General features: G+C 62.8%; 397 protein-coding genes, 7 tRNA genes, 42 pseudogenes and 1 riboswitch (2 of these 447 running past the window's edge). Of the genes and pseudogenes, 192 read left to right on the top strand and 254 right to left on the bottom strand.

Going from position 1 to position 461,373, the window contains the following annotated elements; translation table 11 throughout:
- Window positions 1-520 (bottom strand): annotated as a pseudogene (locus HB778_RS32505) (L-serine ammonia-lyase) (it extends 823 nt beyond the left edge of the window).
- A gap of 250 nt (window positions 521-770) precedes the next feature.
- Here HB778_RS32505 and HB778_RS32510 point away from each other — a divergent pair.
- Window positions 771-1,466 (top strand): cysteine hydrolase family protein, encoded by a 696-nt coding sequence (locus HB778_RS32510; RefSeq protein ID WP_183465303.1) that lies wholly within the window; start codon window positions 771-773, stop codon window positions 1,464-1,466.
- A gap of 22 nt (window positions 1,467-1,488) precedes the next feature.
- Window positions 1,489-2,208 carry a DUF599 domain-containing protein gene (locus HB778_RS32515; RefSeq protein ID WP_095200140.1) on the top strand — a complete coding sequence of 240 codons (720 nt, stop codon included), beginning with the start codon at window positions 1,489-1,491 and terminating at the stop codon, window positions 2,206-2,208.
- On the opposite strand, the gene HB778_RS32520 is transcribed toward HB778_RS32515, so the two are convergent.
- The 7 genes from HB778_RS32520 to HB778_RS32550 form a co-directional block, all read right to left on the bottom strand.
- Complete coding sequence (locus HB778_RS32520) at window positions 2,181-2,978, bottom strand: YdcF family protein (RefSeq protein ID WP_095200139.1); 798 nt, start codon at window positions 2,976-2,978, stop codon at window positions 2,181-2,183. The two genes, HB778_RS32515 and HB778_RS32520, sit on opposite strands and share 28 nt — an antisense overlap.
- A gap of 130 nt (window positions 2,979-3,108) precedes the next feature.
- Entirely contained in the window at window positions 3,109-4,674 is a 1,566-nt protein-coding gene (locus HB778_RS32525; RefSeq protein ID WP_095200138.1) for an amidase, read from the bottom strand.
- Window positions 4,674-5,129, bottom strand: coding sequence for a GNAT family N-acetyltransferase (locus HB778_RS32530; RefSeq protein WP_183459844.1), 456 nt, complete (start codon window positions 5,127-5,129; stop codon window positions 4,674-4,676). The genes HB778_RS32525 and HB778_RS32530 overlap by 1 nt, the downstream gene beginning before the upstream one ends.
- 7 nt (window positions 5,130-5,136) lie before the next feature.
- Window positions 5,137-5,424, bottom strand: coding sequence for an Asp-tRNA(Asn)/Glu-tRNA(Gln) amidotransferase subunit GatC (gatC, locus tag HB778_RS32535; RefSeq protein WP_027029060.1), 288 nt, complete (start codon window positions 5,422-5,424; stop codon window positions 5,137-5,139).
- Between the two features lie 80 nt (window positions 5,425-5,504).
- Complete coding sequence (locus HB778_RS32540) at window positions 5,505-6,362, bottom strand: radical SAM protein (protein WP_244661722.1); 858 nt, start codon at window positions 6,360-6,362, stop codon at window positions 5,505-5,507.
- Window positions 6,359-6,775 carry a hypothetical protein gene (locus HB778_RS32545; RefSeq protein WP_183459846.1) on the bottom strand — a complete coding sequence of 139 codons (417 nt, stop codon included), beginning with the start codon at window positions 6,773-6,775 and terminating at the stop codon, window positions 6,359-6,361. The genes HB778_RS32540 and HB778_RS32545 overlap by 4 nt, the downstream gene beginning before the upstream one ends.
- Window positions 6,776-6,799: 24 nt before the next feature.
- Window positions 6,800-7,507, bottom strand: coding sequence for a metal-dependent hydrolase (locus HB778_RS32550; protein ID WP_183459848.1), 708 nt, complete (start codon window positions 7,505-7,507; stop codon window positions 6,800-6,802).
- A 125-nt stretch (window positions 7,508-7,632) separates the two neighbouring features.
- Here HB778_RS32550 and ruvX point away from each other — a divergent pair.
- Window positions 7,633-8,138 (top strand): annotated as a pseudogene (gene ruvX, locus HB778_RS32555) (Holliday junction resolvase RuvX).
- On the opposite strand, the gene HB778_RS32560 reads toward ruvX, so the two are convergent.
- From HB778_RS32560 to HB778_RS32570, 3 genes are all read right to left on the bottom strand, one after another.
- Window positions 8,056-8,397 carry a DUF6105 family protein gene (locus HB778_RS32560; RefSeq protein WP_183459850.1) on the bottom strand — a complete coding sequence of 114 codons (342 nt, stop codon included), beginning with the start codon at window positions 8,395-8,397 and terminating at the stop codon, window positions 8,056-8,058. The pseudogene ruvX and the gene HB778_RS32560 sit on opposite strands and share 83 nt — an antisense overlap.
- A complete protein-coding gene (locus HB778_RS32565) occupies window positions 8,397-8,960 on the bottom strand; it encodes a hypothetical protein (protein WP_183459852.1) in 564 nt (187 codons plus the stop codon). The genes HB778_RS32560 and HB778_RS32565 overlap by 1 nt, the downstream gene beginning before the upstream one ends.
- Window positions 8,961-9,097: 137 nt before the next feature.
- On the bottom strand, window positions 9,098-10,726 hold the full coding sequence (locus tag HB778_RS32570; protein ID WP_032930346.1) for a DNA alkylation response protein: 1,629 nt from the start codon (window positions 10,724-10,726) through the stop codon (window positions 9,098-9,100).
- 157 nt (window positions 10,727-10,883) lie between these two features.
- On the opposite strand from HB778_RS32570, the gene HB778_RS32575 reads away from it, so the two are divergent.
- The 5 genes from HB778_RS32575 to dprA all read left to right on the top strand — a co-directional run bounded on the left by HB778_RS32575 (window position 10,884) and on the right by dprA (window position 15,715).
- A complete protein-coding gene (locus tag HB778_RS32575) occupies window positions 10,884-11,864 on the top strand; it encodes an aspartate carbamoyltransferase catalytic subunit (protein WP_183459854.1) in 981 nt (326 codons plus the stop codon).
- Window positions 11,861-13,147, top strand: a complete 1,287-nt coding sequence (locus HB778_RS32580) for a dihydroorotase (protein ID WP_183459855.1) — start codon at window positions 11,861-11,863, stop codon at window positions 13,145-13,147. Before HB778_RS32575 ends, HB778_RS32580 begins: the two co-directional genes overlap by 4 nt.
- A gap of 198 nt (window positions 13,148-13,345) precedes the next feature.
- Entirely contained in the window at window positions 13,346-13,954 is a 609-nt protein-coding gene (locus HB778_RS32585) for a class I SAM-dependent methyltransferase (protein ID WP_210308058.1), read from the top strand.
- Window positions 13,955-13,997: 43 nt separating this feature from the next.
- Entirely contained in the window at window positions 13,998-14,585 is a 588-nt protein-coding gene (plsY, locus tag HB778_RS32590) for a glycerol-3-phosphate 1-O-acyltransferase PlsY (RefSeq protein WP_183459857.1), read from the top strand.
- Window positions 14,582-15,715, top strand: coding sequence for a DNA-processing protein DprA (gene dprA / locus HB778_RS32595; RefSeq protein WP_183459860.1), 1,134 nt, complete (start codon window positions 14,582-14,584; stop codon window positions 15,713-15,715). Before plsY ends, dprA begins: the two co-directional genes overlap by 4 nt.
- 7 nt (window positions 15,716-15,722) lie before the next feature.
- Here the strand turns inward: dprA and HB778_RS32600 are convergent, their stop codons facing one another.
- The 5 genes from HB778_RS32600 to HB778_RS32620 all read right to left on the bottom strand — a co-directional run bounded on the left by HB778_RS32600 (window position 15,723) and on the right by HB778_RS32620 (window position 21,908).
- On the bottom strand, window positions 15,723-15,935 hold the full coding sequence (locus tag HB778_RS32600; protein WP_183459861.1) for a hypothetical protein: 213 nt from the start codon (window positions 15,933-15,935) through the stop codon (window positions 15,723-15,725).
- A 45-nt stretch (window positions 15,936-15,980) separates the two neighbouring features.
- Window positions 15,981-16,763, bottom strand: coding sequence for a trehalose-phosphatase (gene otsB / locus HB778_RS32605; RefSeq protein ID WP_183459862.1), 783 nt, complete (start codon window positions 16,761-16,763; stop codon window positions 15,981-15,983).
- Complete coding sequence (locus tag HB778_RS32610; RefSeq protein ID WP_183459863.1) at window positions 16,763-18,532, bottom strand: alpha,alpha-trehalose-phosphate synthase (UDP-forming); 1,770 nt, start codon at window positions 18,530-18,532, stop codon at window positions 16,763-16,765. Before HB778_RS32610 ends, otsB begins: the two co-directional genes overlap by 1 nt.
- A 109-nt stretch (window positions 18,533-18,641) precedes the next feature.
- Complete coding sequence (locus tag HB778_RS32615; RefSeq protein ID WP_183465305.1) at window positions 18,642-20,804, bottom strand: amylo-alpha-1,6-glucosidase; 2,163 nt, start codon at window positions 20,802-20,804, stop codon at window positions 18,642-18,644.
- 42 nt (window positions 20,805-20,846) lie between these two features.
- Window positions 20,847-21,908 carry a glycosyltransferase family 4 protein gene (locus tag HB778_RS32620; protein WP_183459864.1) on the bottom strand — a complete coding sequence of 354 codons (1,062 nt, stop codon included), beginning with the start codon at window positions 21,906-21,908 and terminating at the stop codon, window positions 20,847-20,849.
- Between the two features lie 172 nt (window positions 21,909-22,080).
- Between HB778_RS32620 and HB778_RS32625 the strand changes: the two genes are divergently transcribed.
- Window positions 22,081-22,596, top strand: coding sequence for a hypothetical protein (locus HB778_RS32625; RefSeq protein ID WP_244661723.1), 516 nt, complete (start codon window positions 22,081-22,083; stop codon window positions 22,594-22,596).
- A 359-nt stretch (window positions 22,597-22,955) separates the two neighbouring features.
- Here the strand turns inward: HB778_RS32625 and HB778_RS32630 are convergent.
- Window positions 22,956-23,031, bottom strand: a tRNA-Lys gene (locus HB778_RS32630).
- Window positions 23,032-23,335: 304 nt separating this feature from the next.
- Here HB778_RS32630 and HB778_RS32635 point away from each other — a divergent pair.
- Window positions 23,336-23,842 carry a BA14K family protein gene (locus HB778_RS32635; RefSeq protein WP_183459865.1) on the top strand — a complete coding sequence of 169 codons (507 nt, stop codon included), beginning with the start codon at window positions 23,336-23,338 and terminating at the stop codon, window positions 23,840-23,842.
- A 110-nt stretch (window positions 23,843-23,952) separates the two neighbouring features.
- On the opposite strand, the gene HB778_RS32640 is transcribed toward HB778_RS32635, so the two are convergent.
- The 17 genes and pseudogenes from HB778_RS32640 to HB778_RS32720 all read right to left on the bottom strand — a co-directional run bounded on the left by HB778_RS32640 (window position 23,953) and on the right by HB778_RS32720 (window position 41,000).
- Window positions 23,953-24,429: a DUF6882 domain-containing protein gene (locus HB778_RS32640; RefSeq protein WP_183459867.1), complete on the bottom strand. Its 477-nt coding sequence runs from the start codon at window positions 24,427-24,429 to the stop codon at window positions 23,953-23,955.
- A 33-nt stretch (window positions 24,430-24,462) separates the two neighbouring features.
- Window positions 24,463-25,956: a glycerol kinase GlpK gene (glpK, locus tag HB778_RS32645; RefSeq protein WP_183459869.1), complete on the bottom strand. Its 1,494-nt coding sequence runs from the start codon at window positions 25,954-25,956 to the stop codon at window positions 24,463-24,465.
- Between the two features lie 90 nt (window positions 25,957-26,046).
- The gene (locus HB778_RS32650) at window positions 26,047-27,771 is read right to left on the bottom strand and encodes an ABC transporter substrate-binding protein (RefSeq protein ID WP_095200117.1); all 1,725 of its coding nucleotides are present in this window, start codon (window positions 27,769-27,771) and stop codon (window positions 26,047-26,049) included.
- 79 nt (window positions 27,772-27,850) lie between these two features.
- Window positions 27,851-28,138: a DUF2160 domain-containing protein gene (locus HB778_RS32655; protein ID WP_432421219.1), complete on the bottom strand. Its 288-nt coding sequence runs from the start codon at window positions 28,136-28,138 to the stop codon at window positions 27,851-27,853.
- A 2-nt stretch (window positions 28,139-28,140) separates the two neighbouring features.
- Complete coding sequence (locus tag HB778_RS32660; protein WP_183459872.1) at window positions 28,141-29,061, bottom strand: carbohydrate ABC transporter permease; 921 nt, start codon at window positions 29,059-29,061, stop codon at window positions 28,141-28,143.
- Window position 29,062: 1 nt separating this feature from the next.
- Window positions 29,063-29,929 (bottom strand): carbohydrate ABC transporter permease, encoded by an 867-nt coding sequence (locus HB778_RS32665; RefSeq protein WP_183459874.1) that lies wholly within the window; start codon window positions 29,927-29,929, stop codon window positions 29,063-29,065.
- Window positions 29,930-30,997, bottom strand: coding sequence for an ABC transporter ATP-binding protein (locus tag HB778_RS32670; RefSeq protein ID WP_183459876.1), 1,068 nt, complete (start codon window positions 30,995-30,997; stop codon window positions 29,930-29,932).
- 10 nt (window positions 30,998-31,007) lie between these two features.
- Window positions 31,008-32,087 (bottom strand): ABC transporter ATP-binding protein, encoded by a 1,080-nt coding sequence (locus HB778_RS32675; RefSeq protein WP_183459878.1) that lies wholly within the window; start codon window positions 32,085-32,087, stop codon window positions 31,008-31,010.
- A 42-nt stretch (window positions 32,088-32,129) separates the two neighbouring features.
- Complete coding sequence (gene glpD / locus HB778_RS32680) at window positions 32,130-33,656, bottom strand: glycerol-3-phosphate dehydrogenase (protein ID WP_183459880.1); 1,527 nt, start codon at window positions 33,654-33,656, stop codon at window positions 32,130-32,132.
- A gap of 127 nt (window positions 33,657-33,783) precedes the next feature.
- Window positions 33,784-34,551, bottom strand: a complete 768-nt coding sequence (locus HB778_RS32685; protein WP_010909603.1) for a DeoR/GlpR family DNA-binding transcription regulator — start codon at window positions 34,549-34,551, stop codon at window positions 33,784-33,786.
- A gap of 125 nt (window positions 34,552-34,676) precedes the next feature.
- A pseudogene (locus HB778_RS32690) lies at window positions 34,677-36,088 on the bottom strand (pyridoxal phosphate-dependent decarboxylase family protein).
- A gap of 109 nt (window positions 36,089-36,197) precedes the next feature.
- Window positions 36,198-36,929 carry a peptidase gene (locus tag HB778_RS32695; protein ID WP_183459882.1) on the bottom strand — a complete coding sequence of 244 codons (732 nt, stop codon included), beginning with the start codon at window positions 36,927-36,929 and terminating at the stop codon, window positions 36,198-36,200.
- Between the two features lie 31 nt (window positions 36,930-36,960).
- Window positions 36,961-37,752, bottom strand: coding sequence for a transglutaminase family protein (locus HB778_RS32700; protein ID WP_095200109.1), 792 nt, complete (start codon window positions 37,750-37,752; stop codon window positions 36,961-36,963).
- Window positions 37,753-37,759: 7 nt separating this feature from the next.
- Window positions 37,760-38,700, bottom strand: a pseudogene (locus HB778_RS32705) (alpha-E domain-containing protein).
- A 63-nt stretch (window positions 38,701-38,763) separates the two neighbouring features.
- The gene (locus HB778_RS32710; protein ID WP_348524754.1) at window positions 38,764-39,072 is read right to left on the bottom strand and encodes a four helix bundle protein; all 309 of its coding nucleotides are present in this window, start codon (window positions 39,070-39,072) and stop codon (window positions 38,764-38,766) included.
- 108 nt (window positions 39,073-39,180) lie between these two features.
- Window positions 39,181-40,593 (bottom strand): circularly permuted type 2 ATP-grasp protein, encoded by a 1,413-nt coding sequence (locus HB778_RS32715; RefSeq protein ID WP_032933458.1) that lies wholly within the window; start codon window positions 40,591-40,593, stop codon window positions 39,181-39,183.
- Window positions 40,594-40,763: 170 nt separating this feature from the next.
- Window positions 40,764-41,000, bottom strand: coding sequence for an Lrp/AsnC family transcriptional regulator (locus HB778_RS32720; RefSeq protein ID WP_010909609.1), 237 nt, complete (start codon window positions 40,998-41,000; stop codon window positions 40,764-40,766).
- A gap of 316 nt (window positions 41,001-41,316) precedes the next feature.
- Here HB778_RS32720 and HB778_RS32725 point away from each other — a divergent pair, with 316 nt between their 5' ends.
- On the top strand, window positions 41,317-41,730 hold the full coding sequence (locus HB778_RS32725) for a DUF4864 domain-containing protein (RefSeq protein ID WP_183459884.1): 414 nt from the start codon (window positions 41,317-41,319) through the stop codon (window positions 41,728-41,730).
- Between the two features lie 214 nt (window positions 41,731-41,944).
- Window positions 41,945-42,865 (top strand): hypothetical protein, encoded by a 921-nt coding sequence (locus tag HB778_RS32730; RefSeq protein ID WP_183459886.1) that lies wholly within the window; start codon window positions 41,945-41,947, stop codon window positions 42,863-42,865.
- Here HB778_RS32730 and tgt read toward each other — a convergent pair.
- The 7 genes and pseudogenes from tgt to coaD form a co-directional block, all read right to left on the bottom strand.
- Window positions 42,862-44,001: a tRNA guanosine(34) transglycosylase Tgt gene (gene tgt / locus HB778_RS32735; RefSeq protein WP_183459888.1), complete on the bottom strand. Its 1,140-nt coding sequence runs from the start codon at window positions 43,999-44,001 to the stop codon at window positions 42,862-42,864. The genes HB778_RS32730 and tgt overlap by 4 nt on opposite strands.
- Window positions 43,994-44,263, bottom strand: a complete 270-nt coding sequence (locus tag HB778_RS32740; RefSeq protein ID WP_183459890.1) for a hypothetical protein — start codon at window positions 44,261-44,263, stop codon at window positions 43,994-43,996. Before HB778_RS32740 ends, tgt begins: the two co-directional genes overlap by 8 nt.
- Window positions 44,256-45,341, bottom strand: a complete 1,086-nt coding sequence (gene queA / locus HB778_RS32745; RefSeq protein WP_183459892.1) for a tRNA preQ1(34) S-adenosylmethionine ribosyltransferase-isomerase QueA — start codon at window positions 45,339-45,341, stop codon at window positions 44,256-44,258. Before queA ends, HB778_RS32740 begins: the two co-directional genes overlap by 8 nt.
- Window positions 45,341-45,790 carry a DMT family transporter gene (locus HB778_RS32750; RefSeq protein WP_183459894.1) on the bottom strand — a complete coding sequence of 150 codons (450 nt, stop codon included), beginning with the start codon at window positions 45,788-45,790 and terminating at the stop codon, window positions 45,341-45,343. Before HB778_RS32750 ends, queA begins: the two co-directional genes overlap by 1 nt.
- Window positions 45,791-45,802: 12 nt before the next feature.
- Window positions 45,803-46,314: pseudogene (locus HB778_RS32755) on the bottom strand (peptidylprolyl isomerase).
- 28 nt (window positions 46,315-46,342) lie between these two features.
- Window positions 46,343-46,837, bottom strand: a complete 495-nt coding sequence (locus HB778_RS32760; RefSeq protein WP_244662023.1) for a peptidylprolyl isomerase — start codon at window positions 46,835-46,837, stop codon at window positions 46,343-46,345.
- A 110-nt stretch (window positions 46,838-46,947) separates the two neighbouring features.
- Entirely contained in the window at window positions 46,948-47,448 is a 501-nt protein-coding gene (gene coaD / locus HB778_RS32765) for a pantetheine-phosphate adenylyltransferase (RefSeq protein WP_183459898.1), read from the bottom strand.
- A gap of 194 nt (window positions 47,449-47,642) precedes the next feature.
- Between coaD and HB778_RS32770 the strand changes: the two genes are divergently transcribed.
- Window positions 47,643-47,795 carry a hypothetical protein gene (locus HB778_RS32770; RefSeq protein WP_023764853.1) on the top strand — a complete coding sequence of 51 codons (153 nt, stop codon included), beginning with the start codon at window positions 47,643-47,645 and terminating at the stop codon, window positions 47,793-47,795.
- 56 nt (window positions 47,796-47,851) lie between these two features.
- Here the strand turns inward: HB778_RS32770 and gyrA are convergent, their stop codons facing one another.
- Entirely contained in the window at window positions 47,852-50,656 is a 2,805-nt protein-coding gene (gene gyrA, locus HB778_RS32775; protein ID WP_183459900.1) for a DNA gyrase subunit A, read from the bottom strand.
- Between the two features lie 24 nt (window positions 50,657-50,680).
- Window positions 50,681-50,869: a hypothetical protein gene (locus HB778_RS32780; protein WP_183459901.1), complete on the bottom strand. Its 189-nt coding sequence runs from the start codon at window positions 50,867-50,869 to the stop codon at window positions 50,681-50,683.
- Between HB778_RS32780 and HB778_RS43160 the strand changes: the two genes are divergently transcribed.
- From HB778_RS43160 to HB778_RS32790, 3 genes are read left to right on the top strand one after another with little or no spacing between them, the layout of a single operon-like run.
- Window positions 50,868-51,935: a SulP family inorganic anion transporter gene (locus HB778_RS43160; protein ID WP_348524648.1), complete on the top strand. Its 1,068-nt coding sequence runs from the start codon at window positions 50,868-50,870 to the stop codon at window positions 51,933-51,935. The genes HB778_RS32780 and HB778_RS43160 overlap by 2 nt on opposite strands.
- Complete coding sequence (locus tag HB778_RS43165; protein ID WP_348524649.1) at window positions 51,863-52,567, top strand: STAS domain-containing protein; 705 nt, start codon at window positions 51,863-51,865, stop codon at window positions 52,565-52,567. The genes HB778_RS43160 and HB778_RS43165 overlap by 73 nt, the downstream gene beginning before the upstream one ends.
- Window positions 52,564-53,187 (top strand): ParB-like protein, encoded by a 624-nt coding sequence (locus tag HB778_RS32790; RefSeq protein ID WP_183459902.1) that lies wholly within the window; start codon window positions 52,564-52,566, stop codon window positions 53,185-53,187. Before HB778_RS43165 ends, HB778_RS32790 begins: the two co-directional genes overlap by 4 nt.
- On the opposite strand, the gene HB778_RS32795 is transcribed toward HB778_RS32790, so the two are convergent.
- Window positions 53,151-54,038, bottom strand: a complete 888-nt coding sequence (locus HB778_RS32795; RefSeq protein WP_183459903.1) for a helix-turn-helix transcriptional regulator — start codon at window positions 54,036-54,038, stop codon at window positions 53,151-53,153. The two genes, HB778_RS32790 and HB778_RS32795, sit on opposite strands and share 37 nt — an antisense overlap.
- Before the next feature lie 85 nt (window positions 54,039-54,123).
- On the opposite strand from HB778_RS32795, the gene HB778_RS32800 reads away from it, so the two are divergent.
- The 3 genes from HB778_RS32800 to HB778_RS32810 all read left to right on the top strand — a co-directional run bounded on the left by HB778_RS32800 (window position 54,124) and on the right by HB778_RS32810 (window position 55,795).
- Window positions 54,124-54,651: a hypothetical protein gene (locus HB778_RS32800; RefSeq protein ID WP_183459904.1), complete on the top strand. Its 528-nt coding sequence runs from the start codon at window positions 54,124-54,126 to the stop codon at window positions 54,649-54,651.
- 32 nt (window positions 54,652-54,683) lie between these two features.
- Window positions 54,684-55,061 carry a VOC family protein gene (locus tag HB778_RS32805; RefSeq protein ID WP_183459905.1) on the top strand — a complete coding sequence of 126 codons (378 nt, stop codon included), beginning with the start codon at window positions 54,684-54,686 and terminating at the stop codon, window positions 55,059-55,061.
- A gap of 104 nt (window positions 55,062-55,165) precedes the next feature.
- A complete protein-coding gene (locus HB778_RS32810) occupies window positions 55,166-55,795 on the top strand; it encodes a MarC family protein (RefSeq protein WP_010909625.1) in 630 nt (209 codons plus the stop codon).
- A gap of 33 nt (window positions 55,796-55,828) precedes the next feature.
- Here the strand turns inward: HB778_RS32810 and HB778_RS32815 are convergent, their stop codons facing one another.
- Together HB778_RS32815 and HB778_RS32820 are read right to left on the bottom strand one after the other, a co-directional pair.
- Window positions 55,829-56,254 carry an OsmC family protein gene (locus HB778_RS32815; protein ID WP_183459906.1) on the bottom strand — a complete coding sequence of 142 codons (426 nt, stop codon included), beginning with the start codon at window positions 56,252-56,254 and terminating at the stop codon, window positions 55,829-55,831.
- 148 nt (window positions 56,255-56,402) lie between these two features.
- On the bottom strand, window positions 56,403-56,924 hold the full coding sequence (locus HB778_RS32820; RefSeq protein ID WP_183459908.1) for a single-stranded DNA-binding protein: 522 nt from the start codon (window positions 56,922-56,924) through the stop codon (window positions 56,403-56,405).
- A gap of 227 nt (window positions 56,925-57,151) precedes the next feature.
- Here HB778_RS32820 and HB778_RS32825 point away from each other — a divergent pair.
- The 9 genes and pseudogenes from HB778_RS32825 to HB778_RS32865 all read left to right on the top strand — a co-directional run bounded on the left by HB778_RS32825 (window position 57,152) and on the right by HB778_RS32865 (window position 65,880).
- Window positions 57,152-57,465, top strand: a pseudogene (locus tag HB778_RS32825) (ArsR/SmtB family transcription factor).
- A complete protein-coding gene (locus HB778_RS32830) occupies window positions 57,462-57,956 on the top strand; it encodes an SRPBCC family protein (RefSeq protein ID WP_183459910.1) in 495 nt (164 codons plus the stop codon). The pseudogene HB778_RS32825 and the gene HB778_RS32830 overlap by 4 nt, the downstream one beginning before the upstream one ends.
- Before the next feature lie 22 nt (window positions 57,957-57,978).
- Entirely contained in the window at window positions 57,979-58,584 is a 606-nt protein-coding gene (locus HB778_RS32835; RefSeq protein WP_183459912.1) for an ATP-dependent Clp protease proteolytic subunit, read from the top strand.
- A gap of 88 nt (window positions 58,585-58,672) precedes the next feature.
- Entirely contained in the window at window positions 58,673-58,972 is a 300-nt protein-coding gene (locus tag HB778_RS32840; RefSeq protein ID WP_183459914.1) for a hypothetical protein, read from the top strand.
- 701 nt (window positions 58,973-59,673) lie between these two features.
- Window positions 59,674-62,595: an excinuclease ABC subunit UvrA gene (gene uvrA, locus HB778_RS32845; RefSeq protein WP_183459916.1), complete on the top strand. Its 2,922-nt coding sequence runs from the start codon at window positions 59,674-59,676 to the stop codon at window positions 62,593-62,595.
- 37 nt (window positions 62,596-62,632) lie between these two features.
- Entirely contained in the window at window positions 62,633-63,085 is a 453-nt protein-coding gene (locus HB778_RS32850; protein ID WP_183459918.1) for a GNAT family N-acetyltransferase, read from the top strand.
- Entirely contained in the window at window positions 63,086-63,700 is a 615-nt protein-coding gene (locus HB778_RS32855) for a hypothetical protein (RefSeq protein WP_183459920.1), read from the top strand. It begins immediately after the preceding gene.
- Between the two features lie 55 nt (window positions 63,701-63,755).
- Window positions 63,756-64,562, top strand: a complete 807-nt coding sequence (locus HB778_RS32860; RefSeq protein WP_183459922.1) for a DUF72 domain-containing protein — start codon at window positions 63,756-63,758, stop codon at window positions 64,560-64,562.
- A gap of 169 nt (window positions 64,563-64,731) precedes the next feature.
- Complete coding sequence (locus tag HB778_RS32865) at window positions 64,732-65,880, top strand: GGDEF domain-containing protein (RefSeq protein ID WP_183459924.1); 1,149 nt, start codon at window positions 64,732-64,734, stop codon at window positions 65,878-65,880.
- Between the two features lie 49 nt (window positions 65,881-65,929).
- Here the strand turns inward: HB778_RS32865 and HB778_RS32870 are convergent, their stop codons facing one another.
- The 6 genes from HB778_RS32870 to urtA all read right to left on the bottom strand — a co-directional run bounded on the left by HB778_RS32870 (window position 65,930) and on the right by urtA (window position 72,113).
- On the bottom strand, window positions 65,930-66,106 hold the full coding sequence (locus HB778_RS32870; RefSeq protein ID WP_019858306.1) for a hypothetical protein: 177 nt from the start codon (window positions 66,104-66,106) through the stop codon (window positions 65,930-65,932).
- A 265-nt stretch (window positions 66,107-66,371) separates the two neighbouring features.
- Window positions 66,372-67,067, bottom strand: coding sequence for an urea ABC transporter ATP-binding subunit UrtE (gene urtE / locus HB778_RS32875; RefSeq protein WP_013895283.1), 696 nt, complete (start codon window positions 67,065-67,067; stop codon window positions 66,372-66,374).
- Between the two features lie 69 nt (window positions 67,068-67,136).
- Window positions 67,137-67,883: an urea ABC transporter ATP-binding protein UrtD gene (gene urtD / locus HB778_RS32880; RefSeq protein WP_095200084.1), complete on the bottom strand. Its 747-nt coding sequence runs from the start codon at window positions 67,881-67,883 to the stop codon at window positions 67,137-67,139.
- A gap of 4 nt (window positions 67,884-67,887) precedes the next feature.
- Window positions 67,888-69,123, bottom strand: a complete 1,236-nt coding sequence (gene urtC / locus HB778_RS32885; RefSeq protein ID WP_183459926.1) for an urea ABC transporter permease subunit UrtC — start codon at window positions 69,121-69,123, stop codon at window positions 67,888-67,890.
- Window positions 69,120-70,736 (bottom strand): urea ABC transporter permease subunit UrtB, encoded by a 1,617-nt coding sequence (gene urtB / locus HB778_RS32890; RefSeq protein WP_183459928.1) that lies wholly within the window; start codon window positions 70,734-70,736, stop codon window positions 69,120-69,122. Before urtB ends, urtC begins: the two co-directional genes overlap by 4 nt.
- A 96-nt stretch (window positions 70,737-70,832) precedes the next feature.
- A complete protein-coding gene (urtA, locus tag HB778_RS32895; protein ID WP_244661725.1) occupies window positions 70,833-72,113 on the bottom strand; it encodes an urea ABC transporter substrate-binding protein in 1,281 nt (426 codons plus the stop codon).
- 343 nt (window positions 72,114-72,456) lie between these two features.
- Between urtA and HB778_RS32900 the strand changes: the two genes are divergently transcribed.
- Window positions 72,457-72,864 (top strand): hypothetical protein, encoded by a 408-nt coding sequence (locus HB778_RS32900; protein ID WP_183459932.1) that lies wholly within the window; start codon window positions 72,457-72,459, stop codon window positions 72,862-72,864.
- A 120-nt stretch (window positions 72,865-72,984) separates the two neighbouring features.
- A pseudogene (locus HB778_RS32905) lies at window positions 72,985-75,069 on the top strand (PhoX family protein).
- On the opposite strand, the gene HB778_RS32910 reads toward HB778_RS32905, so the two are convergent.
- The 3 genes from HB778_RS32910 to HB778_RS32920 all read right to left on the bottom strand — a co-directional run bounded on the left by HB778_RS32910 (window position 74,969) and on the right by HB778_RS32920 (window position 77,593).
- Window positions 74,969-76,540, bottom strand: coding sequence for a GMC family oxidoreductase (locus HB778_RS32910; RefSeq protein WP_183459934.1), 1,572 nt, complete (start codon window positions 76,538-76,540; stop codon window positions 74,969-74,971). The pseudogene HB778_RS32905 and the gene HB778_RS32910 overlap by 101 nt on opposite strands.
- Before the next feature lie 47 nt (window positions 76,541-76,587).
- Window positions 76,588-77,118 (bottom strand): gluconate 2-dehydrogenase subunit 3 family protein, encoded by a 531-nt coding sequence (locus HB778_RS32915; protein ID WP_183459936.1) that lies wholly within the window; start codon window positions 77,116-77,118, stop codon window positions 76,588-76,590.
- A 79-nt stretch (window positions 77,119-77,197) separates the two neighbouring features.
- Window positions 77,198-77,593: a VOC family protein gene (locus HB778_RS32920; RefSeq protein WP_183459938.1), complete on the bottom strand. Its 396-nt coding sequence runs from the start codon at window positions 77,591-77,593 to the stop codon at window positions 77,198-77,200.
- A gap of 226 nt (window positions 77,594-77,819) precedes the next feature.
- Here HB778_RS32920 and HB778_RS32925 point away from each other — a divergent pair, with 226 nt between their 5' ends.
- Window positions 77,820-78,125, top strand: a complete 306-nt coding sequence (locus HB778_RS32925) for a ribbon-helix-helix domain-containing protein (RefSeq protein ID WP_183459939.1) — start codon at window positions 77,820-77,822, stop codon at window positions 78,123-78,125.
- Here the strand turns inward: HB778_RS32925 and HB778_RS32930 are convergent.
- Both HB778_RS32930 and cckA read right to left on the bottom strand, forming a co-directional pair.
- Complete coding sequence (locus HB778_RS32930) at window positions 78,122-78,835, bottom strand: DeoD-type purine-nucleoside phosphorylase (protein ID WP_183459941.1); 714 nt, start codon at window positions 78,833-78,835, stop codon at window positions 78,122-78,124. The genes HB778_RS32925 and HB778_RS32930 overlap by 4 nt on opposite strands.
- A gap of 90 nt (window positions 78,836-78,925) precedes the next feature.
- A pseudogene (gene cckA / locus HB778_RS32935) lies at window positions 78,926-81,501 on the bottom strand (cell cycle histidine kinase CckA).
- Between the two features lie 327 nt (window positions 81,502-81,828).
- On the opposite strand from cckA, the gene HB778_RS32940 reads away from it, so the two are divergent.
- Window positions 81,829-82,443 (top strand): flagellar biosynthetic protein FliO, encoded by a 615-nt coding sequence (locus HB778_RS32940; RefSeq protein ID WP_244661726.1) that lies wholly within the window; start codon window positions 81,829-81,831, stop codon window positions 82,441-82,443.
- The gene (locus HB778_RS42935; protein WP_280515936.1) at window positions 82,443-82,577 is read left to right on the top strand and encodes a hypothetical protein; all 135 of its coding nucleotides are present in this window, start codon (window positions 82,443-82,445) and stop codon (window positions 82,575-82,577) included. The genes HB778_RS32940 and HB778_RS42935 overlap by 1 nt, the downstream gene beginning before the upstream one ends.
- A gap of 132 nt (window positions 82,578-82,709) precedes the next feature.
- Here the strand turns inward: HB778_RS42935 and dksA are convergent, their stop codons facing one another.
- The gene (dksA, locus tag HB778_RS32945) at window positions 82,710-83,126 is read right to left on the bottom strand and encodes an RNA polymerase-binding protein DksA (RefSeq protein WP_006202025.1); all 417 of its coding nucleotides are present in this window, start codon (window positions 83,124-83,126) and stop codon (window positions 82,710-82,712) included.
- Between the two features lie 276 nt (window positions 83,127-83,402).
- On the opposite strand from dksA, the gene HB778_RS32950 reads away from it, so the two are divergent.
- The 4 genes from HB778_RS32950 (at window position 83,403) to HB778_RS32965 (ending at window position 87,214) form a co-directional block, all read left to right on the top strand.
- The gene (locus HB778_RS32950; RefSeq protein WP_096446421.1) at window positions 83,403-83,906 is read left to right on the top strand and encodes a SixA phosphatase family protein; all 504 of its coding nucleotides are present in this window, start codon (window positions 83,403-83,405) and stop codon (window positions 83,904-83,906) included.
- Between the two features lie 75 nt (window positions 83,907-83,981).
- Window positions 83,982-85,457, top strand: coding sequence for a YcjX family protein (locus HB778_RS32955; protein ID WP_183459943.1), 1,476 nt, complete (start codon window positions 83,982-83,984; stop codon window positions 85,455-85,457).
- Window positions 85,454-86,539, top strand: coding sequence for a YcjF family protein (locus HB778_RS32960; protein WP_183459945.1), 1,086 nt, complete (start codon window positions 85,454-85,456; stop codon window positions 86,537-86,539). The genes HB778_RS32955 and HB778_RS32960 overlap by 4 nt, the downstream gene beginning before the upstream one ends.
- A gap of 123 nt (window positions 86,540-86,662) precedes the next feature.
- Window positions 86,663-87,214: a hypothetical protein gene (locus tag HB778_RS32965; protein WP_183459947.1), complete on the top strand. Its 552-nt coding sequence runs from the start codon at window positions 86,663-86,665 to the stop codon at window positions 87,212-87,214.
- Window positions 87,215-87,306: 92 nt separating this feature from the next.
- Here HB778_RS32965 and HB778_RS32970 read toward each other — a convergent pair whose 3' ends face one another.
- The 3 genes from HB778_RS32970 to HB778_RS32980 all read right to left on the bottom strand — a co-directional run bounded on the left by HB778_RS32970 (window position 87,307) and on the right by HB778_RS32980 (window position 90,010).
- Entirely contained in the window at window positions 87,307-87,573 is a 267-nt protein-coding gene (locus tag HB778_RS32970) for a hypothetical protein (protein WP_095200069.1), read from the bottom strand.
- Window positions 87,574-87,752: 179 nt separating this feature from the next.
- Complete coding sequence (locus HB778_RS32975) at window positions 87,753-88,961, bottom strand: MFS transporter (protein WP_183459949.1); 1,209 nt, start codon at window positions 88,959-88,961, stop codon at window positions 87,753-87,755.
- A gap of 59 nt (window positions 88,962-89,020) precedes the next feature.
- On the bottom strand, window positions 89,021-90,010 hold the full coding sequence (locus HB778_RS32980) for an AraC family transcriptional regulator (RefSeq protein WP_183465308.1): 990 nt from the start codon (window positions 90,008-90,010) through the stop codon (window positions 89,021-89,023).
- A gap of 160 nt (window positions 90,011-90,170) precedes the next feature.
- Here HB778_RS32980 and HB778_RS32985 point away from each other — a divergent pair, with 160 nt between their 5' ends.
- A complete protein-coding gene (locus tag HB778_RS32985; RefSeq protein ID WP_183459951.1) occupies window positions 90,171-92,006 on the top strand; it encodes a monovalent cation:proton antiporter-2 (CPA2) family protein in 1,836 nt (611 codons plus the stop codon).
- A gap of 15 nt (window positions 92,007-92,021) precedes the next feature.
- Complete coding sequence (locus HB778_RS32990; protein ID WP_183459953.1) at window positions 92,022-92,567, top strand: DUF924 family protein; 546 nt, start codon at window positions 92,022-92,024, stop codon at window positions 92,565-92,567.
- A 35-nt stretch (window positions 92,568-92,602) separates the two neighbouring features.
- On the opposite strand, the gene folK is transcribed toward HB778_RS32990, so the two are convergent.
- Genes folK through folP form a run of 3 tightly spaced genes read right to left on the bottom strand, consistent with a single transcriptional unit; the run spans window position 92,603 to window position 94,313 of the window.
- Window positions 92,603-93,115, bottom strand: a complete 513-nt coding sequence (gene folK, locus HB778_RS32995; protein ID WP_183459955.1) for a 2-amino-4-hydroxy-6-hydroxymethyldihydropteridine diphosphokinase — start codon at window positions 93,113-93,115, stop codon at window positions 92,603-92,605.
- Entirely contained in the window at window positions 93,099-93,458 is a 360-nt protein-coding gene (gene folB / locus HB778_RS33000; protein ID WP_010909658.1) for a dihydroneopterin aldolase, read from the bottom strand. Before folB ends, folK begins: the two co-directional genes overlap by 17 nt.
- 3 nt (window positions 93,459-93,461) lie before the next feature.
- The gene (folP, locus tag HB778_RS33005; protein WP_183459957.1) at window positions 93,462-94,313 is read right to left on the bottom strand and encodes a dihydropteroate synthase; all 852 of its coding nucleotides are present in this window, start codon (window positions 94,311-94,313) and stop codon (window positions 93,462-93,464) included.
- 115 nt (window positions 94,314-94,428) lie between these two features.
- Here folP and HB778_RS33010 point away from each other — a divergent pair, with 115 nt between their 5' ends.
- Both HB778_RS33010 and HB778_RS33015 read left to right on the top strand, forming a co-directional pair.
- Window positions 94,429-95,052: a DUF922 domain-containing Zn-dependent protease gene (locus HB778_RS33010; RefSeq protein WP_183459959.1), complete on the top strand. Its 624-nt coding sequence runs from the start codon at window positions 94,429-94,431 to the stop codon at window positions 95,050-95,052.
- A 229-nt stretch (window positions 95,053-95,281) separates the two neighbouring features.
- A pseudogene (locus HB778_RS33015) lies at window positions 95,282-96,764 on the top strand (MDR family MFS transporter).
- Between the two features lie 9 nt (window positions 96,765-96,773).
- On the opposite strand, the gene HB778_RS33020 reads toward HB778_RS33015, so the two are convergent.
- The 3 genes from HB778_RS33020 to HB778_RS33030 form a co-directional block, all read right to left on the bottom strand.
- Window positions 96,774-97,805 (bottom strand): NAD(P)/FAD-dependent oxidoreductase, encoded by a 1,032-nt coding sequence (locus HB778_RS33020; RefSeq protein ID WP_183459961.1) that lies wholly within the window; start codon window positions 97,803-97,805, stop codon window positions 96,774-96,776.
- A gap of 222 nt (window positions 97,806-98,027) precedes the next feature.
- Window positions 98,028-98,348, bottom strand: a complete 321-nt coding sequence (locus tag HB778_RS33025) for a 2Fe-2S iron-sulfur cluster-binding protein (RefSeq protein ID WP_183459963.1) — start codon at window positions 98,346-98,348, stop codon at window positions 98,028-98,030.
- A gap of 96 nt (window positions 98,349-98,444) precedes the next feature.
- Window positions 98,445-98,813 carry an Hpt domain-containing protein gene (locus tag HB778_RS33030; protein WP_095200060.1) on the bottom strand — a complete coding sequence of 123 codons (369 nt, stop codon included), beginning with the start codon at window positions 98,811-98,813 and terminating at the stop codon, window positions 98,445-98,447.
- A 272-nt stretch (window positions 98,814-99,085) separates the two neighbouring features.
- Here HB778_RS33030 and HB778_RS33035 point away from each other — a divergent pair, with 272 nt between their 5' ends.
- The 3 genes from HB778_RS33035 to HB778_RS33040 all read left to right on the top strand — a co-directional run bounded on the left by HB778_RS33035 (window position 99,086) and on the right by HB778_RS33040 (window position 106,467).
- Window positions 99,086-103,951, top strand: a complete 4,866-nt coding sequence (locus tag HB778_RS33035; RefSeq protein ID WP_432421220.1) for a kinesin — start codon at window positions 99,086-99,088, stop codon at window positions 103,949-103,951.
- Window positions 103,885-105,681 carry a hypothetical protein gene (locus HB778_RS43570; RefSeq protein ID WP_432421221.1) on the top strand — a complete coding sequence of 599 codons (1,797 nt, stop codon included), beginning with the start codon at window positions 103,885-103,887 and terminating at the stop codon, window positions 105,679-105,681. The genes HB778_RS33035 and HB778_RS43570 overlap by 67 nt, the downstream gene beginning before the upstream one ends.
- 171 nt (window positions 105,682-105,852) lie before the next feature.
- A complete protein-coding gene (locus HB778_RS33040; protein WP_183459965.1) occupies window positions 105,853-106,467 on the top strand; it encodes a 3'-5' exonuclease in 615 nt (204 codons plus the stop codon).
- 36 nt (window positions 106,468-106,503) lie between these two features.
- Here HB778_RS33040 and HB778_RS33045 read toward each other — a convergent pair whose 3' ends face one another.
- From HB778_RS33045 to HB778_RS33060, 4 genes are read right to left on the bottom strand one after another with little or no spacing between them, the layout of a single operon-like run.
- Window positions 106,504-107,154 carry an ABC-type transport auxiliary lipoprotein family protein gene (locus tag HB778_RS33045; protein ID WP_183459967.1) on the bottom strand — a complete coding sequence of 217 codons (651 nt, stop codon included), beginning with the start codon at window positions 107,152-107,154 and terminating at the stop codon, window positions 106,504-106,506.
- A 37-nt stretch (window positions 107,155-107,191) separates the two neighbouring features.
- Window positions 107,192-108,565 (bottom strand): MCE family protein, encoded by a 1,374-nt coding sequence (locus HB778_RS33050; RefSeq protein WP_183459969.1) that lies wholly within the window; start codon window positions 108,563-108,565, stop codon window positions 107,192-107,194.
- Between the two features lie 14 nt (window positions 108,566-108,579).
- The gene (locus HB778_RS33055; RefSeq protein WP_183459971.1) at window positions 108,580-109,389 is read right to left on the bottom strand and encodes an ABC transporter ATP-binding protein; all 810 of its coding nucleotides are present in this window, start codon (window positions 109,387-109,389) and stop codon (window positions 108,580-108,582) included.
- A gap of 3 nt (window positions 109,390-109,392) precedes the next feature.
- On the bottom strand, window positions 109,393-110,580 hold the full coding sequence (locus HB778_RS33060) for an ABC transporter permease (RefSeq protein ID WP_183459973.1): 1,188 nt from the start codon (window positions 110,578-110,580) through the stop codon (window positions 109,393-109,395).
- A gap of 77 nt (window positions 110,581-110,657) precedes the next feature.
- On the opposite strand from HB778_RS33060, the pseudogene dgcA reads away from it, so the two are divergent.
- Window positions 110,658-111,563: pseudogene (gene dgcA / locus HB778_RS33065) on the top strand (N-acetyl-D-Glu racemase DgcA); the annotation flags it as partial.
- Between the two features lie 29 nt (window positions 111,564-111,592).
- Here dgcA and HB778_RS33070 read toward each other — a convergent pair.
- Window positions 111,593-112,825 carry an MFS transporter gene (locus tag HB778_RS33070; RefSeq protein ID WP_183459975.1) on the bottom strand — a complete coding sequence of 411 codons (1,233 nt, stop codon included), beginning with the start codon at window positions 112,823-112,825 and terminating at the stop codon, window positions 111,593-111,595.
- A 125-nt stretch (window positions 112,826-112,950) separates the two neighbouring features.
- Window positions 112,951-113,766: a UDP-2,3-diacylglucosamine diphosphatase gene (locus tag HB778_RS33075; protein WP_095200304.1), complete on the bottom strand. Its 816-nt coding sequence runs from the start codon at window positions 113,764-113,766 to the stop codon at window positions 112,951-112,953.
- Between the two features lie 119 nt (window positions 113,767-113,885).
- On the opposite strand from HB778_RS33075, the gene HB778_RS33080 reads away from it, so the two are divergent.
- The 4 genes from HB778_RS33080 to HB778_RS33095 all read left to right on the top strand — a co-directional run bounded on the left by HB778_RS33080 (window position 113,886) and on the right by HB778_RS33095 (window position 119,397).
- Window positions 113,886-114,665 (top strand): SDR family oxidoreductase, encoded by a 780-nt coding sequence (locus HB778_RS33080; RefSeq protein WP_183459977.1) that lies wholly within the window; start codon window positions 113,886-113,888, stop codon window positions 114,663-114,665.
- Between the two features lie 176 nt (window positions 114,666-114,841).
- A complete protein-coding gene (locus HB778_RS33085; protein WP_183459979.1) occupies window positions 114,842-117,166 on the top strand; it encodes an NADP-dependent malic enzyme in 2,325 nt (774 codons plus the stop codon).
- Window positions 117,167-117,350: 184 nt separating this feature from the next.
- Window positions 117,351-118,031 carry an outer membrane protein gene (locus tag HB778_RS33090; protein WP_183459981.1) on the top strand — a complete coding sequence of 227 codons (681 nt, stop codon included), beginning with the start codon at window positions 117,351-117,353 and terminating at the stop codon, window positions 118,029-118,031.
- Window positions 118,032-118,191: 160 nt separating this feature from the next.
- A complete protein-coding gene (locus HB778_RS33095; RefSeq protein ID WP_183459983.1) occupies window positions 118,192-119,397 on the top strand; it encodes a DUF2865 domain-containing protein in 1,206 nt (401 codons plus the stop codon).
- On the opposite strand, the gene gltX is transcribed toward HB778_RS33095, so the two are convergent.
- From gltX to HB778_RS33145, 11 genes and pseudogenes are all read right to left on the bottom strand, one after another.
- Window positions 119,315-120,688 carry a glutamate--tRNA ligase gene (gene gltX, locus HB778_RS33100; RefSeq protein ID WP_183459985.1) on the bottom strand — a complete coding sequence of 458 codons (1,374 nt, stop codon included), beginning with the start codon at window positions 120,686-120,688 and terminating at the stop codon, window positions 119,315-119,317. The genes HB778_RS33095 and gltX overlap by 83 nt on opposite strands.
- A 148-nt stretch (window positions 120,689-120,836) precedes the next feature.
- A complete protein-coding gene (locus tag HB778_RS33105) occupies window positions 120,837-122,018 on the bottom strand; it encodes a hypothetical protein (RefSeq protein ID WP_183459987.1) in 1,182 nt (393 codons plus the stop codon).
- Window positions 122,019-122,247: 229 nt separating this feature from the next.
- Window positions 122,248-124,053, bottom strand: a complete 1,806-nt coding sequence (locus HB778_RS33110; RefSeq protein WP_183459989.1) for an ABC transporter ATP-binding protein — start codon at window positions 124,051-124,053, stop codon at window positions 122,248-122,250.
- A 547-nt stretch (window positions 124,054-124,600) separates the two neighbouring features.
- Window positions 124,601-125,674 (bottom strand): hypothetical protein, encoded by a 1,074-nt coding sequence (locus HB778_RS33115; RefSeq protein ID WP_183459991.1) that lies wholly within the window; start codon window positions 125,672-125,674, stop codon window positions 124,601-124,603.
- 339 nt (window positions 125,675-126,013) lie between these two features.
- Window positions 126,014-130,558, bottom strand: a complete 4,545-nt coding sequence (locus tag HB778_RS33120) for a GMC family oxidoreductase (protein WP_183459993.1) — start codon at window positions 130,556-130,558, stop codon at window positions 126,014-126,016.
- 673 nt (window positions 130,559-131,231) lie between these two features.
- Complete coding sequence (locus tag HB778_RS33125; RefSeq protein WP_183459995.1) at window positions 131,232-133,148, bottom strand: hypothetical protein; 1,917 nt, start codon at window positions 133,146-133,148, stop codon at window positions 131,232-131,234.
- A gap of 974 nt (window positions 133,149-134,122) precedes the next feature.
- Window positions 134,123-134,254 carry a hypothetical protein gene (locus tag HB778_RS42940; RefSeq protein WP_280515937.1) on the bottom strand — a complete coding sequence of 44 codons (132 nt, stop codon included), beginning with the start codon at window positions 134,252-134,254 and terminating at the stop codon, window positions 134,123-134,125.
- Window positions 134,239-135,072: an NAD+ kinase gene (locus HB778_RS33130; RefSeq protein ID WP_183459997.1), complete on the bottom strand. Its 834-nt coding sequence runs from the start codon at window positions 135,070-135,072 to the stop codon at window positions 134,239-134,241. Before HB778_RS33130 ends, HB778_RS42940 begins: the two co-directional genes overlap by 16 nt.
- An 8-nt stretch (window positions 135,073-135,080) precedes the next feature.
- The gene (locus tag HB778_RS33135) at window positions 135,081-135,968 is read right to left on the bottom strand and encodes an SPFH domain-containing protein (RefSeq protein ID WP_183459999.1); all 888 of its coding nucleotides are present in this window, start codon (window positions 135,966-135,968) and stop codon (window positions 135,081-135,083) included.
- A 35-nt stretch (window positions 135,969-136,003) separates the two neighbouring features.
- Window positions 136,004-137,679 (bottom strand): annotated as a pseudogene (locus HB778_RS33140) (NAD+ synthase).
- A gap of 124 nt (window positions 137,680-137,803) precedes the next feature.
- Window positions 137,804-138,520, bottom strand: coding sequence for a DNA-3-methyladenine glycosylase I (locus tag HB778_RS33145; RefSeq protein WP_183460001.1), 717 nt, complete (start codon window positions 138,518-138,520; stop codon window positions 137,804-137,806).
- 86 nt (window positions 138,521-138,606) lie between these two features.
- Here HB778_RS33145 and HB778_RS33150 point away from each other — a divergent pair, with 86 nt between their 5' ends.
- Together HB778_RS33150 and HB778_RS33155 are read left to right on the top strand one after the other, a co-directional pair.
- Complete coding sequence (locus HB778_RS33150) at window positions 138,607-139,170, top strand: DUF1003 domain-containing protein (RefSeq protein WP_183460003.1); 564 nt, start codon at window positions 138,607-138,609, stop codon at window positions 139,168-139,170.
- On the top strand, window positions 139,167-139,754 hold the full coding sequence (locus HB778_RS33155) for a DedA family protein (protein WP_183460005.1): 588 nt from the start codon (window positions 139,167-139,169) through the stop codon (window positions 139,752-139,754). The genes HB778_RS33150 and HB778_RS33155 overlap by 4 nt, the downstream gene beginning before the upstream one ends.
- 30 nt (window positions 139,755-139,784) lie before the next feature.
- On the opposite strand, the gene HB778_RS33160 is transcribed toward HB778_RS33155, so the two are convergent.
- Window positions 139,785-140,144: a diacylglycerol kinase gene (locus HB778_RS33160; protein WP_183460007.1), complete on the bottom strand. Its 360-nt coding sequence runs from the start codon at window positions 140,142-140,144 to the stop codon at window positions 139,785-139,787.
- A 78-nt stretch (window positions 140,145-140,222) separates the two neighbouring features.
- The gene (locus HB778_RS33165) at window positions 140,223-140,639 is read right to left on the bottom strand and encodes a GFA family protein (RefSeq protein WP_032933467.1); all 417 of its coding nucleotides are present in this window, start codon (window positions 140,637-140,639) and stop codon (window positions 140,223-140,225) included.
- A 415-nt stretch (window positions 140,640-141,054) separates the two neighbouring features.
- Between HB778_RS33165 and HB778_RS33170 the strand changes: the two genes are divergently transcribed.
- Window positions 141,055-142,125, top strand: coding sequence for a GGDEF domain-containing protein (locus HB778_RS33170; protein WP_183460009.1), 1,071 nt, complete (start codon window positions 141,055-141,057; stop codon window positions 142,123-142,125).
- A gap of 109 nt (window positions 142,126-142,234) precedes the next feature.
- Here the strand turns inward: HB778_RS33170 and HB778_RS33175 are convergent, their stop codons facing one another.
- The 3 genes from HB778_RS33175 to HB778_RS33185 form a co-directional block, all read right to left on the bottom strand.
- Window positions 142,235-143,608 carry a class II 3-deoxy-7-phosphoheptulonate synthase gene (locus HB778_RS33175; RefSeq protein ID WP_183460011.1) on the bottom strand — a complete coding sequence of 458 codons (1,374 nt, stop codon included), beginning with the start codon at window positions 143,606-143,608 and terminating at the stop codon, window positions 142,235-142,237.
- Between the two features lie 348 nt (window positions 143,609-143,956).
- Window positions 143,957-147,454: a transcription-repair coupling factor gene (gene mfd / locus HB778_RS33180; protein WP_183460013.1), complete on the bottom strand. Its 3,498-nt coding sequence runs from the start codon at window positions 147,452-147,454 to the stop codon at window positions 143,957-143,959.
- Between the two features lie 71 nt (window positions 147,455-147,525).
- Window positions 147,526-147,813 carry a succinate dehydrogenase assembly factor 2 gene (locus HB778_RS33185; protein WP_183460015.1) on the bottom strand — a complete coding sequence of 96 codons (288 nt, stop codon included), beginning with the start codon at window positions 147,811-147,813 and terminating at the stop codon, window positions 147,526-147,528.
- A 92-nt stretch (window positions 147,814-147,905) separates the two neighbouring features.
- Between HB778_RS33185 and recG the strand changes: the two genes are divergently transcribed.
- Window positions 147,906-150,014, top strand: a complete 2,109-nt coding sequence (gene recG / locus HB778_RS33190) for an ATP-dependent DNA helicase RecG (RefSeq protein ID WP_183460017.1) — start codon at window positions 147,906-147,908, stop codon at window positions 150,012-150,014.
- Here the strand turns inward: recG and HB778_RS33195 are convergent.
- Window positions 149,966-150,718 carry a DUF502 domain-containing protein gene (locus HB778_RS33195; protein WP_183460019.1) on the bottom strand — a complete coding sequence of 251 codons (753 nt, stop codon included), beginning with the start codon at window positions 150,716-150,718 and terminating at the stop codon, window positions 149,966-149,968. The genes recG and HB778_RS33195 overlap by 49 nt on opposite strands.
- Window positions 150,719-150,810: 92 nt before the next feature.
- Window positions 150,811-152,633, bottom strand: a pseudogene (gene glmS, locus HB778_RS33200) (glutamine--fructose-6-phosphate transaminase (isomerizing)).
- Between the two features lie 209 nt (window positions 152,634-152,842).
- Between glmS and HB778_RS33205 the strand changes: the two are divergent.
- A pseudogene (locus tag HB778_RS33205) lies at window positions 152,843-153,190 on the top strand (ADP-ribosylation/crystallin J1); the annotation flags it as partial.
- Here HB778_RS33205 and glmU read toward each other — a convergent pair.
- On the bottom strand, window positions 153,076-154,596 hold the full coding sequence (gene glmU, locus HB778_RS33210) for a bifunctional UDP-N-acetylglucosamine diphosphorylase/glucosamine-1-phosphate N-acetyltransferase GlmU (RefSeq protein ID WP_348524650.1): 1,521 nt from the start codon (window positions 154,594-154,596) through the stop codon (window positions 153,076-153,078). The pseudogene HB778_RS33205 and the gene glmU overlap by 115 nt on opposite strands.
- Window positions 154,597-154,819: 223 nt before the next feature.
- On the opposite strand from glmU, the gene HB778_RS33215 reads away from it, so the two are divergent.
- Entirely contained in the window at window positions 154,820-155,950 is a 1,131-nt protein-coding gene (locus HB778_RS33215) for a hypothetical protein (RefSeq protein ID WP_183460023.1), read from the top strand.
- A gap of 27 nt (window positions 155,951-155,977) precedes the next feature.
- On the opposite strand, the gene HB778_RS33220 is transcribed toward HB778_RS33215, so the two are convergent.
- On the bottom strand, window positions 155,978-156,724 hold the full coding sequence (locus HB778_RS33220; RefSeq protein ID WP_183460025.1) for a cytochrome c biogenesis CcdA family protein: 747 nt from the start codon (window positions 156,722-156,724) through the stop codon (window positions 155,978-155,980).
- Between the two features lie 179 nt (window positions 156,725-156,903).
- On the opposite strand from HB778_RS33220, the gene HB778_RS33225 reads away from it, so the two are divergent.
- The 7 genes from HB778_RS33225 to HB778_RS33255 all read left to right on the top strand — a co-directional run bounded on the left by HB778_RS33225 (window position 156,904) and on the right by HB778_RS33255 (window position 165,661).
- Window positions 156,904-157,281, top strand: a complete 378-nt coding sequence (locus tag HB778_RS33225) for a COG4315 family predicted lipoprotein (protein ID WP_183460027.1) — start codon at window positions 156,904-156,906, stop codon at window positions 157,279-157,281.
- A gap of 371 nt (window positions 157,282-157,652) precedes the next feature.
- Window positions 157,653-160,274, top strand: coding sequence for a type I DNA topoisomerase (gene topA, locus HB778_RS33230; protein ID WP_183460028.1), 2,622 nt, complete (start codon window positions 157,653-157,655; stop codon window positions 160,272-160,274).
- A 6-nt stretch (window positions 160,275-160,280) separates the two neighbouring features.
- The gene (gene rnr, locus HB778_RS33235) at window positions 160,281-162,587 is read left to right on the top strand and encodes a ribonuclease R (protein WP_183460029.1); all 2,307 of its coding nucleotides are present in this window, start codon (window positions 160,281-160,283) and stop codon (window positions 162,585-162,587) included.
- Entirely contained in the window at window positions 162,587-163,039 is a 453-nt protein-coding gene (locus HB778_RS33240; RefSeq protein ID WP_183460030.1) for a DUF983 domain-containing protein, read from the top strand. Before rnr ends, HB778_RS33240 begins: the two co-directional genes overlap by 1 nt.
- Window positions 163,040-163,112: 73 nt before the next feature.
- A complete protein-coding gene (locus tag HB778_RS33245) occupies window positions 163,113-163,853 on the top strand; it encodes an NUDIX hydrolase (protein ID WP_183460031.1) in 741 nt (246 codons plus the stop codon).
- A gap of 78 nt (window positions 163,854-163,931) precedes the next feature.
- Window positions 163,932-165,110, top strand: coding sequence for an MFS transporter (locus tag HB778_RS33250; protein WP_183460032.1), 1,179 nt, complete (start codon window positions 163,932-163,934; stop codon window positions 165,108-165,110).
- Window positions 165,111-165,202: 92 nt separating this feature from the next.
- The gene (locus tag HB778_RS33255) at window positions 165,203-165,661 is read left to right on the top strand and encodes a hypothetical protein (protein WP_183460033.1); all 459 of its coding nucleotides are present in this window, start codon (window positions 165,203-165,205) and stop codon (window positions 165,659-165,661) included.
- A 155-nt stretch (window positions 165,662-165,816) separates the two neighbouring features.
- On the opposite strand, the gene HB778_RS33260 is transcribed toward HB778_RS33255, so the two are convergent.
- Window positions 165,817-166,935, bottom strand: coding sequence for an ISNCY family transposase (locus HB778_RS33260; RefSeq protein ID WP_183460034.1), 1,119 nt, complete (start codon window positions 166,933-166,935; stop codon window positions 165,817-165,819).
- Between the two features lie 233 nt (window positions 166,936-167,168).
- Between HB778_RS33260 and rpmG the strand changes: the two genes are divergently transcribed.
- Window positions 167,169-167,336, top strand: coding sequence for a 50S ribosomal protein L33 (gene rpmG / locus HB778_RS33265; RefSeq protein ID WP_006201775.1), 168 nt, complete (start codon window positions 167,169-167,171; stop codon window positions 167,334-167,336).
- Between the two features lie 101 nt (window positions 167,337-167,437).
- Here rpmG and HB778_RS33275 read toward each other — a convergent pair.
- The 7 genes and pseudogenes from HB778_RS33275 to HB778_RS33305 all read right to left on the bottom strand — a co-directional run bounded on the left by HB778_RS33275 (window position 167,438) and on the right by HB778_RS33305 (window position 174,523).
- A pseudogene (locus HB778_RS33275) lies at window positions 167,438-168,504 on the bottom strand (ABC transporter ATP-binding protein).
- 4 nt (window positions 168,505-168,508) lie between these two features.
- Window positions 168,509-169,357 (bottom strand): carbohydrate ABC transporter permease, encoded by an 849-nt coding sequence (locus HB778_RS33280; RefSeq protein ID WP_183460037.1) that lies wholly within the window; start codon window positions 169,355-169,357, stop codon window positions 168,509-168,511.
- Window positions 169,357-170,280, bottom strand: a complete 924-nt coding sequence (locus HB778_RS33285; RefSeq protein WP_183460038.1) for a carbohydrate ABC transporter permease — start codon at window positions 170,278-170,280, stop codon at window positions 169,357-169,359. The genes HB778_RS33280 and HB778_RS33285 overlap by 1 nt, the downstream gene beginning before the upstream one ends.
- 186 nt (window positions 170,281-170,466) lie before the next feature.
- Complete coding sequence (locus tag HB778_RS33290; protein WP_183460039.1) at window positions 170,467-171,744, bottom strand: ABC transporter substrate-binding protein; 1,278 nt, start codon at window positions 171,742-171,744, stop codon at window positions 170,467-170,469.
- 29 nt (window positions 171,745-171,773) lie between these two features.
- On the bottom strand, window positions 171,774-172,961 hold the full coding sequence (locus HB778_RS33295) for a PLP-dependent transferase (RefSeq protein ID WP_183460040.1): 1,188 nt from the start codon (window positions 172,959-172,961) through the stop codon (window positions 171,774-171,776).
- The gene (locus tag HB778_RS33300) at window positions 172,958-173,692 is read right to left on the bottom strand and encodes a FadR/GntR family transcriptional regulator (RefSeq protein WP_183460041.1); all 735 of its coding nucleotides are present in this window, start codon (window positions 173,690-173,692) and stop codon (window positions 172,958-172,960) included. The genes HB778_RS33295 and HB778_RS33300 overlap by 4 nt, the downstream gene beginning before the upstream one ends.
- Window positions 173,693-173,815: 123 nt before the next feature.
- Window positions 173,816-174,523: a DJ-1/PfpI family protein gene (locus tag HB778_RS33305; RefSeq protein ID WP_183460042.1), complete on the bottom strand. Its 708-nt coding sequence runs from the start codon at window positions 174,521-174,523 to the stop codon at window positions 173,816-173,818.
- A gap of 88 nt (window positions 174,524-174,611) precedes the next feature.
- Between HB778_RS33305 and HB778_RS33310 the strand changes: the two are divergent.
- Window positions 174,612-175,558, top strand: a pseudogene (locus tag HB778_RS33310) (GlxA family transcriptional regulator).
- A gap of 19 nt (window positions 175,559-175,577) precedes the next feature.
- Here HB778_RS33310 and HB778_RS33315 read toward each other — a convergent pair.
- The 3 genes and pseudogenes from HB778_RS33315 to HB778_RS33325 all read right to left on the bottom strand — a co-directional run.
- Window positions 175,578-177,036: pseudogene (locus tag HB778_RS33315) on the bottom strand (FAD-dependent monooxygenase); the annotation flags it as partial.
- Between the two features lie 511 nt (window positions 177,037-177,547).
- Window positions 177,548-178,921, bottom strand: a complete 1,374-nt coding sequence (locus HB778_RS33320; RefSeq protein ID WP_095200015.1) for a PleD family two-component system response regulator — start codon at window positions 178,919-178,921, stop codon at window positions 177,548-177,550.
- Between the two features lie 33 nt (window positions 178,922-178,954).
- Window positions 178,955-179,371 carry a response regulator gene (locus HB778_RS33325; RefSeq protein WP_432421222.1) on the bottom strand — a complete coding sequence of 139 codons (417 nt, stop codon included), beginning with the start codon at window positions 179,369-179,371 and terminating at the stop codon, window positions 178,955-178,957.
- 202 nt (window positions 179,372-179,573) lie between these two features.
- Here HB778_RS33325 and HB778_RS33330 point away from each other — a divergent pair, with 202 nt between their 5' ends.
- Together HB778_RS33330 and HB778_RS33335 are read left to right on the top strand one after the other, a co-directional pair.
- The gene (locus tag HB778_RS33330; protein ID WP_095200014.1) at window positions 179,574-179,873 is read left to right on the top strand and encodes a DUF3572 domain-containing protein; all 300 of its coding nucleotides are present in this window, start codon (window positions 179,574-179,576) and stop codon (window positions 179,871-179,873) included.
- Window positions 179,870-180,523, top strand: a complete 654-nt coding sequence (locus tag HB778_RS33335) for a hypothetical protein (RefSeq protein WP_183460043.1) — start codon at window positions 179,870-179,872, stop codon at window positions 180,521-180,523. Before HB778_RS33330 ends, HB778_RS33335 begins: the two co-directional genes overlap by 4 nt.
- Before the next feature lie 94 nt (window positions 180,524-180,617).
- Here the strand turns inward: HB778_RS33335 and HB778_RS33340 are convergent, their stop codons facing one another.
- The 5 genes from HB778_RS33340 to HB778_RS33355 form a co-directional block, all read right to left on the bottom strand.
- Window positions 180,618-181,466 (bottom strand): IS3 family transposase, encoded by an 849-nt coding sequence (locus HB778_RS33340; RefSeq protein ID WP_183465006.1) that lies wholly within the window; start codon window positions 181,464-181,466, stop codon window positions 180,618-180,620.
- Window positions 181,415-181,765 (bottom strand): transposase, encoded by a 351-nt coding sequence (locus HB778_RS33345; protein WP_183460044.1) that lies wholly within the window; start codon window positions 181,763-181,765, stop codon window positions 181,415-181,417. Before HB778_RS33345 ends, HB778_RS33340 begins: the two co-directional genes overlap by 52 nt.
- 105 nt (window positions 181,766-181,870) lie before the next feature.
- Complete coding sequence (locus HB778_RS41955; RefSeq protein ID WP_244661727.1) at window positions 181,871-182,500, bottom strand: hypothetical protein; 630 nt, start codon at window positions 182,498-182,500, stop codon at window positions 181,871-181,873.
- A gap of 124 nt (window positions 182,501-182,624) precedes the next feature.
- Window positions 182,625-183,461: a hypothetical protein gene (locus HB778_RS41960; protein ID WP_244661728.1), complete on the bottom strand. Its 837-nt coding sequence runs from the start codon at window positions 183,459-183,461 to the stop codon at window positions 182,625-182,627.
- An 84-nt stretch (window positions 183,462-183,545) separates the two neighbouring features.
- A complete protein-coding gene (locus HB778_RS33355) occupies window positions 183,546-184,133 on the bottom strand; it encodes a GNAT family N-acetyltransferase (RefSeq protein ID WP_183460046.1) in 588 nt (195 codons plus the stop codon).
- A gap of 66 nt (window positions 184,134-184,199) precedes the next feature.
- On the opposite strand from HB778_RS33355, the pseudogene HB778_RS33360 reads away from it, so the two are divergent.
- Window positions 184,200-185,529: pseudogene (locus HB778_RS33360) on the top strand (DNA polymerase IV).
- Window positions 185,530-185,533: 4 nt separating this feature from the next.
- Here the strand turns inward: HB778_RS33360 and HB778_RS33365 are convergent.
- Complete coding sequence (locus HB778_RS33365) at window positions 185,534-186,040, bottom strand: hypothetical protein (RefSeq protein WP_183460047.1); 507 nt, start codon at window positions 186,038-186,040, stop codon at window positions 185,534-185,536.
- Window positions 186,041-186,224: 184 nt separating this feature from the next.
- Here HB778_RS33365 and HB778_RS33370 point away from each other — a divergent pair, with 184 nt between their 5' ends.
- On the top strand, window positions 186,225-187,106 hold the full coding sequence (locus tag HB778_RS33370; RefSeq protein WP_183460049.1) for a DMT family transporter: 882 nt from the start codon (window positions 186,225-186,227) through the stop codon (window positions 187,104-187,106).
- A gap of 115 nt (window positions 187,107-187,221) precedes the next feature.
- Here HB778_RS33370 and dnaE read toward each other — a convergent pair whose 3' ends face one another.
- Entirely contained in the window at window positions 187,222-190,749 is a 3,528-nt protein-coding gene (dnaE, locus tag HB778_RS33375) for a DNA polymerase III subunit alpha (protein WP_183460051.1), read from the bottom strand.
- Window positions 190,750-190,854: 105 nt separating this feature from the next.
- Window positions 190,855-192,867, bottom strand: coding sequence for an acetyl-CoA carboxylase biotin carboxylase subunit (locus HB778_RS33380; protein ID WP_183460053.1), 2,013 nt, complete (start codon window positions 192,865-192,867; stop codon window positions 190,855-190,857).
- Window positions 192,868-193,066: 199 nt separating this feature from the next.
- Here HB778_RS33380 and HB778_RS33385 point away from each other — a divergent pair, with 199 nt between their 5' ends.
- The 6 genes from HB778_RS33385 (at window position 193,067) to HB778_RS33410 (ending at window position 197,861) form a co-directional block, all read left to right on the top strand.
- Window positions 193,067-194,194: an S-(hydroxymethyl)glutathione dehydrogenase/class III alcohol dehydrogenase gene (locus HB778_RS33385; RefSeq protein WP_183460055.1), complete on the top strand. Its 1,128-nt coding sequence runs from the start codon at window positions 193,067-193,069 to the stop codon at window positions 194,192-194,194.
- Between the two features lie 67 nt (window positions 194,195-194,261).
- Window positions 194,262-194,831: an S-(hydroxymethyl)glutathione synthase gene (gene gfa, locus HB778_RS33390; protein ID WP_183460057.1), complete on the top strand. Its 570-nt coding sequence runs from the start codon at window positions 194,262-194,264 to the stop codon at window positions 194,829-194,831.
- Window positions 194,832-194,894: 63 nt separating this feature from the next.
- Window positions 194,895-195,362 (top strand): YaiI/YqxD family protein, encoded by a 468-nt coding sequence (locus tag HB778_RS33395; protein ID WP_183460059.1) that lies wholly within the window; start codon window positions 194,895-194,897, stop codon window positions 195,360-195,362.
- Between the two features lie 31 nt (window positions 195,363-195,393).
- Window positions 195,394-196,071, top strand: a complete 678-nt coding sequence (locus HB778_RS33400; protein ID WP_183460061.1) for a DUF1345 domain-containing protein — start codon at window positions 195,394-195,396, stop codon at window positions 196,069-196,071.
- A gap of 97 nt (window positions 196,072-196,168) precedes the next feature.
- Window positions 196,169-197,050, top strand: coding sequence for a cytochrome b/b6 domain-containing protein (locus HB778_RS33405; protein WP_183460063.1), 882 nt, complete (start codon window positions 196,169-196,171; stop codon window positions 197,048-197,050).
- Between the two features lies 1 nt (window position 197,051).
- Window positions 197,052-197,861, top strand: coding sequence for a molybdopterin-binding protein (locus tag HB778_RS33410; protein WP_038647059.1), 810 nt, complete (start codon window positions 197,052-197,054; stop codon window positions 197,859-197,861).
- Between the two features lie 160 nt (window positions 197,862-198,021).
- Here HB778_RS33410 and HB778_RS33415 read toward each other — a convergent pair whose 3' ends face one another.
- Complete coding sequence (locus tag HB778_RS33415) at window positions 198,022-199,023, bottom strand: hypothetical protein (protein ID WP_183460065.1); 1,002 nt, start codon at window positions 199,021-199,023, stop codon at window positions 198,022-198,024.
- Window positions 199,024-199,236: 213 nt separating this feature from the next.
- A riboswitch (glycine riboswitch) is annotated at window positions 199,237-199,323 on the top strand.
- A 149-nt stretch (window positions 199,324-199,472) separates the two neighbouring features.
- Here HB778_RS33415 and gcvT point away from each other — a divergent pair.
- The 3 genes and pseudogenes from gcvT (at window position 199,473) to gcvP (ending at window position 203,778) form a co-directional block, all read left to right on the top strand.
- A complete protein-coding gene (gene gcvT, locus HB778_RS33420; protein ID WP_183460067.1) occupies window positions 199,473-200,573 on the top strand; it encodes a glycine cleavage system aminomethyltransferase GcvT in 1,101 nt (366 codons plus the stop codon).
- Window positions 200,574-200,578: 5 nt separating this feature from the next.
- Window positions 200,579-200,948 (top strand): annotated as a pseudogene (gene gcvH / locus HB778_RS33425) (glycine cleavage system protein GcvH).
- A gap of 14 nt (window positions 200,949-200,962) precedes the next feature.
- Window positions 200,963-203,778: pseudogene (gene gcvP / locus HB778_RS33430) on the top strand (aminomethyl-transferring glycine dehydrogenase).
- Here gcvP and HB778_RS33435 read toward each other — a convergent pair.
- Both HB778_RS33435 and HB778_RS33440 read right to left on the bottom strand, forming a co-directional pair.
- The gene (locus HB778_RS33435) at window positions 203,779-204,954 is read right to left on the bottom strand and encodes a GGDEF domain-containing protein (RefSeq protein ID WP_183460068.1); all 1,176 of its coding nucleotides are present in this window, start codon (window positions 204,952-204,954) and stop codon (window positions 203,779-203,781) included.
- A 58-nt stretch (window positions 204,955-205,012) separates the two neighbouring features.
- Window positions 205,013-205,956, bottom strand: a protein-coding gene (locus HB778_RS33440; protein ID WP_183459129.1) for an IS630 family transposase whose coding sequence is annotated in 2 segments (ribosomal slippage) — window positions 205,013-205,620 and window positions 205,620-205,956 — 945 coding nt in all. Because the reading frame shifts where the segments join, the coding sequence is not laid out codon by codon here.
- Window positions 205,957-206,091: 135 nt separating this feature from the next.
- On the opposite strand from HB778_RS33440, the gene HB778_RS33445 reads away from it, so the two are divergent.
- A complete protein-coding gene (locus HB778_RS33445) occupies window positions 206,092-207,117 on the top strand; it encodes an IS110 family transposase (protein WP_183453740.1) in 1,026 nt (341 codons plus the stop codon).
- Between the two features lie 449 nt (window positions 207,118-207,566).
- Here HB778_RS33445 and HB778_RS33450 read toward each other — a convergent pair whose 3' ends face one another.
- From HB778_RS33450 to cpaB, 11 genes are all read right to left on the bottom strand, one after another.
- Entirely contained in the window at window positions 207,567-208,040 is a 474-nt protein-coding gene (locus tag HB778_RS33450) for a tetratricopeptide repeat protein (protein ID WP_095200294.1), read from the bottom strand.
- Between the two features lie 156 nt (window positions 208,041-208,196).
- A complete protein-coding gene (locus HB778_RS33455; protein ID WP_095199996.1) occupies window positions 208,197-209,030 on the bottom strand; it encodes a hypothetical protein in 834 nt (277 codons plus the stop codon).
- 171 nt (window positions 209,031-209,201) lie between these two features.
- Window positions 209,202-209,555 carry a hypothetical protein gene (locus tag HB778_RS33460; protein WP_095199995.1) on the bottom strand — a complete coding sequence of 118 codons (354 nt, stop codon included), beginning with the start codon at window positions 209,553-209,555 and terminating at the stop codon, window positions 209,202-209,204.
- Window positions 209,556-210,104: 549 nt separating this feature from the next.
- A complete protein-coding gene (locus tag HB778_RS33465; protein WP_183460070.1) occupies window positions 210,105-210,620 on the bottom strand; it encodes a hypothetical protein in 516 nt (171 codons plus the stop codon).
- A 176-nt stretch (window positions 210,621-210,796) separates the two neighbouring features.
- Window positions 210,797-211,768, bottom strand: a complete 972-nt coding sequence (locus HB778_RS33470) for a type II secretion system F family protein (protein WP_183460072.1) — start codon at window positions 211,766-211,768, stop codon at window positions 210,797-210,799.
- Window position 211,769: 1 nt separating this feature from the next.
- A complete protein-coding gene (locus tag HB778_RS33475; protein WP_183460074.1) occupies window positions 211,770-212,735 on the bottom strand; it encodes a type II secretion system F family protein in 966 nt (321 codons plus the stop codon).
- 4 nt (window positions 212,736-212,739) lie between these two features.
- Window positions 212,740-214,161, bottom strand: a complete 1,422-nt coding sequence (locus tag HB778_RS33480; protein WP_183460076.1) for a CpaF family protein — start codon at window positions 214,159-214,161, stop codon at window positions 212,740-212,742.
- Window positions 214,158-215,372 carry a response regulator/pilus assembly protein gene (locus HB778_RS33485; RefSeq protein WP_183460078.1) on the bottom strand — a complete coding sequence of 405 codons (1,215 nt, stop codon included), beginning with the start codon at window positions 215,370-215,372 and terminating at the stop codon, window positions 214,158-214,160. Before HB778_RS33485 ends, HB778_RS33480 begins: the two co-directional genes overlap by 4 nt.
- 36 nt (window positions 215,373-215,408) lie before the next feature.
- The gene (locus tag HB778_RS33490; RefSeq protein WP_183460080.1) at window positions 215,409-215,687 is read right to left on the bottom strand and encodes a hypothetical protein; all 279 of its coding nucleotides are present in this window, start codon (window positions 215,685-215,687) and stop codon (window positions 215,409-215,411) included.
- Between the two features lie 4 nt (window positions 215,688-215,691).
- Entirely contained in the window at window positions 215,692-217,137 is a 1,446-nt protein-coding gene (locus HB778_RS33495) for a type II and III secretion system protein family protein (protein ID WP_183460082.1), read from the bottom strand.
- 30 nt (window positions 217,138-217,167) lie between these two features.
- Window positions 217,168-218,094, bottom strand: a complete 927-nt coding sequence (gene cpaB / locus HB778_RS33500) for a Flp pilus assembly protein CpaB (protein ID WP_244661729.1) — start codon at window positions 218,092-218,094, stop codon at window positions 217,168-217,170.
- A 237-nt stretch (window positions 218,095-218,331) separates the two neighbouring features.
- Between cpaB and parE the strand changes: the two genes are divergently transcribed.
- Window positions 218,332-220,389 (top strand): DNA topoisomerase IV subunit B, encoded by a 2,058-nt coding sequence (gene parE, locus HB778_RS33505; protein WP_183460084.1) that lies wholly within the window; start codon window positions 218,332-218,334, stop codon window positions 220,387-220,389.
- A gap of 44 nt (window positions 220,390-220,433) precedes the next feature.
- A complete protein-coding gene (locus tag HB778_RS33510) occupies window positions 220,434-222,503 on the top strand; it encodes an FUSC family protein (protein WP_183460086.1) in 2,070 nt (689 codons plus the stop codon).
- 7 nt (window positions 222,504-222,510) lie between these two features.
- Here HB778_RS33510 and HB778_RS33515 read toward each other — a convergent pair whose 3' ends face one another.
- The 3 genes and pseudogenes from HB778_RS33515 to HB778_RS33525 form a co-directional block, all read right to left on the bottom strand.
- On the bottom strand, window positions 222,511-222,969 hold the full coding sequence (locus HB778_RS33515) for a HEPN domain-containing protein (protein WP_183460088.1): 459 nt from the start codon (window positions 222,967-222,969) through the stop codon (window positions 222,511-222,513).
- A gap of 26 nt (window positions 222,970-222,995) precedes the next feature.
- Complete coding sequence (locus HB778_RS33520; protein ID WP_183460090.1) at window positions 222,996-223,301, bottom strand: nucleotidyltransferase family protein; 306 nt, start codon at window positions 223,299-223,301, stop codon at window positions 222,996-222,998.
- Between the two features lie 76 nt (window positions 223,302-223,377).
- A pseudogene (locus HB778_RS33525) lies at window positions 223,378-224,501 on the bottom strand (DUF2336 domain-containing protein).
- Window positions 224,502-224,654: 153 nt separating this feature from the next.
- On the opposite strand from HB778_RS33525, the gene HB778_RS33530 reads away from it, so the two are divergent.
- Together HB778_RS33530 and HB778_RS33535 are read left to right on the top strand one after the other, a co-directional pair.
- Window positions 224,655-225,107 (top strand): MaoC family dehydratase, encoded by a 453-nt coding sequence (locus HB778_RS33530; RefSeq protein WP_183460092.1) that lies wholly within the window; start codon window positions 224,655-224,657, stop codon window positions 225,105-225,107.
- Window positions 225,107-225,988, top strand: coding sequence for an HpcH/HpaI aldolase/citrate lyase family protein (locus HB778_RS33535; RefSeq protein ID WP_183460094.1), 882 nt, complete (start codon window positions 225,107-225,109; stop codon window positions 225,986-225,988). The genes HB778_RS33530 and HB778_RS33535 overlap by 1 nt, the downstream gene beginning before the upstream one ends.
- A 97-nt stretch (window positions 225,989-226,085) precedes the next feature.
- Here the strand turns inward: HB778_RS33535 and HB778_RS33540 are convergent, their stop codons facing one another.
- Together HB778_RS33540 and HB778_RS33545 are read right to left on the bottom strand one after the other, a co-directional pair.
- Window positions 226,086-227,987, bottom strand: coding sequence for a CASTOR/POLLUX-related putative ion channel (locus tag HB778_RS33540; protein WP_183460096.1), 1,902 nt, complete (start codon window positions 227,985-227,987; stop codon window positions 226,086-226,088).
- Between the two features lie 167 nt (window positions 227,988-228,154).
- A complete protein-coding gene (locus HB778_RS33545; protein ID WP_183460098.1) occupies window positions 228,155-228,829 on the bottom strand; it encodes a methyltransferase family protein in 675 nt (224 codons plus the stop codon).
- A gap of 139 nt (window positions 228,830-228,968) precedes the next feature.
- Between HB778_RS33545 and HB778_RS33550 the strand changes: the two genes are divergently transcribed.
- A complete protein-coding gene (locus HB778_RS33550; RefSeq protein ID WP_183460100.1) occupies window positions 228,969-229,679 on the top strand; it encodes a TetR/AcrR family transcriptional regulator in 711 nt (236 codons plus the stop codon).
- An 18-nt stretch (window positions 229,680-229,697) separates the two neighbouring features.
- On the opposite strand, the gene HB778_RS33555 is transcribed toward HB778_RS33550, so the two are convergent.
- Complete coding sequence (locus tag HB778_RS33555; RefSeq protein WP_183460102.1) at window positions 229,698-230,306, bottom strand: flavin reductase family protein; 609 nt, start codon at window positions 230,304-230,306, stop codon at window positions 229,698-229,700.
- Window positions 230,307-230,891, bottom strand: coding sequence for a nitroreductase family protein (locus HB778_RS33560; RefSeq protein WP_183460104.1), 585 nt, complete (start codon window positions 230,889-230,891; stop codon window positions 230,307-230,309).
- Between the two features lie 155 nt (window positions 230,892-231,046).
- Here HB778_RS33560 and HB778_RS33565 point away from each other — a divergent pair, with 155 nt between their 5' ends.
- Window positions 231,047-232,009 (top strand): hypothetical protein, encoded by a 963-nt coding sequence (locus tag HB778_RS33565; RefSeq protein WP_183460106.1) that lies wholly within the window; start codon window positions 231,047-231,049, stop codon window positions 232,007-232,009.
- Between the two features lie 23 nt (window positions 232,010-232,032).
- Here HB778_RS33565 and HB778_RS33570 read toward each other — a convergent pair whose 3' ends face one another.
- Together HB778_RS33570 and thrS are read right to left on the bottom strand one after the other, a co-directional pair.
- On the bottom strand, window positions 232,033-232,971 hold the full coding sequence (locus tag HB778_RS33570; protein WP_183460108.1) for a lysophospholipid acyltransferase family protein: 939 nt from the start codon (window positions 232,969-232,971) through the stop codon (window positions 232,033-232,035).
- Window positions 232,972-233,053: 82 nt separating this feature from the next.
- Window positions 233,054-235,030 carry a threonine--tRNA ligase gene (thrS, locus tag HB778_RS33575; RefSeq protein ID WP_183460110.1) on the bottom strand — a complete coding sequence of 659 codons (1,977 nt, stop codon included), beginning with the start codon at window positions 235,028-235,030 and terminating at the stop codon, window positions 233,054-233,056.
- Between the two features lie 202 nt (window positions 235,031-235,232).
- On the opposite strand from thrS, the pseudogene HB778_RS33580 reads away from it, so the two are divergent.
- Window positions 235,233-236,069: pseudogene (locus HB778_RS33580) on the top strand (SAM-dependent methyltransferase).
- A gap of 5 nt (window positions 236,070-236,074) precedes the next feature.
- Here HB778_RS33580 and blaOXA read toward each other — a convergent pair.
- The 3 genes from blaOXA to HB778_RS33595 all read right to left on the bottom strand — a co-directional run bounded on the left by blaOXA (window position 236,075) and on the right by HB778_RS33595 (window position 237,672).
- Window positions 236,075-236,902 (bottom strand): class D beta-lactamase, encoded by an 828-nt coding sequence (gene blaOXA, locus HB778_RS33585; protein WP_183460112.1) that lies wholly within the window; start codon window positions 236,900-236,902, stop codon window positions 236,075-236,077.
- A gap of 150 nt (window positions 236,903-237,052) precedes the next feature.
- Window positions 237,053-237,427 (bottom strand): membrane protein insertion efficiency factor YidD, encoded by a 375-nt coding sequence (gene yidD / locus HB778_RS33590; protein ID WP_183465310.1) that lies wholly within the window; start codon window positions 237,425-237,427, stop codon window positions 237,053-237,055.
- 71 nt (window positions 237,428-237,498) lie between these two features.
- On the bottom strand, window positions 237,499-237,672 hold the full coding sequence (locus HB778_RS33595; protein WP_183460114.1) for a hypothetical protein: 174 nt from the start codon (window positions 237,670-237,672) through the stop codon (window positions 237,499-237,501).
- Window positions 237,673-237,763: 91 nt separating this feature from the next.
- On the opposite strand from HB778_RS33595, the gene HB778_RS33600 reads away from it, so the two are divergent.
- Window positions 237,764-238,672, top strand: coding sequence for a LysR substrate-binding domain-containing protein (locus tag HB778_RS33600; RefSeq protein WP_183460116.1), 909 nt, complete (start codon window positions 237,764-237,766; stop codon window positions 238,670-238,672).
- On the opposite strand, the gene HB778_RS33605 is transcribed toward HB778_RS33600, so the two are convergent.
- Window positions 238,669-239,115, bottom strand: coding sequence for an iron-sulfur cluster assembly scaffold protein (locus HB778_RS33605; protein ID WP_095199970.1), 447 nt, complete (start codon window positions 239,113-239,115; stop codon window positions 238,669-238,671). The two genes, HB778_RS33600 and HB778_RS33605, sit on opposite strands and share 4 nt — an antisense overlap.
- Before the next feature lie 240 nt (window positions 239,116-239,355).
- On the opposite strand from HB778_RS33605, the gene folE reads away from it, so the two are divergent.
- From folE to HB778_RS33620, 3 genes are all read left to right on the top strand, one after another.
- Entirely contained in the window at window positions 239,356-239,988 is a 633-nt protein-coding gene (folE, locus tag HB778_RS33610) for a GTP cyclohydrolase I FolE (protein ID WP_183460118.1), read from the top strand.
- A 42-nt stretch (window positions 239,989-240,030) separates the two neighbouring features.
- Window positions 240,031-240,492, top strand: a complete 462-nt coding sequence (hisI, locus tag HB778_RS33615; protein WP_183460120.1) for a phosphoribosyl-AMP cyclohydrolase — start codon at window positions 240,031-240,033, stop codon at window positions 240,490-240,492.
- A gap of 84 nt (window positions 240,493-240,576) precedes the next feature.
- Window positions 240,577-241,548: a patatin family protein gene (locus HB778_RS33620; protein ID WP_183465311.1), complete on the top strand. Its 972-nt coding sequence runs from the start codon at window positions 240,577-240,579 to the stop codon at window positions 241,546-241,548.
- A gap of 40 nt (window positions 241,549-241,588) precedes the next feature.
- Here the strand turns inward: HB778_RS33620 and recJ are convergent.
- The 4 genes and pseudogenes from recJ to HB778_RS33640 all read right to left on the bottom strand — a co-directional run bounded on the left by recJ (window position 241,589) and on the right by HB778_RS33640 (window position 245,214).
- A pseudogene (gene recJ / locus HB778_RS33625) lies at window positions 241,589-243,369 on the bottom strand (single-stranded-DNA-specific exonuclease RecJ).
- A 191-nt stretch (window positions 243,370-243,560) separates the two neighbouring features.
- On the bottom strand, window positions 243,561-243,785 hold the full coding sequence (locus HB778_RS33630) for a DUF6434 domain-containing protein (RefSeq protein ID WP_183460122.1): 225 nt from the start codon (window positions 243,783-243,785) through the stop codon (window positions 243,561-243,563).
- A gap of 73 nt (window positions 243,786-243,858) precedes the next feature.
- On the bottom strand, window positions 243,859-244,842 hold the full coding sequence (glpX, locus tag HB778_RS33635; RefSeq protein WP_183460124.1) for a class II fructose-bisphosphatase: 984 nt from the start codon (window positions 244,840-244,842) through the stop codon (window positions 243,859-243,861).
- A 204-nt stretch (window positions 244,843-245,046) separates the two neighbouring features.
- Window positions 245,047-245,214: a Thivi_2564 family membrane protein gene (locus tag HB778_RS33640; RefSeq protein ID WP_095199965.1), complete on the bottom strand. Its 168-nt coding sequence runs from the start codon at window positions 245,212-245,214 to the stop codon at window positions 245,047-245,049.
- 234 nt (window positions 245,215-245,448) lie between these two features.
- Between HB778_RS33640 and HB778_RS43575 the strand changes: the two genes are divergently transcribed.
- Window positions 245,449-245,709, top strand: a complete 261-nt coding sequence (locus HB778_RS43575) for a hypothetical protein (protein ID WP_432421223.1) — start codon at window positions 245,449-245,451, stop codon at window positions 245,707-245,709.
- A 53-nt stretch (window positions 245,710-245,762) separates the two neighbouring features.
- Here the strand turns inward: HB778_RS43575 and HB778_RS33650 are convergent, their stop codons facing one another.
- From HB778_RS33650 to HB778_RS33660, 3 genes are read right to left on the bottom strand one after another with little or no spacing between them, the layout of a single operon-like run.
- Window positions 245,763-247,076 carry a homoserine dehydrogenase gene (locus HB778_RS33650; protein ID WP_183460126.1) on the bottom strand — a complete coding sequence of 438 codons (1,314 nt, stop codon included), beginning with the start codon at window positions 247,074-247,076 and terminating at the stop codon, window positions 245,763-245,765.
- A gap of 37 nt (window positions 247,077-247,113) precedes the next feature.
- Complete coding sequence (locus HB778_RS33655; protein ID WP_183460128.1) at window positions 247,114-248,331, bottom strand: LL-diaminopimelate aminotransferase; 1,218 nt, start codon at window positions 248,329-248,331, stop codon at window positions 247,114-247,116.
- Between the two features lie 46 nt (window positions 248,332-248,377).
- Window positions 248,378-248,824: a hypothetical protein gene (locus HB778_RS33660; RefSeq protein WP_244661730.1), complete on the bottom strand. Its 447-nt coding sequence runs from the start codon at window positions 248,822-248,824 to the stop codon at window positions 248,378-248,380.
- A 43-nt stretch (window positions 248,825-248,867) separates the two neighbouring features.
- On the opposite strand from HB778_RS33660, the gene phaC reads away from it, so the two are divergent.
- From phaC to HB778_RS33685, 5 genes and pseudogenes are all read left to right on the top strand, one after another.
- Window positions 248,868-250,703, top strand: a complete 1,836-nt coding sequence (gene phaC / locus HB778_RS33665) for a class I poly(R)-hydroxyalkanoic acid synthase (RefSeq protein ID WP_183460130.1) — start codon at window positions 248,868-248,870, stop codon at window positions 250,701-250,703.
- Between the two features lie 216 nt (window positions 250,704-250,919).
- Window positions 250,920-252,178 (top strand): annotated as a pseudogene (locus tag HB778_RS33670) (YcbK family protein).
- A gap of 323 nt (window positions 252,179-252,501) precedes the next feature.
- Window positions 252,502-252,576: transfer RNA gene (locus HB778_RS33675), tRNA-Glu, on the top strand.
- A 197-nt stretch (window positions 252,577-252,773) separates the two neighbouring features.
- Window positions 252,774-253,037: a hypothetical protein gene (locus tag HB778_RS33680; protein ID WP_183460132.1), complete on the top strand. Its 264-nt coding sequence runs from the start codon at window positions 252,774-252,776 to the stop codon at window positions 253,035-253,037.
- A complete protein-coding gene (locus tag HB778_RS33685; protein WP_183460134.1) occupies window positions 253,030-253,383 on the top strand; it encodes a hypothetical protein in 354 nt (117 codons plus the stop codon). The genes HB778_RS33680 and HB778_RS33685 overlap by 8 nt, the downstream gene beginning before the upstream one ends.
- Before the next feature lie 1,640 nt (window positions 253,384-255,023).
- Here HB778_RS33685 and HB778_RS33690 read toward each other — a convergent pair.
- The gene (locus HB778_RS33690) at window positions 255,024-255,617 is read right to left on the bottom strand and encodes an SOS response-associated peptidase (protein ID WP_183460136.1); all 594 of its coding nucleotides are present in this window, start codon (window positions 255,615-255,617) and stop codon (window positions 255,024-255,026) included.
- A gap of 776 nt (window positions 255,618-256,393) precedes the next feature.
- On the opposite strand from HB778_RS33690, the gene HB778_RS33695 reads away from it, so the two are divergent.
- On the top strand, window positions 256,394-256,834 hold the full coding sequence (locus HB778_RS33695) for a hypothetical protein (RefSeq protein ID WP_183460138.1): 441 nt from the start codon (window positions 256,394-256,396) through the stop codon (window positions 256,832-256,834).
- A gap of 617 nt (window positions 256,835-257,451) precedes the next feature.
- Here the strand turns inward: HB778_RS33695 and HB778_RS43580 are convergent.
- Window positions 257,452-257,808 carry a hypothetical protein gene (locus HB778_RS43580; protein WP_183460140.1) on the bottom strand — a complete coding sequence of 119 codons (357 nt, stop codon included), beginning with the start codon at window positions 257,806-257,808 and terminating at the stop codon, window positions 257,452-257,454.
- A 253-nt stretch (window positions 257,809-258,061) separates the two neighbouring features.
- Here HB778_RS43580 and HB778_RS43585 point away from each other — a divergent pair, with 253 nt between their 5' ends.
- Both HB778_RS43585 and HB778_RS33705 read left to right on the top strand, forming a co-directional pair.
- Window positions 258,062-258,202 carry a hypothetical protein gene (locus tag HB778_RS43585; RefSeq protein ID WP_432421224.1) on the top strand — a complete coding sequence of 47 codons (141 nt, stop codon included), beginning with the start codon at window positions 258,062-258,064 and terminating at the stop codon, window positions 258,200-258,202.
- Window positions 258,199-258,417, top strand: a complete 219-nt coding sequence (locus tag HB778_RS33705; RefSeq protein ID WP_432421225.1) for an ArsR/SmtB family transcription factor — start codon at window positions 258,199-258,201, stop codon at window positions 258,415-258,417. Before HB778_RS43585 ends, HB778_RS33705 begins: the two co-directional genes overlap by 4 nt.
- 109 nt (window positions 258,418-258,526) lie before the next feature.
- Here HB778_RS33705 and HB778_RS33710 read toward each other — a convergent pair whose 3' ends face one another.
- The 11 genes from HB778_RS33710 to HB778_RS33755 form a co-directional block, all read right to left on the bottom strand.
- Complete coding sequence (locus tag HB778_RS33710; protein WP_183460142.1) at window positions 258,527-258,931, bottom strand: TadE/TadG family type IV pilus assembly protein; 405 nt, start codon at window positions 258,929-258,931, stop codon at window positions 258,527-258,529.
- On the bottom strand, window positions 258,921-259,361 hold the full coding sequence (locus tag HB778_RS33715; RefSeq protein ID WP_183460144.1) for a TadE/TadG family type IV pilus assembly protein: 441 nt from the start codon (window positions 259,359-259,361) through the stop codon (window positions 258,921-258,923). The genes HB778_RS33710 and HB778_RS33715 overlap by 11 nt, the downstream gene beginning before the upstream one ends.
- 6 nt (window positions 259,362-259,367) lie before the next feature.
- On the bottom strand, window positions 259,368-260,594 hold the full coding sequence (locus tag HB778_RS33720) for a pilus assembly protein TadG-related protein (RefSeq protein WP_183460146.1): 1,227 nt from the start codon (window positions 260,592-260,594) through the stop codon (window positions 259,368-259,370).
- Between the two features lie 229 nt (window positions 260,595-260,823).
- Window positions 260,824-261,132, bottom strand: a complete 309-nt coding sequence (locus tag HB778_RS33725; RefSeq protein ID WP_183460148.1) for an autotransporter domain-containing protein — start codon at window positions 261,130-261,132, stop codon at window positions 260,824-260,826.
- Window positions 261,044-263,623, bottom strand: a complete 2,580-nt coding sequence (locus HB778_RS43175) for an autotransporter outer membrane beta-barrel domain-containing protein (RefSeq protein ID WP_348524755.1) — start codon at window positions 263,621-263,623, stop codon at window positions 261,044-261,046. Before HB778_RS43175 ends, HB778_RS33725 begins: the two co-directional genes overlap by 89 nt.
- A 31-nt stretch (window positions 263,624-263,654) precedes the next feature.
- On the bottom strand, window positions 263,655-265,484 hold the full coding sequence (locus HB778_RS41970) for a hypothetical protein (RefSeq protein ID WP_244661731.1): 1,830 nt from the start codon (window positions 265,482-265,484) through the stop codon (window positions 263,655-263,657).
- On the bottom strand, window positions 265,481-271,810 hold the full coding sequence (locus tag HB778_RS33735; RefSeq protein WP_183460152.1) for a beta strand repeat-containing protein: 6,330 nt from the start codon (window positions 271,808-271,810) through the stop codon (window positions 265,481-265,483). Before HB778_RS33735 ends, HB778_RS41970 begins: the two co-directional genes overlap by 4 nt.
- Window positions 271,811-272,124: 314 nt before the next feature.
- Window positions 272,125-272,523, bottom strand: coding sequence for a DUF6074 family protein (locus HB778_RS33740; RefSeq protein ID WP_244661732.1), 399 nt, complete (start codon window positions 272,521-272,523; stop codon window positions 272,125-272,127).
- A 66-nt stretch (window positions 272,524-272,589) separates the two neighbouring features.
- Window positions 272,590-272,886 carry a DUF982 domain-containing protein gene (locus HB778_RS33745; RefSeq protein WP_183460154.1) on the bottom strand — a complete coding sequence of 99 codons (297 nt, stop codon included), beginning with the start codon at window positions 272,884-272,886 and terminating at the stop codon, window positions 272,590-272,592.
- A gap of 181 nt (window positions 272,887-273,067) precedes the next feature.
- Window positions 273,068-273,307 carry a hypothetical protein gene (locus HB778_RS33750; protein WP_244661733.1) on the bottom strand — a complete coding sequence of 80 codons (240 nt, stop codon included), beginning with the start codon at window positions 273,305-273,307 and terminating at the stop codon, window positions 273,068-273,070.
- A gap of 112 nt (window positions 273,308-273,419) precedes the next feature.
- A complete protein-coding gene (locus tag HB778_RS33755; protein WP_183460158.1) occupies window positions 273,420-273,836 on the bottom strand; it encodes a hypothetical protein in 417 nt (138 codons plus the stop codon).
- Window positions 273,837-274,031: 195 nt separating this feature from the next.
- On the opposite strand from HB778_RS33755, the gene map reads away from it, so the two are divergent.
- The 10 genes from map to HB778_RS33805 all read left to right on the top strand — a co-directional run bounded on the left by map (window position 274,032) and on the right by HB778_RS33805 (window position 284,319).
- Window positions 274,032-274,859 (top strand): type I methionyl aminopeptidase, encoded by an 828-nt coding sequence (gene map / locus HB778_RS33760; RefSeq protein ID WP_183460160.1) that lies wholly within the window; start codon window positions 274,032-274,034, stop codon window positions 274,857-274,859.
- Between the two features lie 57 nt (window positions 274,860-274,916).
- Window positions 274,917-275,678, top strand: a complete 762-nt coding sequence (gene radC / locus HB778_RS33765; protein ID WP_183460162.1) for a RadC family protein — start codon at window positions 274,917-274,919, stop codon at window positions 275,676-275,678.
- Window positions 275,679-276,051: 373 nt separating this feature from the next.
- Entirely contained in the window at window positions 276,052-276,207 is a 156-nt protein-coding gene (locus tag HB778_RS41975) for a hypothetical protein (protein ID WP_244661734.1), read from the top strand.
- Window positions 276,146-276,859, top strand: coding sequence for a hypothetical protein (locus HB778_RS33770; RefSeq protein WP_244661735.1), 714 nt, complete (start codon window positions 276,146-276,148; stop codon window positions 276,857-276,859). The genes HB778_RS41975 and HB778_RS33770 overlap by 62 nt, the downstream gene beginning before the upstream one ends.
- A gap of 357 nt (window positions 276,860-277,216) precedes the next feature.
- A complete protein-coding gene (locus HB778_RS33775) occupies window positions 277,217-278,398 on the top strand; it encodes a carbohydrate kinase family protein (protein ID WP_183460164.1) in 1,182 nt (393 codons plus the stop codon).
- Window positions 278,399-278,458: 60 nt separating this feature from the next.
- Window positions 278,459-279,235, top strand: a complete 777-nt coding sequence (locus HB778_RS33780; protein ID WP_183460166.1) for a glutamine amidotransferase — start codon at window positions 278,459-278,461, stop codon at window positions 279,233-279,235.
- Window positions 279,236-279,262: 27 nt separating this feature from the next.
- Window positions 279,263-280,033, top strand: coding sequence for an ATP-binding cassette domain-containing protein (locus HB778_RS33785; protein ID WP_183460168.1), 771 nt, complete (start codon window positions 279,263-279,265; stop codon window positions 280,031-280,033).
- A 34-nt stretch (window positions 280,034-280,067) separates the two neighbouring features.
- Window positions 280,068-282,047, top strand: a complete 1,980-nt coding sequence (locus tag HB778_RS41980; protein WP_244661736.1) for a substrate-binding domain-containing protein — start codon at window positions 280,068-280,070, stop codon at window positions 282,045-282,047.
- Window positions 282,044-283,003: an ABC transporter permease gene (locus HB778_RS33800; protein WP_183460172.1), complete on the top strand. Its 960-nt coding sequence runs from the start codon at window positions 282,044-282,046 to the stop codon at window positions 283,001-283,003. Before HB778_RS41980 ends, HB778_RS33800 begins: the two co-directional genes overlap by 4 nt.
- Window positions 283,000-284,319, top strand: a complete 1,320-nt coding sequence (locus tag HB778_RS33805) for a M20 family metallopeptidase (protein WP_244661737.1) — start codon at window positions 283,000-283,002, stop codon at window positions 284,317-284,319. The genes HB778_RS33800 and HB778_RS33805 overlap by 4 nt, the downstream gene beginning before the upstream one ends.
- Before the next feature lie 3 nt (window positions 284,320-284,322).
- On the opposite strand, the gene HB778_RS33810 is transcribed toward HB778_RS33805, so the two are convergent.
- The 7 genes and pseudogenes from HB778_RS33810 to HB778_RS33840 all read right to left on the bottom strand — a co-directional run bounded on the left by HB778_RS33810 (window position 284,323) and on the right by HB778_RS33840 (window position 292,828).
- Window positions 284,323-285,201 (bottom strand): SMP-30/gluconolactonase/LRE family protein, encoded by an 879-nt coding sequence (locus tag HB778_RS33810; RefSeq protein WP_183460174.1) that lies wholly within the window; start codon window positions 285,199-285,201, stop codon window positions 284,323-284,325.
- Window positions 285,202-285,250: 49 nt separating this feature from the next.
- A complete protein-coding gene (locus HB778_RS33815; RefSeq protein WP_183460176.1) occupies window positions 285,251-286,213 on the bottom strand; it encodes a 3-keto-5-aminohexanoate cleavage protein in 963 nt (320 codons plus the stop codon).
- Window positions 286,210-287,156 (bottom strand): annotated as a pseudogene (locus tag HB778_RS33820) (3-hydroxyacyl-CoA dehydrogenase). Before HB778_RS33820 ends, HB778_RS33815 begins: the two are co-directional and overlap by 4 nt.
- Window positions 287,157-287,166: 10 nt before the next feature.
- A pseudogene (locus HB778_RS33825) lies at window positions 287,167-287,974 on the bottom strand (SDR family oxidoreductase).
- A 13-nt stretch (window positions 287,975-287,987) separates the two neighbouring features.
- The gene (locus tag HB778_RS33830; RefSeq protein WP_183460178.1) at window positions 287,988-290,069 is read right to left on the bottom strand and encodes an ABC transporter permease subunit; all 2,082 of its coding nucleotides are present in this window, start codon (window positions 290,067-290,069) and stop codon (window positions 287,988-287,990) included.
- Window positions 290,066-291,599 (bottom strand): annotated as a pseudogene (locus HB778_RS43180) (sugar ABC transporter ATP-binding protein). The gene HB778_RS33830 and the pseudogene HB778_RS43180 overlap by 4 nt, the downstream one beginning before the upstream one ends.
- Window positions 291,600-291,700: 101 nt before the next feature.
- The gene (locus HB778_RS33840; RefSeq protein WP_183460180.1) at window positions 291,701-292,828 is read right to left on the bottom strand and encodes a sugar ABC transporter substrate-binding protein; all 1,128 of its coding nucleotides are present in this window, start codon (window positions 292,826-292,828) and stop codon (window positions 291,701-291,703) included.
- A 216-nt stretch (window positions 292,829-293,044) separates the two neighbouring features.
- Between HB778_RS33840 and HB778_RS33845 the strand changes: the two genes are divergently transcribed.
- Window positions 293,045-293,725: a GntR family transcriptional regulator gene (locus HB778_RS33845; protein WP_183460182.1), complete on the top strand. Its 681-nt coding sequence runs from the start codon at window positions 293,045-293,047 to the stop codon at window positions 293,723-293,725.
- 14 nt (window positions 293,726-293,739) lie between these two features.
- Here HB778_RS33845 and HB778_RS33850 read toward each other — a convergent pair whose 3' ends face one another.
- Window positions 293,740-294,645: a LysR substrate-binding domain-containing protein gene (locus HB778_RS33850; RefSeq protein WP_183460184.1), complete on the bottom strand. Its 906-nt coding sequence runs from the start codon at window positions 294,643-294,645 to the stop codon at window positions 293,740-293,742.
- A 249-nt stretch (window positions 294,646-294,894) separates the two neighbouring features.
- On the opposite strand from HB778_RS33850, the gene HB778_RS33855 reads away from it, so the two are divergent.
- The 11 genes and pseudogenes from HB778_RS33855 to HB778_RS33905 all read left to right on the top strand — a co-directional run bounded on the left by HB778_RS33855 (window position 294,895) and on the right by HB778_RS33905 (window position 304,731).
- Complete coding sequence (locus HB778_RS33855) at window positions 294,895-295,788, top strand: transporter substrate-binding domain-containing protein (RefSeq protein WP_244661740.1); 894 nt, start codon at window positions 294,895-294,897, stop codon at window positions 295,786-295,788.
- Window positions 295,789-295,909: 121 nt separating this feature from the next.
- Entirely contained in the window at window positions 295,910-296,623 is a 714-nt protein-coding gene (locus HB778_RS33860; protein ID WP_183460186.1) for an ABC transporter permease, read from the top strand.
- A complete protein-coding gene (locus HB778_RS33865) occupies window positions 296,623-297,342 on the top strand; it encodes an ABC transporter permease (protein WP_183460188.1) in 720 nt (239 codons plus the stop codon). Before HB778_RS33860 ends, HB778_RS33865 begins: the two co-directional genes overlap by 1 nt.
- Window positions 297,339-298,122, top strand: a pseudogene (locus tag HB778_RS33870) (ABC transporter ATP-binding protein). Before HB778_RS33865 ends, HB778_RS33870 begins: the two are co-directional and overlap by 4 nt.
- 56 nt (window positions 298,123-298,178) lie before the next feature.
- Window positions 298,179-299,351 carry an NAD(P)/FAD-dependent oxidoreductase gene (locus HB778_RS33875; RefSeq protein ID WP_183460190.1) on the top strand — a complete coding sequence of 391 codons (1,173 nt, stop codon included), beginning with the start codon at window positions 298,179-298,181 and terminating at the stop codon, window positions 299,349-299,351.
- A 222-nt stretch (window positions 299,352-299,573) separates the two neighbouring features.
- Window positions 299,574-300,458, top strand: coding sequence for a cytochrome c oxidase subunit II (locus HB778_RS33880; RefSeq protein ID WP_183460192.1), 885 nt, complete (start codon window positions 299,574-299,576; stop codon window positions 300,456-300,458).
- A gap of 21 nt (window positions 300,459-300,479) precedes the next feature.
- Window positions 300,480-302,249, top strand: coding sequence for a cytochrome c oxidase subunit I (ctaD, locus tag HB778_RS33885; protein ID WP_183460194.1), 1,770 nt, complete (start codon window positions 300,480-300,482; stop codon window positions 302,247-302,249).
- On the top strand, window positions 302,246-302,950 hold the full coding sequence (locus HB778_RS33890; protein WP_183460196.1) for a cytochrome c oxidase subunit 3: 705 nt from the start codon (window positions 302,246-302,248) through the stop codon (window positions 302,948-302,950). The genes ctaD and HB778_RS33890 overlap by 4 nt, the downstream gene beginning before the upstream one ends.
- Before the next feature lie 9 nt (window positions 302,951-302,959).
- On the top strand, window positions 302,960-303,679 hold the full coding sequence (locus tag HB778_RS33895; protein ID WP_183460198.1) for a heme-copper oxidase subunit III family protein: 720 nt from the start codon (window positions 302,960-302,962) through the stop codon (window positions 303,677-303,679).
- 9 nt (window positions 303,680-303,688) lie between these two features.
- Entirely contained in the window at window positions 303,689-304,081 is a 393-nt protein-coding gene (locus HB778_RS33900) for a cytochrome C oxidase subunit IV family protein (RefSeq protein WP_095199925.1), read from the top strand.
- Between the two features lie 176 nt (window positions 304,082-304,257).
- Window positions 304,258-304,731, top strand: coding sequence for an aminoacyl-tRNA deacylase (locus HB778_RS33905; protein ID WP_183460200.1), 474 nt, complete (start codon window positions 304,258-304,260; stop codon window positions 304,729-304,731).
- Between the two features lie 55 nt (window positions 304,732-304,786).
- Here HB778_RS33905 and HB778_RS33910 read toward each other — a convergent pair whose 3' ends face one another.
- The 5 genes from HB778_RS33910 to tig form a co-directional block, all read right to left on the bottom strand.
- Window positions 304,787-305,605 carry a DUF2189 domain-containing protein gene (locus tag HB778_RS33910; protein ID WP_183460202.1) on the bottom strand — a complete coding sequence of 273 codons (819 nt, stop codon included), beginning with the start codon at window positions 305,603-305,605 and terminating at the stop codon, window positions 304,787-304,789.
- Between the two features lie 452 nt (window positions 305,606-306,057).
- Window positions 306,058-306,996 carry a heme o synthase gene (locus HB778_RS33915; RefSeq protein WP_183460204.1) on the bottom strand — a complete coding sequence of 313 codons (939 nt, stop codon included), beginning with the start codon at window positions 306,994-306,996 and terminating at the stop codon, window positions 306,058-306,060.
- Window positions 306,997-307,155: 159 nt separating this feature from the next.
- Window positions 307,156-307,536: a c-type cytochrome gene (locus tag HB778_RS33920; RefSeq protein ID WP_183460206.1), complete on the bottom strand. Its 381-nt coding sequence runs from the start codon at window positions 307,534-307,536 to the stop codon at window positions 307,156-307,158.
- Between the two features lie 141 nt (window positions 307,537-307,677).
- On the bottom strand, window positions 307,678-308,202 hold the full coding sequence (locus HB778_RS33925; RefSeq protein ID WP_183460208.1) for a hypothetical protein: 525 nt from the start codon (window positions 308,200-308,202) through the stop codon (window positions 307,678-307,680).
- Window positions 308,203-308,366: 164 nt separating this feature from the next.
- A complete protein-coding gene (gene tig / locus HB778_RS33930; RefSeq protein WP_183460210.1) occupies window positions 308,367-309,851 on the bottom strand; it encodes a trigger factor in 1,485 nt (494 codons plus the stop codon).
- A gap of 395 nt (window positions 309,852-310,246) precedes the next feature.
- Between tig and HB778_RS33935 the strand changes: the two genes are divergently transcribed.
- Window positions 310,247-310,329 (top strand) — tRNA-Leu (locus tag HB778_RS33935).
- A gap of 69 nt (window positions 310,330-310,398) precedes the next feature.
- On the opposite strand, the gene HB778_RS33940 is transcribed toward HB778_RS33935, so the two are convergent.
- The 3 genes from HB778_RS33940 to HB778_RS33950 form a co-directional block, all read right to left on the bottom strand.
- Window positions 310,399-310,809 carry a RidA family protein gene (locus HB778_RS33940; RefSeq protein WP_183460212.1) on the bottom strand — a complete coding sequence of 137 codons (411 nt, stop codon included), beginning with the start codon at window positions 310,807-310,809 and terminating at the stop codon, window positions 310,399-310,401.
- A 163-nt stretch (window positions 310,810-310,972) separates the two neighbouring features.
- Complete coding sequence (locus tag HB778_RS33945; protein WP_183460213.1) at window positions 310,973-311,557, bottom strand: GDYXXLXY domain-containing protein; 585 nt, start codon at window positions 311,555-311,557, stop codon at window positions 310,973-310,975.
- Complete coding sequence (locus HB778_RS33950; RefSeq protein WP_183460215.1) at window positions 311,554-312,672, bottom strand: DUF2157 domain-containing protein; 1,119 nt, start codon at window positions 312,670-312,672, stop codon at window positions 311,554-311,556. The genes HB778_RS33945 and HB778_RS33950 overlap by 4 nt, the downstream gene beginning before the upstream one ends.
- Before the next feature lie 235 nt (window positions 312,673-312,907).
- Here HB778_RS33950 and HB778_RS33955 point away from each other — a divergent pair, with 235 nt between their 5' ends.
- The 5 genes from HB778_RS33955 to HB778_RS33975 all read left to right on the top strand — a co-directional run bounded on the left by HB778_RS33955 (window position 312,908) and on the right by HB778_RS33975 (window position 316,487).
- Window positions 312,908-313,048: a DUF1127 domain-containing protein gene (locus HB778_RS33955; protein WP_013531315.1), complete on the top strand. Its 141-nt coding sequence runs from the start codon at window positions 312,908-312,910 to the stop codon at window positions 313,046-313,048.
- A 49-nt stretch (window positions 313,049-313,097) separates the two neighbouring features.
- A complete protein-coding gene (locus HB778_RS33960; protein ID WP_019858543.1) occupies window positions 313,098-313,238 on the top strand; it encodes a DUF1127 domain-containing protein in 141 nt (46 codons plus the stop codon).
- A 568-nt stretch (window positions 313,239-313,806) separates the two neighbouring features.
- On the top strand, window positions 313,807-315,231 hold the full coding sequence (trmFO, locus tag HB778_RS33965) for a methylenetetrahydrofolate--tRNA-(uracil(54)-C(5))-methyltransferase (FADH(2)-oxidizing) TrmFO (RefSeq protein ID WP_183460217.1): 1,425 nt from the start codon (window positions 313,807-313,809) through the stop codon (window positions 315,229-315,231).
- 60 nt (window positions 315,232-315,291) lie between these two features.
- Complete coding sequence (locus HB778_RS33970; RefSeq protein WP_183460219.1) at window positions 315,292-315,855, top strand: hypothetical protein; 564 nt, start codon at window positions 315,292-315,294, stop codon at window positions 315,853-315,855.
- A 419-nt stretch (window positions 315,856-316,274) separates the two neighbouring features.
- A complete protein-coding gene (locus HB778_RS33975) occupies window positions 316,275-316,487 on the top strand; it encodes a hypothetical protein (protein WP_183460221.1) in 213 nt (70 codons plus the stop codon).
- A 9-nt stretch (window positions 316,488-316,496) separates the two neighbouring features.
- Here the strand turns inward: HB778_RS33975 and HB778_RS33980 are convergent, their stop codons facing one another.
- The 8 genes from HB778_RS33980 to HB778_RS34010 form a co-directional block, all read right to left on the bottom strand.
- Window positions 316,497-317,447, bottom strand: coding sequence for a sterol desaturase family protein (locus HB778_RS33980; protein ID WP_183460223.1), 951 nt, complete (start codon window positions 317,445-317,447; stop codon window positions 316,497-316,499).
- A complete protein-coding gene (locus tag HB778_RS33985; RefSeq protein WP_348524654.1) occupies window positions 317,447-317,734 on the bottom strand; it encodes a hypothetical protein in 288 nt (95 codons plus the stop codon). Before HB778_RS33985 ends, HB778_RS33980 begins: the two co-directional genes overlap by 1 nt.
- Window positions 317,713-317,880 (bottom strand): hypothetical protein, encoded by a 168-nt coding sequence (locus tag HB778_RS43185; RefSeq protein WP_348524655.1) that lies wholly within the window; start codon window positions 317,878-317,880, stop codon window positions 317,713-317,715. The genes HB778_RS33985 and HB778_RS43185 overlap by 22 nt, the downstream gene beginning before the upstream one ends.
- A 79-nt stretch (window positions 317,881-317,959) precedes the next feature.
- Complete coding sequence (locus HB778_RS33990) at window positions 317,960-318,811, bottom strand: phytoene/squalene synthase family protein (RefSeq protein ID WP_183460225.1); 852 nt, start codon at window positions 318,809-318,811, stop codon at window positions 317,960-317,962.
- A 1-nt stretch (window position 318,812) separates the two neighbouring features.
- Entirely contained in the window at window positions 318,813-319,208 is a 396-nt protein-coding gene (locus HB778_RS33995) for an Mth938-like domain-containing protein (RefSeq protein ID WP_183460227.1), read from the bottom strand.
- A gap of 25 nt (window positions 319,209-319,233) precedes the next feature.
- Entirely contained in the window at window positions 319,234-321,783 is a 2,550-nt protein-coding gene (gene secDF / locus HB778_RS34000; protein WP_183460229.1) for a protein translocase subunit SecDF, read from the bottom strand.
- Between the two features lie 51 nt (window positions 321,784-321,834).
- Window positions 321,835-322,176, bottom strand: coding sequence for a preprotein translocase subunit YajC (yajC, locus tag HB778_RS34005; protein ID WP_010909882.1), 342 nt, complete (start codon window positions 322,174-322,176; stop codon window positions 321,835-321,837).
- 93 nt (window positions 322,177-322,269) lie between these two features.
- On the bottom strand, window positions 322,270-322,482 hold the full coding sequence (locus tag HB778_RS34010; protein ID WP_183460231.1) for a hypothetical protein: 213 nt from the start codon (window positions 322,480-322,482) through the stop codon (window positions 322,270-322,272).
- Between HB778_RS34010 and HB778_RS34015 the strand changes: the two genes are divergently transcribed.
- A complete protein-coding gene (locus tag HB778_RS34015) occupies window positions 322,466-323,341 on the top strand; it encodes an ATP-binding protein (protein ID WP_183460233.1) in 876 nt (291 codons plus the stop codon). The genes HB778_RS34010 and HB778_RS34015 overlap by 17 nt on opposite strands.
- 6 nt (window positions 323,342-323,347) lie before the next feature.
- Here HB778_RS34015 and HB778_RS34020 read toward each other — a convergent pair.
- Window positions 323,348-323,617 (bottom strand): annotated as a pseudogene (locus HB778_RS34020) (helix-turn-helix transcriptional regulator); the annotation flags it as partial.
- Between the two features lie 74 nt (window positions 323,618-323,691).
- On the opposite strand from HB778_RS34020, the pseudogene HB778_RS34025 reads away from it, so the two are divergent.
- Window positions 323,692-324,638, top strand: a pseudogene (locus tag HB778_RS34025) (IS630 family transposase).
- Here the strand turns inward: HB778_RS34025 and HB778_RS34030 are convergent.
- Window positions 324,610-325,170: a hypothetical protein gene (locus HB778_RS34030; protein WP_244661741.1), complete on the bottom strand. Its 561-nt coding sequence runs from the start codon at window positions 325,168-325,170 to the stop codon at window positions 324,610-324,612. The pseudogene HB778_RS34025 and the gene HB778_RS34030 overlap by 29 nt on opposite strands.
- Before the next feature lie 156 nt (window positions 325,171-325,326).
- On the opposite strand from HB778_RS34030, the gene HB778_RS34035 reads away from it, so the two are divergent.
- The gene (locus HB778_RS34035) at window positions 325,327-326,217 is read left to right on the top strand and encodes an NAD-dependent epimerase/dehydratase family protein (protein WP_183460235.1); all 891 of its coding nucleotides are present in this window, start codon (window positions 325,327-325,329) and stop codon (window positions 326,215-326,217) included.
- Between the two features lie 111 nt (window positions 326,218-326,328).
- Here HB778_RS34035 and HB778_RS34040 read toward each other — a convergent pair whose 3' ends face one another.
- From HB778_RS34040 to HB778_RS34100, 13 genes and pseudogenes are all read right to left on the bottom strand, one after another.
- Complete coding sequence (locus HB778_RS34040) at window positions 326,329-327,855, bottom strand: peptidoglycan DD-metalloendopeptidase family protein (RefSeq protein ID WP_183460237.1); 1,527 nt, start codon at window positions 327,853-327,855, stop codon at window positions 326,329-326,331.
- 179 nt (window positions 327,856-328,034) lie between these two features.
- On the bottom strand, window positions 328,035-328,688 hold the full coding sequence (locus HB778_RS34045) for a protein-L-isoaspartate(D-aspartate) O-methyltransferase (protein WP_183460239.1): 654 nt from the start codon (window positions 328,686-328,688) through the stop codon (window positions 328,035-328,037).
- The gene (gene surE, locus HB778_RS34050) at window positions 328,685-329,443 is read right to left on the bottom strand and encodes a 5'/3'-nucleotidase SurE (protein WP_183460241.1); all 759 of its coding nucleotides are present in this window, start codon (window positions 329,441-329,443) and stop codon (window positions 328,685-328,687) included. Before surE ends, HB778_RS34045 begins: the two co-directional genes overlap by 4 nt.
- Entirely contained in the window at window positions 329,443-330,747 is a 1,305-nt protein-coding gene (gene serS, locus HB778_RS34055) for a serine--tRNA ligase (RefSeq protein WP_183460243.1), read from the bottom strand. The genes surE and serS overlap by 1 nt, the downstream gene beginning before the upstream one ends.
- 101 nt (window positions 330,748-330,848) lie before the next feature.
- A complete protein-coding gene (gene tatC / locus HB778_RS34060; RefSeq protein WP_183460245.1) occupies window positions 330,849-331,724 on the bottom strand; it encodes a twin-arginine translocase subunit TatC in 876 nt (291 codons plus the stop codon).
- On the bottom strand, window positions 331,721-332,482 hold the full coding sequence (gene tatB, locus HB778_RS34065) for a Sec-independent protein translocase protein TatB (RefSeq protein WP_183460247.1): 762 nt from the start codon (window positions 332,480-332,482) through the stop codon (window positions 331,721-331,723). Before tatB ends, tatC begins: the two co-directional genes overlap by 4 nt.
- A 29-nt stretch (window positions 332,483-332,511) precedes the next feature.
- Window positions 332,512-332,733, bottom strand: coding sequence for a twin-arginine translocase TatA/TatE family subunit (locus HB778_RS34070; protein WP_013895102.1), 222 nt, complete (start codon window positions 332,731-332,733; stop codon window positions 332,512-332,514).
- Between the two features lie 179 nt (window positions 332,734-332,912).
- Entirely contained in the window at window positions 332,913-333,680 is a 768-nt protein-coding gene (gene scpB / locus HB778_RS34075; protein WP_095199901.1) for an SMC-Scp complex subunit ScpB, read from the bottom strand.
- Window positions 333,677-334,477, bottom strand: coding sequence for a segregation and condensation protein A (locus HB778_RS34080; protein WP_183465314.1), 801 nt, complete (start codon window positions 334,475-334,477; stop codon window positions 333,677-333,679). Before HB778_RS34080 ends, scpB begins: the two co-directional genes overlap by 4 nt.
- Window positions 334,478-334,540: 63 nt before the next feature.
- Window positions 334,541-335,559, bottom strand: a pseudogene (gene nagZ, locus HB778_RS34085) (beta-N-acetylhexosaminidase).
- Between the two features lie 151 nt (window positions 335,560-335,710).
- Window positions 335,711-339,085 carry an SPOR domain-containing protein gene (locus tag HB778_RS34090; protein ID WP_183460249.1) on the bottom strand — a complete coding sequence of 1,125 codons (3,375 nt, stop codon included), beginning with the start codon at window positions 339,083-339,085 and terminating at the stop codon, window positions 335,711-335,713.
- A gap of 103 nt (window positions 339,086-339,188) precedes the next feature.
- Window positions 339,189-340,946 carry an arginine--tRNA ligase gene (argS, locus tag HB778_RS34095; RefSeq protein ID WP_183460251.1) on the bottom strand — a complete coding sequence of 586 codons (1,758 nt, stop codon included), beginning with the start codon at window positions 340,944-340,946 and terminating at the stop codon, window positions 339,189-339,191.
- A gap of 63 nt (window positions 340,947-341,009) precedes the next feature.
- Window positions 341,010-342,224 carry a deoxyguanosinetriphosphate triphosphohydrolase gene (locus HB778_RS34100; RefSeq protein ID WP_183460253.1) on the bottom strand — a complete coding sequence of 405 codons (1,215 nt, stop codon included), beginning with the start codon at window positions 342,222-342,224 and terminating at the stop codon, window positions 341,010-341,012.
- Between the two features lie 90 nt (window positions 342,225-342,314).
- On the opposite strand from HB778_RS34100, the gene erpA reads away from it, so the two are divergent.
- From erpA to HB778_RS34120, 4 genes are all read left to right on the top strand, one after another.
- A complete protein-coding gene (gene erpA / locus HB778_RS34105) occupies window positions 342,315-342,662 on the top strand; it encodes an iron-sulfur cluster insertion protein ErpA (protein ID WP_027024881.1) in 348 nt (115 codons plus the stop codon).
- Window positions 342,663-342,666: 4 nt separating this feature from the next.
- Entirely contained in the window at window positions 342,667-343,059 is a 393-nt protein-coding gene (locus HB778_RS34110) for a VOC family protein (protein WP_183460255.1), read from the top strand.
- Between the two features lie 7 nt (window positions 343,060-343,066).
- The gene (xth, locus tag HB778_RS34115) at window positions 343,067-343,861 is read left to right on the top strand and encodes an exodeoxyribonuclease III (RefSeq protein WP_183460257.1); all 795 of its coding nucleotides are present in this window, start codon (window positions 343,067-343,069) and stop codon (window positions 343,859-343,861) included.
- Window positions 343,862-343,963: 102 nt separating this feature from the next.
- Window positions 343,964-344,281, top strand: a complete 318-nt coding sequence (locus tag HB778_RS34120; RefSeq protein WP_183460259.1) for a hypothetical protein — start codon at window positions 343,964-343,966, stop codon at window positions 344,279-344,281.
- A 50-nt stretch (window positions 344,282-344,331) separates the two neighbouring features.
- On the opposite strand, the gene HB778_RS34125 is transcribed toward HB778_RS34120, so the two are convergent.
- The 6 genes from HB778_RS34125 to HB778_RS34150 all read right to left on the bottom strand — a co-directional run bounded on the left by HB778_RS34125 (window position 344,332) and on the right by HB778_RS34150 (window position 353,643).
- The gene (locus tag HB778_RS34125; RefSeq protein ID WP_027043784.1) at window positions 344,332-345,183 is read right to left on the bottom strand and encodes a tetratricopeptide repeat protein; all 852 of its coding nucleotides are present in this window, start codon (window positions 345,181-345,183) and stop codon (window positions 344,332-344,334) included.
- Window positions 345,170-346,894 (bottom strand): dihydroxy-acid dehydratase, encoded by a 1,725-nt coding sequence (gene ilvD / locus HB778_RS34130; protein WP_183460261.1) that lies wholly within the window; start codon window positions 346,892-346,894, stop codon window positions 345,170-345,172. The genes HB778_RS34125 and ilvD overlap by 14 nt, the downstream gene beginning before the upstream one ends.
- A gap of 291 nt (window positions 346,895-347,185) precedes the next feature.
- Window positions 347,186-348,451 carry an OmpP1/FadL family transporter gene (locus HB778_RS34135; RefSeq protein ID WP_183460263.1) on the bottom strand — a complete coding sequence of 422 codons (1,266 nt, stop codon included), beginning with the start codon at window positions 348,449-348,451 and terminating at the stop codon, window positions 347,186-347,188.
- Window positions 348,452-348,847: 396 nt separating this feature from the next.
- Window positions 348,848-350,068, bottom strand: coding sequence for an OmpP1/FadL family transporter (locus HB778_RS34140; protein WP_183460265.1), 1,221 nt, complete (start codon window positions 350,066-350,068; stop codon window positions 348,848-348,850).
- Window positions 350,069-350,425: 357 nt separating this feature from the next.
- Window positions 350,426-353,209: a valine--tRNA ligase gene (locus tag HB778_RS34145; RefSeq protein ID WP_183460273.1), complete on the bottom strand. Its 2,784-nt coding sequence runs from the start codon at window positions 353,207-353,209 to the stop codon at window positions 350,426-350,428.
- Window positions 353,210-353,325: 116 nt separating this feature from the next.
- Complete coding sequence (locus tag HB778_RS34150; protein ID WP_183460275.1) at window positions 353,326-353,643, bottom strand: zinc ribbon domain-containing protein; 318 nt, start codon at window positions 353,641-353,643, stop codon at window positions 353,326-353,328.
- Between the two features lie 167 nt (window positions 353,644-353,810).
- On the opposite strand from HB778_RS34150, the gene HB778_RS34155 reads away from it, so the two are divergent.
- Window positions 353,811-354,443, top strand: coding sequence for a bleomycin resistance protein (locus HB778_RS34155; RefSeq protein ID WP_183460277.1), 633 nt, complete (start codon window positions 353,811-353,813; stop codon window positions 354,441-354,443).
- Between the two features lie 59 nt (window positions 354,444-354,502).
- On the opposite strand, the gene HB778_RS34160 is transcribed toward HB778_RS34155, so the two are convergent.
- From HB778_RS34160 to HB778_RS34180, 5 genes and pseudogenes are all read right to left on the bottom strand, one after another.
- A complete protein-coding gene (locus tag HB778_RS34160; RefSeq protein ID WP_183460279.1) occupies window positions 354,503-355,366 on the bottom strand; it encodes a PopZ family protein in 864 nt (287 codons plus the stop codon).
- Between the two features lie 202 nt (window positions 355,367-355,568).
- Window positions 355,569-356,945, bottom strand: a complete 1,377-nt coding sequence (locus HB778_RS34165; protein WP_280515938.1) for a TolC family outer membrane protein — start codon at window positions 356,943-356,945, stop codon at window positions 355,569-355,571.
- Between the two features lie 183 nt (window positions 356,946-357,128).
- Window positions 357,129-357,795, bottom strand: a pseudogene (locus tag HB778_RS34170) (protein-L-isoaspartate O-methyltransferase family protein).
- 91 nt (window positions 357,796-357,886) lie between these two features.
- A tRNA-Cys gene (locus HB778_RS34175) sits at window positions 357,887-357,960 on the bottom strand.
- Between the two features lie 491 nt (window positions 357,961-358,451).
- Window positions 358,452-358,739, bottom strand: a complete 288-nt coding sequence (locus HB778_RS34180; RefSeq protein ID WP_183460283.1) for a hypothetical protein — start codon at window positions 358,737-358,739, stop codon at window positions 358,452-358,454.
- A gap of 234 nt (window positions 358,740-358,973) precedes the next feature.
- Here HB778_RS34180 and HB778_RS34185 point away from each other — a divergent pair.
- Window positions 358,974-359,048 (top strand) — tRNA-Asn (locus tag HB778_RS34185).
- A gap of 79 nt (window positions 359,049-359,127) precedes the next feature.
- Here HB778_RS34185 and HB778_RS34190 read toward each other — a convergent pair.
- The 3 genes from HB778_RS34190 to HB778_RS43190 all read right to left on the bottom strand — a co-directional run bounded on the left by HB778_RS34190 (window position 359,128) and on the right by HB778_RS43190 (window position 361,461).
- Entirely contained in the window at window positions 359,128-359,622 is a 495-nt protein-coding gene (locus tag HB778_RS34190; RefSeq protein WP_183460285.1) for a hypothetical protein, read from the bottom strand.
- Window positions 359,623-360,445: 823 nt separating this feature from the next.
- On the bottom strand, window positions 360,446-360,946 hold the full coding sequence (locus tag HB778_RS34195; RefSeq protein ID WP_183460287.1) for a hypothetical protein: 501 nt from the start codon (window positions 360,944-360,946) through the stop codon (window positions 360,446-360,448).
- A 2-nt stretch (window positions 360,947-360,948) separates the two neighbouring features.
- Window positions 360,949-361,461, bottom strand: coding sequence for a hypothetical protein (locus HB778_RS43190; RefSeq protein ID WP_183460289.1), 513 nt, complete (start codon window positions 361,459-361,461; stop codon window positions 360,949-360,951).
- A gap of 189 nt (window positions 361,462-361,650) precedes the next feature.
- On the opposite strand from HB778_RS43190, the gene HB778_RS34205 reads away from it, so the two are divergent.
- Window positions 361,651-361,854 (top strand): hypothetical protein, encoded by a 204-nt coding sequence (locus HB778_RS34205; protein ID WP_095199884.1) that lies wholly within the window; start codon window positions 361,651-361,653, stop codon window positions 361,852-361,854.
- Here the strand turns inward: HB778_RS34205 and HB778_RS42945 are convergent.
- Window positions 361,851-361,976 (bottom strand): hypothetical protein, encoded by a 126-nt coding sequence (locus HB778_RS42945; protein ID WP_280515939.1) that lies wholly within the window; start codon window positions 361,974-361,976, stop codon window positions 361,851-361,853. The two genes, HB778_RS34205 and HB778_RS42945, sit on opposite strands and share 4 nt — an antisense overlap.
- Before the next feature lie 829 nt (window positions 361,977-362,805).
- Between HB778_RS42945 and HB778_RS34210 the strand changes: the two genes are divergently transcribed.
- Entirely contained in the window at window positions 362,806-362,988 is a 183-nt protein-coding gene (locus HB778_RS34210; protein WP_183460291.1) for a hypothetical protein, read from the top strand.
- 201 nt (window positions 362,989-363,189) lie between these two features.
- Here HB778_RS34210 and HB778_RS42000 read toward each other — a convergent pair whose 3' ends face one another.
- The gene (locus HB778_RS42000) at window positions 363,190-363,405 is read right to left on the bottom strand and encodes a hypothetical protein (protein ID WP_244662027.1); all 216 of its coding nucleotides are present in this window, start codon (window positions 363,403-363,405) and stop codon (window positions 363,190-363,192) included.
- Between the two features lie 823 nt (window positions 363,406-364,228).
- On the opposite strand from HB778_RS42000, the gene istA reads away from it, so the two are divergent.
- The 6 genes from istA to HB778_RS34240 all read left to right on the top strand — a co-directional run bounded on the left by istA (window position 364,229) and on the right by HB778_RS34240 (window position 369,006).
- Window positions 364,229-365,728, top strand: a complete 1,500-nt coding sequence (gene istA, locus HB778_RS34215; protein ID WP_183459433.1) for an IS21 family transposase — start codon at window positions 364,229-364,231, stop codon at window positions 365,726-365,728.
- Complete coding sequence (gene istB, locus HB778_RS34220) at window positions 365,718-366,494, top strand: IS21-like element helper ATPase IstB (RefSeq protein WP_210308052.1); 777 nt, start codon at window positions 365,718-365,720, stop codon at window positions 366,492-366,494. The genes istA and istB overlap by 11 nt, the downstream gene beginning before the upstream one ends.
- Window positions 366,491-366,712, top strand: coding sequence for a hypothetical protein (locus HB778_RS34225; protein WP_183459435.1), 222 nt, complete (start codon window positions 366,491-366,493; stop codon window positions 366,710-366,712). Before istB ends, HB778_RS34225 begins: the two co-directional genes overlap by 4 nt.
- 314 nt (window positions 366,713-367,026) lie before the next feature.
- Window positions 367,027-367,545 (top strand): hypothetical protein, encoded by a 519-nt coding sequence (locus tag HB778_RS34230; protein WP_183460293.1) that lies wholly within the window; start codon window positions 367,027-367,029, stop codon window positions 367,543-367,545.
- Between the two features lie 596 nt (window positions 367,546-368,141).
- On the top strand, window positions 368,142-368,435 hold the full coding sequence (locus tag HB778_RS34235) for a hypothetical protein (protein ID WP_183460295.1): 294 nt from the start codon (window positions 368,142-368,144) through the stop codon (window positions 368,433-368,435).
- Between the two features lie 139 nt (window positions 368,436-368,574).
- Window positions 368,575-369,006: a cupin domain-containing protein gene (locus tag HB778_RS34240; RefSeq protein ID WP_183460297.1), complete on the top strand. Its 432-nt coding sequence runs from the start codon at window positions 368,575-368,577 to the stop codon at window positions 369,004-369,006.
- Between the two features lie 105 nt (window positions 369,007-369,111).
- On the opposite strand, the gene HB778_RS34245 is transcribed toward HB778_RS34240, so the two are convergent.
- Window positions 369,112-369,567 (bottom strand): carboxymuconolactone decarboxylase family protein, encoded by a 456-nt coding sequence (locus tag HB778_RS34245; protein WP_183460299.1) that lies wholly within the window; start codon window positions 369,565-369,567, stop codon window positions 369,112-369,114.
- 261 nt (window positions 369,568-369,828) lie between these two features.
- Here HB778_RS34245 and HB778_RS34250 point away from each other — a divergent pair, with 261 nt between their 5' ends.
- The 3 genes and pseudogenes from HB778_RS34250 to HB778_RS34260 all read left to right on the top strand — a co-directional run bounded on the left by HB778_RS34250 (window position 369,829) and on the right by HB778_RS34260 (window position 371,630).
- On the top strand, window positions 369,829-370,587 hold the full coding sequence (locus tag HB778_RS34250) for a copper homeostasis protein CutC (protein ID WP_183460301.1): 759 nt from the start codon (window positions 369,829-369,831) through the stop codon (window positions 370,585-370,587).
- Window positions 370,584-371,071: pseudogene (locus HB778_RS34255) on the top strand (GNAT family N-acetyltransferase). Before HB778_RS34250 ends, HB778_RS34255 begins: the two are co-directional and overlap by 4 nt.
- Window positions 371,072-371,132: 61 nt before the next feature.
- Window positions 371,133-371,630 carry an SRPBCC family protein gene (locus tag HB778_RS34260; RefSeq protein ID WP_183460303.1) on the top strand — a complete coding sequence of 166 codons (498 nt, stop codon included), beginning with the start codon at window positions 371,133-371,135 and terminating at the stop codon, window positions 371,628-371,630.
- A 15-nt stretch (window positions 371,631-371,645) separates the two neighbouring features.
- Here the strand turns inward: HB778_RS34260 and HB778_RS34265 are convergent, their stop codons facing one another.
- The 4 genes and pseudogenes from HB778_RS34265 to HB778_RS34280 form a co-directional block, all read right to left on the bottom strand.
- A complete protein-coding gene (locus HB778_RS34265) occupies window positions 371,646-372,653 on the bottom strand; it encodes an acyltransferase family protein (RefSeq protein ID WP_244661742.1) in 1,008 nt (335 codons plus the stop codon).
- A 276-nt stretch (window positions 372,654-372,929) separates the two neighbouring features.
- A pseudogene (locus tag HB778_RS34270) lies at window positions 372,930-373,726 on the bottom strand (FAD binding domain-containing protein).
- 118 nt (window positions 373,727-373,844) lie between these two features.
- Window positions 373,845-376,195, bottom strand: a pseudogene (locus tag HB778_RS34275) (xanthine dehydrogenase family protein molybdopterin-binding subunit).
- Window positions 376,196-376,298: 103 nt separating this feature from the next.
- Window positions 376,299-376,826 (bottom strand): (2Fe-2S)-binding protein, encoded by a 528-nt coding sequence (locus HB778_RS34280; RefSeq protein ID WP_244661743.1) that lies wholly within the window; start codon window positions 376,824-376,826, stop codon window positions 376,299-376,301.
- Window positions 376,827-377,139: 313 nt separating this feature from the next.
- On the opposite strand from HB778_RS34280, the gene HB778_RS34285 reads away from it, so the two are divergent.
- Window positions 377,140-378,276, top strand: a complete 1,137-nt coding sequence (locus HB778_RS34285) for an FIST signal transduction protein (protein ID WP_183460305.1) — start codon at window positions 377,140-377,142, stop codon at window positions 378,274-378,276.
- An 18-nt stretch (window positions 378,277-378,294) separates the two neighbouring features.
- The gene (locus HB778_RS34290; protein WP_183460307.1) at window positions 378,295-379,635 is read left to right on the top strand and encodes a hybrid sensor histidine kinase/response regulator; all 1,341 of its coding nucleotides are present in this window, start codon (window positions 378,295-378,297) and stop codon (window positions 379,633-379,635) included.
- A gap of 123 nt (window positions 379,636-379,758) precedes the next feature.
- Here the strand turns inward: HB778_RS34290 and HB778_RS34295 are convergent, their stop codons facing one another.
- Window positions 379,759-380,442, bottom strand: coding sequence for a response regulator (locus tag HB778_RS34295; RefSeq protein ID WP_183460309.1), 684 nt, complete (start codon window positions 380,440-380,442; stop codon window positions 379,759-379,761).
- Window positions 380,443-380,667: 225 nt separating this feature from the next.
- Here HB778_RS34295 and HB778_RS34300 point away from each other — a divergent pair, with 225 nt between their 5' ends.
- Window positions 380,668-381,366 carry a fumarylacetoacetate hydrolase family protein gene (locus HB778_RS34300; RefSeq protein ID WP_183460311.1) on the top strand — a complete coding sequence of 233 codons (699 nt, stop codon included), beginning with the start codon at window positions 380,668-380,670 and terminating at the stop codon, window positions 381,364-381,366.
- Between the two features lie 11 nt (window positions 381,367-381,377).
- On the top strand, window positions 381,378-382,028 hold the full coding sequence (gene maiA / locus HB778_RS34305) for a maleylacetoacetate isomerase (protein WP_183465316.1): 651 nt from the start codon (window positions 381,378-381,380) through the stop codon (window positions 382,026-382,028).
- Window positions 382,029-382,032: 4 nt separating this feature from the next.
- Here maiA and HB778_RS34310 read toward each other — a convergent pair whose 3' ends face one another.
- The gene (locus HB778_RS34310) at window positions 382,033-383,277 is read right to left on the bottom strand and encodes an MFS transporter (RefSeq protein WP_183460313.1); all 1,245 of its coding nucleotides are present in this window, start codon (window positions 383,275-383,277) and stop codon (window positions 382,033-382,035) included.
- Between the two features lie 99 nt (window positions 383,278-383,376).
- Between HB778_RS34310 and HB778_RS34315 the strand changes: the two genes are divergently transcribed.
- A complete protein-coding gene (locus HB778_RS34315; RefSeq protein WP_183460315.1) occupies window positions 383,377-383,838 on the top strand; it encodes a winged helix-turn-helix transcriptional regulator in 462 nt (153 codons plus the stop codon).
- 104 nt (window positions 383,839-383,942) lie between these two features.
- Window positions 383,943-384,983 (top strand): zinc-dependent alcohol dehydrogenase family protein, encoded by a 1,041-nt coding sequence (locus HB778_RS34320; protein ID WP_183460317.1) that lies wholly within the window; start codon window positions 383,943-383,945, stop codon window positions 384,981-384,983.
- A 9-nt stretch (window positions 384,984-384,992) separates the two neighbouring features.
- Here the strand turns inward: HB778_RS34320 and HB778_RS34325 are convergent, their stop codons facing one another.
- Window positions 384,993-385,856: a DMT family transporter gene (locus HB778_RS34325; RefSeq protein ID WP_183460319.1), complete on the bottom strand. Its 864-nt coding sequence runs from the start codon at window positions 385,854-385,856 to the stop codon at window positions 384,993-384,995.
- A 105-nt stretch (window positions 385,857-385,961) separates the two neighbouring features.
- Here HB778_RS34325 and HB778_RS34330 point away from each other — a divergent pair, with 105 nt between their 5' ends.
- A complete protein-coding gene (locus HB778_RS34330) occupies window positions 385,962-387,380 on the top strand; it encodes a PLP-dependent aminotransferase family protein (protein ID WP_183460321.1) in 1,419 nt (472 codons plus the stop codon).
- A gap of 2 nt (window positions 387,381-387,382) precedes the next feature.
- Here the strand turns inward: HB778_RS34330 and HB778_RS34335 are convergent, their stop codons facing one another.
- The gene (locus HB778_RS34335) at window positions 387,383-388,273 is read right to left on the bottom strand and encodes a LysR family transcriptional regulator (RefSeq protein ID WP_183460323.1); all 891 of its coding nucleotides are present in this window, start codon (window positions 388,271-388,273) and stop codon (window positions 387,383-387,385) included.
- A 129-nt stretch (window positions 388,274-388,402) separates the two neighbouring features.
- Between HB778_RS34335 and HB778_RS34340 the strand changes: the two genes are divergently transcribed.
- The gene (locus HB778_RS34340) at window positions 388,403-389,860 is read left to right on the top strand and encodes an MFS transporter (protein WP_183460325.1); all 1,458 of its coding nucleotides are present in this window, start codon (window positions 388,403-388,405) and stop codon (window positions 389,858-389,860) included.
- Window positions 389,861-390,061: 201 nt separating this feature from the next.
- Here HB778_RS34340 and HB778_RS34345 read toward each other — a convergent pair.
- From HB778_RS34345 to HB778_RS34355, 3 genes and pseudogenes are all read right to left on the bottom strand, one after another.
- Window positions 390,062-390,560: pseudogene (locus HB778_RS34345) on the bottom strand (MaoC family dehydratase).
- 259 nt (window positions 390,561-390,819) lie between these two features.
- A complete protein-coding gene (locus HB778_RS34350; protein WP_183460327.1) occupies window positions 390,820-391,248 on the bottom strand; it encodes a phasin family protein in 429 nt (142 codons plus the stop codon).
- 102 nt (window positions 391,249-391,350) lie between these two features.
- Complete coding sequence (locus tag HB778_RS34355; protein WP_183460329.1) at window positions 391,351-392,646, bottom strand: DUF445 domain-containing protein; 1,296 nt, start codon at window positions 392,644-392,646, stop codon at window positions 391,351-391,353.
- A gap of 287 nt (window positions 392,647-392,933) precedes the next feature.
- Here HB778_RS34355 and rirA point away from each other — a divergent pair, with 287 nt between their 5' ends.
- A complete protein-coding gene (rirA, locus tag HB778_RS34360; RefSeq protein ID WP_183460330.1) occupies window positions 392,934-393,395 on the top strand; it encodes an iron-responsive transcriptional regulator RirA in 462 nt (153 codons plus the stop codon).
- A 155-nt stretch (window positions 393,396-393,550) separates the two neighbouring features.
- On the opposite strand, the gene HB778_RS34365 is transcribed toward rirA, so the two are convergent.
- Genes HB778_RS34365 through hemP form a run of 5 tightly spaced genes read right to left on the bottom strand, consistent with a single transcriptional unit; the run spans window position 393,551 to window position 397,676 of the window.
- The gene (locus HB778_RS34365; RefSeq protein ID WP_183460332.1) at window positions 393,551-394,342 is read right to left on the bottom strand and encodes a heme ABC transporter ATP-binding protein; all 792 of its coding nucleotides are present in this window, start codon (window positions 394,340-394,342) and stop codon (window positions 393,551-393,553) included.
- A gap of 23 nt (window positions 394,343-394,365) precedes the next feature.
- Window positions 394,366-395,469, bottom strand: a complete 1,104-nt coding sequence (locus tag HB778_RS34370) for a FecCD family ABC transporter permease (RefSeq protein ID WP_183460334.1) — start codon at window positions 395,467-395,469, stop codon at window positions 394,366-394,368.
- Window positions 395,470-395,480: 11 nt separating this feature from the next.
- Window positions 395,481-396,371, bottom strand: coding sequence for a heme/hemin ABC transporter substrate-binding protein (locus HB778_RS34375; protein WP_183460336.1), 891 nt, complete (start codon window positions 396,369-396,371; stop codon window positions 395,481-395,483).
- A gap of 11 nt (window positions 396,372-396,382) precedes the next feature.
- On the bottom strand, window positions 396,383-397,444 hold the full coding sequence (locus HB778_RS34380; RefSeq protein WP_183460338.1) for a hemin-degrading factor: 1,062 nt from the start codon (window positions 397,442-397,444) through the stop codon (window positions 396,383-396,385).
- A 22-nt stretch (window positions 397,445-397,466) separates the two neighbouring features.
- Window positions 397,467-397,676, bottom strand: a complete 210-nt coding sequence (gene hemP / locus HB778_RS34385) for a hemin uptake protein HemP (protein ID WP_027043821.1) — start codon at window positions 397,674-397,676, stop codon at window positions 397,467-397,469.
- A 199-nt stretch (window positions 397,677-397,875) separates the two neighbouring features.
- Between hemP and HB778_RS34390 the strand changes: the two genes are divergently transcribed.
- The 4 genes from HB778_RS34390 to HB778_RS34405 are packed head-to-tail and all read left to right on the top strand — an operon-like array spanning window position 397,876 to window position 401,993.
- The gene (locus HB778_RS34390) at window positions 397,876-400,068 is read left to right on the top strand and encodes a TonB-dependent hemoglobin/transferrin/lactoferrin family receptor (RefSeq protein ID WP_183460340.1); all 2,193 of its coding nucleotides are present in this window, start codon (window positions 397,876-397,878) and stop codon (window positions 400,066-400,068) included.
- 5 nt (window positions 400,069-400,073) lie between these two features.
- Window positions 400,074-400,517 carry a hypothetical protein gene (locus HB778_RS34395; protein ID WP_183460342.1) on the top strand — a complete coding sequence of 148 codons (444 nt, stop codon included), beginning with the start codon at window positions 400,074-400,076 and terminating at the stop codon, window positions 400,515-400,517.
- 8 nt (window positions 400,518-400,525) lie between these two features.
- On the top strand, window positions 400,526-401,626 hold the full coding sequence (locus HB778_RS34400) for a TonB family protein (RefSeq protein ID WP_244661744.1): 1,101 nt from the start codon (window positions 400,526-400,528) through the stop codon (window positions 401,624-401,626).
- Between the two features lie 52 nt (window positions 401,627-401,678).
- On the top strand, window positions 401,679-401,993 hold the full coding sequence (locus tag HB778_RS34405) for an antibiotic biosynthesis monooxygenase family protein (protein ID WP_183460344.1): 315 nt from the start codon (window positions 401,679-401,681) through the stop codon (window positions 401,991-401,993).
- Between the two features lie 43 nt (window positions 401,994-402,036).
- Here HB778_RS34405 and HB778_RS34410 read toward each other — a convergent pair whose 3' ends face one another.
- Entirely contained in the window at window positions 402,037-403,104 is a 1,068-nt protein-coding gene (locus tag HB778_RS34410) for a glycosyltransferase (RefSeq protein ID WP_183460346.1), read from the bottom strand.
- Between the two features lie 82 nt (window positions 403,105-403,186).
- Window positions 403,187-406,795, bottom strand: a complete 3,609-nt coding sequence (gene putA, locus HB778_RS34415) for a bifunctional proline dehydrogenase/L-glutamate gamma-semialdehyde dehydrogenase PutA (RefSeq protein ID WP_183460348.1) — start codon at window positions 406,793-406,795, stop codon at window positions 403,187-403,189.
- 165 nt (window positions 406,796-406,960) lie between these two features.
- Between putA and HB778_RS34420 the strand changes: the two genes are divergently transcribed.
- Entirely contained in the window at window positions 406,961-407,413 is a 453-nt protein-coding gene (locus tag HB778_RS34420) for an Lrp/AsnC family transcriptional regulator (RefSeq protein ID WP_183460350.1), read from the top strand.
- A gap of 56 nt (window positions 407,414-407,469) precedes the next feature.
- On the opposite strand, the gene HB778_RS34425 is transcribed toward HB778_RS34420, so the two are convergent.
- Together HB778_RS34425 and HB778_RS34430 are read right to left on the bottom strand one after the other, a co-directional pair.
- On the bottom strand, window positions 407,470-408,669 hold the full coding sequence (locus HB778_RS34425; protein ID WP_183460352.1) for a cytochrome-c peroxidase: 1,200 nt from the start codon (window positions 408,667-408,669) through the stop codon (window positions 407,470-407,472).
- 7 nt (window positions 408,670-408,676) lie between these two features.
- Entirely contained in the window at window positions 408,677-409,126 is a 450-nt protein-coding gene (locus tag HB778_RS34430) for a FixH family protein (RefSeq protein WP_095200265.1), read from the bottom strand.
- A gap of 151 nt (window positions 409,127-409,277) precedes the next feature.
- On the opposite strand from HB778_RS34430, the gene HB778_RS34435 reads away from it, so the two are divergent.
- The gene (locus HB778_RS34435; protein WP_183460354.1) at window positions 409,278-410,198 is read left to right on the top strand and encodes a sugar kinase; all 921 of its coding nucleotides are present in this window, start codon (window positions 409,278-409,280) and stop codon (window positions 410,196-410,198) included.
- A gap of 12 nt (window positions 410,199-410,210) precedes the next feature.
- Here the strand turns inward: HB778_RS34435 and HB778_RS34440 are convergent, their stop codons facing one another.
- The 3 genes and pseudogenes from HB778_RS34440 to HB778_RS34450 all read right to left on the bottom strand — a co-directional run bounded on the left by HB778_RS34440 (window position 410,211) and on the right by HB778_RS34450 (window position 413,928).
- The gene (locus tag HB778_RS34440; protein ID WP_183460356.1) at window positions 410,211-411,233 is read right to left on the bottom strand and encodes an aldose epimerase family protein; all 1,023 of its coding nucleotides are present in this window, start codon (window positions 411,231-411,233) and stop codon (window positions 410,211-410,213) included.
- 89 nt (window positions 411,234-411,322) lie between these two features.
- Window positions 411,323-412,779, bottom strand: a pseudogene (locus HB778_RS34445) (NAD-dependent succinate-semialdehyde dehydrogenase).
- 198 nt (window positions 412,780-412,977) lie between these two features.
- The gene (locus tag HB778_RS34450) at window positions 412,978-413,928 is read right to left on the bottom strand and encodes an AEC family transporter (protein WP_183460358.1); all 951 of its coding nucleotides are present in this window, start codon (window positions 413,926-413,928) and stop codon (window positions 412,978-412,980) included.
- Window positions 413,929-414,039: 111 nt separating this feature from the next.
- On the opposite strand from HB778_RS34450, the gene HB778_RS34455 reads away from it, so the two are divergent.
- From HB778_RS34455 to HB778_RS42010, 12 genes are all read left to right on the top strand, one after another.
- Window positions 414,040-417,060, top strand: a complete 3,021-nt coding sequence (locus HB778_RS34455; protein WP_183460360.1) for a caspase family protein — start codon at window positions 414,040-414,042, stop codon at window positions 417,058-417,060.
- 99 nt (window positions 417,061-417,159) lie between these two features.
- Complete coding sequence (locus tag HB778_RS34460) at window positions 417,160-417,708, top strand: histidine phosphatase family protein (RefSeq protein WP_183460362.1); 549 nt, start codon at window positions 417,160-417,162, stop codon at window positions 417,706-417,708.
- 229 nt (window positions 417,709-417,937) lie between these two features.
- Window positions 417,938-418,013, top strand: a tRNA-OTHER gene (locus HB778_RS34465).
- 2 nt (window positions 418,014-418,015) lie between these two features.
- A tRNA-Leu gene (locus tag HB778_RS34470) sits at window positions 418,016-418,083 on the top strand.
- A 361-nt stretch (window positions 418,084-418,444) separates the two neighbouring features.
- Window positions 418,445-419,587 (top strand): slipin family protein, encoded by a 1,143-nt coding sequence (locus HB778_RS34475; protein ID WP_183460364.1) that lies wholly within the window; start codon window positions 418,445-418,447, stop codon window positions 419,585-419,587.
- A gap of 235 nt (window positions 419,588-419,822) precedes the next feature.
- On the top strand, window positions 419,823-420,116 hold the full coding sequence (locus HB778_RS34480; RefSeq protein WP_027029416.1) for an acyl carrier protein: 294 nt from the start codon (window positions 419,823-419,825) through the stop codon (window positions 420,114-420,116).
- A gap of 56 nt (window positions 420,117-420,172) precedes the next feature.
- Window positions 420,173-421,363, top strand: coding sequence for a beta-ketoacyl-ACP synthase (locus HB778_RS34485; protein WP_183460367.1), 1,191 nt, complete (start codon window positions 420,173-420,175; stop codon window positions 421,361-421,363).
- A 48-nt stretch (window positions 421,364-421,411) separates the two neighbouring features.
- Window positions 421,412-422,683: a beta-ketoacyl-ACP synthase gene (locus HB778_RS34490; RefSeq protein ID WP_183460368.1), complete on the top strand. Its 1,272-nt coding sequence runs from the start codon at window positions 421,412-421,414 to the stop codon at window positions 422,681-422,683.
- A gap of 116 nt (window positions 422,684-422,799) precedes the next feature.
- Entirely contained in the window at window positions 422,800-423,828 is a 1,029-nt protein-coding gene (locus HB778_RS34495) for a zinc-binding dehydrogenase (RefSeq protein ID WP_183460369.1), read from the top strand.
- Between the two features lie 13 nt (window positions 423,829-423,841).
- A complete protein-coding gene (locus HB778_RS34500; protein ID WP_183460370.1) occupies window positions 423,842-424,828 on the top strand; it encodes a lipid A biosynthesis lauroyl acyltransferase in 987 nt (328 codons plus the stop codon).
- Between the two features lie 143 nt (window positions 424,829-424,971).
- Window positions 424,972-425,304, top strand: coding sequence for a hypothetical protein (locus HB778_RS42005; RefSeq protein ID WP_244661745.1), 333 nt, complete (start codon window positions 424,972-424,974; stop codon window positions 425,302-425,304).
- A complete protein-coding gene (locus tag HB778_RS42010) occupies window positions 425,301-425,804 on the top strand; it encodes a class I SAM-dependent methyltransferase (RefSeq protein ID WP_244661746.1) in 504 nt (167 codons plus the stop codon). The genes HB778_RS42005 and HB778_RS42010 overlap by 4 nt, the downstream gene beginning before the upstream one ends.
- Here the strand turns inward: HB778_RS42010 and HB778_RS42015 are convergent.
- The 4 genes and pseudogenes from HB778_RS42015 to HB778_RS34520 all read right to left on the bottom strand — a co-directional run bounded on the left by HB778_RS42015 (window position 425,789) and on the right by HB778_RS34520 (window position 429,030).
- The gene (locus tag HB778_RS42015; protein WP_244662031.1) at window positions 425,789-426,430 is read right to left on the bottom strand and encodes a hypothetical protein; all 642 of its coding nucleotides are present in this window, start codon (window positions 426,428-426,430) and stop codon (window positions 425,789-425,791) included. The two genes, HB778_RS42010 and HB778_RS42015, sit on opposite strands and share 16 nt — an antisense overlap.
- Window positions 426,431-426,473: 43 nt before the next feature.
- Window positions 426,474-427,007: pseudogene (locus HB778_RS42020) on the bottom strand (NAD(P)-binding domain-containing protein); the annotation flags it as partial.
- A gap of 118 nt (window positions 427,008-427,125) precedes the next feature.
- Window positions 427,126-428,334, bottom strand: a complete 1,209-nt coding sequence (locus HB778_RS34515) for an ATP-grasp domain-containing protein (protein ID WP_183460371.1) — start codon at window positions 428,332-428,334, stop codon at window positions 427,126-427,128.
- A gap of 264 nt (window positions 428,335-428,598) precedes the next feature.
- Window positions 428,599-429,030 carry a L,D-transpeptidase gene (locus tag HB778_RS34520; RefSeq protein WP_095199830.1) on the bottom strand — a complete coding sequence of 144 codons (432 nt, stop codon included), beginning with the start codon at window positions 429,028-429,030 and terminating at the stop codon, window positions 428,599-428,601.
- Window positions 429,031-429,470: 440 nt separating this feature from the next.
- Here HB778_RS34520 and HB778_RS43195 point away from each other — a divergent pair, with 440 nt between their 5' ends.
- The 7 genes and pseudogenes from HB778_RS43195 to HB778_RS34545 all read left to right on the top strand — a co-directional run bounded on the left by HB778_RS43195 (window position 429,471) and on the right by HB778_RS34545 (window position 435,640).
- On the top strand, window positions 429,471-429,620 hold the full coding sequence (locus HB778_RS43195) for a hypothetical protein (RefSeq protein WP_348524658.1): 150 nt from the start codon (window positions 429,471-429,473) through the stop codon (window positions 429,618-429,620).
- Between the two features lie 41 nt (window positions 429,621-429,661).
- A pseudogene (locus HB778_RS42025) lies at window positions 429,662-430,141 on the top strand (peptidase dimerization domain-containing protein); the annotation flags it as partial.
- Window positions 430,090-430,524: pseudogene (locus HB778_RS42030) on the top strand (M20/M25/M40 family metallo-hydrolase); the annotation flags it as partial. The pseudogenes HB778_RS42025 and HB778_RS42030, both read left to right, overlap by 52 nt.
- A gap of 124 nt (window positions 430,525-430,648) precedes the next feature.
- A complete protein-coding gene (locus HB778_RS34530) occupies window positions 430,649-432,127 on the top strand; it encodes an ABC transporter substrate-binding protein (protein ID WP_183460372.1) in 1,479 nt (492 codons plus the stop codon).
- Between the two features lie 79 nt (window positions 432,128-432,206).
- Entirely contained in the window at window positions 432,207-433,154 is a 948-nt protein-coding gene (locus HB778_RS34535) for an ABC transporter permease (protein ID WP_183460373.1), read from the top strand.
- Complete coding sequence (locus HB778_RS34540; protein ID WP_095199826.1) at window positions 433,151-434,020, top strand: ABC transporter permease; 870 nt, start codon at window positions 433,151-433,153, stop codon at window positions 434,018-434,020. Before HB778_RS34535 ends, HB778_RS34540 begins: the two co-directional genes overlap by 4 nt.
- A pseudogene (locus HB778_RS34545) lies at window positions 434,017-435,640 on the top strand (ABC transporter ATP-binding protein). The gene HB778_RS34540 and the pseudogene HB778_RS34545 overlap by 4 nt, the downstream one beginning before the upstream one ends.
- 9 nt (window positions 435,641-435,649) lie before the next feature.
- Here the strand turns inward: HB778_RS34545 and HB778_RS34550 are convergent.
- Entirely contained in the window at window positions 435,650-436,081 is a 432-nt protein-coding gene (locus HB778_RS34550; RefSeq protein WP_027046940.1) for a TerB family tellurite resistance protein, read from the bottom strand.
- Window positions 436,082-436,216: 135 nt separating this feature from the next.
- On the opposite strand from HB778_RS34550, the pseudogene HB778_RS34555 reads away from it, so the two are divergent.
- From HB778_RS34555 to HB778_RS34570, 4 genes and pseudogenes are all read left to right on the top strand, one after another.
- Window positions 436,217-437,004: pseudogene (locus HB778_RS34555) on the top strand (TSUP family transporter).
- Between the two features lie 51 nt (window positions 437,005-437,055).
- Entirely contained in the window at window positions 437,056-437,226 is a 171-nt protein-coding gene (locus HB778_RS34560; protein ID WP_080511798.1) for a hypothetical protein, read from the top strand.
- A 102-nt stretch (window positions 437,227-437,328) separates the two neighbouring features.
- Window positions 437,329-438,159 carry a helix-turn-helix domain-containing protein gene (locus HB778_RS34565; RefSeq protein ID WP_183460374.1) on the top strand — a complete coding sequence of 277 codons (831 nt, stop codon included), beginning with the start codon at window positions 437,329-437,331 and terminating at the stop codon, window positions 438,157-438,159.
- Between the two features lie 135 nt (window positions 438,160-438,294).
- Window positions 438,295-438,651, top strand: a complete 357-nt coding sequence (locus HB778_RS34570; RefSeq protein ID WP_244661747.1) for a VOC family protein — start codon at window positions 438,295-438,297, stop codon at window positions 438,649-438,651.
- Window positions 438,652-438,929: 278 nt separating this feature from the next.
- On the opposite strand, the gene HB778_RS34575 is transcribed toward HB778_RS34570, so the two are convergent.
- Window positions 438,930-440,405, bottom strand: a complete 1,476-nt coding sequence (locus HB778_RS34575) for a cobyric acid synthase (RefSeq protein ID WP_183460375.1) — start codon at window positions 440,403-440,405, stop codon at window positions 438,930-438,932.
- Window positions 440,405-441,018 (bottom strand): annotated as a pseudogene (locus HB778_RS34580) (dimethylsulfonioproprionate lyase family protein). The gene HB778_RS34575 and the pseudogene HB778_RS34580 overlap by 1 nt, the downstream one beginning before the upstream one ends.
- 142 nt (window positions 441,019-441,160) lie before the next feature.
- On the opposite strand from HB778_RS34580, the gene HB778_RS34585 reads away from it, so the two are divergent.
- Together HB778_RS34585 and mmsB are read left to right on the top strand one after the other, a co-directional pair.
- A complete protein-coding gene (locus HB778_RS34585) occupies window positions 441,161-442,327 on the top strand; it encodes an isobutyryl-CoA dehydrogenase (RefSeq protein WP_183460392.1) in 1,167 nt (388 codons plus the stop codon).
- Between the two features lie 26 nt (window positions 442,328-442,353).
- Window positions 442,354-443,238 (top strand): 3-hydroxyisobutyrate dehydrogenase, encoded by an 885-nt coding sequence (gene mmsB / locus HB778_RS34590; protein WP_183460394.1) that lies wholly within the window; start codon window positions 442,354-442,356, stop codon window positions 443,236-443,238.
- Window positions 443,239-443,519: 281 nt separating this feature from the next.
- On the opposite strand, the gene HB778_RS34595 is transcribed toward mmsB, so the two are convergent.
- From HB778_RS34595 to HB778_RS34625, 7 genes are all read right to left on the bottom strand, one after another.
- Window positions 443,520-444,164 (bottom strand): cytochrome c oxidase assembly factor Coa1 family protein, encoded by a 645-nt coding sequence (locus HB778_RS34595; RefSeq protein WP_095199817.1) that lies wholly within the window; start codon window positions 444,162-444,164, stop codon window positions 443,520-443,522.
- Window positions 444,165-444,248: 84 nt separating this feature from the next.
- Window positions 444,249-444,413, bottom strand: a complete 165-nt coding sequence (locus HB778_RS42035) for a hypothetical protein (RefSeq protein WP_244661748.1) — start codon at window positions 444,411-444,413, stop codon at window positions 444,249-444,251.
- Between the two features lie 337 nt (window positions 444,414-444,750).
- A complete protein-coding gene (locus HB778_RS34605) occupies window positions 444,751-446,130 on the bottom strand; it encodes an aspartate aminotransferase family protein (protein ID WP_183460396.1) in 1,380 nt (459 codons plus the stop codon).
- A gap of 50 nt (window positions 446,131-446,180) precedes the next feature.
- A complete protein-coding gene (locus tag HB778_RS34610) occupies window positions 446,181-446,306 on the bottom strand; it encodes a capsid protein (protein ID WP_081293941.1) in 126 nt (41 codons plus the stop codon).
- Between the two features lie 68 nt (window positions 446,307-446,374).
- Window positions 446,375-448,438 carry a prolyl oligopeptidase family serine peptidase gene (locus HB778_RS34615; protein ID WP_183460398.1) on the bottom strand — a complete coding sequence of 688 codons (2,064 nt, stop codon included), beginning with the start codon at window positions 448,436-448,438 and terminating at the stop codon, window positions 446,375-446,377.
- An 84-nt stretch (window positions 448,439-448,522) separates the two neighbouring features.
- On the bottom strand, window positions 448,523-449,683 hold the full coding sequence (locus HB778_RS34620; RefSeq protein ID WP_183460400.1) for an MFS transporter: 1,161 nt from the start codon (window positions 449,681-449,683) through the stop codon (window positions 448,523-448,525).
- 92 nt (window positions 449,684-449,775) lie between these two features.
- On the bottom strand, window positions 449,776-450,951 hold the full coding sequence (locus tag HB778_RS34625) for an MFS transporter (RefSeq protein ID WP_183460402.1): 1,176 nt from the start codon (window positions 450,949-450,951) through the stop codon (window positions 449,776-449,778).
- A gap of 256 nt (window positions 450,952-451,207) precedes the next feature.
- On the opposite strand from HB778_RS34625, the gene HB778_RS34630 reads away from it, so the two are divergent.
- The 4 genes from HB778_RS34630 to HB778_RS34645 all read left to right on the top strand — a co-directional run bounded on the left by HB778_RS34630 (window position 451,208) and on the right by HB778_RS34645 (window position 457,364).
- Window positions 451,208-452,785, top strand: coding sequence for a trimethylamine methyltransferase family protein (locus HB778_RS34630; protein WP_183465319.1), 1,578 nt, complete (start codon window positions 451,208-451,210; stop codon window positions 452,783-452,785).
- A gap of 161 nt (window positions 452,786-452,946) precedes the next feature.
- The gene (locus HB778_RS34635) at window positions 452,947-453,432 is read left to right on the top strand and encodes an endonuclease domain-containing protein (protein ID WP_183460404.1); all 486 of its coding nucleotides are present in this window, start codon (window positions 452,947-452,949) and stop codon (window positions 453,430-453,432) included.
- Window positions 453,429-455,999 carry a GcvT family protein gene (locus tag HB778_RS34640; protein WP_183460406.1) on the top strand — a complete coding sequence of 857 codons (2,571 nt, stop codon included), beginning with the start codon at window positions 453,429-453,431 and terminating at the stop codon, window positions 455,997-455,999. Before HB778_RS34635 ends, HB778_RS34640 begins: the two co-directional genes overlap by 4 nt.
- A gap of 9 nt (window positions 456,000-456,008) precedes the next feature.
- Complete coding sequence (locus HB778_RS34645) at window positions 456,009-457,364, top strand: M24 family metallopeptidase (protein WP_183460408.1); 1,356 nt, start codon at window positions 456,009-456,011, stop codon at window positions 457,362-457,364.
- Here the strand turns inward: HB778_RS34645 and HB778_RS34650 are convergent.
- On the bottom strand, window positions 457,329-458,156 hold the full coding sequence (locus HB778_RS34650) for a phosphate/phosphite/phosphonate ABC transporter substrate-binding protein (RefSeq protein ID WP_183460410.1): 828 nt from the start codon (window positions 458,154-458,156) through the stop codon (window positions 457,329-457,331). The two genes, HB778_RS34645 and HB778_RS34650, sit on opposite strands and share 36 nt — an antisense overlap.
- Window positions 458,157-458,248: 92 nt before the next feature.
- Window positions 458,249-459,259: a fatty acid desaturase gene (locus HB778_RS34655; protein WP_183460412.1), complete on the bottom strand. Its 1,011-nt coding sequence runs from the start codon at window positions 459,257-459,259 to the stop codon at window positions 458,249-458,251.
- A gap of 230 nt (window positions 459,260-459,489) precedes the next feature.
- Between HB778_RS34655 and HB778_RS34660 the strand changes: the two genes are divergently transcribed.
- Window positions 459,490-460,347 carry a helix-turn-helix domain-containing protein gene (locus HB778_RS34660; RefSeq protein ID WP_095199809.1) on the top strand — a complete coding sequence of 286 codons (858 nt, stop codon included), beginning with the start codon at window positions 459,490-459,492 and terminating at the stop codon, window positions 460,345-460,347.
- Window positions 460,348-460,500: 153 nt separating this feature from the next.
- On the top strand, window positions 460,501-461,373 hold the 5' portion of the coding sequence (bmt, locus tag HB778_RS34665) for a betaine--homocysteine S-methyltransferase (protein ID WP_183460414.1). Its footprint extends 150 nt past the window's final position; only the first 873 of its 1,023 coding nucleotides appear in the window; it begins with the start codon at window positions 460,501-460,503; the stop codon falls past the right edge of the window.

The raw sequence follows: 461,373 nt of genomic DNA on the forward strand, positions 1-461,373 counted from the left end.
CCGCCATCTTCAGCATCTCAACGGCGTTCTTGAAGGGATACGGCACCTTCTTGCCTTCGGTCGTGACCGAGCCCTTGGCCTTCATCCGCTGCAGCTCTTCTTCCGAAACCACGAAGCCGCCGCCGATCGAATAGTAGATGCGCTTGAGCAGCAGGCGGTCACCGGCATCGTAGGCATAGAACGCCATGCCGTTGGCGTGACCGGTGAGCGGTGTCTTGCGGTCGAGCACCAGATCGGCGGCCGGGTCAAAGCGATAGGATGGATGGCCCGGCGGCGTGAGCCGCTTTTCCAAGGCAATGCGCGCGGCGACGCCATCGGCCCGATCCGGGTCGACGGTCTGCGGCGTCAGGCCGGCAAGACCAAGCACCACTGCGCGATCCGAGCCATGGCCAATGCCGGTATAGGCGAGCGACCCGTGCAGGCTAGCGCCGACGCGATCCACCGCGACACCGGCCGGTCGCGGCCAGTCGCCATTGAGGACTTCGTCGAGGAAACGGGCGGCCGCCGTCATCGGCCCCATCGTGTGCGAGCTGGAGGGGCCGATACCGATCTTGAACAGGTCGAAAACCGAAAGGAACACGCTGTCTCCTGGAGTCACGTCGAGGACTACATATAGGAATTCCCGCGATGTTTCCGCTCTTTTGACAATCGCGGCGCAGCACCTGCCGACCTTGTTTGCTCCGGCAGCGACATTGATTGCCGGACCGTCGGGGCGCGGCTATTCTTTGCGTGACGCACCAGCGCGGTTTGCGGTTGCGGAGGGGGACATGATGCTCGTGTTGAATGCCAGGCCGAAACCAGTGCATATCGACCCTAAGAAGACCGCCGTGGTCGTCGTCGACATGCAGAACGCCTTTGTCTCGGCGGGCGGCATGTTCGACCTCGCGGGCATCGACATTTCGGGCGCGGCGCCGGCCATCGAGGCCAACAAGCGCCTGCTTGGCGTGGCCCGCGAGAACGGCGTGCCGGTGATTTACCTCCAGATGTCCTACCGGCCTGACCTCAGCGACGCGGGAGACCCCTCCTCGCCGAACTATCAAAAGGAATTGGGCATGGTGCTGATGCGTGAGCGCCCGGAGCTGCGCGGCAGGCTGTTGATCGACGACAGTTGGGATTGGCGGATCGTCGACGCATTGAAGCCCGAGCCCGGCGACCAGGTCATCCGCAAGTCGCGCTACAGCGGCTTTTGCAACACCGGCCTGGAAGCGTATCTGCGTGCCCGGGAAATCCGCTATCTCCTGTTCACCGGGGTCGCCACCAACATCTGCGTCGATGCGACCGCGCGCGACGCCTACATGCTGGAATTCTGGCCCATCCTGATCGAGGACGCGATCAACCATTCCGGTCCGGACTTCAATCGCCAATCGACATTGTGGAATTTCGAGAACGCCCTGGGATGGGTCACCAGGACAGACATGGTCGTCGAAGCCTTGCAAATGCAAGCCGCCGAACCCTTGCTGACATAAGAAGCCAGGGTAAGAACAGAGCATGGGCAATTCCTCCTATTTGTCGACGGCCGATCTCGCGGCGCTGGGCCTTTTCCTCCTCGCCTGGGTTCTGCACACCCTCGCTTCCGACGGCAGGCTGGTCAGCCGGGTGTCGCTGACGACGGCGATGAATGCGCAGCGCGAAGCCTGGATGCGCACCATGGCCGAGCGCGAGATCCGCATCGTCGACACCGCCATCATGAGCGGCCTGCAGCAGGGAACCGCCTTCTTCGCCTCGAGTTCGCTGATCGCGCTCGGCGGCTGCTTTGCCTTGCTCGGTGCGTCCGACCGGGTGCTTGAAGTGCTGAGCAACCTGCCGCTCGGCGGCGCGCCGTCGCGCCCGGCCTTTCAGATCAAGGTGCTGGGGCTGGTGCTGATCCTGGCCTTTTCCTTCTTCAAATTCGGCTGGGCCTACCGGCTGTTCAACTATTGCTCGATCCTGATCGGCGCCGTGCCGATCCCGCACGGCGAAGCCTCGCGCAATCCGGTCACGCAAACGGCGGTCTGGCGCGCGACGCAGATGAACATGCTCGCCGGCAAGCATTTCAACTCCGGCCTGCGCGGCGTGTTCTTCTCGATCGGTTATCTCGGCTGGTTCGTCGATCCGATGGTGTTCGTGCTGTCGACGCTTCTGCTGCTGGCCGTGCTGGTGCGACGCCAGTTCTTCTCGGCGGCGCGGCGCGCCGTCATCGGTCAGCCGCCAGGTGCTGGAAACGGCTGATCGATGCGGCCGGAAAGCCAATAGGCGAAAAGCCCGATCCATTCGCGGAGCGCCATAGTGGTGTTTTGCACGGAATCGATCGCATTGTCGCGAAACAAACCGACACCTTCCTTGCCAGACGTGTGATAGTCGACCGGCCATGGAACGGTTGGAAAACCAGCCTTATCGAAAAGCGCCTTGGCTCGTGGCATGTGGAAGGCGGAGGTCACCAGAAGCCAGGTCTCGCCCGGCTTCGGTTCGACAAGCTCACGGCTGAAAACCGCATTTTCGTAGGTGTTGCGTGACTTGTCCTCGAGCACAAGACGATCGGCCGATACACCAAGCGGAACGAGCAGGCGGGACGCGGTGTCGGCGTCCCCCTCGGCGTCGATGAAAAACGCGCCGTGTCCGCCTGATATAACCACCTTGGCCTGTGGAAAGCGCCGGGCGAGGATTGCGGTCTCGACCATGCGGTCGCCGCTGCTGCCCAATTCGTAGCCGCCACGCGCTAAGTTGATGGCACCCTCGAAGCCGCCGCCGAGCACGACGATGCCGTCGACCTTTTGTGGCAGTGGCGGGCGCGGAAAGCGCTCCTCGAGCGGGTTGAGCATCATCGCGCCAAGCGACGTCCAGGTCGAAAGCGCCAGAATCAGGAAGGCGAGAACGCTGCCGGTGACGGCCAACCGCCGCCGGCCGATCAGCCCGGCAATCAGCCCCGCCAGGAGCAGAAAGATCGTCAGGTTGAGTGGCTGGAGGAAGAACCAGAAGACCTTGGAAAGAAGGAAGAACATCGCCTCACCCCATTACAGCGCCACGTGGGCCTTTGGTGCACCAAGGACGCTGTAACACTTTGATTTTGCGTATAATCCCCCTCGAAAATCGATTTCGATTTTCGAGGTCATACGCTGGACGAGCGACCTCTTACCACCACTTTTCCGGCTGAAATGTGCCGGCCGCCTGCTCGATGATGGCAGCCGTCTGGAACAGCGTTTCTTCCTCGAACGGCCTGCCGATAAGCTGCAGCCCAAGCGGCAGGCCCTTGGGATCGAGGCCGGCGGGCACGGCGATGCCCGGCAGGCCGGCCATGTTCACGGTGACCGTGAAAATGTCGTTGAGGTACATCTTGACCGGATCGGCGGCCATATCCTCGTCGGCGATGCCGAAGGCGGCGGACGGCGTCGCCGGGGTCAGGATAACGTCGACGCCGGCGGCGAAGACGTTCTCGAAGTCGCGCTTGATCAAATTGCGCACCTTCTGCGCCTGCAGATAGTAGGCGTCGTAATAGCCGGCCGACAGAACATAAGTGCCGATCATGATGCGGCGCTTGACTTCGCGGCCAAAGCCGGCGGCGCGGGTCTTCTCATACATCTCGACAATGTCCTTGCCCGGCACGCGCAGGCCGTAGCGGACGCCGTCATAGCGCGCCAGGTTGGACGATGCCTCCGCAGGCGCCACGATGTAATAGGCCGGCAGCGCGTATTTCGTATGCGGCAAGGAGATATCGACGATCTCGGCGCCGGCATCCCTGAGCCAGGCAATGCCCTTCTGCCACAGCGCCTCGATCTCTTCGGGCATGCCGTCGACACGATACTCCTTCGGGATGCCTACCTTCATGCCCTTGATCGGCTTGCCGATCGCCGCCTCATAGTCCGGCACCGGCCGGTCGACCGAAGTCGTGTCCTTCGGATCGACCGAGGCCATGGATTTGAGCAGGATAGCGGCATCGCGCACGTCGCGCGCAATCGGCCCGGCCTGGTCGAGCGACGAAGCGAAGGCGACGATGCCCCAACGCGAACAGCGGCCATAGGTCGGCTTGATGCCGACCGTGCCGGTGAAGGCGGCCGGCTGGCGGATCGAGCCGCCGGTGTCGGTGGCTGTCGCGCCGGCGCACAGGAAGGCCGAAACGGCGGTTGCCGAGCCGCCGGACGAACCGCCCGGCACCAGCTGTGCATTGTCCAGGCTGCGCTGGGTCCTCGTGCCGCCGGCCGAGACGAAGCCGCCGTCGCCCTGATGTGTCGTCGGCATCACCACCGTGTCTAGGCGCGAGCGCCGCCACGGGTTGATGACCGGGCCGTAATAGGAGGTCTCGTTGGACGAGCCCATGGCGAACTCATCCATGTTGAGCTTGCCGAGCATCACCGCGCCGTCGGCCCACAGATTGGCGGTCACGGTCGATTCGTAGCGCGGCTTGAAGCCGTCGAGCACGTGGCTGCAGGCCTGGGTGTGGACGCCTTCGGTGCCGAACAGGTCCTTGATCCCCAGCGGAATGCCTTCCAGCGCGCCACCCTCGCCCTTGACCAGCCTGGCGTCGGACGCCTTGGCCATGTCGCGTGCCTTGTCGCCGGTCACCGCGACATAGGCATTGAGCGCCGGATTGGCGCGATCGATCGCCGAGAGATAGGCCTCGGTGATCTCGGTCGCGGTGATTTCCTTGCCGCGCAGCTTGGCACGGGCCTGCGAAATCGTCAGTCGGGTCAGGTCGCTCATCAAAGGCTCTTTTCGTAAAACACCGACCACTCGGAATCGGGATAATCCAGCACCGGCCCGCAGCGCGAGAACCCGGCACGTTCGTAGACGGTCCAGGCGGCAGGATGACGGTCGCCCGTCTCCAGCACCAGCCGCTTCAGTCCTTCCTGCTTCGCCAGCGCTTCGACCCGCTTGACGATCTGAGCGCCGATCTTGCGGCCGCGATGCGAAGGCCGCGTATACATGCGCTTGACCTCGCCAATGGCGTCACCATGACGCTTCAGCGCGCCACAGCCAATGGCGATGCCGTTGTCGCGGGCGATGAAAACGGTGGTGTCCTGGCCGGCCATCTGCTCGACCGTCAGATGGTAGCAATGTTCCGGCGGAGTCAGTTCGAGCAAGGTCTCGTTGAGTTCGTGGACCAGGCCACGCACATCGTCCTGCAGCGGCGTCTCGATGGCGATCTCGATGGCCATCGGCGCCTTACTCCACGACCTTCGGCACGAGGAAGAAATTCTCTTCGGTCGCCGGCGCATTGGCGACGATGTCGGCCGCCTTGTTGCCGTCGGTGACGACATCCCTGCGCTTCTTCATCTCCATCGGCGTCACCGAAGTCATCGGCTCAACGCCGGAGACATCGACCTCGTTCAACTGCTCGACGAAGCCCAGTATGGCGTTCAGTTCGCCGGTCATGCGTTCTGCATCCTCTTCGCTCACCGCAATGCGGGCGAGACGCGCGACGCGCTTCACAGTCTTGACATCAACGGACATACTTTTTGCCTCGGGAAAACCAGTTCGGGCTATAGCGGCGCGGCGCGCGGTGCGCAACATGCATCGTGCCAGGCATCGCACTAGGCTGCCGTACTGACCTGGTCCTTGGGGCGGCGTAGCGGGTTGGGCAACTCGAACGATCGCTTCTTGGACGAACACATGCCGCACGCGCCCTCGTCTTCCAGCGCGGCGAAGGCTCGCAATTCCGCATTGGAACAGCCGGGCTCAAGCGGCCGATATGCCAGATAGGGATCCCACTTGTCGGAAAGCCGGTATTTTGCCTTCTGCATCGGCAGATAGGCGAGAGGCGCACACTTCCAGATCTGTCCGGCGTGGAGTTGCTTGCATTGGCGAGCCGGGCAGACTTCCCAACTGGCACGAGGATCGCCATCCTCGAACGGCGCCATGGAGCTGCCGAAGCCTTCGTAGCGACGGGTCCAGTTCTTGTCTGATGGGCGGATCTGGATATACAGCTCGTGTTCCCGGCGCCATGCCTCCAGCAGATCGAAGACCGGTTTCAATCTCTCCTGGTACTCCTCGGAGGCGTGATGAACCGAGACACTCAATTGGGTGTTGCCATCGGCGGCGAGAATTGCCGGCAATGTCGGATGCCGGTGCAGGAAAAAGCCGTTGCTGACGATCTCTATGCGGGCACCCGACCAATGCCGCCGGACCAGCCCGACAAAGGCAGGCAGCTCCGGATGGATGGTGGGCTCTCCGCCCAGGATGGAGAACCAGGCAACGTCTATGCGCCGGCTCCACTGCCCCATCCAGCGGTCTGCCTCCTCGAGCGAGACGGTGCCGGAATGCCCGTGATTGGAGTAGTGCGAACAGCTTTCGCAGGAGAGATTACAGCCATGCGCGACATGCAGTTCCAGTTTTGGGAACACCAGCCGCTCATGGCGAAAAAGCGACTTGATGCGCTGCATCATGGTCATGGCAGGACAACGCCCTCGCACAGATAGTAGCTGCCGCTGTTACCGCTCGCCTCGCTTTCGTCATCGATCGGCCGGACCGATACGAGATCGACCTGCGTCGGGTTCATTTGCGTCACCGAGAGCACATCGGGAAAGACATAGCCCGGCTCCTGGCAGATGGCCGTCACCGCCCAGCTTGGCGAGCGTGTCGCCTTGCTGACCTGAACGAACTCGCAATTGTATTCGACGCCTTGCAGGCCGTGCGCCGACAACACAATGTTGCCGGCGTCGATCAGCGTCTGCAGCGTATCCTTTTTGGCCTGCGTGCAAAGCTCCTCCGATTGCAGATAGACGCCTTCGATGAAGTCATCCGCGGCGAGCGCGGGCGATGCCGCGACAAACATCGACACACAAAGAGATCGCCCCAACGCCATGGATTTGTTCCGCTTTGGCTGTTTCTAGATCGTTATCGTTTCACCGATTTTCGTCAATGCGACCTTCACGCCGGATCCCTCCAGGCCGGCCTGGAATTTCTCAGGCGTCGGATCGATCATCGGAAACGTGCCGAAGTGGCAGGGGACGACCGTGTCGAACTTGAAGAAACGGCGGCAGGCAAGTGCCGCCACCGCGCCGCCCATGGTGAAGCGGTCGCCGATCGGCACGATGCCGATCTTTGGCTCATGCAATTCATTGATCAGCGCCATGTCGGAAAAGATGTCGGTATCGCCCATGTGGTAGAGCGTCCGGTCATCCGGGAAATGCAGCACCAGTCCACCCGGATTGCCGAGATAGACGTTCCTGCCGCCGTCTTCGCCAAACGAGGAGGAGTGCAGCGCCTGGACGAAAGTGGTGGTGAAGCCACCGCAATCGACCGTGCCGCCGATGTTGCCGGGATTGATCTTGCTGCCGTCGGCGCCCTTGCCGACCAGATACATGCAGATCTCGAAATTGGCGACCAACTGGGCGCCGCTTTTGCCGAGCACTTCCAGCGCGCCGCTGATGTGGTCGTTATGTCCGTGTGTCAGCAGGACATGCGTAATCCCTTCGGCCGGCCCTTCCCAGCCGCCCGTCCAGGACGGATTGCCGATCAGATAGGGGTCGATGAGGATCTTGGCGTCGCCGGTTTCGATACGGAAGGCCGAATGGCCGTACCAGGTCAGTTTCATGCAATGCATTCCTCGATTTTTGCCGGGCCAGAGGATAGAACGCCGATGGCCCCGAGATCAAAGGGTATAGTGTCCGCCGCGCCTCCGGAAGGACGCGTGCCGCTGAAAAAGACGAGGGAAAACCGTTGGCTGTCATCACGATTGAGCAATTGCCGGCACGGCTCGCCGATGGCAGGACGCTGGCGGGGCTCGATCTCGGCGACAAGACAATCGGCGTGTCGGTTTCCGACCGGGGATTCGCCTTCGCGCATCCGCGCCCGGTCATCATGCGCAGGAAATTCTCGCTCGATGCCGCCGTGCTTCTGGCCTTGCTAGCGAAGGAGAATGTCGGCGCTGTGGTGATCGGGCTGCCGATCAACATGGATGGGTCGGAAGGTCCGCGTGCGCAGAAATCACGCGCCTTCGTACGCAACATGGCGCAGCTGAGCGACCTGCCCTTCGTGTTCTGGGACGAACGGCTGTCGACGGTGGCGGCCGAAAGGACGCTGATCGAAATGGATTTCTCGCGCGCCAAACGCGCCGGCAAGATCGATTCGGCGGCCGCGCCTTTATTCTGCAGGGAGTTTTGGACCGGCTTCAGTCGCTCGCTGCATCCGTTCGAACGGAACCGGACCCTCCCAGCGCTGTTTAAGCCAGCCGGCGATTTCGCGGCGACGGCGGAACGCCCACAGCGCCATCAGCAGAAATCCGTCGAAGATGCACGTCTTCGCCACCATGCCGGGGATGATCGTCGGATCGATGCCTAGCATCTGGCCATAGAGCTGGAAGAAGAAGTCGTGCATCTGCCGGCTGAGCATCACGTAACCGAAATTCATGTCATTGGCCGACAGATAGAACCATCCCCAGAACAGCGCCATCGGAGCCGCCCAAAATGCGAAGATGTAGCGCATCAGCGGCCTCCCTTCGCTTTAGGGCCGGTCCGGTTGGGGCTGGTCCGGCCTGATATCATGGAGAGCAGCGAATTGTGGGCCGCCGCCTTCGCCATGTTGTGCGCCGTGGCGTGGAAAGCAGCGTCCTCCGACACCGCTGCCGAGCGCCGCTCGGCAAGCATCGCGACATAAGAGACCAGAAGCGCGGCGAGTTGCACAGCGACGACCATGAACAGCCCGTTGATGCCTTGCGCAGCGCCGCCGATCAGGATCATCGACAGCACACCGGAAGCGGAAATGAAGGCGATGCGAACGACGCTGTCGGCGCCCGGGCTGGCCGCATCGTTGATCAGCGTATCGACAAAGGCCCAAAAGAACAGCACCGACACGACCAGCAAGGCGATCGCCAGCGGCGCGACAACGACGATGTTTTCCAGATTGACGAAGCGGGCGCTCTCGACGGTCACACCGAGTACGCCGAGGGCTGCCGTGACACCGCGGTCTCCATCGATGCAGATCAGCGCCAGCAGGGCGAAAACGATCGCCCAGTGCACAGACAGAAAAGAGGTCAATACGTGTCGCATCGTGGTTCCTGCTTCGGCAGGAATGACAGTGGGCTTTGCCGCTCGCCGCCGCAACGGAAACCATTTGTTAAGGTTAACGGCGATCCACAGGGCACGCCATAGTCCCCTCGGATACGTTCGATGCACCCGATCTCGGCTCAGTTCACCGGCGGATAGAGCGTGTCGATGATCATGCGCGCGTCGTGGCGCGAATCGATCATGCCATAAGTGTTGCGCCACTGGCCGGCCAGGCGCGTCTCGACGAAGGCATCGGCGATCCGCCCTGCCCCGAGCCGCCGCAGTTCCGCCGCGGCCGCCGACAACGCCAGCTGTTCGGTCAGCAGGCGTGCCGAGCCCTCGTCGGTCGAAGCCACCTGCATCGCCGCCTTCAGCACGCCGATCGTGCCGCGCCCGCCGGCACCGAGGTCACGGTCGATGCCGGCCAGCACCTCTTCGAATAGGCCCGGCGCCCGGCCAAGCACGCGCAGCACATCGAGCGCCATGACATTGCCCGACCCTTCCCAGATCGCATTGACCGGGGCCTCACGATAATAACGGGCGAGCGGCGCTTCCTCGACATAGCCGTTGCCGCCGAGGCACTCCATCGCCTCGTAGAGCAGCGGCGGCGCGATCTTGCACACCCAGTATTTGACAACCGGCGTCATGGCGCGGGCAAACGCCGCCTCACCGCGATCGCTCGCCGCCTCGTCGAAGGATCGCGCCAGCCGGAACGACAGAGCCGTGGCAGCGGCAACATCGAGCGCCATGTCGGCCAATACCCGCTGCATCAGCGGCTGCTCGATCAAGGTCGAGCCGAACACCTGGCGATGGCGGGCGTGATGAACCGCTTCCGCCAGCCCTGCCCGCATGATCGCCGACGATGCCACGGCGCAATCGAGCCGGGTCAAGGTCACCATGTCCATGATCGTCTTCACGCCGGCGCCGGGTTCGCCGACCATCTCGCCGATGGCGTTGACGAACTCGACCTCGGAAGACGCGTTGGAGCGGTTGCCGAGCTTGTCCTTCAGCCGCTGGAAGCGGAAGCCATTGCCCGAGCCGTCGCCGAGAACGCGCGGTACGAGGAAGCAGGACAGTCCCTCCGGTGCCTGCGCCAGAACGAGGAAGGCGTCCGACATCGGCGCCGACATGAACCATTTGTGCCCGGTCAGGCGATAGAACCCGCTGCCGGCGCGTTCGGCCCTGGTCACATTGGCGCGCACATCCGTGCCGCCCTGTTTCTCGGTCATGCCCATGCCGAGCGTCAGCCCGGTCTTCTCGACCGGCGGCTTCTGGCTCTGGTCGTATTTGCGTGTCGTGACCCGCGGCGCCCATTCACGAAACAGTTTCGGGCTGGCCATCAACGCCGCCAGCGAAGCGCTGGTCATGGTGATGGGGCAAAGATGCCCGGTCTCGAGCTCGGCGGTCAGGTAGAAACGGGCGGCTCGGACCTGGTGGCGGCGGCCGATCTCGGCGTCGCCGTTTTCCCAGACCGAGGAATGCAGCCCGTTGGCCACCGAGCGGCGCATCAAGGCGTGATAGGCAGGATGGAACTCGACCAGGTCGATGCGCCGTCCCTGGCGATCATGCGTCCTGAGTTTCGGCGTCTCGACATTGGCCAGGCGCGCCAGTTCCTGCGCTTCCTGCGTCAGGACAAAACGGCCGAGCCCGTCGAGGTCCTTGCGCACCGGGTCGGAAAACCGTTCGGCAAGCTGGATCAGCAACGGATCGCCTCGCCAGGCGTTGCCGCCCGTCAGCGGCGGCGGCTGGTTCGTCACGTCGTCGGTCACAATTCGTCCTTATCGTCGGAAAGCCACGAATCCGGGGCCATTGGGTAGATATAGCCAAGCGTTGCCGCGCGCGCGACGAAAATACCGGGGAGAACGGCGCCAATCCAAAGCGGGTGCTTGCGGGCGCGAAATCCGCACCCTATAGCAGCGCCTTGAGATGACCGACGCTTCGTCCCTGCCACTCTATCCTCACCGCCATCTTCTGGGCATCAGCGATCTTTCGCCGGCCGACATCGAGCTTTTGCTCGACAGGGCGGATCGGGCCGTCGCGATTTCGCGGCAGTCCGAGAAGAAAACCTCGACGCTGCGCGGGCGCACCCAGATCAACCTCTTCTACGAAGCCTCGACCCGCACGCAGTCCTCGTTCGAGCTGGCCGGAAAGCGGCTCGGCGCCGACGTCATGAACATGTCGGTGGCGAGTTCTTCGGTGAAGAAGGGCGAGACGCTCATCGACACCGCGATGACGCTCAACGCCATGCGGCCCGACATCCTGATCATCCGCCATCAGTCGGCGGGTGCCGCGGCACTTCTGGCCCAAAAGGTCGGCTGCTCCGTCGTCAACGCCGGCGACGGCGCGCATGAACACCCGACGCAGGCGCTGCTTGACGCGCTGACCATCCGCCGCGCCAAGGGTCCGCTGTCGAAGCTGATCGTGGCGATCTGCGGCGACATCCTGCATTCGCGCGTGGCGCGCTCCAACATCATGCTTCTCAACGCGCTTGGTGCACAGGTGCGGGTGGTGGCGCCTTCGACGCTGCTGCCGTCCGGTATCGAGAAAATGGGCGTCATCGTCACCCGCTCGATGGCCGAGGGCCTCAAGGACGCCGACGTGGTGATGATGCTGCGGCTGCAGCGCGAGCGGATGGAAGGCGCCTTCGTGCCTTCGGTGCGCGAATATTTCCGCTATTTCGGCCTCGACGCCGAAAAGCTGAAGGCCGCCAAGGACGACGCGATGGTGATGCATCCCGGCCCGATGAACCGCGGCGTCGAAATCGCCTCGGAAATCGCCGACGGTCCGCAAAGCGTCATCCAGGAACAGGTGGAGATGGGCGTCGCCGTGCGCATGGCGGTGATGGAAGCGCTGCTCGACCCCCGTCGTAATCAAGAGGGCCACAACCAGGAAGGGCGCGGCGCATGAGCATAATGGTCTTTGAACGCGCCCGCATTGTCGACCCCTCGCGCGGCATCGACGAAGTTGGCTCCGTCATTGTCGAGGGCCGCAAGATCGTTGCCGCCGGCAAGGCGGCGCTGAACCAGGGCGCGCCTGAGGGCGCCACCGTTATCGACTGTGCTGGTAAGGCCATCATTCCCGGCCTGATCGACGGCCGCGTCTTCATCGGTGAACCAGGCGGCGAGCATCGCGAAACCATCGCTTCGGCGAGCGTTGCCGCGGCGGCCGGCGGCGTCACCTCCGTCGTCATGATGCCCGACACCGACCCGGTGATCGACAATGTCGCGCTGGTCGAGTTCGTGCTGCGCACCGCCAAGGACACAGCGATCGTCAACGTCTTCCCTGCGGCGGCGATCACCAAGGGGCTCGATGGCCGCGAGATGACTGAGTTCGGCCTGTTGCGCGAGGCCGGCGCCGTTGCCTTCACCGATGGCCGTCACACCATTTCCAACTCACTGGTGATGCGCCGCGCGCTGACCTATGCCCGCGATTTCGGCGCCACCATCGTGCATGAAACGCAGGATGCCGACCTCGGTTCATCCGGCGTCATGAATGAAGGTCTGTACGCCAGCTGGCTTGGCCTCTCCGGCATTCCGCGTGAAGCTGAATCGATCCCGCTCGAGCGCGACCTTGCGTTGGCGCGGCTGACGCGCGGCTCCTATCACGCAGCGAAGATTTCGACGGCGATGGCGGCAAACGCCGTGACGCGCGCGAAAGCCGATGGCGCGGCAGTGACGTCAGGCGTGTCGATCCACAATCTGTCGCTCAATGAAAACGATGTCGGCGAATACCGCACCTTCTTCCGCCTGACGCCGCCGTTGCGCGCCGAGGAAGACCGGCTGGCGATGATCGAGGCAGTCAGGGACGGCACGGTGGACATCATCGTCTCCTCGCACGATCCGCAGGATGTCGACACCAAGCGCCTGCCCTTCGCCGACGCCGCGGCCGGCGCCATCGGCCTCGAAACGCTGCTCGGCGCGGCCTTGCGGCTCTACCACAATGGCGACGTGACCCTGCTGCGACTGGTCGAAACGCTGTCCACCGCGCCGGCAAAGCTGTTCGGCCTGCCCGGCGGCACGCTGAAGCCCGGCGCCATTGCGGACCTTGCACTTGTCGATCTCGATGAGCCCTGGATCGTCAGCGAAAGCGGCATTCGCTCGCGCTCGAAAAACACCTGCTTCGAAGGCGCGCGCCTGCAAGGCAAGGTCTTGCAAACGCTGGTGGCGGGCCGCACAGTATTTTCAGCTTAATCCTGCCGACCAGCCAATCTTCGCAGCACTCTGGTTTCGCGGTACGGTGAACTGTCATCCACCCACTCTTCCGAGAGCCTTTGCCATGAGATCGCATCATCCTTCCTGGCTGCAGTCGATCTGGCGTCGCCTTCGTCCCGCGCCGAAGATCATCGTCACACAGAAGTTCAACCGGAATTCCAGAAGGTGAGTTCCCTGATGCCGCCGGAGGATAGCGGTGCCTGGCTGCTGGAGAGGCTGCGGCAGCAGATCGGATTGAAGACTCTCGCAGCCAGCCGGCTGCTCGACTTCGGCTGCGGCGTCCGGTTCACCCAGGCTATCCTAAATCGCAGGATTCCGATCCAATCCTACACTGGCGTCGACTGCTTCGCGGAGATGATCGACTTCCTGCGCTCCACCGTACGCGATCCCCGTTTCTCCTATGTCCTTCTGGACGCGCACCATCCGCTCTATAACCCGAAAGGGCGCCCACTCTCCAATGAGACGGAACTTCCGCTGCCCTTGCGCGCCTTTGACGTCGTCTCGCTATTTTCTGTGATCACCCACCAGAATCCCGATGACGCGGCGTTCATCTTCACCCTCCTGCGCCGCCACACGGCAACTCAGGGCCGCCTTCTTTTCACTTGCTTTCTGGATGCCGGGATCGCCGAGTTCGAAGACAGGAGCCCGGACAGGAACGGCGGCATGTGCTTTTACAATCCTGATTTCCTTGCCCGTCTGGTTGAGGGCTGCGGTTGGCGAATCGTCCATAGAGCGCCAGGCGAAGGGCCCCTGATCGGTGACTCGTTCGTCATCGCCTTGGCTTGAACGCAAGCCAAGCCGGTGACATAAGAAAATACGGGGGGAAACAATGAATTACGGCATCATCCCAGCACTTGTGTTCGGCTACCTCTTAGGCTCGATTCCCTTCGGGCTGCTGCTGACGCGGGCCGCCGGCCTTGGTGACGTGCGCAAGATCGGCTCGGGCAACATCGGCGCCACCAATGTGCTGCGAACCGGCAACAAGGGCCTGGCCGCCGCGACGCTGCTGCTCGACGCGCTGAAGGGAACCGCCGCCGTTCTGATTGCTGGCCATTTCGCACCAGAAACAGCCGTCTGGGCCGGTCTTGGCGCCTTTCTCGGTCATCTCTTCCCGGTCTGGCTGGGTTTCAAGGGCGGCAAGGGCGTCGCCACCTATCTCGGCGTGCTGATCGGCCTTGCCTGGCAGGTGGCGCTGATTTTCGCCGTCGTCTGGCTGGTGATGGCTTTCCTGTTCCGCTTCTCCTCGCTGGCAGCGCTGACGGCAGCCGTCGTCGTGCCGATTGCTCTGTATTTTATGAGCACACCGCAAATACCCGTCCTGTTCGTGGTGATGAGCATCATCGTCTTCATGAAGCATAGGGCGAACATTTCGCGGCTGCTTGCCGGCACCGAGGGCAAGATCGGAGCCAAGGGATGAGCGAGCCGGCCGCCGGGCCGCGCCTCAGCGACCGGCAGCGGCTGAGCTGGCTGCGGCTGATCCGCACCCAGAATGTCGGCCCCGCTTCCTTTCGCGACCTGATCAACCGCTTCGGGTCCGCCGAGGTGGCGTTGGAAATCCTGCCGGAACTGATGATTTCCGGTGGCGCCAGCCGGATCGCTCGCATTCCCTCCATCGCCGAAGCCGAGGCCGAACTCGAGGCAGCCCGCCGGGCTGGCGCGCGTTTTGTCGGCATCGGGGAACCGGACTATCCGCCTTTGCTGAGAAGCATGGATAATCCGCCGCCACTGCTCGCGGTGAAAGGCAATGCCTCTGTCTTCCGGCTGCCGGGCGTTGCCATCGTCGGCGCCCGCAACGCATCCCTGGCCGGTATCAAGATGGCACGCATGCTGGCGGCCGATCTTGGCGGCGACGGTTATGGCATCGTCTCCGGCCTGGCGCGCGGTATCGACACGGCGGCGCATCAAGGCAGCCTGGCGACCGGCACGATCGGGGTGTTGGCCGGAGGGCTTGATCTGCCCTACCCGCCTGAAAATGCCGGCCTGTGCGCGGAAATCGCCGAGCGTGGCGCTGTCATCTCGGAAATGCCGTTCGGCTGGCAGCCGCGCGCCCAGGATTTTCCGCGGCGCAACCGCCTTGTCGCAGGTGCTGCCCTTGGGCTGGTGGTGGTCGAGGCAGCGCAGCGCTCGGGCTCGCTGATCAGCGCCAGGCTTGCCGGCGAAATGGGCCGGCTGGTCTTTGCCGTTCCTGGCTCGCCGCTGGACCCACGCGCGGCCGGCACCAACGGCCTGCTCAAGGACGGCGCGACGCTGGTCACCGAAGCCTCTGATATTTCAAGAGCGATCGCGCCGCTGACCGGCATGCGGGCGCCTGACGTGCCGCCATTCGACGACCCGCCGGATTTCTCGGCCACGCCGCCACCCGGCGAGAGCGACCGTGCCAAGGTGATCGAAGCGCTCGGTCCGACGCCAGTGCCGGTCGACGAGATCATCCGCCACACCGGCCTGCATCCGGCCCAGGTCTTCATGGTGCTTTTGGAACTCGACCTTGCCGGCCGGCTCGAACGCCATGCCGGCGGCAATGTCTCGCTGGTTTTCGGGGAAAGCTAACCGCAGCTCAATGGCGTTTGGGGTCCTTCTCCCCGATCTCGGCGTAGTCCGGTGTGTTGGCTCCAAACAAATCCTTCTCGACAGCCTTGCGCCAGACTGCATCGGCGTCCTCGGGACGCAACGGCTCAACTGCCGTCTTGGCATCACCGCTATGCGGCTCGGAGCGTCGCCGAAGCCAGGCGGGCATGATTTCCCGGATGAGGCTGGTCAGTTGGATCATTGCAAACTCCTTCCATGCGCGTGAATGGCTTGGGTGCAATCCGGTTCATTTGGCCATTGCGGCCAGCGTGGCCGCGGTCTCGCGTCTACTCATCCCGTCCAGCCAGGCCAAGGCCGCATCCACGCCGGCCAGCGCAAAAGGTGCCGCTGTCGATCCGTATGGCTTTATGCGAACCGAGATGCCGTCCAATTCGTTGACGACCTCGAACCCGTTCTCGTCTGACGTATCGTCACCGAGGAACACCGGGCGCCGTCCCCTGAAAGCCGGAATTTGCATGAAGCGTCGGATCGCTGCTCCCTTCGCCGCCTCCAGCGGCATCAGTTCCACGCCGGCGTTGCCCGCCAAGACCCGATAGCCTGCGGGCAACCTGTCCAGTGCCTGTTCGACCAACTCCGTCGCGCGCTGCAACAAATGCGGCGCCGCGCGTGTATGAATGGCCAGGATCGGTCCCTTGCGTTCGATATAGACATCCGCATTGTCCAGTTCCGTCGCGATTTCGTCGGCAAGTGCGGCAATGTCAGCCGGTTCGACGGCGGCTTCGACCGCACCATCGCGCGCCAGCCTGTGCTCGAGGCCATAAAGCCCGGCGGCGCGCAATCTGAGAGGTTGGAAGAGATGGTCGACGGCGGCGATCGACCGTCCGGTGATGAACGCAAGCGCTCCGTCCAATTGCGATTCAAGCCGTGTCAACAGCATGCGCAACTCCTCACTGACGACCACCGCATCGGGATGCGCGGCATGTTCGAGAAGCGTGCCATCGATATCGAGGAACAGGGTCCATGGCCCTTGCGGGACAACGGGTTCCGGCGGGTTTGGCAATATCGACATCACAGCGCCGCCACGCGTCTGCGATCGAGCAGCGATATAACGTTGGCAGGGGCCGCTGGAGAAGCACCCACGGCACGATCGACCGCGTCACGCTTGCGCAAGCGCGCGGCATCGAGAAGCATGCTGCCCGCCCACCTGTAGACATTGTTTTCGCGCACGATCTCGCGCATGCGTCGCATGCGCTGGCGTTGCTCCTCCTCGGACATGGTCAAGGCCTGCAGCAAGGCGTCGCCCATCATTGCCGCGTCATAGGGATTGACGATCAGGGCTTCCAGCAGCTCCTTCGAGGCTCCGGCGAACATGCTGAGCAGCAGCACACCCTGTTCATCCTCGCGCGCCGCGACAAACTCCTTGGCAACCAGGTTCATGCCGTCATGCAGGCTGGTGACCATGCAGACGTCGGCGGCACGGTAGATTTCGTAGACCTGCAGCTGCGAGTGATGTTCCGTCACCATCAGGACGGGGGTGTAGCCTTCGCGGCCATAGCGCTGGTTGAGATCCTCGGCATGGAGCAGGCACTCCTCGTACAATTGTTGATAGGCAGGCAGAGTGCCGCGGCTGGGCGCCGCGATCTGCAAGAGCGCCACCTTGCCGATCCATTCCGGGTGAAGCGTCAGCAGTTCATCGAGTGCGTTGAAGCGATCGAGGATGCCCTTGGTGTAGTCGAGACGCTCAACGCCCACGCACAGCTTGACATGTTCGGCCAGGCCGAATTTCTCGCGAACCTGCCGACGGCATTGCGCGACATCTGGCAGTTTGTCCAGGTGCGGCGGCGACCACTCGATTGAAATCGGATAGGCGTGCACCAGGCTGATCTCGCCGCCATAGGAAATGGCCGAATCCTCGCGCTCGATCCTGCTTTCCAGGAAACGGTCGACGCTGTCGATGAAGTTGTTGCAATGGAACTGGGTGTGGAAGCCGACGATCGAACTGCCGAGCAGGCCCTCGAGAATCTTCTCGCGCCACGGGCAGATGCTGAACACTTCCGAATTCGGCCATGGAATGTGCCAGAAGGTGATGATGATCGCCTCCGGCAGGCGCTCGCGGATCATCCGCGGCAACAGCGCGAAATGGTAATCCTGGACCAGCACGATCGGCCGCTCGTTACGTGCTTCCGCGACAACGGTGTCGGCGAATTTGCGATTGACCGCCTCATAGGCTTCCCAATCCGAGGCGCGGAATATCGGCCGGGTGAAGGCGATATGGCAAAGCGGCCACAGGCCCTCATTGGCAAAGCCGAGATAATAACCTTGCTGCTCCTCCTCGCTCAGCCAGACGCGGCGCAGCGTGTAGGAAGGATTGTCAGGCGGCACCTCGATCCGGTCGTTCTTGTCGACCACCAGCGCGTCGGCCGAACCGCCGCCATAGGCGATCCACGTGCCCGCACAGGCGCGCGTGATCGGCTCCAGGGCGGAGACGAGCCCGCTGGCGGGTACGACCAGCTGGATGTCGTCGCCCTCGCGGTTGTGGATGTACGGCTCACGATTTGAAACGACGATCACCTGGGCATCGGGCAATTCGGTTGCCAGGATGTGACGCAGCGTTTCGGGTGACCATTGCACCAGCGCGGCAACGGCCGACTGACCGTTCTTCTCGAATTCCGGCAGTGAGCTGTGAGCGGGGCTGGCCCCCACGGCGGCAATCCGCGCGCCCCTGCGCGCCCGCACCACCATCGTCACCAGCGCGATGACCAGGACGCCGACAGCTGCAAGGGTGAAGAGCCATAATGCGAATGAAGGAACAACCAGATACGAACTGTCGTCGGACATTGAAACCGATTACCTTTCAATGGGATACCGCAGCGTCTTCGTTGACTGGGAGTTCCGGCACCCATAGTCTGGTGGTCCAACGCCTGTGGTGCGGGATGGTTCCGATTTTTCAGCTCCTGACCACCAGAGGCACCAGCCCCTCATGCGGTTCGGCAAGGAAGGCGCCGACACGGTCCCCGACGCGCTGGAATGTCAGGTCCACCGACGCCTGCCCTACCGAAAGATGGCGAATGACGAGGCTATCGATGCCGATAGGCAGGCGCGGCCGGGTCACATGGATCTCGCCTGTCCAGCCATCGATCTGAAGGCCGAGGCACGATTGCATGAGCATGAAGGCCGAGCCGGCGGACCAGGCTTGCGGCAGGCAAGCCACCGGATAGGCAATCGGTGCTTCGCCGGCCGCGCGCGTGAAGCCGCAAAACAGTTCGGGCAGCCGCATGTTGAAATGAACGGCGGATCCGAAGGTTCCACTCATCAGCCGCACCACGCTGTCGCGGTTGCCGTATCGCGCCAGTCCGGTGGCGCAGATCGCGGTGTCGTGCGGCCAGATGGACCCGTTGTGATAGGACATCGGATTGAAGAAGACCGCGTCGTCCGCCAGCGTCCGCAGTCCCCAGCCGGAATGGAACGAAGCCGACAGCAGTTGGTCGGCGACCATGCGCGCCCGGTCCGGACTGGGAAGGCCGACATAAAGCAGGTGACCGGCATTGGATGTGCGCACCTTGCAGGGTTGGCCTTCGCCGTCCAGTGCCAGCGCATAATAGCCGAGGTCTTCGATCCAGAAATGGCGCTCGACTTTTTGGCGAATGGCGTCGGCGCGTATTTCCCAGCTCTCCGACCGCTCCGTTTCGCCGCGCAGCCGCGCCAGTTTCGCCAGGCCCTGGAACGCCGCGAAGACATAGCCCTGCACCTCGACCAGGGCGATCGGCCCCTTCGGAATGCGGCCATCAGCGTGAAAGACGGAATCGAAACTGTCCTTCCAGCCCTGGTTGGCAAGGCCGGATTCCGCAGCGCGCTGGTAGGTGAGGAACCCCGTCGAACGGCTCGCCGTTTCGATCCACTCGGCCGCGGCGCACAGCGATGGCCACAGCGTATCGATAAAGGCTATGTCCCCCGTGCGGTCCGCATAGGCGCAGGCAAGATGGATATAGAGCGGCGTCGTGTCGACACCGCCGTAGTAGCGGCCGAACGGCAACTCGCTGAGTGCCACCATCTCGCCCTTGCGGGTCTCGTGCATGATCTTGCCGGGTTCGGAATCGCTGAAAGGCGAGGTCTCGGTCGCCTGGTGCTGGGCGAGAAACGCCAGCACGCCCCGCGCCAGACCAGGATTGAGCCAGAGCATCTGCAAGGCTGAAATCACCCCGTCCCGGCCGAAGGCGGTGGAGAACCAGGGAATGCCGGCATAGGGATAGGGCCCGGTCGGCAGTTCGGTCGTGAGCAGCGCGACATCGGCGCGCGCCCGCGCCATCCAGTCGTTGAAAACGCGGCCAGAACTGTGCAGCGTCGCACCATGCCGTCGCTTGGCGCGCATGCCGAAACGAGCACGGGCGGCAGCAGCACGAAACCGCTGGCTTTCGGGGCGATCGTCGGTCTCGTTGCCGACTTCCACGTACAGCGTCTGACTGCTGCGCTTGGTGACGGCGATGACGAAATCCGCCCGCTCAGAGGTCAGGTGATCGGGCGTCTGCGAAAATGAAATCGCGGATGTGCGCACCACCTTGTCCAGGCCTTCGTAGCGAAGCACAACCGCGCTCTGGGCAATCACAGCCGTATGGGCCGTTCCACGCTTCGAGCGGGTCGAGCCGCGGACCTCGAACATGTCGCGAAAATCGGCGGCAAAACGCAGCGACAGCAGGATCGTCGAATGCTCCCGGCTGTAGTTGGACAGCGTTATGCGCTCATAAAGCCTTTCCTCCCACAGCAACCTGACGCGCTCGATATGAATAGCGCCTTGCGGTATCTGGCGGCCAGCGGCGCTCTCAATCGGCAGATTGGTCAGGTTGGTGGTGAACAGCACATTGTCCTGGCTGAGCGACGCACCCAGCAACGATGTCGACCGCCCACCGACGGTCAGGCGGAATTCGGAAAGCACGCGCGTGTCGTCGCGAAAGAACCCGTCCCCGACGCCGCGTATATCGCCATAGGCGTCGGCGACGACAAAGCAGTCGCCATGCTTGAGGGCGAAGAGCCTGTGCGGTTCCCGCGGCGCCGTCTCATCGAGAGACGCCAGTGCGATCGCCGGATCGAGCGTGCGCTCGTCAAGTGGGCTGATGGTCAATAGGCCTGTCCCTGTTCATTCTGAAAGGCACTTCCGTTATGAGGCCTTGACGTGACCGCCGGCGTCGACCAGCTCTGCATAAGCGGCGGCGTAATCCTGCCCCATCCTGCGGGCTGAAAAGCGCCGCTCGAACACCGCCCTGACACGCCGTCTGTCGAGTTGCAGGAGAGCCGGCATGGAGGCAACGGCATCCTCTATGGTCTCGACGACGAAACCGGTCACGCCGTGATCGACGATCTCCGGCATGGCGCCGCAACTCCAGGCCATCACAGGCGTCCCGCACGCCATCGCCTCGATCACGGCAAGGCCGAACGGCTCCGGCCAATCGATCGGGAAAAGCAGGGCGGCTGCGTTCCCGAGAAACGCCGTCTTCTGCTGCTCATTGATCTCGCCGACATATTCGATCTGTTCGCCATCGATCAGCGGTTGGACGACTTCCTCGAAATAGGCGCGATCGTCCTCACCGATCTTGGCCGCGAGCTTGAGTTTCAAGCCGGTGCGGCGGGCGATCTCGATCGCCCTGTCCGGTCGCTTGTCTCGCGACATCCTGCCGAGAAAGGCAAGATAGCCGCCATCGGAGCCCGCCTCGAAATCGGGCTCGTAGAGATTGACGGGCAGCCCGTGATGGATTGTCGCCAGCCAGTTCGCGGAGGCAAGCCGTGCCCGCTGGCTGCGGGATATGGAAATCATCGGGAAGCGCGGGAACCGGTCATAGGCTTGTGCGAGATCCGCGTAATCCAACCGGCCATGCGGCGTCGTCACCGTGCGCTGCGGCATGTCGCGGAAGAACGGAAAATGCAGGAAATGGCTGAGATGGAAGTGAATGACGTCGAAATCGTCGGCCCGTTTCCTCACCTCGTCGAGCATCGAAAGATGCGCCGCGATCTCGGATTTCAGCGGACGCGGATCGAGACGCAGCGCCCGCTCGCGGCATGGCACGAGTTTGGCGGAGGTTTTCGTGTCGCCGCTGGCGAACAACGTCACCTCGTGGCCAAGGTCGACGAGCGCCTCGGTCAGGTAGGAAATAATGCGCTCGGTGCCGCCGTAGAGCCTTGGCGGCACGGATTCGTACAGTGGCGCGACATGGGCAATCTTCATGGCCCGGCCTTCCCTCAATGAGCTGGTGATAGGAGCGAAATGCTTCAGGCGCAGTATCGTTCCGGCCTGATTGCCAGATACGCCGAATGGTCGAAGAGCGTTTGATGTCCGACCTGGCCGCCCTATGTCCTTTTGGCTTGCCGAAATTTGCACTCTGCTGATGGAGGCTTAGGTGCAGGAACCGAATGATGTGCAGGAACCGAGGCATATCGCAGCCCGACGCCTGAGCATGATCATCGAACAATATGTCGAGGCCGGAAAACGGCGTTATGACTTTGTGTCGACGGATCAGGCCGCCAGGGTGATCCGCAAGATGCTGAAACCCGCGGACCCTGCCCTCCCTGACCGCAAGCTCGACGATATGGTCGCAGCGCTCGCCGTCAAGAACGGTTTGGCGGTCGTCTTCGATCGCGGCGTCAGGGCACCGACCGAGGGCACCGAGGCCGACCTGAGCACAAAGGAACCTCCCATGCGAGCACCAACGGAGACCCCGGATGTTGCCGGCGCGGTGGATGCCATTCTGGGCACTCAGACCGCCCCGCTTTCCCAAACCACTCCGCTATCAATGAGCGCGGTGATCTCGCTGCTGCGCCAACGCACAGGCACCAAGCGGTCTGACGCGGATCTGGAAGGCCTGATCGCGAAGAAGGCCGCCGTTCTGGACGTGCATCTGTCGAGGGGGGACTAACGGCCGCTGCGCGTGGCAAAGGTTCACGAACCTTCAGCTTTTCGCCATTGGGTAACGGTTCGCTCATAGGAAAAGCCCGCCACGGGAGCGACCCGCGGCGGGCTTTTGAAGTGGCTACATCCCTAAGGAATCGACCGCTGTATTTGTATTGTGCACCGCGTGATTGCCTTAGCCTATGGTGTGATCGCGGAAGTCTTGGCTCAAAGGCTCCCGCCCGTCTCGCTTCTGAATTGCCTCTCCCGGAAACGCTTCCCCACTCGAGACGACGTCGTCAAAAACCATTTTGTTGACCCGACATGCTCGACCCAGCGCCGCCAGTTTCGGTCTCGAACGATATTGCGTGATTTCAACTCGAAAATTGGTGAGCGCGATGGGATTCGAACCCATGACCTACTGATTAAAAGTCAGTTGCTCTACCGGCTGAGCTACGCGCTCCCGTGGGCGCGAAAAGGCGGCCCTCGAAATTGCGCGGAACATAGGGAGAGTGCCTCGACCGGTCAACCGGAAAAAGCGCGTGCGCGGGCCATACTTTTCAAGCACTGCCACCATGCCTGCCTGCCCGCTTCGGTCACGAGCGCTACGCTCCTCGCGAAGCAATAGCGCTGCCTCTCGTCGACACCGGTCACAGGCCGGAGAAATATTACAAATCAGCAACTTGGGATTTGGCGAGGAACCTTCCCGCATATCGCCCGTTGTCTCGCCACAAGGGACGTCAATCACCCTTTCGAAGGAGAAGACAGTGAACAAGATCGTATCGGGTATACTGGCGACCACTTTGTCAGTTTCATTCGCTGCAGCGGCCATGCCGGCCAATGCTGCTCAGATGTTTGTGCCCCAGGCATCAGGGACTTCGTCAGATATCGTGAATGTCGGCGAGTCTCGCTACGACCAGTGGCGTCATGGCAATCGTCATTTCAATGGCAATCGCAATTTTGGCAACCGCAATTTCAACGGCAATCGTAGCTTTGCGCGAAACAATGACGGCGGCGGCTACTGGAACGGCCATCGCGGCTATCGCGACTATCATCGCGGCTATCGCCGTCACGGCGACTATTGGTTCCCGCTGGCAGCGTTCGCGACTGGTGCGCTGATCACCGGTGCGATCATCAACAGCGAGAACAATCGCGTCTACGAAGGCAACTCGCATGTCCAGTGGTGCTACGACCGTTATCGCAGCTACCGCGCTTCGGACAACACCTTCCAGCCGAACTACGGTCCGCGGCAGGAGTGCCGCTCGCCTTACTGATCCAAGGTTGAGTGTCAGTAGATGAGTATGAGTAAGGGACCCGCGTCGGAACGGCGCGGGCCTTTTCCGTATGACTTTCAGCATCCCGATCAGCGGAATGAAGTTTCCAGTCAGTTCGCCCAGTCTACGCGTTTGAGGATCAGATAAAGGCCACCCCCTTCCCCGCGCGGAGAGCGGTAAGCGCCGAGTGCGTCGCATATCCGCACCATCGCCGCCGTCAGGTCCCAACCCAGTGCTTCCAGGTCGTCTTTCGTGTCGGTCACATAGGCCTGCTGAAGTTCGGCGATATCGTTCTCCTCGCCGAAGGAACGAACCCGCTTTGCGTCGCCGAGAAGTTCGCCAGGCAAGTTTGAATTCGACCAGGCCCAGAGCCAATTGCCAGCTTTCGCGCTCGTCGAACCAGCAATCTGAATCTCGGCAACGACCTTGACGGTACCATTGTCCGAAAACAGGAGCCTGCCGGTCGTCAGGTCGTAGTCATAGCGCGGCCAGTGACCGAGGCGGAACTCCTTCTCCAAAATGGCATTCTTGGCGGTTAGCTGTTCAAAAGCCTCGTCGCGCCAAGCAGGATACCAGTCTGGCTGCATGTCCCCCACCTTCAGCTCGTTCTGTGGTGACCGTTATGGCACGCTCAGCGTCCTGCGCACAGCATCGCGCCAGCCTGCCAGCTTGGCGGACCGCGTGGCGATATCCATCTCCGGCTTGAACCGCCGCTCGAGCGCCCAGCTCTTGGCGAACTCCTTCGCCTTCGGCCACACTCCGGCTTTCGAGCCGGCGAGCCAGGCCGCACCCAGCGCGGTCGTCTCGAGGATGGTCGGGCGGTCAACCGGCGCGTCGAGTATGTCGGCGAGCCGCTGCATGGTCCAATCCGACGCCACCATGCCGCCGTCGACCCTCAGCACAGTTTTCGCCGAAGTGCCCTTCCAGTCCTTGCGCATGGCGTCGAGCAGGTCACGGGTCTGATAGGCGACGGCTTCGAGTGCGGCGCGGGCAAATTCTGCCGGTCCGGAATTGCGGGTTAGCCCAAAAATCGCGCCCCGTGCCTCTGCATCCCAATGCGGGGCGCCGAGACCGACAAAGGCCGGTACCAGATAGACGTTCTGCGTCGGGTCGGCCTCGGCAGCCAGTTGCCCGCTATGCTCGGCCTTGCCGATCACCTTGATGCCATCGCGCAGCCATTGCACGGCAGCCCCTGCGATGAAGATCGAGCCTTCCAGCGCATAGGTTGTCTTGCCGTTCAGCCGATAGGCTATGGTGGTCAAAAGCCGGTTCTTCGACCGGACTAGGTCGCTTCCGGTGTTGAGCAGCGCGAAACAGCCGGTGCCGTAGGTGGATTTCATCATGCCTGGCTCGAAGCAGGCCTGGCCGATGGTCGCGGCATGCTGGTCGCCCGCGACACCGAGGATTTTTATCTCGGCGCCGAAGAGATTTTTCTCGGTCACTCCATAATCATCGGCGCAGTCTTTCACCTGCGGCAGCATTTTTGCCGGGATGTCGAGAATGGCCAAAAGCTCGTCGTCCCAGGCATTTTCCGCGATGTTGTAGACCAGCGTGCGCGAGGCGTTGGTGGCGTCGGTGGCGTGGACCTTGCCGCCGGTCAGCCGCCAGATCAGAAAACTGTCGATGGTGCCGGCCAGCAATTCGCCCTTCTCGGCGCGTTTCCTGGCGCCCTTCACCTTGTCGAGCATCCAGGCGATCTTGGTGCCGGAGAAGTAGGGATCGAGCAGCAAGCCTGTCTTGCGCGTGAATTTCTTCTCCAGGCCCTGCTTCTTCAGTTTCTGGCAGAGCGGCGCGGTACGGCGGTCCTGCCAGACGATGGCGTTGTGGATCGGCTTGCCCGTCGCTCTGTCCCAGATCACAACGGTCTCACGCTGGTTGGTGATGCCGATCGCCGCGACATCAGACGCTTCGCTGCCAGCATTCTTCAGAGCGGCCTTGACTGTGGCGATGACACTTGCCCAGATCTCTTCCGGATCGTGCTCGACCCAGCCGGAGGCCGGATAGTGCTGGGTGAATTCCTGCTGGCCGCTGCCGACGACTTTCATCTGGCCGTCGAACAGGATCGCCCGGGTCGACGTCGTTCCCTGGTCGATTGCCAGCACAAAACCGTTCATCCCAACGTCCTCCGCCTCGATACAAAGAAGGGAGACGGCAACGCGCCGCCTCCCCCAGTTTCACACGGGCGCGAACGCCCGCATAGACAGTTACTTCTGCCAGCTCTTCACCAGCTCGTCATAGTTGATGGTGATCGGCTTGTCCTTCTCCTTCTCGAGCTTCAGCTGAGGCGCCAGATTGCCGCCCTTGACCGCGTCGGCGTTCCAGTAGGCAAGGTCATGCTCTTCGGCCATCTTCGGTCCGATGTCGCCCTGGACACCGGATTTCTCGATACGGGCCATGACTTTTTCCTGATCGGCGCAGAGCGAATCCATGGCTTCCTGCGGTGTCTTGGCACCCGAGGATGCGTCACCGATGTTCTGCCACCAGAGCTGCGCCAGCTTCGGATAGTCCGGCACGTTTGTACCGGTCGGCGTCCACTGCACACGGGCCGGCGAGCGATAAAACTCGATCAGACCGCCGAGCTTCGGCGCACGTTCGGTAAAGCTCTTGTCATGGATGGTGGAGTCGCGAATGAAGGTCAGGCCAACCTGGCTCTTCTTCACGTCGACGGTCTTCGAGGTGACGAACTGCGCATAAAGCCACGCGGCCTTGGCGCGGTCGGTCGGCGTCGACTTCATCAGCGTCCAGGAACCGACGTCCTGATAGCCGAGCTTCATGCCGTCCTTCCAGTATGAGCCGTGCGGCGACGGCGCCATGCGCCACTTCGGCGTGCCGTCGTCGTTCATGACCGGCAGGCCGGGCTTGACCATGTCGGCGGTGAACGCGGTGTACCAGAAGATCTGCTGGGCAACATTGCCTTGCGACGGCACGGGGCCGGATTCGGAGAAGGTCATGCCCTGGGCTTCCGGCGGCGCATAGGCTTTCAGCCAATCAAGATACTTCTGGATGGCGTAGACCGATGCTGGTCCATTGGTGTCGCCGCCGCGCGCGGTGCACGAGCCGACAGGCCGCGAATTCGCATCGACCTTGATACCCCATTCATCGACCGGCACACCGTTCGGCAGGCCCTTGTCGCCATTGCCGGCCATCGACAGCCAGGCGTCGGTGAACCGCCAGCCGAGCGACGGATCCTTCTTGCCGTAGTCCATGTGGCCATAGACCTTCTTGCCGTTGACGTCGCGGCCGGTGAAGAATTCGGCAATGTCCTCATAGGCCGACCAGTTGACCGGCACGCCGAGATCGTAGCCGTACTTGGCCTTGAAGTCGGCCTTGTTCTTCTCATCGTTGAACCAGTCGTAACGGAACCAGTAGAGGTTCGCGAACTGCTGGTCGGGCAGCTGGTAGAGCTTCTTGTCCGGCGCGGTGGTGAACTTGGTGCCGATGAAGTCGTCGACGTCGAGCATCGGATCGGTAACATCCTTGCCTTCGCCCGCCATCCAGTCGGTCAGGTTGCGCACCTGCTGGTAGCGCCAGTGAGTGCCGATCAGATCCGAATCGTTGACCCAGCCGTCATAGATGTTCTGGCCGGTCTGCATCTGGGTCTGGATCTTTTCGACGACGTCGCCTTCCTGGATGACGTCATGCGTGACCTTGATGCCGGTGATGGCGGTGAAGGCCGGTGCCAGCACCTCTGACTCATACTTGTGGGTCGTCAGGGTTTCCGAGACCACCTTGATGTCCATGCCGGCGAAGGGCTTGGCCGCGTCGATAAACCACTGCATCTGCTTTTCCTGGTCGGCACGGGAAAGCGTCGACACACCGCCTATCTCCTTGTCCAGAAAGGCTTTTGCCTCATCCATCCCGGCATAGGCATTGCCTACGCCGAGCAACAGGACAAGGGCCGTTGTTGATGTTAAAAATTGCCGTCGCATGTGTTTCCTCCACTGTTTCAGGTTTCAAGTGCGATCTGGAGCGGCGGCCGGCACGCTGCCGCTCCAACAGTTTCCCCCTCTATACGTAACGGAACACGCCGATGGCGTAGACCACGGAGAGAGCGAGAGCCCACCAGAGGCTCGGTCCGACAAGACCCAGCCAAGCGAGATGGATAAAGGCGCTGCCGAGCAGCGACAGGAACAGGCGGTCGCCGCGCGTCGTCTCGAAGCGCAGCAGGCCGACGCGCGGATTGCCGCCCGGCGAGGCGTATTCCCAGGCGCCCATGCCGACCAGCAGCAGAGCGATGACGCCAAAAAAAGCGGCCGTCGGCCAGGTCCATGCCATCCAGGAGAAGTCGAAGTTCATGATCATACCCTCCCTAGGGCGAAGCCCTTGGCGATGTAGTTGCGCACGAACCAGATGACGAGCGCGCCGGGGATCAGCGTCAAGACGCCGGCAGCGGCGAGAAGTCCCCAATCCATGCCCGACGCCGAAACCGTTCGGGTCATGGTGGCGGCAATCGGCTTGGCATCTGTCGTCGTCAGCGTGCGGGCGATCAACAGCTCGACCCAGGAGAACATGAAGCAGAAGAAGCAGGCGACGCCGATGCCGCTGGCGATCAGCGGCATGAAGATCTTGACGAAGAAGCGCGGGAACGAATAGCCGTCGATATAGGCGGTTTCGTCGATCTCCTTCGGCACGCCCGACATGAAGCCTTCGAGGATCCACACTGCCAACGGCACGTTGAACAGGCAGTGGGCGAGCGCCACCGCTATGTGCGTGTCGATCAGGCCGAAGGCCGAGTAGAGCTGGAAGAACGGCAGCGCGAACACCGCTGGCGGCGCCATGCGGTTGGTCAGCAGCCAGAAGAATAGATGCTTGTCGCCAAGGAAGCGGTAGCGCGAGAAGGCGTAAGCCGCCGGCAGCGCCACCGACACCGAAATCACCATGTTCATCACGACATAGGTGATCGAATTGATATAGCCTGAGTACCAGACCTTCTCGGTGAAGATCGTATAGTAGTTGGCCAGCGTCGGCGCATGCGGGTAGAGCGTCAGCGAGTTGACGATCTCCGCATTGGTCTTGAAGCTCATATTGATGAGCCAGTAGATCGGCAGCAGAAGGACAATGATGTAGAGCGTCGGCACGATCCACCACCAGCGCGATTCCTCGCCGCGCCGGCGCATGCGCTTGTCGAGGTCGCTCTGCGACAGCGAACTGGCCAGGCCTTCCGCGGCGGCGGACCCGTTCATCGCATTGCGCTCGGTTCGTTCATTGGCGCCAGCCATCTCAGCGCTCCGCGTCGTAATTGGTCATCACGGTGTAGAACACCCATGACAACAACAGGATGATGAGGAAGTAGACCAGCGACATGGCGGCAGCCGGGCCAAGGTCGAACTGGCCGAGCGCCGTCTTGACGAGGTCGATCGACAGGAATGTCGTCGAGTTGCCCGGACCGCCGCCGGTGACGACGAAGGGTTCGGTGTAGATCATGAAACTATCCATGAAGCGCAGCAGCACGGCGATCAAAAGCACGCGCTGCATCTTCGGCAGCTGGATGTAGCGAAACACCGCCCAACGCGAGGCACCGTCGATCTTGGCCGCCTGGTAGAAGGCATCGGGGATCGAGACCAGCCCGGCGTAGCAGAGCAGCACGACGAGGCTGGTCCAGTGCCAGACGTCCATGACGATGATCGTCACCCAGGCATCGAACGGATCCTGCACGTAATTGTAGTCGATGCCGATCGCGTTGAGGTAATAACCCAGCAGGCCGATGTCGTTGCGTCCAAACACCTGCCAGATGGTGCCGACGACGTTCCACGGGATCAGCAGCGGCAGTGACATCAGCACCAGGCAGACCGGCACGCCCCAACCCTTCTTCGGCATGTTGAGCGCGATGAAGATGCCGAGCGGCACCTCGATCGCCAGGATGATGAAGGAAAAGATCAGGTTGCGGACCATCGCTTCCCAGAAGCGGTTGGACGACAGCAGTTCCTCGAACCATTCGGTTCCGGCCCAGGTGAAGACATTGTTGCCGAACGTGTCCTGCACCGAATAGTTGACGACCGTCATCAGCGGGATGACGGCAGTGAAGGCCACCAGCACCAGCACCGGCAGCACGAGGAACCAGGCCTTGTTGTTCCAGGTCTTGTCCATCTATGCCCCCATCTCGACACGCCAGGAATTGGCATAGATGTTGATGCCGGCTGGATCGAACCGCACCTTCGGTTCTGCTGGAACCGTCTCGTCCTCGCCGATGATGGCCGCGATCTCGCGGCCCTCCAGTCTGGCCCGCACCACCTTGTGGCGGCCGACATCCTCGACCTTGCTGATCGAAACGGCCATTCCGTCGCGGCCGAGCCGCACATATTCGGGACGAATGCCGAGCTCGACGGTGCCGCTGCCGGCTTTGGGCGCGCCCGGCAATTCGATCCGCTGCGAGCCGAGCGTCGCCGTCTTGCCGTCGATCGCCACCGGCATGACATTCATGCCGGGTGAGCCGATAAAATAGCCGACGAAGGTGTGGCGCGGCCGCTCGAACAGTTCCGCCGGCGTGCCGATCTGGACGATGCCGCCGTCATACATGACGACGACCTGATCGGCGAAGGTGAGCGCTTCGGTCTGGTCGTGGGTGACATAGACCATGGTGTAGCCGAAGCGGCGATGAAGCTGCTTCAGCTGCGAACGCAGCACCCACTTCATATGCGGGTCGATGACGGTCAGCGGCTCGTCGAACAGGATGGCGTTGACATCCGAGCGTACCAGCCCGCGGCCGAGCGATATCTTCTGTTTCTGGTCGGCGGTCAGGCCCCTCGCCTTCTTCCTGGCCCAGGACGCCAGGTCGATCATCTCCAGCGTCTCGCGCACCTTGCGGTCGACATCGGCCTCCGGCACGCCGCGGTTGCGCAGCGGGAAGGCCAGATTGTCGTAGACGGTCATGGTGTCGTAGATGACCGGGAACTGGAACACCTGCGCGATGTTGCGTTCCTGCGTCGACAGGTTGGTGATGTCCCTGCCGTTGAACAGCAACTGGCCGTGCGAGGGATGCAGCAGTCCCGAAATGATGTTGAGCAGCGTGGTCTTGCCGCAGCCGGACGGACCGAGAAGCGCATAGGCACCGCCATCCTCGAACGTATGATGCACTTCCCGCAGCGCGAAATCGGCATCCTTCTGCGGGTTCGGCAGGTAGGAATGCCTGACATGGTTGACGTCGATACGCGCCATATCGCCCTCCTCAAGCCGCCAGCTTCGGCGCGGTCACGGCGCGGCCGTGCTCGTCGAAGACCATGATGTGACGCGGATCGATGAACACCTCGACCACTTCGTCGGTTTCGAAATCGCGGATGCCGTGGGTCAGCATGACCCAGCGCACATCGGCGAAGTCGAGATGGATGAAGCTTTCCGATCCGGTGATCTCGGTGATGGTCACCTTGGCCCGCACCGGCACAGCCAAGGCGTTGGGCCGGTCGAGCGACAGATGATGCGGCTGGAAGCCGATCGTGTAGTTGCCGTCGGCAATGCCGACGAGTTCGGGCGGCACCGGCAGCTTCACCCCGCCTTCGAGCAGGAAGTCGGCGCCCTTCTTGGCCAGCACGATGGTATTGAGCGGCGGATCGGCGAAGGTCCTGGCCGTCACCAGATCGACCGGCTTGCGGAACACATCGATGGTCGGCCCGAACTGGGTGATACGGCCTTCCGACAGCGTTGCCGTGTTGCCGCCGAGCAGCAGCGCCTCATGCGGCTCGGTGGTGGCATAGACGAAGATGGTGCCAGCGGCGGCAAAGATCCTCGGCAGTTCGGCCCGCAATTCCTCGCGCAATTTATAGTCGAGATTGGCCAGCGGCTCGTCGAGCAGCACCAGACTGGCATTCTTGACGATCGCGCGCGCCAGCGCGGTGCGCTGCTGCTGGCCGCCCGACAGGCTGAGCGGCGTGCGGTCGAGATAGGGTGTCAGCTTGAGCAGTGCCGCGGCTTCACGCACCTGACTGTCGATCTTGGCCTGCTCGACGCCGGCGACCCTGAGCGGCGAAGCGATGTTCTCATAGACGGTCATCGCCGGATAGTTGATGAACTGCTGGTAGACCATGGCGATCTTGCGCTTTTGCACCGGCGTGCCGGTAACGTTCTGGCCGTCGAACCAGACCGAGCCGGAGGTCGGCACATCGAGGCCGGCCATCAGCCGCATCAGGCTGGTCTTGCCAGAAAGCGTCGGCCCAAGCAGAACGTTGAGCGAGCCATGCTGAAGCGTCAGCGACACGTCGCGAATGTGCGCGACCGCACCGACCGTCTTGGTGACGTTCCTCAGTTCCAGCATGACGCCTCCTCCCAGGCTTTCCGCATCAGCTCAAGACCCTCTTCATTCGGCGGCCGCGACATGCCGCCGGCTTATGCCGTGCATGAATTCATCAAGTGCCGAGACCTGCTCGCGGCTGAGATGCAGGCCGCGCTTGGTGCGGCGCCACAGCACATCCTCTGATGTGACAGCCCATTCATTTTCAACGAGATAGCGCACTTCGGCCTCGTAGAGATCGCCACCGAAATTGCGGCCGAGCTCGGCATTCGACTTGGCAAGGCCAAGCAGGACCTGGGCGCGCGTCCCGTAAAGCCGGGTCAGCCGGCGGGCGAGGCGCGCATCGAGGAACGGATAGGCCGTCTTTAGCTTCGCCACCTGCGCGTCGAAACCGGTGGCCGGGAAATCGCCACCCGGCAGCGGCGCATCCGATGTCCACGGCTTGCCGCGCTTGCCGAGAAAGCCTTCAATCTTCTCCAGCATCGATTCCGACAGCCGGCGATAGGTGGTGATCTTGCCGCCGAAGGCATTGACGATCGGGGCAGCACCCTCGCCGCCATCGGCCTTCAGCACGTAGTCGCGCGTCGCTTCCTGCGCCTTGGAGGCGCCGTCGTCATAAAGCGGCCGCACCGCCGAATAGGTCCAGACAATGTCGGAACGCTTGACGGCTACCGCGAAATACTCGCTGGCCGCGGCGCAGAGATAGTCGATTTCGGTGTCGCTGATCTTCACATCGTGCGGATCGCCGGGGTAATCCTGGTCGGTGGTGCCGATCAGCGTGAACTCGTCCTCATAGGGAATGGCGAAAATGATGCGGCCATCCTTGTTCTGGAAGAAATAGGCGCGCGGATCGTCGAACTTCTTGGCGATGACGATATGGCTACCCTGCACCAGGCGGACATTGTGCACATCGTTGAGGCCAACGACGCCGGAAAGCACGTGATCGACCCACGGCCCGGCCGCATTGACCAGCAGCCGCGCCTTGACCTCTTCGGTCTCGCCGCTCCGCAGGTTCTCGATCTTGATTGTCCAGAGGCCGTTTTCGCGGCGTGCGCCGATCACCTTCGTGCGGGTGCGGATCGTTGCACCCCGGTCGGCGGCATCGCGTGCGTTGAGCGCCACCAGCCGCGCATCGTTGACCCAGCCGTCGGAATATTCGAACGCCTTTTTGAACAATGGCTTCAAAGGCTTGCCGGCGGGATCGCTTGCCATGTCGAGCGTCCTGGTCGCCGGCAGCAATTTGCGCCCGCCAATGTGGTCGTACAGGAACAGGCCGAGCCGGATCAGCCAGGCCGGGCGCAGGCCCCTGGCATAGGGCAGCACGAAGCGCATCGGCCAGATGATGTGCGGCGCGTTCTTCCACAGAACCTCGCGCTCCATCAGCGCCTCGCGCACCAGGCGGAACTCGTAGAATTCGAGATAGCGCAGGCCGCCATGGATGAGCTTGGTCGAACCGGAGGAGGTTCCGCTGGCGAGGTCGTTCATCTCAGCGAGAAAAACCGAAAACCCGCGCCCGACGGCATCGCGGGCGATGCCGCAACCGTTGATACCGCCACCTATGACGAAAATGTCCCGGACTGAAGACGTGTCCACTTAACTCCTCCACGATTTCGCATTGCACCATTTTTGGTCTTTTGCGAAACCGTGGCGGAATTATTTCGAACTCATAACGAATGTCAAACGAAATATCACGAGCCCGTGAGATGATCGTAAAAGCGCCCTACCCAAGCGACGTCTCGATCAGCTGAACCTCTGCCTCCTGGCAGATCTTGCGTACCGACGGAATATCGCAGCGGTCGGTGATGAAGGTATTGACCTGCGACAGATGGCCGATGCGCACCGGCGCCGTGCGCTCGAACTTGGTCTGGTCGGAGACCAGAATCACATGCCTGGCATTGGCGATGATCGCCTGCGCCACCTTCACCTCGCGAAAATCGAAGTCGAGCAAGGCGCCGTCATGATCGATGGCCGAGGCGCCGATAACGGCGTAGTCGACCTTGAACTGCCTGATGAAGTCGACCGCCGCTTCACCGACGACGCCGCCATCCGAACCGCGAACCACTCCGCCGGCGATCACCACCTCTATCGAAGGATAAATGCGCATCCTGTTGGCAACATTGATATTATTGGTGATCACCATCAGGCCGTTATGGTCGAGCAACGCCTTGCTGACCGCTTCCGTCGTGGTGCCGATGTTGATGAATAGCGAGGCGTTGTCGGGGATCAACCTGGCCGCCGCGCGGCCAATCGCTTCCTTCTCGTCCGCGGCGATCTTGCGCCTGGCCTCATACTCCATGTTCTCGATACCGGACGGGAACAATGCACCGCCATGGATGCGCGAAAGCAACCGCTGGTCGCAGAGATCGTTGAGGTCCTTGCGAATGGTCTGCGGCGTCACGTTGAAATGCGTGGCGAGGTCGTCGACCAGCACGCGGCCATGATCCTTGGCCATCTGGATGATCTCGGCATGGCGTGGCGACAGATACATGGGCGGCCTCCCGTTTTCGTTTTTCTTGTCTATAGCCGAAAACGAAAGCAATGAAAAGGCATAAGCCGGCTAACGAAATCGCCTGATTGCAAAGGCAAACTCTTGCGCTATCCGATATTGGCCTGTCAGACCGTGCCGCGTGCGATTTCGGTGATGACGGCAAAGCTGCATCGACATCGCTTGCGGTCGCTTCGAACTGGCCGACCTGGAAGCGGATCGCCACCTGCCCATCGACCCTCGTCTGCGTCAGGTAGATGCGGCCATCGTCGTTGATCGCATTGACCAGTCGCAGATTGTGCGCGTCCGCATCGGCGCTTGAGGCCGCCCTGTGCCGGAACGAAAACAGCGACAGCATCGGTTCGCTGACGATCTCGAAATCGGTCTCCCCGGCCAGCCGCGCGGCAAGGCGCTCGCTCCACGCCACATGGTTGCGGATCATCGCCCGCAGGTTTTCCAGCCCATGAGCCCGCAACAGGAACCACAGCTTTAGGGCGCGAAAACGCCGGCCGAGCGGCACTGACCATTCCGAATAGTTGATGATGCCGTCATGACCGTGGGTTTTCAGATAGTCCGGCTTGATGGCCAGCGTCCGGACATGGCTTTCGGGATCGCGCAGGAACTGGATCGAGCAGTCGAACTGTGCGCCAAGCCATTTGTGCGGATTGAAGACGATCGAATCGGCACCTTCGACACCGGTCCAGAAATGCCGGTACTCCGGGCAGATCATTGCCGATCCGGCCCAGGCCGCATCGACATGAAGGTAGAGGCCGTACCGCCTGGCGACCGCGGCGACCGCCGCGATGTCATCCGTGCCGCCCGTGCTGGTGCCGCCGACGCAAGCGATGATGCCCGCCGGCAGCAGGCCGGCTTGCCGGTCGGCCACGATGGCTGCTTCCAGGGCAGCGGTGTTCATCGCGCGAAAGCGGCCGGAGACCGGAATGCGCACGAGATTATCCTCGCCGATGCCCGACACCCAGATCGCCCGGTCGATGGACGTGTGCACCTGATCCGAGGAATAGATGCGCAACTGCCCCTGCCCGGCCAGCCCCTTTTTGTTGCCTTGCCAGTCCAGCGCCCGCTCGCGCATGGTCAAGACGGCATTGAGAGTCGCCGATGATGCCGAATCCTGGATCACGCCGGAAAACCCGTCAGGCAGGCCGAGCGCCTGCCGCATCCAGTCGACGGTGCGCGTTTCGAGTTCGGTTGCCGCCGGCGACGTCTGCCAAAGCATGCATTGCGCGGCCATTGCAGAGACGAGGTACTCAGCTACCACCGAAACCGGCGCCGCGTTGGCCGGGAAATAGGCAAAGAAGCGTGGATGTTGCCAATGCGTCATCCCCGGCACGATCTTCTCTTCGAAGTCGGCGAAGATCCTGTCCATCGGTTCGGCGTCTTCGGGCGGCGACGCTTCTATGCTCCTGAAAATGTCGCCGGGCTCAACGAGCGGCCGCACCGGCCGTTCGCGCAAATTGTCGCGATAGTCGGCGCCCCAGTCGGCGGCACGCTGCGACCACTGCCGGAACTCGTTGTTGTCCATCCTGTCCTCCCGACACGATCGCAATGCCGGCACGCTTCGCCCGGCTCTCAAATCCATCAGTAATTAACATGTGAAATATATGCAAGGCCCGGTGATTGCCGCCCGCGCCCTACCCCGGGAAATCCGGCAGGCTGGCAAAAGCCGACTTCAGCGCATTCGACCAGCCATCGGAGATCGTGCGGTAGTACTGGTCGTCCTGGCCGATCCGCTTCTTCAGGCCGACCTTGAAAGAGTCCTTTTCCATGAACAGCAGGTCGAGCGGCAAGCCGACCGACAGGTTCGATTTCAGCGTCGAATCGAACGACACCAGAAGCAGCTTCACCGTCTCGGCGAGGCTCATCGTGCGCTCATAGGCGCGGATGATGATCGGCTTGCCGTATTTGGTCTCGCCGATCTGGAAGAACGGCGTGTCGTCGGTCGATCTGATGAAATTGCCCTCGGGATAGATCATGAACAGCCGCGGCGGACTGCCCTTGATCTGCCCACCCAGGATGAAGGAGGCGTTGAAATAGGAATCGGCCTTCTCGCCGACGGGGGATGCCTGTGCGATCACCTCTTTGACCGTGTCGCCGACCAGCCGCACCGTCTGGTACATGGATGGCGTTTCGAGCAGCTTCTCGTGGCGGTCGGTCACCGCCTTGGTGCGTTCGTCGAGCAGGCTGACCACGGCCTGCGTCGTCGCCAGATTGCCGGCCGACATCAAGACGATAACGCGCTCACCCGGCTGTTCCCAGACATGCATCTTCTTGAAGGTCGATATCGAATCCATGCCGGCATTGGTGCGCGTGTCCGACATGAACACGAGCCCGCGATCGATCTTCAAGCCGACGCAATAGGTCATGGAATCTCTTCTGGCACTAATCCTTGCGGGATTACTGCTCTACCGTGACGGTGACCGCAAGCCGTTCTTCCGCCTGTCCCAGTCGAATTCCCGACACCGGAGAGGCGTCGCGGTAGTCGCGGCCGGTGGCCACCTTCACATAGCGTTCGTCGGGAGAAATACCGTTGGCGGGATCAAAGGCAACCCAGCCGAGGCCCGGAACATGCGCTTCAGCCCAGGCATGGCTTGCCGCCTGCTCGACGGCATCCATCATCAGATAGCCGCTGATGTAGCGCGACGGAAATCCCATGGCGCGCGCAGCGGCGGCAAAGATATGGCTATGGTCCTGGCAGACCCCGGTTTTCAACGCCAGAGCCTCTTCGGCCGGTGTCGTCGCATTGGTGGTGCCCGGCGTATAGGCGACACGCTCGCCGATCATGGCCATCAGCCGGTGCAGCCTTTCGATATCGGTGCCCGTACCGACCGCCTCGGCAAGATCACGGATGCCGCTGCCTATGGTGGTCAGCTGTGTCTCCTGCGCGAACAACCACAGTGGCGCGAAGCCCTGATGTGGCCCGCAAACGCCTGTTGTGTCGCGCGTCACCACTTCGCCCGATGCCTCGACTGTGATGAAGTCGTGGTCACCCTCGACGCTCAGCAGTCTTGTGTCGTTGCCGTAGTGATCGGTAAACCGCACTTCTTCGCGCGCGCCTTCGACCTTCAGCGCCCAGGACAGCACCGTCTGTGTCTGCCCGCTCACTGGCAGCAGCCGTAGCCGCTGCAGCAGATATTGAACCGGTGCGTCGTAGCGATATTCGGTCCGGTGCGTGATCTTGAGTCGCATGGAGCCCTCAATAAAACTTGTAGTCCTGCGCGATCTCGTCGCCGAGCCTGGTGTTGTCGCGAATGAAGCCGGCGAGGAACTCGTGCAGACCCGCGTCGAATATATCCTTGATTGACCCGGCCCTCAGCATGGCTTGCGTTTTTTCCGCCGTCGCGTGGCAGGCATGACGTTCGCCGTAATCGTCGCTGAGGAATTTCAGGTGCTCGGACAGGAAGCGATAGCAGAAGGTCAGCGAACGCGGCATGCGCACATTGAGGATCAGGTAGTCGGCGATATTGGTGGGTTTGTAATCGGCATCATAGACCCAACGATAGGAGCGATGCGCCGAAACCGAGCGCAGGATCGATTCCCACTGATAGTTGTCGAGGGTCGAGCCGACCCAGGAGATCGACGGCAACAGCACGTAATATTTCACGTCGAGGATGCGCGCCGTGTTGTCGGCGCGCTCGACATAGGTGCCGAGCTGCGAAAAGTCGAAGATCTCGTTGCGCAGCATGGTGCCGTAGAACGAGCCGCGGATCAGCGCCGTTTCGCGCTTGATCGCATCGAGCACGCTTGGCAGGTCGCGCTCGTCGATCGGCCTCGCCAGCATCCGCTTCAGCGACATCCAGGCTTCGTTGATGCTTTCCCAGGTCTCGCGCGTCAGCGCGGTGCGCACCATGCGGGCATTGTTGCGAGCCGTCTCGATCGACGACATCGTGCTCGACGGGTTCGAGGTGTCGCGCAAAGGAAATCGGCGACGTCGGCCGCCGTATAGTCCGAATACTTCTGCTTGAAGGCGACGTCGGAGCCGGCGCTGAGCAGCACCGAATTCCACTCTTCCGATGCACTCTGGGTGCGGGTCAGCGCCATACGCAGCCCCGCATCAACAAGACGCGCCATGTTTTCAGCCCGCTCAATATAGCGGTTCATCCAGTAAAGCCCGTTGGCGGTGCGACCTAAAAGCATATTAGCTTGCTCCGATGTCGAGCGAATAGCGAATAGCGAATAGCGAGTAGGGGAAAGAATTTTTCATGACTTCTGTTGCAGGCTCCTGATCATCGAACGCAGCATTTTCCCAATATCGTCGGCCTGGCCAAGCAAGTTGGCGACCTCCGCTTCGACCATCAATCCTACCTCTCCACACAGGATGATATGTGTCTCCAACTCTTTTAGTGAGCCCTGCGCCACACGAAGAAACTGTATGAAGGCTCCTGTACTTTCTCGCCCGTGACCTTCAGCGACATTTGCTGCAATGGAAGCAGCCGAGCGTCGTATCTGAGAGGTCATTCCGTATACTTCGCTGTTCGGAAAGCCTTTCGTGGCCGAGTAGCAATTCACTGCCAACCCTAGGGCCGCCTTCCAAACAATCAGGTCCCTGTAGGAATTGATCGCCGTCGTATCCCCTCTCTTTCCCTACTCGCTATTCGCTACTCTCTATTCGCTCTTTCAATCATCCAGCACCCAGGTATCTTTGGTGCCGCCGCCTTGCGAGGAATTGACCACCAGCGAGCCTTCCTTCAGCGCCACGCGCGTCAGGCCGCCGGGCACGATCTGGATGCGGTCCGAAACCAACACATAAGGCCTGAGGTCGACGTGGCGGGGCGCCAGGCCCTTGTCGGTCAGGATCGGGCAGGTCGACAGCGCCAGTGTCGGTTGGGCTATGTAGTTCGAAGGCTTCGCCGCCAACTTCTTGGCGAAGGCCTCGCATTCCTTCTTGGTCGCCGCCGGGCCGACCAGCATGCCGTAGCCGCCGGAGCCGTGCACTTCCTTGATCACCAGTTCATGGATGTGTTCGAGCACATATTTCAGGCTGTCCGGCTCCGAACAGCGCCAGGTTGGGATGTTGCCGAGGATGGCCTTGCGGCCGGTGTAGAATTCGACGATCTCGGGCATGTAGGAATAGATCGCCTTGTCGTCGGCGATGCCGGTGCCCGGCGCGTTGGCGATGGTGATGTTGCCGGCGCGGTAGACATCCATGATGCCGGGTATGCCAAGCGCCGAATCCGGCCGGAAGGTCAGCGGGTCGAGGAAGGAATCGTCGACGCGGCGGTAGAGCACGTCGATCTGCTTGTAGCCTTCGGTCGTGCGCATCGCGACATGGCCGTCGACGACACGCAGATCCTGGCCCTCGACCAATTGCACGCCCATCTGGTCGGCAAGGAAGGCATGCTCGAAATAGGCGGAGTTGAAACTGCCGGGCGTCAGCACCGCGATGGTCGGCGCGCCCTTGGTGCTCTGCGGCCGAACCGCCGCCAGCGACTGGCGCAGCAGCTGCGGGTAGTTCTCGACCGGCCGCACCTTGATCTTCTGAAACAGCTCGGGGAACAGCTGCATCATCGTCTCGCGGTTCTCCAGCATGTAGGAGACGCCGGACGGCGTGCGTGCATTGTCCTCCAACACGTAGAACTCATCTTCGCTGATGCGCACGATGTCGACGCCGATAATGTGGGTGTAGACGCCGGCTGGCGGCCGCACCCCGATCATCTCAGGCAGGAACGCCTCGTTCTTGGCGATCAGGTCCCTCGGGACGCGGCCGGCGCGCAGGATTTCCTGGCGATGATAGATATCGTCGAGGAAGGCGTTCAGCGCCTGCACGCGCTGTTCGATGCCTTGCGTCAGGCGCCGCCACTCATTGCCTGAAATGATGCGAGGAACGATATCGAACGGGATCAGCCGTTCGGACGCCTCCTGCTCGCCATAGACGGCGAAGGTGATGCCGGTCTTGCGGAAGACGCGTTCGGCGTCCTGCATCTTCTCGGTAAGTCTGGCTGGATCCTGCTCCTTCAGCCAGCGGTCATAAGCCGAATACGGTCTTCTCAATCCGGAGACTTCCGGAAGCATTTCATCGAACGCTGCCAATCGCATACTCCCCTGTGACGCCATTTCACTGGCGTCGCCGCAGAAAATCAAGCGCAATCGGTGATTTGGGAGATCGCGACGATCAGTATGTTGCGGCTGCCTAAAGTTTGGGCAGCTGAAATATGACCTTGATCAGGCTTTGCCTCGTGCCCGGGCAGATGCCTTCCCGGCTAGAAGGCGCGGAAGGTGACGACCGTGAACGTGTCCTTGATGCCGGGGAGAATCTGCACCTTCTCGTTGACGAAATGGCCGACGTCTTCCTCGTCATCGACATAGAATTTGGCGAGCAGATCGTAATTGCCGGCGGTGGAGTAGATCTCCGAGGCGATCTCGGCATCGGCAAGCGCGCTGGCAACCTCGTAGGATTTGCCCAACTCGCATTTGATCTGCACGAAAAACGCCTTCATGGCTTCGTCCCGCTAAACGTCCAAGTCCAAGCGGCCCTTCTGGCAGACTGGAGGCGGCCTTTCAAGCACTGGAATGCGCGCTGAGCCGGCGCGGGCCCTGGCCACGGCCTCGCGCAGCTCCACAACCGGCATGCCGCGCTTGAACAGCCGGCCGCCGACGAGCGCCCCACCTTAAAGGAAGCTTAAGCACAGGGAATCCGCCACGGCGAGGACGAATATTGGCGGACGCTGAAACCGTGAAGCGCCCTCGCGCGTATGTTAGGATGTCTCCTGGCTTTTTCCGGAGGCATCTTTAGAGGGACAGTGGAGACAGGCCATGCGCCGCGCCTTTTTCGCATTCGCGTTCGTCATGCTGGCGTTCTCGGCGTTTGCCGGCGATGCCGAAATCAAGGCAGGCCAGGCTGTCATCGATGGCCAGTTGAAGGCGCTGCTGGCCGATGACGGCGCCAAGGCCTACAGCTTCGCCGCTCCCAACGTGAAGCAGGTGTTCCCGACCGTCGACGCTTTCATGAACATGGTGACCAATGGCTACCCGCCGGTGCGCAAGCCGCAGTCCTATGCCTTTGGCAAGGTCGAGCAGACAGGTCCAGGATCGATCATCCAGCAGGTGCTGATCGTCGGCCCCGACGGCAAGGATTATGAGGCGGTCTACACGCTGCAGCAGCAGCCCGACGGCACCTTCCAGATCACCGGCTGCAGCCTGCGCGCGTCGAATTCGCTGAGTACTTGAGACTCCATTTAAGGCGTGTGGATGTTCGGAACGTCTTGAAGGGATCAAGCTTCAGACGGTGCGGTTAGCACTTCGCGGAGCCGTCACCACGTTCGACGGCATACGCTTCATTGCTTTAGCGGATTGCGGAATACTCACTTGAACCATGATCACAGAATGTGGATGTGCTATGGTGATGATGTTTTCTCGGCAACGACCTTATTGTGTGAATTGCATGAGGGAATTGGATTTCGCCGTCGTTCAAGCGATTTTTTCCGCTGTTTGGCTTACGGCGCTTTTGATGCTCGTGTTCTGGGCGGTGAACCATCGTTCATTTGTTCGCCGCAACTATGTAACCCGTGGATATTCACCAAAAATGAAGAAGGCGACGCCCGAAATCGAACAGGGTGCATCAATTCCTTTCAAAGTTCGCGAAACCTTCCCAGGTCGAATTTTGGGGATCAAGGAATGGACTCCCGGGGAGATCAACCTCATCATTACATCCTACAAGGAGCGCCATCCTGAGGAATGGCAGGCCTATCTTGATGCCGAGAGCAACAATGGGTTCATTTCGAGTGCGATGAGCGATCGCATCTATCTATTCATTGAGGAATTGTTTCCCGGCCTCCATCGGAAGCATTATCGTGCCGGCGTGGTTGATTTTCGATTTGCCAATTCGCGTACTTTTCACTTTTCCATGTGGCAGCCTGAAAATCGACTCTTGCGCAGGGAAAATCTGTCGGCGCACATAAAGAAACATCGGCAAGTTGTTAATGGCGAAGTCGAATGGAATGAAGAGCAGGCCATTATTTTGCTCGAGCATATACGGAACAATGACCCAGATCTCTGGGCATACTATTGCGACGCATACAACAACATCGGCTTCTTAGGCCCCGGAATTGTCGGTCGAATTAAGGCGCATATTGCGGCTCTGTTTCCTCTTCCGGAGGATTGTAGCAATAACGGTGTAATGCGCGGGCTATTGGATGAGGCCAATCGCCGGTATGGCTTTGAAATGCTCAAGCCGGAAAACGCCAAGATATTAGATCGGCTTGAGACTGAGTGGTTCAATGAGCGGCGTGGGTGGATGACTTTTGAAGATTGGCATCAGCAGGTAAAGTTGCGCCCCAAAAACAGTCCAGACAAACGTGATTAAGACCGCACTGCCGCCGGAATATCGCCTCTCGCCCAGCCCTCGGAAATCTCCGCCGCGCGGGCTTCGAAGGTTTGGGCTTCGATCGCAGCGCGGATGTCCTGCATCAGCTTCTGGTAATAGAAAAGATTGTTCCAGGTCAGCAGCATGGCGCCTAGCGCCTCCTGTGAGCGCACCAGATGATGCAGATAGGCGCGCGAATAGTCCCGCGCCGCCGGGCAGTCGCTTTCCTCGTCGAGCGGGCGCGGGTCGTCGGCATGGCGGGCATTGCGCAGATTGACCTTGCCGCGCCTGGTGTAGGCCAGGCCGTGCCGGCCGGCCCGCGTCGGCATCACGCAGTCGAACATGTCGATGCCGCGCGCCACCGATTTCAGGATATCGTCGGGCGTGCCGACGCCCATGAGATAGCGCGGCTTGTTATCAGGCAGTTCCGGACAGGTGATGTCGAGCATCTCGAGCATCACCGCTTGCGGCTCGCCGACCGCTAGGCCGCCAACCGCATAGCCCTTCAGCTCCATCGCGCTCAGCGCCTGCGCCGAACGCACGCGCAACGCCGCATTGTCGCCGCCTTGCACGATGCCGAACATCGCCTTGCCCGGCTGGTCGCCAAACGCCGTCTTGCAGCGCTCGGCCCAGCGCAGCGACAGCTCCATGGCGCGCTCGATCTCCTTCAGCTCGGCCGGCAGCGCCGTGCATTCGTCGAGCTGCATTTGGATATCGGAATCGAGCAGGCCCTGGATCTCGATCGAGCGCTCCGGCGACATTTCGTAGGGCGCGCCATCGATATGCGAGCGGAAAGTGACGCCTTTCTCAGTCAGTTTCCTGAGCTTCGACAGCGACATCACCTGAAAACCGCCGCTGTCGGTCAGGATCGGATGCGGCCAGCGGGCGAATTCATGCAAACCGCCAAGCCGCGCCACACGCTCGGCGCCAGGGCGCAGCATCAGATGATAGGTGTTGCCCAGGATGATGTCGGCGCCGACGCCGCGCACCTGGTCCATATACATGGTCTTGACGGTGCCGCCGGTGCCGACCGGCATGAAGGCCGGCGTACGGATCTCGCCGTGCGGCATGTCGATCAGACCGCGCCGCGCCTTGCCGTCGGTGGCGAGGACCTTGAAGCTGAACGGCTTAGCCATTGAATTCCTTGTCGTGGATCGGCGCGTCAGGCGCCTGTCTGTCGAGCGACTGCCGGTATTGGATGCAGCCGCGCATGAATTTGGGCCAGGGCGGCACGGCGATTGCCGGTTCGGTTTTCTCCGGCAACAGGTCCCACAAATCGGGGTGGTGCCAGCAAAGATCGTGGCCCGATGTGTCGCGATGCGCGCGAATGCCGGCGCGCAGTTTTCTCACCTCGGCGATCAGGCTTTCGCGGTCAAGGGCTTCAAGATCATCATCCATCGCTCGTCTCCGCTCGATACAGCAGGCTTGCGTCTCCATAGGAGTAGAACCTGTAGCGGTTCGCAACGGCATGCGCATAGGCCGCACGCATCGTGTCGAGGCCGCTGAAGGCCGAAACCAGCATGAACAGCGTCGAGCGCGGCAGATGGAAATTGGTGATCAGCATGTCGGCGGTGCGAAAATGGTAGCCGGGCGTGATGAAGATATCGGTCGGGCCGGACCACGCAGGCACCGTACCGTCTTCGCGCGCCGCACTCTCCAGCAGCCGCAGCGAGGTCGTGCCGACAGCGATGATGCGCCCGCCCCTCGCTTTGGCTGCATTCAGCGCGTCGGCTGTTTCCCGGCTGACCGAACCTATCTCGGCATGCATCTTGTGGTCGGCGGTATCGTCCACCTTGACCGGCAGGAACGTGCCTGCGCCGACATGCAAGGTCACGAAGTGGCGTTCGACCCCCTTGGCGTCGAGCGCCGCAAAAAGCTCCGGCGTGAAATGCAGGCCGGCAGTGGGCGCGGCAACGGCGCCTTCCTCCCTTGCATAAATAGTCTGGTAATCGGCACGATCGCGCTCGTCGTCATCGCGCTTCGAGGCAATGTAAGGCGGTAGTGGAATGTGGCCGACGGCGTGCAGCGCCTCGTCGAGGAACGGCCCCGACAGGTCGAAGCCGAGCAGCGCCTCACCGCCCTCGCCCTTCTCGATCACCGTGGCGTCGAGCTGGCCGAGGAAGCAGGAATTGCCGTCATGGCCGAAATGGATGCGATCGCCGGCGGCAATGCGCTTGCCCGGCCGCATGAAGGCCAGCCAGCGGTCCGGCGCCACGCGCATATGAAGTGTCGCTTCGACCTGCGCCGCCGCTTCGCCGCGTCGCCTTATGCCTTTGAGCTGCGCCGGAATGACCTTGGTATCGTTGAACAGCAGCACATCGCCGGCCCTGAGCAAGGATGGCAGGTCGCCGACCGTACGGTCGTCTAGCGACTCACCCGGTTTTACCACCAGCATCTTGGCGCTGTCGCGCGGCTCCGCCGGGCGGAGCGCGATGCGCTCTTCCGGCAGATCGAAGTCAAAGAGATCGACGCGCATCAGTAGAGCCGGATGAGCAGCGCTCCGGCCAAGAGCAGCACCGCGCCGGCGACGCGGCCGAGCGAGATTTCACGCACCGCGACGCCAAGGAAACCGACACGGTCGATGAGCATGCCGGCCAGCAGCTGGCCGGCCACCAGGAACGCCATCAGCGCGGCGGCGCCGATGCGCGGCGTCAGGATAGTCGAAAGCGTAACATAGAAGCCGCCGAGCATGCCGCCGGCGACGAACAGCCAAGGCGCCGGCGCCTTCCAGTCGAGCGAAATGCCTTGCAGCTTCACCACCGTGACGGAGATGATGCCGAGCACGATCGCACCCGACAGGAACGAAAACGCAGCCGCCGCGACTGGGAGACCCAGGTCGCGCGCCAGCTGCGAATTGATCGGGGCCTGGATGGCAATGAAAGCGCCGGACAGGATGCCGAGAAGCGACCAGACGACGCCCATCATTGCCGTTTCGCCTTACTTGACGTCTGCCGCGACCTTCAGAGACACGATCTTGTCGGGATCGACCACCGGCTCGCCGCGCTTGATCTTGTCGACATTGTCCATGCCTTCGATGACCTGGCCCCAGACCGTGTACTGGCGGTTGAGGAAGGCTGCATCGTCGAAGCAGATGAAAAACTGCGAATTGGCCGAGTTCGGGTTCTGCGCACGCGCCATCGAGCAGGTGCCGCGCCATGGTTGGCGTTGGAGAATTCAGCCTTCAGGTCGGGCTTGTCGGAACCGCCCATGCCGGCGCGGGAAGGCGCAAAGGTCGGCTTGTTCGAATTGCCGAACTTCACGTCGCCGGTCTGCGCCATGAAGCCGTCGATGACGCGGTGGAAAACGACGCCATCATAGGCGCCTTCCCTGGCCAGTTCCTTGATGCGGGCGACATGGCCGGGCGCCAGGTCGGGGAAAAGTTCGATGACGACCTTGCCTTTGGTCGTTTCCAGGATGAGCGCGTTCTCGCGGTCCTTGATTTCAGCCATGTCAGATATCCTTTTGAGAAAACAGAAATTACTTGTCGGCGGCGATGCGCACCTTGATCATCTGGTCAGGGTCGGAGACCGTACCGTTGTCCGCCTCGTCACCCTTCTTGATGTGGTCCACCAGTTGCATGCCGCTGACGACATTGCCGACGATGGTGTACTGGCCATCGAGCGGCGGCGCCGGCGCGAACATGATGAAGAACTGCGAATTTGCGGAGTTCGGATCCTGCGAGCGGGCCATGCCGACCACGCCACGCTTGTAGTGCTCGGTCTGCGAGAATTCGGCTGGCAGGTCGGGCAGGTCGGAACCGCCGGTGCCGACGGCCTGGGCATTAAAGCCCTTCTTCATGTTGCCGAACTTGACGTCGCCGGTCTGCGCCATGAAGCCGTCGATGACACGATGGAAAGCGACATTGTCATAGGCATGGTCACGCACCAGCTTCTTGATCTGCGCGACATGCTTGGGCGCGAGATCGGGCCGAAGCGCGATGGTGACGTCGCCGTCCTTCAGCGTGATGATCATGGTGTTTTCGGGATCGGCGGCATAGGCCGAGACAGACGCGGTCACGAGACCGGCAAGCACGACTAGGAACGAGGCAAGCTTTTTCAGCTGCATGGTCTTCTCCGAGAAACTTATTTTGCAAATTTGGCGGTGAGCGCGCCAGCGACCGCCGCCGGCACGAAGGGGCGGATGTCGCCGCCCATCGAGGCTATCTGGCGCACAAGTGTGGCGGTAATGGTGCGTACCGACGGGCTGGCGGGCAGAAAAACCGTCTGCAACTCGGGCGCCATGGTCTCGTTCATCCCGGCCATCTGCATTTCGTAATCGAGATCGGTGCCGTCGCGCAAGCCACGGATCATGATCGAAGCGCCCTCTCTCCTGGCAGCATCAATGACCAGCCCGTCGAAGGCGACCACCTTGATGCGGGCGCTATCGCGACCGAATTCGGCTTTCGTGGCGGCTTCGATCAACTGCACCCGCTCCTCGAAGGAGAACAACGGCTTCTTGCCCGGATGAATGCCGATCGCGGCATAGACGATGTCGGCCACGGCCAGCGACGCCTTCAGCACGTCGAGATGGCCGTTGGTCAGCGGGTCGAAGGAGCCGGCGTAAAGGGCGGTGCGTTCAGTCATGGCAGGTGCTTCTAGCGAGCCTCTCTCGCAAAGGCAAATCCGATCGGCGCGAAGGCCGTGAACCTTTTCCGGCGCATGAACGACAGATGAACACGCTGATCACGAAGCCTTCACGCAGCGTTCACTAGGTTGCACCTTAATAAGATGAAACCAAAATCCCATCTATCCGTTGTAAGGCGCAGGAGAACACGCATATGCTGATCTACATGCTCGCCACCGCAATGACCGTCGCCATGCTGATCGCCACCGTATTTGGGCTGCATCAGGAGGCACAACGCGTCCGCGTCAAGGCAACCACCAAGCGCTTCGAAGGCTTCGGCCCGCGCAAGCCATATCGTCACTACTAACTCAGTCCAGACTTGCTGCCGCGCCGGCCAAGGGGCCGGCGTTGCTATGTCTGGACTTATTCAGCGCTATCCGGACCGGCGTCAGTCTCGGGAGCAGACTCCGTACCGCCCTCGATGGTCTCTTCGCTTTCCTCGTCCGACTGCGGTTCCGAGATGCGCTCGACCGAAACCACCTTCTCACCCTCAGCCGTATTGAAGATGGTCACGCCCTTGGTGGCGCGGCTGGCGAAACGGATGCCGTTGACCGGCACCCGGATGACCGTGCCGCCATCCGAAACCAGCATGATCTGGTCGTCATTGCCGACCGGGAAGGTCGCCACCAGCCGGCCGATTTCAGCCGTCTTCGACACGTCGGTGGCGCGGATGCCCTTGCCGCCGCGGCCGGTCAGGCGGAAATCATAGGACGACGAACGCTTGCCGTAGCCATATTCGGTCACCGTTAGCACGTACTGTTCGTGCGCCTTGAGGAACTCGTAGCGCTCGTCGGAAAGCTCCGTCTCCTCGCCGACCTCCTCATTGGTCAGCGCGATCTCCTCCTCTTCACCGGCGGCGATGCCGGCGGCAGCCCGCCGTTCGGCCGCCGCACGCTTGAGATAGGCGGCGCGTTCGGCCGGCGGCGCATCGACATTCTCGATCACCGACATGGAGATGATGCGGTCGGTCTCGGCCATGGTAATACCGCGTACGCCGACAGAGTTGCGGCTCTGGAAGACACGCACGTCGCCGACCGAGAAGCGGATGCACTGGCCGGAGCTGGCGGTCAAAAGCACATCGTCATTGTCGGTGCAGGTCTCGACGCCGAGGATCTCGTCGCCTTCCTCCTCCAGCTTCATGGCGATCTTGCCGTTGCGGTTGACCTGGACGAAGTCGGACAGCTTGTTGCGGCGCACTGTGCCACGCGTGGTGGCGAACATCACGTCGAGTTCGCCCCAGCTCGTCTCGTCCTCGGGCAACGGCATGATTGTGGTGATGCGTTCGCCCTGCTCGAGCGGCAGCATGTTGATCAGCGCCTTGCCGCGTGACTGCGGATTGCCGATCGGCAGCCGCCAGACCTTTTCCTTATAGACGATGCCGCGCGAGGAGAAGAACAGCACCGGCGTGTGCGTGTTGGCCACGAACAGCCGGGTGACAAAATCCTCTTCCTTGGTCGACATGCCGGAGCGGCCCTTGCCGCCGCGTCGCTGCGCCCGGTAGAGCGACAGCGGCACGCGCTTGATGTAGCCGGAATGGCTCACCGTCACGACCATGTCCTCGCGCTGGATCAGGTCCTCGTCTTCCATGTCGGCGCCGCCGTCGGTGAGTTCGGTGCGGCGTGGCGTGCCGAACTCGTCGCGCACGGCGGCGAGCTCGTCCTTGACGATCTGTTGGACGCGCGCGCGCGACGACAGGATGTCGAGGTAGTCCTTGATCTCGTCGCCGATCGTGTTCAATTCGTCGGCGATCTCGTCGCGGCCGAGCGCGGTCAGGCGCTGCAGGCGCAATTCGAGGATGGCGCGCGCCTGTTCCTCGGACAGATTGTAGGTGCCGTCCTCGTTGATGCGGTGGCGCGGATCGTCGATCAAAAGGATCAGCGATTCGACATCACCCGAGGGCCAGCGCCGCTCCATCAACTGTTCGCGCGCCGTCTGCGGATCCGGCGCCGTGCGGATCAGCTTGATGACCTCATCGATATTGGCGACGGCGATGGCCAGACCCACCAACACATGGGCGCGGTCGCGCGCCTTGCGCAGCAGGAATTTTGTGCGCCTTGTGATGACCTCTTCACGGAAGGACACGAACGCCTTCAGCATGTCGATCAGCGTCAACAGTTCCGGCTTGCCACCATTCAGCGCCACCATATTGGCGCCGAAAGAGGTCTGCAGCGGCGTGAAGCGGTAAAGCTGGTTGAGGATGACGTCGGCGACGGCATCGCGCTTCAGTTCGATGACAACGCGATAACCCTGGCGGTCGCTTTCGTCGCGGATGTCGGAAATGCCCTCGATGCGCTTGTCGCGCACCAGTTCGGCCATCTTCTCGATCATCGAGGCCTTGTTCACCTGATAGGGAACCTCGGTGATGATGATCGATTCACGATCGTTGCCGCGCTGTTCGATGTTGACCTTGCCGCGCATGACGATGGAGCCACGGCCGGTCGAATAGGCGCTGTAGATGCCGGAGCGGCCGAGCACGATGCCGCCGGTCGGGAAATCCGGCCCTGGAATGATCTCCATAAGCGCCGGCAGATCGATCGCCGGATTGTCGATGACGGCGATGGCGCCGTTGCAGACTTCGCCGAGGTTGTGCGGCGGGATGTTGGTGGCCATGCCGACGGCGATGCCGCCGGAACCGTTGACCAGCAGATTGGGAAAGCGCGCCGGCAGGACCTTCGGTTCGGTGTCCGAGGCATCATAAGTGTCCTGGAAATCGACGGTGTCCTTGTCGATATCCTCCAGAAGCTCATGCGCGACCTTGGTCAGCCGCGATTCGGTATAGCGCATCGCCGCCGGCGGATCGCCGTCGATCGAGCCGAAATTGCCCTGCCCGTCGATCAGCGGCACACGCAGCGACCAGTCCTGCGCCATGCGCACCAAGGCGTCGTAGATCGAGGCGTCGCCATGCGGATGGTATTTACCCATCACGTCGGCGACCGGGCGGGCCGATTTCACATATTTGCGGTTCCAGTGGTAGCCGCTCTCATGCGCCGCATAGAGAATGCGGCGATGCACCGGCTTCAGGCCATCGCGCACGTCCGGCAGCGCACGGCTGACGATCACGCTCATGGCGTAAGAGAGATAGGAGCTCTGCATCTCCTCGATGATGGAGATGGGCTCGATGCCGGTGGGGCCGCCGTCGGCGCCGCGCGGTGTCTTTTGGTCGGTCAAATCGGATCACAATCTAATCAGGAATCACTCACCGCTTATATAGGAAGCGCGGCCGAAACTCCAATGTTCGCGCCACTTTTCCAGTGTCATTTTTGATGGTAATTTCAAAAGGATACCGCAGATTGCGACGATATGGCCACAACGCTTTTCGCCGCCACCAAGGCAAAAGCCGGCAATGGACCAAATTCCCCAAGCAAAAGCCGCGAGCACCATGAATTGGCGCCGGTGGCTGCCATTTCAGGCACTGAGCGGCTGGCAGCCCCGGGATCTCAATGGTGATCTTGTCGCCGGCCTGACATTGGCCGCGATTGCCATTCCCGAGCAGATGGCAACGGCCCGGCTCGGCGGCTTTGCTCCCGAGGTCGGCTTCTTCGCTTTTGTTGCCGGTTCGGTGGCGTTTGCCCTGTTCGGCGCCAATCGCCATCTCTCGGCCGGCGCGGATCCGACCATCACGCCGCTGTTCGCAGGCAGCCTGGCGCTGCTCGCCACATCAGGCTCGCCGCATTATTTGGCGCTGGCCGCCATGCTGGCATTGATGGTCGGGCTGATTGTGACGCTCAGCGGCATCTTTCGCCTCGGCTGGATCGCCGATCTCCTGTCGGTGCCGGTTACCACGGGGTTTCTGGCCGGCATCGCCGTCCACATCATCGTTTCACAAATGCCCGGGCTGCTCGGCCTGCCTTCAGAGAGCGGTGAAACCTTGCGCCGTGTCGGCGAGATCGCCGGCAATCTCCATCTCACCAACCCCTGGAGCCTCGGGCTCGGCATTGGCGTGTTCGCGATCGTGCTTGGCGCCGAGCGCATCAGCGCCCGCATTCCCGGCGCCTTGATCGGCATGGTGCTTGCCACGCTTGCGGTCGCCGTCTTCGGCCTCAGGGATCGTGGCGTCGAAGTGCTGGGCGCCTTGCCAAACGGCCTTCCGCGAGCCTACCTGCCGGAGGCTGGCCTCGATGACGTGCAGGCGCTGGTTCCGCTGGCCTTGCTGATCGCCATTGTCGTCATGGTGCAGACGGCGGCGACCTCACGCTCCTTCGTGCCGCAACAGGGCGATCCCGACGTCAACCGCGATTTCGTCGGCGTCGGCGCCGGCAGCATCGCGGCCGGCCTGTTCGGTGCCTTTGCCGTCAATGCCAGCCCACCGCGCACGGCAATCGTCTCCCAGTCGGGCGGCCGCTCGCAACTGTCCGGCCTCATTGCCGCGCCATCGTGCTGGCGCTTGGTGCCTTTGGCGGCGGCCTGCTCGCCAATGTTCCGCAGGCCGCCCTTGCCGGCGTCCTAATGTTCGTTGCCCAGCACATTCTGCGCTGGAAAGTGTTCGCCAGCGTCTACCGGCAGGCACCGGTCGAATTCGTGTTGATCCTGATCACCATGGCGGCGATCGTCGTATTGCCGATCGAGACCGGCGTGGCGGTCGGCATCGGCCTGTCGCTGCTGCATGGCATATGGAGCGCGACGCGCACGGAGCCGATCGAGCTCGAACAGGTGCCGGGCACTTCCGTCTGGTGGCCACCGGGTAAGCCCAGTGCCGGCGAACAACTCTCGGGCGTGCTGGTCGCGGCCTTCCAGGCGCCGCTGTCCTTCGTCAATGCCGACCGCTTTAAGCGTGGGCTATGCGATCTCATCGACGCCAGGAACGAAACCGTGAAACTGGTCGTGCTGGAGGCCAGCAACATCGTCGAAATCGACTATACCGCCGCGCAGGCGCTGATCGACACCATCCTTCATTGCCGCAAGGCCGGCGCGGTCTTTGCCATAGCGCGGCTTGAATCGCTGCGCGCCCAGGCGGCGCTGAAGCGGTTCGGCATCGCTGAAATGGTCGGCACGCAGCACATATTCCACAGCGTCGACGCGGCGATCAAATCACTTGGTCCGGGCAAACAGCAGCAGCAAGAACAGGATGGAGTGCCATGATTGACCCCCGAGAACCCATTGTCACGCCGGTTCCCGTCGAGGAATTGAGGCCGACGCAGATAACGGTCGGCATGAGAGAAGTTGCGTTGAAGCGCCAGATGATCCGGGAACAGGACGCCAGGAAGAAGACCGGCGCCTTTCTCGGCAAACACATGGTGCCGGTCGTACTGGGTCCCAAAAATCGCAACTACGTCACCGATCACCATCACCTCGCTCGCGCCCTGCTTGAGGAAGGCGTCAAGGACGTGCTGGTGACTGTGATCAGCGACCTGTCCGCGCTCGACAAGGACGCGTTTCTTTTCGTGCTCGATAACAGAGGCTGGATGCACCCGTTCGATGAGAACGGCCGTCGCCGCGATTACTCGGCAATTCCGAAGACAATCGGCGAGCTGATCGACGATCCGTACCGAAGCATGGCGGGCGAACTGCGCCGGCAAGGCGGCTTTGCCAAGGACACGACGCCGTTCAGCGAATTCATTTGGGCGGATTTCCTTCGTCGGCGCATCGACCGCAATGCGGTTGTGAAGAACTTCGACAAGGCGATGAAGGATGCCTTGACGCTCGCCAAAGGCAAGGACGCGGACTATCTGCCGGGCTGGTGCGGGCCGACGTCGGATTGAGCCTGCCTCGGCCGAGGCGAGTGCATAGCGGTGCCGCCTGACCGGCGATAATCGCCTGGCGTCTCACCCATGACACGTCGAAACCGGCGATTGAACGTCGACAGGTCGTTGAAGCCGGCGTCGAAGGCGATGGTCCCGATCGCATCATCCGACAGGCGCAGCCGCAGCGCGGCGCGGTGCAGGCGGGTCTTGAGCAGGAACTGGTAGGGCGTCATCCCGGCAACCTGCCGGAAAATGCGCAGGAAATGATAGGGACTGGTCGCCGTCTCATCCGCCAGTGCCGATAGCGAAACCGGCCCGTCGGCATCCAGTTCGATCCGCCGCACGGCTTCGGCCACCCGTTTCTGGTCGCGGCGGCTCGGTCCGTGCCTGACAGGCGTGGCGCCGCAAGCCGTGGCCACGGCCGCGCCCGCTATACGCAGGGAAACTTCCTCGAAGGCATCCTTGTCGGCCATTTCGCGCGCGGTTTCCGCCTCGGCCAGCAACGGCGCCAGAGCCGGCAAGGGCGGCAGGCGCGGCGCCTCGAAGGTGAGCGTCCTGGCGCCCGGCACGCCGGAGACAATCCGTTCCATATAGGCAGGTCCGAAATGAAACGACAGACAGCGGTCGCCGCTGCCATGCTCGTGGCCGCATTCATAGCACGTGCCTGAATTGCCGAGCAGGAGCGCGCCCGGCGCCAGCATCGCGGTGCCTTGTTGCGCGCGGTAGCGGAACGTGCCGCTTGTCACCGCGGCAATGCAGAAATCCTGATGGGCTTCCTCGAACGGCCGGTCGCCTACACCGGCCGTGCAGATCACATCCGCGACGTGCCAGCCGGGTCCGGATGCGAGAGTGCGGGTCGTCGCTGTCATGGCCGGAATATAGCAATTTTTCCCAAGCCCAGAACCCCATGAGCGCCTACTCCTCCCGGTCTCCTGACAGAAAGAGGCCGCAACCATGTTCGACTCCTTTGCTGAAGCCCTGCACAGTCCCGGACCGAACGGCGGGCTTGCCGAAAAGCTGAACCTTTACGGCCGCTTCGTCGGCGCTTGGACGTTCGACGCCTCGCGCCACCTCGAGGATGGCACGGTGCTGACCGGGCGTGGCGAGGTGCATTTCGGCTGGGTGCTGGAAGGCCGCGCCATCCAGGACGTCTGGATCCTGCCCGCGCGCGACGCCGGCCCCTCGCCATCCCTGGGCAAGTGGACGTTCTACGGCACGACGTTGCGGGTCTATGATCCCACTGCGGACGCCTGGCACATTTTCTGGAGCGACGCGCGCAATCAATATTTCAGCCGCCAGCTCGGTCGCGCCGAAGACGACACGATCGTGCAGGTCGGCGCCGATGGTACTGGCGCATCGGTGCGCTGGAGTTTTTCGCGGATCACCAAAAATTCCTTCCGCTGGCTCGGCGAGCGCTCGCACGACGGCGCGGACTGGCACCTCGAAGTCGAGTTCCTGGCGCGCCGTCAATCTGCAAGATGACATCACAACCTTTTGTAACAATGGAGAAAACAATGTTCGATCATATCTCGGTCGGTGTCCGCGACGCCAATACCTCGAAGCGCTTCTATGACGCAGCGCTGAAGCCGCTCGGCTACACCTGCCTCAGCCAGTCACCAGGTTCGCTCGGCTATGGTGCTCAAAGCGCCGTGCTGTGGGTCAATGAGGCGGCTCGGCCGGTGCCGGCGGACGAAAAATCCGGCCTGCATTTCTGCTTCGCCGCGCCGACACGGGACAGCGTCGATGCCTTCCATGCCGCCGCCTTGCGCGAAGGCGGCAGTGACAATGGCTCGCCCGGCCTGCGCTCCGCCTATGGCGACGACTACTATGCGGCCTTCGTCATCGACCCGGACGGCTATCGCCTCGAGGCCTATTGCGGCGTTGCCGGCTAACCCGGCCGAGTTCCGCAGTTTCGCGGATCCCGACTGTTCCCACCGACCGGGCTTTGCTCTACCAATATCGGAGCGCGGGCTCGGCCCGGCGGGAGGGGTCAGCGATGCCGAGTTTCGACAGCCTGTTCAATGCCTTCGTCACCATTCTGGTGACCATCGACCCGCCCGGCCTGGCGCCGCTGTTCCTCGCCGTGACCCGCGGCATGAACCGCGAGGAGCGCCAGCAGGTTTCGGTGCGCGCCTCGGTCATCGGCTTCCTGGTGATGGCATTGTTCGCGGTGGCCGGCGCCTCGATCCTGTCGGTGTTCGGCATCACCCTGCCGGCCTTCCGCGTCGCCGGCGGTTTTCTGCTGTTCTTCATCGCCTTCGAAATGGTCTTCGAGCGCCGGCAGGACCGCAAGGAGAAGATCGGCGACGTCGCCATCACCAAGGACATGATCCACAACATCGCCGCCTTCCCGCTGGCGATCCCGCTGATTGCCGGACCCGGCGCGATTTCGGCGACGGTGCTGCTTTCCGGCTCGTTTCAGGGCTTTGCGGCGCAGGCCGCACTCGTCGGCATCATCTTCGTCTGCCTCGCCATCACCTATCTGGTGTTCGTGCTGTCGGAACGCATCGACCGTATCCTCGGCCAGACCGGCCGCTCGATCCTGACCCGCCTGCTCGGCGTCATCCTGGCCGCACTGGCCGTGCAGTTCGTGGCGGACGGCATCAAGGCACTGATGGCGGGGTGAACGGCAGCCCGGACTGCCGACTGCCGACTGCCCTCACTTCGCCGCCGTATCGATCACTTCAAAATCGTGCGTAATCACGGCCGTCTTGGCCATCATTGCGGAGGCCGAGCAGTATTTTTCGATCGACAGATCGATAGCCCGCTTGACCTTGTCCGACGACAGCGCCCTGCCCTTGACGATGAAATGCATATGGATGCGCGTGAACACCTTTGGATCAGTCTCGGCTCTGTCAGCGTCAAGTTCGACCACGCAGTCCTCGACCGCCTCACGGCCCTTTTCGAGGATATGCACGACATCATAGGCCGAGCAGCCGCCGGTGCCGATCAGCACCAGCTCCATCGGGCTCGGCCCAGGCGTCTTGCCATCAGGGCTGGAGGCCGTTCCCAGCACCAGTTTGTGGCCGCTGCCGGACTCGCCGACGAAGGTGCGCTCTTCGACCCATTTTACCCGTGCCTTCATTGCCCTGTCCTTTCAGTCCTTTGACCGCGCCTGCTGTCAGGCCAAATCAACAACGCAAAACCCCGAAAGTCCATCAGGACCCTCGGGGCGTATCGATCACGTAACGTCAGTCATCTGGCGACGTCAGCCGCCTGGTATTTGCTTTCGATCAGAACGGGATTTCGTCGTCCAGCTCGCGCGACGAACCGCCGCCGCCGCCGCCCCTGGGAGCGCCGCCGCCACGGTTGAAGCTTTCGTTCGGGCTGGACTGGCCGAAATCGGAACCGCGGCTGCTGCCGCCACCGGAATAACCGCCGACCTGGCCGCCCTCGCCTTGGCCGCGCGCGTCGAGCATCTGCAGCTCGCCACGGAATTTCTGCAGCACGACTTCCGTCGTGTACTTGTCGGCGCCGGTCTGGTCCTGCCATTTGCGCGTCTGCAGCTGGCCCTCGACATACACCTTCATGCCCTTCTTCAGGTATTGCTCGGCCACCTTGGCGATGCCCTCATTGAAGATGACGACATTGTGCCACTCGGTCTTTTCCTTGCGCTCGCCGGAATTCTTGTCGCGCCAGCTTTCCGATGTGGCGATACGGATGTTGACGACCGGCTCGCCCGAGTTCAGGCGCCGGATTTCAGGGTCCGCGCCGAGATTGCCGACCAGAATGACCTTATTGACGCTACCCGCCATGATTTTTCTCCGCGCTCATCCGAAAACAAATTTTTGTCGCAGCACCTTACAGGCTGCGCACGTCTGCCGCCTGCTAAGGCTGGCTTTTCCCACAACGTTTTTGTTCCCTTTTCGTTCCTATATGCACTGCCGCCGATTGTCAAGGAATGGCAGCAATGCCCGAGCCCATCATATGGGTTTCAAAACAGCTCTTGCCAAATCAATAAGTATCGACTTATGCTTTCGCCATGATCGAAGCAGAGATTTTCCGCGCCCTTGCCGACCCGACCCGCCGCGCCGTCTTCGAGCGTCTCGCCGCAGCTGAGATGAGCGTATCGGAATTGCGCAGCGGCCTGACCGTATCGCAACCGGCGGTGTCGCAGCATCTTGCGGTGCTGCGCGGCGCCGGCCTCGTGGTCGAGCGGCGGGTCGGCCGCAACGCCTATTACCGCGCCGATCCGCAGGGGCTTGCCCCCTGCTCTCCTGGATCGAACGCTACCGGACCTTCTGGCCGGAGCGCATCGAAAGGCTGAAGACGGTTTTGAAGGACATGGATCAATGAAAGATTTGCGATCGATGAACGCCAAGACCCAGGGCGAAGCCGCTCCGGATGCGCTTGAGTTCGAATACGACCTTGCCGAACCGCTGGAAAAGGTGTGGCGGGCGCTGACCGTGCCGGAACTGCTCGCGGCCTGGATGATGCCAAACGACATCACGCCGGAAATCGGCAAGCGTTTTGCCTTCGCCGGGACGGACGCAGCGATCGAGTGCGAAATCCTCGACGCCGAGCCCGAACGCCTGCTGCGCTATTCCTGGCGCGAGCAGCCACGCGATGCGACGCGGCAGGGTCCGCTCGACAGTACCGTCACCTTCACACTCGCCCGCACCGTTTCCGGCGGCACGCATCTGCGCATCGTCCATGACGGTTTTGCTGGGAAAGCGATGCCTGCGGTCGCCATGGCGGGTACCGGCTGCCGGCTTTCGCTGGGATTGCGTGGGGCCGGAAAGCCCATTGCCGCCAACACACCGCGCCTTCTGCTGCGCGCAGCCTGAACACGGAAATCGGAGACGAAAAATGAGCGGTCTTGCCAGTCTGGTGCCGATGGTGATCGAGCAATCGAGCCGCGGCGAACGCGCCTTCGACATTTTCTCGCGGCTGCTGCGCGAGCGCATCATCTTCATCAATGGCGAGATCAACGACGACGTCTCGGCGCTGGTCTGCGCGCAGCTCCTGTCGCTGGAGTCGGACAATCCCGACAAGGAGATCTCGCTCTACATCAACTCGCCCGGCGGCGTGGTGACCAGCGGCTTCGCCATCTACGACACGATGCAATATATCAGCTGCCCGGTATCGACCGTGTGCATGGGTTTTGCCGCTTCGATGGGGTCGTTCCTGTTGATGGCCGGCACGGCGGGCCGCCGCATCGCGCTGCCAAACGCCACCATCCTGCTGCATCAGCCGCTCGGCGGCTTCCAGGGCCAAGCTTCCGATATCCAGCGCCATGCCGAGCGGATCGGCAAGACCAAACGCCATATGGCCGAACTCTATGCGCAGCATTGCGGCCGCAGCTATGAGGAGGTCGAACGCACGCTCGACCGCGACCATTTCATGACCGCCCGCGAGGCCCAGGCCTGGGGCATCGTCGACCACGTCTTCGACACGCGCAAAAAGGCGGCATGAAGCCTGGGTGGGATTGGAATCTGGTCACTGTCGAAGATTTGACGATGCCGGTCTGGTTCCGGGGGCGGCTCGTCCCTATAATCCCGGGATGACCGACACTCATTCGCCCAGGACGTCGCATCGCGTCATCGCTGCCGCGGTGCTCAGTTTCGCCAGCCTTGTGAGCGGCATGGCACTTGCCGACGACAATTCAGCGCAGACGCCGAAAGGCGCCCTGCCTGGCGTGAACAGCGATTATCGCATCGCCAAGCCTGCTCCCCAGCCGGAACCCGACGACGCATTCCCCAGCAATGGCAACGGCACGTTCAAGATCGGCGATACGGATGTCAGGATTTCCGGCAGCATCACGGTCGATATGGCCACGGGCGGGTTTAAGCCCCCGAGGTGAGCAGCCTCCGCTTGGGCCAGTTCAGCCATTTCCCCAAAGAATAGCCCCGCCGTACCCTAGGGCAAACGGACGGGGCTTTTCTGGATCTAAAATCCATATTTTGCCGGGAGTGTACTGCCGGCGTTTGATTTCGGATGCTTCGCGGCGTCAGCCGACGATCCGACTAGCAGTCTCTAATTTTGGGGGATACGGCAAGTCACGGTTTGTCGGGTGGCGCAAACGCTAAACCCTGGCACTTATGCCTGCCGCGGCTCCAACGAGACGTGGAGCCCTGGGGGACTGTCCGGTGGCGTCATGCTCCACTCCTGTGTCCGTTGCGACATTGTCGTCGCGAAGCGCAAATCGCAAATGCCTGCGGCGTCTCGCAGGCCGCCTTGGGGCGGCGAGGCCATCGAAAGACGGCCGGCTTCGCTGACTGTCCGAGACTGCTCCCCTGAACCAGCCGCGTCAACCTTCAATAGCCGGTTACGGAAAAATGTGATCGCCGGGAGGTTACGTCCAGGTCAGCTTTTTGCACAGCTTTGTCAGGAGCGTGTTCGGCCTTTGTTCTTTCCGCTTGCCCCTTCGCGCGAAAGGCGGTTAAACGACTTCTGTCGGGAATTGTGGCGTCTCTCGACGTGGCGGCAAAAACACCTACATAGGGGATGGCCGGGAAAATCCCGCCTATCCCACGAATTCCAGATCTGAGGCGGCGACCGGCAATGGCCGACCATAAATTCCTTTCCATTCGCGGGGCGCGCGAACACAATCTGAAGAATGTCGATCTCGACCTGCCGCGTGACAGCCTGATCGTCATGACCGGCCTGTCCGGTTCAGGCAAATCCTCGCTCGCCTTCGACACCATCTACGCCGAAGGCCAGCGTCGCTATGTCGAGAGCCTGTCGGCCTATGCGCGGCAATTCCTCGAAATGATGCAGAAGCCTGACGTCGACCAGATCGACGGCCTGTCGCCTGCCATTTCCATCGAGCAGAAGACCACCTCGAAGAACCCGCGTTCGACGGTCGGCACCGTCACCGAGATCTACGACTATATGCGCCTGCTGTTCGCCCGTGTCGGCGTGCCCTATTCGCCGGCCACCGGCCTGCCGATCGAGAGCCAGACGGTCAGCCAGATGGTCGACCGGGTGCTGGCGCTCGAGGAAGGCACGCGCCTGTTCCTGCTGGCGCCGATCGTGCGCGGCCGCAAGGGCGAGTACCGCAAGGAACTGCTGGAGCTGCAGAAAAAAGGTTTCCAGCGCGTCAAGGTCGACGGCGTCTTCTATGAGATCGCAGACGTTCCGGCGCTCGATAAAAAATACAAGCACGACATCGATGTCGTCGTCGACCGCATCGTCGTGCGCGGCGATCTGGCCACGCGTCTCGCCGACTCCATCGAGACGGCGCTGAAGCTCGCCGAGGGGCTGGCGGTGGCCGAGTTCGCCGACAAGCCGCTCGATTCCAGCCAGACCGGCGAGGATTCGGTCAACAAGTCGAAGAACGAGACGCATGAGCGCATCCTGTTCTCCGAAAAATTCGCCTGCCCGGTGTCCGGCTTCACCATTCCCGAGATCGAGCCGCGGCTGTTCTCGTTCAACAACCCATTCGGCGCCTGCCCGACCTGCGACGGTCTCGGCAGCCAGCGCGCCATCGATCCCAACCTCGTCGTGCCGGACGAGAACGTGTCGCTGCGCGACGGCGCCGTCAGCCCGTGGGCGAAGTCGACCTCGCCCTATTACGTGCAGACGCTCGAGGCATTGGGCAAGGCCTACAACTTCAAGCTCGGCGACAAGTTCAAGGATTTGAGCACCGAAGCCCAGGACGCGATCCTGCGCGGCACCGGCGAGCGCGAAGTCACTTTCCAGTATGATGACGGGCTGCGCTCCTACAAGACGACCAAGACTTTCGAAGGCGTCATCCCCAATCTCGAGCGGCGCTGGAAGGAAACCGAATCCGCCTGGATGCGCGAGGAGATCGAGCGCTTCATGTCGGCCACGCCCTGCCCGGTCTGCAAAGGCTACCGGCTGAAACCAGAAGCGCTGGCGGTGAAGATCGGCGGCAAGCACATCGGCGAAGTCACCGAACTTTCGATCCGCAAGGCCGACCAGTGGTTCACTGACCTGCCGCCACATCTCAACGACCAGCAGAACGAGATCGCGGTGCGCGTGCTCAAGGAAATCCGCGAGCGCCTGCGCTTCCTCAACGATGTCGGTCTCGACTATCTGACGCTGTCGCGCAATTCCGGCACGCTATCAGGCGGCGAAAGCCAGCGCATCCGGCTGGCGTCACAGATCGGCTCAGGTCTCACCGGCGTGCTTTATGTGCTGGACGAGCCGTCGATCGGCCTGCACCAGCGCGACAATGCGCGGCTGCTCGATACGCTGAAACACCTGCGCGACATTGGCAACACGGTGATCGTCGTCGAACATGACGAGGACGCCATCCTGCATGCCGACTATGTCGTCGACATGGGTCCGGCCGCCGGCATCCATGGCGGCGAGATCATCGCCCAGGGCACGCCGCAGCAGGTGATGGCCAACCCCAATTCGATCACCGGCAAATATCTGTCGGGCGCGCTTGAAGTGGCGACACCCGGCGTGCGGCGTGAGGCGAAAAAGAATCGCCGCCTGAAGATCGTCGGCGCACGCGGCAACAATCTGAAGAACGTCACCGCCGAAATCCCGCTCGGCACCTTCACCGCCGTCACCGGCGTGTCGGGCGGCGGCAAGTCGACCTTCCTCATCGAGACGCTGTTCAAGGCAGCGTCGCGCCGCATCATGGGGTCGCGCGAGCATCCGGCCGAGCATGACCGCATCGAGGGCCTCGAATTCCTCGACAAGGTCATCGACATCGACCAGTCGCCCATTGGACGGACCCCGCGCAGCAACCCCGCCACCTATACCGGCGCCTTCACGCCGATCCGTGATTGGTTCGCCGGCCTGCCCGAGGCCAAGGCGCGCGGCTATCAGCCGGGACGCTTCTCGTTCAACGTCAAGGGTGGCCGCTGCGAGGCCTGCCAGGGCGACGGTGTCATCAAGATCGAGATGCACTTCCTGCCCGATGTCTACGTCACCTGCGACGTCTGCCACGGAAAGCGCTACAACAGGGAGACGCTCGACGTGCAGTTCAAGGGCAAGTCGATCGCCGACGTGCTCGACATGACAGTCGAGGAAGGCGTCGATTTCTTCGCCGCCGTGCCCGGCGTGCGCGACAAACTCGACACGCTGAAGCAGGTAGGCCTCGGCTACATCCACATCGGCCAGCAGGCAACGACGCTGTCCGGCGGCGAAGCGCAGCGCATCAAGCTGGCCAAGGAACTGTCGCGCAAGGCGACCGGCAAGACGCTCTACATCCTCGACGAGCCGACCACCGGCCTGCATTTCCACGACGTCGCCAAGCTCTTGGAAGTGCTGCACGAACTGGTCGACCAGGGCAACACGGTGGTGGTCATCGAGCACAATCTCGAGGTGATCAAGACCGCCGACTGGGTGCTCGACCTCGGCCCCGAAGGCGGTGATGGCGGCGGCGAACTGGTTGCCCAGGGCACGCCGGAAGCCATCGTGCGCGAGAAGCGCAGCTACACCGGCCAGTTCCTCAAGGAGCTGCTGGAGCGGCGCCCCGGAGGCAAGCGCGAAGCGGCGGAGTGATGGTCGGACCCGCTTGGCGTCCGCCGGAGGGCTTTGAATGACCATTAGAAAAGCGGTGGTCGGTGACCTCCAGGCTGTCGTCTCGCTGACCACGGCTGCCTATTCGCCTTACAACGCCATACTCGACGCGCCGCCGATTCCGGTGGCTGAAGACTACGCGCCGCGCATCGCGCGCGGCGAGGTCTGGCTGCTGGAGGACGGCGGCGAACTTGCCGGAGTGCTGACACTGGAACGGCATGAGGATCATGCGATGATCTTCTCCGTCGCGGTGTCGCCCGCCTTCCAGGGTAAGGGTTTTGGCATAAAGCTGCTCAATCACGCGGATCAACAGACGCGCTTGTGGGGTCTGCCGGAGATACGGCTCTACACCAATGCGAAAATGGAACGGAACATCGCGCTCTATCTCGCCTACGGCTATCGCGAAACGGGTCGCCGGCCCAATCCCTACCGGCCAGGATGGGTGCTCGTCGACATGGCGAAGGCGACGTGAATGCAGGCCGGAAGCTCCTGGGAAAACAAACTGACCCTGGATGGCGTGGTCCGCTCGTCGCATGCTTACGGCGCCGACTATTTGTCCGAATTCCAGCGCATCCTGCTGCAGCATGTGAAGCCTGGCACGCGCGCCTATCTGGAATGGGGCATGGGCCACACGACGCTGGCGATCCTTGGGCTGAGGGACAGACTGGCCATCGACAACCTCTTTTCGATCGACGACAGCCAGCCTTTCCTCGATCAACTCCTGCCGCAGCTGCCGCAGTGGAGCGGTTTCCATCCAATCTGCCTGGACCTCCAGGGTCCCAAGTTTGGCGACCGCGATCCAGAACTCAATTATTCGACCTGGCCGCTGTGCCTGAAGCGCAAATTCGATTTTATCTTCATCGACGGCCGGCGCCGCATGGAATGCGCGTTCATGGCGACGCTGCTTTGCCATGCAGGGACGATCGTGATGTTGCACGACTATCGCCGCGCACGCTATCAGCCGATCAAGGCTCTCTACGATATCGTCGAGGACGGAAATCAGTTTCGCGTCATGCGGCCGCGCAAGGACCTTTACCCCTCGGGAACGCCGACAATCTTTTCCCCGGATTGGTCACCGCCCACTTGACCGAAATTGCCCGTTGCCACGCCCATAGCGGCAAAACACATTGGAGGAGAAGTCGATGAGCAAATCGGGAACAATCCGCTCCGGCATGGGCGGTTGGACCTTCGAGCCCTGGGACACGTCCTTCTATCCGGACAAACTGTCCAAGGCCAAACAGCTGCAATATGCCAGCCGGCAGGTGCCGAGCATCGAAGTCAATGGCACCTACTATTCCAGCTTCAAGGAGCCGACCTTCGTCAAATGGGCAAGCGAAGCGCCGGACGGTTTCGTCTATTCGCTGAAGGGCAACCGCTTCGTCACCAACCGGCGCGTGCTGGGCGAAGCCGGTGAATCGATGATGCGCTTCCTCGGCTCCGGCGTTGCCGCGCTCGGCGACAAGCTCGGCCCGATCCTGTGGCAGTTCGCGCCGACCAAAAAGTTCGATCCGGACGATTTCGAAGCCTTTTTGAAACTGCTGCCGGAAAGGCAGGATGGGGTCGCATTGCGCCACGCGCTCGAAGTGCGCAACGACAGTTTCATCATGCCGGAATTCGCGGCACTTGCCCGCAAATACAAGGCGGCGATCGTCTATGCCGACCACGCGAAATATCCCGATATCGCCGACGTCACCGGTGACTTCGTCTACGCACGGCTGCAGACCGGCTCGGACGACAATCCCGACTGCTATACGCCGAAGGGGCTCGATGAATGGGCGGCGCGGGTAAAGACCTGGGCGGAAGGCAAGCAGCCGCCCGATTTGCGGCGCGCCGATCCCGCCACCGACGCGCCGGTGCAACCGCGCGACGTGTTCGTCTACTTCATCACCGAGGGCAAGGTGCGCGCACCGTTCGGGGCGATGGCGCTGATGAAGCGCGTAGCCGGCTGACGAGCATCAGTCGGTATCCGCAAGCGCATCAACGCGTTTTGCGCGTGGCAAAGCGCCTATTCGCGGCATCTTCGCCGCGATCGTAACCTTATCGACACTTCCTTGCTGCATGAATGCGGCGACGCCAAGCCGCAGAGCTGGAAGCCGCCGCCGGCAGGGAAAGAGGGGAATGTCGCTCGACTACACTTCACTTCTGCTGGCTGTTGGTTTCTCCGCCGCTTGCCTGAGCCTGACATTGTTCGGCATGTGGCTGACCGCCCGCACGGAAAAATTCCTGCTGACATGGGCGATCAGCCTGGTGTTCGTGGTCGGCGATATCTTCGTCTATGACGCCTATATCGACATGCCCGGGCGCCTGCTCGGCATCGCCACCCTTGTGCTGCTGCTGCTCGGTTTCTCGACCATGCTGGGTGCGGCCTACCAGTTCAGAACCGGCGGCTCGCCGCTGCCGCGGGCGCTGTGGGGCTGCGCCTCGCTGGCGGTGGCGCTGCCTGCAATGGCGCTCGGCTATGACGGCCTCGGCTTCATGTTCGAGAACCTGTTCGCCGCCTTGCTGCTGTTCGCGACGGCGTTTGAATATTGGAGGGGCCGCGATGAGGCCCCTGCGCTGACGATCGGCATCACCACACTCTACTCGGCCACCGCCGTTTCCTTCATGCTGTGCGCGGCGGTGCTGGCATGGGACGGCAAGCTGGTCCTCGGCCATGCGCCGAGCAACTGGGCGGAGGAACTGAGCCTCATCGTGGTTATTGCCAGCATGACGGGTATTGGCGCCCTGTCGCTTGCCCTCAACCAGGGACGTCTGGCCCGGCACCACCGCCGCAATGCGCTGACCGATCCCTTGACAGGTCTGCTCAACCGGCGCGCACTGTTCGACATACATGGCCGCGTCCCGGTCGGCGCCTTCACCGCTGTGGTTGTCTTCGACCTCGACAATTTCAAAGCCATCAACGACGAATTCGGCCACGCGGCAGGCGACGAGGTGTTGAAGGTGTTTGCCGGGGAACTCGCCGGCAATCTTCGCCAGACCGACGTTGCCGCGCGCATGGGCGGCGAGGAATTCGCACTGGTGTTGAAGCGCACGCTGCCGGAGACGGTCGAGGAAGCAGCAGAGCGCATCCGCACCGCCTTCGCGACGCGCCTGATAGAAACCGAGACGGGATCCCTGAGGTGCACGGTCAGTGCCGGTTTTGCGTTTGGCAGCAAGGAAGGCCTCAGCTTCGACAAGGTGCTCAGCGCCGCCGACAAGGCGCTCTACGACGCCAAGCGCGGCGGCCGCAATCGCGTCACCGCCTCACCCTTCCGGCGCGCGAGCTGACCGCGTATCAATGCCGGGCCGGCGATTTGCTGGATAGGCGAAAGCTGCTCTATGCCGCCATGACGATCTCATTGAAGGTATCGAGGTCGACGTAGAAGACCTTGGTAATCTCCTCGATCAGGTCGTCGTATTCGCAGCCCTGTGACCGCAAAATGTTGATGGCGGCGATGATATCGACCCGTTCGGTAAGCCGCCGCTTCTGATAGTCCTCGACGAAACGTTCCATGGCTGTCCCTTAGCCTGTGTGCCCAAACGCGTTTGAACGACAGATCGCAGGAGGGAAGCTAGGAAGCCTTGCTTGCGTGGAACTTGCCCGGCCTTCGCCGCGCCCTCGATCTGCGATAACCAGACTGATACGGAAGCGGCCGACTCACAAAGCCAACAAAAGATTAGCATGCAGCCTCTGGCGCGCCAGAGATGCAGATCGATGGATGGAAGAAATATTGGACTTGCCAGGACTTTGGATCGTCAGCCGAAGTTCGGCACCGATTCTAGACGGTAAGAAACTTCCGTACATCAGCCCGGTCTAAATCTTCCGCCGGGCCAGTATGGACGATCTGACCGCGGTCCATGATGTTGACCTCGTCGGCGAGTTCGCGGCAGAAGTCGAGATATTGTTCGACCAGCAGCACCGCAATGCCGGCCTGGTCGCGCAGGTAACGGATGGCACGGCCGATATCCTTGATGATCGATGGCTGGATGCCTTCGGTCGGCTCGTCGAGCACCAACAGCTTCGGCCGCATCACCAGCGCCCGGCCGATCGCCAGTTGCTGCTGCTGACCGCCGGAAAGGTCGCCGCCACGGCGGCCGAGCATCTGCTTCAGCACCGGAAACAACTCGAAGACATGCGCCGGCACATTGCGGTCGGCACGCTTCAACGGCGCAAAGCCGGATTCCAGGTTTTCGCGCACCGTGAGCAGGGGAAAGATCTCCCTGCCCTGCGGTACGAATGCGATGCCCGACCGGGCGCGGTCATACGCCGCGCTCCGGTCGAGCGCCTTCCCCTCGAAGGCAACGCTTCCGCTCGTCAGCCGGTGGTGGCCGACGATCGATCTCATTAAACTGGTCTTGCCGACGCCGTTGCGGCCGAGCACGCAAGTGATCTTGCCGGCGCCGGCCTTCAGCGAAACGCCGCGCAGCGCCTGGGCGGCGCCGTAATGGAGCGTGGCGTTGGAAACTTCGAGCATCTCAGCGCCTCTTCCAGAAGCGGAGAAACGACAAATCGAAGCGATGGAATTGCACCCGCCAGACCATGCTCATCTCCCGAGATAAACTTCGACGACGCGCTCGTCGGCCGAGACGAAATCGAGCGTGCCTTCCGACAGCACCGAACCCTCGTGCAGGCAGGTGACCTTGACGCCGAGCTCGCGCACGAAATGCATGTCGTGCTCGACCACGATGACCGAATGGTCGCGCGCAATGTCCTTGAGCAGCCGCGCGGTCTCCTCGGTCTCGGCATCGGTCATGCCGGCGACGGGCTCATCGACCAAAAGCAGTTTCGGGTCCTGCGCCAGCAGCATGCCGATCTCCAGCCACTGTTTCTGGCCGTGGCTGAGATTGGCGGCCAGCTCATGGCGCTTGTCGCCCAGCCGGATGATGCCGAGAATGTCATCGATCTGCCGCGCCTCGGCCGCCGAGCGGCGGTGAAACAGCGCCGGAAAGATCGAGCGCGGCCCCTTCAGCGCCAGCATCAGGTTTTCCTCGATCGTGTGGCTTTCGAAGACCGTCGGCTTCTGGAATTTGCGGCCGATGCCCATCATGGCGATCTCGGCCTCGTCATGCCTGGTGAGATCCACCTGGCCGTCGAAGAACACTTCGCCCTCGTCGGGCCGCGTCTTGCCGGTGACGATGTCCATCATCGTCGTCTTGCCGGCGCCGTTGGGGCCGATGATGGCGCGCATCTCGCCCTTGTCGAGCACCAGCGACAGATTGTTGATGGCGCGAAAGCCGTCGAAGGAGACCGAGACGCCGTCGAGATAGAGGATGGTGTTCGACTTGCTCATGGTCCTACTCCGCCGCCTGCGGTTCAGGGTCGGACCAGGCCCATTCGCCTGGATTTCTCGCCGGCGAGCGAGCGGGCTTCGAGGTCGCGGACGCCACTGCAACCTTGGTGTCGGCCTCTTCAGCGGCGGAGACCGCGCGCAACGCCTTAGCATTGCCGCGCCAGCTGTCCCACATGCCGATGATGCCCTTCGGCAAGAGCAGCGTGACGGCGACGAACAGGCCGCCCAGCGCAAACAGCCAGAGTTCCGGCAGCACGCCGGTGAACCAGGATTTGCCGGCATTGACCAGCAGCGCGCCGATGATCGGCCCGACGATGGTGCCGCGCCCGCCCACGGCCGCCCAGATCACCACCTCGATCGAATTGGACGGCTCGAATTCGCCGGGATTGATGATGCCGACCTGCGGCACGTAGAGCGCGCCGGCAATGCCGGCCATGACGGCCGAGACAGTGAAGGCGAACAGTTTTACGTTCTCCGCCCGCCAGCCGAGGAAGCGTGTGCGGCTCTCGGCGTCGCGCACGGCCATCAAGAGCTTGCCGTATTTGGAGCCGACGATCGCCCAGGTGATGAACACGGCGAACGCCAGCATCACCGCGCTCGCCGCGAACAATGCCGATCGCGTGGCGTCGGCCTGCACGTTGAAGCCCAGAATATCCTTGAAATCTGTCAGGCCGTTATTGCCGCCGAAACCCATGTCGTTGCGGAAGAAGGCGAGCAGCAGCGCATAGGTCATCGCCTGGGTGATGATCGAAAGATAGACGCCGGTGACGCGGCTGCGGAAGGCGAACCAGCCGAAGACGAAAGCAAGCAGGCCGGGTACCGCCAGCACCATCAGCGCGGCAAACCAGAAATGGTCGAAGCCGTACCAGAACCACGGCAATTCCTTGTAATTCAGGAACACCATGAAGTCAGGCAGGATCGGGTTGCCATAGACGCCGCGCGAGCCGATCTGGCGCATCAGGTACATGCCCATCGCATAGCCGCCAAGCGCGAAGAAGGCGCCGTGGCCGAGCGAGAGGATGCCGCAATAACCCCACACCAGGTCCAGCGAAAGCGCCAGCAGCGCATAGCAGAGATACTTGCCGGTCAGCGCGACGATATAGGCCGGGACGTAGAAAGCGCTGGTCGGAGATACCGCCAGATTGAGCAGCGGCACGATGATGGCCACCGCCAGCAGGATGAAGATGGTGATGGCGATGCGGCGGTCCGCGCCGGCGGCGAAGAAGCGTCCCGTGATCATGCTTCCACCGCCCTGCCCTTGAGCGCGAACAGGCCGCGCGGGCGCTTCTGGATGAACAGGATGATCAGCACCAGCACGACGATCTTGCCGAGCACAGCGCCGGCGTAGGGCTCGAGGAATTTGTTGACGATGCCGAGCGAGAAAGCGCCGACCAGCGTGCCCCACAGATTGCCGACGCCGCCGAAGACGACGACCATGAAGCTGTCAATGATGTAGCCGCGGCCGAGATTGGGCGAGACATTGTCGATCTGGCTGAGTGCGACACCGGCAATGCCGGCAATGCCGGATCCGAGCGCGAAGGTCAGCGCGTCAACCCAGGGCGTCCTGATGCCCATCGAGGCGGCCATGCGGCGGTTGGCGGTGACGGCGCGCATCTGCAAGCCCCAGGGCGTGCGCTTCATCACGTAGAGCAACACGCCGAAGACCGTGAGCGCGAAAACCAGGATCCACAGACGGTTCCAGGTGATGGCGAGCTGACCAACGTTGAACGACCCTGACATCCAGGAGGGGTTGCCGACCTCCTGGTTGGTCGGCCCGAAGATCGAGCGCACCGCCTGCTGCAGGATCAGCGACACGCCCCAGGTCGCCAGCAGGGTTTCCAGTGGCCGACCATAGAGGAAACGGATGACGCCACGCTCGATGGCCAGACCGACGAGTGCCGCGACCAGAAAGGCAAGCGGCAGCGCGATCACCAGCGACCAGTCGAACAGGCCGGGGAAGGATGTGCGGATCACCTGCTGAACGACGAAGGTGGTGTAGGCGCCGAGCATCACCATCTCGCCATGCGCCATGTTGATGACGCCCATGACGCCGAAGGTGATGGCGAGCCCGATCGCGGCCAGCAGCAGCACCGAGCCCAGCGAAATGCCGTACCAGATGTTCTGGCCGGCATCCCAAAGCGCCAATGTCGAATTGATGTTGGCGATCGCGGCGGTCGCGGCTTCCTTGACCGCGCCCGAGGCGTTGGCCTCGACAGAGGTGAGCAGCGAAACCGCGTCACGGTCGCCGCGCGCGCCGATCAGCGCGACGGCCGCCAACTTGTCTGCATCGGGCTTGTCTGAAACCAGTATGGACGCCGCACGCGCCTGCTCCAGCAAAGCCTTGACGCTCGCCACGCTTTCACTGGCGATCGCTGCGTCGAGCGGCTCGATATTGGCTGCGTCCGGTGTCTTGAACATAGTGTCGGCTGCGGCGATGCGGACGGTCGGATCCTTGGAACCAAGGGTCAACGTGCCCAATGCATCACGGATGGCGCGACGCAGCGTGTTGTTGACAGTGATCTTGCTTATGTCGTCCACGGAGGCCTCGCCCGCTGCTTCGCCGCTCAGCGTGTCGAAAAGCTGGACGCTGTCGTCGCCTTCCTTGCCGACGAACACCATCGAGTCGGCCATGCGAACGTAAAGATTGCCGTCAGCCAATGCAGCAAGCGGCCGCTCGACAGCGGGATCCCCTGTGGCCGTCAACTCTTGAACGACGGCGCCCGTCTCGGAGAAGTCCGTTACCGTAGCGAATTTGGCGATAATGGCACGCAGATCGGCTTCCGCAGCGCCCGAAGACGACAGCGTCGCCAGCAGGAACAACAGCATCAGGCCAATCGCGCGGAGCAGACTCATGGGCTTTAGGCGACCCTTGAAGGTTGAATTGGGCGTCCGGACAGCGGAGGAAACCGTCCGGACGCGCGCGGTCTGACTAAGTCAGCCCTGGGAGGATCAGTTCGTTCCCTTGCCGCCGCACTTGCCGGTGGCAACGTTGAAGTTGCCGCAGGACAAAGGCTTGCGCCAATCGGAGATCAGGTCCTTGGAATCCGGCAGGTAGTCGGACCATTCGTCGCCCATCACCAGGCCAGGTGTCTTCGAAACCGTTTCGAACTGGCCATTGGCCTGGATTTCACCGATCAGAACCGGCTTGGTGATGTGGTGGTTCGGCATCATCGTCGAATAGCCGCCGGTCAGGTTCGGCACCGAAACGCCGATCATGGCATCGATGACCTTGTCCGGATCGGTGGTGCCGGCCTTCTGGACCGCCTTCACCCACATATTGAAGCCGATATAATGGGCTTCCATCGGATCGTTGGTGGTGCGCTTGTTGTTCTTGATGAACTTGTGCCAGTCGGCGATGAACTTCTTGTTCTCAGGCGTGTTGACGCTCTCGAAATAGTTCCAGGCGGCGAGATGGCCGACCAGCGGCTTGGTGTCGAGACCGGCAAGCTCTTCCTCGCCGACCGAGAATGCCATGACCGGGATGTCCTCGGCCTTGATGCCCTGGTTGCCGAGTTCCTTGTAGAACGGCACGTTCGCGTCGCCGTTGACGGTCGAGACGACGGCGGTCTTCTTGCCAGCCGAGCCGAACTTCTTGATCGCCGAGACTTCGGTCTGCCAGTCGGAGAAACCGAACGGCGTGTAGTTGACCATGATGTCTTCAGCCGCGACGCCCTTGGACTTCAGATAGGCTTCCAGGATCTTGTTGGTGGTGCGCGGATAGACGTAGTCGGTGCCTTCCAGCACCCAGCGCTTCACCGAGCCGCCATCCTTGCTCATCAGATAGTCGACGGCCGGAATCGCCTGCTGGTTGGGCGCGGCACCGGTGTAGAACACGTTGCGTTCGCTTTCCTCGCCCTCATACTGGACGGGATAGAACAGGATGTTGTCGAGCTCGGAGAACACCGGCAGCACCGATTTGCGCGAGACCGAGGTCCAGCAGCCGAACACAGCCGCGACCTTGTCCTTCGAAATCAGCTCGCGCGCCTTTTCGGCGAACAGCGGCCAGTTGGAAGCCGGATCGACGACGACGGCCTCGAGCTTCTTGCCGAGCAGGCCGCCCTTGGCGTTCTGCTCGTCGATGAGCATCAGCATGGCGTCCTTCAGCGTCGTCTCCGAAATCGCCATGGTCCCCGACAGCGAATGGAGGATGCCGACCTTGATCGTGTCGTCTGCCGCCTTGGCGGGAGCCGACATCAACAGACCGGCGGCGACCACGCTTGCCGAAAACATTCTTGTTATTGTCGAGAAATTACCCCTCATACGGAAGACTCCCAAGCTGGTTGATTGCACCGCAACAATACAATGCAACCCCCATGCCAACCGCTGCAGGGATATTGAAAAACGATAAATAGCCAAGCGTTATCAGTCTGTTATTATATTAGATTGAACAAACCAAAGAGAGCCGGTTAAAAATTGGTTGAGAGAAATTTGCGCAGCGCACAAGGTATCTGCCTAATTTTCGCCCAATTTCACCAGATGCCTAGATTTTGAACTACGAGCCCATGCCGCGGACGACAAATGTTGCGGCACAGCGCAAAAATAGGGCAAGCTCGCGCCTCAACCGAGCGACGTCATGGCATCCCTGATTTCACGCATTTTTGTCGGCATAGTGCTTCTCGCGGCGGCGACCGGCGACGCCCGGGCCGACTTCAGCGACGGCAAGATGCCTGATGGCACCTATCACTGCGAAGTCTACCTGCTCGGCATGTTCCTCGACCTCGGAGACATCACGATCAAGGGGAACGTCTATACAGGGCCTGTAACCTTCGGAACCGCCCCGCAGGCTTACAACTATCAGATGAATGCAAACGGCGAGATCTCGTGGCTGGGACCGCTCGGCGGCTACACCGCCGGCGGCAACGCGCTGTCGATGACCCAGGCGACGCTGGATGGCCAGAACCCGCCCTCCTTCGACATCATCATGAAGCAGCCCGACGGCGCCTTCACCGCCTCGACCTGCACGCGGGGAGGCAGCCAATAGGCGAATCCCGGCGATAGCCACCTGAACGCCTGCGAACTTGCCTCTCATGTCATCTGGATGTTGCCGAAACTGGATAGGCAGCGGTGCGCCCGTCACCCATCCACATCGAGAGGCAGACACATGGCCAATTCCCCGTCTTCATCCTCCCCTGTCATTCGCGACATCATCGCCGAGCGCGTCTCGCGCCGGACCCTCCTGAAAGGCAGCCTTGCATCGGGCGCCCTGGTCGCTGGCGGCAGTTTTGTCGGCTCGTTGTTTGCCGGCGAGACACACGCGGCTGCGGCACTTTCCACGCTCGGCTTTCCCGAACTGAAGCGCGTCTACGACAAGACCCACGCCGCCGCCGAGGGCTATGAGACAACGATCGTTGCTCGCTGGGGTGATCCGCTTGTCGCCGGCCTGGCGGATTTCGACGGCAACACGATCGCCGCTGACGAACAGGAAAAGCGCTTCGGCTACAACTGCGACTACATCGCCTTCCTGCCGCTGCCCAAGGGCTCGGTGAACTCCGACCATGGCCTGCTGTGCGTCAACAACGAATACATCTCGCCCAATGTGATGTTTCCCGGCATGACCGAGGACGACGCCGGCAAGACTATGAACTAGGAACAGGTCGATCTCGGCCTGGCGGCGATGGGCCATTCGATCGTCGAAATCATGCTCAAGGACGGCAAGTGGCAAACCGTCGAGGACAGCCCGCTCAACCGCCGCATCACCGCCAACACCGAAATGACCGTCTCCGGACCGGTGGCCGGCCATGCGCTGCTCAAGACATCCGCCGACGCGACCGGCACGAAGGTGCTTGGCACCAGCTACAATTGCAGCGGCGGTTTTACCCCCTGGGGCACCGTTCTGACCTGCGAGGAAGGCGTTTCCGACCTGTTCGGTGGTGACCCGAAAAAGGCGCCGACCGCGGACATTCTCGCCCGCTACGGCTTTGACGGATCCGACATCTATGGCCGCGGCCGTTTCCATGACCGCTTCAACATCGACAAGGAACCGAACGAGCCGAACCGCTTCGATTGGGTGGTCGAGATCGACCCTTATGATCCCCAGTCGAAGCCGGTGAAGCGCACGGCCCTCGGGCGCATGTCGCATGAGGCGTCGACCGTCGTCCTCAACAAGGACGGCCGCGTCGTCGTCTACATGGGCGACGACGACTATTTCGAATACATGTACCGCTACGTCTCGAACAAGGCCTACGACAAGGCGAATCCGGCTTCCAGCAACGGCCTTCTTGACGATGGCGTGCTGTCGGTCGCCCGTTACGACGCCGATGGCTCGGTGACCTGGCTGCCGCTGGTTCACGGCCAGGGCAAGCTCACGGCGGACAACGGCTTTGCCGACCAGGCCGAGGTGCTGTTGAAGACACGGCTGGCGGCGGATGCCCTCGGCGCGACCCCGATGGACCGGCCGGAGGACATCGAGACCAATCCGGTCACCGGCCGCGTCTACGCCGTCATGACCAAGAACAAGAAGCGCGACGAATCCAAGGTCAATCCGGCCAACACGCGTCCCGAAAACCTCTGGGGCCACATTGTCGAACTGATCCCGCCTGGCGGCCGCGGCGCCGACGCCGACCACACCGCCGACAAATATGCCTGGGACCTGTTCGTGCTCTGCGGCAATCCCAAGGACGCGAAAGTTGGCGCCACCTTCCACCCCGACACGTCGGACAATGGCTGGTTCGTCTGCCCCGACAACATCACCTTCGACCCGGCCGGGCGGCTGTGGGTGGCGACCGACGGCGCCAATGATTTCGACCTGCCGGACGGCGTCTACGGCGTCGACACGGAAGGCGCGGCGCGTGGCTTGCCAAAGCTGCTGTTCACCTGCCCGCATGGCGCGGAAGCGACCGGCCCTTGCTTCACCCCGGATGGCACAACGCTGTTCCTTTCGGTCCAGCATCCCTCCGAGGATGCCGAAACGCTCGACAAGGCACAGTCGCTCTGGCCCGATTTCAAGGATGGCCAGCCGCCGCGCCATCGGTCGTCGCCATCCGCCGCAAGGACGGCCAGCCGGTCGGAGCCTGAGACCGCCAGGCCCACAAAAAGGCGCGGAACCCGGTCAGGTTCCGCGCCAGCAGGCAGTTGGGAGGGTGGGACTAGATGCTTCTCTCCGACATCTGGGCGGCGATGTAGTCGGCTTGGCGGATCGCCAGCGACACGATCGTCAGTGTTGGGTTTTCGGCAGCACCCGTCGTGAACTGGCTACCGTCCGACACGAACAGGTTCTTGATGTCGTGCGTCTGGCCATGCTTGTTGACGACGCCGTCCTGCGCCTTCTCGCTCATCCGGTTGGTGCCGAGATTGTGGGTCGAGGGATAGGGCGGCGTCGGGAAGGTGCGGGTAGCGCCGACCGCGTCGTAAAGTGCGGTGGCCTGCTTGTAGGCATGGTTGCGCATCGCCGTGTCGTTCGGGTGGTCGTCGAAATGCACGTCAGCGATCGGCATGCCATGCTCGTCCTTCTCGTCGGCATGCAGCGTGATGCGGTTCTCCTCGCGCGGCATATCCTCGCCGACGATCCACAGGCCGGCCATGTGGTCGTAATGGTCGAGCGCGGTGGTGAAGGAGCGCCCCCAGCCGCCCGGGTTGAGGAAAGCCGCCATGAACGGTAACCCAAGCGACAGCGTCTCGAACTCGTAGCCGCCGACGAAGCCGCGTGACGGATCATGGCGCGCCTCGTCGCGGATGATGCCGGCCATGGTGGTGCCGCGATACATGTGCACCGGCTTGTCGAAGATGGCGTAAACCGAGCCTGTGGTGTGGCGCATGTAGTTCTTGCCCACCTGCCCCGACGAATTGGCGAGGCCATGCGGGAACTTGGCTGATTGCGAATTGAGCAGCAGGCGCGGGCTTTCGATGGAGTTGCCGGCCACGGCGACGATGCGGGCCTTCTGCTCCTGCAGCTTGCCGTCCTTGTCGGCATAGACGACGCCGGTCACCTTGCCGCTGGCGTCGTGGTTGATCTTGATCACCATGGCGTTCGGCCGGACTTCGAGATGGCCTGTCGCCTCGCCCTTCGGGATCTCGGTGTAGAGCGTCGACCATTTGGCGCCCCATTTGCAGCCCTGGAAGCAGAACCCGGTCTGCTGGCAGGAGTTGCGGTCGTCGCGCTCGACCGAGTTGATGGCCATGTTGCCGGTATGGCATTCCTTGTAGCCGAGCTTGTCGGCGCCGGCCTTCAAGACCTTGAAATTGTTGTTGCCGGGCAATCTCGGCCAGTCATTGGTGCCGGTGACACCCATCTTGGCCTCGGCCTTGGCGTAATAGGGCTCCATTTCGGCCAGTGTCACCGGCCAGTCGAGAAGGTTTGCGCCCTTCACCTTGCCATAGGTCGTCGCCGTCTTGAACTCATGCTCCTGGAAGCGCAGCGAGGCACCGGCCCAGTGCGTGGTCGAGCCGCCAACCGACTTGACGATCCAGGCGGGCAGATTCGGGAAATCCTTCGCCACGCGCCAATCGCCGGATGTGGTGCGCTTGTCCTTCCAGGCGAGTTGGGCGAACGAATCCCACTCGTCATTGATGAAGTCCTCATATTCGTGGCGGGCGCCCGCCTCGAGGATGACGACGTCGATGCCCTTCTGTGCCAGTTCGTTGCCGAGCGTGCCGCCGCCGGCGCCGGAGCCGATGATGACGACCACACCGTCGTTCTTGAGATCAAATTGTGCTGCCATGGTTTCCTCCCATGAGATCGGTCAAAAGTGGTTTCGGACAGAGCGGCTCAGAGCCACTCGATGTCGTTGAAACCGCGCGCGATGTAGCCGCCCTTCGAATAGGACTCGCCCTCGTAACCGAAGATCGGCCACACCTCTTTCTGGTTGTAGAGACTAACGACAAGACCGCCGCGCACCGCCTGGAAGAAAGGCGTCTTCTCGATCTCGGTGAGCAGCGCCACGCGCTGTTCTTCCCAGCCGAGCCCGCGATAACCACCCTTGCCGGCCTTCTTGTCGAGTTCGGCAATGCCCTTCTCGATCAGCTCCTTGTGAGCAGGATCCTTGCCGGCTGTCTCATCATGGCCTTTGACGGCGATGGCGTAGTATTTGTCCGGCACCTGGTCGTGCGGATAGATATCACGCGCCACCTGGATCAGCGTCGCCATCGTCTCGGGCTTCAGCGCCGAGGTTTCCAGCCCCCAGGCGTGCTCCGGGCTGATGATGGCGCTGCCGGAAATGACAAGCAGCGCACCGACGCCGCCGCGTTTGAGCAGCTCGCGCCGTGACAGGCCGGGCTTCCTCTCATAGATCGTGACCATTTGTTCCTCCCTGCTTGCTGTTCGCACCCCTTGGGGTGTCTTTGCTGGCGCCGCGCTGGTCGGCGCGGCCGGTTGTCCCCTATTGGAAGCGCCCTCCACGCTGCAGGACCTCGATCTTGTAGCCGTCGGGATCCTCGATGAAGAAAAAGCGGGCGATCAGCGAACCGTCCCGGTCGAACTCGACGATCTTCTTCGGGTTGAGGCCAAGCGCGCCGAGGCGGTCGTGTTCGCTGTCGAGATCGGCGACCGAGACCGCGAGATGGCCGTAGCCATCGCCAAGCGCATAAGGCTCCTGCCGGCCCTTATTGACGGTCAACTCGACTTCGAAAGGCGTATCGGCATTGCTGAGGTAGATCAGCGTGAAGGTCTCGAAATCCAGCCGCTGGGCGACGCCGAGACCGAACGCCTTGTTGTAGAAATCGATGGACCGGGCCTCCTCGAGAACCCGGATCATGGTGTGGATCGCCTTCGCCAAATCAGACCCCGCAGCGTTCGTGCTTCGAAGGTGATTATGCGCGCCGGGGAGATAAGGTGGTGGCAGCCGATTACCACGCATAGGATCGAAAAACGGGTACATGCATTAAGGACGAAAGTCCGATTGCCGTTGTCGACCGTCCGGTCGAAAGTGCTATCGCAGGCAGTGATCAAAAGGCGCCGATGGCCCCGTCGACGCCCAAGACTAACAAAAACGGGAGGTTACGATGTGCAGAGTGTTTGCCGCACAGGATCCGGAAGGCTATCGCCAGATCAACCGGTCGATCCGCATCGATGGACATTCGACCAGCATCCAGCTCGAGGCGACGTTCTGGGCTTTGCTTGACGAAATCGCCGAAAGCCAGAGCCTGACGACGCCCAAATTCATCTCGAAGCTGTACGACGAAGCCATCGAGATCAATGGCGAGATTCCCAATTTCGCCTCCATGCTGCGCACCACCTGCGCGCTCTATCTGCGCGGCCATCGGCCTGCCATTGACGAGCGGATGGCGCTGAAGCAGGAAGCCGCCTAGCGCCCTTCCCGAGCGGTTTCGAACGCCAGCCGGCTCATATCGGTGAAAAGCGCCTGGCGCTCGGAATAGTCGGCCTGTTCGCCGGTAACCAGACTGTCAACGACGGTCAGCAGCGACAACGCCCTCGCGCCGAAATGCGCCGCGATGCGGTAGAGCGCACTGGTCTCCATGTCCACGGCCAGCGCTCCGAGCGCCTTTGCTTCGGCATAGCGGGTGCGCGCTTCAGGATGGTAGAATATGTCGGTGCAGGCTGTCAGGCCGGCGTGGTGGTCGATGCCGAGTTCGGCTGCCTTGGCCAATGCACAAGCGAGCAGGCCCGGATCCGGGCCGGCGTCGGCTTGGTAAAGGCCAAAGACCTGACCGCTCTCGGTGTTTTCCGGCCGTGCCGATTGCGAGATCACCAGGCTGCGCAGCTTGGCCTCGGCGCTCAGGCCGCCACAGGTCCCGGTACGGATCAATGTTCGGGCGCCATAATAGTCAAGCAATTCATGAACATAGATCAGGAACGATGAAACACCGATGCCCGTCGACTGAATGCTGATGGGCTGGCCGCGATAAAGGCCGGTATAACCGAGAGCACCCCGCCGGCGATTCACGCAGCGTGGCGCCTCCAGAAATGTCCGCGCCATCCATTCGGCGCGCTGCGGGTCACCCGGCAACAGCACCGTATCGGCGTAGTCGCCTTTGCCTGCTTCGATATGTGGCGTCAACCGCTGCTCCCCCAAGCCCGCTTGCCCTCTCACCTGCAATCATGGCGTTGTCAGGGCGCTGCGCAAGGCAGACCATCGGAGAAAGCTAAATTAGGACTCCAGCATATCCTTGACGATCGTCGCCAGTTGCTTGAGCGAGAACGGCTTCGGCAGGAAGCCGAAATGCGCGTCGGCCGGCAGGTTCCTGGCGAAGGCATCCTCGGCATAGCCGGACACAAAGACGAACTTGATGTCCGGCTGGCGCTTGCGCAATTCGCCAAGCAGGGTCGGCCCATCCATCTCAGGCATCACCACATCCGAAACGACGATGTCGACCTTGCCGCCCAGGGCTTCGAAGACTTCCAGCGCCTCGACGCCGGAGGATGCCTCATGCACCGTGTAGCCACGCGAGGTCAGCGCCCGCATGCCACCCATGCGCACGGCATCCTCATCCTCGACCAGCAGCACCGTGGCCGACCCCGACAGGTCCTTGGTGCTGTCGACCGGTTTGACCGGCGCGGCACTCGGCGCGTCCCCGGGTTCGGCCGCTTTCTTCGCTTCCGCGATGTGACGCGGCAGGAAGATGCGGAAGGTCGACCCCTTGCCGACTTCGGAATCGCAGAAAATGAAGCCGCCGGTCTGCTTGATGATGCCGTAGACCATGGACAAGCCAAGGCCCGTACCCTTGCCGACCTCCTTGGTGGTGAAGAACGGCTCGAAGATCTTCTTCAGCACGTCGGGCGCGATGCCGCTGCCAGTGTCCTCGACCTCGACCACGACATAGTCGGCCACGGCGAGTTCGCGATATGGGAAGGTCTTGCATTCCTCGGCGGTGACGTTGCGGGTGCGCACGGTGAGATCGCCGCCGGCAGGCATCGCGTCGCGCGCATTGACCGCCAGATTGACCACCACCTGCTCGAACTGGCCGATATCGACCTTGACCGGCCACAGGTCGCGGCCGTGGTCGATCTTCAGCTTGATGTCGTTGCCGACCAGGCGGGCAAGCAGCATCCTGAGATCGGCGAGCACGTCGGTGAGGTTCAGCACTTCCGGCCGCAGCGTCTGCTTGCGCGAGAAGGCCAGCAACTGCCTGACCAGCGAAGCCGCCCGGTTGGCATTCTGCTTGATATTCATGATGTCGGGGAAGGACGGATCCGACGGCCGGTGATTGGTCAACAAAGGTCCGACGCCATGATGATGGCGGTCAGCACATTGTTGAAGTCGTGGGCGATGCCGCCGGCGAGCTGGCCGACCGCCTGCATCTTCTGGCTTTGCGCCATCTGCCCTTCGAGCGCCTTCTGCTCGGTCGTCTCGACGGCGTAGACGATGGCCGATTCCTCGGCGCCCTCGCCGCCGGTGCCGTCGGCGACGGCGTTGACGTAGAAACGGATGTGCCGGTCTTCGTTGCCGGGCAGGACGGTGTCGATCGGCTCGATGTCGGCCTGCCGCTGCCGGGCTTTCTCGAATGCGGCGGCAAAGGCCGGCCGCTCACGCTCATGGATTACCGTGTCGAGCCGCACGCGGCGATCCACGGCGTCCCGGTCGACGACCGAGGCAAACAGCGACAGGAAGGGCGCATTGGTGCGCAGGATGCGCCCGCTGGCATCGACGCCCGCGATCGCCATCGGCGTCGAATTGAAGAAGCGGGTGAAGCGCACTTCCGAGGCGCGCAGATCGGCCGACGCATCCTCGCCCTGCGTGCGGTTGAGCACGATCGTACGCGTCGGGCCGCCGATACCTTCTCGGCTGGCCGAAACGCGATGCATGAAGCGCACGGGCAGCGCTTGCCCCGTCATCGTCGTCAGGTCGAGATCGATGACCGCGTTGCGCGTCGTGCCGGGGTCGGCCTTGACCGAGCGCACCAGCGCCATGCCGTCGCCGGCAACGATATCCGGCAAGGTCACTGCGCCAGGCGTGAAACTGGCAAGATCGATGCCCAGCCATTCCGCGAGCGTGGCGTTGATGTAGGTGACGCGGCCGTCCTGGTCGGCGGAAAAGAAGCCTGCCGGGGCGTGGTCGAGGTGATCGATGGCCTTCTGCAGATCGAGGAAGAAACGCTCCTGCTCGGCCCGTTCCTGAGAAATGTCGGCGAGTTGCCAGGCCAGCATCGGCAACCGCTGGCCCGGAACGCTGAAGGTGCGGGCACGCGCCCTGTACCAGCGGGCGCCCGGTTCGGCGCCGGGCCGGATCGATTGCGCCAGCCGAAACTCGCCGTCGCCTGGCTGGCCGTCACGCAGGCCGGAGGCCAGCCGGTAAATGGTCACCGAGGCCTCGGGAACATCCGAAAGCAGCCCTTCGACCGTCTTGAGGTCGGCGGCCGAGGACGCTCCGGTCATGTCGGCATAGGCCCGGTTGGCGTAGACGACGCGGCCCTTGGTGTCGGTGACGAGCAGGCCTTGCGCCATCGAATCAACGAACGCCTTGGACAGTTCATCACCGGTCGAGCGCGGCGTGACCTGGACGAAGCCGATCGCGGTGGCGAACAGGAAGCCGACGCCGATCATCGCCAGCACGCCGAGCATGCCAAGCAGGAAGGGATCGCCGAGGCGCTCGCGGAACAGGCCGAAGACGATCGCGGCGCCCGTCAGAACGACGATGAAGATGATGAGCCGGGTGACCGCGCCCGGGCGCGTGTTCTGGTCGACGATCGGTACCGGATAGAAATCGCCGCGCGCTTCCTTGGCCATATGCCCCCTGCTCGTGAAGTCCGATGTTCCGACACCCGCCCCTAATGCATGTCGCCCAAAAGTGACTTCGGTTTTGGGAAAACGACATGCATGAAACAAGGACCTGAAGCGCGTCGCATGAATCGGCTTCAGCGCGACGCGCTTTAGCCGGTTGAATCACATTCTCCTAGCCCGGAAAAGGCCCGGGCGGCAAATGTCAGATAAAAATGATGCTGGCCGGCCTTCCCAGTGTTTCAAGCTGTTCACGATGCGTGAAAGGCAACTTGCGGTGGCCCGCCGCAACGGTCTAGTGTCGCGTCACTTTCCAAACCGATCAGGGGGAAACCAATGCAGTGGCTGGATAGCGTGGCGGGCCCTGGTTATGCGGCGGCACTCCTGTGGACCTTCGCGGCGCTGATCCTGTTGGTCATCGTGCTCGTCATCATCAGGCTCGTGCGCAACCTGACATTCGGCACGTTTGTCGCGGGTGGCCGGAACCGCAAGACCCGGCTCGCGGTCATGGACGCCACCGCCGTCGACAGCCATCGCCGGCTGGTGCTGGTGCGCCGCGACGACATCGAGCATCTGCTTCTCATCGGCGGCCCGACCGATGTCGTTGTCGAACGCGACATACGCCTTGCCGCGCCACGCCGTCCGGCGCTGACCGGAGATGGCGGCCTGCAGCCTGTCCCGGCCACCGCGCCCCGGCGGCAAAACCGCGGCCGCCTCAGCCGGCTCCCGCACCGGCACGACCGGCACCGCAGCCGGCCGCGGCGGCGGCGCCTGCCCGCCCGCGCCCGGCAGCGCCACCACCAGCGCCTGCGCCCGCACCGAAACCGGTGGCGCAAACCTATCAGTCGACCAACGTCACGCCGCTGCCTGCTTACGGCTCCGCCAACGCCAATGCCATCAGGCACGCGCCACTGCCGCCGCCAAGGCAGGAGAGCATCGACGACGCGCTGATGAAGGACCTGGAGGTTTCGCTCGACCAGCCGCGCTCCGGCGGCCCGGTCGGCAAACCGGCAGCCAAGGCGCCGCAGTCGCTCGACGATGAAATGACCAAGCTTCTGGGCGAACTTTCAAGCCAGAAGAGATGATTGGCGCCCGATACGCTTCCGCGTGACGCAATGGATTTGTCACGCACTATCAAAAATGGCCGGAAAACCCGGCCATTTTTTTGATAACAACTTCACTGCAACTGCCCTGAGATGCGGCCCAGAAGCAATCCGTCAGTCGTCGCGATAGACTTTTTCGCGGCGCTCATGCCGTTCCTGCGCTTCGATCGACAAGGTGGCGATCGGGCGGGCGTCGAGCCGCTTCAGCGCGATCGGCTCGCCAGTTTCCTCGCAATAGCCGTAAGTGCCTTCATCGATGCGCTGCAGCGCCGAATCGATCTTTGAGATGAGCTTTCGCTGACGATCGCGAGCCCTGAGCTCGATGGCGCGGTCCGTTTCCGAAGAGGCGCGATCCGCGAGATCGGGGTGGTTGGCGTTTTCCTGCTGCAGGATTTCGAGAGTTTCGCGCGCTTCGCGCAGTATGTCATTTTTCCAGGTGACGAGCTTTAGGCGGAAGTAGGATTTCTGCCGTTCGTTCATGAACGGCTCGTCTTCGGAGGGTACGTAATCGGCGGTAACGATGTCGTTCATTCGACTCACCCAAACAGCCCCAAATTTGGCGCCTATATATTCGCCGCCAGACGCCTGCACAAGCGCAATCGGCCACCGAGTCACGCATTTGTTAAAGCACCCTTGCGGCGCTGGTCGGAGCGGGATGCCTCTGATTCGACGGAGAAAGTGCCCTCGACCCTTTGCCAACCTGCCTCGTGCGTGATCCATTGCCCGGGGAACACGCACCATTGTGCGCCACGCGCTTCTTATGGCTAATCGCGTATGGCTTCGGCTTTCGACATCATTGGAGGTTGGGTGAGCAGGCTCTATCTGTTGCGACACGCCAAGGCTGGCTGGGCGCTGCCCGGCATGCGCGATTTCGATCGACCGCTTGACGCATCCGGTCGCGCCGATGCCGAGATGATGGGCGCCGCCATGCGCTCACGCGGCTATGTCCCCGACCTGACATTGTGCTCCAATGCCAAGCGCGCCAAGGAAACGCTCGAAGGCCTGGCCGGCCAGACCGATACCGGCAAGGTCCTGTTTTTCGACACGCTCTACAGCGAAGACGCGGCCGGTTATCTTCGTCTTATCCGGGAGCATGGCGGGCCGGGTTCACTGCTGGTCATCGGCCACAACCCGATGACGGAGGATCTTGCCATGGCGGTTTCGGGCGACGGCGACGAGACGGCACGTGCCACACTCAATCATGGCTTCCCGACCTCGGGCCTGGCGGTCGTGCGTTTCCTGGACGATCTGGCGAAAGCCGCCCAGGAAGCGGGTTATCTCGAAGCGTTTCTGACGCCGGCCGATCTTTGATACCGGTGCCGGCGCCATTTCAAAGCCGGGTTCCAACGCCTATATCGGACGGACCGAGGCCCGAGAGATCACATTTTGGCATCATCGCTGACCACCTTCACCGACGAGGCAAGAATTGCCCTCGATACGCTGTCGGGACGCGCCACCGGGCTTTTTTCTCCGTCGCTGCGGTTGGGCGTTACAGGCCTTTCGCGCGCGGGCAAGACGGTGTTCATCTCCGCGCTGGTCCACAATCTGATCCACGGCGGGCGCCTGCCGCTATTCGAGGCGCAGAAATCCGGGCGCATCGCGCGCGCCTTCCTCGAAGAGCAGCCTGACGACGCCGTACCGCGTTTCCAGTACGAGGACCACATCGCCGCCTTGGTCAACGACCGTGCCTGGCCCGATCCGACGCGCGCCATCTCGGAACTGCGGCTGACCATCGAATATGAATCGGCCTCCGGCTGGAGCCGCATGTTCTCGTCAGGCAAACTGTCGGTCGACATCGTCGACTATCCCGGCGAATGGCTGCTCGACCTGCCGCTGCTCGGCAAATCCTTCGCCGATTTTTCATGCGAGGCCATCGACATGGCCGCTCTGCCGGTGCGCGAGGATCTTTCGCGGGCCTGGCGGGCGATCTCGGCGGAAATCGACCCGAATGCCGACGCCGACGAAATGACGGCGCGCCGCCTGGCCGAAAGCTTCGCCGCCTATCTCAAGGCCTGCAAGCTCGACGAACGCGCGCTTTCGACCTTGCCGCCCGGCCGTTTCCTCATGCCTGGCGATCTCGAGGGCTCCCCCGCGCTGACCTTCGCGCCGCTGGCCGGCCTCGACAGGCGTCCGCGCCCGGGATCGCTGCACGCCATGATGGAAAGGCGCTACGAGGCCTACAAGACGCATGTCGTCAAACCCTTCTTCCGCGAACACATCACCCGCCTGGACCGCCAGATCGTGCTGATCGATGCCATGCAGGCGCTGAACGCCGGCCCCGGCGCCATGGCCGACCTCGAGCGCGCCGTGACCGAGATCCTCAGCTGTTTCCGCCCCGGCCGGGGCAGCTTCCTCACCGACCTGTTTTCGCGGCGCATCGATCGCATACTGGTCGCCGCGACCAAGGCCGACCACCTGCACCACGAAAGCCATGACCGGTTGCAGGCCATCGTGCGGCGGCTGGCCGACCGCGCCGTGGCGCGGGCGAATTTCACCGGCGCCGACGTCGATGTGGTCGCCATGGCGGCGGTGCGGGCGACCCGCGAAGGCACGGTCAAGCAGGGCCGCGAGACCTTGCCCGTCATCATCGGCACGCCGATCGCCGGCGAGAGGATCAACGGCGAAACGTTTGATGGAAAGACCGAAACTGCCATATTTCCCGGCGACTTACCGGACAAGATTGATGCGGTGTTCGACATCTCCGGCCCGGACCACCGGCAGGATTCCGAGGACCCGGCAATCCGCTTTGTCCGATTCCGTCCGCCAAAACTCGAACGCACGGCCGAAGGCGTCACGCTGTCTTTGCCGCATATCAGGCTCGACCGCGCCTTGCAGTTCCTGATCGGAGACCATCTGGCATGACCCTGCCCCGCAAGCCGGCGGCCTTCCGCATCGAGTCGGAAGCCGCGCCAACACAAGAGGCGCCAAAGGCGCGCCAGGCCGAGCTCTCGCGCAAACCCCGCGTGATGAAGACCGATGTCGCGCTGGTCATACCGGCGGAAGTCGACGTTTTCGACGAGCCCGACATAATTGCCGCCGAACCGCCGCCGGCGATCGCCCCCAGAAAGCGCTCGCTATTCGGCAGCATCTTCTTCGGCGCCATCGGCGTGCTGGTTTCGCTGGCCGTCGGCTTGTGGACCGACCAACTGATCCGCGACCTCTTCGCCCGTGCCGAATGGCTGGGCTGGCTGGCCGCCGGCATGGCCGCTATCGCATTGCTGGCGCTTCTGGTGATCCTGATTCGCGAATTCCTGGCGATCGCCCGCCTTGCCGAAGTCGAAAAACTGCAAAAACGCGCGCTCGACGCCATCGCCCGCGACGATCCCAAGGCGGCACGATCGGTGGTCGACGAGCTTTCGGCTTTCGTCGCGGCCAAGCCGGAAACCGCAGCAGGCCGGCGGGCGCTGGCCGAACTGCGCGGCGAAATCATCGACGGCGGCAATCTGGTGCGCCTGGCTGAAGCGGAGATTCTCGGCCCTCTGGACGCGAGAGCCAAGGTGATGATTCTCGAGGCCGCCAAACGCGTCTCGCTGGTGACGGCGGTCAGCCCGCGCGCGCTCGTCGATGTCGCCTATGTCGTGTTCGAGGCCGGACGCCTCATCCGCCGTCTCTCGGAACTCTATGGCGGACGCCCGGGAACGCTGGGTTTCTTCCGCCTGGCGCGCAGCGTGCTGGCGCATCTGGCGGTCACCGGTTCGATCGCCGTCGGCGACAGTTTCGTCCAGCAGATCGTCGGCCACGGCCTGGCGGCACGGCTTTCGGCAAAACTTGGCGAGGGCGTCGTCAACGGCATGATGACGGCGCGCATCGGCATCGCGGCGATGGAAACGGCGCGCCCCCTGCCCTTCAGCGCCGCGAAGCGCCCGGGACTGGGCGATTTCCTCTCGGCACTGACATCGTTTGCCACGAAGAAGGACACCGAGACGCCCGGCCCCGGCAAATAGCGTTTTGCTCTTCGAGACGGTGAATGGATCGCGGTTTCGAGGCCCCTCAGTGACGAAGCATTAACCAATCTTCTTCATGGTCAGACCGGTTCCAAACAGCCTCTTTGTTGCCGGGTGTCGTCGATGAAAAGCGTAATTCTGTCCAGCGTCCTTCCCCTGGCCGTCGCGATCACAACAGTCGTCGGTGTCGCCTCGGGAGCTTCCGCTACAGAGCCGGACAAGCAGTTCTTCCAGTCGGCCGAAGGCAAATGGGTTGGCCCGGGCGAAATCGTCGCCGGCAAGTACAAGGGCACGAAATTCAACTGCAGCTTCACCGGCTCGACGCCGGACGGCAAGATGGGCATGACGCTCGACGGCGGCTGCCGGGTCGGCATGTTCACCCAGCAGATGTCGGCCAAGATCGAGCGCAAGGGCCGCGATTACAAAGGTTCCTTCATGGGTGGCGCGGACGGTGCCGGCCTCGACATCATCGGCGGCAACGTTGTCGATGCCCGCAAAGTGGTCTTCACCATCAACCGCAACCAGTTGCGCGGAGTCATGCAGGCCCGTATTCCCGACGACAATTCGATGACCGTGACGGTTGCCGTGCGTGTCCAGGACCAGCTGGTGCCGGTCATCGGCATGAGCTTGAAGCGCGTCGATGCCGTCGAAGTCGGCTCCATCACGCCGAACTGAGCGCCTATCGCGCTCTACCCCTGACACATCCCCAAAAGCAAAGAGGCGGCAGCCCATCGCTACCGCCTCCCTGAACCAGTCGAATCAGGCGCTTAGCCCTTGATGGCGGCCGTCACCTCGTCATACGCCTTGCAGGCGTCGGCGAGCGTCGTGGCGCCCTGGTACTTGGTTGTCACCGCCTGGACCTTGGCGGTCAGGTCAGCTGCCTTGGACGGATCCTTGGTGATCGCTTCCTGCAGCGCGGCAGCCATGTCCTGCGCCTTCTTGGTCGCGATCTCGGCCGTGCATTCAGGTGCCTTCGAACAGGCCGAACCGGCAAGCACCGCCAGGCCGACGGCAACAAGCAAAAACTTCTTCATGTCACTCATCTCCTCAAAAGGGCGCGACTTGATCGTCGCTCACCCTCCAATGGCCGAAGCCGAGCGTCCTTAGCCTTCGATTGTGGCAACAAGCAACGCGCGCATGGCGTAAACTTGTGTAACGCGCCTGCAATATTGTCTGGGCCGGATTCAGGCTACTGTGTCAGCGGCGGCAAAGTTTAGTTGCGCGGCTGTAGCAGCGCCAGGACGGCCGTCGATGCGGCAAGGATAGCAGTCACGGTCAAAGGCGCTGTAGGGCCATAGGTGTCCACCGCATAGCCGCCGGCAACCGCGCCGATGGTGATGGCGACCTGAAAAGAGGCGACCATCAGGCTGCCCGCGGCTTCGAGCGCGTCCGGCGCTGCGCGAGACAAATTTGTCGGCAGCACCACCGGCGCCATGCCGAAGGCGAAGCCCCACAGCGTAGCGAAGCCAAAGGCAACGCCAATGTGCACGCCCCAAAGCACCAATGCCAGCGCCGCAAACGCCATCAATGCGGCGGTAACCACGAGAGCCACGCGGATATTGGCGTCGGCCATGCGGCCACCGGCAATATTGCCGATCACTGCGGCGATGCCAAATCCGAGCAACGCCAGGGCAATTGGCCCGGTTGCAAGGAGCGTCACATGTTCGAGAAAGGGACGCACATAGACCGAGCCGGCAAAATGCCCCGTCATCAGCAAAAGAATAGCAAGCATACCAAGTTGGATGCCACGCCGCCGTGTCAGCCGAAGGACGTCTGCAAGGCTATTGCTCGCCGTTGCAGGCAAAGACGGTAGGCTAAGCAATTGCAGCAACATGGCAACCACGGCCAGCCCCGCTGTCATGGCCATGGCGCTGCGCCATCCCAGCCAGTCGCTGATCAGCGCACCCATCGACGGTGCCGCAATGGTGGCGAGCGAGACGCCGAGGGTGACGATAGCCATGCCCCTACCTGTCGCATTGGCGCCAACCAGCCTCGCGACGACGGCGACCGAAAGCGCCCAGAAAGCGCTGAGAGCGATTCCCAGCCCGGCCCGGCCTAACAACAGCAGCCAGAAATTGGGCGCCAGCGCCGCAAGAATATTGGAAGCGACCGCTAGGGCCATGAGGCCAACCAGCACCGTCTTGCGGTTCAATCGGCCGATCAGAACATTGCTCAACATGGCCGTCACGGCGCCGACAGAAGCGGTGGCGGTGACGACCTGTCCGGCCGTTCCCTCGCTGATGCCGAGATCGCGCGCCATTGGCGTCAGCAGACCTGCCGGCAGAAATTCGGCTGAGACCAGGGCAAAGCTGGTGGCCGCCAATGAAATGACCGCGAACCAGGTGGTTGCGCTCCACGCGGCAGGCGCAGCGGCATCAACGTCTATCGCCGCGTCTTCAAGCTGTAATGTTGTGTCAGTCACGGAAAGATCTCCAAAGTTTGGAGATCTTCATAAACGAGTCTTCTCGGATGATATGTATCTCAAAATCCGAAATCCATGTCTATTCGTCCGGGATTTGTGCGACGCACAACGCCTGGCGAGACATTGGTGATGCGCTTGAAGGCGCGAGCGAAGGACGCCTCGGAATCATAGCCCAAGCGGGTAGCAACCTCGGCCACCGACAAGCCGTTTTGCCCCAACAACTCGCGGGCAAGCTGCATGCGCAAACGGGCGAGATAGCGTGCAGCACCCTCTCCCAGTATAGCGCTGAAGCGCTCGGCGAAAATCGAGCGCGATTGGCCTGCCAGGCTGGCGAGGCTTTCGAGCGTCCAGTTATGGCCGGGGTCTCTGTGCATGGCTGCCAGAGCGCGGCCAATATGGGGGTCGCGGATGGCAGCGAGCCAACCGGTGGTCGAAGCTCCCGTACAATTGACCCAGCAGCGAATGAGCCGGGCCGTCAGCAAGTCCGCCATACGCGACAAGATGGTGGCGCTGCCCATCTGCGGTTGCGCGGCCTCCGCGGTCATGGCCGCCAGCAACGGACCAACCACCGGGTCATTGCCGGCCACGTCGCAACCCTTGATGATAGGCGGCATCAGCGTGATCAATGGGTTTAACGCACAGGTGCCTAAGGCCATTGAGCCGCAGAAAAGGGTGCTTGTCGCGCCCGTGCCTTCCCGTACGACTTCGCAGACGTTGCTCCCCAACTTGGTTACCCGGCAATCATCGAGCGAGCCGCCTGCAACGTCCGGCGCGCTGGCCAGCCGATGGCCGATGCCTTGCGGCAGCAGCGCCAGATCGCCATCGCGCAACTCCTGCCAGCCTTGCGCTTCGGTATGGATCCAGCAAGGACCCTGACCGACAAAGTGAAAACGAAGCAGCGATTGTTGCGGAAACTCTATGCTCCAAGGATGTCGGAGCTCGCAGCGGCCATAACTGACGCCGCTCAAGCGAAAGTCTTGTAGGACTTCGCTGAGCGCATCCATCGGAATATGGGACGGCGGAGACGGCCGGGACGAATGGATAGTCATCCCGCCGATATAGACACCGATCGTCCGGCAGGCAAGCGGAGACGGTTGTTCCACCAGGGGAAACGCTTCAACGGCACCTACCCGTCCTGGCAGGCTCCCCGCCCTTGCCTCCCGCTCCAACTGCATGCAAGGAGTGCTGTCGGACATAGGGACAAGAGGCATGGCAGCGGAAGCGTCGGGCAGCGATCTCATTCAGGTGGTGGCGCTGCTTGCCGCGGGTGTCGTCGCCGTTCCGATCTTCAAACGCATGGGCCTCGGCTCGATCCTAGGCTATCTCGCCGCCGGCGTGGTGATCGGCCCGTTTGGCCTTCGTATCTTTTCCGAATCAGGGGCCATCCTCCACGTCGCCGAGCTCGGCGTCGTCATGTTCCTGTTCATCATCGGGCTGGAAATGCAGCCGTCGCGTCTTTGGGGCCTGCGCCGGGAGATTTTCGGGCTCGGCGCGCTGCAGGTCGGCGTCTGCGCGGTTCTGCTGACCGGTGTCGGTGTGGCCGGAGGCTTTCCAGTCTCGCAATCCTTCGTCGCCGGCGCCGGTTTCGTGCTGACCTCGACGGCGATCGTCATGCAGCTTCTCGAGGAACGTGGCGAAATCGCCTCGCCGAAGGGCCAGCGCATCGTTTCCATCCTGCTGCTGGAAGATCTGGCCATCGTGCCGCTGCTGGCCCTGATCGCGTTCCTGGCGCCGGGCGGCGCCGACACCAGCCTGTCGGAAAGGCTGATCGAGGTCGGCATCGGGCTTGCAGCGATCGTCGGACTGGTGCTGGCCGGACGCTATCTGCTCAACCCCTTCTTCCGCATCCTGGCGGATGCCCGTGCCCGTGAGGTGATGACGGCCGCGGCGCTTCTGGTGGTGCTTGGATCGGCGCTCGTCATGCAGCTCAGCGGCCTGTCGATGGCGATGGGCGCGTTCCTGGCCGGCGTTCTTCTGTCCGAATCGACCTTCCGTCATCAGTTGGAAGCCGACATCGAGCCGTTCCGCGGCATCCTGCTCGGCCTGTTCTTCCTTGCGGTCGGCATGTCGCTCGACCTGCATGTGGTGGTCGCGAACTGGAAGCTGATCGCCATCTATGTCGTCGCCTACATGGTGATGAAGGCGCTCGGCATCTACATCGTCGCCCGCATCCTCAAAACAGGCCATCGCGAAGCGCTGGAACGCGCGGTCTTCATGGCGCAGGGCGGTGAATTCGCCTTCGTCCTCTACTCCGCAGCCGCTGCCGTCGGCATCATCGACGGCCAGGCCAACGCGACGCTGACGGCAATCGTCATCATCTCCATGGTGCTGACGCCGCTGGCGATCATCGCCTTGCGCTATGTCACCCCGCGCGACGAGCAGTCGCTCGACGGGGTCGATGTCGCCGACGGCCTGACCGGCAGTGTGCTGGTCATCGGCTTCGGCCGCTTCGGCCAGATCGCCAGCCAGCCGCTGCTGCTGCGCGGCATCGACGTGTCGATCATCGACAACGATGTCGAGATGATCCAGGCGGCCGCCGATTTCGGCTTCAAGGTCTATTATGGCGACGGCACGCGGCTCGACATCCTGCGCGCCGCAGGCGCGGGCCAGGCGCGCGCCGTGCTGATCTGCGTCGACAAGGCCGATGCCGCCGTTCGCATCGCCGAGCTCATCAAGGCTGAGTTTCCCTTGCTTACCGTGCTGGCGCGCGCCTTCGATCGCGGCACCGCTCTGCAACTCATCCGCGTCGGCGTCGACTATCAGCTGCGCGAGACCTTCGAATCGGCGCTGGTTTTCGGTGGCTCGGCGCTGGAATCGCTCGGCGTCGATCCTGAAGACGTCGCCGAGACGATCGAGGACGTCAGGCGCCGCGACACCGACCGTTTCGAAACCCAGCTCGCCGAAGGCATCCGCGCCGGCCAGCGCTTCCTGCGAGGCAACATCGGCACGCCTATTCCGACACCGCTCTCTACGCCGCGCCGCCCTGGTAAGGCCCTCAATGAAGAGACGGCCGGCGTTCTGCACAAATCCGAAACGGCCGATTGAACGAAGGAACCATGCATGGAATTGGACAGCAGGGCCCTGTCGGTCACCAAATTCTGGCGTGACGCCGGCGAGGATGCATGGTTCGAGAAGAACGAGGCTTTCGATGCCGCTTTTCGCGACCGCTTTCTCGATCTGCACTATGCCGCCGCGCGGCGCGAATGCGACGCCTGGTCGGAGCACGCCGAAGGCTCGCTGGCGCTGATGATCCTGCTCGACCAGTTTCCGCGCAATTGCTTTCGCGGCACCGGCCATATGTGCGCCACCGACCCGCTGGCGAAGCATTTCGCTCAAAAGGCGGTCACATCAGGGCATGATCTGGCGCTGGAACCGGAACTCCGCGTCTTCCTGTACCTGCCGTTCGAACATTCGGAAAACCTTGCCGACCAGGACATTTCGGTCGAACTGCACACCGCCAGGGCCGAGTTCAACCTGAAATACGCACTGGAGCATCGCGACATCATCCGACGCTTCGGCCGCTTTCCGCACCGCAACAGGATGCTTGGCCGCGAAACGACACCGCAGGAGCAGGCATTTCTCGACGGAGGCGGATTCTCCGGCTGATCGCTATGACGGCCAGCGACCACCTGATAGAGAGCTCAGATCAGCCACCAATCCCGGCCGGACCGCAGGCGTTCGATGCCTGATGAGTCGACCGCAGCCAATCGCTCCGACACGCTTCGCCCACCAACGGCCAGGTTCGGCGCGATCTCGGCCAGCGGCGCCAGTACGAAGGCGCGCTCCAGCATGCGCGGATGCGGCACTTCCAGCCCGGTCTCATGGATGACGCGGTCACCGAACACCAGAATGTCGATATCGATCAGGCGCGGCCCCCAGCGTTCCTCGCGCACACGCTTCAGCTTCCGCTCGGCGTCGAGGCAGAGGTCGAGCAGTGCCCGTGGCGACAGCCCCGTCGACAATTCGGCGGCGACGTTGAGGAAATCCGGCTGATCGAGCTTGCCCCAGGGCGGCGTGCGGTAGAGCGAGGAGACGGCGGCGACGCGCGTGTCCGCATCGGCATCGAGAATGCGCAGCGCCGAGGCCATCGAGGCAGCTGGATCGCCCAGATTGCCGCCAAGGCTGAGGTAGACGGTGTTACTCGGGCCAGACAACGGTCACCTCGACATAATCAAGCACGCCAGGCACCGGCGCGTTCGGCTTGCGCACGGTGATTTCGGCCCTCCTGATCTGCGGAAACCGCTCCGTCAGCGCCTTTGCCACTTCCATGGCCAGAGCCTCGATCAGGAAGCGCCGTTCGCCGGTGATGATCTTCTCGATCACCGTGAAGGCTATGCCGTAGTTGACGGTTTCCTCGATGGCGTCGTCGACAAGCGCGCGCCCGGGTTCGACCGACAGCACCGCGTCTACATAGAAACGCTGGCCGAGCGCCTCCTCCTCGTCGAGCACGCCATGCCGGGCAAAGAAGGCGCAGTTCTTCAGGCGGATGACATACATGGCTCAGCGTCCCGATGCGGCGGTTTCACGCGCCAGCATAGCATCCGCCACGGCCAGCGCGTCCACGTTGATTGCGACATCATGGACGCGAAACAGATGCGCGCCCTTGAGCCTGAGAATGACGCTGGTCGCCGCCGTCCCGGCGGCGCGGTCGGACGCATCGCGGCCGGTGACGGTGCCGATGAAGCGTTTTCGCGAGGTGCCGGCCATCAGCGGAAAGCCGAGCGCATGGAGCTCGGAAAACCGTGCCATCAGGTCGAGATTTTCCTGCGCCGTCTCCTTGGCGAAGCCGAAGCCCGGGTCAAGCACGATGCGATCGTCCGCAATGCCGTTGCGGCGGGCGATCTCCAGCGATTTTTCCAGGAACGCAAACTGGTCGGCGATCACGTCGGGCAGCTTCTCGCGATCCCGCCCAGTATGCATGATGATGAGCCCGGCGCCGGTTTCGGCGGCGACCCGCGCAATATCGGGCTCGCGCTGCAGGCCCCAGACATCGTTGACGATATGCGCGCCGGCAGCCACGGCCAGCCGCGCGGTTTCGGCACGATAGGTGTCGACCGAGACCAAAACCTCACTGGCGCTCGCCAGCGCCTCGATCACCGGCAGGACGCGCGCCTGTTCCTCGCTGGCCGATAGGGTGGCGGCGCCCGGCCTGGTCGATTCTCCGCCGACATCGATGATCTGGGCCCCTTCCCCGATCATGCGGCGCGCTTGGGTCAGCGCCGCTTCGGGCGCATCGAACAGGCCGCCGTCGGAAAAGCTGTCGGGGGTGACGTTGAGGATGCCGACGACCACGGCCTTGCCGCCAAGGTCGAGATGGCGTCTATGCGCCAGCTGCCATCGCCTCGCCGTCATTGTTCATCAACCATGGGGCTCATCAACCAAGGGCTTATCAACGATGTGTGATCCGTAAGGGATCAATTCCGTTGCGTCGGCAACGGCCGTAAAGCAAGGTGGGTAAAGAGGCAATATGATGAAACGATCCCTGCTTTGCGCGCTGCTGCTTGCCGTGACCGCCGCCCCGGCGGGCGCGGCCAATCTGGTGAAAACATACAGCTATTTTTCCATTGGCGGCAGCACGCTCGAGGATATCGAGAAGCAGCTCTCCACACACGGCCCGCAGGTCAAAAGCACGGGCTCGCGCCACCCCGGCGCCACCCAGATGGCCTTCACCACCCGTATCAGCTACGCCAAGCAGGCAGGCTCCTGCCGGATCGCCGACGCGGTCGTGACCGTCAAGGTCAAGGTGATCCTTCCGGAATGGCGCCGTCCGCGCAAGGCGGACCCGGATGTGCGGGTGTTCTGGGATACGCTGGCGGCCGACATCAAGCGCCACGAGGAACGCCATGTCGAGATCGCCAAGAACCATGCGCGCGTACTGGAAGACGCGCTGAAGGCGACCTATCCGCAAAAGGATTGCGGGGCGGCCAAGGCCAAGGCGGCCGAAATCACCGCCGCCATCCTCGCCAGGCACGACCGCGCCCAGGTGCAGTTCGATCGCGTCGAAAGCGTCAATTTCGAAAGCCGTATCCTGCGGCTGATGCACTATCGCATCCAGCGCATCGAAAACGGCCAGCTGCCGCCACCGGGCTGAATTTCGTCGACGCCCGCAATGGCGCCGATGCAAGCCAACCGGGCCGAAGCGTAGTGCCAGCTTCGAAAATTTTCGAACGGCAGTCGAAATCGACCTATACGAAACGCCATATCACGGGTTGGCAGGGCACAACCCTCGAGGAACGGGCACCACGACCGATCGCGCGACGGACACACCAGGCAAGCCCAATCGGTGACCGGACAGCGCGCAAAGCACATGGACAAAGACTATGGACCAGGCTGCCGACAAGCAGACCATGGCGGCTGCCGCCACACCGCTGACCGAAAGCGAGAAGAACGCCATCATCGGCGGCGTGCTTTTGTCCATGCTGCTGGCGGCGCTCGACCAGACCATCATCGCGCCGGCCATGCCGACCATCGCGCGTGCGCTCGGCCACGCCGAGTATCTGCCCTGGATGGTCACCGGCTATCTCCTGACCGGGACCGCCGTGGCACCACTCTACGGCAAGATTTCCGACGTCTATGGTCGTCGCCCGACCGTTTACGCGGCGATCCTCATCTTCCTCGTCGGATCGGTGGTGAGCGCCATGGCCCCCAATATGTTCGTGCTGGTGATAGGGCGCGCGATCCAGGGTGCCGGCGGCGGCGGTCTGTTTGCGCTGGCGCAAACCGTCATCGGTGACCTCGTGCCGCCGCGCGAACGCGCCCGCTATGCCGCCTGGGTCTCCGGCACCTGGGCCGTCGCCAGCATTGCCGGGCCACTGCTGGGAGGCACCTTCGCGCAACATCTGCACTGGTCGCTGATCTTCTGGATCAACATTCCGCTTGGGCTCCTGGCCATGGCGATCATCAACAAGCCGCTGAAGAAGCTGCCGATCGCGGCCAAACATCACCGCATCGACGGATTGGGCGCTGTGCTGCTGGTCATCGCCACCGCACTTCTGCTTCTGGCGCTCAACTGGGGCGGCAGCACCTATCCGTGGTTTTCGCGCGAAATCCTCGGGCTGGTGGCCTGTTCTGCCATGTTCTGGGTCTTGTTCGCCCTGAGGCTGCTAAGGGCCGCCGAGCCGTTGATCTCGCTTGAGGTGTTGAGCAACCCCATCGTGCTCGCCGGTGCGCTGTCGATGTTCCTGCTGCAGGCGGCGAATATCGGCGCTTCGGTCTACCTGCCGGTCTATCTGCAGACCGTCATCGGGCTCTCTGTCAGCGAGATCGGGAATGGCCATGCTCGGCCTTTTGCTCGGCACGGTCGCCGGTGCCGCTTCCAGCGGCCGCCTTATCCCCCGCTTCGTGCACTACAAGCGTATCGCCATGATCGGCATCACTCTGGCCATTGCCAGCATCGGCGTGCTCAGTGCCATTGCGGAACACGCCTCGCTGCTCGAGGTCGAGATCCTGACCACCCTGATCGGCTTGGGCGGTGGAACGACATTCCCGGTCGCGACCGTCTCTGTCCAGAATGCCGTCGACCGAGCCCATCTCGGGGTTGCGACCGGCGTGCTGACCTTCCTGCGGACGCTGGGTGGCGCGCTGGGCGTCGCCCTGCTCGGCGCCGTCGCGCTCGGCTATGGTCTGCCGCTCTCCGCCGAGGGCTCGCAGACGCATATTCAGCTGACATCAGCGTTGCCGTTCGTGATGATCTTCATCACCGCCGGCATCACGCTGATGCTGGGGCTTGTCGCAATGATGTTGATGCCGGAAAAGGCGCTGCGTGGCCGCGACGAGGCGGCCGCGCCCGTTCTCGCAGAATAGAAGCGCTTCTTACCCCACCACGCCGAGCTTCTTCTGCAGGCTGGTCGACGAGGTCGTGTACTGGAACACGATCCGCTCGCCGGGGCTGATGATGCGCTTGGCCGCCTGCGCCATCAGCGCCACTTCGTGGAAGCCTGACAGGATCAGCTTCAGCTTGCCTGGATACGAGTTGATGTCGCCGACCGCGAAAATGCCGGGCACCGATGTCTGGAACTTCTCGGTGTCGACCGGGATCAGGTTTTCGTGGAGATTGAGCCCCCATTCCGCGATCGGTCCGAGCTTCATGGTCAGGCCGAAGAAGGGCAGCATGCGCGTGCATGGCACTTCGATATCGCCGTCCGGGCCACCCTTGATGGTGGCCGATGACAGCTGGCCGTCGGCCCCGGTGAGCCCGGTCACCTGGCCGACCCTGAATTCCAGCTGCTTCATCTCCTGCATGGCATACATTTTGTTGACGCTGTCGGGGGCCGCGCGGAATTCGGGGCGCCGATGGACCAGCGTCACGCTCTTTGCCACCGGCTGCAGGTTCAGCGTCCAGTCGAGCGCCGAGTCGCCGCCGCCGACAATGACAAGGTCGTGGCCGCGAAAATCCTCCATCCGGCGCACCGAATAGAAGACGCTCTTGCCCTCATAGGGCTCGATGCCCGGGATCGGCGGGCGCTTAGGCTGGAACGAGCCGCCGCCGGCGGCGATCACCACCACCTTGGCCTCGAACACCTCGTTCTCGTCGGTGGTGACGCGAAAGCTGCCGTCCTCCAGTTTCTCGAGGCTGGAGACCATGCGGTTGTAGGTGAAGTCCGGCTTGAACGGATGGATTTGCTCGAGCAGCTTGTCGACCAACCCTTGCGCCGAGATCGAAGGCCAGCCGGGAATGTCGTAGATCGGCTTTTCCGGATAGAGTTCCGCGCATTGGCCGCCGGGTTTGTCGAGAATGTCGATCAGGTGGCACTTCATGTCGAACAGGCCGAGCTCGAACACGGCGAACAGGCCGACAGGCCCTGCCCCGACAATGAGGGCGTCTGTCTTGATTGTTTCGGTCATGCGATGTGTCCCCTTGGGAATGGGGCGAGACTGCATGAGCCGTGGCCTGCTGCCAAGCAGCCAATGTCAAAGAAATTGGAACGTCGGCCGAAGGCGTGTTGAGATTCAGGTCAGGCCGAGCCGAAAATGGCTGATACCGAGAACCGGAGCGGAGCGTATTTCCGTACGTGAACGCAGGAAGCCTGCCGTTGCAGGCCGGCATCACCTGAATATCAACACGCCTTAGCCCTGGCGCTCCGGCACCCGCACCACCAGGCCGTCGAGCGCGTCGCGCACCTTGATCTGGCAGGACAGCCGCGAGTTCGGCTGGACGTCGTAGGCGAAGTCCAGCATGTCCTCTTCCATCGCCTCCGGCTCGCCGACTTCCGCTGTCCAAGCCTCATCGACATAGACATGGCAGGTCGCGCAGGCGCAAGCGCCGCCGCACTCCGCCTCGATCCCCGGCACGGCGTGGCGGATGGCGTTTTCCATGACCGTCGAGCCGTTTTCGGCATCCACGTCGAAATGAGTGCCGTCATGGGCGATGAAGGTCAGTTTGGTCATTTGTCACCTGAGAGTTTCCGCCGAGATAATCACTCCCGCAGACAAGTCAACTGCCGCGCGAAAGCGCCGCTCGGTGACGTTTTTCCACAAACCGGGTCAGCGATTGATGGCGGCGATGAAATCGCGCACTTCGTCGATCAGCTTGCCAAGCCGCTTGAGCGTCTGGCCGTCTTCCGGGCTCCGCTCGATCTCGGTGGCGCAATCGGCGATGGCGAAGGCGCCGACGCCGCGCGCCGACCCCTTCAAACCATGCGCCAGCAGGAGCCGATCCTTGAGATCGGCATCGACTATTTTGTCGCGTACCGACAACGCCTGCTGTACAAACAGCGCCAGCACCTCCTGCTCGAGGGCGCGGTCGCCCATCGTCTGCCGGGCAAGGTGTGCCAAATCGACCGGTCGGGACTGTCTGGTTCCCGATACGTCGCCCCCGGGCATTGAGAAGGCAATGCCGCTTTCGCCACGCATGAACTCGAACTCCGTTTTCTTCGGTCGCCTGAAAAACTAGGCGAATCCAATGGACAACGGGTTAATGAATGGCCGGGAAAAATGTTGCGAAAACGGCGCCCAAATCACGCTTCCGTTAACCTTATATTTAAAGTTTTACGTATCTCGCGGAATGCATGTTTTCTTTACCCCCCTGTGTCATTACGATACGAGGGTCCATTTTCAGCCTCCTGCGCGGGGTACGACAAAAGACAATTATAAGCCCGCGGCAGCTAGTACAGGGTAGCGAAGGCATGGCAAAGAAACCAACGACGACGACGAGAAATCTCGACAGCGACGTGGCCAGGGAACTGGAAAAAGCGCTCGATCTCGACCTCAGCAGCGATGTCGGTAGCGGCGATCTCGATATCGCGGCTTCGATGGAAGATCTGGAGGCGCAGATATCTCAAGCCGCCGACGAACTGGCCCGCGAGGGACGCAGCCAGAAGCCGGCCCCCGCCGCCAATCAGGCCCCCATTGCCAATCAGTCCGCGCCAAAGGCCAAGCCCGCCGAACTGCGCCCCGTCGAGACACGCAATGGCAATGGCACGCAGCCCGCGGGCTTTGCACCGGCCAATGACGATCGTCAGAAAGATTACAAGACACTCCTGCACAGCCTCAACAGGCGCGCCTCCAACACGGTCTACTGGATCGTTGCCTTTGTCTCGCTCGCCTGGATCGCGGGCGCCGGCGGGCTCGCCAACTTGCTGTTCGGACCGAGCATCTGGCGGATCCGCACACTCGACCAGTTCCTTGCCCGGCCCGAGCTGATTGGCCTCGCCATCGCGGCGATCGTACCGATCATCCTGTTCTGGGCCTTCGCGGCGATGATTCGCCGCGCCCAGGACATGCGCATTGCCGCCCAGTCGATGACGGAAGTGGCCTTCCGCCTGACCGAGCCGGAAAACATGGCGCAGGATCGCGTCATGATGATCGGCCAGGCTGTTCGCCGCGAGGTGGCGGCCATGGGCGAAGGCATCGAACGCACGCTTGCCCGTGCCGTCGAGCTGGAAACGCTGGTCCACAGCGAAGTCAACCAGATCGAACGCTCCTATTCGGAAAACGAAACTCGCATCCGTTCGCTGGTCGACGGGCTCGGCAGCGAGCGCGAGGCGGTCGTCACCCATGCCGAACGGGTCCGCGCCTCGATTTCGGGTGCGCATGAGACGCTCAGGGACGAAATCGGCGCTGCCAGCGACATCATCCGCGACTCGATCCTCAACGCCTCGACCAAGCTGTCGATGACGATCACCAATTCCGGCGACACGCTGATCGACCGCATCAATGAAAGCTCGATGTCGATCTTCGATTCGGTTGAAGGCCGGCTCGATCGTATCACCGACAGGCTGTCGACCTCTGGCGAGGCCTTCGCCAGCCTGCTCGACACGCGCATTGCCAAGCTGACCGATACGACGGACGGCCTGACCCGCTCGCTGACCGATCTGCTCGACGATCGCACCACCGGCATGGTGTCGCTGCTTGGCGGCGCCGCGCGCACCCTCAATTCGGAATTCGAAGCCAGCCTCAATGGCATCGAGCGCACGCTCGCTGAACGTGGCCAGGCGCTGATCAGCGAGTTCCAGACCCGCGCCGAAGCGCTGGACACCGGTACCCAGAAGTTGAACGCCGCGCTCGAGGCCCGCGCCCGCCAGATCAACGAAACGCTGGTCGAGCGCGCCCGCGAAATCGCCCACACCTTCGCCGAGAGCAAGGACACGCTGGCCGCGATGATCGATCAGGGCAAGATCCAGATCGGCGCCGACATGGCCGACATCGTCACCTCGACGTCGAGCATGCTGGAGGCCCGCGCCAGCGACTTTGCCGGACGCATGGAAGCGGCGCGTCATGTCGTCTCGCGCTCTTTCGATAGCGACATCCAGCGGCTTGCCGACGCCCGTGTCGGCATCGAGGAAGCCGTCGAAAACCACAGCCGCAAGCTGTCCGAAAGCCGCGAACGCATGGCCGCCGCCATGCAGGCGGATCTGGAGAAATTCGCCGAAGGCCGCGCCGGCATCGATGCCGCGGTGACCAACCAGGTGCAGAAGCTGGCCGAAGGCCGCAACCTGATCGCGCGCGCCCTCGAAGAGGATCTGCGCAAGGTCAATGAATCGCGTGCTGCCATCGACGCGTCGCTGGGCAGCCACCTCGAAAGGCTGGAAGACGGCCGCAACCGGCTCGCGCTGGCTCTCAACGAAGACTCCGGAAAACTCGTGCAAGCCCGTACGATCATTGATGAAATGGTCGCCGGCCACGTTGGAAAACTCGCCGAAGGCCGCAACATCCTGTCACGCGCCCTGGAAGCAGATCTTGGCAAACTGTCCGACAGCCGCGCCAGCATCGACGGGCTGGTCGCCGGCCAGGTCGAGAAGATCGCCGAGGGCCGTGCCGTACTCGCCAAGGCTCTGGAAAACGACATTGCCGGCATCAAGAGCCTGATCGAGGCGCATTCGGCAAAGCTGGTGGAAGACCGCAGCCAGCTCGGCCGTTCGCTCGAGAGCGATCTCTCGGGCATCCGGGGCCTGCTTGACGATCATTCGGGACGGCTTGCCAACGACCGCAGCCTGCTGTCGCAGACGCTCGAAGCCGACCTTGCCAAGCTGGCAGAAAGCCGCTCGAGCATCGATGGCCTCGTCGCCGGCCAGGTTGAGAAGCTGGCCGAGGGCCGCGACATTCTCAAGCGCGCCCTGGAATCCGACCTCAACACCATCAAGGGTGTCATTTCGAGCCAGTCGGAAAAACTGGCGGAGGACCGCGGACAGCTTTCGCGGGTTCTGGAAGCCGACCTGCAGAATGTGAACAGCGTCATCGCCGACCACATGAACAGGCTGGTTCAGGATCGTTCGACCCTGTCGAAGGCTCTCGAGGACGATCTCGCCAAGCTGGCCGACAGCCGCTCCAGCATCGACGGCCTCGTCGCCGGCCAGGTGGAAAAACTGGCCGAAGGCCGCGACATCCTCAAGCGCGCCCTGGAAGCCGACCTCAACACGATCAGGAGCACCGTTGCCGACCAGTCGCAGAAGCTGGTCGACGACCGCGCGCAGTTCGCCCAGGCGCTCGAAGCCGATCTCGAGACGGTCAACGGGTTGGTCAACAGCCACTCTGAGCGACTTGTTCAAGACCGTTCGACACTGTCGAAAGCATTGGAAGTCGACCTCGGAAACGTCAGCGGGTTGGTGAACAGCCACGCCGAAAGACTCGTGCAGGACCGCTCGACACTTTCCAAGGCATTGGAAGACGACCTCGCCAAGCTGGCCGAAAGCCGGTCGAGCATTGACGGGCTGGTTTCCGGCCAGGTCGAGAAGCTCGCCGAAGGCCGAGATATCCTCAAGCGGGCTTTGGAAGCCGACCTCAACACGATCAGAGGTGCAGTTGCCGACCAGTCGCAAAAGCTTGTCGACGACCGCGCGCAGTTCGCACAAGCTCTGGAAGCCGACCTTGAGAGCGTCAGCGGCCTGGTGAACAGCCATGCGGAAAGGCTCGTCCAGGATCGTTCTACTCTGTCGAAGGCCCTCGAGGACGATCTTGCCAAGCTGGCCGAGAGCCGTTCGAGCATCGACGGCCTGGTGGCCGGCCAGGTTGAGAAACTGGCCGAAGGCCGCGACGTACTCAGACGCGCCCTCGAAGCCGATCTCGCCAAACTGGCCGAAAGCCGCTCCAGCATCGACGGCCTCGTCGCCGGCCAGGTCGAGAAGCTGGCCGAAGGCCGCGACATTCTCAAGCGCGCCCTCGAAGCCGACCTGCAGATGCTGACCGAAAGCCGCGGCGATATCGACGGTATCATCGCCGGCCATGTCGGCAAGCTCGCCGAAGGCCGCAACATGCTGAGCCGCGCGCTGGAAGACGATCTCGGCAAGCTCGCCGAGACCCGCAAGGATGTCGACCGTTCGCTGTCCGGCCACATCGATCAGATCGCTGCCCGGAGCACCGACATTTCGGCCGCGATCGCCGCCGATGTGGACAAGATCGAGCAGGCGTTCAGCCGCCAGACCGGCATCATCGAGGAACGCGCCGGAACCATGGAGCGCGCGCTCTCGACCGGCGTCGACAATGTCCGCAGCGTGCTCGAGAAGAGCGCGGTCTTCGTCGCCGGCGCCTTGCGCGAAAAGGTCCTGGAGGTCACCAGCACGCTGCATGAGCAGGCTGGCGCGGCATTCAGTGACGCCGATCGCAAGATCGCCGAGCGCGCAGAGCAGACGTCCGCCGCCCTTCTGGCGCGGGCCGAAGACATCGCCCGCACCTTCGAGGAAGCCGACCGTCGCCTCCACGCCCGTGCGGAAGATACGTCGAACGCCTTGCTCGCCCGTGCCGACGACACCTCCAGCTCCCTGCTGGCCCGTGCCCATGAAACCGCCGATCAGCTGGCCGCCCGCGCCGGCGAGATCGCCGGTACCTTCGACATGGCGGACCAGAAGCTCGCCGCCCGTGCCCAGGCAACCACCGATCAATTGGCCGCCCGCGCTCAGGATACCGCGGATCATCTCGCCGCCCGTGCAAACGAGATCGCCGGGGCCTTTGATGCGGCCGACCAGAAACTGGTTGCCCGCGCCGTCGAGACGGCACAGTCGCTGGCCGCCCGCGCCGGCGACATCCTGCGCAACTTCGAAAGCGCCGACCAGCGGCTCGGCGTGCGCATCGGCGAATCGGCCGAGGCGCTGGCCGCCCGCGCGTCGGACCTTGGCCGCATCTTCGATGCCGCCGATCAGCAATTGGTCTCGCGTATCGCCGAAGGCTCGGATGCGCTGTCCAGCCGTGCTTCGGAAATCGGCCGCATCTTCGACGAGGCCGACCAGCGCCTGGTCGCGCGCATCGCCGACAGCTCGTCGACGATCGGCGAGCATGCGCAGACCATCGTCGGCGCTTTCGCCAGCACCGAGCAGAGGGTCGCCGACCGTGCCCGCCAGACCGGCCAGGAGATGGCCGTGCATGCCCGCGAAATCGAGCAGGCACTTGCCGGTGCCGACGAGCGTCTTGCAACGAGCGCGGCGGCCGCGCCGCCCGTGTCGAGGAGCAGATCGCCAGCGTCGAGAACCGCCTCGCCTTCACCACCGAGACGATGGGCCAGAGGCTCAACGAGCAGGTGTCGAGCGCCGAGGCGCAGCTCGTCTCGCGCGCCAATGTGATCGCCGAGACCTTCACCGCTGTTGGCCAGCATATCGGCCAGAGCACCAACGATGCCGCCAAGACGATCGGCGCCAACACCCGCGAACTCAACACCATGCTCGCGGCGCGCTCCGCCGAAATGTCTAAAATCCTCGACGAGACCGCGCGGCCGCTGGTCGAGCGTTTTGCCCAGGGCGGCTCGGAACTGCAAAAGAGCATGGAAGAGGTCACCGAACGCGCCACGGAGAAGTTGCGCAGCGAAAATGCAGCCTTGGTCAACGCGCTCGCCAGCCGCACCGCCGAGACCTTGTCGGCGGTCGAAGGCGCCCGCTCGTCGCTGTCGGACAGCGTTGCCGATCTGATCGGCCGCATGACCAACTCCAGCTCGCAGCTCGGCCAGCTGATCGAGCAGGCCGCGGTCAACCTCGGCCAGGTCGACGAACGCCTGACCGGCAGCACGCAGAGCTTCGCGGCCACCACCGAAAAGGCGGCTCAGACCTTCGCCAGCTCGGCGCGTCTGGTCGATCCGAACACCACGAGGCTGACGGAACTGTCTTCGTCGACCTTGCGCGAAGTGGCCTCGATCGCCACCAAGTTCGATGAACACAGCCGTCTGCTGGCCAGCGCCTCGGACCTGTTGAGCTCGGCCCAGAGCAACCTCGAACACACGCTGGAAAGGCAGTCGTCGCTCGAAGATCTCGCCGTCGGCCTGGTCAAGAAGTCGGAAGATCTCGAAAGGGTCATGCGCTCGTTCGAGAACCTCGTCGGCCAGACGCTGCAGAATGCCGAAGGCAAGACGATGGAATCGGCCGACAAGATCCGCAACGCCATCACCGATGTCGTCGATTCCGCCACCAAGCGCTTCGCCGATGCCACCGATGAGATGCGGCGCACCGCGAGCTCGATCAAGAGCGAACTCGACCTGACCCGCGCCGAGCTCAAGAAGGGCGTCATCGAGATGCCGGAAGAGGCAAAGGAATCGACCTCCGCCATCCGCCGCGCCGTTTCGGAGCAGATCAACGCCCTGAAGGAACTTTCGGACATCGTTGCGAAGTCCGGTCGCGGCGGCGGCGATGCCGCTGAGCCACGCCCGCTGCGCCCGGCGCCGCAAGCGCCGGCGGCACGTCCTGCCGAGCCGCCGCGTCGCGCGCCGGCACCGCAGCCGGAGCTTCGCACGCCCCAGGCGCCGCTGGGTGGCGCAGCACTTCGCGGCACGCTCGATCTCGAGCGTCCGGCCGAGGCGGCACCGCGCCAGCGTCCTGACGCCGGCGCCCGCACGCCGCAGGGCGGCTGGGTGCGTGATCTCCTGACCGCGGCATCGAACGATGCGGATCTCAGGCCGGCAGCACCACCTTCGGCGCCCGCGGAAGCACCGCGCGCGGCCCCTGCCCAGCGCTCGCCGCTGCATGTTGTGGAATCACTGAACTCGCTGTCCGTCGATATTGCGCGGGCGATCGACCACGATGCTTCGATCGAGCTGTGGAACCGCTATCGGCGCGGCGAGCGGGACGTGTTCACGCGCCGGCTCTACACGCTGAAGGGTCAGCAGACCTTCGACGAAATCCGCCGCAAGTATCAGGGAGAGGCCGAGTTCCGCGCCGCCGTCGACCGTTACTGCGACGACTTCGAAAAGCTGCTCAAGGATGTCTCGCGCAACGACCGCGACAACATCATGGCGCAGACCTACCTGACGTCGGATACCGGCAAGGTCTACACCATGCTGGCCCACGCCAGCGGGCGGTTGCACTGAGCCGAAATTAACAGGCGGGGCCATCGCCCCGCCTGTTTCTGCCTAAATCTCCGGTGCACGTAGAGCCCATCCCAACTGGCTGTTGCGGCCCGGATGCGCTCGCCAAAGCCAAAGCCCGACAGCGCGAAGGCGAAACGACTGCCCTAACCCTCAATGCAAGGGGTTCTGACCGTGAAGACGGCCATCATATTCGACTGCGAATTTCTCTGCCTTGAGGGTTCGCAACGCAGATTCTGGTGCGCAGCCCACGATCCCGATCCGGTCATTGCTCAGATTGGTGCGGTCAGGCTTGGTCTCGAAGACGACTTTCCCCTGCTCGGCACACACAAGGCCTATATCAGGCCGATCGACCGGTTTGGCCAGAGATACGAACTCGACCCGTTCTTCATCAAACTGACCGGCATCACCGAGGAAAACATCGAGACCGAAGGGGTCGCGCTGGGAGAAGCCCTTGCCCAGGTCGACCGGTTTTCCGATGGCGCGCGGTTCTGGTCCTGGGGCAAGGACGAGCTGAACATGATCGCCATCAGCTGCTATGTCGCGGGCATTCAGCCTTCCATCCCGGCCACCCGGTTTGACAATGCCGTAAAGCTGCTGATCGCGGCCGGGATGCCGATCGAGGATCTGGCGAGGACGCCGAGCAACAGGCTTGCGGACTATTATGGCGTCGACCACCCGCCACTGCAGGGTCATGACGCGCTCGACGATGCGCTGTCTGTAGCCTACACGCTGCAGCACCTGTTGAAGACCGGAAAGCTGCGACCGGATGTCTTCGACCGCCTTTAGCCTGGAAGCGTCGAGTGCATCCGGCGCACCCGGCGATCAGATCACCGAATCCGTCCAGCGAACAATCTGTTTGGCGGCATCCCCGAACGCGCTGTCGAGCGCGCCGACATAGGCAGGGTTGCCGCTGCCCGAAACCGGCGCGGAAGCCGTAAAGCTCTTGGAGGCGCGCACCTCGCCGTTGCGGTCGTTGAGGATGCGCACGAACAGGTCGACCTCGGCGTGCTCGCCGCCGTCGACACTCACTTCGAAGGAACGGATCTCGACGATCACCTGGTAGTCGATCGCCAGGCCCTCGCCCGGCTTGCCGACACCGGCAAAGCTGCCGGAGCGCTGGAATGTCTCGGCCAGCCGCGCCTGCACGATCAGCGGCAGGCGGTCGGCCCATTGCGCGCCCTTCAGATACTGGATCGAGCGGTCCGACGGCTTGATGACGATGTTCTGGCTGTCCAGCGCCTTGAGCGCCGAGGGCTGGGCGATCAGGATTTGCTTGCGGCTATGACCATGCGCGTCGACCGAAGGCGCCGACAGCTCAAACGTATCGAGCGGCGCGGGCTTGCCGCCCAGTACCGCACAGCCGGCAAGCGATAGCGCAAGCAACGCCGCAGCCGGTGTCAATCCAACCGTTCTCACCCACACCGACTTCACGCGCGATCCCCGTTGTCCCCGGATCGTAAGATCAACCCGCATCCGCAGGTCATGTTCTTGGGGCGCGCCGACGCCGAAGTCAACGCCGCGCCCTGCCATCGAATTGCCGAACCTCGCCGTCGCCACCCGAAAGAATGCGCTGCGGGTTGCGGCTGAGATCGGTGACCGCCTCCTCGATGCGGCTGATCGAGCGGCGGCTGTCCTGCACCAGCGCCTCGACATTCGACAGGCCCTGGCCCGAGAAGCGCGCCAGATTGTCGGTGATGACGCCAAGCCGCACATTGAGCGTATCGGCAACCTGCTTGAACGACTTCAGCGTATCCCTGGCGTCGGCCATCACGCCATCGGCCTGCCCCGATCCAAGCAAGGTATCGACCTTGGCGAGGATGCCGTCGACACGCACCGAGGCATCGTTGAGCCGCTGCGCCAATTGCTTGGCGTCCTTGATCGTCTGGTCGATATCGTCGGCGCGGTTGGCGAATTTTTCGGTCACCTTGGCGACGTCGGCGGCGGCCTTGTTGGCGTTTTCGCTGGCCTGCTGGATGTTGGCCAGGGCCGCACGCACTTGCGCCGGATCGACACCGTCGAGCACGCCATCGACCTTGGCCAGCGTGCCCTGCGTCTGCTTGGCGAAATCATTGACCGATCCGACCGCGGTGTCGACATTCTTGATCACGCCGTCGAGTTGTTGCGACGTCTGCTTGAGGTTCGCGGTCACCGTATCGACATTGGCAACGATGCTCTTGATCTTGTCCCTGTCGACCGCGGTGAGAATCCCTTCTGCCGCCTTCAGCGTGCCATCGAGCTTGCCGGACAAGCCTTTCAACTCATCGGACAGCGCACTGACACTGGACAGGAACTTGTCGATGCCGTCGGAATTCTTGGCCAGCGCATCGGAGAATGTCTGCACATTCTGCACGGTCTGCGTCAGCGGCCCGCGAACATCCTTGGTGAAGCCCTCGAGTTCGGTCAGCACCTTGTCGGCACGGGTGAAGATGTTTTGTGCCGTCTGCAAAAGGTTGGTGACCGCGGAGGGATTGGCGATGATCTCGGCGACCTTGCCTTCCTTCTCGGCCTGGTCGAGCAGCTTGACCTCCTTGGGGTCGGCGCCCTTGAGTTCGATGTTGGCCTGGCCGGTGAGGTTGGCAAGGCCGAGATCGGCCTGCGTCGACTTGGTGATCGGGGTCAGCCGGTCGATTTCGGCGTCGGCGATGGCCACCGTCGGATTGTCGAGGTCGAGATAGACGCGCTTGACCACACCGACCTTGACGCCGTTGAACAGCACCAGACTGCCGGGGCCGAGGCCGGAAGCCGAACCCGGAATACGCACGCGCAGCAACGCGGTCTCGCCCCTGTCACCGATCGCCGCCGTCCAGTAGACGAAGGCGAACGCCGCCAGGATCGCAACCAGCGTGAAAATGCCGACAATGACGTAGTTGGCTCTGGTTTCCATGGCTTCACTTATGGCTATGCACGTGCGGCAAGATCAAGTTGCCGGGCGCGTTTTCCGCGGAAATAGGACTTTACCCACGGCTCCTCGCTCTTCAGCATGTCGTCGATGGTGCCCTCGACCAATACTTTCTTCTTGCCGAGCACCGCCACGTGGTCGCATGCGGTAAACAGCGTATCGAGGTCATGCGTGACCATATAGACGGTCAAATCCATGGTGTCGCGCAGCTTGACCACCAGTTCGTCGAACTCCGCCGCGCTGATCGGATCGAGGCCGGACGTCGGTTCGTCGAGAAAGACGATGTCCGGATCGAGCGCCAGCGCGCGCGCAAGTGCTGCCCGCTTGATCATGCCGCCCGACAGCTCGGAGGGAAATTTCTGCGCCGCATCCGGCGGCAGGCCAACCAGTTCGATCTTGAGCAACGCCAACTCGTCCATCAGCTTCCTGGGCAGGTCGAGATATTCCCGCATCGGTACCTGGACGTTTTCCTGCACGGTCAGAGCCGAAAACAGCGCGCCATGCTGGAACAGCACGCCAAGCCGCATGTCGATGCGAAGGCGTTCCATGTCGCTCGCTTTATCGACATCGACGCCGAACAACTTGATCGTTCCGGATTGCTTGCGCAGCAGGCCAAGGATGGTACGCAAAAGCACCGATTTGCCCGCGCCCGAGGCGCCGACAAAGCCCAGGATCTCGCCGCGTCTGATATCGAGCGAAAGTTTGTCGAGGATCAGCTTTCCGTCGATAGCAACGGTGACGTCGCGCACCGAAAGGACGATTTCGTTCTCGTCCACTTCCTTCATTTTGATGCCATCGCCCTTCGCCATCTGTCAGAACGCGATCGCTGCGTAGAATATGGCGAAAAGCCCATCCAGGATGATGACGACGAAGATCGACTTCACCACCGAGGCTGTCACGTGCTGGCCGAGCGATTCGGCGCTGCCGCCGACCTTCATACCTTCGACAGAGGCGATCGTGCCGATGATCATGGCCATGAAAGGCGCCTTGATCAGGCCGGCAAAAATGGTGCTGAGATCGATGGCGACGCGCAGTCGGTCGATAAACGCCGCTGGTGTGATGCCGGAATAAAGCCAGGCGGCGGCCATACCGCCCCCAAGTGCCGCGAAATTGGCGATGATGGTCAGGCAAGGCAACGCGATGACAAGCGCGACCAGGCGTGGAAACACCAGAACGCCGATCGGGTTGAGGCCGATGACCTTCAGCGCGTCGACCTCCTCGCGCATCTTCATCGAGCCGATCTCGGCGGTGATCGCGCTGCCGGAGCGGCCCGCAATCATGATTGCCGTCATCAGCACGCCGAGTTCGCGCAGGATCAGCACGCCGACCAGGTCAACGACAAGGAGGTCGGCACCGAAATAGCTGAGCTGGTAGGCGCCTTGCTGGGCAACGATGGCGCCGACGATCGCCGACATCAGCACCACCACCGGAATGGCGCCGACGCCCATGCGGTCGATCTGGTTGAAGATCGCCGCCGGGTTGACGCCGTGGCCCCGCCCGAGCTTCATCTGCGCGCCGCGGATGGTGGCGCCAAGGATGTTCATGGAAGCAAGGAAGTCGTCGCGCATCTCGTAGACGCGCCGGCCTACCGCCTCCAGAGCCCGAATGACGATGTTGGGTGGCCGGGCCGGGCCGGATTCGGGTTCGCGCCGGACGGCCTCGCTGACGGCGTCGAGCAGGATGGACGCGATCTCGCTTTGGCCTTGCAGACGGACCTCGACGTTCTTCTTTTCGAAAACGCTGACCAGCCGATCGATCAGCCACGCTCCGGCTGTGTCGATTTTCTCGATATGCGAAAGATCCAGCGCCAAGGTCTTGAAGCCGCTTCGTTTCTCGATTTTGCGCATGTCGGCGTCGATCAGCGCGACGGTCCGTGTCGTCCAGATTCCGGAAAACGCGCAGCCGAGCACGCCGCCCTCCTCGCCGACCGCCACGTGCGGTTGGTGGTCAGCCTCCGAGGCGGTGGTGCCGCTTGCGTCGCGCTTGCCGATGGTCAACATGGCGTCCTGTTTAGCCTGATGGGTCCGACCTTGTCGATTTGCCGACGACCCTTCTCGCACAGCCGGAGCAGAAAAATATGGCGCGTGTCATTTCGGTTGAGGCCGAGCGTTTTCCGATCGCCGGCACCTTCACCATTTCGCGCGGCTCCAAGACCGAGGCCGAGGTCATCACCTGCACGATCAGCCAGGATGGTCACAATGGTCGCGGCGAATGCGTTCCCTACAAGCGCTATGGCGAGACCATGGACGGCGTGCATGCCGCGATCGAGGCCATGCGCGAACGGATTGCCGGCGGCATTGACCGGACCGCCCTGCTCGACGCAATGCCGGCGGGAGCCGCGCGCAACGCCGTCGACTGCGCGCTATGGGACCTCGAAGCCAAGATCAGTGGCCAGCCGGTGGCAAACGCAATCTCGCCGGCTCCGCTGCGTGCGCTCGAAACCGCCTACACGCTGTCGCTGGCCGAACCCGAAGCGATGGCGGCACAGGCCCGCGCCAACGCCGGCCGGCCACTGCTGAAGGTCAAGATCGGCGGCGACAACGACATCGTTCGGATCCAGGCGGTGAGACAGGCCGCGCCTCAGAGCCGAATCATCCTTGATGCCAATGAGGGCTGGACTGACGACAACATCGTCGCAAAGCTCGCTTTTGCCGCGGAGCAAGGCATTGCGCTCGTCGAACAGCCCCTGCCCGCCGGCCGCGACGAAATCCTGCGCCACATCGCGCATCCGCTGCCGATCTGCGCCGACGAAAGCGTGCATGAGGCGAAGAACCTGGAAACGCTGGTCGGCCTCTACGACGCCGTCAACATCAAGCTCGACAAGTCTGGCGGGTTGACCGCAGCGCTCGTGCTGCGCGATCGTGCCCGGGAACTCGGTTTCGGCATCATGGTCGGCTGCATGGTCGGCACGTCGCTGGCGATGGCGCCGGCGGTCCTGCTCGCCCAGGACGCCGATTTCGTCGATCTTGACGGTCCGCTGCTACTTGCCCGCGACCGTGTGCCGGGGCTCGTCTACCAGGGTTCGCTCGTCTCCCCCCGGACCGGGCGCTTTGGGGCTGAGCGGGCGGCAAGCCCGATCAGTACCAGGCCGACGATCGCGATCGGGATCATCACCAGGAAACCGTCGACGCCGAGACGGTCATAGAGCGGGCCGGAAGCCAGCGTAACGGCAGCCATGAAGAAGCCGTTGAAGAAATAGGCGATGCCTTGCGCGGCACCCGTGCGCTCTTCGGAGACGGTCTCGGCGATCATTCTCTGCAGGCCGATGAGCACCATTGCGACAGACACCGAATGCAGCGACTGCACGGCGAAGAAGCCGGGGATGCCAAGGCCGAGCGGCCATACCAGGGGAAAGATAATCCAGCGCACGATCGAACCGATGCCGGCGATCACCATCACCTTGACGACCGACACGGAGGCGAAAATGCGATTGAAAAACAAAAACATGCAGACTTCGGACACGACGCCCCAGGCCCACAGCAGGCCGACGATGGAATCGCTGATGCCGATCGATTTCCAGTAGATGGAAACGAAGCCGTAGAGGAAGGCGTGGCTGGCGGTGATGATGCCGACGCCAAAGGTGAAGTAGAGGAAATAGGCATTGAACAGGCTCGGCGCCGCATGCTGGATTTCCGCCGCCGATAGCGGTGAGGCCTTGCGCGGCCGCCCCATGCGCGGTGCCAGCAACCCTGCGACGAGGGCTGCGCCAAGGGCAAGGAATATGATCACCGGAACGGCTTGAGGACCGGTGGCCGCCAGGATGAAGCCGCCCGCGACATTGGCGCAAAGATAGCAGATCGACCCCCACTTGCGCATGCTCGCGTAGTTCGAGCCGAAGCGCCGCACGCCCGAAAGTGCCAGCGAATCGGCGATCGGCGATTGTGGCGTCCAGACAATGGTCAGCGCCAGCGATACCGCCAGCACCATCGCGTAGGTCGGCGTCAGGAAATAACCCGCCGAGAGCAACAGCGAGGCTGCCACCAGCGCGACATAGACATTGGCGCGGTCTCTCGCCCGATCGGCGAGCGTCGTCAGCAGCGGTGTCGTCACCACGCGCAGGAACATCGGCGCCGCCAGGATGACCGCGATCTGCTCGGCGTGAAACCCTTTGGCCTGCAGCCAGAGCGGAAAATAGGGCAGATGCGTGCCGAGCGATATGAACAGCGTGCCGAAAATCAGGCTCATGCGCAGCTCGAAATGGCGCGGCTTGACAAGTTGTTCGGGCGAAAGCGGCGGCAGGGACATGAATCGATCCAATTACGCCGCGTACGATCGGCCGGCGACGTAGATCGATCCCTTAACATGGCGGAAAACCAGACGAAACCGGCTGGACTAATCGATTGACGCTTAAAACGGTCGCAACCTTGGCATCAGGCCGCCTGCCCGACCCGATCCTCGATGAGCATCGGGATGAAAGGTTCGTCAAACGACTCCGGCAGCACCTGCGCCCAGGTCAGGATTTCCATCCGGCCATCGAAGTGCTCGACCACGGCCGTGCAGCTTTCCACCCAGTCGCCGGTGTTGATGTACTGGACATCGCCGAAATTCTCGATGGCGGCATGGTGGATATGGCCGCAGATGATGCCGTCGACATGCGAGCGGCGCGCTTCTTCCGCAAGCATGGTCTGGAACGAGCCGATGAAGTTCACTGCTTTCTTGACGTTGACCTTGGCCCAGGACGAGAACGACCAGTAAGGCAGGCCGAGCAATTGGCGCAGCCGCGTCACCACGCGGTTGACGATCATCGCGGCGTCATAGGCGTGGTCGCCGAGATAGGCGAGCCAGCGCGCGTTGTGCACCACGGTGTCGAACTGGTCGCCATGGATGACGAGCAGGCGCTTGCCGTCGGCTGTTTCATGGATGGCGCGGTCGGCAACGACGATGCCGCCGAAATGCACGCCCTGGAACTGGCGGGCGAATTCGTCGTGGTTGCCGGCGATATAGGTGATCGAGGCGCCCTTGCGTGCCTTGCGCAGCAATTTCTGCACGACGTCATTGTGGCTTTGCGGCCAGTGCCAGCTGCGCCGCAGCCGCCAGCCATCGACGATGTCACCGACCAGATAGATGATGTCGGCGTCGTGGTAGCGTAGGAAATCGATCAGGAAGTCGGCCTTCGCCGCCTTCGAGCCGAGATGGACGTCGGAAATGAACATGCTGCGGAAAGTGCGGGGCTCTTGGCCTGACATCGCGATTTCACCCTTGCTTTCAAGCAGCCTATGCCCCGATTCATGCAACAACCGTATGACGGTTGCGATTGGTCCAGCCTAAGGACTAGCTTGCCGGGCAAATCACAGGAGAAATCGTCATGGATCTCGGTATCCGCGGGAAGAAGGCCATCGTCTGTGCTTCGAGCAAGGGTCTTGGAAAAGGCTGCGCCATGGCGCTGGCCGAAGCCGGTTGTGACATCGTCGTCAATGGCCGCAATGCCGAACTGGTGGCGAAAACCGCCACGGAGCTGCGCGAGCGCTATGGCGTGACGGTAACGGAAGTCGTCGGCGACGTCTCCAAGCCAGAAGTGCAGAAGGCGCTGCTCGCCGCCTGCCCGGAACCCGATATCCTGGTCAACAACAATGGCGGCCCGCCGCTGCGCGATTTCCGCGAACTCGACCGCGCCAAGATCCTTGAAGGTGTCACCCAGAACATGGTGACGCCGATCGAGCTGGTGCAGGCCGTCCTCGACGGCATGGCCAAGCGCGGCTTCGGCCGCATCGTCAACATCACCTCGCTCTCGGTCTATGTTCCCATCCCTGGCCTCGACCTGTCGTCGGGCGCGCGCGCCGGCCTGACCTCTTTCCTTGCGGGCGTCGCGCGAACGGTGATCGACCGCAATGTCACCATCAACAGTCTTCTGCCGGGCAAGCTCGACACCGACCGTCTGCGCGGCCCGCATGAGGCCGGCACTGTCGAGGACCCCGCCGCTGCCGCCGCGCGCAAGACCCGTATCAGCGCCGACGTGCCCGCCAAGCGGCTCGGCACGCCGGAAGAATTCGGCCAGATCTGCGCCTTCCTGTGCTCGGTCCATGCCGGCTATCTCACGGGCCAGAACATACCGGTCGACGGCGGTCTCTATGTCAGCGCCTTCTGATCGAAAGGTCCGTTAAGCGGCAGGACTCATCTGGCATGAAACAGCCGTAAGCATCTGACATATCGTGATTTTTGACGTGCCGGCACTTAAAGCTGTCGGCGCGTCAATTAGCGTCGCGAAAAACCTTGGCCGCATGCTAAAAGGACTCCCGAAGCAGGTTTCGAGGGAGCGGCCGCATGGAAGGCGAGAACAAGAAAACGGCACGTTCGGACCTCGACGAAGCCGCCCTTTACTTCCACAAGCACCCGACGCCGGGAAAGCTCGAAATCCAGGCGACCAAGCCGCTCGGCAACCAGCGCGACCTGGCGCTGGCCTATTCGCCCGGCGTGGCGGCCCCTTGCTTGGAGATTCGCGACGATCCGGCGACCGCCGCCGACTACACGGCGCGCGCCAACCTGGTCGGCGTCGTCTCCAACGGCTCGGCCGTGCTCGGCCTCGGCAATATCGGCCCGTTGGCCTCCAAGCCGGTCATGGAAGGCAAGGCGGTGCTGTTCAAGAAGTTCGCCGGCATCGACGTCTTCGACATCGAGATCGACGCGCCGGGGATCGAGCGCATGGTCGAGACGATCTCGGCGCTGGAGCCGACCTTTGGCGGCATCAACCTCGAGGACATCAAGGCGCCTGAATGTTTCGAGGTCGAGGAACAGCTCAAGGCGCGTATGAAGATACCGGTGTTCCACGACGACCAGCACGGCACCGCCATCATCGTCGCGGCCGCCGTGCTCAACGGACTGGAATTCGCCGGCAAGACCATATCGGACATCAAGGTCGTCACTTCCGGCGCCGGCGCGGCCGCCCTTGCCTGCCTCAACCTGCTGGTCTCGCTCGGCGTGCGCATCGAAAACATCTGGGTCACCGACCGTTTCGGCGTCGCCTACAAAGGCCGCACCGAAGAGATGGATCGCTGGAAAGACCCTTATGTGAAGGACACCGAGGCGCGCACGCTGGCCGATGTCATCCCCGGCGCCGACGTTTTCCTCGGCCTTTCGGCCGCCGGCGTGCTGAAGCCGGAACTGCTGCAACACATGGCGCCGAAACCGCTGATCCTGGCGCTGGCCAATCCCAATCCCGAGATCATGCCGGAAGTGGCGCGCGCCGCTCGCCCCGATGCCATGATCTGCACTGGCCGGTCCGATTTTCCCAATCAGGTCAACAACGTCCTGTGCTTCCCCTACATCTTCCGCGGCGCGCTCGATTGCGGCGCCAGCGCCATCAATGAAGAGATGAAGATGGCCGCCGTGCGGGCCATCGCCGCCCTCGCCCGCGAAGAGCCTTCGGACGTCGCCGCACGCGCCTATTCGGGTGAGACGCCGATCTTCGGGCCCGAATTCCTGATCCCCTCGCCCTTCGACCCCAGGCTCATCCTGCGCATCGCGCCGGCCGTTGCCAAGGCAGCCTGCGACACCGGTGTGGCGACACGGCCGATCACCGACTTCGCCGCCTATATCGACAAGCTCAACCGCTTTGTCTTCCGCTCCGGCCTGGTGATGAAGCCGGTGTTCTCTTCGGCCAAGGCATCGAGCGCCAAGCGCGTCATCTATGCCGACGGCGAGGATGAGCGCGTGCTGCGCGCCGCCCAGGTGGTGCTCGAGGAGGGCATCGCCGAGCCGATCCTGATCGGCCGTCCGCACGTCATCGAGGTCAGGCTGAAGCGCTACGGACTGCGCATAAAGCCGGGCGTCGATTTCGGCCTGATCAACCCGGAAGACGATCCGCGCTACCGCCACTATGTCGATCTGCTGATCGAACTCGCCGGACGGCGCGGCGTCACGACGGAGGCCGCGCGCACCATGGTGCGCACCGACAACACGGTGATCGCGGCACTTGCCCTGAAGCGCGGCGATGCCGACGCCATGGTCTGCGGCCTTGAGGGCCGTTTCGAGCGCCATTTGCGCAACGTGACGCTGATCATTGGTCCTCGCGCGGGCATCAAGGACTATGACCTGTCGACGCTGTCCATGCTGATTTCGCAGCGCGGCATCATCTTCCTCACCGACACGCACGTCTCCGTCGACCCGACAGCCGAGGAGATCGCCGAGATGACCGTGCTGGCGGCCGAGGAAATCCAGCGCTTCGGCATCGAGCCAAAGGCGGCCCTTCTGTCGCATTCGGATTTCGGCTCGCGCGATTCACCAAGCGCGCTCAAGATGCGGCAGGCGGCGGCGATCCTGGCGCGCATCGCGCCGGAGCTGCAGTGCGACGGCGAAATGCATGCCGATTCCGCGCTGTCCGAACATCTGCGCCAGCGCGTCTATCCACATTCGCGGCTGAAGGGCGAAGCCAATCTGCTGGTGTTCCCGAACCTCGATTCGGCTAACATCACGCTGACGGCGTTGCGCGCCATGATGGATGCGCTGCATGTCGGGCCGATCCTGCTCGGCACCGACAAGCCGGCGCACATACTGACGCCGTCGGTGACGTCGCGCGGTGTCGTCAACATGACGGCGCTGGCCGTGGTCGAGGCCGCGCACAAGGCGCAGGCAATCGCCAATCTGGACTAGGCCGGCGCCTGCAGGTTCTGCCTGGGGCCGTTCTCCCATAGGCCAGCAACCGCCTCGTTCCAAAACCGGAGTGTTGCCGGCCAGCAACTTGCGATTGCGGAAATTCGGCCTTGGCCGGAAGCGGATTTCACAGGGAATGCCGACCTGATATGGTCGTGCCATCTGATTTGACGGCGAGGACGTCGTGAAGGGCCTGTTGCTCGCATCCGCATTGTTGTCGCTGATCAGCGGGCAAGCTCTGGCCGCGGATGCCATCAGTGCCGAGCCTGCAACCGTTCACGACTGGTCCGGCGTCTATGTCGGCGGGCAAATTGGCTATGGTTTCGGCAGGACCGACGCAACTTACAATTTGCCGAACACCCCGACAATCCGAGGCTCGCAGGACTACGATACCGATGGTTTCCTGGGCGGCGTCCAGTTCGGCTACAACTACCAGGTCAACTCGGCTGTTCTGGGCGTCGAGGCTGATTTTTCCGGAGCCGACATCAAGGGGCACTCCGACGAGATCCATCTCGGCGCAGGCGATACTTACGACACCAAGGTGGACTGGTTTGGAACGCTGCGCGCGAGGGCCGGCTATGCGTTCGATCGTACCCTGATCTACGGCACCGGTGGGTTGGCGTTTGGCAGCATCGAAAACCGGTATCTCGACGGTCCCTCGAACAGCTTTTCCGAGAAGAACACCAAGGTCGGCTGGACCGTTGGCGCCGGACTCGAGCAGGCGATCTCGGACCATTGGTCGGCGAAGTTCGAATACCAGTATGTCGACCTGCGGGACCAGACCATCGACTATGCCCCGAACTCCAACACCACGTTCGACAACACGTTCAACGCGGTCAAGATCGGCATGAACTACAAGTTCTGACAACCAGCCGAAGCGGTCTATCCGTTGTTGCTCGGCGGATTGAACTCGCCCAATGCCGCGACCAAAGGGCTTTCGGCCAACCACAAGATAGCATCCGAAATAGACGATTAACCGCGAACGGGGTAGCTTGGCGACCACAGGCAAGCGGGATTTGAGGCGGATGACAAGCGCAGGGTTGAAGCGGGCGCATGCTGCCATGCTGCTTGGCCTGTTGCTGTCCGGCGCCACCATCACCGAACCACAGGCCGCCTCGCGGGTTTGCCGTCAGTTGGAGGCCGATCTTGCCGCCGCTTCGCGCGGCGGTGGCGGTGGCCCGGCCATAATCCGGAGATACGATGCCGCGATCGACCGGCAGCGCGAACAGATCGCGAAGGCCCGCGACCAGGCAAGCGATGCCGGTTGCGGGTTTTCGCTGTTTTCCCGCAACATCAATCGATGCGCCGGGCTCAACGCCACCATCGATCGCATGAACGCCAATCTCGACAGTCTGCAGGCCAAGCGTGACCGGCTCGCCGGCGGCGGATCACGCCGCGACCGTGGCCGCATCCTGGCCGCGCTCGACGCCAATGGCTGCCGCGACGACACGGTTGCGCCGCGCCACGCGCCGCTGCAGGAAGCGGACCGAGGAGAAGAAGACGGCAACGCGAACCTGTTCAACCAGCTTTTCGGCAACGACAGCCAGCAGAGTGACACACTTGACCAGCCCGATGATGCAGGCGAGGAGCGCAATGTCCGTCGCGTCCTGAACCTGCCCGACATTCCGGACTTTCCGAGCACCGGCGGCGAGTTTCACACCACCTGCGTGCGCACCTGCGACGGCTATTTCTTCCCGATGTCGAACGCTGCCTCGACGAGCGATTTCGAGCGCGACCAGAAGAATTGCGAATCGAGCTGCCCCGGTACCGAGATGCAGGTCTTCTATTCGCGTGGCATGGACGACGATTCCGCCTCGATGACGTCATCCGTCACCGGCAGGCCTTACAGCGAATTGCCGACCGCCTATCTCTACAAGCAGTCCAACATGTCGCGGCCGCCGGCTTGCGGCTGCAACGCCGCTCAGAATTTCCAGATCATTGGCGGCAACCCGCCGTCCCCGCAGCAGTCCCAGCCGGAAACGGACGCGGCACCGTTCGTTCCCGTGCCGGCCGCCAAGCCCGATCCGGGCGCCGACCCGGAGACGTTGGCCAATATGCAAGGCGGGCTCGACCGCGAAGCCATCAAGCGGCTTTCCGCCAAGCCGGTGACGTCGCCGGTCTCCGCCCTGCCGCCGGAGCAGCGCAAGGTCAGGGTCGTCGGGCCAACGTTCCTTCCCGACCCATCAGCGGCAATAAATCTGCAAGCTCCGGCCCCGAAGGCAGTCCAGTAAGCGCAAGCCTCAGCGGCATGAACAGCCCCTTGCCGTTGCGCCCGGTCGCTTCCCTGATTTTGCCGGTCCAATCCTTCCAGACCGTGCCGTTCCAGGGCTCTTCGGGCAGGATATCGAAGGCTTGATGCAGAAAATCGCGGTCGTCGGCCGAAAATTCGGACCGCTCCTGCGGCCCCTCGCGCAGGATGCGCCACCAGCCCACAGCATCGGCAAGACGGTCGAGATTGCCGCGCACCGCCAGCCAGAACGGCTCGGCCTGTTCGCCGGAGATGCCAAGCACCATCAGCCTGTCGCGCGCCTCGTCGAACGGCATATGGTGCAGCAGCACGCGGTTGAGCACGAACAATTCGTCGGGATCGAACTTTGCCGATGATTTCGAGGTCGCGGCCGGGTCGAAATGGCTGGCGAGTTCAATCAAATCATGCGCGGCCGCGACATTCTCCGAGGTGCCGACCAGCACGGCGAGCGACGCGACGGCCATCGGCTCGATGCCGTCCTCGCGCAGGCTTTCGATGGAAAGCGCCCCGGTGCGCTTCGACAGCCCCTCGCCCGACACGGTAGTCAAAAGATTGTGGTGGCCGAAGACAGGCGGCTCGGCGCCCAGCGCCTTGAACAGCGCGATCTGGACGCCGGTGTTGGTGACATGGTCGTCACCGCGGATGACATGGCTGACGCCCATCTCGATGTCATCGACGACGGACGGCAGCGTGTAGAGATAGGTGCCGTCCTCGCGCACCAGAACCGGGTCGGACAGCGAGGCCAGATCGACCGTTTCCTCGCCGCGCACCAGATCGTTCCAGTGGACCTCGGTGCGCTCCGGCTGCAGCGGATCCCCAGTGAAATTGGGCAGCAGGAAGCGCCAGTGCGGCCGGCGCCCGTCAGACTGGTATTCGGCCACCTGCTCATGTGTCAGCGCCAAGGCCTCGCGGCCATAGACCGGCGGCAGGCCGCGCGTGCGGCGCACTTTTCGCCGGAGATCGAGTTCTTCCGGGGTTTCGTAGCAGGCGTAGAGAACGCCCGCAGCCTTCAGCCGCTCGACCGCCGCGTCATAGACCTCGAAGCGTCGCGACTGATATTCGGTGGCATCCGGGAAAATACCCAGCCAATGCAGGTCATAGAGGATGGCGTCGGCGAATTCCTGCTTCGAGCGGGCGATGTCGGTGTCGTCGAAGCGCTGGATGAAGCGGCCCTTGTTGTTGAGCGCAAACAGCCAGTTGAACAGAGCGGTGCGCGCATTGCCGATATGGATGCGGCCGGTCGGTGACGGGGCGAAACGAACGGTAACTGTCATGAGCGGGGCGTACCGGATGCCTTTGTGATTGACAAGATGCGCCCCCGCGCTGCTCGGCACACATAGAACATGACGCACGCGATGAAAAGACCAAGGCCATGCGAGGCGCTTGGCTCCTTGTCCGACCAGATCAGGTCGTTGAAGGCGATCAGTGGCCGAAGTCGTCGGAACTGAGACGGGTCCAGCGGTCGCCCATCAAGCCGCCGATAAAGATGTCGCCGGAACGCACCGCTTCCGCAACCTCGGGAATGCGTGAGCGGACCATCGTTCCCCCGGCATAGCGGAAGAAAACATTCTTATAGCTGAAGAGTTGCGGCATGAATCTGCTCTGCGCTTGCCCGATGATGCCTGCGCAGCCCATATTCCACGCGTCCGCGATAAGGCCATCCAGCGTTGCGCCCCAGTGAGATCCGGAGGCCTGGATTTGCAGCAGGTTCGCGATGCCGCCGGCTTGACCGTAGAAAGCGTAGCAGCCGAGCATCTTACCAGCTTCGTCGTAGGTCCCGCCGAAATGAAGGGGACCGTCGGCCCGCTTCTCGGCCGCCAATGCCAGCAGCCGTGGCAGTTCCCCATCTTGCCAACGCGGCCGAAGCGCGTAATCGGACATAAGCGTCGGCAACCGCGCCGCAAATTGCGCGGCATCCATCGGCTCGCGATGCACCCGGTGTGACGAGGCATGCTGGACGGACGGCTCGAACCTTTTTCTCGTAAAAGGATCGAATGCCTTGGCGCAAGGATCGAATACAAAGCGAGACAGGCCCGGCCATTTACCGCGCACCACGGCGGAGGCCACCGCGGCCGGGCGGAAAATGCGGGTCCATCCCAGACAATGCACCGGCAGGAGTTGGTATTTCAACGGACGCGCGAAGGCCAGGGATACCCGGTTGGCCGAATCGGTCAGGTGCAGATCGAATTCGCCTTGATGCACGGCGCGCAGCAATTGCGGTCCGGCCGAGCCGTGATCGGTGCCGGTGTCGGCCATGAGCGGACCGATGATCGCGGCTTTCAATTCCGTTCCGTTGAGCTCGTAGCGGGCTTTCAGGACACCGAGGAAGCCACCGAGATCGCCCTGTGGGTTGATCTGGACAAGAGCGATGCTCTCACCGGACTGGCCGGCAGGGTCAAGATAGATCTTTCTCATATACTCGGCCGTCTCCGCGATCGCGCGATCAAGGAGATGACGCCGACGCCGGCGAAACTTCGTCAGAAAGAGTGCGGCGACGCGCTCGAGATCTTCGGCAGCTAGCGGCCGAACCGAGCCGTGGTGGGTCGCCAGCACCGACGGCGCGGCCACCTTTTCCACACCGATATCTTCGGAAGCAAGATGCATCGTGAAGCCGAAATCCTGCGCTGACCAATCTGATCCCAGAGTACGGGCTTACGCCCCCTGGGTTGCTTTTGAGTAAATATGCAGCAACCAGTGGTAGAAAAGACGTGTTGTGCCCTGGCATCATAAACAACGTCTAAACTACCGGGATGCCGCAAGATGCCGCGTAGGTCACTCTAGCTGACAGCGCCTGATGAGGTGGCCTCCGGCCGAAGCCGGAGGCCACCTCAGGTCAGATGACCAGTCCCTTGGTCAGCTCGAGCGCCTGGCGCTCGAACAGACGGCGGTAGATGCCGCCCTTCAGCCGGATCAGCTCGTCATGCGAGCCTTCCTCGACAATGTTGCCACGATCGAAGACCAGCAGCCTGTCGAGCGCCCGCACCGTCGACAGCCGGTGGGCGATGACCAGCGTCGTGCGGCCGACCATCAGCCGCTCCATCGCCTGCTGGATCAGCACTTCCGATTCCGAATCGAGGCTCGATGTCGCCTCGTCCAGGATCAGGATGCGCGCATCGGCCAGGAAGGCGCGCGCGATCGCCACGCGCTGACGCTCGCCGCCCGACAGTTTGACGCCGCGCTCGCCGACCAGCGTGCCATAGCCCTTCGGCAGGCTGATGATGAAGTCGTGCGCGCTTGCCAGCTTGGCGGCATGCTCGATCTCCTCCTGCGTTGCGCTCGGCCTGGCATAGGCGATGTTCTCTGCCAGTGAACGGTGGAACAGGATCGGCTCCTGCTGGACGATGGCGATCTGCCCGCGCAGCGACGCTTGCGCCACCTCAGAGATATCCTGGCCGTCGATCAGGATCCTGCCCGCATTCACGTCATAGAGCCGCTGGATGAGCTTGACGAAAGTCGTCTTGCCCGAACCGGAGTGACCGACAAGCCCGACCCGTTCACCTGGCGTGATATCAACCGAAAAGTCGCGATAGAGCGGCGACCGGTGATTGCCGTAGTGGAAGGTGACGTTGTCGAAGCTGATGGCCCCTTGCGTGATCCGGATCGGTCTGGCGCCGGGCCGGTCCTCGATGCCGAGCAGCTCGGACTGGAAATCGACCAGTTCCTCCATGTCGTTGATCGAGCGCTGCAGATTGCGGATATGCGTGCCGATATCGCGCAAATAGCCCTGCAGCACGAAGAACGAGGTCAGCACGAAGGCGACGTCGCCGGCGCTCGCCTGCCCCCACGACCACAAGAGCAGCGACAGGCCGATCACGGCCGCGCGCATGACCAGCAGCAGCGCCCCTTGCGTGGTGCCGTTGATTGTGCCGCGCACCCAGGTGCGCCGCGTGCGCGCCCGCCATTTGGCGACCACCTTGGCGAGACGGCGCTCTTCGCGCTCCTCGGCGCCAAAGCCCTTGACCACGGCGTTGCAGCTGACAGCGTCGGCGAGCGAGCCGCCGAGTCGCGTGTCCCAGGTGTTGGCGAGCCTTGCCGCCGGCGCGACATAGCCAAGCGACAGCATCGCCGTCACCATGATGAACAGCACGGAGCCCACGGCCACGACCACACCCATCAGCGGCCAGAACCAGCCGAGCAGCAGCGTCGAGCCGACGAGCATGACGACCGACGGCAACAATGCGATCAGGATGGTGTCGTTGAGCAGGTCGAGCGCCCACATGCCGCGTGTCACCTTGCGCACGGTCGAGCCGGCAAACGAGTTGGCGTGCCAGTCGGTTGAAAAGCGCTGAACGCGATGGAAGGCATCGGCGGCGATGTCGGCCATCATCTTCAGCGTCAGTTCGACGATGCCCATGAAGGCCAGGTTGCGCAGCACGACGCCGGTCAGGGCAAGCGCCATCAGTATCGAAAACGCCGTCATCGCGGCATTCCAGGCAATGGCGTCGGCGCCGGCGCTGCTGGCGACGGCGTCGACCAGCCGGCCTGAATAGAGCGGCGTCAGGACGTCGGCCAGCGTCGACAGCAGGAAACCACCCATGATCAGCGAAAGCCGCCAGGGCTGGCGCTGCCAATGGGTGAGCGTGAAACCAAGAACGCTGCGAAAGGCGCTCGCGCGCAAATCGATCTTGAAACGAGCCATGATGTCATTCGGGCGCAAACGAGCCCGATCCCAGGTCAAAAATTGAAGAAGCCGCGCAAGGGGCTAATGATTGCCCAGAAGCGGAGTGGCATATTTTGGCGTCACGCCCGTAGTCGGGCGGCGACCGGCATCGGCATAAGCCTGTGCTCAATCCGGCGCCGAGGCGAAGGATGGACCTTCGCGGAGCGCCTGATGAGACCTAGGCTTCGCGGCCTCGCATTTCAAATACTGCCATTCGGACCTCCCGCAAATGAATCGCGGAACGGTCTTTATAGTGACGGCCCGACGCATCGCCAAGACGGGCTCACGCCAAAAAACCCATCTGGTCCAACCACTGCGGTTATTTTGCAACAACTGCTGGTGGAAGGTTTCGTCGCGGGCCCGGGCTACGATCGAGGCGCACGTAGCGGCGGTCCGTCGATGCCTTGATACCCAATTTCTCATAGACCCCGTGCTCCGTCACTGGTCGACAGGCTCCAGGGCGAAATCGTGCCGAGCTCGGGATCATCGGGAGTCAAGGCATGTGCCGAGGACGACAAATGGCGCCTCAGCGAACTTTCTTCCGGTGCATCCGTGTCGCGGTCGCCGGATCATTTTGGTCGTCGCGCCACGTCGGATGTGGGAAATGCACCACAAAGTCGCCATTGTAGGAGGCAACCGCCTCGTTGAACACGAGGTTCCCAACCCTTCGCCAGTTCTTGAAGCTACGCCTTTCGCGTATGGGGAAGCCGTGCGTTTCTCCGTCGTCCGTCACGTCGATGTCGAACGACAGCTTCCTTTTCGGCGCGGAATCTCCGGCGTCGTAGATCTGCGCCATGATCTCATCGCGAAAATCGAGATCCGCGCCCGCAACCCTCGGCTGTCTGTCATTGACGCGAAGACGCATGAACGTTGGGGCGCGGGTCGCCTCGCCGGCGGGTTTTCCGAGTTCGGCAACGGGATAGAGTTGGCGAATGCTGGGCTTGCGGTCGACGATGGAGAAGACGATGCCGGTGGTCAGAAGCACCGCCGCGCCTAAGCCACGTCGCCACACCGTTGTGTCAGGTGCGTTGCGGAGTTCGGCGTCGTTGATGGTGCTAGTGTAGTCACCGCCAATGTCCTGCTGGGTGATGAAGTTGGCTGTGCGCAGAGGCGCCGCATGGTCGCTGTCCATGGTCGGAAACAATTTTCCGACCATGGACAGCGAACGCGACCGCCCACGCCGGGTCTCGGTGCAGCATGTGGAATAGCGCGCAACCACAAGTGCCTGGCTGCCTCGCTGGAAGTAGCCGGAATAGCCTGTCTCCTCGGAGATGGTCCACATGCCCGTCAGGCAGATACCATTTGGATGCAGCAGCCGCCGGTAGCCTCTATTGTCTGGCCCCCAGCGCAAATCCGCCGAAGAATCGATCGCACGCGCGGTCGCATCGCGGAATGCGTAGGCACGTCCGAACGGCAACAAGCCGCTCAACACGCTGAGCAAGGTAACCTTGTATGTCGGCAGGGCGGGGCCGCCAGTCTCGCCCCATCTCTGCTGATAAGGGTTCGCGAACAGCGCCTGCCTGACCTCGGCAAAGCGTGAGCCCGCATAGGCCGCGTCTTCGGCCGAGAAGGCCTCGTTGAACGGCGCCTCGCCGCTCATGTCAGGTGCTGTTGCGCGGCATTCATCCAAACACTGCCTTTCCGGCGGCTTCGCCAAGCGACCTGTAGCTTTCCCATTGGTCGTCGTCGAAGAACTGGTCGGCGGTCGATTGGTTGGGGAAGGATGGGTGCGTCGCCGCATAGTTCAGGACGTCGGCCCGGACCTTGGGCGCCAGACTGGCCTTGATAAGCAGCAGCCAGCTGCCCTTATCCTTGTCGTCGGCATAGGAAACCCACGCCAGGGCCGCGCCGCTGGCACTGTCGCGTTTGATCTGTTCGAGCCCGCCGATCGCCTCGGGGTGGCGAACCAGCTTCTTGATCCAGGCCGGGATCGTCGCCTTTACGGCGGCGGCCGCGCATCGAGGCCGACCCAGGCGCTGGCGCCCGGAGCGGCTGGGCTCGGATCGAGCCAGTTGAGTTCGGCGCCGAAATCCAGCCGCACCTGGCGCATCAGCACGGCAAGGTCGTCCAGCTGATAATTCTGGTCCTGCCCGCCGTCGACGGCGATGATGAACGGCAGCCTGCGGCGGATGAGCTCGTAGAGGCTTGTGTTGTCGAAATGCCCGCCATCGCTCAGATACCAGCGCCTGGCCGAAGGCCCTTCGAAATAGCCGCGCCATTCGTTGAAAAGAATGGTCTGCACCGCGAAGATGGCGGCTGGCAGTCCCTTGATCCGCCGCCAGAGATTGGGCGGGTAGCGCCCGGGACGTTTGCCGGCATTGATACCGCTGTTCCACCAATAGCCCAGCCGCACATTGAACAGGCCGAACAGAAGCGACATCGGCAGGCTGCCCGTTCGCCCGGCGCCGGTGGACAGCGAAGCTGCCGAAATCCCCATCCAGTGCCCGAGGCTGAGCTGCTCGACCGTCGCGGTGTCGCCGTCGGAGGTGGCAAGCACATGGAATTTGTGCGGATCCGGCGCCACCGGCAAAGCGCGGACATTGATCTTGTTGTCGGGCAGGCCGGCCGTCTCTGTTTCCCAGATCGCGTGGTACTGCCGCCCGACGCTGATGCCGCCGGGGCCCAAGCACATCGGCAGGCTCTTGTTCTGGCGCAGCTGCCGTCCGGAAATATGGTCGACCGTCTGGTTGACGCACACGCTGATCAGATGCAGCGGCCCACCCTTGGCCTCGGGATGGTAGCCGCTGAGCGGCGTATCGTCATTGTCGTCCGAAACCTGGACCGGAACCGGCGAGGCCGTACCCTGCGGATGCACGCGAGCATCGTTGGAGGCACCGAGAAAGGCGCGCGTCAGCTTCTGCGCCAATTGTTGCTGCAGCGAAGACAGGTTGACGAAATTGATCGCCCGGCCGAGAGCCACGGATGTAAGCAGCGCTGCAGCCGTCAGCCAGACACCGAAGACCGGGCCGCCATACCTGTCCTCGAAGCTCGCATGCGCGACGACGTCGAGCGCCAGAAACAGCAGCCCCGCTAGCGAGAACGCCAGCAGCGGAATGAACAGCCGGCTTGGTGCCACGCCGAGGCGCTCGGCCGCCTGCTCGACTTTGCTTGGAGCAAGCGCGATGACGATTTTGCGCAGGAATGGCACCAGCGGCGCGATGACCAACAAAACGCCCATGCTCGGCGCGCCGCTGGATTTCCCGATATAATGCGCCAGCGTATCGAGGATGACAAACACAAGGCTCGCCGCAAACAGCAGAAGTGAACTGCCAAGCACGCGGGCCAGGCGGTTGCGATAGAGTGCGGCCAGGCCGCGTTGTCGCGTTTCTTCCTTCCTCAGATCGGCCGCGGCCTGGGCGATGGCCGCCTGCGCGGTGGCGACCAACGCGGCTGCCGCCTGGGCGGCAGCCGCCTGAGCAGCGGCAGTCTGGGCGGCGGCGGTCGGGGCGACAGCAGCCTGGGCGGTTGCAGCCTGGGACGCGGCGGCCTTGGCTGCCGCGGCCTGCCGGAGCGCCTCGGCTTCGCGCTCCTCGGCATCGTCGTGCAGGTCGCCTGGCTGGTCGAGCCAGCGCACCGCATCCTGCCACAGCCAGGCCAGCAATAGCACACCGATGGCGATCAGCCCCCAATTGCCGGTGCCGGTCACGCCGATCGAGGCAATCGCGCAGCAAAGCAGGGTGGCCCATAACAGCAGGGCAAACACCGGGTAAGGCTGTTTTGTGGGCATGTTGGACGTCAGCCAGTAGCCACCGGCGGCCGGCAGCACGGCAAGCGCCAGCACCGCCGCCGACACCAGCCAATAGGGCGACACCGCAATACCATGGATCGCCCATCCCGTTGCGGCGAAGATCGAAAAATGATCCGAGATCCAGCGCAGTGCGCCGAGCAGGCCGAGCACCAGCGCAGCCACGCAGAACAGTTCGGCTGCCAGGTTTCTGGCAATTACGGCGACATTGGTTTCGAGATCCGAGCGGCCGGCGCTGACGAGGTAGTCGGCATGGCGCCGAAGCCACCAGATTTCCGGCGCGTTGGTGTCGCCGAGCACTGCTTCGACGCGCTCGGCCTTTTTGGGGACGTCGTCAGGGATGCGCGTGTAGAGTCGGCCGAGAAAGCCGCCTATATAGCCCCCGCCCGAAACCGTTGCCAGGAAATCGACCTTGCGCAGGATTGGCAGCATTGGCGTGGCCGCCAGGGCCTGCAGAACACCGAGGCCGTAGGTGGCGCTGCGGATGCCGCCACCAGACAGCGCCAGCCCGATGCAGTCCTGCGGCAACTTCGTCTGCACCAACCCCACCGCCGTCTTCTCGCCGGCGATTTCGCGCCGCGTATAGATCGCCGCGGCCTCGAGTTGTTCGATTTCGCTCGGATAGGCCGGATAATCTGCCAGGATCGTGTCCGCGGCCTTCTCGGCGATCATGAACACCGGGGTGACGATGAAATATCCGGGGATCTTCTTGAAGACCGACGCGTCAACGACCCTGAGCCCAGCGACGCCATGCACCTGGAAGCGACTGTCCAGCACCGCGTTCTTGTCCCTTAGTGCCACGACATTCTCTCGCCAGGGATCGGCCCCCATCCGGCAGGTGCCGCAGGCATGATGGCCCCAGGCCTCGTCCTGCACCCATTGCTCCAGTTTCTTGGGATTGTTGGCTATTGCCGTGCCGGGCTGGATCTCCGCCTTCATTCCGGTGATCTTGCCGTTGATCTCGCGCATGCGCTGGACGATCTCGCAGAGCGCGATCAGGTCGGCATTGCCTCCGGCCTTAGGAAAGGAATTGAAGTTGATCTCGGGTACGTCGAATGGATCGGCGCTGAGCAGGTTGACGGTGCCGAGATTGTTGTTGGTGTAGGCTTTCAGGATGACCCAGGTCCAAAGGTTACGCTGCTCCGTGGCCGCGCCCTTGGTGGCCCGGAGCAACTCGTTCGACCAGTTCCAGTAGTAGCCCCGGAAGGCTGCCGGCGCGCCGAAGACGAAGAAATCGGGATTGTCGGGCTTCGTGTTGACCTTGGACGACATCATCATCGCCAGCGCGCCGCCATTGGTCCCGTAGAGCCCGGTCTTGTCTTTATCCCATTGTACCCACAACGGATCGGTGGGGTCGCCGGGCTTGAAGCTCGCACCTTTCAAGGTGGAAAAATCCTGCTTCATCTCGGAGACGATGCTGACCTCGTAGCGGTCCTGCAGGTTGAGGCCGACGCCTGGAAGGTTCACCACCGGCGCAACTGGCTTTCCGGCGCTGTCGCGCGGTCCGGCAATGCCGAGTTTCTTCAATTTCCCGACGTCGCCGATACCACTCAACATCAGCAATTGCGGGCTGTTGAAAGAGCCGCCGGAGACAATGATTTCGCGTTTGGCGAAATAGCGCTCGATAGTTGCGCCCGATGCCGGGTCGTGGCGTTTGCTTGCCTTGTAGAGATACTGGCCGCGCGCGACCTCCACTCCGATCGCCCGCGGCGCCGAGGCCTTGCCGTTCCTGTTCTTGCCGGGTTTGTCAAAGATGAGGCGCATGGCATGCGTACCCGTCATCAGCACCAGCCGGTCCTGGTGCAGTTGGGCCACCTTGAGCAGCCATTCGCGTAAGCCGTAGCGCTGCTCGCCGTTGGTGCCGATCGACAGCAGCGTCGGGCGGGCCCGGGTCTTGATGTCGTCGGCGCGCACGTTCGGATCGAGAAACTGGATGATCTGCAGATGCGCCAGCGCGCGCTTGAAAGCCGAGCGTTCGTCCTTGCCCGCGAGCGCCGACCAGATGACGTTGAACAGGAGCTTGAGCAGCGTGCGGTCACCGCGCGCTATGCCCGCAATGACGATCGGGTCGATGAAGCTGGTCGGCTGCCAGCCTTTTGAGCCGTGTCCGTTCGGGTCGAGTTGCCGGCGCGGGTTGATCAGGGTGGCAAAGACCTGGATAAGCCACAGCAGCCAGCCGAGAATGCGGCCGAGAAAACCCTTGTAGACATTGTAGTAGAGGCACTGCTCGATCTTCGGAAAATAGCCCTGCATCGTCTCCGAACGCCAGCTGTCGTCACCGGTATAGCTGGCAATCTCATCCCAATCGCTGTCGTTGGGGCGGATGATGATCATCGCATGATGCGCGGTGCAGCCGCCGAGCGCGGCCGCCCTTGGGTAGAAGATGCCACCCTTGCCGCTGCCGCCATTGGCCGAGGGGTCCTTGGCTTTGTTGTATTTGGCGTCCCTGGCCTGAACGGCGTCATTCTCGTAATGGCGAACCGAGAAGTCCCAGCTGGTCGCCGCATCCTCGGTGGCGGCGCCGTTGTAGGCAGGGACGGCGTAAACCTCTTGCGGCTTTGTGCTTCCGGCTGGCGCCGTATCGAGCCCGGCCTCGATGACCAGTACCCGCCTGCCGCTCAGGGCAAGCCGCGCGGCAAGCGGGCCACCGCCGGCGCCGGAGCCGATGACGATGTAGTCGAATGGCGTTGAATCGGGTTTTCTTGCGTCCTCGAGCGCCTGCTGCAAGTCCATTGCCATGTTCGGTTGCCCCCCAACCAGAGAAGAAATCAGAGCGTCGCCAGGAAGGCCTTCAGCTGCTTCTTCTCCTCGTCACTCAACGATTGCGCGAACCAGTGCCCGCGATCCAGCACAAAGTCCGGACACTTGCTGACCCGCATCAATGGAGCTGCCGCTTCAGCCTCGAACGCCTTCCAGGCACTGCCATCCTTTTGCGACAACTGGTCCTTGTTGATGCGCAGGAAGCCGCGCGTCATGCCGAACACCGCCCGCAGGAGATCGCCAGTGGGCGCTTCCGGATTGAGGTTCATGATCAGGTTCACCGGTGTGCCGGTAGGCACCGGGCCGAGCTTGATGCCACCGAGCTTGCCGTCGACGAAGGCATTGGCCTGGAAGCCGGTAAAGGCGAACAGTCCAGCCAGTGCGAGGAAAACCACGGGGCTGACCCAGCGCTGGTTCTGCAGCGCGAACCAGAGCAGCGCCGCCGCGGCGGCCGCAATCGCCGGCACCAGCCACAGCGAGGGGTAGACCGTATCGAAACGGCTGAGACGCAGAAGCACTGCCACGAGCACGGCGATCAGCGCGAATGCAAAGCCCGCATGGCGCGATCGACCGACGAAAGCCAGAATCAGCGCCGCCAACCCCAGCCCACTCCATAGATACGTGGTCAGGAACGACGTCCAGAACGGACCGATCACCCCGGTGACAAGGGGGTGGATGAAGCGTGGCGAAAAGTCGATGAAGCTGGGCTGGGTCGTTCGATAGATGAAACCGTGGTCGCCTCCGGCGAGCGCCATCTTGCCGCGCAGGTCACCATCGAGGCGCACGGGGGGCTCGCCTCGCGCTTGTCGGGCCACAGGATCTTGTCGATACCGTCATCGAATGCCTTCAGCCGGCCAACCACCGACGGATCGTGCGTGTACTCGCCGAGCGCATTGTTGTGCAGGAAGGGGGCTGTCGCCCACAGGCTGATCAGCGAGGCGGGTCGGTAGTATCCGGGGCCACCGGCCGGCGGCGCATAGCTGTCGTTGTTGCCCCAGGCATCGACCGGCTTGCCGGAGAACGGGTTGAAGAAATGCACCTCTCCCACTGCGGGCAGGTTCTTGTAAGTCTCCGACGAGAAATTGTCCCAGACCTGCCCGCGCATGGCATTGGTCGCAACAGCTCGCCCCGAATTGGTGCCGACAAGGGTGACGGGCACCCGTATATCGGTCGACAGGAAATTGTCCTTGATGAACGGGTCGGACTGATCGGACGCCTGGCTGGCAAGGTCGCTGATCTGCTTGACATAGTCACCATAGGCCGGGCTCTTCTTGAAGTTGTCCCAGTCGGCGAAGTCCATTGGTAGCGTCAGCGCCGGCGACGCATTGGGCGCAAGCACCTGCTTGTCGGCCCAGTCACGCGCAAAGCTGAGCGAGAAGCCCGCTGGCTGCTTGCTCGAATGGCACACCGCGCAATTCTGGATGAACACGCCGCGCCCCTTGCTGGCATCGGCGCGCTCGGCTTCGATGCGGCGTTTTCCATCCCCCGTATCGGCAAGACGCATGGGCTGCGTGACGGTCTCGCCGGTGTCCTTGGCCACATATCTGAAAAAAGCGGCCATATACGGAATGCGATACTTCTCCGCGGTGCGCCAGTAGACAGAGTTCTTCAGCGCCGTCGCCACAGCGAAGGGGCGTTGCGGCTTGAAGCCAACCACGGTGTTGTGCAGACGTTTCCATTCCTCCGAATAGGTTCCGATGTTCAGGTAGACGCGCGACAGCGCACCGAAGACGCCGACGCTGTCCGAGCCGTCGAGCAGCACGCGCGGCGTGTGCCGCGGGTTTGCCGCCGACTGCGGATCTTCGACGCCGGGAATGAGCAGATTGGAGGCGCTTTGCTCTTCTGGCGGATTGGCCGATGCGCGGGCAAGGCGCGCCGGAAGATCGAAGATCGCGGTGATGGTGTTGGCATTGTTGATGTGGTCGGTGCTGACCAGCGAAGTGTCGATGGTGCCCGGCTGCTGACTGGCAAGGAACTGATAGAGGAAGCTGTCGGCCTTCTTCAGATTGGTGAATGTGGCCACCGGCTTCCAATACTGGTCGCCGATTGTGCTGGACAGATTCGACCAATCCGGCTTTTCGGGATTGGCCGGCGGATTGAGCGGATGCGGCGCGATGTGGCAGAATCCGCAGGACATGCTGACCCGGAAAGGCCGCACCAGATTGGGGTCGGCGTTGATGGAGGAGTCCGTGTAGTAGTTGTCGCCCTTGGGGTTGTTGGCGATCTCCTTCATCCACAGATCGCGCGCCTTCTGCGCGGCGTCCGTCTTGCCGAAGAAGTTCGGATTGGGAAACAGCCGCAACCCGACGATGCCGCTGGCGTAGCCGTAGACTGTCGGATCGACACCATCGTCGGCGAGTTGGGCAAGTACCTTCTCATAGAGCGCCCGATCGCCCGGCTCGAACAATTCACGGCCGGCGTGCGTATCCGGCATCGCAGGGCGAACAGCCGGCTCGGATGCGCCGGAATCTGTGTCGCTCGAAGCCGGCTGCAGCTTGATCTTGTCGCCATCCGCCTGGTCGAGATAGAGCCCGAGTATGGTCTTGCTTCTGTCTGTTTGGGATTTCATACCCGGCTGGTTGATGAGCCCCGAATCCGCAAACCGCGTGTCGCGCTTGCGCGAGTCAAGGAGAACGAGGAAGTCGGCCAATCCATAGCCGTGCTGCTGTACCCAATCCCAGAACACCTCATTGCCTTCGCCCCAAAGGATCCAGGTGTTCTTGCCGCGAATGGCGTCGCGGGCTTCCTTCGAAACCTTACCTCCGTCGAGATAGTTGAATGGCCGCGTGTGCCGTCGGGTCCCGGTACCTTGTCGACCTCGCTGAAGAGGTTGCGCTGTTCGGCCGGAAAGCACTGCTCGGGCCGCTTGCTGATGGGTGTTCCTGCCTCAGTCATGCCGCCCTGTGCCTCGTCGGGCGGCGCGGACAGATCGATCTGATTTGGCGTGTCGTTCCAACCTGGTTGCGATTGCGGCGTCAGCGATGCGGCAGGATAGTCGGCTGGGCCACATACTGCCATGCAACTGGACGCCATGAGCGCCGCGAACGCCAGCGATACTTTGCGAAATTCTCTGGCAGCCGGCCAAACACACCCAAGTTTCGATCTTACCAGATCAAGCATAGCGTCCCCGTCCAGAACCCTACTTGTCCAATCAAGAGCAATATCGGATTTCAAAATCTTTAACTAAATCAGGCTCCTCGCCTTCCTGCCTGTCTGCCAGAAGACATCCATCGATCTCTGGAAAACCATCGCAGCATGACCAAGATCCCGCCGCGCCTATTGGCACAGACGGCCCACCTGTCGGTTATCACTAGGAATATTACAATGCCGCAATACTTCATCTAACTATAAATACGCCGAACATGGCAAGAGATTTCTTGCGCCGCTCCCGCGCCAAGCACGGTCACACCAACATCGAGTTTGATTCGTACTCCCCGACCGGGGAGCGGGAGGCCGATCGGAGGACCACTGCAATTCCCGCTTGTGCCCGGCGATCGAAAGCGCGTTTGTCAAAGCGTCACCGCCATTCGACGAAACAGCACCTCACGGCACGACGAGATAGGCCTTCTGGTCGGCAATCGCGATCGTCACGTCGGTACCGGAATTGAACTCGACGAAGTCGACCTCCATTCCGTCGCTGAAGATGACGCCACCCTTGCTCAGCCGCGAGGACACGACCAATGGCCGGTCGCGGGTGATGACGCCATGGACGAGCGACACGCCCGTCGTGTTGCTCGGAAACGGCTCGCGCACCGAGAAGAACAGCTGCTCGCCTTCGCGGTCGTAGCCTTGCGGCGGCACGGTCGGCACGGATGTGTCGCCATAGGCCGCGCCAGTCCGGCAGCACCTGCCATGACCGAACGCAGCCAGCCGGTGGAGCCGGCGCCGGTCGAAATGATGATGCCGCTCGACGATTGCCGCTCCGTTCTGCCGCCATAGGTCAGTTCGTAGCGGGCCGAGACATGCGTCGAGGCGCCGACGAACAGGTCGTTGAAGGCAATCAGCCGCCTTCCGTCATTGGAGCGCGCCTCGGCCATCACCACCGCCTGGCGCTTCGCCTTGCCGGAAATCGTCAGGTCGAGGACCTGTTCGGTGTCGTCGGCATTCCACGGCAAGAGGACGCCGTCAAAAAGCGCCGGATTGGGATTGACGCCGATCAGCGGCTGGTGCGGCAGGTATTTTGCCGTGTTGGAAACCAGCCCGTCCTGGCCAAGCGCAATCACCACATCGGAACCGAATTCGAACCGCGGCACCAGTTCGCGGTCGAGCCGCAACTGCTTGAGCCCCCGGGGCAGCGAACCCATCACCCGGTCGAGCGCGCGATAATAGATATCGTGCGCCGATTTGACCGGGTCGAAATTCATGCCGGCTTGCCGGAGGTAGAACCGGGCCTGCCCCTGCGTGTTGAAACGCGCCGTCAGTTCCTCAAGCTCGGTCTTGCGGGTGACGACGATCACCCGGTCGATCGGCCTGTTGCCCTGCTCGCCGCCCACCGGCTAGATCACTTCTCGGTCTTCGCCGGCGCGGCAAGCTGGCTGAGCGCGCTGGTCAGCATGTCGGGAGTGATCGACAGATTGCCGACCGAACCGCCCTTCTCCGCCCAGGCCTTGAAGGCCATTGCCGTCAGCACGTTGGCCGGCGCCGACGAATAGACGGTCAGTTCGAGCTGCTGCGCCTTGGCGGCGGCCTCGGCCAGCGTCAGCTTGTTGCGCGCCTCGGTGTCGACCAGCAACTTGTTCCGCTCGGCCAGTTCGATCTCGGTCGCCAGTTCGCTCTGCTTGATCTCGCGCTCTTTCTCGACAGCATGCGCCCGGCGCGCATAGATCGCCTCGTCGGCCTGCCGCTGCAGCGCCTCGCGATATTCGGTCTGCAGCGCGTTGCGGATTTCCGGTGTCGGCTGGACCGAGGTGATATGGACCTCCTCGATCGACAGGCCGGCGGTCGAGGCTATCGGATCGCCGCGCAGCAGCTCGGCAAGATTGCCGCCGAGCTTGGTCACCTCCGCCAGCGCCTGTTCGAGCGTCATGCTCGACACCACGGCCCGCGCCCGGCTCTGGATGGCCAGCACCAGGCGCTCGGCGATCTTCTCACGGCCGTCGCCGGCAATGTCGGACTTGCTGAGCCTAGCGCTGAAGTCGAAACCTTCCGCTGCCTTGATCGGATCGACGATGCGGTAGCTGACGGAGCCCTGGATCGCCAGATCCTGGAAATTGGCCGTGGTTTCCGTGAAGATGAACGGGTTGTCGAGCGACGTCACCGGCACCATGGCGATGGTCGTGCCCAGCGTGCCGTACCAGAAACTGATACCGCGGCCCTGCTCTCGAACCTTGCCGTTCTTGAAGCGGACGATATGATACTCAGGCGTTCCCTTGAAATAGCTGATGAACATGCAGGCCCCCCAAGGTTCTCAAAATAACCCGCTCGCTATCCGCGATCCCTGAAACGGTTGGTGATGGGATAGCGGCGGTCGCGGCCAAAATTCTTCCGGGTGATCTTCACACCCGGGGCCGCCTGCCGGCGCTTGTATTCGGCGATGTAGAGCAGATGCTCGATGCGCGTCACCGTCGCCCGGTCATGGCCACGCGCGACGATGTCGTCGACGCCCATCTCGTTCTCGACCAGGCATTCGAGGATGTCGTCCAGCACCGGATAGGGCGGCAGCGAATCCTGATCGGTCTGGTTCTCGCGCAATTCCGCCGACGGCGCCTTGTCTATGATGTTCTTCGGGATCACTTCGCCCGAGGGCCCGAGGGCCCCCGGCGGCACATGGCTGTTGCGCCAGCGCGACAGCGCATAGACCTGCATCTTGTAGAGATCCTTGATCGGATTGAAGCCGCCATTCATGTCGCCATAGAGCGTGGCATAGCCCACTGACATCTCGCTCTTGTTGCCTGTCGTGACCACCATCGAGCCGAACTTGTTGGAGATCGCCATCAGGATGGTGCCGCGCGCGCGGCTCTGCAGGTTCTCCTCGGTGATGCCTTCCTTGGTGCCCTCGAAAAGCTGCGTCAGCGTATGCAGAAAGCCTTCGACGGGTTCGAAGATCGGCACGATGTCATAGCGGCAGCCGAGCGCCCGGGCGCAATCCTCGGCGTCCTTCAGTGAATCCTTCGACGTGTAGCGATAAGGCATCATGACAGCGCGCAGCCGCTCTTCGCCCAGCGCGTCGACGGCAAGGGCAGCGCAGATCGCCGAATCGATACCGCCGGAGAGACCAAGCACGACGTTCTTGAAGCCGTTCTTGTTGACGTAGTCCCGCAGGCCCAGCATGCAGGCGCGATAGTCGGCCTCCTCCCGCTCGGGGATCTTCGACATCGGCCCTTCCGAGCAGACCCAGCCGTCATCCCCGCGCTTCCATGTGATGACATCGACCGCTTCCTCGAACTGGCTCATCTGGAAAGCCAATGTCTTGTCGGCGCCGATGGCAAACGACGCGCCGTCGAAGATCAGCTCGTCCTGGCCGCCGAGCTGGTTGGCATAGGTGATCGGCAGCCCGCATTCGATCACCTGGCGGATGACCACCTGGTGACGGACATCGATCTTGGCGCGATAATAGGGCGAGCCGTTCGGCACCAGCAGGATTTCCGCCCCGCTTTCCGCCAGCGATTCGCAGATGCCGACATCGCCCCAGATATCCTCGCAAATCGGAATGCCGATGCGCACGCCGCGAAATTGACGGGGCCCTGGATCTCGGGCCCAGCCTGGAAGACGCGCTTTTCGTCGAACTCGCCATAGTTCGGCAGATCGAGCTTGTAGCGTTCGGCCAGGATCTTGCCGCCATCGGCGACGATGACCGAATTGTGCGTGCCGCTCTTGCGCTTCAGCGGCGTGCCGATGATGACGCCGGGGCCGCCATCCGATGTGTCGGAGGCAAACTCCTGCGCCGCCTTTTCGCAGGCCTTCAGGAAGGCCGGCTTGAGCACCAGATCTTCCGGCGGGTAACCGGCCAGGAAAAGCTCGGTATAGAGCACGAGATCTGCGCCCTGGCGCGCGGCATCCGCCCTCGCCTCGCGTGCCTTGGCGAGGTTGCCGGCGACGTCGCCGACGGTCGGGTTGAGCTGGGCGATTGCGATGCGCAGTATGTCGGGCTTCTTGGTCATGCCTGCTGACTTAGCGCGGCAAAATTCGCCTCGCAATGGCGTTCGTTTGGACCACCCCACACCATTGATATTCTCAATCGTCTCGGAGCGATGGACGTGGGGTCCATCGTGTCCAGACCGACGATCAGTCGTCGCCCATATATTCGCGCAACGACTGCGGAGAATGGTTCTCGCCGATCGACATCGCCAGGATACGCGAAATGTGCCGGCGTGGCAGACCCGTGTCCGTCACCCATTGATTGATCTGGGCCTGGATCTTGTCGAGGTCCTTCTTCGAGGTCGGGCTTTCGGCGATGTCGAGGCCGGCGTCGCGAAGAGCTGCCGCCATGTCGGCCGAAATGACGAAGGCATCCCAGCCCAGCCAGCGCAGGAAATACTGGCCGGTATTGCCGCCAAGCCGGCTGCCATGCTTGCCGAGATAGGCCATCAGCCCGACCTGATCGTCGGCGGGCCAGTTGGCGAGGAATTCGCCGAAACCGCCATATTCCCCAGACACGCGTTCGACGAAGGCGGCATTGTCGCGCACCGATTTGATTTTCTGCGGGTTGCGCACGATGCGCTGGTCGGACGCCAGATCGTGCCAGAAATCGTCAGGCTGGAACAACAGCCGCTTCGGCTCGAAGCGCAGAAATGCCTCCTCGAAACCGGGCCATTTCTGTTCGATGACGCGCCAGACAAATCCGGCGGCAAAGATCCGCTCGGCCATGGTCGAGAGAATACGATCGTCCGGAATATCGGCGACGGCGGCATTGTCGGGCACCGGCCCCAGCAGCGTCGAAAGCTCCGCCTCGCCGCCCTTGCGTTTTGCCGCACGCAGGCGAATTTTCTGGAAATCGGCCATAGTTCCCTCGCTGTTGGCTTGAATGTACCACTTCCCGCGAGAGCCGGCAGCCTCTACGTCTATCTCCACTGACGACGGAGACGGCTATGTACAAGACAATCGACGATCTGGCGAACCGCTGGCTCAAGCGACGGCCGGACGGCCTCAGCCAACTCGAGAACCGGGTGCTGCAATCGACGCTCGAGCGCACCACGATCTCCAGGGACACCAACAAAGCCGTCGCTTTCCACCAGACCTTTGGCGACCGGCTTGCCGATACGATCGCCCGCATCGGCGGCTCCTGGTCCTTCATCCTGGGTTTCCTGGCCTTTCTGGTCCTGTGGACCGCTGGCAATGTCTGGCTGCTGTCGCGCGATGCCTTCGACCCCTACCCGTTCATCTTCCTCAATCTCGTGCTGTCGATGGTCGCCGCCTTGCAGGCGCCGGTGATCATGATGGCGCAGAACCGCCAGACCGAACGCGACCGCATCGATGCCGCCCACGACTACGAAGTCAATCTGAAGGCCGAGATCGAGATCATGGCGCTGCACGAAAAACTCGATGAACTGCGCCACAGCCAGATCATCGGCATGCGAGACGAGATCGTGCGGCTGGCCGAGATGGTCAAGCGGATCGACGAGAGGCTGGCGCAGCAGCAGTCGGCTTCATGACCGAAGCCATTCATCATTTCATCGAACAGTATGGGCTGCTTGCCGTCTTCCTCGGCTGCGTCGCCGAAGGCGAAAGCGCCGCCATCCTCGGCGGCTTCTTCGCTCACCAGCATGTTTTCGTGCTGTGGCATGCCGTTGCCGCGGCAGCACTCGGCGCTTTCGTCGGCGACACCTTCTTCTTCATCCTTGGCAGAAGTTTCGCCGACAATCGCCATGTCGTCAGGCTGCGCAGGCGGCCCGGCTTCCGCCGCGCCTATCGTCTGCTCAACACCCACCCCAACATTTTCGTGCTGTCGAACCGCTATGTCTACGGCATGCGTCTGGTCGGCGGCATCGCGGCCGGCCTGTCGACCATAGCAGCACCCCGCTTCGTCATCCTCAACGCCATCTCATCGGTGATCTGGGCGGTGCTGTTCAGCACCATTGGTTATGTTTTCGGGCTGGGCGCCGAGCATTTCGTCGGCCAGGCGCTGCTGCGCCACGAGCGGCTGCTGATCGGGCTCGGCATCGGCCTTACCGTGGGTGTGCTTGCCTGGCTTGTCGCCCGCCACATCGCCAAGCGGGAGCGTCGTCGGGAGCAGTGATGCCGCCGGCCTCTATGGGCGCTCGGACGGTCAGATGGGAAAGCCGGTGACCCGCTCGATGAGCGCGATGCCCCAGACGCCGGCGACGATGACCACCGAAATCAGCACCGCCAGCGAACCGCAATCCTTGGCCAGCTGGATGTCGACATTGAACTCGCGGCTGAAGGCATCGCAGGCCGCCTCGATGCCGGTGTTCAGCACCTCGACCATGATCAGCAGCAGCACCGCGCCGATCAGCAAGGCATAACCACGCCAGGAGACCGAAACGAACCACGCCGCCGGCAGGGCAAGCGCAAGGAGCATCAGCTCCTGCTGGAATGCCTTCTCGCTGGCGGCCAGCTTGCGAAACGCCCGCACCGAATTGATAAAAGCGTCGATCAGCCGCTGCATGCCCAAACCTCTTTCCGGATCACCGGCACGGGATAAAGCAACGGCCCGATCAAGGGAATAAGGCATCTCGTCCAAAATTCATTCAGCGACCGCTATCGAAGGCGTCGACTTTTCAAACTGCGGCAGCCCGTCGTCGATCGAATAATAGTCGCCCTTGTCGCCAACGAAGATATGACAGTCGCCCTTGAGACCCGTCGGCTTGTCGAACGCTCCCGCCATCACCGAAATATAGTCTTGAGCCCTTGGCTTCCAGAAAAGCACCGACCCGCATGTCTTGCAGAAGCCGCGCCCGGCGAAAGCGGACGCCTCATACCAGGTGATGCTTTCCGTGCCTTCGATCACGATGTCGGCGTCGGCAACATTGGTCGCGGCATAGAAATGCCCGCTTTGCTTCCTGCATTGCGAGCAATGACAATAGACGACCCCTCGCAGCGCTCCCCTTGTCCGGAAGCGGACCGCTCCGCACAGGCATGATCCCTGGTGACTGTCGCTCATTTCGGCACCCCTTGAAGAAACCTCGTCCAGCATCGTTGCCAGGATTCCAGCTTTGCGGTGGTTGCGCGCAAGCAAATACGACATCGACTGCCGTGATGAATTCGAAATTCAGTTTCATTTCCAGAAGCACGCCGAGCGGATTTCAAATTCAAAGCCGCCAAACTGTGTGCCGCCCCGCGACCATGGTGCGAAAGTTTATGCTTCTACAGCCACAGGTAGAGAAAAACCTGTGGAAGCTGCACGAATTAAGGAAACTTTAGCGCTGCTGCAATTATGGTCACGCCAAGCGAAGGTCGCGGGTGGGGACGCGCCTCTTCGCAAGATGTTCTGGACTATCGGGTCGCGCTCCCCAGCTCGGCGGCCAATGGAACCCGCAAATTCCGCGTCGGGATCCGAGGGGAAGAGTGAATCAGACATGCAGCCCGCAGCCGCCCCAACAGAACAAAACACCGATATCGCATCCGCTGTTGTCGCGACCATGCGCCAGCTGGGCGTGCTCGGCCTGCCGCGCAACTACGAGATCTTCTACGAAGCATTGAACGGCACCAACCGCGAGCTCAGCCTCGCCGTCGTGTCCTTGAGCAACCGGCCGACGCAGGATGAGCTGGATCAGATCGGGCGAGCTTTCTTCGCCCAGAACCACGGCCCCAGCATCGTCGAGCATGCCCGGGACGTCATCGCCAGGGAGCTTGAGGAGGTCGCATCGCTGTTGCGGAGCGAGCGCAGCCACATCGAAAAATACGGCAGGATCCTCGACGAGACATCGAGCGGTTTGAGTGGCCGCAGCCTGCTTTCACAGGATCTTCTGCAGAAGATCGCCAACGCCATGGCCGTTGCCACCAATTCGACGATCGATCATGGCCGCCAGGTCGCCTCGACGCTCAGCGACAAGACGGCCGAACTCGAGAGCGTCAAGTCGAAGCTCGAGGAATACAAGCGGCTGGCCAACACCGATCCATTGACCCAGATCTGGAACCGCCGCGCCTTCGACAAGGAGATCACCCGGATCTACAACAGCAACAAGGGCATCCTGTTCAATGCCTTGATCCTTGCTGACATCGATCGGTTCAAGGATATCAATGACCGCTACGGCCATCCTGTCGGCGACAAGATCATCCAGATCATCGCCGAGATTTTCCAGACCAGCATTCGCGGCGACATGTTCGTCGCCCGCACCGGCGGCGAGGAATTCGCGCTGATCATTGAGGGCGCCAGCGAAGACGCCACTTACGAGATCGCGGAGCGCATTCGCGCCCTGATCGAGCAGACGCCATTCACCAGCAGCCAGACCGGCATGAATTACGGCACCGTGACGGTCTCGATGGGCATCTGCATGGCATCGGAGGCCGAAGGCCCGGAGGACCTCTACACAAAGGCCGACCGGGCACTCTACCGGTCGAAGGTCAGCGGCCGCAACCGCGTCACCAGGCATTCGGCGATGGCTGGCCGCGCCGGCAAGAGCTGGCTGCTCTATAAGAAGGACTAACGCCTCCTGCCGATAGCGCCCGCACCGGCGTGGCACAGACCATCAGCTGAAAATGGAAAAGGCGCCGGGTTTCCCAGGCGCCTTTTTCTTATAGGCCCAGTGGCCGGGATCAGCCGTTGGCGACCTGCTTGTGCTGCACCGGATGGCTTTTCTTCAGGAGGTCCGACACCAGGAAGGCCAGTTCGATCGCCTGGTCGGCATTGAGGCGCGGGTCGCAATGCGTGTGATAGCGGTCCTGCAGTTCCTCGGCCGTGATGGCGCGCGCACCACCGGTGCATTCAGTGACATTCTTGCCGGTCATCTCGACATGGATGCCACCCGGATGCGTGCCTTCGGCGCGGTGCACCTCGAAGAAGGTCTGCACTTCCTTCAGGATGCGGTCGAACGGCCGCGTCTTGTAGCCGGCGGCCTCGATGGTGTTGCCATGCATCGGGTCCGACGACCAGACCACGCTGCGGCCTTCCTTCTGCACCGCGCGCACCAGCTTCGGCAGATGGTCGGCGACCTTGTCCGAACCAAAGCGGGCGATCAGCGTCAGCCGGCCAGGCTCGTTCTCGGGGTTGAGCAGATCGATCAGTTCCAGCAAGCCGTCAGTGGTCAGCGACGGGCCGCATTTCAGGCCGAGCGGGTTCTTGATGCCGCGGCAATATTCGACATGCGCATGGTCGGGCTGGCGGGTGCGGTCGCCGATCCAGATCATGTGGCCCGAAGTGGCGTACCAGTCGCCCGAGGTCGAATCGACACGGGTCAGCGCCTCCTCATAGCCAAGCAGCAACGCCTCGTGGCTGGTGTAGAAATCGGTCTCGCGCAGCGCATAATTGGTCTCCGAAGTGATGCCGACGGCCTTCATGAAGTCCATCGTCTCGGTTATGCGGTTGGCGAGCGACTCGTACTTCTCGCCCTGCGGGCTATCCGACACGAAGCCGAGCATCCAGCTATGCACATTCTCCAGGCTGGCATAGCCGCCCTGCGCGAAGGCGCGCAGAAGGTTGAGTGTCGCCGCCGACTGGCGGTAGGCCATTTCCTGGCGGGCGGGATCGGGAATGCGCGATTTGGCGTCGAATTCGATGCCGTTGATGATGTCGCCGCGATAGCTCGGCAGCGTGACCTCGCCCTTGGTCTCATTGTCGGACGAGCGCGGCTTGGCGAACTGGCCGGCGACACGGCCGACCTTCACCACCGGCTGTGCGCCGGCAAAAGTCAGCACGACCGACATCTGCAGGAAGACGCGGAAGAAGTCGCGGATGTTGTCGGCACCATGCTCGGCAAAACTCTCGGCGCAATCGCCGCCCTGGAGCAGGAAGGCTTCGCCGGCTGCGACAGCCGCGAGCTGCTTCTTCAGCTTGCGTGCCTCACCGGCAAAGACCAGTGGCGGAAAGGTGGCGAGCTGGGCTTCGGTGTTCTTCAGCGCGGCAAGGTCCGGATAGGCAGGAACCTGCTTGATCGGCTTTGCTCTCCACGAATTCGGCGACCATTTCGTCATCGCTGCACCCAACGCTCTTTCCGGCAGGCACCCTCGCCCGCCTTTTCCGCCCCTATATGGGGTGGCGGCTCCATACACGAAGCCGATTTCCTATTCTAGACCGGAATTTCAGCGCTGGCGAATGCACAAGCGGTGCTGAGTGCGTTGAGATTCAGGTCAGGCCGAGCCGAAAATGGCTGATACCGAGAACCGGAGCGGAGCGGACATTCGGGTCCGTGAGCATCGGCCTATGCCGGCCGTAGCCTTAACTGCTACGTCACTCTCATGAATGCATGCTTCGGCCGGCGAAGGCCGGAACCGCAGGTATCAGCCATTTGCAGGCCGGCATCACCTGAATATCAATGCACCTCAGGCCGCCTTTTCGACCACCCGCGCGAGTTGCGTCATCACCACCGCCGAGCCCGCCAGGCGCTTGTCCGGCGTCGGCCAATCGCGCACGAAGACGACGCTGTGGTCCGGTCGAATCTTGGCCAGCGAACCCTGCTCGCCGATGAACTTGACCAGGCCGACCGGATTGGAGAATTCCCGCTTGCGGAAATGGATGACGACACCCTTCGGCCCGGCGTCGAGCTTCTCGACATTGGCCTTGCGGCAGAGCGCCTTGATGAAGACGATCTTCAGGAGATGCTTCACCTCGTCCGGCAGCGGCCCGAAACGGTCGATCAGTTCGGCGCCGAAAGCGTCGATCTCCTCGGTGTTTTCGAGGTCGCCGAGACGGCGGTAAAGCGCCAGCCGGAGCTGCAGGTCCGGCACATAGCTTTCCGGGATCATCACCGCCGTGCCGACGGCGATCTGCGGCGACCAGCCGCCATCCTGGACCTCGCCGGAATCCTTCACCTCGGCGACAGCCTCCTCCAGCATCTGCTGGTAGAGTTCGAAACCGACCTCCTTGATATGGCCGGACTGCTCTTCACCCAAGAGATTGCCGGCGCCCCTGATATCGAGATCGTGGCTGGCCAGTTGGAAGCCGGCGCCCAGCGTGTCGAGCGATTGCAGCACTTTCAGCCGGCGCTCGGCGGTGTCGGTCAGCTTGCGGTTGGCCGGTAGCGTGAACAGCGCATAGGCGCGCACCTTGGAGCGGCCGACGCGGCCGCGCAACTGGTAGAGCTGCGACAGGCCGAACATATCGGCGCGATGGATGATCAGCGTGTTGGCGGTTGGAATGTCGAGGCCTGATTCGACGATGGTGGTCGACAGAAGCACATCATACTGGCCGTCATAGAAGGCGTTCATGATGTCGTCGAGTTCGCCCGGCGGCATCTGACCATGAGCCGCCGCCACCTTCAATTCGGGAACAGATTCCTTCAGGAAATCATTGATTTCCGCGAGATCGCTGATGCGCGGCACCACATAGAAGGAATGCCCGCCGCGATAACGCTCGCGCAGCAGCGTCTCGCGAATGACCAGCGGATCGAAGGGTGAGATGAAAGTGCGCACCGCCATGCGGTCGACCGGCGGGGTGGCGATCAGCGACAGTTCGCGCACGCCCGTCAGCGCCAGTTGCAACGTACGCGGGATCGGCGTCGCCGACAGCGTCAGCACATGCACATCGGTCTTCAGATCCTTCAGCCGTTCCTTGTGCTTGACGCCAAAGTGCTGCTCCTCGTCGATGATCAGCAGGCCGAGATTCTTGAACGAGATCGAGGAGCCGAGCAGCGCATGGGTGCCTATGACGATGTCGACCTGGCCTTCGGCGATGCCCTTCTTGGTTTCCGCCAGTTCCTTGGCGCCGACCAGCCGGGAGGCCTGGGCGACGCGGATCGGCAGGCCGGAAAAGCGCTGCGAAAACGTCTTGAAGTGCTGGCGCGACAACAGCGTCGTCGGCACCACCACGGCGACCTGGAAGCCTTCCATGGCGGCGATGAAGGCGGCGCGCAGCGCCACCTCGGTCTTGCCGAAGCCGACGTCGCCGCAGATCAGCCTGTCCATCGGCTTGCCGGCGCCGAGGTCATCCCTGACCGAGTCGATCGCCGTCTGCTGGTCGTCGGTTTCCTCATAGGGGAAACGGGCTGAGAATTCGTCATAGAGGCCCTCGGCGGGCACCAGCGCCGGTGCGGCGCGCATCTGCCGCTCGGCGGCGATGCGGATCAGCTGCCCGGCCATGTCGAGCAGGCGCCGCTTCAGCTTCGCCTTGCGTGACTGCCAGGCACCGCCGCCAAGCTTGTCCAGCGTCGCCTCGGCTGTGTCAGAGCCATAACGAGACAGAAGCTCGATGTTTTCCACCGGCAGGAACAGCCGGTCGTCGCCGGCATAGTGGATTTCCAGGCAATCATGCGGCGCGCCGACCGCTTCGATGGTGCGCAGGCCGATGAAGCGGCCAATGCCATGGTCGGCATGGACGACGATATCGCCGGCCGACAGAGCCGAAGCCTCGGCTATGAAGTCGGAGGCGCGCTTCTTGCGCTTCGAGCGCCGGATCAGCCGGTCGCCCAGAATGTCCTGTTCGGCGACGACAACCAGTTTTTCGGTTTCGAAGCCGGATTCGAGCGGCAGCACGGCAAGAGCCGCCTGCCCCGGTTCGAGCTGTTCGGCTTCCGCCAGTGTTTCGACCTGCTGGAGATTGCCGAGATGATGCTCGGTGAGGATCTGGCCCAGCCGATCAAGCGAGCCTTCGGTCCAGCCGGCGATGACGACACGGCGGCGCGCGGCGCGTTCGTCGGCGATATGCCTGACGACGACGTCGAAGACATTGACGTTCGGATCGGCACGCTCCTCGACGAAGCTGCGGCCATGGCGCGAGCCGGCATGGTAGACCTTTTTCGCACCGGCATCGGGCGCGTCGAAAGGCGTGAAGTCGATCGCTTCACGGGGCCCAAGCGAGGCGATCAGGTTTTGCGGCGAGAGATAGAGCAGATCCGGTGCCACCGGCTTGTAGGGCACGGCATCCTTCAACGCGGCGTCGGCCTGCTTTTTGCGCGCCTCGTAGTGGTCGAGGATCAGCGTGTGGCGCTCGGCCAGCGCTTCATGCGCCAGATGGTCGAAAATGACTGGCGTGTCCGGCAGATAGTCGAACACTGTTTCCAGCCTCTCGTAGAAGAACGGCAGCCAGTGTTCCATGCCGGCGAAGCGCCGGCCTTCGCTGACCGCCGCGTAGAGTCCGTCGTCGCGCTGGGGCGCGCCAAAGGCTTCGATATAGGAGCGGCGGAAGCGGCTGATGGTTTCGGGCGTCAGCGCCACTTCGCTCATCGCCTGCAGCGCCATCGACTTGCGTTGGCCGGTGGTGCGCTGGGTGGCGGCGTCGAAGACGCGGATTGATTCCAGCGTGTCGCCGAAGAAATCGAGCCTGAGCGCCTCGGTCCACCCGGGTGCGAACAGGTCGAGAATGCCGCCGCGCACCGCGAATTCGCCGATGCCGCGCACCGTCGGCACGCGCTCGAAGCCGGACGTTTCCAGCCGCGACACCAGCGCGTTCATGTCGATCTGGTTGCCGGGCCTGGCATGAAAGGTCTGCGCCTCGACTAGGTCGGCCGGCGGAATGCGCTGCAGTAGCGCATTGGCGGTGGTGAGGATGACGGCGCGGTGCGGCTTCTTCGCCAGCGCGATCATGGCGGTCAGCGCATCGAGACGCTTGGCGGCGGCGTCCGAGCCGGGCGAGACGCGATCGTAGGGCAGACAATCCCAGGCCGGCAGTTCCAGCACCGGCAGGCCGGGCGCAGCGAAGGCCAGCGCCTCGATGATCGCCGGCAGGCGCTGCCCGTCGCGCGCCACGAACAGCACCGGCTTGTCAGGCGCGATCTCAAGTGCGGCCTGCACCAGCGCAAAGGCTTCATAGCCATCGGCGACACCGTCGACGATGAACTGGCCGGCGCGGCCTTTCGGCAGGCCAATGGTGGGAATGAGGCTCATGAAATCACGGTCTTGTTTGTCGCAATTCCTGTGGGAAAACCGCTTCGCGCTTTTCCTGGAATTGCTTTTGTTCAGAATGTCATGGTCCGGCGGGACGCCAGGATCTTTTGCAGGACGGCACAATCGATATCCGCCGGCACAGGGCGTTCGCCCGTGATCAGCGGCAGGAAGTCGGTGTCGGGAATGTCGAGGAGCCTCTCATATTGGTCGATTTCCTCTCCGGTCAAGGCACCGATCTCGGCATCGGCGAAGGTGCCGAGGATGAGATCCATCTCGCGCATGCCGCGGTGCCAGGAGCGGAACAACAGCTTGCGGCGGTGGGCGTCCAGCCCCTCGCTTGATCGTTTCGTTCCGGTCATCGTGCCGCATCCTCACTTGCTGCGGCGCATATAGCGTGGATAGAAGGGGCTGTCAGCCTTGCGCTGTAGCCGTCGCGACATAAGCTGACATCATGCGTCCTTCCATCCTCGATCCCTTGTTTGTTCCGATCACTTCGCTTGCCGGCGTCGGGCCGAAGGTCGGCGCGCTGATCGAGAAGGTTGTCACGGCTGATCTTGGTGATCGCGCGGCCCGCGCGGGCGACCTTCTGTTCGTGCTGCCGCATACCGTCATAGACCGCCGCAACCGGCCAGGCATTGCGGGTTCCGCGGAAGGCCAGATCGTCACGCTCGACGTGCGCATCGACCGTCACCAGCCGCCGCCGCGCGGCAACAAGTCGGTGCCCTACAGGGTCTATGCCCATGATGACACCGGCGAAATCGGTCTGACCTTTTTTCATGCCCACGCCGCCTATCTCGAAAAGGCAATGCCCGTTGGCGAGCATGTCGTGGTCTCGGGCCGCATGGAATGGTTCAACGGCCGCCCGACCATGGTCCACCCCGATCATATCGCGCTGGCCAGCGAGGCGGAAAACCTGCCGCTGGTCGAGCCGGTCTATCCGCTCACCGCCGGGCTGTCGGGCAAGGTGCTGCGCCGGGCGATCGGCCAGGCGCTCGCCCGCGTGCCCGAATTCCCCGAATGGCAGGACGGCGCCTTCATGCGCCGGCACACTTTTCCCGCCTTTGCCGACGCGCTGACCCGCATCCACAATCCGGCCGACCCGATCGATGTTTCGATCGATGGTGCTGCCTGGCGGCGCCTTGCCTATGACGAATTGCTGGCGGGCCAGGTCTCGCTGGCGCTGGTGCGGGCAAAGATCCGCCGCCTGTCCGGCCGTCCCCTGGTCGGCGACGGCCGCATCGTCGAGAAACTGCGCGCCGCCCTTCCCTATTCGCTGACCGCAAGCCAGGAATTCGCGCTCGCCGAAATCAATGCCGACCTCGCCGACCCCGAGCGCATGCTGCGGCTGCTGCAGGGCGACGTCGGCTCGGGCAAGACCGTGGTCGCACTGCTTGCTATGGCGCGCGCGGTCGAGGCCGGCGGCCAGGCGGCGCTGATGGCGCCAACCGAGATCCTGGCCCGCCAGCATCTGGCGACGATCACGCCGCTGGCCGCCAAGGTCGGGCTGCGCATCGCCATCCTGACCGGCCGCGAAAAGGGCCGCGAACGCACCGAAACGCTGGCCGGCCTGGCCAGCGGCGAGATCGACATCGTCGTCGGCACCCACGCCCTGTTCCAGGAGACGGTCACCTTCCACGATCTGGTGCTGGCCGTCATCGACGAGCAGCATCGTTTCGGCGTCCACCAGCGGCTTGCCATCACCGCCAAGGGCGATGCGCCCGACATGCTGGTGATGACCGCGACCCCGATCCCGCGCACGCTGGTGCTGACTGCTTTCGGTGATATGGATGTCTCCAAACTGACGGAAAAACCGGCCGGCCGCCAACCGATCCGCACCGTCACGCTGCCTCTGGAACGGCTCGACGAACTGGTTGGCCGCATGGAGGACGCCGTCGCCGGCGGCCAGAAGATCTACTGGATCTGTCCGCTGGTGGAAGAATCCGAAGAGATCAAGCTGATGTCGGCCGAGGACCGCTTTGCTTCGCTGAAGCCGCTGTTCGGCGACCGCATCGGCCTCGTCCATGGCCGCATGAAGGGCGCCGAGAAGGACGAGGAGATGCGCGCCTTCAAGGAAGGCGAGACCCGCATCCTGATCGCCACCACGGTCATCGAGGTCGGCGTCGATGTGCCCGACGCCACCGTCATGGTCATCGAGCATGCCGAGCGCTTTGGCCTTGCGCAGCTGCACCAATTGCGCGGCCGGGTCGGGCGCGGCGACAAGCCCTCCTCCTGCGTGCTGCTCTACAAGGACCCGCTTGGCGAGACCGCAAAACGCCGGCTTTCTGTAATGCGCGAGACCGAGGACGGTTTCCTGATCGCCGAGGAAGACCTCAAACTGCGCGGCGAAGGTGAGTTGCTGGGCACCCGCCAGTCGGGCACACCGGGTTTCCAGGTGGCGCGCATCGAGGCGCATGCCGATCTCCTGGAGGCCGCCCGCGACGATGCCAGGCTGATCCTGTCACGCGACCCGGAGCTGCAATCCGACCGCGGCGAGGCGCTGCGCCTGCTGCTCTATTTGTTCGGCCGCGACGAGGCCGTGCGGCTCTTGCGCGCCGGATGAGGCCCTAGCGGCGGGTTGGCCACCGTGCCGTTGATCGGCTCGCCATTCAGCGTCACCACCTTGCTCTTAACTTCGGGCGCCACCAGCCCGGCCGAAACGATCAGCTTGGCGCCGTCCTCGATCGTCATGTCGAGCAGCACGATGTCCGACTTCAGCACATACATCAGGAACCCGGTCGTCGGGTTCGGCGTGCAGGGCATGAACACCGCAATCAGCGGATCGCCTTCCTGGTCGAGCTTCTCATTGATCTCGGTTTCCTTCTCGCTGGCAACGAAAACCAGCGACCACACGCCCTTGCGCGGATATTCAACCAGCCCGACCTGGCGGAACATGTCGCCCTTGTTCGACAGCACGGTCTCGAAAATCTGCTTCAGCGAGCCATAGATGCCGCGCACCAGCGGCATGCGACCAAGCAGGCGTTCGCCGAACCCGACAATGGCGCGGCCGACAATGTTGGCGGTGAGGAAACCGATCAGCGTGATCAGGATCAGCGCGACGATCAGCCCGAAACCCGGAACCGGAAACGGCAGATAGGTGTCGGGGCTGTAACGCGCCGGAATATAGGGTTTTACCCAGGAATCGACCCAGCCGATGAACGACCAGGCGATATAGGCGGTGATCGCCAGCGGCGCGCAGACGACGAAGCCCGTGAGGAAATAGTTCCTCAGCCGGGTCATGCCGGAGGTCTTGGGAGCATCGGACATGGTTCACCGGGGCGCGGGTTGCAGCGCAACATTAGTGAACCGGAAGGCCGTTTGGAACTGCGAAGTTTTTAAAGGCCGCTGTTTAGACGCTCCTACTCCACTGTCACCGATTTCGCCAGATTGCGCGGCTGGTCGACGTCGGTGCCCATGAACACGGCGGCGAAATAGGCGAGCATCTGGATCGGCAGCGCATAGATGATCGGCGAGATGATTTCCGGCACGTCCGGCAAGATAATCGTCTCCATCGTCTTGACGCTTGAGTGCGCTGCGCCCTTGCTGTCGGTGATCAGGATGATCTTGCCGCCGCGCGCCGCCACTTCCTGCATGTTCGACACGGTCTTCTCGAAAATGCGGTCATGCGGCGCAATCACGATGACCGGCATGTTCTCGTCGATCAGCGCGATCGGCCCGTGCTTCAGCTCACCCGCCGCATAGCCTTCGGCGTGGATATAGGAGATTTCCTTGAGTTTCAGCGCGCCTTCCATGGCCAGCGGGAAATTGGTGTCACGGCCGAGATAGAGCACGTCCTTGTAGCGCGACAGTTCGCGCGCGATGCGCTCGATCTGCTCTTCGAGCTTGAGCACCTGGTTGGCATAGCGCGGCGCTTCCGAGAGCGCGCGCACCAGGGTCTTCTCCTCATCTTTCGAGATCGTGCCGCGTGCCACACCGGCGCGCACGGCAAGCGACGCCAGCACCGAGAGCTGGCAGGTGAAAGCCTTGGTCGAGGCGACGCCGATCTCGGGACCGGCAAGCGTCGGCAGCACGACGTCGGATTCGCGCGCCATGGTCGATTCCCGCACATTGACGACGGCGCCGATCTTCATGCCGGCCTTGCGGCAGTAGCGCAACGAAGCCAGCGTGTCGGCGGTCTCGCCCGATTGCGAGATGAAGAAGGCGGCATCGTTGGCTGACAGCGGCATCTCGCGGTAGCGGAATTCCGAGGCGACATCGATGTCGACCGGCAGCCGCGCATAGCGCTCGAACCAGTATTTGCCGATCAGGCCGGCGAGATAGGCGGTGCCGCAGGCCGAGATCGCCAGTCGGCCAATTTTGGCGAAATCGAATGGCAGGTCGAGCGGCTTCGAGACACCGGAGACGAAATCGACGTAATGCGCCAGCGTATGCGAGATCACTTCCGGCTGCTCATGGATTTCCTTTTCCATGAAATGCCGGCGGTTGCCCTTGTCGACCATAAAACTGGTCGACAGCGACTGCTGGCGCTTGCGCTCGACCTTTTGCCGTCGATGTCGAAGATGGCGACGCTGTCGCGGCGCACCACCGCCCAGTCGCCATCTTCGAGATAGGTGATCGAATTGGTGAACGGCGCCAGCGCAATGGCGTCCGAACCCAAGAACATCTCGCCATCGCCATGGCCGACGGCCAGCGGCGGGCCGTTGCGGGCGCCGACGATCAGGTCTTCGTCGCCCTTGAACATGATGGCCAGCGCAAAGGCGCCTTCGAGCCGCTTCAGCGCCTGGTGCGCGGCCTCGACCGGCTTCAGCCCCTTGGCCAGTTCGTGCGCCACCAGATGCGCGACGACCTCGGTGTCGGTCTGCGACGAGAAGGAATAGCCGTCGCGGATCAGCTCGTCGCGCAACTCGGCGAAATTCTCGATGATGCCATTGTGGACGATGGCGACACCGTCGGAAAAATGCGGATGCGCATTGGTCTCGTTGGGCACGCCATGGGTGGCCCAGCGCGTGTGGCCGATGCCGATCGTTCCCTCGAGCGGCTCCTCCTTGAGCCGGCGCTCAAGGTTGATCAGCTTGCCTTCGGCGCGGCGGCGGCCAAGCTGTCCCTTTTCGATGGTGGCGACGCCGGCCGAGTCATAGCCGCGATATTCGAGCCGCTTCAGCGCGTCGACGATGAGCGGTGCAACCTGCGAGTGACCGACGATTCCAACGATACCGCACATGCAGACAGTCCCCGATTCCCCATGGAAAACCAGCGCTATTTAGGGATGGCCGGCCTGCCGTGAAAGTCACATTGCATTTCGTCCGCTGTAACGGACGCTTGCAGAGGCATGCACCATGCCAGACCGCTCTTGCAATCCGGTTACTGCAATTGTTCGGTTTTCAGCGATCCGGTTTTTCGTTCCGACAATATTTTGGCTAAGCTTCAGCCATGAATGAGACCCAGCCCACCATTACACTCTGGCGTCCTGTCGGACCTCAGGAATTGAAACTGATCGAGGCGTCGGACATGCGGGCATTTCCGCCACGCCCGCCCGAACAGCCGATCTTCTATCCGGTTCTGTCGGAAGCCTATGCCGTGCAAATCGCGCGCGACTGGAATGTGCCGGCCAGCGGTGCGGGTTTCGTGACCCGCTTTGCCGTGCTGAAAAGCTTTCTCGACCGCTACAGGGTCGAGCATGCCGGCAGCAAGGCCCATCTGGAATACTGGATCCCCGCCGAGGACCTCGACGATTTCAACAACGCCATCGTCGGCAGGATCGAGGTGACCGCTACTTTCGGTCGGGATACCGCAGCGGCCGACTGACCGTCAGTGATCGGCGCCAGCCGCCTTCTTCTTCGCCGCCGCGCCGAGGCAAAACGCTCGCGCAATTCCTTGCCCTTGCCGGGGATCGTCTTCTGGCGGGCCCGGCCGAAGGCCAGCGCATCGTCGGGCACGCTTTCGGTGATGACGCTGCCGGACGCGATGTAGCCGCCCTTGCCGATCGAGACCGGGGCCACCAGCGAGGAATTCGAGCCGACAAAGGCGCCCTCGCCGATGTCGGTGAAGAATTTCGAATAGCCGTCATAATTGCAGGTGATGGTGCCGGCGCCGATATTGGCGCCCGCGCCGACGCGGGCATCGCCGATATAGGTCAAATGGTTGACCTTGGCGCCCTCCTCGACAACAGCCTGCTTGACCTCGCAGAAATTGCCGACCTTCGCCTTGTTCCGGAGATCGGCGCCTGGCCGCAGCCGCGCGAACGGCCCGACATCGCAATTCGATGCAATGGTAGCGCCTTCGATATGGCTGAAGGCATGGATCTTGGCGCCGCCGGCGATCTTCACGCCCGGGCCGAACCAGACATTCGGCTCGACAATGGTGTCGGCGCCGATCTCGGTGTCGTGCGAGAAATAGACGGTCTCCGGCGCGAGTAGCGTCACGCCCGACAGCATCGCCTCCTGACGGCGGCGTGCCTGCCAGATGCCTTCGGCCTGCGCCAGCTCGGCGCGGTTGTTGATGCCGAGCGCATTCTCGAAGCTGGCCTCGGTGGCGACGACGTCGAGACCTTGCGCGCCGGCGATCTCGACGATGTCGGTCAGATAGTACTCGCCCTTGGCATTCTTGTTGCCGACCGCGTCGAGCAGCTTCAGCGCATGGGCGCCGGCCACCGCCATCATGCCGGCATTGCAGAAGCCGATCTTCTTCTCCGCCTCGGAGCAGTCCTTTTCCTCGCGGATGGCAATCAGCTTGCCGCCTTTTTCGACCAGCCGGCCATAGCCGTTTGGAAGAGGCGGGCGGAAGCCGATCACAGCGACGGCCGCACCTTCGGCGAGTTTCAGCCGAGCCAGGTTCAGCGCTTCCGCATCGATCAGCGGCGTGTCGCCGAACATCACCAGGATGTCGTCATAACCCCTTGATATCGCTTCACGTGCGGCAAGAACGGCATGCGCCGTACCCAGGCGCTCTTCCTGCACGAAAGTCTCGGCCTTGGGTGCGAACTTCGCCACCGCCTTGCGCATCTCTTCGGCGCCATGGCCGATGACGATCGCATCGCTGCTGGCACCGGCGGAGTCGGCCGCCTTCACGACATGGGCGACCATCGGCAGGCCTGCGATCTGGTGCAGCACCTTAGGCAGCGCGCTCTTCATGCGCGTGCCTTCGCCGGCGGCGAGGATGACGGACAGGCAGGATCTCTGGCTCATAGGCGAACAACCATAGGAAAAGGGTTGGGAATCAAGACAGGATAGCAGCGGCGCCATGCTGCACCAATGCGGTTAAATTCCGGTGAGGTGGTGAAGAGCAGCTGACTTTCAATCAGCGGGTCTTGGATATTGCAAAAGGTTTCGGGAGAAGTTTCTGCTGGCTGTCGTTGCTCTTGCTGCTTGGGATAGTGACGCCGGCATGTTCAGAAAGAGGACACTGTGAATGTTGAGCCGTGACCTGCATGCTTTTGCCGCGTTTGTAATTTTTCTTTGCACATTGACCTGTCCGGGCATCGCCCAAGCCGATTATTCCACCCCACATGCCGAGGTGGTTTGCCAACCCGGCCACGACGTCGCGCTGGTTCGCTTTACAATGACAGTGGACGAAGAGCCAATCGTCTACCGTCAACTGCCGGCCAGCGCCGACCAAGGGTTATCGGTGACGCCTACCCTCGGCCAATCGAATTGCACCATGGCCAATGGCTGGACAATCCGCCTTCGCGACGGGCAGGAGCAAGCCTTTGGCTATGGCATGGGCGGCGGCGATCCGCCGGCCTTCTTCAGCCTCTGGATTGCAAAGCGAAAGATTCTATCGCGCAGACAATGGAAGCCCGGCTACGGTGCGGACGAGGACCCTTGGCTGATCGGAATCGTTATTCGGCCGGATCGACTGAGCTATTGCAGTGTCGCCGCCAGCGACAAGGCGCCCGAAAAAGGGGAAATTACCTGTAAGGACGAGCCATTTCAGCTCAATCGCCACAAGGTCGATCACATCGAATATGCGGCGCCGGGGAGCCGGCCACCAATTGGCACCATATTGTTGGAGCGCGGGACCACCGAGCCGCGTCTCTGCCGAAAATTGCTGCGCCTTCGGCCAAAAGGATTTCAAAGTGTCAGCACCACCATCAACGACACCGCCAACGTCTTCCCTGTGGAGACCGCAGGACAAGATCTCAATGTTGCAACGATCGAGGTGTCGCCCGGCGTGCTTCGCAAGCTTGTTCGTTGGAGCGGGACCAATCATTATTTCGACGGCGACCTTATGCTGCTGGCGCCGGTCACAGCCGACCCTTCAAGAATTCTGAAAGAGAGCATGCTCGATGACGATGGGGACACGTTCTCGGCGGACAAACTGCCATTGGGATGGAGCGTCATAGCCGGACACATGCCAGGGCTCTATCCGGGTGTGAGCTGGCGCTATGTCCACTTCGATACGCAGCGGATCGACGGAGAGCTCTATTTGCTGGCTCAGCCAACCGGTTGGCAAGAGCGACCGACCGCTATCCTCATCCAGCCACTCGCCGACGGGTTCAAAAGCGTCTGCATCTTCCAACGTGTCGAACCTCACTTTTGACGGCAGTCAAAAGCGTGCGGCGGATCGCTATCCCAGCCGCCCCAGCACCGGGAAATTCTCCAGCAGCCAGTAGGACACGGCCTGCACGCCGCCGGTGAGGAAAAACACACCGGCGACCACCAGCAGCGCGCCGATCGCCTTTTCGACACGGCCGAGATGGACGCGAAATTTGCCGAGGAAGCGCATGAAGGCGCCGGAAAACAGCGCTGCGATCAGGAAGGGGATGCCAAGTCCGAGCGAATAGGCGGCGAGCAGGAGCGCGCCCTCGCCCACGGTTTCGCGCCCACCAGCCAGCGTCAGGATCGGCCCCAGCACCGGGCCAATGCACGGCGTCCAGCCGAAGGCGAAGGCCAGCCCCATGACATAGGCGGCGACGGCACTGGCCGGCTTGCCCTGCGACTGGAAGCGCGCCTCGCGCGACAACAGCGGAATGCGCAATATGCCGAGGAAATTCAGGCCCATCAGGATGATCAACACGCCGGCGGCCATCGCCAGCGGCTCCTGCCAGACACGCAGCAGCCGGCCGATGGTCGAAGCGCCGGCGCCGAGCGCGACGAACACCGTCGAGAAGCCGAGCACGAAGGCGATCGAGGAATAAAGCAGCGCACCACGCGTACCTTCCCGAGCTGTCACACCCGCATTGCCGCGAAAATCGTCGACCGACACGCCTGCCATGTAGCAGAGATAGGGCGGCACCAGCGGCAGCACGCAAGGCGACAGGAACGAGATGGCCCCCGCCCCGACCGCGCTGACATAGCCGATGTCCAATGCCATTCCAAAACTCCAACTGCTCCCGGGCGGATATAGCGACGGCCAGGCCTGTCTGCCAATCACCATTGTGTGGAAAGTCATCGCCGCATGCGTAGATCGGGACGAAAGCGCCGGCATGGGACGTTGTAATAAAGAGGCCGCGATTTCCCGCGCGTCTCCAAATATCAGCCAGGGAGATTTCCATGAAAACCATAACAATAGGGCTGGCAGCACTTCTGCTTAGCACCGCAGCATCCTTCGCCGCCGAAGCGTGGAAGGAAGCCGATGTCGGAGGCACCAAGATCTACACCGATGCCAAGGGCATGACGCTTTACACCTACGACAAGGACGAGAAGGGCAAGTCGAACTGCTACGACAAATGCGCCGCCAACTGGCCACCGCTGAAGGCCGAGGCCGGCGCGAAGACTTCCGAAGGATGGACAATCGTCGACCGTACCGACGGCACCAAGATGTGGGCCTATGACGGAAAGCCGCTTTACACATTCATCAAGGACAAGAAAGCCGGAGATGTGAGCGGTGATGGCGTCGCAGGCGTCTGGCATACCGCCAAAGCCGACTGAACCCTCATGCCATATCCCGCTCGCTGGCGGGATATGGACTGGTCGCCGGACATCCTTCCTCGATCCGGCGGCCAGCTTGTTTGTGAACCGTAGCGCCCACGCCTCGGTGCGGCATTGCGGCGGATTCTTCCTCGGTTCGATGCAAACATGAAACCGAGCCATTGCAGCCGACTCGGGACCGCCATCTCTCCAAGCCAAAATCTGTGATTTTCTCCATACACTCTTAGAGTGTATTGCTGCGGACAGCTCCGCAATTTGGGCGCTTCCCCTTGACCGGATGCAAAAGCGCGGCCATGTGAGCGGCAAATAGAACGAGATTTCGTCGCGCGCAGCGGAATTCTTCTGCCGCACCACAGCTGATATGAGACCTCATGGACGTCGTCGTCGTCGAATCGCCGGCCAAGGCGAAGACAATCAACAAATACCTCGGCAGGAACTACAAGGTTCTGGCCTCGTTCGGCCATGTCCGCGATTTGCCGGCCAAGGACGGATCGGTGCGTCCGGATGAGGATTTTGCCATGTCCTGGGCGGTCGACACCGCCTCGGGCAAGCGCCTCGCCGACATCGCCAAGGCGGTCAAGGATGCCGACGGCCTGATCCTCGCCACCGACCCGGATCGCGAAGGCGAAGCCATCTCCTGGCACGTGCTGGAAGTGCTGAAGCAGAAGCGCGCGCTGAAGGACAAGACGGTCAGCCGCGTCGTCTTCAACGCCATCACCAAGTCGTCGGTGCTGGAAGCGATGGCCAATCCGCGCCAGATCGATGCGCCGCTGGTCGATGCATACCTTGCCCGCCGGGCGCTCGACTATCTCGTCGGCTTCACGCTGTCGCCGGTGCTGTGGCGCAAATTGCCTGGCGCCCGGTCCGCCGGCCGCGTCCAGTCGGTAGCGCTGCGCCTGGTCTGCGACCGCGAATCCGAGATCGAACGCTTCATCCGCGAGGAATATTGGCAGATCGCCGCCCTCCTCGGCACGCCGCGCAACGAGACTTTCGAAGCGCGGCTGACCGCCTTCGAGCGCAAGAAGCTGCAAAAGCTCGACATTGCCAACAAGGCGCAAGCCGACGATATCAAGGGAATGCTCGAGGGCGCGACCTTCAAGGCGCTGTCCGTCGAAGCCAAACCGACCAAGCGCAATCCCGGCCCGCCCTTCACCACCTCGACGCTGCAGCAGGCGGCCTCATCGGGCCTCGGTTTTTCGGCCACCCGCACCATGCAAGTGGCGCAGCGGCTCTATGAAGGCATGGAGATCGGCGGCGAGACCACCGGCCTGATCACCTATATGCGAACCGATGGCGTGCAGATGGCGCCCGAGGCGATCTCGGGTGCCCGCGACGCCATCGCCAAGGAATTCGGCCCGAAATATCTGCCAGAAAAGCCGCGCCAGTACACCGCCAAGGCCAAGAACGCCCAGGAAGCGCACGAGGCCATTCGCCCGACGGATTTCATGCGCACCCCGGCATCGGTTCGGCAATATCTCGATTCCGACCAGATGCGGCTCTATGAGCTGATCTGGAAGCGCGCCATCGCCAGCCAGATGCAGCCGGCCGAGATCGAGCGCACCACCGTCGAGATCGAGGCGGTGAACGGCGCCCGCACCGCGGAGCTTCGCGCTGTCGGTTCGGTCGTTCGCTTCGACGGCTTCATCGCCGCCTACACCGACCAGAAGGACGATGACGCGGAAGACGAGGAAAACCGTCGTCTGCCCGAAATCCGCGCCGGCGAGCAGCTTGCCCGCCAGGCGATCAACGCAACGCAGCACACGACCGAGCCGCCGCCGCGCTATTCCGAGGCGACGCTGATCAAGAAGCTGGAAGAGCTCGGCATTGGCCGCCCGTCGACCTATACGGCGATCCTGAAGACGCTCGAGGATCGCGACTATGTCACGATCGATAAGCGCCGGCTGGTGCCGCAGGCCAAGGGCCGCCTGCTGTCGGCCTTCCTGGAAAGCTTCTTCGAACGTTACGTCGAATATGACTTCACCGCATCGCTCGAGGAAAAGCTCGACGAGATCTCCGACGGCAAGCTCGCTTGGAAGGACGTGCTGCGCGACTTCTGGAAGGATTTTTCGGGTGCGGTCGCGGACATCAAGGAGTTGCGCGTCACCGACGTGCTCGACGCGCTGAACGAGGAACTGGCACCGCTGGTGTTCCCCACAAGGGAAGACGGTTCGAACCCGCGCATCTGCCCGAAATGCGGCACCGGCAATCTGTCGCTGAAGCTCGGCAAGTTCGGCGCTTTCGTCGGCTGCTCGAACTATCCGGAATGCTCCTTCACACGCCAGCTCGGCGACGCTGCCAATCCGAATGGCGAGAATGGCGGCGGCGACGAGGGCACCAAGGTGCTTGGTAAGGACCCTTATACGGCCGAGGAAATCACGCTGCGCTCAGGCCGCTTCGGCCCCTACCTTCAGCGCGGTGACGGCAAGGAGGCCAAGCGTTCGAGCCTGCCCAAGGGCTGGACGCCTGAATCCATCGATCACGAGAAGGCGCTGGCGTTGCTGGCGCTGCCACGCGATATCGGCAAGCATCCGGAAACGTCCAAGATGATCTCGGCCGGGCTCGGCCGCTACGGGCCGTTCGTGCTGCATGATGGCACCTACGCCAATCTCGACAGCATCGAGGATGTGTTCTCGATCGGCCTCAACCGCGCGGTCACGGTGATTGCCGAGAAGCAGTCGAAGGGCAAGAACGGCCGCAACGGTGGCACTGCAGCTGCGCTCAAGGAACTTGGCGACCATCCGGATGGCGGCGGCAAGATCGTCGTGCGCGACGGCAAATACGGGCCTTATGTCAATTTCGGCAAGGTCAATGCCACGCTGCCCAAGGGCAAGGATCCGCAATCGGTGACCATCGAGGATGCGCTGGCGCTGATTGCCGAGAAGGAAGCCAAGGGCGGCGGCGGCAAGAAGCCGTTCCGCAAGGCGGCAGCGGCCAAAGCGCCGGCAACCAAGAAAACAGCGGCCAGAAAGCCGGCCGCGAAGAAAAAAGGGTAGGACGGCGTGGCGCGCAGGATCACCGGACGAAGCCACGGCGATCCGCGCACCGCCGACACGAGAGCCAAGGTCAAGGACGACTACAGGCCCTCGCGCGACGAAATCCTGCGCTACATCGCCGAAAATCCCGATCGTGCCGGAAAGCGCGACATCGCCAAGGCGTTCGCGCTGCGCGGCGATGACCGCATCTGGCTGAAGGACATTCTGCGCGACCTGCAGGATGAAGGCGTGCTCACCAAGGAGCGCAAGCGGCTGACCCGCGTCGGCGCCCTGCCCCACGTCGCCGTGCTCGACATTTTTGGCCGCGACGGCGACGGTGTCTTGCTAGCGCATCCGGCCGAGTCCGTGGGCACGGGCGAACCACCCGTCGTCTCGATCCGCGTGTCGCGCAGCGGCAATGGTCCAGCACCGGGCATCGGCGACCGCGTGCTGGCCAAGACCTTTCCGACCGATGATCCGTCCGGCCCTGCCTATACCGGGCGGGTGATGAAGATCTTCGAGAAGCGCACCGATGCCGTTCTCGGCGTCTTTCGTGTGCTGAAGGACGGCACATTCCGCATCGAGCCGGTGGAACGCCGCCAGCCCGAACTGATCGTCGACAAGGAATTCCAGAACGGGGCCAAGAACGGCGACCTGGTCGAGGTCGAGCCCGCGCGCGCCTCCGGCTATGGGCTGCCGCGCGCCAAGGTGCTCAACGTGCTGGGTTCGCTGACCAGCGAAAAGGCGGTCTCGATGATCGCCATCCACGCGCACGACATCCCGCACATCTTCCCGGCCGACGTCATCGCCGAATCCGAGGCCGTGAAGCCGGCAACGATGGATCATCGCGAGGACTGGCGCGACCTGCCGCTGGTCACCATCGATCCGGCCGACGCCAAGGACCATGACGACGCCGTCTTCGCCACACCCGATCTCGACGAAAAGAACCCGGGCGGTGTGATCGCCACTGTCGCCATCGCCGATGTCGCCGCCTATGTCCGCTACGGCACGGCCCTCGACCGCGAAGCCTTGAAGCGCGGCAATTCGGTCTATTTCCCGGACCGCGTCGTGCCGATGCTGCCCGAACGCATCTCCAACGATCTCTGTTCGCTGCGTGAAGGCCAGGATCGCCCGGCGCTGGCGGTGCGCATGACCTTTTCAGCCGATGGCCACAAGATCAGGCACTCCTTCCACCGTGTGATGATGAAATCCGCGGCGAAGCTGGCCTACCCGCAGGCGCAGGCGGCGATCGACGGTGTGCCCGACGACAAGACCGGCCCGATCCTCGACACGGTGCTGAAGCCGCTTTGGGATGCCTATGCGATCCTCAAGCGCGGCCGCGCCGGCCGCCAGCCGCTCGAACTCGACCTGCCGGAGCGCAAAATCCTGCTCAAGCCGGACGGCACGGTCGATCGCGTCATGCTGCCTGACCGGCTCGACGCCCACAAGCTCATCGAAGAATTCATGATCCAGGCCAATGTTGCCGCGGCTGAGACGCTGGAGGCGAAGAAGCAGGCGTTGGTCTACCGCGTCCACGATGCGCCGTCGCTTGCCAAGCAGGAATCGCTGCGCGAATTCCTGCAGACACTTGGCCTGTCGCTGGCGCGCGGCGCGCAGATGCGGCCTAGCCAATTCAACGGCATTCTGGAGCGCGTGCGCGGCGCCGACAATGAGGCGCTGGTCAACGAGGTGGTGCTGCGCTCGCAGAGCCAGGCCGAATACTCACCTGGAAATATTGGCCATTTCGGCCTCAACCTCAGACGCTACGCGCATTTCACCTCGCCGATCCGGCGTTACGCCGACCTGATCGTGCATCGCGGGCTTATTGCCGCACTCGGTCTCGGCCCGGGAGGACTGACGCAGGACGAAGCAGCTCGGCTCGAAGACGTTGCAATACTGATCTCCGGCACGGAACGGCGTGCCATGGCGGCCGAGCGCGATACGGTCGACCGGCTTATCGCCGCCTATCTCGCCGAGCGCATCGACGACCGCTTCGACGCCCGCATCTCCGGCGTCACCAAATCAGGACTATTTGTCCAATTGCCGCAATATGGCGCGGATGGTTTCATCCCGGTGTCAACTCTGGGCGGCGATTACTATATATACGACGAAACCGCCCGCTCCCTGTTTGGAGAACGCTCGGGCAAAGGCTACCAGCTCGCGGACCACGTCGAGGTCCGGCTCGTCGAGGTGGCCCCAATGGCCGGCGCGATGCGCTTTGAGATGTTGACCGACCCGAAGCCCCTGCCAGGCTCCAGTAAGTCGTTTCACAAGGCTAAGGGCCGCGCTCGTGCGTCGCAATCGCGACCGGGTTCGCGCGGCAGGAGACGATGATGCCAAAAGAATTAGGGATACAAGAACAGGTTTTCGGCGGCGAACATCACACGGGCCGGGTTGCCCGCCCCTTGTGGACGGCGATGAAGCGCGGCCTGTTGGGCCGCTGCCCGAACTGCGGCGAAGGCAAGCTGTTCCGCGGCTTCACCAAGACTGTCGAGACCTGCAGCGTCTGTGGCGAGGAGATCCATCACCATCGCGCCGACGACCTGCCGGCCTATCTGGTCATCGTCATCGTCGGCCACATCGTTCTCGGTGCCTTCATGGGCGTGGAAGCGACGTCGACGCTGTCCACCTGGCAGCACATCGCCATCTGGGTGCCCTTGACCATCGTTTTGTCGGTCGCGCTGCTGCAGCCTGTCAAAGGCGCCGTCATCGGACTGCAATGGGCATTCTATATGCACGGATTCGGTGGCGAAAAGGATGGGGCGGAGTCCCACCACGGCGCCTGAAGCGCTGCTGGCGCAACATACCGACCGTGAAAGGCCACTTTCGTTTGCAAGAAGTTTCCGCTAGGTCCAGCGCATGGAAGCAATGACCAAGGCGGATGTCGACAAGCTCGACAAGGGTCTCGCCGCACATGGCGGCCGGCCCCTGCGTCCGCGTGATGCCGCGACCCTGATCCTGCTCGACCGCAAGGACGATGAGGTACTGGTGCTGATGGGCCGCCGCCACGCCGGCCACGCCTTCATGCCTGGAAAATTCGTGTTTCCCGGCGGCCGCACCGATCCGGCCGACAGCCGCATCGCGACCGCCACCGCCTTGCATCGCGACGAGGAAGCGAAGCTGCTTGCCGGTCCCGGCCGCACCAGTGCTGCGCGAGCCCGCGCGGTCGCCTTGTCCGCAATCCGCGAGACCTATGAGGAAGCCGGTCTGTTGATCGGCCAGAAGGCCGCCTTCGCGACCGACAAGCGTGACTGGCAAGGTTTTGTCGAACATGGCGTAAGGCCTTCGCTCGAAACGCTGCGTTTCATCGCGCGCGCCATCACCCCGCCCAACCGGGTTCGCCGCTTCGACACGCGTTTCTTCAGCGCCTGGCGCAGCGACGTCGCCGTCGAATTGCCGGGCGGTGGCCCGACCAACGAACTCGAGGAACTGGTCTGGCTGCCGCTTGCCAAGGCCAGGGAAGCCGACATACCCGACATCACCCGAATGATCCTGAACGAGCTGGAAAAGCGCCTTGCCCGTGATCCATTGCTACGTCCGGGTGGCCCCGTCCCCTTCTACCGGCTTGTCCGCAACCGCTTCACCCGCGAACTTCTGTAGAGCAATTCCAGGAAAAGTGTGACGCGGTTTTCGGTCCGGAATTGCGTACGATCAAAGAGACAGAGTATTCAGCATCCCATGACGGTCGATACCCAACCACAGGGCGACGAACGCGTACACTGGCTGCCGATGGTGGCGGCGATTTCGTCGATCAGCGTCGTCGGCATCGCCATTGGCCTCGGCATGCCACTGCTGAGCGTCATTCTGGAAACGCGTGGCCACTCGGCTTCGATGATCGGCCTTAACACGGCCGTCGCCGGCCTGGCCTCGATCGCCGGCGCGCCGTTGGCGACGCCGCTCGCCATGCGCTTTGGCGTCGCCTGGACCATGATCGCGATGATCGCCACCGGCGCGCTCGCCTTCGTCGGCTTCCATTTCGCGCCCGACTTCTGGATGTGGTTCCCGCTGCGCATCGTGCTGCATATCGCGTTGACGGTGCTGTTCATCCTGTCGGAATTCTGGATTAGTACGTCGGCACCGCCGCATCGCCGCGGCCTTGTCCTTGGCATCTACGCCACTGTCCTGTCGCTCGGTTTTGCCGCCGGGCCGTGGCTGTTCGCCCATCTCGGCAGCTCAGGCTTCAGGCCGTTCGGCGTCATCATTGGATTGGTGACGCTGGCCGCGATACCGGTGCTGGCGGCGCGCAACGAAAGCCCGAGCATTGTAGCCGACGGCGAAACCAGCAATTTCCTGCGCTACATCTGGCTGGTGCCGACCGCGACTTTTGCCGTGCTGGTGTTCGGCGCCGTCGAGACCGGCGGCTTCGCGCTGTTCCCGGTCTATGGCAACCGCATCGGCTATTCCGAAGCCGATGCCGCATTGCTGCTGACCATGATCGGCCTCGGCAATGTCCTCCTGCAGATCCCGATCGGCATGATCAGCGACCGCGTTTCGGACCGGCGCTATCTGCTGCTCGCTTGCGCCACGGTTGGCCTTGCCGGCACGCTGTTCATGCCCTTCTTTGCGGCGAACTGGCATTTGATGGCAGCGCTTCTGTTCGTCTGGGGCGGTGTCGTCGCGGCCATGTACACGATCGGCCTCGCCCATCTCGGTTCGCAGCTCTCCGGCCACGAACTGGCGTCGGCCAACGCAGCCTTCGTGCTGTGTTACGGCGTCGGCATGGTGCTTGGCCCACAGGCGATCGGCATCGGCATGGACAGTTTCGGGCCTTCCGGCTTCGGCTGGTCGCTCGGCCTGTTCTTCGGCGCCTACATGGCGCTGGTTGGCGTCAGACTCGTCCGCAAGATTCTCCTTTGACCCTTTGATAAGCGACCGCTGCTGACAGAACCGTGTCAGGAGCCTCAGGGTAAAAGAGTGTCCCCAAACATCGGACGTTGAGGACACTCCCCATGATCGACAGCGGCTTTGAAACCACATCCCTGCGAATGACGCTTCTGCTGCTTGTGACCTTCCAGGCCCCGGCGGCGGATGTCGACCGCATCATGGACGCGGTGGTTGCGATCGCCCCGCTGGCGATGGGCAAGTATGACCGCAACGCCTATCAGTCGGCGCACGGTATCGAGCGCTACAGGCCGCTCGAAGGAGCCGCGGCCGGCGCCGAAACCGAATTGCGCCGCCGCCCGGGCACGGTCGAGGTTTCCTTCGAACTGCCTGATGACCAGGCGTTGGCGAGCCGTGTTGTCGAGGCGATTTTCCAGGCCCATTCCTATCAGGAGCCGGTGATCCGCATCCAGCCGATCCTCGCCAGCCGCTCCAAGGGACTCGACGACCGTGCCAATCCGAATCGCTGGTGGAACACGACGGGAGACTGGAAGAAGATTGTGGCACCGGAGACAGAAACCGCATGATTTGCGGCCATAAGGCAGGTCCGGTGGGTAGGAGAAGCTCCGCCGGGCTGTCGGTAGCTAATCAAGTTGTCCGGTTTGGTAGCACATTGTTTGTCCGCTTCTGTTTTGCGTCGAAGCGGTTCACGCGGCTTGCCTGATGCGGCAAGTTTCTTCGATTACGGTGCCATCGGGCATGTATCGTGCAATGCGGCGCGGCCCATGGAAGACCGCAAGCGTCCCATCCGGATAGTGCCTGATCTTGACCGTGGCTTTGACGAAGTGATGTCGGATCGGGCTGTGCGGCAGCTGCAATCGCAGTCGCGCGAAGGCGACCGTGTTGTCGCGGGCAACGACGCGCTCCTCCTCGATGCACAGGATCTGGGACAGTTGCTGCGGGTCGACGGCAACAAAGGCGCTGTCTTCAACCGCGCCGGCCTGGCGAAGCGGGCATTGTGAGCCGGCAGATAGGTCTGTGCGATGAAGCGGTTGGCGGCCTGGATATCCGCAATGCCGGCCAGGGCCAGTTCCTTGGGCAACCGATCCTGCAAGGTCGCGAACATCCGCTCGGAGCGCCCCCTGGCTTCGGGCGAATAGGCCGGGATATGCTCGATGCCCAGATGCCGCAGCGCCCGTCCGACTTGGGTCAGCCGGCTCTTGTCGACCGCCTCGCCGGCCTTGAGCGTGACGAAATAATGGCTGCCACGATCGGTGTAGAGGCTTGACGGCAATCCCTTGGCGACAAAGGTCTCCAGAAGTCCCTGAAAGCTCGACGCCGTGCCTTCCTCCCCAATCAGGAAGGCCGAATAGATCGTGCTCGTCGCGTCGTCCATCGTCACGATCAGGTCGAGCATAGGCTGGCTGTCCAACCAGGCATGCCGGCTGCCATCCTGATGCAGCATCATCCCCTCGCACGGCTTCCTTTCGCGCTTGCGCCGGTGAGCACCGCGCCGCTTGGCCCGTTCAACCAAGCCTGCCGCGTGAAGCTGCGTCTTGATGAAGGTATAGCCCCAGCTGAAGTTGTGATCGCGCAGCAGGTGCTCGTGGAAATGCTTCACATTCCAGCCAAGGTAGCGATGACGATAAAGCTCCAGCATCTCCTCGATCGCTTCCGCAGGCACCCGACGGGTCGAAAGCTTGCCTAACCGTCGATCGAGCAACCCAGCTTCCCCAGCCTCTTCATAGCGGTCGCGGTAACGCCGGAATTGCCGCTCCGACATCCCCAACAACTCACCAGCCTCCAGCATCGAAAGATCGCCGCCATTCCAACGGCTCAAAACGTCCCGAAACTTCTGCATTCTCCGGCCCTGTAGCCATGCCGTCCGTCTCATCCTCAGCCTCCAGCGGGCTGACGATAAAACCGGACAACTCATGTGCTACCTAATCCGGACAACTCATCTGCTTACGACAAGAAGCTCCGCCGGGCTTGACTTTCCAGGCACGTTCTTTATGTGTCGCGCCAAGTTTCCCGCGTCCGGGTGTTTTCCCGTGCTCTAGCGGCCAAAACCCCACGAACAAACGGACTGATACAATGGCCAAAGCCGCAAACATCAAGATCAAGCTTCTGTCGACCGCCGACACCGGTTTCTTCTACGTGACCAGCAAGAACAGCCGTACCAAGACGGACAAGCTGTCGTTCCGTAAGTACGACCCGGTCGCCAAGAAGCACGTCGAATTCAAGGAAACCAAGATCAAGTAATCTGGGTTTTCCCCCGCAAAACAAAAACGCCGCCCATCGGGCGGCGTTTTTGTTTGCAAGGAGGCTGCGGTCCGAGTGCTCTCAGCCCCGGCTGAGTTGCCTCAGCCGATGCGATCGCCGCTTTTCGGATCGAACAGATGCAGCGACGCCGGATCGGCTGCCAGCCGTACGATGTCGCCGGGCTTCACGCCGGCGCGGCCCATGGCAAAGACGCAAAGCTGCTGGTTGGCCAGTTTGACGTAGAACTGCGTCGAAAGCCCGAGCGGCTCGACCACCCCCACCTCGCCCTGCAGCGCGCCGTCTTCGGCCAGCCTGATATGTTCGGGCCGCAGGCCGATGGTGATGGCGTCGCCGTCCTGCAGCGGCAGGCCGTCCGGCAGTTTCAACGCTTGACCATCCGCAAGCACGGCCTCCGAAGTGGCCCCCTTGCGAACCGTCGCCGGCAAAAGTTCATGCCCGGCGAGCCGATGAAACCGGCAACGAACATGTTGGCCGGTCGGTCATAGAGATCGAGCGGCGCGCCAACCTGCTGGATCAGCCCGTCATGCATGACGACGATCCGGTCGGCCATGGTCATCGCCTCGATCTGGTCGTGGGTGACATAGACCGAGGTGGTCTTCAATTGCTGGTGCAGCGCCTTGATCTCGGCGCGCATATGGACACGCAACTTGGCGTCGAGGTTGGACAGCGGCTCGTCGAAGAGAAAGACCTTGGGATCACGCACGATGGCGCGGCCCATGGCGACGCGCTGGCGCTGACCACCGGACAGCTGCCGTGGCAGCCGTTGCAGGTAGGTGTCCAGGCCCAGCCGCTTGGCCGCACCGTCGACCCTGGCGTCGATGGTCGCCTTCTCCGCCTTCTTCAACAGCAGGCTGAAGCCCATGTTCTTCGACACGTCCATATGCGGATAGAGTGCATAGGACTGGAACACCATGGCGATGTCGCGGTCCTTTGGTGCGACGTCATTGACCAGCCGCTCGCCAATCCGGATCTCGCCGCCGGAAGCTTCCTCCAGCCCCGCGATCATCCGCAAAAGCGTCGACTTCCCACAGCCGGACGGGCCGACCAGGACGACGAACTCACCGTCGGCGATTTCAAGGTCGACCGCATGCAGGACGCGGACGGCGCCATAATCCTTGCGGACCTTATCGAGCGTAACAGAGGCCATCGGTCTATCCTTTGACGGCGCCGGCGGTCAGGCCGGTGACGAGATAGCGTTGCAGGAAAGCGAAGAAGATGCAGACCGGGATCAGCGCCAGGATCGACGCCGCCATCATCTGCCCCCAGTCGACGGCGAACTTTCCGATGAAGGTGAGCAAGCCGACGGCAAAGGTCTTCTGGTCGTCGCTGGAGATCAGCATCAGCGCGAACAGAAGCTCGCTCCAGGCGGCGGTGAAGACGAAACCCAGCGTCGCCCCCATGCCGGGCAGCGTCAGCGGCACGATCACCTTGCGCATCGCCTGCGCGCGCGTGCAGCCGTCGATCATCGCCGCCTCTTCCAGGTCCTTGGGGATGCCATCGAAGAAGGATTGCATCAGGAAGGTGGCGAAGGCGGTATTGAAGGCGGTGTAGATGATGATCAGCCCGGTCAGGCTGTTGATCAGGCCGATCTGCCCCATCACGCGGTAGATCGGCGGAATGACCATCACCAGCGGAAAGGTCTGGGTCAACAGCAGCATCAGAGCCAGAGCCGCCTTGCCGCGAAAGGTGAAGCGCGACATGGCGTAGCCGGCAAGCGTGGCGATGATCGTCACCAATGCGGCCGTCGATACCGAGACGATGACGCTGTTGAGGAAATAGCGCGGAAAATCGGTGGCTTCGAGCACGGTGATGAAGTTCTGCAACGTCATGTGCGACGGCCAGAAGGTGATGCCTTCGGAATAGAGCAGCCGCTCCGGCGTGACCGAGATCTTCAGCGTCCAGTAGATCGGGAACAGGGCGAAGACCACATAGGCCGCGATTGCCGCGTAGAGGCCGATACCGCCGAAGAAGCGTTGTGAAGCAGAGCGTCCCGCGATCATCAGACGTGCCTCACAAGAGAGCGACGGATGGCGATCAGCGCGATCGCATAGGCAATCAGCAGGACGAGCAGCAGCACGGCCACCGCTGAGGCATAGCCCTTGTCCAGCGACTTGAAGGCGCTGACATAGATGTAAACCGGCACCGTGTTGGTCGAGCCGGCCGGTCCACCCTCGGTCATGACGAAGATCAGGTCGGCGAAGGTGGCGATCCAGATGGTGCGTAGCATCACGGTAATCGCGATCGTCGGCGCCAGGAACGGCAGCGTCACCTTGGTGAAGCGCTGCCAGGGCGAAGCGCCGTCGATCGCCGCCGCCTCGTGCAGTTCCGACGGGATAGACTTCAGCGCCGCCAGCAGCGTGATGGCGAAGAACGGAATGCCGAACCAGACATTTGCAATGATCGGCCCCCACATCGCCGTGGCCGGATCGGAGAGCACATTGGTCGGCTCCGCCTTCAGCCCCAGCGCGAACAGCCAATGCGGCAGCGGCCCAACGATCGGGTTGAACAGCCAGGCCCAAGTCAGGCCCGACAGGAAGGACGGCACCGCCCAGGGCAGGAACACCAGCGCCTGCACCACCTTGCGGCCCCAGAATGGCTTGTCGAGCAGCAGCGCCAGGCCAAGGCCGAGGAAGAACTGGAAGAACAGGCTGGCGACCGTCCACCACAGCGTGTTGACCAGCGCCTGCCCCAGCACCTGATCCGACAGCATCGCCTGATACTGGCCGAGCCCGACATATTCCGACTTGAAGGCCGAGAATTTGCGGAAGGAATAGCTGATGCCGATGACCAGCGGCACCAACAGCACCACGACCAGCAGGATGATCGCTGGGCTGAGATAGAGCCAGGGCTCGATGGCGGCATGCGACAGCCGCTTGCGGCGCGGCTTGCCGGCGGATCGGATTTCGGACAGGGCGTAGGTCATGGATTTGGCTCTACGGTGGGGGATGGGGGCCGGTAGGCAAACAGCGTCCTTCTCCCCGTTCAACGGGGAGAAGATGCCGGCAGGCAGATGAGGGGCGGCGCGAACCTATCGAGGCGTGGCGCCGCCCCTCATCCGTCACTTCGTGACACCTTCTCCCCGTGAACGGGGAGAAGGAAGAAGTTGCGCCTACTTCTTGTTCTTCGCCAGCCAGTCCTGCTGCTCCTTGGTCAGGAAAGCAGCCCATGCGTCGGCCGCTTCCTTGGCCGTCTTCTGGCCGAGCAGCACTTCCTGGAAATTCTTGATCGCCACCTGGTCGACGAAATTGCCGAGGTTTTCCAGATGCGTCGGCGGCGTCACCATTTCATATTTGGAGCTGTCGCTGAGCTCCGTGAACCAGCCCTTGAACTGTTCGGTCTTGAAATGGGCATCCTGGTCGGCGCCATTGTGGATCGGGACGACGCCGACTTCCTTGGCCCATTCCAGATTGTCCTTGGGCGACAGCAGCGTCGCCATCAGCTTCCAGGCATCGTCCTTGTGCTGGGAATTGGCGAACATCGCCCAGCCGGCATAGCCGAGCGTCGGGTAGGATTTGCCGCTCGGACCAACTGGCAGCGGCGCCACGGCGAAGTCGTCTGCGCTCATCTTGTCGGCGATGCCGAGCAGCGCGTCCGGATCCTGGTTGAGCATGGCGCAGGTGCCGGAATAGAAGCCGGTGACGGTTTCGTTGAAGCCCCAGCTCACCGCATCCTTCGGCGCCAGGCCGTCCTTGTACATGTCGGCCAGCATCTGCAGGCCCTTGACCGAGCCTTCGTCGTTGATGGTCGAGGTGCCGTCTTCCTTGAAGTAGCCGCCCTTGCCGGCGGCGATGTTCATGAACATGTGCATGCCGTTGAAGGCGCCGGGGCCGCCGCGCAGGCAGTAGCCGTACTTGCCCGGAATGGCGGAGATCTTCTTGGAGTCGGCGACGAACTCGTCGAGCGTGGCCGGCGGGCCGTCGAGACCGGCCTGCTTGAACAGCTTCTTGTTCCAGAACAGCGCGTTCACATAGTAGCCGTAGGGGATCATGTACTGGGTGTTGTTGACCGTCGAACCGAACTGCTTGGCACGGTCGCCGAGCGTCTTGGCGTCATCCCATTTGGCCATATAGGGGCCGAGATCCTCGAGCTGGGCATTGTTGGCATAGAGGCCCATCCAGCGTTCCGGCATCTCGACCACGTCGGGCGTGTCGCCGGCCTGCACCATGGTCAGGAACTTTTCGAAGGCCTGGCCCCAGGGCAGCGAGACCAGCTCGACCTTGACGCCGGGATTGGCGGCTTCGAACTCCGCGATCTGTTTCTTCAGGAATTCGGTGCGCGGCGGGCTGGTGATGACTTCGACCATTTTCAGGGTCGAGTCGGCCAGCGCGCCTCCGGCGGAAATCGCCAGCCCCGCAACGGTGGCAAGCATGACGGTCAGTTTTTTCATGTTCAAGACTCCCATTTTGAACCCGCTTGTTATTTTCTGGCTTTTTCGAAGGCCTGGGCGACGTCGGCCCAGAGGTCTTCGACACTTTCCAATCCGACATTGAAGCGGATGGTTCGGGGGCTGACGCCGAAGCGCGCCATCGAATTCAGTCCCGGCGTCTGCTCCAGCGACGCCTTGGCGGGCACGACCAGGCTCTCGTGCCCGCCCCAGCTGACGCCGATGCGGAAATATTTCAGCGCATCGACGAAGACCGGGATGTCGATATCGTCCGTCACCTCGAAGGAGAACAGTCCGGCATAACCGGCCAGCGTCGCCTTGCCGGGATGGTTCGAATAGACGGGATGGTTGACGCGCTCGACATTGGCATGCGCCTTCAGCCGCTCCGCGATGGTCAGCCCGCTCTTCATGTGGTGCGGCAGGCGCAGCGGCAGCGTGCGCAGCCCGCGCAACAGCAGCCAGGCCTCGAACGGCGACAGCTTGCCGCCGAGATAGGAATAGGTCTGCTCGTTGATGTGCTTGATGTGCACGGCCGAGCCCGCCACCACGCCGGCGACCGTGTCGCTGTGGCCGCCGAGATATTTCGAGGCCGAGTGCAGCACCAGATCGACGCCATGCGAGATCGGCTTTTGGAACACCGGTGAGGCCCAGGAATTGTCGATGGTGGTGATGATGCCCTGCTCTTTCGCCAGCCGAGCCAGATGCGCGATGTCCTGCAGCTCGAACATCATCGAGGTCGGGCTTTCCAGGTAAAGCAGCTTGGCACCGGGAAGTGCCGCCGCCACCGCATCCGGATCGGAGCCGTCGACATAGTCGACCTTGATGTTGAGCCGCGGCAAAAGCCGCTCGAACAGCCGGTAGGCATCGCCATAGCAGTTGCGCACCGCAACGATGCGTTCGCCGGCGCCGACGAAGGCAAGCACCGTGGCACTGATCGCCGCCATGCCGCTCGAAAAACCGCGCGCGGCCTCGGCGCCCTCGAGTGCGGCCACGCGCGCCTCGAACTCCATCACCGTCGGATTGTCGCCGCGCGAATAGATCGGCTGCCTTCGTTTGCCGGCAAAGGTGTCGGCCATTTCGGCATAATTGGCGAAGGTGAAGAGCGACGTCTGGTAGATCGGCGGCACCACCGCGCCGCCCGGAAACGGCTCGTCATGCGCCAGCAGTGTCGCCGCCTCGGCAAGATAGTCGTAATCGAAACCGGTCGGATGCTCGTTCATGTCTGGCTCGAAAGTTTGAGTTTGGCCGCACCGCGCTTGAGATCGTCCTCGACGGTGGCGATCAGCTTGAGCGCTTCGGCGCGGGCGCCTTGCGGATCACGTGCGGCGATGCATTCGTAAACGGTGCGATGGTAGGGAAAGCTGGCGTGACCGAAATCGCGCACGCCAAGCGGATGCTCCCAGAAACGGTGGAACAGCTCGTGCATGGCGGCGATGATCTGCTCGAACAGCGGATTGCCAGAGACCCGATAGATCGCCTGGTGGAACTCCCAGTCCTCTTCCGACGACATGCCATCGCGGGTGCGGAACGCCTGCTCCATGATGTCGAGCTTGCGCTCGATCTCGGCAATGTCCGCCGGGCTGGCGCGTTCGGCGCAAAGGGCCGCCGCCTCCGCTTCGAGCGCGCGGCGGATTTCCAGCGTATGCATCAGGCTGGTGAAGTCATTACCGCCGGCCAAGGTCAGCGGCATGTGCAGCATGTCGGGTGACACGGCCGCCTTGAGGTAGGTGCCGCTGCCTTGCCGGCGCTCGACCAGGCCAAGTCCCTCCCACCGCGTCAGCGCCTCGCGCACCGTGTTGCGGCTGACCTTCAGCCGCTCGGCCAGGATGCGTTCGGTCGGAAGCCGCTCGCCGGGCTGCAGGGATTCGGCGCGGACAAAACCCACCAACGCCTTCAGCACGGCGTCATCGCGCGCCGTCGTCTGAATGGGTGGCAGGCTGTTCTGGTCCACAAATCCTCCCGATGCAAAAGTGGTCCAATGGTCCAACCAATTCTGCACGGACGGAGAGACGTGTCAACAGCCGAAACAGGGACAGGCCGAACGACGCGCCTTGGCGCCGTTCGGCCCGTCAGTTCAGGCTTGGGCTCGCGTCGGCGTGACGGCTGCGCGCGTGGCGCGCCAGCGCGCGAACATCTCCTCGCGAATCTGCCTCGAACCCGCGAGCCGATTCGTTGCTTCCGCCAGCACGGCAGGCGAAGCCTGGGCGGGCGTGCCCGACTGGAACGGAGGAGCCGGGGCATATTCGAGTGAGAGCTGCACCGTTTCGGCCTCGGCCTGGCCGAGAAGCCTGGCGACCAGGAGGAGGCCGAAATCGATCCCCGAGGTGACGCCGCCAGCAGTTATCAGGTTTCCGTCCTCGACAATGCGCTCGTTGACTGGAATGGCGCCGAACTCGGCGAGGAAATCATGCGCGTACCAATGCGTCGTCGCCCGCTTGCCTTTGAGCAGGCCGGCGGCACCGAGCACCAGGGCACCGCTGCATACCGAGGTGACATAGCGTGCCTGCACAGCCCGCTCCCGCACGAAATCGAGGACGGCGTGGTCCTCCAGCAGCGGGTTGACGCCGCCTCCACCCGGAATGCACAGCACATCGAGAGGCGGGCAATCGTCGAAGGTCGCCGTTGGGTTGAGCGACAGCCGCGTCGACGACATCACCGGATTGCGATCCTTCCAGATCAGTTCCACCTCGGCGCCCTTTGCCGATGCCAGGACTTCATAAGGGCCGGTGAGGTCGAGCTGCTGGACATTGGGGAAGACGAGGATGCCGAAACGAAGGGTCATGGAACTCTCCATAGGTTGACTCCAGCCAATCTAAGGCATCATGCTTTGGCACGATCGCCAATCACCCCTCGTTTCAAGCCAAATCGCAATGCGCCATATCGAAATCCTTGCCTATCCCGACATCCAGCTCCTCGATGTCAGCGGGCCGCTTCAGGTTTTCGCCAGCGCCAACGACTTCAGGACGCAGGCCGGTGAACCAGCTCCGTACGAGGTCGCGGTCGTCGCCGCCTCCCCGCGGATCAGAACGTCCGCCGGCCTCGTGCTCGAGACCGGGCGCTGCCGCCGCATGGGTCGAGGATCGACACGCTGATCGTGCCTGGCGGATGGGGCGTCAACGCGGCCTGCGAGGATCCCGAACTGATCCAATGGATAATCGGCCGCTCGCGAGACGCCACGCGAACGGCGTCCGTGTGCAGTGGCGCCATGCTTCTGGCGACGGCAGGACTGCTCGACGGCCGGCGTGCGGTTACCCACTGGGGACGGTGCGCCGAGTTCGCGCGGCGCTTTCCAGCGGTCCGCCTCGAACCCGACCCGATCTTCATCCGTGACGGCAATGTCTGGACGTCGGCAGGCGTGACGGCGGGCATAGATCTCGCCCTTTCCTTCGTCGAGGCAGACCTTGGCCGGCGCGTGGCGCTTGCGGTGGCGCGCGAGTTGGTGGTCTTCCTGAAACGACCCGGTGGCCAGGCGCAGTTCAGCCAGACGCTCAAGCTGCAGCAAGGCGACGAACGCTTCGACCGGCTGCATGGCTGGATTCAGGACAATCTGGACGGCGACCTTTCGCTGCCGAACCTGGCCGAGCGCGCCAATATGAGCCCGCGCAGTTTCTCCAGGCACTATCGGGAGGCAACGGGCCGCACACCTGCGCGCGCGATCGAGGAGATCCGGATCGAGGCGGCGCGACGGATGCTGGAACGAGGCCAGGCCGTCAACCAGACGGCCCGTCGCTGCGGCTTCGGATCGGAGGAGACGATGCGGCGCGGCTTTCTAAGAGCCCTCGGCACAAACCCGCGCGATTACCGCGAACGCTTCTGACGCAAAGGCGCTTACTCGCGGCGGGCGGCCCGAACCAGGTGGTCAGCGCGTCAGCCAGCCCGTCTTGGGTTCCAATCCCAACCCAGGCCACGTAGCCATCGGGCCGAATCAGCACGGCGGCCGGCGCGGCGACCGTCCCGAGGACCGGCAGTTCCCAGGTGCCGTCGTATCCAGCTTCGATCTGCAGGACCCGATCCGCCCAAGGCGCGATGTCCAGTCCGCCAGGTTCGCCGAGGTTGAGAAGTACCGGCCGGGCATCGTGCAGCAAGCTGAAGACCCGCAACGGGCCATTGCGAGTGACCAGATCGAGATCGGGCATTCGCCGCCCAAGCAGTGGATGTCCCTCGCCGAGGTCGTACCGGATGCCCAGACCGGACATCTCCGCGGCGATCCGTTTGCGCGGCTCATCCGTGCCGAGCAGCTCGGTAAAGATGTCGCCCAAGGCCTTGGTGCTGGCATCCATGCGACGAAGCGCAACCTGTGCCATCGCGTTGCGCAGCACGCGAGCGGCGATCGGATAGCGCTCGGCGTGATAGCTGTCGAGCAGGCTTTCCGGTGATGTCCGCTTGACCACCTGGGCCAGCTTCCATCCCAGATTGACCGCGTCCTGCACGCCGATATTGAGCCCCTGCCCGCCCATCGGAGGATGGATATGGGCGGCGTCGCCGGCCAGCAGGACACGTCTGTCGCGGTAAGCGGCAGCCTGCCGTGTCATGTCGGTGAAGCGGGAGAGCCAGGTTGGACTGTGGGCCCCGAAATCGGTGCCATAGACAGCGACAAGCGCCTCCCCGAGGTCGTCCAGCGTCGGTTCGCCGCCAATGGTCAGTTGCCTCTCGGTCAGCACGACACCCACCCGGCTGTCCTCGATCTTGCCTATCGCATGAATTCCGTGGACGTCGCTGCGAAAGCCCAATGCCGGTTCCCTAGACATTTCGACCTCGGCGATCATCCAGCTCATCGTCGGGTCCCATCCGGCGAACTCGATGCCCGCCGCCTTGCGGATCGTGCTGCGCCCTCCGTCGCAGCCGACGAGATATTGCGCCCTCAACCGTCGGCCGCCGGACAGATCCAGGTCGACACCGTCATCATGCTGCGTGAAGTCAGTGACGTCCTGTCCGCGATAGACCGGCACCCCCCAACTCGTTGATCCACTCGGCCAATGTCCGTTCGATATGGTTTTGCCGCAGCGCCAGCAGATAATTGTGCCGGCTGGGAAAGTCGCTGATATCCAAACGGATCATGTGAAAGCCGACGGTTTGGAAGCGCTGCCCCAGCGAGAGGAACCGGTCGGCAATTCCGCGCTGATCGAGAATTTCGATGGTGCGTGCGTGCAGGCCACCCGCGCGCAAGCCGATTAACTGCTGGTCCGGGCGCCGCTCGACAATGGCGACGTCGATGCCCGCCAGAGCGAGTTCGCCGGCCAGCATCAACCCTGTCGGACCAGCCCCCGCGATCACCACTGCATGATCAAAAATCATTAATCGTCACTCCCGTTTCGCGCCTGATCTGCGTGGTTTCTACGGGAGGAGCTGGGTCTTGCCGCAAGCCCCTTGTGCGCCATATGTACGAAATGGAAGGGGTGCTCTCCTGCGCGGATCGCTTTGAACGGCCGACAGCCGTGGATCGAAGACGGGAGCCCGGATTGCCTGCAGGCAAAAAATCAGAGTCCTTCGTGCCTTGGCACGAAGTTCTGATGTCTGTTTGGAAGAAGGGGGCCGGTCGGCGTTTGGCAGCGGTACGAGGAGGCCACTATGTGCCAGCGCCGGCCGGCCGACCCCACGGACCCAGGAGATGCGGCGGACCTGAGCATCATGGGGTATTTCTAGGGATCGAGCCGGCTATGTATCCTCGTGCCGGCTTCGTCTTGGCCTGCACATTTGCGCAAGAGCTTATGAAAATCAACAGTTTCTTAACCAAGGCTCGCGAATCGCTTGGATTAAGGTAAATGGCTAACCTTGTTGGATTGACCGTACAATCGGCCGCAGGCGGCTACGCCGCCTTCGCAACCACACGGTTGCGGCCGCCGCTCTTGGCTTCATAAAGCGCGAGATCGGCGCGCTTCATCAGCGCCGCCACCGTATCCACGCCTTTCAGCACCGACGACACGCCGACGCTGACGGTGACCTCGATCGTCTTGCCGTCGGCGCCGATGGCGAAAGGCTTCTGGGCGATTTCGGCGCGGATGCGTTCGGCCACTTTCTCGGCCACGGCGCCATCGGTGTCCGGCATGACTACGACGAACTCCTCGCCGCCGAACCGGCAGGCAAGGTCGATACCCCTGACATTCTTGCGCAGCCGCCGCGCGAATTCCCGTAGCACCTCGTCGCCGCCATCATGGCCATGCGCGTCATTGATCGACTTGAAGCGGTCGAGATCGGTGATCATCACCGACAGCGGCCGGCGCCGCGCCACGGCGCGGTCGAACAGCGTCTGCAGATGGCTGTCGAGATAGCGGCGGTTGTGCAGTCCGGTCAGGCCGTCGGTCACCGCCATTTCGATGGTCTGGGTGACACTGGCGCGCAATTGGTCGTTGTAGCGCTTGCGGCGCACCTGGGTGCGCAGCCGCGCCGTCAGCTCCTGCTGGTCGATCGGCCGCATCAGATAGTCGTTGATGCCGAGTTCGAGGCCGCGGATGATGCGCTCCTCCTCGCCCTCCTCCGCCAAGAGGATGATCGGCACGAAACGCGTGCGGTCAAGCGAGCGCAACTGCGAGCAGAGCCTCAGCGGATCGAAATCGGCGAAGGCCGTCGAGATCATCACGCATTCATAGGATGTCTCGGCCGCCTGGAAGAACCCGGCATGCGGATCGCCGTTGACATCAAGATCGGCGCGGTCGCGCAGCATTTTCTGGATGCGCTCGACCGACGATTTGCGCTCGTCGATCAACAGCACTTTCGGAATCGTGTCCTCGGACGCGAAATTGCGGCTGAGCAGTTCCTCGATGCCGATGTTGCGCGTCGTCGAGGCGCGCAGCCTGAGCTCGTCGGTGAGAGACTTCAGCCGGACCAGGCTCTTGACGCGCGTCATCAGCTGCAGGTCGTTGACCGGCTTGGTAAGGAAATCGTCAGCACCAGCTTCCAGCCCGCGCACGCGGTCGGACACTTGGTCGAGCGCGGTGATCATCACCACCGGAATATGCGACGTCGCCGGATCGCTCTTCAGCCGCCGGCAGACCTCGAACCCGTCCATGTCGGGCATCATCACGTCGAGCAGCACGACATCGACCTTGCCGTTTTCGCAGGTCTCGATCGCGTCAGGCCCGTTGGTGGCGGTCAGCACCTCGAAATATTCGGCCAGCAGCCGAACCTCCAGCAGCCTCACATTGGCAGGGATGTCGTCGACGACGAGGATCCGCGCGGTCATTTCACAAGGCTCCGGCTCGGCTGGAATGGCACATCAGGCATCGCCCAGGTAGGATTTGATGGTTTCGATGAAACGCGGCACCGAAATCGGCTTCGAAATATAGGCTTCGCAACCGCCCTGGCGGATGCGCTCCTCGTCGCCCTTCATGGCGAAGGCGGTCACCGCGATGACCGGAATGACGTGCAGATCGTCATCTTCCTTCAGCCATTTGGTCACTTCCAGGCCCGACACTTCGGGCAGTTGGATGTCCATCAGGATGAGATCGGGCCGGTGCTTGCGCGCCAGATCCAGCGCCTCGAGCCCGTTGCGGGTGCGCACCGTCTCGTAGCCGCTTGCTTCGATGAGGTCCCGAAAGAGCTTCATATTGAGCTCATTGTCCTCGACGATCATGACCTTCTTAGGCATCGACATCCCGTCCCGGCCGTCCCTCCGCTCGAAGGTGACCGTCATGCGCCCCTGGTTGAACGCACCAAACCCTGCTTCACTATACGGCAATATGATTGACGAAACGGAAACCTTCGGGCTGCAAAGCAGCGCGAATTCCACCTCGCCTGCCTGCGCGTCCAAACGGCGCGCCGCGCTGTAAAGGCTTGCCGCAAGCAACTCTTGCCATTACTGCGGAAGAGACTCATTCCACATACCGAAGGTAGTGATGGCAAACGCGGCGTCAATGCGCGAAGAGGCGGAAACCCTTGCCGTGAAGGCGCTGGGCTTCGTCGCCTCCGATCCGGAGCTGTTGCCGCGCTTTCTGGCGATCACCGGAATAGAGGCGCATTCGATCCGCAAGGCCGCCGGCGAGCCGGGGTTTTTGGCCGGCGTGCTGCAGTTCATCCTCGCCCACGAGCCGACCCTGATGCGCTTTGCCGAGGAGACCGGCACGCCGCCCGCCGCCGTCGGCAAGGCGTTGCGCGCCCTGCCGCTCGGCGACGACAACCATGAGCATTCCATATGAGCGATGATCCGGAGACCGCGCGCCAGATCGAGGAACTTTCGGCCGACGACCGGCCGCTGCTGGTGCTCGACGTCGACGACGTCGTGCTCGAATTCATCCGCCCCTTCCCGCATTTCCTGAAATCGCGCGGCTATGGCCTGACGCTGGCCTCCTTCCGGCTGACCGGCAACATTGCCGAAACGGCCAGCGGCCGGCTGATCGAACAGCCCGAAGTCACGGCACTCCTGGGCGATTTCTTCGACGCGCAAGCCGATTGGCAAAGCATCACCGACGGTGCCGCGGAAGCCTTGGCAAGGCTTGGCGACCGCGCGGAAATCATCTTGCTGACGGCCATGCCGCACCGGCATCGCGCCGTGCGTCGCGCCCATCTCGATGCGCTGGGTCTAAACTATCCGCTTCTGACCACCGAAATGGCCAAGGGACCGGCCGTGGCCAGGCTGCGTGGCAAGAACGGCAGGCCTGTGGTCTTCGTCGACGATCAGCCGCACAATCTGGCATCGGTGCGGGAGAAGGTCGCCGAAGCCAGTCTTTTCCACCTGATGGCCGACAATTCGCTGCGGGCGTTCCTGCCGACGGTCCCGGACGATGTCATCGTCGTCCAGGACTGGCACGAAGCCGCGCCCAAGATCGCGGGCGCGCTGGGGCTCTAAAGCAATTCCAGGAAAAGTGTGAAACGGTTTTCCCGGGAAAAGCGCGTAGCGCTTTCCCTTGGGAATTGGAGTGCGCCCCTCGGAGCGGACAGGATCAAGCGGCAGTTTTGACCATCTTCCGGGCGTGTTGGTCTTCGAACTGTTGCGGGCTGAGATAGCCGAGCGCTGAATGCAATCGGCGGGTGTTGTAGACCTCATCAATGAAGCGGGGAAGGTCCTCAGCGACGTCGGTGAAGGTTTCATAGGCCATCGGATAGATGGCTTCGACCTTCATCGTCTTCATGAAGCTTTCCGCTTTGGCATTATCGTAGGGATTGCCGCGCCGACCCATCGATCCAATAAGATCGTGCTCGGCGAGAAGATTGCGATAGAGGAGCGCGGCATATTGCGCCCCTCGATCCGAGTGATGGACGCAGCCCGGCGGCGGCTTTCGCCGTTCGATTGCCGCCTTCAATGCTGCAACGGTCAAGCGCGCGTCGATCGAACGGCCGATGGCGTAACCAACGACCTTGCGGGACCAGGCATCCAAGATGACCGCGACGTAGACGAAGCCTGCCGCAATCGCCACGTAGGTTATGTCGCTTACCCAAAGCCGGTTCGGGCCATCGAGTGTCACGTCCTTCGCCAGGTTCGGGAAGATCGGCAATTCATGATTGCTGTCCGTGGTGGCGATGAAGCGTCGCCTGATCCTGGGCTGCAGATCATGCTCGCGCATCAATCGTCTGATCTTCTTGTGGTTCACGACAATGCCGCTCTGCCGCAGCGCCGCCTGCATGCGGCGATAGCCGTAGGCTTCGAAGCTGTCGGAGATCTCACCCATCGTCTCGACGAGCGCTGTGTCATCCACGGCGGTTTCGGGCTGATCGTAGTAGGTTGATCGCGCGATCCCCATCAGCCGGCATCCTTCAGCGATGGAGACACCGCGGGGCCGGTGATCACGGATGTAGGCCCGCTTCTGGGACGTGGTGCGCTTTTCAGAGCCCCCTTTAGAAACTCGATTTCCAAGGCTTGCCGGCCTACCAGCCGCTCCAGCGCGGCGATCCGAGCCTCATAGGTCTGCATCGTCTCGGCCGCCGCTACATCCTCGTCGAAGGCGCCGGCCTCGTATTTCTGGACCCAGATACGGATCAGGTTACGCGCTAGTTCGTGCCGCCTGGCCAGACCATGAAGCGTCTCGCCGGAGAGGAACTCTTGCACTACCTGACGTTTGAACTCGATGCTGTGCGCGCGATGTGCAGTCATGGCTTCCATCTTTCGAAAGCCCGGCTTCCAAGTCAATTCTGCTTAGTCAAGCTGTCCGCTCCGAAGGGCGCATTCCAAATTGCGTCAAAACTTAGAGCCGAACCCTCAAGGGTTCAGCTTCGCACCGGCCCCGCCATTATCGCCGCCGCCACTATTAGCGCCGCCGCCGCTATTGGCGCCACCGCCATCAGCGCCGCCGCTGCTGTCGTCCGCGCCGTCACCATCGTCGACGCTGTCGTCCACCGCCGGATCGGCGGGCTTCAGCATGACGCCATTGACGGTGACCGAGCCATCAGCCTTGGTGCTGACAGCCCATTCCAGCCGGCCGTCCGGCAGTGTCTTGGCAAAGCCCTTGGCCATGAGGGCGACAGGCACGTATTGCCCGACCTCCGGCTCCGCCTTCGCCGCTTCCTGCAGATGCGCCATGATCTTGTCGAAACCGGCGACATCGACAGTGAGATTGGCGTCGGGCTTTTGGCCGAAGCTTGTCATCTCGCCTTCCAGCGCGATCTCCATATCCTTGTTCTTCACGGTGCTGTGGCCGATGACGACCTTCGGCGCCTTGGCCAGGAAGTCGGCCTTGAGCTGGTCGCCGAACTCGGGCGACAGCGGCGGATCCTGATTGAGATCAAAGGCTTCGATCGCCTTCTTCGCCATGCTGTCGAGATCGATATTGGCGCCGCCGAAGTTGAGGTCGATATCGGTGGGCAGCAGCGCGACGCTCCAGCTCGGCAAAAGCTGCTGCGGTACGGTCAGCCCCGACGCCTTGATGCCGTAGGTGACCTTGCCGCTCTGGGAAACGCCGTCGCTGCCGAACGCGGTGCTGAGCTGGGTCGCCCCGAAAGTGCCGATCGGGCTGTCAACCGCGAAATCCTTGAAGCCATAGGTGCCGTCGATGCGCTCCCCACACTGGAAGCGCGGCGAGCAGAAGCGACTTCAGCTGCGCCTGGTTTGCCTTCAGCGTCTTCTCGTCCTCATTGGCCACGGCAAATGCCAGGAGGTCGAGCAGCGGCCTGGTCTGCACGCCCTTGCCGCTGGCTTCCACCGACAATTCCGGCGACTTCACGGTGACCGGAAAATTCAGCCCGTTCTCGGGATCATTCAATTTTATCGTTTCGACGAAATTCGAAACTTTCTGCGACGTGGTGAAATCGACGCCGCCATTGGCAGCCTTGGTGGCGGCGATGGTCGCGGTGCCGGCGCCAGCGCTGGCTTCCATCTGCTGCTTGGCCTCCTTCGATGCGATCGTCATGCCCGCCATCGAACTGGCGCCGCTGATGAAGGCAGCCAGTTTGGGGTCGTAGACGCCGGAACCCTTGCCGTCCTTGATCGAAAACTGCGTGCTTTGCAGCCCCTCGGGTCCGTTGAACTCGAAGGATCCGCTCTGCGAAAAATCCATCGAGACATCCCAGGTCCCGTCGCTGCGCGGCTTGACCAGCAGGGCGTAGGGCGCGAAGTCGAATTTCACCTTTCCCTCTGCGGGAACCGTCGCGGCAAGCGCCTGGAGATCGAACACGATCTTGTAGGCGTCGCCTTCGACCGAAACCTTCAGAATGCCCTTGTCGAGCGCCTGCTTGCCGACATAGCGGGACAGATCATCGGACAATTGCTTCGCCCCCTGGCTGTCGACGGTCTGACCGAAAGCGGGCGCGCAGAACAGAAGCGCGGTAAAGGCAACTGGCAGCATACGGTTCACGGCAATTCTCCGTTGGGTCGAAAGGCAAAAATCGTTTCGTACTTCTGGTAGGGAAATACCATCACAACTGCAAGATGATGACAGTCAGGCAATCGGCCTCAGCACCAGCCGCATCAGCGGCCGGCCCGCCTTGCGTTCCACCAGCCGCTCGAAACCGGCCTTCTCAAACACGCCCGACGAGCCGACGAACAGGCCGATCGAGCGCGAATCGCGCGACAGGTCGATCGGGCAGGCCTCGACAAGCCGTGCCCCGTTGCTGCGGGCGAAATCGATACCGCCTTCGACGAGGCGATGCGTGATGCCTCGGCCCCGTGCCTTGGCGCGGATGAAGAAGCAGGAGATCGCCCAAACGGCCGGATCGGAAGCGTCGGCGGGGTCGATCGGCGCCGAGCCCCTGCCCTTGTTGTTCCATTCGGGCACGTCGGCGCGCGGCCCGATCTGCATCCAGCCGACCGCCTTGCCGTCCTCGAAGGCCAGCAGGCCGGGCGGCGGGCCGGCTTCGATGCGCGCCCTGATATGGTCCTTGTTGCGTTCGCGGCTGCTCTCGCGCCGCGCCGCCGGCGCCAGCCGGAAATGCGTGCACCAGCAGCCGTAGCAGGCGCCCTGCTTGCCGAAAAGGTCCTCGAAATCAGGCCAGAGCTCAGGCGCCAGCGGCGCTATGGTCGTGCTCATACGGTTCTCCCCAGGCCAAGCTTGTCGCTGGCCCTGCACTGTCGTACCATTGCCTCTGTTCTCTTTATGTTCGCAGTGATGGCGGCCCCTGTCAACAATCCCGATCACGGTTTTTGCCGTGACTGCCTGACGTTTCAGCGCAGTGAAACGCGCCGCTGCGAGCGCTGCGGCAGCCCTCGCCTTGCCCGCCATCCTGAGCTTTACCGGCTGCACCTAGCCCATATCGATTGCGACGCCTTCTACGCGGCGATCGAAAAGCGCGACAACCCTGCGCTCAAGGACAAGCCGCTGATCATTGGCGGCGGCAAACGCGGCGTGGTTTCCACCGCATGCTACATCGCCCGCATCCGGGGCGTGCGCTCGGCCATGCCGATGTTCAAGGCGCTCGAGGCCTGCCCCGAGGCAGTCGTGATCCCGCCCAACATGGAAAAATATGTGCGTGTCGGCCGCGAGGTGCGCGCCATGATGCAGGCGCTGACGCCACTGGTCGAGCCGCTGTCGATCGACGAGGCGTTTCTCGACCTCGCCGGCACCGAACGATTGCACGGCCTGCCGCCGGCAGTGGTGCTGGCGCGCTTTGCACTGGCCGTCGAGAAGGAGATCGGCATCACCGTTTCGGCCGGCCTCTCCTATTGCAAATTCCTCGCCAAGATCGCGTCCGATTTCCGCAAGCCGCGCGGCTTCTCGGTCATCGGCGAGGCCGAGGCGGTCGGCTTCCTGGCGACGCAGCCGGTGACCATGATCTGGGGCGTCGGCAAGGCGTTCAACGCCACGCTGGAACGCGACGGCATCCGCACCATCGGCCAGCTTCAGACGATGGAGCGTGGCGACCTGATGCGCCGCTATGGCACAATGGGCGACCGGCTCTACCGACTTTCGCGTGGGGGAGGACGTCCGCCGCGTCGATCCCGACCAGGACGCCAAGAGCGTGTCGGCCGAAACCACATTCGACACTGACATCGCGTCTCTGGAGGAACTGGTCTCGGTGCTAAGGGGCCTTTCGGAAAAAGTTTCGGCCCGGCTGAAAAAATCTGGCATTGCCGGACGCACCGTGGTGCTGAAACTGAAGACCCAGGATTTCAAGCTGCGCACGCGCAACCGCCAACTCGGCGACCCGACCCGGCTCGCCGACCGTATCTTTCAGACCGGAGTGGAGCTCCTTCGCAAGGAAACGGACGGAACGAAATTTCGATTGCTCGGCATTGGCGTCAGCGACCTCTCCGACGACGACAAGGCCGATCCGCCGGATCTGGTCGACGTGCAGTCACGCAAGCGCGCCATGGCCGAAGGCGCTATCGATGCGCTGCGCGACAAGTTCGGCCGCAAGGCGGTGGAAACCGGCTATACCTTTGGCAGGGGCCGCGATGCCCACCCGCCGGAGCCTCTGGAGGACTGAGCGATCAGGTGCGTGTCAAATCTATGCGGCTCGTCACCACGCTCTTGCCGGTTTTCGGATCGGTATCCGTGACCGTCAGCCGGATGCCGTTCTCGCCGCGCTTCTCGACCGTCATCCGCGCCGTGCGATCACCATTGACCTCCTTCGCCCAGCGTATGCCAAGATTGATAGCATTGCCCGACCGGCTGCCGTCCAGCTGCGCCGGCCCGGTGCGAGATCCGACATAGACGCCGCTGTATTTCGCACCTGTGACCTTCAGATTGGCGCTGATGGCCCGTGACACCACAACGAGACCGCGGCAATTGCCATCCAGGGAGAGCGAGGTTGAGGTCGCGTTCGACTTGAAGCTGCAGGAAACACTGACGTTCGGCACGTCCGTGGTCACCTGGACAGTGCCCTTGCCGGCGAAATTGCCCTTGAACGACTGGAGAAATTTGGTCTCGTCGGCATGAGCCGCGCCCGCGGCTATCGCCAGGCAGCCAGCAAGCGCGACTTGCGCGAATGGTCTCATGAAACTCTCCTTGTCGATATTGAAAGGCGGGTTTGCAAAGCAGGGACAAAATATCGAGACTCAACGCCCATGGCCGTATCGGGTTCCGCCCGCGACTGTTTTGCAACGCCATCGCTGCGACTGGCCCAGAAGAATGGAACGACTAGCGATTGCGGCAAAAGCCCCGGCCTGCGAGATAGCTGCCATGGCACCCACCCCTTCGATCCCCAAGGCCGCGTTCTGGATGGCGCTGTCGATTACCTCGTTTCTGGGGATGTCGATCGCCGGCCGCGCCACGACAGCCGAACTCAACGTCTTCCAGGTGCTGGAACTGCGCTCGGTGATCGGTTTCTTCATTCTGCTGCCGCTGGTTATGACGAGCGGCGGCTTTGCGGCGATGCGCACACAGCGTCCCGTTGCCCATATCGCCCGCAATGTGATCCACTATAGCGGCCAGGCGGCCTGGCTTTATGCACTGACACTGATCCCGCTGGCGGTGCTGATCTCGATCGAATTCACCACGCCGACCTGGACCGCAATCCTGGCGGTGACGTTTCTCGGCGAAAGGCTGAGCCGGCCGAAACTGGCGGCAGTCGTGCTCGGGCTGATCGGCGTGGTGGTCATCGTTCGCCCCGGTGTCGGCTCGGTCGATCCGGGACATCTCGTCGTGCTCGGTGCCGCGGTCTGCTTCGGCATCTCGCTAGTCATGGTCAAGTCGCTGACGCGAACGGACAGCGTCGTGCGCATCATCTTCTGGATGCTGATCATCCAGTCGGCGCTCGGCCTCATCCCCGCTCTCTATATGTGGCGCACCCCATCGCTTGAACTGTGGCCATGGATCCTTCTGATTGCCTTCACCGGCATGTCGTCGCATTTCTCCATGGCCCGCGCGCTCGGCTATGCCGACGCCACCGTCATTTCGCCGATGGATTTCCTGCGCGTACCGCTGTCGGCTCTGATCGGCTGGCTGCTTTACCACGAGCAGATCGACGCGTTCACCGCCGGCGGCGCGCTACTTATCCTGATGGGCAATCTGCTCAATCTGCAGCGCAAGCCGGCACAGGCGGCCGAAGTGGCGGCATCGTAACGCTGCCGCTGCTCAGTTTCCCTCGTCGGGTATGTTGAGAACATGCCCGCAGGCCTTGCAGTGCCAAAGCTGCCGTCCGCGCGTCCATGGCCCTCCAGCCATCAGCGAATCGGCTCTAGACCAGTTCCACTTCGACCACGCCGGGCACGGCGCGCATCGCCGAGGCGATCTGCGGCGAGACGCGGTAGCCGCCCTGCAAGGCGATCTCGACCTCGCCCTGCGCCTCTTCCTTGATCACGATAATGCTCACCTGGCTTTCGCCACGCTGGGTGAGCTGGGACTGGATCATCGAGGCCGGTCCGTCGTTCCTGACGAAAATGCGCAGCGCCTTCTGGATGCGGCTTGCCTCGTCCTCCAGCGATTGCACGGAGTTGATGCGCAAATTGACGCCCTCGGGCCTGTCCTCCGCCGCGACCGTGATGACGACGGAGCGGCCGGCTTCCAGGAGGTCGCGGTACTGGGCCAATGCTTCGGAGAACAGCACGGCCTCGTACTGGCCGGAGGTGTCGGAAAACGCCACCACGCCCATCTTGTTGCCGGTGCGCGTCTTGCGCTCCTGCTTGCTAGTCACGGTACCGGCCAGGCGACCGGCGGAAGCGCCGCGTTTGACGGCGGCCGAGAACTCCGCCCAGTTCTGCACCCGCATCTTCTGCAAAGCCGCCTTGTATTCATCGAGCGGATGGGCCGAGAGATAGAAGCCGACGACCTGGAATTCGCGGTGCAGCCGATCCGCGGCGAGCCATGGATCCGTCGCCGGCAGGTTGAGCGCCTGCGACTGTGCGCCCAGCGAGGCGCCGAAAATATCGGCCTGGCCGGAAACGGCATTCTGCTGGGCGAGCGAAGCCAGCCCCATCATCCGTTCGACACCGGCCATCATCTGGGCGCGGTCATGGCCGAAACAGTCGAGCGCGCCGGCCATGATCAGGCTTTCGAAGACCCGCTTGCCGACGATCTTGGGATCGACCCGCTCGCAGAAATCGGCGAGATTCTTGAACGGCTTTTCGCCACGCACCGCAACGATGTGCTCGACCGCCGCATCGCCGACACCTTTCAGCGCCGCCATCGAATAATAGATGCGGTTCTCACCGACCTCGAAAGGCCGGAAGCTGGTCATCACCGACGGCGCCAGCACCTCAATGCCGAGGCGCAGCGCATCCTGGCGGAAGTCGGCGAGCTTGTCGGTGTTACCCATATCGAGCGTCATCGACGCCGCCAGGAACTCGACCGGATAATGCGCCTTGAGATAGGCGGTCTGGTAGGAAACGACGGCGTAGGCGGCGGCGTGCGACTTGTTGAAACCATAGTCGGCGAATTTGGCCAGCAGGTCGAAAATGAAGTCGGCTTGCGGCTTGCTGACGCCGCGCTCGACCGCACCGGTGACGAAGCGCTCGCGCTGCTTGTCCATCTCGGCGCGGATCTTCTTGCCCATGGCGCGGCGCAGAAGATCGGCTTCGCCGAGCGAATAGCCGGACAGCTCTTGCGCGATCTGCATCACCTGTTCCTGGTAAACGATGACGCCCTGCGTCTCCTTCACCAGATGGTCGATCTTGGGATGGATCGACGCCATCTCCTCCTCGCCATGCTTTCTGGCGTTGTAGGTCGGGATGTTCTCCATTGGGCCCGGACGGTACAGTGCGACAAGCGCGATGATGTCCTCGATGCAGTCGGGCCGCATGCCGATCAGCGCCTTGCGCATGCCGGCACTTTCCACCTGGAACACGCCGACCACTTCGCCGCGCGAGAGCATGGCGTATGTGTCGGGATCGTCGAGCGGGATCGTGGCCAGATCGATGTCGATGCCACGGCGGCGGATCAGCTTTACCGCCGTCTCCAGCACGGTCAGCGTCTTCAGGCCGAGGAAGTCGAACTTCACCAGGCCGGCCTGCTCGACATATTTCATGTTGAACTGGGTGACCGGCATGTCCGAGCGCGGATCGCGGTACATCGGCACCAGCTCCGACAAAGGCCGGTCGCCGATGACGATGCCGGCGGCGTGCGTCGAGGCGTGGCGGTAAAGGCCCTCGAGTTTCTGCGCCATGTCGAGCAGCGTCTGGACGATCGGCTCCTTCTCGGCCTCCTCGGCAAAGCGCGGCTCGTTGGCGATGGCGTCGGCAAGCTTGACCGGATTGGCCGGGTTCTGTGGCACCATCTTGGACAGCTTGTCGACCTGGCCATAGGGCATCTGCAGCACGCGGCCGACGTCGCGCAGCACGGCGCGGGCCTGCAGGGTACCGAAGGTGATGATCTGGCCGACCTGGTCACGGCCGTATTTCTGCTGGACGTAACGGATCACCTCTTCGCGGCGATCCTGGCAGAAGTCGATGTCGAAGTCGGGCATCGACACGCGGTCCGGATTGAGGAAACGCTCGAACAGCAGGGAGAAGCGCAGCGGATCGATATCGGTGATGGTCGTCGAATAGGCGACCAGCGATCCGGCGCCCGAACCACGGCCCGGTCCGACCGGAATGCCTTGCGCCTTGGCCCATTTGATGAAGTCGGCAACGATCAGGAAGTAGCCCGGAAATTTCATCTTCTCGATGATGCCGAGCTCGAATTCGAGCCGTTCGCGATATTGCTCGACCGTGTAGCCCGGCGTTGGTCCGTGCAAAGCGAGCCGCGCGTCGAGCCCCTCGCGCGCCTGGCGGGCGAGTTCCGCGGCCTCGGCCTTTTCGGCCGCATCCTTGTCGGAGGCATCGCCGCCGGTGAAGCGCGGCAGGATCGGGCTGCGGGTCTTTGGATAGTAGGAGCAACGCAGTGCAATCTCGACCGTGTTGTCGATCGCTTCCGGCAGGTCGGCGAACAGCTTTGCCATGTCGGCCTGGCTGCGCAGGAAATTGTCCGGCGACAGTCGCCGGCGAGTGTCGACGGCGACGACGGAGCCCTCGGCGATGGCGATCAGCGCGTCATGCGCCTCATAATCATCGCGCGAGGAGAAAAACGCCTCATTGGTGGCAACGAGCGGAAGTTCATGCGCGTAGGCGAGATCGATTGTCTGATGTTCGATGACCCGGTCGTAACCGGCAACCCGGTCCAATTCGACATAGAGCCGGTCGCCAAACAGCGCCTTCAGCGTCAAAAGCCGCACCTCGGCCAGATCGCGGCGATCCTCCTTCAAGGCGTTGCCGATCGGGCCGCGCGGCCCGCCGCTGAGGCAGATCAGCCCATCGGCCTTGCCCTCCAGCATCTCGGTTGTCAGGTGCACCGCCTCGCCGGGCGGTGTTTCCAGATAGACGCGGCTTACCAGCCTGACCAGGTTGGAATAGCCGGCTTCGGTCGCGGCGAGCAGCACGACCGGCCGCATCTCCGGGCCCTGCCGGCGGCGGTCGCGCTGGCCGTCGCTGTTTTCACCGGAAAAAGCGAGTGCGGTCTGGCAGCCGATGATCGGCTGGATGCCGTCCTTCACTGCCTTCTGTGCGAACTCCAACGCACCGAACAAATTGTTAGTGTCGGTGACGGCGATCGCCGGGGCTTCGTCCTTGACGGCGTGACCGACGATCTTGCCGAGCTGAAGCGCGCCCTCGAGCAGCGAATAGGCCGAATGCACGCGCAGATGCACGAACGGCCGCGCCGGCGTCTCCGGCCGCGCGGCGGCAATCGCGGCTTCGCGCTTCAGTGGGTCGCGTGGAAGTCTGTTATCCGCCATGGTTTCTCGCGCAGTCGAAGGCTTTGAGTCGATGGAGATGTATTGTCCGGGACCTGGCGATACCAGTCCAGCACAAACGACCGACAATCACAGGCTTCCGCCTCTTCAGGCGAATTCCATGATCACTGCATCAACGGCGAGACTGTCGCCCGGCTTGGCGTTGAGCTTCGACACGATGAGATCGCGCTCCGCCCGCAGCACGTTTTCCATTTTCATTGCCTCGACCACGGCCAGCGTCTCGCCGGCTTTGACCTCCTGGCCTTCGACAACGGCGATCGACACGACGAGGCCGGGCATCGGGCAGAGCAACAGGTCCGACGTGTCCGGTGCCACCTTCTCCGGCATCAGCCGTTCGAGCTCGGCGATGCGCGGCAGCATGGCGCGGGCGGTCACCGACATGCCTTTCCAGGCGATGCGAAGACCGTTGGCGACAGGCCGGATCTGGGCGACAACGGAGCGCTTGCCGACTGTGCCGCGCCAGATCAGGTCGCCCGGCCGCCAGTCGGATGAAACGGTCAGCGCCTTGCCGCCTTCGATCGACAGGTCGATCTCCATCGGGATGGAAATCATGCCTTCGAGGATGGATGCCCGGAGATAGTCGTCGCCGAGCTTCACCACCCAGTCGCGCTTGAGCACTCCCGAATGCGGTGCGAGCCGCCCGCCCAGCCGGTCGAGCCGGTCGCGGCGCAGCAGCTCCACGGCAGTGACGATCGAGGCCAGCACGGCCTTTTCCTCGCTGTTCGGAACAACGGGCGCAAAACCGTCGGGATATTCCTCGGCGATGAAGCCGGTCGATATCGCCCCTTCCCGCCAGCGCGGATGCTGCATCAGCGCCGCCAGGAACGGGATGTTGTGCTCGATGCCGTCGACGACAAAACTGTCGAGCGCTTCCGACATGGCATCGATCGCCTCGAGCCGTGTCGGCGCCCAGGTGCACAATTTGGCGAGCATCGGGTCGTAGAACATCGAAATCTCCGAGCCTTCGGTGACGCCGGTGTCGTTGCGGATGACGATGTCGCCGAATTGCCCCTCCTCCGGTGGCCGGTAGCGCGTCAGCCGGCCGATCGACGGCAGGAAATTGCGATAGGGATCCTCGGCGTAGAGCCGGCTTTCCACCGCCCAACCCTTCAGCTTGATGTCACTCTGCTTTATCGAGAGCTTTTCGCCGGCGGCGACGCGGATCATCTGTTCGACCAGATCTATGCCGGTGACGAGTTCGGTCACCGGATGCTCGACCTGCAATCGTGTATTCATTTCAAGGAAATAGAAGTTCTTGTCCTTGTCGACGATGAACTCGACCGTGCCGGCGCTCTGGTAGTCGACGGCCCTGGCCAACGCCACCGACTGCTCGCCCATGGCCTTGCGCGTCTTGGCATCGAGGAACGGCGATGGCGCCTCTTCCGCGACTTTCTGGTTGCGGCGCTGGATCGAGCATTCGCGCTCGCCGAGATAGAGCGCATTGCCATGCGCGTCGGCCAGCACCTGGATCTCGATATGGCGCGGATCGACGACGAATTTCTCGATGAAGACGCGGTCGTCGCCGAACGAGCTCTTGGCCTCCGAGCGCGCCCGATCAAAGCCGTCGCGCACTTCCGACTGGTCCCAGGCGATGCGCATGCCCTTGCCGCCGCCACCGGCCGAGGCCTTGATCATCACGGGATAGCCGATCTCGCCGGCGATCTTTTCGGCATGATCGGCATTCTCGATGACGCCGAGCCAGCCGGGCACGGTGGAAACCTTGGCGGCATTGGCGAATTTCTTCGATTCGATCTTGTCGCCCATCGCCTTGATGGCCTTGGGTTTTGGGCCGATGAAGACGATGCCTTCCGCTTCCAGCGCTTCGCAAAAGGCGGCGCGCTCGGACAGGAAGCCATAGCCGGGATGCACGGCCTGCGCGCCGGTTTCCTTGCAGGCGGCGATGATCTTTTCAGGCAGCAAATAGCTCTGCGCGGCCGGCGAAGGCCCGATATGCACCGCTTCGTCGGCCATCTCGACATGCACGGCATCGCGATCGGCATCGGAATAGACGGCGACCGTGGCGATCCCCATCTTGCGCGCCGTCTTGATGACGCGACAGGCGATCTCGCCACGATTGGCGATCAGGATTTTCGTGAACATGCTGAGGTCATTCCCCTCCGGTCGGTCGTTCCTTTTATGGCCTGTGCTTGCGGGGTCAAGCCGACCGTGCAAATCACTGGCTTTCAATCGATTTGCGATTCCAATTTATCGCTGTGGCCCTTTCTCGGCATCAGCTTCCAGTTGATCGTGTCGAGAAAACCTGAAACCTTGGAAAAAATTCGCATTTGGAGGACGCCTTATGAAAACCCGCGCCGCTGTCGCTGTCGCCGCCGGAAAGCCGCTGGAGATCATGGAGGTCGACCTCGACGGTCCGCGCGATGGCGAGGTGCTGGTCGAGATCAAGGCGACCGGCATCTGCCATACCGACGAGTTCACTCTGTCGGGTGCCGATCCCGAAGGCCTGTTCCCAGCCATTCTCGGCCATGAGGGCGCCGGTGTCGTGGTCGATGTCGGCAAGGGCGTCACCTCGGTCAAGAAGGGTGACCACGTCATCCCGCTCTATACGCCGGAATGTCGGCAGTGCCCGTCCTGCCTGTCGAGAAAAACCAATCTGTGCACGGCGATCCGCGCCACGCAGGGGCAAGGCTTGATGCCGGACGGCTCATCGCGCTTCTCGATCGGCAAGGACAAGATCTTCCACTATATGGGCTGCTCGACCTTCTCCAACTTCACTGTGCTGCCCGAGATCGCGCTGGCCAAGGTCAACCCCGACGCTCCCTTCGACAAGATCTGCTACATCGGCTGCGGCGTCACCACCGGCATCGGTGCAGTCATCAACACCGCCAAGGTCGAGCAAGGCGCGACCGCCGTTGTCTTCGGCCTCGGCGGCATCGGCCTCAACGTCATCCAGGGCCTGAAGTTGGCCGGTGCCGACATGATCATCGGCGTCGATTTGAACAACGACAAGAAGGAATGGGGCGAACGGTTCGGCATGACGCATTTCGTCAATCCGAAGGAAATCGACGGCGACATCGTCCCTTACCTCGTCAACATGACCAAGCGCGGTGCCGACCAGATCGGCGGCGCCGACTACACGTTCGACTGCACCGGCAACACCAAGGTGATGCGCCAGGCGCTGGAAGCCTCGCACCGCGGCTGGGGCAAGTCGGTCGTCATCGGCGTTGCCGGTGCCGGCCAGGAGATTTCGACCAGGCCGTTCCAGCTGGTCACCGGCCGCACCTGGATGGGCACTGCCTTCGGCGGCGCGCGCGGCCGCACCGATGTGCCGAAGATCGTCGACTGGTACATGGACGGCAAGATCCAGATCGATCCTATGATCACCCATTTGCTGAAGCTGGAAGACATCAACAAGGGGTTCGACCTCATGCATGAGGGCAAGTCGATCCGAAGCGTCGTCGTTTACTGAAGCAAGCCACACGCCGCCGACCGACCGGCCAGCGACCTCTGTGGTTCAAAACTGGGAGGAGAAAAGAATGGCGGAGAAACTGCATCCGAAAATCGATAATGGCCTGCCCAAAGAGAGCGCGAGCTTTGCCGGCGGCACGCTGGTCTGCGCCTGCACCAGCAAGCCGGTCAAGGTGAAGGTCAAGGGCCAGATCGCCCACAACCACGCCTGCGGCTGCACCAAATGCTGGAAGCCGGAAGGTGCTGTGTTCTCGGTCGTAGCCGTCGCAGGCACGGGCGACGTCACCGTCACCGAGAACGGCGACAAGCTGAAAGTGGTCGACCCCTCGGCCCTTATCCAGCGCCATGCCTGCACCGGCTGCGGCGTCCACATGCACGGTCCGGTCGAGCGCGACCATCCGTTCAAGGGCTTGTCCTTCATCCACCCCGAACGCTTCGTCGAGGACGGCTGGTCACCGCCGGGCTTCACTGCCTTTGTCTCGTCGATCATCGAATCCGGCGTGGACCCGAAACGCATGGACGGCATCCGGGCGCGGCTGAAGACAATCGGGCTGGAACCCTATGACTGCCTCAACCCCGGCCTGATGGATTATATCGCGACCTGGACGGCGAAGAAGTCCGGCGCCTTGCCGGCCTGAACGCCATAAGATTTCAGGCAGGGGCCGGAAACGCTTCCGGCCCCTGTCCGTTTCGGAGAGACAATGCCTGCACCTGCCATCTACGTCGATGCCGACGCCTGCCCGGTCAAGGCCGAGGTGGAAAAGGTCGCCGAGCGCCTCGGCGTCGTCGTCACCTACGTCTCCAATGGCGGCCTGCGGCCCTCGCGCGATCCGATGATCCGCAATGTCGTGGTCTCCAAGGGCGCCGACGCCGCCGACGACTGGATCGTCGAGAACGCCAAATCCAACGATGTCGTGGTGACGGCGGATATTCCGCTCGCCGCTCGCGCCGTGGCGCTCGGCGCGCATGTGCTTGGGCCAACCGGGCGGCCGTTCACGCCGGAAACCATCGGCATGGCGGTGGCGATGCGCGACCTCAAGCAACATTTGCGCGAGACCGGTGAAAGCAAGGGCTATAATGCCTCCTTCGCGCCGCAGGACCGCTCGCGGTTCCTCGGCGAACTCGACCGCATCTTGCGGCGCGCGCTGAAATCCGCCACACCCGGCTAGAAACCGAGCGCTATCCAGGGTGGAGACCGCCATGGCCGCCGAAACCCCGATCAAGAACCCCATGCAGCGCCACATGCTGTTCGCAATGTCGGCCTGCTTCGGCGCTGTGGCGTTTGTTATGGCATTGCTGCTGCACGCCCCGCTCGCTTATTCGATCGGCGCCAACGCATTTTTCGCCGCTTACGTCATTCTTGTCGTCAGCCAGATGCCAACGTTCACCGGCAAGTATCTGAGCAAGTATGCGCGCGCCACCGACATGCCAGTGCTGGTCATCTTCGCGGTGACGCTTGTCGTCGTTGTGGTCGCCGTTATCTCGTTGTTCCTGCTGATCAATCAGAAGGACAGAGGCAATTCCGTCGAGCTCGGTTTCGCGCTGCTATCGATCCCGCTCGGCTGGTTCACCATCCATGCCATGGCGGCACTGCACTATGCGCATGTCTACTGGATGGACGGCGATGCTGTGGACGCTGAAACAAAGAAGAAAATCCCGGTCGGCGGATTGCTTTTCCCAGGCGACAAGCGGCCCGAAGGTTGGGATTTCCTCTACTTCTCGACCGTCATCGGCATGACGGCGCAGACTGCCGACACCAACATCTCGACCACGCATATGCGTTGCGTCGTGCTTGTCCACTCGATCCTGTCGTTCTTCTTCAACACCGTCATCGTCGCGGCGGCCGTCAATCTCGCCGTCAGCCTGGGTGGTCCGTAATAAATCCGTGATCGGATGAAACATCGGTTTGGATCGCGACGTATCAGGAGGACAATGAACGCGCAGGCCACGCCGCGAGGCCGGGAGAAGAGACAAGATGGAATCGGTTGCCAGAAGCCAATCCGCCACCGGGCCGGACGCCCCCGTGTCGAGCAACAGCACACTGATCTACCGGCAGTCGCGCTGGACGCGGCTGACGCACTGGATCTGGGCCATTTCGCTGTTCTTCATGCTGCTTTCCGGCCTGCAGATCTTCAACGCCCGACCGCAGCTCTACATCGGCAAGCAATCCGGCTTCGGCTACAACAACACCATCTTCGAAATCGGCGCCGTGAACACCGATGCCGGTCCGCGCGGCTACACAGAAATCTTCGGGCACCGCTTCGACACGACGGGCGTGCTCGGCTGGTCGGGCCCGCCAGGCAATGAGACGGCGCGCGGTTTCCCGTCCTGGGCGACCATTCCCTCCTATTATGATCTCGGCACCGCCCGCGTCATCCATTTCTTCTTCGCCTGGATCCTGACGACGACCTTGATCGTCTGGCTGGTCGCCAGCCTGATCAACGGTCATATCAGGCGCGATCTCGCCCCGCGCCTCGACGACCTCAAGCGCCTGCCGCGCGACATCGTCGACCACGCCAAGCTGAAATTCCATCACACACGCGAATACAACACGCTACAGAAGATGGCTTATGGCGGGGTGCTGTTCGTGCTGTTGCCGCTGATGATCATCACCGGCCTTGCCATGTCGCCCAGCATGAATTCGGTGCTGCCCTTCCTCAACGAAGTGCTCGGCGGCCGGCAGACGGCGCGCACCATCCATTTCACCGTCATGCTGCTGCTCGTCGGCTTCTTCATCATCCACATCCTGATGATCCTTGCCGCCGGCCCGATCAACGAACTGCGCTCGATCATCACCGGCTGGTACCGCACCGACCCTCCCGCGCATGACGACAAGACGACCGAGAGGAGTGCCTGACATGGCGAAGTTCGAGATCAGCCCCAATTTTCAGATCAGTCGAAGAAAATTCCTGACCGCCGCCAGCCTTGGCGCCTCCGGCATCATGCTGTCGGGCTGCGACGCCTTCGACAGCCAGTTGAGCATCGGCAGCGGCCTGCGCAGTTTCCTCGAAAACGCCAATGGCCTGACATACCGCGCGCAGCGCCTGCTTGCCGGCCGCGATGCATTGGCGCCGGAATTCACAGAAGCCGATATCCGCCAGCCGCAGCGGCCGAATGGCGTTACCGCCCCTGACGATGACACCTACAAGGGCCTACTTGCCAACAATTTCGCCGACTGGCGGCTGGAGGTGTCGGGCCTTGTCGAAAAGCCGCTGTCGCTCAGCCGCGAGCAGCTTCAGAACATGCCGAGCCGCACGCAGATCACCCGCCATGACTGCGTCGAAGGCTGGAGCTGCATCGCCAAATGGACCGGCACGCCGCTGTCGCTGGTGCTCGACCAGGCGGTGGTCAAGCCGCAGGCGCGCTACGTCATGTTCCATTGCCTCGACACGATCGACCGCAGCCTGTCCGGCGACATCAAATATTACGGCACGATCGACCTGATCGACGCCCGCCACCCGCAAACGATCCTCGCCTACGGCCTGAACGGCAAACCGCTACCGGTCGAAAACGGCGCCCCGCTGCGCGTGCGCGTCGAGCGCCAGCTCGGCTACAAGATGCCAAAGTATCTCTACAAGATCGAACTGGTCGACGGCTTCGCCAATGTCGGCGGCGGCCGTGGCGGCTACTGGGAAGACAATGGCTATGACTGGTACGGCGGGATTTGATGGAGTGAGACCGTGCAGGGTCCGTTGAGATTCAGGTCAGGCCGAGTCGAAAATGGTGGTTTCCGAGAACCGGAGCGGAGCGTACTTTTTGGGTACGCGAGCACCGGAAGCGCAGGAAACCGCCGTTTGCAGGCCGGCATCACCTGAATATCAATGGACCCTAGGCGACCTTCTCGAGGAGCGGCCTTAGCGCCGGATGGATCTCGGGCGAGGCATGCTTGATCAGCGTCAGCAGAGCGCGCTCGTTTTCGTACAAGGGCCTGTCCAAGCCGATATGATCGATAAGCCATTTGGCTTCACCGGCATCGATCGTTTCGGCGCGGCGGGCCAAGGCCTCAGCCGCCCTGTTCTTGGCTTCCCATTCGGCCTCGATGTCGTTGGGGGACCGGTAGGCCTCGATGATGCCGGCAAGGCCACCCGAGACCATGCGGCTGAAGAACCCGCCGATTTCCGGATCAGTGTGTTCGAGGAAGCTTTCCTGGCGCAGCGCCACGTCGCGGGTCGGCGCTTCATAGCCGGCCGAGCACATGACGAAATTGGCAATCGCCTTGACGAACAGATCGTTCCAGGACGGATCGTTCTTGGCCTGCGCGGTCTGTTCGTTGATCTTGAACAGCACCTCGGCCTCGCCGCGGGTGATGGCGATGTTGCCGTCACCGCCATGGGCGTGGAGGATGCGGCGCAGCAGCTCGACTTCCGCCTTGGCGATCAGTCCGGGCACCAGCGCGCCACCCAGCATCAGCGGCCCCTTGCCGTCGATGACGGCATGAGCGACCTGTTCCAGCGCATAGACGCAAAGCTTGCCCGGCGAGGATCTCGCCTCTTCCAGCACATGGACCAGCAATTCGAGTTCGGTGCGGCTGTCGACCATGCCGTCGCGCGAGATGGTGCGGACCAGCCAGTCGGTATTGTCCTGCGAGATATAGCCGGACGGCTTTTCCTGATGGACGATGTAGTCGGTCACCGCCTCGACGAAGAACGGCGCCCACTCCGCGCATTTGTCCCGAGCCGTCTGGTCGAGCGCGAACAAGGCCTCGGCCTCGCCTCGAGTGACCACGCCATCGGCGAACACGTCTCGGCGCAGCATCACCACATCTTCCGAGGCAATGCGATTCTTCGACGTCAGCCCTGCCACCGGCGCGCTCATGATCAATTCGCCCATTGTCGTCTCCGTCCGCCCCAAAGCGTTACATGGGCCCGATATATCAGGAGTGTCTTGAAAAACCGGCAAACGGCGTGGTTAGCGAAGACTTGTCGGCCAATGCATGTCGCCCCAAAAGACCGCAGCGGTTTTTGGGAGAACGATGTCGCTGGGAGGTGACAAGGTGTCGCCGACGGGCTATGGATGGCGCGTCGAGGGCTCGGTTCTGAGTCCTACCTGTTTGCGGGAGAGAGCAGCGAGAGCTGCCGCCGAAGGGGAAATCGCCCGAAATCTCTCAGGCAAAAGAACCGTAGACGGGAAAGACACTCTGGAAAGTCGGGGCTTGCCCCCGCGCCGAAGGTGTAAGCGCCGCTGACAGAGTTCCGGCTGCGCGAGTCTCTCAGGCTTCAGACAGAGGGGCACGGACTGGTCGCCATTCGCGGCCGATTGCGTGCGACTCTGGAGACGACATGACGGGCGACGACTCAAAACACCTTCCCCTCGAAGATATCCACGCAGCCGCCGGTGCGCGCTTCGGCGCCTTTGCCGGCTGGTCGATGCCGCTGACCTATCCGGCCGGCGTCATGAAGGAGCATCTGCACACCCGTGAGCATGCCGGCCTGTTCGACATCTCGCACATGAAACTGTTCGAGGTCAGCGGGCCGCAAGCGGTTGCGCTGCTTAACCGCGCTTGCCCGCTGGATGCCGGCGCGCTCGAAATCTCGCAGTCGAAACTGTCCTTCTTCCTCAACGAGGCAGGCGGCATCCTTGACGACCTGATCGTCACCCGCCTCGGCGATACCAGGTTCATGGTGGTCGCCAATGCCGGCAATGCGGTCGCCGACGAAAAGCATCTGCGTGAGCTGGCCGCGAATTTTGATGTGAAGGTCGAGCCGCTCGAGCGCGTCTTCCTGGCCATCCAGGGGCCGGAGGCCTGGGCAGCCCTCTCCCGCGCCGGCATCGAGACCGGCTCGCTGCTGTTCATGCACGGCGTCGAGCCGCGCAAAAACTGGTTCATGAGCCGGTCCGGCTATACCGGCGAGGACGGTTTCGAGATCGGCCTGCCTGAAGCCGATGCGCGCGCCCTTGTCGCGAAGCTGCTCGAAGACGAGCGTGTGCTGTGGATCGGCCTTGCCGCGCGCGATAGCCTGCGGCTGGAGGCCGGGCTTTGCCTGCATGGCCAGGACATCACGCCGGAGACCGACCCGGCCGCCGCCGCACTGATGTGGGCGATCCCCAAGGACATCCGCGCTTCCGGCGCCTTCATCGGCGCAGACGCCCTGCGCGACGCCGTGGAACGCGGCCCAGCGCAAAAGCGCGTTGGGCTGAAGCCGGAGGGCCGCCAGCCGGTGCGCGCCGGTGCCGCCCTGTTCGACGCCGACGGCAATCCCGCCGGCCATGTCACATCGGGCGGCTTCGGCCCTTCGGCCGGTCATCCCGTCGCCATGGGCTACGTCCCGTCCGCTCTGGCCAAGCCAGGCACAAAACTGTTCGCCGATGTTCGCGGGACAAAAATCCCGATCGAAATCAACCCCTTGCCTTTCACTCCTCATCGCTACCGCAAAGGATAATCCCGATGGCAACGACCTATTTTACCGCCGATCACGAATGGCTCCGCGTCGAAGGCGGCATCGCCACCGTCGGCATCACCGATTACGCGCAGGAGCAGCTCGGTGACCTCGTTTTCGTCGAACTGCCGGAGACGGGAAAGAAGCTGGCCAAGGGCGACACCGCCGTCGTGGTCGAGATCCGTCAAGGCCGCTTCGGACGTCTACGCGCCGGTCGACGGCGAGATCACCGAGGCCAACGGCACGCTGTCTTCCGACCCGTCGTTGGTCAACTCGGCCGCCACCGGCGCCGGCTGGCTGTGGAAGATGAGGTTGGCCGATGAAAGCCAGCTCGCCGGCCTCATGGACGAGGCCGCCTACAAAGCCCATATCGCCTGAAATCAGGACTAGAGATGATGACCACAGCACTCACCCCCTTCTCGGCCCGCCATATCGGTCCTGGCGTCAACGATGTCAGAGCCATGCTTGCCGTGATCGGCGTTCCCTCCGTCGAGACGCTGATCAGCCAGGCCGTGCCGCAGTCGATTCGCCTCGACCTGCCGCTGACCTTGCCCGCGCCGGGCAGCGAGGCCGAAGCGCTGGCCGAACTGTCGGCGACCATGGCGAAAAATACCGTGCTGAAGAGCTTCATCGGCGCTGGCTATCACGGCGTCCATGTGCCGCCGGTCATCCAGCGCAATCTGTTCGAGAATCCGGCGTGGTACACGGCCTACACGCCCTATCAGGCCGAGATCAGCCAGGGTCGTCTGGAAATGCTGTTCAATTTCCAGACCTTGGTCACCGAATTGACCGGCTTGCCGGTGGCATCGGCCTCGCTGCTCGATGAAGCAACCGCGGTCGCCGAAGCGGTCGGCATTGCGCTGCGCCACCACCGCGACAAGCGCACCAAGGTGGCGTTCGCCGGCACGCCGCACCCGCAGACTCTGGATGTGGTGCGCACCCGCGCCGAGCCGCTCGGCATCGAGATCGACGGCGAGACGATCGACGACAACACGGCCGCTTTGCTGGTCTCCTGCCCCGACACGTTTGGCGTCTATGGCGACCACAAGGCCGCAATCGACAAGGCCCGCGCCACTGGCGCGCTGGTCGTCTTCATCGCCGATCCGCTTGGCCTGACACTGACCGACGCGCCGGCGAAACTCGGCGCCGACATTGCCGTCGGGCCGATGCAGCGCTTCGGCGTGCCGATGGGCTTTGGCGGCCCGCACGCCGCCTATTGCGCCGTTTCCGACAGGCTGACGCGACTGATGCCCGGCCGCCTTGTCGGCCAGTCGACCGACAGCAAGGGGCCGGCCCGGCTACCGCCTGGCCTTGCAGACGCGCGAACAACATATCCGCCGCGACAAGGCGACCTCCAATATCTGCACCGCGCAGGCGCTGCTCGCCAATATGGCGACGGCCTATGCCATCTGGCACGGCCCCGCCGGGCTGCAGGCGATTGCCGGGCGCATCCACGCCCTGGCCAACCGCCTGGCGAGCGGCCTCGAGGCGGCAGGCGTGTCGGTGCTCGGCGCCAGCCGTTTCGACACGGTGACGGTGGCGGCGAAGGGCAAGGCCGCTGAAATCGCCGCCGCCGCCGAAAAAGACCGGCCGGCTGCTGCGCGTCCTCGACGCCGACCATGTCGGCATCGCCTTCGACGAGACCTCGACCGATGCCGATCTCGACGCGATCGCTTCCCTGTTCGGCGCCAAGGCCGCCGCTTCAGCCGACAGCACCGTTCCCGGCAAGCCGCGTGGAAAAGAGTTTCTGACCCAGCCGGTCTTCAACGAAAACAAGTCGGAAACCGACATGATGCGCCTGCTGCGCCGGCTGGCCGACAAGGATCTGGCGCTCGACCGCTCCATGATCCCGCTGGGGTCCTGTACCATGAAGCTCAATGCCGCGGCCGAAATGATGCCGGTGAGCTGGCCAAGCATCGCCAATCTGCATCCCTTCGCGCCGGCCAGCCATTCGGCCGGCTATCGCGCCATGATCGGCGAACTGGAAGGCTGGCTCTCGGAAATCACCGGTTTCGACGCGGTCAGCCTGCAGCCCAATGCCGGCAGCCAGGGCGAATATGCCGGCCTGCTCGCCATCCGCGCCTATCACCGCTCGCGCGGCGAAGGCCATCGCACCGTCTGCCTGATCCCCTCCTCCGCACATGGTACCAATCCGGCAAGTGCGGCGATGGTCGGCATGAGCGTTGTCGTCGTGCGCTGCCTGGAAGACGGCAATATCGACATGCACGATATGCGGGCCAAGGCCAACGAGCATTCCAAAAATCTCGCGGCGCTGATGTTCACCTATCCCTCGACGCATGGCGTTTACGAAGAAGGCGCCCGCCACCTCTGCGCCCTCATTCACGAGCATGGCGGCCAGGTCTATTTCGACGGCGCCAACCTCAACGCGCTGGTCGCGCTCGCCCGGCCCGCCGATATCGGCGCCGATGTCTGCCATATGAACCTGCACAAGACCTTCTGCATCCCGCATGGCGGCGGCGGCCCCGGCATCGGCCCGATCGGCGTCAGGGCGCACCTGAAACCCTATCTGCCGGGCCATGTCACCGAAGGCTCCGCGCATGCAGTGTCGGCCGCACCCTTCGGCAGCGCCTCCATCCTGCCGATCACCTGGATGTATATCCGCATGATGGGCGCCGCTGGCCTGAAGCAGGCGACGGAGACGGCCATCATTTCGGCCAACTACGTGGCGACGCGGCTCGCGCCGCACTTCCCGCTGCTTTACAAGGGCCGGCACGATCGCATCGCGCATGAATGCATCCTCGACACCCGCGTGCTCAAGGACAGCGCCGGCATCAGCGTCGACGATATCGCCAAACGACTGATCGACTACGGCTTCCACGCCCCGACCATGTCGTTTCCGGTCGCCGGCACGCTGATGGTCGAGCCGACGGAATCCGAGCCCAAGCGCGAACTCGACCGTTTCTGCGAAGCGATGATCGCCATTGCGGGCGAAGCGGCGAAAGTTGCCAGGGGCGAGTGGCCTTTGACCGACAATCCGCTGGTCAACGCACCGCACACCGCCGCCGAGACGCTGGCCGGACAGTGGACCCATCCCTACTCGCGCCTGGAAGCGGCCTATCCCGCCGGCGACGCCGACACGGCGGCCAAATACTGGCCACCGGTGTCGCGCATCGACAATGTCGCCGGCGACCGCAACCTCGTCTGCTCCTGCCCGCCGCTGTCGGACTATCTCGGTGCGGCGGAATAACTACGCTGAGCGCAAGGCCGGCTTGACCGGTTCGGCCTTGCCCATCCTTTTATGGCTGATGACGCAATTGCGGCCGGCGCGCTTGGCGGCGTAGAGCGCGGTGTCCGCTTCGGCCAGCACCTGGTCGAGGCTGCTGCCGTCGGCGCTGCCAAAGCCGATGCCGCCGCTGACCGTGCTGCGCAACGGACCGTGCGGGGTGGCAACGACTTCGGTGCCGAAGGCAACGCCGATCTTGCTGGCGAGATCATAGGCGCGCTCTTCCGTCATCCGCGACATGACGACGGTGAACTCCTCGCCGCCCAGGCGAAAGGCGTCGACGCCGGTTCTGGCATATTTCCGGATGACGGCGGCGAAGCGGCACAGGACCTGGTCTCCGACCGGGTGACCGTAGACGTCGTTGGTCCTCTTGAAATGATCGAGGTCGAACATGACGACCGCCATGAACGGACCAAAGGGGCGCTCGCCATGGAGTGACATCAATCCGCGACGGTTCATCAGCCCGGTCAATGGATCGGTCATGGTCTCGGCCTTCAGTTCGATCTGCGCCTGCAGATGGTGAAGCGAGAGCGTCAAGGCGCCGAGGCCGGTCATGCAGGCCACCGCAACGACGGAATTCAGGCGTTCGGCCCAGTTGTCCGGCGCCGCCCCGAGCGTCCACTGCCCCTTGGCCATCAGAACCGCGCCGCACAGGGCAAACGACACCGCACAGGTGCCGCTCAGGAACGAAACCACCAGCAGGATCCGGCGATCGTGACTGCCATTGACCCAGAACATGGCTCCGATCGTCGACAGCAGCACGGTGACCGTCGCGTAGGTGACGATGAAGCCGACACCGTCAAGACCGAGGAAGGTCACGGCCGCGCAGATCGCCATGGCGGCAAGTGTCGGCAGGATCGCACGCCTGTGTTCCGGCACGCCGAGATACTGCATGGCCGAAATGCAGAGGATCAGGAAGCCCAGGCTGAGCAGCGCCAGCGCTATCTGGCAAAGCAGCGGATCGGGCCCCTTGGTGTAGCGCCAGAACAGGATCACATGCGCGACAAGCACGAGGATGCCGCACGCCACCGTCAGCACGAAACGCGCCCGCGGCGCAGTGAGCCAGATGGCAAACATGGTGACGGCCAGGCAGGTGCCCGACAGCGCGGCCGCGAGCAGAAGCGAACTGAAATCCAGCATATCGGGCGGAGGCCTCTCGAGCGTCGGCGGTTACGCCGCATTCTAGAGCACGTCCGGTTTAATCCGGGTCATAGCCTGCGGCCTTGAAGTAGTTCTGGCATTCGGCTGGGGTGAAGAGGTCAACGAGCGATCCGACGGCGTTCCACAGGGCTGTGATTGTTCTCTCGGCTTTGGCGCGCATAAGAGCCTTGAGTTTTGAGAAGGCGTTTTCGATCGGATTGAAGTCGGGGCTGTAGGGCGGCAGGAACATGAGCCTCGAGCCGGTCGTCTCGATCGCCTCGCGCACGCCGGCCGCCTTGTGCGCCGGCAAATTGTCCATGATGACGACGTCGCCCTCCGACAGGGTCGGAACCAGAACCTGCTCAACATAAGCCAGGAACACGTTGCCGTTCATGGCGCCGTCGTAGACGAACGGAGCGGTCATTCCTGTCAGCCGTAACGCGCCGGTGAAGGTGGTGGTCTTCCAATGGCCGTGCGGCACGCCGGCCCGGCAGCGCTCACCGCGCGGCGCACGTCCCCGCAGACGGGCCATCTTGGTCGATAGCCCGGTCTCATCAATGAAGACGAGCTTCGCTGGATCGAGATCGAGCTGGCCGTCGAACCAGGCGCGACGGCGCTTCAGGATGTCGGGGCGGTCCTGCTCCAGTGCGTGTGCGGACTTTTTTTGAACGTCCACCCGTGGCCGCGAAGCCATGCGCTCAAGGCGCTGCGGCTGATCCGTACCGACCGCTCGTCCCCCAGCCGTTCCACCATTTCGTTCAGCGTGATGTCCTTGCGCTCATCGATCAGCCCGACGATGAAGGCTTCGTGGGCATCAAGGCTGGACGCGCGTCGGCGGCCTTGCGGGCGAGGCATCCGCTCGCCGATCTTCGCCCGTGCGATCCACCGGATCGCACTCGATATGCCGACGCCGAACCGCGCCGCCGCCTGCCGTGCCGACATGCCCGCGTCCGAAGCCTTCAAGACCCGGGATCGAAGGTCGCCGCTCAGTGCTCTTGCCATCATCCACATGGGGTAATCGCGGGAGCGAGTTGCCCTAGAAATCAATCGTAGTCTTGGAGGGTGGCTGTTCCCCGATAGGATGGAAATACGGGCTCACGGCTGACGCCGGGCCCAAACATCGAATGGAGAACAGCCATGGAAGAATATATCGGTCTCGATGTGTCGATGAAAGAGACGGCAGTTTCGATCCGCCGTGAAGGCGAACGGATCTGGCGCGGGAAGTGCGCATCTGATCCCAACATCATTGCCGAGCTTGTCCGTAAGCGGGCGCCAGCTGTAAAACGAGTGGTGTTCGAAACGGGGCCTCTCTCCGTATGGTTCTATCATGCGCTACGCGCCAAGGGATTACCGGCAATCTGCATCGATGCCCGTCACGCCAAAGCTGCGCTCGATATGGCGGCGAATAAGACGGATGCGAATGATGCCGATGGTTTGGCGCAGCTTGCAGAAGTCGGGTTCTTTCGCGAGGTGCGCGTGAAAGGTTTCGACAGCATGTTGACCCGGACGCTCGTGTCGGCTCGCACCCGGCTGGTCCGAATCACCACCGAGCTTTCAAACCAGATCCGGGGGCTCATGAAGACATTCGGGTTGCTCGTTCCTGCAGGTAAGGGAACCACATTCGAGAAGAACGTTCGGGGCCTTCTTATCGATCACAAGGAACTTGCTCTTATCGTGCTGCCGATGTTGGAAGCCTGGCGCGGGATACGGATTCGTGCCGCCGAGCTTGGGCGCCAGCTCGTCGCAGATGCACGTCAGAGCCAGGCATGCCGCATACTCATGTCGATCCCTGGCATCGGCGCCATCACCGCAACCTCCTTCGCCACTGCCATTGAAGATCCGGGCAACTTCAAGAAGTCCCGATCTGTTGGCGCCTGGATCGGCCTGACGACGCGCCGCTACCAATCCGGAGAAGTCGATTATGACGGCCATATATCCCGACGCGGTGACCGCCATTTGCGAGGGCTTCTCTACGAAGCAGCGTCGGTCATTCTGACGCGTAGCACGACCGAGAGCACCCTGCGGACATGGGGCCTCAAGCTCCGCGAGAGGATCGGCTTCAAACGCGCGGCCGTTGCCGTAGCGCGCAAACTGGCGGTCACGATGCATGCGATGCTCAAGACTGGCGAGCTCTTTGATCGGAACGCAGGAGCAACAACATGAAATTTGCGGATAGCGTTCAGGATCTGAGCGCCTGAGACGTCCCTGCCGGGACGTGGGGCCGAGCCATTCCGCTGATGGGGTTGCACCGCTGACTCAGCAAAGTGCGTCGTCCACATTGAAGGCTCCTCCCGCGAAGCTCCATCATGCGGCGACCGATGTCGACCGCGAAGACAACCGTGTACCCGGCAAACGCATCTCCAAGAACGAAGATACTTGACGTCCCCACGGCGATTAGACAACCTCATCAAAGGGGATGTTGAATCACCCATGCAGCCCGACGTCACATCACAATCGATTCATCGATCGCGGGACGTGCTCTAGGTCAGCGGCTGTCCTCGGACATGGTTTTCAGCTGATCTATCGACCCAAGCTGCGGTTACGGTTTACAAAGCGTCGACAGTGCCTGTCTGGAAACCGCGCCCTCAGCCGGCGCGAGGATCAAGCGCGCGTCAGCCCTTGTTCAGCAGTGCGAGATTGGCGTTGACGACCGTGGGGTCGGCCATCCCGGCCTTCGCCTCGAGCAGCAGCGCCCTGGCCTTCTTCTTGTTGCCGCGCAACAGTTGCGAATAGCCCATATTGTTGACGATCTGCGGCTTGCGGCCGGCGACCTTCAAGAGCTGGCCGTAGGCACGGTCGGCAAAGTCGAAGCGGCCGAGCTCGTCATAGGAGGCGGCGAGCCCCATCCAGGCCTCGGCATTGTCGGCCTTCAACTCGACGGCCTTGCGGAAATGCTGTTCGGCGAGACCATAATTGGCGTCGCGAAACTGCGCCTTGCCTTGCGCCAGATCGGATGTGTCGACATCCTTGGCGGCCGGCTGAATGGCCGTGGTCTTGGTCGTGTCGACGTTGTTGTTCGTCGTGCACCCGGTGATCATCAGGACGGCCGCCATCGTGGCCGCCGCCGCAAATTTTATCTGACGCATGCCCTGCCCCGTCGCCCGATTTGCCGGGTCGTTCTTCAGGAAAGACACTACAGCACAGCGGTTAAGCTTCGGTGCCGAAATGCATCCAAGATTTGGTTTCAGGAATACCGGCCATTAACCACGGGGCCGCACCTCAAGCAGACGCGAACCGCGCTCTCACGGCGTGTCCAGGACCTTGAGCGCGACCGGAACCGGATAGCGGCTGCCGTCATAGCGCAGCCGGTACGTCTGGCTCACAGGCTTGCCGGGATGGGACTGGCACTCGCCATTCTTGTCGGGAGATGACGTGCCGGTATCCCTCCGCTCGACCACGATCATGTCGTGGTAGCCGCGATGGACCGTCGGGCTCATAGCCAGGCTGACCTGGCTCGAATGAAAGGATCCCGCACAATTGGTGTCGCTTTCGCCGCCATTGCTGGCCACAACGAGGCCGTCGAGCACCACGTGCAGCGCATCGCCGGCGATGGCGTAGAGCCGCAGGTCGGTTTCGCTGAAGGGATTGGGCTGCGAATGGTTGGCCATGTCGATGCGCAGGCCGAAGGCGGTGACACCGGGCGCCAGCCCATAGCGGCCGGAATCGAATTCGATGCCGCGGATGGCGACGGCATCGTCGTTCATCAGCCTCGGCTGCATAAGGCGCTGGCGTACCTGCAGGGTCTTCCTGTCGACGACCAGAAGCTCGATATCGCCAAAATGCTCGTCGTCGCTGGACCGGGCGCTGTCGATCAGCGGCACCGCGACCAGCAGCAGATCGTCATGGGCAGGCCAGACCTTGCAGACCAAGCCGGGCATAAGGTCCTGCGGATCCGCGAGCGCAATGCTGGTATGGGGTTCGAGCGTAAAGGAGTCGCCGTCGGCGCCTTTCTGAACCTTGGGATAGGCCTGCCGCAACAGCGCGGCAGCATCGCCGCAATCGTCTGCCGCGGCCTGGGCGGGCCACAGGCTGGCGGCGGCGAGAATGAGGGAGGCGGCACACAACACTATTCGCATGGGGTTCTCATGGCGCAGGGCCGCGTTCTGGCAGGATGATGGTTGTCAGCCCCTGCCCGGCGTTTGTCGATGATCATTTGCCGATTTTGCAGATGCCGATGTGCAGCTACCTGAACCGCTTTATCCAGCGTTCGCTGTTCCTTTCGTCACGGAATGCAGTTCGTCAACTGCTCAGGATTGTTTCAGCTGCGCTAAAATGTTGAAGTAAGGGGGCCGGCCTCCGTGTGAGGTGTCACTTGGATCCCATTGAAAGGAGGCAATAAACTCTTCTGCAGTCGAATTCTGACTGTTATCCGATTCTTGCGCAGATAAGTCCCAGTCATAGACAAATGGGGTTGGTATCGTTGGGCCGTTCTCTGTCGCCAGCCAGATGTCCACTCCAATTATTAAGTATCCAGATTCCTGCAGAATATTAATCACACTGAGCGCATCCTCCTTAGGCCAAGCAAGTTCCGACCTAGATCTATATGCTTTCTTTACGAGAGGTTTTGGCAGGATTTTTTCCCACTGCATTTTCTTATCCATTTTTCAAAAATCAAGAATTATGAGTGGATCCTCAAGTAAGTTTGGCGGCATCTCAGGCTCTAGTGGGACTTCGGGCTGTACAGGCCCTTGGAACGGCGGCGGCCTTACGCTCGCGCCCGGAACGTCGCCACTCTCCGGGCCAAATTTGAACCCCGGGCCCCCAACCTGCTTAATTTCACCTGTCCTATTGTTTACGACGACCGATTGACCTGTTGAAGGATCTATATATCGAGTGGCGGGGTCGCCGGTCGCTCTGTCGATTGCGTCGATCCGGTCTCCATTTCGAACCGCATCATCAATTTGGGAGTTACGGTGACAGTGCACTTTAATCCCTCTTCACCCCCTTATAGGCATAGCCGCACCCCCTTATAGGCATAGCCGCCTCGCTGGGCGGCGAAGAGAGCGAGGGCAAGAAACAGTATTCGCATTGGAGGGCCTACATCGCAGGGCCGCGCTCGGGCAGGATGACAGTTGTCGGCCCCCGCTTCGGATTTGTCGACTCTCATTTGCTGACTTTGCAGATGCCGATGTGCTGCTACCTGAAGCGCTTTATCCAGCGTTCGCTGTTCCTTTCGTCTCATTGGCGAGGCTGGACCAGTATCCGTAAACCTCATCTAAGCGTCTGGGCGCCTGCTTGCCGCCCGCGACGCCATAGCAGAAGGTCACAACAATTCTTACAGGGTTCAGGCTTGCCCTCCCGAATCCAACCAGAACAACTTGGCCAAAATCGGCGAATTTCTTGTTCTTGAGCGGCTGATCCCATTTGAGATGCGGGTATCGGCTTTTAAGCGTCTGGCCAAAATACATCCCTGCATCCATCGCAAGGGAAAATGTCCTATTCGTAAGCTCTCCAGCGGGAACGCCAAAGTCGAAAGCTGCACTTCCTTTGATCCGGTCGATCTCTTCGGCCGTACGCGCTCTCGTTTCCACTTGATGGGAGAGCCATTGTCCCAAGGCCTCAATGGAGGCTCGGCTATGATCTGGTTTCCAAGTCCTAAAATTCGGGTCTGAGTTCACCGCGCCTTGCAGCTCAACCAGCCTAAGCGGCATGGATTCAAAAACCATCTTCGATAGTCTTTCAAGTCATCTGCCGACATATCTCGAAACTTCAGGGTAAAGGGCGGCTGTATGATCGAATAGTTCATATTAGTGAAATACCGTCCCTATGCCATTTTGTCCAAGAAACGACGAATTACGGTGACAGTGCACTTTGATCGCTCTTCATGCCCTGCGGCTGAACATCAATGAAATTGGCCGTTCGTCATTTTGACGATGATTGGAATGACCGCGATCATCAGCACCACCGGCAGGATGCACACCGTCACCGGTATCGACATCTTGGCCGGCAAGGCGTGCGCCTTCTCCTCGGCCAGCGACATGCGCTTGTGGCGCATTTCGTCGGAGAAGACGCGCAGCGCTCCCGACAGGCTGGTGCCGAGTTCCTTCGACTGCTGCAACAGCGTGGCGAAGGAGCGGACCTCGTCCAGGCTGAGGCGCTCGGCGAGCGCCTTCAGCGCGTCGTCGAGGCTGCGCCCGGCCCGCAGTTCCAACGACACCAGCTGCAAATTCTGGCTGAGTGCTGGATAGGTCTTGGCGAGCTCCTTCGAGACGCGCTCGATACCGGCTTCCATGCTCATGCCGGCATCCGAGCAGACGATCATCAAATCCATGAAGTCGGGAAAGCCGTTGCGGTATTCGCGCATCTTCTCCCGCACCTTCTGGGTCAGCACCAGGCCGGGCAGGAAATAGCCGGCAACGCCCGACAGGATGACGAACGCCCAGCGGCTGGCCATCGTCGCTTCGGCGCTGGCCATCCACTGGTTGAGGACAAAGGCGCCGAACGCGGCGCCGACCAGCGCCGAGAAGCGGATGATGAAGAAGGTGCCGACGGCGCGCGGCTCCATATAGCCGGCCTGGATCAGCTTCATGCGCAACCGGGCGACATTTTCCGGATCGCTCTTGGCGTAGAACTCCTGCGCCCGCTTCACCGCCTTCTCGCGCACGACGCCGGTGTTCTTCTTCTGCAGCGGCTCGGGCTTCGCCGTCACGGCACTTTGGTCGACCTTGAGCCGGCGCTTCACCTCGTTGCGGTCGCCCTTCGCCATGACCATCGGCCAGGCAACCGCGACACTGCCGAGCGCCAGAAGCAGGACGGCCACCGGTATCAAGGAGGTCGGTGCAAGCGAGGCGAGGAACTCGATGAAGCCCTGCATGTCAGAACCTGAAATTCGACATTTTGAACATCATCAGATTGCCCAGCATCAGCCAGGCGACCGACCCACCGATCAGGTACCAGGTTTTCGGCTCGCCCCAGACATCGCGGTAGAAGCCCGGCATCAGCGCCATGATGGCGGCAAACAGCAGCGCCGGTATCGCCGTCAGGATGTAGGCCGACATGCGGCCCTCGGTCGAGATGGCGCGTACCTTGCGGCGCAGCTTGCCGCGCTCGCGGATCGTCAACGCCAGGCCATCGAGGATTTCGCGCAGATTGCCGCCAGAACTGGACTGGATCGAGACGGCGGTGATGAACAGCGGCAGATCCTCATGGCCAACCCTGTCGAACAGCGAATTCAACGCCGAGACCAGATCGGAACCATAGGTCACCTCATCGGCGATGACGCCGAACTCAGTGCCGATCGGATCGGGCATCTCGCGCGACACCATGGCGACGGCCACCGGCACCGGGTGACCGGCCTTGAGGCCGCGCGTGATCAGTTCCAGGGCCTCGGGCAGTTGCATGCCGAAGCGCTTGAGCCGGCGCTTGCGCTTGAAGCGCATCACCATCACCGGCACCAACGGCAGCAGCACGACGAACAGGAGAAGCCCCATCAGCAGCGGCAAGCCATGCCAGATGGCGACCAGGCTTATGGCCATCGCCACGCCCGAGGTGATCATCAGGAATTTCGACAGCGGCATGATCATGCCCGACTGCGTGCGCAGCGCGCGGAACCGGTCCGGCGAGAACAGCGAGGTGCCGGCGTCGAGGCCGCGCTCCTTGCGCAGCTGGATCAGCACCTGCTCCTGGCTGATCTTGTTTTCCTGCAGCTTCATGCGCCGGTTGATGGCGGTGCGCTTGTCGCTGCGGCCGGCGTAGAGGAGATAACAGGCCTCGGCGATCATGATGCCGGTGAGCGCTGCTCCGGCATAGACGACATAGATTGCGCTCAGCCCATCGAACACCTGGTTACTCCTGCGGCCGGCCGGGTTCGAAATACCGCCCGGGAAACTCGATGCCCATGGCGCGCATATCCTCAAGGAAGCGCGGCCGAATGCCGGTCGCCTCGAAATAGCCGAGAATCCCACCGTCGGCATCCATGCCGGTGCGCACGAAGCGGAAGATCTCCTGCGTCTGGATGACGTCGCCTTCCATGCCGGTCACCTCGGCGACGCTTGTCACCTTGCGCTTGCCGTCGGAAAGCCGGGTCAGCTGAACGATGATGTCGATGGCGCTGGCGATCTGGCTGCGGATCGACTGCACCGTCATCGGCATGCCGGTCATGCCCAGCATCTGTTCGAGGCGCGAAATGGCGTCGCGCGGCGTGTTGGCGTGGATGGTCGCCATCGACCCCTCATGGCCGGTGTTCATCGCCTGCAACATGTCGAAAGCCTCCTCGCCGCGGCACTCGCCGAGGATGACGCGGTCGGGGCGCATGCGCAGCGCGTTCTTGACGAGATCGCGCTGCTTCAACTCGCCATGGCCCTCAATGTTGGCGGGGCGCGTCTCCATGCGCGCGACATGCGGCTGCTGCAGCTGAAGTTCGGCAGCGTCCTCGATGGTGATCAACCGTTCGTCTTCGGGAATGAAGGCCGACAGCGCGTTGAGCATCGTCGTCTTGCCGGTGCCGGTACCGCCCGAGATGATCGTCGTCTTGCGGGCGTGCACCGCCGCCGCCAGCACTTCGGCCATGTTCTGGGTGATGGCGCCGAATTCGACCAGCTTGTGTAGGCCGAGCTTATTCTTGGAGAATTTGCGGATCGACACCAGCGGCCCGTCGACGCCGACCGGGCGGATGGCGGCGTTGAAGCGCGAGCCATCCAGCATGCGCGCATCGACCATCGGCTGCGATTCGTCGACGCGGCGGCCGACCGCGGCGACGATCTTGTTAATGATTCTAAGCAGATGCGCCTCGTCCTTGAACGGGATATGGACCTGCTGCAGCTTGCCCTTCTTTTCGATGAAGCAGTTCTGGTGGCCGTTGATCAGGATGTCGTTGATATCGGGGTCCTTGAGCAATGGCTCGAGCGGGCCGAGGCCGACCATCTCGTCGACGATATCATCGACCAGCGCTTCGAGTTCGACGGTGTTGATCGCCATCCGCTCCTGGCGAGTTTTTTCCGAAACGAAATCATGCACCTGCCGGCGCATCTCCTCCTTGGGCAAACGCTCCAGCGCGACGAGGTTGATTTCTTCGAGCAGCATCCGGTGAATGCGCACGCGCGCATCGAGCACCTTGTTGGCGCTCTTTGCCGGTGCGACATCCGGCTTTGCCGGCGATGCCTTTCGGCTGGTCGGGATGACGACCGCGTGATGCGCGACCGGCGTTGTATCAGCCGGACGGAGCGGGCGCGCGTCGCGATTCTGCAGGGTTGAAAAACGACTGGTCATCCGGCCTTCCTCTTCAACAGACCCTTGCCGAAGCTGAACAGCGACTTCGACTTGACCCCGGTCGCGACTGCCTCTTCCGGAAGGATGATCTTCTTCAAATCGTTGATGACATTGGCGTTCGGATCGATCTCGTGCAGGGGCACGCCGCGGTCGACCGCCTCGCGCACCAGCCGGTAGTTGTTGGAGATGCCACCGACGAAATGCTCACCTAGGATTTCCTGGACGTCCGCCTGCTTGATGCCATTGTCGAACATCTTCTGCTCGAAACGGTTGACGATGACGTTCGGCTTCACTTCCTTGCCGGCGGTCTCGTAGACCGCCTGGATCAGCCTTTGCGTGTGGCGCAGGCACGGCACCGTCATCTCGGCGACGATATAGAGCTTGTTGGAGCCAAGCAGCACGGTCTCCGTCCACGGAAACCAGGTGCGCGGCATGTCGATGACGACATTGTCGAAATAGGCCGAGACGAGATCCAGCATACGCACCACGACATCGGTCTTGAACGAGCGCATCTCCGCAGGGTGCGTCGGTGCCGCCAGCACGCAAAGGCCGCTGGCATGCTTAGACAGCATCACATCGAGCAGTTGCCGGTCGAGACGTTCTGGCTGGTTCTCGATCTCGGTGATGTCGAAACGCGGCTCGAGGTCGAGATATTCGGCGCAGGCGCCCTGCTGGAAATTGAGGTCGACCACGCAGGTCGAGGCGCCGCGCGTCACCGAATGATGCAGTTGGAACGCGGTCTGCAGCGCCAGTGTCGTGGTGCCGACGCCGCCGGCGGCCGGCATGAAGGTGTAGATCTGCGACTCGGTGTTTTCCTCACGCCCCGGCCCTTGCAGGGCCCGCACGACCGAGCGCACCAGATCGGCAGTGGTGATCGGCTTGACCAGGAAGTCCGCGACCTTGAGCTGCACCAGGATGCGCACGGCGGCGGCGTTGAACTCCTGGGTAACCACGACCACCGGCGCCTTGCCCTCCAGCCGGCGCATGATGCGCTGCAGCGACTCGACCTCCTCCAGCTTCGCCGCGTCCATGTCGACGATGATGGCGCCGAAATCCGTCTCCTGGATCTCGCCGCGCAGTTCGGTGACATTCTTTTCCACCGCCGAGAGCTGGATGATCTCGGAGGCGGCGAATGCGGTCCGCGTGTCCTGCACGAAAGTCCTGTCCGTCGATACGAGCAGGATTTTCCGGGTCTTGATGCCGTTTGCCATTTTTTGTCAGCCTGTGAGCTTGATCGCCCTTTGGGGTCAGTTGCCCGCGGTGCCCGTGGGCGTCTGAGATGCCTTCGCGCCCGCCGCCTGATCGGGCGTGACAGGTCCGGTATCGCCACGCTTGGCAGGCACGAGAAGCCTGGTGTTCTGGACGCCGTATTTCCACGGGTCGACCATCTGCATGACGGTGTTGGCGGCCTGGGCGTTGCCGGCACCCGACGTCACCCCTTCGCTGCGGACATAATCGTCGCTGGTGCAGCCGCCGGCCAAACCGGCAAGAAGCAAGGTGACGCTCGATCTCAGGACCAGACGCATGGCTTCAGTCCTTCGGCAGATCGAGGAAGTGCCCGACCGTGGTGGCGGGAGCGGTCCGTGCGGTGTTGCCATCGGCCAGCGCCAGCGCGCGGCCGCTGTCCGACGCCTTCACTTCCTCGGTGTTGTTGAGGAAATAGTCGGCATTGCTGGCCGGCTGGGTGCCGTCGGTCGGCTCGGCCATCTTCTTCGACGGATCGACCGGCTTGACCAGATAGGGCGTGACGATGATGACCAGATCGGTCTCGCGCCGCTGGTAGGATTTCGACGAGAACAGCGCCCCGAGCACCGGCATCTTGCCGAGGCCGGGAATGCGCGACGTGGTGATGTCGTTTTGCGACTGCAGCAGTCCCGCGATCATGAAGCTCTGGCCGTTCTTGAGATCGACCGACGTCCTGGCGCGGCGCACGATGAAGCCCGGCACGGAGATAGTGCCGATGTTGTAGGAGGACGACGCATCGATCGAAGAGACTTCCGGCGCGATGTCGAGGCTCACCAGCCCGTCTTTGAGCACGGTCGGCGTGAAGTCCAGGCTGACGCCGTATTTCTTGTAGGTGACGGAGATCTTGCCGTTGTCTTCCGAGACCGGGATCGGGAATTCGCCGCCGGCCAGGAAGCTCGCCGTCTGACCGGAACGGGCGATCAGGTTCGGTTCGGCCAGCCGTCGGGCAAGGCCGCGCTCTTCCAGCGCCTTGATGGCGATATCGACCGACGCACCGTTCGACAGCAGCCGGCCGATGATTTCGCCGGTCCCTGCCGCCGGCACGGTCCCCGGATCGATGGTGACGTCGCGCCCGCCCAGGCCATAGGCGAAATTGGCGCTGTATTTGGCGCCGAGATCCTGGCCGGCCTGGCGGTTGATCTCGACAAAGCGGACGTTGAGCTGAACCTGCTGCGAGGACGAGATGTTGACCGAGTTGATCACTTCCTCATTGCCGGAAAAGCGGCTGGCGATCTTGCTTGCCTTGTCCGCCGCCACCGCGTCATCGGCTTCGCCCGACAGCACGACGCGGCCATTGGCCGAGCCGACCTTGATCTTGGCGTCCGGCACGCTGGCGCGGATGGTGCTGGCCAGCTGGTCGGTGTCGAGCGTCACCTCGATGTCGATGGTGCCGACAAGCTGCTTTTTGTCGTCGAACAGCGCAATACCGGTGGTGCCGAGATTGTTGCCCAGCACATAGAAGGATTTGTCGGTCAGCGGATTGACGTTGGCGATCTCCGGATCGCCGATGACGATCTGGTAGAAGGCGGCACTCGTCACGATCGTCTTGGGCTTGCCCTTGGCTACCTTGATCGACGCGTTCTTGGTCGACGAGACATAGACCACATCATTGTCCGCCTTGGCCGCGCCGGGCAAGGTGAGCATCCCGCCCGCAGCCAGAGCAACCGCCATCGCCAGGATGCGCACGAAGCGCAGCCGGCCCGTCATTCGATATAGGGTACGCATCAACATTGCCCTGTCCCGTCCGGTCCCCACCGGCCTTTACTTCTGGTCCCGCGCAGGAACCTGATATTCCTCGGCCTTCGTGCCGCGCGTCACGACGATTGTCTTGAATTTCGGCTTCTCCGGCTCCTTGGTCATCGCATCGAACAGCGAGCCGGCCGCCGCCTGAGCCTTGGCCGCCACCGATCCGCCGAAGGAAGAGATGGTGGTGACGCCGTTCTTGCCATCGCCGCCTTCGCCCGCGGAACGAAGCGACAGCGACAGCGTGCCAACGGTGCGGGCAAGCGCCACTTTCTGCGCACCTTCGGTCGTCACCTCGATGGTCACCGAATTGGAGATCTGTGGCGTCGTCTGGCGCACATCGGCACCCTGGCCGACGCTCAGTACCTTGGCGTCGGCAACGACGATCTCGGAGGTGACGGTCGACCCGGCCGCCCCTTGCGCGTTCTTGGCGACTTCCTGGATTTCGCCGGCATCGCGCGTCAGCACGACATCGACGCGGTCGCCCGGCGTGACGAAGCCGCCGACACCGGCGATCTCATCGGTGCGGATGGTGACCGCCCGCATTCCGGGGGTCATCATGTTGGAGAGCGTCGCGCGGCCATTTGGCCCCGACAGCTTGGTCAGCAGCACCGGTTCGTTGACCTCGATCGGCGAGAGCACGACGCGGCTGCCTTCGCCGAGCAATCCGTCGATCGTCGGGAAGGCGCCCTGCGGCAGGGAATCCTGCGGCCACGGGATTTCGCTGAGCTTGGCGCGGTCGAGTTCCATGCCGTAGCGCAACGGCGCGTTCGCCACCACGATGGTCTTGAACTCGATCCTGGGCGGTGCCGGAGCGGCGATCGACGCCGTCTTCTCCTCGGCATTGGGCTTGGCCTGGCTCTTGACCCAGAAATCCGCGGCAAAGATCGAGATCGCGCCGAAAACGGCAGCGATGCCGATCATCGTTATGGCCTTGCCCCTCACGCCGAAACCCCTGATGCCTGCAGTTTCTTGTTATGTTGGGCTCACGCTAGGCCGCTTTGTTAAAGAATCAGGAATGCAGAACGGTGGTATTGGACCTATTTCCGCCGGCTTGGTTATCGAATGGTTTTAGGATATGAGGGGTCAAATCCCCGAACGTAACAGGAACCTCCGTCGCTTGGCGCCGCAAAGCGTGGCAGTATCGACGGGTGATTCGCAGCATCGGACCCGATGGCAGGCATGGACGACAACAACGATCTCTTCGGCAATATCGACAAGCAACCACAGCCTGTTCGTACACCCGCGCGCCCGGCGGATCCGCTGGTGCAGGCAGCGGCCAAGCGCCCGGCCGCGACCAAAGATGGCAGCGAGGGCTATAGTGCCGCCGACATCGAGGTGCTTGAAGGCCTGGAGCCGGTACGCCGCCGGCCGGGCATGTATATTGGCGGCACCGACGACAAGGCGATGCACCATCTGTTCGCCGAGGTCATCGACAATTCCATGGACGAGGCGGTTGCCGGCCATGCCACCTTCATCGACGTCGAGCTTTCGGCCGACGGGTTCCTGACCGTTACCGACAATGGCCGCGGCATCCCGGTCGATCCGCATCCGAAATACAAGAAGCCGGCGCTCGAAGTCATTATGACGACGCTGCATTCGGGCGGCAAATTCGACTCCAAGGTTTACGAGACCTCGGGCGGCCTGCACGGCGTCGGCGTCTCCGTCGTCAACGCGCTGTCGGACCATCTCGAGGTCGAAGTCGCGCGAGGCCGCCAGCTCTACCGCCAAAGATTCTCGCGCGGCATCCCCGTAAGCGGTCTGGAGCACCTCGGCGAAGTCCATAACCGCCGCGGCACCAAGACCCGCTTCCATCCCGACGAGCAGATCTTCGGCAAGGGCTGCGCCTTCGAGCCGGCTCGGCTCTATCGCATGACGCGTTCGAAGGCCTATCTCTTCGGCGGCGTCGAAATCCGCTGGACCTGCGATCCCTCCCTGATCAAGGACAAGGACCCGACGCCGGCCAAGGCTGAGTTCCATTTTCCGGGCGGCCTGAAGGATTATCTCAAGGCGTCGCTCGGCGACGATTTCCAGGTGACGCGCGAAATTTTCGCGGGAAAAAGCGAAAAGCAGGGCGGCCATGGCTCGCTGGAATGGGCGGTGACCTGGTTCGGCGGCGACGGCTTCATCAATTCCTACTGCAACACCATCCCGACGGCTGAAGGCGGCACCCACGAGGCCGGATTCCGCAACGTGCTGACGCGCGGCTTGCGCGCCTATGCCGATCTCGTCGGCAACAAGCGTGCCTCCGTCGTCACCTCCGAAGACGTCATGATCTCGGCGGCCGGCATGCTGTCGGTGTTCATCCGCGAGCCGGAGTTCGTCGGCCAGACCAAGGACAGGCTGGCAACGATCGAGGCGATCCGCATTGTCGAGACCGCGATCCGCGATCCGTTCGACCATTGGCTGGCCGACAATCCGCAGGAAGCTTCGAAGCTGCTCGATTGGGTGATCGCGCGCGCCGACGAGCGGGTGCGCCGCCGCCAGGAAAAGGAGGTGTCGCGCAAGAGCGCGGTGCGCAAGCTCAGGCTGCCGGGCAAGCTCGCCGACTGCACGCAGAACGCCGCGGCAGGCGCCGAACTCTTCATCGTCGAAGGCGACTCGGCCGGCGGCTCGGCCAAGCAGGCGCGCGACCGTGCCAGCCAGGCGGTGCTGCCATTGCGCGGCAAAATCCTCAACGTCGCCAGTGCCGGCAACGACAAGCTGGCCGCCAACCAGCAGATATCGGACCTGATCCAAGCGCTCGGCTGCGGTACGCGCTCAAAATACCGAGACGAGGATCTGCGCTACGACCGCGTGATCATCATGACCGACGCCGACGTCGACGGCGCCCACATCGCCTCGCTGCTGATCACCTTCTTCTATCAGGAAATGCCGGCGCTTGTGCGTGGCGGTCATCTCTACCTGGCGGTGCCGCCGCTTTACTCGATCCGCCAAGGCGGGAAGGTTGCGTACGCCCGCGACGACGCGCACAAGGACGAGCTCCTGCGCACCGAATTCACCGGGCGCGGCAAGGTCGAGCTTGGCCGCTTCAAGGGTCTGGGCGAAATGATGGCCTCGCAGCTCAAGGAGACCACCATGGATCCGAGGAAGCGCACGCTGCTCAGGGTCGATGTGAACGAAATCGATTCAGCCACCAAGGATAGGGTCGATGAGCTGATGGGCACCAAGCCGGAAGCCCGCTTCCGCTTCATCCAGGAACGTGCCGAATTCGCCGAAACGGAAGTGCTGGATATCTAGCCGTCTGCCGGTCCATAACAGGCTCAACTTGCGGAGACGAGCATGTGACCGGCGCCTGGCTGAAAGCCTATTTCGAAACGAGCCTGGCCGGACTGACGCAACCGACGCGCTCGGACTGGATTTTCGCCCTTAGAACTGTGTCGGCCGGCCTGATCGCGCTTCTCGCTGCCTACGCCCTCAAGCTCGACCATCCGCAATGGGCGATGATGACGGTGTTCATCGTCGCCCAGCCGGTTGCCGGCATGGTGCTGGCGAAAGGTTTTTACCGGTTGCTCGGCACGCTCGCCGGTGGCGTTGCGGCGATCGGCATCACCACGGTGTTCGGCACCAATCCATGGGTGCTGGTGACAGTGCTCGCCGTCTGGATCGGCATCTGCACTCTGGTCTCTTCGCTGCTGCGCAATCCCGAAGCCTATGGTGCCGCACTTGCCGGCTACACCGCCATGATCATCGGCCTGCCTGCCTTCGGACAGCCGCATCTGGTCGTCGATCTCGCTGTCGCGCGTTGCGCGGAAATCGTGCTTGGGATCGTCTGCGCCGGCGTGACCAGCCGGCTGATCCTGCCGAAACTCGCCAGTGATGCCATCATCTCGCGGCTGAAACGCTGCATTCTCGATCTCGCCACCTATGCCGGCGGTGCGTTTTCCGGTGGTGATCCGGCAACGCTCGCCGGCCTGCACCGGAAACTGATCGCCGACACCCAGACGCTTGGCGAGATGCGCGCCTATGCCAGGCTCGAAGCGCCGAGCTTCGCACCGCGCGCCCATCCGGTCCGGCGCACGATCGGGCAACTGCTCTCGGCCCTGTCGGCGGCCCGTGCGCTGCATTCGCACGCCGCTCCGAAGAACGCGGCCCTTATCCCGGTGCGCTCGGAATTGCAGGCGCTTGTGAGCGAGCTAGCCGCCAAGCCCAGCGCCTTGGATGACACCACGCCCTGGGCGGCACGCCTCGACGCCATCTCGGCCAAGGCCCGGCAAATGCCAGATGCCACGACCGATCAGGGCGACGACAGGGTCGGCACCATCACCCGCCTCACCATCGCCGCCGATTTCGCCGAAGCGCTGAAGCAGGTGCTACGCGGGCTCGACGCACTGCGCGCGCCGGTCACGCGCCGGCCGGGTCCCGGCAGCCGGCAGCCTGCCCTGGTGGTGCATCGCGACTATCCCGGCGCGGCGCGCAATGCCATCCGCGCCGCCCTTGCCACACTGCTGGTCGCGGCGTTCTGGCTGACGACGAAATGGTCGGAAGCGGCCGGCACCGTCATTCTCGTTGCCGTCGTGTCGAGCCTGTTTGCCGCTCGCCCCGACCCTGTGCAGGTGTCCTGGGGCTTCTTCAAGGGAACGTTGCTCGCTTTGCCCTTCGCCTTCCTCGTCGGCCAGATCGCATTGCCTGCCCTGCCCGGCTTCGGCTGGTTCGTCCTGTTTGTCGTGCCTATTCTGGTGCCGACGGCACTGGGCATGGCCAATCCGCGCTATGTCGGGATAGCCACGGCCTTCGCCATCAACTTCCTAGCCTTCCTCAGCCCGCATCAGGCGATGACCTACGATCCCGGCCCCTTCTTCGCCGGCTCGGCGTCGGTGCTGGTCGGCATCCTGCTGGCAATCGGCGTCTTCATTGTCGTGCTACCCGCAGATCCGTGGCTCGCAGCCAATCGTATCGTGCGCGCCATGCGCGAGGATCTGGCGCGGCTTTGCCTGCACGAGCGCGTGCCGAGGCGTTCGGCCTTCGAGAGCCTCGCCTATGATCGGATCAACCAGCTGATGCCGCTGGTGCAGAATTCCGGCAGGAAGGGCGAGGCGGTGCTGGGTGGCGGCGTCGCCGCAGTCACGGTCGGCCTGGAGATCCTGCGGCTGCGCGATGCCAGCCAAAACCACGCCATCCCGTCCGAAACCACACTTTCGATCGCCAATTTCCTGAGGGGATTGGCACGCGAACTGCTCTTCCGCGCCCCTGGCGATCCGCAAACAGCGACCATCGCCGTCGCCCGGCAGTATGCCGCGGGCATCGCCCAGCGAAACGCCACCGGCGAAATGCTGCAGATCGCGGCATCACTGCGCATCATTGCCGCAGCGATGGAGGATTTTCCGGATTTTTTCACTAAAAACAGGTCTTAGACGAATGTCATTGCGGGCTAGACCCGCGCATCGGTGTCACGGTCTGGGCCGGCTTTGATTCATCGCCAAGGTCAACTTTGAAGTGCCCCGCGACTCGCAGGATAAGGCTCGAAATGTCCTCTATGGCTTTCTGAAGCTTTGCCTTTTCGGGCGCACGGGGTATCTGACCAGAAGGCAAAGTATATCTGAAAGTGGTCGCATAGGCCTCCAGCCAAACGAGTGACTTCAACTCTGCTTTCTCAGCGTTATCGTCTGGAAATCGCCTTACAATCTTGTCGAGCTGGTGGGCATCGTGACGTTCTATGTGAATAGCCTCTGAAGTCGCGAGTGCCCGGATGATCTGCTCAATCGCCTGCTGGCTGAGATAGGCTGCGTTGCGGGATCCTGATGCAGCAAGGATATGCGCATCCCGGATACACCCGTTCGCCAACCGAAGCGCGCTGGCGATGGTCCACTGGTCAGACATCCAATCGACGTCCGTCCCGGGCGACGTCATAGGCGATCGTGTTTCGCAGAATCCCAGCTCGCAGCCAAAGCACTCGATGTGGTGGACAGGATTGTCGCAGGAATTCCGAGTTCGTGTTGAATCGCCCAACCGATCAGTGGGTCCAGCAGTTCCGGTCTGGCATCATCCGGCAAAGCAACGAGAATATCCCAGTCGCTGTCAGGTCGATTGTCGCCCCGGGCCCGGCTGCCGAACAGCCAGATGGAATCGGGGTTCAGACGAACCCTGATTTCATCAATCAGCGGCCGAATCTCGACCGGTACCGTCAGGCGCGTTGAAGATGGATGGCGCATGCTTGAAACATAGTACCGATTTTTTGCGCCGACAACGCAAGCATCAAGACCATCCGGCCGTTCGAAAGGTATCGAGCTAGGCCGCCGCGATCGCCAGCGCGTGACCCCGCGCGTTCTCGCGCAGCGCATCGAGATGGATCGACTTGACCAGGGCGGCAAGATCGCCTTCCGCGGCTTGCCCGCCCAATTCCTTGAGCATCAGCCAGCTGACTTCTTGCACGCCGGCGACGCGCTTGCCATTGGCGACTTCACGCCAGATTTTCAGCGCACGCAGGATGATGGCATGCGTGGCGGCGGCAAGGCCGGCACTGCGGAACAATGCCTGCAAGGCCACATCGTGCCCGCCGGCCAAAAGCGCCCTCACCCGCGGCTCGGATTGCAGGCTGAGCGCGACCAGCGTGGAGCCGAAGAAATCGACCTTGCCATGCGCAATGGTGCGGATGAGGAAGCTCGCGGTGAGATCGCCGCGCAGCCTGAGATGCTCGATCAGCGCGGCATGTTCTTCCTGGTGCGTGCCCTCGATCAGCGTCACCGAGGCTTTGACGCAGGCGTCCCGCATAACGCGGTCGGCACGCGCGGCGCCCATCAACGCCATCACCAGTGGTGACGTCTTCAATGTCTCGCCGAGCTTGATGAGCAGCATATGCCGGCAGTCGGCAGGCAGACGTGCATCCGATATCAGCGCCTCGCGTACCAGCGGCAGATGCCCATGGCGTTCGGCCATGCGGCGAAAGCTCAGCGAAGCGATGTCGGCGCCGCTGTTGGCCAGCAGCACCGCGCAGGCTTCCGCCTCGCCGATCTCGGCGATGGCCGCCGACAGCGCCATCGAGACAACGGGACGGTCGGCGATCAGCTTCTGCGTTGCCTTCTGGCTCGCCGCCACACGGTTGATCAGATCGGCGTCGGTGAGCAGCGGCGAACGCGCCAGCACCACACCGGCGACTTCCGGCTGATCGGAGGCCAGCGCACTGATGATCTGCAGCGGCGCATGCTGGCTCATCGAAAGCGCTTCGGCCATCGCCAGCCGCACCTTCGACGAGGCATCGTCGAGCAGCAGCGTCAGTGCCGCCTCGGCAGCGCAGCGATCCTCGAACGGCAATTCGGAATTGACATAGGCCCGGGCCAGTGCGTTGGCGCGGCGGCGCGCTCGGACACTCTTGCCGTGTAGATCCACTTCAGGAAATGCGAAACAACAACCATGCCCGTCTGCTTACGCCCCTTGCCGGAAGGTTTCCGGCCCCGCTGAAGACGGTAGGCAGAAATGGTTTACGAACGGTTCACCATGTTCATTAACTGGCTTGCGAGTGCTGGATGCAGCGCCTATCAACCGTCAATCAGCGCAGGAGACTGAAAATGGCCGGGCTATATCTCGAGGAATTTGTCGTCGGCCATGTCTTCCAGCACACGCTGCGCAAGACTGTTACCGAAAGCGACAACATGCTGTTTTCGGTGATGACGCTGAACCCGCAACCGCTGCATATCGACTTCGATTTCGCCGCCAGGAGCGAGTGGGGCAAACCGCTGGTCAACTCGCTGTTCACGCTCGGCCTGATGATCGGCATTTCGGTCAACGACATCACGGTCGGCACGACGGTCGCCAACCTCGGCATGAAGGAAACCACCTTTCCGCATCCGGTGTTCCACGGCGACACGATCCGCGTCGAGACCACAGTCATTTCGGTGCGCGAGTCCAAATCGAAGCCCGATCGCGGCATCGTCGAATTCGAGCACCGCGCCTACAACCAGCATGGCGACCTTGTCGCCAAATGCACCAGGCAAGCGATGATGCTGAAGAAGGCCGCCTGATGCGCTCGCTGCTGTTCGTCCCCGGGGATTCCGAGCGCAAGCTTGAAAAAGGCTGTGGCGCCGGCGCCGACGTCGTGATCGTCGACCTCGAGGATTCCGTCGCGCCACAGAACAAGGCAAATGCGCGCGCGGTCGCGGCACGCTTTATCGCCGAACGCAGGGGACAAACCAGCGCGGCGATTTATATCAGGGTCAACGACCTCTCGACCGGGCTGACGGATGACGATCTTGCGGCGCTTGTTCCCGTGAAGCCGGACGGCATCATGCTGCCGAAGTCCAACAGCGGCCAAGATGTGCAGCAGCTCTCGGCAAAGCTCAGGGTGCACGAGGCCGAGAACGGCCTGGCCGACGGCTCGATCAAGATCCTGCCGATCATCACCGAAACCCCGGCGGGTGTGCTCGCCGCCGCGACCTATGCCGGCGTTAGCGCGCGGCTCGCCGGTCTCACCTGGGGCGCGGAAGACCTGTCGGCGGCGATCGGCGCGCGCACGGCCCGTGACGAGCAAGGCCGCTACACCGATCTCTTCCGCCATGCTCGCCTGGCGACCATCCTTGCGGCCGGTGCCGCCGAGGTCGCGGCGATCGACACCGTGTTCCCGAATTTTCGCGACATGGCGGCCTTTGCTACTGAGTGCGCTGAAGCCGAGCGCGACGGCTTCACCGGCAAGATGGCGATCCACCCCGATCAAGTGCCCGTCATCAACGCCGCCTTCACGCCCTCGACCGAGGCGGTAAAACAGTCGGCGGCAATCGTCGCGGCGTTCGAAGCCGCCGGAAATCCCGGCGTCGTCGGCATCGACGGCAAGATGTTCGACCGCCCGCATTTGCGGCTGGCCGAACGGCTGCTGGCACGCGCCAAGGCAGCCGGGATCTTCGTTTAGAGCAATTCCAGGAAAAGTGTGAGCGGTTTTCCGTCCGGAATTGCGTCAGAACAAAGAGTTAGAGCGGTTCACCGTTTCCATGAAACGGTGAAACGCTCTAGTCCCGCGCCAGGACGATGATCCGATCCTCCGGCAGATAGGCCAGCGCTTCCGACTTCAGCGGATTGACGGTGACGCCGCCCAGTGCCCGCTGGTCGGCATCTCCGGCGCGGATGCGCCGGTAGCCTATGGCGATCTCGCCGCGCAACCGCGCCGACTCCGCAATCGTCCAGAAGGTTACCGGCTGATCGATGGCGACATAATCGGCGACCGGACGCATGTAGATTTCAGAACCCTGCTCGTCGAGCAGATCATCGAAGATCGCAGCCAGGTGCTGGTTCTCGGACGCCTGGGCCAACATCAGGCTGACCAGCCGGTTGCTGACGACGAAATCATCGGCCTTGGTCACCGCCGCAAGCTCCCGATTGCGCACGTCGATCATCTCGCTGACGATGGAGATGTGCAGGCCGGTATCATCGGCGATCTTGCGCAGATGCAGCAGCGTCACCAACGTGCGCGTATCGGCAGGCTGCGCGGCCATGGTTTCGCTGTAGCCGAGGACGAGTACGTGGTCGTAGGACGGCACGTCCAGGTTTGAAAGCGCCGTGCTGCTCGACGTGTCGGTGATGCGGCAGGAGACCGACAGATTGTCGCCGGCGACCGGCAGTCCGGCGACTTCCTGCTCGAGGCCTGGCGTGTCGGCGGCGATGGTCAGGATCGAACCGGGCGCGACGTAGCGCGACAGTTCATAGGTGATGATCGGCCCGCGCCGGTTCCAGCCGAGGATCAGCGTGCGCTCCGGCTTCGCCTCGACGGGCCGGGGGCCACGAATCGCTGCCGCGTCGATCTTGATCCCGGTGCTGCCGAGCTTGATCGCGGCATCGTCCTCGGCGATGACAATGGCGCGCATATCCCCACCGATCACCAGCTCTGACGGCGGGTTGAGATTGACGCTCCCCTTTTGGTCGCAAAGCCCGATCAGCGCGCAGTGCTCATACGCCATCACTGCCTCGCCGAAGGTCTTGCCGGTAAGATCAGGCTGCTCGATCGTATAGATTTCGCAGCCGTCGAAATCGAGCAGCTCCGAATAGACACCGCTGAGGCCCGACTGACGGCTCGAATGCACGACGATGCGCGAGATCAGCTGATCGGCCAGCACCAGCTGCACCTCGGCCCCGCCGACGACCCGGGCGACCTCGGCATTCTTGCCATCGCGAATCTCGGCGGCGATGTTGTAGGGGTCGCTGCGCCGGTTCGGGTCGTTGACCAGCGCCAGCACCGTCTTGATGACCTGCAGATCCGGATCGTCGCCGTCCGGCGACAGCACGATGACCGACCGCGAACTCTGCGGATTGACGATGGCGAGATCATAGAGATCGGTCGGATCGCCGCTGCGGCAGATGATGCGCGTGTTGCCCAGTTTGCCAACCTTGGCCGCGATCTCATCCTCCATCGCGACCTTGTCCATATTGGCCATGACGACGATGCGCGGCCGCCGGCGGCTGGCATTGGCAATCACGAGTTCGGAGATAACGTCGAAGATCGACGGCGACCAGTTGAGGATGATGGTGTGGTCGGCCTCGAGCACGCGCGAACGGCCCTTGCGCAATTCATCGAGCTTGCCGTCGACGCCGGCGCTAAGCACGCCGATGAGGGCCGACACGACGAAGATGCCGGCAAGCGTGACGACCAGCATGACGAGGCGGAAGGCCCAGCCGGTGTCGCCGCCCATCGTGCCGGAATCGAGCGTGCGCATCAGCGATTCCCAGAACGCTTCGAAGAAGCCCAGCGGCTCGCCGCCCTCCGGCGCGATACGGGTCACCGCAAGGAAAGCCGCGGCGGCGATGATGATCAGCAGGGAAACGACGGCAAGCCAGCCGATCAGCGCGATCGGGCCGGCGGCCATGCTCTTGTCGAAGCCGTAGCGCAGCCGGGTTCCCAGCGAGTCTCGTTTCTTCATGCCGCCGGTGCCCCGCACTATCCCCAAGGCCGATGCGCCAACCCCAGCGCAACGCCGAAGCCGCTCTCTTAACCTGTGTTTGGGGGAAGGGGAATCGCTTTTCGCGTGGTCACGGCTAAGGATTCCTTCCGTGGTGGCAAACCTGCCGCACGCGGCTGGTGAGGCCGCTACCAGACCATCGGGATCAGGCGGTAGCGCACCCTGGCTGCGTAGTCATCATAGCCGCGCAGTCCGGTGCGAAGCGTTTTCTCCTCGATGAAGGTGCGGATGGCCAGGAGAACGACGAACACGAGCACCAATGCCAGTCCCCACCACGAGCCAAGCAGGAGTGCCGTGCCGGCGAAGAAGAGGATGGCGCCGGCATACATCGGGTGGCGGACATAGCTGTAAGGCCCGGTGGTGATCACGCGCTGTCCGCGTTCGTCCTGGATCTTCACCACCGGCGCCGCGAAACTGTTCTCCAGCATGGTCAGGTAGCAGATCCAGATGCCGACCAGCAGGACCAGCGCGCCAACCACCTGCGCCCAAACGGGAACCGCCGACCAGCCGAAACGGAAGTCGAACCCCATGAAGATCTGCCAGCCAAAGATGGCGATGAGCAGTATGGAGAGCAGGACCTTGTCGGCCGCGGCCTGGTTCTTCTGGATGGGAGGGCTCAGCCGCTCATTCATCAGGCCTGGATCGCGCCGCGCCGGCGCCACACCCATGGTAAGACTGAGCCCGACCATCACCACCAGGTAGATCCAGGCACCCGGCCAGGCAAGCGTGCCGGCCGACAGGAAGAGCAAGGCGCCCATGGCGCCGAACCAGATGAATGTCTGAAGAACCAATTTCGCGATCATGATCCACCGTCCACGGTATGCCCCTCGCCGGCATTGGCTGAAGTAGACCAATGGTCTATCATACCGACCAGTGGTCTATAATTCAAGCGGCCTATCCCGTGCTGGACGGGAACGGCCATCGCGTGCAGAAGGTTTCGTCATGCCCCGTGTCATCAAGCATCCGGAACTCAGGCGAGAAGACATTTTGGACCATGCCCAGGCACTGTTCGTGACGCAGGGCTATGACAGAGCGAGCCTCAACGACGTGATTGCCTCCGCCGGCATCTCGAAGGGCGCCTTCTATCACTACTTCCCTTCCAAGGAGGCTCTTCTCGAAGCACTGGCCGACCGCTTCGCCAGACAGGCACTGGCTGGGGTTCAGGGCATAGTCGACGATCCCGGCCTCGGCCCGCTTGGCCGCCTGAATGGCCTGCTCAGCCAGTCGCGGCAGGCCAAGATCGAGACCGCGGCGGAGGCCTGGGCTCTTTTCGAGACGATGTTTCGGCAGGAGAATCTGGTGCTGTTCCACCGCATCAACCTGGCGGCCAGCGCGTCGTTTTCACCCCTGTTGGTCAAGATCATCCGGCAAGGTGTCGAAGACGGCACTTTCAGGACCTTCGATCCCGAGGGCGTCGCCGACATCGTCATGCAGTTCGGCTTGGCCACGCATGACGTCGTCGCCAAGGCGATCGCCGGCGGCAGCGACGCCGATATGGAGATCGCGATCGAAGTCCTGGAGAAACGCGTCAGGCTCTACGAGATCGCTCTCGACCGCATCCTCGGCCTTCCCGACGGCAGCATTCGGATCGGAGAGCCCGGCTATATCAGAACCGTCATGACAGCCCGACGGAAAGCCGACAAAGCAGGGTGACCTGCCAGGTCCTGAAACCTACTCCTTACCCCAGCGTGGCCGGCGCATCGAAAAGACCTCGTCGACGCTGGCATAGTCCATGTAGCCGAGACGGGCGACATTGCCGGCCTTGGTGATGTCGAACAGGCCGTCTTTCAGAAAGGCGTCGTCGATGTGCACGCCGACCACCTCACCGGCGACGATGACGGCGCTCGTCGGGGTTCCGTCTAGCGCCTTTGGGCGAAACACTTCGGTCACCCGGCATTCCAGTGCGGCCGGCGCTGCCGCCACGCGCGGCGGCCTGACGAGACGTGAAGGCGCCATGGCGAGGTCGGCGTAAACGAACTCGTTGACGCCACGCGGCGCGTTGACCGACGTGTAATTCATCTTCTCCGCAAGATCGCGGCAGACCAGATTGGCGACGAACTCGCCGGTCTCCTGGGCGAAGGAGGCGCTGTCTTTCTCGCCCTCAGAGGAAAACCAGACGATGAACGGTCGCGTCGAAACCGCATTGAAGAACGAGTATGGCGCGAGATTGATCTCGCCGGCCTTGTTCAGCGTCGATATCCAGCCGATCGGGCGCGGCGCCACGATCGCCTTCGACGGATCATGCGGCAGCCCGTGCCCTTTGGACGGCTCGTAGAACATTCAGCCCACCCAGGGTCCTGAGTAATCGGCATAGAGTTTTGCAGGATCAGGCCGCGGCCGCTCCGGCGCCGGGCCGGCATAAGAGCCGATATGGATGAAACCGACGACGCGCTCCTGCGACGCCAGTCCGAGGATCGCCCTGCCCTCCGGCACGTCGGAATACCAGTTGCTGATCATGTTGGTGCCATAGCCCAGCGCGTTGGCAGCAATCATCAGATTCATCGCCGCCATGCCGCCGGACAGGAACATTTCCCATTGCGGGATCTTGGGATTCTCCTTCGGCACCGACACCACGCCGATCACCAGCGGCGCGCGCGAAAAGCGCGCCAGTTCCTGGTTGCGGCGGCCTTCGGGCAACGGCCCTTCCCGCTGTTCGGCAAGCGCCGCCAGCTTCCTGCCGATCTCGATGCGGGCATCGCCGCGATAGACGATGAAGCGCCAGGGTTCGAGCCGGCCATGGTCGGGCACGCGCGTGGCGGCGGCAATCATCATTGCGATATCGGCGTCGCTGGGCGCCGGCTCCTTGAGGTCCGGAATCGGCGCTGAATTTCGGCTCAGCAGGAAGTCGATGATCGGCGACGCCATGGGCGCAAGTCTCCTGAAACACTCTGCTTTGAGCTGAAGCGCACCATCGGGAATTCGGGCGGCTCGGGCAAAGGCGCGCAAGCGCCGGGCTGAAGAGTCATCAATTGGACTCTTAAGCCTTGAAATTGCCACCGCCATGGGCTTCAACGCAAGGCATGTTTGAGGGGCGACTGCGTCTTTTCCTGGTCTGGCTCTGCGCCGCGCTGTTCCTGCTGCCGGTCTCCATGGCTGCTGCGCAGCAAAAGGACGGCGTCAGCGACCTGAAACTTCCCGGAATTTCGAGCTATGCGACGCCGAAGAGCGAAACTCCGCTGGCGCTTGGCGGCGGTGGCTCCATCACCTTGTCAGCCCAATTGACCGACAAGGGCACCGACATCACCCGCGGCCTCGTCTGGCGTGTCTTCAAGCCCGAAGCCGTCAACGGCAAATTGCCGATGGTCGCCTCCGCGCATGGCGGCAGCGCCGTCTTCCAACTCGAGCCCGGCAGCTATCTGGTTCATGCCTCCTATGGCCGCGCCGGCGCCACCAAGCGCATCACTGTCGGCAAGGAAGCCAAGCGGGAAAGCCTGGTGCTCGATGCCGGCGGCCTGAAGCTCGACGCGGTCTTGTCCGGCGGCGTGCGCATTCCGCCGAAGAAACTGCGCTTTTCGATCTATGAGGGCACCGCCGAGGCCAATGGCGACCGCGCGCTGATCATTCCCGATGTCGAGCCAAACAGCGTCGTGCGGCTCAATGCCGGCATCTACCACGTCGTCTCGACCTATGGCGCGGTCAACGCGGTCATCCGCTCCGACATTCGCGTCGAGGCCGGCAAACTGACCGAAGCCACCGTCGAGCATCACGCCGCCGAGATCACGATGAAGCTGGTGCGCGAGACCGGCGGCGAAGCCATCGCCGACACGTCCTGGTCGCTGCTCAACGAATCCGGCGATCCGATCAAGGAGACTGTCGGCGCCTTCGCCTCGATGGTGCTTGCCGAGGGCGACTACACCATCATCGCCAAGAACCGCGACCGCATCTACCAGAAGGATTTCACGGTGGTGGCCGGACAGAACCAGGAAATCGAGGTTCTCGCCACCGAAGCCGCGGCGATGGATCCGGAAGAAGGCGCGGATTAGCCTTCAGCCGTATGCTCCCGATCTCAGGCTGCCAGCTTGATGCGTGCCGGCAGGAAGGGAATCCGGCGGCGCGGCAGCTGCGGCGCGAGGTCGAACACGCCGCGGTAAAGCCGCTCCAGCAACAGCTTGCGGTCACGCAGCGGCTCCAGTTCGCTCCAGCTCAGCACCTCGCCGACGCGTACATCGATCGCCTTGCCGGACAGCCGCGCGAATTCGTGGATGAGCATCGAAAGGCGCAGTGTCAGCGAGGCCTTGCCGACGAATTTGGCGACGCGGCCGTCGCGTTCAGCCATGTTCATCGGCCCGCTGACCAGATGGAACAGCCTGCCGTTCTGTCCGGAAAAATGCATCGGAATGACGGACGCCTTGGCATCCTGAACCAGGCGTGCCGGAAACATCTTCCATGGCAGGTCGCGCGCCCGGCCAAAGCCTTTCGGCGCGGTGGCGACACCACCGGCGGGAAACACCACGATGGTGACGCCCTCCTTCAGCAGCCGCACCGCCTCGTGGCGCACGGCCATGTTGTTCTTCAGCGCTTCCTTGGTCTCGGAAAAATCGATCGGCAGCGAATAGGGCTCCATCTCGCGGATCTTGAGCAGATCCTTGTGGATCATAACCCGGAATGGCCGCCCCAGTTGCTCCACCAATGAGAGCACGGCGATGCCGTCGCCAATGCCGAACGGATGGTTGGCCACGATCACCAGCGGTGTGTCCGGCAATGGCGCGGGCGGCCACTGGTCGGCGGTCCGTATCCGCACGTCGATCAGGTCGAGCATGCGGCTGAACACGCGCTCGCCCGATGGCACCACCTGACGGCGCCAGAAATCATAGAGCGCGGCATAACGGTCGCGCCCCGACAGGCCTTCAATGGAATGGATGACCCAGCGCGTTAGCACCGGTTGGTGCGGATTGGCGTAGGAAAGTTCGGGAAATGGTTTTTCGCGCAATTTCAGCTTGAGCATAGCGATTCGTTACAAGATCGGCGTGACAGGGATATGAAAATGGCGGTGGATCGCTCCACCGCCATTCCTGGGACCATGCGGATCAGGCAGCGCGTTTGCGCCTGCGGTCCGGCGTCACCGCTTCTTCGGTCAGCCGTTCGATCGCCTCGACAAGCCCAAGCGATTCCTGGTCGCGCGAGCCAAGCCGGCGCATGTTGACCGTCTGTTCCTCCGCCTCGCGCTTGCCGCAGACGAGGATGACCGGCACCTTGGCCAGCGAGTGCTCACGGACCTTGTAGTTGATCTTCTCGTTGCGCAGATCGGCTTCCGCCAGAAGCCCGGCAGCCTTCAGCTTTGCCACCACCTCGGTCGCATAGCCGTCCGCCTCGGAGGTGATCGTCGCCACCACCACCTGCAGCGGCGCAAACCACAGCGGGAAATGGCCGGAATAGTTCTCGATCAGGATGCCGAGGAAACGCTCCATCGAACCGCAGATGGCGCGGTGCACCATGACCGGCTGCTTCTTCTCCGAATCCGAGCCAATGTAGAAGGCCCCAAACCGTTCCGGCAGGTTGAAATCGACCTGCGTCGTGCCGCACTGCCATTCACGGCCAATGGCGTCCTTCAGCACATATTCGAACTTCGGCCCGTAGAAGGCGCCCTCGCCCGGATTGATCGAGGTCTTGATCCGGTTGCCGGACCTAGTCCTGATCGTCTCCAGAACGCTGCCCATGATCGCCTCCGCATGATCCCAGGCCTCGTCGGTGCCGACACGCTTGTCCGGCCGCGTCGACAGCTTGACGCTGATTTCGTCGAAACCGAAATCGGCATAGGTCGACAGGATCAAATCGTTGATGCGCAGGCATTCCGATGCCAGCTGCTCCTCGGTACAGAAGATATGCGCATCATCCTGCGTGAAGCCGCGCACGCGCATCAACCCGTGCAGCGCGCCTGATGGTTCGTAGCGATGCACATTGCCGAATTCTGCAAGTTTTACGGGCAGATCGCGATAAGACTTCAACCCATGCTTGAAAATCTGCACATGGCCTGGGCAGTTCATCGGCTTCAGCGCGAAGACCCGGTCATCGTCGGTATCATCGCCGGCGACCGTCACCTTGAACATGGCGTCGCGATACCAGCCCCAATGGCCTGAGGTTTCCCACAGGCTCTTGTCCAGAACCTGCGGAGCGTTGACCTCCTGGTAGCCTTGCTCGTCGAGACGGCGGCGCATGTAGTTGACCAGGTTCTGGAACATCTTCCAGCCCTTGGCATGCCAGAAGACGACGCCCGGCCCCTCTTCCTGGAAATGGAACAGGTCCATCTCGCGGCCAAGCTTGCGGTGGTCGCGTTTCTCGGCCTCCTCCAGCATCGTCTGGTAGGCTTCGAGCTGCGCCTGGTCGGCCCAGGCCGTGCCGTAAATGCGCGTCAGCATCGGGTTGTTCGAATCGCCACGCCAATAGGCGCCGGCCACCTTCATCAGCTTGAAGGCGTTGCCGATCTGCCCGGTCGAGGCCATGTGCGGGCCACGACAGAGGTCGAACCAGTCGCCCTGCGCGTAGATCTTGAGATCCTGATCCTCGGGAATGGCGTCGATCAGCTCGAGCTTGTAGCGCTCGCCCTTGTCGGCGAAGACCTTTTTCGCCCGGTCGCGCGACCAGACCTCCTTGGTGAACGGCTTGTTGCGCGCGATGATCTCGCGCATCTTCTTTTCGATCACCGGAAAGTCGTCCGGCGTGAACGGCTCGTTGCGGGCGAAGTCGTAGTAGAATCCGTTCTCGATCACCGGCCCGATGGTCACCTGCGTTCCCGGCCACAATTCCTGGACAGCTTCCGCCAGCACGTGGGCGGTGTCGTGGCGGATAAGCTCCAGCGCGCGCGCATCGTCGCGGGTGATGATCTCGACCTTGCCGGACTTGCCGAGCGGGTCGGAGAGGTCGCGCACGGTGCCGTCGATGGCGTAGGCGACGGCCTTCTTGGCCAGCGACTTCGAGATCGATTCGGCAAGGCCGGCACCAGTCATCGCCGCGTCGTAGTCGCGGACGGTGCCATCGGGAAATGTCAGGGAAACGGAATTCAGCATATGGTTCTCCTATCCAGTCCCGCAAACGAGCGCGGGTGGTCGTGGGGGCCGGATGCGTCCGGCAAGCGGGCGGGTTTTAGAGGCAGTGCCGCGTCAGGTAAAGAGCGCTGATTGGCCTGGCCGTCAGGAAATGTCTGCAGGGATGTCGCAGGCCCGCCGCCCAGGCTTGCGAATATCCCCGCAATCGTCTGGAATTGTCCACATGGAAAACGCAACACCCAGCCGAACCGCCCTTGGCGTCGCCCGTATGAGGGCTCTGCACCAATTTTCGCCGCAGGCAGGGTTGTTTCGCGATCCCTACGCGATCGCGATTCTGGGTGAAGCTGCGCCCACGGCACAGGAGCTTGAACAAGAGGACGAGCGCCGCCGGCGCATGCGCCTGTTCGTGGCGGCGCGCGCCCGCTTCGCCGAGGACTGGCTGAGGGCGGCGGTGCGTCGCGGCGTCCGTCAGCTCGTCGTGCTTGGCGCCGGCCTCGACACGTTTTCGCTGCGCAATCCGTATCCTGATCTCAGCGTCTTCGAAGTCGACCATCCGGCCACGCAAGCCTGGAAACGCAAATGCATTGCCGATAGCGGTCTTGCCGAGCCAGCCGCCACCACATTCGTACCGGTCGATTTCGAGCGGCAAAGCCTGTCTACGCAACTGGCCGCGCCGGTTTGCCGTCGACCGAGCCGAGCTTCTTCATGTGGCTTGGGGTCGTGCCGTATCTAACGAAGGAAGCGATCTTCAACACGCTGTCCTGGATAGCCGGTGTCCCCGGCTCGGAGGTCGTGTTCGACTATAGCGAACCGGCTGAGAACCGCGATGCGGCGGGACAGGCGGCGCTGGCCTTCCATGCGGCGCGTGTCGCTTCTGTCGGGGGAGCCATGGATCAGCTTCTTCGTTCCGACTGAGCTGGCGAAATCCTTGGGCAAGCTCGGCTTCGACGAGATCGAAGATATCGAGAGCGGCGATATCGCCGCCCGCTTTTCCGGAGCACCGAGGGGAATGACGAGCAATTCCGGCGGCCACATCATCCGTGCCCGCCGAACCGCCTGACCGGGTTACTTCACCAGCAGCGGCAGGTCTTTCAGGAACGCCGCCCGCGTCTTGAGGCCTTTTGGCACGTCGGTGCGGGTGGCATCGACAACCAGGCGCGCAAAGACGATCTGCTGGCCGTCCTTCTTTGCCCAGCCAACGAACCAGCCGAGCGAACGCTTGTCCTTGATCTTGTCGGCATCGTTGGCCAGCCTGGTGCTGCCGGTCTTGCCCTGCACCGTCCAGCCACCAGCCTGGAATGTCGGGATGATCGCTGACGTCATGTCGTAGGCCTTGGCCGAGACCGGCAGCTTGCGGGCAAGCAGCTTGCGCAGGAAATCAACCTGCTCGACCGGCGTGATCTTGAGCGAGGAATTCACCCAGGAATGGGTCAGGCCATCATTCTTGCCGGGATTGCCGGAAACGTCGTTGTTGCCGTAGTCGAGTTTCGAGACATAGCCGGCAAAGTTTTCTGCCCCGAGCCGGCGCGTAATCTCGCGGGAATACCAGAGAATCGAATCACGTTCCCAGATCACCGGATCGACGGTCTTCTGATCCCGTTTCACCGCATTGAATTCGGGCTTGTAATCCCAGCTCGGCGTGTGCTCGTCGCTCAGGATCCCGGCATCATAGCCGATCAGCGAAAGCGGCACCTTGAACGTCGAGGCCGGGCTGAAGCGCTGGTCGCAGGTGCCGTCCTGGTAGAGTGTCTTGCCGGTTGCTGCATCGGCGATCAGCGTGCACTGGACATCCCCAAGCGGCGCCGATTGCGCGCGCATCGGGAACCCCAGCAGCCAGGCGAGCAGGAAAAGGACTCCAGCCAGGATAAAGGGAAGACGGTCGATGTTACGCATTGATGCTCGCTCCAGAAAAGGGTGTTCGCGAGCGGGCTTAGCGAGGTCTCTTGTCTCGATTTTGTCTCAAATGCGCAGTCTTTGTGCAGGCTTGTGTTAACCCTACCGGATCGTAAACATGCGCTGCCGCCCGAGGCGTGGCCGGTGCAATCATGCCTTCGTTTCGGCGTGCTTGCGGCCGATCCGCCAGTACCGCCACGGCATGAACCAGACATAACGGTCCGCCAGCACTTCCGGCACCAAATCGATGCCATGCGTGCCGAACGGCCCGCAGCGCAGAACCCGGAAAAATCCCATCCAGCCGCCGGCCCACAGGCCATGGCGGGCGATCGCCTCATGCGCATATTCCGAACAGGTCGGAAAATGCCTGCAGGAATTGCCGACAAAGCCGGACAGCGTCAGCTGGTAGAGGCGCACAAGCGAGGTGCCGAGGAGCCGGCCGGGCGTCTTGCGCCACGGGCCGGGCCAGTTGCGGCCGCGCCCTGGCGGTCTGGCAGTTTGGGCATGCCCATGCGGGTCGTGCACCGCAGTCTCCGTATCGCGTTCTTCCTCGCGATAGATGTGAGCTTCGTCGGGAGAACGCAATCCCTCCGCCCTTATCCGCCGTGTTGCCACGGGCGGGAGCGGCGAAACGGCTGCCTGTCGACAGGAGGCGCCCAGCGGCCGGTGCCGGCCGGCTCCTCGCTGCGCTTTGCATGGTGCCTGTCGTCGCGCCATTGGAACGTTGCGATCCGCATGACATCACCGAAGATGCTTAGCAACTGGATCATGATCGGTCTCCTTTGACGCGATTAGACCGCCGCTGGCCTTGGCCTTCAAACGAGTATAATTTCCACTTCGGATAACCCTGGATTATGCGAAATGAAGCGCGGACGCCTGCCGTTGACGGCATTGAGGAGTTTCGAGGCGGCCGGCCGGCACCTGAGTTTCAGCAAGGCCGCCGAGGAGCTGTTCGTCTCGCAGGCGGCGATCAGCCGGCAGATAAGGGAATTGGAAACGCTGACCGGCAAGCCGCTGTTCGAGCGGCTTCACCGCCGAGTCGAACTGACGGAAACAGGGCAAAATCTCCTCGATCAGTTGACCACCAGCTTTGACGACATCGACCGTCGGCTGTCGGAAATCGTCAGCAAGCCGGCTCAGAGTCCGTTGCGGGTCAGCGTCGAGCCGTCCTTTGCGGGCGAATTTCTGATACAGCGGCTCAATTCGTTCCAGCAACGCCATCCCGAGATCGACATTTCAGTCGACGCGGACTCCCGGCTCATAGAGTTTCGTGGACACGAAGCAGAAATCGCGATTCGATACGGAGCGCATGCCCGGTCCTGGCCACGCACGGAAGCGCGGCATTTGGTCGACGTGCTGGTGACGCCGGTCCTGGCATCGGGATTGCTCGCCTCGGGCGCGCCCCTGACATCACCGGCCGACCTGCGGCACTACACCTTGCTCCATGACTACAATCGCGATGGCTGGGCGAGCTGGTTTCAGGCAATGGGCCTTCCGGAGCTCGCCCTCCAGAGAGGACCGCTTTACACGGACGCCGCGCTTGCCATGCAGGCCGCGAAACTCGGGCACGGCGTCGCTTTGGGCGACCGCATCCTGAACGGTGCTGATCTTCGAGCCGGTCTCTTGGTCCGGCCATTCGAAATGGAAGTCCCCTATGGCGCGTATTGGCTTGTCGCCCCTGACTTCCAGCGTCTTAGCCGACAGGCCGAGATTTTTGTGGACTGGCTTGTCGAAGAGCTTCGCGCCGGACCACCGGCCGCCCAAGTCTAAGCCGCTTCTTCGGCGCGCTTCTTTTCGATCTGGCCGATCGCGTCGACCACCGCGTCGAAGGTCAGCATGGTCGAGGCATGGCGTGCCTTGTAGTCGCGCACCGGCTCCAGATACTTCAGGTCGGCGAAGCGCCCCTCGGGCGGTGCGCCATTTTCCTTCAGCATCTTCAACATGGTGTCGCGCACCGTGCGCAATTCCTCGGCACTCGCACCGACGACGTGCTGCGCCATGATCGAGGACGACGCCTGGCCGAGCGCGCATGCCTTCACGTCATGGGCGAAGTCCGTGACCACTCCGTCCGCCATCTTGAGATCGACGGTAACGGTCGAGCCGCAAAGCTTGGAATGCGCCTTGGCGGTCGCGTCAGGATGATCGAGCCGGCCGATGCGGGCGATGTTTCCGGCAAAGCCGAGAATTTTCGCGTTATAGACGTCGTTGATCATTATTTTCCAATCCGTCGCCGCCAAGCGAACAGCGATTGCCGCTGTTGCGTCTTCCTTTCGCTCGCTACGACCTTATATAATGCTGGCAGTCCGGTAACGACAAGGCGATGAGCGCCGCTGTCCTGGCCGGGAAGTTCACGCCGCTTACGGGGCTGGAAACGGGGCGAGTTTCCGACACCGAAAGGTCGTGGTCCGTTCAACTCGTTCCTCCTTGGAGAGGAACTACGGGAGACGCCTTTTATGGATGCCGTCATCAAGAAATTCATGCCCCAGTCCGCCTACATGGAAAAGCCGGTCACCGACCGGCCGAGCGAAGCCGAAGTCGAGGCCGCCGTGCGCACGTTGCTGCGCTGGACCGGCGACAATCCGGACCGCGAGGGGCTGATCGATACGCCCAAGCGCGTGGCCAAGGCTTACCGCGAAATGTTCGGCGGCTACGACATGTGCCCGGCCGAGGAACTCGGCCGCACCTTCGAGGAGGTCGCCGGCTACGACGATCTCGTCATCGTTAGGGATATTCAGTTCCATTCGCATTGCGAGCACCACATGGTGCCGATCATCGGCAAGGCGCATGTCGGCTACCTGCCGGATGGCAAGGTCGTCGGCCTGTCCAAGATCGCGCGCGTGGTCGATATCTTTGCCCATCGCCTGCAGACGCAGGAAGCGCTGACCGCGCAGATCGCCAGCGTCATCCAGGATGTGCTCAACCCTCGCGGCGTCGCCGTCATGATCGAGGCCGAGCATATGTGCATGGCCATGCGCGGCATCCGCAAGCAGGGTTCCACCACGCTCACCTCCACCTTCACCGGCGTCTTCAAGGATACGCCCGAGGAGCAGGTTCGTTTCGTCACCATGGTGCGCGGCGGGGCGTAAGCCCCTCACCGGCGTCACGGTCAACAGGAAAATAGACCGGCGATGTCGGCACTGGAATTTCCCAAAGCTACGTCAGACAAGAAGGCCCTGGAGGAAGGCGCGGTGTTTTCACCGCGCTTCGATGCGGCCGGCCTTGTCACGGTCGTCGTCACCGACGCCGAAGACGGCATCCTGCTGATGGTCGCGCATATGAATGCGCAGGCATTGGCGCTGACGCTGGAAACAGGCATCGCCCACTACTGGTCACGCTCGCGCAACGCGCTTTGGAAGAAGGGCGAAACCTCGGGCAATTTCCAGCACGTCGTCGAGATGCGCACCGACTGCGACCAGGACGCATTGTGGCTGCGCGTCAAAGTATTGGGCCACGACGCAACCTGTCACACCGGCCGGCGTTCATGCTTTTATCGGACGGTGGGCCTGGTCGACGGCAAGGGGACGCTTCTTGACGACGGCAGCAAGCCGCTGTTCGATGCGGAAAACACGTATCGAAAGCCGTCAGCTTGAACCTTCTACTTCACACCAACCACACAGATTCATCATTTCGATACGGCCCGTCCGTATATTAGCCTTGGGACAAGGGAGATCATGATGCTCGAGTGGGCGTCATTGCGGAACAGACCAGATGTCAGGGAGGCCAACGGCCTGACCTCTCACGGCGGCGCTTCCGATACGAAATCTCCCAAGAAAACAGGCATTTCGCTCGCTCTGGGCGGTGGTTGCGCCAGGGGCTGGGCTCATATCGGCGTGCTGCGCGCGCTCGATGAAGCCGGCATTGAAGTTTCGATGATCGCCGGCACCTCGATCGGCGCACTGGTCGGCGGCTGTTATCTCGCCGGCAAACTGGACGAGCTGGAAGAGTTCGCCCGCAGCCTGACCAAGCGGCGCATTTTCGGCCTGCTCGATCTCAATCTGCGCGGCAGCGGCCTGTTCGGCGGCATGAAGCTCGACGCCCGTCTGCGCGAACATGTGAACGGCATCCGTTTCGAGGACCTGCCAAAACCCTTTGTCAGCGTCGCATCGGAAATCCGTACTGGCCACGAGATCTGGCTGTCGAGCGGCTCGCTGATCACGGCCATGCGCGCGTCCTACGCATTGCCTGGCGTGTTCGAGCCGGTGAACTGCAACGGCCGCATGCTGGTCGACGGCGCGCTGGTCAATCCGGTGCCGGTATCGGTCTGCCGCGCCTACGAGCAGCCGCTCGTGGTGGCGGTCAACCTCCACTATGATCTGTTCGGCCGCGCTGCCGTGATAAAGCACAGCGCCGGCGAACTGGTTATCGAAAAAGACGCGCCGCGCGCCGGCCGTGTCGACGCCGAGCACCAGTCGCATCAGAGCCGCCTCGGCATCACCGGCGTCATGGTCGAGGCCTTCAACATCATCCAGGACCGCATCTCGCGCGCCAGGCTTGCCGGCGATCCGCCCGACATGTCGCTGCAGCCGAAACTCAGCCATATCGGCTTGACCGAGTTCCATCGCGCCGATGAGGCGATCCAGCTCGGCTACCAGGCGACGATGGCGCAGATCGGCGAACTGACCCGGCTGCAGACTGTTCTCGCCTAGTTACGCATCGGCCAACCAAGCTTTATAGATTCAGACGCAGCTACGCCCTTGCCGCGTCGACAATGCGGAATTGCACGGTGCGGTTGCCGTTCCAATGATTGCCCGACAGCGAGCCGGCGACATGCACGGTCTTGCCGCGGTTCTTGAACAGGAATTCGCCAAGCACCGTATCGACGGCACGAAAGGCGATCGCCTGGATGCGGCCGCCGCTGTCCGACTGCAATTCGCAGCGGATGTGGTTGGTGCCGACCGGCCGGGCGTCGGCCAGCCGGTGGCGCGGCAGCACGAAAACCGGCGCAACGTGGCCGGCGCCGAAGGGACCGGCCTTTTCCAGCGCATCGAGCAGGCTGAGCGTCGCGCCTTCGGCGGCAAGCGCGCCGTCGATCGCCAGGCTCTCCTCGTCCTGTAACCGAAACACGTCGGCAGCCGCTCGCTCCTCGAAGAACGCCCTGAGCTGACCCAGCCTGGCGCGTTCCACCGTGATGCCGGCCGCCATGCCATGGCCGCCGCCCTTGACGATCAGCCCGGCATCGGCGGCTTCGCGCACCAGCCGCCCGAGGTCGAAGCCCGACACCGAACGGCCCGAGCCGGTGCCGATGCCAATGGCGTTGAAAGCGATGGCGAAAGCCGGCCGGCGCGCATGATCCTTCAGCCTCGAGGCGAGCAGGCCGACAATGCCGGGATGCCAATTGTTGCTGGCGGTGACGACGATTGCCGGGCCGTTGCCGCCGGCGAGCTCGGCATCGGCCTCGGCACGCGCCGCGCCAGCATCTCCTGTTCCATCAGCTGCCGCTCCTGGTTCAGCCGGTCGAGCGTCTCGGCGATGGTCCGGGCCTCGACCGGATCGTCCGTCGCAAGCAGCCGGCTGCCGAGAGCGGCATCGCCGATGCGCCCGCCGGCGTTGATACGTGGACCGATCAGATAGGCGAGATGAAAGGTGCTAATCGGTTCGCCAATACGGGAAACCCGCGCCAACGCGGCCAGGCCTTCGTTCTTCTGTTGGCGCGCCATTTGCAGCCCTTTGACGACGAAAGCGCGATTGACGCCGGTGAGCGGCACCACATCGCAAACGGTAGCGAGAGCCACGAGATCGAGCAGCGAAAGCAGGTCGGGCGGCGCGGCATCGCTCAGGCCACGCAGGACTTTTGCGGTCTGCACCAAGGTGAGGAAGACAACACTGGCGGCACACAGATGGCCCTGCCCGGAAAGATCGTCGTCGCGGTTCGGATTGACGACGGCGATCGCCGCCGGCAAGGCGCCGCCGACCTGATGGTGGTCGAGCACCACGACATCGGCGCCGGCTTCATTGGCCGCATCGACCGACACGGCACTGTTGGTGCCGCAATCGACGGTGACGATCAGCGTTGCGCCGCGCGAGACCAGTTCGCGCATGGCATCTGGATTGGGGCCGTAACCCTCGAAGATACGGTCCGGAATATAGATTTCCGACGGTATGGAGAAATGCGCCAGGAACCGCTTCAGCAAGGCCGACGAGGCGGCGCCATCGACATCGTAGTCACCGAAGATCGCCACCTTTTCCCTCGCCATCACTGCCGCGGCGATGCGGGTGGCTGCCTTGTCCATGTCGGTCAGCGAGGCCGGATTGGGCAACAGGTCGCGGATCGTCGGATCGAGGAACCGCTCGGTCTCATCGGCGGTAACGCCGCGTCCGGCCAGCACGCGCGCGACGATGTCGGGCACGCCATGGCCTTGCGCGATGGCAAGCGCGACCATGTCCTGGCGTTCGGTCAGCCGGTGCTCCCAGGAGAGACCGGTCGCCGACTGCCTGACATCGAGGAAGAGGCGCCTGTCGCCCATCATGCGCTCTGCCAATCTATGGTTGGCAGCAGGATAGTGCATATCGCCCAAAATGTGTGCAGCGGTTTTGGGATAACGACACGCACAAGCAACAGGCTGAAGCGCCTCGCGAGAACGCGGTCCGCCTCAGGGCCAAAGGCGGGCAAAGCCAAACGGTTCGCGGCGGGTGGCGTCGCAGGAAAATTCAAGAAAAACTACGCTTTCCGCTTTTCAGCCTGGCGCCGGATCCATTCGTCGGCTGCATCCCCCATCGTCTTTTCCAGACCGTCCTTGAGCCAGGCCATGAAAGGCCGGTCGAACCTGAACGTATCGCCGCATTCGCGGGTGAAAAAGCGGCGCACATTCTGGGTGTTGCGATAGGATTTCGTGATGGGCGTGGCACGCGAAATCGGATCCGCGTGCCAGTCGAACGCATTCATCGTCAATCCTTGCGCGGCCAGGGTTCAGATGCAGCCATGGGCTAGCAACTGCGGTGCGGCTTCGCAAGCTGCTCTAGAACTTATCCAGATCCTGGTGCCGGGCCTTGATCTCGCGCACGGTGCGTGACGAGGAGCGCAGCACGATCGTGTGCGTGGTGATGTAGGTGCGGCCGAACTTGACGCCGGCCAGCATGTTGCCGTCGGTGACGCCGGTGGCAGCGAACAGCACGTCGCCGCGCGCCATGTCTTCCGCGTGATAGATCCGCTTCGGATCGGAAATCCCCATCTTCGCCGCGCGGGCCATCTTCTCGGGTGTGTCGAGGATCAGCCGGCCCTGCATCTGGCCGCCGGTGCAGCGCAGCGCAGCCGCAGCCAGCACGCCTTCCGGCGCGCCGCCGGTGCCGAGATAGATATCGATGCCGGTTTCTTCCGGGTCGGTGGTGTGGATGACGCCGGCGACGTCGCCGTCACCGATCAGCCGGATCGCCGCGCCCGTGGCGCGCACGGCATCGATCAGCTTGGCGTGGCGCGGCCGGTCGAGGATGCAAGTGGTGATATCGGACACCGCGACGCCCTTGGCCCGGGCCAGGCTCGCGATGTTCTCGGCCGGCGAGGCATCGATATTGATGACGCCTTCGGCATAGCCCGGCCCAATGGCGATCTTGTCCATGTACACGTCGGGCGCGAACAGCAGGCTGCCCTTCTCGGCGATGGCGATGACGGCAAGCGCGTTGGGCAGGTTCTTCGCGCAGATCGTCGTGCCTTCGAGCGGATCGAGCGCTATGTCGACCGCCGGACCTTTGCCGGTGCCGACCTCCTCGCCAATATAGAGCATCGGCGCCTCGTCGCGCTCGCCCTCGCCGATCACCACCGTGCCCTTGATGGCCAGGCAGTTGAGCTCCTGGCGCATGGCGTCGACCGCGACCTGGTCGGCAGCCTTCTCATCACCGCGGCCGCGCAGCCTGGCGGCCGCGACAGCGGCCCGTTCGGTGACGCGCACCAGTTCCATGGTGAGTATCCGGTCCAGGCCGGCGACAATGTTCTGGGCCACATTCATTTTCGGGAAATCCTCGTTCGCGTAGCGCCTCCCGCCGGAGGCGCGCCTGTTTTGTCAAACGAGCATGACAACGGCAAGACCTGCCGCAAGTTTTATCGAAAGGCCAGCAATATCAATCGATTGAACCGTATTCCCAACAAGATTGCGGCCCGGTCGCAAACGACCGGGCCGCCTTGAAGACGCCCAAACTGTTGGTCTCGCGATCTAGAAAACCGCAAGGTATTTGAGCAGCGAAATGATGCCGATGATGATGACGATAACCTGCACGATCTGTCGCATCCTGGCGTCGAGCGGCAGGCGCTGCACCAGATAGAGAACGAGAATGATGACGAGAAATGTGATCAGAATGCCGATCAACATGGATGAAGCCACGATGCCCTCCTAGAAATGATTTCCTAAAACGGGAGCCGGCAATGCCGACTCAAGACCGACGCTTTCAGTACCAGCGGCGCGATGTGTCGTTGTTCAACGACTGGCCGACGGCGATTCCGGCCAGAAAGCCGAGCAGGCCGATCACGCCGACCACGGCGGTTGTCGTGCCCGGATTTTCTCGCGCGACTTCCGAGACCGCCTGGGCCTGGCTGCGCAGCTGCTGTGCCGTGCGCGATGCGCGCGCCGCGCCGTTTCGTAAAAATCCGAAGCCTGCTCGCTGGCGTCATCGAGCATTTCCGCGCCCCGCGCCGAAATGCTCTTGTTGATCTTGGTGATTTCCTTGCGCAACTCGGCGATCTGCTTTTCCAGGGTTTTCTGGATATCGTCGATGCCTGGCGTGTCGGATTTGTTGGTATCGGCCATGAAGCGGCTCCCTTGGTTGCTGACCAAGAGAACGGTGCTGCAACGATTTCGTTCCGGTCTATTCGCGGCTGATCGCCAATCGGATCGACCGCAAGGCCGGCGGGGATTCTTCCCCGGAGACGGAGCTACCCTGCCCGCTCGATGCGGATGACCTGCGGCTTGTCGGTCAGATGGCCGTCCTTGGTGATGCCGTCGACGGCCTTGCGCACGGCAGCCTCGGTGGTCTCGTGCGTCACCAGGATCACTGTCTTCTGCGCCTCGGCCTCGCCATTGACCGCGTGCTGGACGATCGATTCCAGCGAAATATCGTTGTCGGCCATGCGCTTGGCGATCGCGGCAAAGACGCCGATGCGATCATGCACGGTCAGCCGAATGAAATAGCCTCCGGCATGGCTGCGCATCTGCGCTTTCTTGTAGGGCCTGAGCTCCTTCGCCGGCCGGCCGAAGACCGGGCCGTGCTGGAAACCGGGCCGGCTCTTGGCGATGTCGGCGACGTCGCCGATGACGGCCGAGGCGGTGGCGTTGCCGCCGGCGCCGGGACCGGAGAGCAACAGTTCGCCGAGGATGTCGGTCTCGATCGCCACCGCATTGGTGACGCCGTGCACCTGCGCGATGACGGAGGCCGTCGGCACCATGGTCGGGTGCACGCGCTGCTCGATGCCGCTTTCGGTGCGCTGGGCGACGCCGAGCAGCTTGATCCGGTAGCCGAGATCGCCGGCCGCGCGGATGTCGGCCTGGGTGATGTTGGAAATGCCTTCCATATAGATGTCGTTGGCGGCGATTTTGGTGCCGAAGGCAAGGCTGGTCAGGATCGACAGCTTGTGCGCGGTGTCATGGCCCTCGATATCGAAGGTCGGATCGGCCTCGGCGTAACCCAACCGTTGCGCGTCCTTCAGGCAGGCATCGAACGAGATGCCCTCGGCCTCCATGCGGGTCAGAATGTAGTTGCAGGTGCCGTTGAGGATGCCGAAGACGCGGGTGACCGAGTTGCCGGCCATCGCCTCGCGCATCGTCTTGATGACGGGAATGCCACCCGCCACCGCCGCCTCGTAGTTGAGCAGCACGCCCTTCTTCTCGGCGATCTCGGCCAGCGCCACGCCATGCTTGGCGAGCAGCGCCTTGTTGGCGGTGACGACATGGCGGCCGGCTTCGAGCGCCGCCTTCACCGACAGGCGCGCCGGCCCTTCATCGCCGCCAATCAGCTCGATGAAAACGTCGATATCGGCGGTCTGCGCCATCTTGACCGGATCGTCGAACCATTTCGCCGAACTGACATCGACGCCACGGTCGCGCTTCGGATCGCGCGCCGAAACCGCCGACACGACAATGTCGCGCCCGCATTGCCGGGTCAGTTCCGCTGCCTTGTCGCGCAGCACACGCGCCACCGATGCACCGACCGTGCCAAGTCCGGCAATTCCAACACGCAGAGCTTCAGCCATGGAAGGCGACGTCCCTCAAATCAGATCGAATTTTTGCTTACCGGTGGGCGGACAGCGGCACCACATTGTTGGGCTGCTTGGCGCTGCTCGACAGGAAGCGCTTGATGTTGCGCGCCGCCTGGCGGATCCGGTGCTCGTTTTCCACCAGCGCCACGCGCACGAAATCGTCGCCATGTTCGCCGAAGCCGACACCGGGCGCCACCGCCACATCGGCGTGCTCGATGAGCAGCTTGGAGAATTCGAGCGAGCCGAGATGCTTGAACGGTTCGGGGATCGGCGCCCAGGCGAACATCGAGGCGGCGGGTGCCGGAATGTTCCATCCGGCGCGCCCGAAGGAATCGACCATCACGTCGCGGCGCTTGTGATAGATGTCACGCACCTCGGCGATATCGGCGCCGTCACCGTTCAGCGCATGCGCCGCCGCCACCTGGATCGGGGTGAAGGCGCCGTAGTCGAGATAGGACTTCACCCGAGTCAGCGCCGAGATCAGCCGTTCGTTGCCGACGGCAAAGCCCATGCGCCAGCCGGGCATGGAGAAGGTCTTCGACATCGAGGTGAACTCGACGCAGACATCGATGGCACCCGGCACCTGCAGCACCGAAGGCGGCGGATTGCCGTCGAAATAAATCTCGGAATAGGCAAGGTCGGACAGGATGATGATGTCGTTCTTCTTGGCGAACGCCACCACGTCCTTGTAGAAATCGAGCGAAGCGACCAGCGCCGTCGGGTTCGACGGATAGTTGAGGATCAGCGCCAGCGGCTTCGGGATCGAGTGACGAACACCGCGCTCAAGCGCCGGGATGAAGCCATCATCAGGTTCGACCTGCAGCGAACGGATGACGCCGCCCGACATGATGAAGCCGAAAGCGTGGATCGGATAGGTCGGGTTTGGGCACAGGATGACATCGCCGGGCGCGGTGATCGCCTGCGCCATATTGGCGAAGCCTTCCTTCGAGCCGAGCGTGGCCACCACTTGCGTGTCGGGATTAAGCTTCACGCCGAAGCGGCGCTGGTAATAGGCGGCCTGGGCGCGGCGCAGGCCCGGAATGCCGCGCGACGAGGAATAACGATGCGTGCGCGGATCGCGCACCACTTCGCACAATTTGTCGACGATGGCCTTGGGCGTCGGCAGGTCCGGATTGCCCATGCCGAGGTCGATGATGTCGGCGCCACGCGAACGGGCGCTGGCCTTGAGCCGGTTGACCTGCTCGAACACGTAAGGCGGAAGCCGGCGAACCTTGTGAAACTCTTCCATGGCAGTTCCAGACAGCAAAAGGGGGTATTGGGCGCGCGCTATATACTCATTTGCAGGTAGGGTCGAGGGTGGGATCGCATTTGCCTTCGATCTGCTCCAGCGTCTGCGGGCCATGCTTCTTGGCCAGATCCGTCAGTGCCGCCTGATTGCCGGCAGCGCCACCACCACTTTTGGCGCCCTGCGCGTTCTTGGCGGCCTTGAGTTCGGCGAGCTTGGCCTTGCTCTCGTCCGCGGTGAACTGTTTGTTCGCCACTTGTGGCGGGATGTTGAGGTTCGGGAAGGTGCCGGTATCCTTCGGGCCTGCATTCTCGGCCATGGGCACCGGACCACTGGTATTCGTGCTCGAACACCCGGCAATCGCCAGGAGGACGATCGCCGCGCCGATGCGGAAAAAGCGTGCGGCAGCAAAAAAACAGTCCCGCCAAAATAAATCGTCATATTGTTTCCTTGGCAGCCGAGGTAGAGCGAGATTGGACCCTGTCGGATGTCCCATGTTAATATGTCAAGAAAACGCTTCGGGAGGAACCCCGCGAACCATGTCCAAAACACCCGATTCGGGCAAAGCGGAAGATGACGAGCCTTCGACCGTCGAGCAATATCTGGTGAAGGACCCGGAGCGCTTTGCGTTGAATATGGCGCGTATGATCGAGCAGGCCGGCAAGGCGGCGTCCGCCTGGGCCGAACCGCGCGAACGCGGCGAAGTGCGCGACCACGTCGCCGAGCCGGTCGTCGACATGGTTAAGACCTTCTCCAAGCTCAGCGAATACTGGCTTGCCGACCCGCAGCGCGCGCTCGAAGCGCAGACGCGGCTGTTCGCCGGCTACATGACCGTGTGGGCGAATGCCATCCAGCGCGTCAGTCCCAACGCGGAAGCACCCGACGACGCCGTCAAGCCGGAGCGCGGCGACAAGCGCTTCCAGGATCCGGAATGGGGCCGCAACGCCTTCTTCGATTTCCTCAAGCAGGCCTATCTCGTCACCTCACGCTGGGCGTCCGAACTGGTCGATCACGCCGAAGGTCTGGACGAGCACACTCGCCACAAGGCGAGTTTCTACGTCAAGCAGGTGTCCAACGCCATCTCGCCGTCGAATTTCATCCTGACCAACCCGGAACTGTTTCGCGAAACCGTCGCTTCCAACGGCGAGAACCTGGTGCGCGGCATGAAAATGCTGGCCGAGGACATCGCCGCCGGCAAGGGCGACCTGAAGCTGCGGCAGGCCGACTATTCGCCCTTCGAGATCGGCAGGAACATCGCCACCACGCCCGGCAAGGTGGTCGGCCGTAGCGATGTCGCCGAGATCATCCAGTATGATCCTGCGACCGAGACGGTACTGAAGCGCCCGCTGCTGATCTGCCCGCCATGGATCAACAAGTTCTACATACTCGACCTCAACCCGCAGAAATCCTTCATCCGCTGGGCGATCGAGCAAGGCCATACCGTCTTCGTCATCTCCTGGATCAATCCAGACGAGCGCCACGGCGCCAAGAGCTGGGAAGCCTATATCAGGGAAGGCCTGCAATACGGCCTCGACACGATCGAGAAGGCCACCGGCGAGCGGGACGTCAATGCCATCGGCTATTGCGTTGGCGGCACGCTGCTGGCGGCGGCCCTGGCCCTGATGGCCGCCGAGGGCGACGACCGCATCAAGTCGGCGACCTTCTTCACCACGCAGGTCGACTTCACCCATGCCGGCGACCTGAAAGTCTTCGTCGACGAGGAACAGGTCGCGGCGGTGGAAAAGTCGATGAACGAAAAGGGCTATCTCGACGGCACGAAGATGGCGACCGCCTTCAACATGCTGCGCTCAGGCGACCTGATCTGGCCCTATGTCGTCAACAACTACATGCGCGGCAAGGATCCCCTGCCCTTCGACCTGCTCTACTGGAACGCCGATTCGACCCGCATGGCGGCGGCCAACCACTCCTTCTACCTCCGCAACTGCTACCTCGATAATACGCTTTCGCAGGGCACGATGGAGCTCGCCGGCCACACCATCTCGCTGGGCGACATCACCATCCCGATCTACAACCTCGCCTCCCGGGAAGATCACATCGCGCCGGCGCTGTCCGTCTTCCTCGGCTCGAAATATTTCGGCGGCAAGGTCGATTATGTCATGGCAGGCTCCGGCCATATCGCCGGCGTCGTCAATCCGCCCGCATCCAACAAATACCAGTACTGGACCGGTGGCGCGCCGATCGGCGATTTTAACCAATGGATCGCCACGGCCACAGACCATCCGGGATCCTGGTGGCCGCACTGGCAAAGCTGGATAGAGGCCAAGGACAACACCCGCGTGCCTGCCCGCAAACCCGGCAAGCATATGAAAACCTTGGGCGATGCGCCCGGCACCTATGTGAAGGTGCGTGTGTAACGGACTGTAATGTGTGGTGAGTTGACGGCCCGGCAAAAGCGGGCGAAATGGTGTCGTCAACCATCAAGCAGCCGCAATTCGGCAATCATTGCAAAAATACTTCCAGGCTTGCGGATTTGACACAGGTCTCGTTTCCGGATCGGAGACAAAGGTCACCTCGACGCAGACATCCTAGGGCTGCGCCAAGGACATACCGACCGGACATCGAGGGGGAATTTGACTTTGAAATCAGCAGGATGGAGCCTCGCAAAGGGAGAACGCCGCGCCATCGTGGCAGCGCTCTGCTCCGTGCTCCTGGCCTCCTGCACATCGGCCGGCGACCCGACAATGTCAGTCGGAATGCCCGGCTACAACGCCTCCGCCTCGGACATCAATGCGGCCGCCACCGGCAAGCCCATCGCCACCGCCGATTCGACATCGCAGACGACAACAACGCAAACGACCGTGATGAGCGAAGGCGATAGGGCGCTGCCCGAAAAGGTCGCCTACGTGCCGATGGCCAAGCCGCAGGCCGCCTTTCCGCTGACAGTGCCGGCCGGCGCTGAAACGATCGTGGGACAAACGCCGCAGACCTTGCAGCAGCCCGCACAGACGGCGCAGCAGACCGACGCGGTCGCCCAGAAGATCGCCGCCGCCGACGCCGCGGTGACAACGCCAAAGCCGGCCGCAGCACCTGTGATGAACAATCCGGTCTATGTGACGGCGGGCGAGGCGCCGCAAGCCGAGGCGCCGAAGAAAAAAGGCTTCCTGGCCTCCATGTTTGGCGCCACGCCCGCTTCGGCCACAGCCGCTCCACTGATCAACACGCGCACAGGCGAACAGCCACCGGTGCAGGCCAAGCCCGCGCCGGCCGCACCGGCAAAGCCGATCATCACGCTGGCCTCGGCCGACGCCACGGCAAAACCGATACAGTTGGCTTCGACCGGTGACGACACCGGTCACATCACGGGCAGCGATGCCTTGCCCGGCGTGCGCCAGACGGCGCTGTTCGAGATCAAGCGCAAATCCGGCCTCGACGATGAAAGCGACGTCGACCTCAATGAGGACGAGGGTCCAATCGGCGGCTCCTATCAGGTCGCGTCCGCCGCCGGCATGGCCAGGCTCGCGCCCAACGGGCTGTTGAGGCAGAACGAAAGCGTCGACGTCGCCTGCCTGAAGCCGTCGCTGGTGCGCGTGCTGAAGACGATCGAAGGCCATTACGGCCGCAAGATGGTGGTCACCTCGGGCTATCGCGACCCGGCCCGCAACCGCCGCGCCAACGGCGCCAAGAATTCGCTGCACATGTACTGCGCCGCCGCCGACATCCAGGTGCCCGGCGTCTCCAAATGGGAGCTGGCGAACTACATCAGGACCATGCCTGGCGCGGCGGTGTCGGCACCTATTGCCACACCGAATCGGTCCACGTCGACGTCGGCCCCGAGCGCGACTGGAACTGGCGCTGCCGCCGGCGCAGCGGCGGTGGCGACGACGGCTAGCGGCACGATTTGACAGGCCGGAGCCTGTTGGCAGCCGAGGCCGTTCAGGCAATGTCGCTCCAGTGGAGCATCCCCAAACATTCGAGATTGGCCTAAGCGTCCCCAACTTCGTCATTCTAGGGCGGAGCAAGGAGCGAAGCGACGCAGCGCTGACCCTAGAATGACGAGGCGATAGGCGTTTCTGCTAATCGCCAAGCCGCGCGGCCGTGATGCCCAACCCCGGCGAAATCGCCAACCTGGCAGGTCCGCAAAAAGTTGTCCAAGGCGGCAACTGACGGGTTGCCGGTTGCGCACAACGTCAGTATAAGCCGCTTCGTCTGAGCGCGCCCATCGTCTAGCGGTTAGGACACCGCCCTTTCACGGCGGTAACAGGGGTTCGATTCCCCTTGGGCGTACCAGCAATTTCAAGCGTTTGAGAAAACCTCCCTGCCCTGTCCAATTTTTGGCCAATATCCCGTCGCGAATCCTGTCACTTGCAATTAGCCACGGCCCTGCGAGTATCGGGCAGATCCGCCCGATATCGGAAAAGCAAGAGGGGATAATGGACGAACCGCCCAAAGCTCCCGAGCCTGTTATCACTCAAGAAGCGTAGCGAATGTGGGCCTCCGTGCCCGCAGACGCGCCGTTGCAAGTGATTTTGCGGCGGTCAGATCTCGACAATCTATTTCTCTCGATACGTGAATGCATCATCGGCCAAAGCGACCTCTCCTCCTGTCTTCAGGCTCTTACCCACGGGGATACTGAAAGCGCTCAGAAGCACTTTGATGCCGCCTTGTTGCACCAGCGGAACGCGATCAGCCAGATCGACAATCTGGTGATGCACGCCATGACAACAGCAAAGCCGGTGCAAAATGGTTGAACCATACGCACGCCTCGTCCCCTCAAACGAGAATCACGAACTTGGCGCCCAAGCCTTTGAATCTGGCGATGGTGGCGGTACATATGATCCTGTGGAGCAGCGCGTTAAAGCCCTCGAAGATGCGATAATCGACATCAAGGTTACGCTCGCCCGCCTGGATGAGCGCGCTAATGCTCTGGCGACGAAAGAGGACGTGTCTGCCTTGGGCAAAGATATTTCCGGCTTGAGGGGCGAGATGAAGGGCACCTTGGGGTTTTGGCAGTTCTTAATAGTTTTTGGAGGTGTCCTGGCGCTCGTGCTTCGCTGGCCAGAACTCTTCCGTCTCGCTGGCATCAGCACTCCGTAGCTGGAAAAATGAAAAAGCCCGCCACCTGAAGGGCAGCGGGCGCTAGTTCGGGAGGCGTCACGAGCAACCCCATTTACTCGTGGATAGTCAAACGGTACGCCTCGCTTGGCTGGATAATAAGCTCGCTCCGGTTGAAGGCTCTGCATATTCAAGCTGCGTGACTTTTCTGCCACAAGATACAGGAAGCCCGCCACCGTGAGGCAGCGGGCTGGCGGTCACGTCTTCTCGCCGTTTGGATTTGGTACCGGTGCCTCTCGCACGTCTCGCGGTGGCGGATCGATATGTTTAGGCTCCGGGGCTGCTTCGTCATCGACAGGCGTCTTATGCGGGTCGGGTGCCGGCCGTGGCTCTTTGGCTTGATTTGGCATCGGTTCCTCCGTCACTTGAAACCAAATAGCCGTTCTCTTTGTTCCGATGTCGCCAACTAAAAAGGCCCGCCACCAGCGGCAGCGGGCCAAATTCCGACCCAGTTGGGATTTCAAATCAAGCCGACGGCTTTGCGTTCATCCATCACCTTGCGGTTGGCAGGCTGCACCGCCTTTCAGCGCATCGCCTGGCCATCCCTCTTTTTCGAAACGCTCCCGCAATGGATGAGTGAGCCGGAAGAGGTCGCATCGGAGGACTTCGGCTGCTGCGATGTTCTCTCCCGCCAGCCGCTTTCACTCCGTCCTGGACTATCGCCTGTTCCATCGCCTCTGCTTCTGCCCTGTCCTTGGTGGTGAGGATAGTGCGCCAATAAGGCTTATCGAACACGCTGACGATGTAGGTTGTTGCAGGCTTGTCGGGCATCGCCAAGGCCTTACGTCCTTCGTTCGCATGTTTCGCATATATTAGCATTAATGCATATACATGCCATGCGGCGCCTAGAGCGGAGTCCCAAATGGGTGGCTTTAAGCCTTGGCATGATGCTATTCACGACCATGAGGTCGAATGTTTCGCTTCGGAGAACGGTTTGACAGCGGACCTGGTCTGGGAGTTGATCCTAAAACACGGCAACAGCCGCAAGGCAGTGATCAAAGCTGCGCAGGGTTTAAAACGTGGTGCCAGGCAACACGGCCGATCAGCACCCTACTCCCCTGTGGAGCCGACGCCCCTGACGATGAGCGTGGGCCGACGAAAGCAATAGCCGGCTTGCCCCGAAGGAACCCCCAAGTCGGCTAGGCTGGGCGTCCTATTCACATCCCGATCTGTGGGTATGCAGGGTTCGCGTAGCGCGGTAGTGATCGCATGTAGGCGATATGAGCGGCTTCACGATGCTCTTGTGGAGCGCTTCCGCTGCCACCAGGAAGCCTCTCGATTTCAGCCTGCGATAACTGCTTGGAAGGTTTGGTCCTGGCCATTTGGCGATCTCCGTTTTTGAGGGGTTCGCCGCAACAGGAAGGATTATATTCCTGCCCCTCCCTCGCCTGCCACCAGCTACAGGTTGTGTGGCGGATTTACGGATTCTTGAGCATGTTAGCGCATCATAATAAGCAGACATGCTGAGTAGCTCGTACATGGCTAAGGCTCCGGCGATTCACCCTGCGCCGGGGCCTTTTTGCAGGCTTATGGCATAGCCCAGCAGCAAGGGTTATTCGGGCAGGCCTGGATCGCAAATTGGCTCATCGCCAACGCCTACTTCCGACGGAAGTGCATATAAGTCACGAACGCTCGGCGCGCACCGTTTCCACCGACAGCGCCCCGGCCGGCAGCGGTCGCACCAGCTCGCCCTCGGGCTTCGACAGGTTGAGCCAGGCCGCCCAGTTCTCTGGCTGCAGGACGACAATCTGCCGGTTGTGAATTGGCGCGACATCCGGCCCTGGCTCCGTCGTCAGCATGGTGAAGGTAGGAGGCTTGTTGCCCGCGCCTTCCCGCCATAGGCCCGCAATCGCCATGAACGGGGCGCCGTTAAGCGCGAAGCGATGTTTGGCCTTCGGATATTTCGTGCCGGTGAATTCGAAGAAGCCCGACGCCGGAATGAGACAGCGGTTGCTATTTGCAAATTGCCGGCCTTCCGAGCGGAAGTTGAACACAGGTCCGCCTTTCGGTCCGGAAGGCGGAAATCCGAAAGTCATCGAGGCCAGCTCGATCTCATCGCCCGCGGTGCGCATGATCGGTGCCGGATCGTTGATGCGGACGTCGTCAGCCTTTGGCAGGTCGAGCTCGGTCTGATGGGTCGGGATTTTCAGCGCCAGTGAAGCCATCATCCGGCAATATTCAGCCCAGAGGACATGCTGTTCGTAGTCGTTGCACATGACCGAGGCTCCGGGGATCAGGAGACTACTTATCCAGCAAGGCTATCAGGTTGCCTGCGCCGAAGGAAACCTTCCGCTGCCCAGACCGTAGGGAGCCCTCCCAGCGCGCGTTCTCGCCGGCCGCTGTTCTACACCGCAGCATCGTCTGGCCCGCTCATGCGCCAGGCCATCCGGAAAGCGTCCCGTTTGGGTCAGCTTAAGCTGGTATCGCAATTGCTATGGCATTATATTAAGATGATCTAATAAGGGGGCAACGAACTTCGTGAGACATTCCGAAACCGTCAGTTTTTAAAGCAGGGGCATGGCCGATAACAGACCGTCTGCCCCAGCAGTAGAAATCAGCCAATCCTTAGGCGAGTGGGTTGTTAGGGTCGTAACAACGGACGGCAACAGCTATTCCAGAGCCTTCGAACGTGAGCCAGATGCCATCGCTTTCGCTGAAGATCAGCGTTTGCGTCTGGGATTGCAACCTCCGACGCACGACTAGTCGTGCGGAACTGGCACCTCGCCTTAGGCCTTTGTCTTCCTGGGCTGGCCAGGAGCCAGGAAGCCATCCCTTATCAGGTCCAACGCGTCGAGCGCGTCTTCATCCAACAAGTTTGTCAAGGGCACTCCGCCCACGCGCACAACCTTGCTGTTGTCTATGTCGTAGACCTCCCAGAGCCCATCCATGACTCTTCGGATTGTGTGCCGTCGCTCCATAAGGGATTTCTAATAAACGAGTCACCGAAGCTCCAGCAAGAAAACTCGATCCAAAGAGTTAACGGTGGAAAACCATGATCGCTTTGGCGACAAGGCTTAACTGGCCGGCTAAGCCGCCTGTGTCAGTCGTCACCGCCGCCGCCACCACCCTCGCCGCCACCGCCACCGCTACCACCACCCTCGCCACCACCACCACCACCGCTGCCACCGCCCTCGCCACCCGCATGCTCACCGCTCTGGTGCTCACCTCTCTGGTGGTCACCGCTGTCATCACCGGATTTCTCACCCTGGTCGTCACCACTCTTTTGCTGGCCGGCGGTGGCGCTATCGTCACCATGGTGGCCATTGCTGGCTTCGGTTTCGACCGCATCATCATCGTTCTGGTCGCCGGCGGTGACACCCTGACCATCATCATTTGGCGCGTTGACGGTCGCTGCACCACCGTGATCGGAGACCTGGCTTGCGAAGGCATTAGCTGCCGTGAAAATGCCCAGCGCACCGACAGAAGTCGCTAACAGCAAGGGGAGCTTTTTCATCGTTTTCTCCAATGTCGGCTTGCCAGCCACAGTGACTGATCCCGGCATTATCGTTTCGGGCACATTACGGCGCGATTAAACGCAAAGGAGAAATTTTAGCAGTTGCTAATTTTATGGCCGAGACTTTAAGAGACCTCTGATGCATGGACTCAGCCTTAAAATGTAAGCATTCTGGCGAGCGCAAAGAACATATTGCGCAACGGCCAACCGCTCGTCCGGTTTCTTCTACTGGGCAGTTTCGCATCCGCGTCGAGCTTGTTGAAACGCGCTGTTAACATCGTTCGCGGGCGACAGGATGTAGGCATCAACCCGAAGGTGTAAGTTCCACCCGCTCTCAGCCGTGGAGGCGGGAATGAACTTGCTGAAGACGTCGCTTTTGTGCACAGCCGTCGTCGGCCTAGTAGAACTATCAGGCGCACGCGCTGAAGATAAGCCTGTTCCGCCAAACAGCGAAATAGCACCACTGCAGCCGCCAGTTCATTGCGAGGGGCAAAATTGCCTGCCTCCGGCCGAAGACCCAGTCCTCGACTGCAAGGGCCAGGATTGCAAGCCGGCTCCGGCGACCGACCAGATGCCAGGCCCGGAGATTGAAAAGGTCAAGTAGACGCATCGGCCGCTGGCGATGAGCAATCGCAACCCTCCCAGGCGTGACCTCGTTGACGATCAAGGGACGTGCGACTCGGGCAACGCCTGTCCACGCAGCCAATCCCAGGTCCCCGCACATCAACGTCCCGAAGCCGGTCCTGCGTGGAGATTGCATACCATCCACGCCCCGCATCAAGCACGTGCTCGAATAGCTGGACGAGGCTCCCTGAAGCGATCGCCTCGCTTGCTAAAGTCAAGCTGCCCAGGGCCACGCCTTGGCCCCGCTCGGCGGCCGCGAGTGCCAGATCGCTGTCGCTGAAATTGGTTCCGTGCCAGGTGCCGTTTGGCTCGAAGCCGACGCCGCGCATCCAGTCCGCCCAGCCGGTCGGGCGCCCGCCCGCTACGGCACCAGGCTTCCGCGATCACACCATAGGCGCTGGCGGCACCGTATATTAGCGTGTGCTTGTGGCGGGCCCGTTTCCGCCTGGCCGGCGCCTCTACCCCAACACCCCCCGCCCAACTGAGCGCCGGCCATTTTCTTAGCACCAGGAAATTCTGGGAAGCTTTGAACCTAACTGAGCGTTTACCGCAGCAGCAGACAGAATGTAGAGGAAGAAGAAGGTGACCCCCGAAAAACTGGCCGCAAAGAGTGATGTCGCTGAGCTGTTATTTTTGATGGGCTCAGAAAAGCGGCTGTTGATTTTGGTTCATTTGGTTGGGGGGAATTGTCAGTTGGCGATCTCGCCAAGCGAGTTGGATTGAGCCAATCCGCTTTGTCGCAGCACCTTTACAAGCTGATGCGCCTGAAACTCGTAACTCCTCGACGTCAGCGGCAGAACATCTTCTACTCGTGCAAATCCGAGGCTGCCCGCGAAATCCTCCATCTGTTGGATAGTCTTGCAGCGGCCGGCAACTTGCCCTCTTCGCGATTTGAGGATCATGCTGGCGAGACGGCGCGTCAATCAAAGGCGGCATGAGGGTTTCCGGCTCAGCGCGCTGTGGGGACGTGTGCGCCATCGGCCTCGACATAACGGTTGGAATGGCGTTGACGATCAGAGGTCGCGCGACACAGCGGATAACGCCTGCCTAACCGCCGACCAGCGGCACGGTGACAGTGGTCGCGTAGTTGATCGGGAAGGTGTCGAGGTAAGGGAAGTCGACGACAAAGGCATAGGTGGCGGTCAGATGCGCCATGCGGAAGCCGCCGCTCGCCGGATCGATGGCGATCGTCACGTTCACATCCTTCAAACCCAAGGCCTGCAATTTCTGCGTGGCGATCGCTTGGATGTCGGCCTGGGTCAGCGTGTTCTGAAGCTGCAGCGAGCGTGACGATGTCTCCAGCGTATAGCGGACGCTGGAGACGGAGTTCATCGACCAGCCCAAGGCGAAGATCCCGAACAGCAATATGATGAGGAAGGGCGCGATCAGCGCGAACTCCAACCCGGCCCCGCCCGATCGGTTCCGCCTGAACGCGCTAGCCCTACCGAACACGGATCACCTCCAGGTGGCCGATGACGCTCGGACCAGAAAAGACGCCGAAGCTGAAGGGCGGCGTCCAGGTGGCGGATGCCTGGATCTGGACATAGACCGATGGCACTTTTGGCCCGCTGCACAGGGTGGAGGCATCGACCACGGTCGTCCCGCACATGTAGATCCGGCTTAGCGTGACCTGGCCGTCCGCCGGCCGCTTCTCCCAGCTCGAAATGGCAACCGCCTGCGTCGCCGTATCATTGCTCGAGCCTTCCATGATCAGATTGGCGGCGGTCTTCACGCCGGCACGCATCGACAGCGAGCTCGTCACATAGGACCAGCCGTCGATTATACCGAGCAGCGCTACGCACAGGAAAGGCAGGACCATCGCGAACTCGACCGCGGCAACGCCTGAAGCGTCGCCAAGGTTCGGCTCTGGTCGGCGTTCCATGGGAAGCTACTCGACCAGTGCCACGGACTGCGTGGCCGGAATGTCTCGCATTCCGAGGCTCGTGCAATCCTGATTGATGGTTGAATTCCCTGACCATTGGATCGTATTGGCGACGACTTGGGTGCAGCCGTTGTTGCCCGAGAAGTTGCCGAGATAGCTGATCTGCTGTTTTGGGAAGTAGATGGCCCCAGTCAGCAGCGAGTCGGCTGTGCCGTTGAAAGTGCTGGATGCGCTGTTGCCGGTTCTGTCGCCATAGAACAGAACGCCTGAATAGGTGCCCGAAGTCGGCGCGCTGAGCTTCACGGACGCGTTGCCGTTTATGCTGACCGTCGAACTGCCCGACATGAAGATCGTCACCCCGCTGCCGGTGATGGCAGCGTTGGCGTTTATCTTGAGATTGCCCTGGACGACGTAGACGCCGGGTGAGAGCGTGACATTGCCCTTTAGCGTCATGCCGCTGCAATAGGTGCCTGGACTCAGTGTGGCTTTGTTATCGTTCTGGCAGGGATTCGAGGCTGCCGGGGCCGGCAGGTCGGCAAATGGATCGGCGGCAGGCAGCGCATGAATTATCGGCGCCGCGCAGACGGTCGTAACGGGATTGCTGAGGGAAACGCCGCCCCCTGATATCAGGCAATCGGCCTGCAGGCCTGCCGAGCCCTGAAGCTTGACGGCGTCCGAGGCAATCGAATTGGCCATGACCGAGCAGCCGATGAGGGTCACGCTGGTGTTGCCGGAAAACAGCGCCGCCTGCGAAGCGGATGGGTCGAGCGCGAGCACGCAGGCTTTCGACGCGTTGGTGATGAGGGCGACCGCCCTCGCCTGTTCGGGAACCTGAGCTTGCGTGAAGATCGAGGTGAACATCCGGTCGAGCTTCTGGCCGACGATGACCTCGACCGCTTTCTTCGCCGTGTTCGGTCCAGACGCAGGCGGCGTGTTGACGACGATCGTGCCCGAGCCCAGCCCGTTCGTCGCTGCCGACTGTGTCGCGGCCGCGACGATCGTCGGCTTGTCGGAACCTGAGATCTGTTCGAGCGCGCCGGCATAGGCCGCGGCATCCGCCGTCGCCTGCAGCTTCAGGCTGTTGTAGTACCAGTAGGAGGTCTCCACACCGAAGCCGGCGGCGCCGACAACGATCGGCAGGCTGAGGGCGAAGATGGTGGCGACATTTGCACTTGTCCCCCGGCGTATACCGGTTGCCATGAGCCGAATTAGGGTGAAGCAATTCAAAGCCATAGCTTAAATTAGAAAGCACGCATATATGAAGGAACGGCTAAAAAGTTCCGTTCATTTTTTGAATTGGCTTCAAAACACCCGCCCGTTGGCTGACCGGTGCACGCAGACATCGCTGATGAACAAAACGCACCTCACATGAGCGCCAGCGAAGGCAAGCCTCGATGCCTCAGAGCTGCCGGCCCACGATAGGTGCGCCATGCACTGACTGGCGAGCGATCCGTGCCCTCGCCTACCAGTTCACCCTGAACCCGACATTGCCGCCATAGGTCTGCACCCGGTCGCCGAACTTGCCGTCGAAGGTGGCGAACACCGACGTGTTGGAGCTCCAGTTCAGCTTGACGCCGGCGTTGACGGTGACCGCGTCCTCGGCCGCCGCTGCCCCCTGGACAACGAAGGCATAGCCGGGGGCCGCCTGGAAGGTTGGCTCCACCGAGCGGTCGGGATTGAACTCATGCAGCCAGGCGGCACGGCCCCAGGCCTGCAGCGTCTTCGTCTCGCCGATGGCAACCGTCGTGTCGAGCTGCAGGCCGAGCGACACCGGCAGCGAGATGACCGTGCGGCTGTCGAAGTCGAGGCCGAGCGCTCCGTCGCTGGTCGACTTTTTCCGAGAAGGCCTGCATCGCCAGTGCCTGGAACTGCAGCCCGGCGAACGGCGTGATGGCGCCGGCGCCGAATGGCTGCCGCCAGCCGGCCTCGAGGCTGGTGCCGAAGCCTGCGCTCATGAAATCGCCGGTCCAGTGTTCTCTGGTGATGGCCGGCACCGGATTGAGCGGATTGGGCGCGCCAGGCACCGAGGTGAAGCGGTCGGTCGTATTGCTGTAGAGATCCATCGCCAGCGAGCCGTTGATGTAGAACTGGCCCCATTTGCGTGCACCATAGGCGCCGGCATGGCCGCCGATGATATTGCCGGACGTTTCGCGATCCGGCACGGCGAAGGATCCCGCGACGCCGCCGAGCGCAAAGCCCATCAGGACGTCGGGATCGCCCTGCGAGTCGAGGCCGACGGCGAAGTTGCCGGACTTGTAGCCAAGGGCCGCGCTGCCGACCACGGGATCGCCGGAAGCCACGCCCGAATTGCCGCCCGCTGTTGCCCAGTAATTCCAGCGCTGCGCATTGGGCGCCTTGGTCAAGGCATCGAACGGATGCGCCTTGCCCGGCGGTTCGGCATAGGCCACCTCCGGCACTTTCAGCGACTGGCTCATCGGATCCGTCGACAGGCCCATGCGCCAGGCATCGGACTGCCGGTTCATCTGGGCCAGGAAGGTGTTGTTGGCGTCGAACTCCGGCTGCTGGAAGCCGCTGATGCCCTCGCCAGAGATGGTGTCGTAGACGGCGCCAAGCTGGTCGAGCGTCGGGATGTAGAAGATCGCATTGGCGATCTTGGTGAAGTTCGGCGACGTCAGATCGGTCTGGATCGCGTTGATCGCCTGACCCACCGCGGTCTGGTTTTCGGTCAGGCCGGTGCGGGCGAAATTGATGTCAACATTGAGGACGATATCCTCAGGATTCGGATATTTCAGCGAATACTGCGCCACCGCGCTCGGGATCGTATCGAGCTTCAGTCCATTGTCGGTGACGCCGCCCTGCGCCTCCAGGATGATGTAGTCCTGGTTGCCTGGCTTTGCCGCGCCGGGATTCATGATGTTGATGCTGACCAGGCCATTGACGTCGGCCGTCCCGCTCACATTGATGCGGTCCGCTTCAGGGTCGAGGTCCAGATCGAGCAGATAGACGCCGCCAAGCGACTGCGACCAGTTGCCGGTGACCTCGGTCGTCATGACGCGGTCGAGACCGCCGGGAGCCGCGTAACCGTCATTGTTGAACTGGCCGGGCAGGTCGAGATAGACCGTGTCGCCCATCAGATAGACCGCGTTGGTCTTGTTGTTGAAGGTGTTGAGACCGGCGCCGAGGTCCATCGATCCGACCGTCAGGTACTTGTTGTCGAACGTTTCGTTGCCGACGCCGCCGCGCATGGCGTAGCCGTCGATCAGCGATATCGAACGGACGATGCCGTTGTTGGTCAGCAGATTGTCCTTGCCGTCCTTGTAGCCGATGCCGGCACCCGCACCTGAACCGCCGGTGATCGTCACGCCGCTGGCGATGGTGACGTTAATGTCGCCATTGTCGGCAATGTCGCCAGTGCCGCCGGCGCTCTGCTCCATCAGCGCGAAGGAATTCTTGCCGGTGACCGCGAGGTCGGCCGTCTGCGTGAAGGTGATGGCACCGCCGGTGCCGCCGCCGCCGGCGCTGCCCATGAAGCCTTGCGGGGCCGCGACCATGGCCATCATCATGCTGCTTGCGGCCGGCGCCTGGTCGAGGCCGAGATAGTTGCCGGAAAAGCCGCCGACGCCGCCACCGCCGCCAATGCTCTGACCGAACACGCCGACCGAATTGTCGCCGGTGATGAGCATGGCGACGTTGCTGTTGATCGTCACCACACCGCCATTGCCGCTGCCGCCGGCGACGGCCTGGACGATGCCGTCGGTGCCCGCGGTCACCACGCCGCCGCCACCACCGACAGACTGCGCGAAGATGCCGACAGAGCCATTGCCGGTAAGCATGATCTGCCCCGTATTGGTGACGGTGACATCGCCGCCCTTGCCGGTCGCGCCGGTGTCGCCGCCGATGAACACCGGCACGCCGATCGCCGCGGCAATCGCCGTGCCGCCTGAGCCGCCGCCGCCGCCGACCGATTGCGCGAAGATCGCGACGGAATTGTCACCGTCGAGCTGCATGGCGCCATTGTTGATGACGGTGACAATGCCGCCGTCGCCGCCGGCGGCACCCTTGCCACCGAGTGCGATGGCGAGTCCGGGCGGACCGCCCGACACGGAATAGGACGCGCCGCCGGCACCGCCGCCGCCACCCACCGACTGCGCCATGATGCCGGTCGAACCAAAGCCCTTTGTGTGGATGATGCCATCGCTGAAATTGGTGACATTGACGTTGCCGCCCTTGCCATTGGCGCCGCCATCGCCGCCGATGCCGAAGGTGAAGGCGCCAGGCGCGGGGCTCGCCGCTACGCTCATGGCGCCCGTGCCGCCGCCGCCACCGATCGATTCAGCGAAGATCGCCACCGACGAGGCTGACACCGTCGTGATGTCGCCATGGTTGTTGACGGTGACCACGCCGCCATCGCCCGAACTGCCGCCGCCGCCACCGACGCCGATCGCAACCGGCACGATGCTGACGCCGAAGGCGCCGCCGCCCGAGCCGCCACCGGCACCGACCGACTGCGCGAAGATGCCGTGTGCGCCAACGCCTTCGACCGTGATCGTGCCATTGGCATTGTTGTTGACGGTGACCGCGCCGCCAGAGCCGGTGCTGCCGGCGGTGGTGCCGTTGCCGACATCGCCACCCTTGCCGCCGACGGCGATGAAGCCGATCGCACGGCCGCCCGGAACCGCCGCCGCCGCCGATCGACTGAGCGTTGATGCCGTCCGCGCCGGCGCCATAAGTGTGCAGGCTGTTGTTGTTGGTGACATTGACGATGCCGCCGATACCGGACGAGCCGCCGGCGCCACCGATCGAGATAAGGGCCGGGATCGAGCCGGTGATGCCGCCATTCTTGCCACCGCCCGAACCACCGCCGCCACCCACCGACTGCGCCTGGATCGCGTAGGAATCGATGCCGTGCGTCTCGATCATCGCGTCGTTGATGACATCCACCTGGCCGCCGGAGCCGCTGGCGCCACCCGAGCCGCCGACCGCGATCGCGCTGATGCCGAGCGAGCCGCCGGCGCCACCGCCGCCGCCGATCGATTGCGCGAAAATGCCAACCGAATCATCGGCATGGGTGAGGATGCCGCCATAATTGTTGACCGTGACATGACCACCGGTGCCGCCCGCCTTGCCCGAGCCGCCGAGCGACAGCAGGCCACCGGCGCCACCGCCCGTGCCACCACCGCCGCCGACCGACTGCGCGAAGATGCCGGCCGAATAGCCCTGTTCCGGGTCGGCGCTCGGCGCGCCCTCTGCCGGCGGCGTCGGCGACGTGCCGAATGTCTGGATGATGGCCGTGCCGGCCTGGCTGAGGTCGGTCTTGCCGTTGGTGACGGTGACCGAGCCGCCATTGCCGGCGGCCTTGCCCTGACCGCCAATGCCGACGGTGCCGAGCGCGCCGGCCTCGCCGTCGCCGCCATCGCCGCCGCCGCCGCCGATCGACTGGGCGTGGATGCCGTCCGACTTGGTGCCGTGGGTGGTGATCACGCCTTCATTGGCAACGATGACGGTACCGCCATTGCCGCCACCGGCGCCGTTGCCGCCAATGGCGACCGTGCCGGACCTGGTCAGGCTGCTGGTGCCGAGCGGCTTCAGGAGCAGCGTCGGATCGACCGGCACGTAAGGTATCGCCAGCAGGCCGCCGGTGCCCACATAGGCGTCGCCGCCAATGCCGCCGCCGCCGCCGATCGACTGCGCTACGATGCCGGACGACTTGTCGCCATGCGTGGTGATGAAATCATAGTTGCCGACATCGACGGTCTGGGCGTCATTGCCGGTTCCGCCGGCGCCACCGACCGTCGCCTGGAGGTTCCAGTTCGGCTTGCCACCGGCCGGTTCACAGACCTTCGGAAGGGTGCATTTCGCACCAAGCTGCAGCGAGATCGAATTGGCGCGACCGCCTGTGCCACCGCCGCCGCCGATCGATTGCGCCAGGATGCCGAAGGCGCCCATGCCGTTGGTTTCGATGCCGCCATACTGCCTGATGGTGACGTTGCCGCCCGTGTTGCCGTTGCCGGCCGAGCCACCAACGGCGACGCTGACGTTAACCTGCGTGCCCGCATTGTTGCCGTTCAGGCCGAGCACGCCGGTGATGGCGTTGCCGCCGGAGCCGCCGCCGCCGCCGACCGATTGCGCGAAGATGCCGTAGGCGCCGTCACCATTGGTCACGGTCTGCCGGCCGCGAGCAAGCCGGTCTGCAACAGGCCGTGATTGGTCACGAAGACGTCGCCTGCAAAGCCTGCGTCGCCACCGAAGCCGCCAACGGTCACACCGGCATTGAAATTGGTTCCGGTGCCGAGCGAGCCGATGACGGCCGAGACGGCCATGCCGCCATTGCCGCCGCCGCCGCCGATCGACTGCGCCTGGATGGCGTGCGATTCGACGCCGTAGGTCGAAATCGCACCGGTGTTGTCGATCGTCACCTTGCCACTGTTGGTGCCGGCGCCGCCGAAGCCGCCGACGCTGGCCGACAGGGTCTTGGCATCGGTGCCGGCAATCACGCCGGAGATCGCCATGCCGCCATTGCCGCCGCTGCCGCCAACCGATTGTGCGAACAGGCCGACGGACTGATCGCCGGTGGTGATGGTCGAGCCGTGGCGCGTCAGCAGAACTTCGCCGCCGGTGCCGCCGCCGCCGCCCTCGCCGCCGACCGCGGCGGTGATCTGGTTGCCGCCCTCACCGAGGTTGAGCGCTGCCGCCACGCTAAGCCCGCCGGTGCCGCCGCCACCGCCGACCGATTGCGCCAGCACGCCGAAGGCCTTGTCGCCGCCGGTCTGGATGATGCCGGTGGAATCGACCGTAACCTTCTCGGCATCGCCACCCGAACCAGCACCGCCACCCAGCGATACCGAGACCGCGCCGTTCTTGCTCGGGTTCTTGCCGAGTGAGCCTTTGATCGTCGCGGCAAAGGAGAACCCACCATTGCCGCCACCGCCGCCGACCGACTGCGCGAGAATCCCGTTCGCGCCATTGCCTTCGGTCAGGATGTTGTCCACCGAGGTGACGTTGACGATCTTGCCATCGCCGGAGCCCGCACCGGAGCCGCCGACAGACACCGCGATCGCGGCCTTGGCATTCTGGCCGGTGACCGAAACAGCACCGGAGAAGCCGCCATCGCCACCGCCGCCGCCGACCGACTGCGCGAAGATGCCATTCGAATCCCCGCCAACGGTGTGAATGGTCGCGTTGTTGTTGGCGAGCGTAGTGCCGACATTGCTGTTGACGATGACGCGGCCGCCATCCTGGCCGGCACCACCATTGCCGCCGACGCTGACGCTGGCGCCACCGGCGCCGTCGACCACCATCTCTCCGGAAATGGCGAAGCCGCCAGTGCCGCCGCCGCCACCGATCGACTGGGCAAGGATACCGTTCGCCTTGTCGCCGGTCGTGTTGATCGTGCCGATGTTGTTGACCGTGACCAGCTGGGAAGTGCCACCCTTGGCGCCGCTGCCGCCAACCGATACCGCCGCGGCCGCTTTCTGGCCGGCGCCGGCGATGGTGACCGCGGCTCCGCCATTGCCGCCGCCGCCGCCGACCGATTGCGCCAATATGCCGTTCGAACCGTTCTTGAGGGTGACGATGTTGCCGGTCGAGGTCACGGTGACCGTGTCGGCATTGCCGCCGCCCTTGCCTGAACCGCCGACACCGACGCCGATCGCGCCGGCCCCCGTGGTGATCGCCAGCGCGCCGGAGAAGCCGCCATTGCCGCCGCCGCCGCCGATCGACTGTGCCAGGATGCCGTCGGCCTTCAAACCTTCGGTCCTGAGATCGCCGGTCGAGGTGACGGTCACCGCTTTGCCGTCGCCGCCATTGTCGCCGGAACCGCCGACACCGACGGCCAGACTGCCGGTGCCCTGGCCGGTCAAAGTGCCGGCCACGGCGCCACCGCCATTGCCGCCACCGCCGCCGACGGACTGTGCGAAGATCGCATGCGAGCCGTCGCCGTCGGTTTCGATGTTGCCGTGGCTGGTTACAGTCACGACCGCGGCGTTGCCGCCGCTCGAGCCGGAGCCGCCAACCGCGACACTCGCCGCCATATCCTTGCTGCCGGCCAGCGCAATGGCAAAGCCGCCATTGCCGCCACCGCCGCCGACCGACTGCGCCATGATGCCGAAGGAATCTTTCCCTCCGGTCAGGATGTTGTTGTAGCTGGTGACGGTGACGGTATCGGCGGTCGAGCCGGATCCGGCGCCGCCGCCGATGCTGACGCCCAGCCCGCCACCGCCGAGTCCGACGCCGAGGCTGCCGGCGAAGCCGCCCGAACCGCCGCCGCCGCCGACCGACTGCGCGAAGATGCCCGATGAATTGTCGCCCTGGGTCCAGATCGAGACGGTGTTTGCGGGCGGCGCCTGCAGCACCGGCTGGCCATTGGAGTCGACGACGCTGTAGCTGTTGACGATCACCTTGCCAGCGGTCGAGCCGGTGGCGCCCGTGCCGCCGACGCCGACGCCGATGCCGGCATTGCCTGTCGTGGCCGAGCCGGCGACCGCGAAGCCGCCATTGCCACCGCCGCCGCCGATCGACTGCGCCAGGATGCCGTTGGAGAATTTGCCTGTCGTCGTGATCGTGCCGGTGCTCGTCACCGTCACGTCCTTGCCGACGCCGCCGACGCCGCCCTTGCCGCCGATCGCGACCGACGCCGTTGCCGCATCGGGATCGCCGAGCGCACCGGTTACGGCAACACTGAAGCCGCCATTGCCACCGCCGCCACCGATCGACTGGGCGATGATACCGGACGAATTGTCAAAATTGGTCGAGATGTTGCCGGTCGAGGTGACCTTGACGATATCGGCGCTGCCGCCGCCGGCGCCGCTGCCGCCAAACGCCACGCCGACAGCGATCGACTTGCCGCCGCCAAGCGTGCCGGCGAAGCCGCCATTGCCGCCGCCGCCGCCAACCGATTGCGCCAGGATGCCGGCAGCACCCGTGCCGCGAACACCGCCTGATATGAAGCCGGCGCCGGTCGAGATGTTGCCGGTCGAGATGACTGTGACATCGAGGCCATTGCCCGCCGCGCCGCCCTTGCCGCCCAGCGCCACGCCGATACCGGCATCCTTGGCAAGCGCCAGCGAAACGGTCGAGCCGCCATTGCCGCCACCGCCGCCGACCGACTGCGCCAGAATGCCGATCGCCTGGTCGCCATAGGTCGTGATATCGCCGGTCGAGGTGACGCGGACGGTTTCCGCGCTGCCGCCGCCGGCGCCATTGCCGCCAAGGCCGACCGCGGCGCTGACGCCCTGCAGCGTGATCGCGCCGGCGCCGGCGAAGCCGCCATTGCCGCCACCGCCACCGACCGACTGCGCCATGATGCCGATCGACTGGTCGCCATGGGTCTGGATGTTGCCGGTCGAGGTCACCGTCACCTCGCCGGCGCTCTGCCCGCTGCCGCCACTGCCGCCGACGGCCACCGAAGCGCCCAGCGCGCCGGTCGTGAACGTGCCGGCGACGCTGAAGCCGCCATTGCCGCCGCCACCGCCGATCGACTGCGCCAGTATGCCGTCGGACTGTTTGCCATAAGTGGCGATGTTGCCGTAGCTGGTGACGAAAACGTCCTTGCCGACGCCACCGGTGGCACCGCTGCCGCCGACCGAGACCGCGGCCGCGCCGCCAGCACCTTCATAGGAACCGGAAACGCTGAGCGTCACGGCAAAGCCGCCATTGCCGCCGCCACCACCGATCGACTGCGCCAGGATGCCGGTCGAGTTGTCGTCTATCGTCAGGATGTTGTTCTGGGTGACGGTGTTGCCGACCTTCTTGCCATTGTTGACGGTCGCCGTACCAGCGTCGCCGCCGCCCCCACCGGAGCCGCCGAGGCTGACGCCGACACCGACAAGGCCGCCCGCCGCGAGGCTGCCGGAGAAGCCGCCATTACCGCCACCACCACCGATGCTTTCGGCCTGGATGCCGACCGCGTTCTTGCCTTCGGTGACAAGGTTCCAGGTGCCGGTATAGCCGGTGGCGACCGCATGGCCGGCGCCGTCGGCATTGACGGTGACGTTGCCCGCATTGCTGCCGTCCGCGCCCGCGCCGCCAAGGCCGACGCTCGCCGCGCCGCCGCCAAGGGCCGCCGAGATGGTGAAGCCGCCATTGCCGCCGCCGCCGCCGACCGACTGCGCCAGGATGCCGGTCGAATTGTTGCCTTTCGTGTGGATCGAACCGGAACTGCCGACAATGACGTCGGCACCATAACCACCGCCGGCACCCTTGCCGCCAATATTGACGGCAATACCGACCGCGCCGCCGATGGCACCGCCGATCGAATAGCCGCCATTGCCGCCGCCACCGCCGACCGATTGGGCAACGATGCCGCCGGCATTGTTGCCGGCCGTCGAGATGTCGCTGAGGCTCGACACGGTCACCAATTTCGATGCACCGCCGGCGCCGCCATCGCCGCCAATACCGATCGCCGCCGCGAATGTCCCGGTGGCGTTGACCGCCACCGCGATCGCGGCGCCGCCATTGCCGCCCGTGCCGCCGATCGATTGCGCGAAGATACCGCGCGATCCTTGGCCATAAGTGGTCAGCGAGCCGGCGGTCTCCACCGTCACGATGTTGCCGTCACTGGCATTGCCGGCAGCCCCGCCCATGGCGAGCGCAAGCACGCCGACCGCGCCCGAAACCGAAAATCCGCCATTGCCGCCGCCGCCGCCAATCGATTGCGCGAAAACGGCATCCGACTGGTCGCCATGGGTGATGATCGAATAGGCGGTATCGTTGGCGTCGCGCAGCACCTCCACCGCGCCGGACGTGCCGCCACTCCCGCCGGCGCCGCCAATCGCCACGCTGAAGCCGATGCCGCCGGAGAAAGCACCACCGCCATTGCCGCCGCCGCCGCCGACCGACTGTGCGAAAATACCGGCGGAATTGACGGAACCGGCACCATTTTTTCCGGTCTCGATATCACCGGCATTGATCACCGTCACCCGCGCGCCATTGCCGCCGGCGCCGCCCTTGCCGCCGGCCGAGAACAGGCCGCCGGAGGTGCCGCCATTGCCGCCGCCGCCACCGACCGACTGTGCGAAGATGCCGGCGGACTGCTTGCCGTCGGTGCTGATCGAACCGGCTGATGTGTTCGTCACTTCGACGATGCCGCCATTGGTGGTCGAGGCGCCGTCGCCGCCAAGCGACACGAGACCGCCTGAATTGCCGCCATTGCCGCCACCGCCACCAATCGACTGCGCCAGGATGCCGTTCGATTCCTGGCCATGGGTGACGATCGCGCCGGAATTGGTGACGCTGACCGTCACGACATTCGCCGGACCGCCATTGCCACCGAGACTGCCGCTGCCGCCCGAGGCGAACAGGCCGAAGTTCGAACCGCCGTCGCCGCCGCCGCCGCCGATCGTCTGGGCCAGGATGCCCTGTGAATTGTTGCCCCAGGTGGTGATATTGGCATTGTTGATCACCTGCACGATGCCGCCATTGCCGCCATTGCCGCCGCCGCCGCCGGAGGACGAAAACAGGCCGAAACCACCGGCACTGCCGCCGCCGCCGCCGCCGATCGACTGCGCGGCTATGCCGTGCGAATAGATGCCGTAGGTGGTGATCGCCGTGCCGACACCGGTGAAGACATTGGCGTTGCCGCCGGCACCTGCCGGGCTGCCGCCGCCCGGATTGAAGACCAGGCCGCCGCCGCCGCCGCCATTGCCGCCATGGCCGCCCTGGCTGATGGCTGCGATGCCCGCCGAATAATTACCCAGCGTTTCGACACTACCGCTGTTGAAATTGACCGTGGCATTGCCACCGCTACCGCCCAGCCCGCCATCGCCGGCATCGCCCGAAATGCCCTTGGCGTCGCCGCCATCGCCGCCATCGCCGCCGACGCTGCTGGCCACGATGCCCGCATTAGGACAAGCTGTTGGCAACACGCAATTGTTGCTCGTCTTGACGGCCCCATCAACGTTGACGGTCACGGTGCCGCCATCCGCGCCATTGGCGCCGTCACCGCCATCGGAGAAGACGTAGCCGTTGCTACCATTGCCGCCGCGGCTGCCGTTGGAAGCGCCGAGAACACCGATGGTGCCGGTCGCGATCACCGCGCCGCTGTTCGGCGTGTTGGTGTTGGCGGTGGGCTGATTGTAGTTGACCACAAGTGTCGGACCGGAATTGCCGGAGGGCCCGCCCGCAGCGACCGGCGGTGGCGCCACGCAGGTCGCGCCGCTCGTAGCGCCGGAATTGACCACGCATTTTTCCGGCTGGGCCGGATTGCTGCCGTTCGCGGGAACCGCCAACGTGATTGTGCAGTCGCTCGCGATGCCGGTGCTGCACGTATAGTGCGCCTCGCCGGGAGCAGATGGCGCCGCACCTGTCCCCGTCAGCGATATCCGGCTGGGATCGATCGTCAGCGTGTTGACGTTGAGCGTCGTGACGCCAGGCGCGGTGTAGCTGATATCGGACTGCGTTCCAGCTCCCGCACAGGTCTCGACGCCACCACTTGGCCCCGTGCAAGTCGCTTCGGCAGGACCCGTCGAGCCGACGAACAGCGTCAGCGCCATGAGAATGGCCGCTACCGCCGCAAGCCCTGAAAGGCCAAGAAATCTCTGTTTCAACCAGCCAGAAACAAAGCGAGACTCGGCTGCGCCCCTCCCAACACGAGTCATCATCACCCCCTGACCCGCACCACCCCCGGCGCGAGATCTGCCCTTGCTAATGCAACCTAACAGATTGCAATGGCAATAAGCGCTCCTAAGAATAGAGGTGATGTAAATTAGGTGCAGTGTTGCCGTTCAAGCACAGATCCCCATAGCTATCGGCAAGCATTTACGCGCTATTGGAGTAAATAGCGTAGCGCAATAGACCAATGTTTGCTTCAGGCGGAAAGAACTGGAGCCGGCTCAGCAGCCAGCTCAGCCGAAAGCTCTCTTTGTACGGCCAGGAAAAACCTGCGCACCTCATCACTGGCTGTGGCTCTGTCCCTGCCCGACCCAACAACGAGGTCAAGCAATTCGGCTGCTTTAGCCCTCCAGAACGAGGCTGCAGGCTCGCCATGCAGATCGTAGAGCTTGGCTGCAACTTCCCTGACCAAGAATAGCTGACGGTCGATCGGGAATGCACGGACTTTTTCTGGGGACATCTTCCAAACCATGAACTGACGCAACGAATCAACCATTGCTGAGCAAGCAATGGCGTAGCCTCTGATGTGGAAACGGAAGCTTAACGCCGCAGTCGATGCGTAGTCATAGGACGAGATGCACGTGATGATCCGCAAACGAGATCCTCACGTTCATTCAAGCAGAATTGGTTGGGAAGCGGAGTGGTTATGGGGCGAACGGCCTCAAGCCTGCAGCGCCCTCGCCTCGCCGCCACGCTTGCGCGGCGCCATCATGTCGCTGGCCATCAGTCCGGTGAGGCGGCAGAACGCCATGAACGCACGGCAGGCATCCTCGGTCTTGACCACGTCAACCGTGGCGCCGAAGCAGGCGTTGAAGGCTTTTTGATACACCGGCCCCTGCCGGCGTGCCGGCCAGTCCTGAAGAAAATCCAGCGCCTGGTCGACGCTGTAAATCTCCTCGACGGGCAAGCCGGAGCCTTGCGCAATGCGCACCGGCACCTCGAATTGCAATCTGTCCATCAGGCGTCTCCCGAACCGGCGTCGCCCAAGCAACGCCGTTCGTCGTCAAAAGTTGCTTTGACCGGCTAGTGCCACGCAAATGTGTCGTCACTGCGGAAACGGCCGTTCTTGTTGCAAACGGGCCAAGGAAAGTTCGCCGGCACCAGCTGGGCCGGCAGAACTTTCCAAGTTGGCGGCGCGATTACTGGTTGGCCGGGTCGGTCTCCGCGTCGAAGGCCATGCGCACCACGGTCAGCAGAACATAGGCCGACGGCAAGGCGAACATCGCGCCAAGGACGAGCCCTCCGGTTCCCGACAGATAGAGCGTCTCGGCGATCGCCCAATAGACGGTTCCGATACAGATGAACGCCTGGACGGACAGAAAGGAAGCAGCCGAGGCCGCACGCGACAGGCTTTTGAATGTCTTGATACGTTGTTGCATTGCAATCATCCGGAAATGACGCGCTGCGCCACCCATGCGCGGCTGAAAAGCCGCCGCACGGGTCGCGGCGCGAATGGCTTGAAACTGGAGGTGAAGTGCGGTCCTGGACCGCTCAGGCCAGCCTGGACGGCGGCGCACGCGGCTGGTTGGTGCTAGAGCTGGGAGCGGAGACCGCGCCAGAGCCGGCAACAGGCGCGGACGGGGAAGCCCGGTCTAGCCAAAGGAAAACAGCTTGCGGAACCGGCAGGGCCGGATGACCGCCGGTGAACTTGGCCAGCACCGGCCGGGCGGTGCGAACCTCCAGTGCCTGCGCCTTGTTGGTGACGCGCAGCAGCGCCGCGACTTCGCCCGACCGTTCGACGCCAACGCTGGCACCGCCCTGTGCGGGGTCCGCGAAGGTGGGCACGTCGGGCCGGCCGAGGCACAGTATCGCCAGCAGCACCAGGCCCATCAGACATGAGCAGGCTGCGGTCAGCGGCGCTTCAAGCGATCTGGCGCGCTTCAGGGCTGGACGCGATCTCCAAAACATCGTCCCGCCCTAGCGCAGGCTGGCCGGAAAGGAAAGCAAACCATGTGAAAACCGACAAGAGACCGCCCTGGCGATACGAATATCCGGGCGGCTCGGGCTGCATCAGGCAGTTCTTCCTTGAACCTTTTGCCTCCAAGTGCCAAATCTGGTGGGATTTTCACGCCAGCACAGCGCCCACCCTTCTATACGGACAAAATGGTCACCTATCTCGACGCCGCCACGGCCCCTCTCCGAAACACCGGCCAGATCCGCCTCTATGGCGAGGACGGTTTTGCCGGCATGCGCAAGGCATGCGACCTCACCGCGCGTTGCCTGGACGCGCTGGTGCCGATGGTCGCGCCCGGCGTCACCACGGACACCATCGACCGTTTCGTCTTCGAGTTCGGCATGGACCACGGCGCGCTGCCGGCGACGCTGAATTATCGCGGCTACACGAAATCGTCCTGCACCTCGATCAACCATGTCGTCTGTCACGGCATTCCAGACAACAAGCCGCTGAAGGATGGCGACATCGTCAACATCGACGTCACCTACATCCTCGACGGCTGGCACGGCGATTCCTCGCGCATGTATCCGGTCGGCACGATCAAGCGCGCCGCCGAGCGGTTGCTCGAGGTCACCCATGAATGCCTGATGCGCGGCATCGCCGCGGTCAGACCGGGTGCGCGCACCGGCGCCATCGGCGCCGCCATCCAGACCTATGCCGAGGCGGAGCGCTGCTCGGTGGTGCGCGACTTCTGCGGCCACGGCGTTGGCCAGCTGTTCCACGACGCCCCGAACATCCTGCACTATGGCAGCGCCAATGAAGGCGTCGAGATGCGGCCCGGCATGATCTTCACCATCGAGCCGATGATCAATCTCGGCCGCCCGCATGTGAAGGTGCTGTCGGATGGCTGGACGGCGGTGACACGCGATCGCTCGCTGTCGGCGCAGTACGAACACACGATCGGCGTGACCGACACGGGCTGCGAGATTTTCACGCTCTCGCCCAACAACCTCGACCGGCCCGGCCTGCCGGCCTGATGTTTTAATACGTCGGGCGACCGCTTTGCCCGACTGATTGGCTGGATGCGGGGGCTGATGGTGACAACGGGCGACGACGACGAGCGGAGTTTCTTTGCCGAGGTGCCGGTTCGGCCCGCGGCGAAGGCCAGGCCGGCTCCAGCCGAAAAACCTGGATATCTCGGCCATCGCGACCGCTTGCGCGAGCGCTTTGCCTCGGCTGGCCCTGATGCCCTGCCCGATTATGAGCTTCTGGAGCTCTTGCTCTTCCGGCTGATCCCGCGCGCCGACACCAAGCCGGCCGCCAAGGCGCTGCTGGCGCGCTTCGGCACGCTGGCCGAAGTGCTCGGCGCGCCCATCAACCTGCTGCAGGAGGTCAAGGGCATCGGCCCGGCGGTGGCGCTCGACCTGAAAATCGTGGCGGCGACAGCGCAGCGCATGGCGCATGGCGAAGTGCATGGCCGCGAGGTCCTTTCGTCCTGGACGCAGCTTCTCGCCTATTGCCGCTCGGCCATGGCCTTCGAAGCGCGCGAGCAGTTCCGCATCCTGTTCCTCGACAAGAAGAACACGCTGATCGCCGACGAGGTGCAGCAGACCGGCACTGTCGACCACACGCCCGTCTATCCCAGGGAAGTCGTCAAGCGGGCGCTCGAACTGTCGGCCACCGCGATCATCCTGGTGCACAACCATCCTTCGGGCGATCCGACGCCGTCGCGCGCGGACATCGAGATGACGAAAGAGATCATCGAAGCAGGCAGACGGCTGGGCATCGCCGTGCACGACCACATCATCATCGGGCGCAAGGGATACGCCAGCATGAAGGGTTTGTTGCTGATCTAGGGCGACAACCAAAAAGGTGGCCCGCTCGTCTTCGCCGACAGGGAAGCAAGAGCGTTTCTCGCATGGCGCATACCGACCAGGTTTTGCTCATCGACTCCTGCATTGACTCCTGCATTCCAGCGCGTTTCTGACCAACCGCTCGACGACATTGGCGGCAGCTAGGACGATGGTCTGGCCGGCATGGGACTTCAGTAGCACAGCGACCTTACGGCGTTTATTTTCATGAAATATCAAATAGTTATGCCACCTGCCATCATCGAGATCGCGCATTGCGACCGCATTTGTCTAAAGTTTACTCCGTACAATTAGGGGTTTCTCATATTACGCTTGCTCTAGCGGTGGGGCGGAGGCGGCGATTCCCCGAGGAGACACCATGACAAACCGAAAAACTCTGTTCGCGGCGCTTGCCGCATTGGCGCTTCTGGCGTCCCCAGCGCTCGCTGGAGCCGGCGGCAACGGGCACGGCAATGGCGGCGGCAACGGGCACGGTAACGGCAACGGCAACGGCAACGGCAACGGCGGGGGGTAACGGCAACGGCAATGCTGGCGGCAATGGCAATGGCAACAGCGGCGCCTCGCATGGCAAGTCGGCATCGGCTCCAGGCCATGTTGGCAAGGTGGACGCGGGCACTACGACCTCCACCACGGTCGACACAACCACTCAGGTCGCATCCGTGCCCAAGGAGAAAAACATCCATGCCAAGCTCGGCCGGCTGAACTCCCTGCAGCGCAACATCAACGCCTATATGAATTCCAAGAGCAAGAAGTTCGCCGGCATCCAGGCCTTTGTGACACAGTCGGCGAAAGCCAAGGTTGCTCAGGCCGCGGCTGAGACGGCAGCCGCCACGGCGGCGGCCGCCCAGGCGCAACTGGATACGCTGAATGCGCAGCTGACCGCGCTGCAGGCGGATCCGACCGCTACGCCTGAACAGATCCAGGCGGTGAAAGACCAGATCACTGCTCAGCAGGCAATTGTCGACGCCGACAACGCGGCGGCCGACGAGGCTGAGGCGGCGGCTGCCACGGCGACCGTCGGTACCGACCAGGCATCACTCGATGCAGCGCTGACGGACATGGCCAACAAGCCGGTCGATGACGAGGTCACGGCCTGGGCCCAGGGTGTCCTTGCCGGCAAGATCGACCAGATGGCTACCAAGATCGAAGCGCAGACCACGCCTTAGGCGTCGACCAGAACGGCAGTATCCTGATTTATCCAAGACAATGCCGCCGGGTCCGCCCGGCGGCATTGCTGTTTCTGGCCGTAGCAGAAAAACGCCCGACGGCCACTCCGCGGCGGCAGCTACTCGCTGAGTTGCTGGAAGGCGCTGCGATGAGCGTTCGATCAGGCGCCACGGATCGAACGAAATTCGGAAATTTGAAAATCATTCAATCATGGAAAGAGCAATCCAATCATCCCCGCCTGATTGGATCAATCTTCCAATGAACAAGTGCGATCTCCATTTTTTTGGAAAACAGTTTCGTTGAGGCGTCGCGCTTCCACTGCTACCGTTTGAAACGCTTCAATCGGAACCAGGCAATTGCAACGCAAGCGCCCTACCATAGCGGATGTCGCACGAACCGCCGGTGTCTCCATCGGCACGGTCTCGAACTTCATCAATGGCACCGCCGGCCTCAGGGAAGACACACGCGAACGCATCGAGAAGGCGGTTGCCGCGCTGATGTACCGGCCGAGTTCCTTTGCCCGTTCCCTGCCCGGCCGCGCGCCCCGCAGGCCAAAAAACCTCGATCATCTGCCAAGGCTGCTGGTCGCCGGTCGCGTCAGCGTCGACTTCCTGTGCCGCGTCGACGTGCTGCCGCATCGCGACGACCGCATCACCGCCAGCCATATCGAAAAGGCGCTGGGCGGCCCGGCCGCCAATCTCGCGGTTGCCGCGGCCGGCGTCGGGGCCCCCTACGCGCTTGACGTGGAACTGGCGACAGCGGTCGGCAGGGACGCCGAGAGCGACTGGGCTTTGGGCGAACTCGCCAAACTGGGTGTCCACGCCCTCCCTATCCGCAGCACGCCCAACAACCGGCTTTCCCAAGCGATCGTCATCATCGAGCGCAACGGCAGCCGCACCATCATCAGCGAACCGTTCGAGCTTGGCGAGGTCGACCTGACCGCCAATCTGGACATCCAGCCCGAGCAGCGCCCGGCCTGCCTGCATATCGAAGGCTTTCACTATGAGACGATGACCGCCTCCATCGCGCGCTTTCATCAGGCCGGCTGGAGGGTCAGTCTGCATTCGGCCGGTTTGCCCAGAAGCGCGCGCACGCCCGAAACCTTTACACAGATGGTCAGGCAGATCGATCTGACCTTCATCAACGACGTGATGATGCGCGAGATTTTCGGTTTTCGCACCGGGATGGCGAGCATGATCGAAGAGGTGCGCTTAATGCTGTCACGCATCAAGCCGCGCGGGACGGTCGTGCTCACCCTTGGCGAGTTCGGCGCGGTCGTCTTCCCGTCGGGTGGCGGCCCACAGATCGAGGTGCCGGCACTGCCGGTCAACCGCGTCGATGCCACCGGCGCCGGCGACAGCTTCGCCGGCATCTTCCTGAGCCTGTGGCTGCATGGCGCGTCGCTGGACGCCGCCGCCCGCTATGCCGCGATCGGCGCAAGCCTGACGACCACGGTCGAAGGCGCGCAGGGCTACATCGCGGATTTCGCGACCCTGAAGGCCACCGCCTCGGCGAACGACACTGTGATGGCAAGTTAAATCAAAGACTTATCGGTTTCTGGGCATCCGCCCATCGGACGAAATCAGGAGAGTATGATCATGGCGAAAGCAAAAGTCCTTCTGGTCGGCGAAAGCTGGATGAGCTCGGCGACTCACTACAAGGGCTTCGACCAGTTCGGCAGCGTCACCTTTCATCTGGGTGCAACACCGCTCGTCACCGCCCTGAAGGACAGCGAATTTGATCTTGAGTACATGCCGGCCCATGAGGCCGTCGAAAAGCTGCCTTTCACCATGGAGGGCCTGGCGCAATACAAGGCGATCATCCTCTCCGACATCGGCGCGAACTCGCTGCTGCTCCATCCCGATGTCTGGCTGCACGGCAAGACGGTCCCCAACCGGCTCAAGCTATTGCGCGACTGGACGCTGGCCGGCGGCGGCCTGATCATGATCGGCGGCTACTTCTCCTTCCAGGGCATCGACGGCAAGGCGCGCTGGCACCGCACGGCTGTCGAGGATGCGCTGCCGGTGACCTGCCTGCCCAACGATGACCGGCTTGAGATCCCCGAGGGCTTTCGGCCTGAGATCATCGGGCCCAGGGATCACCCGCTCTTTGCCGGCATCGACGGTGAATGGCCCATTCTTCTCGGCGCCAATGAGGTCGTTGCCCGCGAGCGGGACGATGTCGAAGTCCTGGCCCGGCTGCCGCAGGACCAGGGCGGTCACCCCCTGCTGGTCACGGGACGCCATGGCGAGGGTCGCACCCTGGTCTGGACGTCAGATATCGGCCCGCACTGGCTGCCGAACAGTTTTGTCGAATGGCCCGGCTATGCGCGCCTTTGGACCAACGTGCTGCGCTGGGTGAGCAAGGCCGTCTAACCAATCCGCAATCGCTGGATAACCGTCATGACAGAACCCTTTCTTGTCGCCAGGAACATCGCCAAGCGCTTCGGTGCGCTGACGGCGCTTTCAAATGTCGACCTGGAAATCCGTTCCGGCGAGGTGCTGGCGCTGCTCGGCGACAACGGTGCGGGTAAATCGACCTTCATCAAGATCCTGGCGGGCGCTCATGCACCGAGCGACGGCGAACTCGTCATCGAGGGCAATCCGGTTGCCTTTCATTCGCCCAAGGATGCAGCCTCATCGGGGATCGCAACAATCTTCCAGGAACTGGCGCTTTCCGAGAACCTGTCGATCGCCGAAAACGTCTTTCTCGGCCGCGAATTGAAACGCTCCATTTTGGGCATTCCGTTTCTGAAGCGCCAGGAAATGCGCCAGCGCGTCGATGGCCTGCTGAAGGAACTCGATGCCCATATTTCCGATCCGGAAGCGCCTGTCGGCAGCCTGTCCGGCGGCCAGCGCCAGGCCGTCGCCATCTGCCGCGCGCTCAATCTGAACGCCAAACTGGTCATCATGGACGAGCCGACGGCGGCGCTTGCCGTCGCCGAGACCCGCAAGGTCCTGGCGCTGACGCGGCGGCTTGCCGCGCGCGGCTGTGCCGTCGTCCTCATCAGCCACAACATTTCCGAAGTCTTCGAGGTTGCCGACCGCATCGTCGTGTTCCGGCGCGGCCGCAAGGTGGCCGAACGGCTGGCCACCGAAACCAATCACGAAGAAGTCGTTTCGCTCATAACGGGCGCTCATCCCGACGTGCGGGCGCTCGAAAAAACAAACTGAAACGCACGTCATTTCCAGAGAGGATCAAACCAAAATGCTTTCACAGCTCAAGAAAGTGCTCGCCGCCTCCGCGCTCTCCCTCATTGTTGCAACGGCAGCCCATACCGCCGACAAGCATAAGGTCGCCTTTGTCCCGCAGCTGATCGGCATCCCCTATTTCAACGCCATGGAAGCCGGCGGCAATCGCGCCGCCAAGGACCTTGGTGTCGATTTCATCTATTCCGGTCCGGTCGACACCAATCCGGTCGACCAGCTGCAGATCGTCCAGAACCTGATCGACCAAGGCGTCGAGGCGGTTTCGGTCAGTGTGCTCGATGCCTCCAGCATCGCCCCCGTGGTCGAGAGCGCCAAGGCGAAGGGCATCAAACTATTCACCAGCGACAGCGATGCACCCGACAGCGGCCGCGCGGTCTATGTGGCGCAAGCAACCGACGAGGGCCTCGGCACCACGATCATCGACGAACTCGTCAAGCGCGTCGGCGAGGACGCGACGATCGGCATCGTCTCCGGCGAGGCGACGGCGTCCAATCTCAACGCCTGGATCGGCTTCATGCAGAAGCAAGCAACCGCCAAATATCCGAAGCTGAAGCTGCTCGCGCCGCAATTCGCCGGCGGCACAGCGGAACGTGCCGCGCAAATCTCCGGCGATCTCATGGCCGCCAATCCCGACATCAAGGCCATCATCGCCGTCGCGTCCTCGACCTGCCCGGGTGTCGCCCAGGCGATCGAAACCGCCGGCAAGATCGGCTCGGTCATCGGCGCCGGCTATTGCAGCCCGAACACGGCGCGCTCCTACCTGAAGAGCGGCGCCTTCGGCTTTACCGTGCTGTGGGATCCCGAGCAGCTCGGCTATCTCACCGTCTGGGCCGGCAAGCAGTTGATCGACGGCAAGACCTTCGAGGCCGAGAACAAGATCGCCGGCCTCGACAAGCCCGTCACCTACGATGCCGCCAAGGGCATCCTGCTGCTCGGGCCGCCGGCTGTCTTCACCAATACAATGTCGACAAGTTCAACTTCTGAGCCTGACATGAGCGCGGTGCGGCAGTCTGCAAACGGTGTCTTCTCCATGAACGGACGAGAGTGGTCTCTGCTTGTCGCCTGTTTGCTGGCGATCGTCATCTTTTCTGTCGCATCGCCCCACTACGCCACCTCGGGCAATGCAGCGACGGTGCTGCGCAACAGCGTCGAACTGCTGCTGATCGGCCTTGGCATGACCTTGCTTCTGGCTATGGGCGGCATCGATGTGTCGATCGGCATCGTCATGGGGCTCGCGGCCATCGCCATCGGCCGCGTGCTCGGTGCCGATGGCAATCCGGCGCTGGCGATCATTGCCGGCCCGCTGGTCGGGGCATTGCTGGGATGCGTGACGGCCACCGTCGTCGTCCTCGGTCGCGTTCCGGCCATCGTCGGAACGCTTGGCCTGCTCGGCGTCTATCGCACCGCCGTCTTCGTCCTGCTCGGCGGGCAATGGCTTTCCGGCCTGCCCTCGAGCCTCACCAATCTTCTTGCAACGACCGTACTCGGTGTCCCCGTTCCCGCCCTGGTGATCGCCATTGCCTATCTCATCGTCTGGCTGGCGTTGCGGCGAACGCCCTATGGGCTGCATCTGCTGGCGATCGGCAATTCGGAGGAAAAGGCGCGGCTGTCGGGCATCCCGGTCATCAAGACCCGCTTCATGACCTTCCTCATCAGCGGTCTCCTGACCGGTATTGCCGCCACTTTCTATGTCGCCACCTACCGCAATGTCGAAATGACGATCGGCAGCACGTTGGCGCTCGATGCCATAGCCGCGGTCATTCTCGGCGGCACCAGCATATTGGGCGGCAAATGCAGCCTGATCGGCACCGTGCTCGGCGTGCTGCTTCTCAGAATCCTCCAGAACGGGCTGCTGCTGATCGGTGTCCCCTCGCTCTGGCAGCCCGTCGTCACCGGCGTTCTTATCATCGGCGTGCTCGGCTTCGATTCCGTCTCCAACCGGTTGCCGCTTGGCCTGATACAGCGGGCCCGCGCATGAAAACGCTCCGCAACCTGCAGGGCCCAGCCCTCACCTTGGCCTTGCTCTGCGCGCTCTGGCTGATCGTGACTGTCGGCCTGCTGGCGCTCAGGCCTTCGGTTTTCAATCTTGGCACCGTCACCACCGTCCTTCAGTTTTCGACGATCCTGGCGCTGGTCGGTCTTGGCCAGGCGCTGATCATCCTTGCCGGTGGCGCCGGCATCGACCTGTCGGTCGGCGGCGCGGTCTCATTGTCCGCCATCGCCGCAATGCTTTGCGTCAAGCTCGGCCTGCCACCTGTCCTACTGCCGGTCGTCTGCATCCTGGCCGGGGCGCTGCTCGGTGCGTTGAACGGATGGCTGGTCAACGGCCTCGCCCTGCTTCCCTTTATTGCGACGCTGGGCACATTCTTCGTCTATTCCGGCGCGGCACTTGCTGTCACCGGCGGGGCCGCCCAGGCCGGTGTGCCGTCCTGGCTGCTTGTCTGGGGGCGTGGCGTCGTCATGGGCATTCCCATGCCCTTCCTCACGCTTGCCATCCCCTGCTTCGTCCTGGCCGGCCTGGTGCTGATCTCGACGGCCTGGGGGCGCTGGATCTACGCCATGGGCTTCAATGAACGCTCGGCCAAGCTGGTCGGCATTCCAGTCGATCGCGTGCGCTTCATTCTCTATTGCTTGAGCGGCGCGCTCGCCGGCGCCGCCGGTCTGGTTTCGCTGGCCTGGCTCGGCAGCGGCAGGCCGAATATCGGCCAGAACCTCGAACTCGAGATCGCTGACCGCCGCCATGTTGGGGGCATCGTCATCACCGGCGGGCGCGGTGGCGTCGGCGGCGTCTTCGCGGCCGTCCTGCTTCTGGTCACGCTGAAGACCGGCCTTCTGCAATTGAACATCAACACGGTTTGGCAGGTGGGGATTGTCGGCGCCCTTCTGGTTTTCGTCCTTCTCGCCGACCGACTTTCCCAACGTTGGAGATCATGATGCCGTCCAAAGAAGAGATCATCGCCGCGCGCGTCGAGGCAGCCGCCGACCGCATCGTCGAAACGCTGAGCGATCTCGTCGCCTTCCCCTCGATCGTGAAATCCAATCCCAAGGAGGCCGGGCCGGGCGAGCGTGACTGCCAGCTCTATCTGCAAAAACGCATCGAAGCGCTCGGCTTCTCCACCGATCTCTGGGATCCGGACGGGCCGGCGCTCTATGAAAAATACAAGGGCCGTGCCGGCGCCAACAAGGGCCGAACCTTCGACGGCCGCCCCAATCTCGGTGGCGTCCTGAAGGGTGCAGGCGGCGGACGCTCCATCATGCTCACCGGCCATATCGACGTCGTCCCACCCGGCGCCGCCAGCCATTGGACGACCGACCCGTTCCAGCCCGTCCTCAAGGATGGATTTCTGCACGGCCGCGGCACGGTCGACATGAAAGGCGGCGTCGCCTGCATGCTGATGGCCGTCGAAATCCTGAAGGAGCTCGACATTCCCCTGTCCGGCGATATCGTGTTCACCACGGTTGTCGACGAGGAGATCGGCGGCATGGGCTCGCTCGCCATGGTCGATCGCGGCTTTCACGCCGATGCCGGCATCATGACCGAACCGACGGCCAACAAAATAGCGCCGCTCTGCCACGGCATATTGTGGGGCAAGATCATCATCGACGGCATAGGCGGCCATGCCGAACTCACGCCGAATGCCTGGTATTCCAGCGGCCCGGTCGATGCCATCCAGCTTTGCCGGCAAATCCTCGACGGCATCGACATTCTCAACCGGCGCTGGATGTTCGATCCCCGGAAAAACCATCCGCTGATGGACCTGCCTAACCAGATCATCGTCACCCAGATCAATGCCGGCGAACACCCCTCCTCCATGGCAGGACGCGGCGAGATCATCATTGACGCGCAATACCTGCCGAGCGAGCATGACGAGTTCAGGCTGGGCGGCAACGTCAAGCGCGAAATCGAAGAGCACATCGCCAATGTCTGCCAGGCAGACCCCTATCTGCGAAAGCACCCGGCGCGCATCGAGTGGATTCTCGACGCCGATTGCGCCGAGATCCCGTCGGACAATCCGTTCGTCGGCATCTTTCAACAGGCGGTCGAGGAAGCCAATCTGTCACCGATCCTCAGCGGTTTCGGCGCGCACAGCGACATCGGCCTGCCGACCGGGCTTGGCAACACGCCGACCGTCAATTTCGGTCCCGGCGATCCGGCGCAGGCGCATCAGCCCAATGAACGCGTCTCGGTGCGCGATCTCGTCGATTGCACAAAGGCGATTGCGATTGCCGTCGAGAAATGGTGCCGCTAACCCTCAGCCGCCAAATCGCGGCTCCGGAACGCCGGTCACGCCGAGGCCTGATATGGCGAACAGGCTGCCGCGCAGGACGCCGTCGCCGGGAAAGCGCGGCAGCGGTGGTTTGGCCATCGAGGTGACATAGAGCGTGTCGAGCTTCGGCCCGCCGAACATCACGCTGGTGATCTTCTTCACCGGCATGTCGATGATGCGATCGACGGTACCATCCGGCGCATAGCGCACCAGACGGCCGTCATAGACCAGCGCATTCCACAGATAGCCCTCTGCATCGACAGTCGAGCCGTCGGCCGCGCCGCCCTTGCTTGTGTCGACGCGCACGAAGGTGCGGCGGTTGGTGGCGGCACCCGTGGCGATGTCGTAATCATAGGCCCAGATCTCGCCGGTCCAGGTGTCGGCGAAATAGAAGATGCGGTCGTCGGGGCTCCAGCATGGACCGTTGGAGCAGATGATGCCGGAATCGATCCTGGTGACGGATAAATCCGGATCGAGCCGGTAGAGCCCGCCGGAAGGCCCCTCCTCCATCGTATCCATCGAGCCGGCGAAGAAGCGGCCGCGCCGGTCGACCTTGCCGTCGTTCAGCCGGTTCATCGGCCTGTCGGGCTCCGGATCATGGATCAGCGTCACCTCGCCAGAGGCGAAATCGAGCAGGTGGAAGCCGCGCTGCAGTGACACCACGGCGCCGCTGCCATCCTTGCGCAGCGCCATCGAGCCGATCTTCATCGGCACGTCCCAGGAGCGGATCTCGCGCCCGTCAGCGGTGGCGCGGAAGACGCGCCCGTCGAAACTGTCGATCCAGTAAAGGCGCTCCTGTTCGACGTCCCACAGCGGGCCCTCGCCCAGTGTCGTCTTCACGTCCACCACGACTTCGATCTTCATGCCATCCTCCTGTGTATTGGCGTGCGCGCAGCGATTGGTTAGGCCCGCGTCAGAAGGCGACCTTGTCGCCGCCTTTCAGCGACAGGATCTCGCGCGCCTCGTCCGGCGTCGCCACCTCCATACCAAGCCCCTCGATGATCTTGCGTGCCAGGAGGACCTGCTCGGCGTTCGACTTGGCGAGCTTGCCCTTGCCGGCCCACAGGCTGTCCTCCAGCCCGACGCGGATGTTGCCGCCAAGCGCTGCCGATTGCGCGGCGATGCGCAACTGGCTGGCGCCGGCGCCGAGCACCGACCAGCGGAACTGGTCGCCGAACAGCCGGTCGGCGGTGCGCTTCATATGGGCGACGTCTTCCGGATGGGTGCCGATGCCGCCGAGCAGGCCGAACACCGACTGCACGAAGACAGGCGGCTTCACCAGCCCGCGATCGGCGAAATGGGCGAGATTGTAGAGATGGGCGATGTCGTAGCACTCGAACTCGAAGCGCGTGCCATTGTCATAGCAAGTCGCAAGGATGTACTCGATGTCCTTGAACGAATTGCGGAAAACCAGGTCGCGCGTCGCCTCCAGATGCGGCTTTTCCCAGTCGAACTTGAAGGTCTCGTATTTGTCGGCGAGGTGATAGAGCCCGAAATTGATCGAACCCATATTGAGCGAGGCCACTTCCGGCTTGAACTGGGCGGCCGGGCGCACGCGCTCCTCGACCTTCATGTAGGGGCTGCCGCCTGTGGTGATGTTGATGGCGGCATTGGTGCCTTGCTTGACGCGCGGCAGGAAGCGGGCGAAGGCCTCCGGCGTCTGGTCGGGCTTGCCGGTTTCGGGGTCTCGCGCATGCAGGTGCAGGATCGCGGCGCCGGCCTCCGCCGCCGCGATCGCCTCCGAGGCGATCTGATCCGGCGTGATCGGCAGATAGGGCGACATGGTCGGCGTGTGGATCGCGCCGGTTACCGCGCAGGTGATGATGACCTTGCCCTTGGCCGCCGTTGCGCCTGATTTGCGGCTGGTTTCTTTCATTGTCCGAACTCCTGATCCGATTTCTTCTTGTGCGCCGCCAGCGCCATCAGCCGGCGATCCCGCCAGACCTGCCGCTCACCCAGGCTTTCCCTGGGCAAGCGCTTGCTGCGTTCGGCCTCGACGGTTGCCATGACCTCGCCCGCCCAGTCGACCCGGCGCAGCATCTGCGGAAAAATGTTGGAATAGATGCCCTGGTAGCGATCGACATAATCGCGCACGCCGCCGGGCGCGTTGAGGTCGATGGTCTCGAACGGTCCCATGAACGACCAGCGCAGCGCCAAGCCGTCGCGGATGCCGATATCGACATCCTCGACACTGGCGTAGCCGTCCGCGACAAGCCGGAAAGCTTCCTCCAGCAAGGCGCCTTGCAGGCGGTTCATGATGAATCCGTCAAGCTCGCGCTTCATCACCAACGGCGCATGGCCGGCATCGATGAGGAAGGCGCGAGTCCTTTCCAGCGTCTCGGCGGACGTCCACGGCGCCGGCACAACCTCGGCAGCCGGAATGAGATAGGGTGGGTTGATCGGATGCACGACAAGGCAGCGGTGCCGCCCTTGCAGATGGTCGGTGAATTTCGACGGCAACAGCGCCGATGTGGAACTGGCGATGACCGTTTGCGGCCCGGCAAGCCTGTCGATCAGCGAGAACACCTCCCGCTTCACATCGAGGTTTTCAGGTGTGTTCTCCTGGACATGCGCTGCATCGGCCAGCGCTTCCGCCAGCTCGGCAACGATGGTGATACGGCCAAGCACGGTGTCGACCGACTGCCCGCGCAGCAGGTCGTTCGCGGCAAGGTCGCCGAGCACACCTTCTATGTAGTCGCGCGCGCCCCCGTCGCAGCAGGCGACTGGTCCCACATGCGCACAGCATGGCCGGCGCGGGCGAAGCTGATCGCCCAGGCCCGACCGATGAACCCGCTTCCGACAATCGCGACATTGGCCATGGATTGGTCCTCACAGTGTTTCGACGTTGCCGTCGACGCCGAGCGACTGGCCCGAAATGTTGATGCCCGCGTCGGACAGCAGGAACGCGACCATCGAGGCGACATCATAAGGACTGGTCATGCGGCGCAGCGAGATGTTCTGCAGGTAGCGCCCGGTCATCTCCTCGTGGCTGATGCCGACCTGCTTGGCGCGAGCCGCGATGACGCCCTCGATGCGCGGTCCCTCGATGATGCCGGGCAGGATGGCGTTGACCCTGATGCCGTGCGGCCCAAGTTCCTTGGCGAGGCTCTGGGTGAAACCGATGACGCCGAACTTGGCCGCCGAATAGGGCGTGCGGAACGCGTAGCCATGGCGGCCGGCGGCCGACGACATCGATACGATCGAGCCCCCCACCCGCCGCCTTGATCAGCGGCACGGCGCGGCGCGCGCACAGGAACTGGCCGGTCAGACAGATGTCGATGCAGCGGCGCCAGTCGTCCGGCTCGATCTCGTCGACACCGCCGGTCGGCCCGGCAATGCCGGCATTGTTGATCAGCGCGTCCAGCCCGCCGAGTTTTTCCTTGACCGTCTCGAACAGCCGATCGACGTCCTCATCGCGCGAGACGTCCGCCTTGACCGCCGCGACCAGGTCGATCTTGCCCGGAGCCGCGGCCAGCGCCTCGTCGGAGATGTCGCAGACGACGATGCGCGCGCCGAGTCGCGACAGCGTATCGGCAACGGCGAAACCGATACCGCCGGCGCCTGCCGTCACCAGCACGCGCTGTCCCTTCAGCCCGGCCAGAAATTCGTCCGCCGATGCGGGTGCCTTGGTGCTCATCGTCCTGTCCTTTTCATTGCAGCCGCCGTTCGCGCAGCGCCATGACGGCGCCGAGAACGACCAGCCCGTAAAGAATTGCCCTGGTGGCGTAGGGCAGCGTGGTGCCGGCCAGCAGCATCTGCAGCGCCGTCAAGAGCAGCACGCCGCCGAGCATGCCGAGATAATGGCCGCGCCCACCGGTGATCAGCGCGCCGCCGACCACCACGACCGCAATCGACGGCAAGAGATAATCGTCGCCCATGCCAAGACTGGCCTGGCCGGAGAAGCCAGTCAGCATGATGCCGACAACGGCGGCACAGACGGCTGATAGCATGTAGACCAGGATCAGCGTGCGCTCGACGCCGACGCCCGACAGCCGCGCCACGCGCAGCCCGTTGCCGATACCGTAGACCCGGCGCCCGAACGGCGTGCGTCCAAGCAGCAGCACCGCGCCGACGACAAAGATGATCATCAACAGGACGATCGGCGTCGCGAAACCGAGCTTGGCCGTCATGAACCAGCGCAGCATCGGCGAGGAAAACCCGGCCGGCGTTCCCTGCGAATAGATCAGCGCGAAACCCTGCAGGATACCGTTGGTGGCGAGCGTCATGACGATCGGCGAGATGCCGAGATAAGCGATGCCGAAGCCATTGGCGAAGCCGATGGCGCAGGCCATCATCAGCACGACCGGCAAGGCGTAGAGCAGCGCAGCATCGGAGCCATTGACCATGCCGGCCAGGATGATGCCGGAAATACCGATCGTCCACGGCACGGAAAGATCGAGGCCGCCGGTCAGGATGACCGTCCCCTGCCCCAGCGCCAGCACGGCGAGGAAGGACGACAGCACGAGCAATGAATTCCAGTACCCCGGATTGAGGATGGCGCGGCCGAGCCAGACCTGGGTTACGATGACGATGACGAGCAGGCAGACATAGGCGGGCAGCGCATAGCGCAGCGTCTCGGCATTGCGCAGGCGGAAAGCCGGGCGCGGCGATGCCGGACCGCGTGGGCCATTCGACGGTCCGGCGATCTTCAGCCGCCGGTCGATCGGCTCGAGCTGCGAGGGCAAGATTCCGGCGCGCCGGGCGGCGATCCGGGCGCGGGCCGCACGCAACTGCACGGCAAGCACCGATGCATGAGACAAGGATCCGGCAAGGGCCGCCAGCACCAGAATGGTGCCTTCCGCGATGGTCGAATAGTAGGCCGACACATTGAGCACCAGCAGGATGTTCACCACCATCATCAGGATATAGGCGCCGAAGACGGTGCCCACCGGACCGCCCTGCCCGCCGCCAAGCCGCGTGCCGCCGACCACGACCGCCGCGAACATCGACAGAAGCAGCGGATTGCCGACCAGCGGGTCGCCGCTGCCGGTCTGTGCGCTGATGAACACGCCGGCAAGGCCGTAGCAGCCGCCGGCGATGACATAGACGGCAAAGCGCACCAGAACGACATTGATGCCGACGGCAGCAGCCGAATCCGGGTCGCTGCCGACAGCATAGAGCGCTGTGCCGAAGCGGGTTCCCTTCAGCCAGAACCAGGCGAGCAAGACGACGCCGATCACCACCAGCGGCATTGGCAGCCAGCCGGTGATTGCGTCGCCCAAATAGAAGGTGCCGAGATCGGGCGATACGAAGCCGCCGGGCTTGTCCATCACCAGCAGCGTCACGCCTTGCAGGATGAACATGGTGGACAGCGTCACCACGATCGGCTGCATGCGCAGCACCGCGATGAAGAAGCCGTTGAAGGCGCCCACCGCCATGCCGACGCCGATGCCGACGGCCGTCCACAAAAGGATGCTGGCGCCTGGCGCCATCGGGTCCACGCTCGATGCCAGCACGACATTGACCAGCGAGATCACCGCGCCGGCGGACAGGTCGAAGCCGCCCGACAGGATGACGATCGTCTGGCCGATCGCCGCCAGCGCCGAGGTCGCGCCGCCGCTCGACAGGAACGACACATCGAAATAGGTCAGCGGCCCGGCACTGATCCAGTCGACGATGGAAAGTAGGATGGCGAGCACGGCCGCGGCGATCAGCGCGCCGCGATGGCGTGTCAGCGCGCGGCGCAGCCCGAAGCCAGTGGAAACAGGAGAGGAAATTGCTGCGCTGCTCATGCGGCTTCGTCCCCGGCATGGCCAAGCGCCGGCCGCATGATGGCGGGTTCGGTGATGGCGTCACCTTCGAGCTCGGCCGCGATGCGCCCGTCATAGAGCACCAGGACCCGGTCGCATTGGTGGACCAGTTCGGGAATCTCGGTCGAGTGCAGCAGGATCGAGCCGCCGGCGGCGACGTAGTTTCGCATCATCACATAGAGCTCATGCTTGGTGCCGACATCGATGCCGCGCGTGGGATCGAACAGAAGCAGGATGCGGCTCTGCGCCACCAGCCATTTGGCGATGGCGATCTTCTGCTGATTGCCGCCGGAAAACGCCCCGGCCCGCGTCCACAGCGCGCGGCGGTCGACCTCTACAGTGGCAAACGCCTCCTCGACGGAGCGGATCTCGGCCGCGGCATCGACAAGGCCGAAGCGTGTGAAGCGCGACACCACGGGCAAAGTGGCGTTCTGGCTGCCCGACAGTTTCAGGAACAGGCCTTCGGATTTGCGGTCTTCCGGCACGAGGCCGATGGCCATATTCGGCCGCAACGCATCCGCAGGCGAGCCAAGCCAGACCTTGCGGCCGTCGACAAGCACGTCGCCACGGGTGATTTCAGCCATGCCGAAGCAGGCCAGGAACAGGTCCTGCTGGCCCATGCCTTGCAGTCCGGCAATGCCGAGTATCTCGCCCTGGCGCAGGTCGAAGCGCGCGCCGTCAAGCTTGCGCCCGACCTTGAGATCGCGCACGCCAAGAACCGGCGGGCCGAAAGCCTGGGCGCCGTCGGGCTTGGGCGGGAAGGTCTGTTCGATGCTGCGGCCGATGATCTTTTCGATGACGTCGGCATCCGAAACATCGGCGACCGGCGCGGTGACGATGTGGCGGCCGTTCCTCAGGATCGTCAGCGTGTCGCAAAAAGGCGCGCACCTCGCGCATGCGATGAGTGATGAAGACGATAGTGGTGCCCGCCGCCTTCAGCCTGGCGATGATGTCGCCCAGCCAGTCGACATCGCGACCGGCGAGCGTCGAGGTCGGCTCGTCGAGCAGCAGGATGCGCGGCTTGCGGTAGACGGCGCGCGCGATCTCGATCTTCTGCCGCACGGAAAGCTCGAGTTCGCTGACCTCCGCGTCGAGATCGACGGAAAAACCGAGCTCGTCGATGTGGCGGCGGACAGCTTTGCGCGCGGCATTGCGCCTGATCAGGCCGGAGACGCCGACCGGGGCGTAGGGTAGCAGCATATTGTCGAGGACGGAGAGATCGCGCACCAGGGTCATCTCCTGGAACGCCGTTTGCACGCCCAGCGCATGTGCCGCGCGCGGCGCGCCGTAGCCGATCTCCTTGCCGAAGACCCTGATATGGCCGGCACTTGGCCGCACCAGCCCCGATAGCAGTTTCACCAGCGTCGACTTGCCGGCGCCATTCTCACCCAGCAGCGCGTGGACGCTGCCGGGCGCGATGCGGAACGACACGCCGTCCAGCGCGACAGTCGCGCCGAACGCCTTGCCGATGCCGTCGATCTCGATGGCGGGGAGCGCGGAATGTTCTGTCATATCCTCGATCGCAGGCTTAGCACTTTCGGGACGCCACGCATTGGCGCGGGTCGACGATGCGCGGACAAGGTCCGCACATCGTCGCGACTTGCCGGGGAGGCTCAGTTCTCCGGTTGCCCGACGAGGGCGGCGTTGAGGCCGATCTCCGGCGTCTGGTCCGAAAAGATCGAAGCGAACCAGCCGGGGTTGGAGACCAGCGACGGCTTGAAGACATTGCAGCCGGCCTTCATCTCCGCCCAGGTGCCTTCATCGCACAGCTTGATCGTCTCATTGGTGACGACAGGCAGTGGCAGGATCGTGGTCTTCGGCACGTCCTTGCCTTCGATCGCCTCGACGGCAAGTTTTAGCGCCAGCGCCCCGGAATAAGGTGGCGAGGCATAGGAAATACGTTGCGCGCCCGCCGGTGCATAGGGCGGAGCCGAACCTTCGACGTCGGTGCCCTCCGGCAGCATCTGGATGCGGCCGCCATTGGAGCCCTCCCCGGCACAAGGCAGGAGTTCGCCCGCCTTCTTGCCGGCTTCGAGTTGCATCGAGTTTGCGGTGAAGCAGCCGACCTGCATCCACAGCCCGTTGATGTCGTTCCAGCTGCGCGTTGCGAGGATCTTGGAAAGCTCGGTGCGGGCGACCGCCTGGCTCCACATGCCGACGGCCTCGCCGACGATCTTGATGTCGGGATATTTGGCGAAAACTTCCTTGGCGGCCTTGGTGCGCTGATCGTCGACCGATGTTCCGGGAACGCCCGTAATGGCGATGATGTTGCCCTTGCCATTGAGCTTTTTCACCAGCCATTCGGCGGTCACCCTGCCCGCTTCCAGCTGGTCAATGTGGACGTTGTACGCACAAGGCTCGGTGATCTCTGCGTCATAGGCAAAGACCTTCACGCCCTTGTCGCAGGCGTTCTTGACGACCTGATTGAGCGCGGTCGGCGAGATCGGATAGACGACGATCGCCTCGGCGCCGCTCTGCACCATGGCGTTGATCTGCTGGATCTGGCGTTGTGCGTTGGGTCCGGCGACCTGGACCTGCAGGTCGACCTTGTCGGCAAGGCTCTTGTGAGCGGCCATGGCCTTGACCATGTTTGCCGCCTCAGCCTGCCAGTCATTGCCGATGTAGCTCATGCTGAGAAAGATCTTGTGCTTTTCGGCTGCCTCGGCGGCCGACATGCCAAAGGCGCATACGGCCATGCCGGCCAGCAGCGCGAGCCGCCGGACTTTCAATCCGATACCCATGTGAATTCCTCCCGAAACGAACGACCGAATGCCTCCCAAGGGCACGAGACGTGGCCCTTGTCATTCGATGTCGGCGACCGTATCAGCATTTGATCAAAGATCAATGATAAAATAACTTGACGGCAAAGCGACAGGCGCGGACGCTTGACGCGACAGCCGGAACCCTGCATTCCGGGAACGGGTCGTGGCGCGGCCTTTGCGCGGAAAGATTGGGAAATGGCCGGAGCGGCGTTCAGGAAGCCTGGTGTCGAGATCGTGCCCCTGTCCAGGGAGACCCTGCAGGACAGGGTCTATCGCCATGTCACCGAATTGATCCTCGACGGCAGCATCGTGCCTGGCGAGATGGTGACGGTGCAAAGTCTCGCCGACGCCTTCGGAGTCAGCCCGATGCCGGTCCGGGAGGCGTTGCGGCGGCTGACGGCGGCCAACGCCTTGATGGTTGTTTCAGGCCGCTCGATCGGCATCCCGGCACTCAGCCGCGCGCGCCTGGTCGATCTCCGGAATGTCCGCTTCGAAATCGAGGCGATCGCTGCCGCCTGGGCGGCCGAACGCATCGACGACCAAGGCATCGCGCAGCTTGGCCAGCACCTGGCTGCCCTAGAACAGGCCAATGCGGCGGGAGACGTCAAATCCTATCTCAGAGCCAACTACGCCTTTCACTTCTCCATCTACCGGGCGGCAGGCTCGGAAAACATCCTCAACATCATCGAGAATTTGTGGCTGCAGATCAGCCCCTATTTCAACATGCTGCACGACTCCGGAAACTATTCGACCGCCAACGAGCACCATCAGGCGATGTATGCGGCGCTACGCAACCGCGACGCCGAAGCCGTCCGCCAGGCGATTCGTGCCGATATCGACGCTGCCTTCGACGTCCTGGTCGACCTGCTGAAATAGGATTTGGAAGCCGGCTAGAATAAGCGTGCGCCTCCGCTAACATTCTCCTCGAGTGCGGTTCGGAATTCCCGCTCGAACGCCTGTTGCAGCATGGACGAGACCTGAGCCCTGTTTCTGACCATGTAGATGTCGCAGAGAAGACCGGGACTGAAGGGACGTATCGTCAACTTGCCGGCCCATCGAGTCGCCGAGAACGGGTCGACGATCGACACGCCGAGGCCCTGCGCGACCAGCGCGCATGCGGTATCGGCGAAAGGTGTTTCGAAACGATGGTCGACGGCAACGCCGGCATGATCCAGGATACGCTCTATGTCCTGTCGCGTGCGGTCCTCGCGGCCGAGCGCAATGAATTCCTGCCTTTCCAGCTGGGGCGCGAAAATCACGCTGTCATTGGCGAATGCATGGTCGAGCGGCGCCACACACACGCATTCCGTCTGGAAAATCAGATCGCAGGCGATGGCGGGATCGACCACCGGCATCTGAATGAGACCGAGGTCGATCTCCTTGTTTGCCGTCAATTCCGTGATCCGCAGCGAAGCCGCCGGAAAGATGCCCATGCGCGCCTTCGGGTGGAGACCAGCAAACGACTTCAGGAAACGCGGCAAGACGATGCTGGCAAGCGCCGGATAGACACCGATCATAAGCCGCCCGGCTTCCAACTGCCCGATGTCTCCAGCCAGGCGCCGTATCCTCGCCATTCCCTTGACGATCCGCCCGACCTCTTCATTGAGAAGCATGGCTTCCGCCGTCGGAACCAGACGTCCCGCCCGACGAATGAAGAGCGGGATTTTCAACGCATGTTCCAGGTTCGAGATATGCGCGCTGACCGAAGGCTGGGCGATATGCAGAACCTCGCTCGCGCCGGTGACCGTTCCTGCCTCCATGACGGCTCGAAATGCTTCAAGCTGCTTGTACTTCATCAGCGATCTCCGGCTCGAGTGAGGCAAAATCTATAGGAAAAAGCTATATTCCGCACAACATTTCATATTGGAATACGTCGGAACTTTCCTTTCTAGTCGAGCGACTAACCCGCTCCAGTGAGTCCTGGATAGGCACTCGCCAACAGCGGAAAAGATCGATGCCTCGCCTGCCCCGTGTGAGGATATCGGTTTTTCCTATCGTCGGCGGCGAGGCTGCGGGCGTTTCAAAAACAAGAGTGGGAGCTTCGCATGATCAGAAATATCATCCTGGCAGCGGCTGTATCGCTGGCTGGCCTTTACTCAAATGGTGAGGCGTCGGCGCAGGACGCGCTCCACATCCGCATCGCAACCGAAGGCGCCTATGCGCCGTGGAACTATACGCTCCCGGACGGCACGCTTGCCGGTTATGAGATCGATCTTGCCAAGGAATTGTGCAAGCGCATGCAGGCGCAATGCGAAGTCGTCGCGCAGAACTGGGATGGGATGCTACCGGCGCTGAACGCCGGAAAATTCGATGCGATCATCGCCTCCATGGGCGTAACGCCCGAAAGGGAGAAAGTGGCCGCGTTTTCGGATCCATACTCGACCGCGCCCAACGCTTTCCTGGCATTGAAGGGCAGCGGCTTGGCGCAGGCCCTGCCCTGGCATGACAAATTCGATCTCCGCGACAAGGCCTCCGGATCAAAGGACATTGTCGAAAAGCTCGACGCAGCACTCAAGGGAAAAGTCCTCGGCATCCAGGGATCGACGACGGCAGGCAAATTTGTCGACGAGTATCTGAAGGACGCGGTCACGGTCAGATCCTACAAGACGCAGGATGAGGCCAATCTCGATCTTCTGGCGGGTCGCATAGATCTCACAATGGCCAACATCACGGTTCTCGCCGAGGCGCTGAAAAAGCCTGACATGGCTGAGGCGGAACTCGTGGGACCAACTTTTCTCCTGGCCAGCGGGACAAGCGTGGCCTTGCGCAAGAGCGACACCGCTTTGAAGGACAAGTTCAATACCGCCATCCATGCGGTCAACGCCGACGGTTTCAACAAGGCGCTGACGGAAAAAATGGTTCGGCGTCGATATCTCTGTGAAGAATTGAAACGAACGAGCGCGAGCGCTTCGCGTCTTTTCGCGATCGTCGCCTCTTGACGCGATGAGTGACCCGGCGCGCCGGGTCGCCTTCGCATTCCCCATGACACTCGTCTCAGGGATGCCAACCGCCAATGACCCCTGCCCCACGCTGCTGCGCCCTGCGCGACGAGCCACCGCAATGACAGCCTCCGATTTCGTTCTGGGATTTGGCGAAGCCGGCTGGGGAGCGGCACTGCTTCAAGCCGCGATGATGACGCTTGCCGTGGCATCGACCGGCTACGCCTTCGGCCTCCTGGTGGGAAGCTTCGGCGCGTGGGCAAAGATCAAAGGCGGCGTTCTTCCACGCTTGATCGCCGATGCCTACACCACCGTGCTTCGCGGCATACCCGACATTCTCGTCATCTATCTCTTCTACTTCGGTTCAAGCGCGGTCCTGACACCGCTGGCCGGCCTGTTCGGCATTTCGGGTTTCGTCAGCCTGCCGGGCTTCATGGCCGGTGCGCTGGCGATTGGGCTGGTGTCCGGCGCCTATCAGGCCGAGATCATGCGCGGCGCCTATCGCGCGGTTTCGCCTGGAGAGATCGAGGCGGCGATCGCCGCCGGCATGTCCCGCCTGACGATGTTTCGCCGCATCATCGCGCCGCTGGTGCTGCGGCACGCCCTGCCAGGTCTCGGCAATGTGTGGCAGCTGGTGCTCAAGGAATCCGCACTCGTCTCGGTCACCGGGCTCGTGGAAATCCTGCGGCAGGCGCAGATCGGCGCCGGATCGACTGGCCAGCCCTTCACCTTCTTCTTCGCCGCCGCGGTCCTGTATCTGGCCATTTCGTCGTTCTCGACATGGCTTCTGCGGCGGACCGAGGCGCGGCTGACAATCGGCGCGAGGCGGGCCTGATGGATCTTCCGTTCCTGTACGAGACATTGCTGAAGCTGCTGACCGGGGTGCCACTGACATTGCAGCTCGCAATGTCCTCCGTCGGGCTGGGCGCCGTTCTGGCCGTCATGCTCGCTTTGGCGCGGTTGTCAGGTCTGCGGCTCCTGGCTTGGCCCGCGTCATTCTACGTCTTCATCTTCCGCTCCACGCCGCTGCTGGTGCAGATTTTCCTGATCTATCATGGTTTTGGCCAGTTCCATGCCGTGCGGACCAGTTTTCTCTGGCCTCTCCTGCGCGAACCCTATTGGTGCGCGCTCATCGCCCTGACCTTGAACACCGCCGCCTATTCCAGCGAGATCGTTCGCGGTGCGTTGCTGTCGGTTCCATCCGGCCAGATCGAGGCCGCGCGGGCCTGCGGCATGTCGAGCTTCACGCTCCAACGCCGCATCGTCTTCCCGCTTGCCTTGCGCCACGCTCTGCCGGGCTACGGCAACGAATTCATCCTGATGATCAAATCGACGGCACTGGCCTCCATCATCACGCTGATGGAGGTGACCGGCCTGGCGGCGCAGCTCATTTCCGAATCCTTCCGCGCCATCGAAATCCTGATCGTGGCGGCCGCGATCTATCTGTCCATGAATTTCGTCGTCACGCGCCTCGTCCAGTGGGCCGAATATACGCTGAGCGCCGAGTTGAGACCGCCTCCGGCGGCGGCATCCGGGCAAGGAGCAACCTTATGACTGACCAGCTCAAACCAGCCGTGCGCCTGACGGCGCTTCGCAAGAGTTTCGGCGCTTTCGAGGTGCTGAAAGGCATCTCACTCGAGGCGATGGAAGGCGATGTCGTCTCCATCCTCGGCTCCTCCGGTTCCGGCAAGTCGACCATGCTGCGCTGTATCAACATGCTTGAAACGCCCGATAGCGGGCGGATCGAGGTCGGCGGAGAGAGCATCCAGTTGATACAGGCGGGTGGCAGGACGCGGCCTGCCGATAGGCATCAGTTGCAGCGCATGCGCGCAAGCATCGGCATGGTGTTTCAGAACTTTAATCTCTGGTCTCATATGACGATCCTGGAAAACCTGATCGAGGCCCCGATCCACGTCCAGAAGCGTTCGCGCGCCGATTGTGTGGAGGAGGCTGAAGCGTTGCTGGAAAAGGTCGGCATTGCCGAGAAGCGCAATCATTATCCCGCCCATCTGTCCGGCGGCCAGCAGCAGCGCGCGGCCATCGCCCGTGCGCTGGCCCAGCACCCGAAGGTCATGCTTTTCGACGAGCCTACCTCCCGCACTCGACCCCGAGCTTGTCGGCGAGGTGCTGCGTGTCATGCGCGCGCTCGCCGAGGAAGGCAGGACGATGCTGGTCGTCACCCATGAAATGGGCTTCGCCAGGGACGTCTCCAGCAAGGTCGTGTTCCTGCACAAGGGCGCGGTCGAGGCGGAAGGCTCTCCGCACGACATGTTCACCGCCGGCCGATCCGACTGCTTCCGGCAATTTTTGTCCGGCGGCGGCGGCTTGAAGTAAGCCAACTTTCCCACGCATGCGATACACACGAAAATATCCGAGAAGGAACTGACAGCATGACCACACAGGCCACCGCGTCTGAAATCGTGATCGTCGGAGGCGGCATCTACGGTGCGAGCCTCGCCTATGAACTGGCGCAGGCCGGCAGGACCGTCACGCTGCTCGAGGCCAACGACATCGCGGCCGGCGCATCGGGCGGCTCCGGCGAACGGGGCGTGCGGGCAAACGGCCGCGACTTGCGCGAACTGCCGATGGCGACTGTCAGCTTCCCGCTCTGGGCCAGATATCAGGAACAGTTCGAAGGCGGCGTCGGCTACCGCCGGATCGGCGGCCTTCATCTCTTCAACATCCCGCATGGCGCTCACGAGCATGAAGTGCGCGGCACCATGGAAGCCATGGCCATGACACAGAACGCGCTTGGCGTTCCTTCCCAACTCCTCAGCCGGGACGAAACGCTGGAACGTGAGCCGGAATTGTCGGGGGATCTGATCGGTTCGGTCTACTGCCAGAATGACGGCGTGTGCGATCACGCCTTCGCCACGCGGGCCTTCGCCGAACAGGCGCGCAAGGCTGGGGTGAGCTTGCGCACAGGCACGCGCGTCACCGAAATCCTCCACGACAAAGGCAGGGCAACGGGTGTGAGGCTGGCGAGTGGGGAGGTTGTGCCGGTTGGCGAGAAACTCGTTCTCCTTGCCAACAATGGCGTGCTGCCGCTGCTAAAACCGGTTCTCCAGCCGCAGGAAATCATGCCTGTCATCAGCTTGATGCCGCAGATGATGTTCGTCACCAACCCGCACGGCAAGAAGATCAATCACCTTCTCGGTCACGCTCACCGCAAGCTGTCGGTGAAGCAGCTTCAGGATGGCACGTTGATGCTTTCAGGCGGCCAGAGCGTTGCCCATACGCCGGAGGGCCATTGGAAGGGATCGCTCAGTTCCGTAGCTCTCGGCCTGACCGATGCCATCGCAACTTTGCCCTTCATCGATGAGTCCGCCTTCCTGAAGGTCGATGCTTCCCGCGTCGAGAGTTGTGTGATTGACGGTATCCCGATCGTCGACACGCCTGCTGCCTTGCACAACACCATCTATGGGTTCGCCTGGACCGGCCATGGCTTCGCCATCGCCCTTGGCTTCGCCAAATACCTTACCGAGTGGATCGTCAGCGGTGAAAAGCCGCAAGCGCTCGAGGTCTTTTCGGGAAAACGATTTCAGGCGCCGCGTTCCAACTAGGGCGTCTCTTCCAATTGTCCTATTGGACGCCACCCTGTTCGAGACCCGTCGACCTCGAAGTACCGTCGTGCCAAAATCGACGTCAGGGCTCCGGCCGGCGAAAAGCAACGTTTTGCACATCAAATAGTGGGCTCTGGAATTTCAACCGAAAATCGAGCATGATGCGGCTTGGTATTTCGCAGGCCTGCTTCGCGCGCCGCGAAATATCCGGAGGAACGGGACATGGCCATTGCGCTTGTACTCGTTTTGATCGTCGTGGGCTCGGTGCTGTTCCACTTCCTGAGCCCATGGTGGTGGACGCCGATTGCCTCGAACTGGGACTATATCGACCACACCATCATCATCACGTTCTGGATCACCGGCGTCGTCTTCGCCGCCGTCGTTCTCTTCATGGCCTATTGTGTGTTCCGCTTCCGGCACAAGGAAGGCAACCGCGCCGCCTACGAACCGGAGAACAAGCGGCTGGAATCGTGGCTGACGATCGTCACCGCGGTCGGCGTAACCTCCTTGCTGGTTCCTGGCCTCTTCGTCTGGAGCCGCTTCGTCAACGTTCCGAGCGACGCCACCGAGATCGAGGTCATCGGCCAGCAATGGCAGTGGAGCTTCCGCTTGCCTGGCAAGGACGGCAAGCTCGGCACGTCGGACACCCGCGACGTATCAGCTGACAACCCGCTCGGCGTCATCCCCGGCGATCCCAACGGCCAGGACGATGTCGTGGTCGAAGCGGCGGACCTGCATCTGCCGGTCGGCAAGCCGGTCAAGGTGCTGCTGCGCTCGATCGACGTGCTGCACGATTTCTACATACCGGAATTCCGCGCCAAGATGGACATGATCCCGGGTTCGGTCACCTATTTCTGGTTCACCCCGACCAGGACCGGAAGCTTCCAGGTCCTGTGCGCCGAACTATGTGGCCAGGGCCATCCCCTGATGCACGGCGTGGTCATGGTCGACACCGAACAGGACTACCTGGCCTGGCTCGGCCAGCAGCAGACTTTCGCGCAACTGTCGGCGCCCCAGAAAACAGGCTCGGCAGACCAGACGCCGGGCAGGACGATGCCGTCGGGTTTGAAGGTTGCAGCACAGCTCGAAACGGTCGGGTCTCGCTGAAAAGAACACGGAGGTGTTCCTATGGTCGACGTAACACCCGCAGATGCCGTTCCGCCCGCCGAAGTCGGCGAGATGGAGCTTTACCATCCGCACAGTTGGTGGACGAAATACGTCTTCTCGCAGGACGCCAAGGTCATCGCCATCCAGTATTCGGCGACGGCAACGTCGATCGGCCTTGTGGCGCTGGTGCTGTCCTGGCTGATGCGGCTGCAGCTCGGCTTTCCCGGCACGTTCGACTTCATCACCCCGGAGGCCTACTACCAGTTCATCACCATGCACGGCATGATCATGGTGATCTACCTGCTTACCGCGCTCTTCCTCGGCGGCTTCGGCAACTATCTCATCCCACTGATGGTCGGCGCGCGCGACATGGTCTTTCCCTATGTCAACATGCTGAGCTACTGGATCTACCTGCTCGCCGTCCTGGTTCTGGTGTCGAGCTTCTTCGCGCCGGGCGGACCGACAGGTGCCGGCTGGACGCTCTACCCGCCGCAAGCCATCATGACCGGTACGCCGGGCGGCCAGGACTGGGGCATCATCCTGATGCTCTCCTCGCTGATCTTGTTCATCATCGGCTTCACCATGGGCGGCCTGAACTATGTCGTGACGGTGCTGCAGGGCCGCACGCGCGGCATGACGATGATGCGCCTGCCACTGACGGTCTGGGGCATCTTCACCGCGACCGTCATGGCGCTGCTCGCCTTTCCCGCACTGTTCGTCGCCTGCGTGATGATGCTGCTTGACCGCACGCTCGGCACCTCGTTCTTCATGCCGGCGATCTCCGAGATGGGCGAGCAACTGCCGCACAATGGCGGCAGCCCGATCCTGTTCCAGCATCTGTTCTGGTTCTTCGGCCATCCCGAAGTCTACATCGTGGCGCTGCCAGCCTTCGGCATCGTATCCGACCTGATCAGCACCCATGCGCGCAAGAACATCTTCGGCTACCGGATGATGGTCTGGGCCATCGTCGGCATTGGCGCGCTGAGCTTCGTGGTCTGGGCGCACCACATGTATGTCAGCGGCATGAACCCTTATTTCGGCTTCTTCTTCGCCACCACGACATTGATCATCGCCGTTCCGACCGCCATCAAGGTATACAATTGGGTGCTGACCCTATGGCGCGGCGACATCCATCTTACCATCCCGATGCTGTTCGCGCTGGCCTTCATCGTCACCTTCGTCAATGGCGGGCTGACCGGGTTGTTTCTCGGCAACGTCGTCGTCGATGTTCCGCTGTCCGACACAATGTTCGTCGTCGCCCATTTCCATATGGTCATGGGTGTCGCCCCGATTATCGTGGTGTTCGGCGCGATATACCATTGGTACCCGAAGGTCACCGGCCGCATGCTCGACGAGACGCTCGGCCGGTTCCATTTCTGGGTCACGTTCCTCGGCGCCTACCTGATTTTCTTCCCCATGCATTATCTCGGCCTGATGGGCGTGCCGCGGCGTTATGCCGAACTGACCGACATGACCATAATGACGGAGTCGGCCCATCACCTGAACTCGTTCATCAGCATCATGGCCTTCATCGTCGGCTTCGCCCAGATGGTCTTCCTGTTCAACCTGATCTGGAGCATCCGCCATGGCCGCGAGGCCGGCGGCAACCCGTGGCGGGCCACGACGCTGGAATGGCAGACGCCGCAAACACCACCGGCGCATGGCAATTTCGGCAAGGACCTGCCGATCGTCTACCGCTGGGCCTACGACTACAGCGTGCCGGGTGCCAAGGAGGACTTCATCCCGCAGAACGTGCCGGGCGCCTTCGCCCCCTCCAGGGAGCCGGCATGAGTGTCATCCTGGTCTTCTTGCTCGTGATCGCCGGCTTTGCCGGCTGGTGGCTTTCGCACCAGCGGCTGACAGCGAAGCCATGGCTCGAACAAGGTCTGGCCAGCGACATTGTCGGCTTCGACCGGTCGGCGCTGCCCACCGCCAAGATCGGCCTCGGCGTTTTCCTCGCCGTCGTCGGCTGCCTGTTCGCGCTCTTCACCAGCGCTTATTTCATGCGGATGGCGGTGTCGGACTGGCAGCCGCTGCCGTTGCCGCGCCTGCTCTGGCTGAACACCGGCGTGCTGGTGCTGAGCAGCGTCGCGTTGCAATGCGCCGTATTTGCCGCGCGCAAAGGCCAGATCGACAACGTCCGGCTCGGCCTTGCCACGGCCGGTTTGACCGCGATCGCCTTCCTGGTCGGACAACTTGTGGCGTGGCAGCAACTGACCGAAGACGGCTACCTGCTCAGCGCCAATCCCGCCAACAGCTTTTTCTACCTGATCACCGGCATGCATGGCCTGCACATACTGGGCGGTCTGATCGGTCTTGGCAGGACGACCGCCGGCGCCTGGAACGGAGTGCGGCCGCAGCGGCTGCGCCTAAGCGTCGAACTCTGCGCCATGTACTGGCATTTCCTGCTCTTCGTCTGGCTGGCCATCTTCGCCCTTTTGGCCGGCTGGGCTGCGACGTTCATCGATATTTGCCGGCAACTGCTGACCTAGGAGATAGGGATGGCTGAGACAGTGACGCACACCGGCCAAATGAGGCCAAGACCAGCTGGCTGGCATGGCATTGCCGCCGACTGGGCCTCCGACCAGCGCGCGTTCAAGAACGTGTCCTGGGGCAAGGCCATGATGTGGATTTTCCTGCTCAGCGACACCTTCATCTTCGGCTGCTTCCTACTCTCCTATATGACCGCGCGCATCTCCACGCGCGTGCCGTGGCCAAACCCGAGCGAGGTCTTCGCGCTGCGCATCGGCGGCCAGGAAATCCCCCTGATCCTGATCGCCATCATGACCTTCGTGCTGATCTCGAGCAGCGGAACCATGGCGATGGCGGTGAATTTCGGCTATCGCCGCGACCGCCGCAAAACCGCGATCCTGATGCTTCTGACGGCTGCGTTGGGCGCGACCTTCGTCGGCATGCAAGCCTTCGAATGGACCAAGCTGATCACCGAAGGGGTACGGCCCTGGGGCAACCCCTGGGGCGCGGCGCAGTTCGGTTCATGCTTCTTCATGATCACCGGCTTCCACGGCACGCATGTGACGATCGGGGTGATCTTCCTGATCATCGTGGCGCGCAAAGTCTGGCGCGGAGATTATGACACCGGGCGGGCCGGCTTCTTCACCAGCCGCAAGGGCCGTTACGAGAACGTCGAGATCATGGGGCTCTACTGGCATTTCGTCGATCTGGTCTGGGTGTTCATCTTCGCTTTCTTCTATCTTTGGTGAGAGGCAGATATGGCTGAAGCAACCGCAAACGGCCTCGGGCAACACGCACTTCACGCACATGATGCGCCGGTGGCGGCCGCCCATGCCGAAGTTCACCAGGAACACCCGATCAAGCTCTACCTGGTGGTCTGGGCGTGGCTGTTCATCCTCAGCACCTGCTCCTATCTGGTCGATTATTTCGGCCTGCACGGCTATCTCAGATGGTCGCTGATCCTGATCTTCATGATCCTCAAGGCTGGGCTGATTGTCGCTGTCTTCATGCATATGGCCTGGGAACGGCTGGCGCTCGCCTATGCGATCATCCTGCCGCCGATCCTGGTGCTTGTGTTCGTGGCGATGATGCTCTTCGAGGCCGATTACACGCTTTTGACCCGGATGACGTTTTTCGGCGCTGGCCCCTGACCCGCACTCCGGGTCGGCCGGCGACAACCGCAGCCGGAAAGCCCGCGCCGCTGCCAGTCGGCGGCCTTGAAACAAGCGGCCGCTGGTGCATTTCTCCTGGTACCGGAAACGACAGGAGGAACGAATTGCCCTCGTTTCCGCATGCGTCGCAAACTCAAGCAAGAGGGACGCCAAAAATGACCATCGCAAACAGACTTAGGGAATTTATCGACGGCAAGGGAATTTCCTACGACACCGTCCCGCACCATCGCACATCCACCAGCAGGCAGTCGGCAATAGCCGCACATGTGCCCGGCAGCATCATGGCTAAGTCAGTGGTCGTTCACCACGAACTCGGCTATGCGCTGGCCGTGGTTCCAAGCACGCACAGGATCGAGCTCGGCAGGTTGCAGGACCTCATGGACAGACGCCTCGGCCTCGCCTCCGAAGATGAGGTGGTTTCCCTCTTCGGCGATTGCGACATCGGCGCCGTCCCACCGATCGGCGCGGCCTACGATGTGCCGGTGATCCTCGATGAAAGCCTCGGCAACGCCGCCGACATCTATTTCGAGGGCGGCGACCACCGGACGCTGGTGCATGTAAGCGGCAAGGACTTCCGCAACCTGACCAGGGATGCACGCCAGGCCCGCTTCAGCCACGCTGCCTACTGAACCTGATCCTGTCGCGCCGGCGCGCCCTCGCCGACGCGACAAAAGCTGGAACGGCTCAGTTTGCCGGTCTGGCGGAGGCCGGCGGCTCTACGACCTTGCGGTAGACATGCCAGGTGGCGTGACCGAGGATCGGCAGCACGACCGCCAGTCCCGCGAACACCGGCACGGAGCCGATGATCAGCGCGACAGCGACGATCAATCCCCAGACAGCCATGGTGATCGGGTTCGCCATAACCGCCCGCACCGAGGTGTGGATGGCCTCGTAGGCGCCCACATCGCGGTCGAGCAGCAGCGGGAAAGCAACCACCGTCGTGCACAACACCACGACGGCGAAGACGAAGCCGATGGCGTGCCCGATAATGATCAGCGTCCAGCCGCGCCCGGTGGCGAATATCTGATTGATGAAACCGGATATCGATTCCGGCGGGGCTGGGCCAAACAGATATTGGTAGAACATCTGCGCAGTCAGGAGCCACGCGATGAAGATTGAAAACAGCATGATCCCGACAGCCGCGATCGCCGGCAAAGCCGGGGAATTCCTGACCTCGAAAGCATGCCGCCAGGACGTATCGAGCCCGGCCTCCCGCCTGCGGCTGATCTCATAGAGGCCGATCGCCGCGAACGGGCCGATCAACGCAAAGCCGGACACCAGCGGAAACAGCAAGGGCAGCGCATTGGCGCCCGATGTCCAGGCGGCGAGCACGACGCCGACGAGCGGGTAGATCAGGCAGAGAAAGACAATATGCGAGGGCTTGACCATGAAATCATCGACGCCGCGCCTGAGTGCGTCGAAAAGGTCGGAAACACCGATCTTTCGAATTCTCGTATGCTCCAGCGTCTCGCTGGCACCTGCAATCACGTGAAAGCTCGCCATAACCGTTCCTCCAGATCAGGTCCGGCAAGGTCGGGGGTTCACGGTGCCACCGATGTGCATGGCTGGCCACGCAAACGCGACCTGCACTGTCCCCAGCATACTCTCTTGTGCCGGACTTGTCGCCTTGTTGGTAGGGAGTTGGTGGCGGCGGGCGGGACGCTGGCCCCGGAAGTCTTTCTTCGATATTCTCATACAGTGCCGCGCGCCCCTTTTGGCGCGCCCGGGACGCTGCAGGCACTTTGATTGGCGCATGATCTCCCGGCCGGAGGTCAGCCAAGCGAAAATCGGTCCCGGTTTTCGCAGCCATGCGCCAGATCGAAGGTGAAGGTCATGGACGCAAGGACGGTTCTCATACTTGGCCTCGGCATAGTCATTCTGCTGCTGCTTGGATTTTGCGCGCTGCCATCGTGACGGATCAGCGTGCGGTCTTCAGCATGGCACTTGCCAACCGTTCAAGCGCCGGCTGAAACCAGCGCGCGCATAATGACGGTGTCGGCAAGCAGCGCGGCGAAGATCGCGAAAAGATAGATGATCGAGTAGGCAAACAGCGCCTTGGCGGGCTTCAGTTCCTTTTCGGCAGCGGCCAGGACCTTCCAGGCGTGCCAGATAAAACCGGCGCCCAATACGGCCGAGACAATTCCGTAGTAACCGCTGGCGAATCCGAAGGCCCAAGGCAGCACGCCGGCCGGCGCCAGAAGCAGCGCATAGGCGAGGATCTGCTTCTTCGTCGAAGCCGGGCCGGCCACATTCGGCATCATTGGAATCCCGGCGGCGGCGTAGTCGCCGACCTTAAACAGCGCCAGCGCCCAGAAATGTGGTGGCGTCCACAGAAAGATGATCAGAAACAGGATGAGGCTTTCAACGCCGACAGCGCCAGTTGCGGCCGCCCAGCCAATGACAGGAGGAAGAGCGCCGGCGGCACCGCCAATGACTATGTTCTGCGGCGTCGAGCGTTTCAGCCACATCGTGTAGATGACGACGTAGAAGAAGATGGTGAAGGCCAGCAGCGATGCGGCGAGCCATCCAACCAACAAGCCGAGCGTCATGACCGAAAGACCGGCAAGCACGAGGCCGAAGCCGAGCGCCTCGCCTGGCATGACACGGCCGGACGGAACCGGCCGCTTTGACGTCCGCGACATCAGCGCGTCGATGTCAGCGTCATACCACATGTTGAGAGCCCCGGCCGCCCCTGCCCCGATCGCAATCGCACCGATGGCGATCACGGCGATGATCGGATTCATCGCAACGGGAGCCACCATCAGGCCGACGAAAGCGGTGAAGATGGCGAGCGCCATGACGCGCGGCTTCAGCAGCGCGAAGAAATCGGCGGCCATCGCTTCCGAGAGACGGACGCCGGTGTTGTCCCCGAGGTGGCTTTCCTTAGTCGACATTGCAGGCGACCACCGATGGAAGCAGGCAAGCTAGGCCATGGTCCCGAACTGAACGCCCACGCGGGCGAAAACCGAACCCTGTTTTTGCTTACGCTGTCCCTTTGATTCCAATAAGATCACGGTAAAACAAGGTGTTAGACGAATGGCGGAGGAGCCAGGTCACTTGGAGAACGTTTTCAGATAGGCAATGACGTTGGCCACGTCTGCATCGTTCTTGAGGCCGGGAAACGTCATCTTGGTGCCTTTGACCATGGCCCTGGGATCGTGAAGGTAGGTCGTCAGCGTTGGCTCGTCCCATTTGACGCCGGATTTGCCTGCCGCAATCATGGCATCGGAATATTTAAAATCCGGATGCGTACCGGCCGTGCGGCCGATGACGCCGTGCAGCGATGGACCGATCTTGTTCTTGTCCTCGTTTGCAATGTGGCAGACTTGGCATTTGGTGAAGACCTTCTCACCAGCCGCGGCATCCTGTGCCCGCGACGGATGCGCGATGAAGATCGTAACGGAGACCGCAGCGAAAAACGCTATAGCGCGCATGGCATTCCCTCCCTGATCGCCATTTATGCCTCGGACGATCGAATATCTCTCCCCGGTGGAATTGCAGTACTTACATACCATGGAATCCAGGCGGCGGGTAGAAAAAGCCAAACATTGCGGAGGTTTAGTAACCAGACGCGCTCATGGAGGAGCGGTCCGGCAGGTTCCGGCGATCTGCTCGACCGCCTCTTCGAGCCCGGCAAGGTCGAAATCCGCCTGGCCACGGCCTGACAACAATCCGAACCGCCAGGAAAGCGACAGCCGGCTTGCGGGAACAAGGCGCTTGATGCCGTCGGCGCCGTCGCGCACCAGCATTCGGCCGCGAGACCCGACCGACCAACTCTCGTCGAACTTGCCGCCGCCGTCGACGGAGACCGACATGGTGATCTTGCGGCTGGCCGAAACCTTGTCATTCAATTGCAGCCATTCGGTCCAGCGCGGTTCGCCGTCTGCCCGGCAGGCGATGGTCAGCACCGGGCTATAACTCAAGGCACCGCCGCCCGTGATCAGCTTGTTGGTGCCGTGAAGCGAAGCGGTGACAAGGCCATCGTCGTCCGTGCCGAAGCGCCAGTCGCCCGCAAGCGCGTCGGCTTGCGTGAGATCACAGGCGAAGGCCAGAACAAGCGCCAAGGCGACGGTACGCCCCGTTTCGAAGAATAGGCTCAACGCCCCCTCCAGGAACCACACGGTTTGCAGCAACAGCGCAGATAGTGATTAGCGCTTGGTTTAGCCAAGTGCCACCTACCGCGAAGCGAATCGGCTGTTGCAGTTTCGCAACGAAAAGGCCGCCCCGAGGGCGGCCTTCGTCGATTCCATCAAGTACGAGAAACTTATTCAGCGTCCTTGGCAGCCTTTTTCTTCGGCGCCGCCTTCTTCTTCGGCTCTTCTGCCTCGTCGCCGGCCTCGCTCGCCTTGGCCTCAGCCTTCTTGGCCGCGGCCTTCTTGGCGGGCTTCGCCTTGGTCGTGGTTTCCGCTTCCTCGTCGTCGGCCATCAGCTCTTCCTTGCTGACCTTGACGTCGGTGACCGAGATCTGGCCGAGCAGGTGATCGACCACCTTCTCCTCGAACATCGGCGCTCGCAGCGCGTTCAGCGCCTCGGGATTGTTGCGGTAGAACTCGAATGCTTCCTGCTGCTGGTTGGCCGGGAAGCGGCGAACCTGCTCGAACAGGCCGCGCTGCAATTCCTCGTCCGATACCGTGACACCGGCCTTCTCGCCGATCTCGGCCAGCACCAGGCCGAGGCGCACGCGGCGCTCGGCAAGACGCAGATATTCGGCGCGGGCTTCTTCTTCGGTCGTCTCTTCGTCGGCGAAGGTACGGCCGGCGGCTTCCAGGTCACGGTTGACCTGCGCCCAGATGTTGTTGAACTCGGCGTCGATGAGCTTCGACGGCGCCTCGAACGAATAGGCCGCATCCAGCTGGTCGAGCAGCTGGCGCTTGACCTTCTGGCGCGTCATCGAGCCGAACTGGTTCTCGATCTGGCCGCGCACGATCTCACGCAGGCGCTCCAGCGATTCCAGGCCAAGGTTCTTGGCGGTCTCGTCGTTGATTTCCAGGTCGCCGGGCTTCGACACTTCCTTGACGGTGACGTCGAAGGTGGCTTCCTTGCCGGCCAGATGCGCCGCCTGGTAGTTTTCCGGGAAGGTCACGGTGACCTGCTTCTCGTCGCCGGCCTTGGAGCCGATAAGCTGGTCCTCGAAGCCCGGAATGAACTCCTTGGAGCCCAGCACCAGCGGCTGATCGGTGCCAGCGCCGCCGGCAAAGGCCTCGCCGTCGATCTTGCCGACATAGTCGATGCTGACGCGGTCGCCTTCGGCGGCCTTGCCGGTCTTCGGCTCATAGCTGCGCGCCGATTCGGCGACACGCTTGACCTGGTCGTCGATCTCGGCGTCCGGCACGTCGAACACCTGGCGCGTCACCTTGATGTCGGAGAAATCCTTGATCTCGATCGCCGGAATGATCTCGTAGTTGAGGCGGAATTCGAAATCGGTGCCGCCGGCCAGGATCTTCTCGGCTTCCTTCTCGTCCTCGGTCATGATGACTTCGGGCTGCATGGCGGCCTTTTCGCCGCGGCCGGTGATGATCGAACGGGTCGAATCGTTGAGGATCTCGTTGACCACTTCGGCCATGAACGACTTGCCATAGACCTTGCGCAGGTGCTGCACCGGCACCTTGCCCGGCCGGAAGCCGTTGATGCGAACCTTGTTGCGGGCGTCCGACAGCCGCGCCATCAGCTTGGCTTCCATGTCACCGGCCGGCACGGTGATCTTGATCTCGCGCTTGAGACCGGAGTTGAGCGTTTCGGTGACCTGCATCGTAAAACCTTTGTTTTCACCAATGAGACTGCCACGGCCTCTGCCGTTTACAGCCTGCCGGTATAATCTTGCCGGGAATGGCTTTTGGTACGGAACCTGGCGATTTGACCGAAATTACGGCTCAAACTCTCCCAAACTGCGTTCCAAAATGTGAATAAGTTCTTGTTTTTCCTACTTCTTATCACATTTTGTAGAAGCGGATCGTCGCGTCCCGTCACATTTGACACGCCTTTTGTCACAGGCGAGGCTAATTTTCAACAGTCTTCGCGCTTAGGCGAATAACCAACGTTTCGGCCCTGACCCGACACTTTGGCCCTCACCGGCATTTTGGACCTGACCCAACATCTTGAACCTGACATTGACAGAATGATGGCTACATGGGATTGCCGGGCAACGCGGGTATGGCGGAACTGGTAGACGCACCAGATTTAGGTTCTGGCGAGAGATCGTGGGGGTTCGAGTCCCTCTACCCGCACCACCCTTCGCTCTGCGAGCTTCGGGTGGCAGGCCACCCGAAATCGTTAGATGTAAAGGGCGTCCTCCGACGCTAGCTTCTGATGGCCTCGTCGATGACCGCTATCGCGTCGACCTCTATGAGGTAGCCTGGGGACATTATCGCTACGCCGACCACCACATTGGCTGGTTTGTGATCTCCAAAAAGCGAGATTTGCGCTTCTTCGATGATCGGAACGTGTTCGTCGCGCCTGTAATCGACAATGTAGATCGTGATCTTGCAAACGTGCTCAGGCCGTGCGCCTGCCGCATTGAGCGCTCGACCGAGATTGCCGAATGCCAGGCGCGCTTGCGCCGCAAAATCACCATGTCCAACCAGCTTGCCATGTATGTCCTCGGGCTGCTGACCTGAGACGAACAACAGCTTGGTTCCCGTCGCGACGACAACCTGGGTGTACATCTCTGGAACTGGCAGATCATCGGGGTTGATGAGTTCGAGCGGCACTGAACAATCTCCTGCTTCGTTCGACTGAAATCGACTTTGGTGATCACCGCGTCTCTGGCACACAGCGAGAGCGGCGGTGCGCGTGGCGATCTGCGGCATGGCCCCGTGCGAAATCTTCCAGGGCGACACGCCAGCGCCGGCGCGTCGATCATGAGTATGCAGCCTAATACAGCGGCTCCTCGAACAGCGTCTTGTCGCCATCGACCAGCGCCTTGATCTGCGCGGTGCCGTCGCTGGCGAGCGCAAGCCTTATCCCGAACGGACGCACCCGCATGTCGTCCTGGATCGCCATCCCCTTGCCCTCCGGCAGGTAAAAGCGTTCGATGCCGTAGTCCGGCGCGATCGTCATCCCCTCGCTGCGCAGATCCCAGCCCGCCGCGACATGGCCGGCAATATCGGCCTCATCCGCGGCGGCCGGCGTCGGCGCCTTGCCGAACCAGGCGGTGGTCGGCGTCCAATAGCCATCGGCGCCCTTCTTCAGCCGGACGACAATCGAGGTGTCGTCACTGGAGAATTTGCCGGCGGGAATGTTGGCGATCATCTTCACCGGTATGCGGGAAATATCGTAGCGGAGGATGATGTAGTCGCCGCGCAGCAGGTCGCGCGGATCGACGGGTTCGATCTTCAACAGCACTTCCTTGCCGCTGCGCAGGATCGCCGCCCGGCCGGCGATGATCCAGCTCAGGAACCCTATCTGGACCAGCGCCAACACCAGCGCCGAGATAACAAGCCTTTTTCCGGTCATCATGCCGTGGCTCCTCCCGTTGCCGGACCCTTCATACGTTTTTCGACGCGGATGATGATGATGGCAAGGATGCCGAGCAGCACCGCGGCGGCAAGGAAGAAGCCGGCCGTGTCGAGCATCGACTGCAAGGTCACGACATAGATCATGGCGAGTTCGAAGGCGAAGCCGAGATAGGCAAGCCAGCGCAACCCGCGGCTTTCACGCCCAGCCAGCACGATTGCGGCGACGATGCCGGCGAGTGCTGCGACCGAGGCGATGGTGAAACCGCTGTTGTAGGTGCTTTCGTCGGCCAGTTCGAACTGGATGATGGCCAGGCCAGTGAGGAAGCCGAGCAGCGCGTGCAGGGGCAAGCGGCCGCCAAGCTGCACGATCCTGTCGACCGGTTCCGGTGCGAAGACAGAAGCCGCGAAGAGCACGACAGAGACAACTACCAGGGGGATCGCCACCGGCAGCGTCCCGTGATTTCCGGCCAGCAGCACGAGATAGAAGAGCAGTGAGAGAATGATCAGGTGCCGCGCGGCCTGGCTGCGGGTCCAGAACGAGACGGCGAACAGCACGATCGCCATGACGACGAAGGCATGCGGAAACGCGCTGCGGCTGTAATAATCGAACCCTTTCAGGAACAGCCAGGCGTCGGCGATACCGACCGCTGCGACGTTCAGCGGGTTCGACCGCAGCGCGACCGCCGCCAACGCCGTGCCGGCGCCCCAGGTGACCAGCGCGGACGCCTCGTCGCCGGACAAATGGTACATCTGGCCGATCAGCGCGATCGAACCGCCGAAAGCAGCGGCAGCCACGATCCACAGCGCTTCGCCGATCGCCGCATGGTCGCGCGTCTTCAGCACCGCGCCGCCGACATAGCCGCCAAGGATGATGGCAAACAGAGCAGCCACCCGCGCCAGCCGCGGGATCGCTTCCCAGTTGGCGGCGACGAAGATCAGGATGGCCGCGCCAAACAGCAGGGCCGCCATCATCGCCAGGATCGAACCGAAGCTCAGTGATTTGCGCGCATTGGCCTCGACATCACGCGTTAGGGCATCGGCTGTCGCGGCATCGATCAGGCCTGCCTGAAGCCACCGCGCGATATCGGACCTGACCCGTGTCGAGTAGCCCGCCATGTCCTGCCTCCCCCGCTAGGTCGTTTTTTCAGCCGAACCAGCCAAACCGTTGACGTCACGGCACTTTCCGATTCTGGCTTCTTTGTGTCAGGTCCGTGAAGGCGCGTTAATGTTGCATTGCACAATTTGCATTGCTGCCATGCAGCCATAGCGCTTTTAAATCGATATGAGCCCGCCTATTTATGGTTCGTACACAAACGGAATGATCCGCAAGAAAGACGAAACGAGAACTACCATGAACCTGATCCGCAACTACCGCAACTGGCGCCGCTACAGGGACACCGTGTCCGAGCTGAGCCGCCTGAGCAACCGTGAACTGACCGACCTCGGCATCAGCCGCAGCGACATTCCTTACGTCGCTCGCAAGGCGGTCTAATTCTTCGGACCGCGAATGGTCCGAACAAGTTTCTGAAAAGAGAACGACAATGAACCTGATCCGCAACTATCGTAACTGGCGCGTTTATCGCGAGACGGTTACCGAGCTGGGTCGCCTTTCGAACCGCCAGCTGCATGATCTCGGTATCGTCCGCGACGAAATCAAGATCATCGCCCGCCGGGCGATCTAACGGAATTTCGCTGGGGTCGACCTCCTCCCCGACCTCCAGCGAACGGTCAGCCCTTATCCTCCTCCCGAGGGTTGACCACCAAAACGGCGCCCGCCGCACCTCCTCCCGCGGCGGGCGCTGTTCCCCGGAGCAGAACGAATTTTGCTCCAAAGGGTTTCGCCCCTTTTCAAAACGCGAAAGAGATTTCGTCAAAGCCGACCTCCTCCCCGGCGATGACGAATAGGCCCGACCTTCACCTCCTCCCGAGGGTTGGCCAACCAAACGGCGCCCGCCGCACCTCCTCCCGCGGCGGGCGTTGTTTCCCCGGAGCAAAACGAATTTTGCTCCAAAGGGTTTCGCCCCTTTTCAAAACGCGAAAGAGATTTCGTCAAAGCCGACCTCCTCCCCGGCGATGACGAATACGGTCGATCTTCACCTCCTCCCGAGGATCGACCCCCAAAACGACACCCGCCGGACCTCCTCCCCCGGCGGGTGTTGTTGTATTCAGCGCCTGGTTTCGCCATCTGCGGTTTGCCCGCACCAAGCACGGCAATTGCAATCGCCGCCCCAAGCGATTATTCCGGCGCTCATGAGCAAAAATCCCATCCATATCATCGGCGGCGGTCTCGCCGGTTCCGAAGCCGCATGGCAGGCCGCGCAAGCCGGCGTTCCCGTGGTGCTGCATGAAATGCGCCCGGTTCGCGGCACGGACGCGCACAAGACCGATGGCCTGGCCGAGCTGGTCTGTTCCAACTCCTTCCGCTCCGACGACGCCGAGAACAACGCGGTCGGCCTGCTGCACGCCGAAATGCGGCTGGCCGGCTCGCTGATCATGAGCGCCGGCGACGCCAACCAGGTGCCGGCCGGCGGCGCGTTGGCCGTCGACCGCGACGGTTTCTCCGACGCCGTCACGAAAAAGCTCGAAGCGCACCCGCTGATCACCATCCGGCGCGAGGAAGTTCCCGGCCTGCCGCCGGCGGACTGGGACCAGGCAATCATCGCCACGGGTCCGCTGACCGCGCCATCCCTTGCCCAGTCGATCGCCGAAGCGACCGGCGCCGATGCGCTGGCCTTCTTCGACGCCATTGCACCGATCATCCATTTCGACACGATCGACATGGACACCTGCTGGTTCCAGTCGCGCTACGACAAGGTCGGGCCCGGTGGCACCGGCAAGGACTACATCAACTGTCCGATGGACAAGGAGCAGTACGTTGCCTTCGTGCAGGCGCTGATCGACGGCCAGAAGACCGAATTCAAGCAGTGGGAAGGCACGCCCTATTTCGACGGCTGCCTGCCGATCGAGATCATGGCCGAACGCGGCGTCGAGACGCTGCGCTATGGTCCGATGAAGCCGATGGGGCTGACCAATGCCCACAATCCGACCGTCAAGGCCTATGCGGTCGTCCAGCTGCGGCAGGACAATGCGCTGGGCACGCTCTACAACATGGTCGGCTTCCAGACCAAGCTGAAGCATGCCGAGCAGGTGCGGGTTTTCCGCACGATTCCGGGCCTGGAAAACGCCGACTTCGCCCGCCTCGGCGGCCTGCACCGCAACACCTACATCAACTCGCCGACCTTGCTTGATGCCTCGCTGCAGCTGAAGTCGCGCCCCGGTCTGCGTTTCGCCGGCCAGATCACCGGCTGCGAAGGCTATGTCGAAAGTGCTGCCATCGGCCTGCTCGCCGGCCGCTTCGCCGCCGCCGAGCGGCTCGGCCACGCGCCGTCGCTGCCGCCACTGACCACGGCCTTCGGCGCGCTGCTCAACCACATCACCGGCGGCCACATTGTCTCGGAGGACGAACCCGGAAAACGCTCCTTCCAGCCGATGAACGTCAATTTCGGCCTGTTCCCGCCGCTGGAGGCTGGCACGAAATTGCGTCCTGACGGTTTCGAGGGCCGCTTCCGCGGCAAGGACAAATCGGTTGCCAAGAAGAAGGCGACGACGGCACGGGCGTTGGCCGACTGCCGTGCATGGCTCGGCTTGCCGGCGCAGACCCTGGCAGCGGAATAAACGGATTTACGTTTAAGCGGCGGCGGGCTAGCTTGCGGCCCTCATCGTCGGGGGCCATCCATGTTTGCGGGTAGATTTGTGCTGGCCTTCGTTATTTTGTCTGCTTGCGCGGGCTGTACCACAGCGCCGGAGGCGCTGCAGTCGCTCGGCGACCGCAACTACATGCGGTATGCGACAGGCAAGCCCTACACGCAGATTGCATCGCAAAGCCAGATGTCTGTCGAAGGCCTGGCAGGCGCGACCATCTACGGGCCGATGATCGGCGCGTATCGCCTGGCGGACGGCGATACGGTCTATCGACATATCGACAACGTGGAATCCACGCGAACGAATGTGGATGCCGGGGTCCTGATGCAGCGCGAAAGCGTTGGCACGCGCTACCGGCTTGCCTATTTTCGTGTTGGTCCCGACGGTATCGTCAAGGATTGGGCGACTGGTGCCTTGCCGGGCGAACGGCTCGGTTGCACATGGTATGCGGGTGGCTTCGTCCAGCAGTGCAGCAGTGAAACGCAGCGCCTGCAGAGCCTTGCCGTCTATGACTCGCTGGTGCGAACATCGAACGATAGACTCCTGCCTTCATGGGGTGTTCCCGTCACTAACGCGCAACAGCCCAAAGCCAGCTGACCGGGCTGGTCGGGCCGTCACGACGGCCATGGCGCACATGACCCGCGAGAGGCCCGATGTTTTGCTCGACGAAGCAGTAGACCGGGTGAAGAGCCGAATTTCGCAAGTGGCGGCACGAGACAATGGTGATGTGGTGGCTTGAAGTCCAATGAACATCACTTGGCGAGAGATCGCTTTTCAACTTGAACCGGATGTCGCGCAGAAGGCAGCGAAGGCCTGGTCGTGGCTTTTGCCAGAGCCTTGGACGCCGCTTGTCTGCTCAATGGTGGGAGGCTTGTTTGTCGAACGACCGAACAGTGGGGTTCATTGGTTGGACACCGGGACGGGCCTGGTCGAGCAGGTAGCTCACAGCAGGACGGACTTTGAGGAGATGATCAGGACTGCTGCCAATCGCGTTGACGAATGGTTCCTGCCACCGCTTGTCGAACGTCTTCACGCCGCCGGGCAAGAAGCCGAAGGCGGGAGAATGCTACGACTTCACCATCCTGCCCGTCTTCGCCGAGGGCAAATTTGACGTCGAGAACATGTTCGTAATTCCGGTCACAGAGCAGTTCATCGGTATGGCCGATCTTCATCGCCAATTAAACGAATTGCCTGACACCTCAAAGGTGCGGATCAAGGTCGTCGACTAGGCTCGTACGCTACTCCGCCGGCTCCGCGCTCGCTCCCGGCAGGCCCGGCTTGCCCGCCTCTGACGGATTTCTCCGCACATAAGCCGCCTTCAGTGTCTCCGAGGTCTCGCGCGAACCGTCATGGCTCCAGCCGGGCGGCTTGATCAGGTAGTTCAGACGCTCGCCCAAAGTCAGTCCAGGCGCGAAGGCATCCCTGAACATGCCGATCCATTCGTGGAACGCCACTTTCAGCGGGTTGAAGGTGCCGAGATTCCTAACGATGCCGTAGCGCGGCCGGTCCTCTTCCAGCTCTTCGACGAAGGTGCCGAACATGCGGTCCCAGATGATCAGCGTGCCGGCATAATTGGCGTCGAGATAGCGCGGATTGGTGGCGTGGTGGACGCGGTGGTGCGAGGGCGTGTTGAAGATGAATTCGAACCAGCCCCACATCTTGCCGATCGTCTCGGTGTGGATCCAGAACTGCCAGACCAGATTGAAGCCGAAGGTGAAGGCAATCACCGCCGGATGGAAGCCGAGCAGCACCAAAGGCGCCTGCAGCACGAACATGAAGGTGAACAGGCCGGTCCAGCTTTGCCTGAGCGCCGTCGATAGATTGTAGTGCTGGCTTGAATGATGGTTGACATGCTCGGCCCACACCCAACGCACCCGGTGCGCGATGCGGTGATAAACATAGTAGCGCAAATCATCGAGCAGGAAGGCGGCCAGGAAGACCCAGACCGACAGGCCGAGATTGAAGAAACGGAACTGCCAAAGCCACAGCAGCGCCCAGTAGGAGACGACGCCAAGCAGCAGCCCGGCGACGACATTGCCGGTGCCCATCATCAGGCTGGTCAGCGTGTCGCGTGTCTCGAACGAGCCCTTGGCGCGGCCGGTGCGCACCAGCCAGAGCTCGATCAGGATGGCGGCGACGAAGAACGGAATGGCGAGCTGGGTGACCTGCGGAAAATCATAGCTGTCCATCACGCGGCCTCGCTGGCGGCATCTGATTGGCGTGCTTCAAGAGCGTTAAGCAAGGCCTGTAGATCGCCGGCATTGGCGAAGCGGAAGCGGCCGCCCTTCCAGGTGAAGTCCTTCAGCCGCATCAGAATTGTGTTCGTCTCTTCGGAACTGGACACCGAGACGTCCGCAGCCGTGACGATACGCGTCAAGAAGCAGTCGCCGATGCTGTGAACGATGCCGGTGCGCCCTCGCCCAAGGTCCAGGAATGCCGTCTTGGCGTCCGCCGTCAGGCGGACTGTTTGCGCCACTTCATCCGAAAATCCTCGGCGAAACGGTGCAACGCCTGATCCGGATTGGCCAGTGTGGCCGCCTTGCTGCCGCCGGTGAAATGCACCGCGGCAACCGACAGCGCAATGCCAAGGACGACGATCGCGACCAGAACGGGCAAGCTCATGGATTTCCTCCGGGCCGGCCTGTCGTCTTCGGCGACAGTTCCCAGCTCGGCCGAATCCTTAGCATGATTGACGTTTACGTCAAAGTGCCAGCCAGCCCTTGCTCGCGCGCCGCAACAGCAGCCAGTGCCGGCGCAAGGCGGACAGCCTCGCGACGCCGTCGAGCGGTGATTGGCGCGAGCCTTCCATCTTGTCGAGATAGGCGCGCGACAGCGCCAGCGGCAGGAATGCCGGTCGCAACGATGCCGGCAGCCCTGCGGCGCCCTGCTCGAAAGCGAAAAGATGTTCGCGCGCCAGCGCGATCATCGCCGCCACGGCGCGCCGCGCTCCAGGCCTGCCATCGCCGGCAACAAACTCTTCGGGCGACGACCCCGCCGCCGCCAGTATCTCGGCCGGGACAAAACACTGCCCGCGCTTACGGTGCAGCGGCAGCAGAAGCAGGAGGCCGGTCATGGCCTGCGCGCAGCCGGCCCTGCCGGCGAGTTCGGCGAAGCGAGGCGCCTCGGAGGGATCGAGCATCATTGCCGCAAGCTGGATGAGCGCGGCCGCCGTCTCGCCGCAATAGCCTTCCAGATCGGTGCGCGAGGGCATCGGATCGTCATAGAGATCGAAGATGCGCGCTTCGAGCATGTTATCGAAGGCCAATTTCGGCAGGCGATGGGCGGAAATTGTCGCCTTCAGCGCGTCGGCAACGGGATGGCCGATGCCTGTGCCATCATAGTCGGCGGCGATGAGGTCACGCCACCATTGCAGCCGCACCTCGCCCGGCAAAGCTTCGTGAATGCGGTCGCGGATGCCGGCAATTTCGGCATTGAAAGCGTAGAGCGAAAACAGCGCATCGCGCTTCTCGGCCGGCGCGTAGAGCACCGTCAGATACCGATCATGGTCGGCGGCGCGCACCGCGTCCATGACGATTTTGGCATTTTCATACATATCAATCGACGGCGATGAGCGCGGCAGCCACGGCGCGGTCTTCCGCCAGAAGCACATTGTAGGTCCGCACCGCGGCGCCCGTCGACATCGGGTCGGAGGCGATGCCTGCCTCCTTCAACGCCAGCCGCAGCGCCGCCGGCAACGGCCGCAAATCCTTGCCCATGCCGACCAGCAGGATCTCGACCTTGTCGGCTTCGGCCAGAAGTTTTTCGAAATCCGCCACCGTCAACGCTGAAGTATCCGCCGGCTCCCAGCCATGAATTCCGGATGGCAGGCACAGCAGCGAGCCGCGATGCGACATGTCGGCAAAGCGGAAACCGCCATTGCCATAGGCCTCGATCGGCGCGCGGCCGGGGAAATGCGCCTCGCGGATGACGATGCCTTTGCCGGTCACCACTTTGTCACCCCTTCGGGGCCGCGCGTCAGGTCGCGACCGCCTTGCCGCCGTTGACCGGCTTCTCCTCATCGGCCGAAGCCTGTGGCCGCAGCTTGAACAGGATCAGCAGCGGTGCCGCGATGAAGATCGACGAATAGGTGCCGAACACGACACCGAACAGCATCGCCATGGTGAAGGAGCGGATGACTTCGCCGCCGAACAGCACCAGCGCCAACAGCGCCAGGATCGTCGTCACCGAGGTGAGCGTCGTTCGCGACAGCGTCTCGTTGATGGCGTTGTTCAACAGCTGCGGCAGCGGCATTCGCTTGTATTTTCGCAAATCCTCTCGAACGCGGTCATAGACCACGATCGTATCGTTCAGCGAGTAACCGATAATGGTCAGGATCGCCGCCAGCGACGACTGGTTAAATTCAAGCCCGGTAATGACGAAGAAACCGAGCGTCATGACCACATCGTGCACCGTCGCCACGATGGCGCCGACAGCGAACTGCCACTCGAAACGGAACCAGACATAGACGAGGATGCCGATCAGCGCGACCAGCATGGCGATGGTGCCTTGCTTGGCGAGTTCTCCGGAAACCGTTGGTCCCACGACCTCGACGCGGCGGAAATCATACTGGTCCTGCAGCTCGCCGCGCACCTTGTCGATGACCGTCTGCTCGGCATTCTCGCCGCCATCCTGCGTGCCGACGCGGATCAACACGTCGTTCGGCGCGCCGAACTGCTGCACCTGCACTTCGCCGATATTGAGTTCCATCAGCCTGGCGCGAATATCGCCGAGATTGGCGTCGCCGCTCTTGGCCTTCACCTCGATCATCGAGCCGCCCTTGAAGTCGATGCCGTAATTGATGTCGACCGTCATGAACAGCACCACAGACAGCACCGACAGGAAGCTCGACAGCGCGAACGTCCAGCGGCGGATGCCCATGAAGGGGATCTTGGTACCCGGCGGAATGAAGGTCACCGGCGCCTTCGGCAATTCCTTCGGACGGGCGCGGCGCAGCCAGATCGACACCAGCAGGCGCGTGAAGGTGAAAGCGGTGAAGACCGTGGTCAGGATGCCGATGGCGTAGGTGATGGCAAAGCCCTTCACCGGGCCGGTGCCGAGATAGAACAGCACCACGGTGGCGATCAGCGACGTGACGTTGGAATCGACGATGGTCGCCAGCGCCTTCGAGAAGCCAGTGTCGATCGCCTGGATCACCGAGCGGCCGGCACGCCGTTCCTCACGGATACGCTCGTAGATCAGCACGTTGGAATCGACCGCCATGCCGATGGTCAGCACGATACCGGCAATACCCGGCAAGGTCAGCGTCGCCCCGAGCAGCGACAACAATCCGACGATCATCGCCACGTGCACCGCCAGCGCGATGTTGGCGAGGAAACCGAGGAAGCCATAGGCGACGAACATGAAGGCAACGACGAGGATCGAACCGATAATGCCGGCGACCTTGCCGGCATGGATCGAATCCTGGCCAAGGCCCGGACCGACGGTTCGTTCCTCGATCACGGTCAGCTTCGCCGGCAACGCGCCGGCGCGCAACAGCACGGCCAGATCGTTGGCGCTTTCAGCGGTGAAACTGCCGGAAATCTGACCGGAGCCGCCAAGGATAGGTTCGCGAATTTGTGGCGCTGAAATCACCTGATTGTCGAGGATGATGGCGAAGCGCTTACCGACATTCGCCGCCGTCGCCTGACCGAAGCGTGTTGCTCCGCGCGAGTTGAAGGTAAACGACACCACCGGTTCGTTGGTTCGCGAATCAAAAGTTGCCGTCGCCTTGGCGAGATCCTCGCCCGAAACAAGCACGCGGTTCTCGATCAGGTAGGGAACCGGTGGATCGTCCTGCGAATAAAGGATCGATGAACCGCTTGGGGGGCGATTTTTCAACGCATCCTGCACCGGCATCGAATCGTCGACCATCTGGAAGGTCAACTTGGCGGTTTGGCCGATGATCTCCTTCAGCCGCTGCGGATCCTGCAGGCCGGGAACCTGAACCAGGACGCGATCGTCGCCCTGCCGCTGCACGATCGGCTCGGTGGTGCCGAGTTCATTGACGCGGCGCTCGACGACTTCGATCGATTGCGCCAATGCGGACGAGGTACGGTATTTAACGCCGGCGTCGGTGGCTGTGAATTTGAGCACGCCCGGTTCGGAATCGTCGAGCGACATTTCCTGGATGGAGCCGCCGGTGAACAGGCCTGCAGCCACCGGATCGGTCAAAGTCTTCAACGCCTTCTTTGCGGCATCAATCTGAGCTGGGTCCGTTATGCGCACCTGCACGGTCCGGCCCGTGCCGGCAAGGCCGGTGTAGCCTACCTTTGCATCACGCAACAACGTCCGAATCTCGTCGCGTGTCGTCTCCAACTGCGCCTTGATCAGGTCGTTCTGGTCCATCTGGAGCAGGATGTGCGAGCCACCCTGCAGGTCGAGGCCAAGCGTCATCTGCCGCTTCGGCACCCAACTGGGCAACTGTGCCAATGTGCTTGCAGGGATGAGATTGGGCGCGGCGAGGACCACTGTGGCGGCCACAGCCAGCCAGATCAGGATCATCTTGAAGCGCGAAAAATACAGCATATGGCGTCGTCCGTCAGAGCGTGTCCGCGGATCGCTCCGCCTGGAATTGGGTTATTTCTTGGCGTTCTGGTTGGCTACCGGTTCGCCCTTGACGCGCACATCGGCGATCGTCGAGCGCAGCGCCGTCACCTTGGTGCCACCGCCAAGGTCGATCTCGAGCTCGTTGTCGTCGATCACTTTCGTCACCTTGCCGACGAAACCGCCGCCGGTGACGACCGTGTCGCCGCGACGGACCGCCGCCAGCATCTCGCCGCGCTTCTTCAGCTGCGTGCGCTGCGGGCGGATGATCAGAAAATACATGATCACGAAAATCAGGACAAACGGCAAAATGCTGATGAACATATCAGGAGAGGCGCCGCCGATGCCTTGGGCGTATGCCGGTGTCACGAACATCGAGGTACTCCTGAATTTTGAAAACAGCAGCCAACCGTCCTGCGGAGTTTGGCGGCCCCTTGAAATTTGGCCGGAATATAGTCGGTAAAGTTGTCAATGCAACTGCGCGGCCGGGCAAATCGGCTGCTTTTCCGGCTTGTCGGGCCGTGTTAGAGCATGACCGCGAAAAGCGCGAGCCGGTTTTCGGAAAAGATCACGCTCGAACAAAAGGTTGGAACCGGTTTCGAACGCGACGGATCTCGAACGCCCCCACCTGCCCGCCCCAGGAAACGAACCAAAAAGACCTGAAATGACCGACAGCAGCATCGACGCCCTCAACAAGAAACTCGACCGCCTGATCGAGGCTGTCGGCCGCCTCGCCCCACCGCCGGTGCCTGAAACGGACCTCGGCGAGGCCGACTGCTTCGTCTGGCAGGCGGATCCCGGCTATCTGGAGCCGGTGCGCAAGGTCAACCGCGTCGACATCGGCCTGATCCGCGGCGTCGACCGTGTCCGCGACATCCTCGTCGACAACACCGAACGCTTCGCCGCCGGCTTTGCCGCCAACAACGTGCTGTTGTGGGGCGCGCGCGGCATGGGCAAATCGTCGCTGGTCAAAGCCGTGCATGCCGAGATCAACGCCAGGGCCAAATCCGACCTGCCGCTCAAGCTGATCGAGATTCACCGCGAAGACATCGACACGCTGCCCAAACTGATGGGTCTGCTGAAGGCGGCGCCCTTCCGCGTCATCCTGTTTTGCGACGACCTGTCCTTCGATCATGACGACACCTCCTACAAGTCGCTGAAGGCGGCACTCGAAGGCGGCGTCGAAGGCCGCCCGGCCAACGTCATCTTCTACGCCACCTCGAACCGCCGCCATCTGTTGCCGCGCGACATGATCGACAATGAGCGCTCGACCGCCATCAACCCGTCCGAAGCGGTCGAAGAAAAGGTCTCGCTGTCCGATCGTTTCGGGCTTTGGCTCGGCTTCCACAAATGTTCGCAGGACGAATATCTCGAGATGATCAATGGCTATGTGAGCCATCATGGCCTTGACATCGACCCCGAGCAGTTGCGCGCGGAAGCGCTGGAATGGGCGACGACGCGCGGCAGCCGCTCGGGCCGCGTCGCCTGGCAGTTCACGCAGGACCTGGCCGGCCGGCTTGGCAAGCCGCTCAAGGATTGAGGCGTGTCACCTGGGCGGCCGCGCCCGTCGCACGTCGCGCGGCGTTTGGCCAATCTCGCGGCGCATCCAATGCGCCAGATGTGACTGGTGCGCGAAGCCCGTCAATTCCGCGACCTCGCTTGTGCTGAGATCGCCTTGCTGCAGCAGGAGGCGCGCGCGTTCGACGCGACGTCGCAACACATAGCGATGCAAGGTGACGCCCGTCGCCACCTTGAACCATGTCCGCAAATGCGAGCTGCTGGCGCCGGCAACCCGGGCTAGAGCGGGATGAATTGAGGCTGAATCGAAGGGATTCCCCTAGGGTGGCAAATCTGATTCAACCTTCTTGCTAGGCAAGGAGGTTGGTAAGGATGGGCAAGCCTTATTCGATGGATCTTCGCGAACGGGTTGTTGCGTCGGTTGAGCGGGGAGGGGCTGTCGCGACGGCAGGCCTCGGTGCGCTATGGAGTTGGTATCAGCACCGTCATCAGGTGGGTGCGCCGCTTGCGCGAAACGAGCAGCCTTGCACCCGGCAAGATGGGTGGGCACCGGCCGAAGAAGATTGCCGGTGAGCATCGGGACTGGCTTCTGGTGCGCTGCCGGGCCACGGATTTTACGCTGCGCGGTCTTGTGATCGAGCTGGCCGAGCGCGGCCTTGCGGTCGACTACCGCTCGGTGTGGGAGTTCGTCCACGCCGAGAAGCTCAGTCACAAAAAAGACGCTGATCGCGGCTGAGCAGGATCGCCCGGATGTGGCGCGCAGGCGGACACAGTGGGCAAAGTATCAGGACCGCATCGATCCTTCCCGTCTGGTGTTCATCGACGAGACATGGACCAAAACCAACATGGCACCGCTCAGGGGATGGGCGCCGCGCGGCGAGAGGATCAAGGCCAAGGTGCCGCACGGCCATTGGAAGACAATGACCTTCCTGGCGGCGCTGCGTCATGACTGCGTCGATGCACCATGGCTCATCGACGGACCGATCAACGGCGAGCGTTTTCAGCTCTATGTCGACAAGGTTCTCGTCCCAGTCCTCAAGCCCGGCGACATCGTCATCATGGACAATCTCGGCTCACATAAAGGCAAGGCCGTGCGCCGCGCCATCCGCGCGGCCGGCGCCAGGTTGTTCTTGCTGCCCAAATACTCGCCCGATCTGAACCCCATCGAGAAGCTCTTCGCCAAGCTCAAGCATTGGCTGCGCAAGGCTGCCAGACGAACAGTCGAGACCGTCTGCGAAGCCATCGGTCAGATCCTCGGCACCGTCACTTCAACCGAATGCAGAAATTACTTCACCGAGGCCGGGTATGTACCAACCTAAATTCATCCCGCTCTAGTCGATCGATCGAGAGCGGCTCATGCAGAGCGGCCTCAATGTACTCTAGGACGCGCTTGAGCTGGGTGTCCGACAAGCGGTTCGTTCGGTCGATGTCTATATCATCGAGGCCGAGCAGCCTGACCGCGAGCGCGGCGCCAATGCTGTCGGCAAACAGAGAGCCGCTCGGCGCATCGAGATCGCTCTGCAGTGCGCGAGCAAGATGCTCGATGCGCTGGTCACGAAGCAGATGGCGCGTGTCGAGTCGCGTTGCCAGCGCCCTGCCGCCAAGTTCCACCGCTACCCTTTCCATCAGCGCTGGCTGCAAGACAATCTCAATCGTGTCGAACGCGGTTTCAGCCTCGAAACCGCCCTCCTCGCCAGCCGGCACCAGGTCGATATCGCCGGCGCGCCTGACGAAATAGCGCCCGACCTGATTGCAGTAGGAGCGCGTCGCCGCGCTTGCATGCACCATGACACGGTGGTGTGGCGCCCGCGGCAGGCGATGGACGCCCGCCTCAATATGCCGGGAAACCATTGTTACGTCGGACGGGGATCGGGCCGGAGCGGATTGCGGACGCATGCTCTCTCGATTCATGGCGAAACCTGTTCAAGATTTGGCAATTCCCGCGCGATTTTCAATGCCGCGAACCTGTACGCACGCCTCTCCGTCAAGCTTGGAAGAGAGGTTGCCATGAGTTTCTATGTTGTTGTCGGCGCGGGCCCGGTTGGACGCGAGACCGCGCGCCTTCTTGGTGAGGAAGGACATGATGTCGTTCTCACCAGCCGAAGCGTCGGTTCGAACGCGTTGCCGAACGTGCGGACCATACAGGCCGATGCCACGGATGCCTCGGAACTGTCGCGTATCTGCCGAGGCGCCGATGCCATCTTCATGTGTGCCATGGCCACCTATCATCGCTGGCCGACCGACTTTTTCCCCATCATCGACGGCACCGTGCGCGCGGCGGAAGCGGTCGGCGCGAAGCTCATCGTGCTCGGAAACCTCTATGGCTACGGGGAAAATGCCGGCAGCCCGCTTCGCTCCGACCTGTCCCTGGATCCGACGTCGAGGAAAGGAACAACCAGGACGATCATGTGGCAGCGAGCGGTCCGTGCCGATGTGCCGGCGATCGAAATACGCTCCAGCGACTATCTCGGACAGGGCGCGATCAGCTACTTCTCCCTGGTCGCGCTGCCCTCCATCATCGAGGGCAAGCCCACCGCCTTCATTGGAGATCTCGACGCAAACCATGCCTGGACCTTCACCAGGGATGTCGCGAGCACACTTGTCGCGGCCGCCCGCTACACGGGTGAATGGGATCGGGCGTTTCACGTTCCCTCGCAATACGCCTCGCCGCGCGAGCTCATCCAGAAAACCGCGGCGCTGCTCGGACGAGAGGTTTCAGCGATACGCTCCTATTCCGTCGCCGAGATGGAAGCCTTGGGCATGCATGAGGTCATTGAGATGAGCTATCTTTTCGAGAGCCCCTTGCTGGTTGATGCCTCCGACACCGAGGCGCTTCTGGGCGTCAAGGCCAGCAGCCTTGAGGAGATGATCGCCGACACGCTGCGCGATCATCTGTGAGTCTTGCTGGCGGGCTTTTGCACAAAACTGAAAAAGCCCGCTCCTTGCGGAACGGGCTGAGCCGGCGGGCCGGACTGGAGGTCAGACGGCCCGCAAATTGCGTTTTTTATTCTATTCGAGATAGGTCGAAGGATCGACCGGCGCCGAGTTCTTGCGCACTTCGAAGTGCAGCTTCGGCGAGTCCGTCGTGCCGCTCATGCCCGACAACGCGATTTCCTGACCGCGCTTGACCTTCTGGCCGCGCTGCACCTCGATCGAGCTGGCATGGCCGTAGACGGTGACCAGACCGTTCTCGTGGCGCACCAGCACCGTGTTGCCGAATTCCTTGAGCCCGTCGCCGGCATAGATCACGACGCCGTTCTCGGCCGCCTTGATCGGCGTGCCCGTCGGCACGGCGATGTCGACGCCGTCCTTGCCGGATCCGAAACCGGAGATCACCCGGCCGCGCACCGGCCAGCGCATCTTGCCGATACCCGTGGCATCGGGCGCCACCGCTTCGTCGTCCTCAGCCTGCTGGATGACCTTCGCGTCTTTCTTCGGCGGCGTGTAGGATGCCAGCGTCTCCGACGGCGTGGTCTTTGCCGGGGGCTGGGTGGTTGCCGTGGTCACCGGATCGACCTTAGCCGGCTTGGCGCTGGCAACCGTCGCGGTTCCGCCGGCCGGCACTTTCAGGGTCTGGCCGATCTTGAGCAGGCCATCCTTCATGCCATTGGCTTGCTTCAGCGCAACGACGCCGACGCCGGTCTTCCTGGCGATCGAGGACATCGTGTCACCCGACTGGACCGTATAGGTGCCGGCGGCACCGGTTGCCTTGGCGACCTGCGCGGGCTTGGGCTCCTTGGGCTGGCTTGCAGCCGCCGAAGCATCGACCTGCGCGGCAGCCTTGCCCTCCTTGAGCTTCGGCTGCTGCGGCAGGACGGCGACCTTGTCCGGCGCGGTGGCCGGCAAATCGTGCTTGCCGTCCTTCGCCGGCTTCGCGTCAGCGACCTTCGGCTCGGCCTTGCTCGAATAGGCATAGGCCGGAATGACGATCTTCTGCCCGGTCTTCAGTCCCTTGGTCGCGCTAAGCCCGTTGACCTTCATGATGACGTCGGCCGGCACTTTGTAATGCTGCGCCAAGCCGTTGATCGTTTCGCCGTCGCGAACGACGATCTCGGTCGCGTGCGGCCTGCCCGCTTCTGCCATCTTCGGCGCGTCGGGCTGGGCATTCTTGAACGGCTTGGCCGCCGGCTCGACGGTGCCGGTTGTCACCCTGTCGACATGCGGCGCCGGGCGCACCATGGCTGGCGCCGATGCGACACGCACCGGATTGGCGGCAGGCGCGAGTGCCGGCGCGGCCTGAGCTGAAGCTGGCGGCGGCAACGGCCGGCTCGAAACCGGTTCGAGGCTGGAGCGGCTGACCGACTGCGTGTGGCTGCCGTCAAGCGGAGCAGCCGATACATCGCCCGGATAGGGCTGCGCGGCATCCTGCTTGTTGATGATGGCGCGCTGATTGTTGGTCGAGGAAGTGAAGACATCGTCGACGCTGTTGAACCGCGAAGCCTGGGAACTGCACCCGGCGGCGGCACCCGCAATCATGAGAACAGCGCAGCCCCGCGCCAGATTGCGACTGTTTGTCTTCAAAACACTGAGTTGCATCGCACTAACCCGCACAAACGCTGCACCAACTGAGACAGGATTAAAGCGCGTTAATGTTACTGGGCGGTTAACCCATTAGAATCCGACGAAAATTTTCTTAAAACATTTTGGGGATAGCTGGAGGCATGGATCATGAGGCCGAACAGGTGTTCGACCGCGGACCAGTGCTCTGCCGGAAACTAGATCACTGCGGCGACGCTGCGCAGGATCGGCTGCAGCCGCACCATGCCGATGTCCTCGCGCTCGAAACGGCTGCCGACCTTGGTCAGCTTGGCCAGCACCTGCTCGCCCTCCTCCGGCCCGATCGGTGCGATGACGATGCCGCCGCTCGACAGTTGGTCGAGCAGGAAGCGCGGCAAGCTGTCGAAAGCCGCCCAGGCGACGATGCGGTCGAACGGCCCTTCGGCAGGCAGCCCACCGGAGCCATCCGCCTGGCGCACGATGACATTGCCGATACCAAGTGCCTCGAAACGCTGCCTGGCCTGTTCGACCAGCGTCTTGTAGCGATCGACGGTTACGATGCGCGCCGCCAGCCGCGACATCACCGCCGCAGTATAGCCGGAGCCGGTGCCAATCTCGAGCACGCGGTTTCCCGCTTCGATGGCAAGGGCCGCGATCACCGCCGCTTGCATGTCGGCGCCTTCGATCGCCTCGCCGCATTCGATCGGCAGCATGCGGTCGGACCAGGCGATCTGGTAGAAGTGGGGCGCCAGGAAACCGCGCCGCGGCGTCGCCTCGAAAGCCGCGATCAGCGCCTTCGGCACGGTTCCCCTGCCGCGCAGGCGTAAAAGGAAAGCGGCAAATCCTTCGCGGTCATCGATAGGCAGGTTCATGCAAGCGCCTTGCTCAGCTGATCACGGATCTCATGCGCGGTGAGGTCGAGCTGCAACGGCGTCACCGACACCAGACGATTGCGCAGCGCATGGAGGTCGGTGCCTTGCTTGCCTTCGACCGGCTCGCGGCCGAAGCGCAGCCAATAGTAAGGCAGGCCGCGCCCGTCACGGCGCTCGTCCACCCACAGGCTGTGCACGAGTTTTCCTTGCGTGGTGACGACCGTGCCGACGACCTCTTCGGGAAGGCAGTTGGGAAAATTGACGTTGAGCAGCACACCGTCCGGCAGCGGCGTCGCGACGAGCTTCTTCAGCAGCGCCGGCGCCAGTGCCTCGGTCGTCTCGTAAGGAACGATGCGGTCCTCGCCGACATAGGAGTAGCCCTGGCTGAGCGCGATCGAGCGGATGCCGAGCAGCGCGCCTTCCATGGCGCCGGCGACGGTGCCGGAATAAGTCACGTCGTCGGCGATGTTGGCGCCCGAATTGATGCCGGACAGGATCAGGTCGGGCGCGCCGGGCAGGATCTTCTTCACACCCATGATGACACAATCGGTCGGCGTGCCACGGACGGCAAAATGCTTTTCGCCGATCTTGCGCAGCCGCAACGGTTCCGAGATCGACAGCGAATGCGCATAGCCGGACTGGTCCTGCTCCGGCGCCACCACCCAGACATCGTCGGACAGGGTGCGGGCGACGCGTTCGAGCGACGCCAGCCCCTCGGCATGAATGCCGTCGTCATTGGTCAGAAGAATGCGCATTATTTCGCTTCGATCTTTGCCAGCCCGCCCATGTAAGGCCGCAGCACTTCAGGAATGGTTACGCTGCCATCCTCATTCTGGTAGTTTTCGATGACGGCAATGAGTGCGCGGCCGACAGCGGTGCCCGAACCGTTGAGCGTGTGGACAAAACGGTTGCCGTTGCCATCCCGATCCTTGTAGCGGGCATCCATGCGGCGTGCCTGGAAATCGCCGCAGACCGAGCAGGACGAGATTTCGCGATAGGCGTTCTGGCCGGGCAGCCAGACCTCGATGTCGTAGGTCTTGCGCGCGCCAAAACCCATGTCGCCGGTGCACAGCACCATGGTGCGGAACGGCAGTTCGAGCCGCTTCAGCACTTCCTCGGCACACTCAGTCATCCGCTCGTGCTCGGCCAGCGAGGATTCCTGGTCGGTGATCGACACCAGCTCGACCTTGTAGAACTGGTGCTGGCGCAGCATGCCGCGCGTGTCACGCCCGCCCGAGCCTGCTTCCGAACGGAAGCACGGCGTCAGCGCCGTATAGCGCAGCGGCAGTTTTTCATGGGCAGTTATCTCCTCGCGCACCAGATTGGTGAGCGGCACCTCGGCGGTCGGGATCAGGCCAAGCCTGCCCTCCCCGTGCGGCGTGAAGAACAGGTCCTCCTCGAACTTCGGCAACTGGTTGGTGCCGAACAGCACCTCGTCGCGCACCATCAGCGGCGGGATCACTTCCTCATAGCCATGCTCGGTCGTGTGCAGGTCAAGCATGAACTGGCCGATGGCGCGCTCCATCCGCGCCAGGCCGCTCTTCAGCACGGTGAAGCGCGAGCCCGACAGCTTTGCCGCCCGCTCGAAATCCATCATGCCGAGCGCTTCGCCGATCTCGAAATGCTCCTTCACCCAGTTCGGCCGCGTCGGCGCCTTGCCGACGATGTGTTTGACGACATTGTCGTGCTCGTCCTTCCCGACCGGCACATCGTCGAGCGGCACATTGGGCAGCACCGCCAGCGCGTCGCTCAGCGCCTTGTCGAGTTCGCGCTCACGCGCCTCGCCATTCTGGATGAAGGTTTTGATCTCGCCGACTTCGGCCTTCAGCTTTTCGGCAAGGGCGGCATCGCCCGAACGCATGGCGTTGCCGATCTCCTTGGAGGCGGCGTTGCGGCGTTCCTGCTTGGTCTGCAGTTCGGTGACGTGCTCGCGCCGCGCCTCGTCCCTGGCGATCAAATCATCGACCGTGGACTGCCCCTCCGCCGCCGACCACGAGCGCTTCACCAGCGCCTCGACAAGGGCCTTCGGGTTGTCGCGAATCCATTTGATGTCAAGCATGGTTTATCCGTCCTCAGCTATGCGAGAGGGCGTAAACCGCATCCTTGATTGATGCAAGATAGACCGGGCAGCGACTGTCTCTTTCCAGCGCTGCCTGTTTTTTACGAAGCAGCCGGCGCTGGAGGCTCGTCCGGCGTTTTGTCGGCCACGGTCTCCCCGGCCTCCTGCTTCTCACGTGCCAGCCGCTGCCTTTCCTGGTCCCGCTCGATCCATCGCGCGGCCCAGATCGAGACCTCGTAGAGAAGGATGGTCGGAATGGCCAGACCGATCTGGCTCATCGGATCCGGCGGTGTCAGCACGGCAGCAACGATGAAGGCGATGACGATCGCCCATTTGCGCTTTTCCGCCAGCGCCTTGGACGACAGCATGCCGACGCGCGTCATCAGGCTGGTCACCACCGGCAGCTGGAACACCAGGCCGAAGGAGAAGATCAGCGTCATGATCAGGCTGAGATATTCCGACACTTTCGGCAGCAGCGAAATCTGCACCTGATCGTCGGTGCCGACCTGCTGCATGGCGAGGAAGAACCACATCACCATCGGCGTGAAGAAGAAATAGACCAGCGAGGCGCCCATCAGGAACAGGATCGGCGACGCGATCAGGAACGGCAGGAAGGCGTTGCGCTCGTTCTTGTACAGGCCGGGCGCAATGAACTTGTAGATCTGCGTGGCGATCAGCGGAAAGGCGATGACCATGCCGCCGAACATGGCGAGCTTGACCTGCGTGAAGAAGAATTCCTGCGGCGCGGTATAGATCAGCTCGACCTTATGCGGATCGAGACCCGCCCATTTCGTCGCCCATTTGAAAGGGACGACCAACAGATTGAACAGCCTCTTGGCGAAGAAGAAGCAAACCAGGAAGGCAACGAAGAAGCCACCGAGCGACCAGATCAGCCGCCTGCGCAACTCGATCAGATGCTCCATCAATGGCGCCGACGACTTTTCGATCTCGTCCTTTTCCTTGTCCGAAACGCTCACTTGGCGGCTCCCGCCGTCTTTTTGGCCACCGGCTTTTTCGCCGCGGCAGGCTTCGGTTCGGCCTTCGCCCCGGTCTTTGCGGCAGTCGCCTTGGCGGCGGCGGACTTCGTCGAAGCGGCGGTTGCAGGCTTTGCCGCTGTCGCGGCCTTTGTCGACGCCTTGGGTGCGGGTGCGGCTTTTGCCGTCACCACCTTCGCGGAAGTCGCGGCCTTGGACGGCGCTTTCGCTGCCGGCGCTGCCTTGACGGCATTCTTGGCCGCGGATGCCTTCGGCGCCACGGCAGATTCCGTGGATGCCGCTACCACCGATTCATCGGTCATCGCCGGGAAAATCGGCGTTGGCGGCGCGGCCTCTGGCCCGCTGACGCCAGGCATTTCCGTCGCGCCATTCTTCAGCGGCTCGGCTGCCTGCGGCGTCGAAGCGGCGGGTGCTGCCGGATCAGCCGCCGGCTTCGGCTTCATCGCCGCGTCCACACCTGCGCGCACATCGGCTGCCGCTTGCTCAAACGGATTAAGCTGCTTCTTGATCTCGGCAACGGGACTCAGGCCCCTGAGCTCGTCGACCGACTTCTTGACGTCGTCGAGCTCGGCTTCCTTCAGCGCTTCGTTGAACTGTTTCTGGAAGTCGGCGGCCATGGCGCGCAGCTTCGCCGTCGTGCGCCCGAAGGTGCGCAGCATGTTGGGCAGATCCTTCGGCCCGACGACCACGATCATAACGATCGCGATCACCAGCATTTCGGTCCAGCCGACTTCAAACATGGCAATCTGTTCCGACTAGAACTCTTGGCTCAGCTCTTGCTGGCCTTTTCCTTCACGGCCGAAACGGTCTCATCGGCACGGTGTTCGACGGTGCGCTTGTCCTCGGCGACGTCGTCGTCCGCCATGCCCTTCTTGAAGCTCTTGATGCCCTTGGCCATGTCGCCCATCAGCTCCGGAATCTTGCCGCGGCCGAACACCAGAAGCACGATGACCAGCACGATCATCCAGTGCCAAATCGAAAATGAACCCATAGCAAATCTCTCTCGAATGTTTTCCCTGGCGATGATCTATGCGTTTTCGCGTTGGGATTCAAACACAACCGCGACAGAGTTTATGAAAGGCTGGCGGATGTCACGCATTTTCGGCAAGGCGGCCCGCTACCAAACGGCGCATGTAAAGGCGTAAAGCCGCTTTTGATAGACGCCCGCGGTCAATCTTCCGTGACGCGCGGCGTCAAAAGGCCGAGTTCCTCGAGATCGATATCGGTCAGCGGATCCTCGTCATCGGTCAGCGCGTCGGGGTCGGCCGGCGGCTGCGGAATGGAGAAGTTCGACGGCATGCGGCCCGATAGCAGGCCGGCCCCCTTCAGTTCCTCCATGCCGGGAAGATCGCGGATTTCCTCGAGCGCGAAATGGTCAAGGAAGGTTTCGGTCGTGCCGTAGGTGACGGGACGGCCGGGCGTTTTGCGGCGGCCGCGCATGCGCACCCATTCGGTCTCGAGCAGCGTGTCCAGCGTGCCCTTCGACGTCTCGACACCGCGGATGTCCTCGATCTCGGCGCGCGTCACCGGCTGGTGATAGGCGATGATCGCCAGCACTTCGAGCGCCGCGCGCGACAGCTTGCGCTGCTGCACCGTATCACGGCTCATCAGGAAGGCGAGGTCGCCTGCCGTGCGGAAAGCCCAGGCGTCGCCGACCCGCACCAGATTGACGCCGCGCCGGGCGTAGACCTGCTGCAACTCGGCCATTGCCAGGGCGATGTTGATGCCGTCGGGAAGGCGTGCCGCAAGCTGCTTTTCGCTGACGGGTTCGGCGCTGGCGAAGACAATCGCCTCGGCCATGCGCACCGCCTCCGCCATATGCAGGCGCTCGGCGGGATTCTGTGCCGAATTCTGGACGGACGCCTGGTCGAGATCGCCCTCTTCCGGCCCATCATCCACCTTGAAGGGGATAACCGAAGCGTTGGCGCGTTCGCTCATGATGCCACCTCGACTGCCTTGATTGCCGGTGCGCGGCCGCGCAGATAGATCGGCGCGAACGTCTGATCCTGGCGCACATCCATCGTGCCGTCGCGCACCAGTTCCAATGTTGCCGCGAAGGAACTGGCGATCGCCGTGCGCCTCTCCTCGGGACTGGTCATGTACACGATCAGGAAACTTTCCAGCGTCGTCCAGTCGCTCACAGCCCCGACCAGGCGGGTCAGGATGTCGCGCGCGTCCTTGAGCGACCAGACACCACGCCTGGCGATCGTCACATTGTTGATCGCCTGCTTCTGCCGTTGCTGGGCATAGGCGGTCAGCAGATCATAGAGCGACGCCGAATAGGCGTTGCGCTTCTCGATGATGACCATTTCCGGCATGCCGCGCGCGAACACGTCGCGGCCGAGCCGGTTGCGGTTGACCAGACGCGCCGCCGCGTCGCGCATGGCTTCCAGCCGCTTCAGCCGGAATTGCAGCACCGCTGCCAGTTCCTCGCCGCTCTCGCCCTCTTCGCCCGGCTGCTTGGGGATCAACAGCTTCGACTTGAGGAACGCCAGCCACGCCGCCATCACCAGATAGTCGGCCGCAAGCTCGAGCCGCAGCGCCCTCGCCGTCTCGACAAAGGTCAGATATTGCTCGACCAGCGCCAGAATCGAAATCCGCGCCAGGTCGACCTTCTGGGTGCGGGCAAGATGCAAGAGGAGATCGAGCGGGCCTTCGAAGCCGGCCACGTCGACGACCAGCGACGGATCGCCGGTGACGCGTGAATCGTCGTTCTCGGCCCACAGACGGTCCATCGGTGCGGCCTTCGCGGCCTTGCTTTCCAATGTTTCCGCCACTGTCCCTGTCACTTCCTTTTGCTAGGCCACCGCATCGAAATAGGTGGCGAATTCCGCGCGTATCTCGGTTTCCTCGACCGCGTCGTGTTTCTTTATATAGGTCAGTGCCCGCTTTGCACGCTCCAGCGACTTGCCCTCAAGCCCCTTGGTGCGCGATGCGATGCCCGCCATCTCCTCGAAAACGCCATTGCAGTGAAGGACCAGATCGCAGCCCGCCGCAAGGATCGAGGCCGCCTTTGTCGGGAAATCCCCAGAAAGTGCCTTCATCGAGGTGTCGTCACTCATCAGCAACCCATCGAAGCCGATCTCGCGGCGGATGATCTCGTCGATGACCTTGCCGGAGGTGGTCGCCGGGTTGTTGGGGTCGATGGCGCTGTACACGACATGCGCTGTCATCGCCATCGGCAGGTCGTTGAGCTCCCGGAACGGGGCAAAATCATGTCGCTGCAGATCGCTCAGCGAGGCGTTGACTATTGGCAGCTCGAAATGTGTGTCGGCAAAGGCCCGGCCATGGCCGGGAATGTGTTTCATCACCGGCAGCACGCCGCCGGACATTAGGCCTTCGGCGGCAGCACGGCCGAGTTCTATGACCGGGCGCGGCTCCTTGCCATAGGCGCGCGCGCCGATGACGTCGCTGGCGCCTTCGATCGGCACGTCGAGCACCGGCAGGCAATCCGCCGTGATGCCGTAGCGCAAGAGGTCGAAGGCATGCAGGCGCGCCATCAGCCAGGCAGCACGGGCGCCGGCGTCGTGATCGTCGCGCCACAGCGCGCCAAGCGCTCCGCCGGCCGGATAGTTCGGCGCCAGCGGCGGCCGCAGGCGTTGCACCCTGCCGCCTTCCTGGTCGATAAACACCAGCGCATCCGGCCGTCCGATACAGTCGCGCATCTCGGCGACGAGATCGCGGATCTGCTCGGTCTCGCCAATATTGCGGGCAAACAGGATGAAGGCCCATGGGCATTCATTGCGATAGAAATTGATTTCTTCGCGGGTGAGCGATTTCCGGCACAGCCGAGGATCATGGATTTTGATTCGGTCATATCAGGAGTCTAGGGCTTCGCGCGGTTAAAGGGAATCGTCGGGGAGTACATGCGGTCCAACGGCAGAAATGCTTCCACATGAAAAACGCCGGGCACATGAAAAAGCCGGCGCGACCTGGGGCCGCGCCGGCTTTGAACGGTTGAACGTCGTCTAACGCGACACGAAGCAATTGCCGCCAGCAGCCTTGTAGCTGGTGCACAGATTGATGGCATCGTTGCGCGACTGGGCCACGACGCGGACGCGGTAGAACGTGCCCTTGCCGGCGATCTCGGCCTTGACGATGTTGGCGGTGCGCCCGGCAAGCACGCTGCCGTAGCGGCGCTGCAGGTCCTGGTAGGTCGACTGGGCGCTTTCCACGGTCGGCTGCGAAGCAACCTGCATCGACCACGAACCACCACCGGTCGCCGTCGTTGCCGGATCGATGGACGCAACCTGATCGGGCTTGACCTCGCCGACGACGTCGACCGGCTGGTCGGACGGACGCTGCGGCGCGATCGCGACCTTTGCCGGAGTGTTAGCCGATTGCGCCTTGGCCTCGGGCTTGGCCGGTTTGGCTGCCGGCTTGAGGGCTGACTCCTCGTCCGACTGGGCAGCGGCGGGCGCCACCGTGCCGGTCTGGTCGGCATCGGCGGAAGGCGCGACATGCTGCGGCGCCGGATCGGTCGGCTCGGCCGCCGCTACCTGCGGCACGGCCGGTGCCGGATCCTCGCGCGGCACCAGCGAGCCGTCCGATTTCACCACCATGGTCCTCACCTTGCGCGGCGCGACGGCGACGACATCGGTGTTGGTGCCCTTGTCGGCATCCTGCAGCACCTGCGCGATGCGATCCTCGGACTTGGGCGCGGGCGCCGCATTGCCGCTCGGCGCGGCGTTGTCAGTCGGCGCAGCACTTGCGGTCGGCGCGGCATTGCCGCCATCGGCGCCGCCGGCGGCGGCGCTCTGATCAGCAGAAAGATCGATGGCACGGGCCGGATCCTTCGCCTGCACATCCACAGGGACCTCGGTGTTGGTGACAAGCTTCTGCTGCACCGGCTCGGCGGGCTTCGCGCCCTTGACCACCGCGTCGTAGACCTTGTTGTCCTGGTTCGGCACCACGGTGCCGCCCGGATTTTCCGGCTTGACCTTGATCGGCGAATTGTCGGCCTTGACGATCACCGGAGCTTCGCTGCCGCCCTTGCCGCCGAAAGACAGGGCAAAGGCACCAAGGCCGCCCGCGACCGCCACGGCGCCGACGATGGCGGCAATGAACAGCCCACGACGGCCCGACGGCTTGGCCGCTTGCCGCTCGCCGAGACCCGGAACGGACATCGCCTCGTCCAACTCAGGATCATAGTCGAGTTCATCGACGGTGAAATCGTCCGCCTGCGAGACTGGCTGGTTGCCGGGCAAATTGTCGAGATCGAAGCCGTCGGCGGCATCGGCATAGCCTGTGTTCGCCGCCGCGCGCGCAGGCATTTCCGCCGGCCGCGCCGCATAGGTCCGTGCTTCCGGCTGGAAGGCTGGCTTGGGCGCTTCATATGCCGGCGCCTGATAGCCCGAAGTGAATCCGGCATTGTAGGATTCGTCGGCATAGGCAGCGCTGCTTGCGGGAGCAGTTGGAGCCGGCGCAACCTCCACCGAATTCATTTCCGTCAGAAGGCTGGCGAACTCGGCGTCGAGATCGTCATAACCAGCCGTGGCCGGCTCGTCTTCCTCGAAATGCAGTTCCGGAATGTCGAGATCGTCCGCCAGCGCCACGACGCGCTCCGGCACATCGACCGTTTCGACATCGGGCATCTCTTCGTAGCGCGAGGACTGTCGCGGCTGTGGCGCCGATACGGGGGCTGCATAAGGAGCAGCCGCAACCGGCTCGGGCGCACGGTATGTCGGCACAACAGCCACTGCCGGGGCCACCGAAGCGGCCGGCTGCGCGGCAAATGCCGGCTGCTGGGGAACCGGCGTCACGCGGCTCCACGAACGGGTCGGCTCCGTCGGAGCGGAGCGCTCGGCCAGCCAATCGAGGGAATCGGCCGGATCCTGCCGGGAGGCAGGCTCGTCGCGCGGATCTAGGCTCCTGGCCAAGGCTGCGTCGAACGCATCATTGTCGAAATCGACATCGAGATCAGCGGCATCCGAACCAGGATCCTGGCCCTGAAGCTCGTCGAGCAGCAGATTGTCGAGATCGGTATCGTGAGCGGCACTGGAGGCATGCAGATCCTCGGGCGCTTGCTCATCGAGATCCCAGTCGAGATCGCCGACAAGATCGGCCGGTTCCTCGGCGGCCTTTGCAGGCGCGGCAGCATATGGAGCAGCATACGGCTGAACGGGAGCGGCAACCGGCTGAGCCACAACGGGCTGAGCGGCGACAGGCTGAGCCACGACAGGCTCCTTGGCCGACGGCAGCGTGCGCGCCGTCATGGCGCCCAGAAGCGCGTTCAACTCGTCTTCGAGGCTGCGTTCGTCCGCCACTGGGGCCGGCGCCGGCTCGGCCATGACGGCCGCTGGCGTTGCTGGAGCTATCGGCTGGACCGCGGCAGCCGCAACCTCGGCGACCGGCTCTTCGGCAGGCTCGGCGAACGCGTCATCCAGGTTCAGATCGAAATCATCTTCCGAAGCGGCTTCGGAGCTCGAGAGTTCGTCCCTCGCATCCTCGGCATGGGCGGACACGTCGTGCGCATCAGCCACGTCAAAGGCCACCGGCTCATCCGCCTGAACGTCAAAATCCACATCGACATCCGCCATCGCGGCCTCGAAGCGACCGTCGAAATCCTCGTCGGAAATCGCCTCAGCCTCGTGCGCGGCGGCTGGCACCAGGTCCGGATAGTCGGCCGTGGCCGCAGCCACAGGGCGCTGATCAGCCGAATGGCCGTCCAGCGTCAGTTCATCTTCGAGCGAAAGCGCGACCGCATCATCGAATTCATGCTCAGGGGCCGGCTCGACAGCCATCGGCACTTCGGCAATGGCATGCTGGGCCTCTACGGCCTCGTCCTCGATCTCGACGGCATGGTCCTCGATGTGAAAATCCTGATCGAGCGACGCGGCGAGTTCTTCCTCGATCGGCAGATCGTCCTCGAAGGGCGAAACGTCATCGAGCGAACTCGCGACGGCGTTGTCGAAATCGGCGTCGAAGGCAGGTTCGACGGATGACACGGCTTCGGCTGCGCCGAGATCGGCATGGCTGGCGACGACCGCCTGATCATCGGCACCCGTGAAGTCCAGATGGAAATCGTCGTCGAGCGACAGCGCAAGATCGTCGTCAGCCGCATGCACGGCCGCCGTTTCGAATGCCGGCTCATGAGTCTCGACAACCGGAGCAGCATCGCTGTCGCCAGCGTCGAACTCGCCCATCAGTTCCTTTTCGAGGTCGATGTCGAAATCGTCCTCTTGCACGGGCTGACTGGCGGCAGCGACCTGCGGCTCGACCCGCGCCTGCTGCTTGACCGGCTGGCGTGGGTCGAATCCCATGATCCTGGTCAGTTCCGCGAACGGATCATCGTCAGCGATGTCGTTGTTGTCGGCTACTCTCAGCTGGGTTCTGTCTGCCATTATTGTTCCCGAACTCGCACTCATTCGGACGCCATGGACGTCGCGCAGGGTTGGCCCTTACCAGCGCAATGTGGGCAAAAGGTGACAGGTTTTTTAGTCAAACCTAACGCATTTCGGTGGGCGCGGCGGCCCCGATCAGCGTCAGGCCGGACGTGAGAACGTCCGAAACAGCCTGCACCAGCCCTAGTCTGGCATGCGTCAATTGTCGGTCGTTAACCTTAACAAAACGTAAGTCCGGATTATCCGTGCCCCGGTTCCAGTGTCCGTGGAAACTGGAAGCCAGATCATAGAGATAAAATGCCAGCCTATGCGGCTCCAGCGCAAGAGCGGCGGATTCGATCAGGCGTGGATATTCGGCGAGCTTGCGGATCAGGCCAAGCTCGCCCTCGTCGGTCAGCAAAGCCGCCGCGGCAGCCAGGCTTTTGCGATCGAAATTCGCCTCGCCCAGCTGCTCGCTGGCCTGCCGAAACACCGAATGGCAGCGCGCCGAGGCGTACTGCACATAAAACACCGGATTGTCCTTGGACTGCTCGGTGACCTTGGCGAAGTCGAAGTCGAGCGGCGCATCGCTCTTGCGATACAGCATCATGAAGCGGATGGCGTCGCGGCCGACCTCCTCCACCACTTCCCGAAGCGTGACAAAATCGCCGGACCGCTTCGACATGCGGACCGGCTCGCCATCGCGAAACAGCTTGACCAGGTTGCACAACAGGACAGTGAGCTTGACCTCATCGCCGGCAATTGCCCGCGCCAGCGCCTCCAGCCGCTTGACGTAACCGCCATGGTCGGCGCCGAGCACGTAGATCAGGTCGACGAAGCCGCGATCGACCTTGTCCTTCAGATACGCCACGTCGGCGGCGAAATAGGTGAACGCCCCGTCGGACTTGACCAGCGCCCGGTCCATGTCGTCGCCGACCGCCGTCGAGCGGAACAGCGTCTGCTCGCGGTCTTCCCAGTCGTCCGGCTTCTCGCCCTTGGGCGGTGGCAGCTTGCCCTTGTAGATATGACCCTTCAGCGTCAGGTCGTTGATCGCCGAACGGATCTTCCTGGCATTGTCGGCATGCAGCGTGCGTTCGGAGAAAAACACGTCGTGATGCACGTTGAGCAGCGCCAGATCCTCGCGGATCATCGCCATCATGGCGTCGATTGCGCGGTCTTTGACGATGGCCAGTGCCTCATCCTCGGGCATTTGGAGCAGGCTGCGGCCGAACTCTTTCGCCAGCGCCTGGCCGAGAGGAACCAGATAATCGCCTGGATAAAGGCCGGTCGGGATCTCGCCGATCTCGTCGCCGAGCGCCTCCCGATACCGCAGTATGACCGAGCGGCCGAGAACGTCGATCTGTCCGCCGGCATCGTTGATGACATATTCCTTGGTCACGTCGTAGCCGGCAAACGCCATCAGGTTGGCGAGCGCGTCGCCGACGACCGCACCCCGGCAATGGCCGACATGCATCGGCCCCGTCGGGTTGGCGGAGACATATTCGACATTGGTTTTCCGGCCGGCGCCGATCGTCGAGCGGCCATAATTGCGCCCATCGCCCAGAAGGGCCGACAGATGGGCCTGCCAGAAGCCGTCCTTCAGCCTCAGATTGACGAAGCCGGGACCGGCGACGTCGACGGCGGCGACATCGTTGTCGTCCCGAAGCGCCAGTGCCAGCCTTTCGGCCAGCGCGCGCGGGTTCTGGCCGGTGGGCTTGGCCAGCACCATCGCCGCATTGGTCGCGAGATCGCCATGGCTGGGGTCGCGCGGCGGTTCGACGGCAATGCGCGACAGGTCGGGCGAAACGCCATCCTTGTCTTTCAGATCGAGCGCTTCGACAGCCTTTGTGACTCGCGCGGTGAAATCGGCGAAGATGTTCATGGGGTATTGCTCTGGTGGCTTTATGGCGAATCCGGCTCGTTGGCCGGCAAAATCGCGCCCGCCCTAGCTCAAATCCGGGGTGCGGTCAAACAAACGCCTGTGTTCCTTGAGCGCGTAGGTGTCGGTCATCCCGGCCAGGAAATCGGCGACGCTGCGCGCCTTGATGCGATCGTCGGCCCTGTCCAGCCCCTCGCGCCAGCCATCCGGCATGGCGCGCGGGTCGGCGAAATAGACGTCGAACAGCTCTCTGACGATCTGCTCGGCGCCGGCGCGCACCCGCATCACCTCCTCGTGCCGGTAGAGGTGCTTGTAGAGAAAGGCTTTCAGTTCCTTCTCGGCTGCGGCCATCTCGGCGGAAAAGGTCACCATCGTCTCGCCCGCCGCCCGCACCGCATCGGCGCTCTGGGGCCTGACTCGTTCCAGATTGGCGGTCGCGCAGACGATGACATCCTCGACCATGGCGGTGATCTGCCGCCGCATCAGTTCGTGGCCGGTGCGCACGTCATCGAGCCCGGGATAGCGTTGGCGCACGCCCTCCAGGATCTTTCCCGGCAGCGAGACCGCCTCCAACATGTCGAGCGTCAGCAGCCCTGACCGCAGGCCGTCGTCAATGTCGTGCGTGTTGTAGGCGATGTCGTCGGCGATCGCGGCACATTGCGCTTCGATGCCGGCGAACCGGTCGAGTTCGAGATCCTGCAGTTCCGAATAATCGCGGATCGCCTGCGGCACCGGCCCTTTCAGGCCCTTGCCGCTGGCGTCGGTCAGCGGGCCATTGTGCTTGACCAGGCCTTCCAGCGTCTCCCAAGTCAGGTTCAGCCCATCGAATTCGGCGTAGCGCGCCTCCAGCCGCGTCACGATGCGCAGCGATTGCGCGTTGTGATCGAAACCGCCCCAGGCCGCCATCTTGTCGTTCAGCGCGTCCTCGCCGGTATGGCCGAAGGGCGTGTGGCCGAAATCGTGCACCAGCGCCACCGCCTCGGCGAGATCCTCGTCGCCGCGCAACGCCCGCGCCAGCGCACGTGCAATCTGCGCCACTTCGATCGAATGGGTCAGTCTTGTGCGGTAATGGTCGCCCTCATGGGCGATGAAGACCTGGGTCTTGTGCTTGAGCCGCCGGAATGCCGTCGAATGGATGATGCGGTCGCGGTCGCGCTGGAACGGCGTGCGGGTCGGGCTTTCGACCTCGTCGAACAGCCGTCCGCGCGAGCGCGCCGGATCGGTGGCATAGGTCGCGCGCGGCCGATAGCCGAACCCGATGTCGCCCAACTCATTGGTCATGGCTGATGCTGCCGCAGTTGACTTGATCTAGTTGACTTGGCCCCTCGCGCTTCATACCTATCATGTGAAACCGAAAGCAAGGTGACGCCCATGGGCGCTGATGCCAAGACCGCCATGAAAGTGGACATGACCGAAGCCGCCGCCAGGCGGATTGCCAAGATTGTGTCTGGCGAGGCCGGCAAGACGGCGCTGCGCGTTTCCGTCGAAGGCGGCGGATGCTCCGGCTTTTCCTACAAGTTCGATCTGGTCGACACGCGCAACGACGACGACGTCGCCATCGAGAAGGATGGCGCGACCGTGCTGATCGACGATCTGTCGCTGGTCTATATGGGCGGCTCGGTAATCGACTTCGTCGACGATCTGATGGGCCAGTCCTTCCAGATCCGCAATCCGAATGCGGTCGCCTCCTGCGGCTGCGGCACCAGTTTCTCCATCTAGCGGCATGCCTGCCATCGGCGCGGTCCGTCAGGTCGCGCTGTCGGCCGGACGCGATCTTGATTCGACGCTAGCCTTCTGGCGTGACGTGCTCGGCATGGGCGTTCACGCCCGCTACGATCCTCCCGGTATCGCCTTCATCATGGCCGGCGATGTCAGGCTACTGTTCACCGACGGCGTTCCGGCCGGCACGGTCTATCTCGACATTGCGGGCCTCGAGGCCTTCCACGCCGAGGCGAAAGCCGCTGGCGTCCCCTTCACCGCGCCGCCGACGCTCGTGCATCGCGATACCGAGGGCCAATTCGGTCAGGCGGGGGAAAGCGAGTGGATGGCCTTCCTAAAGGACCCGGCAGGCAATACGATCGGCCTCGTCGAACGCCACCCGCCGCAGGAAGAATAAGACCGTCATGAAAATCGTCACCTGGAACATCAACGGCGTGCGCGCCCGCATCGGCAACCTCACCCATTGGCTGACCGAGAGCGCGCCCGACATCGTCTGCCTGCAGGAGATCAAGACGGTCGACGAGCAGTTCCCGCGCGCCGAGATCGAGGCGCTCGGCTACAATGTCGAAACCCACGGCCAGAAGGGTTTCAATGGCGTGGCGTTGCTGTCGAAGCTGCGCTTCGACGAAGTCAATCGCGGCCTGCCGGGCGACGACACCGACGAGCAGGCGCGTTTCATCGAAGGCGTGTTCTCGACCGACAAGGGCGCGCTTCGGGTCGCCTCGCTCTATCTGCCGAACGGCAACCCGATCGATGACGACAAAAAGTTCCCCTACAAGCTGAACTGGATGGCGCGGCTGGAGCGCTGGGCCGAGGAGCGGCTGAGGCTGGAAGAGGCACTGGTGCTGGCCGGCGACTACAACGTCATTCCCGAGCCGATCGACGCACGCTTTCCGGAGAACTGGTTGGGCGACGCGCTGTTTCAGCCGCAGACGCGGCAGGCCTTCCGGCGGCTGCTCAACCTCGGCTTCACCGAAGCGGTGCGCGCAGTCACCGATGCGCCCGACACCTACACCTTCTGGGACTATCAGGCCGGCGCCTGGCAGAAAAACAACGGCATCCGCATCGACCATCTGCTGCTGTCGCCGGAAGCCGCCAACCGGTTCTCGTCGGCCTCGATCGAAAAGCATGTGCGCGCCTGGGAAAAGCCGTCCGATCACGTGCCGGTGGCGATCGACCTCGCCTTGCAGCCGGCCTGACCGGAGCCCCTCGCCTTGCAGCCGGCCTGACCGGAGCCCCTCCGCCGTCGATTGGTCTGGACGTTGTATCGCCACAAATCGGGCGCATGAGAGAAAATCATCATGGCGGCTGGGGTTCCCATGACCATTCGATTTGTTGTTTGTCCGATCGGCGTGGCATTTGCCACGGCCGCGATGTTGCCGGCCTTCGCCGCCCCGGAATGTCTCGCCAATGGAAAATCCTATCCGGTCGGCCAGGTCGCCTGCCTGACCGTTGCCGACCAGAGCCATCTGGCGCGCTGCGAGATGGTGCTCAACAACACATCCTGGACCAAGGTCGGCGACAGCTGTCCCGAAAACACGATGGCGCCGCATCTGCACGTCACCCCGATCTCGACGCCCGCGCCAAGCATGGTGCCGACAGAGCCGACCGAGAACTGATTTTGCCCATTAGCCGATCTCCCGTTGTGGGGAGATGCCGGCAGACGACCTTACTGGTCCGTGTTGGCGGTGCCCTTGGTGAGGATGTCGTCGGCCAGTGAAATCGCCGTGCGCCGGTCGGCTTCGCCGGCGGCGGCGAAGGCCTCTTCCTGCATGCCGCGAATCCAGGGCTGGTCGGCCGGCGAGGCGCGTTCGAGTGCCGCGGTCATCATCGCCAGGCCACGAACGATCTTGCCACTCTGGAACAAGAGATGGCCAAGCGTCGCCTGCGCGCCGGCATGGCCCTTCTCGGCGGCGAGCTGGAACCAGCGCCCCGCCTGCTTGACGCTGGCCTTCACGCCGCCCTCGCCCTTCAGGAACATCTGCCCCATTTCGAACTGGGCGTTCGGATTGCGGTAGTTGGCGGCGGCGCGCATGTAATATTCCTGCGCCGCCACCTCGTTCTCGGTGACCGGGCTGCCGGGAATGCCCGTGCGCAGATAGTCGCCGAGCGCCACCAGCGCGTCGGAGACGTAGCTTTCCTCAGGCGAGCCGGGCTCGACATCCTGGTCGACGATCTCGGAGAAGAACTTGAACGCCTCATAGTCGTCGCGCGCCACGCCGTCGCCTTCGGCATACATGCGGGCAAGCTTCCAGGTGGCGCCGATCTGGCCGTTTTCGGCGGCGTATTTATAGGCCTCGGCGGCCTGTTCCTTGTGGCCGTTCTTATAGGCGGAGAAGCCGAACTGGAACACCGCCCAGGGGCTCGACTGCGGCTTCACGCCGGTCTTGTCGTCGAACACCTTGTCGTCGAAGGCCAAAGCCTGGCCCACGGCGCCAAAGATCGCGACAGCGACCAGTGCCGGAAGGACAGACGACCTCAACAACTCTGGTGTTGACTTCAACAACTCAGATATCCGCATAGCAGTGTGTTTCTTTCGCACCGCCTGGATGGGTGACCGCGCCGTCGCGGGCAGACCCGACCGTCTGTGCGTATTTCCATATCGCGCCCGACTGGTAGTCGGTCGTGCGCGCCTTCCATGTCTTTGCCCGCGCCGCCAGTTCGGCCTCGGTCAGCGCCACGTCGATCGTGCCATTCACCGCATCGATCGAGATCACGTCGCCATCCCGGATGAGACCGATCGGGCCGCCAACCGCTGCTTCCGGCCCGACATGGCCGATGCAGAAGCCGCGCGTCGCGCCCGAGAAGCGGCCGTCGGTGATCAGCGCCACCTTGCCGCCCATGCCCTGACCGTAGAGCGCTGCCGTCGTCGACAGCATCTCGCGCATGCCCGGGCCGCCGCGCGGTCCTTCGTAGCGAATGACGAGGACCTCGCCTTCTCTGTAGTTGCGATGCGTCACCGCCTCGAAACATTCCTCTTCCGAATCGAAGCAGCGCGCCGGGCCGGAGAATTTCAACTCCGCCATGCCCGCGACCTTCACGATCGCGCCTTCGGGGGCAAGGTTTCCCTTCAACCCCACGACACCGCCGGTTTGGGTAATTGGTCTGTTGGCCGGGCGGACCACATCCTGGTGTTCATTCCAGGCAACGTGCTCCATGTTTTCGGCCAAAGTGCGGCCAGTGACCGTCAGGCAATCGCCATGCAGATAGCCATGGTCGAGCAGCGTCTTCATCAACAGCGGAATGCCGCCGGCCTCGAACATGTCCTTGGCGACATATTTGCCGCCCGGCTTGAGGTCGGCGATGTAAGGCGTCTTCTCGAAAATTTTCGCCACGTCGAAGAGGTCGAACTTTATCCCTGCCTCATGCGCGATCGCCGGCAGATGCAGGGCTGCATTGGTCGAGCCGCCGGTGGCGGAAACCACGGTCGCCGCATTCTCCAGCGCCTTCAGCGTGACGATGTCACGCGGCCGGATGTTTTTCGCGATCAGCTCCATGATCTTTTCGCCCGAGGCGAAATTGAAGCGGTCGCGCATTTCGTAAGGCGCCGGCGCGCCGCAGGAATAGGGCAGCGCCAGACCGATCGCCTCGGCGACGGTGGCCATGGTGTTGGCGGTGAACTGCGCGCCGCAGGAGCCGGCCGACGGACAGGCGGCCTGTTCGATCTCGAGCAGCTCGGCATCGCCGATCGTGCCGACCGAATGCTGGCCGACCGCTTCGAACACATCCTGCACGGTGATTTGGCGGCCGCGATAGCTGCCGGGCAGGATCGAACCGCCATAGATGAAGATCGACGGCACGTTGAGCCGCACCATGGCCATCATCATGCCGGGCAGCGACTTGTCGCAGCCGGCAAGCCCGACCAGCGCATCGTAGCAGTGGCCGCGCATGGTGAGTTCGACCGAATCGGCGATGACCTCGCGCGACACCAGCGACGACTTCATGCCCTGGTGGCCCATGGCGATGCCGTCGGTGACGGTGATGGTGCAGAATTCGCGCGGCGTGCCGTTGGCGGCAGCTACCCCCTTCTTGACCACCTGCGCCTGGCGCATCAGCGAGATGTTGCAGGGTGCCGCTTCATTCCAGCAGGAGGCGACGCCGACCAGCGGCTGCGCGATCTCGGCCGCGGAAAGGCCCATGGCATAGAGATACGAACGGTGCGGCGCACGCGCCGGACCGACAGTCACGTGGCGGCTAGGGAGCTTAGCCTTTGAAATGACCTTGGCGTCCATTCTCATCCTTGCCGCGGGCGGTGCGGCCTGTCCCATCGCCGAGCCTTTTGGCGCGTGTCCCGAGACCATTTCGAGGTGCGCCGGGTTTATGGCGGGAAATGGGCAATTTCCTCAGGCGGATTTGTAGCGCAGGGGTTGTTCAGAAAGTGTTGCCAAAACGTCACAATCGCACGAGGTGGCACCAGTGCGGCTTATATGCAACGCAGCTTGGATACCGGGGCCAGCGGCAATGCCTGCACAAACGAAAAAGGCCGGGCGACGCCCGGCCTTTTTTCGTTCAATTTCAGTCGGTTACCATTTGACTTTCAATGAAGTCGAAAGCGCCGTGACAAGGTCATTGCCGAAGTCGGCGGTATAGCCATTGTCGTAGACCAGGCCGTCATCTGAGCTTACGGCCGTATGTATCGATCCACTGGTCAGCACGCCGATCGCTCCACCGAAACGGAGTTCGATATTCTGAGTGGGCGTGTAGGCCACGCCACCGCTGAGCGTCCAGGTATCGGTCTGGGCGCTCAGGCCGGTCGTCGTTCCGCGATCCCAGGTGATAACCGCCGCACCGCTCCACTGATCGTTGAATTTGTGGCCGATACCGCCGGAAACCGTCCAGCCATCGCGATAGAGCAAATCAAGCGAGGTAAGCTTTGAAGAGCTGGTTGTGGTGCAGGAAGCCGTGCCGGTCGGGCAAAACGGAATGCTCTGCAGCTCGCTCCAATTCATCCACTTTATGGATCCGAATGCCAGCCAGCCGGGAGCTATGCCCGACTGAAGCTTGAGCTCCAGAGAATCCGGAACTTCCGAGGAACCGCTAACGTTCGTTACCTTGCCCAAATACGGATTGAACGGATTGAGGGCCGCAGGCACCTGAGTCAAATCCAGCGTTCCATCCAAATTGTCGAGCTTGACCGCCGAATTATAGACCAGGCTGGCGCGCAGGGCGATATCCGGAATCTCATAGGCAACGCCGGCTCGCCATCCCCAGCCGTCTCCCTCGAGGTCAAGGCGCCCTATGCCCGCACCGGGAATGGGAGCCACCAATTGTTCTTTGAAGCCAGAAACATTTTCGTGGAACACGCCGCCGATGAAACGAAACTGTCCTTTGCCGAGATCCATCTTGTAAGAACAGGTTCCGCCCACGGCCTCGCTCTTCACCTCGGTGTCAACATTGCTGTTCGCGCCGGCCCAGTTCCGACCTGGGTTGCTGGACGCACCGATCGGCTGGCCGTAGTCGACGAGACAATCGACGGGGCCCATACCCGCCTTGATACCGACGCTCGGCACCCAATAACTTTCGGTATCGCGAGCACTGTTGGAGAAGCCCGGGATAAGGTTAAGGGGGCCGTCAGACGGGTCGGTGTCCTTCACGTTCTTGAGGTTGCGTTGCGGCATCACATAGGTGCCGGTGACCTGACCCGTGACTTGGGCAGGATCGAACAGCAGATCGATGTCGTAACCGCCGCGTTCCAGACCGCCGGCATGCGCCGAACTCATCGCCGTCCCGATCAAAGCCAGCGAAAAACACCCCGCCCCCAAGAGCGCTTTAAGACGCAGATTGAACATGAATCGCCTCCCCGAACCCAACTACAACTCAAGCAAGAACCAATTTGCGTGGGTAGCGCAACAATGATTTCAAGAGGCGTACACGTACGTATTTTTGAGAAAATGCATTTCCCGATGTATGGCCATCAATGCCGTCGAGCCGAAATGCCTGTCTGCGCCCAATGCCCAGCCAAAAACCCAGGAAAATCAGACGAAACCAGCCCAAAAATAACATCTTCAATAGCTAATTTGCCCGCTGTTACATTATGGCAACAATGCGGCGAAAACTTCCGTTAACGTCAACCGTGACGCTACGGAATGCCGGTTTAGAACAGCGTTGGCACTCGCGGATCGGCCGATCGGGCAAACGAAAAGGCCGGGCGCGTGCCCGGCCTTTTCGTCCGAATGTTTAGAACCCTAGAATTTGATCTTGACCGAAGCTGAGCCTGCCAAGAGCAGATCATTGCCATAGGTATAGGTCACGGCATTTGCCGTATCACCAACGCCAGGGAAAGTTGACGATCCGCTGGTCAGCACGCCGATCGAGCCGCCAAGCCTGACTTCCACTTTGTCGTTCGGCGAGTAGGAAATGCCGGTCGCCAAGGCATATGTGTCGGATTGATAACCGGAGACTGTCGAGGTTCCACGATCCCAAGTCAGCGAAACCAGGCCAGATAGCTGGTCAGTGAACTTGTGACCGATGCCGCCCGAAATCGTCCAGCCATCGCGATAGAGCAAATCGAAGGAAACGGGCGAAGGAGCACCTGTCACGGGGCTGCGCACGCCACTGATCGGAATAATGCCAAGCTTGCTCCACTGCTGCCAACGCACCGAGCCAAAGGCAAGCCAGCCTGGAGCTATACCGCTCTGCAACTTGAATTCGAGAGCTTGGGGTATCTCGGCGGAGGCGGACACTGGATATATTCCGGTGGACCCCGGTACGATATTTGCCGGAAACGTTCCGCTAAAGCCTGTCGTATCGACGGTTCCGGAAAGTCCATCATATTTGTAGCTCGAATAATACATCAGGCTCGCACGCAGAGCGATGTCAGGGATTTCATAAGCGGTGCCCGCGCGCCATCCCCATGCCGAGTCCGTAAGGTGGAATTTCCCGAGGCCCGTGTTGCCAAAAGCCAACAGCGTCTGACGTGACAAGAATGCATCGACATCCTGGTAGGAAACGCCGCCGATGAATCTTAAAGCGCCTTTCCCGACGTTGAATTTATAGGAGCAGGTGAGGCCGTAATCGTTCGTTTTGACCGAGTATTTGGATGCGGTTGTCGAATATGCGTTGTTCGTTCCGTAATCCGCGTCAGCGCCGTAGGGCTTAGAATAGCTTGCGAGACAGTCCACGGGTTCGAATATGCTGGCCTTGATTCCGATTCGAGGCACAGCATAGTCACCACCGACGTCTACTTCTGACGTCGACAGACCTGAACCATCTAGGCGCTGCACATTCTTCAGCTTGCGCTGTGGCGACACGTAGGTGACGCCGGCGTCGAACGAATATGGGGCAGCATCGAACAACTGGTCGATATTGACGCCGCCGCGGTCGAAACCGCCGGCATGTGCCGTCCCGATCAAAGCAAGCGAATAGCACCCCGCCCCCAGCAGCGCTTTCAGTCGCAGAATAGTCATGAATGTCCTCCCCGAATTCGAGTGCATCAAGCTAGAACCAATTCAGGTTAACGGCGCAACAACGAATTCATGGGGCGTACATGTACATGTTCGCCAAACGCATTTTCGACAAAATGCACAGGCGTACCGTAAGGCTAAAAACGGCCCGAAGCTGGTTTGCCGGACTGGAAAATGAAGAAAAAAGCCCAAAACGGCTCAAAAAACAGCCGCTTTCAGGGGTTACGCCCCCATTGTTACATTATGGCAACAATGGGGCTAAAAGTTTCCGTTTACGTCAAAATTAACGCAGCGGAATGCCTATTTTCGAGGCAAAACACCTCCGCTGAAGGCACGCCGAGCAAGCCGAATCCTGCCGCCTCAACCGGCGTCGCGAACCCTGGTCAGGGCCACAGAAAGCTTGTCCTGCGCATCGCGGTATTCGGCGAGCTTTTCGCGCTCGGCGTCGACGATCTCGGCCGGCGCGCTGGCGACGAACCTTTCATTCGACAGCTTCTTGTGCAGGCGCGCGATTTCCTCGGTCACCTTGGCCAGTTCCTTCTGCAGCCGGGCGGCCTCGGCGGCGAGGTCGATCAGGTTGCCGAGCGGCAGACAGATGGTTGCCTCGTTGAGGACGATCTGCGCCGAGCCCTTGGGTGCCGTGTCAGCCAGCGAGATGTCGCCGACGCGCGCCAGCCGCTTGATCGCCGAGTCCTCGCGAACCAGGCGCTCGCGCGTCACATCGTTGGCGCCGACCACGACCAGCGGCGCGATCGCCGCCGGCGGCACGTTCATCTCCGAGCGCACCGAGCGAATGCCGGAGACGAGATCGACCAGCCAGTTGATATCGGCGGCTGCATCAGCGTCCTCGAAGTCAGGCGACGGCCATGCCGCATGGCAAAGCAGCGAGCCGCGCTCCTTGCCCTCGCCCGCCGTCTGCCCCCACAGCTCTTCCGTCATGAACGGCATCATCGGGTGCAGCAACTTGTAGATCTCGTCGAGCACGAAGGCGACGCAGGCGCGGCTTTCGGCCTTGGCCGCCTCGTCCGTGCCCATGAACACCGGCTTCAGCAGCTCCAGGTACCAGTCACAGAACAGGTTCCAGACGAACCGGTAGGCAGCGCCAGCCGCCTCGTTGAAGCGGTATGAGGTGATGCCGTCCGTGATCTCCCGCGCAGCCCGCGTCAGCTCCGTCAGGATCCAGCGGTTGACCGCCAGCCTGGCATCGTTCAGCCAGAAATCGTCATTGCGCGCAACTTCGTTCATTTCGGCGAAGCGCGTCGCGTTCCACAGCTTGGTGCCGAAATTGCGGTAGCCGGCGATGCGCGCCGGGTCGAGCTTCACGTCGCGGCCTTGCGCCGCCATCACCGTCAGCGTGAAGCGCAGCGCATCGGCGCCAAACTCGTCGATCAGGTCGAGCGGGTCGATGACGTTGCCTTTCGACTTCGACATCTTCTGCCCGTTCTTGTCACGCACCAGCGCATGCACATAGACGGTGTGGAACGGCTCCTCGTCCATGAAATGCAGGCCCATCATCATCATGCGGGCAACCCAGAAGAAGATGATGTCGAAGCCGGTCACCAGCACGTCGGTCTGGTAGTAGGTTTTCAGCTCCGGCGTCTGATCCGGCCAGCCCAGCGTCGAGAACGGCCACAGCGCCGACGAGAACCAGGTGTCGAGCACATCCTCGTCGCGGGTCAGGATCTCGCCCGGCTTAAAGTTTTCCAGCTTGTCCTCGACCCAGGCCTTCCACGGGCCTTCGAGCGCCAGATAATACTCGATCGCCGCACCCAGCGCCTCTTCCTCGGTCTTCTCGACAAAGACGCGCCCATCCGGTCCGTACCAGGCCGGAATCTGATGGCCCCACCACAGCTGGCGCGAGATGCACCAGGGCTGGATGTTTTCCATCCAGTCGAAATAGGTTTTCTCCCAGTTCTTCGGCACGAAATTGGTGCGGCCTTCGCGCACCGAGGCGATCGCCGGCTTGGCGAGTTCGGCTGCATTGGCATACCACTGCTCGGTCAGGAACGGCTCGATCGGCACGCCGCCGCGATCGCCATGCGGCACGGCGTGGCGATGCGGCTCGATCTTTTCGAGGAAGCCGCCGGCTTCCATTAGGTCGACGATCTTCTTGCGCGCGATGAAACGGTCGAGGCCGTCGAGTTCGTCCCACACAGCCTGGCGCTCCGGCGTCACATCGAGACCGGCGAGGAAGTCCTCATTGTCCTTCAGCTTGATGGCGGCTTCGACGGTCAGGATGTTGATGGCCGGCAGCTTGTGGCGCTTGCCGACCTCGAAATCGTTGAAATCATGCGCCGGCGTGATCTTGACCGCACCCGAACCCTTTTCGGGGTCGGAATACTCGTCCGCCACCACAGGTATCTTGCGGCCGACGATCGGCAAGACGACGTTCTTGCCGACCAGATGCCGGTACCGCTCGTCGTCCGGATGCACCGCCACCGCCGTATCACCCAGCATCGTCTCCGGGCGCGTGGTCGCCACGGTGATGAAGGTTTTCGGATTTTCGGGGTCGAAGGTCTCGCCTTCCACGGGATAGCGGAAGTGCCAGAGATTGCCGTTGACTTCCTGCTGCTCGACCTCGAGATCGGAGATCGCGGTCAGCAGTTTCGGATCCCAGTTCACAAGGCGCTTGTCCTTGTAGATCAGCCCTTCCTTGTAGAGCGTGACGAAGACTTCGAGCACGGCCTTGGACAGGCCCTCATCCATGGTAAAGCGCTCGCGCGACCAGTCGGCAGAGGCGCCGAGCCGCTTCAGCTGGTTGAAGATGGCGCCGCCGGATTCGGCCTTCCACTCCCAAACCTTCTCGATGAACTCCTCGCGCGTGAGATCGCGGCGGTGGATCTGCTTTTCCATCAGCTGGCGCTCGACCACCATCTGCGTGGCGATACCGGCATGGTCCATGCCCGGCTGCCACAGCACGTTCTTGCCGCGCATGCGCTCGAAGCGCACCAAAATGTCCTGCAGCGTGTTGTTGAGCGCGTGGCCCATATGCAGCGAGCCGGTGACGTTGGGCGGCGGGATGACGATGGTGAAGGCCTCGGCCCCCTCCTCGGCGCCGGCGCCGGCGCGAAACGCGTCGGCCTCTTCCCACACTTTGGCGATCTTCGGCTCGACGGTCTTTGCGTCGTAGGTCTTTTCAAGCATGGGAAAATGGTCCGCGCTGTCGGGATTTTGCTGGTTCGGTGTAAATCGGAAGGTCTTGGCCAAGTCAACCGCAAGGGCCGCCTCGCTTCATGAGAAGCAAATAGGCGTGCCCGTGTTCATTTCAACGGAAGGTCGTGCCCGCACTCGGCGCAAAACTTCGCCCTTGGTGTCCGGTAGGGCTTTCCGCAGGCTGGGCAGTCGGGGCCGTAGTCGGAACGGCGGACATGCAGGAGCCAGAAAGTATGATGAAGTGTTACTCCGGTCCGCTCGCGATAGCGATCGGCCGCCGGATGCTTCATTTCTGTCCACTGGCCGTGCCTGGAGATGAATCTCTTTACCTGAAAATATAGAGTTGCCGGGTCGCCGACGACCTCCCGATACTCATCGTCGGTCAGCATCGGAACCATCGCCCGCAATCGGTAGCTGTACGTCAACTCTCGGTCCATCGGCCAAGGATACCAATCGGATATGGCTTTGAAAGGGCGATATCCTTGACCTCGCAGCCTGGCGGCAATATCCTGCCAAGGCTGCTGTAGGGCGCATCGGCTTCCGGCCGGAGGGGCATTGCCCGCCTACGCTACCTCAACCCCGCAATGCGCCCATGCCGACCCTCGAACACCACAAGAAACAGGCCAAGCTCTATCTCAAATGGCACCGCGAGCGGTATTATCCCGTCGCCGCTGTGATTGGATGGCTGTTGCCGCGTTTTCGCCATTTCAGCGACAGCCAGATCCTCGATCACAGCTTCAAGCTTGCCGATGCCCAGGAACTCGTCGCCAGGAAGTCAGGTTTCGAGAGCTGGCAGGCGCTGAAGGAAGGCCTTCAAACCGTGACCGATCATGCAGCAACAGACGCCGCAAAACCGCATCTCGCCTTTGCCGAGCCACAGCTCTTTGTCTGCGACATCGTAGCGGCCTGTAATTTCTACCGACAAAAGCTCGGCTTCGAGACGCGCTTCACCTATGGCGAGCCACCCTTCTACGCCCAAATCATCCGCGATGGCGCACGGCTCAACCTGCGCCACGTCGACAAGCCTCCACTCGCCGCCAATTCGACTGATGACCTACTGGCGGCGACGATCGTTGTCGACAACATCAAGGCTCTGTTTCTGGAGTATCAGGCGGCCACGGCCCCGTTCCACCAGACATTGCGGACCGAACCGTGGGGCGCCCGCACATTCATCGTCAAGGATCCCGACGGCAACCTCATCTGCTTCGCGACCAGCGCGGGCTGACCTCATCGACAAAAACGCCGCCTCACGGGCGGCGTTTCGAGAGTGATCGCTGGAGGAGATTACTGCGCGCCGCGCGCGACGCGCTCGATCTCCTCGCGCACCAGCCTTTCGACCAGCGTCGGCAGATTGTTGTCCAGCCAGTCCTGCAGCATCGGCCGCAGCATCTCCTCGGCCATTTCGTCGAATGTCTTCTTGCTGCGGCTGGCAAAGGCATCGGACAGCTCGCCGAATGCGGCTGCGACCTGACGGCCCGTATGTTCGGAAAGGATTGCGGCGCGGACCGCGGGCGCTTCATTTGCCGCCGCACGTGCCTGGGCGGTGCCTGCCGGAGCGCCGCTTGAAGAAGGCCGCTCGAACGCAGCCTCCACCACCGGTTCGCTCACCGCCGCCTCGGGCTGGGCGACCAGCTTGCGGATGCTCCTGTCCGGTATCGCTTTCGCTTGCTCTCCGACCGCCGCGATCTCGCGGCGCCAATCGGCAACGATGGCATCGCTTGTCGCGCTGGCTACCGGGGCGTCAGCCTCTGGGACCCCAGCCTTTGGGACCATTGGCGCATCGGTCCTGACGACAGGCACCGGCTCGGCGGCGATCCTGGCGCTGACCTCGGCAAGCGTCATCGCCGGCTTGACAGGCACAGGATCGGCGCGCGTCTGCGCTTCCATGCGCGCGGGCTCGGGCGAAGGCGCCTGGACTTCCGCGAGCGCGACGGGCTTCCTGACTTCAGGGGCGGCATGCAGTTCGGCACGAAACGCATCGACGTCGGCGGCCGGCGCCTCGCTTGGCGACGGCTCCAGATCCTGCCGCAACTCTTCGGCCTCGCCCGGCTGCTTGCGACCGTTGTCGCTGTCCTCGATGATCCTCCTGATGGAAGCCAGTATCTCTTCCATGGAAGGTTCGCGCTGTGCGCTGCTTGCCGTGGCCATCGTCACATCCGCCGCCCTTGTGACCCCTGTGGGTTTCCGCTCCGACACAAGCCGGATTCGAATCATGGCGACAGCGTAACCGACGGATCGCCGCACGAGAATCCCCAATCTGGGGACATGTGGGATTTCAACAGATTAGAGCAGGAAATCGAAGCAGGACCATTTTCAAGAAGGGTCCCGCTTCACAAGTCGCTGTCAGCGCCTAGCGGCCATCCGGCGTACGCACGCCGATCCACTTGTCCTTGACGGCGTTGTAGTGCTCTTCGGGCTTGTATTTGGTCACCGCCAAGCCAAGCCGGTCGACCGACAGGCGACCCATCGCCGACAGTATGGCATAGCTCGCCACGACCACATCGTGTTCGGAATTGGCCTGGTTGATCTTGGCTGTGATGACGGTGGCCTGCGCGTTGAGCACGTCGAGCGTTGTGCGCTGGCCGACATTGCGCTCTTCGATGACGCCGTTCAGCGCCAGTTGCGCGGCGTCGACCACCTGCTTGTTGGCCGAGACGCTCTGCTGCGCGGCTGTGTATTGCGACCATGCGGTGGCAACGGCCTGGCGCACCTGATCACGGCTGACATCGACCTGGATGCGGGCCTCGCCCAGCGATTCCTTGTTCTGGCGCACGACCGCCGAGGTCCGGCCGGCCGAATAGATCGGAATGGTCAATGTCGCGCCGATATTGGCCGAGGTCGAATTGCCGTTCGTTCCGATGTTCGGATTACGATTGAGATAGTCATCCGAGATGCCGGCAGAGGCGGTAAGCTGCGGCAACAGGGCGCCTTCCGCCGACTTCACCGAAAACGCGGCCGCGTCGACCAGATGTTGGGTGGAGAGAATGGCCGGATGTTCGGCCGAACCAATGGCAATCGCCGAAGCGAGGCTCGACGGCAACAGCTTCGCCAATGGCGCAGCCGGCTTGAGCTTGCCCGGCTCGTCGCCGACGATCTGGTGATAGAGCGCGGCGCTGGCCAATGCCTGCGCGCGGGCGGCGCTGAGAGAAGCTACGGCCGAGGCGCGCGACGCATCGGCCTGCGCAACGTCGGTGCGCGTGCCCTCGCCAACCTCGAAACGCGAGCGCGCGGCGCGCGCCTGCTCGGTCAGGAACTGCAGGTTCTGTTCGGTCAGTACGGCGATCTGCCGATCGCGGATCACGTCCATATAGGCGCTGGCCGCATTGAACAGCGTGTTCTCCTCGGTGTTACGCAGGCTCTCCACCGACGCCTTCACCTGGGCTTCCGCGGCCGCCACATTGTTCCTGGTCTGAAAACCGTCGAACAGGGTCTGGTTGATGACGATGCCGACGCTGGCCGACCCCGTTTTGCTGTTGGCGCCGCTGACGCGCGTGTTCACATAATTCGCGTCGGCAGTTCCGTTGATGGTCGGGCGCCAGCCGGACTTGGCAATGGCCACGCCTTCGTCGGTGACGCGCACACCGGCGCGGGACGAATTCAGCGTGGAATTGTACTGATAGGCCTTGGCGAGCGCGCCGGTGATGGTCTCCGCCGAGGCGGTCAGGGGCGACAGCGCGGTCGCGGAAACGAGAATGGCGGCAAAAAGAGTCTTGGATACAGACGGCACGGGTATATCCCTCATTCGTTTTCCATGGGAACCGCGCCGCGCCAGCTTCTCGTTAAAGGAGCCGGAGTGGCGTGTCTTTATGTTCCCTGTCGCTCGGTCCCAAAGTGCCCCCAGTCTGAGATCAGCAACGATTGTTCAAGTCCAAGCGACCATGACAAAGCCTTTGCTGCAAGCACAAATCATTCAGAATTCAAAGGCATGCTCACGTTCGAAGCCGGGTAGTGGCTTAATTGCCGCATTAAATGCCCGTCTCCCGGTTACAACCCCCCAGCCTTAAAAAAAGTCGCGCCACGCCGGAATTGCCCTGCCCTTCGACCGCGACGAGTCGGCCGCCTTCGGCGAGTTGATCGAGCAGCGGCGCCGGCACGTTCTCGACACTGCCGCCGATGAAGATGACGTCGTAGGGCGCCTTGGCCGCATGACCTTGCGCCAGCGCCCCCTGGACCACGGTCACATTGCCGCAGCCAAGGCCGGAAAGGGTCGACGCGGCGGTTTGCGCTAGGGCCGAATCGCTTTCGAGCGCCACGACTGATCTCGCCAGCCGCGACAATACGGCCGAGGCATAGCCGCTGCCGCTCCCGACATCGAGAACCGAATCGGTTGGGTTGATCTCGGCCAGCTGCATCAGTTTGGCCAGTGGCGATGCTTCCATGAGATAACGCGCGCCACCGGCGCCGTCGGCAATGCGGATGTCCCCATCGATATAGGCGAGATCGCGCTGGCGGTCGCCGACGAAAACCTCGCGCGGCACGGAAAGCAAGGCTTCCAGAAGCGGAGCGCTGGTCACATCGGTGGTGCGAACCTGGCCATCGACCATCTTGACCCGAAGCTCGGAGAAATCAGCGCTCATGTCCCAACCAATCTGCCTGCCGCGCCAGAACCGCGGCTCATTTCGACTGGAACTTCAGGCTCCGGCGCTTGCGCGCGGGAGCCTGGGGCATTGGAGGCCTCGCCCGGAATCGAACCGGGGTGCAAGGATTTGCAGTCCTCTGCGTAACCACTCCGCCACGAGGCCTCGTTGCTCCCGGCGTTCCACCCGGTTCCAATAGGTTGCGGCGAAAATGGCGTCAAGCGGCCACCACGCATTCCACGCGGTTTCCTCTGCAAGAATCCAACCCTCCACATCAAGCGTCGCAGCCATAATGGCCACAACACATATTAGCAGAGCGTTAAGTGTAGCAGGAGATCACGAGAAACTCCACGCCCCGGCAACCGTTGATAAAGGTGGAGGAGTGCGCCATGCGGCCACCAAGCCCGAACATCGGAACGAAGGCCTGGGACGGCTTGTCGCGACCGGGATGCGAGGGATTGTTGCGCTATGCAATCGACTGCCTTGCAATAGACGGTGCAGCCAGACTTTCGCCGCGCGACCGTGCGCGCCTCGCCTCGGCTACCGCCGTTCTCAAGGAAATCCGCGAGGATCTGGAGAGACGTGCGGACCGAAAGGCCGATACGCAAAAATCCTAAACCCGAACAAGGGTATAACGCCGCGGAAGGATGGCGTGGTCAAGGGCGCGGCTTGGTGCCCGCCGTTCCGTCCGGCCGTCGCCGCCGCTCCCACCAGACAACGAAGCGGCGCCGGTGGCGGCGCACCATGGCGAATTCATAGGAAAGCACCAGCAATCCGATCGGAACCATCCAGAAGCCGAGAATCGGCAGGAAGCCGAGAATGCCGCCGATAGTCAAAAGAATGCCGATGGTGATTCTGAGGCCGCGCGATTGCGGCATGGCGAAATCGCGCCCGAAAATCGAGATCTTTCGTGCCGGTATCCGGTTTTCGTCTGCTGCCGTCATCGCCAATGGCTGCCTGTATGGTCGCTTGTCTCGTGACTCGAAAATGCCTGTTTACGAAAGCCGCGACCGCCATTTCGGTTCCGCGCCCATCGCCAAGACGGCTAATATGAGGACGGAGCCGACCGATTGCGAGAAACGCCTGAGCGAAAAAGTCTCGGAAAAAAGCGAAATGCTTCTTTGCAAAGCCGAAAGGTGTTTGCTATAGGCTGCGCCACTTGCTCAAAGAGCCTCCGTTCCCCGGTAGCTCAGTGGTAGAGCAACCGGCTGTTAACCGGTTGGTCGCTGGTTCGAATCCGGCCCGGGGAGCCAAACATTTTCAATAGCTTAGCGAATCTGCGCTCCCCATCTCCATCGGAGGATGGCACGCAATAGGCACGCGGCGAACAGCTCACCAGCGGGAATATCCACCCTTGAGCATCACTATGTCCGGGTCTTCCTCGTCCTCTTCGGGCTCATATGAAGCCGGCGCTTCCAGCAAATCGATTCGCCTGAGGTCCGTCCCTCCCATGGGCGCGTCGAGTGAAAGCATTTTGAACGTGTCGTATTCTCGGTTGTACCCCCTGACGTAATCCTTCATGCGAATGCCGACATTCTCTAGCAGCAGATCACCCAATAGCACCGCTTCGAGCATCGCGTTGATGACATCATCGCGCATGAAGCGTGGGAGCGCTGCGCTGACTGCCCTGCTCACAACCCGAATGACATCCTCCGGATTGTGGCGAATGGCATTTATGGATCGTTCCCTGAGCTTGCGCCGCTCCTGCCACATTTCGACCTTGTCGCGGTTCTTCACCCAATATACGCGCTTGGTAGCCAGGATCTCGGCTTTATGTTCGACTGAATAGCTTGCTTGGTACGCCGCGATTTTTTCGCTGTTGGCCACGCGATAGGCTTTCCAGCCGGCTTTGACGCGGTCTGGATGCCTCAGTTTGAACAGCCGTCTATGTTCGGCCGCTTTCTCTGGATTCTCGGCACGCCGTTTCCGCTGTTTTTCCAGCGCAGCAGGAGAACGTCCCTTCGCTAGGAGTTCTTCCGGTGCTTGGCGTTGTAACGGCGCCTTGCCTCAATGACTTTAATTGGGTCGCGAGCCATCAAGGATGATGGCACTCGCCTACGCGCGGCACAAGTTGAGCGGCTGAATTATGCCCGTTGATCCCGCTATTAGCCCCTACAAAGCGGAAAGCCCGCCACAGTGAGGCAGCGGGCCAAATGCGACAGGTCGTCGTATTTCAATAGTGGTAGTAGTGCCTATGGTGGTGATGCCTGTGGTGGCGGTAGTGCCGGTAATAGTGCCGGTGATGGTATCGATAGTACGGGCGATATTGCTCCGCATAGTACTGGTCACCATAGTAATCTCGGTTGTAATAGTGGCGATAGGGGGGCGGAAATCCTCCGAAGCCACCAAAAAAGTCACCGTTATAGCCCCCGAAGGGCGAAAAGAGAAATTGCGCTTGCGTCGGTTCGACTACAACGGCCGTGCCAGCAATCGCGAGCACGGACGCGAGTATCAGCTTCCTCACGGTTACCTCCATCGGTTCGATCGTGAACAACGCGAAGGCTGGCCGACTCGTTCCTCCCGCGACCGGGCTCTGGATCAGTTTCCGCAGTCGCATGAAAAAACCCGCCACCGTGAGGCAGCGGGCCGATTGCCTTGCGAATCGTGTCTGTGCCGTTAATGCGCTCCCCGCCCGGCGTCAGAGCGTTGATCAAGTTGACTTGGTCAAAGTCGTCCCATTCGATGAACGTCCTGCACGACGCCATGAACTCGGCTTTGCGCGTGGCTTCAGCGATGTTGACAGGCCGATGGGCGAACAGGGCTTGGCGCGTCTTGGTGACCGCCGCACTAGCGCGCCTGAAGGCCGCTGACTTGTGGTGTCTTCATCCGGCATCGCATCGTAGTCAGCCAGAGCCGCTGTGTGCGCAGCGATCAGGGCGCCGAGCTGACCAATACCGGGCGCACCACCCTCGCCCCGTTCGTTGTCCCAAGCCTCGTAATAGGCCTTCTTCAGTTTGTGGGTAATCGCCTCTGCCTGACAGGCGATGAAGAAAAGCCGGGCTGCTTCCGTGCTGGTGACGATGATGTTGTCATCGCCGGACTTGCAGAAATGCGTCTCGCGCATGTCCATGAGAACGTCGACCATGTTGAACGCGACGCAGATCTGGCTTTCCAGGCCGGTGAAGGTCACCTTGTTTATTGCGTCAGCCATGGTCATGCCTCCCCTGCCATGCGAACGACCGATGCACCAAGCGCCGGCCCCCACGCCGCCGCCTGTGGCGTCAATAACCGTTGCCGGTCTTGGACGAGGCCCCACGCCGCCAACGCCGGGGCCTTGATCATCACGCCGGCCATGGTCGCTTCCGTCTGCGCCATTATGCCGTCGATTGCGTCGATGAGAGCCTTTGCCGCCGCTTCCTTGCCAAAGCGGCAGGCGTTGGAGGCAATACTGTGAACCGTTTCGAAGCTGGGCAGGATGCACGAGTCAGCAGCGTGGACAAAATGCGCGTAGCCCTCGAATCGGCTGGCGTCGAGTTCATTCCCGAAAATGGCGGCGGCGCTGGGGTGAGGCTTAGAAGGCTTAGGCTCAGGAGATGGCACCTTCGGGTGTGTGCAATCAGGGTTTCCAGCACACGGAGAGGGCCGATCGCCCAAACCGCCATAACGTTCCACGAGTTTTGCGAATCCGTAAGCGAAGGCGAAAATAAGTGCCAGGACAACCGCCATTCGAACGGCCATGGGGGATTGTAGCAGGATCCCGCGTCCTTAGATGCTTGGAAACAACAAGACGTAGGCGGGTTTCGGAGTTATATCGATTTACGCAATCCTCAGTTGCTAGACTCGCGCGACACCCCGGCAGTTAATTTTACCTCAGGCGGAGAGGGAAAAGGTCGCGAACTGGGAGGAATTCAATCTATGGATTACGATTTCGACGCCGGCAATCAACCAGAAAATCAGCCTTACGAAGTCGCCTCATTCGCCAGAAAGCATGGTTTGACAATACCAGCCGCGGACGCAGTCCTTTTCGCAAAGGGGCCATCACGGGAGGCATGCGATGCCGCCGCATTGGCCTTCCTCTGCGCTATCGCCGCACAGGCCAAGAAACAGTCGGCGCGCTAGCCTTTCCGCAACGTACGCAAGGCCCGCTGACTGCTGGCCCAGTCCTTGGTGGTGAGGATGGTGCGCCAATGCGGTTTCTCGAACACGCTTACGACGTAGGTTGTGGCCGGCTTGTCGGTCATCTGCTGGCCTTTGCCTTTGGTTCCTTCATTCGCATGCTTCTTATATATTAGCATTGGCACATATATTCGCCAGCCGGCGCCCGCCCCTCGAAGCCTCGCCGGTTAGGCCCGGTGCGCTACTGCCCAACAAGTGCGCGCCGGGCCGCTGCAATCGCGCGTCCCTGTTGCCTTCATCACAATGAACGGCGACACGCGTGACCCTCCGTGGAACATCTTCTCGCATGGAAAGAGCAGTAGGCCTTTACCGATGCCCAGGAAGTCCGCCCTTTGCCTGCATCCTGGAGAGCGGCAAATGCAGCTATATCGGCCAGGACGCCTACCGTTCCGGCAACCACAAGCCGGACTTTGACGCATTGCCGTGGGAAGCCGAATACAGGGCCACAAAACAAAAGGCCTAAGAGAAAACCCGCCGGGCGACCCCAACCACCTCAAGCCCGGCGAGCCTACTACCTGATCAGGTACGCGATCAGGGCCGGGATTAGCCGGCACCTTCTCCTAAGCAAGAGCGATGCCAGCACCCTAGTCCCTGAAATGGGACAGGAGGCAAAATGACCCACCCCTCCATTCACTGCAGGATCTAGCGATTCTTGGGCTTGATCTCCTCGATCTTTGGCGCCCTCGCCGACCCCGTAGACTGACACCCCGACTAGGCGCATAGTTCCCTCATGTCGCTGCCTCAACGCACCGATCTAGCGAACGACAATGGCAAACCTGAAGACCATCTGGCGGCGGCTACTGCTGCCCTTCACGCCGCTGTCAAGGGGCTAGACGCGTCCTTTGAATTGCTGGCCAGCAAAATCAAGCGCCTGGAGAAAGGAGCGTCGCAGCTGTGGCCTACACGGTGATCTGGTACGGGAAAAAGGGCATCGTGGAGAAGACGCCCTTCGATACCGAGAAAGCGGCACGGGACCACGCGCTATTGACCTTTCCAGATCGAAAGTCCGGTATCGTGGCGGTGGAAGTTCGCAAAGACGATGGCACGGTTGTAGTCAGTCGAGCTGGAGGCAGTTAAGTCGTTGGGCATTTTGCGTTTTGAGGGATGCCGGCGATCACCTGAATGCGTCGGGTCCGCTGCCGGGGAGACAGCGGACTCAAACTAGGGCCAAGAGGGGGCAAGGCCCTTTATGATCCCTATGCGGGGACCATGGTGATAACACCGGGGCGGCTACAAACGTTCCGCCGGCTGAAAGATATATCCGGCTGCCTGCGTTGGCTACCCAGCCGTAGGGGGCCGCACCGGCCCCGTGGTGTTCCACTGAATGAACTCGACTTCCTTCCCGGTCAGTTCCCGCACGGCCTTCAACAGCACCTCATGCAGGGTCCGCGTTGCCCGGTAGTGGTCGCAATGTGGCGATATAAACGGCTTGATAATGCTCGTGTGCAGCGCTTCCGCTGCCACCTGTCGAAGACGGTCGAAAACCGCTGACAAACGACGACACGAGCTGAAGCGCTGGAAAGAGCAAAGGCGGCCGCCCGCGCGCTCTTCAACTAGCGCTGTAGCGGGCGGCCGCCTTTGCGGCGCGGTGCTGATCACGTGAGGTTGAGAAGGCGGTAGACGCGGGGCACGTCTCCAGGCGCCCTGAGGCGGCTTTCGACGTACCCCGCCATGCGCCTGCCTTGTGGTATCTGCGGGTAATCAGCGCCGCAGAAACAATCCGGCGTAACACCGATCTCAACTGGCAAGTCCGGGCTCGGTGTCACGCTCCACTGACGGTGCGCGACCTGCATTATCGCATTGTCAGCGCATTCCGTCGACCTTTTCCCCGAACTCCCAGCGGCGCTCCGAAAGGACCGTCGCGGATGCTCACGGGCCGCTTCTTTCTGTGCGGCCACTGCCGTTCGCAGGTAACGATCTGCCGCAGCTGCGACCGGGGACAGCGCTACTGCGGCCAGGACTGCGCCCGTGCTGCCCGCCGCGAGAGTGTGCGCGAGGCGGGGCGACGTTATCAGCGCAGCCGCCGTGGACGCCTGGCTCATGCGGTCCGGGCCCGACGATATCGGGCTCGGCACAATAAAGTGACGCATCATTCTCCACCTGCATCTCCTGCCGGTTCACTACTGGTCAGTCCCTCGAACGATGTCGTCGCTGCTTTTGCTGACGTCGTCGGGCGGGCGACGACATCGGTCATGCCCACGCCGTGCTGTCGGCGCTGCGACTGTCGACTGTCGCCGTTCGTTCGCACCGGCTTCGTGCGTCGCCGGGGGGCTCGTTATGCCCGTGAAGCTGACTACGCAGACGGAGAGCCCGCATCATGACCATCAGCCCCGAACTGGAAGCGCAGATCCTGCGCCTGTATCACGCCGAGAAGTGGCGCTGCGGCACCATCGCCAGGCAATTGCATGTCCATCACACGACGGTGCATCGCGTTCTGGCCCAGGCGGGATTGCCCCGGCACAAGCCGCTGCAGAGAGCCTCAATCATTGAACCGTATCTTCCATTCATTGAGCAGACGCTGGAAAAGTTCCCCTCGCTGACCGCCAGCCGCCTTTATGCGATGGTGCGCGAGCGCGGCTACCGGGGCTTGCCGACGCACTTTCGGCACCTGGTTGCCCTGCACCGTCCCCGCAAGCCGGCCGAGGCGTTCCTGCGGCTACGCACATTGCCGGGCGAGCAGGGACAGGTCGACTGGGCCCACTTCGGTCACATCGAGATCGGCAACGCCCGCCGGCCGCTCATGGCGTTCGTGATGGTGCTTTCCTACTCACGCGACATCTACCTGCGCTTCTTCCTCGACGCGCGAATGGAAAACTTCCTGCGCGGTCACGTCGGCGCGTTCAACACATGGTGCGGGCTGCCCAGGGTCCTGCTCTATGACAATCTCAAGAGTGCGGTGCTCGAGCGCCAGGGCGATGCGATCCGCTTCCATCCGACGCTGCTTGCCTTCGCCGGCTTCTATCGGTTCGAGCCACGTCCTGTCGCGGTTGCCCGGGGCAACGAAAAAGGCCGCGTCGAGCGCGCCATACGGCATATAAGGGAAGCATTCTTCATCGCCCGCAGGTTCACCGATCTCGACGATCTGAATGCCCAGGCCGAACAGTGGTGCCGCAACCAGGCAGCCGACCGGCCATGCCCCGAGGACCGGACGATGACGGTCCGCCAGGCGTTTGCGCAAGAGCAGCCACTGCTTCTGCCGCTGCCCGCCAACCCATACCCCGTCGAGGAGCAGGTCGCCGCCAAGGTTGGCAAAACGCCCTATGTGCGCTTCGACCTCAACGATTACTCGGTACCGCATGCTCATGTCCGGCGCACGCTCAGCGTGCGCGCCGATCTCGGCCTGGTCCGCGTCTTCGACGGCGCAAAGATGATCGCCAGTCACCGTCGCAGCTATGATCGTGACCAGCAGATCGAGGACCCTCAGCACCTCAAGGCTCTCGTCGCAATCAAGCGCGAGGCGCGCCAGCATCGCGGCCTCAACAGCCTGACGCGCGCCGTGCCGGCCTGCCAGACCCTGATGATCCGGGCCGCCGAGCGTGGCTCCAATATCGGTGCGATCACAAACGCGATGCTGAAACTGCTTGACCTGTACGGCGCGCAGGAACTGCAGGCCGCCGTCGAGGAAGCTTTGCACGCCGGCGCCTCCCATTCGAGGTCGGTTCGCGACGTACTGGAACGCCGCCGGGTCGCCCGTGGTGCTCCGCCGCCGGTCGAAACGAGCCTGCCCGAACACGTGCGGCGCAAGGATACGACGGTACGGCCGCATCGCCTCGACAGCTACGACCAACTGACCCTTGGAGGCAAAGATGATGAATAATCCCGACATCCTGCTCAACCGGGCCAAGGCGTTGCGCCTCAATGGCCTGATCACCCATTGGGACGAAATCGCTGACGCGGACTGGCTGGCCGCCGTCCTTCAATGGGAAGAAGAGGAGCGCTCCGACCGTTCGATGCGGCGACGCATGCGTGCCGCCAGGCTCGGCCACTTCAAGCAACTGTCCGATTATGACTGGCACTGGCCGCGCCGCATCGACCGCGCCGCCGTCGAGGATCTGATGACCCTGTCCTTCATGAACGATGCCGCCAACATCGTCTTTATCGGCCCCAACGGCGTCGGGAAATCGACACTTGCTCGCAATGTCGCTCACCAGGCGCTCATCTGCGGTCACACCGTCCTCTTCCGAACCGCCAGCGAGATGCTCGGCGAACTCGCCGCCCTCGACAGCGATGCAGCCTTGCGCCGACGGCTTCACCACTACGCCGCCGCCGACGTTCTTGCGATCGACGAGGTCGGGTATCTGTCCTACTCGAACCGTCATGCGGACCTGCTGTTCGAGCTCATCAGCCGGCGCTACGAAAAACGCTCAACCATCATCACCACCAACAGACCCTTCGCTGATTGGTCGGAGGTCTTTCCCAATGCCGCCTGCGTCGTCAGCCTCGTCGACCGCCTCATGCACCGATCCGAGGTGATCTCCATCGAAGGCGATTCCTATCGCTTCAAGGAAGCGGCCGAGCGATCAAAGGCACAGCGCGAAAAACGCACCAGCCGCTCCTCCGGCGAAAAGGTGCCCGCGGCATGAAACCAGATCCTCAACCGTCCGGCCTCAGTCGTGGAATCCACTTCCTCATCAATCCCGAATGGACACCCGAACAGGCGCTCGCTGTCTTCGAGCTCCTCAACGATCTCGCCGATAGCATCTGGTCGCACTACGGCGTCCAACTCCAGGAACTTATCCAGGAGCAGCAACGAACACCGACCAATCACAGCGATATCGAAAAAGCCCCGTCCTCGCTCTGAAGCACACATCCTCGACACTCGGCGGCCTGCGAAGGCCGCCTTTTTGTTCCGTCCACAAGCACCAAACTCTTGTCGTCGTTTAGCCGCGCTTTTGAAAAGCCATCAACACCACCAGAAAGCTCTCGATTTCTGCCGGCGATAACTGCTTTGACGGTTTTGAACTGGCCATTTGGCGACTCCGTTTTGAGGGGTTCGCCGCAACGGGAGGATTATATTTCTGATCTAGGTGGCGCTGGCAAGACCGCCTGAGGAGGGAACCTCTCTAGACTCTCACTCGCAATGGAAGCATCCTTCCCAAGGGGAGAGAGGGGCGCGTGGGTAAAGGCCAGGATCATCAACGCGGCAACCAAGCTGCTCGCTGGCGAAGACAACAGCGCGCTTTGGCTGCCCCGCGCGTGGCAATTCCGGTTTATACGCCCAAGGATTATCCTCTTATCCGAGAGCTTCCTGGCACCGACGATATGCCCGCGACCTGGAAAGAGTGGGCCGTGCTTTTCGAGGCATCGAAGAAAAAGCTCATGAATGTGCGTCCGTATGTCTACGACAACGTTCGCATCAGACCTGACCTCCTCAAAGCATGGCTGGACGCCAATTCGCTTTCAGCATCGGAGCGTTCGAGACAACTCTACGCTCAGGGACTCCTTGATGCGCGAAAAGCTCAACGAAAAGCGTTGGAACAGGAGAGGCTTGCCCGAGAAGCATCTGGGAGAATAGCTGCGAATACACCGCCGCCCCCAGACCCACCAGACTACCCGCTCTGGGTGGACAAAGTGGTAGACTTCATGCGTTCCTTGATTAGCTTTCGGAGGCAGCCCCCGTCCAGTCGGCATTGACCTCCGGAGCCACGCTGGCCGCTGTCCTGCGCCGCCGAGGCTTCCGGCGCGTCCTGGCGCTTCCCTGTGGCCAGCGCCGTTGTCTGATTGCGCCTGCAAGCTGATTGAACGCAGAAACCTCGCCGCTCCATTTGCGAAGCGGCGAGGCACCCCACCCTCGCCCCAACAGCCGGCATTGCTGACAGCGCAATTGTTGTGCCAGCGACAAATTGATCCATTACGGGACAGAAAACCGCTGCGCGCGAGCAGCCAATGCGCGTTCCTCTGCGGCGAGCCGGTACCGCAGCCACTTCGGCCGGCGATATGGGTCGAAGTATCCTCAGGCTCCTAGTCCTGGTTCGGAGCCGATAGGACCAACCGGTATGGTGCGCTAGTTGGCTATCCCGAGAGCGGCTGTTAACCGGTTGGTCGCTGGTTCGAATCCGGCCCGGGGAGCCAACATTTCCAAGCGTCTGAGAGTTTTTCGGCGGAACGGTTACCGTTTGTCGGCCGGTGTTTATGGTAACTTGGCTCGCTGCATCGTGACAGCGCGACCATTGCCGAACCGTATCCCAAAATGCGAATTTGCTGATCCGATGTTTCGCGAGGATGCCGCCATGCCCATACGCAAGATTGCGCTCTGCGCCGCAGCGATGACGGTTGCCGCTACAAGCTTTGCCAGCGCCCGGCCGGACACGCGCAAGATGACCTGCGCGCAGACCCAGGCATTGATCCAGAGCCAGCATGCAGCGGTGCTGAGCACCGGGCCGAACACCTATGATCGCTACGTCCGCCAATTCGGCAATGAGTGCGACGCGCCTTCCGTGCCGATGGTTGCCTATGTTCCAACCAGTGGCGGCCAATGCATGGTCTATCGATGCGATGAGCCCTCACCCCAAGTTCCGAACTGATCGGCGGATTCGCGGCGGGACCTCGCACAGAAGGTCCGCCAGCCTTCAGCAGAGAGACTGAAAGTATCTGCCAGCACCTCTTGCAGTGCTTGCGCGCGCACCGCCGTCGCGCGATAGATGCGTCCGTTCAGGAGGAATCATGCTCAAAATCCTGGTATCGGCACTGCTGGCCGCGGCTGCACTTTACGCAAATTGCGCCCTGGCCCTCGACACCAGCAGCACGCCTGTTGTCGTGACGCCGCTCGCGTCACGCACGACCACCGCGTCCGGCCAGCCGATCACGCTGCCGCAGAAGAACGTGCAGGTGCTGGTGTCGACCTACGATATCGCGGTGGGCGCGACCTTGCCGGTGCACCGGCACCCCTTCCCGCGCTACGCCTATGTCGAGGCCGGAACGCTGAAGGTCACCAATGTCGAGACCGGCAACAGCAACACCTACAAGACAGGCGATTTCATCATCGAAATGATCGGCCAGTGGCATCAGGCCACCAACATTGGCGATGGCCCGGTGAAGCTCCTGGTCATCGATCAGGTCGAGGAAGGCGCCAAGAATACGGAATTGCGCCAGTAGCCGCCAGGCGCCACGCTCACGCGCCGCAGGCGGAAGGCAACGCGCCGCCGCCTTCCCGCGCCGTGGCGACGGATAATCACCTGCCCCAAGCGCAAAACCCAGCGCTCAGCCCCAGGCGCCGACTATCTGCCGTGTCGTCGCATTCAGCCGGTTGAAGGCGTTGATCAGGGCGACCTGAATGACCAAGGCAGCAAGTGCCTTTTCGTCATAGTGCCGGGCGGCTTCGTCCCAGACATCGTCCGGCACGGCGTCGGGGCGGTCGGCGAGCCTCGTGCCGGCCTCGGCCAGCGCCAGGGCCGCCCGCTCGGCATCGGTGAAGTACGGCGTCTCGCGCCAAGCGGCGAGAGCAAAGATGCGCTCGTCCTTCTCGCCGGCCTTCTTCAGTTCGCGCGCATGCATGTCGACGCAGAGGCTGCAGGCATTGATCTGGCTCGCCCGCAGATGGATCAGCTTGCGCGTCGCATAAGGCACGTCGGCTGTCTCGGTCGACTTGTCCAGCGCCAGCAGCGCTTGCAGAGCGCCTGGGATGAGCATCACCGGGTTCTTGATTCTGGCTTGCATGATCTTTTCTCCTTTTGAAACGTGTTTAGCCGAGCCCGGAGGCAGCGCATCCAGGTTTGGTTCGATGGAATTTTCGGCTGCCGCGCGTCGCCAACGGCCAATCTATAACCAATAGGCTATGGGTTAACTCATAACTCTTCGGTTATAAGACTGTCAAGCCGGGAAATGCCGTCTGGTCCAAATAGCGGTGCGCCGTTCACGCTTTCGCGCCGGCCGCCCGGGTGCTAGGGCTTTTCGCAACATCATGGACTGGATCACCCTTTGACCGCACAAACCCGCCCGCCGCTGATCGAAATCTGTGTCGAAGGCATAGATGGCCTGCTCGCCGCGCAGGCGGCCGGGGCCGACCGGATCGAACTCTGCGCCAGCCTTGTCGAAGGCGGCATCACGCCGAGCCTCGGCACGGTGCGCGCGGCGCTCGACCAGGCGACCGTGCCGTTTCATGTCATGGTGCGGCCGCGCGGCGGCGATTTTCTCTACAGCGAGACCGAATACCGCTCGATGCTCGCCGATGTCGCGGCACTCCGCGAACTCGGCGTGCCCGGCGTGGTGTTCGGCTGCCTGAGCGCCGACGGCACCATCGACGAGAAGCGGATGAGCGAACTGACGGACGCCGCCGGATATCTGAATGTCACTTGCCACCGCGCCTTCGACATGACGCGCGATCCGACCGAGGCGCTGGAAGCGCTGGTCCGCTGCAAGGTCGGCCGCGTGCTGACCAGCGGCCAGCGCGACACCGCGATTGAAGGCCTGCCATTGTTGGCGGATCTGGTGCGGCAGGCCGGCGACCGCATCATCATCCTCGGTTGCGGCGGGCTCGATCTCGGCAATATCGCCGAGGTGCGCAAAGAAACCGGGCTGGCCGAAATGCATTTTGCAGCACTGAAGGACGTGCCGAGCGCCATGCGCTACCGCAATCCCAAGGTCGGCATGGGCGGCTCCGACCTCGACCGCGAGTACCGCAATACACTGACCGACACACCGCTGGTGGCGGCAACGATCGCGGCGGCCAAGGCATGACCTCTCCGATAGACCACATAGCGCAGCGCGACGAAGCGGACATATTGGCGCTTAACAACGAGCATGCCGCCGAACTGTCATGGCTCGAAGCAGAACGGCTGTCATTCCTGCTCGGCGAGGCATTCTATGCGCGACGCATCGGCGATCTCGAAGCCTTCATCATGACCTTCGACCAGGAAGCCAACTACGACAGCCCGAATTTCCTCTGGTTTTGCGAACGCTACGAACGCTTCATCTATGTCGACCGTGTCGTCGTGGCGGCGCACGCAAGGGGCCGCGCCATGCGCGCCGGCTTTATCAGGACCTGTTCGAGCATGCGGAGCGCGCTGGCCACACGCTGGTCACCTGCGAGGTCAACGCCGATCCACCCAATCCCGCCTCGGATGCGTTCCACGCTGCGCTGGGCTTCACTGAGGTCGGCGACGCGGTGATCCACGGCGGCAAGAAAGCGGTGCGTTATTACGTCAAGCAGATCGTCGCCTGATTGCTGGCCACATAAAGAAGACGCCCCTAATATAAGCGTTCCACCAAATGGAGGAACCGCGATGCCAAGCAACGTCTTCCGCTTCGACGAAAGCTGGGACATTCCCGAGGGCACGCCTCGGCAAGTGTGGGATGTGCTCTCCGATGCCGAATTGCTTCCGCTGTGGTGGGGCGATGTCTACAAGGAAGTGGTGCCGATCAACGGCAAGGGCAAGCCATCGGTCGGCTCACGGGCAAGGGCACGGGCGCGTGGCGCCCTGCCCTATGAACTGAACTTCATCATCGAGGCCGCCGAACTCGAGCCTGGCCGGCTGGTCGTGGTGAAAACCTTTGGCGACTTCGACGGGCTGTGGCGGGCCGAACTGTCGCCGTCGGGCAGCGGCACCCATGTCCAGCTGACCTGGCAGGTCACGGTCGAGCGGCCGATCCTCAAATTCCTGGCACCGCTGCTGCGGCCGGCCTTCGCCTGGAACCATCGCTGGACAACACCGCGCGGCGAAGCCGGCCTGCGGCGCTATCTGAGGCTCGGAACAACAGTGTCTCGGCGTGATAAGTCCTGAATCACCAGTTGCGGTTCAACCATTCACGCGCCGGCCGCTCGATGAGGTAGTAGCTGCAAAGCGCGCAGGCAAAGACCGCGCCAGCATCGGCCATGGGTTGCTGCCTTGCTCATAGACGAATTTGTAGAAGGGCTGCTGCCACAGATAGAGCGAGTATGACCACAGGCCCAACGTCGCCATCGGCCAGGACGACAGCAAATTGGAAAAGATTGGCATGCTGAAATCGAGCGCGTTGACGGCGAGCGCCAGCAACGGCACCGCCAGCAGATAGTGGATCGGCGTCGGCACCGGGTCGATGAACAACAGAACCGCAACCGCAGCCGCCGCCAGGGCGACATAGGGGCCCTTCAACACGGCCGGCAGCCGGCCTTCGGCCTTGAGCAGGCAGATCGAGGCGGACAGCAGGATCGAGGCGATGTGCACGTCGGTGCGCCAGTAAGTGGCCTCGTAGTCCAGCTTGAAGACCCAGTACGACACCGCGCCATTGGCCATGGCAAGCAAGGCCAGCGCCAACAGCAGCGGGATGACGCGGTTGCGGCTGGAGACGAGCGCGCTGATCAACGCCAGGATGATGTAGGCATGCTCCTCGACGCAGAGCGACCAGATATGGTCGAGCGCCCCGGCGCGGGTGACGAGAATTCCGGCGTAATTGTAGGTGAATGTCAGCGCCGTCAGTGCCGCCTTCCATTTGTAGGCGATGAACGTGCCGGAGAGCGCGACCATGGCAATGACGACGAACACCAGAAGCGCCGGGTAGATGCGCGAGAAACGGCGCTTGAAGAATTTCTTCAGCGGATAGCGTTCGATGAACAGGATTTCGCCCATCAGCCGGCCGCTGAGCACGAAGAAGAATTCGACGCCGAGCACGCCGAGATTGATTCCGGGAACCGGGAAAAAATGGCCGATCAGCACCAGGGCGATCGACAGGCCGCGCCAGCCGTCGAGATAGGCCAACCTTGTCCTGGCCGATCTGTCGACGACGGATCGGGACGGAACCATCTCGGTGGCGGAAATTTCGGACATGCCGATCCCTTCGCATTGGCATGCGAAAGGGCACGGCGGTACCTATCCGAACCCAGCTCGCATTCCCGCCCCAACCCATACTGCAGTGCAATATATGTTTGTGCAAGTGCGAGATTGCCGCCGATGCAGTTTGCAGGCGAGCCCGGACCGGAATTGCTTCAAGCAAAGGGATGGTGGGCTGCGGCGATTCCATAGGGAATTGGGCGGATACCGGCCGCCACAGACGAAAAAGGGCCCGCTAAGGGCCCTTTCCTTGTCCACAACTGCTAGCAGGCGTCAGGCGTTGGCTGCCGCCACCGCACGCTTGGCCATGACCGTGATCAGATTGGCGCGGTAGTCGGCGGAAGCGTGGATGTCGCTCATCAGGTTCTTCGCCGGCACTTTCACGCTATTGAGCGAGGCAGCGTCAAAGCTCTTGGCAAGCGCTGCCTCGATCTCCTTCGAACGGAAGACGCCGTCGTCGCCGGCGCCGGTGACGGCAACGCTGACGCCGTCCTTGCCCTTGGCCACGAACACGCCGACGATCGCGTAGCGCGAGGCCGGGTTGCGGAATTTTTCGTAGGCAGCCTTTGCCGGAGCCGTGAAGGTAACGGCCGTAATGATCTCGCCATCCTTCAATGCCGTTTCGAACAGCCCCTTGAAGAACTTGTCGGCCGATATTTCGCGCTTGTTGGTGACGATGATGGCGCCCAGTGCCAGAAGTGCCGCGGATAGTCCGCCGCCGGATCATTGTTGGCGATCGAGCCGCCGATCGTGCCCTTGTGGCGCACCGCCGGATCGCCGATCAGCGACGCCAGATGGGCAAGCGCCGGACAGGCCTTCCGCAGCTTCTCGTCGTTGGAGACGTCGAAATGTGTGGTGGCCGCGCCAATGGTGACCGTCTTGCCCGACACCTTGATGCCCTGCAGATCCTTGATGCGTGACAGGTCGACGAGATCGGAAGGGGCCGCCAGCCGCGTCTTCATGGCGGGAATGAGCGTCATGCCGCCGGAGAGCAGCTTGGCGTCGCCGCTCTTCACGAGTTTGGCGGCGTCAGCGACCGAGGCGGCACGGTGATAGTTGACTGAATACATTTGTCTTTCTCCCTTTGGGGAAAGAGCGAATAGGGGGTAGCGAATAGCGAATAGGAACCGTCCAATCGCACCGCCCTCTCCCTTCCCTATTCGCTACTCCCTATTCGCTATTCGCTGATCAATATTTCGTCGCGGCGCGGATTGCCGCCCAGACGGTGGACGGCGATGCCGGCATGGCGATGTCGGCGATGCCGATGGCGTCGGTGATGGCGTTGATGACCGCCGGCGGCGAGCCGATGGCGCCGGCCTCGCCGCAGCCCTTGATCCCCAACGGATTGCCCGGGCATGGCGTGTTCGAGGTCGAGACCTGGAACGACGGCAGGTCGCCCGCCCGCGGCATGGTGTAATCCATGTAGCTCGCCGTCAGCAGCTGTCCGCTTGCGTCATAATGGGCGCCTTCCAGCAGTGCCTGCCCGATCCCTTGCGCGATGCCGCCATGCACCTGGCCTTCGACGATCATCGGATTGATGATGTTGCCGAAATCGTCGGCCGCCACGAACTGGACGATCTCGGTGGTTCCGGTCTCCGGATCGATCTCGACCTCGCAGATGTAGCAGCCCGCCGGAAAGGTGAAGTTTGACGGATCGTAGAAGGCCGTTTCCTTCAGCCCGGGCTCCATCCCTGCCGGCAGATTGTGGGCGGTATAGGCGGCAAGCGCCACCTGGAACCACGGCACGTTCTTGTCGGTGCCGGCGACCTTCAGTGCGCCGTTCTCGATGACGATGTCACCCTCGTCGGCCTCAAGCAGGTGGGCGGCGATCTTCTTGGCCTTGGCCTCGACCTTGTCGAGCGCCTTTGATATCGCCGACATGCCGACCGCGCCCGAGCGCGAACCGTAAGTGCCCATGCCCATCTGCACCTTGTCGGTGTCGCCATGGACGATCGAAACCGAATCGATCGGCACCCCGAAACGCTCATTGACCAGCTGCGCAAAGGTCGTCTCGTGACCCTGGCCATGGCTGTGCGAGCCTGTCAGCACCTCGATCGTGCCGACGGCGTTGACCCGCACCTCAGCCGATTCCCACAAGCCGACGCCGGCGCCGAGCGAGCCGACCGCGGCCGACGGCGCGATGCCACAGGCCTCGATGTAGCAGCTCATGCCGATGCCGCGCAGCTTGCCCTGCTTTGCCGCCGCGCCTTGCGCTTGGCAAAGCCGGCATAGTCCGATGTCTTCATGGCCGCGTCGAGCGAGGCGCCATAGTCGCCGGCGTCATAATTCATGATCACCGGGGTCTGGTGCGGGAAGGAGGTGATGAAGTTCTTGCGCCGCAATTCGGCCGGCGAGACACCGAGCTCCCGTGCCGCTGCTTCCATCGTGCGTTCCAGGAGGTAGGTAGCTTCCGGCCGCCCTGCCCCGCGATAGGCATCGACGGGGGCCGTGTTGGTGTAGACGGTGCGCACATTGGCGTGGATGGCCGCAATGTCGTACTGGCCCGACAAAAGCGTCGCGTAGAGATAGGTCGGCACGCAGGACGAGAACAGCGACATATAGGCGCCGAGATTGGCGATCGTATCGACCTTCAGCCCGGTGATCCTGTTGTTCTTGTCGAAGGCCATTTCCACCGTCGAGACATGATCGCGGCCATGCGCGTCGGACAGAAAACTCTCGGTGCGGTCGGCGACCCATTTGACCGGCACGCCGGTCTTCTTCGACGCCCACAGGCAGACGATCTCTTCCGGGTAGATGTAGATCTTGGAGCCGAAGCCGCCGCCGACATCCGGCGCGATGACACGCAATTTGTTCTCCGGCGCGACATTGTAGAAGGCGCTCATCACCAGCCGTGCGACATGCGGGTTCTGCGATGTCGTCCAGCAGGTATAATGATCCTCGGCCTTGTCGTAATGGCCGAGAGCCGCGCGCGGCTCCATGGCGTTCGGCACCAGCCGGTTGTTGACGATCTTCATGCGGATGACATGCGCCGCCGCCTTGATCGCCGCATCGGTCGCCTTGGCATCGCCGATCTCCCAGTCGAAGATCAGATTGTTCTCGGCCTCGGGATGGATCTGCGGCGCGCCCTTTTCGAGCGCCTTGGTCGCGTCGACAACGGCCTTCAATTCCTTGTAGGTGATCTCGACCGCTTCGGCCGCATCGCGCGCCTGGCCCTTGGTCTCGGCCACGACGATAACGACGGCGTCACCGACATAGCGCACCTTGTCGAAGGCCAGCGGCGACCATGCGCCCATCTTCATCGGCGAACCGTCCTTGGAATGGATCATCCAGCCGCAGATGAGGTTGCCGATGCCGTCGGCCTTGAGTTCCTTGCCGGTCAGCACGCCGATGACACCGGGCATGGCTTGCGCCTTCTTGACATCGATCTTCTTGATCTGCGCATGCGCGTGCGGGCTGCGCACGAAGGCCGCATGCTTCATGCCGGGAACCACCATGTCGTCGACATAGCGGCCGGCGCCGGTGATGAATCTTTTGTCTTCCTTGCGCGCGACCCGAGCGCCAACACCTTCAATGCCCATCAGAAATTCCTCCCAGAAATAGCGAATAGTGAGTAGCGAATATCGAGTAGTGAATGATGGTGAGTTGGAGCTCGGCCAGAGAAAACTGACTATTCGCTACTCACTATTCGCTACTCGCTTCGTTCCTCATGCAGCTTGTTTCGCCTTGGCCTTGGCGGCCCCCCTTCGACATCGTCTTCGATGCAGCGAGGATCGCCTTGACGATGTTGTGGTAGCCGGTGCAGCGGCAGATGTTGCCTTCCAGCTCGGCCCGCACCGTCGCCTCGTCGAGGCCTTCGGGATGGCGGTTGATCATGTCGGTGGCCGTCATGATCATGCCTGGCGTGCAGAAGCCGCATTGCAGGCCGTGATGTTCCTTGAACGCGGCCTGCACGGGATGCAGGTCGGCGCCGTTGGCGAGACCTTCGATCGTCACGACGGTCGACCCTGAGGCCTGGACCGCGAGCATCGAGCAGGACTTGACCGCCTTGCCGTCGACATGGACGACGCAGGCCCCGCATTGCGAGGTGTCGCAGCCGACATGCGTGCCGGTCAGGCCGAGATTCTCGCGCAGGAAGTGAACCAGCAGCGTTCGATCCTCGGCAGCTCCGCTGACTCGCTTGCCGTTCACCATCAACGAAACGTCCGACATGGTCCCTCCCTGGGTATCAACCTTGGTCATCACGCTGCCGACGCGCCGCTGGCACTTCGGCCATGCGTTATTCGTACACCGCACAACGCACAAAAAACAGCGCGACGGAAAAGGCGTATCATTGTACTTTCGGTCATGGCCAAGGCCCAAAGGTGCATTCCCCTCGCCCCATTGCCAAAACGCCTATTGGAAGCAACAATATCCTTCGACGCCCGCGCGCCAGAAGCCTTGTAAAAACAGCGCATAAAAACAGCGTCGGAGGAAACGCGGGAGAACGCCGCTGACCAGTTCACGGACACGCTACGCCTGCGGCTTGTCGGCGCTGACCACGGACGAGCCCGACCCGGATGTTTTCGCACGCGCGGTAGCCAGCGAGGCCGCCGCAATCAACGCCGGCTTTGCCCTCGTGTTCTTTTCCCAGAGCCTTGTCGAGGCCGGCGCCCTGTCGCGAGCGCTCTCGGCCTACGCGCCGGGGCTCCACCATGCCGGCTGCTCCACCGCCGGCGAGATCACGCCACAAGGGCTCGAGGAAGGCCATATGCTGGCGATGCTGCTCCCCTCGGCCGCCTTTACCGCGGTCAGCGCCATGGTCGACAATTTGTCCTCGTCGGGCATGGACAGGATCACCGGCGAGGTCGAGGCCTTGCGGCGCGCGCTGCACGTCCGGGTGGGCGGGGAGCGGACCAGGAACACCTTCGCGCTCTGCTTCATCGACGGCCTGTCCTATGCCGAGGAAGCGGTCAGTTCGGCCATCCACTGGGGTCTTGACGACATACCGCTGCTCGGCGGCTCGGCCGGCGACGATTTGAAATTCGAGACGACGCGCCTGATCTCGAATGGCAGGGTCACCTCGGACAGCGCCATCATCGTGCTGATCGCCACGGAAATTCCGTTCCATGTCTTCAAGACCGACAATTTCGTTCCGACCGACGAAAAGCTGGTGGTGACAGCGTCCGACGCCGATCACCGCATCGTGCGCGAGTTCAACGCCACCAATGCTGCCGAGGAATATGCAGCTTCCGTCGGCATCATGCCGCAGACCCTGACGCCGCTGAGCTTCGCCTCGCATCCGGTGGTGGTGAAGGTGGGCGGCGAATATTACTGCCGCTCGATCCAGAGGATGCATGCGGATGGCTCGCTATCGTTCTTCTGCGCCATCGACGACGGCGTCGTGCTGTCGATCGCCCAGCCCAAGGACATGGTGGAATCGACGCGCGCGGCGCTGCGCGAGGTCGAGGACAGGCTGGGTGGCATCGACCTGATCCTCGGCTTCGACTGCGTGCTGCGCCGGCTCGATGCGCGCAACCGGCAGGTTTTTCGTGACATTTCGGAGCTCTACCGGGTCAACAATGTCGTCGGCTTCGGCACTTATGGCGAGCAATACCGGTCGATGCATTTGAACCAGACCTTCACCGGCATTGCCTTTGGCGAACGGCAAGCGGCGGAATAGGGGCCGCGGAACAACAAGATGCCGCTCAAGGACATAAACGACCTCGATAAGCTGAAGAAGATCAACGCCGCCCTGGTCAGCCGCGTCGAGCGGTCGATGGACCAGCAAGGCAATGCCTTCTCGCTGTTCCAGACCGCGATCTCGCTGGAGAACCGCGTGCGTACGCGCACCGAGGAGTTGCACTCGACGCTGCGGCGGCTGGAGCAGTCCAACATCGACCTCAGCGCCGCCAAGGAGAACGCCGAACTGGCGAACCTCTCGAAGACCAGGTTCCTAGCCGCCGCCAGCCATGACGTGCTGCAGCCGCTGAACGCGGCCCACCTGTCCGTCTCGGCGCTCGCGGAAGTGCAGACCAGCGACGAAGGTAGGAAGCTTGTCCGCCAAGTCGAGCGCTCGCTGGAAACGATGGAGGACCTGCTGCGCACGCTGCTGGATATCTCCAAGCTCGACGCCGGCGTGGTGCAGCCCGACATCGGCGACGTCAGCCTGGAAGCGCTGTTCTCATCGCTGCGCTCGGATTTCCAGCCGGTCGCGGAAATGAAGCGCCTGTCGCTGAAATTCCGGCCGGTCAATGCCGTGGTCCGCTCCGACCGGACGCTGCTGCGCCGCATCCTGCAGAACATCCTCTCCAACGCGCTGGGCTACACCCGTTCCGGCGGCGTCCTTGTCGGCACCAGGCATCGCGGCGACACGATCCGCATCGATGTCGCCGACACTGGCTGCGGCATTCCCGAGGACCAGCGCGAGGCGGTGTTCGAGGAGTTCCATCGCGGCACCTCACCGGCCAGTTCGGAACGTGACGGCAACGGTCTCGGGCTCGGGCTCGCCATCGTGCGCCGCATGGCCGGCGCGCTCGGCCACCCCGTGACCTACTCGTCGAAGGTCGGGCGCGGCACGATCTTCCACATCGATGTCCCCGTCGGTATCGGCGCGCCCGCCGACGCCATCGCCAGCGCCACCAGCCTGGAGCGGTCGCGCGGCTACGGCCTGTTCGGCACCAAGGTGCTGCTGGTCGAAAACGACATCGAGGTGCTGGAGGCCATGACCTTCCTGCTCGAACGCTGGCAGTGCCTGGTGCGGTCCGCGACTTCGACCGACGATGCAATGGACCTGCTCGGCGACACCGACTGGGTGCCCGACATCGTCATTGCCGACCAGCATCTCGACGGCGGCGATCTCGGCACCGCCACCATATCGGAAGTCCGCGACTATCTCGGCCGCGCCGTGCCGGCGCTGATCGTCACCGCCGACAGTTCCGAGGCGGTCGCCAAGGCAGCGCGGGCCGGCGGCATCGAACTGATGCGAAAACCGCTGAAACCGGCGCAACTGCGGGCGCTGTTGGCGCATTTGCTGGCTTAGGGGCTTACCCTCCCCTTGATGGGGAGGGTCGGCGCGGAGCGCCGGGGTGGGGGTGCGGCGCCAAGTTTCCCCCCCCCGCTCCGCTTCGCGGATCGACCCTCCCCACAAGGGGGAGGGTAAAGATCAAAACCCCGCCTGATCCCTGAAAAGCTCCGCATTGTCGAGCTTCGAGACCTCGATCACCGCTTGCGTGCGGCTGTAGACGTTGAGCTTGCGCAATATCTCCGACACATGCGCCTTTACCGTGGTCTCGCCGACCTGCAGCTCATAGGCGATCTGCTTGTTGAGCAGCCCCTGGCGCAGCATCTGCAGCACGCGCAGCTGCTGTGGCGTCAGCTTGGACAGGCGCTGGACCATGTCGGCGCGGTCGATGCTGTCGGCGTCGGCCGGCTGGCCTTCATAGGTTTCCGGCACATAGATCGCGCCATCCATCACCGAACGTATGGCGGCGGCCAGGTCGCTCTTGCGCGCCGATTTCGGGATGAAGCCGGCAGCGCCATAAGACAAGGCCTCGGAGATGATCCGCGGCTCCTCATACCCCGACACGATCACCACCGGCAGGCGCGGATAGCGGGTCCTGAGCTGCAGCAGCCCGTCGAAACCGTGCACGTCGGGCATTGAGAGATCGAGCAGCGCAAGGTCGAAAGGCTTGGCGTCGGCCAGCAGATCGAGCGCCTCGGCGATCGAGCGCGCCTCGACCGTGTCGACCTCCGGATAAGCCATCTGCACGGCGCTATGCAGCGCCTCGCGAAACAGCGGATGGTCGTCGATGATCAGGAACCGGGCGCGATCGTTGGGTGCTGTCATGTGGGCTCGTTCCGGTTTATCGGCCACACCATAGCCCCGCGACCATGGCCGGATTATTGGCAAATAGTCTATCGCCGGTGATAGGCCGCCGCAAAAGTGATGGGAACCCTGAATTCCTTATACAGCCCCGGCAAAGCCCGTGCTTTAAGAAAAGCGACGCCTTGCCCGGCCCCCGAAATCGGTCGAAGGTGCCGCCAGCAACCGATATGCAACGCAGAGACAGCCATGACCGCCTTCGTCCTCCCCCTCCCGCCAACGCCTTCCGTCGCCATCAGCGGGTCGGCCGAGCGCTTTGCCGTGCGGCGCATCTTCTGCGTCGGCCGCAACTATGCCGCGCATGCGCGCGAACTCGGCAATGACGAGCGCGATCCGCCCTTCTTCTTCACCAAGCCGGCCGACGCGGTGGTCGATTCCGGCGCCGTGATCCCCTACCCGCCGCTGACGGCCAATCTGCACCACGAAATCGAACTGGTGGCCGCGATCGGCAGGCCGGGTTTCCGCATTGCGCGTGATCGGGCGCTGGATCACGTCTGGGGTTATGGCGTCGGTATCGACCTCACCCGCCGCGACCTCCAGGATGAGGCCAAGAAGGCGGCGCGGCCCTGGGACTGGTCGAAAGCCTTCGACCGTTCCGCCCCTTGCGGCCCGCTGGTCTCGGCACAAAAGTCAGGCCATCCGACGAAAGGCCGCATCTGGCTCGCCGTCGACGGCAAGGTCAGGCAGGACGCCGACCTCACGGAACTGATCTGGCCAATCGCCGACATCGTCTCGATCTGTAGCGAGGGCGTCGAATTGCAGGCCGGCGACCTGATCTTCACCGGCACGCCGGCCGGCGTCGGCGCGGTCAAGCCGGGCGAGACGATGACCGGCGGCGTCGACGGCATCGGCACGATCGAAGTGACGATCGGCCAGCCGCAGGCATGAGCGACAAAGTCATGAGCGAACTCATCCTGCACAATTACTATCGTTCCTCTACCTCCTACCGGGTGCGCATCGCGCTGGAGATGAAGGGGCTGAGCTATGACTATGTCCCGCATCATCTGCGCCACGGCGACCATCTGGAACCATCCTACCTCGCGGTCAATCCGCAGGGGCTGGTGCCGGCATTGGTGCTTAACGACGGCACGCTTTTGACGCAGTCGCTGGCGATCATCGAATATCTCGACGAGATCCAGCCCGCGCCGCCGCTGCTGCCGAAGGACGCACTTGGCCGGGCGCGCGTGAGAATGCTGGCGCAAATGATCGCCTGCGACATCCACCCGGTGAACAATCTGCGCGTGCTGACCTCGCTGCGCACTTTGTTCGGCGCCGGCGACCAGGACATCACCAACTGGTTCCGCCACTGGGTGAACGAAGGTTTTCAGCCGCTTGAAAAGATCCTGGCGTCCTCGCCGCAGACCGGAACATTCTGCCATGGCGATGCGCCGGGGCTCGCCGACATCTGCCTGGCGGCGCAAATCACCAGCAACGCCCGGTTCGGCGTCGACCTGACGCCCTACCCGACCATCACCCGCATCAACGCCGCCTGCATGGCGCTGCCGGCCTTCAAGAAGGCAGCGCCACAGAACCAGATCGACGCGGAGTAAATCTTCATCGGCCCACGCGCAGCGTCAGCGCCCAGAACAGCAACGCCATAAGGCCGATGCCGGCGCCCAGCATACAGACGCCGCTCCAGCCTATCGCGCCATAGATCATGGTCGAGGCGATGGAGCCGAGCGCGCTGCCGAGCGAATAGAAAATCATGTAGCCGCCAACCAGCCGGCTGCGCGCATCCGGCCGGCGCGCGAAGATCAGGCTTTGGTTGGTGACGTGGACCGCCTGGATCGCCAGATCCAGCATGACGATGCCGGCGACGAGCAGCCACAGCGACAGGCCCATGAAGGCAATCGGCAGCCAGGCTGCCGTCATCAGCAACAGGCTGAGCCCAGTGAGCAGTTGGCCGCGCCCGCGATCGACAAGGCCGCCCGTCCAGCGTGCGCCGACAGCGCCGGCGACGCCGGCTAGGCCAAACAGCCCGATCTCGGTGTGCGAGAGGGAAAATGGCGCAGCGCCGAGCGGCAGCACCAGCGGCGCCCACAGCACGTTGAAGGTGGCGAAGATCAGCATGGCGAGCACGGCGCGCACGCGCAGCAGCGGCTCCTGCACGAACAGCAGCACCACCGAGCCCAAAAGGCGCTGATAGGATGTGCGTGGCCGATCCGCGTCTTGGCGCGGCAGGATGAGGAAGAGAACCACAGCCATGCCAAGCGTCAGCGCCGCCGAGATCAGATAGACCCAGCGCCAGCCGGCGAAGTCGGCGACGACACCGGCGACGAAGCGGGCAAGCAGGATGCCAAGGATGACGCCGCTGGTGACGGTGCCGACCGCCCGCCCCCGTTCCAACGGCACGGCGAGATCGGCGGCATAAGCCACCAGCACCTGCACCACCACGGCAAGCAGCCCGACGACAGCGAGGCTTGCCAGCAGCGCCGCAGCGTTCGGCGCGATCCCGACCGCGATCAGCGCCACGGCGGAAAGTACTGCTTGCCCGGCGATCAGCTTGCGCCGGTCGAACAAATCGCCAAGCGGCACGATGAAGAACAGGCCGAGCGCGTAGCCGATCTGCGTGACCGTCACCACGATGCCGACCGAGGCTGGCGCGATGGCAAAATCATGCGCCATGGCGTCGAGCAGCGGATGGGCGAAATAGACATTGGCGACGCTCAGGCCACAGGCAATGGCGAAGACCAACGCCGTCATTGCCGACAGTCCCGGTGGTGACGCCGGCATGACCTGCGGCAGCCCGTCGGACCGCTCCGCACTTGCTATTGCGCTGTTCACCACCTGCACATTCATGTCGCTCTCAGCAAAAGGTTTCAAGTTGAAACCGCTTGCTGGATAGACAGAACAGTTTTATGTTGCAACCGGAATGATTGATCTGGACCAACGATTGCCATGGTGAAACGAACGAGCCACCACGAAGCGGGTTGCCTGATCGCGCGGCCGCTGGACGCGATCGGCGACTGGTGGTCGCTGCTCATCGTGCGCGACGCCTTCGACGGGCTGCGTCGCTTCGGCGAGTTCCAGAAGAGCCTCGGCGTCGCCAAGAACATCCTGTCGGCGCGGCTGCGCAATCTGGTCGCGCACGGCATACTGGAAACGGTTCCCGCACCCGACGGCAGCGCGCACCACGAATATGTGCTGACGCAAAAGGGACGCGGCCTGTTCTATGTCCTGGTTGCCTTGCGGCAGTGGGGCGAGACCTATTTCTCCGGACCGGGCGAGCCCTACACTTTCATGGTCGACACGCAGAGCGGCCGGCCGATCAGGCGCCTGGAAGTGCATGCCGAGGACGGGCGGCTGCTTGTCCCTGGCGACACAAGGCTCGCCGATTTCCGCAACCGGGAAAACAGCTGACCGCCCTGGGCTGGTTCGGCCTGGCGGAATCGATTTCTCCTTGACCCGACAGGGAATCGGCTATCGTTTCGGGTAGCGCATACCGTCCTAGGGTGGAGTTAAAGATGAAAGCCGTCGTCTTCGAGAAATTCGGCGAAGCGCCGACGATCCAGACCGTTCCCGATCCGAAGCCGGCTGCCGATGGCGTCGTCATCAAGGTCGAGGCGACGGGGCTTTGCCGCAGCGACTGGCATGGCTGGATGGGCCATGATGACGGCATCACCTTGCCGCACGTCCCGGGACATGAGCTGGCCGGCGTTGTCGTCGCCGCCGGCAAGCAGGTCAGCCGCTGGAAGGCCGGCGACCGCGTGACAGTACCGTTTGCCGTCGGCTGCGGCCGCTGCTTCGAATGCACCTCGGGCAACCACCACGTCTGCGAGCACCAGACGCAGCCGGGCTTCACCGGCTGGGGGTCCTTCGCGGAATATGTCGGCATCGAGCATGCCGACACCAATCTGGTGCGCCTGCCGGAAGAAATGGAATTCGCCACCGCCGCCAGCCTCGGCTGCCGCTTCGTCACCTCGTTTCGCGCCATCGTCGACCAGGGCCGGGTCAAGCCCGGCGAATGGGTGGCGGTGCATGGCTGCGGCGGCGTCGGCCTGTCGGCGATCATGATCGCCAGCGCCATGGGCGCGAATGTGATTGCCATCGACCTCACCAACGAGAAGCTGGAATTCGCCAGAAAGATCGGCGCCGTCGCCACCATCAATGCGTCCACGACGCCGAATGTGGTCAAGGCGGTCAAGCAGATCACCAATGGCGGCGCGCATATGTCGATGGACGCGCTCGGCCACCCCATCACCTCGTTCAACTCGATCGCCAATCTGCGCCGGCGCGGCCGCCATGTGCAGGTCGGCCTGATGCTGGGCGAACATGCCCGCCCGCAAGTGCCGATGGACAAGGTGATCGCCTTCGAGCTCGAGATCCTCGGCAGCCACGGCATGCAGGCCTATCGCTACCAGGCGATGATGGACATGATCCGCAACGGCAAGCTCAAGCCCGAATTGCTGGTCGGCAAGAAGATCAGCCTCGACGAGGCGCCCGCCGCGCTGATGGCGATGGGCGGTTTCGAGGGCATCGGCATTGGGGTGGTGACGAAGTTTTAGGGCGGGAGTCTACCGCGCAAACTTCTTCGCGCCGAACACGCACGCCACCACACCGAGCGTAACCACCACCATCAGCGGGCTGACCTGCTCATGCAGCAATGTCGCCGCGAGCGCCAGGCCGAAGAAGGGCTGCAGCAATTGCAGTTGGCCGACCGCGGCAATGCCGCCTTGCGCCAGGCCGCGATACCAGAAGACGAAGCCGATCAGCATGCTGAACAGCGAGACATAGGCGAGACCGATCCAGGCGTGGGAGCCGACAGCGGCAAAGGATACCGGCAGCGTCGCAAACGTCAGCACCAGCATGATCGGCAGCGACAGCGTCAGCGCCCAGCAGATCACTTGCCAGCCGCCGAGCCTGCGCGACAGCGCGGCGCCTTCGGCATAGCCAAGGCCGCAGACGATGACGGCGGCGAGCATCAGGCCATCGCCGACCGGCGAGGCGGTCACGCCCTGCGTCAGCGCGAAACCCGCGACGAGCGCGCTGCCGATGCACGAAAACAGCCAGAATGCCGGACGAGGACGATCGCCGCCACGCAGCACGCCGAAGATCGCCGTCGCCAACGGCAACAGGCCGATGAAGATGATGGAATGGGCAGAGGTGACGTGCTTGAGCGCCAAGGCGGTCAGCAGGGGAAAGCCGACGACCACGCCCAGCGCCACGATCACCAGCGACACGAGGTCGCCGCGCTGCGGACGTTTCTCCCGGAACAGGACCAGCATTGCCAGGCCAAGCAGTCCGGCAATCGCGGCCCGGGCCGATGTCACGAAGGTCGGGGCGAAATCCATCACCGCCACGCGCGTCGCCGGCAGCGAGCCTGAGAAGATCAACACGCCGATAAATCCGTTCAGCCAGCCGCTCGCAGTCTTGTCCATTCCAGGCTCCATGTCTTTCGCCCTCTATCGGGCAGATGCCATGGTGCAGCCAGAGACAATGGGGTACAATTCAGCGAAACTGTAATGGATGATTGAGCAGTACGGATGACGGACTTCGCTTTGGAAAAGGACGATGTGCGGACCTTGGGCGCCCCCACCCTCGTCGAAAGCGTCATGGCGACCATTCGCCAGCGGATCGCCGCGCGCAGCCTGACACCGGGCGCCCGGCTGCCCTCCATCCGCGCCTTCGCCCAATCCATGCAAGTGTCGAAATCCACCGTGGTCGAAGCCTATGAGCGGCTCGCCGCCGAAGGCACGATCCGCTCCCGGCCGGGTTCAGGCTTCTATGCCGCCGGCTCGCTGGCGCCGTTGTCGCTGGCCGAGATCGGTCCCCGGCTCGACCGTGCCGTCGATCCGCTCTGGGTCTCGCGCCAGTCGCTGGATGCCGGCGACGAGACCCTGAAACCCGGCTGTGGCTGGCTGCCGGCCTCCTGGATGCCGCAAGCCGGCCTGCGCCGCGCACTGCGCACGGTGGCGCGCGCCGATGATGTCGCGCTTGCCGATTACGGCACGCCGCTTGGCCTGCCGCCGCTGCGGCAGTTGCTGGCGCGGCGCATGGCCGGGCACGGCATCGAAGTTTCGCCCGAACAGATCATGCTGACGGAATCGGGCACGCAGGCCATTGACCTGTTGTGCCGGTTCCTGATCGAACCCGGTGACACCGTGCTGGTCGACGACCCCTGCTATTTCAATTTCCACGCTTTGCTGCGCGCCCACCGCGCCAAGGTCGTCAGCGTTCCCTACACGCCATCGGGGCCAGATATCGACCTGTTCGCGCAGGCGCTCGCCGAGCACCGGCCGCGCCTCTACATCACCAATTCCGCCATCCACAATCCGACCGGAGCGATCCTGTCGCCGGTCACCGCGCATCGTTTGCTCAAGCTCGCCGACCAGTCGGACCTGACCATCGTCGAGGACGACATTTTCGCCGATTTCGAACATGCCCCTGCACCGAGGCTTGCGGCTTTCGACGGCCTCAACCGCGTCGTCCAGATCGGCAGTTTCTCCAAGACGCTTTCGGCCTCGGTGCGCTGCGGTTTCATCGCCGCACCGCGCGACTGGATCGAGGGCCTGACCGACCTCAAGATCGCCACCACCTTCGGCGGCGGAAGGCTGGCCGCCGAACTGGTATTGATGCTGCTGAAGGACGGCAGCTACCGCAAACATATGGATCTGCTGCGCGCCAAACTCGCGCGTGCCATGGTCCAGACCGCCACCCGGCTGAAGGCGATCGGCATCACGCCGTGGATCGACCAGCCGGCCGGCCTGTTCCTGTGGTGCAGATTACCCGACGGCATCGACGCGGCCGAAGTCGCACGCTGGGCGCTTGGCGACAATGTCGTGCTGGCACCCGGCAATGCGTTCAGCCTGTCCCAGACGGCCAGCCGTTTCCTGCGCTTCAACGTCGCCCAATGCGAAGACGAGCGGATTTTCAAGGTGCTTGAGGCGGCGATGGCGCGCTGATCTCAGCGGCTTGCGCGAACCTCCCGCACGCAGTCACGCAACCAGCGTTGCGCCGGGTCGGCGTCGAGGCGCGGATGCCAGAGCATGGAGATGGTGACTTCCACCGTGCTAACCGGCAGCGGAAAACTGTGCATGCCGGCACGCGCGCCCGCCGTATGCCGCTCGGGCACGCTGGCGATCAGTTCCGAGGCGCGCGCCATGGCGAGCGCGGCCGAGAAACCCGAGACCATGCACACGACCGTCCGCTGCAAGCCGAGCGCGCCCAAAGTCTCGTCGATCGGTCCCTTCTCGCGGCCACGCCGCGAAACACTGATGTGCCGGCAAGCCGCATAGCGCTCGGGCGTCACAATACCCTCGCTCAGGGAATGGCCGGCTCGAACGGCGCCGATAAAACGGTCGCGAAACAGCGCCTGGATGCGCACTTCGGGTCCGGTTTCGCCGGCAACGCCGATTTCCAGATCGATCGCCGCTTCGCGCAACGACATCACATCCTTATCTGACTTCGGCGCGAAACGCAGCCGCACCCCTGGCGCATCGGCCTCGATGCGGGCGACCAGACGAGGCCCGAACTCCTCGACGAAGCCCTCATTGGTGCGCATCGTGAAGACCCTGTCCAGGCTTGAGGGATCAAGCAAATCGGCAGGGCGCAGCAGCGCCTCCGCCTCCTGGACGACAGGGCCGACCTGCCGGCGCAATTCCTCCGCGCGCGGCGTCGCCACCAGGCCGCGTCCGGCGCGGACCAGCAGGGGATCGCCCGTTGCCTCGCGCAGCCGCGCCAGCGTCCGGCTCATCGCCGAGGGACTGAGCCGCAAACGGCGCGCGGCGCGGGCCACGCTGCCTTCCGCCAGCAGCACGTCGAGAGCGAACAGCAGATTGAGATCGGGCGTTGTCATCCGCGGATCGTAACATGATGTGGCGTCTCATGCACTGATATGATGCAAATGCTGCGCCTTCCGCCATATCAACCGCAAGACTAGATCTCCGACAGCTCCGGTTCTGGAGCGAACGGAAAGGAGATCGCCATGGCAGTCGCCGTGCAAAATCGGGACGGGATATCAGCCCCGCAACAGAATCAATCGGTCGGCTGGGCGCTGGCAAGCCTGTCGCTCGCCACGCTGCTGTCGTCGCTCGGAACCAGCATCGCCAGCGTTGGGCTGCCCTCGCTGATGCAGACGTTCGGCGCGTCGTTCCGGGCCGTGCAATGGGTGGTTCTGGCCTATCTCCTTGCCATCACCACGCTGATCGTCAGTGCCGGGCGGCTGGCCGACATGTTCGGGCGCCGCCCGCTGCTGCTTGGCGGCATCGCGCTGTTTACATCGGCATCGGTGCTGTGCGGGGTGGCGCCGACGCTCTGGCTGCTGATCGCCGCGCGCACCGTGCATGGGTTTGGCGCGGCGTTGATGATGGCGCTGACGCTGGCCTTTGTCGCGGAGACCGTCAGCAAGGAACGGACCGGCAGCGCCATGGGCCTGCTCGGCGCCATGTCGGCGATCGGCACGACACTCGGCCCTTCGCTCGGCGGTCTGCTGATCGCCGGCCCCGGCTGGCGCGCGATCTTCCTGGTCAATGTGCCGCTGGGCCTGCTGACCTTCGCCCTCGCCTGGCGTGCCTTGCCCGCTCGCAGCAAGACAGCGCAGGCTGCTCAAGGCAAGTTCGACGCGATTGGCACTGTGCTGCTGGCCCTGACGCTGGCCGCCTATGCGCTGGCCATGACGCTTGGCCGGGGCCATTTCGGTGCGCTCAACATCGGCCTGCTGGCCGCGACCGCTCTCGGCATCGGTTTGTTCGCCGTCGCCCAGAAGCGGGTGAAGAACCCGCTGGTCCAACTCGCCCGTTTCCGGGACCCGCAGCTTAGCGCCAGCCTGGCCATGAGCCTCATCGTCGCCACGGTGATGATGGCGACCCTGGTGGTCGCCCCGTTCTATCTGTCACAGGGGCTGGGACTCGATGCCGCGATGGTCGGCGTGGTGCTTTCGACCGGGCCGCTTGTCTCGACCCTGTCGGCGCTGCTGGCCGGACGGCTTTCCGATCGCTTCGGCACCAACAGGATGACGGTCGCCGGCCTCACTAGCCTTGCCGCCGGCACATTCCTGCTCTCGCTCGCCCTGACCAGACTTGGCATCGTCAGCTATGTCGTTCCGATCACCGTCACCTGCTTCGGCTACGCCCTGTTCCAGACCTCCAACAATGCGGCCGTCATGAGCGGTGTCGGCGCCGGCGAACGCGGTGTCATATCGGGCCTGCTCAACCTGTCGCGCAATCTCGGCCTCATCACGGGCGCCTCGTTGATGGGGGCTATATTCGCGGTCGCATCGGCCGCGGCGCAGCGAGGCATTGGGCAGGAGATCCTGACTTCCGTGGCCGCCGCCCGGGGCATGCAGGTCACTTTTCAGACGGCAACGGCGCTGGTGCTGGTCGCGCTGATCCTCGCCCTGCTCTCGGCCCGCGCCGCTGCCCGCATAGAACCCAGTGTTTCGTAAGGCACCACCTGTTTGGCGATAGGCGATCGAAGCGTGAAATCCGGTTGCACACCTCTCCGAGACTGTTTCGAAATTCGCTCTGGCGAGTCATATGGTGGTGGTTTCGAGAACCGGAGCGGAGCGGACATTCAGGTCCGTGAGCACCGGAAGCGCAGAAAACGCCATCAGATGGCCGCCGGAGTAGAATTTCCAAACAGTCTCTCAGGCCCCTGCCCGTTTGCGGCGCTCATAAAGCATGACCAGCGTTTCGGCCGTCAATGCCGGCTTTTCCTCGCCTTCGATCTCGACCGTGTTGGCTGCTTTCATCAGATACTGGCCAGGCCCCCCTGTCCTCCATGGAAAGCAGCACCGTGCGCAGCCTGATGCGGGCGCCGACCTTGACCGGCGCCAGGAAACGCACCTTGTCGAAGCCATAGTTGAAGGCGGCCTGGGTGTTTTCCGGCACAATGCCCATGCCAAGCGCCAGGGCGCCGATAATCGACAATGTCAGATAGCCATGCGCGATCGTCGTGCGGAACGGGCTTTGCCGCCGCGCCCGTTCGGGGTCGACATGGATCCATTGGTGGTCGCCGGTGCATTCGGCGAACTTGTTGATACGGTCCTGGTCGACCGTGGTCCATTCCGAGACGCCGAGCTCCTGCCCGGACATCGTCCTCAACTGCTCGTAGGTCGGCGGCGTTTTAGGCCGTACTTCGTTCATTCCTGCTTTCCCGATAACTTGCCGAGCCTCCGGACCACGAACGGACGGCCCCTGTCAATTCGCCTTGCGCGAATCTGTTCCGCCGCATTCCGGCTGAATCGTGCCACGCCTCGCCATGCAATGGCAGGGCGAATTCGGATTTTCCAACCTTCCGAGTTTGCCGGGAGCTTATCGCGTGGCGCGGATGCAACTATGCGCAAGGTCGCGGAATTGCAAACCGGCATGCCCTGCCGAAGGCGAAACGACAGACCGAGGGAGCCTATTTCTGCCCGTAGCCGGCGCGGATTTCCTCCATCGCCTCCTTGATGCGCGTGCGCAGGATTTCGATCGATTCGGTGCCGGATTTCCGCGCCAGTTCAGCCACTTCCCCAGCATTCTTCAGCGCAGCCTCGAAGGATTTCCTGGCGAACTCCGTCTGCTTGGCCAGGAGTTCTTGCGGGTTGCCCGGCGCCCGATAGCTCTGCGCCATGTCGGCAACTTCGCGCAGCGTGTCCTGCAGCATTTCGCGTTGCCTCGACAACAGCGAGGTCGCGCCTGCGGCGCCGGCTCGCGCCGATTTCTCCAAGGCTTCGAGGTTCTTGCGGTGATGGGCAAGGATCGCCTCGACATCGACATTGGGCACCTTCAGGTCGCGACCGAACCTGCCGAACATGTCCATGAAGGAATCGGATTCCGGTTGTTTTGCCATGCTGTCTTCTCCCCTTTGCCGCGGATGCGGGCGCCCTCGCCGGAGCATAGCACTCGGCTGCCGCCTGTCCATTTCGAAGACAGGCCTGGCGACCGATGCGCATCAATTGACCGGGAGCAGCAGCTCGATCGTGTAGAGAACGATACCCGCCAGCCCGCCGATGATCATGCCGTTGAAGCGGATATATTGCAGGTCCCTGCCGATGTTCATCTCGATCAGTCGCGTCAGTTGCGCCAGGTCCCAGCGCTTGACCTGGTCGGCGATGAACTTCGACACGCCGCTCTTCTGGCTTTCGACGAAGGAGGCCAGCGCCACGACGAACCCCTGGTTCATGTCGGCCCGGATCTGTGCATCGCCGGCAAGATGCCGGCCGACCTCGACGAACATGTTGGCGAGATGCGCGCGGATCACCGAATTCGGCGCCCTGGCGTCCTGCGCGATGAACAGGCTGAGGCTCTCCCACATGTCGCCGGCCAGCGCCCTGACTTCGGGTCGGGCGAGGAAATCGCGTTTCATCTTCTCGGCGCGCTTTGCATATTGCTTGGACGTCCGCAGCCGCTCGACGAAGCCTTGCGCGAAACGGTCAAACTCGGCGCGCATCGGATGGTCAGGATCGGCGCGCACCTCGTCGAGCAAGGAACCCGCCGAGGCGACGATCTTCTTCAGGAGATAGGCGTCGGCGCGGAACAGGTTGAACAGCGACGGCAGCTCCTCGCGGATCTTTTCGCGCATTGTCGCCAGCGCCTGTTCGTCGTTGAGGAAGCGGCCGATCACCTTGATGAACTCGTCGAACAATTTCTGGTGGCGGCGGTCGTCGGTAAGCGCCGACAACAGCTCGGCCGCCAGCGGCGCCAGCGGCACCTTTTCGATCTGTTCGAGCATGCGGCTGGTGACGAAGCCGCGCAGGCCGGATTGCTCGACCGCGGCAAGTGTCTGCGGCACCAGCCGCACGACGAAACGCGACAGGCCGGCCGCGCGTTCGGCATCAGTCAGCCAATCGGCGACGAGTGCTGCAAAATCGACCTCGGCAAGTTTCTCACGCACCGGCTCCGGCGCCAGGAAATTGGCCTCGATGAAGCGGCCGAGATTGTCGGCGATGCGGTTCTGGTTCTCCGGGATGATGGCGGTGTGCGGGATCGGCAGACCAAGCGGCCCCCTGAACAGCGCCACCACCGCGTACCAGTCGGCAAGGCCGCCGATGGTCGCCGCTTCGGCGAAGGCAGCGACGAACCCCAACCACGGATAGGTGCCCTCGAACGACTTGGCCAAGGCGAACACCAGCACGCAAAGCGCCAGCGCCGCCGTGGCGATGAATTTGGTGCGGCGCAGCGCCGAGAGCTTGGCGACCGCGTCGGCATCGAAACGGACAGGCGCCAGGGACGGAGCCGATTGTGACATGGATGAACTGCTCCTCGTCGAACCCAGGGGCGATCTCGGACCTATCTAGTGCCTCGACCGCGAAAATACCCGTGACAGCGGGTTTTCCCGACGTTTTGCCGGGTTGCGCACATAAAGTTGACGAGAATATTCATCTATCATGCGAGGCTAGTCTGGAATTGTTCCAAGGTATAGGCCATATTCGGTCGAGGCCAGTGCGGCGAATCCGAAATCCCGGCTCAGAGCCGCGCCAGCAAAGTGCAGGAATCTGGCGTGGTTGCACCGCGCCGGCGCCTAGTGAGGACAAAATGCGGCTTACACGCCAGACCAATTATGCCATGCGCATCCTGATGTATTGCGCCGCCAACAATGACCGGTTGAGCCGTATCCCCGAAATTGCAGCCGCCTATTCGGTGTCGGAACTGTTCCTGTTCAAGATCCTGCAGCCTTTGGTCGAGCATGGCCTGGTGGAAACGGTGCGCGGCAGGAATGGCGGCGTCCGGCTTGGCCGCGCAGCCGAAGCGATCAGCCTCTTCGACGTCGTGCGCGTCACCGAGGAAAGCTTCGCAATGGCCGAATGCTTCGAGAACGATGCCGCCGAATGCCCGCTGGTCGACAGCTGCGCGCTGAATTCGGCGCTGCGCGAGGCGCTCAACGCCTTCTTCGCCGTGCTTTCCCGCTACACCGTTGCCGATATGGTGGCGGCAAGGCCGAATGTGCGCAACCTGCTCGGCATCGACATGCTGGAGCGCCGCGCCCCAGCCGCCTGATCCCTACCGTGTCATCTTAGGCTCGGTCGGTTGAGATTCAGGTCAGGCCGAGTCGAGAACGGTTGGTTCCGAGAACCGGAACGGAGCGTACTTTCGGGCACGTGAGTACCGGAAGCGCAGGAAGCCGCCGTTCGCAGGCCGGCCTCACCTGAATATCAACCGACCGACGATTGCGGCAGCACGAACGGCATATTGCCCGCCGGCAGCACGCCGACCTTTAGCCGGCAGTCGAACACTTTCTCGATCAGCTCATCGCTCAGCACGTCTTGCGGCGAACCGGTCGCGGCCAGCCGGCCGCGATGCATGACGAAGATGCGGTCGGCATACATGGAAGTCAGATTGAGGTCGTGCAGGATGGCGACCACGCCGCCGCCCCTTCTGGCGAAGTCGCGGGCGATGTTCATGATGATCAGCTGGTGCTTGATGTCGAGGCTGGAGACCGGCTCATCGAGGAACAGATAGCGCGGCTTGCCGTCGAGCACCGGCGCCCAAACCTGGCACAGCACGCGCGCTAGCTGGACGCGCTGCTGCTCGCCGCCCGAAAGCTCCTGGTAGAAACGTCCGGCAAAACCGTCGAGGTCGACGCGGGCCAGCGCCCGCTCCGGCAGCCGCGCATCCTCGCCCGGCAAGGCACCCGAGCGGCCGCCGACAAGGCCGAGCTTGACAATCTCGCGCACCGTGAAGGGAAACGACAGTGTCGTCGCCTGCGGCAGCACCGCGCGATGCACGGCAATCTCGACCGGCTTCATGGCCGAGAGATCGCGGCCGTTAAGGGTGACGCGCCCGGTATAGGCAAGCTCGCCCGACAACGCCTTCAGGAAGGTCGTCTTGCCGGAACCGTTGGGGCCGACGATGGCCGCCACTTCGCCGGGCCGCGCTTCGAAATCGACACCGCCGACGATACGCTTGCCGGCGATATCAACGGAAACATCCCTTGCCTCGATCATCAAAGCCTCACAGGTCCCAGATCTCAGAGATCGACCACGCCGCGCTTGCGCAGCAGGATCCACAGGAAGAATGGCGCGCCTGATATCGCGGTGACGATGCCGATCGGCAATTCCGCCGGCGCCACGATGGTGCGGGCGACCGCGTCTGCCAACAGCAGCAGCGAGGCACCGAGCAGCGCCGAGGCCGGCAGCAGATAGCGATTGTCCGGACCGATCAGCAGGCGCAGCAGATGCGGCACGACGATGCCGACGAAGCCGATACCGCCGCTGACGGCGACAGACGCACCGACCGCAGCCGAGACACCGATGATCGCCGTGTATTTCAACCGCTGTACCGGAATGCCGAGATGGCCGGCGGTCGCTTCGCCCAGCGCCAGCGCGTTGAGGCCGCGCGCCAGGAACGGCATCGCCGCCAGTGCCAGTATGATGATCGGCCCGACGGAACCGATCTTCGCCCATGTCGCGCCGCCGAGCGACCCGAGTGACCAGAACGTCAGGTCGCGCAACTGGCGATCGTCCGCCATGAAGATGAGGACACCTGTCAGGGCCATGGCAAGGGCCGCCAGCGCTATGCCGGCGAGCAGCATGGTGGCAACCGAGGTTTGCCCGCGTCGCGTCGCGACCTGATAAAGCACCAGCGTCGTGGCGAGACCACCGAAGAAGGCGGCCAGCGGCAGCGCGAGCGTACCGAACATGGTCGTCACCGGCGCCAGCACCGTGGCGCCAAGCACAATGACGGCCACCGCGCCGAGACTGGAGCCGGCGGAGACGCCGATCAGGCCGGGATCGGCCAGCGGATTGCGGAACAGCCCCTGCATGACGGCGCCGGAGACTGCGAGCGCCGCGCCAACCAGCATGCCGAGGATGATGCGCGGCAAGCGGATGTCGTAGACGATCAGGCTGTCACGGGCGCTCAGCGCCGCATCATTCGGGACGGCTCCAAGCAGCCAGTCCCTGAGAACGTTGACCGCCGAAGCATCCGATGCCCCTGACGTCAGCGACAAAAGCATGGCGGCCGCGAGGCCGAGGCACAGCAACAGGATGACGATGCGGGCGCGGCCCGAACGGTCGCCTTCGGATGCATTCGCCATCACCTTCACCGGGCCGGTGATCGATTGATCGACCATGATATGCCCGCTCAGTCCGTGACCTGGGCGCCATAGAGGGAGACGGCGAGGTCGTGGATGGCTTCAGCCGTGCGCGGCCCGAAGCCGAGCAGATAGCCGCCGTCGAGGCGGATCACCTTGCGCACGGCTCCGGCCGGCGTCGAGGCGACGGACGGAACGCCGAACAATTCGTCGTCCGACACCGGCAGCCCGGCATTGCTCATCATCAGGATCACGTCAGGCCTGGCAGTAATGATCGCTTCGTCGGACATCTGCTTGTAGCCGGAGAAACCTTCGACGGCGTTGACCCCGCCCGCCAGCCTGACCATACCGTCGGCCGCGGTATCGCTGCCGGCCGCCAGGATCTTGCCACCCTGTATCGACAGCACGAACAGGATGCGCTTGCGCTGCTTGATCGAGGCCGTCTGTTTCTCGGCGGCCGTCAGCTTGGCATCGAGTTCCTTGGCCAGCAGCTCGGCCCTGGCATCGACGCCGAGCGCCTTGCCGACGATGCGGACCTTCTCGAGGATGCCTTCGTGGCTAAAATGCTCGGGCACTTCGATGAAGGGTATGCTCGTCTTCTTCAGCACATCGACGGCCTCCTTCGGGCCGCTGCCCTGCAGCGCCAGGATGCCGGTCGGATTGACCGACAACACGCCTTCCGGCGACAGCGCGCGCATATAGCCGACATCGGGCAGAGCGAACGCCGCCTTCGGATAGCGGCTGGTGGAATCACGCGCCACCAGATGCTTCTCCTCGCCAAGCGCATAGACGATTTCGGTGATCGAGCCGCCTATGGCGGCGATCTTCGACGGATCAGGAAAAACGGAGACGCCTTCTGTGGCGCCAGCCGGCTGCAGCGCGGTGAAAGCCAAAGCGAGGCCGACCATCGGGGCGGCGACCATCCTGGAAAAACAGCCCATTGTCGTTCTCCTCAGGCTGCCGTCGGGCTTGGGATGCGCGGCAGGTCCTCGGCCAGGAATCGCCAGTCGTCGCGCTCGCTTTCGCCTTCGTGGCGCTTGCCGAAGAACTGGATGATCATCTCGCCATTGGCGGCGTACACCTCGAGCGAGGTGACATGGCCGTCCTTGGTCGGCTTGCGCACCGCCCAGACTTCATGGATGTGGTCGGTGCGCAGGTGCAGGTGGAAGGTCTCGTCCAGCACGTTGATCCACGGCCCCATCGGCTTGATCGATTTGACCGGGCCGGAATGGATCTGGATGCAGCCGCGGTTGCCGACAAAGCACATGATCGGCATCTCGCCTTCGGCGGCGTGATGGAACATGGCGCGGACCGCGTCATTGTCGAGCAGCCAGGCATAGTCCGTTCCGACCATGCGCACCGCCTGACGGCGGCTGAGCTTCAAGGTCTTCAGCATGCCGAAGAACTGGTGCACGTCGGTCAGCCGGCTCCAACGGTCGCGCAGATCGTCGAGGTTGGCGGTCGTCGCCGTGGCCTCGCCCTCATCGTCTAAGGCTTGCCCGGAGATGGCGACCGTCGGCTCCTGGTTGGACGATTCCAGCGAGGCGACCAGCTTCTGGTAGGCATAGAGGCTGGAGGCCGGCCGCAGATGCACCTTGTGCACCGCCTCGCCCGCCGCATCGAAAAACTGCAGACTGCGGCGGATCTCGTCGCCGTCGCGCTTCTCCACGGCAAAGCCGTGCGCCCAGACTTTTGGGAAGATGCGCAGGTCGATATTCTCGCCAAGCACCATGGCATTGTGGTTGCCGGTGACGACCTTGTCATAGACGCCGATCTTCTCGTGCACGGCGCTTTCATTGCGGGTCAGCGCCATCACCTCGCCGACGGCCTCGAGGCCGGTCAGGAGATCGTTGACCCGTGGCTCGATGCGCACGACGCCGTCGCCGCAATGCGCGGCGACCAGTTCGGCTTCCGAAATACCGAGCTGGGCGGCCAGGTCACGCTCGCGCGCTTTCGGATTTTCCGTCCGTGCCCGCCGGATTTCATGCGGGGCGGGTTTTACGCGCTGGTCCATGTCTCGTCCCTACTGCCTTGCCTTACTTGTTGAGAATGAGCTTGCCCTGACGGGTGATCTTCAGCCGGTAGAGAGCGCCATGATGTTCGATGCCGATCTCATGCTCGCCCTGGAACAGCGTGTTGCTGGACAATGTTCTGACCGCCAGCGGAACCCGGTCGAAACGGGTGACGGGGGCTTCGTCGGAACGGCGGACGCGGTAGCGAAAGTCATTGGGATTGTGGGTGTTCATCTGGGTCGATCCCTTTCCTGTGCCGGGCGTCTGGCTAGGCGTTGCGAAGATCCGATTCATTTCTTGACTTGAATAATCATGTTTACTAGTCAGTGCAATACCGGATTAAATGAGTCAACATTTAACACGCCGGACACGATCAAAAATGCCAGCGAGCCACGGGCCAGCCAGCACGAAACCTGGAATCTGGAGTTGGGGCATGGGGTTGTTGGTAAACTGGGAATGGCGCGGCCGGTCGGCGGCGAGCGGTGTGGCGGCTTTGTTGGCAAGCGTGGCGGCGATCGCCTTGTCCGCGCCATCGGCGCATGCCCAACAAGCAACGCAGCCGGCGGGCGAGCAGGCGGATCAATCGAAGAAGACTGACCAGGAAAAAGCCGCCCCTGCGGGCGCAACGCTGCTCGACAAGATCCTGGTGCTCAGCCGCACCGGCGAGACAGCGATCGAATCGCTGGCCTCGGCTAGCCATCTCGACCAGGAACAGCTCGACCGCCGCATGGCGACGACGCCCAACGAGATACTCTTCGGCGTGCCCGGCGTCGCAGCACAAGCCGACGCCAGGCGCGTCAGCACCAGCATCAACATTCGCGGCCTGCAGGATTTCGGCCGCGTTGCCGTCATCGTCGACGGCGCGCGCCAGGATTTCCAGCGCTCCGACCACGGCACCCAGTCGACCTTCTACATCGATCCCGAGCTCATCAAATCCGTCGATGTGATCCGCGGTCCAGTCGCCAACACCTATGGCTCCGGCGCCATCGGCGGCGTCGTCTTCTTCGACACCAAGGACGCCGCAGACTTCCTCAAGCCGGAGGAAACATGGGGCGCTTCGGTAACCGGACGCTACGAGAGCAATGGCAAGGGCTGGACCACAAGCGCCACCGGCGCCTACCGCGTCAACGAGAACTGGGACGTCTTGGGCAACATCGTCTACCGCAACTATGACGACTACAAGGATGGCGGCGGCGACACCGTCAACGGCACCGGCTTCGATGTGCTGAGCGGCCTGCTCAAGACCACCATCCGCCCGACCGACAACAGTGAATTGAAGCTGGGCTGGGTCGGCTCAAGCGACAGCTGGGACGAAACCAGCGGCGGTGTGCCGGTCAACGATGTCGACCTGAAGTCGAACACATTCACGGCGCGTTACAACGTCACTGACGAAGACAAGAGCTGGCTCGATCTCCACATCAACACCTCCTACAACAAGACCAATCTCGATCTGACCAGCCTCGTTCCGCAAAACCGCTTCGATCCGGTCACAGGTCTTCCGGTGGTGCTGCCAGCAGGCTCGACATCGACTTTCGATGTCGGCACGGCCGCAATCGACATCTGGAACACCTCACGATTCGAGACCGGTGGCGTTGCGCACGAATTGACCTATGGCGGCGACTGGGTGAATGACGACGTCAAGACTGGCGGCACCGCCGGTGGCGACAGTTTCTACACGCCGTCGGGCAAGCGGAATGTGTCCGGCGCCTATGTCCAGGATAAACTCACCTGGGATTGGCTCGAGGTGATCGCCGGGCTGCGTTACGACAGCTACAGCCTCAGGGATGACACCCACGATACATCGGGCGACCGGTTGTCGCCGCGCATCACAGTCGGCGTCTCGCCCTTCGACAACGCCAGCCTTGCCGGCTTGCAATTCTATGGCACTTACGCAGAGGGCTACCGTTCGCCCTCCCTCACGGAGACGCTGATCAGCGGCAACCATCCGGCAGGTGTCACCTTCCCATTCCTGCCCAATCCGAACCTGCGACCTGAGATCGGCAGGACGACGGAATTCGGCGTCAACTACAAGCAGAACGACATCTTCGAATCCGGCGACGCGCTTCGCGTCAAGGCGGCCTACTTCCACAACAATGTCGACGACTATATCGATGGCGTGACCCTGTCGCCGTTCGCGCCAGGCAGCGGCTGCCCGTTCGGGCCCGGCATCCCGATCTGCTTCCAGTATCAGAACTACGCCCAGGCCAAGATCGACGGCTTCGAGCTCGAAGGCGTCTACGACGCCGGTTGGGGCTATGCGGGACTTTCGGCCTCGATCACGAATGGCCACACCATTTCCTACAAGGGTGTGGAAGCCGATCTCGCCACTATCCCCTCTTCGCAGGTCACCGCCCAACTCGGCCTGCGCTTCCTCGAGGACAAGCTGACCGTTGGTGGTGAGGTGCAGTACAACGGCAAGCCGAAGGGCAATGCGGTGGCCGAGGACTACACTCTAGTCAATGCCTTCGCCAGCTATCAGGCGACCGACAATCTGAAGGTCGATTTCCGCGCCGACAATCTGTTCGACGTCAAATACGCCAATCCGCTCAACGGCAGCACGACAGTCGCGGTCTATGAGCCGGGCATAACGCTGAAACTGGCGGCGACCATGCGGTTTGGAGGCTGATGATCATGGCGAGCTTGACGACATCCCTTCGACTGCTGACCTCGGCGTTCGCGATGTCGCTGGCGATGGTTCCGGCGTCGGCTGAAGGGTCCGCGCCGGTCCCCGCGCTGACCCTGGAACTCAATGCCGCGCAACCGTCCGACAAGGGCTGCCGGCTGACCTTCCTGGTCAACAACAATCTCGGCGCCGACCTCTCCAAGGCGGCGTTCGAGATCGCGCTGTTCAACGCGGCCGGTGTCGTCGACCGGCTCACCGTGCTCGATTTCAAGGACCTGCCGGCAGGCAAGACCAAGGTGACACGCTTTGATCTCGCCGGCACCGACTGCACCAAGGTCAGCCGCGTATTGATCAACAGCGCGACCGAATGCGCCGGCACCGGCGTCGAACCAGCCGCCTGCATGCGCAAGCTGAAGACCGACACCAAGACCGGCATCGCTTTCGGCGTCTGAGACCGGCTTTGGGACTGCATCCCGCATTCACAGGAAATACCGTGGCCTGGCCTCTGGCCGGCCACGGTTCGCTGACACCAGAGGCAAACGATCTTGATTTGACTTTTGCCCGCTGGTCGCTGCAATTTCCGGCCCGCGACATGCAGGAAATGAGCCCCCTCCCCAACGCTGGCAGCGAGCTGGCGATAGCGCCGGCCGAGCCGCTTGCAGTCGCACGGCCGGCGGCCCGTAACGGCAAATGGCCCGCTGCCATCCTCGTCTCCGGCCTGCTCCATGGCGCAGTGGCGGCATTCTTTCTGATCTCGCCTTCCAGCCCATTCAATTCCAGGGATGCGGTGCAATCGGAAGGCAGCGATCAGACCGGAGACAAGGTGGCCGGCAGTGCGTTGGACAAGGATCCGGCGGCAATCAATGTCACGCTGGAGCCGAAACCGCGGCCGCCGACAAAACCTTCGCAGCCTGAGCGGCAAGCTGTGAAACAAGCTGCCGAACCCACCCAGGAAGCAGCCAAACCTTTGCCGGAAGCTGTCAAACAGCCAGCGGTAACGCCGGACATACTGGTGGCGGCAACCCCGCGTCCTGATAACCAGAGCGTGGCTGCCAACGTCGAAACACCGGCACAGCCGAGTGTCCAGGCTGAGAGCGCCCAGATGCCTGTCGCCATTCCCGAGCAACCGCCGATCCCCAGTGCAAGGCCAACTCCGACAGCCGTCCCGGCAACTGCAAGCGAAGCATATGAGGACCGCGGCACAGCGGACGGCAACGAAATCAAGGCGGCAATTGCGAGCAAGGGCCGAAAGCAAGCCGATACCGGGAACGCGGCGGCGTCCCGCTATAGCGGCGAGGTAGCCAGCAAGTTGGCTCGCGCCAATCGCCGCGTATCGAAATCCGCGCAGACGACAGCCCGCAACAACGCATTGGTGGCATTTGTCGTGCTGGCCAATGGAAACATCGTCGACCTGCAGCTTGCCAAAAGCTCAGGCTCGCCCGAACTCGATCAATTCGCTTTGGAGTTGGTGCGAAAACAGGCACCGTTCCCGCCGATTCCTCCCGAGACCGGACTGATGAGCTGGCGGTTCAAAGCGCCAATCGGCCCCTTCTCGCCTTGACCGCTCAAGCAACTACCAACATCAACGCTCGCGAATAGCCGAAAGGAACCCCATGTACATCGCCATGAACCGCTTCAAGGTGCAGAACGGCTCGGAAGCCGATTTCGAGGCCGTGTGGAAGAACCGCGATTCCAGCCTTGCCGAGATGAAGGGTTTTCGGGAATTCCATCTGCTGCGCGGCCCGGTCAACGAGGCCGAAGGCTACACGCTGTTTGCGTCACACACGGTGTGGGCGAGCCAGGAAGACTTTGTCGCCTGGACCAAATCGGAAAACTTCCGCGCCGCGCACAGGAATGTCGGCACGACGAAAGTCCACTATCTCGGCCACCCGCAATTCGAGGGCTTTTCCGTCGTCGAAGGCGCCTGACGTGGCTTTGCCCGAGCAAGTGTGAGCACCTCCGGCACCCTTGTCATGATCGCGTGGAACCGCGCCCACCCAGCCGACGCAGCCAGTGGCCAACATGCATGCGCAGCCACCGCCAGGGCCGTCCCCGGGTCAGGTGTCGCATCAGCCGCGGATCATCGGCCAGCTCCCTGAACTGACGCACATGCTGCGTCAGGAATGCGGGTATGAAATTGCGCCCGTTGAGATCACTGAGCCAGGCTGAATTCTCCAGCACATAGTTGACGACATCCGCCGCCAATGTGCTCCTGTAGGCCCGGTAGGCAGGCGTTTGCCGCACATGGCCACCGGCAAAGCCAGCGCCTGTGGAGGACTGGTTCGACCCGTGCAGGCGATAGAGGCCAAGTCCCTCGGACAGGATGAGGCTGCCGCCGGCCAGATGCGCGCATGTGGCCGTCAGATAGTCCGTCCCCATCTTGGCCTTGAACGGGAAGGACAAGACCGATTCCAGCGCGCCACGCCGGTACATGATCGCCGAGCATGGCGACCATAGCCAACCGGTTGTCGCAGGCGCGAAATAGGTCACCGGATGCTCCGATGCGTAGGCAATCCCGGACGCTATGCCGGCAAGCTGGCCGCCAGGCGCGATGGCGACGCCATTGCCATCGGGCCCGGAGCGCGGTTTGCGCAAGGGAAGGAAAGTGCCGCTAAGCAAGGTGCCGCCGCCATCGACCAGGAACACATCGGAACTCGACAGCGCGGCCGAATGTGTTGCGTTGAGATGGGCGGACAGATGCGCCAGGAGAAAATCCGGCAGCCACGCATCATCGGCATCGAGAAATACCACGAAAGGCGCGTCGGTCGCGGCAAAGCCATCGCGGAAGCCCGTGATCTGCCCGCCATTTTGTGAGCGCGCCAGCAGGCGCAGGCGCGGATCGTCTATGGCTGCCAGAAGCTGGCGGATATGGTCGGCCGAGCCGTCGGTCGAGGCGTCGTCGACAATGACGCAGTCCCAGTTCCGGTAGGTCTGGGCCAACACCGAGCGGATCGCCTGTTCGACGTAGGGCCGGTAGTTGTAGCAGGTGATGACCACCGCCACGCGCGGCAGCTCAAACGGAGGGGACTTGTCTTCCATGTGATCGGTCGCCCCGCTCGAATTGCCGCCCCATGCTTATCCCCGGCAACTCGACACAAGGCAAGCGAGGTGTGAATAGTCTTTATGCCGCAGCGAGCAGGCTGGCATTGCCGCCCGCGGCGGTCGTGTCGACGCAGACGGCCCGCTCATGCGCATAGGCCGCAGGATTGAGCACCTCGCTGACCAGCGGCACGATCGGGCCTGAGCGCTCGGCAATGACCTTGCGCACGATGCGCGCTGCGTCCGGCGTGCCCGAAAAAGCGACGACATCGACGCGCAGCGACCGTGCTTCGACCGGATCAGGCCGGCCATCAATAGCGGCCAAAGGCAGTCCCTTGCCGGTCAGCGCCGACAATGCAGCCGGTGCACCCGGTGCCACAGCCAGCACCGCATTGCCGGCGGCGAGCGCCTGGATCGTCTGGGCAAGCAGCGTGTCGGCATCCGGCCCCAGGCACAGCACGCGGCCGCGTGGTGACAGTGACAGCGTGTTGGCCTCGCCGGTCGGCCCGGGCAGGTCGACCTGGCCGAAATCGATGGCAGCGGCAGCACCGATGGCGGCGGCGCCTTTGCCGCGCAGATGTTTCCTCAGGATGGCGATCCGGTCCGGTCGCGTCGACCAGCCACCCAGCGTTGGATCGGGCAGATTGTCGGCCAACTCGGTCGCCGTCACCTTGTGGCCCTCGGCAATCTCGGTACCAGCTTCGGGCCCCTTGCGGAAGCGGCGCAGATAATGCGGGCCGCCGGCCTTCGGACCGGTGCCGGACAGCCCCTCGCCACCAAAGGGCTGCGAACCGACGACGGCGCCGATCTGGTTGCGGTTGACGTAGATGTTGCCGGCATGGATGCCGTCGACGAAATGCTGCACGCGGCCTTCGATGCGGGTGTGCAGGCCGAAGGTCAGGCCATAGCCCTTGCGGTTGATTGCGGCGATCACCGCGTCGATCTCATCGGCGTCGAAGGTCGCGACATGCAGAACCGGCCCGAACACTTCGCGCTCCATCTCCTCGATGCCCTTGACCCGGAAGACATGCGGCGCGACGAAGCGGCCATCCTTCGGCGCCTCGAGCTTGGCGATCAGCCGGCCCTCGAGACCCTTCTTCGTGCAATAGTCACGGATCGCGCCTTGAGCCTCGTCATCGATGACTGGACCGACATCGGTCGAAATCCGCCAGGGATCCCCGATGTTGAGTGCCTCCATGGCGCCCTTCAGCATCTCCAGCATCTTCTTCTCGACGTCCTTCTGCACATAGAGCACGCGCAGCGCCGAGCAGCGCTGACCCGCACTCTGGAAGGCCGAGGCCAGGATATCCCGCACCGCCTGTTCGGGCAGCGCGGTGGAATCGACGATCATGGCGTTGAGGCCGCCGGTCTCGGCGATCAGCATGGCGTCGGGTGCGGCGGTCTCGGCCAGCTGTTTCTCGATCAGCTTGGCGACCTCGGTCGATCCGGTAAAGCAAACGCCGGCAATGCGCGGGTCAGCCGTTAGCGGCGCGCCGACCGATGGGCCGTCGCCGGGCAGAAGCTGGATGATGTCTTCCGGCACGCCCGCCTCGCGCAGCAGTTCGACGGCGCGGAAGGCGATCAGCGGCGTCTGTTCGGCCGGCTTGGCGATCACCGAATTGCCAGTGACGAGCGCCGCCGCAATCTGGCCGGTGAAGATGGCCAGCGGAAAGTTCCACGGCGAAATGCAGACGATGGCGCCGCGGGCTTCGGTACCGGCTTCGTTGTTGGCCGCTTCAGCGGCGTAGTAGCGGAGGAAGTCGACGGCTTCGCGCACTTCCGCCACACCATCGGCCAGCGATTTGCCGGCCTCGCGAGTGGCCAGCGCGAAGAACTCAACCGCATTGGCCTCATAGAGATCGGCGGCGCGGTTGAGGATGGCGGCGCGTTCGGCAACAGGGCGCTTTGCCCAGGCTGGCTGCGCTTCCACAGCGATGCGCACGGCGATCGCAACCTGCTTGGCGGACGCCTCGTGAACCGTGCCGACCACTTCATCGGGCTTGGCCGGATTGACGATTGGGCGCTGCTTGCCGTAACCGGCGGCGCGCGTGATCGGCTTGGCATGCCAACGATCCGGCCCGGCGAACGCTGCCCTGGCCGTGTCGATCGCCGCCAGCGTCACCGTATCGGTGATGTCAAAGCCTTTCGAATTGCGGCGGCCGCCGCCGAAGATCTGGGACGGCCGGGCAATCGCCGGATTGGCGGCAGGGCCCTGGCTTTCCACCGTTTCGAGTGGATCACGTGCAATATCCTCCGGCTCGACGTCCTCGTCGGTCAGCTGATGCACGAAGGAGGAATTGGCGCCGTTCTCCAGCAGCCGGCGCACCAGATAGGCCAGCAGGTCGGAGTGCGCGCCGACCGGCGCATAGATGCGGCAGCGCGTGCCTTCGGCCTGGCGCACCGTCTCGTGCAGCGCCTCGCCCATGCCATGCAGGCGCTGGAACTCGAAGGCATCGCGATTATCAGCCATCGACAGGATGGCGGCGACGGTGTGGGCGTTGTGGGTGGCGAACTGCGGATAGATGCGGTCGGTCATGCCAAGCAGTTTCTTCGCGCAAGCCATGTAGGAAACGTCGGTATTGGCCTTGCGGGTGAAGACGGGATAACCCGTGAGCCCCAGTGTCTGCGCCCGCTTGATCTCGGTGTCCCAATAGGCGCCTTTGACCAGTCGGACCATGATGGTGCGGTCGTATTTCTTGGCCAGCGCGTAAAGCCAGTCGATGACAAACGCGGCACGCGGCCCATAGGCCTGGACGACGACGCCAAAGCCGTTCCAGCCGGCAAGCTCCGGCTCGGCCAGCACGCGCTCGATGACGTCGAGCGACAGGTCGAGGCGGTCCGCCTCTTCGGCGTCGATGTTGAGGCCCATGCGCGAATGGCGAGCCGCGAGCGCCAGCGACAACAGCCGCTCTGCCATCACAGGCAGCATCTCTTCCTTCTGCGCCACCTCGTAGCGTGGGTGCAGCGCCGAGAGCTTTACTGAGATGCCGTGGTTCTGCCTGATGTCCGGGCCGTTGGAGCCGGCATCGAGCGAGGAAATCGCGTCGGCATAGGCCTTGTGGTAGCGCAAGGCGTCGGCCTCGGTACGCGCCGCCTCGCCCAGCATGTCGAAGGAATAGAGATAGCCCTTCTGCGTCATCGGCCGGCCGCGCTTGACGGCTTCCGCGATGGTGCGGCCGAGCACGAACTGTTCGCCCATTTCGCGCATGGCGGCAGCCACCGCCTTGCGGATGACCGGCTCGCCCAGCCTGCGCACCATAGAGCGCAGCGTACCCTCGATGCCGCCCTCGCCCTCGTCGAGGACACGGCCAGTCAGCATCAGCGCCCAGGTCGAAGCATTGACGAAGATCGAGCTTGAGCCCCCGGAATGCGCCGACCAGTCATGCGGCGCGATCTTGTCGGCGATGAGATCGTCCATCGTCTCGGTGTCGGGCACGCGCAGCAGCGCCTCGGCCAGACACATCAGCGCCACGCCCTCCTTGGTGGAAAGGCCATAAGCGGAGAGAAAAACTTCCATCAGCCGGGGATCGGACGAGCCGCGCACGGCCCGCACCAAATCTGCGGCGCGCGCCGAGATCGCATCGCGATCCCCGGCCGAAAGCCCTGTCGCCTCGGCCAGCCGCTTCACGGCCCCGTCTTCGTCAGGCAAATAGTTGGCACGGATCTGCTGGCGGATGGTGTCGAGCGGCATGGCGGGTCCTGTGGAGCAAGCATCAAGGAGCGGGCCGGCGGTCACCGGACCGAATGGCGCAAGCTAGCACAGCTCCTAAATTTCGGCCGGTCCAAAGAAATCGACATCATAGGTCAATCGATCTATCATGGCGCTAAAAATATCGGCATATGGACTGCACTTTCGATGACAGTAGACCAATTGGACCGCATCGACCGGAACATACTGTCGGCGCTGGCAAGCAATGGCCGGCTTTCGATGTCGGAACTGGCGGCAAAGGTCGGTCTGTCGAAGACACCGGTGCAGGCGCGGGTGAAGCGGCTGGAGAAGGATGGCTATATCAGGGGCTATCAGGCAATCATCGACCGCGAGCGCATGGGCGAAGGCCATGTCGCCTTCGTCCAGGTGAAATTGTCCGACACCCGTTCGGCTGCGCTCGACGCCTTCAACCGGTCTGTGCAGGCCGTGCCGGAGATCGAGCAGTGCCACATGATGGCGTCGAGCTTCGACTATCTGCTGAAGGTGCGCACCCGGGATATCGCCGCCTACCGCCGCGTGCTCGGCGAGCGCATCTCGGCCCTCCCCCATGTCGCTCAGACCTCGACCTTTGTGGCGATGGAAACGGTGAAGGATCGATGACCATGATCCCGAAAAGTGGAGGCCGGTTTTCGGACAAGATCATGGTCAACAAGAGCCTACTCCGACAGCGTCTTCAGGAACGCCACCAGCGCAGCGCGTTCACGGTCTGAAAGCTGCAGCGGATGGATCTCGGTTGTCCCCTCCACACTGGGTGCCGCCTTGGCGTAATGCGCCACCACTTCGTCGAGCGACGAAAACTGCCCGGCATGCATGTAGGGCGGCCGCGTGGCCGCGCCGCGCAGCGACGGCGTCTTATAGGCGCGGATCAGTTGCGGCGCATCCTTGACCATGAAGCGCAATTCGCCACAGGCGGCGACGTCGCCATCGCGATAGGCGCCGAAACAGTTGAACGGATCGGCTTGGACCTGTGCCACCGCATCGATGCGGCCACGATCCGGCGGCAGGTCCGCGACGGGCGGTACGCCGGTGTTGTGAAAGCTGTTGTCGGTAAAGCGCGGGCCGTTGTGGCAGGTCACGCAATTGGCCTTGCCGATGAACAGTTTCAGCCCGAGGATTTCTTCCCGCGTAAAGACCGCGTCGCCCTTTGGTTCGGCGCCGGTGGCAAGGTCCAGCGCAAAGCGGTCGAAGCGCGTCTGCGCCGGCTCGATCGAACGTTCGAAGGCGGCGATCGCCTTGCCGATATTGGCATAGACGCGGTTGATGGCGTCGCGCTGCGCATCGCTCATCGCGTTCCACGCAGCCCTTTCGACCTCGTTTCCGAGCGGGCTGGCTTTCAGCGGCATGCCGGAAAGGTCGGGCAGCGGCCCGAAAATGCGCTCATAGCGCTCGCCGAAGCGCGCCTTGATGTAGTGCGCGTAAGCCGCGCGGTTTCCCGCCTGCTCCAGCGGGTTTTCCAGCGGCGTCAGCGCTTGCGCCCACAGGCTGTCGCGGCGGCCGTCCCAGAAGAACCAGGGGTCGCGCGCCACGCCGGCCAGCGGCATGGTGCGCCGATTGGTGCGGCCGACGCCGACGGCTTGCGGCAGGTCGTCCTGGAACTGGCGGTCGATCTTGTGGCAGGTCGAGCACGACACCGTGCCGTCGCGGCTCATACCGAGATCGAAGAACAGCGTCGAGCCAAGCGCGGCTGCCGCCGGCACGTCGGCGAAGCGGTTGGTGGTGTCGGGCTTCAACGACGGCAGCGTGTTCAGCGCCAGCGAGGCGATGGTCTTCTTCTCGGCGTCGGAAAAATCCGGCTTGCCGCAGCCGACGAGGATGACGGCGACCATCAGCGCCAGAAAGCAGAAAAGGCGCTTCATCGATTGCTCATAGCACCACGTTGAACAGCACCGTGTCGGAGCCGGCGCCGGACGAGATGGCGAACCGAAGTTGCCACCAGCCGCTCATGGTGAATTTCAGCCCCTCGATGCGGTAACGACCCTCGCCCAGGTAATCGGTCACCTGCGGGCTGGTCGGCAGGCCGTGATTGTGTTGCGGCATGCCGCCGGAGATGGCGATCGCGGCGCGCTCCACCGAAGCCCCTGTCTTTGTTTTCAGCGTCAGCAGCCAGGATTCCAGTTCGCCCTGCCGCACCACGCCCCGTTCCGGTACGAAGCTCGCCATGTACAGCCCGTTGTCGGTTTTCTTCGTCCGCGAGACATCCGGGCCAGCAAGCTGCGCGCTTTGCGGCGCCGTCAGATAGACGACCGCGAGAACGCCGACCAGCAGCGCAGCCAGACCAAGACCCGCCAAGAGATAACGCCATATCGATGCCAAACCGGTTCCTCTTCTGCGGATAACGCTCTGCCGGGTGCATCGCGTCCCGCCAGCCTGTGGGAAAACGCTGTGGCTGAAAAAACCCGTCTTGCCAACCATGGCGCTGCCGCCGGCAAAAAGCTACAGCACCGAAATCATTGGAGGATTGCAGATGGCGGGAAACGGCGTCGCCTCGGTCGGCGAATGCATGCTCGAACTGTCGGGCCAGACCGGCCCGAACTGGCGCATGGGTTTTGCCGGCGACACGTTCAACACGCTGTGGGCGCTGCATGCGTTGAGCGGGGACAGGCCGGCAACCTATGTCTCGGCCTTCGGCGACGACCCCTTCTCGCAGGGCCAGATCGGCTTCTTCGCCGAAAACGGCATCGGCATCGGTTCCAGCCCGGTGATAGCGGGCGCGCGCCCCGGCCTCTACGCCATCACACTGACCGGTGCCGAGCGCTCCTTCACCTATTGGCGCGGCGACGCGGCGGCCCGGCAGCTCGCCTCGGATCCCACGGCATTGTCGAAAAACCTTGAAAATCAGACACTCGTGTACTTTTCCGGAATCACTTTGGCAATTCTGGGCGATGCCGCGCGCAAAACACTGCTGGCTGCCGTGGCCAAGGCCCGCGCGGCGGGCTCGCTGATCGCCTTCGATCCCAATTATCGCCCACGGCTTTGGCGCAACCGCGAAAGCGCGCAGGCAGCCATTGTCGAAGCACTCGGCGTCACCGACATCGCCCTGCCGACCTTCCCCGACGAGCAGATGCTGTTTGAGGATGCAACGCCCCAGGCGACCGCCGGGCGGCTCCGGCAATGGGTCGGCGAGGTCGTGGTCAAGAACGGCGAGCAGCCGGCGCTGATTGCCGAAAACGGAACATCGTTCGACGTGCCGGCGATCCATGTCGCGGCCCCCGTCGACACCACTGGCGCCGGCGATTCCTTCAATGGCGGATATCTCGCGGCGCGCCTTGCCGGTCACGGACCACGGGAAGCGGCAAGCCGGGCGCATCGCGTCGCCGCCGCCGTGGTGCAGGTCCGCGGCGCACTGGCCCCATTCGAGACGCTACGGGCGGCGTTCGAAAACTAGCCGCCGGGAAAACTATGGGAGGCGGAAACGATATTCCGTCACGTGGTGATAGATCGCGCCAGGCCACAGCGTCGCCTGCGGGAAATACGGCCGGTTCGGTGCGTCAGGCCATATTTGCGGCTCCAGGCAGAAGCCGGAAAAAGCCTTGTAGTCCCGCCCTTCCAGCCCCTTTCGCGGCGTCACATACTGGCCGGTATAGAGCTGGACGCCGGGCTCCGTGGTCCAGACCTCCATCTCGACGCCGGAGCTTGCCCCTTGCGTCCATGCCGCTTGCCGGAGCGGCCCGCGCGCCGAGGCGAGGCAGAAATTCTGGTCGTAGGGAAGCTGCTCGCCCTCGGTCTCCATGCGCAGCGGCCGCGCCTGGCGGAAGTCGAAGGGCGTGCCGTCGACCGGCTTGACCACGCCGGTCGGGATCATGTCGCTGTCGACAGGCAGATAGGCGCCGGCATTCAGCATCATCCTGTGGTCGAGAATGTCGCCGGCGCCGCCATCATCGAGGTTGAAATAGGAATGCTGGGTGAGATTGCACAGCGTCGGCTCCTCGCAGGTCGCCGTCAGCTCGACGCTGAGCGTGCCGGGGATTTTCAGCCGGTAGGTGCAGGTGACGTCGAGCGCGCCGGGAAAGCCCATCGCGCCGTCGGGATCGTGCAGCGTCAGCGTGACGAAATCCCTGCCATGCAGCGAAACCGTCCAGGGCCGGTGCGAATAGCCTTGCGAGCCGCCATGCAGCGTATGCTTGTCGAGAAAGTTCGGCTCGGTTTGGTAGCGGTTGCCGGCGATGGTGAAGCGGCCGTCGCGGATGCGGTTGGCATAGCGGCCGACGACCGCGCCGAAGAAGGCGTTGTCGGCCTCATAGGCTTCCAGGGTGTTGTAGCCGAGCACCAGCGGCGCATCGTGGCCGGTCAGGCGCAGATCCTGGATGATGGCACCGAGCCCGATGATGTTGGCGGTGAGGCCGCCGCCCCTGATGGTAAAGCGGCGCACCGGCTCGCCTGCCTGCGTCGTGCCGAAAACCTCGCCGTCCTTCATCGCCATGCCCGCAAACGTCAGTTAATCCAAAGGATTCGGCTGGTTTTCTCGACCCAAGGCGGCGGGCAAGGCCCGCCGACCCTGGGAATAAGGTATCAGAGGCCGAGGCCACCGATACAGACATATTTGGTATCGAGGTAATCCTCGATGCCCTGATGTCCGCCTTCCTTGCCGAGGCCGGATTCCTTGACGCCGCCGAACGGCGCTTCCGGCGTGGTAATGAGGCCTTCATTGACCCCGACCATGCCGTATTTCAGGCCTTCCATAACGCGGAAGGCGCGGCCGAGATCGCCGGTGTAGAAATAACAGGCAAGGCCGAATTCGGTGTCGTTGGCGAGCGCTACTGCTTCCGCCTCGGTCTCGAACTTGAACACCGGCGCGACCGGCCCAAAAATCTCTTCCTTCATGAAGCGCATCTTGGGCGTGGCGTCGGCGATGACCGTCGGCTGGAAGAACGAGCCGCCGAGCGCATGGCGCTTGCCGCCAGCGACGATCTTGCCGCCCTTGGCGGTGGCGTCGGCGATCAGCTCCTCGACCTTCTCGACCGCCTTCTCGTCGATCAGCGGCCCCTGCTGAACGCCTTCCTCGAGGCCGGAACCGACCTTAAGCCCGTTGCTGGCCGCGCCAGTTTCTCGACGAACTTGTCATAGACGCCGGCCTGGACCAGGAAGCGGTTGGTGCAAACGCAGGTCTGGCCGGAATTGCGATACTTGGCAGTGATCGCGCCGGCCACGGCACGCTCGATATCGGCGTCGTCGAAGACGATGAACGGTGCATTGCCGCCGAGTTCCATCGACACTTTCTTCACGGTGACCGACGACTTCTGGATGAGCAGCTTGCCGACCTCGGTCGACCCGGTGAAGGTGATCTTCGACACCAGCGGATTGGCGCAGATCTCGTCGCCGATCTCGCTGGCCGAACCGGTCAGGATATTGACGACGCCCTTGGGGAAGCCGACTTCCTCGGCCAGCGCGCCCCAGGCAAGGCCCGAATACGGCGTCTGCGAAGCCGGCTTGACGACGGCGGTGCAGCCGGCGGCGAGAGCCGGGCCAAGTTTGCGGGCCAGCATCGAGGACGGGAAATTCCACGGCGTGATGGCGGCGATGACGCCGACCGGCTCCTTGGTTACCAGGATGCGGCGGTCTGCCCATGGCGAGGGCACGACGTCGCCATAGGTGCGGCGGCCTTCCTCGGCGAACCACAGTATATAGGCCGCGGCAGAGCCGATCTCGCCCTTCGATTCGAACAGCGACTTGCCCTGCTCGATGGTGAGCAGTTCGGCAAGGACATCCTGATTGTCCATCATCGCATCATGCAGCTTGCGCAGCAGCTTCGAACGCTCGAGCGCGGTTGTCTTGCGCCAGGTCTTGAACGCTTCGTCGGCGGCCTCGATGGCGCGGCGGGTTTCGGCTTTGCCCGACTTCGGCACGGTGCCGATCTTCAGGCCGGTGGCGGGGTTGTTGACGTCGACCGTCTGGCCGCTGTCTGCCTGCACCCATTCGCCGTTGATGAGATTGGCCTGCCGCATGAAATGGCTGGTTTTCTGAAGCATGGTCTATCCTCCGTTTCGGTGCCCTGACGGGCCGGTCTGTGAATTCTTCGATGAGCGTGCGTAGTGGGCGGAAGCCAGCACGCCGGAGCCACTGCTTTACCTAGGGCAAGGCCGGCAAGCAATCGCAAGATGGCATATAGGGGTTGGGCCAGCCAAAGGCTAGTCCTTCACATGTGAATTAGTTTAAGAAGCCCAGACCTAACCAAAGACGTGAACCACCACCGTCAGCCAGAAGGCCGTGGTGACGGCGGCGCAGGCGGTGGCGATCGTCATCTGGTTCGATGCCAGTGCCTGGCCGGTGTTGAACTGCACGGCGATAAGGTAGGAATTGATGCCGGACGGCAGCGCCGCGACCACGACCGCCACCTTTGCGGTCATCGGTGGCAGGCCGAGCAGCCAGACGAAGGCGAGAACCAGCGCTGGCATCAGGAACAGTTTCAGCGCCGATAGCGCCAGCGCCGGGCGGACATTGCCGGAAACGCCGAAGCGGCGCAGGCTGAGCCCCATGGCAAACAGCGCCACCGGCCCTGCCGTGTCGGCCAGCGCATCGACCAATCGCATGACGAGGCCGGGCAGCGGCACGCCGCTCAGCCGCCATGCCAGCCCGAGCAGAATGCCGATGATCAGCGGGTTGATGAACAGCCGCCGCAGGAAACCGCGCAGCACCCGCAGCGGATGGACATGTTCGCCGCTGCCGCGACCGAACATCTCGAACAGCACGATCGAGGCCATCATCATGACCGGCAGATGCACCGAGACCAGCAGCGACAGCACTTCGAAGCCGCTCGGGCCGAATATCCCGAGAATGAAGGGCGCGCCGAGCAGCACCACATTGGAATAGGCAGACGACACGCCGCCAACGACGCCGGCGCGCGCATCGCGTCCGAAGATCCGCGTGGTGACGACATGGCCGGCGGCCCAGGTGATCGCCACCGCCGTGAAATAGGCTCCCCACAACGGCCACGGCGCGACACCGTGGAAATCGGCGTTCACCATGGTCTGGAACAAAAGCAGGGGCATCGCCACGTTGACGGCGAACTCCGATATGCCCTCGCCGCTCGCCGGTCTGAGATAGCCGGTCAGCCCGGCGAGATAGCCGAGCGCCACCAGGCTGAAGACGAAAAGCACGGTTTCTGTGAGCGGAGACATTTTTCAGGGATAGGCGAGCCACGTCCGCGGCGCAATCGCGCCCGAATTTGATCATGCTATGCTGGCAGCGTTATAGAGGGTTTGGAGTATCAGGGCGGACACGAACGACAAATGACCTTTGTCGAAACCTCAGGATGCAACCTCTTTGCGCGGATGTGGCTGACGGCTTTCGTCGCCGCACTGGTTTGTCTTGCCGCGACGACGCTTGCACTTGCGCAGACGAAAAGCCTCAAGGGCGTGGCGCTGATCATCGGCCAGTCGAATTACCAGCACATCGCCGCCCTGCCCAACCCGGCCAATGACGCCCGCGACATGGCCAAGATGCTGACCGACCTCGGCTTCGACGCCCGCAACGTCACCGACCGCGATGCCGCCAAGCTGAAGCGCGACCTCGAACGCTTCGTCGAGGATGCCGAGGGCGCCGATGTCGCCTTCATCTATTACTCCGGCCACGGCATCGAAGCCGGCGGCGAGAATTATCTGGTTCCGGTCGACGCCGACGTCTCGTCGCTCAAGGATGCAGGCCAGGCGCTGGTGCCGATCTCCGCGGTCATGGATGAGTTGAAGAAGACCGTGCCGGTGACGATCGTGCTGCTCGATGCCTGCCGCACCAATCCGTTTCCGGCGGACGCCGTGGTGCGGCGGGCGCCGACCGCTTCCGCCGAACCCATCGGCGCCGGCGGGCTGGAACCGGTGCGCGGCGCGAAGACCCTCGCCAATGCGTCGGCGCAAGATGCGAGCCTCGGCACTGTGGTCGGCTTCGCCGCCGAACCGGGCCGCCCGGCGCTCGATGGCGCGGCCGGCGAAAACAGCCCCTATGCGGCTGCCCTGCTGCGCCACCTCGCCGCGATGAAAGGCACGGAGTTCGGCTCCGTCATGCGCATGGTGACCGAGGAAGTCTATCTCGACACCAAGGCCAAGCAGCGCCCCTGGGTCAATGAGAGCCTGCGCCGTCTGCTCTATTTCGGCGTCGCACCGCCTGAGCCGACCGGCGATGACGGGCTGATCACCGGCGAGCGGCGGCAGTTGCTTTTGACCATTTCCGACCTGCCCGACCCCAAGCGGGCGCAGGTGGAACTGGCCTCGCTGCAGGACGGCGTGCCGCTCGACGCGCTCTATGGCGTGCTCAGGGCCCTCGGCACAGACAAGATCCCCGAGGACCCGACCGACCTGCAGAAGGTGCTTGGCGCCCAGGCCGAGCGCCTGAAGAAAATGATGTCGGAACGAGCCGCACTGCGCACCGACGATCCCGAGATCAAGCGGCTCGTCGCTTCCGCCGACAAGGCCATCGGCCAGGGCGCCATGGTGACGGCGCGCAAGTTCCTCGATGACGCGGTCGGCAGGGTCGAGCAGAACAGCGGTGCGGTCGACGAGGCAGAGGAACTGGTCAGGCAGAAACGCATCGCCGACGCCGCGATCTACGCCAAACGCGCCGATGCCGCCGCATTGGTCTTCGACTACAAATCTGCCGCCAACGACTATGCCAAGTCCTTCTCGCTGGTCGAGAAATGGGACGACAAGCTGCGCTGGAACTACAAGAACCAGCAAGCCGAGGCGCTCAACTCTTACGGCTACGCCACCGGCGATCTCGACGCCTTGCAGCACGCGATCGAAGCCTATCATGTCATCCTGAACTTCATTCCCAATGGCGAGCAGAACAGGGATTGGGCGATCACCCGCAACAACATGGCGGTGGTGCTGCAGACCATCGGCGAGCGCGAGACCGAGACCGCGCGTCTCGAGGAAGCAGCACAAATCTTCCGCGATTCGCTTGCCGTCTTCGAGCGCGAGAAGGACGATCCCAACTGGGCGGCCGCGCAGAACAACCTCGCCAATGTGCTCTTGAAAATCGGCGAACGAGAAAGCGACCCGAAGCGCCTCAATGAGGCCGTGGCGGCGATGCGCGCCACGTTGGAAAAGCGCCCGCGCGACAAGCTGCCGCTCGACTGGGCCGCTTCGCAGAACAATCTCGGCCTGGCGCTCTATGCGCTCTCCGAGCGTGAACCCGCCGGCGAGCATCTGAAGGACGCGGAAGCCGCCTACCGGCTGGCATTGGAGGAATACACGCGCGAGAAGACGCCCGTGGAATGGGCGATGGTCGAGAACAATCTCGGCAACACGCTCGTCACCCTTGGCATCCAGCTCAACGACAAGACCAAGATCAACGAGGCAGCCGATGCCTTCCGCGCCGCGCTGGAGGTTAGAACCCGCGAGACCTTCCCGGTCTCATGGGCGACCAGCCGGCTCAACCTCGGCAACGCGCTGAGCGGTGTCGCCCGCTTCGACATGGGCACGGATACGCTCGAAGAGGCCGCAGCAGCCTATGACGATGCGCTGACGGTGTTTACCCGGCAGCGCTTCCCGATGGATTGGGCATCCGCCCAGAACAATCTCGGCTCGATCTACCAGACGCTCGGCCAGCGGACCCGCGATGCGGCCAGGCTCGAACAGTCGGTGGCAGCGTTCCAGGCGGCCCGGCAGGTCTATGTCAGGCGGAAATTCCCGCTCGACTGGGCCATGTGCTATTACAATCTCGGCAACACGCTGCAGCTGCTAGGCGGCGTGACCGACAAGCCCGAGCACTACAGCGAGGCGGTCGACGCCTACAGCAATGCGTTGCGCGAGTACAAGCGCGAGACAAATCCGCGGCAGTGGGCGCTCTCCCAGGCCGGCCTCGGCTCGACGCTGCACTGGTTGAGCATGAGCAATGCCAATCCCAAGATCCTGCGGGATTCGATCGCCGCGCGGCGGGCGGCACTCGAAGTGCTGACCATCGAGACCGCGCCGGTCGACTGGGCCAACGCCCAGAACGGCATCGGCATGAGCCTGCTCAACCTCGGCAATCTCGAACGGACCGGCAAATATCTCGACGAGGCCGAGGCGGCTTTCACGGCGACGCTGAAAGTGTTCACCAGGGAAAGCCAGCCCTTGCAGTGGGCCTTCGAACAGAACAACCTTGGCGACATCCACTGGAACCGCGCCAGCTATGGCGGCGGCAAGGCCGAATATCTCAAAGCCATCGAATTCTTCGAGAACGCCAAGCAAGGTTTTACCGAATCCGGCTACACCATTCCCATTCCGCTTACCGACCAGAAGATCGATCTGGTGAAAAAGCAAATCGCCAAAAAGTGAGGCTGGGACGTCTGCAACGCCCGCTTGTCTTTGTGCCGGCGTTCCGATCCCTATATGCGAATGACCGGAACCCGATGTCGGGCTCCTGGAAGGACCGCGATGATCCGATTTGCCCTGGCCTTGCTGCTGCTCGTCATTCCTGTCGCGGCCCATGCCACGGATGCCGGCTGGGCGCTGCTGCGTGATGGTGGCCATGTCGTGCTGCTGCGCCATGCCATGGTCACCGGCACCACCGATCCCGCCAATTTCGACATCGACAGCTGTGCCACCCAGATGAACCTGTCGGCGCGCGGCAAGCAGCAGGCGAGCAAGATAGGCGCCTTGTTTGCCGCCCGCGCCGCGCCGATCGAGCGCGTGCTGTCCAGCCGCTACTGCCGCTGCCTCGACACCGCCCGCATCGCCTTCGAGGCGGAGCCGGAGCTGTTCGCCCCGCTCGATCTCTTAAAGGGCGACGACGCGCAGAAGGCAGCGCAGATCGCCGCCATCATGAAGGAAATCCGCGCCTATTCCGGTTCCGACAATCTGGTCATGGTCACCCATCTGGAAGACATCGTGGCGCTCACCGGTGTGTCGCCGCGCGAAGGCGAAGCCGTGGTCGTCGAGCCGCAAGGCGATGGTCTGCGCGTACTCGGCCGCGTCACTTTCTGACCTCAGATATTTTGGTCGATGGCGCTGGAGGCAGTGTTGCCGAAACGCCACTACCGAAAGAAGCCACGAATTCGCCGCGACAATGCCGCTTGCGACAACCCGTCGCAGGCTCTATAGCCGCGCTCCCGGTCACGAGAACCGAAGCGAGCACAACGGTTGGAGCTTTCGTCTCCGCCCGTGCAGGCGGCATTGCCGCCCTGTATACGGCGCCGTTTCGGGGATTGGGATCGCGGATGTAGCTCAGTCTGGTAGAGCGCCGGATTTGGATCCGGAGGTCGCAGGTTCGAATCCTGCTGTCTGCACCACGGATAGCTCAGTTTGGTAGAGCATCAGATTTAGGTTCTGACGTCGAAGGTTCGAATCCTTCTCCATTGGCCTGATAAGCCAGCACCCTGCACGGTGTTATTCGAAAAACGGTCCGGGGACTGGAATGCTGAAGACCTGACGAACGGCCGAAGCCTTCGGGCCAAGGCCGTTTCGTAAGGTCCAACGCCATCGGCTCGCGGCCTGGCCCGCGGTGATGATCAAGGCGCAGCGTCGCCGGCAAGGGAGGCTACGGCCTCAGGCGCCCGCCTCGCTGCCCCGCGATCCGCTCCCGAAGGCCCGCCACGGGTTGATGCCACCGGTCCCCGGATCATTCGTGCCCGGACCATGACGACGTGAAACGAGAAACGAAGGGAAGATCGACGCATGAGTTGACGCCTCGCATGGGGCCATGCCCGACAGGAGTAAGACAATGACTGTTCTCGATAAGGTTCTTGGACGCGAGCGCGTCCTCGTTAGGGAAAACGAACGTGCCCTCACCCTCTACAAGGGGGAGATCAAGGCTGTCCTGCTGCCGGGCGAGCATTGGCTCGCCAACCGGCGTGGAAGCCTGGAAGTATCCCGGCACGATCTGAAGAACCCGGAATTCGTTTCGGCATACGAGAAGGCGTTGTTCGACAAGCTCCCGGATGCGGCCGCGCGTCATTTCACCGTCGTTCGCACCGGGCGCACGGACGTCGCCGTCATCGAGCGTGACGGCAATCTGCATGCCGTTCTGGCGCCGGACCGCAAGCTGGTGCTGTGGACGGATGCCGGGCCGTGGAAGGTGACGATGGTCGACACTTCGGCTGACCTTGCCATCGATCCGGCTGTCATGCGCCGGCTGGGGCAGGCCCGGAAGGCGGAATTGATGTCCGTCTACCCGGTTGTCGACGGCCAGGCGGGGCTGCTGTTCGTAGACGGTGTCCTGGTCCGGACGCTGGCTGCGGGCGTGCATGGCTTCTGGAACGTCGGGCGCATGGTGCAGATGAGGGTCGTCGACCTCAAGCGCCAGTCGCTCGATGTCACCGGGCAGGAAGTGCTGACCAAGGATCGCGTCACGATCCGCGTCAACATCGCCGCCGAATACCGGGTCGTCGACCCGGTCAAGGCGGTGAGCGCTGTGAAGGACTTCTCCGAGGCCCTCTACCGCGCACTGCAGTACGCCTTCCGCAAGACGCTTGGCGGGCTGACGCTTGACCAGATCCTTGAAAAGAAGGTGACGGTCGACGAGGAAGCCGCTGCCAAGGTCCGTACCGACATGGCCGAGATCGGCGTCGAGGTCAGCGATATCGCCCTCAAGGATGTCATCCTGCCGGGCGAGATGCGCGAGATCCTCAACCAGGTGGTTTCGGCCGAAAAGCAGGCCGAGGCCAACGTCATCCGCCGCCGCGAGGAGACGAACGCCACGCGTTCCCTGCTCAACACGGCCAGGGTGATGGCGGAGAACCCGGTGATGCTGCGGCTGAAGGAGCTCGAGGCTCTGGAAACCATTGCCGGCAAGGTCGAGCGGCTGACCGTCCACAACGGAACGGGCGGACTGCTGAACGACCTGGTCAAGCTCCGCGAGAGCTGATGCATGTCGCCCAAAAGTGGTTCCCGGTTTTGGGAAAACGACATGCATCGAAACAAAGACTAACCTGACGTAATGGGAAGGGTCGCCGGGTTGACCGGCGGCCCTTCTTGCGTTTCTTGGGCACGCTTCCCATCTGCGCCCGGACTATCAGGCCTTTTCCTGCCGGGAAAAACCGATTAGACAGCGCCCAAACTAGATGCGGACAGATTCCGCCCGCAAAGAAGGAAAAGCCCCGTTGTCCACCACGAATTCCACCACGTTCGACAAAGTCGCCAAGATCATTGCCGACACCAGCGAGATCGATATCGACACCATCACGCCCGAGAGCCACACGATCGACGATCTCGGCATCGACAGCCTCGATTTCCTCGACATCGTCTTTGCCATCGACAAGGAATTCGGCATCAAGGTGCCGTTGGAAAAGTGGACCCAGGAAGTCAATGACGGCAAGGCTTCGACCGACGACTACTTCGTCATGAAGAACCTGTGCGCCAAGATCGACGCGCTGGTCGCCGCCAAGACCGCCTGACGTCAGCTGAGCGCGCGACCTTGACGCGCTTTGCCGCCTGACCCACAAAGCCGCTCATGAGTAGCCCCCGCGACGTCGTCATCACTGGTATCGGCCTTGTCTCCTCGCTGGGAGAAGGCCCTGACGCCCACTGGCAGAAGCTGGCGCAGCCGGGCCTGCAGCCGGTGCTCGAAGCCGCGCGCTTCGCGCCCTATACCGTTCATCCGCTGCCGGAGATCGACTGGAACCTGCAGATCGCCAAGCGTGGCGACCAGCGGCAGATGGAGACCTGGCAGCGGCTCGGCACCTATGCCGCCGGCCTTGCGCTCGACGACGCCGGCATCAAGGGCAATGACGAGCTCTGCACGACCATGGACATGGTGGTGGCCGCCGGCGGCGGCGAGCGCGACGAGGCGGTCGATGCCGCTATCCTCGCCGCTTCGGAAAGCCGCAACGACCGTGACGTGCTGCTCAACGAGAAGCTGACCACCGAATTGCGGCCGACCCTGTTCCTGGCCCAACTTTCCAATCTGCTCGCCGGCAACATCTCCATCGTCCACAAGGTAACGGGCTCCTCGCGCACCTTCATGGGCGAGGAAGGTGCCGGCGTCTCCGCTGTCGAGACGGCCGCTGCCCGCATTCGCTCCGGCCAGTCGACGCACGTCCTGGTCGGCGGCGCCTTCCAGACCGAACATTCCGACATGCTGCTCGGCTACGAGCTCGCCGGCTATCTGCATCGCGGCCCCTGGAAGCCAGTCTGGCAAAGGCAGGGCGCGGAGGGCGGCGGCGTGGTCTCAGGTTCCGGCGGAGCCTTCCTGGTGCTGGAACAGCGCGAACACGCGACAAGCCGTGGGCGCAAGATCTATGCCGAGCTCGGACCGGTCGTTTCCGGCCGCGCCAGGCGGTCGCGCGGCGAACTCGACGCCGAAATCGCCGCACTGCTCGGTCAGGCGGCGCTGCCGAACGGCAAGCTGCTCGCCATGTCGGGGGCCTCGGGGGCGCATGCCGCAACATCAGCCGAGAAAGCAGCGCTCGATGCCAATCCGGCAATATCAATGCGCGGTTTCTCGACGCTGACCGGGCACATGAAGGAAGCGCAGTTTCCGTTCGCCGTGGCGCTGGCGGCACTCGCCGTCGACCGCAAGGCCGCCTACCCCGTCTTTGATGCCGCGGCCGAGAAGCCGTTCGACGGCGCTCCCGGCAGCGTCCTTGCAACGGCGATCGGCTATCACCAATTCGAGGGCATGGCGCTGGTCAAGTCAGCGTAAGGCGGCACCCGCCATGCAGTTAGAGATGAACCGCTCGAGGGCTTCCCGATGACCAATTTCAGAGATCACATGGGCAGGCCGATCGTCGCCGTGACCGGTATCGGCGTGGTGACTTCGCTTGGCGTCGGCAAGGCTGACAATTGGGCGGCGCTGACCTCGGGCAAGTCGGGCATCCACCCGATCACCCGCTTTCCGGTCGATCATCTCAACACCCGCATTTCCGGCATGGTCGACTTCCTGGACTCGAGCTCGAAGGGCGCCAGCCCCCTCACCTACGAACTGGCCGAAACCGCCGCGCATGAAGCCGTGGCCGAATCCGGCCTCGATTCCAGCGATTTCGGCGGCCCGCTCTTCCTCGCCTCGCCGCCGGTCGAACTCGACTGGCACGAGCGCTTCTCGCTCTACAATTCCGACAGCCAGGACGCTGGTGCCGAAAGGCTGCTGCGGGTGGCGCGCGGCTTGAAGGAGCTCGATATTTTCGAGACCACCCAGTTCGGCTCGATCGCCGACCGTCTCGCCGACCGGTTCGGCACGCGCGGCCTGCCGATCACCCTGTCGACCGCCTGCGCATCGGGCGCCACCGCCATCCAGCTCGGCGTCGAGGCGATCCGCCGTGGCGAATGCGACCGGGCGCTGTCGATCGGCGCCGACGGTTCGGCCACCGCCGAGGCGCTGATCCGCTTCTCGCTTCTGTCGGCGCTGTCGACCCACAACGACATTCCGGAAAAGGCGTCGAAGCCGTTTTCCAAGGATCGCGACGGATTCGTGCTGGCCGAGGGCTCCGGCGCTCTCGTGCTGGAATCGCTGGAAGCCGCCCTTGCCCGTGGCGTCAGCGTTCTCGGCATCCTGCGCGGCTGCGGCGAAAAGGCCGATGATTTCCACCGCACCCGCTCCAAGCCCGACGGTTCGCCGGCGATCGCGGCGGTTCGCGCCGCCCTTGCCGACGCCGGCCTGAGCAAGGACGAGATCGACTACGTCAACGCCCATGGCACCTCGACGCCGGAAAACGACAAGATGGAGCATCTGTCGCTGTCGACCGTGTTCGGCGAGCGTATCGGCTCGATGCCGGTCTCGTCCAACAAGTCGATGATCGGCCACACGCTGTCGGCGGCGGGCGCCGTCGAGGCGGCGTTCTCGCTGATGACGATGCGCGAAAGCGTCATTCCGCCGACCATAAACTACGACAATCCCGACCCGGCGATCGTGCTCGACGTGGTGCCTAACAAGAAGCGCAACGCCGAGGTTCGCAGCGTTCTGTCGAACTCCTTCGGCTTTGGCGGCCAGAACACTTGCCTTGTCATGGCGCGGGAACCGGTCTAAGCGAGCCACTTCCGCCAATGCATGTCGCGCAAAAGCGACTTCGGTTTTGCGAGAACGACATGCATAAAACAAAGAACTAAAGCGCGACGCGCTTTAGACCAGAACCGACAGGCCTTATGCGCGCACTGCAACTTATCGAGGACCGCCGTCTTGAAACGGTGGACCTGCCGCCCCCGCCGCCACCCGCACTCGGCGAAGTCACGCTGCGCATCAAGGCCGTGGCGCTGAACCACATCGACGTCTGGGGCTGGCGCGGCATGGCCTTCGCCAAGCGCAAGCTGCCGCTGGTCGTCGGCGCCGAAGCTTCCGGCGAGGTCGAGGCGGTCGGCCCCGGCGTGTCCAACCTGCTGCCCGGACAATTGGTGTCGATCTACGGCGCGCGCACCTGCGGCCTTTGCCGGGCCTGCCGCGAAGGCCGCGACAATCTCTGCGAACATGTTTCGGGCGTTCACGGTTTCCATCTCGACGGCTTCGCGCAGGAGAAGATCAACCTGCCCGCGCGCCTGCTCGTCCCCGCCCCGCCCGGCGTGACCGATGTCGGCGCGGCTGTGGCCCCCGTCACCTTCGGCACGGTCGAGCACATGCTGTTCGACAATGCCAGGCTGCAGCCCGGCGAAACCATCCTCGTCCATGCCGGCGGATCCGGCATTGGCTCGGCGGCCATTCAGCTGGCGAAGCGCATGGGCTGCACCATCATCACCACGGTCGGCTCGAACGACAAGATCGATAGGGCCAAGGCGCTCGGCGCCGACCATGTCATCAACTACCGCGACGATCGTTTCGAGGGCGTCGTGCGCAAGCTGACCAAGAAGAAGGGCGTCGACGTCGTCTTCGAACATGTCGGCGCCGACACTTTTGCCGGCTCGATGCTGTGCCTGAAGCGCGGCGGCCGCCTGGTCACCTGCGGCTCGACATCAGGCGTGTCGACGCAGATCAATTTGATGCAGCTGTTCCAGCAGCAGCTGAAACTGCTCGGATCCTTCGGCTGCCGCATGGAGAACATGGCCAACGCCATGCAGAAGATGGCGGCGGGACAGGTCGCGCCGGTCATCGACACCGAAGTCGGCTTCGACGATATCGACGCCGCGCTGAAGCGCATGGAAGGTCGTGACGTCTTCGGCAAGATCATCCTGCGCGTCGCCTAAGGCCTTGACTTCGGTGCTCAAGAAGTTTCGCCGCGATCTCAAATTTCGCTACGGCAGGCAGCTGCGCCAGCTGAACTACTGGCTGGTTGCCCGCGCGGCGATGATCATCATCTCGGTTCTGCGTCTGCTGCCGGTCGACAGCGCGCTGAATTTCGCCGACCGCGTTGCGCGCCTCATTGGTCCCCGAGTCGGACGCCACCAAGTCGCCATCGACAATCTGCACAAGGCCTATCCGGACAAAAGCGAGGCCGAGATCCAGGCCATCGCCTCCGATATGTGGGGCAACATGGCCCGCCTTGCCGCCGAATACATCTTCCTAGACGCCCTGTTCGACTATGACCCGGCGGCAAGCAAGCCCGGCCGCGTCGAGGTCAAGGGAACAGAGCACTTTGTCGAGATCGCCGCGGAGAAGCAGCCGCACATCGTCTTCACCGGCCATCTCGGCAATTTCGAGCTGCTGCCGGTGGCGGCGGCGACCTTCGGCATGAACATCACGGCGCTGTTTCGCCCGCCCAACAACCCCTACCTCGCCGATTACATCCTCTCGACGCGCCGATCGACCATGGGATCGCTGCTGCCGTCGATGGCCGGTGCCTCGTTTGCGCTGGCCGGGGTGCTGGAGAATGGCGGCAATATCGGCGTGCTCGTCGACCAGAAATTCTCCAACGGTCTCGACACGACCTTCTTCGGCCGCCCCTGCCAGAGCAACCGCGTGCTCGGCACCCTTGCCCGCCACTATGACTGCGACGTCTATCCGGCGCGTTGCATCAGATTGCCCGGAAACCGCTTCCGCCTCGAAATCGAAGATAAGCTGGTCTTGCCGCGCACCGCCGACGGCAGCGTCGACGTCCACGCCACCACCCAGATGCTGAACGACGTGGTCGAGCGCTGGGTACGCGAGGATCCCGGCCAGTGGATGTGGTTCCACAAAAGGTGGGAGATCAGCAACTGGCGGCGCAAGAAGCGGCCGCCGGCAAAGGCGCCTGCTGCGACCAGTTGACCACGTCCGCTGGAGTGTTTGCCGCAGCCCTTTCCGGCGGGCCTACGATCCAGACATTCGTAACTTTACTGGTCAGGGAATCTTAAACGACCGCGGTGCAGATACCCCAGGAGATGTTCATCGACTGGGATGGAGCCCGTGGCATGACGAATATCGAAATGCCGCGCGTGGATCGGGATGGCGTCGAGGATCGTTCGTTCGGCCGTTTTGGCCGGGCATGGTCGCATATCCGTCAGCATGGCTTGCTGGAGCCGTTAAGGCTCATCCGCCGACATGGCCTCGGCGCGAGCCTTGGCTTTGTCCGGCGCAACGTCAGGCATATCGTCGCCGACCGTCTTGCCCGCAAATGGGACCGCCTGCACAACGTCGATACGGCCGGCTCGATCCAGCTCGGTGCCCTCAATGTCGTCGGCCCGCACCGCGCAAGGGCAACGAAGCCGTCTGCACCTCGCCGAAAACCTTCGACTTCATCATGAAGTCGCTGCCTCGCGATCTCGGTGACCATACATTCATCGACATCGGTTCCGGAAAATCACGAACGCTGCTGCTGGCGTCGCGATATCCGTTCGCCGGGATCATCGGCGTGGAGTTCGCTAGGGAATTGGTGGACATCGCCCGGAGCAACATCGAGCGTTTCCGGGACCCGTCGCAGAAATGCCGGGCACTCAGCGTCGTCGAGGCCGATGCGGCGGCATACGATTTCCCTGAAGCGCCGCTGGTGGTCTATTTCTACAATCCCTTTTCCAAGGACGTTTTCGACATCGTCCTGAAAAATCTCGTGTCGTCGCTTGAGCGACGCCCGCGGGATTGTTTCATCGTCTATGGAAGCTCGAGCCACCGCGCCATCGATTGGGCGAGGCCCGCCATCCACGAAACCGGCATCTTCAGGCAATTGCCCGTGCCGGCGATGCCCGGTTTCCGCGATGCGATCCGCACCATCGACTATGCGGTCTTTCAGGTTCAGGCCGCGGCGTAATTTCTGTCTTTTGCTCTTTGAACGAACCGCGCAACAGTGCGCGCGGCAAACGGCGTGCCGGCGGTGAACCGCATCAGCGGGCCGAAACTGCCGACCGCGCTCGCGCCGACAAAATGCAGCCCGGGAATGCTGGATTCGAACCCTGCGGAAAGCACCGGCAGCCCCTCCCGGCGGGCAATCGCGGCAAGCATATCGGGCGCGAACAGGCCGAGCTTGGCGATATCGATCCGGTAGCCCGTGCCGAGCAGGACGTGGTCGAAGGTGGCGGCATCCTTCTCGAACCGCAGTTCGATGCCATTGTCCTTGGCAGACGCGGCGACGATCCTGCTGCCGGCATTGACCCTTATCCCATCGAAATCCGGCTTCAGCCAACCCGTCGCGCCGGCGCCGAGGCTGCGTCTGTTAAGCCCGGCCCTGGCTGGCTCCGGAAACCGGTGCACGAAGCCTGGGACTTCGACCAGCCAGGAAATCGGGAACGGGCCGACCCTGGAAGGCGATGCGAGCCGTTCCGACAGGAAGTCGCGCAAGCTCCAGCTCTGCTTTCCCGACAGCGCCCGATAGCCCAGCCAATGGATGTCGCCATGGCAGATGAGTTGGACTTCGGCGCCACTGCGCTTGAGCAGCACGGCGGATTCTGCAGGCGCTTTGCCCGCGCCCGATGACGGCGACGCGCTTGCCGCGGAAGGCCTCATAGCCAGTATGTTCACTGGCATGACTGACCAGTTCTTGTGGGATCCCGTTGAAGACGGCGGGGATCAGTTGCTGGTTCATCAGGCCGGTGGCAACGACGACGCGGCGCGCCTTGACGGCAGCGCCATCGGCCAGTGCCAGACGAAATCCACCGTTCGCCTTCTCAACACGGCCGACCCTGCGTGTATCCAGATCCGGAACCGCCTGGGCCTGGATCCATAATCCATAGTCGACGAAGTTTTCGAGCCACAGCGGTTCGCGGGGCGAGATTCCGAGGACCTTCGCGTAGGAATCAAGCGAGAGCGGACCTTTGGTGTGGCCGATATAGGTCGCGTGCCAGGGCGAACGCAGCCTCATGCCTCTCGGCATATGGTCGCGCCAGAAGGACATCGCGCCACCGAGCGTGAGCGTATCGACGCCTGCCGCCTTGAGGGCGGAAGCGGCGGCCAGCCCGAACGGACCAGCACCGATCACGGCCACCTCACAGTCGGTCCTGGGCATGAAAGCGGTCATCTCAGTGGTCTCGCCTGTCTGTTTCTGCAGCCGTGGAACTCACTCAGTTACGCGGCCGTCCTAAACATTCCCCGGTTAAGATTGCGGAAAGAGAGGCTTCCTCCGGCTATTGCTCGACTCACAAAAGCCGAAGTAGCCGCCGCGTCAGCACTCTCCAGCCCGTCAAGGGCACGTCGATCAGGCCCGGCATCGGGTCTCTTGCCTGGAATGTCGCCCAAGCCCGTACTTTGGCGAATGAGCTGAAATAGGCCCGCTTCGTCAGCCGGCCGCTTGAGATCAGTCTGCCGGCCGCCACCATGTCCCGAACCAGATACATCCACGACGTAGCAGGCCGGGCTGAGGCTGTCGGCACCGTTTGGCCCGATTTGATCGCCCAAAGCATAGCGCCGAGGTCGACGCCGGCGGCGGGGCCCAGTCCAAACCATGTCCAGGGCCGAGGATTGACGTCGAGCACCTTCATCGAACCATCGCGCGCGTCGCGCTTGAATTCGACCTCGACCAGCCCGTGATGCGCGATCGACCCAAGCAGTCGGCGCGCGGCGTCGATCAGTTGCGGTTCATCGACAACCTCCACGAACGTGCTGGTGTAACCGAAGTCGACCGGATATTGCCGCGTACGACGGGCGGTGAATTCCGCCACCGGCGCGCCCTTATTCCAGAGCGCCGCATAGGAGAACTGGCTCTCTCCTCCGCCCGGTATCATTTCCTGAACCACGACATTTCCGCCGCCGATCTCTTCGGCACCCCAGCTGTAGGCCGTCAAAAACGATGCCTTGTCATGGGTCAGAACGGCCTTGGCGCGCGCAAAACGGCTGCGCCCGCCCATGTTCGGCTTCAGGATGACGGGAAAGCGAAGGTCGGCTGCCGCTGCCTGCTCGAGCGAGGTGATCTCATAGGTCAGCGGAACGGCGAGCCCCAGTTCGCGCGCCCGGCGATAGAGCAACGGCTTTTCACAGACCCATTTCAGTTGCTCCCAGCGTGGTAGCACAACGTCGAATATGGCGGACAACTGGTCGATCGATTGCGACACAAAACGAACTTCAGGATCGCCGCCGGCGATCAGCAGGAAGCCACCCAGCCCCTGAACCTTGGCCAGATTGAGCAGGAAGGCGACGGCACCACCGTCATCGGGACCGGGCCAGGTCATTGTCCGCTGGGCATATCGCGAAAAGCTGGGCAACGGGGTGTCGTTGCTCACCAGCCAGACAGGCACTTTCTGGGCGCCGAAGCTCCTGGCCAACGCCAGCGTCCCGTGCGCCCCGCCAAGAATGAGCACCCCGGCGGACCGGTTGGGAAGACGATCGTCCATCTCTGGCTGGGGATGCATCTGTCAATTCCGGCAAACGGCACGCGATGGCAAGTTTCCCGGCGAACCGATTGACCGCCTGCAATATTTAAGCGACCTCTAATAATTCAAAGCGCCCGGTACTGCTGATTGTCCTTAGTCAGGCAATGGCATGGAAAGCACACCCCTTATCCCTCGGCAATAGCCGTCTGTATCGGAACAGGTAGAACCTTGGCCGATTGTTGTAGCCGCCAGTAGAAAGTCTCGCGCCGGGCACCGGCCCGGCAACGAGAATTCGCGCTTCAATTAATTCGTCACGACAATGCGCGTGTTGCCGAAGCCCACTTCCCGCACCATCGAATAGAAGGTCGCGGCATTGGCCGTGTGCAGCCGCACGCAGCCATGCGAGGCCGGGCGGCCGAGTTGCCTGACGGCGCCCGTCCCATGGATGGCATAGCCGCCATGGAAGAACACGGAATAAGGCATCGGCGACATGTCGTATTTGCGCGAATACCACATCCGCGCGGTCCGCTGCGGTCGGTACGTGCCACGCGGCGTGAAATAACCCGGACGCGCGGTCGATACGACCCAGCGATAAACCTCCGACCCGTATCGCACCGTCATCGTCTGCGACGACACGTCGATATTCGCTTCCAACATCGCCGCGTAACTTGCGGACGGCGTACCAAACAGCGCGGTTGCCAACATCGCCGCTGCTACGAGAAAGAACTTCCTCATGCGATCAAACCCCTTTGATTGCCCCTTGCCTGCTTGCCATCACGTTGTTTTTCACCTTTTTAATGGCACTGAACAAATAGCACACAGTCCTTGATCAATTCGCCAATCCAAAGCAGCGAATTTGAACGATTTCCCGCGATAGTTGCCGTAACGACACGTCGCAGGGACTTGATTGCCGGCGGGCTTGCAATGCAACGTCGATCGCTGCTCAACTCTACCGATGAACGAGACTCCTCCAAGCAATCGATGACAGGCGCGACGATGTCGTCGCGCTGACCGCCGACCTCATCCGTTTTCCGACCATCAACCCACCCGGCGAAGCCTACCGGCCATGCGCCGAATATCTTGGCGCGCGGCTGAGGAAGCGTGGTTTTGAAACGGAATTCATCCGCGCCGAAGGCACGCCCGGCGACACCGATCGCTACCCGCGCGTCAATGTCGTGGCCCGGTTCGACGGCCGGTCACCCGGCGCCTGCGTCCACTTCAATTCACACATCGACGTGGTCGAGGCTGGTGACGGCTGGACGGTCGATCCCTTTGCCGGCGTCGTCAAGGACGGCAGGGTCTATGGCGCGGCGCCTGCGACATGAAGGGCGGCCTGGCTGCGTCGATCATCGCCGCCGAAGCCTTCATGGACGTTTATCCCGACTTTCCCGGAGCCATCGAGATATCGGGCACCGTCGACGAGGAGTCCGGCGGCTTCGGCGGTGTCGCCCATCTGGCCGGGCTCGGCTATTTCTCCAAACCCAGGGTCGACCACGTCATCATTCCTGAGCCGTTGAACAAGGACCGCATCTGCCTTGGTCATCGCGGTGTTTGGTGGGCGGAGATCGAGACCAAGGGCGAGATCGCGCACGGTTCGATGCCGTTCCTCGGCGACAATGCGGTGCGCCACATGGGTGCCGTGTTGCAGGCCTTCGAGGACGAACTGTTCCCGGCGCTCGACCGCAAGATGACGCGCATGCCGGTGGTGCCCGAAGGTGCAAAACGCTCAACCATGAACATCAATTCCATCCATGGCGGCCAGACCGAGGATTTCCGGCCCGGCCTGCCCTCGCCCAACGTGCCCGATTCCTGCCGGCTGACCATCGACCGCCGCTTCCTGCTCGAGGAAGATCTCGCCACGGTCAAAGGCGAAGTGACCGGCATTCTCGAGCGGCTGAAGCGCGAGCGCAAAAGTTCGACTACGAGATCCGCGACCTGATGGAAGTGCTGCCGCTGATGACCGAACGCGACGCGCCGGTGGTCAAGGCGGTGGCGCAAGGCATTCACGCGATCTTCGACCGCGAGCCCGACTACGTCATCTCGCCCGGCACCTATGACCAGAAGCACATTGCCCGCATCGGCCACATCTACGACTGCATCGCCTATGGGCCCGGCATTCTCGACCTCGCCCACCGGCCGGACGAGTGGGTCGGCATAGCGGACATGGTGGAATCGGCCAAGGTAATGGCGATCGGCCTCAACGTGCTGCTGCGCGGCACAACCGAATGATCGGCCTGCGGCGCAAAAACATTTCTCCTGGCGCGGCGCGACAGCACGAAACGCAATTTACTCCCGCGCGAAATCACGCTTCTATCCCCAGGCTTAAGCATTTGAGCACATGGGGAGTTCAGCGATGAAACTGTGGAAGACCCTTCTGGCCGCTGCCGTGCTGGCGCTCGCAACCGCCACTTCGGCGTTTGCCGCCCGGACCGATCTCGTCATCGGCATTCCGCTTGAACCCCCGCATCTCGACCCGACAGCGGGAGCGGCCGCGGCAATCCGGGAGGTCACCTACGCCAACATCTTCGAAGGTCTTACGCGTATCGGCCCGAACAGCGAAGTCCTGCCGGATCTGGCTGAGAGCTGGACCGTTTCAGATGACGGCAAGGTCTACACCTTCAAGCTGCACACGGGCGTGAAATTCCACGACGGGAGCGATTTCAGCGCCGACGACGTGAAGTTCTCGCTCGACCGTGCCCGCGCGGAAAACTCCGTCAACGCGCAAAAGCAGCTCTTTGCCGCCATCGACAAGGTCGACGTGGTCGACCCCGCCACCGTGAAGGTGACGCTCACCCACCCGCAGGGCTCGTTCCTCTACAATATGGGCTGGGGCGACGCGGTGATCGTGTCGCCGAAATCCGCCGACACCAACAAGGAAAAGCCTGTTGGCACCGGCCCCTTCAAGTTCGAGAACTGGGCCAAGGGTTCATCGATCACCCTGGTGAAATCAGATCATTACTGGGGCGCCCCTGCTTTTCTGGAAAAGGTCGAGTTCCGCATCGTTCCCGATGCCGCGGCGGCGGTACCGGCGCTGCTTTCCGGCGACATACAGGCTTTCCCCTTCTTCGATCCCGACAGCGTCTCCCAGGTCAAGGATGATCCGCGCTTCAAGGTGGTGGTCGGCGCGACCGAAGGCGAGACCATCCTGTCCATCAACAACAAGAAGCCGCCCTTCGACAAGCTGCAGGTGAGGCAGGCGATCTCCTACGCGCTCGACCGCAAGGCGATCATCGACGGCGCCTCGGCCGGGCTCGGCCTGCCGATCGGCTCGCATATGTCGCCGGCCAACAAATATTATGTCGACCTCACCGGCCGCTATCCGCACGACGTGGCCAAGGCCAAGGAACTGCTCAAGGAGGCAGGACTGGAGAATGGCTTCAAGGCCACGTTGAGGCTGCCGCCGACCTCCTATGCACGGCTCGGCGGCGAGATCATCGCCTCGCAGCTCCGCGATGTCGGCATCAACCTCGAGATTATCCCCGTCGAATGGGCGCAGTGGCTGGACCAGGTGTTCACCAAGAAGGACTACGACCTGACCATCGTCTCCCATACCGAGCCGAACGACATCGATATCTACGCACGCAAGGACTACTATTTCAACTACGACAACCCTGCCTTCAACAAGGTCATTGCCGATCTGGAGCTGACGTCCGACGAGGCCAAGCGCAAGGACTTGTATGCGCAAGCGCAAAAGATCCTGGCCGACGACGCCGTGGTCGGCTTCCTCTACGAACTGCCCAAGGTCGGGGTTTGGGACGCCAAGCTGCAAGGCCTGTGGGAAAACGCACCAATCCCCGCCAACGACCTGACCAAGGTGAAGTGGTCGGATTGATTTCGCCCTTCCGAGAAATGCGTGGCTCCGGAAGTAAACCTGCTTCCGGAGCCCGCCTTTTTCCGGCACGTTGGAACGGATGACCACCTACCTCCTCAAGCGCCTCGCCATCTCGCTTGCCACGCTGGTGCTGGCGTCCATCGTGGTGTTCGCCGTGCTCGAAATCCTGCCCGGCGACCCGGCGCGACTGATGCTGGGCATGAACGCCAGCGCCGACCAGGTCGAACTCCTGCGCAACCAGATGGGCCTCAACGCCCCGCTTGCCCTGCGCTATCTGCACTGGGCCAGCGGCCTGCTCAGCCTCGATTTCGGCCGCTCCTACACCTATTCGGTGCCGGTCATCGATCTCGTGCGCGAACGGCTTGCCGTCTCGCTGCCCCTGGCGCTGATCGCGCTGGCGCTCTCCACCATCATCGCGATACCCGTCGGCCTGTTTTCCGCCAGCCGGCGCGGACGCGCCGGCGACACGATTTCCATGGGCGCGGCACAGCTTGGCGTCGCCGTGCCCAATTTCTGGTTCGCGCTGGTGCTGATCTACATCTTCGCCGTATGGCTGCGGCTGGTCCCGGCCGGCGGCTTTCCCGGCTGGAGCGCCGGCGTCTGGCCGGCGCTGAAATCGCTGCTTCTGCCGGCGATCGCCCTTGCCTTGCCGCAGGCGGCGATCTTGGCGCGCGTCACCCGCTCGGCGCTGATCGAGGTGTTGAACGAGGACTATATCCGCACCGCCCGCGCCAAGGGCCTGCCCTATCGCGCCGTGCTGTGGCGGCATGCGCTGCGCAACGCCATGATCCCGGTGCTGACCATACTCGGCCTGCAATTCGCCTTCCTGCTCGCCGGCACCATCATCATCGAGAATATCTTCTATCTCCCCGGCCTCGGCCGGCTGGTGTTCCAGGCGATCACCCAGCGCGACCTGATCGTCGTCGAAAGCGTCGTCATGCTGCTGGTCGCCGCCGTCATTGCCGTCAACCTCATCGTCGACCTTTCCTATGCGGTCGTCGATCCGCGCCTGAGAAGCCGGCAATGACGCTGCACATCGACATCCCTGAGGAGACGTTCAGCTCCATCCTGGCCAAGGCTTTCAGGAACACAGCATTCGTCACCGGCTTCGTCATCACCTTGCTGATCCTGGCGATGGCTGTCGTCTCCTATATCTGGACGCCTTACGATGTGACGAAGCTGGTCATATCAGACAAGACGCAAGGCCCCTCGCTGGCCCATTGGTTCGGCACCGACCATTTCGGCCGCGACATCCTGTCGATGATCATGGTCGGCGCCCGCAATTCAATCGCCGTGGCGCTTGTCGCGGTCGGCATCGGCATGGGCATAGGCGTGCCGCTCGGCGCTTTCGCCGCCGCGCGTGGCGGCTTGGTCGATGAAGCGCTGATGCGCATCAACGATCTGGTCTTCGCCTTCCCGGCACTGCTGTCGGCGATCATGATCACCGCCATCTTCGGGCCAGGTGCCGTCAATGCCATCATCGCCATCGGCATCTTCAACATTCCGGTGTTTGCCCGCGTCGCCCGCGCCGGCGCGCTGGCGATCTGGCCGCGCGAGTTCATCCTGGCCGCACGCGCCGCGGGAAAAAGCAGCACGCAGATATCGATCGAACATGTGCTGCCCAACATCGCCACGCTGCTCCTGGTGCAAGGCACCATCCAGTTCGCGCTCGGCATCCTGGCCGAGGCCGGGCTTTCCTATCTCGGCCTCGGCGCGCAGCCGCCAATGCCGAGCTGGGGCCGCATGCTGTTCGACGCGCAGACGCGCATGGTGGTGGCACCGTGGATGGCGATCTTTCCCGGCATGGCGATCGTCATCACGGTGCTCGGCCTGAACCTCCTGGGCGACGGCATCGCCGACATCCTCGACCCGAAATCGCGGCGGCAGCGATGAGCCTGCTGGAGATCGAGAACCTGTCGCTGACCATCGGCGAGACGCAGATCCTGAAAGACATGGAGCTTTCCGTCGCGCCCGGCGAAGTGATGGGGCTGGTCGGCGAATCCGGCTCCGGTAAGTCGATGACGGCGCTGACGGTGATGCAGCTTCTGCCGTATGCCGCGCGCGCCACCGGCCGCGTCTCGTTCGATGGCATCGATATCCTCGCGGCAAGCGAGGACCAGATGTGCGCGCTGCGCGGCGACGACATCGGCATGGTGTTCCAGGAGCCGATGACGGCGCTCAACCCGGTCAAGACCATCGGTGAACAGGTGGCCGAAGGCATACGCTGGCATACCAAGGCCACGCGCGCGGCAGCCGAGGAGCGGGCGCGCAAAATGCTCGACCGCGTCGGTCTGCCCGAGGCGAAATTCCCGCTGTCGCGCTATCCGCACGAACTGTCGGGCGGCCAGCGCCAGCGTGTCGTCATCGCCATCGCTTGCGCGCTGAAACCGAAGCTCTTGATCGCCGACGAGCCGACCACGGCGCTCGACGTGGTGCTGCAGGCACAGATCCTCGACTTGTTGCTCGACCTTGTCGCGGAGAGCCGTATGGGCCTGCTGCTGATCTCGCACGACCTCGCCGTCGTGACCGAGATGGCCGACCGTATCACCATCCTGCGCCGCGGTGAGGTGATGGAGGCCGGCGACACCGCCCGCACATTGTCCGAACAGCTCCACCCCCTACACGCGCCAGTTGGCGCAGGCCTCGATGCACGTGCCGGCACGCGCCAGGCCACACGATACAAGTCAGGGCAAGCCCCTGCTTCAGGTCGAAGGCGTGACCCGCGACTATCCCGGCCGCCGCGCCTCGCTGTTTCGGCGCGCGCCGACCATCCGCGCCGTGGACGATGTCTCCCTGTCGATGGCGCCGGGTCAGTCGGTGGCGCTGGTCGGCCGCTCCGGCTGCGGCAAGTCAACGCTTGCCCGCATGATCCTGGCGCTGGACAAGCCGAGCGCGGGCACGATCCGCTTTCGCGGAGAAACCGTCACCGGCAAGGGCGAAGCCGAATTGAAGCCGGCCCGGCGCGACATGCAGGTCGTCTTCCAGGATCCCTATGGCTCCTTCGATCCGCGCCAGAAGGTCGAAAAACTGGTCGCAGAGCCCTTGCACGTGCTGGACAAGAAACCGACGCGCGCCGAGCGCCGCGAGATGGTGGCGCATGCGCTGCACGAGGTCGGCCTCGACCAGCGCGACATGGACAAGTACCCGCACGAATTTTCAGGCGGCCAGCGCCAGCGCCTGTCGATCGCCCGCGCCATCATCACCCGTCCCAAGCTGGTTGTTGCAGACGAGCCGGTCTCGGCGCTCGATGTCTCGATCCGCGCCCAGATCCTAGATCTGTTCGCCGAGCTCAACCAGAAACTCGGCATCGCCTATCTCTTCATCACCCACGACCTGACCGTCGCACGTGCCATCACGGACGAGGTGCTGGTCATGCATGACGGCAAGATCGTCGAGCGCGGCAAGACGAACGAGGTGCTCGACCATCCGCGATCAGACGCGGCGAAGGCGCTCGTCACTGCCGCGCCGGACTTGCATCGGGCGATCGCCCGGAAGATGCAAGAGCAAGGGTGAGTGGGAACCCTACTCTTCCGGCTTCACCACATCGACCGGGCTGATGTCGAGCAGGTCGAGCGTGCGGCGCAGCAAGCGCACCTCGCTCTCGGCCAGTTGCGAATCCGCCTTGGCGATCTCAGCCATGTGCTGGGCCAATTGCTTGCGCCGTTCGACATCGAGATCGCGAAACAGAGCGATCGCCTGCGAGCCGTTGGTTTCGTAGCCGAATTCGTTGAGATATTCGATGACGGCGTCGATGCTGGTTTCCTGAATGCCGAAGGCATCCTTGCAGATGCGCCGGAAGGCAACCATCTCGCTCTCGCTGACCGTCCCGTCGGCGAGGATCATGCGGAACAGCATCAGAAGTTCAGCCGACAGGACCGGATCGTCGGCGACCTTGCGCACGCCCGGGTCGCCGTCGAAGATGGAGCGTATCTGGTCCAGCAATGCGAATGCCATCAGGGCCTCTTTCCGGGTTAACCAAATCCAAGCGCGATGCGCTTGGATAGAGGTAGCGCGGAATCGGCCTTGCGCAAACAGGGCTGTCGTGGTCGAACGCGGTTATCCCGCCGACCGGACGTCTCCGCACATCAGATGATCGACCTCACCACCCAGACAATCGTCATGCTTGCGCTCGCCGCCTTTGCCGCGGGCTTCGTCGATCTCGATTGCCGGCGGCGGTGGGCTGATCACCATCCCGGCGCTTTTGCTTGCCGGGTTCTCACCGGTCGCGGCGCTTGGAACCAACAAGCTGCAAGGCATGTTCGGCTCCGGGTCGGCGACCATCCATTATGCCTCCAAGGGCCATGTCGACCTGCGTCGGCAATTGCCGTCGGCGCTGCTGGCGGCTACTGGGGGGTGTCGTTGGCGCCTTGCTGGCCACCATCGTTCCGGGCGATCTCTTGCGCGCCCTGCTGCCCCTGGTGCTGATCGCCATCGCACTCTATTTCGCGCTCAAGCCCAACATGAACGATGTCGATCGGGCCGAGCGTCTGTCGCCATTCCTGTTCGGACTGACCCTGGTGCCGGCAATCGGCTTCTATGACGGCCTGTTCGGCCCCGGCGCCGGCTCCTTCTACATGCTGGCCTTCGTCGCTCTTGCCGGCTACGGCGTGCTCAAGGCGACGGCGCATACCAAGCTGCTCAATTTCGCCTCTAACATCGGCGGCTTCATTGTCTTCGCCGCTGTCGGCGTCATCTCCTGGAAGATCGGCCTGATGATGGGCGTTGCCCAGTTCCTCGGCGCCCGCGTCGGCGCGAGCCTTGCCATGCGCATAGGCGCCAGGCTGATCAAGCCGCTGCTGGTGATCGTCTGCGTGGCGCTCGCGGTGAAGCTGCTGGCCGATCCCGCCAACCCGCTGCGTGTCATGATTGGTGTGTGATCACGCGCCTGTTACTATGGCGCTGTTCGAATCATGTTGGAGGAGCCACGCATGAATCTCAGCGCGCCTACCCAGATCGTTTTCATCATTTCCCTGGTCATCGCCATCATCGGCATTCTCGCCGCGCTTGGCGTTCTCGCCTTTATCCCGCTCGCATCGGTGTGGATCGTTCTCATTGCCTACATCGTGCTCGCCGCCGGCTGCCTGATGCGCGGCGCCTGACAAGTTTCCCTTGAAGTGGGGACGGAGAGCGCCCGGCCAAAAGCCGGGCGCTTTTGATTCTGACCGAGGCTCTGCTAGGCTTGCCGGGCAGAAGGATGGCCAATGCCGATCGAGATGCAGCGCCGGGAGGAACAGGACCGCTCCATCGCAGGGCGCTTCGAGATGCGCCGGCGCCTTCCCGATCCCGTGCTTGATGGCATCGTCACGGACATTTGCGGCTATCGCGAAACCGCACCCGGCCATTTCCGCAATGTCGAATACGCCTCGCTGGCGGTGCCGCTCGTCATCAGCTTCGCCGAACCCTTCGCCATCGGCCTCGGCAAGGCGCCCGGCGACAATGACCGCTTCGCCAGTTTCGCCGCCGGGCTTTTCGCCGGACCGGTGATGATCGAATCCTTCGGTACCGCCTGCTGCGTGCAGATCAACTTCACGCCGCTTGGCGCACGCCGTTTCTTCCGCTTGCCGATGAGCGAACTGACCGACAGCATGGTCGTCCTCGACGACGTGCTGGGCGCTGAGGGTATGGCGCTTCGCGAACAGCTTGGCAATGCACCGGACTGGACGGCGCGTTTCGACCTTGCCGAAGCCTTCGTCACCGCGCGTCTCGCCAGCGCCGCCGAAACGCCGCTCGAAATCGCCTGGGCCTATGACCGCATCATCGCATCGGGCGGCCGAACCCGCATTGCATCGATCGCCGAGAGACTGGGCTGGAGCCGCAAGCACCTCGCCGAAAAATTTACCGACGCAACCGGCATCGGCCCCAAGACGCTGTCGCGCATCGTTCGCTTCAACCGGGCGCTCGGCCTGTCACGACAGCCGACGGCCGGCTGGGCCGATATCGCCGCCGATTGCGGCTATGCCGATCAGGCGCATCTGGTGCGCGAGTTCCGCGACCTTGCCGGCGAGACGCCGACGGCACTTGTCAGCAGGTAACATTTCTTCAAGACGCTGCAACGGCCTTCGAACAGAGTGGGTTATCGACCCAACCCAGATCAAGGAGGTTCCCATGCCCACCACCACTGAAGCCCCCGCCTCTACCCCGCCCTGCGCTACAAAAACGCGGCGAAAATGATCGAGTGGCTCTGCGAAGCCTTCGGCTTCAGCGTCCGCGCCCGCTACGGCGAAGGCGATGTCGTGCACCATGCCGAACTGGTCTTCGGCGCCTCGATGATCATGCTGGGCAGTGCGCGCGATGACGATTACGGCAAGATGGTCGGCGAACCCGGCACCGGCGGCGGCAAGTCGATCTATGTCGCCGTCGACGATGCCGATACCGCCTATGCCAGGGCGAAAAAGGCTGGCGCGACGATCATCCAGGAACTGACCGACCGCGACTATGGCAGCCGCGAATTCATCTGCCGCGATCCGGAAGGCAGCGTCTGGTCGTTTGGTACCTACTGGCCGAAGGCGGGAGACAAGGGCTGAACGCCAGCATTGGCTTCGGCGAGCCATCATCGATGATTGGCCGAAGCTTCCCAACTTCGTCATCCTAGGGCGAAGCAGCCGCGAAGCGGCGTCGCGGAGACCCTGGGATCCATTCCGTGACCTTGGTCATAGAGTGCAGCGGAGCAGAATTCTGGACCGCGGCGGCGCGTGGAAGTCGCGGCATGGATCCTCGGGTCTGCGCTGCGTCGCTACGCTCCTTGCTCCGCCCGTGGATGACGAAGCGATGGGCGTTCCAGCCAATCGCCTGCGTCGCGAAATTACCGCGCCAACGCGAAAATCGCGTCGCAGTCGAGATGGGTTTCCAGCTCGGCCGCGACGTCGTCCAGCGCCCGTTCGACGTCGGCGCGGTAGTCGATGCCGCCGCCCTTGATGCCGAGGCTTTCGAGGAACTTCCCGCGAAAGCCATCGGCACCGAACAGGCCATGCATATAGGTGCCCAAGACCTTGCCATCAGCCGAGATCGCGCCATCCGCGACGCCATTGATGATCGCCGACGGCCGCATCGTGTCCGGACCGGTGGTGCGGCCGAGATGGATTTCGTAGCCTTCGAGGGGTAGGTCGAATTGTACCGAGCGCGCGCTGACATTGCGCACCGTCTTCTCCGGCTCCATGACCGTTTCGATATCGAGCAGGCCAAGCCCTTCGGTCTCGGTGACGCTGCCTTCGATGCCATCGGGATCGCGCACGCGGTGGCCAAGCATCTGAAAACCGCCGCAAATGCCGACGACATGGCCGCCGCGCTTGCGGTGTGCTGCCAGATCCCGGTCCCAGCCATTCTCGCGAAATTTCAGGAGATCGCCAATGGTAGACTTCGAGCCGGGAATGACCACCAGCCCGGCATCCTCCGGCAGCGGTTTTCCCGGCGGCACGAAAACCACCTCGACCTGAGGCTCGGCCTTGAGCGGGTCGAGATCGTCGAAATTGGCGATACGGCCGAGCATCGGCACCGCCACCTTCAGTGCCCGCGCCTCACCCGACGCCAGGCGTTCCAGCACCACCGAATCCTCCGACGGCAGCCGCGCCGCCGCCGTCAGCCACGGCACGACGCCAAAGCAGCGCCAGCCGGTGAAATTCTCGATCGCCTTCAAACCGTCATCGAACAGCGAAACATCGCCACGGAACTTGTTGATGAGGTAGCCGACGATCATGCGCCGGTCCTCTTCCGGCAGGATCAGATGCGTGCCGGCGACCGAAGCGATAACGCCGCCGCGATCGATGTCGCCGACCAGCACCACCGGTACATTGGCACGCGTGGCAAAGCCCATATTGGCGATGTCGCGGCTGCGCAAATTGATTTCCGCCGGCGAGCCGGCGCCCTCGACGATGACCAGATCGGCGTCCTCGCCGACCTTGCCCCAAGAATCCAGCACCGCATCCATCAGGCGGCCCTTCAGCGCCTGGTAGTCGCGCGCCCGCGCCTCGCCGAACACCTTGCCCTGGACGATGACCTGCGCGCCGACATCGGTCTGAGGCTTGAGCAGCACCGGGTTCATGTGCACCGATGGCGCGACGCCGCAAGCGATCGCCTGCAGCCATTGCGCGCGGCCGATCTCGCCGCCGCCTTGGTTGTTGTCACCGGGAATATCGGCGACCGCCGCATTGTTCGACATGTTCTGCGGCTTGAACGGCCGCACCTTCAGGCCGCGCTTCTTCGCGGCGCGGCAGAGGCCGGCGACCAGCACCGTCTTGCCGACATCCGAACCCGTGCCTTGCAGCATGATCGCTTTGGCCATCAGCTTCTGCCCTGCGTAACGGTTCCGGTGATCGTGGATTTCTGCGCCAGCGGCCCGCCGCGCCAGATATAGAGCGCCAAAAGCGGTTCCTTGCCGGTTCGCATGGCGTGGTTGACATTGGCAGCGTGGTGGACGACTTCGCCGGCCTGCCGCTTGCGGAAGCCGCCCTCCCCATGCGCCATTCCGTACCGCCGGTCAGCGGAATGTAGATTTCCTCGGCGACGTGATGGTGGTCGGGGTAGACGATCTCGGGCCCGAGGATCAGCAGGCCGGCCGCCACCTCGTCATTGGCGAAATGGCCACGCGTGCCGAAGACTTCCAGCCAGCCGTAATTGTCGATGAAGGCCTTGCCGAAATCGGCCTCGCTGTAGGTCTGCCCCCAGTACAATGCGTTGCAATGCTCCGCCAGCCATTGCACCAGCGGCTTCGCAGCCATCGGCGCCACGTCTGCCGCGCGATCGAGATGGCGCAGGCAGCCGAGCGGATGCGGCTCCAGCGCGCGGGCCGGCATGTCCCAGCCGACCCGCGCCACGGCGTCGCGCACCAGGGCGTTGTCCACGGAAGTGAGATAGGCGTGGAATCGTCCAAGCAGCTCATCGAATTTTGTCGTCACATCTCGCTCCGGACATGCATTGATGCACAGCCGCTCCGCAGCGGGTCGGGTTGCGCGGCGGCATCATTGGTCTAGATTGGTACGCGCGCAAAGCCAAAAACGACAGGCCAGCGGGCTAGCTGGCATATAGGGAGAGAACGCCATGGACGCCGCGGTCGATGCGAGCACCAGCCAGTTCGAACTCAACGAGGAACAGCGCGCCATCCAGGAGATGGCGCAGGCATTCGCCGCCGACCGCGTCGCGCCGAATGCGCTCGACTGGGATCGCAGGAAGCATTTCCCGGCCGACGTGATCCGCGAGACCGGGCCGCTCGGCCTCGGCGGCATCTATGTCAGGGACGATGTCGGTGGCTCCGCGCTCGGCCGGCTCGACGCCGTGCTGATCTTCGAGGCACTGTCGCAAGCCGATCCGGGCTTCTCGTCCTTCATCTCGATCCACAACATGGTGGCTTCGATGATCGATCGTTTCGGCAATGACGAGCAGCGCCAGCGCTTCCTGCCGAAGCTGACCTCGATGGAATGGCTGGCCAGCTACTGCCTGACCGAACCGGGCTCCGGCTCCGATGCCGCGGCACTCAAGACACGCGCGGCGAAAAGCGGCGGCGACTATGTGCTCAACGGCACCAAGCAATTCATCTCGGGCGCCGGCGACAGCGATGTTTATGCCGTGATGGTGCGCACCGGCGCCGACGGGCCGAAAGGCATCTCCGCCATCGTCGTGCCGAAAGATGCGCCCGGCCTCTCCTTCGGCGCCAACGAGCACAAGATGGGCTGGCACATGCAGTCGACGCGCCAGGTCATTTTCGAGGACTGCAAGGTGCCGGCAGAGAATCTGCTATCCGGTGAAGGCGCCGGTTTCGGCATCGCCATGGCCGGGCTCGATGGCGGCCGGCTGAACATCGCCGCCTGTTCGCTGGGCGGCGCGCAGTCGGCGCTCGACAAGGCACTGTCCTACACCGCCGAGCGCAAGGCCTTCGGCTCGAAGATCAACCAGTTCCAGGCGCTGCAGTTCAGGCTGGCCGACATGGAGACCGAGCTGCAGGCGGCGCGCATCTTTCTCTATGCCGCCGTCTCGAAGCTCGACCGCAAGGCGCCCGATGCCGGCAAATGGTCGGCCATGGCCAAGCGCTTCGTCACCGACACCGGCTTCAACGTCGCCAACGACGCGCTGCAATTGCTGGGCGGTTACGGCTATCTGCATGACTACGGCATCGAGAAACTGGTGCGCGACCTGCGCGTCCACCAGATTCTCGAAGGCACCAACGAGATCATGCGCGTCATTATCGCGCGCGCCCTGATCGGCCGCTGAAGCCAGCAAACTCCGGGAGTGAGACAATGACGACGATCGCCTTCATCGGCCTCGGTAACATGGGCAATCCAATGGCCGCCAATCTGGTCAAAGCTGGACATGCGGTGAATGGTTTCGACCTGGTGCCGGAAAACCTCACCGTCGCCAAAGAACATGGCGTGACGATCATGGCGAACGCCTTGGCCGCAGTGAAGGACGCCGATGTGGTGATCACCATGCTGCCCGCCGGCAAGCACGTGCTGTCGGTCTACGAAGACATCGCGGCCAAGGCAAAAAAGGGCGCGCTGTTCATCGATTCCTCGACCATTGATGTGGACTCGGCGCGCAAGGCGCATGCGATTGCCGCGAAGCATGGGCTGCTCTCCATCGACGCACCCGTCTCCGGCGGCACCGGAGGTGCGGCAGCCGGCACGCTGACCTTCATGGCTGGCGGCTCCAACGATGCCTTCGCCGCCGCCGAACCGATCCTGAAGCCGATGGCCGGGCGCATCGTCCATTGCGGCGGCGACGGTGCCGGCCAGGCGGCAAAGATCTGCAACAACATGATCCTCGGCATTTCGATGATCGGCGTCGCCGAGGCCTTCGTGCTGGCCGAAAAGCTCGGCCTGTCGCATCAGGCACTGTTCGACGTCGCCTCGACCTCGTCAGGCCAATGCTGGTCCTTGACCACCTACTGCCCCGTGCCCGGCCCGGTGCCGACCTCGCCCGCCAACAGGGACTACAGGCCGGGCTTTGCCGCGGCCCTTATGCTGAAAGACCTGAAATTGTCCCAGGAAGCCGCACAGAGCGCGGGCGCCGTGACCCCACTTGGCGCCGAGGCGGCGCAGCTCTACGCCCTGTTCAACGCCCAAGGGCATGGCGGCGCCGATTTCTCCGGCATAATTAATTTTCTCAGGGGTGACCCGGCGTAACCAACGGATTTGATCGGCTTTTCCGGATCCATCCGGCAGAAAGACCGCAAATTTAGATTTGCTTAAGCTCTCGATAACTCCGCGGTAACGATGTCCCTATAAAACAGATGGCGAGGCGGACATATCGCATCCGCCCGGCGCTCCGGATCAGGTCTCGCGTACCGGAGCCCGTAAGTTTCGCCAAGTGTTTGCGTAGCGAAACGCCATGCGTATCTGGCAAAGCCGCGTTCCCGATGGAGCGCGGTTTTTGCGTTTCTGCCGCGCACAATCAAGCCTGACGTCTATATTCCGATCGCCGCGTTCGGAATTGGCACATGATCTTCGTTGGTCAATACAATCGGCGCATCCACCCCATCCACTCTGAGCACCAGCAGGCGCATGCTCCATGTGCCTGCATTGCGAACCAGATGGGAAAACACGGTGCCCTTGCCCTTGGCGCCATGGACGGGAATGCTGAACTGGGCGTCGCCCGCGCCGTTCGCGTTGACGTTGAGACTGCCGCCAACCCAGAAATTGTCGGTCACGTCGTCGCCAATAGCAGTTTTCACACGCGTGTCGGCGCGAATGGCATCCATGGTCATGTGATAGGCATCACTGCCTTTGAGAAGGTAGGGAACGCTGCCGACCGACGCCGCGCAACCGCCGATCCCCACCACCCAGACAACCAGCCCGGCGATCGCCCAGTTGCGCTGCGTCTTGCGGAACTGGTCCGCGTCGCGCCAGGCCCGGTTCTGCCAGGCCCAGCGGCTGCCACGGGCGCCAAGCACGAAGATCATGATGAGGTTGACGACCGGGATCAGTGCCAGCAACGCGATGAAAGTGCTGTTGCCGATGCCCCAGATCCAGTTGAGGAAGAAGGCGCCCCAATTCCAGCGATCGAGTTCGGGCGGAATTTCAGCGGGCTGGTTGAGCGGTTGTCCGGCCATGAAATCCCCCATCGGTGCGTATGCCGATCGGTTCTAACGCATGATCCCGACAATGCGCAAAATCAAACTTCCGCAGCGCCCATTTCACGCCTTTGACGACAGCCGGCGAAAATTCGCCTTCACCGCGCGGCTGGCCGGCTTCAGCGCAGCGCTGATCGACCGTTCGGCCGCGACGCCGTTGAACAGCGACGGCGTGCGACCGGAAAGGAGTTCCGGCCAGAAGCGCGATGCCGACTGCAGGAAGGACATTTGCGCCGCGAACGCGCCCTCAGCGATTGCCGCGTCTTCTCGTTCACCGCACGCGCGGTTTCGGTGCCCCAGGGCTGGCTGCTGCCGGCGTCCATGGCCATCAAGGGCAGGCGCATCATCGCCACCAGGGTGCCAGCATCAGGTCCGCACCGATGCTGGCCGCTTCTTGCGGCCGTCGGCTCTTGCCGGTTTTTCTCATGGAAATGAACCCCTTGTCGCAGCCGAGTGGCCGCTGCCTGACACACTACGCGCAGAGGATGAGGTTTGTTCCCCATTGCGACAGCATGTTTCTCGAGGCCGGGCGTCCCCTTGAAGGAACGCCCGGTCGAGGTTTGCCTCACCGCTTGCGCAGATCTGCCTGTGCCAGATCCAGTGCCTTGCCGATCCGCTCGCAGGCCATGTCGATCGTGTCGCGGGTCCAGATCAGCGGCGGCGACAGGATCATCGTGTCGCCGGTGGCGCGCAGCATCATGCCGTTGGCGATCGCATGGTCGCGCACCGTCACCGCTGCACTTCCCGAGGGCAGGAACCGTTCCTTGGTCGCCTTGTCCTTGACGATCTCGATCGCACCCATCAGCCCGATCGAACGCACCTCGCCGACCAGGTCATGCCCGGCAATGCGCTCCTGCAGGGCCTTGGCGAAATAAGGTCCGGTGTCGTTCCTGACGCGATCGACCAGCCCTTCCTGCTCGATGATCTCCAGGTTCTTCAAGGCCACGGCGCACGCCACGGGGTGTCCGGAATAGGTGTAGCCGTGGTTGAACTCGCCGCCCTTCTCGACCAGCGTCGAGGTGATGCGGTCACCGACCAGCAGCGCCGACAGCGGCTGGTAACCCGAGGTCAGCGCCTTGGCCGTGGTGATGGTGTCCGGTTCGATGCCGAAGGTCTGCGCCGCGAACCATTCACCGGTGCGGCCGTAGCCGGTGATGACCTCGTCGAGCATCAAAAGCACATCATATTTGCGGCAGATGCGCTGCACTTCCGGCCAGTAGCTCGCCGGCGGTATCTTGACGCCGCCCGCGCCCATCACCGGCTCGCCGATGAAAGCTGCGACCTTGTCGGCACCGGCCTCGAGGATGGCGTCCTCGACCGATTTGGCCGCGCGCAGGCCAAAATCATGATCACTCTCGCCCGGCAGCGCCAGCTCATAGGCATAGGGCATCATCACATGGACGATGTTGGGCACGGCGCCATTGAGCTGCTTGTGCATGGCATCCATGCCGCCGAGCGAGGTGCCGGCGATGGTCGAGCCGTGATAGGCCATCTTGCGCGAGATGATGCGGTTCTTCTCCGGCTTACCCTCGATCACCCAATAGTGGCGGACAAGACGCAAGGCGGTGTCGTTGGCCTCCGAGCCGGAGGAACCATAAAATACCTGGTTGACGTTCTTCGGCGCGATTTCCGCCAGCTTCTTGGACAACAGCACCGGCGTCGGTGTCGAGCATTTGAAGAAGGAATTGTAGTAAGGCAGTTCCTTCATCTGCGCATAGGCGGCCTCGGCCAGTTCGTCGCGGCCATAGCCGATATTGACGCACCACAGGCCGGCCATGCCGTCGAGCAGTTCCGCCCCTTCGGAATCGTAGATGAACGGCCCACTGGCGTGGGTGATGATGCGCGAACCCGCCTCACGCAATTCCTTGTGGTCGGTGAAGGGATGGAGATGATGCGCGGCGTCGATCTGCTGAAGCTGCTTCAGCGAATAATTCTGATAGGTCATGTCTGGATCTTTCCTCTGGATTCAGTCCGGCTGGCGCCGGGGCGAATGCATCAGAGGCTGGCAGGCGGTGAATAACCGATGCGGGCGCACAGCCGCAAAAGCTCCGCGCGCAGCGTGCGCGGTGACGGTGTCACCGCGACCCCGAACGTGCAGACAAAGGTCATAGCAGGAGCCATGCAGGGCACCTTAGAGCAAAGGCTGGCCGAGGTGAACCACCCTTTGCTTGGCCCATGACGGAATAGTTCTATGCCTTGGCGCTCAGCGCCCGCTGCAGGAAGACATATTTCATCGCCGTCTGCGCCGCCTGAGGCCGGCGGTCGCCACGCCCGCCATGTCCGCCCTCGGTTTCCTCGAAGAACAGCGTCCCGACGTGCCCGGCCTCCTGAAGGCGGGCGGCCATCTTGCGCGCATGGCCGGGATGGACGCGGTCATCAGCGGTCGAGGTCGTCAGCAGCACCGGCGGATAGACAGCATTGGCCTTGACGTGCTGGTAGGGCGAATAGGCGGACAGCCATTTCACATCTTCCGGCTTCGACGGATCGCCATATTCGGCCATCCAGGAGGCGCCGGGCGGCAATTCGGTGTAGCGCAGCATGTCGAGCAGCGGCACGTCGATGATGACGGCGCCGAACAGCTCCGGATGCTGCGTCAGCGAAACGCCGGTCAGCAGGCCGCCATTCGAGCCACCCTGGATGCCGAGCGAGCTTGCCGTCGCGATGCCGCGCCTGACGACATCCTCGGCCACCGCGGCGAAATCGTCAAAACCGTTCTGGCGATTGCCTTTCAGCGCCGCCTGATGCCAGGCTGGCCCGAACTCGCCGCCGCCACGGATGCAGGCCTGCACATAGGCATTGCCCTTCTCCAGCCACAGCCTGCCGCGCACGCCGGCATAGCCGGGCAAGAGCGGCACTTCGAAGCCGCCATAGCCGTAGAGCAGCGTCGGCACCGGCCCCTTCTGATCGCTTCGCCTGACGACGAAATACGGGATCATCGTGCCGTCCTTCGAGCGCGCCTCGAACTGCTCCGAGATCAGCGGCGCGGCATCGAACCGCGCCGGTTGCGACTTTACCGTCTCCAGCGTCTCGCCATCATCATCCGACCAGATGATCGAGCTCGGCGTCAGGAAATCCGTGAAGGAGAAAGAAACGCTTGAGCCGAAATGCTCGGCATGGCTGATGCCGACAGTGCCGTTCTCAGGCAGCGCGACCGGCTTCAGCGACCAGGCGCCACCCTTTCGCTCGCAGACGAGCACCTTGCCGCGCACATTGTCCATCAGGCTGATGAACAGCCGGTCCTGTGTGCGGGCAATGCCGGCGATCGACACGCGATAGGCCGGCGCCAGAAGAGTCTCGATGGCGCCGAAACTGCCGGTTTCGATCCAGTGCGCGAAATCGAGCGAGTAAAGCCCGTCCGGCTGACAGGCTGTACCGTCCGGCGCCGTCCATGGCGTGCGCACCCCGAACAAAAGCTGGTCCTTGAAAAGCGATGTGTCGGTGACATCGTCGGGCAGCGGAATGCGCCTGTTTTCACCGGACGGGAGATGCAGGAAACTGTGCGATGCGAAGAAATCGATCGCCCGCGCCAGAAACACGTGACGCTTGTCGCCGTCGAATTCGACGCCGGCTCCGGCGGCGAGATCCTCTGTCTGCGCCTCGAAGATCGGCGTCGCGTCTTCGAGCTTGGTGCCGCGCTTCCAGAGCTTGATCACGCGCGGATAACCGGACTCGGTCTTATCAGCTTCCTCGAAGGCCGCTGAGACGATGACGGTTTCCTTGTCCAGCCAACTGAAGCCCGACTTCGAGGCTCGCGCGTGATATCCGCCTTCTACGAACGACTTGGTTTCGATATCGAACTCACGCATCTCGCTGGCGTCGCCGCCATCGGGCGACATTGACAGCAGGCAGCGGCTGAAATCCGGATAGAGCCGGCTGGCGCCGCTGAACACCCATTTTATGCCCTCCTTCGCAGCAAGCTGGTCGAAGTCGATGATCGTTTCCCAGACCGGCTTCTCGGTTTTGTAGGAAGCGACGGTCGTGCGGCGCCACAAGCCGAGCGCATTGGTCTTGTCCTGCCAGAAATTATAGACATGGCCGGCGATTGCCGCGCCGACGGCGATGTTGTCCTCGGCCGTCATCAGGTCGAGCGCCGTCTCGAACGACGCCTGATAGGACGGATCGCCCTGCAACTCGCCGGTCGTGATCTCGTTCTGGCCATGCACCCAGTCGAGAGACTTTTTGCTGGTCCTGTCCTCCAGCCAGAGAAAGGGATCTTCGATGCTGGCTTCTGGCTTGGCGATGGGCTTGGTCATGGAATCTCCAATAGGCATGTTTCGGCACGCAACATCGACATGCCGCGTCCGATATTCAAGAGTTGCGGCACCCAAGCCAACGATTCAGGCCTTCCCGCGACCGGCGACGCTCGCGACCGCCAGGACCAGGCACATGAGGCCAAGCGTGATCGGCAGGCCTCTTGCGCCCAGTATGTCCATGGCGGTGCCAGCCAACGGCGGCACCGCGATGCCGCCGACGCCCCACATCAGCGAAAAGGCAGCGTTGCCGGCGACCAGCGTCGAGCCGGTGAAGCGCTCGCCAAGCTCGATGATCGACATCGTGTAGATGCCATAGGAAACCGCGCCCCAGACAAAGATCATCGGCCAGATCAGCGGCGTTTCGATGAGAAGCGGCAGCAGCGCGCATCCGAGCACCGTCAAGGAAACACAGGCAAGCCGCACCAGGCGCGCGGTCAGCCTCTCCGCCAGCAGGCCGAGCGGCACCTGCATGGCGATATTGCCGGCGATCATCATCGACAGCAGCGCCGACATGCGGACTTCCGCGATGCCATAGTGGGTGCCATAGACCGGCAGCAAGGCCAGCGCCCCCTGTTCGAAACCCGCAGCCACGATGACCGCGAACAGAAGCAGCCACGCCATCGGCACGAAGCCCAGGACGGAAACCCGATGCCCCGCTTCGTCCACCTTCGGCAGGCGCGGCAGCACCGAAGCCAGGCAGATGCCGCACAGCACGAAGGCGCAAATACCGACGAGGAAGGGCGGCCACCCCTGCGTGCCGACGGCAAGCAGGCAAAGCGGCCCGGCCGCGAAGCCGGCCGAGATGATCGTCGAATAGACGCCCATGATGCGCCCTCGCCGCGCCTGCGGCGCCAGTGCGATCACCCAGATTTCGCTCAACACATAGAGCGGATTGGTCACCACGCCGATCAGGAAGCGCAGCGGAAACCAGAGATAGACATTCTGCGTCCAGCCGATCAGCGCCAGCACGACGGCCGAGAGCGCCGCACAAATGAGCGCCGTGCGCCCTGCCCCGAACCGCCGCGCCAGCGCCGGGATCAGCGGCGACGAGACGATGAAGCCGATCGGCGTCATCGCCGCCGACAGGCCGATCATCGCCGGCGAGACGCCCTGCCGCTGCAGGATGAAGCTCAGCAGCGGATAGGACAGGCCCTGCGCGATGGCGAACACCGAGACGGTCGCGATCACGCCGGTGATCGCCGCCCATTGCATTGCTTCGCCAGTTTCCGAATCCGTCGCGGCCATGGTCCTACCGTTGCTGTACGGCAGGATTAGCGGCTCGGCCAAACAACGATAGATCCCGCCGGCGAAAAGCGCTTGCTCCAGCCAGGTCCATGTCAGGAGACCCGGCGTTGCGCGGAGCGGTATAGAGCGAAGGCGACTAGGACCGCGTCGAGACCGGCGATCACCACAGGCAGGCCCAGCGGACCGATGCCTTGCATCAGCAGGCCGGCGCCCGGCGGGCCGACAATGCCGCCAACGCCCCACAGCAAGGCGAAGGCCGCATTGCCGGTGACGAGCAGCGTGCCCTTGAAGCGGCTGCCGAGTTCCACCAGCGCCATCGTATAGACGCCGTAACCGACAGCACCCATCACCAGCAGCACACCCCAGATCAGCGGTGTGGTGATCAGCAGCGGCAGCAGCGCCGCGCAGATTGTCGTCGCCACCGCGCAGGCCACGATCATTGGGCGGCCGCCGAACCGCTCCGCGAGCAGGCCGAGCGGGATCTGCAACAGGATGTTGCCCAGGGACAGCGCCATCACCAGCGCGGCCAGCACGGCTTCCGGCAAGCCATAGCCGGCGCCAAAGACCGGGACCAGCGCATAGGTGCTTTGCTGGACGGCGGCCGAGACCAGAACCGCCAGTAGCAGCGCCGGCGCCAGCTTGGCAAAGCCGATGAAGCTGCCGGCGGGCTGGCCGTCATCCTCGAAACCGGTGAGCTTTGACGAGACAAGACGCAGAATGACGGCGCAAAGCACGAAGCCGCCGATGCCGACGCTGAAGGGCGCCCAGCCCGATGTACCGACGAAGGTCAAGGTGAAGGGCCCCGCCGCATAGCCGGCACCCATCAGCGTGTTGAACACACCCATCACCCGGCCGCGCCGCGACGGCGGCGCCAGCGACAGCGCCCATACCTCGCCGAGGATGTAGAGCGGGTTGATGACGACGCCGATGATGAAGCGGATGACGTACCAGGCCACCCAGTTCTGCAGATAGCCGATGCCGAGGAAGCACAGCGCGCCGATCAGCGAGCAGCCGACCGCCAGGTTGCGCGCGCCGACCAGCCGTACCGCCGCCGGCACGAACGAGGCCGACAGGATCAGCCCGAACGGCATCATTGCCGCCGACAGGCCGATCAGCCCGGGCGACAGGCCTTGCTTCTGCATCAGCAGCGTGAACAGCGGCGAGCTCAGCCCTTGCGCGGCGCCGAACATGGCAAGCGCGGCGGTGACGCCGGCAAGCGCTGCCCACTGCGTTCCCGCTTCGCCTTCGCTCGCGCCGGTTGCAACCATTCCGTCATTCCATGTGGGGTGCCGGCAGACCTCCCAGCCGGCAAGGTCACTGCTACGGGTTCAATCCGGGGAAAGAAAGGGCCGGCAGGGGGAAATCCGCTTGCGCCAACCCGACGGTGATCAGGCGAATGTCGCCGCCGCGCAACTGCCGTTCCGGCATGTCGCTTCCCTCGCCCTAGTGGTCGCCGCCTCCGCAATGGCCGGCGGGCCGCCGGTCCATTATGCCGCCCGCTGTTCGTACCGCATGAGGACCACCATGACCGCCGCCCTACAATCTGCAGAACCGGGCCAGGCACCCGACCGTGCCCGCCGTGGCGGCCGCGCTGGAAAACGCGCCGGAGGCTCGGCCGCCTTCGAGCAGCCGGCTTTCCGCCAGTTGAAGAACCCGCTGACGCCGACCAGGCTGGTGTCGGACGACGAGCTGGAATCGATCCACCTCGCTTCCTTGCGCGTGCTCAGGGAGATCGGCGTCGACGTCCTGCACGACGAAGCTCGCCGCATCATGAAAACGCATGGCGCGGATGTGCGCGAAGGTAGCGAGCGCGTGCGCTTCGACAGCGACATGATCCTCGATTTGATCTCGAACTGCCCGTCGGAATTCACGCTGCATGCCCGCAACCCTGCGCACAACGTCCGCTTCGGCGGCAACAATGTGATCCTGTCGATGATGGCGTCGGCGCCGAACTGCTCCGACATCGATCGCGGCCGCCGACCCGGCAACCAGGCGGACTACCGCAACTTCCTGCGCCTGGCGCAGATGCACAACATCCTGAACTGCACCGGTGGCTATCCGGTCGAGCCGACCGACATCCATCCGTCGGTCCGCCACCTCGAATGCATCCGCGACCTCGCCACGCTGACCGACAAGGTGTTCCACATCTATTCGCTCGGCAAGGAGCGCAATGTCGACGGCATCGAGATCACCCGGATCGCGCGCGGCATCAGCCACGAGCAACTGCTCGAGGAGCCGTCCGTCTTCACCATCATCAACACCAACTCGCCGCTCAAGCTCGACGTGCCGATGATGGAAGGCATCATCCAGATGTCGAGCAAGGGCCAGGTCGTTGTCGTCACGCCCTTTACCCTGTCGGGTGCGATGGCGCCGGTCACCATCGCCGGCGCGCTGGTGCAGCAGAACGCCGAGGCACTGTCCGGCATCGCCTTTGCCCAGATGGTGCGCAAGGGCGCGCCTGTCGGCTATGGCGGCTTCACCTCCAATGTCGACATGAAGTCCGGCTCCCCGGCCTTCGGCACGCCCGAATATATGAAGGCGCAGCTCGTCGGCGGCCAGCTTGCCCGCCGCTACAATATCCCCTACCGCACCTCCAACACTTGCGCCGCCAACACGGTCGACGCGCAGGCCGCCTATGAGAGCGTGTTCTCGCTGTGGGGCGCCATCCAGGGCGGCGGCAATCTGATGATGCACGGCGCCGGCTGGCTCGAAGGCGGCCTGCGCTGCTCCTACGAAAAGACCATTCTGGACATCGATCTGTTGCAGATGGTGGCCGAATTCCTGACCCCGCTCGACCTGTCCGACGAGGCGCTCGGCTTCGACGCCATCCAGTCGGTCGGCCCCGGCGGCCATTTCTTCGGCACCCAGCACACGCAGGACCGCTACAAGACCGCCTTCTACTCGCCGATCCTGTCCGACTGGCGCAATTTCGAGACCTGGGCGGAAGCCGGATCGCCGACGGCGATGGAAAAGGCCAACAGGGTGTGGAAAGAACGGCTGGCATCCTATGACGAGCCCTACATGGACCCGGCGATCCGCGAGGAGCTCAACGATTTCGTCCAGAAGCGCACAGCCGAAGGCGGCGCGCCGACCGATTTTTGATCATCCGTGTTGTTGATGAACTGATCTTTCGTATGGATTTGATGAACGGTCGACCCCCACTCCGTCGAGCTGCGCTCGACACCTCTCCCCGATCGACGGGGGAGAGGAAGGGCGCGAAGCGATCTCAGCTGGCTCCCTTCCTCTCCCTCCGGGAGGGAGAGGTGGCGCCGCGAAGCGGCGACGGAGTGGGGGAAGCCGCTGGTCAAACCCGCAGTCGCCGCAAAACGGGCACCACCCAGCGAGCCAGAAAACTCAGGCAAGGTGACAACCAGGCCGAAGCACTGCTTTGGCTTGAGTTAAAAGCCCGCAAACTTGGCGGCTACAAGTTCACGCGCCAGTTTTCCATCGGACCTTTCTTCGCAGACTTCGCCTGCCGCGAAAAATGGCTCGTCGTCGAACTCGACGGCTCACAACACGCCGACAGTTCCTATGACGGCCGCCGCGACGACTTCATGCGCGCTCAAGGCTATTCGATCCTGCGTGTCTGGAGCCATGAAGTCCTGAAACAGCGTACTTCCGTCTGTGAAACCATTCTTGCCGTGCTTGACGGCAGGCTGGCCGAAGGCACCATTGTCTCCGACCTTCGTTTTGTCTTCACACCGCGCTCATCCGATTCAATTTCTCTAAAAACGGACCTATCTTCATGAAATCCCACGTAAAAGCGGTTGTCATCGGCGGTGGTGTCGTCGGCTGCTCGGTGCTCTATCACCTGGCCAAGGCCGGCTGGACCGACATCATGCTGATCGAGCGCTCGGAGCTCACCTCCGGCTCGTCCTGGCACGCGGCGGGCGGCTTCCATACGCTGAACGGCGATCCCAACGTCGCCAAGCTGCAGGCCTACACCGTGCAGCTCTACAAGGAGATCGAGGAAATCTCCGGCCAGTCCTGCTCGCTGCATCTTACGGGCGGCGTCATGATGGCCGATACACCGGAACGCATGGACTTCCTACGCCTGGCCCACGCCAAGGGCCGCTATCTCGGCATGGACACCGAGCTGATCACGCCGTCCGAAGCCAAGGCGATGTTCCCGCTGATGGACGAAAAGAACTTCGTCGGCGCCATGTGGGACCCGGTCGAAGGTCATCTCGACCCATCCGGCACCACGATTGCCTACTCCAAGGCGGCCAAGAAGCTCGGCGCCGAGATCGTGCTGCGCAATCGCGTCGTCGACCTGACGCAGCAGCCGGACGGCACCTGGAACGTCGTCACCGAGCAGGGCACGGTCCACGCCGAGCATGTCGTCAACTGCGGCGGCCTGTGGGCGCGCGAGATCGGCCGTATGGTCGGCGTCGAACTGCCGGTTCTGGCCATGGAGCACATGTACCTGCTCACCGAGCCGATGCCGGAGGTCGAGGAGTTCAACAAGTCGACCGGCCGCGAAATGATCGGCGTGCTCGACTTCAAGGGCGAGATCTACACCCGCCAGGAGCGCAACGGTATCCTGCTCGGCACCTACGAAAAGGCCTGCAAGCCATGGTCGCCGGTCAACACGCCATGGGATTTCGGCCATGAACTGCTGCCGCCGGATCTCGATCGCATCGCGCCATCGCTGGAAATCGGCTTCAAGCATTTCCCCGGCATCGAGAAGGCCGGCATCAAGCAGATCATCAACGGTCCCTTCACCTTCGCGCTCGACGGCAACCCGCTGGTCGGCCCGGTGCAGGGCCTGACCAATTTCTGGTGCGCTTGCGCCGTCATGGCTGGCTTCAGCCAGGGCGGCGGCGTCGGCCTCGCCCTGTCCAACTGGATGGTGCATGGCGATCCGGGCTTCGACGTCTGGGGCATGGATGTCGCCCGCTTCGGCGAATGGGCCGGCCTGCGCTACACCAACGCCAAGGTGCGCGAAAACTATTCGCGCCGCTTCTCTATCCGCTTCCCCAATGAGGAACTGCCGGCGGCACGTCCTGCGCAGACGACGCCGCTCTACGACACCATGCTCGCCAACAACGCCGTCATGGGCGACAGCTGGGGCCTGGAAACCCCGCTGTGGTTCGCGCCGAAGGGTAAGGAGCCGAAAGACATCGTCTCCTTCCACCGCTCCAACGATTTCGGCCCGATCCGCGAGGAAGTGCGCGCCACGCGCGAGCGCGTCGGCGTCACCGAGATCGCCAACTTCGCCAAATACGAAGTGTCGGGACCGGGTGCGGAAGAGTTCCTCAACCGGCTGATGACCAACCGCATGCCGAAGACCGGCCGTATTGTGCTCACCCCGATGATCAACGAATTCGGCAAGCTGATCGGCGACTTCACCATTGCCAAGGCCGGTGAAGACCGCTTCATGATCTGGGGCTCGTCGGCGGCGCAGAAATACCACATGCGCTGGTTCGAAAAGCACCTGCCGAAGGATGGTTCGGTGCGCATCCACCGCTTCGACCAGACACTGGTCGGTCTGTCGATCGCCGGGCCGAGATCGCGTGACCTGCTGCAGAAGCTGGTCGACGTCGACATTTCGACCAAAGCCTTCCGCTTCATGGATTTCCGCGAGATGGCGGTCGGCGGCGCGCCGTGCCTGGTCAACCGCATCACCTATACCGGCGATCTCGGCTACGAAATCTGGATGGCGCCGGCCTACCAGCGCCTGGTGTACAAGGCGATCAAGGACGCCGGCGAGGAGTTTGGTCTCGTCGATTTCGGCATGCGCGCCCTGCTGTCCATGCGCCTGGAAAAGAACTTCCCGACCTGGTTTCGCGAGCTGCGGCCGATCTACGGCCCGTTCGAAGGCTCGATGGACCGCTTCATCAAGCTGGAGAAGAACGATTTCATCGGCCGTGAGGCCGCCGCCAAGGAACAGGCGGAAGGTCCAAAGCTGCGCCGCGTCTCCTTCATCGTGGATGCGGCGGACGCCGATGTCATGGGCGACGAGCCGATCTGGGCCAAGGTCAGCAAGGACTACGGCACAGTGGAAAAGCCGCATGGCTACGGTGCGCCGCGCTTCGACACATCAGGCAAGGAAGTGCGTGGTTCCAAGGCCGCGGAAGGCGCTTCCGCCGTGCGCGGTATTGTCGACGGCGACTGGCGCGTGGTCGGCTGGGTCACGTCGGGCGGTTATGCGCATTATGTCCAGAAGTCGATGGCGCAAGGCTATGTGCCGGCAGCACTGGCCGAGGACGAAAGCGCCGGACTGTTCGAGATCGAGATCCTCGGACATCGGCGTCCGGCGCGCATCAATGTCGAGGCACCTTTCGATCCGAGCGGCGAGAAGATGCGGACCTGAGGTTCGGCCATGGACAGCGCGGCGCCAAAAGGCAATTTCGGCCGCCATCGCAAGATCATGCCGTTCGAGCCCGGCTCGATCGAGGAATTGCGTGAAGGCTCCCGCCAGAAAGCGGCGTCACTCAACCAGCATGTGCTGGGCTATGGCGTGCAGGCAGAAGCGGAATGGGCGGCGGCGGGCATTGCCGCCTCCGACCTTCCGGCGATGCGGAAATACCGGCTGGAGCGCATCCGCGCCGAACTGAAGCGCCGCGGCTATGCCGGCGCCCTGCTCTACGATCCCGTCAACATCCGCTACGCCACCGATAGCACCAACATGCAGCTGTGGGTGGCGCACAATCCGACACGGCATTGCTTCGTCGCCACCGAGGGACCGGTGGTGCTGTTCGACTATTTCTCCTGCGAGCATCTGTCAGACCATTCCGGCGTCGTCGACGAGGTGCGACCGGCCGTCTCGTGGATGTATCTCTACGGCGGCGAACTCACGGACCAAAAGGTCCGCCGCTGGGCCGCCGGCATTGCCGATCTTGTGAGGGAACATGGCGGCGGCAACAGCCGCATCGCCGTCGACCACCTCAATCCCGAAGGGGTCGAGGAACTGGCTCGACTTGGTATCTCCATCGGCAATGGCGAAGCGGTGATGGAGAATGCGCGGCTGATCAAATCGCCGGACGAAATCCTCGCCATGCGCCGCGCCATCGTCGCTTGCGAGGCGGCGATGGGCGAGATGGAGCAGGCGCTAAAACCCGGCATCTCCGAGAACGAATTGTGGGCGGAACTGCATCGCGGCAACATTGCGCGCGGCGGCGAATGGATCGAAACGCGCCTGCTGGCGTCAGGCCCGCGCACCAATCCGTGGTTCCAGGAATGCTCGTCGCGCGTGATCGAAGCCGGCGACCTCGTCGCCTTCGACACCGACCTGATCGGCCCTTACGGCTTCTGCGCCGACCTGTCGCGCACCTGGCTGTGCGGCGATAACAAGCCGACCAACGAACAGCGCGACCTGTTTCGCATTGCCGCCGACCAGATCGAACACAACACTGAATTGATGCGACCCGGCATCTCGTTCCGCGACCTTGTCGAACGCTCGGCCGTACCGCCGGGAGATTGCTTTCCGACCCGCTACGGCGTGCTCTATCACGGCGTCGGCCTGGCTGACGAATACCCGACGCTGCCGCATGCCGGCGACTGGACGCCAGACACGCCGGACGGCGTGCTCGAACCCGGCATGGTCCTGTGCGTGGAAAGCTATATCGGCCGGCTGGGCGGCAGAGAGGGCGTCAAGATCGAAGAGCAGATCCTGATCACCGAGACCGGCAACGAGCAGCTTTCAACCTACCCGTTGGATACGCGGCTGCTCGGCTAATCCAGCAAGCGCTTCGCGCATTGCCCGCACTGTCTTTTCCGGCGTCGTCCTGGCGGTGATGAAGGGCAGGCCCTTGCGGCGCGCCGTCCAACCGACGATCGCGACCTTGTGAGCCGCCGGTTCGAAACGCTGCGCCAGCGCCCAACTCTCGCAGTCGATCGCGGCTATGTCAGCCCTGCCCTCGGCGACAGCAACGATCGAGGCGCGATGACCGCCGCTTGCACTGCGCGAGGAAAAGATATCGAGGCTTTCGCCGGCCGCCTGCAGGTCGCGCGTCAGCCCGATAATGCCCGACATCGAATCGAGGCTGTTGAAGGTGAAGCGCTTGCCGCGCATCAGGTCTAGCGGCAGCAAGGCCTTGCCGTCCGCGGGCGATCGGGCCTCAGGCCCCTCGCCTGTCCGCATCACCAGCGCGCTGGAATAGAGCTCGCTTTGCCCGCCTTCATAGGCGTCGTAGCTCGGCTGGCCGACCACTTGCACATGGCTGGACAGGCCGAGTTCCATCGGCCCCCAGCAGGTCTGCGCGAACAGCAGAGCCGGGTGCAGCCAGAGCTGGTGATAGTCGAGTTCATCCGGCGGCAATGTCGCCGGATCAGGCGCGATCAAGGCTCCGTTGATATCGCGTATCCCGCCCGGCACCGGCGGCAGATCGCCATTGCGGCGCACGATGGTTTGCGGCGCATCGATGCCCTTCTGCCGGAAGGCGTCGCGCAGCAGCAGCCATTGCGCGTCGACCTCGTCGCGCGCCTCAGGCCAGTCATACATCGGCAGAGCCGCAATCGATTCACTCATGCCGATATCAAATCATCACATCTGGAGAAAGGATCGCAAAAACGCGGCGTCCAATCAGAATTGGCCGACACGGAACCCGGGAATGCCCAGAATTATTCCTTGGGCGGCTCGGCGGGCACCGGCGCGGTGCCGAGCCCATTGATGTTGCGGGCCCGGATGCGTGGCTTGAACGCCCGGCCGTGCTCAGGCGCGCGCCGCAGCACCGGATGCACGATCGGCTCCTTCGCTTTGAAGGCATAAGCTTTGATCAGCGCGAAATAGTTCGGATAGGCATAGCCATTGTTCATCCGCAGCCATTCGTCACGGCGGTCGCGAAACAGTTTCGGCAGCTTGTACCAGGCGACCGTCGGGGTCTTGTGGTGGACGAAGTGCAGATTGTTGTTGAGGAACAGATATGACAGCGGCGAGCGCTCGATGATCACCGTGCGGCCTTCCGGGTGCTCGGACCACTGATGCTCGGCAAAAGTGCGGATCGCAATCAGCGACTGGCCGAGCCACACCGGCGCCAGAATGTAGAGCCACAGCGGAATGCCGAAGCCGAACTGCACGATCGGCGCCACGATGGCGAGGCCGATCGCATGCAGCAGCCAGGCTTTGCGGATCGCCTTGTCGCCAGCCATCATCTGCTTGAAATCGTCGATAAAGAAGCCGATGCAGGACAGCCAGGGGCCGAGGAAGAACCGGCCGGCCATGGTGTTGTTGATCTTGAGCAGGAACTTCATCGTCGGCGGCAAATCGTCGTGCTGCCACAGCGCCTGGTAATAGCTCTCCGGATCGTCGAGCGGATCGGTCAGCCGGTCGTCGGCATGGTGACGCAAATGCAGCGTCTTGAAGCGGCGGAACGGCCAGACCAGGCCGATCGGCAGGAAGACGAAGGCTTCGTTGATCAACGCGCTGCGCGTCGGATGGCCATGCAGCACTTCGTGCATGATCGACGACTGCAGTGCCAGGATAAAGCCGAGGAGAGCGAGAGCCACGATGGGATAGGACGGCCAGAGCAGGAAACCGGTGGCGAGCCATGTTCCGTAACAGAAGAAAGCGAGAACCACGGTCGGCCACTCGATGGCCGGTGCGTTGCGTCGCTTGATGCTCTTGCCTGTCATGCTATCGACCACTGTCCTTCAGTCGCCGGAACCCCCGATGGTTCCTGACAGCATAGTGTCAGGAGAAGTGATTCCACTCAACGCGACAAAGTATACAAAATGTTGCGATTGCGCATATTTGACCGCACATGTTACACATTGTAAACAAGCTTAGGGATTCATTTACGCCTGAGACGCCCCGCTGGGCCGCTCCGACGCAAATTTTTCCTCAAGATTCGGAGGACCGGACGATGGACAAACGCGACCTGTCAGCAATCTTTCGGGAGCGTCTGAAGCTGCTCCTGACACGGTCCGACCTCAACCAGTCGGCATTCGCGTCAGCGGTCGGCATCGATCGGTCGGCGCTGTCACAGCTGATGTCAGGCGCGTCGACGCGCCTGCCGCGCGCCGAAACGTTGCTCAACATCGCCGCCGAATTCAAGGTGTCGCTGGACTGGCTGCTCGGCCTCAGCCAGGACGAAGGCGTCACCGGCGAAATCCGCGAAAGCCTGGAGATCGAGGAAGCGCCTGACGGTTTCGACCGCACGCTGCTCGCCAAATGGTTCGCCGAGGCCGCGGGTACCAAGATCCGTTACGTGCCGGCCGGCATCCCCGACCTGCTGCGAACCCGCGCGCTGGTCGACTACGAGGCCAACATCACCAACAGGAGCCGCCTGGCGCAGGCCAGCGAGACGCAATACCGCATCGAATACAACCGGCGCCCGGAAACCGACATGGAAGTCTGCATGCCGCGCCACACGCTGGAGATTTTTGCGCGCGGCCTCGGCGTCTGGGACCGTTTTCCCGAGGCCGACCGCCGGCAGCAGCTCGCCCATATGGCGACGCTGCTCGACGATCTCTATCCGACCTTCCGGCTGTTTCTCTACGACGGCCGCATGCGCTATTCGATCCCGCTTACCATCTTCGGCCCCTACCGCGCCGCCATCTATGTCGGCGACATGTATGTCGTGCTGAACGCCACCCAGCCGATCCAGGCGCTGACCCAGCATTTCGACAATCTGATCCGCGCCGCCGACATCAACCCACACGAGGCCGCCGCCTACGCGCGCAATCTGGCCGGGATGTCGTTTCCATCAGGCTCTGCCTGATCGATAGCAATCGCGGCCAGTCGACCGGCCTTGGCCGTCGATATGGCCAAGGACCAGGTCAATCACATTGCCGAAAGGTCGCGGCAAATCATTGACTGGACATAAAGACTTCTTTATATCCTTATTCGAATTCGAAACACGAAAGCCAATCCGATGACGACTACCAATCCGATCGATGCCTTGCTGGCTGAAAAGGGTGTGCTGCTGGCCGATGGCGCCACGGGCACCAACCTGTTCGCGATGGGCCTGGAGGCCGGCGAGGCACCGGAACTGCTGAACGAGACGGCGCCCGGCACCATCACCAGCCTGCACCAGAATTTCGTCGATGCCGGCGCCGACATCATCCTGACCAACTCCTTCGGCGGCACCCGCCACCGGCTGAAACTCCACCATGCGCAGGACCGCGTGCATGCGCTCAACAAGCGCGCCGCCGAGATTGCCCGGGCCGTTGCCGACAAGGCCGGCCGCAAGGTGATCGTTGCCGGCTCTGTCGGCCCGACCGGCGAATTGCTGGTGCCGCTTGGCGCCATGACCTATGACGAGGCGGTCGACGCTTTCGCCGAGCAGATCGAGGGTCTCAAGGAAGGCGGCGCGGAAGTCGCCTGGATCGAAACCATGTCGGCGCCCGACGAAATCCGCGCGGCCGCCGAAGCGGCGATCCGCGTCGGCCTGCCCTACACCTATACCGGCTCCTTCGACACCGCCGGCCGCACCATGATGGGCCTGCTGCCGAAGGATATCCATGGCGTCGTTGACGGGCTGTCCGAGGCACCGCTCGGCGTTGGCGCCAATTGCGGCGTCGGTGCCTCCGATATCCTGGCCTCGCTGCTCGACATGACTGAGGCGAAGCCGCTGGCGACCGTGATCGTCAAGGGCAATTGCGGCATTCCCGAATTCCGCGGCACCGAGATCCATTATTCCGGCACGCCGGAACTGATGGCCGACTATGTCCGCCTCGCCGTCGATGCCGGTGCGAAAATCGTCGGCGGCTGCTGCGGCACCTCGTTCCAGCATCTTGCCGCCATG

The organism is Mesorhizobium huakuii (assembly GCF_014189455.1).
Taxonomy (GTDB): domain Bacteria; phylum Pseudomonadota; class Alphaproteobacteria; order Rhizobiales; family Rhizobiaceae; genus Mesorhizobium; species Mesorhizobium huakuii_A.

Bases quoted from the DNA above. Each gene is read 5' to 3' on its own strand.
- HB778_RS32510 (WP_183465303.1), top strand. From the start codon at position 771: ATGCTCGTGTTGAATGCCAGGCCGAAACCAGTGCATATCGACCCTAAG.
- HB778_RS32515 (WP_095200140.1), top strand. From the start codon at position 1,489: ATGGGCAATTCCTCCTATTTGTCGACGGCCGATCTCGCGGCGCTGGGC.
- HB778_RS32520 (WP_095200139.1), bottom strand. From the start codon at position 2,978: ATGTTCTTCCTTCTTTCCAAGGTCTTCTGGTTCTTCCTCCAGCCACTC.
- HB778_RS32525 (WP_095200138.1), bottom strand. From the start codon at position 4,674: ATGAGCGACCTGACCCGACTGACGATTTCGCAGGCCCGTGCCAAGCTG.
- HB778_RS32530 (WP_183459844.1), bottom strand. From the start codon at position 5,129: ATGGCCATCGAGATCGCCATCGAGACGCCGCTGCAGGACGATGTGCGT.
- gatC (WP_027029060.1), bottom strand. From the start codon at position 5,424: ATGTCCGTTGATGTCAAGACTGTGAAGCGCGTCGCGCGTCTCGCCCGC.
- HB778_RS32540 (WP_244661722.1), bottom strand. From the start codon at position 6,362: ATGACCATGATGCAGCGCATCAAGTCGCTTTTTCGCCATGAGCGGCTG.
- HB778_RS32545 (WP_183459846.1), bottom strand. From the start codon at position 6,775: ATGGCGTTGGGGCGATCTCTTTGTGTGTCGATGTTTGTCGCGGCATCG.
- HB778_RS32550 (WP_183459848.1), bottom strand. From the start codon at position 7,507: ATGAAACTGACCTGGTACGGCCATTCGGCCTTCCGTATCGAAACCGGC.
- HB778_RS32560 (WP_183459850.1), bottom strand. From the start codon at position 8,397: ATGCGCTACATCTTCGCATTTTGGGCGGCTCCGATGGCGCTGTTCTGG.
- HB778_RS32565 (WP_183459852.1), bottom strand. From the start codon at position 8,960: ATGCGACACGTATTGACCTCTTTTCTGTCTGTGCACTGGGCGATCGTT.
- HB778_RS32575 (WP_183459854.1), top strand. From the start codon at position 10,884: ATGACCGACGCTTCGTCCCTGCCACTCTATCCTCACCGCCATCTTCTG.
- HB778_RS32580 (WP_183459855.1), top strand. From the start codon at position 11,861: ATGAGCATAATGGTCTTTGAACGCGCCCGCATTGTCGACCCCTCGCGC.
- HB778_RS32585 (WP_210308058.1), top strand. From the start codon at position 13,346: ATGCCGCCGGAGGATAGCGGTGCCTGGCTGCTGGAGAGGCTGCGGCAG.
- plsY (WP_183459857.1), top strand. From the start codon at position 13,998: ATGAATTACGGCATCATCCCAGCACTTGTGTTCGGCTACCTCTTAGGC.
- dprA (WP_183459860.1), top strand. From the start codon at position 14,582: ATGAGCGAGCCGGCCGCCGGGCCGCGCCTCAGCGACCGGCAGCGGCTG.
- HB778_RS32600 (WP_183459861.1), bottom strand. From the start codon at position 15,935: ATGATCCAACTGACCAGCCTCATCCGGGAAATCATGCCCGCCTGGCTT.
- otsB (WP_183459862.1), bottom strand. From the start codon at position 16,763: ATGTCGATATTGCCAAACCCGCCGGAACCCGTTGTCCCGCAAGGGCCA.
- HB778_RS32610 (WP_183459863.1), bottom strand. From the start codon at position 18,532: ATGTCCGACGACAGTTCGTATCTGGTTGTTCCTTCATTCGCATTATGG.
- HB778_RS32620 (WP_183459864.1), bottom strand. From the start codon at position 21,908: ATGAAGATTGCCCATGTCGCGCCACTGTACGAATCCGTGCCGCCAAGG.
- HB778_RS32640 (WP_183459867.1), bottom strand. From the start codon at position 24,429: ATGCAGCCAGACTGGTATCCTGCTTGGCGCGACGAGGCTTTTGAACAG.
- glpK (WP_183459869.1), bottom strand. From the start codon at position 25,956: ATGAACGGTTTTGTGCTGGCAATCGACCAGGGAACGACGTCGACCCGG.
- HB778_RS32650 (WP_095200117.1), bottom strand. From the start codon at position 27,771: ATGCGACGGCAATTTTTAACATCAACAACGGCCCTTGTCCTGTTGCTC.
- HB778_RS32655 (WP_432421219.1), bottom strand. From the start codon at position 28,138: ATGAACTTCGACTTCTCCTGGATGGCATGGACCTGGCCGACGGCCGCT.
- HB778_RS32660 (WP_183459872.1), bottom strand. From the start codon at position 29,061: ATGGCTGGCGCCAATGAACGAACCGAGCGCAATGCGATGAACGGGTCC.
- HB778_RS32665 (WP_183459874.1), bottom strand. From the start codon at position 29,929: ATGGACAAGACCTGGAACAACAAGGCCTGGTTCCTCGTGCTGCCGGTG.
- HB778_RS32670 (WP_183459876.1), bottom strand. From the start codon at position 30,997: ATGGCGCGTATCGACGTCAACCATGTCAGGCATTCCTACCTGCCGAAC.
- HB778_RS32675 (WP_183459878.1), bottom strand. From the start codon at position 32,087: ATGCTGGAACTGAGGAACGTCACCAAGACGGTCGGTGCGGTCGCGCAC.
- HB778_RS32685 (WP_010909603.1), bottom strand. From the start codon at position 34,551: ATGTATCTGTCGCCACGCCATGCCGAGATCATCCAGATGGCCAAGGAT.
- HB778_RS32695 (WP_183459882.1), bottom strand. From the start codon at position 36,929: ATGACCTATTGCGTCGGCTTGAAGATCGATCGCGGGCTCGTGTTCATG.
- HB778_RS32700 (WP_095200109.1), bottom strand. From the start codon at position 37,752: ATGCGACTCAAGATCACGCACCGGACCGAATATCGCTACGACGCACCG.
- HB778_RS32720 (WP_010909609.1), bottom strand. From the start codon at position 41,000: ATGAAGGCGTTTTTCGTGCAGATCAAATGCGAGTTGGGCAAATCCTAC.
- HB778_RS32725 (WP_183459884.1), top strand. From the start codon at position 41,317: ATGCGCCGCGCCTTTTTCGCATTCGCGTTCGTCATGCTGGCGTTCTCG.
- HB778_RS32730 (WP_183459886.1), top strand. From the start codon at position 41,945: ATGAGGGAATTGGATTTCGCCGTCGTTCAAGCGATTTTTTCCGCTGTT.
- tgt (WP_183459888.1), bottom strand. From the start codon at position 44,001: ATGGCTAAGCCGTTCAGCTTCAAGGTCCTCGCCACCGACGGCAAGGCG.
- HB778_RS32740 (WP_183459890.1), bottom strand. From the start codon at position 44,263: ATGGATGATGATCTTGAAGCCCTTGACCGCGAAAGCCTGATCGCCGAG.
- queA (WP_183459892.1), bottom strand. From the start codon at position 45,341: ATGCGCGTCGATCTCTTTGACTTCGATCTGCCGGAAGAGCGCATCGCG.
- HB778_RS32750 (WP_183459894.1), bottom strand. From the start codon at position 45,790: ATGATGGGCGTCGTCTGGTCGCTTCTCGGCATCCTGTCCGGCGCTTTC.
- HB778_RS32760 (WP_244662023.1), bottom strand. From the start codon at position 46,837: ATGATCATCACGCTGAAGGACGGCGACGTCACCATCGCGCTTCGGCCC.
- coaD (WP_183459898.1), bottom strand. From the start codon at position 47,448: ATGACTGAACGCACCGCCCTTTACGCCGGCTCCTTCGACCCGCTGACC.
- HB778_RS32770 (WP_023764853.1), top strand. From the start codon at position 47,643: ATGCTGATCTACATGCTCGCCACCGCAATGACCGTCGCCATGCTGATC.
- HB778_RS43160 (WP_348524648.1), top strand. From the start codon at position 50,868: ATGAATTGGCGCCGGTGGCTGCCATTTCAGGCACTGAGCGGCTGGCAG.
- HB778_RS32780 (WP_183459901.1), bottom strand. From the start codon at position 50,869: ATGGTGCTCGCGGCTTTTGCTTGGGGAATTTGGTCCATTGCCGGCTTT.
- HB778_RS32790 (WP_183459902.1), top strand. From the start codon at position 52,564: ATGATTGACCCCCGAGAACCCATTGTCACGCCGGTTCCCGTCGAGGAA.
- HB778_RS32795 (WP_183459903.1), bottom strand. From the start codon at position 54,038: ATGACAGCGACGACCCGCACTCTCGCATCCGGACCCGGCTGGCACGTC.
- HB778_RS32800 (WP_183459904.1), top strand. From the start codon at position 54,124: ATGTTCGACTCCTTTGCTGAAGCCCTGCACAGTCCCGGACCGAACGGC.
- HB778_RS32805 (WP_183459905.1), top strand. From the start codon at position 54,684: ATGTTCGATCATATCTCGGTCGGTGTCCGCGACGCCAATACCTCGAAG.
- HB778_RS32810 (WP_010909625.1), top strand. From the start codon at position 55,166: ATGCCGAGTTTCGACAGCCTGTTCAATGCCTTCGTCACCATTCTGGTG.
- HB778_RS32815 (WP_183459906.1), bottom strand. From the start codon at position 56,254: ATGAAGGCACGGGTAAAATGGGTCGAAGAGCGCACCTTCGTCGGCGAG.
- HB778_RS32820 (WP_183459908.1), bottom strand. From the start codon at position 56,924: ATGGCGGGTAGCGTCAATAAGGTCATTCTGGTCGGCAATCTCGGCGCG.
- HB778_RS32830 (WP_183459910.1), top strand. From the start codon at position 57,462: ATGAAAGATTTGCGATCGATGAACGCCAAGACCCAGGGCGAAGCCGCT.
- HB778_RS32835 (WP_183459912.1), top strand. From the start codon at position 57,979: ATGAGCGGTCTTGCCAGTCTGGTGCCGATGGTGATCGAGCAATCGAGC.
- HB778_RS32840 (WP_183459914.1), top strand. From the start codon at position 58,673: ATGACCGACACTCATTCGCCCAGGACGTCGCATCGCGTCATCGCTGCC.
- uvrA (WP_183459916.1), top strand. From the start codon at position 59,674: ATGGCCGACCATAAATTCCTTTCCATTCGCGGGGCGCGCGAACACAAT.
- HB778_RS32850 (WP_183459918.1), top strand. From the start codon at position 62,633: ATGACCATTAGAAAAGCGGTGGTCGGTGACCTCCAGGCTGTCGTCTCG.
- HB778_RS32855 (WP_183459920.1), top strand. From the start codon at position 63,086: ATGCAGGCCGGAAGCTCCTGGGAAAACAAACTGACCCTGGATGGCGTG.
- HB778_RS32860 (WP_183459922.1), top strand. From the start codon at position 63,756: ATGAGCAAATCGGGAACAATCCGCTCCGGCATGGGCGGTTGGACCTTC.
- HB778_RS32865 (WP_183459924.1), top strand. From the start codon at position 64,732: ATGTCGCTCGACTACACTTCACTTCTGCTGGCTGTTGGTTTCTCCGCC.
- HB778_RS32870 (WP_019858306.1), bottom strand. From the start codon at position 66,106: ATGGAACGTTTCGTCGAGGACTATCAGAAGCGGCGGCTTACCGAACGG.
- urtE (WP_013895283.1), bottom strand. From the start codon at position 67,067: ATGCTCGAAGTTTCCAACGCCACGCTCCATTACGGCGCCGCCCAGGCG.
- urtD (WP_095200084.1), bottom strand. From the start codon at position 67,883: ATGAGCAAGTCGAACACCATCCTCTATCTCGACGGCGTCTCGGTCTCC.
- urtC (WP_183459926.1), bottom strand. From the start codon at position 69,123: ATGATCACGGGACGCTTCTTCGCCGCCGGCGCGGACCGCCGCATCGCC.
- urtB (WP_183459928.1), bottom strand. From the start codon at position 70,736: ATGAGTCTGCTCCGCGCGATTGGCCTGATGCTGTTGTTCCTGCTGGCG.
- urtA (WP_244661725.1), bottom strand. From the start codon at position 72,113: ATGTTTTCGGCAAGCGTGGTCGCCGCCGGTCTGTTGATGTCGGCTCCC.
- HB778_RS32900 (WP_183459932.1), top strand. From the start codon at position 72,457: ATGGCATCCCTGATTTCACGCATTTTTGTCGGCATAGTGCTTCTCGCG.
- HB778_RS32910 (WP_183459934.1), bottom strand. From the start codon at position 76,540: ATGGCAGCACAATTTGATCTCAAGAACGACGGTGTGGTCGTCATCATC.
- HB778_RS32915 (WP_183459936.1), bottom strand. From the start codon at position 77,118: ATGGTCACGATCTATGAGAGGAAGCCCGGCCTGTCACGGCGCGAGCTG.
- HB778_RS32925 (WP_183459939.1), top strand. From the start codon at position 77,820: ATGTGCAGAGTGTTTGCCGCACAGGATCCGGAAGGCTATCGCCAGATC.
- HB778_RS32940 (WP_244661726.1), top strand. From the start codon at position 81,829: ATGCAGTGGCTGGATAGCGTGGCGGGCCCTGGTTATGCGGCGGCACTC.
- HB778_RS42935 (WP_280515936.1), top strand. From the start codon at position 82,443: ATGAAGGACCTGGAGGTTTCGCTCGACCAGCCGCGCTCCGGCGGCCCG.
- dksA (WP_006202025.1), bottom strand. From the start codon at position 83,126: ATGAACGACATCGTTACCGCCGATTACGTACCCTCCGAAGACGAGCCG.
- HB778_RS32960 (WP_183459945.1), top strand. From the start codon at position 85,454: ATGACCCTGCCCCGCAAGCCGGCGGCCTTCCGCATCGAGTCGGAAGCC.
- HB778_RS32965 (WP_183459947.1), top strand. From the start codon at position 86,663: ATGAAAAGCGTAATTCTGTCCAGCGTCCTTCCCCTGGCCGTCGCGATC.
- HB778_RS32970 (WP_095200069.1), bottom strand. From the start codon at position 87,573: ATGAAGAAGTTTTTGCTTGTTGCCGTCGGCCTGGCGGTGCTTGCCGGT.
- HB778_RS32980 (WP_183465308.1), bottom strand. From the start codon at position 90,010: ATGACTATCCATTCGTCCCGGCCGTCTCCGCCGTCCCATATTCCGATG.
- HB778_RS32985 (WP_183459951.1), top strand. From the start codon at position 90,171: ATGGCAGCGGAAGCGTCGGGCAGCGATCTCATTCAGGTGGTGGCGCTG.
- HB778_RS32990 (WP_183459953.1), top strand. From the start codon at position 92,022: ATGGAATTGGACAGCAGGGCCCTGTCGGTCACCAAATTCTGGCGTGAC.
- folB (WP_010909658.1), bottom strand. From the start codon at position 93,458: ATGTATGTCATCCGCCTGAAGAACTGCGCCTTCTTTGCCCGGCATGGC.
- folP (WP_183459957.1), bottom strand. From the start codon at position 94,313: ATGACGGCGAGGCGATGGCAGCTGGCGCATAGACGCCATCTCGACCTT.
- HB778_RS33010 (WP_183459959.1), top strand. From the start codon at position 94,429: ATGATGAAACGATCCCTGCTTTGCGCGCTGCTGCTTGCCGTGACCGCC.
- HB778_RS33020 (WP_183459961.1), bottom strand. From the start codon at position 97,805: ATGACCGAAACAATCAAGACAGACGCCCTCATTGTCGGGGCAGGGCCT.
- HB778_RS33025 (WP_183459963.1), bottom strand. From the start codon at position 98,348: ATGACCAAACTGACCTTCATCGCCCATGACGGCACTCATTTCGACGTG.
- HB778_RS33030 (WP_095200060.1), bottom strand. From the start codon at position 98,813: ATGCGTGGCGAAAGCGGCATTGCCTTCTCAATGCCCGGGGGCGACGTA.
- HB778_RS33035 (WP_432421220.1), top strand. From the start codon at position 99,086: ATGGCAAAGAAACCAACGACGACGACGAGAAATCTCGACAGCGACGTG.
- HB778_RS43570 (WP_432421221.1), top strand. From the start codon at position 103,885: ATGGGCCAGAGGCTCAACGAGCAGGTGTCGAGCGCCGAGGCGCAGCTC.
- HB778_RS33045 (WP_183459967.1), bottom strand. From the start codon at position 107,154: ATGCGGGTTGATCTTACGATCCGGGGACAACGGGGATCGCGCGTGAAG.
- HB778_RS33050 (WP_183459969.1), bottom strand. From the start codon at position 108,565: ATGGAAACCAGAGCCAACTACGTCATTGTCGGCATTTTCACGCTGGTT.
- HB778_RS33055 (WP_183459971.1), bottom strand. From the start codon at position 109,389: ATGGCGAAGGGCGATGGCATCAAAATGAAGGAAGTGGACGAGAACGAA.
- HB778_RS33060 (WP_183459973.1), bottom strand. From the start codon at position 110,580: ATGTTGACCATCGGCAAGCGCGACGCAAGCGGCACCACCGCCTCGGAG.
- HB778_RS33070 (WP_183459975.1), bottom strand. From the start codon at position 112,825: ATGTCCCTGCCGCCGCTTTCGCCCGAACAACTTGTCAAGCCGCGCCAT.
- HB778_RS33075 (WP_095200304.1), bottom strand. From the start codon at position 113,766: ATGTCAGGCCAAGAGCCCCGCACTTTCCGCAGCATGTTCATTTCCGAC.
- HB778_RS33080 (WP_183459977.1), top strand. From the start codon at position 113,886: ATGGATCTCGGTATCCGCGGGAAGAAGGCCATCGTCTGTGCTTCGAGC.
- HB778_RS33085 (WP_183459979.1), top strand. From the start codon at position 114,842: ATGGAAGGCGAGAACAAGAAAACGGCACGTTCGGACCTCGACGAAGCC.
- HB778_RS33095 (WP_183459983.1), top strand. From the start codon at position 118,192: ATGACAAGCGCAGGGTTGAAGCGGGCGCATGCTGCCATGCTGCTTGGC.
- gltX (WP_183459985.1), bottom strand. From the start codon at position 120,688: ATGACAGTTACCGTTCGTTTCGCCCCGTCACCGACCGGCCGCATCCAT.
- HB778_RS33105 (WP_183459987.1), bottom strand. From the start codon at position 122,018: ATGCATCTTGCTTCCGAAGATATCGGTGTGGAAAAGGTGGCCGCGCCG.
- HB778_RS33110 (WP_183459989.1), bottom strand. From the start codon at position 124,053: ATGGCTCGTTTCAAGATCGATTTGCGCGCGAGCGCCTTTCGCAGCGTT.
- HB778_RS33115 (WP_183459991.1), bottom strand. From the start codon at position 125,674: ATGAGCGGCGAGGCGCCGTTCAACGAGGCCTTCTCGGCCGAAGACGCG.
- HB778_RS33120 (WP_183459993.1), bottom strand. From the start codon at position 130,558: ATGGCAATGGACTTGCAGCAGGCGCTCGAGGACGCAAGAAAACCCGAT.
- HB778_RS33125 (WP_183459995.1), bottom strand. From the start codon at position 133,148: ATGAAATCCCAAACAGACAGAAGCAAGACCATACTCGGGCTCTATCTC.
- HB778_RS33135 (WP_183459999.1), bottom strand. From the start codon at position 135,968: ATGTTCATCAGCTATTTCAAGGGAACGCCTGAGTATCATATCGTCCGC.
- HB778_RS33145 (WP_183460001.1), bottom strand. From the start codon at position 138,520: ATGGCCGATTTCCAGAAAATTCGCCTGCGTGCGGCAAAACGCAAGGGC.
- HB778_RS33150 (WP_183460003.1), top strand. From the start codon at position 138,607: ATGTACAAGACAATCGACGATCTGGCGAACCGCTGGCTCAAGCGACGG.
- HB778_RS33155 (WP_183460005.1), top strand. From the start codon at position 139,167: ATGACCGAAGCCATTCATCATTTCATCGAACAGTATGGGCTGCTTGCC.
- HB778_RS33160 (WP_183460007.1), bottom strand. From the start codon at position 140,144: ATGCAGCGGCTGATCGACGCTTTTATCAATTCGGTGCGGGCGTTTCGC.
- HB778_RS33165 (WP_032933467.1), bottom strand. From the start codon at position 140,639: ATGAGCGACAGTCACCAGGGATCATGCCTGTGCGGAGCGGTCCGCTTC.
- HB778_RS33170 (WP_183460009.1), top strand. From the start codon at position 141,055: ATGCAGCCCGCAGCCGCCCCAACAGAACAAAACACCGATATCGCATCC.
- HB778_RS33175 (WP_183460011.1), bottom strand. From the start codon at position 143,608: ATGACGAAATGGTCGCCGAATTCGTGGAGAGCAAAGCCGATCAAGCAG.
- mfd (WP_183460013.1), bottom strand. From the start codon at position 147,454: ATGAGCCTCATTCCCACCATTGGCCTGCCGAAAGGCCGCGCCGGCCAG.
- HB778_RS33185 (WP_183460015.1), bottom strand. From the start codon at position 147,813: ATGACCGGAACGAAACGATCAAGCGAGGGGCTGGACGCCCACCGCCGC.
- recG (WP_183460017.1), top strand. From the start codon at position 147,906: ATGCGTCCTTCCATCCTCGATCCCTTGTTTGTTCCGATCACTTCGCTT.
- HB778_RS33195 (WP_183460019.1), bottom strand. From the start codon at position 150,718: ATGTCCGATGCTCCCAAGACCTCCGGCATGACCCGGCTGAGGAACTAT.
- glmU (WP_348524650.1), bottom strand. From the start codon at position 154,596: ATGAGCCAGAGATCCTGCCTGTCCGTCATCCTCGCCGCCGGCGAAGGC.
- HB778_RS33215 (WP_183460023.1), top strand. From the start codon at position 154,820: ATGTTGAGCCGTGACCTGCATGCTTTTGCCGCGTTTGTAATTTTTCTT.
- HB778_RS33220 (WP_183460025.1), bottom strand. From the start codon at position 156,724: ATGGCATTGGACATCGGCTATGTCAGCGCGGTCGGGGCGGGGGCCATC.
- HB778_RS33225 (WP_183460027.1), top strand. From the start codon at position 156,904: ATGAAAACCATAACAATAGGGCTGGCAGCACTTCTGCTTAGCACCGCA.
- topA (WP_183460028.1), top strand. From the start codon at position 157,653: ATGGACGTCGTCGTCGTCGAATCGCCGGCCAAGGCGAAGACAATCAAC.
- HB778_RS33240 (WP_183460030.1), top strand. From the start codon at position 162,587: ATGCCAAAAGAATTAGGGATACAAGAACAGGTTTTCGGCGGCGAACAT.
- HB778_RS33245 (WP_183460031.1), top strand. From the start codon at position 163,113: ATGGAAGCAATGACCAAGGCGGATGTCGACAAGCTCGACAAGGGTCTC.
- HB778_RS33250 (WP_183460032.1), top strand. From the start codon at position 163,932: ATGACGGTCGATACCCAACCACAGGGCGACGAACGCGTACACTGGCTG.
- HB778_RS33255 (WP_183460033.1), top strand. From the start codon at position 165,203: ATGATCGACAGCGGCTTTGAAACCACATCCCTGCGAATGACGCTTCTG.
- HB778_RS33260 (WP_183460034.1), bottom strand. From the start codon at position 166,935: ATGCAGAAGTTTCGGGACGTTTTGAGCCGTTGGAATGGCGGCGATCTT.
- rpmG (WP_006201775.1), top strand. From the start codon at position 167,169: ATGGCCAAAGCCGCAAACATCAAGATCAAGCTTCTGTCGACCGCCGAC.
- HB778_RS33280 (WP_183460037.1), bottom strand. From the start codon at position 169,357: ATGATCGCGGGACGCTCTGCTTCACAACGCTTCTTCGGCGGTATCGGC.
- HB778_RS33285 (WP_183460038.1), bottom strand. From the start codon at position 170,280: ATGACCTACGCCCTGTCCGAAATCCGATCCGCCGGCAAGCCGCGCCGC.
- HB778_RS33290 (WP_183460039.1), bottom strand. From the start codon at position 171,744: ATGAAAAAACTGACCGTCATGCTTGCCACCGTTGCGGGGCTGGCGATT.
- HB778_RS33295 (WP_183460040.1), bottom strand. From the start codon at position 172,961: ATGAACGAGCATCCGACCGGTTTCGATTACGACTATCTTGCCGAGGCG.
- HB778_RS33305 (WP_183460042.1), bottom strand. From the start codon at position 174,523: ATGACCCTTCGTTTCGGCATCCTCGTCTTCCCCAATGTCCAGCAGCTC.
- HB778_RS33320 (WP_095200015.1), bottom strand. From the start codon at position 178,921: ATGACCGCGCGGATCCTCGTCGTCGACGACATCCCTGCCAATGTGAGG.
- HB778_RS33325 (WP_432421222.1), bottom strand. From the start codon at position 179,371: ATGACGGTCACCTTCGAGCGGAGGGACGGCCGGGACGGGATGTCGATG.
- HB778_RS33330 (WP_095200014.1), top strand. From the start codon at position 179,574: ATGGCAAACGCGGCGTCAATGCGCGAAGAGGCGGAAACCCTTGCCGTG.
- HB778_RS33335 (WP_183460043.1), top strand. From the start codon at position 179,870: ATGAGCGATGATCCGGAGACCGCGCGCCAGATCGAGGAACTTTCGGCC.
- HB778_RS33345 (WP_183460044.1), bottom strand. From the start codon at position 181,765: ATGACTGCACATCGCGCGCACAGCATCGAGTTCAAACGTCAGGTAGTG.
- HB778_RS33355 (WP_183460046.1), bottom strand. From the start codon at position 184,133: ATGAGCACGACCATAGCGCCGCTGGCGCCTGAGCTCTGGCCTGATTTC.
- HB778_RS33365 (WP_183460047.1), bottom strand. From the start codon at position 186,040: ATGAGACCATTCGCGCAAGTCGCGCTTGCTGGCTGCCTGGCGATAGCC.
- HB778_RS33370 (WP_183460049.1), top strand. From the start codon at position 186,225: ATGGCACCCACCCCTTCGATCCCCAAGGCCGCGTTCTGGATGGCGCTG.
- dnaE (WP_183460051.1), bottom strand. From the start codon at position 190,749: ATGGCGGATAACAGACTTCCACGCGACCCACTGAAGCGCGAAGCCGCG.
- HB778_RS33380 (WP_183460053.1), bottom strand. From the start codon at position 192,867: ATGTTCACGAAAATCCTGATCGCCAATCGTGGCGAGATCGCCTGTCGC.
- HB778_RS33385 (WP_183460055.1), top strand. From the start codon at position 193,067: ATGAAAACCCGCGCCGCTGTCGCTGTCGCCGCCGGAAAGCCGCTGGAG.
- gfa (WP_183460057.1), top strand. From the start codon at position 194,262: ATGGCGGAGAAACTGCATCCGAAAATCGATAATGGCCTGCCCAAAGAG.
- HB778_RS33395 (WP_183460059.1), top strand. From the start codon at position 194,895: ATGCCTGCACCTGCCATCTACGTCGATGCCGACGCCTGCCCGGTCAAG.
- HB778_RS33400 (WP_183460061.1), top strand. From the start codon at position 195,394: ATGGCCGCCGAAACCCCGATCAAGAACCCCATGCAGCGCCACATGCTG.
- HB778_RS33405 (WP_183460063.1), top strand. From the start codon at position 196,169: ATGGAATCGGTTGCCAGAAGCCAATCCGCCACCGGGCCGGACGCCCCC.
- HB778_RS33410 (WP_038647059.1), top strand. From the start codon at position 197,052: ATGGCGAAGTTCGAGATCAGCCCCAATTTTCAGATCAGTCGAAGAAAA.
- HB778_RS33415 (WP_183460065.1), bottom strand. From the start codon at position 199,023: ATGGGCGAATTGATCATGAGCGCGCCGGTGGCAGGGCTGACGTCGAAG.
- gcvT (WP_183460067.1), top strand. From the start codon at position 199,473: ATGACGGGCGACGACTCAAAACACCTTCCCCTCGAAGATATCCACGCA.
- HB778_RS33435 (WP_183460068.1), bottom strand. From the start codon at position 204,954: ATGCTGGATTTCAGTTCGCTTCTGCTCGCGGCCGCGCTGTCGGGCACC.
- HB778_RS33445 (WP_183453740.1), top strand. From the start codon at position 206,092: ATGGAAGAATATATCGGTCTCGATGTGTCGATGAAAGAGACGGCAGTT.
- HB778_RS33450 (WP_095200294.1), bottom strand. From the start codon at position 208,040: ATGCGTCAGATAAAATTTGCGGCGGCGGCCACGATGGCGGCCGTCCTG.
- HB778_RS33455 (WP_095199996.1), bottom strand. From the start codon at position 209,030: ATGCGAATAGTGTTGTGTGCCGCCTCCCTCATTCTCGCCGCCGCCAGC.
- HB778_RS33460 (WP_095199995.1), bottom strand. From the start codon at position 209,555: ATGGATAAGAAAATGCAGTGGGAAAAAATCCTGCCAAAACCTCTCGTA.
- HB778_RS33465 (WP_183460070.1), bottom strand. From the start codon at position 210,620: ATGGTTTTTGAATCCATGCCGCTTAGGCTGGTTGAGCTGCAAGGCGCG.
- HB778_RS33470 (WP_183460072.1), bottom strand. From the start codon at position 211,768: ATGCAGGGCTTCATCGAGTTCCTCGCCTCGCTTGCACCGACCTCCTTG.
- HB778_RS33480 (WP_183460076.1), bottom strand. From the start codon at position 214,161: ATGACCAGTCGTTTTTCAACCCTGCAGAATCGCGACGCGCGCCCGCTC.
- HB778_RS33485 (WP_183460078.1), bottom strand. From the start codon at position 215,372: ATGGCAAACGGCATCAAGACCCGGAAAATCCTGCTCGTATCGACGGAC.
- HB778_RS33490 (WP_183460080.1), bottom strand. From the start codon at position 215,687: ATGCGTCTGGTCCTGAGATCGAGCGTCACCTTGCTTCTTGCCGGTTTG.
- HB778_RS33495 (WP_183460082.1), bottom strand. From the start codon at position 217,137: ATGTTGATGCGTACCCTATATCGAATGACGGGCCGGCTGCGCTTCGTG.
- parE (WP_183460084.1), top strand. From the start codon at position 218,332: ATGGACGACAACAACGATCTCTTCGGCAATATCGACAAGCAACCACAG.
- HB778_RS33515 (WP_183460088.1), bottom strand. From the start codon at position 222,969: ATGTCTGACCAGTGGACCATCGCCAGCGCGCTTCGGTTGGCGAACGGG.
- HB778_RS33520 (WP_183460090.1), bottom strand. From the start codon at position 223,301: ATGCGCCATCCATCTTCAACGCGCCTGACGGTACCGGTCGAGATTCGG.
- HB778_RS33530 (WP_183460092.1), top strand. From the start codon at position 224,655: ATGGCCGGGCTATATCTCGAGGAATTTGTCGTCGGCCATGTCTTCCAG.
- HB778_RS33535 (WP_183460094.1), top strand. From the start codon at position 225,107: ATGCGCTCGCTGCTGTTCGTCCCCGGGGATTCCGAGCGCAAGCTTGAA.
- HB778_RS33540 (WP_183460096.1), bottom strand. From the start codon at position 227,987: ATGAAGAAACGAGACTCGCTGGGAACCCGGCTGCGCTACGGCTTCGAC.
- HB778_RS33545 (WP_183460098.1), bottom strand. From the start codon at position 228,829: ATGATCGCGAAATTGGTTCTTCAGACATTCATCTGGTTCGGCGCCATG.
- HB778_RS33550 (WP_183460100.1), top strand. From the start codon at position 228,969: ATGCCCCGTGTCATCAAGCATCCGGAACTCAGGCGAGAAGACATTTTG.
- HB778_RS33555 (WP_183460102.1), bottom strand. From the start codon at position 230,306: ATGTTCTACGAGCCGTCCAAAGGGCACGGGCTGCCGCATGATCCGTCG.
- HB778_RS33560 (WP_183460104.1), bottom strand. From the start codon at position 230,891: ATGGCGTCGCCGATCATCGACTTCCTGCTGAGCCGAAATTCAGCGCCG.
- HB778_RS33565 (WP_183460106.1), top strand. From the start codon at position 231,047: ATGTTTGAGGGGCGACTGCGTCTTTTCCTGGTCTGGCTCTGCGCCGCG.
- HB778_RS33570 (WP_183460108.1), bottom strand. From the start codon at position 232,971: ATGCTCAAGCTGAAATTGCGCGAAAAACCATTTCCCGAACTTTCCTAC.
- thrS (WP_183460110.1), bottom strand. From the start codon at position 235,030: ATGCTGAATTCCGTTTCCCTGACATTTCCCGATGGCACCGTCCGCGAC.
- blaOXA (WP_183460112.1), bottom strand. From the start codon at position 236,902: ATGCGTAACATCGACCGTCTTCCCTTTATCCTGGCTGGAGTCCTTTTC.
- HB778_RS33595 (WP_183460114.1), bottom strand. From the start codon at position 237,672: ATGATCCAGTTGCTAAGCATCTTCGGTGATGTCATGCGGATCGCAACG.
- HB778_RS33600 (WP_183460116.1), top strand. From the start codon at position 237,764: ATGAAGCGCGGACGCCTGCCGTTGACGGCATTGAGGAGTTTCGAGGCG.
- HB778_RS33605 (WP_095199970.1), bottom strand. From the start codon at position 239,115: ATGATCAACGACGTCTATAACGCGAAAATTCTCGGCTTTGCCGGAAAC.
- folE (WP_183460118.1), top strand. From the start codon at position 239,356: ATGGATGCCGTCATCAAGAAATTCATGCCCCAGTCCGCCTACATGGAA.
- hisI (WP_183460120.1), top strand. From the start codon at position 240,031: ATGTCGGCACTGGAATTTCCCAAAGCTACGTCAGACAAGAAGGCCCTG.
- HB778_RS33620 (WP_183465311.1), top strand. From the start codon at position 240,577: ATGCTCGAGTGGGCGTCATTGCGGAACAGACCAGATGTCAGGGAGGCC.
- HB778_RS33630 (WP_183460122.1), bottom strand. From the start codon at position 243,785: ATGAATGCGTTCGACTGGCACGCGGATCCGATTTCGCGTGCCACGCCC.
- glpX (WP_183460124.1), bottom strand. From the start codon at position 244,842: ATGAATGTGGCCCAGAACATTGTCGCCGGCCTGGACCGGATACTCACC.
- HB778_RS43575 (WP_432421223.1), top strand. From the start codon at position 245,449: ATGCGCGCGCCGCGCCGTTTCGTAAAAATCCGAAGCCTGCTCGCTGGC.
- HB778_RS33650 (WP_183460126.1), bottom strand. From the start codon at position 247,076: ATGGCTGAAGCTCTGCGTGTTGGAATTGCCGGACTTGGCACGGTCGGT.
- HB778_RS33655 (WP_183460128.1), bottom strand. From the start codon at position 248,331: ATGGAAGAGTTTCACAAGGTTCGCCGGCTTCCGCCTTACGTGTTCGAG.
- HB778_RS33660 (WP_244661730.1), bottom strand. From the start codon at position 248,824: ATGGGACATCCGACAGGGTCCAATCTCGCTCTACCTCGGCTGCCAAGG.
- phaC (WP_183460130.1), top strand. From the start codon at position 248,868: ATGTCCAAAACACCCGATTCGGGCAAAGCGGAAGATGACGAGCCTTCG.
- HB778_RS33680 (WP_183460132.1), top strand. From the start codon at position 252,774: ATGTGGGCCTCCGTGCCCGCAGACGCGCCGTTGCAAGTGATTTTGCGG.
- HB778_RS33685 (WP_183460134.1), top strand. From the start codon at position 253,030: ATGGTTGAACCATACGCACGCCTCGTCCCCTCAAACGAGAATCACGAA.
- HB778_RS33690 (WP_183460136.1), bottom strand. From the start codon at position 255,617: ATGTGCAACGACTACGAACAGCATGTCCTCTGGGCTGAATATTGCCGG.
- HB778_RS33695 (WP_183460138.1), top strand. From the start codon at position 256,394: ATGATCGCTTTGGCGACAAGGCTTAACTGGCCGGCTAAGCCGCCTGTG.
- HB778_RS43580 (WP_183460140.1), bottom strand. From the start codon at position 257,808: ATGCGCGGCGTCGGCTTCGAGCCAAACGGCACCTGGCACGGAACCAAT.
- HB778_RS33715 (WP_183460144.1), bottom strand. From the start codon at position 259,361: ATGGAACGCCGACCAGAGCCGAACCTTGGCGACGCTTCAGGCGTTGCC.
- HB778_RS33720 (WP_183460146.1), bottom strand. From the start codon at position 260,594: ATGGCTTTGAATTGCTTCACCCTAATTCGGCTCATGGCAACCGGTATA.
- HB778_RS43175 (WP_348524755.1), bottom strand. From the start codon at position 263,623: ATGAGCGTAGCGGCGAGCCCCGCGCCTGGCGCCTTCACCTTCGGCATC.
- HB778_RS33735 (WP_183460152.1), bottom strand. From the start codon at position 271,810: ATGGCGCTGACGCTGTTCGTCGGCTCGACGGGTCCTGCCGAAGCGACT.
- HB778_RS33745 (WP_183460154.1), bottom strand. From the start codon at position 272,886: ATGGACAGATTGCAATTCGAGGTGCCGGTGCGCATTGCGCAAGGCTCC.
- HB778_RS33750 (WP_244661733.1), bottom strand. From the start codon at position 273,307: ATGCAACAACGTATCAAGACATTCAAAAGCCTGTCGCGTGCGGCCTCG.
- HB778_RS33755 (WP_183460158.1), bottom strand. From the start codon at position 273,836: ATGTTTTGGAGATCGCGTCCAGCCCTGAAGCGCGCCAGATCGCTTGAA.
- map (WP_183460160.1), top strand. From the start codon at position 274,032: ATGGTCACCTATCTCGACGCCGCCACGGCCCCTCTCCGAAACACCGGC.
- radC (WP_183460162.1), top strand. From the start codon at position 274,917: ATGGTGACAACGGGCGACGACGACGAGCGGAGTTTCTTTGCCGAGGTG.
- HB778_RS41975 (WP_244661734.1), top strand. From the start codon at position 276,052: ATGACAAACCGAAAAACTCTGTTCGCGGCGCTTGCCGCATTGGCGCTT.
- HB778_RS33770 (WP_244661735.1), top strand. From the start codon at position 276,146: ATGGCGGCGGCAACGGGCACGGTAACGGCAACGGCAACGGCAACGGCA.
- HB778_RS33780 (WP_183460166.1), top strand. From the start codon at position 278,459: ATGGCGAAAGCAAAAGTCCTTCTGGTCGGCGAAAGCTGGATGAGCTCG.
- HB778_RS33785 (WP_183460168.1), top strand. From the start codon at position 279,263: ATGACAGAACCCTTTCTTGTCGCCAGGAACATCGCCAAGCGCTTCGGT.
- HB778_RS41980 (WP_244661736.1), top strand. From the start codon at position 280,068: ATGCTTTCACAGCTCAAGAAAGTGCTCGCCGCCTCCGCGCTCTCCCTC.
- HB778_RS33800 (WP_183460172.1), top strand. From the start codon at position 282,044: ATGAAAACGCTCCGCAACCTGCAGGGCCCAGCCCTCACCTTGGCCTTG.
- HB778_RS33805 (WP_244661737.1), top strand. From the start codon at position 283,000: ATGATGCCGTCCAAAGAAGAGATCATCGCCGCGCGCGTCGAGGCAGCC.
- HB778_RS33810 (WP_183460174.1), bottom strand. From the start codon at position 285,201: ATGAAGATCGAAGTCGTGGTGGACGTGAAGACGACACTGGGCGAGGGC.
- HB778_RS33815 (WP_183460176.1), bottom strand. From the start codon at position 286,213: ATGAAAGAAACCAGCCGCAAATCAGGCGCAACGGCGGCCAAGGGCAAG.
- HB778_RS33830 (WP_183460178.1), bottom strand. From the start codon at position 290,069: ATGAGCAGCGCAGCAATTTCCTCTCCTGTTTCCACTGGCTTCGGGCTG.
- HB778_RS33840 (WP_183460180.1), bottom strand. From the start codon at position 292,828: ATGGGTATCGGATTGAAAGTCCGGCGGCTCGCGCTGCTGGCCGGCATG.
- HB778_RS33845 (WP_183460182.1), top strand. From the start codon at position 293,045: ATGGCCGGAGCGGCGTTCAGGAAGCCTGGTGTCGAGATCGTGCCCCTG.
- HB778_RS33850 (WP_183460184.1), bottom strand. From the start codon at position 294,645: ATGAAGTACAAGCAGCTTGAAGCATTTCGAGCCGTCATGGAGGCAGGA.
- HB778_RS33855 (WP_244661740.1), top strand. From the start codon at position 294,895: ATGATCAGAAATATCATCCTGGCAGCGGCTGTATCGCTGGCTGGCCTT.
- HB778_RS33860 (WP_183460186.1), top strand. From the start codon at position 295,910: ATGACAGCCTCCGATTTCGTTCTGGGATTTGGCGAAGCCGGCTGGGGA.
- HB778_RS33865 (WP_183460188.1), top strand. From the start codon at position 296,623: ATGGATCTTCCGTTCCTGTACGAGACATTGCTGAAGCTGCTGACCGGG.
- HB778_RS33875 (WP_183460190.1), top strand. From the start codon at position 298,179: ATGACCACACAGGCCACCGCGTCTGAAATCGTGATCGTCGGAGGCGGC.
- HB778_RS33880 (WP_183460192.1), top strand. From the start codon at position 299,574: ATGGCCATTGCGCTTGTACTCGTTTTGATCGTCGTGGGCTCGGTGCTG.
- ctaD (WP_183460194.1), top strand. From the start codon at position 300,480: ATGGTCGACGTAACACCCGCAGATGCCGTTCCGCCCGCCGAAGTCGGC.
- HB778_RS33890 (WP_183460196.1), top strand. From the start codon at position 302,246: ATGAGTGTCATCCTGGTCTTCTTGCTCGTGATCGCCGGCTTTGCCGGC.
- HB778_RS33895 (WP_183460198.1), top strand. From the start codon at position 302,960: ATGGCTGAGACAGTGACGCACACCGGCCAAATGAGGCCAAGACCAGCT.
- HB778_RS33900 (WP_095199925.1), top strand. From the start codon at position 303,689: ATGGCTGAAGCAACCGCAAACGGCCTCGGGCAACACGCACTTCACGCA.
- HB778_RS33905 (WP_183460200.1), top strand. From the start codon at position 304,258: ATGACCATCGCAAACAGACTTAGGGAATTTATCGACGGCAAGGGAATT.
- HB778_RS33910 (WP_183460202.1), bottom strand. From the start codon at position 305,605: ATGGCGAGCTTTCACGTGATTGCAGGTGCCAGCGAGACGCTGGAGCAT.
- HB778_RS33915 (WP_183460204.1), bottom strand. From the start codon at position 306,996: ATGTCGACTAAGGAAAGCCACCTCGGGGACAACACCGGCGTCCGTCTC.
- HB778_RS33920 (WP_183460206.1), bottom strand. From the start codon at position 307,536: ATGCGCGCTATAGCGTTTTTCGCTGCGGTCTCCGTTACGATCTTCATC.
- tig (WP_183460210.1), bottom strand. From the start codon at position 309,851: ATGCAGGTCACCGAAACGCTCAACTCCGGTCTCAAGCGCGAGATCAAG.
- HB778_RS33945 (WP_183460213.1), bottom strand. From the start codon at position 311,557: ATGATGACCGGAAAAAGGCTTGTTATCTCGGCGCTGGTGTTGGCGCTG.
- HB778_RS33950 (WP_183460215.1), bottom strand. From the start codon at position 312,672: ATGGCGGGCTACTCGACACGGGTCAGGTCCGATATCGCGCGGTGGCTT.
- HB778_RS33955 (WP_013531315.1), top strand. From the start codon at position 312,908: ATGAACCTGATCCGCAACTACCGCAACTGGCGCCGCTACAGGGACACC.
- HB778_RS33960 (WP_019858543.1), top strand. From the start codon at position 313,098: ATGAACCTGATCCGCAACTATCGTAACTGGCGCGTTTATCGCGAGACG.
- trmFO (WP_183460217.1), top strand. From the start codon at position 313,807: ATGAGCAAAAATCCCATCCATATCATCGGCGGCGGTCTCGCCGGTTCC.
- HB778_RS33970 (WP_183460219.1), top strand. From the start codon at position 315,292: ATGTTTGCGGGTAGATTTGTGCTGGCCTTCGTTATTTTGTCTGCTTGC.
- HB778_RS33980 (WP_183460223.1), bottom strand. From the start codon at position 317,447: ATGGACAGCTATGATTTTCCGCAGGTCACCCAGCTCGCCATTCCGTTC.
- HB778_RS43185 (WP_348524655.1), bottom strand. From the start codon at position 317,880: ATGAGCTTGCCCGTTCTGGTCGCGATCGTCGTCCTTGGCATTGCGCTG.
- HB778_RS33990 (WP_183460225.1), bottom strand. From the start codon at position 318,811: ATGTATGAAAATGCCAAAATCGTCATGGACGCGGTGCGCGCCGCCGAC.
- secDF (WP_183460229.1), bottom strand. From the start codon at position 321,783: ATGCTGTATTTTTCGCGCTTCAAGATGATCCTGATCTGGCTGGCTGTG.
- yajC (WP_010909882.1), bottom strand. From the start codon at position 322,176: ATGTTCGTGACACCGGCATACGCCCAAGGCATCGGCGGCGCCTCTCCT.
- HB778_RS34015 (WP_183460233.1), top strand. From the start codon at position 322,466: ATGACCGACAGCAGCATCGACGCCCTCAACAAGAAACTCGACCGCCTG.
- HB778_RS34010 (WP_183460231.1), bottom strand. From the start codon at position 322,482: ATGCTGCTGTCGGTCATTTCAGGTCTTTTTGGTTCGTTTCCTGGGGCG.
- HB778_RS34030 (WP_244661741.1), bottom strand. From the start codon at position 325,170: ATGGTTTCCCGGCATATTGAGGCGGGCGTCCATCGCCTGCCGCGGGCG.
- HB778_RS34035 (WP_183460235.1), top strand. From the start codon at position 325,327: ATGAGTTTCTATGTTGTTGTCGGCGCGGGCCCGGTTGGACGCGAGACC.
- HB778_RS34040 (WP_183460237.1), bottom strand. From the start codon at position 327,855: ATGCAACTCAGTGTTTTGAAGACAAACAGTCGCAATCTGGCGCGGGGC.
- HB778_RS34045 (WP_183460239.1), bottom strand. From the start codon at position 328,688: ATGAACCTGCCTATCGATGACCGCGAAGGATTTGCCGCTTTCCTTTTA.
- surE (WP_183460241.1), bottom strand. From the start codon at position 329,443: ATGCGCATTCTTCTGACCAATGACGACGGCATTCATGCCGAGGGGCTG.
- serS (WP_183460243.1), bottom strand. From the start codon at position 330,747: ATGCTTGACATCAAATGGATTCGCGACAACCCGAAGGCCCTTGTCGAG.
- tatB (WP_183460247.1), bottom strand. From the start codon at position 332,482: ATGTTTGAAGTCGGCTGGACCGAAATGCTGGTGATCGCGATCGTTATG.
- HB778_RS34070 (WP_013895102.1), bottom strand. From the start codon at position 332,733: ATGGGTTCATTTTCGATTTGGCACTGGATGATCGTGCTGGTCATCGTG.
- scpB (WP_095199901.1), bottom strand. From the start codon at position 333,680: ATGAGCGAACGCGCCAACGCTTCGGTTATCCCCTTCAAGGTGGATGAT.
- HB778_RS34080 (WP_183465314.1), bottom strand. From the start codon at position 334,477: ATGGACCGTCTGTGGGCCGAGAACGACGATTCACGCGTCACCGGCGAT.
- HB778_RS34090 (WP_183460249.1), bottom strand. From the start codon at position 339,085: ATGGCAGACAGAACCCAGCTGAGAGTAGCCGACAACAACGACATCGCT.
- argS (WP_183460251.1), bottom strand. From the start codon at position 340,946: ATGAACATCTTCGCCGATTTCACCGCGCGAGTCACAAAGGCTGTCGAA.
- HB778_RS34100 (WP_183460253.1), bottom strand. From the start codon at position 342,224: ATGACCAATGAGTTGGGCGACATCGGGTTCGGCTATCGGCCGCGCGCG.
- erpA (WP_027024881.1), top strand. From the start codon at position 342,315: ATGGGCGCTGATGCCAAGACCGCCATGAAAGTGGACATGACCGAAGCC.
- HB778_RS34110 (WP_183460255.1), top strand. From the start codon at position 342,667: ATGCCTGCCATCGGCGCGGTCCGTCAGGTCGCGCTGTCGGCCGGACGC.
- xth (WP_183460257.1), top strand. From the start codon at position 343,067: ATGAAAATCGTCACCTGGAACATCAACGGCGTGCGCGCCCGCATCGGC.
- HB778_RS34120 (WP_183460259.1), top strand. From the start codon at position 343,964: ATGGCGGCTGGGGTTCCCATGACCATTCGATTTGTTGTTTGTCCGATC.
- HB778_RS34125 (WP_027043784.1), bottom strand. From the start codon at position 345,183: ATGCGGATATCTGAGTTGTTGAAGTCAACACCAGAGTTGTTGAGGTCG.
- ilvD (WP_183460261.1), bottom strand. From the start codon at position 346,894: ATGGACGCCAAGGTCATTTCAAAGGCTAAGCTCCCTAGCCGCCACGTG.
- HB778_RS34135 (WP_183460263.1), bottom strand. From the start codon at position 348,451: ATGTTCAATCTGCGTCTTAAAGCGCTCTTGGGGGCGGGGTGTTTTTCG.
- HB778_RS34140 (WP_183460265.1), bottom strand. From the start codon at position 350,068: ATGACTATTCTGCGACTGAAAGCGCTGCTGGGGGCGGGGTGCTATTCG.
- HB778_RS34145 (WP_183460273.1), bottom strand. From the start codon at position 353,209: ATGCTTGAAAAGACCTACGACGCAAAGACCGTCGAGCCGAAGATCGCC.
- HB778_RS34155 (WP_183460277.1), top strand. From the start codon at position 353,811: ATGCCGACCCTCGAACACCACAAGAAACAGGCCAAGCTCTATCTCAAA.
- HB778_RS34160 (WP_183460279.1), bottom strand. From the start codon at position 355,366: ATGGCCACGGCAAGCAGCGCACAGCGCGAACCTTCCATGGAAGAGATA.
- HB778_RS34180 (WP_183460283.1), bottom strand. From the start codon at position 358,739: ATGACGGCAGCAGACGAAAACCGGATACCGGCACGAAAGATCTCGATT.
- HB778_RS34195 (WP_183460287.1), bottom strand. From the start codon at position 360,946: ATGGCTGACGCAATAAACAAGGTGACCTTCACCGGCCTGGAAAGCCAG.
- HB778_RS43190 (WP_183460289.1), bottom strand. From the start codon at position 361,461: ATGGCGGTTGTCCTGGCACTTATTTTCGCCTTCGCTTACGGATTCGCA.
- HB778_RS34205 (WP_095199884.1), top strand. From the start codon at position 361,651: ATGGATTACGATTTCGACGCCGGCAATCAACCAGAAAATCAGCCTTAC.
- HB778_RS42945 (WP_280515939.1), bottom strand. From the start codon at position 361,976: ATGACCGACAAGCCGGCCACAACCTACGTCGTAAGCGTGTTCGAGAAA.
- istA (WP_183459433.1), top strand. From the start codon at position 364,229: ATGACCATCAGCCCCGAACTGGAAGCGCAGATCCTGCGCCTGTATCAC.
- istB (WP_210308052.1), top strand. From the start codon at position 365,718: ATGATGAATAATCCCGACATCCTGCTCAACCGGGCCAAGGCGTTGCGC.
- HB778_RS34225 (WP_183459435.1), top strand. From the start codon at position 366,491: ATGAAACCAGATCCTCAACCGTCCGGCCTCAGTCGTGGAATCCACTTC.
- HB778_RS34235 (WP_183460295.1), top strand. From the start codon at position 368,142: ATGCCCATACGCAAGATTGCGCTCTGCGCCGCAGCGATGACGGTTGCC.
- HB778_RS34240 (WP_183460297.1), top strand. From the start codon at position 368,575: ATGCTCAAAATCCTGGTATCGGCACTGCTGGCCGCGGCTGCACTTTAC.
- HB778_RS34245 (WP_183460299.1), bottom strand. From the start codon at position 369,567: ATGCAAGCCAGAATCAAGAACCCGGTGATGCTCATCCCAGGCGCTCTG.
- HB778_RS34260 (WP_183460303.1), top strand. From the start codon at position 371,133: ATGCCAAGCAACGTCTTCCGCTTCGACGAAAGCTGGGACATTCCCGAG.
- HB778_RS34265 (WP_244661742.1), bottom strand. From the start codon at position 372,653: ATGTCCGAAATTTCCGCCACCGAGATGGTTCCGTCCCGATCCGTCGTC.
- HB778_RS34280 (WP_244661743.1), bottom strand. From the start codon at position 376,826: ATGTCGGACGTTTCGTTGATGGTGAACGGCAAGCGAGTCAGCGGAGCT.
- HB778_RS34290 (WP_183460307.1), top strand. From the start codon at position 378,295: ATGCCGCTCAAGGACATAAACGACCTCGATAAGCTGAAGAAGATCAAC.
- HB778_RS34295 (WP_183460309.1), bottom strand. From the start codon at position 380,442: ATGACAGCACCCAACGATCGCGCCCGGTTCCTGATCATCGACGACCAT.
- HB778_RS34300 (WP_183460311.1), top strand. From the start codon at position 380,668: ATGACCGCCTTCGTCCTCCCCCTCCCGCCAACGCCTTCCGTCGCCATC.
- maiA (WP_183465316.1), top strand. From the start codon at position 381,378: ATGAGCGAACTCATCCTGCACAATTACTATCGTTCCTCTACCTCCTAC.
- HB778_RS34310 (WP_183460313.1), bottom strand. From the start codon at position 383,277: ATGAATGTGCAGGTGGTGAACAGCGCAATAGCAAGTGCGGAGCGGTCC.
- HB778_RS34315 (WP_183460315.1), top strand. From the start codon at position 383,377: ATGGTGAAACGAACGAGCCACCACGAAGCGGGTTGCCTGATCGCGCGG.
- HB778_RS34320 (WP_183460317.1), top strand. From the start codon at position 383,943: ATGAAAGCCGTCGTCTTCGAGAAATTCGGCGAAGCGCCGACGATCCAG.
- HB778_RS34325 (WP_183460319.1), bottom strand. From the start codon at position 385,856: ATGGACAAGACTGCGAGCGGCTGGCTGAACGGATTTATCGGCGTGTTG.
- HB778_RS34330 (WP_183460321.1), top strand. From the start codon at position 385,962: ATGACGGACTTCGCTTTGGAAAAGGACGATGTGCGGACCTTGGGCGCC.
- HB778_RS34335 (WP_183460323.1), bottom strand. From the start codon at position 388,273: ATGACAACGCCCGATCTCAATCTGCTGTTCGCTCTCGACGTGCTGCTG.
- HB778_RS34340 (WP_183460325.1), top strand. From the start codon at position 388,403: ATGGCAGTCGCCGTGCAAAATCGGGACGGGATATCAGCCCCGCAACAG.
- HB778_RS34350 (WP_183460327.1), bottom strand. From the start codon at position 391,248: ATGGCAAAACAACCGGAATCCGATTCCTTCATGGACATGTTCGGCAGG.
- HB778_RS34355 (WP_183460329.1), bottom strand. From the start codon at position 392,646: ATGTCACAATCGGCTCCGTCCCTGGCGCCTGTCCGTTTCGATGCCGAC.
- rirA (WP_183460330.1), top strand. From the start codon at position 392,934: ATGCGGCTTACACGCCAGACCAATTATGCCATGCGCATCCTGATGTAT.
- HB778_RS34365 (WP_183460332.1), bottom strand. From the start codon at position 394,342: ATGATCGAGGCAAGGGATGTTTCCGTTGATATCGCCGGCAAGCGTATC.
- HB778_RS34370 (WP_183460334.1), bottom strand. From the start codon at position 395,469: ATGGTCGATCAATCGATCACCGGCCCGGTGAAGGTGATGGCGAATGCA.
- HB778_RS34375 (WP_183460336.1), bottom strand. From the start codon at position 396,371: ATGGGCTGTTTTTCCAGGATGGTCGCCGCCCCGATGGTCGGCCTCGCT.
- HB778_RS34380 (WP_183460338.1), bottom strand. From the start codon at position 397,444: ATGGACCAGCGCGTAAAACCCGCCCCGCATGAAATCCGGCGGGCACGG.
- hemP (WP_027043821.1), bottom strand. From the start codon at position 397,676: ATGAACACCCACAATCCCAATGACTTTCGCTACCGCGTCCGCCGTTCC.
- HB778_RS34390 (WP_183460340.1), top strand. From the start codon at position 397,876: ATGGGGTTGTTGGTAAACTGGGAATGGCGCGGCCGGTCGGCGGCGAGC.
- HB778_RS34395 (WP_183460342.1), top strand. From the start codon at position 400,074: ATGGCGAGCTTGACGACATCCCTTCGACTGCTGACCTCGGCGTTCGCG.
- HB778_RS34405 (WP_183460344.1), top strand. From the start codon at position 401,679: ATGTACATCGCCATGAACCGCTTCAAGGTGCAGAACGGCTCGGAAGCC.
- HB778_RS34410 (WP_183460346.1), bottom strand. From the start codon at position 403,104: ATGGAAGACAAGTCCCCTCCGTTTGAGCTGCCGCGCGTGGCGGTGGTC.
- putA (WP_183460348.1), bottom strand. From the start codon at position 406,795: ATGCCGCTCGACACCATCCGCCAGCAGATCCGTGCCAACTATTTGCCT.
- HB778_RS34420 (WP_183460350.1), top strand. From the start codon at position 406,961: ATGACAGTAGACCAATTGGACCGCATCGACCGGAACATACTGTCGGCG.
- HB778_RS34425 (WP_183460352.1), bottom strand. From the start codon at position 408,669: ATGAAGCGCCTTTTCTGCTTTCTGGCGCTGATGGTCGCCGTCATCCTC.
- HB778_RS34435 (WP_183460354.1), top strand. From the start codon at position 409,278: ATGGCGGGAAACGGCGTCGCCTCGGTCGGCGAATGCATGCTCGAACTG.
- HB778_RS34440 (WP_183460356.1), bottom strand. From the start codon at position 411,233: ATGGCGATGAAGGACGGCGAGGTTTTCGGCACGACGCAGGCAGGCGAG.
- HB778_RS34450 (WP_183460358.1), bottom strand. From the start codon at position 413,928: ATGTCTCCGCTCACAGAAACCGTGCTTTTCGTCTTCAGCCTGGTGGCG.
- HB778_RS34455 (WP_183460360.1), top strand. From the start codon at position 414,040: ATGACCTTTGTCGAAACCTCAGGATGCAACCTCTTTGCGCGGATGTGG.
- HB778_RS34460 (WP_183460362.1), top strand. From the start codon at position 417,160: ATGATCCGATTTGCCCTGGCCTTGCTGCTGCTCGTCATTCCTGTCGCG.
- HB778_RS34475 (WP_183460364.1), top strand. From the start codon at position 418,445: ATGACTGTTCTCGATAAGGTTCTTGGACGCGAGCGCGTCCTCGTTAGG.
- HB778_RS34485 (WP_183460367.1), top strand. From the start codon at position 420,173: ATGAGTAGCCCCCGCGACGTCGTCATCACTGGTATCGGCCTTGTCTCC.
- HB778_RS34490 (WP_183460368.1), top strand. From the start codon at position 421,412: ATGACCAATTTCAGAGATCACATGGGCAGGCCGATCGTCGCCGTGACC.
- HB778_RS34495 (WP_183460369.1), top strand. From the start codon at position 422,800: ATGCGCGCACTGCAACTTATCGAGGACCGCCGTCTTGAAACGGTGGAC.
- HB778_RS42005 (WP_244661745.1), top strand. From the start codon at position 424,972: ATGACGAATATCGAAATGCCGCGCGTGGATCGGGATGGCGTCGAGGAT.
- HB778_RS42010 (WP_244661746.1), top strand. From the start codon at position 425,301: ATGAAGTCGCTGCCTCGCGATCTCGGTGACCATACATTCATCGACATC.
- HB778_RS34515 (WP_183460371.1), bottom strand. From the start codon at position 428,334: ATGCATCCCCAGCCAGAGATGGACGATCGTCTTCCCAACCGGTCCGCC.
- HB778_RS34520 (WP_095199830.1), bottom strand. From the start codon at position 429,030: ATGAGGAAGTTCTTTCTCGTAGCAGCGGCGATGTTGGCAACCGCGCTG.
- HB778_RS34530 (WP_183460372.1), top strand. From the start codon at position 430,649: ATGAAACTGTGGAAGACCCTTCTGGCCGCTGCCGTGCTGGCGCTCGCA.
- HB778_RS34535 (WP_183460373.1), top strand. From the start codon at position 432,207: ATGACCACCTACCTCCTCAAGCGCCTCGCCATCTCGCTTGCCACGCTG.
- HB778_RS34540 (WP_095199826.1), top strand. From the start codon at position 433,151: ATGACGCTGCACATCGACATCCCTGAGGAGACGTTCAGCTCCATCCTG.
- HB778_RS34550 (WP_027046940.1), bottom strand. From the start codon at position 436,081: ATGGCATTCGCATTGCTGGACCAGATACGCTCCATCTTCGACGGCGAC.
- HB778_RS34560 (WP_080511798.1), top strand. From the start codon at position 437,056: ATGAATCTCAGCGCGCCTACCCAGATCGTTTTCATCATTTCCCTGGTC.
- HB778_RS34565 (WP_183460374.1), top strand. From the start codon at position 437,329: ATGCCGATCGAGATGCAGCGCCGGGAGGAACAGGACCGCTCCATCGCA.
- HB778_RS34570 (WP_244661747.1), top strand. From the start codon at position 438,295: ATGATCGAGTGGCTCTGCGAAGCCTTCGGCTTCAGCGTCCGCGCCCGC.
- HB778_RS34575 (WP_183460375.1), bottom strand. From the start codon at position 440,405: ATGGCCAAAGCGATCATGCTGCAAGGCACGGGTTCGGATGTCGGCAAG.
- HB778_RS34585 (WP_183460392.1), top strand. From the start codon at position 441,161: ATGGACGCCGCGGTCGATGCGAGCACCAGCCAGTTCGAACTCAACGAG.
- mmsB (WP_183460394.1), top strand. From the start codon at position 442,354: ATGACGACGATCGCCTTCATCGGCCTCGGTAACATGGGCAATCCAATG.
- HB778_RS34595 (WP_095199817.1), bottom strand. From the start codon at position 444,164: ATGGCCGGACAACCGCTCAACCAGCCCGCTGAAATTCCGCCCGAACTC.
- HB778_RS42035 (WP_244661748.1), bottom strand. From the start codon at position 444,413: ATGTCCTTCCTGCAGTCGGCATCGCGCTTCTGGCCGGAACTCCTTTCC.
- HB778_RS34605 (WP_183460396.1), bottom strand. From the start codon at position 446,130: ATGACCTATCAGAATTATTCGCTGAAGCAGCTTCAGCAGATCGACGCC.
- HB778_RS34610 (WP_081293941.1), bottom strand. From the start codon at position 446,306: ATGGCTCCTGCTATGACCTTTGTCTGCACGTTCGGGGTCGCGGTGACA.
- HB778_RS34615 (WP_183460398.1), bottom strand. From the start codon at position 448,438: ATGACCAAGCCCATCGCCAAGCCAGAAGCCAGCATCGAAGATCCCTTT.
- HB778_RS34620 (WP_183460400.1), bottom strand. From the start codon at position 449,683: ATGGCCGCGACGGATTCGGAAACTGGCGAAGCAATGCAATGGGCGGCG.
- HB778_RS34625 (WP_183460402.1), bottom strand. From the start codon at position 450,951: ATGGTTGCAACCGGCGCGAGCGAAGGCGAAGCGGGAACGCAGTGGGCA.
- HB778_RS34630 (WP_183465319.1), top strand. From the start codon at position 451,208: ATGACCGCCGCCCTACAATCTGCAGAACCGGGCCAGGCACCCGACCGT.
- HB778_RS34640 (WP_183460406.1), top strand. From the start codon at position 453,429: ATGAAATCCCACGTAAAAGCGGTTGTCATCGGCGGTGGTGTCGTCGGC.
- HB778_RS34645 (WP_183460408.1), top strand. From the start codon at position 456,009: ATGGACAGCGCGGCGCCAAAAGGCAATTTCGGCCGCCATCGCAAGATC.
- HB778_RS34650 (WP_183460410.1), bottom strand. From the start codon at position 458,156: ATGAGTGAATCGATTGCGGCTCTGCCGATGTATGACTGGCCTGAGGCG.
- HB778_RS34655 (WP_183460412.1), bottom strand. From the start codon at position 459,259: ATGACAGGCAAGAGCATCAAGCGACGCAACGCACCGGCCATCGAGTGG.
- HB778_RS34660 (WP_095199809.1), top strand. From the start codon at position 459,490: ATGGACAAACGCGACCTGTCAGCAATCTTTCGGGAGCGTCTGAAGCTG.